We start from the raw sequence: 449,389 nt of genomic DNA, 5'->3' as shown, positions 1-449,389 counted from the left end.
TTGTTAAAGAGCGGTTGGTTAAGATCTTTCGTCTCAACCGAGGCGCGCATTCTACAGCAGCCTCATTTGCTGTCAAGTGATTATTTTCAGAAGTTTTCGAAGATTTCTTCAACAACTTCAACCACTTGCGCTTCCGATCTCTCGTCAGCGGGAGGCGAATTCTACAGCGTTACACGCTGCTGTCAACACCTCTTTTTCACCGCTTTCGACCGAGAAGATCGAACCGTTAAAAGCACCGGACACGCCGGCATTTTCAACGCCTTCCAGGCTTCGATGAACTGAAGCAAGCCACTGTCGAAAACCGTATAACTCATTGAATCTCAAGGAGTTTTCCGTTTCGACTGCGCCGGAAGTGGGGCGAATTATAGACCTCTAGAATTCGCCGTCAACCCCTATCTTCAACTTTATTCAGATTTCAGCGTGATACGTGCAAATGCCTTCTTGCCCGCCTGGCAAACGTGGGTCGCGCCCAGTACGTATATAAAGGAGCGATCAACCACCTCACCGTCAACCCGCACACCACCAGAAGCCAACAGGTCGCGCGCCGCCGCCGAGTTCTTCACCAGACCCGCCTTATTAAGGACAGCAGCAATCGGCATATCTTCAGCAGAAGTCAGTTCGATCTCTGGCAGATCATCCGGTAGCTCGCCATCCTTCATACGGTTGCCCGCTGCACGATGAGCATTGGCTGCCGCCTCCTCACCATGGAAACGCGCAACAATTTCTTCCGCCAACTTGATCTTGATGTCGCGTGGGTTGGCCCCCGCCTCCACATCTGCGCGAAATGCATTGATCTCATCCATCGAACGGAAGCTGAGCAACTCGAAGTAACGCCACATCAACGCATCCGGGATCGAAACCAGCTTGCCGTACATAACACCTGGCGCTTCCTGGATGCCGACGTAGTTGCCCAACGATTTGGACATCTTCTTCACGCCATCCAGACCTTCAAGCAACGGCATGGTCAGAATGCATTGAGCTTCTTGACCATAACCACGCTGCAGTTCACGCCCCATCAGCAGGTTGAACTTCTGATCGGTACCGCCCAGCTCGACATCGGCGCGCAGAGCAACCGAGTCGTAGCCCTGAACCAGCGGGTAGAGGAACTCATGGATAGCGATTGGCTGATTGGTGGTGTAGCGCTTGTCGAAGTCATCGCGCTCCAGCATGCGAGCGACGGTGTATTGCGACGTCAGACGAATGAAGTCCGCCGGCCCCATCTGATCCATCCAGGTGGAGTTGAACGCAACTTCGGTTTTGGCCGGATCAAGAATCTTGAATACCTGAGACTTATAAGTCTCGGCATTCTCCAGTACCTGCTCACGAGTCAACGGAGGGCGAGTGGCGCTTTTGCCGCTCGGGTCACCGATCATCCCGGTGAAGTCGCCAATAAGGAAGATCACCTGATGCCCCAGCTCCTGGAACTGGCGCAGCTTATTAATAAGCACGGTATGACCCAAGTGCAGATCCGGAGCGGTTGGATCGAAACCAGCCTTGATACGCAGCGGCTGGCCGCGCTTGAGCTTCTCGATCAGCTCGGACTCGACCAATAGTTCTTCCGCACCACGTTTAATCAGCGCTAGCTGCTCTTCAACCGACTTCATAACAGACCCGCAAGGCTCAGATTCAAAGGGAACCAACCATACAAGATCGTGCACCAATTACAAGTTTTGCCCGGCGCACGGACACCAATCTACAGACAGGGTGTCTGTAGACTTGCTTCGGGGATGATTTGGTTATATTTTATACAGTTATTTCATCTTCATCATGTCATTCATCTTTTCCAATTCATCTTTTTCAAAGTCAAAACTACTTATGACCACTGAACCGTCTAAAGCGCCACCGCTTTACCCGAAGACCCACCTGCTCGCCGCAAGTGGAATCGCCGCCCTTCTCAGCCTGGCGCTCCTGGTATTCCCTTCCAGTGATGTTGAAGCCAAAAAGACGACCCTGAGCCTTGAACTGGAAAGTCCTGCTGAACAACTGACACAAGATCAAGACGCTGCTGACGCGGCTCAAGCCACAAATGAGCCCGTCGCTTCGCCATTTGCCCAGATCGAAAATACTGAAGAAAACACCCCGCAAACCGCTGTAGCCACACCGGCGCCGTCTCCGGTTGCCGAAAAACCAAAGGCACCCGGCCATCGGGAAGTGATCGTTGCCAAGGGTGACACTCTGTCCACCCTGTTTGAAAAGGTCGGCCTGCCAGCCGCTTCCGTGCATGAGGTATTGGCCAGCGACAAACAAGCCAAACAGTTCAGCCAGCTCAAACACGGCCAGAAACTCGAATTCGAACTGAACCCGGAAGGCCAACTGACCAGCCTGCACAGCAAGGTCAGTGACGTAGAAACCATCACCCTGACCAAGAATGACAAGGGCTATGCGTTCAACCGGGTCACCGCCAAACCTACCGTTCGTACAGCTTACGTCCACGGCGTCATCAATAGCTCGCTGTCACAATCCGCCGCTCGCGCCGGTCTTTCCCATAGCCTGACCATGGATATGGCCAGCGTCTTCGGCTACGACGTCGACTTCGCCCAGGACATCCGCCAGGGTGACGAATTCGACGTAATCTACGAGCAGAAAGTGGTCAACGGCAAGGCCGTCGGTACTGGCCCTATCCTGTCCGCACGCTTCACCAACCGCGGCAAGACCTACACCGCCGTGCGTTACACCAACAAGCAAGGCAACAGCAGCTATTACACCGCCGATGGCAACAGCATGCGCAAGGCGTTCATCCGTACACCGGTGGACTTCGCCCGCATCAGCTCGAAGTTCTCCATGGGACGCAAGCACCCGATCCTCAACAAGATCCGCGCCCACAAAGGCGTCGATTACGCAGCGCCACGCGGTACGCCAATCAAGGCTGCTGGCGACGGTAAAGTACTGCTGGCCGGTCGCCGCGGCGGCTACGGCAACACCGTGATCATCCAGCACGGCAACACCTACCGTACGCTCTACGGGCACATGCAGGGCTTCGCCAAAGGAGTGAAGACCGGCGGCACCGTCAAGCAGGGTCAGGTGATCGGTTATATCGGCACCACTGGCCTATCCACCGGCCCGCACTTGCACTACGAGTTCCAGGTCAACGGCGTTCACGTCGACCCACTGGGTCAGAAGCTGCCGATGGCCGATCCGATCGCCAAGTCCGAGCGTGCGCGCTTCCTTGCGCAGAGCCAGCCGTTGATGGCGCGCATGGACCAAGAGAAAGCCACCATGCTGGCTTCGAGCAAGCGTTAAGCCATGGCCCTCTATATCGGTGTGATGTCCGGAACCAGCCTCGATGGACTGGACATCGCGCTGATCGAACAGACCCAGGCGATCAAGCTGATCGCCACACACTACATCCCCATGCCTGACGCCCTGCGCACTGAGCTCTTGAGCTTGTGCGCCAGCGGCCCTGACGAAATTGCCCGCTCGGCAATCGCCCAGCAGCACTGGGTGCAACTCGCCGCACAGGGGATCCATACCCTGCTCGACCAACAGCAACTCAAGCCTGAAGCCATTCGCGCGATCGGCAGCCATGGGCAAACCATTCGCCATGAACCAGCCCGTGGTTTCACCGTGCAGATCGGCAATCCTGCGCTACTCACAGAGCTGACCGGCATCACTGTTGTCAGTGACTTCCGTAGCCGCGATGTGGCCGCAGGTGGTCAGGGCGCCCCGCTGGTGCCTGCCTTCCACGAGGCTTTGTTTGAAGAGCGTACCGGTAACCGTGCGGTGTTGAATGTCGGTGGTTTCAGCAATCTCAGCCTGATTGAGCCAACCAGGCCTGTAGCCGGTTTCGACTGCGGCCCTGGGAATGTGCTGATGGATGCCTGGATTCACCAGCAACGCGGCGAAAACTACGATCGCAACGGCCAATGGGCAGCCACCGGCAAAGTCGAGCCCGCATTGCTGAAAGCGCTTCTAAGCGACCCGTTCTTCGTGACCAAAGGCCCGAAAAGCACCGGCAGGGAAGTGTTCAACCTGCCTTGGCTGGAACAACACCTGTCCAGACTGCCGACCTTTGCCGCTGAAAACGTCCAGGCTACGCTGCTGGAGCTGACAGCACTGACCATCGTGGAGTCGTTGCAAAGCGCTCAAACCGATACCCGGGAAATGCTGGTCTGCGGCGGTGGCGCGCACAATGCCACACTGATGAAACGCTTGGCGGACCTGCTGCCCAATGCAATCGTTGCCAGCACGGCCAGCCACGGCGTCGATCCAGACTGGGTCGAGGCCATGGCCTTCGCCTGGCTGGCCCATTGCTGCCTCGAAGGCATTGCCGCCAATCGCCCGAGTGTCACTGGCGCCAAAGGCCTGCGCGTACTCGGCGCGATCTACCCCAACTGAGCAAAACTCAGGCAACAAAAAACGCCGCAGGACCGTAAGGCTCTGCGGCGTTTTGTTGTGTGCAGCGCAGTGCGATCAGATCGAGAACGAAGAACCGCAACCACAGGTCGTGGTGGCATTCGGGTTCTTGATCACGAAGCGCGAACCTTCCAGACCTTCCTGGTAGTCGACTTCGGCACCGGCCAGGTACTGGAAGCTCATCGGATCCACCACCAGACTCACGCCTTCGCGCTCGACGATGGTGTCGTCCTCGGCCACATCTTCATCGAAGGTGAAACCGTACTGAAACCCTGAACAACCGCCGCCCGTAACGAATACGCGCAGCTTCAAGCGATCATTCCCCTCTTCATCGACCAGGCTCTTCACCTTGTGCGCAGCACCTTGGGTGAATTGCAAAGCCGTGGGGGTGAAGGATTCGACGCTCATGCTGACTATCTCCCGGCGTTACGCCGCCATAATGCGTGATGACGCGCATTATCCGCTTGTCCTAGAAAATCGGTCAACTATTAGAGGAGCAGCGGCAAGATTCAAGCTGTGAGCTTCAAGCTTGCCGCTTACAACTTGTAGCTGCCCTTATGGCAGCATACCGGCGTGAGACAAGCCGAAGCGCTCGTCCAGCCCGAACAGGATATTCATGTTCTGCACCGCCTGACCCGACGCCCCTTTGACCAGGTTGTCGATCACCGACAGCACCACTACCAGATCGCCATCCTGCGGACGGTGAACCGCGATGCGGCAGACGTTGGCACCGCGCACGCTGCGGGTTTCCGGATGGCTGCCAGCCGGCATCACATCGACGAACGGCTCGTTGGCATAACGCTTTTCGAACAGTGCCTGCAGATCCACTGAACGATCAACCACGGTCGCGTAAAGCGTGGAGTGAATACCACGGATCATCGGCGTCAGGTGCGGAACGAAGGTCAGGCCAACGTCCTTACCGGCGGCGCGACGCAGACCCTGGCGAATTTCCGGCAGGTGACGGTGACCTTTCACCGCGTAAGCCTTCATGCTTTCCGACGTCTCAGAGTACAGCGAGCCTACAGCTGCGCCACGACCGGCGCCGCTGACACCGGATTTACAGTCGGCGATCAGACGCGAAGTATCGGCCAGACCTGCTTCCAGCAGCGGCAGAAAACCCAGTTGTGTCGCGGTCGGATAGCAACCCGGAACGGCAATCAGGCGCGCGTTCTTGATCTGCTCACGATTGACTTCCGGTAGCCCGTAAACCGCTTCGTCCAGCAGCGCCGGCGCCCCGTGCGGCTGGCCGTACCACTTGGCCCACTCTTCAGCGTCTTGCAGACGGAAGTCCGCCGACAGGTCGATGACCTTGGTGCCCGCCGCCAGCAACTCACCCGCCAGAGCATGCGCGACGCCGTGCGGCGTGGCGAAGAACACCACGTCGCAAGCCCCCAGGGTCTTGATGTCCGGCACGCTGAATGCCAGGCCGTCATAGTGGCCGCGCAGGTTCGGGTACATGTCAGCCACAGCCAGACCGGCCTCGGATCGAGAAGTGATCACCACCACTTCTGCCTGCGGATGCTGTGCCAACAGACGCAGCAGTTCGACACCGGTGTAACCCGTGCCGCCGACGATACCGACCTTGACCATAAACCTGCCCTCAACGAACCCACTGGAAAGCCGTCGATAATAGGGGCCGCGCGCGCCTGCGACAACCGTCAAGGTGACGTGCGGATGCACAAGCCTCTACTATCCGGCTTACCGTGAATCAGGGAATAACTAAAAATGCTCTATCTGTGGATCAAAGCGTTTCATATCGTCAGCATCGTGTGCTGGTTTGCCGGACTGTTCTACTTGCCGCGGCTGTTCGTTTATCACGCGCAAAGTGAAGACGCCGTCAGCAAGGAACGCTTCAGCATCATGGAGCGCAAGCTGTATCGCGGCATCATGGGCCCGGCGATGATCGCCACGCTGATCTTCGGCGGCTGGCTGATCTACCTCAATCCAGGCATCTTCAGCATGGGCGGCTGGATTCACGCCAAGCTGACCCTGGTGGTGTTACTGATCGGTTATCACCACATGTGCGGCGCGCAGGTAAAACGTTTCGCCCGTGGCGAGAACACCCGCAGCCATGTCTTTTATCGCTGGTTCAATGAAGTGCCGGTTCTGATATTGCTGGCTATCGTAATTCTGGTCGTGGTCAAGCCGTTCTAACTTCTATAGGCACCACACTTCGGGGGATTTCCAATGTCGCTGCCCGCTCTGCTCGAACAACGTCTGCGCCTGCCTGTCGTGGCGGCGCCGATGTTCCTGATTTCCAACCCGGAGCTGGTGCTCGCCTGCTGCCGCAACGGCGTGGTCGGCAGTTTTCCGGCCCTGAACCAGCGCGAAAGCAGCGGTTTCAAAGCCTGGCTGGAGCAAATCGAAGCAGGACTGGCGACGCTGGACAACCCGGCGCCGTATGCCGTGAACCTGATCGTTCACAACAGCAACCCGCGCCTGCAGGCAGACCTGAACATCTGCGTCGAACACAAAGTGCCGATTGTCATCACCAGCCTCGGCGCGGTGAAGGAACTGGTCGACGCGGTTCACAGCTACGGCGGCCTGGTGTTCCACGATGTGACCACCCGCCGCCATGCCGAGAAAGCGGCCGAGGCCGGGGTCGACGGTTTGATCGCTGTCGCGGCGGGTGCCGGCGGCCATGCCGGGACCTGGAGTCCGTTTGCGCTGATCGCCGAGATCCGTGAGTTTTTCGATAAAACCCTGTTGCTTGCAGGATGCCTTAACCATGGCCATGAGATTCTCGCCGCACAACTGCTCGGCGCGGATCTGGCCTACTTCGGTACGCGATTTATCGGTACCACCGAAAGCCATGCGCCTGACGCCTACAAGCAGATGCTGCTGACTGCCAAAGCGGCAGACATCATTCATACTCCTGCGGTCTCTGGCGTGCCGGCCAGCTTCATGCGCCAAAGCCTGCAAGCGGCAGGTTTCGACATGGCCGCGCTGCAAGGCAAGGGCGAGGTCAATTTCGGTGACAAGCTCAAACCGATCAACGATGAAGCCAAGGCCTGGAAGACTGTGTGGTCCGCCGGCCAGGGCGTAGGGCAAATCGACGACCTGCCGAGTGTGGATCAGTTGATTACCCGGCTCGACGCGGAATATCGTCAGGCGCTGGAACACGCAGCGCAGTTGCCGAAACGCTGGCCTCGCTGAGAAAAACCAGGCCGGTTGCCGACCGACTGGCCTTACAATTCGATCCTCTATTCATTCGCGACAAGGATGCCACGGCCATGAGCGAACCCCGTTACAAGATCGTTTTCGACGGCGCTCTACAGCCCGGAGTCGATCTCACCACCGCCAAGCTTAATCTGGCGGCCCTGTTCAAAAGCGATGTCGCCGGCATTGAGCGCCTGTTCAACGGCAATACCATCGCCCTCAAGCGCGACCTGTCCCACAGTGATGCACAGACCTATCTGCAAGCACTGGGCAAGACCGGGATCGACGCACGGATCGAAAGCGAAACGGCGATCGAGCTGAATCTGGCTGACGTGCACGAACACCCGACTACCGTCGCAGAACCGGACTCCCCCTACGCACCGCCACGCGCCAACGTCGGCGAGAACCTGCCGGCATTCGCTACGCTCAAGCCATTCAGCGTTGAAGGGCGGATCGGTCGCCTGCGCTTCCTCGCCTGGACAATGGTGCTGAGCCTGGTGACCCTGCCGATCATTGGCGTGTTCGCCCTGATCGGTCTCGGCCTGGTCAGCGGCGACTCCACCACCGGCCTGATCATCGGCGGCATTTTTGCGTTCTTCCTGTTTCTCGGTTTCATCATTGTCAGCATCCTGTTCAGCGTGCAGCGTCTGCACGATATCGGCTGGTCCGGCTGGTTATGGTTGCTGAATCTGGTGCCCTTCGTGGGCAGCTTCTTCCCGTTGGTGATCATGGTCGTACCGGGCAACACCGGCGCCAACCGTTACGGCGCGCCGCCGCCACCCAACAGCACCGCGGTCAAGGTGCTGTGCTCGCTGTGGATCGTGTTCGTCGCCCTGATATTTGTCGGCGGCATGCTGGGCGGCATCTCGGCCATTCAGCAGGAATATGAAACCAACCTCGAAAGCAGCTACGAAAGCGGCTCGGTCACCACTGATGAAGTCGAGGTCGAGACCGAACCCGCGGCGAATTCGGAGGAGGATGCAGCCGAAGCCGCTCCGGCCCCTGTAGACTCTGCGAAAGAATGAACAACGCTCCCCGCCGTGACACCTGCGTCGCTGGCGCGGAGCTGTTGCGATGGAGAATTGCATGACCCGTTACGCTCTGATCACTGGCGCCTCCAGCGGCATCGGCCTGGCCATGGCCGAAGCCCTGGCCCGGCGCGGCCGCAGCCTGATTTTGGTGGCCCGACAGCGTGATCAGCTGGAAAGTATCGCAATCGAACTGACCCAGCGGTTTGGCGTGGAGGTATTGTTCCGCGCCTGCGACCTCGGCGAGCCTTTGCGCCTGTCCGGTTTCCTGCTGGAGCTGGAAGAAGGCGACCGACAGATCGATCTGTTGGTCAACTGCGCCGGCATCGGCACCTGCGGCCCGTTTCTGGCACAGGACTGGATGACCGAGCAGGACCTGATCGAAGTGAACATCCTCGCCCTCACTCGCCTGTGCCACGCCATTGGTAACAGCATGGCCCTGCAGGGCGGCGGGCAGATTCTCAACGTGGCCTCGGTGGCGGCGTTCAATCCCGGCCCGTGGATGAGCACTTACTACGCCAGCAAGGCTTACGTCTTGCACTTTTCCGAAGCGCTGCGGGTTGAGCTCAAACAGAGCGCGGTCAAGGTATCGGTGCTCTGCCCCGGCCCGACCCGCACCGCGTTTTTCCGCACTGCACAGCTCAACAGCGACAAACTCAAGGACAGCAAGCTGCTGATGAGTCCCGAGGAAGTCGCGCTTTACACCGTGCGCGCGCTGGAAAAAAACCGCGCAATCATCATTCCGGGACGGCGCAACCGCTGGTTCGCCTTCCTGCCGCGCCTAGGCTCGCGCTGGCTCAACCGCACCATCGTCGGCATGATCAACAAAGCTTACTGCCCGCGTTGAACTGTCCTACGGCAAAACACTGGGCGGAGCCATTTCCCATGAGTACACTCAGGCCAGCCCACACAACGGAGAAAACAGCAGTGGATACTCTGTTCACCAAGATCATCAACCGGGAGATTCCGGCCAAGATCATCTACGAGGACGACCAGGTTCTGGCGTTCCACGACATCGCCCCTCAGGCACCGGTGCATTTTCTGGTGATCCCGAAGAAGCCGGTACGCACCCTCAATGACCTGACCGAAGACGACAAGGCACTGGCCGGGCACATTCTGTTCACTGCCCAGCGTCTGGCGCTGGAGCTGGGCTGCGAAGAAGGCTTCCGGGTGGTGATGAACTGCAATGAACAAGGTGGGCAGACCGTCTATCACATTCATATGCACGTTCTGGGTCAGCGTCAGATGAACTGGCCACCGGGCTAAAACGCAACCAATTCCCTGTGGGAGCGAGCCTGCTCGCGAAGACGCCGGCACGTTCAACATGTCGCCGCCTGATACAACGCCTTCGCGAGCAGGCTCGCTCCCACAAAAAGTTCGACCGCCTGCCAAATGACCCAGCGCAAACCTTCCCCGGCCGATTCGGTTAAACTGGCCATCGAGATTTTTCCCGGAGGTCAGCATGACTACCCAACGTCACTACTCGCCGATTGACCGTCTTCTGCTGCAGGCCGATGCCGCGATGCGCACCCTGCTGCCCTTCAGCGGCCAGGCTTACCGTCCGTCGCCAGCCATTGTGCAGCCTGAAGTGCAGATGAGCGACGAAGACACCCGCCACGTTGCCGGCCTGATGCGCATCAACCATACCGGTGAAGTCTGCGCCCAGGCGCTGTATCAGGGTCAGGCGCTGACCGCCAAGTTGCCGCAGGTGCGTGCAGCCATGGAGCACGCCGCGGAAGAAGAGATCGATCATCTGGTGTGGTGCGAGCAGCGCATCCATCAACTGGGCAGCCACACCAGCGTGCTCAACCCGCTGTTCTACGGGATGTCATTCGGCATTGGCGCCGTGGCCGGCCTGATCAGTGACAAGGTCAGCCTGGGTTTCGTCGCGGCCACCGAGCACCAGGTGTGCAAGCACTTGAACGAGCACCTTGAGCAATTGCCGGCCGAAGACGAGAAGTCCCGGGCGATTCTGGAGCAGATGCGCATTGATGAAGAACATCACGCGGAGAGTGCACTGGATGCCGGCGGTTTCCGCTTTCCGGCGCCGGTGAAGTTCGGGATGAGTCTGTTGGCGAAGGTGATGACCAAGAGCACCTACAGGATCTGACTTTAGCGTTGTCTGGCAGAGCCTCTTCGCGAGCGAGCTCCCACAGGGCTCTGTGTTTCGGCAATAAAAAAGGCGACTACCGCAAAGTAGTCGCCTTTTTTGTGCCCGAAAACTCTTACGCCGGCATGTTGCGCGCGTAGAAGATTTCCAGCATTTCGTGTTTCACACGCTCGGTCACCTGAGCACGCTGCTCGGAGGACAGGTTGCTGGTGGCGTCGCCGAACAGGTAGTTATCCAGTTCGAAGTTCTTCAGCAGCATTTTGGTGTGGAACAGGTTTTCCTGGTACACGTTCACGTCGGTCATCTGGTACGCGTCGCGGGTGTCTTCGGAAAGGTAGTTCTGGATCGAGTTGATCTCGTGATCGATGAAGTGCTTGTTACCCTCAACGTCACGGGTGAAGCCGCGCACACGGTAATCCACAGTCACGATGTCCGAATCGAACTGGTGAATGAGGAAGTTGAGCGCTTTAAGCGGTGAAATGACACCACAGGTCGACACGTCGATGTCCACACGGAACGTCGCAATACCGGCATCCGGATGGATTTCCGGGTAGGTATGCACCGTGATGTGGCTCTTGTCGAGGTGGGCAAGGATGATTTCGGGCAATGGACCCGGGGACTCTTCGATCTGGCTGTCAGTCGGGGTTACCGGCTCTTCCGAGATCAGAATCGTGACGCTGGCACCCTGAGGCTCATAGTTCTGACTGGCAATGTTCAGAATGTTGGCACCAATGATTTCGACAACTTCCGTGAGGATCTGCGTCAGGCGTTCGGCGTTGTACTCTTGATTGATGTACTCGACGTAAGCCTGCTGGTCTTGCGGGGTTTCCGCGTAGCAGATGTCATAGATGTTGAAGCTCAAGGTCTTTGTCAGGTTATTGAACCCGTGGAGCTTGAGTTTGCTTTTCACCGTTAAAAACTCTCTATGTATGCGGCGCAGCCGCGTGATCAAGCATGCCCGTCAAATGCGAACAACGCACCTGCGTAGGACGGTTAACACCTCTTCGCGATGGCGATTTTGGTTATCTGTTCAGGCGAATGACCCGTCGGTTGACCGATCACAGCCCTGAAAAAAGTGGCGCATTATGCAGACGTCAGCGAGGGATCGCCAGAGTCTGCACTGCTTTTATGATAGTTGAATGTCGGTTCAACCGAGTTCGACGATTTCATAATCGTGGGTGATCGCCACGCCGGCCGCGCCGAGCATGATCGAGGCCGAGCAATATTTCTCGGCAGACAGTTCGATGGCGCGTTTGACCTGGGCTTCTTTGAGGCCGCGACCCTTGACCACGAAGTGCATATGGATCTTGGTAAACACCTTCGGATCTTCGGTTGCACGCTCGGCTTCGAGGAACGCTTCGCAGCTTTCAACGGCCTGACGCGACTTCTTCAGGATGCTGACCACATCGAAGTTGCTGCAACCGCCAACGCCCAGCAGGAGCATTTCCATCGGGCGAACACCCAGATTACGACCACCGGCGTCCGGCGGACCGTCCATGACCACGACATGACCGCTACCGGATTCGCCGAGGAACATGGCTTCGCCAGCCCATTGGATGCGTGCCTTCATCGCCAAGACTCCACTGTAGAAAAAAGGGTCGCCAGCTTAGCACAGGCCTTTGCTTTGACAGCGCGCGTCGCTCCTAGGACGGATGCCTTTGCAACGTAGGTAATTTCTCGAATTTGCGACGAAGTGTCTGGTAAGCTGGCGCCAATTCGCTGGCGCCAATTGTCAGCCTGTGTAGCGACCGCCTTCAGCGCCTCATAAAAAAATCAAACATTACCGTGCAGTCTTTTCGGGATACAACCATGGTTGCTATTACCCCCACACCCAAAATCAAGAACCTCGACAAGCTGTTGATGCATTGCCAGCGCCGTCGCCATGCGGCCAAGAGCAACATCATCTGCGCGGGCGATCGTTCGGACACGCTGTACTTCATCATCAAAGGTTCGGTGACCATCCTGATCGAGGATGACGACGGTCGCGAAATGATCATCGCCTACCTCAATGCCGGGGATTTCTTCGGTGAGTTGGGCCTGTTCGAACAGGCGGGCCAGGAACAGGAACGCAGTGCCTGGGTGCGGGCCAAGGTCGAATGCGAAATCGCCGAAATCAGCTACGTGAAGTTCCGCGAATTGTCGCAGCAGGATCCAGACATTCTTTACGTCCTCAGCGGACAAATCGCACAACGCCTGCGCAATACCACGCGCAAGGTCGGCGATCTGGCGTTCTTCGACGTCACCGGTCGTGTGGCCCGTTGCCTGCTGGAGTTGTGCAAGCAGCCCGACGCGATGACCCACCCGGACGGCATGCAGATCAAAGTGACCCGTCAGGAAATCGGGCGGATTGTCGGTTGTTCGCGGGAGATGGTCGGTCGCGTGCTCAAGGATCTTGAAGAGCGCAACCTGGTCGATGTGAAAGGCAAGACCATGGTGGTCTTCGGCACGCGCTAAACGCGCAACCTCAGGCGCTGTAGACCTGCGCCAGCATCAAACGAAACAGCTCATCCAGACGCGCCAATGCATTTGGCGCGGCGAATTTCTCGTGCAGGGCGATGTGGCTTTCAGCCCGCACCCGCTGCTCCAGACCGCAAGCTTCATTGAAGCGATTGACCGCCGCAACCATCGACTCGCGCTCGTTATCCACCAGCATCGCCCCGTGCACCAGGCCCACTGGGCGTTGACCGCCCTGACTCTGGCGCCAGCGCTGGGCCGTGCCGACCATCTTGCGCCCATCGAGATTGACGTTGAAACGTCCGTCGCAGAACGCACCGTCGATTTCACCCAGAGACGACGAGCCACCCAGTTCATCCAGCAATTCGCAGATCGGATCACACAGGCGCCGGTAACCGGTTTCGATGCGATTCAGATCGCCTTCGCTGCGGGGCGGAGCGTAGACCAACGCGATGTTGATGGTTGAAGCCGATTGCGGAACCGGCTCGCCACCGGTTTCACGCAGCAGCACCGGCCAGCCGGCCGCGGCGGAGACTTGGCAGGCCCGTTCGAAACCGGGCAGACGATTGAGGCGGCGCGGCATGACCAGCGCGCGATCGCTGGGCTGCCAGAACAGCAGGCCGAATTCGGCGTCGCCGGCGCAGATGGAAGCGAGCAAATCCTGTTCGGTTTGCAGGCCGGTTTCGATGGTGAGGGAGGCAGGGATCATAAGGTTTCCGTAGGACGTTCAGTCTAAGGTGAATCTTATGTCGTCATCGCGAGCAGGCTCACGCCTACAGGGGGAACGCATTCCAAGTGTAGGCGTGAGGCTGCTCGCGATGGCGTCTACTCGGTCTGACTGAGTCAGTCGAGGGTCGAACCACTCACCGGAACACCGCGCTCCGGGAAGAACAGCCGCTGCAGTTCGGTGCCCGGGCTTTCGGCGCGCATGAACGCCTCGCCCACCAGGAACGCGTAGACGTCGCTGATTTCCATCAGCTCGACATCAGCGCGGTTGAGGATGCCGCTCTCGGTGATCACCAGACGATCGCGGGGAATGCGCGGCAGCAGGTCGAGGGTGGTTTCCAGGCTGACGTCGAAGGTGTGCAGATTACGGTTGTTGACCCCGACCAGTGGCGTGTCGAGGGTTTTCAGTGCGCGCTCCAGCTCATCACCATCGTGCACCTCCACCAGCACATCGAGACCGACGCTTTTGGCGACCGAGGCCAGCTCGGCCATTTTCACGTCGTCCAGTGCGGAGACGATCAACAGCACGCAGTCGGCGCCCAGCGCACGGGCTTCGACGATCTGGTACGGATCGATCATGAAGTCCTTGCGGATCACCGGCAGCTTGCACGCGGCGCGGGCCTGTTGCAGGTAGGCATCGGCACCTTGAAAGTAATCAATGTCGGTCAGCACCGACAGGCAGGTCGCCCCGCCCTTCTCGTAGCTCCTGGCGATATCGGCAGGTACGAAGTGCTCGCGAATCACGCCTTTGCTTGGCGAGGCTTTCTTGATTTCCGCAATGACTGCCGGCTGTTTCGTCTTGGCCTGATCGATCAATGCCTTGGCAAAACCACGGGGTGCATCGGCCGCCTTGGCCAGACTTTCCAGCTCGCTCAGGCTGACGCGAGCGCTACGCTCGGCGACTTCCTGGACTTTGCGCGCCAGAATGTTTTCCAGAACCGTCGGTACACTCATCCCTCATTCTCCACTTTGAATACCGCGGTAAAGGCACCCAACTCCTCGAGTTTTTCCCGAGCGAGGCCGGTGTGCAGAGCGTCGTGCGCAAGCGCCACGCCTTCTTTCAAACTTGTGGCCAGGTCGGCGGCGTACAGCGCTGCACCGGCATTGAGCACAATCATTTCAGCGGCTTTCTGGCCGTTTTCGGTCTTGCGCTTGCCCAGTGCATCACGGATCAGCGCCAGCGACGCTTCCGGCCCTTCGACCGACAGACCGTGCAGGCTCTGGCTCTTCATGCCCAGATCTTCCGGTTCGACCCAATATTCAGTGATTTCGTTGTTCTTCAACTCGGCGACATAGGTCGGCGCAGCCAGACTGAATTCGTCCAGACCGTCCTTCGAATGCACCACCAGCACGTGTTTGCTGCCCAGGCGCTGCAAGACTTCGGCCAATGGCCGGCACAAGGCCTGAGTGAACACGCCCACCACCTGATGTTTCACACCGGCCGGATTCGTAAGCGGGCCGAGCATGTTGAACAGGGTACGCAGGCCGAGATCGCGGCGCGGGCCAGCGGCGTACTTCATGGCTTTGTGATGGGTCTGGGCAAACATGAAACCGATGCCGACGTTGTCGATGCAACGGGCAACCTGTACCGGCGTCAGGTTCAGATAGATGCCGGCGGCTTCCAGCAAGTCGGCGCTGCCGCTCTTGCCCGATACCGCGCGGTTGCCGTGCTTGGCCACGGTGCAACCGGCTGCCGCGACGACAAAGGAAGAAGCCGTCGAGACGTTGAAGATGTTCGCACCGTCACCGCCGGTGCCGACTACATCGACCACACCGTCGAGGGTCTTGAGTTCAACCTGATCGGCCAGCTCGCGCATCACCGACACGGCGCCGACGATCTCGTCGATGCTCTCGCTCTTCATGCGCATGGCCATCATGAACGCGCCGATCTGCGCGTCGGTGCATTGGCCGGTCATGATTTCGCGCATCACGTCGCGCATTTCGTCGGTGCTGAGGTCGAGGTGATCGACGATACGGCTCAGGGCTGTCTTGATATTCATGGGAAGTCCTTAGCGCGTGCCGCCGGTTTGTTTGAGGAAGTTGGCAAACAGTTCATGGCCCTGCTCGGTCAGAATCGACTCGGGGTGGAACTGTACGCCCTCAATGTTCAGGGTCTTGTGCCGCAGGCCCATGATTTCGTCGACGCTGCCGTCGTCGTGCTGGGTCCATGCGGTCAGCTCCAGACAATCAGGCAAAGTATCGTGCTTGACGATCAGCGAGTGGTAACGGGTAACCGTCAGCGGATGATTCAGACCGGCGAAAACACCCTTGTCCTCGTGGAATACCGGGCTAGTCTTACCGTGCATCACCTGACGGGCACGCACCACATCGCCGCCGAAGGCCTGACCGATGGACTGGTGGCCCAGGCATACGCCGAGGATCGGCAGTTTGCCGGCAAAGTGTTTGATGGCTTCGATGGAGATGCCGGCTTCGCTCGGTGTGCACGGGCCTGGGGAGACCACGATGCGCTCCGGGTTGAGCGCTTCGATTTCGGCGATGGTCAGCTCGTCGTTGCGCACCACCTTGACCTCGGCACCCAGCTCGCCGAGGTATTGCACAACGTTGTAAGTAAAGGAGTCGTAGTTGTCGATCATCAGCAACATGGCGTTTCGAACCTCTTGAATTCTGACTTGAAGACAGCCTTCAGATGACTTGCCCGCAGGGCGCTGCACGATGTCGGACGCGCAGGTAGCGTCGGCACAGCGGCATTTCAAACGGGCAAGGAAGGCAAAGCGATACAGATCCGGCCGGGCCGGCAGAAAAGATTCAGGCGCGCCAACGCCAACGGGCGTGTGCCTTGATGACTTGATCCAGAAGTTTGCTGACGATCAACACGGGGAAGGTCTCGTTCATACGTTCCGGCACAGTAACTTAGCTGGGCAGAGCGTGCAATATGGCGGGGCCGGCGGGGGATCAAACTTTTGCAGGGTTCACGACCGATGGCAAAAGGCCGGAAGTTTTTGGTACTGTCGTTTCGTTCACCTACAACAATAAATAAACGGACTTGCTCATGATCAAACAGACGTTGTTTGTACCGCTCGCCGGATGCCTGCTCGCCATGGCATGCGCCCAGGCCTACGCAGCACCCGCTCCCTACTCCAATTTCATCGTTTTCGGCGACAGCCTGAACGATGCCGGGACCTTCAAGGACACCGGCGGTCCGGCCGGCGCCACCCAGCGCTACACCAATCGCACAGGCCCACTCTACAAGGATGGCACCGGCGAAAACCGCAACCTCAACGCCACCCAGATCATCGGCGGCAAACTGGGCTTCAGCCCTGATCAGACCGCCTCCTCGTCCTCGGCTGTACGCGCTGGTGAAGGTTTGGCGGACGGCAACAACTGGGCGGTGGGCGGTTACCGCACCGACCAGATTCTCGACTCGATCACCACGCAGTCCGCCACCGGCGAACGCACCCGCAGTGGCTACCTGCCTTCGAACGGCTTGCGCGCCGATCCGAACGCGCTGTATTACCTGTCCGGAGGCGGTAACGACTTCCTTCAGGGCCGTGTGCTCAGCCTCGACCAGGCCAGCTCGGCAGCCGATCGCCTGGCCGATAGCGTGCGTACACTGCAAGGCGCCGGCGCCAAATACATCATGGTCTGGCTGTTGCCGGACATCGGCCTGACCCCGGCGATCAACGGCTCGCCGCTGCAGAGCTTCACCTCGCAACTCAGCGCCCAGTTCAACACCGAACTGGTCAGCCAGTTGCAGGGCATCAATGCTGAAATCATTCCGCTGAACATTCCGGTGCTGCTCAAAGAAGCCTTCGCCAACCCGGCGCAGTTCGGCCTCGCGACGGATCAGAACCTGACGGCCACCTGCTTCAGCGGCAACAGTTGCACAGAGAACGCCAAGTACGGCATCAACAGCGCTACCCCGGATCCGACCAAGCTGATCTACAACGACTCGGTGCACCCGACCGAAACCGGCCAGCGCCTGATTGCCGATTACGCCTATTCGCTGCTGGCGGCACCGTGGGAGCTGACCTTGCTCCCGGAAATGGCCCAAGGTTCGTTGCGCGCGCATCAGGATGAACTGCGCAACCAATGGCTGGCCGATTGGGAAAACTGGCAGGCCGTGGGCCAATGGCGCGCCATCGTCGCCGGCGGCGGTCAACATCAGGATTTCGACGGCCAGCACAGCGCCGCCAGTGCCGACGGCAACGGCTACAACCTGAACATCGGCGGCAGCTATCGCCTCAACGAAGCCTGGCGTGTGGGTGTGGCCGCCGGTCTCTACCACCAGAAACTCGAAGCCGGCGACGCTGACTCCGAATACAAACTCAATTCCTACATGGGCACCGCGTTTGCCCAGTACCAGCAAAACCGCTGGTGGGGCGATCTGGCGATGACCGCCGGCAAACTCGACTACGACAGCCTCAAGCGTAAATTCCAGCTGGGGGTCAACGAGCGTGGAGAAAAAGGCGATACCGACGGCTACGTACTGGCGATCAGCGGCCGCCTCGGCTACGACATCGCGCAGCAGGCCAGCAGCCCGTGGCACCTGTCGCCGTTCGTCAGCGCCGATTTCGGCAAGACCGAAGTGGATGGTTACTCGGAAAAAGGCGCGGACTCCACGGCGCTGACTTTCGATGACCAGTCGCGCAACTCCCGGCGTCTGGGCGTGGGTATTCAGGGCAAATACCAGATCACCGCGCAGACCGAAGTGTTCGGCGAATTCGCTCACGAGCGTGAGTACAACGATGACCGGCAGGACCTGACCATCAACCTCAACAGCCTGCCGGGCAACCGTTTCACCCTCGAAGGCTACGAGCCGCAGACCAATCTCAATCGCCTGAACCTGGGCGTGAGCCACAAGCTCACTCCGGATCTGGCCCTGCGCGCCAGCTACAACGTGCGCAAGGATGATGACTTTACCCAGCAAGGGGTCAACGTCGGCGTCAGCCTCGATTTCTGAGGCTGAAAAGCAAAAAATCGCAGGCTGCGCCAGCTCCTACAGGGTTAGCGCAAATACAAAAAACGCGGCGTCCTTACGGGCGCCGCGTTTTTCATGGCCTAAACACAAGCTCGCTCCCACAGAGGAGGATTGTGTGGACTCAGCTTTCCGGGGTTTGCTCGGCCAGGGCCACCGCGCGGAACATCGCGCGGCGCTTGTTCAGGGTTTCTTCCCATTCCAGCGCCGGCACCGAGTCGGCCACGATGCCGCCACCGGCCTGTACGTGCAGTTCACCGTTCTTGATCACCGCGGTACGAATTGCAATCGCGGTGTCCATGTTGCCGTTCCAGGCGAAGTAACCGACCGCCCCGCCATACACGCCACGCTTGACCGGCTCCAGTTCGTCGATGATTTCCATCGCGCGAATCTTCGGTGCGCCAGACAAGGTACCCGCCGGCAGAATCGCCCGCAGTGCATCCATTGCCGTCAGCCCGGCCTTCAACTGGCCGGTGACGTTGGAGACGATGTGCATCACGTTGGAATAACGCTCGATGACCATTTTCTCGGTGAGTTTCACCGAGCCGATTTCCGAGACACGACCGGTGTCGTTACGACCCAGATCGATCAGCATCAAGTGCTCGGCGATTTCCTTGTCGTCCGACAGCAGGTCCTCTTCCAGCGCCAGATCGGCTTCTTCGGTGGCGCCACGCGGGCGGGTACCGGCAATCGGGCGCACGGTGATCAGGTTGTCTTCGACCCGCACCAGCACTTCCGGCGAACTGCCAACGACGTGGAAGTCGCCGAAGTTGAAGAAGTACATGTACGGCGTCGGGTTGAAGCAGCGCAGTGCGCGGTACAGATCGATCGGTGCGGCCTTGAAGTCGATCGACATACGCTGCGACGGCACAACCTGCATGCAGTCACCGGCAAGGATGTATTCCTTGATGGTGTCGACGGCTTTTTCGTAGTCGCTCTGAGTGAAACTGGAGCGAAACACCGGATCAGCCGCTTGCTGCTTGCTGAAGTCCAGGCCACGGCGCGGCGTGATCGGCTGGCGCAGCTTTTCCAACAGTTCCTGCAATTGCGCCTGGCCCTGCTCGTAAGCATCGGCTTGCGCCGGGTCGGCCAGGACGATGGCGTGCATCTTGCCGGCGAGGTTGTCGAACACCACCACCGCATCGGAGACCATCAGCAGAATGTCCGGCACGCCCAGCGGATCCGGGTTCGGGCATTTGCCCAGACGCTTTTCCACGTAGCGCACACAGTCATAACCGAAGTAACCGACCAGGCCCCCGTTGAAGCGCGGCAGACCGGCGATGGTCGGCACGTTGTAACGGGCCTTGAAGGTTTCAACGAAGGCCAGCGGGTCTTCGACGTCATGGCTTTCGGTCTCGACGCCATCGACGGTGATGCTCACGTGATGGTCATGAACCCGCAGCACGGTGCGGCACGGCAGGCCGATGATCGAGTAACGGCCCCATTTCTCGCCGCCCTGCACCGATTCGAGCAGGTAGGAGTTGGGCTGGTCGGCCAGTTTCAGGTAGATCGACAGCGGCGTGTCGAAGTCGGCCAGGGTTTCGCAGGCCAACGGAATGCGGTTGTAGCCGTCAGCGGCCAAGCGCAGGAATTCTTCGCGGATCATGAGGTGCCTCGTGGTGTGAGGTGCTAACAGTCAGGTATGCAAACGCGCCGGCGAGCCGGCCAGGAATCAGTCAGGCGCGCCAACGCCAGCGGGCCAGGGCCTTGATGACTTTCATCCAGAGTTTGCGGGTGACCACCACGATGGCGTTTCCAGAATGGGATTGAGAAGCGTCGGCCAACGTTATCTCAGCGGCTGTACCGAGGCAACCGGGAATTAGCTTGCGCAGATCATCGATCACCAGCGCCGGGGATTCCTCGGCAATCGGCCGGCCATGGTTGTAGCCATAGCTCAGCGCCACGCACTTGACCCCTGCCGCTTTCGCCGCCAGCACGTCGCTGCGCGAGTCGCCGACGAACAGCGATTGCGAGGCCGGGATGTTGGCCATTTTCATCACGAAGAACAGCGCAGCCGGGTCGGGCTTCTTCTGCGGCAGGGTGTCGCCGCCGATGATCCACTTGAAGTAGCGGCCGATCTTCATCTGATCCAGCAGCGGCGCGACAAAACGCTCCGGCTTGTTGGTGATCAGCGCCATCGCCACGCCCTGCTTGTGCAGCCATTTGAGGGTGTCGCGCACGCCGGGATAGACCACGGTCAGCTCATGGCTCGCGCCGTAGGCGTCCATGAACACTTCCAGCGCGTGCTCGGCCTCGACGTCATCCACCGCCGAATGATCGATGCCGCCGGCCAGCGCCCGGCGCACCAGCACCGGGGCGCCATTGCCGACCCACTCGCGCACCGACGCGATGCCGGCAGGCTTGCGGCCGAGGGAGAGCAGCATGGTGTCCACCGCCGCCGCCAGGTCGGGAACCGAGTCGATCAGCGTGCCATCCAGATCGAACATCACCAACCGTGGCAGTTGCCCCGGGAACAGCTGCTCAAAACCGCTCATGGGCGCGCCAGCGCCAGTTCGGAACGCATCTTGTCGATGACTTCCTGATAGTTCGGCGCATTGAAGATCGCCGAGCCGGCGACGAAGGTGTCCGCACCGGCCGCGGCGATTTCACGGATGTTGTTGACGTTGACGCCGCCGTCGATTTCCAGACGGATGTCGCGCCCCGAAGCATCGATGATCGCCCGCGCTTCGCGCAATTTGTCGAGGGTGCCGGGGATGAATTTCTGCCCGCCGAAGCCTGGGTTGACGCTCATCAGCAAGACCATGTCGACCTTGTCGATCACGTACTTGAGCACGTCCAGCGGGGTCGCCGGGTTGAACACCAGACCGGATTTGCAGCCGCCCTCACGGATCAGTTGCAGCGAACGATCGACGTGCAGCGTGGCTTCCGGGTGGAAGGTGATGTAGGTGGCGCCGGCCTCGATGAAGTCGCCGACGATGCGATCCACCGGGCTGACCATCAGGTGAGCGTCGATCGGCGCGGTGATGCCGTACTTGCGCAGTGCCGCGCAAACCATCGGACCGATGGTCAGGTTCGGCACGTAGTGGTTGTCCATGACATCGAAGTGAACGAAGTCGGCACCGGCGGCCAGAACGTTGTCCACTTCTTCGCCGAGGCGGGCGAAGTCGGCGGAGAGAATCGACGGAGCAATTACGAAGGGCTGCATGACGCACCTTTTCTGAGCTAAATCACGATGGCGCGCATTGTAGCCTCATGCTTTGACGCGCGCACCGTAACCGCGATGATTGGGTTGTGCCATGAGTGGTGACCGAGCGCGACTCAGTAAGCCGCGCGGTAGATCTTTTCGATGTCCGCAGCGCTGAGCTTGCGCGGGTTGTTGCGCATCAAACGCTCGATCCCCGCGGCCTCCACGGCCATGGCCGGGATCGCCTCTTGCGGCACACCAAAGCTGCGCAGCCCGGCAGGAATCTCCACCGCCGCACACAGTTCAGTCATGGCCTGCACGGCTTTATCCGCTGCCTCCGAGGCACTCAGATGGGCGGCCTTCACCCCCATGGCTTCGGCGATATCCTGCATGCGCTCGACGCAGGCCATCTTGTTCCAGGTCATGACATACGGCAGCAGCAAGGCGTTACTGACGCCGTGGGCGATGTTGAAACGCCCGCCCAGCGGATACGCCAGCGCATGCACCGCGCCGACCCCGGCATTGCCGAACGCCATGCCGGCCATCAGGCTGGCGGTGGCCATGTCTTCGCGGGCCTGCAGATTAGCGCCGTTGGCGTAAGCCTTGGGCAGCGCCCCGGCGATCAGTTTGATCGCGCCAATGGCCAGCGAGTCGGTGATCGGCGAGGCGTTGAGCGACAGATAGGATTCGATGGCATGCACCAGCGCATCGACGCCACTGGCGGCGGTGACGCTGCGCGGGCAGGTCAGGGTCATTTGCGGGCTGACCAGCGCGACGTCCGGTAATAGATAGTCGCTGACGATGCCTTTCTTCAGTTGCGCGACCTTGTCGGAAAGAATCGCCACGTTGGTCACTTCCGAACCGGTGCCGGCAGTGGTCGGGATAGCGATCAACGGCGGGCCTTTGCGCGGCACCTGATCGACGCCGAACAGGTCCTCCAGCGCGCCGTGGTAACCGGCGTACGCCGCCACGCTTTTGGCGATGTCGATGGCACTGCCACCGCCAAGGCCGATCAAGCCGTCATGCCCGCCCTCGCGGTACACGCGCATGCAATCTTCGACGATGGCGATTTCCGGGTCCGGCAGCACACGGTCGAAAATCTCGTAGTCACGACCGCCCAATTGGCACAGCGCCAGCTCCACGGTGCCAGACTTGACCAGCGCGGCGTCGGTGACGATCAGTGGGTTGTCGATATCCAGGCGAGCGAGTTCCGCCGCCAGTTGCTCGATGGCCCCGGCGCCGGTGATCAGTTTGTGAGCGATTTTGAACTGGGACAGACTCATCGTGCGCAGCCTCTTATAGATCTGGGAGCTGAGCACAAGCGTAGCTGAGGGTTTGGGGTTGTCTGGTATTCAGGGCATGAATGACCGCGAGAGTCCTTTAAACAATTACCCCCTGTAGGAGCTGCCGAAGGCTGCGATCTTTTGATTTTGTTTTTAAGATCAAAAGATCGCAGCCTTCGGCAGCTCCTACAGGGGATCAGCGTCAGACCTGAGCGGTACGCAGTTTTTCGCTGCGGCCGCGCAGCCATTCAAGAGTCAGCAGCAGAATTACCGAGAACGCAATCAGCAAGGTTGCCGCAGCGGCAATCGTCGGGCTGAGGTTCTCGCGGATCCCGCTGAACATCTGCCGTGGCAACGTCGCTTGCTCCGGGCCGGCGAGGAACAGCGTCACCACCACCTCGTCGAATGACGTCGCAAAGGCGAACAGCGCCCCGGAAATCACCCCGGGAGCAATCAGCGGCAGGGTCACCCGGCGGAACGTGGTCAGCGGCGAAGCCCCGAGGCTCGCTGCCGCCCGCACCAGGTTGTGGTTGAAACCCTGCAACGTCGCCGACACGGTGATGATCACGAACGGTACACCCAGCACCGCGTGGACCACGATCAGCGAAAAGAAACTGTTGCCCAGCCCCAGCGGCGCGAAGAACAGATAACTGGCGACACCGATGATCACCACCGGCACCACCATCGGCGAAATCACCAGCGCCATCACCAGCGATTTGCCGGGGAAGTCGCCACGGGTCAGGCCGATCGCGGCCAATGTCCCGAAGACCATCGCCAGCACCGTTGCGGCGGGGGCGACGATGATGCTGTTCTTCAGCGAACGCATCCATTCGGCCGAGGCGAAGAAGTCCTGATACCAGTGCAGGGAGAAGCCCTGCAGCGGATACACCAGGAAGCTGCCCGAGTTGAACGACAGCGGCACGATCACCAGCACCGGCAGAATCAGAAACAGCAGGATCAGGCCGCAGAGAATCCGCAAGCTGTAGAACCACACCCGTTCGATGGGCGACATGTAAGGACTCAGCATTTCAAATTCCCCTTAGCTCAGGCGCAGGCGACTGGCGCCCACCAGCCAGCTGTAGATCAGATAAAGCACCACGGTCGCCAGCAGCAGCAAGCCGCCCAACGCGGTGGCCATGCCCCAGTTGATGCTGGTGTTGGTGTAGAACGCGACGAAGTAGCTGACCATTTGATCGTTCGGGCTGCCGAGCAGCGCCGGGGTGATGTAGTAGCCGATGGCGAGGATGAACACCAACAGGCACCCGGCGCCGACACCGGCATAGGTCTGCGGGAAGTACACCCGCCAGAAGCTGGCGAACGGGTGGCAGCCCAGCGAGATGGCGGCGCGCATGTAAGTCGGCGAGATGCCTTTCATCACGCTGTAGATCGGCAGAATCATGAACGGCAGCAGGATGTGCACCATCGAGATGTAGACCCCGGTGCGGTTGAACACCAGCTCCAGCGGTTTATCGATGATGCCCATCGCCATCAGTGCGCTGTTGATCAGCCCGCCCGATTGCAGCAACACGATCCACGCCGCGACCCGCACCAGAATCGAGGTCCAGAACGGCAGCAGCACCAGAATCATCAGCAGGTTGCTCTGGCGTGACGGCAGGTTGGCCAGCAGATAGGCCAGTGGATACGCCAGGAACAGGCAGATCACGGTGATGACCAGGCCCATCCAGAAGGTGCGGGCGAAGATGTCGAGATAGATCGCCTGATCCGGGGTGGCCGGGGCCAGTTCGCCAAGGTCGTCGATACGATGATCGACTGCCGCCAGCAGGTAGTACGGGGTGATGCTGCTGGTGTTGCGCTTGACCGCTTGCCAGTAGGCCGGATCGCCCCAGCGCTCATCGAGGCCTTCGAGTGCTTCTTTATAGGAGGCCGGTTCGCTGGCAAACGGCAGCGCCCGGGCCGTTTTGGTCAGCAGGCTGCGATAGCCGGCCAACTCCATGTTCAAGCGCTTGGACAGATCGCCCAGCGTCTGGTTTTTCCGGGCTTCGGCAAGGTCTTCACCCGCCGCTTTGTACACCGGTTCAGCGGGCAGGCCGCGGCCGTCCCAACTGGCGATGGCCGCCACGGTGCGCGGCATGCCACCGACCACTTCCGGGTTGCCGACGCTTTTGTAGAGCAGCGCCACGATCGGCACCAGGAACACCAACAACAGAAACAGCACCAGCGGCGCAATCAACGCCTGGGCTTTCCAGCGGTTGACCCGCTCGGCGCGCTTGAGCTTCTGCTTCAAGGTGGGGCTGGCGCCCTCGTTCAGGGGAACGGCGATGGCCATGACGTACTCCGCAAATCTTTGATCGTTACAGAGGTGGCGAACCACCTCTGTTGTGTTGAAACACCCTGCCTGAGGATGGCGACTCCCTGTGGCGAGCGAGCTTGCTCGCGCTGGGCTGCGAAGCGGCCCCAAAATTGTGTTGGCACTGCCAATTTTGTGAGTGCTGCGCACTGGTGCGCCAGCCCGGTCAAGCGGGAGCAAGCTCCCTCGCCACAAGAGCCCCCATCCAGGTGGAGCCGGGTTATTTCGCCGCCCAGGAATTGAAGCGCTGTTCCAGTTGCTCGCCGTTGTCAGCCCAGAAGCTGACGTCGATCTGCACCTGGTTGGCGATGTTTTCCGGGGTGGTCGGCATGTCTTTCAGCACGTCCTTGCTCAGCAGCGGAACGGCTTGGGTGTTGGCCGGGCCGTAGGCGATGTTTTCCGAGTAGGTCTTCTGCTGTTGCGGCTGGACCGAGTAGGCGATGAATTTCTTCGCTGCTTCGGCGCGGGTCTTGTCCAGACCTTTCGGGATGGCCCACGCGTCGAAGTCGTAGATACCGCCGTTCCACACCACTTTCAGGTTGGACTCTTTCTGCACCGCAGCGATACGGCCGTTGTAGGCCGAGCTCATGACCACGTCACCGGAAGCGAGGTACTGCGGCGGTTGCGCGCCGGCTTCCCACCACTGGATGCTTGGTTTGAGTTCATCGAGCTTCTTGAACGCACGGTCCTGACCGTCCTTGCCGGCCAGCACTTTGTAGACGTCTTTCGGCGCCACGCCATCGGCCATCAAAGCGAATTCCAGGGTGTACTTGGCGCCTTTGCGCAGGCCACGCTTACCCGGGAATTTCTTGGTGTCCCAGAAATCGGCCCAGCTGGTCGGCGCGGTTTTCAGCTTGTCGGCGTTGTAGGCCAGCACGGTCGACCAAACGAAGAAGCCCACGCCGCAAGGCTGGATCGCGCCCTTGACGTAATCTTCGGACTTGCCGAACAGCGCCGGGTCCAGCGGTTCGAACATGTCTTCATCGCAGCCACGGGCCAATTCCGGCGATTCGACTTCCACCAGGTCCCACGACACGCTCTTGGTGTCGACCATGGCTTTGACCTTGGCCATTTCGCCGTTGTACTCGCCGGCGATGATCTTACCGTTGCCCGCCGCTTCCCACGGTGCATAGAAGGCTTTGACCTGCGCAGCCTTGTTCGCCCCGCCAAACGACACCACAGTCAAATCGGGGCCCGCGGCCATTGCGCTGGCCGCACCCATCAGGCCCAGGGTCAGGGCGGTGAACTTCAGGGATCTCAACATTTATTGTTCTCTCCACGTGCAGGGTTGGTGTTGGTATTGCGGGGGGCGATCAGTTCGCCTCTAACAGCGGATCAAGCGCGCGAACGTGCTCGACCTGCCAGCCAAGCGGTACCACGTCCCCGACCGCGAGCGCTGGATCGAGCTCGGCAATCGGCTGTTTCACGAAGAAGTCGGTCTTGCCGCAGACTTCCAGGCGCACCCGGACGTGGTCGCCCAGATAGATGAATTCCGCCACCCTCCCTGAGAAGCGGTTGACGCATTGGTCGCTCGAGCCATTGAGGCTGACGCGTTCCGGACGGATCGACAGGGTCACCGGTTCGCCGGTCTGGCCGACATTGACCGCCAGCGCCTCGACCTTCTCGCCACGGCCCAGCTCGACCACGCAGCGCTCACCGCTCTGGCTGAGCAGGCGGCCATTGAGGCGGTTGTTCTCGCCGATGAAGTTGGCGACAAAGGTGTTTTTCGGCTCTTCGTAGAGGGTGCGCGGCGGGGCGATCTGCTGAATCTCGCCCTGATGGAACACGGCCACGCGGTCGGACATGGTCAGGGCTTCGCCCTGGTCGTGGGTCACGTAGACCACGGTCACGCCGAGGCGCTGGTGCAGGTGTTTGATCTCCATCTGCATGTGTTCGCGCAGTTGCTTGTCGAGCGCGCCCAGCGGTTCGTCCATCAACACCAGTTGCGGTTCGAACACCAGCGCCCGGGCCAGCGCCACCCGCTGTTGCTGGCCACCGGAGAGTTGCGCCGGATAACGCGAAGCAAAGGCGTCGAGCTGGACCATGCTGAGGACTTTCTTGACCTTGTCGCTGACATCGCTCTTGTTCAGACCGCGTACGGTCAGCGGGAAGGCGAGGTTCTCGGCGACGGTCATGTGCGGGAACAGCGCGTAGTTCTGGAACACCATGCCGATGTCACGCTTGTGCGGCGGCACGTTGTTGATCGCGCGCCAGGCCAGCAGAATCTCGCCGGCGGTCGGCGTTTCGAACCCGGCGAGCATCATCAGGCTGGTGGTCTTGCCGGAACCGGACGGCCCGAGCAGGGTCAGGAACTCGCCTTTGCGAATGTCCAGGTTAAGGTCTTTGACGATCAGGTTCTCGCCGTCGTAGCTCTTCTGCACTCCACGAAAGCTGACCAGCACGTCACTGGCCCCTGCGTTTGAATCGACCTGGCTCATACCCACACCTTTGTTATTGGTAACTGCTGTGGATTAAGCCTAGTGGCTGGCGCCAGCCGCGCAAATCGGGGCGCAGGAGAGAATCACCTCAGCCGGATGGAAGGTTGGGGGTAGGGATTGCCCTACAAGGATGGCGCGTTTTGGCAAACGCAGCGGCAAGCGACAAGCTACGAGCCGCAAGAACAGGCAAAAGCGGTTGTCGCTAACAGATATGCCTCCATTCACGAATTTGAAGGAGGTCCCCTGTAGGAGTGAGCCTGCTCGCGATAGCGGTGGCCCAGTCGCTGTAGTACTGCCTGACAGAAAGCTATCGCGAGCAGGCTCACTCCTACAGTTTTGATTGCGGTGAACGTCAGAGGAGTTTGTGTTCCATCGCGTATTTGACCAGTTCGGCCAGCGAAGTGATGTTGAGCTTCTGCATCAACCGCGCCTTGTGGGTGCTGATGGTCTTGCTGCTCAGGGCCAGTTGCTGGGCGATGTCGTTGACGTTGGCCCCCTGGGCCAGGCGTTCGAACACCGAGAACTCGCGCTCGGACAGCAGCGAATGCAGTGGACGCGTGTCAGTCAGACCGACTTCAAAGACCATTCGGTCGGCCAGCTCCGGGTCGATGTAGCGCCCGCCGGCCGCCACCTTGCGGATGGCCGTCAGCAACAACGCCGGATCACTGTCCTTGGTCGCATACCCCGCCGCGCCCACCTTCAGAGCGCGGGCGGCCATCTGTGCTTCGTCATGCATCGACAGCACCAGAATCGCCGGCGGATTGTTCAGCGCACGGATCCGCGGGATCGCCTCCAACCCGTTGACCCCGGGCATCGAGATGTCCAGCAGCACCACCTCGCACGGCACGCTGCGCAGGGTTTCCAGCAACTGCTCGCCATTGCTCGCCTCCCCCACCACTTGCAGATCCTTGGCCAGGCCGATCAATTGCTTGATCCCTTCACGGACGATGGTGTGGTCTTCGGCTACCAGTACACGGATCACTTGCACTCTCCTCGGTTGTGGTTTTTAACGGCAAAAGATCGCAGCCTGCGGCAGCTCCGACAGGGGAACGCGATCAATGCAGGAGCTGCCGCAGGTTGCGATCTTTCAGCGATCCACCGGCACCCACACATTCAGACTGGTGCCCTCCCCCGGCTCACTCTCAAGCAGCAAGCGCCCGCCCATGATCAGCACCCGCTCGCGCATGCCGACCAAGCCGAAGGACGTCGGCCGATCGGCCGCCGCGACAAAGCCTACGCCATCGTCGCTGACCGTCAGACACAATTCGTCGCCTTCCAGCGCCAGCGTCAATTCCACAGTATGCGCCTGGGCATGCCGCATCACATTGGTCAGCGCTTCCTGCAGAATCCGGAACAGCCCGATCGCCTTGGCATCGCTGAGCGCCGGCAGATTGTCCGGCACCTGCACCAGACACGGAATCTGCGTGCGCGCCTCGAACCGCCGCGCCTGCCATTCAATCGCCGAGGCGATCCCGGCATCGAGGATCGGCGGGCGCAGCGCCGTCGCCACATCGCGCACCAACTGGAACAACTGGGCGATCAGGCGCTTCATGCTGTTGAGCCGCTCGTTCAGCCCCGGGTCGAGTTGCGCATAGGCCAGCTCGCACATCGAGGTTTCCAGTTTCAGCACCGTGAGCATCTGCCCCAGCTCATCGTGTACTTCCCGGGCAATGCGCGCCTTCTCTTCTTCACGCACGCTTTCCAGGTGCGCCGACAATTCGCGCAACTGCTCACGGGACGCGGCCAGTTCCAGTTCGATGCGCTTGCTTTCGCTGATGTCCCAGACGATGCCGTCCCAGACATAGGCGCCGTCCTCCAGTTGCCGGGTGATCGCCTTGATCTCGGCCCAGCGCTGTTCGCCCTGACGGGTGAGGATGCGGCCCTGCCACGACCAGTCACTGTCGGTGTCCAGCGCCTGATCCTGAGTCTGGTGGTAACTGGCCCTGTCGTCGGGATGCACCAGACTGCGCAGGCCCATGTCACGGTGCGCGATGGCGGCAATGCCTTGCAGGCGCGCCTCACTTTCCTGCAAGGCGGCCAGGGCGCGGCGACGCTCGGTGACGTCGGTGAGATAAACCACCAGATACTCGCTGTCGCGAAACCGCAGGAAACTCAGCGAGACGTCCGCCGGCAGGACACTGCCATCGGCACGCACGCAGCTGGTTTCAAAGCTCAGCGGCCCTTCTTCACTGGCCCGCGCGCGTTTCCACAGGTTGAGCCAGCGGTCCATGTGCAGGCCGGGTTCGAAGTCGATCAGCGGCCGCTCGATGAGCGCGCCCTGTGGGTAACCGAGCATGCTTTCCGCCGCACGATTGGCGTAGCGCACATGGCTGTCCCAGTTGACCCAGAGAATGCCAACGGTGCTTTGATCGATGGAAAACTGGGTCAGGCGCAAGGCTTCTTCACTGGCCGCGCGCAGGGCGATGTCTTCTCGCGCCGACCGTAACCGCTGCTCAAGGCTGTGTTGCTGGCGGCGCTGCCACCAGACGATGGCGATGCAACTGAGGAGTAGCACGGCGAACAACAGGCTCAGGTTCTGCCAGAATCCCGGCGACTCCGACAGACGCGGATATTTGGGTTGCAGCCATTGCGTGTGCAGGCGCTCCAGATCCTTGGCCGGGATCGCTCGCAAGGCGCTTTCGACAATCCCGGCCAGCTGCGGCCAGTCGCGTCGCGTGGCGACCCGCAGCAATTGCGGCAGGCCGATATCACCGACCACCACCAACCCGGCGAACTCAGGTTCGGCGGACAAGCGCCCGAGCTGCGCTTCATCCACCACGGCGTAAGACGCCTGCTGACTCAACAACAGTTGCAGCGCCTGTCGCTCCAGCGGCACGCCTTGCAGATTCAGGTGCGGATAATTGCTGCGCAGATAATCGGCGGTGGCGCTGGGCATGCGCACGGCGACGCGGGCCAGGCTGTCGACTTTCTCCAGCTCCACCACGCCGCTGCTCTTCTGATCGCTGACCACCAGTTGCGGCACGCGCATGTACGGATCGGAAAACAGCCACAGACGCAGCGCGCCCGGGGTCTGGGTCAGCCCCGGGGCGATGTCGATTTCGCCTTCGCGGGCAGCGTCTTCCAGTTGCGCCAGATCCTGAAAATTGCGCCAGCTCAACTCGACGTTCAACGTCTTGGCCAGTGACTTCATCAATTCGACGTTGGCCCCGGACAGTCGCTGCAAGCGCCGGTCGTATTGCGCGTACGGCGCCTGCAGGACCAGACCGACGCGCAACTCTCGGTGCTGCGCCAGCCACTGCTGCTCGCTGGCGGTCAATGACACTGCATGCGCCGCAGGCGCAGACGCCGCCCAGCCCATCAAGGGAAAACACAACCAGCCGATAACCCACAGGCAGCAAAAACGCATCATTGAAGTCTCTTACACTGACAAATTCTGACCAACCCATTAGGCTGCCGGGATACTTTTCTGGCCTGGAATAACCGATGCCCTCTGTCTACCGCCTGGCAATGCCAGCATTGTGCCTGTCGCTGATCCTGCCTTGTGCGTTTTCCGTCGAAGCCGCCGATCCGGCGCCCGCCTCCACCGCCGAGCAACCGGCCGCTGAAAAACCAGCCGAACGCCAGCCACTGCTTGAGCGTAGTCAGGAAGAGGCCGCAGCACTCGAACGCAAAGTCCCGGCGCAAGAACAGCAGCAATTGCAGGCCGGCACCGACACCTTCCTCGCCCTGTGGAAACCGGCCAACACCGCCGAGCCCAAGGGCGCGGTGATTATCGTCCCCGGCGCCGGCGAAACCGCTGACTGGCCACAAGTGATCGGCCCGCTGCGACGCAAATTGCCCGACGTCGAGTGGAGCAGCCTGAGTATCACCCTGCCCGACCTGCAAAGCGATGCCATCGCACCGCGGGTGATTGCCGCCCCGGCGGCGCCGAAAGCCCCGGAAAGCGGCAGCAAGGATTCCACCACCGCGCAACCGATCGAGCAGGCGGCCGGCGGTGAAGCGGAAGTCGCGGAGCAGGTGGTTGCTGAAACCAGTGAAGAGCAAGCCAAGGCTGACGCCGAACGCATCTTCACCCGCATCGACGCCGCGATTGCCTACGCCGAACAACAAAGTGCCCGGCACATCGTGGTGCTGGGTCACGGCACGGGGGCTTATTGGGCGGCGCGGTTTCTGAGCGAGCGGCAAACGGCCCAAGTGGAAAAATTCGTCATGGTCGACGCCCAGGCCCCGGCCAAGGCTCAACCGCAACTGGCCGAGCTGACGCCGACATTGAAGCTGCCGACGGCCGACATTTTCTACATGGACAAGGCGCTGGATCGCAACGCAGCCCTGGAACGCATGCAGGCCAGCAAGCGCTTGAAGACTTCAGCGTTCAGCCAGGTCGCGCTCAAGGCATTGCCGGATAAAACGGCTGAGCAGGAGCAACTGTTCCGCCGGGTTCGCGGTTGGTTGAATCCACAGAAGACTGACTGACACAAACAAAATCAAGAGATCGCAGCCTGCGGCAGCTCCTACAGGAAACGCCTTCCAAAATAGGAGCTGCCGCAGGCTGCGATCTTTTGATCTTTTAACCGCTAGCGAAAATCCCGCCGCGCCCGAATCAGCGAAAACGCGTTGTGCAGCTCGCGGGTTTTTTCGGTCGCTTCACGCACCTGCTCCGGCGTCGCACCGCTGCCGGCAATCTTGTCCGGATGATGACGGCTGAGCAGGCGCCGGTAAGCTCGCTTGATCTGCGCCGGTTCGCTGGTCACCGACACGCCGAGCAGACGCATCGCCTCCTGATAACTCACCGCCGCACTGACAATCGGGCGTTTGTGCGGCTCATAATCACTGGCCAGCGCCTGGATCTGGTGCGTTGTCCACCCCAGCCACTTGCCCCACTGCGCCAACAGTTCACGCTCGCTGACGCCGGCGCGACCGTCGGCCCAGACCATCCGCCAGCAGGCGCGCAACACGCCTTCGGCAGCATGGGGCTGGGCACTCAGACGCCGTAGATAGCCGCGCAAATGGTCACCGCCGGACTTGCCGCGATTGAACGCGGCGATCGCCCGACGCCGCGCCGGCTCGCTCATTTCCAGAGCGTTCATTTCATTGCGCGCCTGCTGGATATGACCGTCCGTCACCCGCCCATCACTCTTGGCCAGACGCCCGAGCAACACGAACAGCAGCTCGTCGTTGCGCAACATCGGCCGACCGCCGAGTTTTTCCCGCAGATGCCCCCAGCTCTGCAAATGCAGGCGCCGATCCAGCGCCTGTCCCAACAACGCCCCAAGCATGGCCCCCGGAATGCTGGCGATCGCAAAACCCGCTCCGGCTCCAATCAGAGTCCCTGGCCACAACATATCAACGACTCGCTTTTATCAATGCTTCAGCTTCGGCCAGACGCTCATGCGTACCGACATCGACCCAATGGCCTTTCAGACGCTCGCCCGTGACCTGCCCTTGCGCCATGGCCTTGCGCAGCAGCGGTGCAAGCTTGAACGCGCCGTCCGTGCAGCCATCGAACAACTGCGGATGCAGCACGGCGATGCCGCTGTAGGTCAGGGTTGGCGAATCCGGCTGGCCATCGGTCACCTGACCGTCGGCCAAGGTGAAATCGCCAGTCGGGTGATGGGCCGGGTTGTCAGCCAGCACCAGATGGGCCAGACCATTGATCGGTTGATGCAGCACGCTGAAGTCGTAGTCGGTCCAAATGTCGCCGTTGACCACCAGGAAGGCATCGTCACCGAGCAACGGCAAGGCGCGGAAAATCCCGCCGCCGGTTTCCAGCGGCTCACCTTCCGGCGAATACTGGATGCTCACGCCGTACTGCGAACCGTCGCCCAGGTAATCCTCGATCTGCTGACCGAGCCAGGCATGGTTGATCACGATTTCGCTGAAACCGGCCGCCGCCAGCGCCCGCAGGTGATATTCGATCAATGGCACGCCGCCAGCACGCACCAGCGGTTTTGGGGTGGTCAGGGTCAGCGGGCGCATGCGCTCGCCCTTGCCTGCCGCCAGAATCATCGCCTTCATGCAGTCACTCCGCCACGCAGACTGGCGAGCAACGCCTGCAGCTCCGCCAACTCAGGACGACGCGCAATCACCGCTTCTATATAGGCGAAGAAGCGCGGCACGTCGGCCAGATAGCGCGGTTTGCCATCGCGATGGCAGATGCGGGCAAAAATGCCGATGACTTTCAGGTGGCGCTGCACGCCCATCAGGTCACTGGCACGCAGGAAGTCTTCGAAGTCCGCCTGCACCGGGATGTTCAGCGCCGAGGCTTGCTGCCAGTAATTCTCCAGCCAGCCACGCACCCGCTCTTCAGGCCAACTGAGGAAGGCGTCCTTGAACAGGCAAGTCACGTCGTAGGTGACCGGGCCATACACCGCATCCTGGAAATCCAGCACGCCGGGATTCGGCTCGCTGAGCATCAGGTTGCGCGGCATGTAGTCGCGGTGCACCAGCACTTTCGGCTGGGCCAGGGCGCTGTCGATCAGCAGATCGCTGACGGCTTGCCATTGTTGCAGCTGTGCCGCGTCGAACTCGACACCCAGCTCGCGCTTCACGTACCACTCGGGGAACAGTTCCAGCTCGCGGCGCAACAGCGCCACGTCGTAACTCGGCAGCGGTGCCACCATCGGCAATTGCTGAAAAGCCAACAGCGCCTGCAAGGCATCGCTGAACAGAGCGTCGGCATTTTCGCCGTCGATCACGTCCAGATAGGTCTTGTTGCCCAGGTCATTGAGCAAAAGAAATCCGCGTTCGAGGTCTTCTGCATAAATTTTCGGCACGTTAATTCCGGATTTCGCCAGCAAAAAGGCGATATCCACGAACGGTTTGCAGTTTTCCTGGGGTGGTGGGGCGTCCATCACGACGAAGCTGCGGCCCTCTCCTTCCCAGCGGAAATAACGCCGGAAACTCGCGTCGCTGCTGGCCGCGGTCAACGTGGCCGGGGGCACGGTGCCCCAGCCCTGATCTGCAAACAGGATTGCCAACTGCTCATCGAGCCAAACTTTCAGGTGTTGCAAGCGTACATCTTGGTCAGGCATTGCAAGGGTCTCCGACGGCGCTAGCCGTCAAGCGGGTCATGCTTTATTATCCAGCATCTTTTTCAGACCATCGAGAGGCGTGCGGCCCACACCGCGGGCAGATGGCACGCAGGAAGCCCGGACTAATAAGATGGCATTGAAATCCCCCGCGTTTCGTAAAAAATTTCCGTTGTTGGTAACCGGCAGTCTGCTGGCTATGCAACCTCTGGCCAGTCAATTCGTTGTTGCCGCCGAGCAGTATGACTGCGCCGTCTCGGCAACGGGTGGCTGGGCGTGTGCGCCCAAGACGCCGGCGGCTGCATTGCCGCCGCGTCCGGTGCATGACGGCAGCGCTGTCAGCGCCGCCGGCGAAGCCCCGGCCCAGAACGGTTCGACTTCCGACACCGGCGCCAAGCCTGTGCTGGTCACCGAAGCCAAGGGCCGCGGCCTGAAATCCCGTAGCGAAGACTACAGTCACCTCGACTGGGTTCCGCGCGAGAAGCTCACCGCCGCCCAATTGGCCGAGACCGGTCCTTACTGCTCTGGTTCCTATATCGAACCGATTCGTCCTGGCATGAATGACAAGACGAATAAAAGTGACGCACCGACCTTTATCGGCGCCAAGGCCTCGCGCTACAACACCGAAGATCAGGTGGGTACGCTGGCCGGCGACGTGGTTCTGCGTCAGGGCAGCATGCAGGTCGAGTCCGACGAGGCCAGCCTGTATCAGGCCGAGAGCCGCGCCGAACTCAACGGCGACGTACGCATCCGCGACAACGGCGCGCTGATCGTCGGCGACCACGCCGATGTGCAGCTCGATACCGGTGAAGCCAAGGTCGACAACGCCGAATACGTGATGCACAAATCGCGCATCCGCGGTAACGCGCTGTACGCCAAGCGTGCCGAGAACGCGATCATCCGCTTGAAGGACGGCACGTACACCACGTGCGAACCGAACAGCAACGCGTGGCAGCTCAAGGGCAACAACATCACCCTGAACCCGGCCACCGGCTTCGGTACCGCGACCAACGTGACGCTGCGGGTCAAGGACATTCCGATCCTGTACACGCCGTACATCTACTTCCCGATCGACGACCGTCGCCAATCGGGCTTCCTGCCGCCGACCATCGGCACCGGCAGCGATACCGGCTTCATGCTGGTGACTCCGTACTACTTCAACCTGGCGCCGAACTACGACGCCACGTTGTACCCACGTTACATGAGCAAGCGCGGCATGCTGGTCGAAGGCGAATTCCGCTACCTGACCAAGTCCAGCGAAGGCCAGTTCGGTGCGGCGTATCTGAACGACGAAGATACCGATCGCAGCAAGCAGACCGACTACGAAAAAAATCGCTACATGTACAACTGGCAGCACAAGGGCGGTCTCGACTCCCGTGTGATGACTCAGGTTGATTACACCAAGATCAGCGATCCGTACTACTTCCAGGACCTGACCACCGATCAGATCGGTGTGAAGAGCGCCGACTACGTGAACCAGCAGGGTTCGGTGACCTACCGCGGTGACAGCTACGTCGCACGCCTGAATGCTCAGCAGTACCAACTGGCTACTGTTTCGAACATCACGCCTTACGGTCGTCTGCCGCAGATCACCTTCAATGGTCAGCTGCCGTATCACCCAGAAGGTCTGAACTTCGATTACGAGACCGAGATTGTGCGGTTTGATCGTGATCTGCAAAACGGCAACTTTACCGATGAAGATGGCACCATCTCGCCGCGCCTGGATACAAACGTTCAGGGCCTGGCGCGCGCCAACGGCGACCGTCTGAATCTGAAGCCAGGCGTCAGCCTGCCGATGAACTGGACCTATGGCTTCCTCAAGCCATCGCTCAAGTATCAGTACACCCAGTACCAATTGGATCTGGACGGCACTGGCAAATCGCAGATTGCTGCAATGTCGCCGGAAAACCAGAAGCTCAATGGCAAGTTCGACAGCAACCAGAACCGTGGTGTGCCGATTGCCAGCATCGACAGCGGCCTGTACTTCGACCGCAACACGTCGTACTTCGGCAAGAACTATCGCCAGACCCTGGAACCGCGTCTGTTCTACCTCTATGTACCCAAGGTCGATCAGGAAGACATTCCGGTATTCGATACCAGTGAATACACCTTCAACTACGCGTCGCTGTTCCGCGACAACCGCTTCTCCGGCTCCGACCGTGTCGGCGACGAGAACAAGCTGTCGCTCGGTGTGACCAGCCGCTGGATCGAAGACAGCGGTTTCGAGCGTCAACGTATCAGCGTCGGCCAGGCGTACTACTTCAAGGATCGTGAAGTCCAACTGCCAGGCGTCGCGTTCAAGGATCGTAAAGATGCGCAGTCCGACGTATCGCCCTACGCGCTGGAATACGAATACCGCTGGAACCGCGACTGGCGCACCACGGCCGACTACAACTGGGACCCGGACAGCCGCAGCCCTCGCTCGGGTAGCGCGATGTTCCACTACCAGCCTGAAGACAACCCGAACAAGGTGGTCAACGTCGGTTATCGCTATCGCAACGACCAGGTTCGTTACGACCAGAACACCGGTAAATGGTCGGTGGGTGGCGGCGACTACGGCACACCGGGTCAGCCTGGCTACGTGAAGGACTACTACAAGATCCAGCAGCATGACTTCTCGGTCATCTGGCCGATCGTTCCGCAGTGGAGCGCGATCAGCCGCTGGCAGTACGACTACAACCGCAACCGTACGCTGGAAGCCTTCGGTGGTTTCGAGTACGACAACTGCTGCTGGAAACTGCGCCTGATCAACCGTTACTGGGTTTCCTACGACGAATTCAGTCAGGAAGCTCCGCAAAACGAAAAAGGCGACCACGGCGTCTTCCTCCAAATTGTTCTGAAGGGACTCGGCGGCCTGACTGGCGCCAAGGTAGAGAGCTTCCTCGACAAAGGCATCCAAGGTTATCGTCAACGTGAAGACCAAGCTTTCTGATTGTCTGCGCCCGCTGCTGCTGGGCGCGCTGTTCCTGGGTACTGCGGCCAACGCCGCAGTACAGTCCATCGATAAAGTGGTCGCTATCGTTGATAACGATGTGGTCATGCAGAGCCAACTGGACCAGCGTGTCCACGAAGTTCAGCAGACCATTGCCAAGCGTGGCGGCGGCATGCCGCCTCCGGGCGTGCTGGATCAGCAGGTGCTCGAGCGCCTGATCGTCGAAAACCTGCAACTGCAGATCGGCGAGCGTTCCGGCATCCGCATCACCGATGAAGAACTGAACCAGGCTGTTGGCACTATCGCCCAGCGCAACAACATGACCGTGGATCAATTCCGCGCGGCTCTGGCTCACGACGGTCTGAACTATGACGACGCCCGTGACCAGATCAAGCGCGAGATGATCATCAGCCGTGTGCGTCAGCGCCGCGTGGCAGAACGCATCCAGGTCTCCGAGCAGGAAGTGAAGAACTTCCTCGCCTCCGACCTGGGCAAGATGCAACTGTCCGAAGAGCTGCACCTGGCCAACATCCTGATTCCAACGCCGGAAAGCGCCAACTCTGAAGCGATTCAGAGTGCTTACCGTCAGGCGATGGACGTTTACCAGCAACTCAAGCAAGGCGCTGACTTCGGTCAGATGGCCGTGGCCAAGTCCGGCAGCGACAACGCACTGGAAGGCGGCGACATGGGCTGGCGTAAAGCCGCACAACTGCCACCGCCGTTCGACCGTGAGCTGAGCAGCATGGCCGTTGGCGACATCACTCAACCTGCACGCACCCCGGGTGGTTTCATCATCCTCAAGCTGCTGGCAAAACGCGGTGGCGAAGCACAGATGCGCGATGAGGTGCATGTGCGCCACATCCTGGTCAAGCCAAGCCCGATCCGTGATGAAGCCAAGACCAAAGCTTTGGTGCAATCGCTGTACGACCGCATTCTGGCGGGTGAAGACTTCGCTGAACTGGCGAAGAACTACTCCGAAGACCCGGGCTCGGCACTCAACGGCGGCGACCTGAACTGGATCGACCCGAATGCACTGGTACCGGAATTCCGCGAAGTGATGGCCAAGACCCCGCAAGGTCAGCTGTCCAAGCCGTTCCAGACCCAGTACGGCTGGCACGTGCTGGAAGTCCTTGGCCGCCGCGCCACCGACAGCACCGAGCAGGCCCGCGAGCAACAAGCGATGACTGTTCTGCGTAACAAAAAATACGATGAAGAGCTGCAAAACTGGCTGCGTCAGATTCGTGAAGAAGCCTACGTAGAAATCAAACTCCCTGGTGCAGACCAGGCAGCGCAGTGAAACCCAAGCGTTTCGCGCTGACACCCGGCGAACCAGCCGGCATCGGTCCCGACCTGTGCCTGCTGCTCGCCTCGCAAGCCCAGCCACACCCCCTGATTGCCATCACCAGCCGCGACCTGCTCCTTGAGCGGGCCGCGCAGTTGGGGCTGGCCGTCACTTTGCTGGAGGTGGCACCCGGTCAATGGCCGGACGCGCCGGCGCCGGCAGGCAGCCTGTACGTCTGGGACACCCCGCTCAGCGCCCCCGTGGTTGCCGGGCAACTGAACAAGGCCAACGCCGCGTTCGTCCTCGAAACCCTGACCCGCGCCGGCAACGGCTGCCTGAACGGCGATTTCGCCGGGATGATCACCGCCCCCGTACACAAGGGCGTGATCAATGAGTCCGGCATTGCCTTCTCCGGGCACACGGAGTTTCTCGCCGACCTGACCCATACCGCTCAAGTGGTGATGATGCTCGCCACCCGCGGTTTGCGCGTGGCATTGGTTACCACCCACCTGCCCCTGCGCGAGATTGCCGATGCGATCACACCGGAGCGGCTGGAGCGGGTCACGCGGATTCTGTACGCCGACCTGCAAGACAAATTCGGCATCGCCCGGCCACGCATCCTGGTTTGCGGACTCAACCCGCACGCCGGTGAAGGCGGACACCTGGGCCATGAAGAAATCGACATCATCGAACCTACCTTAGAGCGCCTGCGCGGCGAGGGCATGGACCTTCGTGGCCCGCTGCCTGCCGACACTCTGTTTACCCCCAAATATCTGGAGCACTGCGACGCAGTGCTGGCGATGTACCACGACCAGGGCCTGCCCGTGCTGAAGTACAAAGGCTTCGGCGCTGCGGTCAACGTGACCCTTGGCCTGCCGATCATCCGCACATCGGTTGATCACGGCACCGCCCTGGATCTGGCCGGCAGCGGCAAGATCGACACCGGCAGCCTGCAGGTTGCCCTGGAAACCGCCTACCAGATGGCCGAGACCCGTTTATGACCGAGCAATACCAACACAAGGCGCGCAAACGCTTTGGCCAGAACTTCCTGCACGATGCCGGCGTCATCGACCGCATCCTGCGCTCCATCAGCGCCAAGCCTGACGACCGCATGCTGGAAATCGGCCCGGGCCAGGGCGCACTGACCGCCGGCCTGCTCAGCTCCGGCGCGCAACTGGACGTAGTGGAGCTGGACAAGGACCTGATTCCGATCCTCAACCAGCAGTTCGCCGGCAAGAGCAACTTCAACCTGCATCAGGGCGATGCGTTGAAGTTCGACTTCAATACGCTGAACGCCGCACCGAACAGCCTGCGCGTGGTCGGCAACCTGCCGTACAACATCTCCACACCGCTGATCTTTCACCTGCTGAACAACGCCGGCATCATCCGCGACATGCACTTCATGCTGCAAAAGGAAGTGGTCGAGCGTCTGGCGGCAGGCCCGGGTGGCGGTGACTGGGGTCGCCTGTCGATCATGGTTCAGTACCACTGCCGCGTGGAACACCTGTTCAACGTGGGGCCGGGCGCATTCAACCCGCCGCCGAAAGTCGACTCGGCCATCGTCCGTCTGGTGCCGCACGCGGTGCTGCCGCACCCGGCCAAGGATCATCGCCTACTGGAGCGCGTCGTTCGTGAAGCCTTCAACCAGCGTCGCAAGACCCTGCGCAACACCCTCAAGCAATTGATGACGGCCGCCGAAATCGAAGCCGCCGGCGTCGACGGCAGCCTGCGTCCCGAGCAACTGGACCTCGCCGCGTTCGTGCGTCTGGCCGACAAGCTCAGCGAGCAAGCCCCCGCCCCCATCGCCGACTGACAGGCGATGAACGCTATCGGGCAGGACGCCACTCTGGTTTACTGCCCGATACTTGCCTAGACTGACCCCCATCAGCTACGCCCCGCGTTCCGCTTTGCTTAAGGCCCTTTTGCATGTCCGATCCTCGTTATCAGGTCGACGTCAGTGTCGTTACCCACTACCTGGCAGACCAATCGCAACCCGAGCAAGACCGCTTCGCCTTCGCCTACACCATCACTGTGCAGAACAATGGCGCAATCCCTGCCAAGCTACTTTCGCGGCACTGGGTGATCACCGACGGTGATGGTCATGTAGAGGAAGTGCGCGGCGCTGGCGTGGTCGGCCAACAACCGTTGATCGATGCCGGTAAAAGCCACACCTACAGCAGCGGCACAGTGATGACCACCAAGGTCGGCACCATGCAAGGCACTTACCAAATGGTCGCCGACGACGGTAAACATTTCGACGCCATCATCAAGCCGTTCCGCCTCGCCGTCCCTGGAGCCCTGCACTAATGGCGACGTATGCCATCGGCGACCTGCAAGGTTGCCTCGAACCGCTCAAGTGCCTGCTCAAGCAAGTCGCGTTCGATCCGCAACTCGATCGACTGTGGCTGGTCGGTGACCTGGTCAACCGTGGCCCGCATTCACTGGAAACCCTGCGTTTTCTGTATGGCATGCGTGAATCGCTGATCTGCGTGCTCGGCAACCACGACTTGCACCTGCTTGCTGCCGCCAACAACATCGAGCGCCTGAAAAAATCCGACACCCTGCGCGAGATTCTCGAAGCCCCCGACGCGGCCGACCTGCTCGAATGGCTGCGCCAGCAGAAACTCATGCACTACGACGAACAACGCGACGTCGCCATGGTGCATGCAGGCATCCCTCCGCAGTGGTCCTTGCGCAAGGCCTTGAAGTACGCCGCCGAAGCCGAAGCTGCGCTGCGTGACGACAACCTGTTTCCGCTGTACCTCGATGGCATGTACGGCAACGAGCCGGCGAAATGGGACAGCGATCTCACCGGCGTCACCCGCCTGCGCGTGATCACCAACTATTTCACCCGCATGCGCTTCTGCACCGCCGACGGCAAGCTCGATCTCAAGAGCAAGGAAGGCCTCGACACAGCACCGCCGGGCTACAAGCCGTGGTTCCAGCACAAAGAGCGCAAGACCCGCGGCCTGCGGATCATTTTCGGCCACTGGGCCGCGCTGGAAGGCGATGTCCACGAACCGGGCATCTCGGCGCTCGACACTGGTTGTGTCTGGGGCGGCAGCCTGACCCTGATGAACGTCGACAGTGGCGAGCGCGTGTCGTGCAAATGCGACGAACACGGCGGACTCGCGCCAACTGTCGCCCCACTTATCCCCGAAACGCCGCCAGTCAGCGCCCCGCGTTAGACTGCGCATTCTGCCGAGCTACAGGAAACCGCCATGAGCGAATTCAAACGAATCCCCCCGGAACAGGCCCAGGCCCTGCGCGAGCAAGGTGCCGTAGTGGTCGATGTCCGCGATCCCGCCACCTTCGCTGCCCTGCATATCAGCGGTTCGAAGCATTTGGACAATCACTCCCTGCACGCTTTCATTCAAGGTGCAGATCTCGACGCACCGACTGTTGTCGTCTGCTACCACGGCAATTCCAGTCAGGGCGCAGCTGCCTATCTGGTCAGCCAAGGCTTCTCCGACGTCTACAGCATGGACGGCGGCTTCGAGCTGTGGCGTGCGACTTATCCGTCGGAAACTGCGCAAGGCACCGCCGAATAATTTTTTTTGTCACGCGCAGGCCCCGGCTGCCGTGGGCCTGCGCGCGGCAGACGAACGGTCTGCCACACATAATTACGTATCTCGCCTTTACCTCCCGAATTCCCAACTATCCTTAAGCCCAGGCCATCCAAATCAGGGGAGAGCCGGTACACCGGCGCACGGGTCATCGGGAGTGACTTTCACGATTGTCGATCGTGGAAGTGTTCTGGGGGGTAAACAAACAGCTGCCAAAACGGCTGTTTGCCAGCATCGACTGAGTGATCCGGCGTCGGCTCCACGTATCGAGCGAGGTGACGTCATGAGTATCTTTAGCCACTTCCAACAACGCTTCGAGTCCACACGCCAGGAAGAACTCTCGCTGCAAGAGTACCTGGAGCTGTGCAAGAAAGACCGTAGCGCCTACGTTTCCGCTGCCGAGCGTCTGTTACTGGCCATCGGCGAGCCGGAACTGCTCGACACCTCGACCAACTCGAGGCTGTCACGCATCTTCTCCAACAAGGTGATCCGTCGCTATCCGGCCTTTGAAGACTTCCACGGGATGGAAGAATGCATCGACCAGATCGTCTCGTATTTCCGCCACGCCGCCCAAGGTCTGGAAGAGAAGAAACAGATCCTTTATCTGCTCGGCCCCGTCGGCGGCGGTAAATCATCCCTGGCCGAGAAGCTGAAACAACTGATTGAAAAAGTGCCCTTCTACGCGATCAAGGGCTCGCCGGTATTCGAATCCCCCCTTGGTCTGTTCAACGCCACCGAAGATGGCGCGATCCTCGAGGAAGATTTCGGTATTCCGCGGCGCTACCTGAATACGATCATGTCGCCATGGGCGACCAAACGCCTGGCCGAATTTGGTGGCGACATCAGCCAGTTCCGCGTGGTCAAGCTGTACCCGTCGATCCTCAACCAGATTGCCGTGGCCAAGACCGAACCGGGTGACGAGAACAACCAGGACATCTCGGCACTGGTGGGCAAGGTCGACATCCGCAAACTCGAGGAATACCCACAGAACGACGCCGACGCTTATAGCTACTCCGGTGCGCTGTGCCGGGCCAACCAGGGCCTGATGGAATTCGTCGAAATGTTCAAGGCACCGATCAAGGTGCTGCACCCATTGCTGACCGCCACCCAGGAAGGCAACTACAACAGTACCGAAGGGCTGGGGGCGATTCCGTTCACCGGGATCCTGCTCGCCCACTCCAACGAATCGGAGTGGCACACCTTCCGCAACAACAAGAACAACGAAGCGTTCATCGACCGGATCTACATCGTCAAAGTGCCGTACTGCCTGCGGGTCAGCGACGAGGTGAAGATCTACGACAAGCTGTTGTTCAACAGCTCTCTGGCCAAGGCCCACTGCGCACCGGACACCTTGAAGATGCTGGCGCAGTTCACCGTGCTGTCGCGCCTCAAGGAGCCGGAAAACTCCAACATCTATTCGAAGATGCGCGTCTACGACGGGGAAAACCTCAAGGACACCGATCCAAAAGCCAAGTCGATCCAGGAATACCGCGACTCGGCAGGCGTCGACGAGGGCATGAACGGTCTGTCGACCCGCTTTGCGTTCAAGATCCTGTCCAAGGTGTTCAACTTCGATCCGCATGAAATCGCCGCCAACCCGGTGCACCTGCTCTATGTGCTGGAACAACAGATCGAACAGGAACAGTTCCAGGCCGAGACCCGCGAGCGCTATCTGCGTTACCTGAAAGAATACCTGGCGCCACGTTATATCGAATTCATCGGCAAAGAGATCCAGACCGCTTATCTGGAGTCTTACAGCGAGTACGGCCAGAACATCTTCGACCGCTACGTGCTGTATGCGGACTTCTGGATTCAGGATCAGGAATATCGCGATCCGGAGACCGGCGAGATCCTCAACCGCGTCGCGCTGAACGAAGAACTGGAGAAAATCGAGAAACCGGCCGGCATCAGCAATCCGAAGGATTTCCGCAACGAAATCGTCAACTTCGTATTGCGCGCCCGGGCCAACAACAACGGCAAGAACCCGACCTGGCTCAGCTACGAAAAACTGCGGGTGGTCATCGAGAAGAAAATGTTCTCGAACACCGAAGACCTGCTGCCAGTCATCAGCTTCAATGCCAAGGCCAGCAAAGAGGATCAACAGAAACACAACGACTTCGTTACTCGAATGGTCGAACGCGGCTACACCGACAAACAGGTACGGCTTCTTTCCGAATGGTACCTACGGGTCCGCAAATCGCAATAAAGCAGCTGCAAGCTTCTAGCGACAAGCTGCAAGAGAACAGCAGAGACCGGTTTCGGGAACGGGAGAGCTTTCACTTGCAGCTCGAGGCTTATGACTTGAAGCTCCCCGGAGGGGTCTATGAGCTATGTGATCGACCGACGTCTCAATGGCAAGAACAAGAGCACGGTAAACCGCCAGCGTTTCCTGCGGCGTTACCGTGATCACATCAAGAAGGCTGTCGAAGAGGCGGTCAGCCGGCGTTCCATTACTGACATGGAACATGGCGAGCAGATCAGTATTCCCGGTCGCGACATCGACGAACCGGTGCTTCACCACGGCCGCGGCGGCAAGCAGACCGTGGTTCATCCCGGCAACAAGGAATTCACCGCCGGCGAACACATCGCCAGGCCTCCGGGGGGTGGCGGCGGGCGCGGGCCGGGCAAAGCTGGCAATTCCGGCGAGGGCATGGACGAGTTCGTCTTCCAGATCACCCAGGAAGAATTCCTTGAGTTCATGTTCGAAGACCTCGAACTGCCCAACCTGGTCAAACGCAACCTGAGCGGCACCGACACCTTCAAGACCGTTCGCGCAGGGATCAGCAACGAAGGCAACCCGTCACGGATCAACATCATCCGCACCCTGCGCTCGGCCCACGCGCGACGCATTGCGCTGTCCGGCAGCAGCCGCGCCAAGCTGCGCGAAGCCAAAGAAGAGCTGGCACGCCTCAAACGCGAAGAACCAGACAACTTCGGCGATATTCAAGAACTTGAAGCGGAAATCGAGCGGCTCAGCGCGCGCATCCATCGCGTGCCGTTTCTCGACACCTTCGATTTGAAATACAACCTGCTGGTCAAGCAGCCCAACCCCAGCTCCAAAGCCGTGATGTTCTGTCTGATGGACGTTTCGGGTTCCATGACCCAGGCTACCAAGGATATCGCCAAGCGCTTTTTCATCCTGTTGTACCTGTTCCTCAAGCGTAACTACGACAAGATCGACGTGGTGTTCATTCGCCATCACACCAGCGCCCGGGAAGTGGACGAAGAAGAGTTCTTCTATTCGCGGGAAACCGGCGGCACCATCGTTTCCAGCGCCCTGAAACTGATGCAGGAGATCATGGCCGAGCGCTATCCGAGCAACGAGTGGAACATCTACGCCGCACAAGCCTCCGACGGCGACAACTGGAACGATGACTCGCCGATCTGCCGCGACATCTTGATCAACCAGATCATGCCGTTTGTGCAGTACTACACTTATGTGGAGATCACCCCACGCGAACATCAGGCCCTCTGGTACGAATACGAACGCATCGCCGAAGCCTTTTCCGACACGTTTGCCCAGCAGCAGCTGGTCTCGGCCGGGGATATCTATCCGGTCTTCCGTGAACTCTTCCAGCGCAGGTTAGTGACATGACCGCCAAAGAGCAGAAACGCCAACCCATTTCCACCGGCTCCGAATGGACGTTCGAGCTGATTCAGGCCTACGACCGCGAGATCGCCCGGATTGCGGCCGGCTACGCCCTGGATACCTATCCCAACCAGATCGAAGTGATCACCGCCGAACAGATGATGGATGCCTATGCCTCGGTCGGCATGCCGCTGGGCTATCACCACTGGTCCTATGGCAAACACTTCCTCAGCACCGAGAAATCCTACAGCCGCGGGCAGATGGGGCTGGCCTACGAGATTGTGATCAACTCGGACCCGTGCATCGCCTACCTGATGGAAGAAAACACCATCTGCATGCAGGCACTGGTGGTGGCTCACGCGTGCTACGGCCATAACAGCTTCTTCAAGGGCAACTACCTGTTCCGCACCTGGACCGACGCCAGTTCGATCATCGACTACCTGGTGTTCGCCAAGCAGTACATCATGCAGTGCGAGGAGCGCCACGGTATCGATGCGGTGGAGGACTTGCTCGACTCCTGCCATGCGCTGATGAACTACGGCGTCGATCGCTACAAACGTCCATATCCGATTTCCGCCGAAGAAGAACGCCGGCGGCAAAAGGACCGCGAAGAACACATGCAGAAGCAGATCAACGATCTGTGGCGCACCATCCCCAAAGGCGCAGACAAATACAGCGACAAGGACAACGCCCGCTTCCCGGCCGAGCCGCAGGAAAACATCCTGTACTTCATCGAAAAACACGCCCCGCTGCTGGAGCCGTGGCAGCGGGAAATCGTGCGCATCGTGCGCAAGATCGCCCAGTACTTCTATCCACAACGCCAGACCCAGGTGATGAACGAAGGCTGGGCCACATTCTGGCACTACACGCTGATGAACGACCTGTATGACGAAGGCCTGGTGACCGACGGATTCATGATGGAATTCCTCACCTCGCACACCAGCGTGGTGTTCCAGCCAGGTTTCGACAGCCCTTACTACAGCGGGATCAACCCTTATGCACTGGGTTTCGCGATGTATCGCGACATCCGCCGCATGTGCGAAAACCCTACCGAGGAGGACCGGCGCTGGTTCCCGGACATCGCCGGTTCCGACTGGCTGTCGAGCATCAAGTTCGCCATGAGCAGCTTCAAGGACGAGAGCTTCATCCTGCAGTACCTGTCACCCAAGGTCATCCGCGACCTCAAGCTGTTCAGCATCCTCGATGACGACCAGAAGGACGATCTGCTGGTACCGGCGATCCACGACGAAACCGGTTACCGGATCATTCGTGAAACCCTGGCCGCGCAATACAACCTCGGCAACCGCGAGCCGAACGTGCAGATCTACAGCATCGACCGGCGCGGCGACCGTTCCCTGACCCTGCGTCATCAGCAGCATGACCGCAAACCATTGGGCGATTCCACCGAAGAGGTACTCAAACATCTGCATCGGTTGTGGGGCTTCGACATTCAACTGGAAACCCTGCAGGGCGACCAGATCATGAAAACTCACCACGTACCGCCACGCAACGAACACAGTGAAGGGGATTACGGCAGGCTCGATCTGGCCGTCATTCATCTTTGATCCGGTTTTGACCTCCGAAAGTCCGGCGCAAGGGTTATCCTGTCGGGCCAACGGAGGTTTTTTATGCAGATTTACAAGGTCGGCGGCGCAGTACGTGATCGCCTGCTCGGGCTACCGGTTACCGATGTCGATTGGGTAGTGGTCGGTGCCACGACAGAAGAGATGCTCGCCCAGGGGTATCGCCCGGTCGGCGCGGATTTTCCGGTGTTCCTTCATCCCAAAACCGGCGAGGAATACGCCCTCGCCCGCACTGAGCGTAAAAGCGGCCGTGGGTATGGTGGCTTCACCTTTCACGCCAGCCCCGAAGTCAGCCTTGAAGAAGACCTCATTCGCCGCGATCTGACGATCAACGCAATGGCTGAGGACGGTCAGCAGAATCTGACCGACCCTTATCACGGCCAACGCGACCTCGAAAATCGAATCCTGCGCCACGTTTCCCCGGCGTTTGCCGAAGATCCGCTCCGGGTACTGCGCGTTGCTCGCTTCGCTGCTCGCTATGCCGGACTGGGTTTTACCGTTGCCCCTGAGACCCTTGAGCTGATGCGTCAGCTCAGCGAGTCCGGCGAGCTGCAAGCCCTGACCGCCGAGCGCAGCTGGAAAGAGATCTCCCGGGCACTGATGGAAGATCAGCCACAGGTGTTCATTCAGGTACTGCGCGACTGCGGCGCATTGAAGGTCTTGATGCCGGAAGTGGATGCGCTGTTTGGCGTACCGCAACCGGAGGCTCATCACCCGGAAATCGACAGCGGCATCCACACCCTGAGCGTGCTCGAACAAGCGGCACGGCACAAACAGCCGCTGACCGTGCGCTGGGCCTGCCTGCTGCACGACCTCGGCAAAGGCCTGACACCGGAAGAAGAATGGCCACGGCACATCGCCCACGAGCACAAAGGGCTGAAGCTGATCAAAGCGGTCAACGAACGCTTCAAGGCCCCGAAGGATTGTCAGGAACTCGCGCTGCTGGTCGGCCAGTACCACACCCATGGTCACCGTGCACTGGAACTGAAGGCGTCGACCTTGCTGGAATTACTGCAGAGTTTTGACGTGTATCGCCGCCCGCAGCGTTTTGAGGAATTCATCGTCGCGTGCGAGATGGATGCACGAGGACGCAAAGGGTTGGAGCAGCGCAGTTATCCACAGGCGGATTATCTGCGCGGCGCAGCTACTGTCGCGCGTGGCGTGGCGGTGCAACCGTTGCTGGAGAAGGGATTCAAGGGCCCGGAGTTGGGTGAAGCACTCAAGCGTGAACGACTCAAGGCGTTGAAGGCATACAAGGAAAGCCGCTAAGGCAAGATCAAAAGATTCGGTGGGGTCAGTTGCGCGCCGCGCCATTCAAAAGCCACCGGCGCCAACACCTGATCGATCTGCGCCTCGGCCCACAACGCCGCGAAGCTTTTTCCCACCCCCGGATGCACCCGATCCGGCGCAATCAGCGACAGCGGCCACAGCACAAAGGCGTTTTTCAGGATTTCGGCACGGGGCAGGATCAAACCGTCGAAGTTACCCGTCAGGTCGCCGTACAACAGCACGTCGATATCCAGCGGCAAACCCTTGCGGTCCGGTGCATAGCGACCGTTATCGGCCTCGATGAATTTCAAGCGCCGATCAAGCTCCATCAACGGCAGATCGGTAAACGCCGAGACCACGAAGTTGAAGAACGGTCCGCTCTTGATTCCCACCGGTTGGCTCTCGAACACCGCCGAACAGCGGATATCCACCAAGAATGTCGCCAAAGCATCGAGCCCGGCGCGCAAATGGGTTTCGCGCTCGATATTGCTACCGAGCCCGAGGTACACCTGAGTCAGCGACATCCGCGCTCGATCTCCACGCCCACGCCACCCTTGGCCGCCGGCACAGCGCCAGGCTTGGTCAGTTTCAGGCGAACCCAGGTGATTTTGAACTCGGCCATCAGCACTTCGACCAGACGCTCGGCAAAGGTCTCGACCAGTTGGAACTGCGCCTGCTCGGCAAAGGCCTGGATACGCGTGGAAACACTGGCGTAATCGAGCGCCAGGGTCAGGTCGTCACCGGCCGCTGCCGGGCGATTGTCCCAAGCGAAGCTCAGATCAAGACGCAGACACTGTCGGATGCCGCGCTCCCAGTCGTAGGCACCGATCACGGTGTCGACTTCCAGGCCCTCGATAAACACTCTGTCCAAGCACTTTTCTCCGCTGCACGACAAGGGCGCAATGCGCCGTTAGAATCAGGGCGTCCTCGCCCGGAATAGTTAGCATGTTTTGGTTACTGGCGACTCTCGCCTACCTGCTCGGCTCTCTGTCCTTCGCCATTTTGCTCAGCCGCCTGACCGGAAACCCGGATCCGCGAATGAGTGGCTCGGGTAATGCCGGCGCCACCAACATGCTGCGCCTGGCCGGCCGCAAACTCGCGATCCTGACCCTGCTGGGTGATCTGTGCAAAGGCCTGGTGCCGGTGCTGATCGCAGCGGCCGTGGGCCTTTCGCTACAGGATCAGGCCTGGATCGGCGTCTGCGCCGTGATCGGTCACCTGTTCCCGCTGTACTTCCGCTTTCGCGGCGGCAAAGGCGTCGCCACCGCTGCCGGCATGCTGCTGGGCCTGTATCCGCCCGCCGCACTGTTGGCGGTGTGCGCCTGGCTACTGACGTTCTACCTGACCCGCACCAGCTCGCTGGCGGCGCTGATCGCCACGCCCCTGACCCTGCCATTGCTGGCCTGGCAGGAACCGGAGGCGCTGCTGCCGATGAGCGCGTTGACGCTACTGATCGTCTGGCGCCACCGCGGCAATCTACGCGACCTGTTTGCCGGGCGCGAACGGCATTTTTAAATACCGCTCATCAACGCCACTCATCACAGCGCCGACAACTGCTCCATCGGCCAGCGTGCCTGCACGCTGATCGCCAGACTTTCCTGCTGACCGGCCTGCAAACGCTGGCAACCGGCAAACGCGATCATCGCGCCATTGTCGGTGCAGAACTCGGGACGGGCATAGAACACATCGCCCTTCATGTCACCGAGCATCTTTTCCAGCGAAACGCGCAACGCCTTGTTGGCGCTGACGCCGCCGGCGATCACCAGACGCTTCATCCCGGCCTGTTTCAGGGCACGCTTGCACTTGATGGTCAAAGTCTCCACCACGGCCTGCTGGAACGCCAGCGCAATGTCGCAACGGGCTTGCTCGCTGTCGTCCCCGGCGCTGACGCATTGCTGCCAGGTGTTGAGGGCGAAGGTCTTGAGGCCACTGAAGCTGAAATCCAGCCCCGGGCGATCACACATCGGGCGCGGGAATGTGAAACGCCCTGCAACGCCTTTCTCCGCCAGCTTGGCGATTTCCGGCCCGCCCGGGTAATTGAGCCCCATCATTTTTGCGGTTTTGTCGAACGCTTCACCGGCGGCATCGTCGAGGGTCTCGCCGAGCAGGCTGTATTGGCCGATGCCATCAACCTGAACCAGCTGCGTATGACCACCGGAAACCAACAAAGCGACGAACGGAAACTCCGGCGGTTTTGGCTCCAGCATCGGCGCCAGCAAGTGGCCCTCCATGTGGTGCACACCGAGTGCCGGAATGCCCCAGGCAAACGCCAGCGCCTGAGCGCAGGAAGCACCCACCAGCAGCGCCCCGACCAAGCCGGGGCCTGCGGTATAGGCGATGGCGTCGATCTCTGTCGGCACGCAGTCGGCTTCGGCCAACACCTGACGAATCAAGGGCAGCATGCGTTTGACGTGGTCACGCGAGGCCAGCTCCGGCACCACACCGCCATAGACGCGGTGCAGATCGATCTGACTGAACAGCGCGTCGGCCAGCAGGCCGCGTTCGCTGTCGTATAATGCGACGCCGGTTTCGTCGCAGGAGGTTTCTAATCCCAGTACTAGCATGGGTTTGCGCCTTGTTTAGGCTGAATTCGAAGGCGCGCATAATAGTCGCCACGCGATGCCCCGACTAGCGGTTTTCGATCAGAGGCTTTGCATTCCGAGCGATGAGGGGTTAACATCCGCAACCCTTAAAAACCGACGTCTTCAAGTGCTCTTTTGCCGCGAGGATGTTGACCCCGGTAATGAATGAAGGTAGCTCTGGATGCCAGCCGTCAAAGTTAAAGAGAACGAACCCTTCGACGTAGCTCTGCGTCGTTTCAAGCGCTCCTGCGAAAAAGCCGGTGTACTGGCTGAAGTTCGTAGCCGCGAATTTTACGAGAAGCCAACTTCTGAGCGTAAGCGCAAAGCAGCAGCCGCTGTTAAGCGTCACGCCAAGAAAGTTCAGCGCGAACAGCGCCGCGCCGTTCGTCTGTACTAATACACAGACGTTCGTAGCAAGCTTCTTGCCTAAGCCCGGCCCTCAGCCGGGCTAATGGCATTTGCGTAAAACGCTTGATGCTTCATCGTCGAAGCCGCACATGCGACCGAGACAAATCTGCTTCACACGTCAGACCTGGCTTTTTTGCCAGCGGTGCACGTCTTTTCTGACGAGCCTTTCAAGGCTACTGACGAGCACACCCACTGATTCCTCTCACGACGATCAGCCCAAGGCACCTGCATGCGTGCCCGTTTTATTGAGCTATCCGAGGCCATTTATCGGCCGTCAGCGGATTCAGCGCAACACTTTCAAATAGTCGAAGACTGATAAGAACTAACGTCAGTGGATTTTCGGCAGATACACTTCCCGACAGCGATCACGCAAACGACACCGGTCGAGCCACCCATCACGTGCGCTTCACTCAAGACCTGCGTCCGGCCGCCCTTCGCATCGGACTCATTACTGCACAGACGAGAACGCCATGGCCGGGCTGATTCCCCAGAGCTTTATTGACGACCTCCTGAACCGCACCGACATCGTCGACGTGGTCAGCTCGCGCGTGCAACTGAAAAAGGCCGGCAAGAACTACACCGCCTGCTGCCCGTTCCATAAAGAGAAAACCCCGTCGTTCAGCGTCAGCCCCGACAAGCAGTTCTATTACTGCTTCGGTTGCGGCGCCGGCGGCAACGCCCTGGGCTTTCTCATGGACCACGACAACCTGGATTTCCCCCAGGCCGTCGAAGATCTGGCCAAAGCCGCCGGGATGGAGATCCCCCGCGAAGAAAGCGGCCGCCCGCACAAACCGCGGCAACCGACCGATTCGCCGCTGTACCCGCTACTGACCGCCGCCGCCGACTTTTACCGGCAGGCACTCAAGAGCCATCCCGCGCGTAAAGCCGCCGTGGATTACCTCAAGGGCCGCGGACTGACCGGCGAGATCGCCCGAGACTTCGGCCTCGGCTTCGCGCCGCCGGGCTGGGACAACCTGTTCAAACACTTGAGCAGCGATACCCTGCAGCAGAAGGCCATGATCGACGCCGGACTGCTGATCGAAAACGCCGAAACCGGCAAACGCTATGACCGCTTCCGCGACCGCGTGATGTTCCCGATCCGCGATACTCGCGGCCGGATCATCGCTTTCGGTGGCCGGGTACTGGGCGACGACAAACCGAAATACCTGAACTCGCCGGAAACCCCGGTCTTCCATAAAGGCCAGGAACTCTACGGCCTCTATGAAGCACGCAAGAACAACCGCAACCTCGACGAAATCATCGTCGTCGAGGGTTACATGGACGTCATCGCCCTCGCCCAGCAAGGCTTGCGCAATGCCGTCGCGACCCTGGGCACCGCGACCAGTGAAGAACACCTCAAGCGCCTGTTTCGTGTCGTGCCGAACGTTCTGTTCTGCTTCGACGGCGACCAGGCCGGCCGCAACGCCGCCTGGCGCGCGCTGGAAGCGACACTGCCGTGCCTGCAGGACGGGCGCCGCGCGCGCTTCCTGTTTCTGCCCGAAGGTGAAGACCCGGACACTCTGGTCCGCGCCGAAGGCACCGACGCCTTCAAGGCGCGCATCAATCAGCATGCGCAGCCGCTGGCGGACTATTTCTTCCAGCAACTGACCGAAGAAGCCGATCCGCGCTCGCTCGAGGGCAAGGCCCACATGGCCACCCTTGCTGCACCGTTGATCGACAAAGTGCCCGGGGCCAACCTGCGCATTCTGATGCGGCAGCGCCTGACCGAAATCACCGGCCTGAGCAGTGAAACCGTCAGTCAGCTGGCCCAGAGCGCCCCACAGGAAGCGCCGCCGGCCTACGATCCGGGCATCGATTACGACGCAATGCCGGACTACAGCGACTACCATCAGCCGCAGGCACAGGACATGTATGTGCCGCAGCAGGAGTGGACGCCGAAGAAACCCGGCGCCGGCGGCAAGAAATGGGACAAGAAACCCTGGGACAAGAACGGCAAGCGTGGCGGCGATCGCGATCAGCAACGCCCGCGCACGCCGATTGGCGTCGAATCACCGACCCTGACCGCCCTGCGAACCTTGCTTCACCACCCGCAACTGGCCGAGCGCGTCGAGGACGCCGGGCACATTGCGGACGAAAATCAGACCAACGCCCAGCTGCTTGTGGCGCTGCTCGAAGCCGTACAGAAGAATCCCAAGCTAAACTCATTTCAGTTGATCGCGCGATGGCACGGCACTGAACAGGGTCGCTTGCTCAAGGCGCTGGCGGAAAAGGAGTGGCTGATTGATGGAGAAAACCTTGAACAACAGTTTTTCGACACCATTACTAGCTTGTCAGCCCGTCAACGCGAGCAAAATCTGGAACAGTTGCTCAGAAAAGCGCGTCAAAGCGAACTGAGCGCCGAAGAGAAAAATCAACTGCGCGACCTTTTAAGTCGCAATGTTTCCGCATCAAACCCGACCTCAACTGGCGCGTGAGGTCATAGCTCAGGTATAATCCTCGGCTTGTTTTTTGCCCGCCAAGACCTTCAGTGGATAGGGTGTTATGTCCGGAAAAGCGCAACAGCAGTCTCGTATTATTGAGTTGATCAAACTGGGTCGTGAGCAGAAGTATCTGACTTACGCCGAGGTCAACGACCACCTGCCCGAGGATATTTCAGATCCGGAGCAGGTGGAAGACATCATCCGCATGATTAACGACATGGGGATCCCCGTACACGAGAGTGCTCCGGATGCGGACGCCCTTATGTTGGCCGACGCCGATACCGACGAGGCCGCTGCGGAAGAAGCAGCCGCTGCGTTGGCAGCGGTGGAGACCGATATCGGTCGCACCACTGACCCAGTGCGCATGTACATGCGTGAAATGGGTACGGTCGAGCTTCTGACTCGTGAAGGCGAAATCGAAATCGCCAAGCGTATCGAAGAGGGCATCCGTGAAGTGATGAGCGCTATTGCGCACTTCCCTGGCACGGTTGACCACATTCTCTCCGAGTACACTCGCGTCACCACCGAGGGCGGTCGCCTGTCCGACGTGCTGAGTGGTTATATCGATCCGGACGACGGCATTGCGCCGCCAGCCGCCGAAATACCGCCGCCGATCGATGCGAAAGCCGCCAAGGCTGACGACGACACCGACGACGATGACGCCGAATCTTCGGATGATGAAGAAGAAGCCGAAAGCGGTCCGGATCCGGTCATCGCTGCCCAGCGTTTTGGCGCTGTGTCCGATCAGATGGAAATCACCCGCAAGGCCCTGAAAAAGCACGGTCGCAACAACAAGGCAGCGATTGCCGAGTTGCTGGCACTGGCCGAGCTGTTCATGCCGATCAAACTGGTGCCGAAGCAATTCGAAGCCCTGGTCGAGCGTGTTCGCAGTGCCCTGGATCGTCTGCGTCAGCAAGAGCGCGCGATCATGCAACTGTGCGTACGTGATGCACGTATGCCACGCGCCGATTTCCTGCGTCAGTTCCCGGGCAACGAAGTCGACGAAAGCTGGTCCGACGCCCTGGCCAAAGGCAAGAGCAAATACGCCGAAGCCATTGGTCGTGTGCAGCCGGACATCATCCGTTGCCAGCAGAAGCTGATCGCGCTGGAAACCGAGACCGGCCTGACCATCGCAGAAATCAAGGACATCAACCGTCGCATGTCGATCGGTGAGGCCAAGGCCCGCCGCGCGAAGAAAGAGATGGTTGAAGCCAACTTGCGTCTGGTGATCTCGATCGCCAAGAAGTACACCAACCGCGGCCTGCAATTCCTCGATCTGATCCAGGAAGGCAACATCGGCCTGATGAAAGCGGTGGACAAGTTCGAATACCGTCGTGGTTACAAGTTCTCGACTTATGCCACCTGGTGGATCCGTCAAGCGATCACTCGCTCGATTGCCGACCAGGCCCGCACCATCCGTATTCCGGTGCACATGATCGAGACGATCAACAAGCTCAACCGCATTTCCCGTCAGATGCTGCAGGAAATGGGTCGCGAACCGACCCCGGAAGAGCTGGGCGAACGCATGGAAATGCCTGAGGACAAGATCCGCAAGGTATTGAAGATCGCTAAAGAGCCGATCTCCATGGAAACCCCGATCGGTGATGACGAAGACTCTCATCTGGGTGACTTCATCGAAGACTCGACCATGCAGTCGCCAATCGATGTAGCTACCGTTGAAAGCCTGAAAGAAGCGACCCGCGAAGTGCTGTCCGGCCTCACTGCCCGTGAAGCCAAGGTACTGCGCATGCGTTTCGGTATCGACATGAACACCGACCACACACTCGAAGAAGTGGGCAAACAGTTTGACGTAACGCGTGAGCGGATCCGTCAGATCGAAGCCAAGGCGCTGCGCAAGCTGCGCCACCCGACGCGAAGCGAGCATCTGCGCTCCTTCCTCGACGAGTGATACCAGAACCCCCGGCCCAGGCCGGGGGTTTTGTTTATAGGGCAGATTAAATCCCTCGCACCGCCCCTCCCCTGCATACCCCGTCTACACTCGAAGCAATGAATCCCGTGCCCTAACGAGACGGTTATGCCCAGACTGGCGCCCGTGCTTTTCTTGCTGTCACTGATGATCTGGACCGCAACGGCTAACGCGCTGACTCTGACCGATGAAGAACGTAGCTGGCTCGCGGCTCACCCGGACTTGCGCCTGGGTGTCGATGCCTCGTGGCCGCCGTTCGAGTTCCGCGATGAACAGAACCGCTATCAGGGCCTGGCCGCGGATTACATCGACGTGATCCGCCAGCGTCTGGCGGTCAAACTCACCCCGGTCGAGCCATCGAGCTGGACCGAAGTGCTGGCGCAGGTGAAAACCGGCAAGATCGATCTGCTGCCGGGGATCATGTCCACACCCGAGCGCCAGAACTACCTGGCGTTTACCCGTCCCTACCTCGATTTCCCGATCGTGATCCTCGCCCATATCGGCGGCGCGCAACCGCGCAAAATCGAGGACCTGTACGGTCTGAAGATCGCTGTGGTGGAAAACTATGCCCCCCACGAACTCCTGCGCACCCACCATCCCGACTTGAATCTGGTGGCGATGCCCAATGTCAGCTCGGCATTGCAGGCCCTGGCCACCGATGAGGTGGACGCCGTGGTCGGTGATCTCGCCTCCAGCGTCTGGAGCCTGCGCCAGCTCAAGCTCGACGGCTTATACGTGAGCGGCGAAACCCCGTATCGCTACCAGTTGGCGATGGCCGTGCCCCGTGACAACAAAATGCTGGTGGGCATTCTGGACAAAGTCCTGGCGGACATGAGCCCGGAGGAAATCAGCAGTATTCAGGAACATTGGGTCGGCAATGTCCTGGACCATCGGACATTCTGGTCAGACCTGCTGATTTACGGCCTGCCGGGGCTGGTATTGCTGATGATCATCCTGGCGGTGGTCATTCGCATCAACCGCCGCTTGAGCTCGGAAATCGCCCGGCGCGTTGATCTCGAACAGGAATTGCGCAGCAGCGAATACCATTACCGCGGTCTGGTGGAGAGCCTGTCGGCCATTGCCTGGGAAGCGCGCATGAGTGACTTCACCTACAGCTATGTGTCGCCCCACGCCGAAGACCTGCTCGGTTATCCACAGGCGCATTGGCTGATTCCGGGTTTCTGGCGCAACATCATCCACCCCGCCGACCTGACCCGTGCCCAGACCATTTGTGATGACGCGGTGCGCGAAGGGCGCGATCACACGCTCGACTATCGGGTGATCACCGCTGACGGACGCTGCCTGTGGGTGCGCGACATCGTCAGCCTGATTGAACACGGGCATGAACCGGTGATGCGCGGCCTGATGATCGACATCAGCGAGACCAAGCGCACCGAAGAAGCGCTGCGCCTGTCTGAGCAGAAGTTCGCGTCGGTGTTCCAGCAATGCCCGGACATTCTGGTGATCGCGCGGCTGTCCGACGGCTGCCTGCTGGAGGTCAACGAAGCCTTTGAAGAACAGATTGGCCTCAAGGCCGAGGAAGTCGTCGGCCAGACCGCCACCGAGCTCAACATCTGGGGCATTCCGGGAGTCGGGCCGGGCCTGTTACAGCGCTTGCAGGCCGGCAGTATCCGCAACCTGGAGATGCCCTTTCGCCGCAGCAACGGTCAGGTGTTCACCGGCCTGATCTCCGCCGAGCCGTTCGACCTCGACACCACCCCGGCGCTGGTGGTGGTGGTGCGCGACATCACCCAGCTCAAGGAAACCCAGCAGCAACTGCAAACGTCCGAGGAAAAGTTCGCCAAGGCCTTCCACGCCTCGCCGGACGGCTTGCTGCTGTCACGGCAAAGCGATGGCCTGCTGCTGGAGGTCAACGAGGGATTCAGCCGCATCACCGGTTTCAACAGCGCGATGTCGGTGGATCGTTCGGCGCTGGACCTGGGGATCTGGGTCAACCTCAACGAACGCAAACAGATGCTCGACCTGCTGCACCGCGACGGCTTCGTACGCGACTTCACCTGCCATATCCGCCGCAGCGACGGGCAGATTCGCCTGTGCGAAGTGTCCAGTCGACCGCTACCGATCGGCGAAGAAGACTGCATGCTGACCATCGCCCGGGACATCACCGAGCGCCATCTGATGCAGGAAAAACTGCAGCAAGCGGCCACCGTATTCGAGAGCACCGCCGAGGGCGTGCTGATCACCGACACCCAGCAGCACATCAGCGCGGTCAATCGCGCCTTCACCGAAATCACTGGCTACAGCGAAAGCGAAGCCCTCGGCCACACCCCGCGCCTGCTCGCCTCGGGGCTGCACGACAGCGCGTTTTATGCGGCGATGTGGCACCAGTTGACCGACGAGGGTCACTGGCAGGGCGAGATTTCCAACCGGCGCAAGAACGGCGAGCTGTACCCGAGCTGGCTGACCATCAGCGCCGTGCGCAATCGCGACAAGTTCATCACCCACTTCGTCGCGGTGTTTGCCGATATCTCCAGCCTTAAACACGCGCAAGCCAAGCTCGATTATCAGGCGCACCACGACCCGCTCACCGGCCTGCCGAATCGCACGCTGTTTGAAAGTCGCCTGCTCACCGCACTGAACAGCCAGCAGGAAAACGGCGGTCAGGGCGCCGTGCTGTTCCTCGATCTCGACCGTTTCAAGCACATCAACGACAGCCTCGGGCACCCGGTCGGTGACTTGCTGCTCAAAGGCATTGCCGTTCGCCTGAGGGAACAATTGCGCGACATCGATACCGTCGCGCGCCTGGGCGGCGATGAGTTCATTATCCTGCTGCCCGGCCTGCAACAGGCCAGCGACGCCGATCACATTGCCACCAAACTGCTCAACTGCTTCGGCGCGCCGTTCCAGGCCGGCGAACACGAGTTTTTCATCAGCGCCAGCATCGGCACCAGCCTGTACCCCCGCGACGGCTGCGACGTTGCCACGCTGGTGAAAAACGCTGACGCGGCGATGTACCGCTCCAAGGCCAAGGGCCGCAACCGCGTCGAAAGCTACACCCGCGACCTCACCGCCCAGGCCAGCGAGCGCGTAGCGCTGGAACACGAACTGCGCCGGGCCATCGAACGCGATGAATTGTCCCTCTACTACCAACCCAAGATCAGCCTCGACGACCATCGTCTGGTCGGTGCCGAAGCGCTGATTCGCTGGCGCCACCCGGCCTTTGGCGAGGTGCCGCCGGAGCACTTCATCCCGCTGGCCGAAGAGAACGGCATGATCCTGCAGATCGGCGACTGGGTGCTCGAGACCGCCTGCCGGCAGATGTTCGAATGGAACCAGATCTACGACAGCCTCGGCCCGCTGTCGGTCAACCTCGCCGGCGCACAACTGCGCCAGCCGAATCTGCTCGGGCGCATCGAACAACTGCTCAGGGAAAATCGTCTGCAGCCGGATTTACTGCAACTGGAAATTACCGAAAACTTCATCATGAGCCAGGCCGAAGAAGCACTGGCGGTGCTGCATCAGCTCAAACACCTGGGTGTGCAACTGGCGATCGACGACTTCGGCACCGGCTATTCCTCGCTCAGCTACCTCAAACGCCTGCCGCTGGACATCCTCAAGATCGACCAGTCGTTCGTCCGCGGCCTGCCCGACGACCCCCACGACGCGGCGATTGTACGGGCGATCATCGCCCTCGGCCGGAGTATGCAATTCACCGTGATTGCCGAAGGCGTGGAAACCCAGGCGCAACAACAATTCCTCGCTGCCGAGGGCTGTGAACAGATCCAGGGCTACATCGTCAGCCTGCCGCTGCCCGCGGAAGAATTCGCCGCAACGTTTCTGCGTATTACCGTATCGGATTATTCGGATAGCACAGCCGAGAAACCATCGCTATAATCCGCGACCTACTGAGGGCCTATAGCTCAGTTGGTTAGAGCAGAGGACTCATAATCCTTTGGTCCACGGTTCAAGTCCGTGTGGGCCCACCAATTCGAAAGCCGCGCAATTGCGCGGCTTTTTCGTTTCTGCGTTTAACCCCAACTACGATAAGGGGCTTCCATATCCAGTCGGTTGAGGCTGTAACATGCTCGCCCAAAGACCCGCCCCCCATGGAGCCGCCCCTTGCCAGACATCCGCCCACCCGTGCTTGATGAAATCGACCGCCAGTTGATCGCCGCTCTGCAGATCAACGCCCGCGAGAGCGTGGCCATGCTTGCCCGGCAGTTGGGCATTGCGCGCACCACCGTCACGTCGCGGCTGGCGCGGCTGGAAAAGGCCAAAGTCATCACCGGTTATGGCGTGCGTCTGGGGCAGCGGGTGGTTGATGGCGGGTTGCAGGCGTATGTCGGGATCAAGGTGCAGCCGCGTTCCGGCAAAGAAGTGCTGCGCCGCTTGAGTGCAATGGCGCAGGTGCAGCAGTTGTGTGCGGTGAGTGGCGAATTTGATTATGTGGCGTGGTTGCGCACCGATTCGCCGGAGCAGCTGGACCAGTTGCTGGATCAGATTGGCAGCGTGGACGGGGTGGAGAAGACGACGACGTCGATCATTTTGAGTAGCAAGATTGATCGGGGGCAGCCGGTTTAAAGTTGTGTCCGGTCTTCTTGGGTGGATTACAGGGCCTCTTCGCGAGCAGGCTCGCTCCTACATTTTGGTCGGTGTGTAGTCAACAATCGTCATATTGATCGATTAATTATCAAAACGACGACACTTTGCGTCTTATTAACGTGTTCTACGCTCCCTAGAATGGCTGGCATCTTTTCCTATACTCAGACGCGCATTCGGCGTCGGGTCGCCAGCAAGGTCAGCCATGAACAAGAACAATCGCCATCCTGCAGACGGTAAGAAACCCGTCACCATTTTCGGTCCGGACTTTCCATTCGCTTTCGACGACTGGATCGAACATCCGGCCGGTCTCGGCAGCATTCCTGAGCACCATCACGGCGCTGAAGTGGCGATTGTCGGCGCCGGTATTGCCGGCCTGGTGGCCGCGTACGAACTGATGAAGCTCGGCTTGAAACCGGTGGTTTATGAGGCGTCGAAGCTCGGTGGGCGTCTGCGTTCGCAAACGTTCAATGGCACCGACGGCATCGTCGCGGAACTGGGCGGTATGCGTTTCCCGGTGTCTTCTACCGCGTTCTACCACTACGTCGACAAGCTCGGCCTCGAGACCAAGCCTTTCCCTAACCCGCTGACACCGGCCTCCGGCAGCACGGTGATCGATCTGGAAGGCAAAACCCATTACGCACAGAAACTGGCGGATCTTCCTGCATTGTTCCAGGAAGTGGCTGACGCCTGGGCAGATGCACTGGAGGCCGGTTCGCAGTTTTCCGATATCCAGCAAGCCATTCGCGACCGCGATGTGCCGCGCCTCAAGGAGCTGTGGAACACGCTCGTGCCGCTGTGGGACGACCGTACGTTCTACGATTTCGTTGCCACCTCCAAGGCCTTCGCCAAGTTGTCGTTCCATCACCGCGAAGTGTTCGGTCAGGTCGGTTTCGGCACTGGCGGCTGGGACTCGGACTTCCCCAACTCGATGCTGGAAATCTTCCGCGTGGTGATGACCAACTGCGACGATCACCAGCACCTGGTGGTCGGCGGTGTGGAACAAGTGCCACAAGGCATCTGGCGGCATGTGCCGGAGCGTTGCGTGCACTGGCCTGAAGGCACCAGCCTGAAATCCCTGCACCGTGGTGCGCCGCGTTCCGGCGTGAAGAAAATCGCCCACGCCCCGGATGGCCGTTTCGCCGTCACCGACAACAACGGCGACACCCGCGAATACGCCGCCGTGCTGACCACCTGCCAGAGCTGGCTGCTGACCACCCAGATCGAATGCGACGAAACCCTGTTCTCGCAGAAGATGTGGATGGCGCTGGACCGCACGCGCTACATGCAATCGTCGAAGACCTTCGTGATGGTCGATCGCCCGTTCTGGAAGGACAAGGATCCGGAAACCGGCCGCGACCTGATGAGCATGACCCTCACCGATCGCCTGACCCGTGGCACCTATCTGTTCGACAACGGCGACGACAAGCCCGGCGTGATCTGCCTGTCGTACTCGTGGATGAGCGACGCGCTGAAGATGCTGCCGCACCCGGTGGAAAAACGTGTGGAACTGGCGTTGAACGCGCTGAAGAAGATCTACCCTAAAGTCGACATCGCTGCGCGGATCATCGGCGACCCGATCACCGTGTCGTGGGAAGCCGACCCGTACTTCCTCGGTGCGTTCAAAGGTGCCCTGCCCGGCCACTATCGCTACAACCAGCGCATGTACGCGCATTTCATGCAGGACGACATGCCAGCCGAACAGCGCGGGATTTTCATCGCCGGAGACGACGTATCGTGGACGCCGGCGTGGGTTGAAGGCGCAGTGCAGACTTCGCTCAACGCGGTGTGGGGCATCATGAGGCATTTCGGCGGGTCGACACATAAAGAGAACCCAGGCCCGGGTGATGTGTTCAAAGACATCGGCCCTATCGCCCTGCCCGAGTAAGAGGAATCCGAGATGCGTGTAGCCCTTTACCAATGTCCACCGCTGCCCCTGGACCCCGCCGCCAACCTGCACCGCTTGCACCAAGTGGCGATGGAGGCCAAGGGCGCTGACCTGCTGGTGTTGCCGGAGATGTTTCTGACCGGCTACAACATCGGCGCCGAGGCAGTCAGTACGTTGGCCGAGGTCTACAACGGCGAATGGGCGCAACAGATCGGTCGAATCGCCAAAGCCGCCGGGCTGGCGATTGTGTACGGTTATCCGGAGCGCACCGCCGACGGGCAGATCTACAACGCCGTGCAGTTGATCGATTCGCACGGCGAACGCTTGTGCAATTACCGCAAGACCCACCTGTTCGGTGATCTGGACCGGTCGATGTTCAGCCCCGGTGAGGATGACTTTCCGTTGGTCGAGCTCAATGGCTGGAAGCTCGGTTTCCTGATCTGCTACGACCTGGAGTTTCCGGAAAACGCGCGGCGTCTGGCCTTGGCCGGCGCCGAGCTGATTCTGGTGCCGACGGCGAACATGATTCCGTTCGATTTCGTCGCCGACGTGACCGTGCGTTCCCGCGCCTTCGAAAACCAGTGCTACGTGGCCTACGCCAATTACTGCGGCCAGGAAGGCGAGATTCACTACTGCGGGCAAAGCAGCATCGCCGCACCGGACGGCAGCCGTATCGCCCAGGCCGGCCTGGATGAAGCGCTGATCGTCGGGGAGCTGGATCGACAGTTGATGGTCGATTCACGCGCCGCCAATCGCTACCTCAGTGATCGCCGCCCCGAGCTTTACGACGCACTGAACAAGCGCTGACCCCACGCAATCCGCTAGCATTGGCACTTCACTGTTCTGGAAGTGCCCATGCCTGCGCCGACTCACCCCCGCCCTCACACTGAAACCCTGGCCAACGGCCTGCGCGTGACCCTGCGTCATGTGCCTGGCTTGAAGCGCAGCGCCGCCGCGTTGCGGGTGGCTGCCGGTAGTCATGATGTGCCGCTCGAGTGGCCGGGGCTGGCGCATTTCCTTGAGCATTTGCTGTTTCTCGGCACCAAGCGTTTTCCTGCCGATCAGGCGCTGATGGCCTACGTGCAAGGTCATGGCGGACAGGTGAATGCCAGCACCCGCGAGCGCACCACCGATTTCTTCTTTGAATTACCGACCTCGGCCTTCGGCGCCGGGCTTGAGCGTCTGTCAGACATGCTCGCCCACCCGCGTATGAATCCGGACGATCAGTTGCGGGAACGCGAAGTACTGGACGCGGAATTTGTCGCGTGGTCGCAGGATCCCACGGCGCAGCAGGCACTCTCCTTGTACGAGGGTTTGCCGGCGGCGCATCCGTTGCGCGGATTTCATGCAGGCAATCGCGACAGCCTGAAGGTCGAGCAACCGACGTTTCAACAGGCGTTGAAGGATTTCCATCAGCGTTTTTATCGCAGCGGCCAAATGACTTTGAGCCTGGTCGGGCCGCAAAACCTCGAAGCATTGCGCGCAATGGCGCAGCAGTTCGCCGCAGCGCTGCCGATTGGGAATAACGTTGCGCAGGCAGCAACCCGGCCACTGCAGGTGAAAAGTTATCAACAGGTCGGCGGGCAGCACCGCAATCTGCTGTTTGCGTTCGAAGCGCTGCCCGACGCCTCCATCGAGGCGCTGGCGTTCCTCTGCCACTGGCTGAACAACGCCAAGCCCGGCGGCCTGCTCGCACATCTGCAGCAACAGAACCTCGCGGACAGCCTGAAAGCCACGCCGCTGTACCACTTTGCCGGACAAGCTTTGCTGCATCTGCAATTCACTGCCCCGACGGAATCCATGAACGTCGTTGGCGAACAGGTGCTGGATTGGCTGAGTTTCTTCGCTGCACAGCAGGACTGGGCAGCGTTGCGCGAGGAGTACGCCAAGCTGCTTGAACGTCAGCAGCAGGTCAGCGGCGCACTGCAACTGGCGCGGTTCGACAGTGAACAGCTCGGACACGGCTTGTCGGAAAACGGCGTCGTCGCCCTCAAACAGATCCTGCGCGACATCGGTGTTGTGGATAACTTCAGCGCGCATTGGCACCTGCCTGCCGCCAACCCTTTCCTCGGTTCCAGCGAGCCGCTGGCCAACGCCGGGCTGATTCGCGGTCAAACCAGCGCCCACCGAGGCCTGCGCACGTTCGCTCAGGATCGCTCACGCAGCCGCCGCGAACGCTCGCCGATGCAATTCAGCCAGGCCTTGGCGGACAGCGGTGACGAAGGGGCGATTTACCTGCGCTGGCAGTTGGAAGCAGCGGCAACGGCCGATCTGCACGGGAAGCTGCAACGCAGTCTGCGCGAAACCCGGGAGGACGCACGTCAGGCAGGGGTCGAATTGTCGTTCAGTGCCAGCGGGACTCAATGGCTGCTGAAACTGACCGGCCTGCAGGAGCCGATGCCCAGTGTCCTGGAACATGCGCTGAAATGTCTGACGCAAGTTGACGCCGATTCTGCGAACGCGGAGCCAGAAGCGCCGCTGATCCCGATCCGCCAGTTGCTCAAGGCATTGCCGGAAAGCTGCCTGCCAACGGCGGCAAGTTCGGACGACGCCAAACAGCTGTGGACAACTTCCCGCTGGGACGGACTGGCCCTTGGCCTCAGCGCGCAAACCCAATCCGGCATGGGCCTGGCCCTGAGTCGCATCCCCGGCATCCCGGACAACCTGATCCCCGCACCGTCAGCGAGCAACACTCAAAAGATATGGAGCCACATCGACACGGCCTCCAGCGAACATGCGCTGCTGCTGTTCTGCCCGACCGCGAGCCGCGAGATCGCCGACGAAGCCGCCTGGCGTCTGCTCGCACAGTTGTGCCAGACACCGTTCTATCAGCACCTGCGGGTCGAATTGCAATTGGGTTACGCGGTGTTCAGCGCCTTGCGCCAGATGCACGGCCAGACCGGATTGCTGTTTGGCGTGCAGTCACCCAGCGCTGCTCCAGTGGCGTTGCTCGGGCATATCCAGCAGTTCCTCGCCAGCGTTCCCGGGATTATCGAACGCCTGGATGACCCCAGCTTCAACCAGCAGCGCCAGTCACTCGCGGAGCAATTCGACGAGAGCAATCTGTCCGCCAAGGACGCCGCCGAGTTGCTGTGGCAGGCCAAGCTCGCCGGTCACTCGTCGGATTATCTGACGCAACTGCTCGCGGCCATCGCGCAACTGGAGCGCCCGGCACTGCTGGCGGCAGCTCAACGCTTGATCAGCACCGAGGGCGGCTGGCGCTGTCTGGCCAGCAGCGCGTCACCGGGTGCGCCGTGGCAAGCAGGAAAATGATCATTACTCAGGCTGCAAGGAGCTTTCTCAAAGATTCACGGGCATTCACCTGGAAATTTTGAGTAACATAGCCGCCTAACTATTTGGAACATCCCTGCGCTGCCGTGGACTATAACTATGGACAGCGCTATCCCACCCACCCTGAAGGAGACACCCATGTCCTGGACAAAACCGGCTTACACCGACCTGCGTATCGGCTTTGAAGTCACCATGTACTTCGCCAGCCGCTGAGTTCTGCCTACGCAGACTTGCAGTGCAACGCCTCGGCTCGCCGGGGCGTTTTATTTTCAGCGTTGAAAGATGGGAGCGTTCATGTTCGTCCAGATTCTGGGTTCGGCCGCCGGTGGCGGTTTTCCGCAGTGGAACTGCAACTGCGTCAATTGCGCAGGCTTTCGCGACGGCAGCCTGAATGCCAAGGCCCGCACCCAATCGTCCATCGCAATTTCCGATGACGGCGTGAACTGGGTGCTGTGCAACGCTTCGCCGGACATCCGCGCGCAACTGCAGAGCTTCGCCCCGATGCAACCGGGCCGCGCCCTGCGTGACACCGGCATCAGCGCGATCATCCTGATGGACAGCCAGATCGACCACACCACCGGCCTGCTCAGCCTGCGCGAAGGCTGCCCGCATCAGGTCTGGTGTACGGACATGGTTCACGAAGACCTGAGCACCGGTTTCCCGCTGTTCAAGATGCTCACCCACTGGAACGGCGGCTTGAACTGGAACCGCATCGAACTCGACCAGAGCTTCACCGTGGCAGCCTGCCCGAGCCTGCGTTTCACCCCGCTGCCGTTGCGCAGCGCCGCACCGCCCTACTCGCCGCATCGCTTCGACCCGCACCCGGGCGACAACATCGGCCTGATCGTCGAAGACCTCAACACCGGCGGCAAACTGTTCTACGCCCCGGGCCTGGGCAAGGTCGACGCGCCCCTGCTGGAGATCATGGCCGGCAGCGATTACCTGTTGGTGGACGGCACGCTGTGGGACGACGATGAAATGCAGCGCCGTGGCGTCGGCACCCGCACTGGTCGCGAGATGGGCCACCTGGCGCAGAACGGCCCCGGCGGCATGCTCGAAGTGCTGGAGCAGTTGCCTGAGCAGCGCAAGGTGCTTATCCACATCAACAACACCAACCCGATTCTCGATGAGGATTCGGCTGAGCGTGCGGAGCTGGCGCGGCGCAATGTTGAAGTGGCGTATGACGGCATGAGTATTGTGTTGTAAGCATTTGAGACCGCTGCGCGGTCTATCGCGAGCAGGCTCACTCCTACATTGGAATGCGATCACCTGTAGGAGTGAGCCTGCTCGCGATAAGGCCGGCACAGACACCAGATATTTCTAGGGTTGTTCCCCGGAGAACAGACATGACTGACACGCCAATGTCCCCCACCGAATTCGAAGCGGCTCTGCGCGCCAAGGGCGCCTACTACCACATCTACCACCCGTATCACGTGGCGATGTATGAAGGCCGCGCCACCCGCGAACAGATTCAGGGCTGGGTCGCCAACCGCTTCTATTATCAGGTGAACATCCCCCTGAAAGACGCGGCCATCCTCGCCAATTGCCCGGATCGCGAGATTCGCCGCGAGTGGATTCAACGCCTGCTCGATCACGACGGCGCCCCCGGTGAAGACGGCGGTATCGAAGCCTGGCTGCGCCTCGGTCAAGCGGTCGGCCTCGACCCGGATCAACTGCGCTCTCAGGAACTGGTGCTGCCCGGCGTGCGTTTCGCTGTCGACGCCTACGTCAACTTCGCCCGCCGTGCCAGTTGGCAGGAAGCCGCCAGCAGTTCGCTGACCGAACTGTTCGCGCCGCAGATCCACCAGTCACGCCTCGACAGCTGGCCGCAGCATTACCCGTGGATCGACCCGGCCGGCTACGAATATTTCCGCACCCGCCTCGGCCAGGCGCGGCGGGATGTCGAGCATGGTCTGGCGATCACGCTCGAGCACTACAGGACCCGTGAGGGTCAGGAGCGCATGCTGGAAATTCTCCAGTTCAAACTGGACATTCTTTGGAGCATGCTCGATGCCATGAGCATGGCTTACGAACTGAACCGCCCGCCGTATCACAGCGTCACCGAGCAACGGGTCTGGCACAAAGGAATCACCCTATGAGTTTCGATCGCAGCAAGACCCCGACCTGGCGTCCCGGATACCGTTTCCAGTACGAACCGGCGCAAAAAGGCCACGTGCTGCTCTACCCCGAAGGCATGATCAAACTCAACGACAGCGCCGCGCTGATCGGTGGTTTGATCGACGGTGAACGCGATGTCGCAGCGATCATTGCCAAACTCGATGAGCAGTTCCCCGGCGTGCCTGAACTCGGTGACGACATCGAGCAATTCATGGAGGTTGCCCGTGCGCAGCACTGGATCACCCTTGACTGATCTGCCGCCCAAGCCTGAAGTCGGTCTGCCGCTGTGGCTGCTCGCCGAACTGACCTACCGCTGCCCGCTGCAATGCCCGTACTGCTCCAATCCGCTGGATTTCGCCGAGCAAGGCAAAGAGCTGAGCACCGAGCAGTGGATCAAGGTATTTCGCGAGGCGCGGGAGATGGGCGCCGCGCAACTGGGCTTTTCCGGTGGCGAGCCATTGGTGCGCCAGGACCTTGCCGAACTGATTCGTGAAGCGCGGCAGCTGGGTTTCTACACCAACCTGATCACCTCCGGCATCGGCCTGACCGAGCAGAAGATCAGCGACTTCAAGAAGGCTGGCCTCGATCACATCCAGATCAGTTTCCAGGCCAGCGACGAGCAAGTGAACAACCTGCTCGCCGGCTCGAAAAAGGCCTTCGCGCAGAAGCTGGAAATGGCCCGGGCGGTGAAGGCTCACGGTTATCCGATGGTGCTGAACTTCGTCACCCATCGGCACAACATCGACAAGATCGACCGCATCATCGAGCTGTGCATCGCGCTGGAGGCCGACTTCGTCGAACTTGCCACTTGCCAGTTCTATGGCTGGGCGCAGCTCAACCGCGTCGGCCTGTTGCCGACCAAGGAACAACTGGTGCGCGCCGAGCGCATCACTAACGAATACCGCGCCAAACTGGAGGCCGAAGGGCATCCGTGCAAGCTGATATTCGTGACCCCGGACTACTACGAAGAACGCCCGAAAGCCTGCATGAACGGCTGGGGCAGCCTGTTTCTGACAGTGACGCCGGACGGCACCGCCCTGCCCTGCCATGGTGCCCGACAGCTGCCGGTACAATTTCCCAACGTGCGCGATCACAGCATGCAGCACATCTGGTACGACTCGTTCGGCTTCAACCGTTTTCGCGGTTACGACTGGATGCCCGAGCCGTGCCGCTCCTGCGACGAAAAGGAACAGGATTTCGGCGGCTGCCGCTGTCAGGCGTTCATGCTCACGGGTGACGCAAGCAACGCCGACCCGGTGTGCAGCAAATCCGAACATCACGGCGTGATCCTCAAGGCCCGCGAAGAAGCCGAGCACGCCACCCAGACCATCGAACAACTGGCCTTCCGTAATGAACGAAACTCACGCCTCATCGCCAAGGGCTGAGCCTTTCAGCGCCACCCAGGCCGTCGCCGCCGGTATGGATTTCGCCGAGCTGCAGCTCGGTGCCAACGGTTTGTTCTGGAATGAATATCGCCCGGAAGATGCCGCGTGCCGGATCTGGCAGTGGCGCGACGGCGTGGCGAAATGTCTGACGCCCAATGGCTTCAGTGTCCGCAGTCGGGTGTACGAATATGGCGGTGGTGCGTTTTGTCTGACGCCGGACGGCGTGGTTTTCGTCAATGAGGCAGACCAGCAGCTGTATCGGCAGACGCTGGATGGCGCGCCTGAGGCGCTGACGTCAGGCGAGTGTCGTTATGGCGATCTGCATTTTGCTTTCGGCCAGGTGCTGGCGGTTGAGGAGCAGCAAGATCAACATCGGCTTGTAGCGTTTGATCTGGCTGACAGCACCCGGCATTTGCTGGCTGAAGGTGCGGATTTTTATGCCGCGCCAATCCTCAGCCCGGATGGCCGACGTTTGGCGTGGATCGAGTGGAGCCGGCCGCATCAACCGTGGACCTCAACGCGGTTGATGGTGGCTGAACGCCTGACCGACGGTGCATTCAGCTCCCCGCGATGCGTGGCTGGCGCCGAGTGTGAAGAGTCCATCAAGCAACCGCGATTCAATGCAGAAAATCGCCTGTACTGCCTGACCGATCGCGCTGGGTTCTGGCAGCCTTGGGCTGAAACCTCCGACGGCTTGCGGCCATTGCCAGCGGCCCAGGCAGATCATGCGCCGGCGCCGTGGCAACTGGGCGGCTGCACCTGGTGCCCTGTCGAGGATTGGTTTTTGGCGAGCTGGAGCGAAGGCGGTTTTGGCCGCCTGGCGCTCGGCAACGAAGACTTCACTGGCGACTACAGCCGCTTCCGGCATCTGGCGCTGGATCAGCAATTCATCTACTGCATCGCCGCCTCGCCGATCAGCCCTTCGGCGGTAATCGCCATTGATCGCGCCAGTCATGAAGTCAACGTGCTGGCCGGTGGCGTGGCGCCACTGCCCGCCGAACGCATCAGCCGTCCGCAAACCCTGCGTTATCCGAGCGGCTCGGGTGAAGCCCACGGTTTCTTCTACCCGGCAATGAATGACGAAGCCAGACCACCGCTGGTGGTGTTCATTCATGGTGGCCCGACGTCGGCCTGCTACCCGATGCTCGACCCGCGCATCCAGTACTGGACGCAACGCGGTTTCGCCGTCGCCGATCTCAACTACCGGGGCAGCAGCGGTTATGGCCGCGCGTATCGCCAGGCGTTGCACCTGAGCTGGGGCGAGGTGGATGTCGAGGACGCCTGCGCGGTGGTGGCGTACCTGGCCGACCAAGGCCTGATCGACGGCGAGCGCGCCTTCATCCGCGGCGGCAGCGCCGGGGGTTACACCACGTTATGCGCGTTGGCGTTTCAACAGGTGTTCCGCGCGGGTGCCAGTTTGTACGGCGTCAGCGACCCGGTGGCACTGGCCCGGGCGACGCACAAGTTCGAGGGCGATTACCTCGACTGGCTGATCGGCGATCCCGAGCAGAACGCCGAGCGCTACGCCGCCCGCACGCCCTTGCTGCACGCGAGCAACATTCGTGTGCCGGTAATTTTCTTTCAGGGCGAACTGGACGCCGTCGTCGTGCCGCAACAGACCCGCGACATGGTCACCGCGCTGGAGCGCAAGGGCATAGCGGTCGAGGCGCATTACTACGCTGACGAGCGCCATGGCTTTCGCCGGGCGGTGAATCAGGCGCATGCGCTGGAGCAGGAGTGGACGTTTTATCGGCGGGTAATGGGATTGGCGGACTGAAAAACCGAGTCGCCCCCTTCGCGAGCAAGCTCGCCCCCACAGTTTTTTGTGTTGATAGCACGATCAAATGTGGGCGAGCTTGCTCGCGAAGGCTATCTAGCTGGCGTCGCAGCACTCAGCGCTTGGCGATGATGTACACCGCATGCACGATCCCAGGAATGTAGCCACACAGCGTGAGCAGAATGTTCAGCCAGAACGCCCCGCCAAACCCGACCTGAAGAAACACACCCAGTGGCGGCAACAGAATGGCGATGATGATACGAATGAAATCCATGGATCAGCTCCTGATTGGGGGTTGGCTCACTTGAGCCATACACGCTAATCGACCCGTGCGGTTCGTCAGGGTTCAGTGCCAATCACCAGGTCGGTATCAAATTGATGGCTCAAGCGAGAATTTGCAGCCCGTGTTTCTGCACAATACTCAGCAGTTTCAGCGCCATTCCACTGGGGTGCTTGTTGTCGGCGCTTTCTAAAAGACCACCCGCCCGGCAATACCTCAAGCGCCAAAAGGCACTCGGTAAAACTCGGGCACAAAAAAACGCCTCACGCCAAAAGAATCAGGCGTGAGGCGTGCGTTATACCGCGAGACGGTTCTTGAAATCGGGTAGGAAAGTTCAGCTCAGACGGCAATCCCTTTGCGGCATTGCAGTTGCGCGGTGCGTACCCGCGAGAAGGCTCGGGTCAGGCGCAGGAGCATTTCGTCGATGTTGGCCTTGCTGACAGTGAGTGCCGGGGTGAAACGCAGGCAGCCGGCTTGCGGTGCGTTGAGCAACAAGCCCTCATGCAAGGCGGCATTGACCACGGCATCGGCAGAATCCTCTGACAGCGTCAGCCCCCAGAACAGCCCTTGCCCGCGCAACTCGCCATGACCGTAACGGTGCGCCAGTCTCGCGAGGCCCTCGCGCAGGTACTGGCCGTGGTCGTTGACTTGCTGCAGAAACGCCCGGTCCTGCACGCTGTCGAGCACCACCAGACCGGCCGCGGTCATCAGTGCGTTGCCGTGATGAGTGCCGCCCAGTTCACCCGCATCGAAGCAGCAGGCCTTGCCCCGGGCCAGCAATGCCGCCAGCGGCACGCCGCCACCAAGGCCCTTGCCGAGCACGACGATATCGGCGCGTACGCCGTAGGACTGTTCGGCGAGCAAAGTGCCACAGCGACCGATGCCGGTCTGAACCTCATCGAGGATCAGCAGAATGCCCAGCTCGCGGCACAGCCGCTCGACGCCTTTGAGGTAATGTTCGGTGGCCGGAATCACCCCGGCATCACTCTGGATCGGTTCGAGCATGATCGCCACGGTTTGCGCATCAATAGCCGCATGCAGCGCCGACAAGTCATTGAACGGCACCCGATCGAAACCCGGCAACAACGGTGCGAAACGGTTGTGCAGGTTGCAACTGTCCGACGCCGAAATCGTCGCCAGACTACGGCCGTGGCAGCCGTGTCTGGCAACGATGATCCGCGACGCGCCGCCACGATGCCGCTGGCCCCATTTACGCGCCAGTTTGATCGCCGCTTCACAGGCTTCGCTGCCGCTGTTGAGCAAATAGGCCTGATCGCTTGAGGTGCTGGCACACAGTCGCTCGGCGAGGCTGAGCATGCCGCGATTGTGCAGATTGAAACCGGGATTGATCAGCGCCTGAGCCTGACCGGCAATCGCTTTGACCAGCGCCGAAGGGCTGTGACCGAGGCTGTTGGCGCCGCCGGCCTGGGCGAAGTCGAGATAAGCGCGATCGTTACTGTCCCACAGCCAGGAGCCCTGGCCGCGAACGAACACCTGTTGCGGGCGTTCGACGCTGGGCATCAGCCGCTCGGCATTCAGGCTTGCGCCTGCATCGGCTGGGTTGGCCTCGAACGCGAGGTCATCAAGACTCGGCGCCTGGCGCAGCAAACTGAACAGATTCATTGACAAAAACCTCGTCTGAGGTTTTTTGAACTGCCTATGCAAACACTGTCGAAGCAAACGCTATTCATCGCGCTTTCTGGCCCTGTAAGCCTTGTGATTGCGGTTAGACTAGGCTCACCGAGGACTTCGGGCCATTTCGATTTATCAGCATTTTCGATAAGAATTACTTATGGATTTCAAACAACTGCGTTATTTCGTCGCGGTCTACGAAGAAGGGCATGTCGGCCGGGCTGCCGAGCGCCTGTCGATCTCGCAACCGGCGCTGTCGCAACAGATTCGCCATCTTGAACAGAACCTCGACGTCACCCTGTTCGAACGCAGCAGCAAACGCCTGCTGCCGACCCTCGCCGCTCACACCTTGTACAACCACGCCCTGCCGCTGCTCGATGGTCTGCAACGGGCGCGTGAGGCGCTGGGCAACTTCAAGGGCCAGGCGTTGCGTACCCTGGCGATTGGCGTGCTGCAAACCGTACACACCAGTCTCGTGCCGCAAATGCTGGAGCGGGTGCGCAAGGCACAGCCACACCTGGTGGTGCAGATCTATGAGCTCAGCGGACTGGAGATCGAGCGCCGTCTGCTCAATGGTTCGCTCGACATCGGCATCAGCTACCTGCCACCGCGACAGCCCGGGCTGCATGGCGTGATACTGTACGAAGATGAGTTGACGCTGGTGATCCCGGCGGATCATCCGTTGCGGGAATTCAAGAAGGTCTCCATCAGTCAGGCGGCCGAGCTGCCGATGTTACTGCTGGGCGAAGAATTTCAGATTCGCCAGATCTGGCAGGCTCAGCTGACAAGCCTGGGACGACGCCCGCAAGTGCAGGCCGAACTGAACAATATGCTGGGGATTCTCGACAGCCTGCCGCACACCAAGCTGGCGACGGTGCTGCCCGGGCGATCAAAGAAGGAATACGACGATCAGGATCTGTTGTGGAAACCGCTGAGCGAACCGCGGGTGCCGCTGACAGTCGGCCTGGTGTGCCGCGACGTGCAGCGCCAGCAGGCGTCCTTGGCGTTGCTGCGCACCTTGCTGGAAGAGGTGATGCAGCGTGAGGAACAACCGCTCAAAGGTGCGCCGACGCTGGATCCCTTGAGCTGAAACTTTTCTTCAGGCAAAAGAAAACCCCGCCGAAGCGGGGCTTTGCAGACTGTTTCCCTGACATCCATTTCACTCCGCCACCCTGGCAGAATCCTACGTGTCCGTGTTGTTGCTTTGCGCTTCCTGCGCGACGTCCATGAGTTGTAGATTAGCTGTGGATCCAATCTACGCCTATGGGAGAACAGCAGCACGTCATGTAAGAGAATGCTTACATGACGTTACTTCATCAGAACTGTTCGGCGTTCAGCAGGAACAGCGACTCACTGCCAGCCCTCACCGACGCGCTCAGCGAGTGGATGCGCGGCAACAGACGGGCGAAATAGAAACGCGCGGTGCCCAGCTTGCTGGCGTAGAAATCGTCCTGCGCTTCTTTGCCCAGCGCGGCTTTCGCCATCAATGCCCACATGTAGGCGTAGGCGGTGTAACCAAACGCTTGCAAATACTCGACCGAAGCCGCGCCGATTTCGTTCGGATTGGTTTTCGCCCGATCCAGCAGCCAGGCAGTCAGCTCGTCGAGGGTGCCAACGGCATCGTTCAGTGGCTTGGTGAACTCGCCCAGGTCAGCGCTGGCAGTCGCGGTGAAGTGACGGATCTCGTCAGCGAACAGCTGGTAGAACGCGCCACCGCTGCCAACGATCTTGCGCCCGACCAGGTCCAGTGCCTGAATGCCGTTGGTGCCTTCGTAGATCTGGGTGATGCGCACGTCACGCACCAGTTGCTCCTGGCCCCACTCGCGGATGTAGCCGTGGCCGCCGAAGATCTGCTGGCCGTGGACGGTGGTTTCCAGCCCCAGGTCGGTTAGAAATGCCTTGGCCACTGGCGTCAACAGCGCCACCAGGTCTTCCGCACGCTTGCGGGTGGTGGCGTCTTCGCTGAACTTGGCGGTGTCGAGCTGCATCGCCACGTAGGTGGAGAATGCGCGGCCACCTTCGTTGGAGGCTTTCATGGTCAGCAGCATGCGACGCACGTCCGGGTGGACGATGATCGGGTCTGCGACTTTGTCCTTGTTTTGCGCGCCGGTCGGCGAACGGCTCTGCAGACGATCGCGGGCGTATTCGACAGCGTTCTGGTAGGAACGCTCGCCACTGGCCAGGCCTTGAATGCCGACACCCAGACGCTCGTAGTTCATCATGGTGAACATCGCCGCCAGGCCCTTGTTCGGCTCGCCGACCAGATAACCCACGGCTTCGTCGAAGTTCATCACGCAGGTCGCGGACGCCTGAATGCCCATCTTGTGCTCGATCGAACCGCAGTTCGCCGGGTTGCGCGCGCCCAGGCTGCCATCGGCATTGACCATGAACTTTGGCACCAGGAACAGCGAAATGCCTTTCGGGCCAGCCGGGGCGTCCGGCAGTTTCGCCAGCACCAGGTGAATGATGTTTTCGGTCAGGTCGTGTTCACCGCCGGTGATGAAGATCTTGGTCCCGCTGACCTTGTAGGAGCCGTCGGCCTGAGGCTCGGCCTTGGTACGGATGATGCCCAGGTCGGTGCCGGCGTGCGGCTCGGTCAGGCACATGGAACCGGCCCAGATGCCGGCGTACATGTTCGGCAGGTACGCCGCTTTCAGCTCTTCGCTGGCGTGGGCATTGATCGACAGGCAAGCGCCGGCAGTCAGCATCGGATACAGACCGAACGACAGGCTGGCGGAGTTGACCATCTCTTCGACCTGAGCCGAAACGGCTTTGGGCATGCCCATGCCGCCATAAGCCGGATCGCCACCGACACCGACCCAGCCGCCTTCAGCGTAAGTCTGATAAGCCTGTGGGAAACCGGCCGGCGTGGTGACAGCACCGTCCTTCCAGTGGCAGCCTTCTTCGTCGGCAGCCCGGCTCAGCGGTGCGATGCTTTTGCTGGTGACCTTGCCGGCCTCTTCGAGAATGGCTTCTACGGTTTCGGCGTCGACGGTCTCGGCCAAGGCCGGCAGTTCGGCCCAGAGTTTGGCGACCTCGAATACTTCATTGAGGACGAAGCGCATATCGCGCAGCGGCGCTTTGTAGTCAGCCATGGCAAACCTCGCAAGATCTAAACAGGTAATTCGTGGAAGGATGGTTTTCTTTGAGGCCGAGTGTACCCCAACAACTTTTGCGACACATAGGGTCAGGCAGTGACTGATTTGTTATTTTTAGTCATCAGCATTTTTGAACAAAAAGAAGCCCGCATCAGCGGGCTCTTTATCAAAACGGGCGGGACTCGATTCAGCCGGCGACGCTATCCATGCGCACCGCCCCGCGCCGGCTCTGCCCGAACGCCATGACGCAGTTACGACCCGCCCCTTTGGCGCTGTACAACGCCTGGTCGGCAGACTTCAGGACTTCTTCCGGGGTGCGCTGCTCCACGCGCTCGGCAACGCCGATACTGACCGTGACCGACACACTGGAGGCACCGGAGCCGCCTCGGCGCTGGCGACCTTGCTGGTCGTCCTGCGGACGGTTCTCCTGATTGCGCAACTGGATGTTGTAAGAGGCAATCGACTCACGAATGACTTCCAGGTGCGGCATGCACTCCTCAAGGGTTTTGCCTGCAAACACCAGAGCGAATTCCTCACCACCATAGCGATACGCCCTACCGCCACCGCTGATTTTCGACAGTTTGCTGGCGACCAGTCGCAGCACCTGGTCACCCACGTCGTGACCGTGGGTGTCGTTGAATTTCTTGAAGTGATCGACGTCGCTCATCGCCAGCACATAGTTGCGGCCCAGGCGCTGCATGCGCTCATTGAGCGCGCGACGCCCCGGCAGCCCTGTGAGCTCATCACGGAAGGCCATTTGGTAGGCCTCGTGCGCTACTGCCGCAGCAATCATCAGCATCACTTGGCTGCACATGATGTTCAGGGTGAACGGCAAAATGAAGGTTTTCGGCAGCATCCAGAATAAGCCGAGCAGGCCGACCAGTTGCGCCGCATGCAGCGGTCGCGGGCTGCGCCAGTATTGCCAGGCCAGCAACAGGAAGGCCGAGAGGAACACCGGGTAAGACATCTGGATCAGGCTCATCCAGGCACCGTGCAGCGCTGGCCAGCGGATCTCCGAGAGCCACATCAACAGCGCTTGAGGATAACTTTGCTCAAGACCGAGGGCGACGCTGCCGAAAGCGAGCAGTACGGCGAACCGCGCGACCATGTCCTGAAACAGATGGGTACGCTCCTGCCACGCGGCAAACAAGCCGAACAACAACGGCAGCAGCAGGCAGACCAGATGGAACACCACAGCAGCGTCTTCGCGCACTTTGCCGTTGTCGCGGTAATAGTCGGTCTGGGTGTCGAGCAAAAAGTAGGCGATGTACACCGTGAGCATCAGAAACAGTTCGCGCTGACGTCGGTAAACCGCACAGTAAGCACCGCCCAACAGCAGCACCAGGGTCGGCAACACGTTGAACAGCGAAGTGAAGAACACGTTGAGGTCTTTGACGTACGCAGCCGCCAACCCCGCAAGCAACAACAGCAGTGATGGTAGGAAATGACTGAAACGTACAGCGGAAGAACGCGGCAAGGGTAAAACTCCGACCCGTCATATCAAAGAGATGGCATTGTGCCTGCAATGTGGCCAGTTAAGCACACACAATGTGATCCAGATCACATGCAGTCTCTTTAACGGCAGAAAAGCCGGGTTTCTGAGCGATTCACAAACAAAAAAAACCGCTGCCCCCGAAGGAGCAGCGGTTTCGTCAGACCGCGTTAAGGCTTAGTAACCCAGCGCGAAGTCTTCTTCTTTCATGTCCATCAGGTTGTTGGCGCCCGACAGCATGGTGGCCACGTGGGTACGGGTACGTGGCAGGATGCGCTGGAAGTAGAAGCGCGCGGTTTGCAGCTTGGCGGTGTAGAACGCTGCATCGCCGGTGCCCTCGGCCAGCTTCTCGGCGGCCAGACGTGCCATGTCAGCCCAGAAGTAGGCCAGGCAGGCGTAACCGGAGTACATCAGGTAGTCCACGGAGGCCGCGCCGACTTCTTCGCGATCTTTCATGGCTGCCATACCGACCTTCATGGTCAGCTCGCCCCACTCTTTGTTCAACGCAGCCAGCGGTGCAACGAACTCTTTGACGGCTTCGTTACCTTCGTTGTTCTGGCAGAACTTGTGGACGATTTTGGTGAAGCCTTTCAGAGCCTCGCCTTGAGTCATCAGCACTTTACGGCCCAGCAGGTCAAGAGCCTGGATGCCGGTGGTGCCTTCGTACAGCATCGAAATGCGGCTGTCGCGAACGTTCTGCTCCATGCCCCACTCGGCGATGAAGCCGTGGCCGCCGTAGATCTGCACGCCGTGGTTGGCGGATTCGAAACCGACTTCGGTCATGAACGCTTTGGCGATCGGCGTCATGAACGCCAGCAGTGCATCGGCTTTCTTCTTCTCTTCTTCATCGACGCCGTATTTGACGATGTCGACCTGTTTGGCGGTGAAGTACACCATCGCACGGTTGCCTTCGGCGAATGCCTTCATGGTCAACAGCATGCGGCGTACGTCAGGGTGCACGATGATCGGGTCAGCGGCTTTGTCCGGCGCCTTCGGGCCAGTCAGGGAGCGCATTTGCAGACGGTCGCGAGCGTATTTCAGGCCACCCTGGAAGCCGATTTCGGCGTGCGCCAGACCCTGCAGGGCGGTACCCAGACGTGCGGTGTTCATGAAGGTGAACATGCAGTTCAGGCCTTTGTTCGCCGGGCCGATCAGAAAACCGGTGGCGCCGTCGAAGTTCATCACGCAAGTGGCGTTGCCGTGGATGCCCATCTTGTGTTCCAGCGAACCGCAGCTCACTGCGTTGCGCGCACCGATGGTGCCATCGGCGTTCGGCAGGAACTTTGGAACGATGAACAAGGAAATGCCTTTGGTGCCAGCCGGAGCATCCGGCAGGCGGGCCAGTACGATGTGGACGATGTTGTCGGCCATGTCGTGTTCGCCGGCCGAGATGAAGATCTTGGTGCCAGAAACTTTGTAGGAGCCATCAGCCTGAGGTTCGGCCTTGGTACGCAGCATGCCCAGGTCGGTGCCGCAGTGCGGTTCGGTCAGGCACATGGTGCCGGTCCATTCGCCGGAAACCAGCTTGGTCAGATAGGCTTCTTGCTGCTCAGGGGTGCCGTGCTCGGAGATGGTGTTCATTGCGCCGTGCGACAGGCCTGGGTACATGCCCCACGACCAGTTGGCTTCGCCAACCATTTCGCTGACCGCCAGACCCAGCGACTCCGGCAGGCCTTGACCGCCGTGCTCGACATCGTGCGCCAGGCTTGGCCAGCCGCCTTCGACGAATTGCTTGTACGCCTCTTTGAAGCCAGTCGGGGTTTTCACGCCGGACTCGCTCCAGGTGCAGCCTTCGAGGTCGCCCACGCGGTTCAGCGGTGCCAATACCTGCTCACAAAACTTGGCGCCTTCTTCGAGAATGGCGTCAACCATGTCCGGCGTTGCGTCTGCGCAAGCCGGAAGGCTCTGATAGTGCGCTTCGTAGCCGAGCAGTTCGTCACGAACGAAGCGAATATCACGCAAGGGGGCCTTGTAGTCAGGCATAGCGATAAACCTCTGCTGATGTAACCGGGAATGAACGACCGTGTTGAGTTGTTGTGACGGTCAAACAGTTGTTTGAAACATACGTTTACGCCGAAATCTTGTCAAGCGTCGATCTTTTGCCGTTCGTCATCACAGCTTTCAAACGCCGGACACAGCAAACCGCCATGGTCTGCGAAGCGCCACGGGCCATACAAAAAGATTAGTTGAGGGAGAAGGACTTACAACGAAAAACGCCGCGACAAGGCGCGGCGTTCGGCAGACAGGAGGCGAGAAAAATCAGGCAAACGTATCGATGATCGTACCGAGCATTTCATCGGACGCCTTGGCGACTTTGGTGCCCAGTTCCACCTGGAACTTGCCTTGGGCCATCTCGGCCATGGCGCTGCCCGGATCCATTTGCTGGCTGCGGTCGATACCGCGTAGACGATCGACCTGCGCCTCGGAGGACTGGCTGGTGACCGAACGCTCGATGGTGTTGTTGGCAATCTGGCTGGCCGCCTGATCGACGCGGTTCTGCCCGGTCTGAATGGTGCTCAAACCCGCATAAAAAGCTGTGTTACCGGAGATTTCCATGGGAGTTCTCATCCTTGGGAAGGATCAATGGTTGCCATTGAAGCAGAGGCGCCAGAAAAACACCCGTCAAAAATACTGATGGCACAGTGCCTTGTCATAGGCAAAAGCATCAGTCGAGCAAATCGAGCTGCAAGTGATCAGCCACCGCCTCGGCGCTCAGCGACTTCAATTTCGGCACCCGCCCCAGACACGGCGCCGGAAGCCGTTCGGCCAGCGTCGCCAGATTTTCTTCCAGCCGCGAAGTCTTCGGATCAATGATGTTGGCTACCCAACCGGCCAGTTGCAGACCATCGCGCGCAATCGCCTCGGCCGTCAGCAAGGCGTGACTGATACAGCCCAGCCGTACGCCGACCACCAGAATCACCGGAAGCTTCAATGCCATCGCCAGGTCCGAGAGATTGGCCTGATCCGCCAACGGTACGCGCCAGCCACCTGCACCTTCGATGAGGGTGAAGTCGGCATTCAGCGCCAGAATCTCGCGCATCGGCGCCAGCAACGATTGCACCGTCAGCGCCACGCCGGCCTCGCGCGCCGCCAGATGCGGGGCGATGGCCGGTTCGAACGCCACCGGATTGACCTGTTGATAAGTCAGCGGCACCGAACATTCCGCCAGCAGCGCCAGCGCATCGGCATTGCGCAGCCCCTTGGGCGTCACTTCGCAGCCCGAGGCCACCGGTTTGCCCGCCGCCGTGCTCAGCCCTGCCGACCGCGCTGCATGCAGCAACCCGGCAGCCACGGTGGTCTTGCCGACATCGGTGTCCGTTCCGGTGATGAAATAGGCTGCGCTCATAAGGGCTTCTCCAACACGGCGTAAACCACCTGATAGGTCGCCGGCAATCCCTGTGCCTGACGGTATTGCTCATAAGCCTCGACCAGACCGAGAATCCGCGCCCGCCCGGTCAAGCCACCCGGTCGCCCGGGGTTCAGATTGTGCGCACCCAGCGCCTTGAGCTCATGGGTCAGGCTGCGCACATCCGGGTAATGCAGCACATGCGCCTGATTCTGCAGGCTCAGCGTGCGCAAGCCACTGGCCGTGCACAACTGTTGATAACGGGCGAATTCGCGGAAACGGTTGACGTGCACCAGGCCATCGACCTGACGCCAGCTGTCGCGCAATTCGTACAACGTCCCAACACAGAGACTAGCAAACGCAAAAATCCCGCCGGGTTTCAGCACGCGAAAAGCCTCGCCGAGCACCGACTCGAAGTCCGCGCACCACTGCACCGCAAGGCTGGAGAAAATCAGCTCGCAGGTCGCATCCTGCAGCGGCAGACGTTCAGCATCACCGGCGATGAAATGCTGCGCCCCGCCCAAGGGCCGCGCGTGCTCGAGCATGCCCTCGGCGATGTCCAGCGCCAGCCCATGCCCCTCGGTAAAGCGCTCGGCCAATGCGCGAGTGAAATAACCGGTACCGCAGCCCAGATCGAGCCAACGCGACGGCACGAAACTCGCCGGCAAGCGCTGCAGCAACTGCGTGCCGACGTCGCGCTGCAACTCGGCGACGCTGTCGTAACTGGCCGCTGCACGGGAAAAAGAGGCCGCGACCTGGCGCTTGTCGGGCAAGCCGCCGGGCAGCGCAACAAGAGACAAATCAGTCATCACCGCACTCATGTAGAAAAGACTGGATCGCACCCGCCACGCCATGGGGGTCTTCCAGCAGAAACGCATGACTGGCCTGTTCGATCAGGCCAATCTCGATATCCGGCAACAGCGCGAACAATTCGCCTGCCGCCTCCGCAGGCACCAAACCGTCCTGCCCGGCGAACAGGTGCAACTGCGGGCCGCGAAACGCCTGCAACGCACCCCGCGTGTCCAGTTGCGCGAGCAATTCCAGCCCGGCCATCAATGCCGTTGGCGCCGAGTTCGGCGCACCGCCAAGCATCAGCCGCGACAAACCGCGCGGGTCTTGCGCGCCCTGAGCACACAGCAGCGAGAAACGTTTGAGGGTGGTTTTCGGATCGGCCGTGCAGCCGGCGAGAAACGCATCGAACGTCTCGCCCGGCATCGCACTCGGCCATTGCTCGTGAGCAACGAAGGACGGATTGCTCGCCAGCGTCAGCAAACCGCAGCATCGCTCGCCACGCTGTGCTGCTAATTCAGAGGCAAGCATGCCGCCCAGCGACCAGCCGCCCAGCCATACATCCTGAGGAATGCGTTCATCGAGTTCGTCGAGCCAATCCTGCAGATCGCTGGAGTCCAGCGCAGGCAACGGCTCGATCTCGACAAGCAGATGCTCGTCGAGCCCCTGCAACGCCGCCGCCAAGGGCTCCAGTGGAGAAATACCGAGGCCCCAGCCGGGCAGCAGAATCAGGCGATTACGCATGGCTTGGCTCCGGCGGCAGTTGGGCAAAGCAATCGGCCAGTCCCTCTAACAATAGCTGCACCTGCGCCTCGCTGTGGGCGGCGGTCAGGGTCACGCGAAGACGTGCGCTGCCGGCGGGCACGGTCGGTGGGCGGATCGCGGTGACCATCAGTCCGCGTTCGCGCAACATCTGCGACAGGCGCATGGCGCGACCGGCATCGCCGATCAGGATCGGCTGAATCGGGGTGAAGCTGTCCATCAGTTGCAAACCGATCTGCTCGGCACCGCGGCGGAACTGACGGATCAGCGTTTGCAAATGTTCGCGACGCCAGTGTTCCGTGCGCAGCAACTCCAGACTTTTCAGCGTCGCACAGGCCAGCGCCGGTGGCTGGCTGGTGGTGTAAATGTACGGCCGGGCGAACTGGATCAGGCTTTCGATCAGCTCTTCGCTGCCGGCGACAAATGCGCCTGCGGTGCCGAACGCCTTACCGAGGGTGCCGACCAGCACCGGCACGTCATCCTGGCTCAAACCGAAATGCTCGACGATCCCACCACCATTGGCGCCCAGCGGGCCGAAGCCATGGGCATCGTCGACCATCAGCCATGCACCCTTGGCCTTGGCCTCGCGCGCCAGCGCAGGCAGATCAGCGATGTCGCCGTCCATACTGAATACGCCATCGGTGACCACCAGCGTGTTGCCAGTGGCTTTCTCCAGACGCTTGGCCAGACTGTCGGCGTCGTTGTGCAGGTAACGATTGAAACGTGCACCGGACAGCAAACCCGCATCGAGCAGGGAGGCGTGGTTGAGCCGGTCTTCGAGCACCGTATCACCCTGCCCGACCAACGCCGTGACCGCGCCGAGGTTAGCCATGTAACCGGTGGTAAACAGCAGCGCACGCGGCCGGCCGGTGAGATCGGCCAACGCTTCTTCGAGTGCGTGGTGCGGGCCGCTGTGGCCGATGACCAGATGCGACGCCCCGCCACCAACGCCCCAGCGCGCGGCACCGGCGCGCCAGGCTTCGATCACCTGCGGGTGATTGGCCAGGCCCAGGTAGTCGTTGTTGCAGAACGCCAGCAACGGCTGACCGTCGACCACCACTTCAGGCCCCTGCGGGGATTCGAGCAACGGACGCTGGCGATAGAGATTTTCGGCACGGCGGGCAGCAAGGCGTGCGGCGAGATCGAAAGACATGCAGGCCTCGACAGTCAGAAATAACTTTGTAGGAGCTGTCGCAGGCTGCGATCTTTTGACTTTGACTTTATGAAACAAGATCAAAAGATCGCAGCCTTCGGCAGCTCCCACAGGGGTTTTGCATTTGAATCAGTACGCGCGGTGTTGTGCTCAGACCGCAGCGTTATAGAACTGCTCGCTGCTCTTCTGCTCCACCAGCGCCTGCTCGATCGCGGCCTGATGCACTTCATCGGAATGCTCTTCGCGCGCTTCCGGTTGAATGCCCAGACGGGCGAACAGTTGCATGTCCTTGTCGGCCTGCGGGTTGGCGGTGGTCAGCAGTTTGTCGCCGTAGAAAATCGAGTTGGCACCGGCGAAGAACGCCAGCGCCTGCATCTGTTCGTTCATCGCTTCGCGGCCGGCGGACAGGCGCACGTGGGATTGCGGCATGAGGATGCGCGCCACGGCGAGCATGCGAATGAAGTCGAACGGGTCGACGTCATCAGCGTTTTCCAGCGGCGTACCAGCAACTTTCACCAGCATGTTGATCGGCACCGACTCCGGATGCTCCGGCAGGTTGGCCAACTGGATCAGCAGATTGGCGCGGTCATCCAGCGACTCACCCATGCCGAGAATGCCGCCGGAGCAGATCTTCATCCCCGACTCACGCACGTAGGCCAGGGTCTGCAGGCGCTCGCTGTAGGTGCGGGTGGTGATGATGCTGCCGTAGAACTCCGGCGAGGTGTCGAGGTTGTGGTTGTAGTAATCCAGGCCGGCCTTGGCCAGCGCTGCGGTCTGCTCCTGGTCGAGACGGCCGAGGGTCATGCAGGTTTCCAGGCCCATGGCCTTGACGCCTTCGACCATCTTCAGCACGTACGGCATGTCTTTGGCCGACGGATGTTTCCACGCCGCCCCCATGCAGAAACGCGTGGAGCCGATGGCTTTGGCGCGGGCGGCCTCTTCGAGGACCTTCTGCACTTCCATCAGCTTTTCTTTTTCCAGGCCGGTGTTGTAGTGACCGGACTGCGGACAGTACTTGCAGTCTTCCGGGCAGGCGCCAGTCTTGATCGACAGTAGCGTGGAAACCTGCACCCGGTTGGCGTTGAAATGCGCGCGGTGCACCGTCTGCGCCTGGAACAGCAAGTCGTTGAATGGCTGTACGAAGAGCGCTTTGACTTCGGCTAAAGACCAGTCGTGACGCAGGGTGGCAGAAGTGCTGGCGCTCATGGGCAGTTCCTTGGTTATGCTTGGCTGGCGGCTGCGGGAACGGAATACCCACAGGCGCGACACGGATGTTCGGCATATTTAAGGAAGAGCCATGCGCTGTCAACCACGACACGAACAACAGGTTTACATCTGTTTAAAAAACGTACATACCTGCTTACTGTGCGATGAGCCCGCAGAAGCAGAAATGCCAATCTGCGTGGCCTGCGAAACCGATTTGCCCTGGCTCGGCGACCACTGCCAGACCTGCGCCCTGCCACTGCCCGCTGCCGGCCTGACCTGCAGCGAGTGCCTGTTAGAGCCTCCGGCGTTCGAACAGGTCATCGCGCCGTGGCGTTATGACTTCCCGGTGGACAGCCTGATTACGCGCTTTAAACACAACGCAAAATGGCCGTTTGGCCACCTGCTCGCCGACGTTGCCGGACAATACCTGCAGCATCGCTTCGACGAGGGATTACCGCGCCCCGACATGTTGTTGCCGGTGCCGCTGGCGAACAAACGCCTGCGTCAACGCGGGTTCAATCAAGCCGCCATGCTGGGGCGATGGTTGAGCCACCAGCTTGATCTGCCGTTTGAAGAACATGCTCTACGGCGGATACACGACACCCATGCCCAGCAGGACCTCGACGCCAAGGCGCGCAAGCGCAATTTGCGTAACGCCTTCGCACTGGCGATCGCCGCGGATGTGAAAGGTCGGCATCTCGCGTTGATCGATGACGTGCTGACCACCGGCGCTACGGCCCGGGCATTGGCGCGACTGTTGAGGGATGCTGGGGCAGCAAGGGTCGACGTGTACTGCCTGGCCCGCACACCAAAACCCGGAAGCTGAATCGGCTCACGCCTACAAGGGAACTGTGTCTGGCTTGACGGATGCGCCGCAAGCCGCCAACTTCAGTCCCCACCGCCACCGTGAAAAAGCACCCATTTCATGTCCCTGCCCAGCCTGTTGTCCCAGCACATCGTCCGCCGTCCGCAGCGCATTGCCCTGCTGCAACACATTGCCGAACAGGGCTCGATCACCCGCGCCGCGAAAAGCGCCGGACTGAGTTACAAAGCGGCCTGGGATGCGATCGATGAACTGAACAACCTCGCGCAGAAACCGCTGGTGGAACGTGCCGTCGGTGGCAAGGGTGGCGGTGGCGCCAGGTTATCCAGCGAAGGCGAACGGGTGTTGCGCCTGTATCAAAAGTTGCAGGCCTTGCAGGCGCAAGTGCTCGAAGCCGCCGAAGACGCCAGCGATCTGGACTTGCTCGGTCGGCTGATGCTGCGCACCAGCGCTCGCAACCAGTTGCACGGTAAAGTCGTGGCGATCGACGGCCAGGGCCGCAACGACCTGATCCGCCTCGAACTGGCCGAAGGCCTGTGGATCGATGCACAGATCACCCACGACAGCACCGTGCACCTGGAGCTGCAACCGGGCACCGAAGTGGTGGCACTGATCAAGGCGGGCTGGCTTGAATTGCTGGCGCCGGAGCAGGCCGCAACATCTGGACACAATCTTCTGAGCGGCACCATCGAAGCCATTCTCGATGCCGAGGACGGTCCCAGCGAAGTGCGCATCGCCCTGCCCAACGGCCAGATTCTGTGCGCTCTGGCAGAGCCGCTGCAGCTTCGCACCCACGGGCTGAGTGTCGAGCAACCGGTGCAGGTGCAGTTCTCGCCGTCCAATGTGCTGATCGGCACGCCGCTCTAACAGTCCGCCTGCAACAAAATCTTCATCGCTCCCCATTAAGGTGGCTGCCAAAACCAAGCAGGGAGCCTGATGTGAGCCTATTAGAAGAAAACCAATCCACTGATCTGGAAAAGATGGTCGGTCTCAGCCGTCGCGGTTTCATCAGCGCCGGCGCGCTGTGTGGCGCTGCCATGTTCCTCGGCGGCAACCTGCTCAGCCGCAGCGTACTGGCCTCCAGCGTCAGCGCCAGCAACAGTCGCCTGCTCGGTTTCGAGAGCATCCCCGCCGCGACCACTGACGTCATCAGCCTGCCGAAGGGCTACAAGTCCTCGGTACTGATCAGTTGGGGCCAGCCGCTGCACAAGAACGGCCCGGCCTTCGACCCGAGCGGCAATGGCACCGCCGCCGCACAGGAAGTGCAATTCGGTGACAACAACGACGGCATGAGCCTGTTCGCCTTCCCCGACGACCGAAACCGCGCGTTGATGGCGATCAACAACGAATACACCAACTACCGTTACCTCTACCCGCACGGCGGCATGCCGCAATCGGCCGAAGACGTGCGCAAGGCGCTGGCCTGCGAAGGCGTGTCGGTGATCGAAGTGCAGCGCAAGAACGGTCAATGGCAGTTCGTCCAGGGCTCGCGCTACAACCGCCGGATTCACGGCAACTCGCCGCTGCGCATCAGTGGTCCGGCCGCTGGCCACGACCTGATGAAAACCAGCGCCGACAAACACGGCAAGAAAGTCCTGGGCACGTTCCAGAACTGCGCCAACGGTAAAACCCCTTGGGGCACCTATCTGACCTGCGAAGAGAACTTCACCGACTGCTTCGGCAGCAGCAACGCCCAGCAGCAGTTCGACCCGGCGCAGAAGCGCTACGGTGTGTCGGCGGCCAGTCGCGAGATCAACTGGCACCCGTTCGACCCGCGCTTCGACATGGCCAAGAACCCCAACGAGCTCAACCGTCACGGCTGGGTGGTCGAGATCGATCCGTTCGATCCGCAATCGACCCCGGTCAAACGCACCGCACTGGGCCGTTTCAAACATGAAAACGCCGCTCTGGCCGAGACCGACGACGGTCGCGCCGTGGTGTACATGGGCGACGACGAGCGTGGCGAGTTCATCTACAAGTTCGTCAGCCGCGACCGCATCAACCACCGCAACCCGAAAGCCAACCGCGACATCCTCGACCACGGCACCCTGTACGTGGCGAAGTTCGATGCCGGTGACGGTAACCCGGATCACCCGAAAGGCCAGGGCCAGTGGATCGAACTGACCCACGGCAAGAACGGCATCGACGCCAGCAGTGGTTTCGCCGATCAGGCCGAAGTGCTGATCCACGCCCGCCTCGCCGCCAGTGTGGTCGGTGCGACGCGCATGGACCGCCCGGAGTGGATCGTTGTCAGCCCGAAGGACGGCCAGGTCTATTGCACCCTGACCAACAACGCCAAACGTGGCGAAGACGGGCAACCGGTGGGCGGTCCGAACCCACGTGAGAAGAACGTCTACGGGCAGATCCTGCGCTGGCGCACCGACCGCGACGATCACGCATCGAAGACCTTCGCCTGGGACCTGTTCGTGGTCGCCGGCAACCCGAGCGTGCACGCCGGTACGCCGAAAGGTGGCTCGAAGAACATCACCCCACAGAACATGTTCAACAGCCCCGACGGCCTGGGGTTCGACAAGGCCGGACGCTTGTGGATTCTCACCGACGGCGATTCGAGCAACGCCGGGGACTTTGCCGGGATGGGCAATAACCAGATGCTTTGCGCCGACCCGGCGACCGGCGAGATTCGTCGGTTCATGGTCGGGCCGATTGGTTGTGAAGTGACCGGGATCAGCTTCTCGCCGGATCAGAAAACGTTGTTTGTCGGGATTCAGCATCCGGGCGAGAACGGTGGGTCGACCTTCCCTGAGCATCTGCCGAATGGCAAGCCGCGGTCTTCGGTGATGGCGATTACTCGTGAGGACGGTGGAATAGTCGGCGCCTGACAGGCCCTCATCGCGAGCAGGCTCACTCCTACAAAGGAATGCGTTCCAAAATGTAGGAGTGAGCCTGCTCGCGATGGCGTCAGCACAGACACCAACCAACTCCCCCGCCGCCATCTGCGCTACCATGCTGGGCCGGACGCGGCAGCCTGCCGCGCGCAGGAGTCAGCATGGCCCACCCGTTTGAAACCCTCACACCCGATCTCGTGCTCGATGCCGTCGAAAGCATCGGCTTCCTGAGCGATGCGCGCATTCTGGCGCTCAACAGCTACGAAAACCGCGTCTACCAGGTCGGCATCGAAGACTCCGAACCGCTGATCGCCAAGTTCTACCGCCCGCAGCGCTGGACCAACGAGGCCATCCTCGAAGAACACCAATTCACCTTCGAACTGGCCGACGTCGAGATTCCCGTGGTGGCGCCGCTGATCCACAACGGCCAGACCCTGCACGAACACGCCGGTTTCCGTTTCACCCTGTTTCCCCGTCGCGGCGGCCGTGCCCCGGAGCCGGGCAACCTCGATCAGCTGTATCGCCTCGGCCAGTTGCTCGGGCGCATTCATGCGGTCGGCGCGACCAAGCCGTTCGAGCACCGCGAAGCGCTGGGCGTGAAAAATTTCGGCCATGACTCGCTGACTACGCTGCTCGAAGGCAACTTCATCCCCAAGAGCCTGTTGCCCGCCTACGAGTCCGTGGCCCGCGACCTGCTCAAGCGCGTGGAAGATGTCTACGCCGCCACGCCGCACCAGAACATTCGCATGCACGGCGACTGCCACCCCGGCAACATGATGTGCCGCGACGAGATGTTCCACATCGTCGACCTCGACGACTGCCGCATGGGCCCGGCGGTGCAGGACATCTGGATGATGCTGGCGGGCGATCGTCAGGAATGCCTCGGGCAACTGTCGGAACTGATGGACGGCTACAACGAATTCCACGACTTCGATCCGCGTGAGCTGGCGCTGATCGAACCGCTACGCGCCCTGCGCCTGATGCACTACAGCGCTTGGCTGGCGCGGCGCTGGGACGACCCGGCGTTCCCGCACAGCTTTCCGTGGTTTGGTACGGAGCGTTATTGGGGCGATCAGGTGTTGGCGCTGCGCGAACAGCTTGCGGCGCTCAACGAAGAACCGCTGAAACTCTTCTGACCCACCACCTACCCTGTAGGAGTGAGCCTGCACGCGATAGCGTCTTATCAGTCGACGTAAATGTTGAATGTCAGACCGCTATCGCGAGCAGGCTCACTCCTACAGGGTTTTGTGTTCACACATTTCTGACCAATCAGCTCAGGCATTCGTAGACAAATCTCCTTACAATCCCTGCTTTGTCAGCTGCCTAAGCAAGGATTCTGCATGCAAGCCGCCAACCCGCGTCGCGGGTACATTCTGGGCCTGAGTGCCTACATCATCTGGGGCCTGTTCCCGATCTATTTCAAAGCCATCGCCGAAGTTCCGGCCGTCGAAATCATCATTCACCGCGTGCTGTGGTCAGCGCTGTTCGGCGCCTTGTTGCTGATGGTGTGGAAGCACCCCGGCTGGTTGCGCGAGTTGCTGGACAACCCCAAGCGCCTGGCAATCCTGGCCCTGAGCGGCACCCTGATCGCGGCCAACTGGCTGACCTACGTGTGGTCGGTGAACAATGGGCGCATGCTCGAAGCGAGCCTCGGTTACTACATCAACCCGCTGGTCAACGTGCTGTTGGGGATGTTGATTCTCGGCGAACGTCTGCGGCGCATGCAGTGGATCGCGGTGGGGCTGGCAGCCGTCGGCGTGGCGCAGCAGGTGTGGCAGGTCGGCAGTCTGCCGTGGGTGTCGCTGGTGCTGGCATTGACCTTCGGTTTTTACGGACTGATCCGTAAACAGGCGCCGGTCAAAGCCTTGCCGGGGCTGGTGGTGGAAACCTGGATGCTGGTGCCGATCGCCGTGGCCTGGCTGTTGTTCAACCAGACCGCAACCAGTGCACAACCCGAGTTCTGGACCACCTCGCAAGCCTGGTGGCTGGTGGCGGCGGGTCCGGTGACGCTGGTGCCGCTGGTATGCTTCAACGCTGCCACCCGCCACTTGCCCTACACCACCATCGGCTTCCTGCAATACCTGGCGCCGACCTTGGTGCTGCTGCAGGCGGTGTTGCTGTTCGGCGAGCACTTGTCGTCGAGCACCCTGATCGCGTTCATCTTCATCTGGGCCGGTCTGGCCGTTTATAGCGTCGACGCGGTGATCAGTTTGCGTCGACGCAGCTGATCAAAAAACGCACAAAGCTTCGCAGGCCACGGTTCTCGTGGCCTGCAACGTTCCGCCCCAAGGTTATCCACAGCGTGATCCCCGCCGTTTGTGTGCAAGTCACTGAATGCTGGCGGTTTTTTGATCAATTCGCCGCAAGCCACGACCGGCCTGACGCTGCGCCCGGTCTCTACAGGTTATCCACAGGCAGGTGCACGTTAAAACTGGATAACCCGAGCAACGCTTAAACGTCTGTGCGTAACACCAGTTCGACCATCAGATCATCGGCCAGGGTTTCCAGGCGCGACTGCAGCACATCCAGCGACAAGGTCAACGGCACCGCCAGAATTGCTTCGGCGTGAAACAACGGCTCGCTGCTCATCGGCGCCGGTCGCACTTCCGTCACCAGCCGTTCGAGGTTCACCCCCTGCTCGCTGAGCAAGCGGGTGATGTCGCGCACGATGCCCGGGCGGTCATTGCCCACCAGTTCCATGGCGATCGGTTTCCAGGTGCAGGATTGCTCGATACCGCTTTCGGCAATCAGCACACGAATACCCTGCGCCGACAATGCTTGTAAGGAATCGACTAATTCGTCGTAAGCCTCCGCCGGTACACCCACCCGCAGAATCCCGGCGAACTGCCCGGCCATCCGTGACATGCGGCTTTCCAGCCAGTTGCCGCCGTGCTCGGCGATGCATTGGGCAATGCGCTCGACCTGCCCGGGCTTGTCCGGGGCAAAGACAGTGAGTACGAGATGGTCCATGGCGCAGCCCTCTTGTCATGACTTTTGTTATAGAAAGGCAAGTATAGGCAAGGGACCCAAATCGGCTTGTAGCACCCTGCACTTGTGGCGAGGGGGCTTGCCCCCTCGCCACCAAAGTGTGCACCGCAAGGGACGCCATAGCAGGCGAACAGAATTTATGTGTACAACTTTTTATATTTAGCTGGAACAATCTGATGGTTTTTTGAGAACATCCCGTTCCGCGACGTGACCGCAATGCGTCATGAGGTCGCAGAACGACGTAATTAGTCTGATTTTCACAAGCGCAAATCATCATGTAGTATGCCGCTGCGCGCACTACATAACGCTGGATCAATGTCTGCCCAAGGCATGTTCGCAACCTTGAAAGCCCCGTCAGCAAGGCCCCAAGCCGTTGATTGGTCCCAGCCCAGCCGCCAGCAATGGCATGTACTGGTCGGAAGGTTTGTGGTTTAAATGGCCAGAGGCTTCATTGTTAAATTGAAGAGCTGAAAAGCGAAATAGCTGAGCAGAGTGAGGCAAGCAATGACTGAACACGTTCAAGTCGGTGGCCTGCAGGTCGCCAAAGTCCTGTTCGACTTCGTGAACAACGAAGCCATTCCCGGTACCGGCCTCACCGCCGAAAAATTCTGGGAAGGTGCCGACAAGGTCATTCACGACCTGGCACCGAAGAACAAAGCCCTACTCGCCAAACGCGATGACTTCCAGGCTCGCATTGATGCCTGGCATCAGGAACGTGCCGGCCAGGCGCACGACGCCGTGGCCTACAAAGCCTTCCTGCAAGAAATCGGTTATCTGCTGCCAGAAGCGGCTGATTTCCAGGCAACGACGCAAAACGTCGATGATGAAATCGCCCGTACTGCCGGCCCGCAACTCGTCGTGCCGGTGATGAACGCCCGCTTCGCCCTCAATGCCTCGAACGCCCGCTGGGGTTCGCTGTACGACGCCCTCTACGGCACCGACGCCATCAGCGAAGACGGTGGCGCGGAAAAAGGCAAAGGCTACAACAAGGTGCGTGGCGACAAAGTCATCGCCTTCGCCCGTGCCTTCCTCGATGAAGCGGCACCATTGGCTGCCGGCTCCCACGTTGACTCCACCGGTTACAAGATCGTTGACGGCAAACTGCTGGTCTCCCTCAAGGGCGGCAGCAACACCGGCCTGCGCAACGATGCTCAACTGATCGGTTTTCAGGGCCCGGCAGACGCACCGATCGCGATCCTGCTGAAGAACCACGGTCTGCATTTCGAAATCCAGATCGACGCCAGCACCCCGGTCGGCCAGACCGACGCCGCCGGTGTCAAAGACATCCTGATGGAAGCGGCACTGACCACCATCATGGACTGTGAAGACTCCGTGGCTGCCGTCGATGCCGACGACAAAGTGGTGATCTACCGCAACTGGCTCGGCCTGATGAAGGGCGATCTGTCCGAAGAAGTCGCCAAGGGCGGCCAGACCTTCACCCGCACCATGAACCCGGATCGCACTTACACCAAGGTCGATGGCAGTGAACTGACCCTGCACGGTCGCTCGCTGCTGTTCGTGCGTAACGTCGGTCACCTGATGACCATCGACGCGATCCTCGACAAAGACGGCAACGAAGTGCCGGAAGGCATTCTCGACGGTCTGGTGACTTGTCTGGCGGCGATGCACAACCTCAACGGCAACACCTCGCGCAAGAACACCCGCACCGGTTCGGTCTACATCGTCAAACCGAAGATGCACGGGCCGGAAGAAGCGGCGTTCACCAACGAGCTGTTCGGTCGCATCGAAGACGTGCTGGGCTTGAAGCGCAACACGCTGAAAGTCGGGATCATGGACGAGGAGCGCCGTACCACGGTCAACCTCAAGGCCTGCATCAAGGCGGCCAGCGAGCGCGTGGTGTTCATCAACACCGGGTTCCTCGACCGCACCGGCGACGAAATCCACACCTCCATGGAAGCCGGCCCGATGGTACGCAAGGCCGACATGAAGGCCGAGAAGTGGATCGGCGCCTACGAAAACTGGAACGTCGATATCGGTCTGAGCACCGGCCTGCAAGGTCGTGCACAAATCGGTAAAGGCATGTGGGCGATGCCCGACCTGATGGCGGCGATGCTCGAACAGAAAATCGCTCACCCGCTGGCCGGTGCCAACACCGCCTGGGTGCCATCGCCGACCGCCGCTGCGCTGCACGCGTTGCATTACCACAAGGTCGACGTGTTCGCCCGTCAGGCCGAACTGGCCAAACGTGCTCGCGCTTCGGTGGACGACATCCTGACCATCCCGCTGGCGGTCAACCCAAGCTGGACCCCGGAGCAGATCAAGAACGAACTGGACAACAACGCCCAGGGCATTCTCGGTTACGTGGTGCGCTGGATCGACCAGGGCGTGGGTTGCTCGAAGGTGCCGGACATCAACGACGTCGGCCTGATGGAAGACCGTGCAACGCTGCGTATCTCCAGCCAGCACATCGCCAACTGGCTGCGCCACGGTATTGTCACCGACGCGCAAGTGATGGAAAGCCTCAAGCGCATGGCGCCGGTGGTCGACCGTCAGAACGCCAACGACCCGCTGTACCGTCCGCTGGCACCGAACTTCGACAGCAACATCGCCTTCCAGGCGGCGGTCGAACTGGTGATCGAAGGCACCAAACAGCCTAACGGCTATACCGAGCCGGTGCTGCACCGTCGTCGTCGCGAGTTCAAGAAGGCTAACGGCCTGTAATTTGCGCTGAAGGCCGGACATGAAAAAGCCCAGATCGAAAGATCAGGGCTTTTTTGTGGATGCAGAATCAAAAGATCGCAGCCTTCGGCAGCTCCTACAGGCGAGCTCATGCAGGAGCTGGCGAAGGCTGCGATCGTTTGCTCTTCAAAAAGTCAGGGCTCGATGCCCAATTCGTGTTTGACCAGACCGAGCAACTTGCCCGTATCAATCGGCTTGAGCAGGAAATCCACCACGCTCAGATGCATCGCCGCAATGGCATCCTTCACATCCGCATCGCCCGAAACAATGATGATCGGCAGCGCCGCCCTGACCGATTCGCGCACCTGGCGGACCAGCTCCAGACCATCGATATTGCCCATGCGCAGATCAGTGATCACCAGCCCGATCAAAGGTTTTTCCGCGAGCATTTTCAGTGCGGTTTCGCCGCTGGCCGCGGTCATGCAATGAATGCCATCCAACGCGAGTATCTCCGACAACAGCTCCCGGGCGTCCTTGTCATCATCGACGATCAGTACACGCTGCGGCGGCAAGTCGGGTTCGAGCATTACAGCGCTGAGCGCTTCACGCTCGGCGTCGCTCAAAATATCGTGGTCGGACATGGCATTCTCTACGTTTTCAAATCGATCACCTGGCACAGTCGTCTGACATCGCTAAGCACAGCTTCAATGTGCACTTCGTCGGATTTTTTTCCAATAGGCTGACGGAAGAATTTCCGACTGTTTTTGTAGGGATCTTCCCAAATGTGCCCAACGGCAGCGCCAACCTAGACTTACGTCCAATGGGCACCCTGCGCGCAGGGGCCGACCATGGCTGCAACGAACCGACGAACAACAATTCAAAAAAGACTGCGGTAATGGTTATGAGTAAAGCGGACGCCTTCACCCAGGCAGGGAAAACCGCGGTATTGCAGAACATTCAGGGCACCCTGCAATTTCTCCAGCGCTTCCCGCCCTTCAATCAGATGGAACACGCCCACCTGGCTTATCTGGTGGAGCAATGTCAGCTGCGTTTCTATGCTCAGGGCGAAAGCATCATCAAGCCCGCCGACGGGCCGGTGGAACATTTCTACATCGTCAAACAGGGTCGTGTGATCGGCGAACGTCAGCACATCACCAAACCCGGCACGGAAACCACTTTTGAAATCACTACCGGCGAGTGTTTCCCCCTCGCCGCGCTGATTGGCGAACGGGCAACCCGCACCGAGCATCTGGCGGGCGAAGACACCTTCTGCCTGCAACTGAACAAACCGGCGTTCATCAAACTGTTCGCCTTGTCCAACAGCTTCCGCGACTTCGCTTTGCGCGGGGTCAGCAGCCTGCTCGATCAGGTCAATCAGCAAGTCCAGCAAAAAGCCGTGGAAACCCTCGGCACCCAGTATTCGCTCAACACCCGCCTCGGCGAACTGGCGATGCGTCATCCGGTGACCTGCAGCCCCGACACCCCACTGCGCGAAGCGGTGAAGCTGATGCACGAGCAGCAGGTCGGCAGCATCGTCGCGGTGGATGAACACAAGGCACCGCTGGGGATTTTCACCCTGCGCGACCTGCGTGAAGTGGTCGCCAATGGCAGCGGTGATTTCAGCGAAGCCATCGAACAGCACATGACCCGCGCGCCGTTTTTTCTCTCGCCGGATCACAGCGCCTTCGATGCCGCGATTGCCATGACCGAACGGCACATTGCCCATGTCTGTCTGGTGAAAGAACAGCGCCTGTGCGGCGTGGTCTCCGAGCGTGATCTGTTCTCGCTGCAGCGGGTCGACCTGGTGCACCTGGCCCGGACCATCCGCAGCGCCCAGCGCGTGGAGCAACTGGTGAACCTGCGTGGCGAAATCGGTCAACTGGTCGAACGCATGTTGGCTCACGGTGCATCCTCGACGCAGATCACCCACATCATCACCCTGCTCAACGACCACACGGTGTGCCGGGTGATCGAACTGACCCTCGCCGAAAAAGGCGACCCAGGTGTGCCGTTCAGTTGGCTGTGCTTCGGCAGCGAGGGCCGGCGTGAACAGACCCTGCACACCGATCAGGACAACGGCATCCTGTTCGAAGCGCGGGATGCGGCGCATGCGGCGGAGATTCGCGGCAAGCTGCTGCCGATTGCGCAGCAGATCAACCAAAGCCTGGCGCAGTGCGGTTTCAGCCTGTGCAAGGGCAACATCATGGCCGGCAATCCCGAGCTGTGCCTGTCCCGGGCGGAATGGGCGCGGCGTTTTGCGGCGTTCATCCGCGAGGCAACGCCGGAGAACCTGCTCGGCTCGAGCATCTACTTCGACCTGCGGGTGGTCTGGGGCGACGAGAAAGGTTGCGCGCAGTTGCGCCGGGGAATCCTCGATCAGGTCGGCGACAACCGTTTGTTCCAGCGCATGATGGCCGAGAACGCCCTGCGCAATCGTCCGCCCGTGGGGCGTTTTCGCGATTTTGTGCTGGCGCGCAAGAACGGCGAGAAAGCCACCCTCGATCTCAAGGTCCAGGGCCTGACGCCCTTCGTCGACGGCGCACGCCTGTTGGCTCTGGCGCATGGCATCGAAACCAACAACACCCTGGAGCGCCTGCGTCAGCTGGTCGAAAAAGAAGTCATCGAACGGCTCGACGGCGCGGCGTATGAAGAGGCTTACCACTTCATCCAGCAGACGCGCATGCAGCAACACCAGATCCAGACCCGCGAGAACCTGCCCTGGTCGAACCGGGTCGACCCGGACAGCCTCAATCATCTGGACCGGCGCATCCTGCGTGAATCCCTGCGCCAGGCCCAGCGCCTGCAAAGCAGCCTGGCCTTGCGGTATCAGCTATGAGCCTGTTCTCGTGGTTGCGCCCGGCCAGCCCGTTGCTTTCGGCGGACTTGCAACAACGTCTGGCGAAGCTGCCTGCGATCCGCGAACTGCATGAATGCAGCCTGCGCGAACAGCGCTGGGTGGTGCTGGATCTGGAAACCACCGGGCTGAACCTGAACAAGGATCGCGTACTGTCGATCGGCGCCGTGGTAATCGAAGACGGCGCGATCGATTTCAGTCAGCAGTTCGAACGCACCCTGCAATGTCGAGAGCTGAAGCTCAGCCCGAGTGTGTTGATTCATGGTTTGGGGCCGAATGCGATTGCCGCCGGCAGCGACCCGGCCGAAGCGCTGCTGGAGCTCATGGAGTTTATCGGCGACAGCCCGGTGCTGGCGTTTCATGCGCCCTTCGATCAGCACATGCTCGGACGGGCGCTGAAGGAACACCTGGGCTACAAGCTGCAGAATGTGTTTCTGGATGTCGCGGACATGGCGCCGCTGCTGTGCCCGCAGGCGCATATCCGCGAGGCCGGGCTGGATGAGTGGATCGACTGGTTCAAGCTTGAGGTATTCGAGCGGCATAACGCGAGTGCCGATGCGCTGGCAACGGCGGAGCTGGCGTTGATTCTGTTCAGCCGGGCGCGGCAGCAGCAGATTCACAGTCCGTTGAATCTGCAGCAGCGCTTGAGTCAGTGGAAGCGTCGTCAGCAGGCGCCTTCCTTCTAGATTTCTAGCGCCTGTTCCGGCCCCTTCGCGAGCAAGCTCGCTCACAGTTTTCGTGTCGAACAACATCCCCCAGTAGGAGCTGCCGCAGGCTGCGATCTTTTGATCTTGTTTTTAAAAGCAACATCAAAAGATCGCAGCCTTCGGCAGCTCCTACAGGGCTTACTATTAACTTCACCTGACCAGTGGCCAATTGCTAACCATTCCCACCTCTGCGAGAATCGCGAACAATTCTCGTTGGTTAACATTTCCCAATCGGTGCGTCTGGTGTCGTCAGTCCCAAGCCCTCACAGTGAACTCGTCGGTGCGTTGTATCGCGACCATCGCGGTTGGCTGCTGAGCTGGTTGCGACGCAATGTGGCATGCCCGCAGCGAGCCGAAGACCTGAGCCAGGATACCTTCGTGCGTCTGCTCGGCCGCGATGAACTGCTGACGCCGCGCGAACCCCGGGCATTTCTGGTGGCGATCGCCAAAGGTCTGCTGTTCGACTACTTCCGTCGCGCCGCGCTGGAACAGGCCTACCTCGCCGAATTGATGCTGATCCCCGAAGGCGAACAACCTTCGGTGGAAGAACAGCAACTGATCCTCGAAGACCTCAAGGCCATCGACCGTCTGCTCGGCAAACTGTCGACCAAGGCCCGCGCCGCTTTCCTTTATAACCGCATCGACGGCCTCGGCCATGCCGAAATCGCCGAGAAGCTCGGCGTCTCGGTGCCGCGGGTGCGGCAGTACCTCGCACAGGGGATTCGCCAGTGCTACGTCGCCCTCTACGGTGAGCCGACATGAACCCGGCCAGTTCCAAACCGGTCTCGGCCCAGGTGCTGGACGCGGCGATTGCCTGGCAGTTGTCGCTGGATTCGGGCAGTCCGCTTGAGCGCGAAGAGTTCGCCAAATGGCATGCAGCCCATGAAGAGCACGCCCGGGCCTGGCGCCAGTTGGGCATGCTCGATCAGCGTTTCAGCGTGGCCAACGGTCCGGCCCGCAGCGCCTTGCTGCAATCACGCGAAGGCATTCGTCGCCGGGTGCGCAAGCTGGGCAGTGGTCTGGCAAGCCTTGTCGCGGTGGTCGGTCTGGCGCTGCTGGTCGGTGATCGCTACCTGCCGCTGGATTACTGGCTCGCCGATCAACGCACCGCGACGGGCGAGCAACGCACAGTGCGTCTGGCCGACGGCACCCTGCTCAACCTCAACACCCACAGCGCAGTGGATGTGCGGTTCGACGCCAGGCAACGGCTGATCGTCCTGCAGGAAGGCGAGATTCTGGTAGAGACCGGCCATGGCGATGCACGGCCCTTCATCGTCGAGACCCGCGAAGGCAGCATGCGCGCGCTGGGTACGCGGTTTCTGGTCAAGCGCGAGGAGCAAGGCACACGCCTGAGCGTGTTGCAATCGGCCGTCGCCGCGCATCCGCAAAACCACCCGCAAGAGCAGATCCTGCGCGAAGGCCAGCAAGTGCTGATTCGCAATGACGGCCTCGACAGCGTCGCCACCCTCACGCCCGGCGCCGATGCCTGGACCCGCGGCATGCTGGTGGTGGATAACGCGCGGCTGGAAGACCTGGTGCATGAGCTGGGACGCTACCGCCGCGGGTATCTGGGCGTGGCCCCGGAAGTCGCCGACCTGCGCATCACCGGCAGCTTCCCGCTGCACGACACCGACAAGGCCTTGAGCGCCCTGCTGCCGACCCTGCCAGTGCAGATCGAGCAGCACACGCCGTATTGGGTCACGGTGGCGAAGGCTGATACCAAACCTTAAGAAATTCGTTGTCGGGAATATAGCTATCGCGAGCAGGCTCAGTCCTACAGTTGGAATACGTTCCGCTGTAGGACTGAGCCTGCTCGCGATAGGGCCACCCGCCGCACTCGAAAATCCAGGCGTGCCATCCAAATCGGCCGCCCACTTTCAGTTAATCGAAATTAGTTTCATCCAGCCCTATCACTTTTCAATTCTCGTCCGGCACACAGGCAATTGAGAAATATTTCCATTCAGGAGCCTTCGCATGTCCCGTTCGCTAGACACCTTGTTGCGCCCCAGTCTGTTGGCTGCGGCCATCGCCCTCGGCGCACCGCTGCTCAGCAGCCCGTTGCTCGCTGCTGAACAGGCTTCCAGCGTGCGCGCCTACAACCTGCCGGCTGCTTCGTTGTCGACCACGCTGAACCAGATCGCCAGCCAGGGCGGCCTCGCGTTGTCGCTGAACCCGTCGCTGGCCGCCGGCAAGACCTCGGCGCCGGTCAACGGTCAGTACGACGCCGCTGGCGCTCTGCGCGCGGCGCTGCAAGGCACCGGTCTGCAACTGGAACAAAGCAGCACCGGCACCTACACCCTGGTGGCGGTGCCGGAAGGGACACTGGCGTTGCCGGAAACGGCGGTGATCGGTGTGGAAAATTATGAAACGGCCTGGGGCCCGGTCGAAGGCTACACCGCCACCCGCACCGCCGCCGGCAGCAAGACCGACACCGCGCTGGTCGAAGCCCCGCGCTCGATCTCCGTCGCCACCCGTCAGCAAATGGACGACCGCAGCGTGCACAGCCTTGATGACGCCGTGCGCTACATGCCGGGCATCACCGCCAGCAGCTACGGTAGCGACACCCGCGCCGACTGGCTGCGCGTGCGCGGCTTCGAACCGACCCAGTTCCTCGATGGCCTGCCGCTGCCAAAAGGCGTGTACGCCAACCCGAAACAGGAGACCTGGAACCTCGATCGCCTCGCCCTGCTGCGCGGCCCGGCCTCTTCCGTTTACGGTCAGACCCCGCCGGGCGGCCTGCTGGACATGGTCAGCCGTCGCCCGAGCGCCGACGCCAGCAGCGAAATCCAGCTGCAGTACGGCAGCGACAACCATCGCCAGATCAACTTCGCCAGCACCGGCAAGATCGACGACGCCGGGCAGTTTCTCTACGGCATCAGCGGTGTGGTGCGGGACAGCGACACGCAGATCGATCACATCGAAAACAAGCGCTACAACATCGCGCCGAGCCTGACCTGGAACATCAACGACGACACCAGACTCACCCTGCTGAGCCAGTTCACCCGCGACGATACCGGTGTCACCAGCCAGTTCTACCCGATCCAGGGCACCAAGATCGACATGCCGTTCGGCAAGATTTCCCATCACAAGAATCTGGGCGATCCTGACTACGACTTCTACGACCGCACCTACTACGCGCTCGGCTATGCCTTTGAGCATCGCCTCAACGACGTCTGGCAGTTCAAGCAGAACCTGCGCTACACCAAGTCGGACCTGTCGTTCCAGACCGTGACCGTCAACAGTTACAACCCGTCCTTTGCCGGTTTCACCGTTGACGATCAGGGCAATGTCGGGCGTGGCACCACCAACGTCGATGAAGACATCAGCCAGTTCGCCGTGGACAACAACTTCCAGGCCGACTTCGCCACAGGTGACATTCGCCATACGCTGCTGCTCGGTCTGGATCACCAGCGCAGCAACACTAACTACACGTCGATTTTCGGCACCGCGCCGGACATCAACGTCAACAACCCGATCTACGGCCAGCCGATCACTCGTCCGCCGCGCTCCTCGGCCTTCTACGACTATGACCAGAAGACTTACCAGACCGGCCTGTACGTGCAGGATCAGATGGCCCTCGACCAATGGCGCCTGACCCTGGGCGGTCGTGAAGACTGGGTGCACACCAGTACCCGCTTCATCAACAAGGGCGATGCCACCAACACCCAGCGCGACAAGGCCTTCAGCGGCAATGCAGCGCTCAGCTATGTGTTCGATTCGGGCTTCGTGCCGTACCTGTCGTACGCCGAATCCTTCCAGCCCACCGCCGGCGCCGACGCCACGTCCACCGGTTCGCTCAAGCCGACCGAAGGCAAGCAGTGGGAACTGGGCATCAAGTACCAGCCGCCAGGCAGCAAGACCTTGCTGAGCGCCGCGGTGTATGACCTGACCCAGAAGAACGTCTCGATGAACACCATCGTCAACAACGTGACGATCACCAGTCAGGCCGGTGAAGTGAAGGTCAAAGGCCTGGAGCTGGAAGCGGTCTCGGACGTCACCGATAACCTTAAAGTCATCGCCGCCTACACCCTGGCCAAGTCCGAAGTGCAGAAAGGCGTGGACAAGGGCAACCGCCTGCAACTGATGCCCAACCAGCAAGCGTCGCTGTGGACCGACTACACCTGGCACAGCGGCGTACTCGACGGCTTCGGTGTCGGCGGTGGTGTGCGTTACACCGGCAACACTTACGGCGACAAGGCCAACACCTGGCTGGGCAAAGCGGACGCCTACACCGTGTTCGACGCCTCGGTGCATTACGACCTCGGTCGCCTCGATAACAGCCTCAAAGGGGCATCGGTCGCGGTCAACGCCACCAACCTGTTCGACAAGGACTACATCTCCACCTGCGACGGTTTCTACTGCTACTACGGCGACCAGCGCAGTGTCGTCGCCAGCGCCACTTACAAGTGGTAAGCGCGTGAGCTGAAACAAGTCCTGTCACCAGGCCGTCCCCCGTGGGCGGCTTCGGTGTTTTTGAAGGTCATGAAATGAAAAGTAAAACAATCCGCCGCTGGTCGTTCATCCACACCTGGACCAGCCTGATCTGCACCGTGTTTTTGCTGCTGCTGGCATTGACCGGCCTGCCGCTGATCTTCCATCACGAGATCGAGCATCTGCTCGGTGACGCGCCGCAGCTACGCGAGATGCCGGCTGACACGCCGCACCTGAACCTGGCGCAACTGGTGGAGGCCGCAGAAAACCATCGCCCCGGCGACGTGGTGCAGTACTTCGGTTTCGAGGACGACGAGCCCAACGCCGTGCTGACGATCATGGCGAAAACCGCCGGCACCGAGCCCAACGCCTCGCACACCTTCATGCTCGACGCGCGCACCGGTGAAGCGCTGGAAACCCCGTCGGCCAATGGCGGCCTGATGCTGTTCATTCTGCGCCTGCACGTCGACATGTTTGCCGGACTGCCGGGCAAGTTGCTGCTGGCGTTCATGGGTTTGCTGTTTGTGGTAGCGATCATCTCGGGCACGGTGCTGTACTTGCCGTTCATGCGCCGGTTGCAGTTCGGCACCGTGCGCCAGGACAAGTCCACCCGCCTGCGCTGGCTCGATCTGCACAACCTGATCGGCGTCGTTACGCTGACCTGGGCGCTGGTGGTCGGTGTGACCGGAGTGATCAGCGCCTGCGCCGACCTGATCATCGCCGCGTGGCGCAATGACTCGCTGACCGCGATGGTCGCGCCGTACCGCGATGCACCACCCCTCACCCAACTGGCCCCGGCCACTCACCTGCTGGACATCGCCCGGGACGTCGCGCCGGGGATGAACCCGGACTTCATCGCCTTCCCCGGTACGCGGTTTTCCAGCGAGCATCATTACGCGGTGTTCATGAAGGGCGGCACCCACCTGACCTCGCACCTGCTGACGCCGGTGCTGATCGATGCCAGCACTCTGCAAGTCACCGCTGTGGCCGAGCGCCCGTGGTACATGGACGCCATGGGCCTGTCGCAGCCGCTGCACTTCGGTGACTACGGCGGCATGCCGATGAAAATCCTCTGGGCGACCCTCGACGTGCTGACGATCATCGTGCTTGGCAGTGGCGTGTATCTCTGGGTGGTGCGGCGTAAAGCGGCGAAACCGCTGCCGGTGGAGGCTGCTGCATGAAGCCGCGTCAGACCAATTTCTGGAAGGTCTTCAGTACGCCGCTGGTGATTGCGCTGCTGAGTGCGGCGGGGTTGTTTTCGGCGCTGTTGGGGGATGGGGTGTGGGATGCGTTGAGCTGGGTCGGGCTGGGTGTCCCGGCATTTCTGGCCATAAGAGGTTTGTTGCCGCGAAGCTGAAGATCCCTGTAGGAGCTGCGGAACGCTGCGATCTTTTGACCTTGATGCTTTTTTAAGATCAAGATCAAAAGATCGCAGCGTTCCGCAGCTCCTACGGCTAACCTGCTGTTCTTCGATGACCACCGAGGTTTGACAATGTCCGCCCCCAGCATGACCCTGTTTCACAACACGCTCTCCCCGTTCGTGCGCAAAGTGATGGTGCTGTTGCACGAGACCGGCCAGCAGGATCGCGTCGCCCTGCAAGACTGCGTGCTCTCACCGGTCAGTCCAGATCCAGCGCTCAACGCCGACAACCCACTGGGCAAGATCCCGGCCCTGCGCCTGGCCGACGGCAGCGTCATCCATGACAGCCGCGTGATCCTCGAATACCTCGACCAGCAGCACGTCGGCAACCCGCTGATCCCTCGCGAAGGCTCGGCCCGCTGGCGGCGTCTGACGCTGGCCTCGATGGCCGACGGGATCATGGACGCCTCTGTGATGGTGCGTTACGAACTGGCGCTGCGCGCCCCGGAAAAACACTGGGACGAGTGGCTCGATGCCCAGCGTGACAAGATCCGGCGCGCCCTGGCCTTTCTGGAAAGTGACGCCATCGCCGAGCTGACCAGTCATTTCGACGTGGCGGCAATCAGCGTGGCGTGCGCGCTGGGTTACATCGATCTGCGCCACCCGGATCTGGACTGGCGCACCGCCAATCCGCAACTGGCCAACTGGTATTTCGAAGTGAGCCAGCGACCGTCCATGGTCGCGACCATGCCCAAGCCTTAGTTTTTTATTGCCTGTTCCGGCCTCTTCGCGAGCAAGCTCGCTCCCACATTGGAATGCGTACTCCTGTGGGAGCGAACTTGCTCGCGAATGCACCCGCTCGGTTTCACTGGCAGAAACCCGATAATCTGCGTCACCAACTCATCCTTCCAGCTCTGATCCTCACGCAACCCCAGCAACCCGCTCATTGCATCGCCCCCACATCAAACTCCAGCGGCTTGGCTGATTTCTGCCCGATCCCATACCAGTCGAGTTTGCGCGTCAGCACCATGAACACACCGAGCAAGCCAAACAGCAGCAGCGAACCCATCAGCAGCGCGTAATCCTCAGCGCTCAGCAAGCCATACAGCAGGCCATACAACGCTGCCAATCCCGCAGAAAAACTCAGACCGTGGCGCACGCTGTGCAGCACATGGCACACATAAAACCCGATCAGCAATACACAGCCACTGGCCGACAGCAGATACGCCAGGGCAAAACCGATGTGCTCCGACAGCGACAGCAACAACAAGTAGAAGAACGCCAACGCGACACCGACCAGCGCGTATTGCACCGGGTGCACCGCGAGGCTCTTGAGCACTTCGAACAGGAAGAAACCGGCGAACGTCAGGACGATGAACAGCAGTGCATATTTGATTGCCCGATCACTCTTCAGGTACTGATCCACCGGGTCGATGAAACTCACGCCAAAACTGCGCCCGTTGAACGCCTCGCAGTCATTGCCCATGACGCAACGGTTCATGGCTTCTTGCAAGTTGGTGGAGAAAAACGAGGTCTGCCAATCGGCGCTGAAACCCTGATCACTGATCTCGCGCTTGCCCGGCAGAAAGTTGCCGATGAAGCTTGGGTGCGGCCAGTTGGCGGCGAGGCTGACATGGCTGGTCTTGCCCACCGGCAATACTTGCAACGAACCGGTGCCTTGCAACCGCAGGTCGAAGCCGAAGGCCAGTTCCGTGGCTTTGCGGGTATCCAGCGCCGGCAGCGTGACTCGCACACCTTCGCCGAGCCAGCCCACCTGAGTGCCAGGTACGAAGTCCAGGCGCTGGCCGTCGAGCTCCAGTTTCAGCGCGTTTTCGATGCCGCGAATGTCGCTGATACCCACCGCCAGAAACGGCGCATCAAACTGGTAATCGGCGAAGTCTTCCTTGATGCCCAACTGCGCCGGCAACGAGAAATGCCCAGTGATGCGATTGTCGGCATGGAACAGCCGCGCCTCGTAGATGCCTCGGGCGCGCAGTTCGGTTTGCACTTGCCCGTCGAGCTCAAAGCGCCCCGGCAAAAAATACAGACGACCGCGTTCTTCGCCGAGCTCTTCATAACGCTTATTGGTTTTCTCGTTGGTCTTCCAGGTGCGCACCACCTTGCGATACGGCACCACCATCACCGGCCCGCTCAGTTGCTGGCTGTAGCTGGAACTGCGCGCGATGTCTTCCAGCACGCCGTCGCGCAGTTGCTGGCGCTCGTCGATGATGCCGTCGATCATCAGCAGTGGTATCAGCAACAGCAGGATCAGCAGGGCGATGGCCCCGAGCTTTATGGTCAGATTCTTGTTCATGGGACTCTCCCTGTTTGGATGGGCAGAGTCTGTTTGGGCTGTGTGAGAGGAATATGGGGCGATTGTGGAGTTTGTGTGGAAAGATCAAAAGATCGCAGCCTTCGGCAGCTCCTACATGAGATTGCGTTCCCTTGTAAGAGCTACCGAAGGCTGCGATCTTTTTACGGTATCAAGGCAGGCGCAAAATCACTTCCACGCCGCTCTCGACGTTGCGGATATGCATCGACCCACCATGCAACTTCACCACTTCCTCAACGAAGTTGAGTCCAAGCCCGGTGCTTTTACGCCCACTGTCCGGACGCGGCAGCGAGTAAAACCGCTCACTCAGACGCGGCAAGGCGTACTCGGGAATCGGCGCCGCTTCATTGAACAGGCGGAACTCGACCTGCTCCCCGACACGCTCGGCACTGAAGCGCAGCAGCCCGGCGACCGGGGTGAAATCCAGCGCATTGTCCAGCAGGTTGCCCAGCGCCTGACGCAGCAGAAACGGTTCGCCGATCAGCAACAGATCCGGCGCAATCGTCTGCTCGACCTTGAGCCGTCGGCCTTCGATTCGCGCCGCCTGCGCCCGGAGTAATTCATCGACCAGTACCGCCAGCGGCACCGCCACACGCTCTTCAAGCCCCTGACGCTGCTCCACCTGCGCCAGGTTCAGCAGCCGCTCGATCAACTGCTGCATCCGTGCGCTTTCACTGTCGATGTTGCCGACGAAGCGCAGGCGCTGGATGGGGGGCATGTCACCCTGCAGCAACTCCGCCGCACCGCGAATCGCCGCCAGCGGACTTTTCAATTCATGGGTCAGGGTGTGCACGTAGCGCTCGACGTAGGCCTTGCCCTCCAGTTGGGTGCGCATCTGCTCCACCGCCGTGGCCAGTTGTTCCAGCTCACCGCCACGGTAATGCGGCACTTCGACCCGGCGCCCCTCACTCACGGCCTGGGCGTAGCCGGTCAAACGGTGCAGCGCGCGACTCAGCCACCATGACAACAAGGCGCCGAACAGCAATCCCAGGCCGATCAGTCCGGCGCCGTAAAACAACAAGCGCCGCTCGGTGCGATCGACGTAAGGCTGCAATGAACTGTTGGGCTTGGCCACGGTGACCACGCCGATGATCCGGCCGTTGTCGCGGATCGGTGCACCGACGTGCATCACCGAAGAGTTCGCATCATTCGGATCGCTGCGGCTCGACCGAGCGCCGTACTCACCACGCAGGGTCAGGTAGACATCGTTCCAGCGCGAGTAATCCTGACCGACCGCCACCCCGCTGGAGTCCAGCACCACGATGCCTTTGGCGTCGGTGACGTAGATGCGGTGGTTGACCTGGTTTTTCGGCAATCCCCAGATCGTCGCCTGCGGCTGACGCTCGCCATAGGCACGCAGCAATTCTGGCCAGCGGTTCTCGCTGAGTGTCCCGGCCTTGAAATCATCACGGAGGATTTCCGCCATCAGGTTGGCGGTGTCGACCAGGGTTTCTTCGGTGGACTGGCGCACACCCGGGCGGATTTCTTCCATCACCGTGTTGAGCACGAAGTAGCCGGTCAGGCCGACAAACAGCACATACACCAGAAAGATCCGCAGCCCCAGCGACATCAGCTGTGCCCCGGGCTGTAGCTGTAGCCGAGGCCGCGATGGGTCTGGATCGGCTCGGCGTCGGCACGCACCAGACGCAGTTTGGCGCGCACGCTTTTGATGTGGCTGTCGATGCTGCGCTCGTAACCGGCGTCGACGGCAACGCCCAGTGCGTCGAGCAATTGCTCGCGGCTGAACACACGCTGCGGTTGTTCGAGCAGGCATTGCAGCAGACGGAATTCGTGGCGTGTCAGGCTCAGTGGCTGGCCGCGATAGGTAATCAGCACACGCTCGGGATCGATGCGAAACACGGCCGAAGCGGTTTCCACCGCAGGACGCGGGGCCATGCGCTTGAGAATTGCCCGCACCCGCGCCGCGACTTCCCGCGGGCTGAACGGCTTGACCACGTAGTCGTCAGCACCGATCTCCAGTCCCACCACCCGGTCGATCTCGGCGTCCCGGGCACTGAGGAACAGCACCGGCACTTCACTGAAGCGCCGCAGCTGTTTGCAGGTTTCGAAACCGCTGATGTCCGGCAGGCCGATGTCGAGGATGATCAGATCCGCCGGGGTCTGCCGTTGATGCTCCAGCGCCGCCGCGCCGAGGCTCAGCCACGTGGTGGCGAACCCCTCGCCCTGCAGGGCAAAAATCAGCGTGTCGGCAATCGCCGCTTCGTCTTCGACAATCAGGATATGAGGCATGGCGTCCGAGCCCATGGGTTAAGTGCGCGAACGGTGCCCCAAGCCTGACGTTACGTCAATGAGACCACTAGCAGTCCGGTTTGTCGGCGGTGAAACGCCGCGCCGGGTTTACTGCTGCGCCGAACTCGCGCAAGGCCTTGGCACCGATCAACAGCGGGTAGTTGAAGTTGCTGCGATCGGTCAGGTTGACCTCCACGGTACGCTTGACGTTGCCCAGACACAGCTCCAGATCGACCACTGGACGCTTGGCGACCTCGGTGCTGTCGCTTTCGTCTTCCTCATCCGAACGGCTCTTGATCTTGCTGATCCGCGCGATCTTGTGTTCGTAGACCTTGTTGCTGGCGTCCTTGGTGGCGAGGCGGAAACGCACCCAGTTTTCACCGTCACGGGTGAAGGTTTCGATGTCCTTGGCCGACAGCGAGGCGGTCAGTGCGCCGGTGTCCATTTTGGCCTTGAGCACTTCACCGCCGATTTCCGGCAGCGCAATGTATTCGTAGCGCCCGTACAGGGTCGGCTCGGCGGCCATGACCGGCAGGGCGACGAGGGCAAACAGTGCAAGGAGAGATTTCACGTAAGGGGCTTCCTTGGAAAATGAGGGCTCAACGCCGAATTCTAGACCGCGAAAAAACACGATAGTTGGTTTACCGCCAACCTTTGTGGCGAGGGAGCTTGCTCCCGCTCGACGACGCAGTCGGCGTAAAAACCAGCCTGCATGTTTCGCCTGACACACCGAGGTGAATGGATCTGGGGCCGCTTCGCAGCCCAGCGGGAGCATGCTCCCTCGCGTCAGGGTGGTGCGTAATCATTCAAAGCATACCGGCCCAAAAGTGAAACATTCGTCAGCCCCGATTTGGCCTGTCGTCCGAAGCCACTTATCATGGCGCGCCCATCCGCCTTCATAGAGTTGCTTATGCGCCGCCTGCTCACCGGCTGTTTCGTCACCCTGCTGCTGTTGCTCAACACCCTGATCCTGATCGGGCCGTTGATGGTCTTTGCTCTGCTCAAGCTGATCGCGCCCGGGCGCTGGCGCGATTACGCGTCGTGGGCGGTGATGTGGATCGCCGAGACCTGGGCCGAAATCGACAAGCTGATCTTTCGCCTGTGCATCCCCACCCAATGGGACATTCGCGGCGGCGAAGACCTGCGCGGTGACACCTCGTATCTGGTGGTCAGCAACCACCAGTCGTGGGTCGACATCCCGGCGCTGATCCAGACCCTCAACCGGCGCACGCCGTTCTTCAAGTTCTTCCTCAAGAAAGAGCTGATCTGGGTGCCGTTCCTGGGGCTAGCGTGGTGGGCGCTGGATTACCCGTTCATGAAGCGCTACACCAAGGCGTTCCTGGCCAAGCACCCGGAACTGGCGGGCAAGGATCTGGAAATCACCAGACAGGCCTGCGAGTTGTTCAAGCGTCAGCCAGTGACGGTGGTCAACTATCTGGAAGGTACCCGCTACACTGCGGCGAAAAGCGCGCAGCAGCAGTCACCGTTCAAGCACCTGCTCAAGCCCAAGGCTGGCGGCGTGGCATTTGTTCTGGCGGCGATGGGGGAGCAGTTGGACGCCATCCTCGACGTGACCGTGGTTTATCCACAGCAGACGATTCCGGGGTTCTGGGATCTGATCAGCGGTAGCGTGCCGCGGGTGATCGTCGACATCAAGACCCGCGAACTCGACCCGGCGCTGTCACAGGGTGATTACGAGAACGATCCGGTGTTTCGCGAGCAGGTCCAGAGCTGGGTCAACCAGCTCTGGACCGAGAAGGATCAGCGCATCACCGAACTGCGCGGCGAGCGCGGCTGAATCAGCTACCGGTGCCGGCGCCCCAGATGCTGCCCAGGCTCTGCAGCAGCGGGCCGCCGACGCCTTGATCACCCAGATACTTGAGAAGCACCGGAGCAAACTGACCGACCATGCCACTGTCCATGCCCAACGCACCGAAGGCGTTGTTCAGGTCGCTGGTATTTTTGACGTTGCCCAGTGCATTTTCCAGCCCGGCTGACTTGCCCGACGAGCCCAGCAAACCGCTCAACGCAGCCAGATTGCCACTGCCGCCCGACAGTTTGTCGATACCCGGCACTTCTTTGGCCAACTGCGAATAATCGGTGCTGCTCAATTGGTTCTTGGCCAAGCCAAGCATGGCGCTGGTGCCACCGACGGCTTGCTGAGGCGTAACACCGAGACCGGTCACGGCTTGCAGCAAACCGGCGGTTTCCGAGGTCGGCGCAGCGGCGGCAGCCTTGTCGCCGCCCTGCATGCCCGAAACCGCACCGGCGACATCGTTCAAGCTGAAACCGGCGAACACCGGACCGGCCGCCAGAGTCATCAGTGAAGCCAAGGCAATACCGCGTGAAATCTTCATTCAGACATCCTCTTGCGCTGTGGTAACCGCCCTTCAATAGGCGGCGAAACTGCCGGTTTGACCGGGTATCCGCTGGCATGTTCCTCGCCGGCGCATCCATTTTCAGGAAAGCCACGTCTATAAAACGTGAAACCGCGGATAACCCGAGATGAATGGCACAAGCGCTGCCGCTGAACTAGCCTGAGAACAGCCCGAGCAGCGCCCTCGTCGCCCGTCTATTGTCTGGAGAACCGTCATTTCCACCGCCGACACCGATCAGTTGCGCCAGCTGTTGGCCCAGTGTTCACTGGGCGACCGGCGTGCGTTCGAAACCCTCTATCGCAGCGTCGGCCCGCGCTTGCATGGCGTGGCCCAGCGTTTCATGGGCCGGGCGGATCTGGCCGAGGAAGTGCTGCAGGAAAGCTTCGTGCGCATCTGGAACAACGCCTCGCGCTACGAAGCTCATTTGTCGGCGCCGCTGACCTGGATGATCACCATCACCCGCCATCAGGCCATCGACCAATTGCGCAAGCATCGCGACCGGCCGCTGACGGAGGTCGAACAGGACGCTCTTGCAGACGAAGGCCCTTCGGCGCTTGAGCTGTTGAACAGCAGCCGTGAGGCCAGCGCGCTGCACCGCTGCCTCGACACCCTCGACGGCCAGCAGCGCCAATCGATCACCGTCGCCTATTTTCAGGGGCTATCCTGCGCGGAACTGGCCGACCACCTGGCCGCACCACTGGGCTCGGTAAAATCATGGATTCGCCGCGGCATGGAACGTCTGCGCAGGTGCCTTGAATCATGAACTACCAGACCCCTGCCCTGCGCCGCGCCCTCGCGGCCGATTACGCCATCGGCCTGATGTCCTCGGCGGCGCGTCGGCGTTTTGAACAGTTGCTGCTGGACGATGCCGCACTTCGCGCGGAACTCGCGCACTGGCAGCACAGCCTCGCCAGCCTGACCGATCCGATACCGGAGCAGCCAGTGCCGGAACACGTCTGGCAAGGCATCACCGCGCGGATCGAACCGCAAGTACTGCATGTCCCCGAAAAACGCCCGTTCTGGAACTGGCTGCGAATCACCGCCGCAGTCTGTTCGATCGTGGTGCTGGTGTTCCTCGGTTCGCTGTACAACCGCGACGACGCCCGCTACCACGCCACCCTGCTGACCGCAGACGCGCAACCAGCGCTGAAGGTCGAGGCGCATGCGGATTATCTGCAAGTCGAGCCGCTGACATTGGCGGCCGTTGATGCGGATCGTAGCCTGGAGTTGTGGGCGATTCCGGCGGATGGCAAACCGATCTCGCTGGGGGTGATTCCGGTGGGAGGCAAAGGCAAGGTTGAGTTGAACGAGGCGCAGCAAGCCTTGATCGGTAAACCGATCGCGCTGGCGGTAAGTCTTGAGCCTAAAGGTGGTTCGCCGACCGGGCAGCCGACAGGGCCGGTTCTCTATCAGGGTGCTTTAGCAGCCCTCTAATGCAAAGATCAAAAGATCGCAGCCTTCGGCAGCTCCTACATAAATCCCGTGTAGGAGCTGCCGAAGGCTGCGATCTTTTAGGTTCTTTAGTTGCAAGCCATGCGAACCGATATTTCGAAATGAACTATAAACCTGTCAGATCTGACAGTAGGAAGTTTTTTGTTGTGCTTGAACAATTGGCACTCCAGAAAATGTAACGGAGTACACAACATGTTGAAGAAACTTACCGCTGGCGCTTTGATTGCTTTGGCTCTCTCGACTACTGCCTATGCGAGCACCTGTCCACCTGCCAGTTCTTTCACGAAGAAAAATGATGGCACATTTGAGGTGAGTGGACCGACCAAGAAGCTGACTGTCGACGTTGACCCTGCGAGCACCAGCGAGAGTGCTGCGCAAGCGCTCAAATTTACTGCGGCACGCATCAAGGATAAAGACAGCAATGACGCCAGAGTCGTCTGCCAGTACGAAGACGGCAAAATGAAACCGGATATTGGGGCATCGCTCGTCTGGCCAACGGGAAAACCAACTGCCGGCGACGGTGGCAATTGGCAAGGCGATGATTGCGCCACCAAAGACGGTGACGTTCAAAAGTGCGCGTTCAAATAACGTACGCAAGGTTGAACATCTACAACAAAAAAGGCAGCCCATGGCTGCCTTTCCCAAGCCTGAGATCCGGATGGTTGGACACCACCGCGACGTACATCAACAACTGGTCGGTGCGCGGGCGATAGAGCAGGCCGTTGAGGCAGTGATCGGCCAAGGACACCATGCTCACCACGTTCGCCGGTAGTTCGGCGCGGTCATTTCAAAGTCCATGCCGAGCGCCTGTCCTCACTCGACGAGACCGGGTGCAGAAGGTCGTAGGTGACGGTAAGCCTTGAGCCCAAAACAGGATTGCAGACCGGGCATCCGACTAGGCCGGTTCTCTATCAAAGGGCATTGGCCGCTATCTGATTTTTTTAGGCCTTTGAATTACTCAGTCTAATGTTTAACCAATCTATCAAATGGGAATCACGGGCATGGCAAACAGACAAACCGGTACGGTCAAATGGTTTAACGAAGAAAAAGGCTTTGGTTTCATTACTCCAGCTGGCGGCGGCGATGATCTTTTTGTCCATTTCAAGGCTATTGAGATTGATGGAGACAAAACTCTCGAAGAAGGGCAAACGGTTTCATTCGTAGCCGAGAGGGGACAAAAAGGAATGCAAGCAGCCCAAGTTCGCCCTGAATAATCCCTGGTCATAAAAAACCAAACAGAAACGGCACCTTAGCGGTGCCGTTTTTTCATCTTGGTTAAGCATTACGCCGCACTAAACAACTTATGCGGATCAATCACAAACTTCTTCGGCACACCGGCATCGAACTCGCCGTACCCTTCCGGCGCCTGATCGAGGCTGATCACCTGCACGCCCACCACTTCGGCGATGTTGATGCGGTCCCACATGATGGCCTGCATCAGTTGGCGGTTGTACTTCATCACCGGGGTCTGGCCAGTGTGGAAGCTGTGGGATTTGGCCCAGCCCAGACCGAAGCGGATGCTCAGGCTGCCCATTTTCGCGGCAGCGTCGACAGCGCCCGGGTCTTCGGTCACGTACAGGCCCGGAATACCGATCTTGCCGGCTACGCGCACCACGCCCATCAGCGAGTTGAGCACGGTGGCCGGGGCCTCGGCTTTCACCCCGTCATGGCCGTGACCACGGGCTTCGAAGCCCACGCAGTCCACTGCACAATCGACTTCCGGTTCGCCCAGCAGTGCGGCGATCTGTTCGTGCAGCGGGGTGTCTTGCGACAGGTCGACCACTTCAAAACCCTGGGCCTTGGCGTGAGCCAGGCGGATGGTGTTGACGTCGCCGATGATCACCACCGCCGCGCCCAGCAGACGTGCGGAAGCGGCTGCGGCCAGACCGACCGGGCCGGCGCCCGCGATGTAAACGGTGCTGCCCGGGCCGACGCCTGCAGTGACCGCACCGTGATAGCCGGTCGGCAGAATGTCGGAGAGGCAGGTCAGGTCACGGATTTTCTCCATGGCCTTGTCGCGATCCGGCAGTTTCAGCAGGTTGAAGTCGGCGTACGGCACCAGCACGTACTCGGCCTGGCCGCCGGTCCAGTCGCCCATGTCGACGTAACCGTAGGCACCGCCGGCACGGGCCGGGTTGACGGTCAGGCAGACGCCGGTGTGTTGCTCCTTGCAGGAACGGCAGCGCCCGCAAGCCACGTTGAACGGCACTGAGACCAGGTCGCCGATTTTCAGGTTCTCGACATCGGAACCCTTTTCGATCACTTCGCCGGTGATTTCATGCCCCAGCACCAGACCGGTCTGCGCCGTTGTACGGCCGCGCACCATGTGCTGGTCAGAGCCACAAATGTTGGTGGACACCACACGCAGGATCACACCGTGTTCGATCTTCCTGCCGCGCGGGTCCTGCATTTTCGGATAGTCGATTTTCTGCACTTCGACCTTGCCAGCGCCGAGATACACCACACCACGATTGCCAGACATGCTTTCACCTCGCTGTTGTTTTTATGGAACCGCGTTGCCCAGGCAGGCAGCGCGTTAAGTGCTCGGTAAATCAAAAGATCGCAGCCTTCGGCAGCTCCTGCATAAATCGCATCCCCTGTAGGAGCTGCCGAAGGCTGCGATCTTTTAGCTATCTAAAGAACGACGGTTCTATTGGCGTTCAAAAACACCCTTCTTTCGATGTGATAACCAACGGCCCGGGCCAGCGTCAGGCCCTCGATATCCCGCCCCTTGGCAATCAGATCCTCAGGGTAATGACTGTGATCCACCGCCTCGACGCCCTGGGCGATGATCGGCCCCTCGTCGAGATCGTTGTTGATGTAATGCGCCGTGGCGCCCACCAGTTTCACGCCCTTGTTGTAGGCCTGGTGATACGGCTTGGCGCCCTTGAACCCCGGCAGCAACGAGTGATGGATGTTGATCGCCTTGCCATCGAGTTTGCGGCACAGCTCCGGCGACAGCACCTGCATGTAGCGGGCGAGGATCACCAGTTCGGCGCCGGATTCTTCGATCACCTGCCACACCTGACGCTCCTGCGACGGCTTGTCGTTGGGATCGAGGGGGAAGTGGTAATAAGGGATCTGATGCCAATCAGCCAAGGGCTTGAGATCCGGGTGGTTGGACACCACCGCCGCGACGTCCATCGACAACTGGCCGATGCGCTGGCGGTAGAGCAAGTCGTTGAGGCAGTGATCGGCCTTGGAGACCATGATCACTACTTTCGGCCGGTAGTTCGGCGCCGTCAGTTCGAAGACCATGCCGAACGCCTGCCCACGCTCGGCGAGGCCGGCGCGGAAGGACTGTTCGTCGAAGCCATCGGGCTGACGGAATTCCACACGAATGAAGAAACGGCCCGATAGCCGGTCATCGAACGAGTGGTGCTCGGTGACGTAGCAACCCTGCTCGAACAGAAAACGCGTCACCGCGTCCACGGTGCCGAGCACGCTGGGGCAGTCGGCGGTCAGAATCCATGTGTCTGGGGCGCGGCTCATGGGGCGGTGACTCCTGTTTCAAACGCGGTGTTCACAGAGGGCCCGGTACTGGAGCTGGCCTGTGCTGGAATGCCTTTTTGTGGCGAGGGGGCTTGCCCCGTTCGGCTGCGAAGCAGTCGCAAACCTGCGAATCCGATTTACCTGATGAAACACGTTGGCTGGTTTTGGGGCGGCTTCGCCACCCAACGGGGGCAAGCCCCCTCACTACAAAAAGCAGCCATAACCGTCAATCGTGTCAGGCCTGGACGCTGAGGCCGTATTCGGCCGACGCATCCTGCAACCACAACCACCAGTAATCCGAGAAGCTGCGGCGGATCAGCAGTTCCCAGGTGTCTTCGGCGGTGTGGCGAATCATCAGCTGCGACTTGGCGAACACCGTGCCGACCGCTTTGCCGACCGGAAAGTTGTTCGGGTGCACGTCGTAGCTGGTGGACTTCATCAGCACCTGACGCACGTTCGGCCCGCTGAGTTCGAGCACTTGCTGGCCGCCGCTGACGTTGACGATCGCAATGTGCAGATCGCCCAGCGCTTCGCGCAGTTTCTTCTCGGCGGCGAACTCTTCACCGCTCGGCACGATCAGCAGCCACTCATCCGGGCCCATCCATTGCAGGCTGGTTTCGCCTTTGACGATCACGCTCAGGGCGCCGGGCAATTCGATGCCCAGGGCCTTGTGCACACCGGCGGCGAAGGCTGCATCGTGGCCATCGCCACGAATGGTCAGATGGCCGAGAAGTTTCTTTTCACGCACGATCACGCCGGCGTTCTTGCGGCCCTTGCCGACCAGGCTGGCGAGGTCGGCATGGTGCAGCGACGACTCGGCACGGGCACCGGTGGTTGGGCGTTGTTGGTACACGTTGGCTGTGGTCATAAAGCACCTTCCTGAATTCTGACTTGAACCCTTTGCAAGCAGATCTACCGCTATCGCGAGCAGGCTCACTCCTACAAGGGGTACGCGATCACCTGTAGGAGTGAGCCTGCTCGCGATGAAGTCACCGCGGTGCGACTGCACTCCACAGGAGCCGAACCATCAAATGTTCTGCCGATCACCCTTCGGATCGAAGAACACCGAAGAAACAATCTCCGCCTCGATCACGCTGCCATCGGCCAGCGGTGCAAACACTCGCTCGCCCATGCGTTTGAGACCCCCCTTGACCACACCCATGGCAAACGAATAGCCGAGGGAGTTGTGCGCGTAGCTCGAGGTCACGTGGCCGACCATGGTCATCGGGATCGCCTGCTTGGTGTTGAACACCAACTGAGCGCCTTCCGGCAGCCAGACGTTCGGATCGATCGGCTTCAGGCCCACCAACTGTTTGCGCTGATCACGCACGCAGTCTTCACGGTTCATGCCGCGCTGGCCGATCCACGAAAACGGTTTGGTACGACCCACGCACCAACCCATGTTCAGGTCGTCCGGGGTCATCGAGCCGTCAGTGTCCTGACCAACGATGATGAAACCCTTCTCGGCACGCAGCACGTGCATGGTTTCAGTGCCGTACGGCGTCAGGTTGTACTGCTTGCCGGCCTCAACAATCTTCTCCAGAACCCCCATCGCGTAGTCGGCCTGCACGTTGACTTCGTACGACAGCTCACCGGTAAACGAGATGCGGAACACCCGCGCCGGCACACCGCCGACCAGACCTTCTTTCCAGGTCATGAACGGGAACGCTTCGTTGCTCAGATCGATGTCGGTCACGGCGCTGAGCAGCTTGCGGCTGTTCGGCCCGGACAGGGTCATGGTCGCCCAGTGGTCGGTGACGGACGTGAAGTACACCTTCATCTCCGGCCATTCGGTCTGGTGATACAGCTCCAGCCATTGCAGCACGCGAGCCGCGCCGCCAGTGGTGGTGGTCATGACGAAATGGTTGTCGGCCAAGCAGGCCGTCACGCCGTCGTCGAAGACCATGCCGTCTTCTTTGCACATCAGGCCGTAACGGGCCTTGCCCACGTCGAGCTTGGTCCAGGCGTTGGTGTACACGCGGTTGAGGAACTCGCGGGCATCCGGGCCTTGAATGTCGATCTTGCCCAGGGTCGAGGCGTCGAGCAGGCCGACGCTGTCGCGCACGGCTTTGCATTCGCGCTTCACGGCCGCGTGCAGGTCTTCACCGTTTTTCGGGAAGTACCAAGGACGCTTCCACTGGCCGACGTCTTCAAACTCGGCGCCGTTCTTCACATGCCAGGCATGCAGCGCGGTGTAGCGAACCGGTTCGAAGATGTGCCCACAGTGACGACCCGCTACTGCACCGAAGGTCACCGGCGTGTAGTTCGGGCGGAACATCGTGGTACCCATCTGCGGGATGGTCACGTTCAGCGAACGCGCGGCAATCGCCAGACCGTTGACGTTGCCGAGCTTGCCCTGATCGGTGCCGAAGCCCAGCGCGGTATAGCGTTTGACGTGCTCGACCGACTCGAAACCTTCGCGGGTCGCCAGTTCGATGGCGGCGGCGGTGACGTCGTTTTGCAGGTCGACGAATTGCTTCGGTGCCCGCGAGGTGCCCTTCTCATGCGGCACCTGGAACAGCGCCAGGGTCGCTTCTTCGAGACGGCTCAGGGCTTTGGGCAAGGTGCCTTCGACCACACCGAAACCGGCTTCACTGGCAGCGCGAGCGCCCCCTTCGAAACCATCGGCCAGCGAATCGCCGAGGCCGTAGACGCCGTTGATGCCACCGACGCACACACGTTTCTGCGGCGCTTCGCCCGGTACGAAACCGAGGATGTCTTCACGCCAGGTCGGCTTGCCGCCGAGGTGCGAAGCCAAGTGCACAACCGGGCTGTAACCGCCGGAACTGGCGATCACATCGCAGTCGAGCCATTCACCCGGGCTGGTCACGGTGTGGGCTTTGACATCGATCGCAGCAACGCGGGCAGCGGTCACACGCTTGCTGCCACGTGCCTCGATCACGGCGCTGCCGGTGAGGATGCGGATGCCTTTGGCGCGAGCTTCTTCCACCAGCGCACCACGCGGGTTGCTGCGCGCATCGGCGATGGCTACCACTTGCAGGCTGGCGTCGAGCCAGTCCAGCGCCACGCGGTAGGCATGATCGTTGTTGGTGGTCAGCACCAGCTTCTTGCCCGGTGCCACGCCGTAACGGCGCACATAAGTCGAGACCGCACCGGCGAGCATGTTGCCCGGCACGTCGTTGTTGCCGTAGACCAGCGGACGCTCATGCGCACCCGTCGCCAGCACTACACGCTTGGCGCGAACGCGGTGGATGCGCTGACGCACCTGACCGATTGGCGCACGGTCGCCGAGGTGATCGGTGAGGCGTTCGTGAATGGTCAGGAAGTTGTGATCGTGGTAACCGTTGACCGTGGCGCGCGGCAACAGCAGCACGTCCGGGGTGTTCTTCAGTTCAGCGATGACGCTGGCCACCCACTCCACCGCCGGCTTGCCGTCGAGGCTTTCGCGGGAGTCGAGCAGGCTGCCGCCGAACTCTTCCTGCTCGTCAGCCAGAATCACCCGGGCACCGCTGCGCGCAGCGGCCAGGGCTGCGGCGAGACCGGCAGGGCCCGCGCCGACGATCAGCACGTCGCAGTGCTGGTTCATGTAGTCGTAGGTGTCCGGATCGACTTCGGTCGGCGAACGGCCCAGGCCGGCAGCCTTGCGAATGTACTTCTCGTACGTCATCCAGAACGATTGCGGGTACATGAAGGTTTTGTAGTAGAAACCCGGCGGCATCAGCTTGCCGCCGACCTTGCCGAGAATGCCCATCATGTCGTTGTTGACGCTCGGCCAGCCGTTGGTGCTGGTGGCGACCAGGCCTTGGTACAGCGCCTGTTGCGTGGCGCGCACGTTGGGAATCTGGGTGGCTTCGGTCGCACCGATCTGCAGCACCGCGTTTGGCTCTTCGGCACCGGCGGCGAAGATCCCGCGGGGACGCGAATATTTGAAGCTGCGGCCGATGATGTCGACGCCGTTGGCGATCAGGGCCGAGGCCAGCGAGTCGCCCTCGAAGCCTTTGTAGCTCTGACCGTTGAAGGTGAAGCTCAGCACTTTGTTGCGGTCGATCCGTCCACCGTTGGACAGGCGATTGGTCTGGCTCATACCTTCTCTCCCAGCGCCGTCGTGGCTGTTTTCGCCGTATCAGCCTTGTCGGTGAATTGCGGCTTGGTGCCGATCTTGTAGGTTTCGAGAATCTCGTAGGTCACGGTGTCGCGGGTGACGTTGAAGTACTGGCGGCAACCGGCGACGTGATCCCACAGCTCATGGTGCAGACCGCGCGGGTTGTCGCGGAAGAACATGTAGTCGCCCCACTCTTCATCAGTGCAGGCAGCTGGATCCAGTGGACGCGGAATGTGCGCCTGGCCGGATGCGTGGAATTCCTCTTCGGAGCGCAGTTCGCCGCAGTGAGGACAGAAGATATGCAACATGGGGATTTCTCCTGTTAGTGGGCAACCGCAGCAGCGCCGTGTTCATCGATCAACGCACCGTTGTGGAAACGGTCGATGGAGAAAGGTGCGGCCAACGGGTGCATTTCACCCTTGGCCAGGCTCGCGGCAAACACGTTGCCCGAGCCGGGAGTTGCCTTGAAGCCGCCGGTGCCCCAACCGCAGTTGAAGAACATGTTCGGCACCGGGGTTTTCGAAATGATCGGGCAGGCGTCCGGCGTGGTGTCGACGATGCCGCCCCACTGCCGGTTCATGCGCACCCGCGACAGCACCGGGAACATTTCGACGATGGCCTGGATGGTGTGTTCGATCACCGGGTACGAACCGCGTTGGCCGTAGCCGTTGTAGCCGTCGATACCGGCGCCGATCACCAGGTCGCCCTTGTCGGACTGGCTGATGTAACCGTGCACGGCGTTGGACATGATCACGCTGTCGATAATCGGTTTGATCGGCTCGGACACCAGCGCTTGCAGCGGGTGGGATTCGATCGGCAGACGGAAACCGGCGAGCTTGGCCATGTGCCCGGAATTACCGGCAGTGACCACGCCGACGCGCTTGGCGCCGATGAAGCCCTTGTTGGTTTCAACGCCGATGCACACACCGTTTTCCTTGCGGAAACCGATCACTTCGGTCTGTTGGATCAAGTCCACGCCCAATGCGTCAGCCGCACGGGCGAAGCCCCAGGCCACGGCATCGTGCCGGGCGACGCCGCCGCGACGCTGGACGGTGGCGCCCATCACCGGGTAGCGGGTGTTTTTCGAGCAGTCGAGGTACGGGATCTCGTCCGCGACTTGCTTGGCGTTGAGCAGCTCGCCATCGACGCCGTTAAGGCGGTTGGCGCTGACCCGACGCTCGGAATCACGAATGTCCTGCAGGGTGTGGCACAGGTTGTAGACGCCACGCTGAGAGAACATCACGTTGTAGTTCAGGTCCTGCGACAGGCCTTCCCACAATTTCATCGCGTGTTCGTACAGGTGCGCCGACTCGTCCCACAGGTAGTTGGAGCGCACGATGGTGGTGTTGCGCGCGGTGTTACCGCCGCCCAGCCAGCCTTTCTCGACCACGGCGACGTTGGTAATGCCGTGCTCTTTGGCCAGGTAATAGGCGGTCGCCAGACCGTGCCCACCACCGCCGACGATGACCACGTCGTAGACCTTCTTCGGCGTTGGCGTGCGCCACATGCGCTGCCAGTTTTCGTGGTGGCTGAGGGAGTGTTTGAAGAGGCCGAAGCCCGAATAGCGTTGCATAGTCATTTACTCCAAACCGCTCAGCGATAAACCGGGTAGTCGGCGCACAGTGCCGCGACGTTCTTGGCCACATTCGCTTCAACGTCGGCGTCACCGAGGTTGTCGAGAATGTCGCAGATCCAGCCGGCCAGCACTTCGCACTGAGCGACCTTGAAGCCACGCGTGGTGACGGCCGGGGTGCCGATGCGCAGGCCCGAGGTCACGAACGGCGATTGCGGGTCGTTCGGCACGGCGTTCTTGTTGACGGTGATGTGGGCGCGGCCGAGGGCAGCGTCGGCATCTTTGCCGGTCAGGCCCTGACGGATCAGGCTGACCAGGAACAGGTGGTTATCGGTACCGCCGGACACTACATCGTAGCCACGTTTGATAAACACGCTGGCCATGGCCTTGGCGTTGTCGATCACTTGCTGCTGATAGGCCTTGAAGCCTGGCTCCAGCGCTTCCTTGAAGCACACCGCCTTACCGGCGATGACGTGCATCAGCGGGCCGCCCTGGGCGCCGGGGAATACCGCGGCGTTGAGCTTCTTCTCGATCTCTTCGTTGGACTTGGCCAGGATCAGCCCGCCACGCGGACCGCGCAGGGTTTTGTGGGTGGTGGTGGTGACCACGTCGGCGTACGGTAGCGGGTTCGGGTACAGACCGGCGGCGACCAGACCGGCCACATGGGCCATGTCGACGAACAGCAGCGCACCGACCTTGTCGGCGATCTGCCGGAAGCGCGGGAAGTCCAGGGTCTTCGAGTAAGCGGAGAAACCGGCAACGATCATCTTCGGCTTGCACTCGACGGCCAGACGCTCGACTTCGTCGTAATCGATCAGCCCGGTGTCGGTGTTGATCCCGTACTGCACGGCGTTGTACAGCTTGCCCGAGGACGACACTTTGGCGCCGTGGGTCAGGTGACCGCCGTGGGCCAGGCTCATGCCGAGGATGGTGTCGCCCGGCTGGATCAGCGCCAGGTACACGGCGCTGTTGGCCGACGAACCGGAGTGCGGCTGGACGTTGGCGTAATCGGCGCCGAACAGTTGCTTGGCGCGCTCGATGGCCAGCGCTTCGACTTTATCCACATGTTCGCAGCCACCGTAGTAGCGCTTGCCCGGATAACCTTCGGCATATTTGTTGGTCAGGCCGCTGCCTTGCGCTTGCATCACGCGTTTGCTGGTGTAGTTTTCCGACGCGATCAGCTCGATGTGATCTTCCTGACGTTGCTCCTCGGCATTCATCGCCGCCAGCAGTGCATCGTCGTAACCCTGGATCTGGTCTTGCTTGCTGAACATCGCGTCTCTCCCAGCGGCTTCTGTGCGCCATTTTGTCTTGGTCAGGCACGCCGCTTGCGACAGTGCCCTTTGATGCGATGGTATGACCGGCGCAGACAGCTCAAATGCCTACGGACGCCACGCAAAGGTGCGTTTACGACATGGCGGGAAATGACTCGGAGAATGCATTCCCCCTGTAGGAGCTGCCGAAGGCTGCGATCCTTTGACCTTGACTCTAAAAGATCAAAAGATCGCAGCCTTCGGCAGCTCCTACAGGGGTTATGCGATCAAGTGGCGAATGGCGAGCAACAGGAGGAAATGCGCGGGATAGAGCGCGTACGCCCAGCGGCGCATAGGCAACGGATGGATAGAACCGGAGTGTCGCAACAAGAACATCCCAAGCGATGGCGCCATCAGACACGCCGCGATGCCGAGGACTGCCACGACATTGCCGAACTCTGCCGCCTCATACAGCACCTGCCACTGATTGCCCGCCAGACACACCAGCCCCGGCAGCAGACTGAAATACCAGGGGCGACGGAACACCAGCAGCAGCGCCAGCGGCAACAACACGCCGAATACGCCGAACATCAGCCACGGTGAAAACAGCGCGGCCAGCAACAAGGCTCCGACGCCCAACAGTCGCGACAGCAGCGTGCGATCCTGCCACCCCCGTGCCACCAGCAGCCCCAGCGCCAGGGTCGGCATCACGTTCAAGGTGTCGGGATCAGGAATGTACAAGCGGTAAGGAATTTCACTCACCGCGCTGAACAGCAACAGCCAGCCGAGATAGCGCCATTCGGTCTTCTGCGCACCGGCACGGGAAAGATTCGCCGCCATCGCCAGACAGAACCACGCAAACGCCATGCGCCCCGGAACATACAGCCAATCGGCGCTGATCCCGACATATCGCAGGTGATCGAGCAGCATGCTCAGCAGCGCCAGCCACTTGAGCAAATCCAGCGCGCCGTCGCGTTTAGTCACGTGCATAATCGGGCCACAAACTGGTAATTTTCTGACAGCGACATCCCGTGTGCTCCCCGGAAGATCTTCGGTAAAGTGCGCACCCTCATTGACCACGAGCCTTCACAAGAGTCTCGACCACGGAAGCCGGCCATGACCGACAAGAGCCAACAATTCGCCAGCGACAACTACTCCGGTATCTGCCCCGAAGCCTGGGCTGCCATGGAACAGGCCAACCACGGCCACCAGCGCGCTTATGGCGACGATGAATGGACCGCACGCGCGGCCGACCATTTCCGCAAACTGTTCGAAACCGACTGCGAAGTGTTCTTCGCCTTCAACGGCACCGCCGCCAACTCACTGGCACTGTCGTCGCTGTGCCAGAGTTACCACAGCGTGATCTGCTCGGAAACCGCCCACGTCGAAACCGACGAATGCGGCGCGCCGGAATTCTTCTCCAACGGCTCTAAACTGCTGATCGCCGGCACCGAAAACGGCAAGATCACCCCACAGTCGATCCGTGAAGTTGCGCTCAAGCGCCAGGACATCCACTACCCGAAACCGCGCGTGGTGACCCTGACCCAGGCCACGGAAGTCGGCAGCGTCTACACCCCGGAAGAAGTCCGCGCCATCAGCGCCACCTGCAAGGAACTGGGCCTGCACCTGCACATGGACGGCGCACGTTTTTCCAACGCCTGCGCGTTCCTCGGCTGCACGCCAGCCGACCTGACCTGGAAGGCCGGCGTCGACGTGCTGTGCTTCGGCGGCACCAAGAACGGCATGGCGGTGGGTGAGGCGATCCTGTTCTTCAACCACAAACTGGCCGAAGACTTCGACTACCGCTGCAAACAGGCCGGGCAACTGGCGTCGAAAATGCGCTTCCTGTCGGCGCCGTGGGTCGGCATCCTCGAAAACGACGCCTGGCTCAAATACGCCCGTCACGCCAACCACTGCGCGCAATTGCTGGCTGAGCTGGTCAGCGACATCCCGGGCGTGGAGCTGATGTTCCCGGTACAGGCCAACGGCGTGTTCCTGCAACTCTCGGAACCGGCCATCGCCGCCCTGACCGCGAAGAACTGGCGCTTCTACACCTTCATCGGCAAGGGCGGCGCACGCTTCATGTGTTCGTGGGACACCGAAGAAGAGCGCGTACGCGAACTGGCTCGCGACATCCGCGAAGTCATGTCCGCCTGATTACATGGCAAATGAACTCCTGGATGAGGGGATCTCCTGTAATGAGTTGACCCCCTGTGGCGAGGGAGCTTGCTCCCGCTGGGCTGCGTAGCAGCCCCAAAACCTGAGTGGGCGGCTCGTCAGACAAACCGTATTGCCTGGGTTTACGACTGCTGCGCAGCCGAGCGGGAGCAAGCTCCCTCGCCACAAGTTCACTTCGCCGCCCCTATCGCGACAGCTGCTTGGTCTACATTGTTTGTCGAGCCTCCGCTCACATAACAATAAGCAGGAGCATCGGCATGTCGTTACAAGGCAAAACCCTGTTCATCACCGGCGCCAGCCGTGGCATCGGGCGTGAGATTGCGCTGCGGGCCGCGAAGGACGGGGCCAATATCGTGATTGCGGCCAAGAGCGCCGAAGCCCATCCGAAATTGCCCGGCACCATCCACAGCGTCGCCGCAGAGGTCGAAGCCGCCGGCGGCAATGCGTTAGCCCTGCAAGTGGATGTGCGTGATGACGACGCCGTGCGCCAGGCACTGGCCCAGGCCAACGAGCATTTCGGCGCGATCGATGCACTGGTGAACAACGCCGGGGCGATCAAGCTGACTGGCGTGCAGCACATCGAACTCAAGCGCTTCGACCTGATGCACCAGATCAACACCCGCGCCGTGCTGCTGTGCAGCCAAGCCGCCCTGCCCTATCTGAAAAAGTCCGCCGGGCACATCCTCAACCTGTCGCCGCCGCTGAACCTGGCGAGCAAGTGGTTCGCCCAATTCAGCCCCTACACCGTGACCAAGTACGGCATGAGCATGCTGACGATGGGCATGAGCGAGGAATTCGCCAGTTACGGCATCAGCGTCAATTCGCTGTGGCCGCAGACGATGATTGCCACGGCGGCGATCGAGTTTCAGCTGGGCAGCCGGGAGTCGTTCAAACAGGCGCGGACACCGGCGATCATGGCGGATGCGGCGCATGTGATTTTGAGCAGCCGTGGGCGGCAGATCACTGGGCGGTTGTTGATTGATGAAGAGATTTTGCGTGAGAGCGGCGCGACTGAGTTCGATCATTACCGCTTCGAGCCGGACAGCAGCGCGGCACTGATGCCTGACTTATTTGTGGATTGAAATACTTACCCCTGTAGGAGCTGCCGAAGGCTCGGGCCGCGATCGGACGATCTTTTGATCTTGTTTTTAAGATAAAGATCAAAAGATCGCAGCCTTCGGCAGCTCCTACAGGGGGGCGCGATCAGAATTCGATTCTGACGTCGCCTTTGGGCACACTGCAGCACGACAAGATAAACCCTTCCGCCTCGTCGTCCTCGGTAATCCCGCCGTTGTGCTCCATCTCCACTTCGCCCCCGAGCTTCATCACCTTGCAGGTCCCGCAAATCCCCATGCCGCAGGCTTTCGGGATCATCAGCCCCAGCTTGGCCGCCGCCGCATGGACCGTCTCGCCCGGTGCCACGCGAATGCTCTTACCGGACGCGGTGAATTCCACCTGATGCAGATCCGCCGCATCGATTTCCGGTGCCTCGGCGGCCTGTTCGGCTTGTTCCACTGCATCGGCGCGGGCTTCCGGTGGCGTGGCGCCGAAGGATTCCTCGTGGTAACGCGACATGTCGTAGCCAGCGGCTTCGAGCAGGCGCTTGACCGCAGTCATGTACGGCGTCGGGCCGCAGCAGAACACTTCGCGCTCAAGGAAGTCAGGCACCATCAGTTCCAGCATCTTGTGATTGAGGTAGCCGCGATAGCCGGCCCATGGCTCGCCCAAGCCATGCTTCTCACAAATCAGGTGCAAGCTGAAGTTGTCGATCCGCGACGCCATGTGTTCCAGCTCGCGGTGATAAATGATGTCTTTCGGCGAGCGCGCGCTGTGGATAAAGGTCATGTCGACGTTGGCGTTGGTGTCGTAGAACCAGCGCGCCATCGACATGCACGGGGTGATCCCCACGCCGCCACTGAGATAAAGCACTTTCGGGCTCGGGAAGTCGATGGCGTTGAACAGCCCGACCGGGCCGTGCACCGCCAGCTCCTGCCCTTCATGCAACGTGTCGTGCAGCCAGTTGGAGACCTTGCCGCCCGGCACGCGCTTGATGGTCACCGAAAAGCTGTACGGCACCGACGGTGAGCTGGAAATGGTGTACGAACGCATGATCGGCTGGCCTTCGATTTCCAGCTCCAGGGTCACGAACTGCCCGGGCTTGAAGAAGAACAGGATCGGCTGGTCGGCCATGAAGCAGAAGGTGCGCACGTCCCAGGTTTCCTGGATGACTTTGACGCAACGGACGATGTGGCGGCCATTGGCCCAGGTCTGGGTGGTGACCGGATTCAGGAAGCTGTTGGACATGCTGTTCTCCACGGCCGACTGCCGGCCTTCATGTGGCGATTCTGCGTATAGCGCGAACCGCCCGTTTACCTATCCGCGACATCGGCATACTTATCGCGACCAGCCCCCAACCACCGGGGGTTGCGCGTCGGGAACAGATTGCGCCATGTCGCCCATGGATAAGGTTCCGGGCAGCGCCGGCCCCACACTCGCCTCACACAAGACGAAACCTTTACACCTTGCGTAGCACCCTGATCAGCCACTTTTCATCGGCCACACAGAATGGCCTCGAGGATCACATCGATGGACGTCACCGCAAAAATCAGCCTGGGCGATCCGCTGGAACCCGCACGCAAGGCCACTGCACAAATGCTGCAAGAGCGCGAGCGCACTTTTTCGCTGCCGCAACCGTTCTACAGCGATGAGCGCCTGTTCGATATCGACATGCAGGAGATCTTCCAGAAAGAGTGGTTGATCGCCGGCATGACCTGCGAAATCCCGGCCAAGGGCAACTACTTGACCCTGCAGGTCGGCAAGAACCCGATCATCGTCATCCGTGGCGGCGAGGGTGTGGTGCATGCTTTCCATAACGTCTGCCGCCACCGTGGCTCGCGCCTGTGCACCAGTGAAAAAGGCAAGGTCGCCAAACTGGTCTGCCACTATCACCAGTGGACGTACGAGCTGGATGGTCGCCTGCTGTTCGCCGGCACCGAAATGGGCGCCGACTTCGACATGAAGCAATACGGCCTCAAACCGGTGAACGTTAAGACCGCCGGCGGCTACATCTTCATCAGCCTGGCGGAAAATCCGCCGGCCATCGATGACTTCCTGTCGACACTGAACCACTACATGGAACCGTACGACATGGAGAACACCAAGGTGGCGGTGCAAACCACCTTGATGGAAAAGGCCAACTGGAAACTGGTGCTGGAAAACAACCGCGAGTGCTACCACTGCAACGCCTCGCACCCGGAACTGCTGAAAACCCTGCTGGAATGGGACGACGTTACCGATCCGCGCGCCGATCAGGCGTTCAAGGATCACGTCGCCGCCTCCGCCGCTGCGTGGGAAGCCGAAAAGATCCCTTACGCCCACGCCAGTTTCGGCCTGCGCAACCGTATCGTGCGTATGCCACTGCTCAAGGGCACCGTGTCGATGACCCTGGACGGTAAACAGGGCTGCGCCAAACTGATGGGCCGGATCAAGAATCCGGACCTGGGCTCGATGCGCATCCTGCACCTGCCGCACTCGTGGAACCACTGCATGGGCGACCACATCATCGTCTTCACTGTGTGGCCGATCAGCGCCCAGGAAACCATGGTCACCACCAAATGGATCGTGCACAAGGACGCGGTGGAAGGTGTGGACTACGACATCGAGCGCATGCGCCAGGTGTGGGATGCGACCAACGACCAGGACCGGCGTCTGGCCGAAGAGAACCAGCGCGGGATCAACTCCACCGCCTACCAGCCCGGGCCGTACTCCAAGACCTATGAGTTTGGTGTGGTCAACTTCGTCGACTGGTACAGCGAGCGGATGCTGAGCAACCTTGGCGCAGAGCCAGCGCCGTACCTCAAGGGCGTTCCGGTTCAGGGCTAAACAAGAACGAAAGATCGCAGCCTGCGGCAGCTCCTACCTGAGGAATGCATTTCCCCTGTAGGAGCTGCCGCAGGCTGCGATCTTTTGACGTCTGCGCTCACACACCAGCAGAACTGTATGAAATCCGATCAACCGTGATTCAGACCTTACCTGGCGGGGCCCGCAGGGTTTGGCAAACAAGTTATCCACATAGCCACCCACAGCAAATGGGGACAACTGTGGATGAGATGGAAAAATAGCGGTGAATAAGTAAAGAAAAAACGTGACTTATCCAGAAGAGCGGTTTGAGAAATGGATTGTACGCTTTTTGATCAAATATCTATAAGCCACGTCTTTCATGGCCTGTAGAGGATGGCGAACACGTTATCCACAGAAACGCCAACAGACTTCGGGGGTAACTTTGCAGGTTCTGTGGAAAAGCTTCTGCGACTGTGAAAAACCGGGCTCTACTGAGCGTCTTCGCGGTGAGAATCAGCAACTTGATCATTTTTTAATCAGCCCCATGTAAGCCACGTTTTATATGGTTCTTAGGGGATAGCGAACATCTTATCCACAGAAGCGCCAACAGAGATTGGGGGCAACTTGTGCCGTTAGTCTTTGGAAAAAACCAGAAAAAACCAGAAAAAACCGTAACTTAGGCTGGTTGTTTTTTGATCGGGCGGCTGCAGGGCTTGATTGGCGTGGGGTCTGGGGATGGGCGAACACGTTATCCACAGATCCGCCAACAGGGTTTGTGGGTAAATACCACGATATCGCCGAACGGCACATACCTGTAGGAGCTGCGGCACGCTGCGATCTTTTGATCTTGATTTTAAAGATCAAAAGATCGCAGCCTCGTTTCACTCGACAGCTCCTACATGGGATTTGCGGTGTGTCAGCGGACGACGCCCTCTTCGATCAGGAGTTTGAGGATAGCTTCAGCGCCGGCCTGCGCCGTGACGCCCTTGAGCACCTGCCCACCGCCACCACTGGCCTTGGCCGTGGCAGCTTTCATCCGGTCAGCGCCGCTCTTGGCCTTGATCACTTTCAAGCGTTTCGGCCGTGGTTTGGCCGGTTGCAGCGTGGCGACGGCCAGCAGTTCATCGTCCAGCACCTCCACGTCTTCGGCGTTCAACACACCACGGCGCGCCGGGCCGTAAGCGCTCTGCCGCGGCTTGGGCGCGGCGTTATCCACAGTCGCCAGAAACGGCAGGCGCACCTTCAACCGCCGCCGCTGCCCGCGAGGCAAGGCTTGCAGCACCAGCGCCGAACCGTCGTTGATCGACTCGACCTGCGCCAGCCCCACCACCAGCGGCCAGCCCAGCCCTTCGGCGAGCAGAAACGGCAGCATCCCCGAACCTTCGCCGGTTTCCGCCTGACTGCCGGTCAGCACTACTTGCGCACCGGCGTCGCGCAGGTACGCAGTCAAGGCCGGCAAGGTATCGGCGCCAGCAGGCTGTTCCAGTACATGCATCTGCTCCAGGCCCATGCCCAGATAAGCGCGCAACGCCGGTTCCGCGACATCGCCTGCATGCAGCACTTGCAGGTTATCCCCAGCCAGTTGCAGGCCCAGTTCCACGGCGCGGGCGTCCTGCTCGGCCCGGCGTGGCCGTCCCGAGGTCGGGTGGGCGCCGATGGAAACCAGGCTGATGACATTGGTGTTCATAACTGTGTCCTTCCCTTAAGCCGCATCGCGCTTGGCGTCGTTGCGGTAAGCCGCTACCGCCGCGATCAAGGCTTGAAGAATCTCCGCGCTCTCGCCGATCACCGACAGGTCGGCGCGTTTGATCATGTCGCAACCCGGGTCGAGGTTGATCGCCACCACCTTGTCGCAGGCCCCGATGCCCTGCAGGTGCTGGATCGCCCCGGAGATACCCACAGCCACGTAAACCCGCGCGGTGACCCAGGTGCCGGACGCGCCGACCTGCCGATCACGGGCCATGAAGCCATCGTCCACCGCCACTCGCGAGGCGCCTTCGGTGGCGCCGAGCGCAGCAGCCGTTTCATGAAACAACTGCCAGTCCTTGACCCCGTTACCGCCGGAGAAGATGAATTCGGCTTCAGCCATCGGAATCGCCGCCGGATCCACCGCCACGGCGCCCAGATCTTCGATCCGCGACAGGCTACGCGCCACCGTTGTGGATAACTCCACGGGCAGTGCTTCGTGACGGGTTTCGCTGACCGGCTCCGCACATTCGGCCGAGGCCAGAATCAGGCGGGCGATCGGTCGCGCCAGGTCTTGCAGGCCCGCACCGGCGCGGCCGATGCACGCTTGATCCTTGACCTGCCACACCCGCGTCGCCGGGCGTTCGCCCAGTGCTGCAGCAAAACGTCGGCCGAGTTCGCCGCCACCGCTGCGGCTGTCCGGCAGCAGCCAATGGCGCGGATTGAATTGGTTATCCACAGCCCGCAGGCCTTGTACGCGTTGCTCCGGTGCATAACCACTGAACTCATCGCCCTCCAGCACCAGCAAGCGATCGACGCCTGCCGTGGCGAAGGCGTTTTCCTTGTGTTCGCCGAACACCACCGCCAGCACTGCGCCGTCCTTGCCGGCCAGTTGGTGAGCCAGGCCCAGCAAGTCGCGGTCGTGGCTGCTCAGGCGACCGCCGACCATGTCCGGCACCACGCTGATGTAGAACGCCGGGGCCGGTACCTGATGCAGTGGCAATTGCACTTCAACCGTGGCCGAGCGCTTGACCGCCCCGCCCTGTTGCGCGCCGCTGCGGTCGATACGCTTGATGCCGTTGGGGCCGATAAAACCGATGCCGTGCAGGTTCTTGCGGATGATTCCGTTAGGGCCCATCCAGCTGTGTTGCGCCGGTTGCATCGCCGCGTGCAGCGGGTGCAGACGGTTACGCGCAATCCATTCGGCGCGTGGATCGCGGCGGATAATGTCGCTCATCAGTGGGCCTCCGCAGGTTCACGTTTGGCCGGGGTAGTCGGCTTGCTTGGTGCGGCGTCTTCGAGCAACGCATCGGCCACCAGTTCGGCGATGTCCTTGATCAGCGGACGCGGTTCGACCACGCCTTCGAGCATCGCCGTGCACTGTGGGCAACCTACGGCCACCAGTTCGGCACCGGTCTCGCGAATGTCTTCCATGCGCATGTCGGGAATCCGCTGCTTGCCCGGAATGTCAGTGATCGGCGCGCCGCCACCGCCGCCGCAGCAGCGAGAACGGAAGCCGGAACGTTGCATCTCTTTGACCTCGATACCGAGGGCGCGCAGCACTTCACGCGGCGCCTCGTACTCGCCGTTGTAACGGCCGAGGTAGCACGGGTCGTGATAGGTCACGCTGTTGCCTTTGTGCTGACCGAGGTTCAGCGCGCCGGCCTGAATGATCTCCGCCATGTAGGTGCTGTGGTGCTGCACCAGGTAATCACCGTCGAAGGCGCCGTACTCGTTTTTCAGCACATGGAAGCTGTGCGGATCGCAGGTGACGATGCGGTTGAAGCTGTATTTGGCCAGGGTCTGGATATTGCGTTTGGCAAGTAACTGGAAGGTCGCTTCGTCACCGAGACGACGGGCCACATCGCCACTGTCGCGCTCTTCCAGGCCGAGCACGGCGAAGTCGATTTTCGCGGCTTTCAGCACTTTGACGAAGGCGCGCAAGGTGCGCTGGTTGCGCATGTCGAAGGCGCCGTCGCCGACCCAGAACAGCACGTCGGTGGACTTCTTCTCGCTGAGCAGATTGAGGTTCAGATCCGCCGCCCAGTTCATCCGCCCGCCCGGAGCGAAACCGCCAGGGTTGTCGGTGGCGATCAGGTTTTCGAGGACTTCGGCACCCTTGTTCGGGGTCGCGCCTTTTTCCAGAGTCAGATGGCGGCGCATGTCGACGATAGCGTCGACGTGCTCGATCATCATCGGGCATTCCTCGACGCAGGCGCGGCAGGTGGTGCATGACCAGAGGGTCTCGGCATCGACCAGACCGTTGACGATCGGCTGATGCGGATTACCGCTGTGTTCGCCCACAGGTTTGCCCGGATACGGGCTGCCAGCGAACTTCGCGTCAGTGCCGCCAGCCAGGCCGACGACCATGTCCTGAATCAGTTTCTTCGGGTTCAGCGGCTGGCCGGCAGCGAACGCCGGGCAGGCGGCTTCGCACTTGCCGCACTGCACGCAGGCGTCAAAACCGAGCAACTGGTTCCAGGTGAAATCCTTGGGTTTTTCCACGCCCAATGGCGCGCTCGGATCATTCAGATCCAGCGGTTTCAAACCGGTGGAACGGCCGCCGCCAAAGCGTTCGGCGCGCCGGTGCCACGCCAAATGCAGGGCACCGGCGAAGGCGTGCTTCATCGGCCCGCCCCAGGTCATGCCGAAGAACAATTCCGACACGCCCCACAGCACACCAATACCGAGAATCGCTGCGAGCAACCAGCCGCCGAAGTTCTCCGGGAGAATTCCGGCCACCGGCAGCGTCACCAGAAAGAACGAGGCGGAAAACGCCAGCAGGCTTTTCGGCAGGCGCATCCACGGGCCTTTCGACAGCCGTGCCGGCGGGTTGAGCCGGCGCCGGTAAACGAAGATCGCACCGACGAACATCACTGCCGTCATCAGCAGCAAGGCGTAACCGAGGATGCGGTTATGCAGGCCGAAACCGTGCACCAGAATCGCCAGCACGATCGACGCCACCGCACCGCCCGCCGTGGCGACGTGGGTGTTGGCGATGTATTTGTCCCGCGCCACGACATGGTGCAAATCGACCATATAGCGCTTGGGCATGGCGAACAGGCCGCCGATCAGGTCGACCTTCGAGGCCCGGCCCCGACGCCACATGGCCACCCGTCGCAACGCGCCCAGCACCGCAAGGCTCAGGGCTGCGAACAACAGGATTGGAAGAAGGGTGTTCAACATAGGTGAAGCTCCCACCAGTACAGCCTGGAGAAACACGGTCTAGGTGTAGGAGCTGCCGAAGGCTGCGATCTTTTGATCTTGCTTTGAACAACAAAAGTCAAAAGATCGCAGCCTTCGGCAGCTCCTACAGGGTCATGTGCAAGTCCTTAGAAATCCTTGCAGAGGCGCAGGGCGTCGTAGATGGCCGCGTGGGTATTACGCTGCGCCACGCAGTCGCCGATGCGGAACAGCAAGTAGCCGTCGCCGGTGGTGCTCAGCGAAGGCTGCGGCTTGATCGCGAACAAGGCGTCAATGTCGATCTGGCCCTTGTTACGCGAACCGTCCTTTAGCCCGTAATACAGCTCCTCGTCCGGACGCACGCCGTTTTCCACCACCACCTGATCGACCACCCGCTCCTCTTTCGCGCCGGTGTATTCGTTCTCCAGCACCGCCACCAGCTTGTCGCCTTCGCGGTAGACCTTCTCCAGCATCATGTCGCCGGTCATGATCACTTCTTTCGGGTACATGCTGCGGTAATAGGTCGGGAACGACGTACCGCCGATGGCCACGCCCGGCTTGATGTCGTCGGTGACGATCTCGACCTGGCTGCCCTTGTCGGCGAGGAAGTCGGCGACCGACATCCCGGTGAATTCGCAGATGGTGTCGTAGACCAGCACGTTTTTGCCCGGCGCGACCTTGCCGTCGAGCACGTCCCAGCTGCTGACCACCAGCCCTTCGGCGGCGCCCCAGTGTTCGTTCTGCTCGAGGAACGGATGACCGCCCACCGCCAGCACGACCACATCCGGACGCAGATCGAGGATGGTCGCCGCATCCGCAGCAGTGCCCAGACGCAGGTCGACTTTCAGCCGCGCCAACTCCAGCTGGAACCAGCGGGTGATACCGGCGATCTGGTCACGTTGCGGCGCTTTCGATGCGGTAGTGATCTGCCCGCCGATGAATTCTTTCTTCTCGAACAGGGTCACGTCGTGGCCACGCTCGGCGGCAACGCGTGCGGCTTCCATCCCGGCCGGGCCGGCACCGACTACCACGACTTTGCGTTTCGGCCCGGTGGATTTCTCGATGATGTGCGGCACGCCCATGTATTCACGGGAGGTCGCGGCGTTCTGGATGCACAGCACATCCAGCCCTTGGTACTGACGGTCGATGCAGTAGTTGGCACCGACGCACTGCTTGATCTGGTCGACCTGGCCCATCTTGATCTTGGCGATCAGGTGCGGGTCGGCGATGTGCGCGCGGGTCATGCCGACCATGTCAACGTAACCGCCTTCGAGGATGCGCGTGGCCTGGTTCGGGTCCTTGATGTTCTGCGCGTGCAGCACCGGCGCTTTCACCACTTCCTTGATCCCGGCCGCCAGGTGCAGGAACGGCTCCGGTGGATAACTCATGTTGGGGATAACGTTGGCCAGGGTGTTGTGGGTGTCGCAGCCCGAGCCGACCACGCCGATAAAGTCGATCATGCCGGTGTCATCGTAGTACTTGGCGATCTGCTTCATGTCCTCGTGGGACAAGCCGTCCGGGTGGAATTCATCACCGCACAGACGGATGCCGACGCAGAAATCGTCGCCGACTTCCTTGCGCACAGCCTTGAGTACTTCGAGGCCAAAACGCATGCGGTTTTCGAAGCTGCCGCCCCACTCGTCGGTACGCTTGTTGACGCGCGGGCTCCAGAACTGGTCGATCATGTGCTGGTGCACGGCGGACAGTTCGACACCGTCCAGACCACCGGCCTTGGCCCGTGCAGCGGCGGTGGCATAGTTGCCGATGACGCGCCAGATTTCTTCCGGCTCGATAGTCTTGCAGGTCGCGCGGTGCACCGGTTCACGGATGCCCGACGGCGACAGCAGGGTCGGCCAGTGCTCGCCGTCCCAGCGCGAGCGACGGCCCATGTGGGTAATCTGGATCATGATCTTGGCGCCATGCTTGTGCATGGCGTCGGCCAGATTCTGGAAGTGCGGAATGATCCGGTCATCCGCCAGGTTCACCGATTTCCACCAGCCTTGCGGGCTGTCGATGGCCACACTGGAAGAACCGCCGCAGATCGCCAGGCCGATGCCGCCCTTGGCTTTCTCTTCGTAGTATTTGACGTAACGGTCGGTGGTCATGCCGCCGTCAGTCGCGTAGACCTCGGCGTGCGCGGTGCTGAGCACGCGATTGCGGATGGTCAGTTTGCCGATCTGGATCGGCTGGAACATTGCTTCGAAAGCCATGGCGCGGTCCTCGACTTACAACGGCTTGACGATGAACAGGCCGTCGTCGTGGCCCTCTTCGGAACCACCGTAGACCTGCTCGGCCACGGTGCGGATCTGGCTGCCGCGTGCGGCGAGGATCTGATCCATGGCGCCGGCAAACCAGCCGGTGAACATGTAGTCGACCTTGCGCCCGACCTTGCCGTAGACGTAGACGAACGCCGAGTGTTCGAGCTTGACGCTGGCGGTGCCTTTGTCGAGGTCGATGTCCTGAATCTTGAACAGGCCCCAGCCGCGTTGCGACAGGCGCTTCATGTAATGCTCGAACACTGCAACGCCTTCCAAGCCGTGGCATTCGGCTTCTTTTTCACACCAGTGCCAGGCGGACTTGTAGCCGGCCTTGTAGAGGATTTCGGCGTAGGCGTCGGCGCCCAGCACTTCCTCGATGCCCATGTGGTTGTTGACGAAGAAATGCCGCGGTACGTACAGCATCGGCAGGGCGTCGGAGGTCCAGACACCGGTTTCGCTGTCGACTTCGATTGGCAATTGCGGGGCGATCTTGGCCATGGAAACTTAACTCCAGAAAATTCGGTTTGTTGCCCCCGGCACGGACGGCCGGGGGAAAGGATTCAGAGAAGCGGCTTACTCGCCCCAAACGTCCTTGAGAACGTTCACCCAGTTTTCACCCATGATCTTGCGTACCACGCGCTCGGAGTGGCCGCGCTTGAGCAGGGTTTCGGTCAGGTTCGGGAACTCGCCGACGGTGCGGATGCCCAGCGGGTTGATGATCTTGCCGAAGCTGGTCAGACGACGGGCGTAGCCCTTGTCGTGGGTCAGGTATTCGAAGAAGTCCTGACCGTGACCCTGGGTGAAGTCGGTGCCGATGCCGATGGCGTCTTCGCCGACGATGTTCATGGTGTATTCGATGGCTTCGGCGTAGTCGTCGATGGTCGAATCGATGCCCTTGGCGAGGAACGGCGCGAACATGGTCACGCCGACGAAACCGCCGTGATCGGCAATGAACTTCAGCTCTTCATCGGACTTGTTGCGTGGGTGCTCTTTCAGACCCGACGGCAGGCAGTGGGAATAGCAGACCGGTTTTTTCGATTCGAGGATGACTTCTTCGGAAGTCTTGGAACCGACGTGGGACAGGTCGCACATGACGCCGACGCGGTTCATCTCGGCGACGATTTCGCGACCGAAGCCCGACAGGCCGCCGTCACGCTCGTAGCAACCGGTGCCAACCAGGTTCTGGGTGTTGTAGCACATCTGCACGATGCCGACGCCGAGCTGCTTGAACACCTCGACATAGCCGATCTGGTCTTCGAACGCATGGGCGTTCTGGAAGCCGAAGAGGATGCCGGTCTTGCCCTGCTCCTTGGCGCGACGGATGTCGGCAGTGGTGCGCACCGGCATCACCAGGTCGCTGTTTTCGCGGATCAGCTTCTGGCTGGCGGCAATATTGTTCACGGTCGCCTGAAAACCTTCCCACACCGACACAGTGCAGTTGGCTGCCGTCAGACCGCCCTTGCGCATGTCTTCGAACAGCTCGCGGTTCCATTTGGCAATGATCAGACCGTCGATAACGATGCTGTCGGCGTGTAATTCGGCTGGGCTCATCAGGCGTCCCCTTATTGGCGATTCATGCGCCGAATCGTCTGCCGGCGCTTTGGGGCCAGCATATGCCTCGGTGCCGGGGCGACCGGGTGCAAAAACGACAGGGGAATTGCCGAAAGCGTCAATCCGCGACAAAGGGTCACCAGGCGACCCGACCGGCCACCTGTTCAAGCCCGCAAGCTTGAGCCAGAATCTCCCGCATCTTGGATACACCACTGGATTAGAGCGGCGACAACCATGAAATCGATCTTCCTGGCCCTGGCACTGATTGCGACCGGCGTACACGCCGCCGAAGACACCGACAACAACCCCTGCGACGCGGTGGAAAACGACGTCCAGACCCTGGAATGCTCAACCTACAGCCGCACCACCGCCGAAGACCTGCTCAAGGACAACTACGCCAGCCTCAACGAGCGCATGCAGGCCACCTACGGCAAAAACGCGACGCAACTGGCCGACATCACCGCCAAGCTGAAGACTGCCCAGCAACAATGGCTGAAGACCCGCGACGCCGATTGCGCCGTGGAAGCCTTCCCGGCCACCGAAGGCAGCAAGGCGTTCAAGATTGCGCAGAATGATTGCGTGGCGCGGATGAGTGACGAACGGTCGGAGTTTTTGGAGTCGATTGGGCAGGAGTGATTCTGGAAGTTCGGCAACATGCCGACATCCAAATCATCAACGATGCCGAGGGCAATCCCGCCTTCGTAGTCATTCCCTATGCGCAATACGTCGCACAGAAAATGCAGCCCGATCTGATCCCGCATGAGGTGGTCAGTCGAATGGTCGACGGGGCGACACCGATCCGTGCCTGGCGCGAACACCTGAACCTGACTCAGGAAGAAGTGGCGAAACGTCTGGGAATTTCCCAGCCGGCGTTCGCTCAACAAGAAACGGTAGCGAAGCCACGCAAGGCAACCCGCGAGAAAATTGCAGCAGCATTCGGCATCACGCCCAATCAACTTGAGTTGTAGGCTGCCCTCTTCATTCAAAGGAATTCCCATGAACATCTGCGGCATTGAAATCAAAGGCAGCGAAGCGATCATCGCCGTGGCCTCCCTTGACGGGGCAACGCTGAGCCATGTGGCGCTCAACACCAAGAAAATCGCCCTCGACGATGACGACGAGGCGGCCAACGTCAAACGCTTCGCGGCGCAGGTCGCTTCGTTTGTGCGCGAGCATTCGATTGACCGGATTGCGATCAAGAAGCGCAGCAAGAAGGGTGAGTTTGCCGGTGGGCCGACGACGTTCAAGATCGAGGGCGTGTTCCAGTTGCTGGAGGGCTGTGAGGTGATGCTGTTGTCGCCGCAGACGATCAATGCGCAGGCAAAGAAGCATAATTTCGAGCTGCCGGGGACGCTGAACAAGTATCAGCATGAGGCTTACAAGGCGGCCTGTTCGGCGTTGCTGAAGAAGTAACAGGATCAAACTGTAGGAGTGAGCCTGCTCGCGATGACGGAGTGCCAGTCGACATCATTGCTGTCTGATTGACCGCTATCGCGAGCAGGCTCACTCCTACAGGGGGTTTGTGTGCATTCATTCAGGCTTGCGCAGTACGCCGGTCTTCACGGGGGCAGCGCGCAAAGCGTGCCCGGTAGCTACGGGTGAAATACGAAGGTGATTCAAAGCCGCAGGCAATGCTGACTTCAAGCACGCTCATATCCGTCTGGCGCAATAACTGCCGCGCCTTCTCCAGCCTCAAACGCAGATAGAAATTGCTCGGTGTATCGTTCAGATGCAACCGAAACAAACGCTCCAGCTGCCGCCGTGTCACCTTGATCGATTCCGCCAGTTGCAGCGTGGTCAGCGGTGGCTCGCTGTGTTGTTCCATCTCGCCAATCACCTGGACCAGCTTCTTGTTGCTGATGCCATAGCGCGTGGCGACTTCCATGCGCTGGTGGTCCTTGCGTGGACGGATTCGTCCCAATACAAACTGCTCGCTGACCTGAATCGCCAGTTGCGGGCCGTGGGCCTGGGCGATCAGATCGAGCATCAAATCGATGGACGCGGTGCCGCCCGCCGAGGTGATGCGCCGACGGTCGATCTCGAACAGTTCCTGGGTCACGCTGAGCTGTGGATAAGATTCCTTGAACGCATCGATAGCCTCCCAGTGCAGGGTCAGGCGATGGCCGTCGAGCAGGCCCGCTTCAGCGAGAACGAAGCTGCCGGTGTCGATGGCGCCGAGGGTCACGCCTTCGTTGTCCAGCCGCCGCAGCCAGTGCTCAAGGGTTGGCGTGACGAACTTCAGTGGTTCGAACCCCGCCACCACCAACAAGGTCGCGCCTTTCTTCAACGGCTCCAGCGCCGCGTCGGCGTTGACCGACATGCCATTGCTCGCCAGCACCGCCCCGCCATCGGCGCTGAGCACATGCCAGCGGTACAACTCGCCACGAAAGCGGTTGGCCACACGCAGCGGTTCGATCGCGGAGATGAAACCGATGGCGGAGAACCCCGGCATCAGCAGAAAGTAGAAATCCTGGGACATGGGCGCACTCGATTCGCGGGTAACGAGAGGGAGGGGAGCGTGGATCGTTGATACGCCGATTGTCGTCAGCGTTCAAGCGCACAGGTCGCTACAGTGCAAGAGCCAGTCGCCGCAGTGCGCTTTCACGGGGGCATTGCTGCGTAACTTGGCATCACCGGCGCATCAGACGCCGGGAACCACAATAAACGACCTGCCGAGGAACCCGACATGAAACGACTGATCAGCAGCTGTGTTCTTGCACTCAGCGGTACCGCTTTCTTGAGCGCCAGCGTCATGGCGGCCGAACCCGCCTCGTGCCAGAACGTACGGATGGGCGTAGTGAACTGGACCGACGTGATCGCCACCAGTGCCATGACCCAGGTCCTGCTCGACGGCCTCGGCTACAACACCAAACAAACCAGCGCCTCCCAGCAAATCATCTTCGCCGGGATCCGCGATCAGCGTCTGGACTTGTTCCTCGGCTACTGGAACCCGCTGATGACCCAGACCATCACCCCGTTCGTCGACGCCAATCAGGTCAAGGTTTTGCCGGCGCCAAGTCTGAAAGACGCCCGCGCCACCCTCGCGGTGCCGACCTATCTGGCGGACAAGGGCCTGAAGACCTTCGCCGACATCGCCAAATTCGAGAAGGAACTGGGCGGCAAGATCTACGGCATCGAACCGGGTTCGGGCGCCAATACGCAGATCAAGGCAATGATCGCCAAGAACCAGTTCGGCCTCGGCAAATTCCAGCTGGTCGAATCCAGCGAAGCCGGCATGCTCGCCGCCGTTGATCGGGCCGTGCGCCGCAAGGAAGCCGTGGTGTTCTTCGGCTGGGCGCCGCACCCGATGAACGTCAACGTGCAGATGACGTATCTGACTGGCAGCGACGACGCCCTCGGCCCGAACGAAGGCATGGCCACGGTGTGGACCGTCACCGCGCCGAAATACGCGGAACAATGCCCGAACGTCGGCCGTCTGCTGAGCAACCTGACGTTCACCGCCGAAGACGAGAGCCGGATGATGCAGCCGCTGCTCGATCACAAGGACGCCTTCGAATCGGCCAGACAGTGGCTCAAGGATCACCCAGAAGACAAGCAGCGCTGGCTCGACGGTGTGACCACCTTCGACGGCAAACCGGCCGCTGAAAACCTGCAACTGACCAGTCAATAACTCACCTCGAATCAACCCTTCGCAGCCCGAAAAAGGGCTGCGAACAGACCCATCACGCCTGAAGGAAACCGCACCATGAACCACGACGTCATCATCACCTGCGCACTCACCGGTGCTGGCGACACGACCGCCAAGAGCCCCCACGTGCCGGTCACCCCGAAACAGATCGCCGCTGCCGCCGTAGAAGCTGCCAAGGCCGGCGCCACCGTTGTGCACTGCCATGTGCGCGACCCGCAGACCGGCAAGTTCAGCCGTGACGTGGCGCTGTACCGCGAAGTGATGGAGCGCATCCGCGAGGCCGACGTCGACATCATCGTCAACCTCACCGCCGGCATGGGCGGCGACCTGGAGATCGGCCCGGGCGAGAAGCCGATGGAGTTCGGCCCGAACACCGATCTGGTTGGCCCGCTGACCCGTCTGGCCCACGTCGAAGAACTGCTGCCGGAAATCTGCACCCTCGATTGCGGCACCCTGAACTTCGGCGACGGCGACACCATTTACGTCTCGACGCCTGCGCAACTGCGCGCCGGTGCCAAGCGCATCACCGAACTGGGCGTGAAGGCCGAGCTGGAAATCTTCGACACCGGTCACCTGTGGTTCGCCAAGCAGATGATCAAGGAAGGCCTGCTCGATAACCCGTTGTTCCAGCTGTGTCTGGGTATCCCGTGGGGCGCTCCGGCCGACACCACCACCATGAAGGCCATGGTCGACAACCTGCCCGCCGACGCGGTGTGGGCCGGGTTCGGCATCGGCCGGATGCAAATGCCGATGGCCGCGCAAGCGGTGCTATTGGGCGGCAACGTGCGGGTCGGGCTGGAAGACAACCTGTGGCTGGACAAGGGCGTGCTGGCAACCAACGGCCAACTGGTCGAACGCGCCACCGAGATCCTCAGCCGCCTCGGCGCCCGGGTGCTGACCCCGGCTGAAGGTCGCAAGAAAATGGGCCTGACCCCGCGCGGCTGACCTGTCCCCAACACGGGCCTGACTGTCCCCATCTTCAACCTGTAGGAGCTGCCGAAGGCTGCGATCTTTTGACTTTGATTTTTAGAAGCAAGATCAAAAGATCGCAGCCTTCGGCAACGCCTACAGGGATCACCTTACTCGGGAAAATCCCTATGAGCTTTATCACCGACATCAAAACCTTCGCCGCCCTCGGCAGCGGTGTCATCGGCAGCGGCTGGGTCGCCCGTGCCCTCGCCCATGGCCTCGACGTGGTGGCCTGGGACCCGGCGCCCGGCGCTGAAGCCGCGCTGCGCAAACGCGTGGCCAATGCCTGGGGCGCGCTGGAGAAAAACGGCCTGGCGCCCGGCGCATCGCAGGATCGCCTGCGCTTTGTCGCGACCATCGAGGAATGCGTGCGCGATGCCGACTTCATCCAGGAAAGCGCCCCGGAACGCCTTGAGCTGAAACTGGAGCTGCACAGCAAAATCAGCGCGGCGGCCAAACCCGATGCGCTGATCGGTTCGAGTACTTCGGGCCTGTTGCCGAGCGAGTTCTACGAGAGTTCGACCCACCCTGAGCGCTGCGTGGTCGGGCACCCGTTCAACCCGGTGTATCTGTTGCCGCTGGTGGAAGTGGTCGGTGGCAAGCACACCGCGCCCGAGGCCGTGCAAGCGGCAATGAATGTCTACGAATCCCTCGGCATGCGCCCGCTGCACGTGCGCAAGGAAGTACCCGGTTTTATCGCCGACCGTTTGCTCGAAGCGCTGTGGCGTGAGGCGCTGCACCTGGTCAACGATGGTGTAGCGACCACCGGTGAGATCGACGACGCGATCCGTTTTGGCGCCGGTCTGCGCTGGTCGTTCATGGGCACGTTCCTGACTTACACGTTGGCCGGTGGCGATGCCGGGATGCGTCACTTCATGTCGCAGTTCGGCCCGGCATTGCAGTTGCCATGGACTTATCTGCCAGCGCCGGAACTGACCGACAAGCTGATTGACGATGTGGTCGATGGCACCAGCGACCAGCTCGGTCGTCACAGCATTTCGGCGCTGGAGCGCTATCGTGATGACTGCCTGCTGGCGGTGCTTGAGGCGGTGAAGACCACCAAAGAGAAGCATGGGATGAGTTTCAGCGAGTAAACATCAACATCTGTGGCGAGGGAGCTTGCTCCCGCTGGACTGCGCAGCAGTCCCAAAACCCTCACATGCGGTTCATCAGCCAGAACGCATTCACCGGTTTTACGACCGCTCCGCGGCCGAGCGGGAGCAAGCTCCCTCGCCACACAGTTGCATGTCAGACAATATTTTGGAGTTCCGCCATGCCCACCCTCACCACCTACCAGACCACAATCATCCCCGACTGGGTCGACTACAACGGCCACCTGCGCGACGCCTTCTATCTGCTGATTTTCAGCTACGCCACCGATGCCCTGATGGATCGTCTCGGCATGGACAGCAATAACCGCGAAGCCAGCGGCCACTCGCTGTTCACCCTCGAGCTGCACCTCAACTACCTGCACGAAGTGAAGCTCGACGCCGAGGTCGAAGTGCGCACGCAGATCATCGGTCACGACAGCAAGCGCCTGCACCTTTATCACAGCCTGCACCTGACCGGTGACGACAAGGAACTGGCCGGCAACGAGCAGATGCTGCTGCACGTCGATCTCGCCGGCCCGCGTTCGGCGCCGTTCACTCCGGACACCCTGAGCCGCCTGCAAGCCATCGTCGCCGAGCAAGTCGACCTGCCGGCCCCGGCTTACATCGGTCGGGTCATCGCCCTGCCACCCGCCCGGTAACCCCTCCAACACAAGGAGCCACCATGAACACCGCTGCCGCTGTTGCCGACTTCCGTACTTATCCGTTGATCAGCGCGCTGAGCGGCGTGCAGAGTCTGGCGGATCGCGTTTCGATTGCCTGGGCCGATGGCCGCATCAGTCCGTTTCACCATGTCTGGCTGCGGGACAACTGCCCATGCGAGCAGTGCGTCTACAACGTCACCCGCGAGCAGGTGTTCGAGATCGTCGATGCCGCGCCGGATCTGGCCCTCGCCAGCGCGCAGATCGACAGCGACGGCTGCCTGCGCATCGACTGGCAGGACGGCCACCGCAGCCGCTTCGACCCCGGCTGGTTGCGCGCCCACGCTTATGACGACGCCTCCCGCATCGAACGCCTGGCCGCCAAGCCCAAGGCTTACCTGTGGCGCAGCGATTTGCAGTTGCCGGTGTTCGACTACGCCACGCTGATGAATGACAACGGCGCCCTGCTGCAATGGTTGATCGCGGTGCGTGACATCGGCCTGACTCAGGTGCGCGGTGTGCCCACTGAGCCTGGCTCGCTGAAGCTGATCGCCCAGCGTATTTCGTTCATCCGCGAGAGCAATTTCGGCGTGCTGTTCAACGTGCAATCGAAGGCCGATGCCGACAGCAACGCTTACACCGCTTTCAACCTGCCGCTGCACACGGACTTGCCGACTCGCGAGCTGCAACCGGGGCTGCAATTTCTGCATTGCCTGGTGAACGATGCCGAGGGTGGCGAAAGTATTTTTGTCGATGGTTTTGCGATTGCCGATGCGTTACGGCTGGAAGCGCCGGAGCTGTTTCAGGCGCTGTGCGACATCCCCGTGGAATTCCGCAACAAGGATCGCCACAGCGACTATCGCTGCCTGGCGCCGATCATTGCCCTGGATGCGTTGGGCCGGGTCGCGGAGATTCGCATGGCGAACTTTCTGCGCGGCGCGTTCGATACGTCGGCGGAACAAATGCCGCTGCTGTACCGCGCCTATCGACGCTTGATTGCGATGACCCGCGAGCCACGGTTTCGGCTGATGCAGCGGCTTAATCCGGGGGAACTGTGGTGCTTCGATAACCGCCGCACATTGCATGCGCGCAATGCGTTTGACCCGGCCACCGGGGCGCGGCATTTCCAGGGCTGCTACATCGATCGGGATGAGCTGTTGTCGCGCATTCTGGTGTTGCAGCGCTAGACCGCTAAAAGCAAAAGATCGCAGCCTTCGGACGATCTTTTGACTTTCATAGAATTAAAAAAAGCCCCGATACAAGCCGTGACAGGATCGGGGCAGAGGGTACTGGTGAGGAGCTGCCAGTCGAGGGTGACCAAACCGTCTGTAGCGAGCTTGCGCCAGTGTGCCCACTCCATTTTCCAATGAGTTAGCCGAAAACGACCTGTTCATAGCCGTCGCAGCCACTGCGACAAATCGCCCTTGCCGTCACTCCCCATGCCTACCAGAATCGAGCCACGACCTCCGTTGCCAAAGAAGGATGCGCGTCATGATGTATGCCGATTTGATTGATCAGGAAGATTTGTTGGGCCAGCTCAAGGCGCTGGGTTTTCAAGTGCCGAGCGGCTCGACCGCCGAGCAGGCCTGTGAGTGTGCGGTACGAGGCCTGGATAACGTTCGCGCGTTTGAATTGCGCAAGATGGTCAAGGACATGTACACCAGCGGCGCCAGTATCCAGCCTGCAGTGCGTCAGGCGATCGACAAGCAGTTGTTGCCGGCGTTGGCGGATTACCAGCAAAGCCATAGCGCCTGACAGAAGATCAAAAGATCGCAGCCTGCGGCAGCTCCTACAGTTGAAATGCGTTCCCCTGTAGAGCTGCCGCAGGCTGCGATCTTTTGCTTTACAGCCTTACGCTGGCAAACGTCGACTCATTGCGCGCCTGACTCAACGCCGACATCGGCCCCGACAGCGGCGACATCACGATCGCCTGCGGCAGCGGCATCATCGCCACTTGCTGCGTGGTATTGGAGCCTACGCGCTCGTCACGCGGCGGAATGCCGAAGTACTCGCGGTAGCACTTGGAGAAGTGCGGCGTCGACACGAAACCACACACCGAGGCCACTTCGATGATCGACATCGGCGTCTGCTTGAGCAGTTGCCGCGCGCGGATCAGGCGCAGCTTGAGGTAGTAGCGCGATGGCGAGCAGTGCAGGTATTTCTGGAACAGCCGCTCCAGCTGGCGACGGGACACGGCGACGTACACCGCCAGTTCGTCGAGGTCGATCGGCTCTTCGAGGTTGGCTTCCATCAGCGCGACGATTTCCTGCAGCTTCGGCTGGTTGGTGCCGAGCATGTGCTTGAGCGGCACCCGCTGATGATCCTGCTCGTTGCGGATGCGTTCGTAGACAAACATTTCCGAGATCGCAGCGGACAGTTCACGACCGTGATCACGGCTGATCAGGTGCAGCATCATGTCCAGTGGCGCGGTGCCGCCGGAACTGGTGAAACGGTTGCGGTCGAGGGTGAACAGACGGGTGCTCATCGCTACGCGCGGGAAAGCTTCCTGCATCGCCGCCAGACATTCCCAGTGAACGCTGCAATCGAAACCGTCGAGCAGCCCGGCGCAGGCCAGGGCCCAACTGCCGGTGCACACCGCGCCAAGACGCTTGGACTGACGCGCCTGGCTCTGCAGCCATGACACGTGTTCACGGGTCACGGTGCGTTGAATGCCGATCCCGCCGCAGACGATCACAGTGTCCAGGGGCGGGGCTTTGTGCATGGAGGCATCGGGAGTGATTTGCAGACCGTCACTGGCCCACACCTGGCCGCCATCGACGGTAAGGGTGCTCCAGCGATACAGCTCACGACCAGACAATTGGTTGGCCATGCGCAGGGGTTCGACTGCGGAGGCCAGAGAAATCAGCGTGAAATTGTCCAGCAGCAGAAAGCCGATGGATTGAGGCGCACGGTTCTGGGGTTGGGCCCCGGAGTTGAACGTCGTCATCGCGGTATCTCCTCACACAAAGCGGGTGATGGCCTCAGGCGGAGGCTCTTGTTATTGCCATCGTTCTCGCGTGGGAGACGGGCTTTGTTATGACAGAGCAATTGCCATGCCTAAAATTGAATGGCCGTTCAATAACTCCTGAAAACGACGTCGCGACGTGTCTATTCAAGACGTCCGGCAAAGGCTGATTCGAAGTGCCATCAGCGGCGCTGAAAGCCCTGCCCCGGTGCCTGTGAGCAGATCGGTAGCACTTGTGGGAACGGGCTTGCGCGCGGTTGTTTCGGAGTGTCACCGCAAGCACGGGTGACGGACGGTAGGGGGCGCAAATGACGCACTGCGGGTGGGAAAGACTCTTATCTGATTGCGACGCGCTAAAAGGTGGCGTGATTTGATTAGCGTGTTCACTTGGTGAGCAGTTTTGACTGGTCTGGCGCTATCGCGAGCAGGCTCACTCCTACAGGGGAACGCATTCCAAGTGTAGGAGTGAGCCTGCTCGCGATGCGGCCGACTCGGTCTCAGCACTCGACCGCGCTAACAGCCAGCCCACCGCGCGAAGTCTCTTTATATTTGTCATGCATATCCGCGCCGGTATCGCGCATGGTGCGGATCACTCGGTCCAGCGAAATGAAATGCTGACCATCCCCGCGCAAGGCCATCTGCGCCGCGTTGATCGCCTTCACCGCCGCAATCGCATTGCGCTCGATGCACGGCACCTGCACCAGACCACCGACCGGATCGCAGGTCAGGCCCAGGTTATGCTCCAGACCGATTTCTGCCGCGTTGCACAGTTGCTCAGGCGTCGCACCAAGGATCTCCGCCAGCCCGGCCGCCGCCATCGCGCAGGCCGAACCGACCTCGCCCTGGCAGCCCACTTCAGCACCGGAGATCGAAGCATTCTTCTTGCACAGAATGCCCACCGCCGCTGCACCCAGAAAGTAGTCGACGACGTTGGCGTCGGTGACCGCCTCGCTGAACTTCATAAAGTAGTGCAACACCGCCGGGATGATCCCCGCCGCGCCGTTGGTCGGCGCCGTGACCATGCGCCCGCCCGCCGCGTTCTCTTCATTCACCGCGAGGGCAAACAGGTTGACCCACTCCATGGCACTGAGGGTCGAGCCGATCACGTTGGGCTTGTTCAATTCCTGCAGGCTGCGATGCAACTTCGCTGCACGCCGGCGCACGTTCAGGCCACCGGGCAGGATGCCCTCGTGCTTGAGGCCCTGCTCGACGCAATCCTGCATTGCCCGCCACAGCTTCATCAGCCCGGCACGAATTTCCTCTTCGCTGCGCCAGACCTTTTCGTTGGCCATCATCAATTCGGCGACGCGCAAATTGTTCTGCTTGCACAGCTCCAGCAGCTCCACCGCGCTGGAAAAGTCATAAGGCAATTCGGTGCGATCCAGATCGACCACGCCGCTGGACGCCTGCGCTTGATCCACCACAAAACCGCCACCGACCGAATAGTAGGTATCGCGATGAATCTCCCCGTGATCGCCTTCTACAATCAGGGTCATGGCGTTGGGATGGAACGGCAGGTTCTCGTCGATCAGGCGCATGTCGCGCGCCCAGACAAACGGCACCGACAAGCGACCATCCAATAGCAGGGTGTGGGTTTCACGCAGCGCCTGGATTCGCGGACCGATCTGCGACGGGTCGATTGCATCCGGCCACTCGCCCATCAAACCCATGATCACCGCGTTGTCGCTGCCGTGACCGATGCCTGTCGCCGACAGCGATCCGAACAATTGCACTTCTATACGACGCACCTGTTCGAGCAGGTGCCGGTCGCGCAGCGATTCGACAAACAGGGCGGCGGCGCGCATCGGGCCGACGGTGTGGGAACTGGACGGGCCAATGCCGATTTTGAACAGGTCGAAAACGCTGATAGCCATTGCTGCAGAGCTCCTGAGGATGCCGTTCCCGGGCATTAAGCGCCCGCTGGCGGAGCTGCTACGCTCAAGCTGCGATCCGCCGGAATGCCCGCATCATCGGGCTTTTGTCAGGTCGCCCGGCGTCTGACACCGACGCACTCATGCCCACCAGCGCCGCGCCGTTTTCGTCCCGGTTTTTCGCCGTTTTTATGCAGTTCAGATGGCCGATCGGGGCAGAAAAAAGCTGTAAACGACGTCACTGACACTAGATACGACCATCCCTGTACTGGATACGACGCACCCTGTAGGCGTCAGATTTTCACTGGTACATGATCGTTATGACTCGATTGCAAGGCGCCGTGGTAGAGCTGTCTCCAGAACGCCATCCAACCGCAACCCATAAGTGCGGTGGTCCAGTCGGAACACTGCCAAAAAAAACACCTAGGAGTCCATCCATGAAAGGTTCCCCGTCGTTGTTGTTGGCCGCCATGCTGAGTCTGCCGTTACTGGCTCAAGCTGCAGAACCCGCTCAGTGCAGTACCGTGAACTTCTCCGATGTTGGCTGGACCGACATCACCGCGACCACCGCCACCACCTCGGTGGTACTTAACGCCCTCGGCTACAAGACCAAGACCACCATGATTTCCGTGCCAGTGACCTACAAGTCACTGGCCGACGGCAAGAACATGGACGTGTTCCTCGGAAACTGGATGCCGACCATGGAAAACGACATCAAGGCTTACCGCGATGCCGGCACCGTCGAAGTGGTACGCACCAACCTCAAGGGTGCCAAGTACACCCTCGCCGTACCGCAAGCCCTGTACGACAAGGGTCTGCATGACTTCGCCGACATCGCCAAATTCAAGAAAGAACTCGATGGCAAGATCTACGGCATCGAGCCTGGCAACGACGGCAACCGCCTGATCCAGAGCATGATCGACAAAGATGCGTTCGGCTTGAAAACCGCCGGCTTCAAGGTCGTCGAATCGTCCGAGGCGGGCATGCTTTCGCAGGTCGACCGCGCGCAGAAACGCGACACCGCCGTGGTCTTCCTCGGCTGGGCGCCGCACCCGATGAACAAACGCTTCAAGATTCAATACCTGACCGGCGGCGATGACTTCTTCGGCCCCGATTTCGGTGCTGCGACTGTGGCGACCAACACCCGCAAGGGCTACGTCGCCGAATGCAGCAACGTCGGTCAGTTGCTGAAAAACCTGGAGTTCACCGTCGACATGGAAAGTACCCTGATGGGCAACATCCTCGACGACAAGATGAAGCCTGAAGCGGCCGCCAAGGCCTGGCTGAAGAAGAACCCACAGGTGCTCGATACCTGGCTCGCTGGCGTGACCACCATTGACGGTAAACCTGGCCTGGAGGCCGTGAAAGCCAAGCTCGCACAGTAATTGCCTTACGCCGGGCGAGTTCGCTCGCCCGGGCTGTTTATTCCTTGCATGCGGACGTTCACTACCATGCTGATTGATCAGAAAATCCCTTTAGGCCAGTACATCGCGGGCTTCGTTGAATGGTTGACGCAACACGGCGCCAGCACCTTCGACGCAATCGCCGTGACACTGGAAACGATGATCCACGGCGTGACGTTTGCGCTGACCTGGTTCAACCCGCTGGTGCTGATCGGCCTCATCGCCCTGCTGGCCCACTTCATTCAACGCAAATGGGGGCTGACGGCGTTCGTCATCGCCTCGTTCCTGCTGATCCTCAACCTGGGGTACTGGCAGGAGACCATGGAAACCCTCGCCCAGGTCACGTTCGCGACCCTGGTCTGCGTGGTCATCGGCGTGCCGTTGGGCATCGTCGCCGCGCACAAGCCGATGTTCTACACTGTAATGCGTCCGGTACTCGATCTGATGCAGACCGTACCGACCTTCGTTTACCTCATTCCTACCCTGACCCTCTTCGGGCTGGGTGTGGTGCCAGGCCTGATCTCCACGGTGGTATTCGCCATCGCTGCGCCGATCCGCCTGACTTACCTGGGCATCCGCGATGTCCCACAAGAACTGATGGACGCCGGCAAGGCCTTCGGCTGCTCGCGTCGCCAATTGCTCTCACGGATCGAACTGCCTCACGCCATGCCGAGCATCGCTGCCGGCATCACCCAGTGCATCATGCTGTCGCTGTCGATGGTGGTGATCGCGGCACTGGTGGGCGCCGACGGACTCGGCAAACCGGTGGTCAACGCACTGAACACTGCCGATATCGCCCTGGGCTTCGAAGCGGGCCTGGCGATCGTACTGCTGGCGATCATGCTCGACCGTATCTGCAAACAACCCGACGCCAAAGTAGGGGGTGACGCATGAGCATAATTCGCTTCGAAGACGTCGACGTAATCTTCTCCAAGGATCCACGCGAAGCACTCAAGCTGCTGGATCAGGGCATGACCCGCAACGAGATCCTGAAAAAGACCGGGCAGATCGTCGGCGTGGAAAAGGCCAGCCTGGACATCAACAAGGGCGAGATCTGCGTGCTGATGGGCCTCTCCGGTTCCGGCAAGTCGAGCCTGCTGCGCTGCATCAACGGCCTGAACACCGTGAGTCGCGGCAAGCTGTTCGTCGAACACGAAGGCAAGCAGATCGACATCGCCTCCTGCACGCCTGCCGAACTGAAGATGATGCGCACCAAACGCATCGCCATGGTGTTCCAGAAGTTCGCCCTGATGCCGTGGCTGACGGTGCGCGAGAACATCAGTTTCGGTCTGGAAATGCAGGGTCGTCCGGAGAAGGAACGGCGCAAGCTGGTGGATGACAAGCTCGAACTGGTGGGCCTGACCCAATGGCGCAACAAGAAGCCCGATGAACTCTCCGGCGGCATGCAGCAGCGTGTGGGCCTGGCCCGGGCGCTGGCGATGGACGCCGACATTCTGCTGATGGACGAACCGTTCTCGGCACTCGACCCGCTGATCCGCCAGGGCCTGCAGGATGAACTGCTGGAACTGCAACGCAAGCTGAGCAAGACCATCGTGTTCGTGAGTCACGACCTCGACGAGGCGCTGAAACTCGGTAGCCGCATCGCGATCATGAAGGACGGCCGGATCATCCAGTACAGCGTGCCGGAAGAGATCGTATTGAACCCGGCGGACGACTATGTGCGCACCTTTGTCGCCCACACCAACCCGCTCAACGTGCTCTGCGGCCGCAGCCTGATGCGCACGCTGGACAACTGCAAACGCATCAACGGCTCGGTGTGCCTCGATCCGGGCGGCGACTCGTGGCTGGACCTGGCCGAAGGCAACACCATCAAGGGCGCGCGGCAGAACGGTTCGGTGCTGAACCTGCAGAACTGGGCACCAGGGCAAGCGGTGGAAGGGCTGGAGCGCAAACCGACGCTGGTGGACTCGAACATCGGCATGCGGGACGCGCTGCAGATTCGCTACCAGACCGGCAACAAACTGGTGCTGCACGACAACAACCATGTGGTGGGGATTCTTGGCGACAGTGAGCTGTATCACGCGTTGCTGGGCAAGAACCTGGGGTAATCCCCGCACACACAAAAACGCCGCGAGAGGATCGCGGCGTTTTTGTTAGTGCAGGTATCTAGCTGTAAACAGAGAACCTGTAGCGAGGGGGCTTGCCCCCGTTGGGCTGCGAAGCGGCCCCAAACCCAGACATCGCGGTATTTCAGATAAACCGTGCTGTCAGGGATTACGACGGCTGCGCCGCCGAACGGGGGCAAGCCCCCTCGCCACAATGGTGCGGCGGTGCAGATGACTGCAGCGCCGCACTACGACTTAGCTGTACACCCGGCCAAGGAGCTGCCGATGGCTTTCAAACTGATCGAGCACGTCCCGCGTGATCTGATCCTGCGTGAAGCCCATCAGGTCGTAATCCTGGCTGCCGTTGTGCAGGTACACCTCGGCGCGGTAGTAACGCTGGCGCGCTTCATCGGACTGGGCCGATTCGGTCGGGGTCGCCAGGTAGCCGTCCAGGCTCACTTCGTAAACGAAAGGGTTGCCCTCTTCCATCTCGACGCGCACGCCCATGCAACGCTTGGATTTGCCCAACAGCGTCTGCACTTCCAGACCCTGCGCACGCATCTGCGCTGTCGCATTTTCCAGCGCCGGGCTGACTTGCTTGTCCATGAAACGCTGCACCACCGACTGGCTCGGCTGCAGATCCAGTTGCGTCAGACGCTCGCTGAAACCACGACGACCGCGTTCAGCCAGTTGCGCTTGCTCCTGTTCGATCTGCACGTCCTGACGCATTGCCTTGTGCAGGCCGAACATGAAGAACACCAGCACCACCGAGAACGGCAGACCGGCCAGCACCACCATGGTCTGCATGGCTTCGAAGTTACCGGCGAACAGCAGACCGATGGTCACCAGCGTGATCACCACCGACCAGAAGATCCGCAGCCAGTGCGGTGCGTCTTCGTCGACGTTGCCGCCCTTGCAGGACAGGTTGGCCATCATCACCGCACCGGAGTCGGCTGGGGTCAGGAACAGCACGAAACCGACAAAGATCGACACCCCGATAACGACTTTCGATGCCGGGTAGTGTTCAAGCAACTGATAGATCGCCATCGACGGCTGTTCCAGCGCCGTCTTCCCAAGCTCAACCGCCCCCTGATTCATCACCAGGTCCAGTGCCGAGTTACCGAAGATCGACAGCCAGGCCAGAGTGAAGCCCAGCGGAATCAGCAGCACGCCAGCGACCAGCTCACGCACGGTACGTCCACGGGAAATACGCGCGATGAACATGCCTACGAATGGTGCCCAGGAAATCCACCACGCCCAGTAGAACAGGGTCCACAGGCCCAGCCAGCGATCCGACTTGGCGCTGTCGCCTTCATAGACGTACAGGTCGAAGGTCTTCAGCACCACGCCGTTGAGGTAATCGCCGATGTTCTGCACGAAGCCGTTGAGCAGGTGCAGGGTCGGGCCGAACAGCAGGACGAAAATCAGCAGACCGCTGAACAGCACGATGTTCAGGTTGGACAGACGACGGATGCCGTTCTCCACGCCGGACACGGCAGCGATGGTCGCCACGGTGCTCATCACGATGATCACGATCAGCAGGTTGGTGTTGCTGTGTTCCATGCCGAACAGATTTTCCAGGCCCGAGGACACTTGCAGCGAGCCGATCCCCAGGTTGGTCACCAGACCCAGCAGGGTCACGAACATGCCGAAGCCGTCCACCGCGTGACCGGCCGCGCCTTTGACCCAACGCTCGCCCACCAGCGGATACAGCGCCGAACGCAGGGCCAGCGGCTGGTTATGACGGTAAGCGAAGTACGCCACGGCCAGACCGACCAGTGCGTAGATCGCCCAGCCGTGCAGGCCCCAGTGCAGGAATGTCAGTTGCACCGCCTGACGCGCGGCCAGGTTGGTGGCCGCTGCGCCTTCCGGCGGATTGAAGTAGTGGTCCAGCGGCTCGGAGGCGCCGAAATACAGCAGCGAAATACCGATACCCGACGAGAACAGCATCCCCGCCCAGGCGCCGTAACTGAAATCCGGGGTGTCGTCCTTGCTGCCCAGTTTGAGTTTTCCGTACGAAGAAAACGCCAGGCCCACCACAAACACCAGGTAAGCGGCGATCACCACCATGTAGTACCAGCCGAAGCTGCGGGACAACCAGGCCTGAGCCATACCCAACATTCTGCCGGCCTCTTGCGGGGCGATAATCAGAATGGCGGTCAACAACAGAATCAGCGCGGTAGAGGTGTAGAACACCCAACCGTTGACCGTCACCTTCTCGGGCGGGGTCTTTATAAGCGAGGCAGAACTCATGGCACAAATGCTCCAGGCAGTGCGAGAGAAGAACACAAGGCAACACGGAACCCGACCAATCGGTTAGTTGGCAGCCGACCGGCGGGTGATATAAAGACACCCCGAAAAAGCCCGAACCTGCCGAAATGGCGCCGCGAATCGCTTTCGTGGCCGAGGTCCGGACGTTCATCCGAAACCTGGCCCCGAGCGTCTTGCCCATTCAATACGTCCATCGAACAGCGAACCGCGCCATGCCCCATACAGGTTTCAAGCATTTTCGGATGTCGGTTTATCGCCATTTACACGTAGGAAAAATTTGTAAATCGCGACGATTTGTCGCAGATCTTATTCTTTGTTGATTGAACGTTCAATCAAAACAAAATAGACTGGCCCTCAATCCGGTAGCCGTTTTTCGTCTGCCGGAAGGCCTAAGGAGATGTGCAAGATGCCCAAGGTCGGTATGCAACCCATCCGCCGCCAACAACTGATCGAAGCCACGTTGCAAGCGGTCGATCAGGTCGGGATGGGGGACGCCAGCATTGCGCTGATCGCCCGTTTGGCCGGTGTCTCGAATGGCATCATCAGTCACTATTTTCAGGACAAGAACGGCCTGATTGCCGCCACGATGCGGTATCTGATGAATGTCCTCAGCGAGAACGTCACCGCGCGCCGTCAGGCGCTGGCAGACAGCAGCCCACGGGCGCATCTGCAGGTGATCATCGAAGGCAACTTCGACGCCAGCCAGGTCAATGGCCCGGCAATGAAAACCTGGCTGGCCTTCTGGGCCACCAGCATGCACCAGCCGTCTTTGCACAGGTTGCAGCGGATCAACGATCACCGTCTGTATTCCAACCTGTGCTGCGAGTTCCGCCGTGTGCTGCCGCTCGAAGATGCGCGCAACGCAGCGCGTGGACTGGCAGCGTTGATCGACGGTTTGTGGTTGCGCGGCGCCTTGTCGGGAGATGCTTTCGACACGGTGCAGGCGCAACAGATCGCTTACGAATACATGGATTTCCAATTGGCCAAGCAGGTGAGCTAGAGCACACAGAAAACGCTCGGCCCCTGAACCGCCACCGCAGCAGTACCGCGGTGGTCAACGCCAACCACTCATGCACTTGCGAGGACACTATGGCCCGTTTCGAACTGCAAAAACTCTACATTGATGGCGCGTACTCCGACGCTGGCAGCGATGCCACCTTCGAAGCCATCAACCCGGCGAACGGTGAAGTCCTCGCCAAAGTGCAACGTGCGACCAAGGAAGACGTCGAGCGTGCTGTGGTCAGCGCTGAAAAGGGCCAGAAAATCTGGGCTGCGATGACCGCCATGGAGCGTTCGCGCATCCTGCGTCGCGCCGTGGACATCCTGCGCGAGCGCAACGATGAACTGGCCGCTCTGGAAACCCTGGACACCGGCAAGGCTTACTCCGAAACCAAATACGTCGACATCGTTACCGGCGCCGACGTGCTGGAATACTACGCAGGCCTGGTGCCAGCGATCGAAGGCGAGCAGATCCCGCTGCGTGATACCTCTTTCGTTTACACCCGTCGCGAGCCGCTGGGCGTAGTGGCCGGTATCGGCGCGTGGAACTACCCGATCCAGATCGCGCTGTGGAAATCCGCACCCGCCCTGGCCGCGGGTAACGCGATGATCTTCAAGCCGAGCGAAGTCACCTCGCTGACCACCCTGAAACTGGCCGAGATCTACACCGAAGCCGGCCTGCCAAACGGCGTGTTCAACGTGCTGACCGGCAGCGGCCGTGAAGTCGGCACCTGGCTGACCGAACACCCGCGCATCGAGAAAGTCTCGTTCACTGGCGGCACCGACACCGGCAAGAAGGTGATGGCCAGCGCTTCGGCTTCGTCGCTCAAAGACGTGACCATGGAACTGGGCGGCAAGTCGCCGCTGATCATCTGCGACGACGCCGACCTGGATCGCGCCGCCGACACCGCGATGATGGCCAACTTCTACAGCTCCGGTCAGGTCTGCACCAACGGCACGCGCGTATTCGTACCGAGCCACCTCAAAGCCGCTTTCGAAGCCAAGATCGTCGAGCGCGTAGCGCGCATCCGCATCGGCAACCCGGAAGACGAAAACACCAACTTCGGCCCGCTGGTCAGCTTCGCGCACATGGAGAGCGTGCTGGGCTACATCGCCAAGGGTAAAGAAGAAGGTGCCCGCGTCCTGTGCGGCGGCGAGCGTCTGAACGACGGCGAGTTCGCCAAAGGCGCGTTCGTCGCTCCGACCGTGTTCACCGATTGCACCGACGAGATGACCATCGTCCGTGAAGAAATCTTTGGCCCGGTGATGGCGATCCTCTCCTACGAAACCGAGGAAGAAGTGATCCGCCGCGCCAACGACACCGACTTCGGCCTGGCCGCCGGTATCGTCACCAAAGACCTGAACCGCGCACACCGCGTGATTCATCAACTGGAAGCCGGTATCTGCTGGATCAACGCCTGGGGCGAGTCCGACGCAAAAATGCCGGTGGGCGGTTACAAGCAGTCGGGCGTAGGCCGCGAAAACGGCATCAGCTCGCTGACCAACTACACACGCATCAAATCGGTACAGGTCGAGCTGGGCGATTACGTCTCGGTGTTCTGATTCGCCCCTGTCTGGAGTGAACGCCTTTGTGGCGAGGGGGCTTGCCCCCGTTGGGTCGCGAAGCGGCCCTATCCAGACGAATACAGGCTTTCAGATAGAACGACGTCGCTGAATTCACGACTGCTGCGCAGCCGAACGGGGGCAAGCCCCCTCGCCACAGGTGCGCAGCGCTGCAGCGATCTCGACCTGACCAACTTCAAAGAGGGTGCATTCAATGTCCCAAGAATTCGATTACATCATCATCGGTGCCGGCTCGGCCGGTAACACCCTGGCGACCCGTCTGACTGAAGACGAAGGCGTCACCGTTCTGCTGCTCGAAGCCGGCGGCCCGGACTACCGTTTCGACTTCCGTACGCAAATGCCGGCCGCGCTGGCATTTCCGCTGCAGGGTCGTCGCTACAACTGGGCGTACGAAACCGATCCAGAGCCACACATGGACGGTCGCCGGATGGAATGCGGTCGCGGCAAAGGCCTCGGCGGCTCCTCGCTGATCAACGGCATGTGCTACATCCGTGGCAACGCGATGGACTACGACGGCTGGGCGAAACTGCCAGGTCTGGAAGACTGGTCGTACCTGGACTGCCTGCCGTACTTCCGTAAAGCGGAAACCCGCGATATCGGCCCGAACGACTACCACGGTGGCGACGGCCCGGTCAGCGTGACCACGCCGAAGGCTGGCAACAACCCGCTGTTCCACGCCATGGTTGAAGCCGGCGTGCAGGCCGGTTACCCGCGCACCGAAGACTTGAACGGCTACCAGCAGGAAGGTTTCGGCCCGATGGACCGCACCGTGACGCCAAACGGTCGTCGTGCCTCCACCGCCCGTGGCTACCTCGACGTCGCCAAGAAGCGTTCGACCCTGACCATCGTCACTCACGCCCTGACCGACAAGATCCTGTTCGAAGGCAAGCGTGCGGTCGGCGTGCGTTACCTGGTCGGCTCGGCCGAAGAGCGCGTTGAAGCCAAAGCACGCAAGGAAGTGCTGCTGTGCTCCGGCGCCATCGCTTCGCCGCAGATCCTGCAACGCTCCGGCGTCGGCCCGGCGAAACTGCTGGAAAGCCTCGACATCCCGGTGGTTCACGATCTGCCGGGCGTCGGTGAAAACCTGCAGGACCACCTTGAGCTGTACCTGCAATACGCTTGCACCCAGCCAGTTTCGCTGTACCCGTCGCTGCTCTGGTACAACCAGCCGGCCATCGGTGCCGAGTGGCTGTTCAACGGCACCGGTATCGGCGCCAGCAACCAGTTCGAAGCCGGCGGTTTCATCCGCACGCGCGAAGAGTTCGAATGGCCGAACATCCAGTACCACTTCCTGCCGGTCGCGATTAACTACAACGGTAGCAACGGTGTGAAAGAGCACGGTTTCCAGGCACACATGGGTTCCATGCGTTCGCCGAGCCGTGGTCGCATCCAGGCCAAATCCAAGGATCCGCGTCAGCACCCGAGCATCCTGTTCAACTACATGGCCACCGAGCAGGACTGGCAGGAGTTCCGTGACGGCATCCGCCTGACCCGCGAAATCATGCAACAGCCGGCACTGGACGCCTTCCGTGGCCGCGAAATCAGCCCGGGTATCGAAGTGCAAACCGATGAGCAGCTGGACAAGTTCATCCGTGAGCACGCCGAAACCGCGTTCCACCCGTCGTGCTCGTGCAAGATGGGCACCGACGACATGGCGGTGGTGGATGGCGAAGGTCGCGTGCACGGCATGCAGAGCCTGCGTGTGGTCGATGCCTCGATCATGCCGATCATCACCACCGGCAACCTCAACGCGCCGACGATCATGATCGCCGAGAAAATCGCCGACAAGATCCGTGGCCGCAAGCCACTGCCGCGTAGCAATGCTGCCTACTACGTCGCTGGCGGTGCGCCGGTGAAGGGCAAGCCGATGCGTGATATCACGCCTGTTGCTCAGTAATTCAGCGACACCGCGTCAAGGCTGATCGCGAGCAGGCTCACGCCTACAGTTAATCTCCAAGTTGTGTGTTCACTGGAGATCCTTGTAGGAGTGAGCCTGCTCGCGATGAGGCCCTGCAAATCCCCCCCTCTCCCTGACTCACAGTAAATCCTCCTACACCCCCTCTTCACTTGATCCTACCCCCACGCAGGCCTACTCTAGTCCTCGCGCAATCGTTTCACCCCTCCCCGCCGAATCGCTTTACCCCGCAACTCCATAACAAGGAGGTTCCCGAATGTTCGATTTCCACCCCCAGCTCAAGCAGCGCTTCGCTGCCTTGCGCACGGGCGCTGAGTTCTTTTCCCTGCGGTATGTGCGCGAGTCCGGCCAGTATCTGTCAGTGCGCAAGAACGTCGCCGAACCGCCGAGCCTGAGCCGCGACGAAGGCGCCATGCTCACCGTGCGCGTCAACGGAGTCGAGGCCTACGCCGCCACCAACGACCTGTCGCAGCAAGGCCTGCAAGGCGCCCTCGAACGTGCCGAACAGCAGGCCCGGCGGCTCAAGCCCCACGCCTTGCTCGACCTGCGCGACCAACCGGTGTCGAGCGACCGCGCCGACTACTTTTCGCCCAATATCGAGCAAGCCTTCCCGTCCCTGAGCGAATGCTTCGAGCTGCTCGGCGCGGAATCCGCCTCGGTGCCAAAGGATGAGCGCCTGGTGAATTGGGAAGCGAGCATCGGCATCACCCACGTCGAGCAGATCTACCTGAGCAGCGCCGGTGCCGAATTGCGCCAGGCCCAACGCTTCGTCTACCCGAGCCTCGACGTCACCGCCTACGACGGCAACGACAGCCAGACCCGCAGCCTCGGCCGCGAGAACTTCGGCCAGCAGGGTGGCGCGGACGTGATCAGCCGTTGCGGCCTGGTCGGCGCCGGCCCCAAAGTGGCCGATCAGGCCCTGCAACTGCTGCTCGCACCGAACACCCCGCAAGGCCCACGCGACCTGCTGCTGATGCCTGACCAGATGATGCTGCAGATCCACGAGTCCATCGGTCACCCGCTGGAGCTCGACCGGATCCTCGGTGACGAGCGCAACTACGCCGGCACCAGCTTCGTCAAAACCAGCGACTTCGGCAGCCTGCAATATGGTTCGAAGCTGCTCAACGTGACCTTCGATCCGGACATTCCCGAAGAACTGGCGAGTTACGGCCACGATGACGACGGCTCAAAGGCCAGCAAGCAATTCCTGATTCGCGAAGGCCTGTTGCTGCGGCCATTGGGCGGCGCGCTGTCGCAGTTCCGCGCCGGTCTCGACGGTGTTGCCAACAGCCGCGCCTGCGGCTGGAACCGGCCGCCGATCGACCGCATGGCCAACCTCAACATCGAGCCGGGCGATCAGTCGCTGACGCAACTGATCAGCGGCATCGAGCACGGCATTCTGATGAGCACCAACCGTTCGTGGTCGATTGACGATGCGCGCAACAAGTTCCAGTTCGGTTGCGAGTGGGGTCAGTTGATCGAAAACGGTGAACTCAAGGGTGTGGTGAAAAATCCGAACTACCGAGGCATTTCCGCGCAGTTCTGGAAAAGTCTGCGCGCAGTCGGCGATGCCGGTACCCGCAGAGTGCTGGGCACGCCAAACTGCGGCAAGGGCGAACCGAACCAGGTGATCCGCGTCGGCCACGCTTCACCGGCCTGCGTATTCAGCAACGTTGATGTGTTTGGGGGAGACGCCTGATGAGCATTTCGAAGAGTCAGTCCGACGCCTTCAAGGTCATGGTCAATTGGCTGCGCGACAGCGTGCGCGAGCCGGAACAATTCACCCTCAGTTATGCCGCCGAATCCTCGGCATTCGTGCGGTTCAACCACGCCAAGGTGCGTCAGGCCGGCCAGGTGCAGCAGGTCGATGTCGGGCTGAAGCTGATCAACGACGGCCGCCACGCCGACCTGCACATCACCCTGTCCGGTGATCAGGAAGCCGATCTGCAGCGCCTCGCCGAAGGCCTGCAACAACTGCGCGAAACCCTGCCGCTGCTGCCGCAGGATCCGTACCTGCTGCTCAACCACAACGGCTGGCAGAGCAACAACGTGCAGGACCATCCGCTGCCGGACACGGAGCTGGTGGTCGAGGAGATCTGCGCCGCCGCTGAAGGTCTGGATCTGGTCGGCTTTTATGCCGCAGGTCCGATCAGCCGTGGTTTCGCCAGTTCCTCGGGGGCGTTTGGCTGGCATCAGGCCAACAGCTTCAACTTTGACTTCAGCCTGTTCCACGAGAATGGCGAAGCGGTGAAAGCCAGCTACGCCGGCCACGAATGGAGCAGCGAAGGCTTCGCCCGACGCTTCCAGCAGGCCCGCGAGCAACTGGCGTTTCTCGGTCGACCGTTGCGCACCCTCGCACCGGGGCAATACCGGGCGTATCTGGCGCCAGCCGCACTGGAAGAAATCATGGGCATGCTGAGCTGGGGCGGGTTCTCCGCGCAGTCGATTGCCAGCAAAAGCAGTCCGCTGCAGAAGCTGTATGTCGGCGATCAGGCGTTCAGTCCGCTGGTGTCGCTGGATGAAAAAGTCAGCGACTCATTGAGCCCGGCGTTTTCCGGCGAAGGGTATCCGCGCAGCGATCTGCGGCTGGTCATCGAAGGCAAGGCCGGTGATCAACTGGTCGGTTCGCGCAGTGCCGCCGAATACGGCCTGACCGCCAACGGTGCCAGCGGCGGCGAATCGCCGAGCGCGCTGAACATGGCGGCCGGGGACCTGTCACAGGCCGAGATTCTCAAGCAACTGGGCACCGGCCTGTACATCAGTAACCTGTGGTACCTGAACTTCTCCGATCAGCCGGCCGCGCGCCTGACCGGGATGACCCGGTTTGCCACGTTCTGGGTCGAGAACGGCGAGATTCAGGCACCGGTCAGCACCATGCGTTTTGACGACAGCGCCTACAGCCTGCTGGGTTCGCAGCTGGAAGCGCTGACCGCCGAGCGCGAGTTGCTGCTGTCGGCGAGTACGTATAGCCAGCGCAATACCTCGTCGGTGTTGCTGCCGGGGGCGCTGGTCAGCCGTCTCACGCTAACGCTGTAGATAAACCTGTGGCGAGGGGGCTTGCCCCCGTTCGGCGGCGAAGCCGTCGTAGTCCGACTGAGCGGTATTGCTGTCGAACGCACCGGCCGGTTTTGGGGCTGCTACGCAACCCAACGGGGGCAAGCCCCCTCGCCACACATGATCCTTCGCCCGAATCAGCGCCAAGACAAGAATCCAGATTAACCACCCACCAGAGGTTCCATGCCCAACCGCCCGCCTCTCGACGCCATCACCGCCCGCTGGTTGCCGTGGGTCGTCGCCATCGCGTTCTTCATGCAGTCCCTCGACGGGACCATCCTCAACACCGCCCTGCCGGCCATGGCCCGGGATCTGGCCGAAGACCCGTTGCGCATGCAAGGCGTGGTCATTGCCTACATGCTCACCGTGGCATTGCTGATTCCGGCTTCGGGTTGGATCGCCGACCGCTTCGGCACCAAGAAGATCTTCTTCGGCGCGATCCTGCTGTTCAGTTTCGGCTCGCTGCTCTGCGCGTTGTCCAGCAGCCTGAGCATGCTGGTCGGCGCGCGGGTGATCCAAGGCCTGGGCGGCGCATTGATGCTACCGGTCGGACGCTTGGTAGTGCTGCGTGCCTACCCGCGTTCGGAGCTGGTGCGGATCATGGGTTTCATCACCATTCCCGGCCTGCTCGGTCCGCTGATCGGCCCGACCATGGGCGGCTGGATGGTGCAATACCTGACGTGGCACTGGATCTTCCTGATCAACCTGCCGGTCGGCGTGCTCGGCTGCTACGCGGTATGGAAATTCATCCCCGACCTGCGCGGCACTGAACGCACGCGCTTCGACAGCCTCGGTTTCCTGCTGTTTGGCGCCGCAATGATCCTGATCACCATTGCCATGGAAGGCCTTGGCGAACTGCACCTGCCGCATCTGCGAGTGATGTTGCTGCTGTTCGGCGGTCTGGCCTGTCTGGCGGCGTACTGGTTGCGCGCCGGGCACGTCGAAAATCCGCTGTTCGCCCCTTCACTGTTCAAGACCCGCACCTTTGCCGTCGGCATTCTCGGCAACCTGTTCGCCCGTCTGGGCAGCGGCGCCCTGCCGTTTCTGGTGCCGTTGCTGCTGCAAGTGGCGCTGGGTTATTCGCCGTCACAGGCCGGGATGAGCATGCTGCCGCTGGCCGCCGCGGCCATGTTTGCCAAGTGGATGGCGCGCCCGCTGATCGAACGCCTTGGCTATCGCATCGTGCTCACCGGCAACACCCTCGCACTGGGGATCATGCTGGCGAGCATGGGCCTGGTCAGCGAACAGACGCCTTACTGGCTGCTGCTGTGTCTGCTGGCGATTCTCGGGGCGATCAACTCGCTGCAATTCACCGCAATGAACACCGTGACCCTGATCGACCTCGACGACGCCAGCGCCAGCAGCGGCAACAGCCTGCTGTCGGTGGTGGCGCAATTGTCGTTGAGCCTGGGGGTGGCCTGCGCCGGTGCGCTGCTCGGCGGCTTCACGGCCGAGATCGGCAATGATGGCGTCGAGACCGTGCTGGGCGCGTTCCAACTGACGTTTGTCACGGTCGGGATCATGGCGATGCTCGCCGCGACGATCTTCTCGCAACTGTCGAAAGAGGACGGCCGGCGGGCCAAGCGCCCGGAAGAACACATCGAACACTGATGTGTGATGAAGGGCTTTTGTGGCGAGGGAGTCGCTGTTCGTCCAGAACTTTCGAGGAAAGTGGCACGGGGCTGCTACACTGCGCGACATTTTGTTTTGCAGGCCAGTCCCGTGACCACCATCGCCACCGCTTTTAATACTCTGCCGCTGTCCGCCGCCATGCTGGCTAACCTCGAATCCCTCGGTTATGCCCAGATGACGCCGATCCAGGCGCAGAGCTTGCCGGTGATCCTCAAGGGGATGGACCTGATCGCCCAGGCCAAGACCGGCAGCGGCAAGACCGCCGCGTTCGGCATCGGCCTGCTGAACCCGATCAATCCGCGCTACTTCGGCTGCCAGGCGCTGGTGATCTGCCCGACCCGTGAGCTGGCCGACCAGGTCGCCAAGGAAGTCCGTCGTCTGGCCCGTGCCGAAGACAACATCAAGGTTCTGACCCTGTGCGGCGGCGTGTCGTTCGGCCCGCAGATCGCTTCGCTGGAGCACGGCGCGCACATCATCGTCGGCACCCCGGGGCGTATCCAGCAGCACCTGCGCAAAGGTTCGCTGGTGCTCGACGGCCTGAACACGCTGATCCTCGACGAAGCCGACCGCATGCTCGACATGGGTTTCTACGACGCCATCGAAGACATCATCGAGCAAACCCCGTCGCGCCGTCAGACCCTGCTGTTCTCCGCCACCTACCCGGTGGGCATCAAGCAACTGGCCTCGAAATTCATGCGTGATCCGCAGACGGTGAAAGCCGAAGCGTTCCACGACGACACGCAGATCGAACAGCGTTTCTACGAGATTTCCCCGGAAGAACGCATGAGCGCAGTGACCAAAGTCCTGCACCACTTCCGCCCGGCCTCCTGCGTGGCGTTCTGCTTCACCAAGCAGCAGGTGCAGGAAACCGTCGATCACCTGACCTCCAAAGGCATCTCCGCCGTCGGCCTGCACGGTGATCTGGAACAGCGTGACCGCGATCAGGTGCTGGCGATGTTCGCCAACCGCAGTACGTCGGTACTGGTCGCCACTGACGTGGCCGCCCGTGGCCTGGACATCGATGCGCTGGACATGGTGATCAACGTCGAGCTGGCCCGCGATTCGGAAATCCACATTCACCGCGTTGGCCGTACCGGTCGCGCTGGCGAGAAAGGCATCGCGGTCAGCCTCGTCGCACCGTCCGAAGCCCATCGCGCGCAAGCCATCGAACAGTTGCAGAAAGCCCCGCTGAACTGGGATCAGGTGGACAACCTCAAGTCCCAGGGCGGCGCCCCGTTGCAGCCACCGATGAGCACGCTGTGCATCGCTGGCGGGCGCAAGGACAAAGTGCGTCCGGGCGACATCCTCGGCGCACTGACCGGCGATGCCGGCATCCCGGGCGCCCAGGTCGGCAAGATCGCGATCTTCGACTTCCAGTCGTATGTGGCGGTTGAACGCACCGTGGTCATGCAGGCGCTGCAGCGTTTGAACAATGGCAAGATCAAGGGCCGTTCGCTGCGCGTGCGTGTTTTGTAAGCACAACGCATTTCCCCTGTAGGAGCTGCCGCAGGCTGCGATCTTTTGACTTTGTTTTTAAAGAGCAAGATCAAAAGATCGCAGCCTGCGGCAGCTCCTACAGTTCGTTTTGTGGTGACATTTGTGAGGACACCGTTTTGCGCTCTACCGAAGTCGTGATCATTGGCGCTGGCGCCGCAGGGTTGATGTGTGCACTGACCGCCGCCGGGCGCGGGCGTGAAGTGTTGCTGCTCGATCATGCGAACAAGGCCGGCAAGAAAATCCTGATGTCCGGCGGTGGCCGCTGCAATTTCACCAACATGTACACCGAACCGAGCAATTTCCTCTCGCACAACCCACATTTCTGCAAATCCGCACTGGCGCGTTACACCCAGTGGGATTTCATCGGCATGGTCGGCAAGCACGGCGTGCCGTACCACGAGAAGAAACTCGGCCAGCTGTTCTGCGATAACAAATCCAGCGACATCCTCGGCATGCTCCTCGACGAGTGCGATCAGGTCGGCGTCGAGCTGCACCTGGACACCTCGATCCAGACCATCGAGAAAGTCGAAAACGGCTACCTGCTCGACACCACTCTCGGCCAACTCCAGTGCCAGTCGCTGGTGATCGCCACCGGCGGGCTATCAATCCCGACGCTGGGCGCCACCGGTTTCGGCTATCAGGTGGCCAAACAGTTCGGCCATGAGCTGCTGCCGACCCGCGCCGGCCTGGTGCCGTTCACCATCACCGATCAGCTCAAGGAACTGTGCACCGAGCTGTCCGGCACGTCGGTGGATTGCCTGGTCAGCTGCAACGACCAGAGCTTTCGCGAAAACATCCTGTTCACTCACCGTGGCCTCAGCGGCCCGGCGATTCTGCAGATCTCGTCGTTCTGGGAGCCGGGTGACACCGTGGTGATCAACCTGCTGCCGGACCACGACACCGCCGCATGGCTGCAACAGCAAGTGGCCGAACGCCCGAACAGCGAACTGAAAACCCTGCTCGGCGAGATCTTCACCAAGAAAATGGCCAACCTGTTGGCGGACAACTGGTTCGTCTCCAAACCGATGAAGCAGTACACCCACGCCGAACTGGCGCAGATCGCCGACAAGCTGGGCAGCTGGAAAGTCGTGCCGGCCGGCACCGAAGGCTATCGCACCGCCGAGGTCACGCTGGGTGGCGTCGACACCCGCGAAGTGTCGTCCAAGACCATGGAATCGCTGAAAAGCCCGGGGCTGTACTTTGTCGGCGAAGTGCTCGACGTGACCGGGCATCTGGGCGGCTTCAACTTCCAGTGGGCATGGGCTTCCGGCTACGCGGCCGCGCAGTACGTCTGATCGAAACAACACCCTCCCCTGTAGGAGCTTGCCGAAGGCTCGGGCCGCGATCGGACGATCTTTTGATCTTGTTTTACAGATCAAAGTCAAAAGATCGTCCGATCGCGGCCCGAGCCTTCGGCAGTTCCTACAGTTGTTATGCGTGATGCAGTAAGGAACACTTTTTGCTGTCAGATGTGATCGACGCCATTGCGTCGGCGTCATTACTGGCTCAATTTAGCGGCATCGCCTCGGAAGGCCTTCGCACTTCATGTCCTCGACCTCGTTTCGTCAGTCTTTGCGGCGCCTGTGGGCGCTGGATAAATTCAGCTACAGCGTACGGGTGTTCATCGCCCTGACCGGCAGCATGGCGCTGTGTTGGTATCAGGATGAAATGGGCCTGCTGATCCCGTTGTTCCTGGGGATTATCGCCAGTGCCCTGGCCGAGACCGACGACAGCTGGCAGGGCCGCCTCAACGCGCTGGCGGTAACACTGGTGTGTTTCAGTATCGCCGCGCTGTCGGTGGAACTGCTCTTCCCCTACCCCATCGTGTTTGCCATCGCCCTGGCCTTGGCCAGCTTCGGCCTGACCATGCTCGGCGCACTCGGCGAGCGTTACGGTGCGATTGCTTCGGCGACATTGATTCTGTCCGTGTACACCATGATCGGCGTCGATCAGCGCGGCGGCGCAGTCACCGATTTCTGGCACGAGCCGATGCTGCTGGTGGCCGGTGCCGCGTGGTACGGCCTGCTGTCGGTGCTGTGGCAGGCGCTGTTTTCCAACCAGCCGGTGCAGCAGAGTCTGGCGCGGTTGTTCCGCGAACTGGGTTTCTATTTGAAGCTCAAAGCCTCGCTGTTCGAGCCGATCCGCCAACTGGATGTCGAAGCGCGGCGACTGGAACTGGCGCAGCAGAACGGTCGGGTGGTGGCTGCGCTGAACAGTGCCAAGGAAATCATTCTGCACCGAGTCGGCAACGGTCGCCCGGGGTCGAAAGTCAGCCGTTATCTGAAGCTGTATTTCCTCGCCCAGGACATACACGAACGCGCCAGCTCCTCGCACTATCCGTACAACGCGCTGGCCGATGCGTTCTTCCACAGCGACGTGCTGTTCCGCTGCCAGCGCTTGCTGCGCCAGCAGGGCAAGGCCTGTCGGGCACTGGCCGAATCGATCCAGATGCGCCAGCCGTTCATCTACGACGCCAGTTTTGCCGAAGCGTTGAGCGACCTCGACGCCTCTCTGGAACACCTGCGCATCCAGAGCAACCCGGCGTGGCGCGGCCTGCTGCGCTCGTTGCGCGCACTGGCGGCCAACCTTGGCACCCTCGACCGTTTGCTCAGCGATGCGAGTAACCCCGACGCCTTGGCGGACGCCACCGACAGCAGCCTGCTCGACCGTTCGCCGCGCAACCTCAAAGACGTATGGATTCGCCTGCGCACGCAACTGACGCCGACCTCGTTGCTGTTCCGTCATGCCCTGCGCCTGCCGCTGGCGCTGAGTATCGGCTACGGCATGGTGCATCTGATTCACCCGTCGCAGGGCTACTGGATCATTCTCACCACGCTGTTCGTCTGTCAGCCGAACTACGGCGCGACGCGGCGCAAACTCGGTCAGCGGATTCTCGGCACGGCCATCGGCCTGACCGTGGCGTGGGCGCTGTTCGATCTGTTCCCCAGTCCGTTGGTGCAGTCGTGCTTCGCCATCGCCGCCGGGGTGGTGTTCTTTACCAACCGCACCACGCGCTACACCCTGGCGACGGCGGCCATCACGATCATGGTGCTGTTCTGCTTCAACCAGATCGGCGACGGCTACGGACTGTTCCTGCCGCGCCTGTTCGATACCCTGCTCGGCAGCCTGATCGCCGGCCTGACGGTATTCCTGTTCCTGCCAGACTGGCAGGGCCGGCGCCTGAACAAGGTGCTGGCCAACACCCTGACCTGCAACAGCATCTACCTGCGCCAGATCATGCAGCAATATGCCGCCGGCAAGAGCGACGACCTCGCCTATCGCCTGGCCCGCCGCAACGCGCACAATGCCGACGCGGCGCTGTCGACCACACTGGCGAACATGCTGATGGAACCGGGGCATTTCCGTAAGGAAGCGGATGTCGGTTTCCGTTTCCTGGTGCTGTCGCACACCCTGCTCAGCTACTTGTCCGGGCTGGGTGCGCACCGCGAGACGCAGTTACCGGCGGACGTGCGCGAACACCTGATCGACGGCGCCGGGGTGAAGCTGGCCGCGAGCATCGACGACATCGCCCAGGGGCTTGCGAACAAGCAGCCAGTGGCGATTCAGAGCGACGAAGAAGAAGCGCTGGCCAATGAGCTGGAGCAGATGCCCGACGAGATCGATGAAGGGCAGCGACTGGTGCAGACGCAACTGGCGTTGATCTGTCGGCAGCTGGGGCCGTTGCGTACGTTGGCGGCGCACCTGATCAAGGACACCAGCGAGGCCAGCGGCGGCTGAGAAGACGCCATCGCGAGCAGGCTCACTCCTACAGGGGGAACGCATTTCAAACTGTAGGAGTGAGCCTGCTCGCGATAGGGCCATCAGCCACTCAACAAATTCCGGATCAGACGCTTACATCCCATGCTGGCGCATCAACTTGTCATAACTGCCATCCGCCTTCATCGCCGCGATCGCCTTATCAAACCCCGCCACAATCTGCTCATGCTGCGGATTCTTCAGGCTCACCAGAATATGCAGGCTGTTCTCGCTCAGCGGCTTGGGCAGGAACTCCACGGCATTGCGCACCTTGGGTGATTCGCGCGCCAGGTAATACCGCGCGACGTATTCATCTTCCAGGGTCAGCTTGACCCGATCCGCCGCCAGCATGCGCACCGCCATGGCAAAGTTGTGCACAGGGACTTTCTCCAGCGCGGTATCGGCGTCGAACGCCTGCGAATAGGCATAACCGCGCACCACGGCAATCGGGTACGTGTGCAGTTGCTCCAGATTGTTGTATTCGAGCGGGGTGTCTTTGCGCTTGAGAAAACGAATGCGGTTGAGCAGGTATTCGTCGGAGAACTGACCGAGCCTGGTGCGCTCGTCGTTGTACCAGGCGTTGACCAGCACGTCGTAACGCCCTTCGCCAACCCCGAGCAGCGCCCGCGCCCACGGCACCTGTTCATAGTCGCTGGCGTAACCGGCCCGGGCCAGCGCGGTGCTGACGATGTCCGTGGCCAGGCCACCGTTGACCAGCGTGTCATCGGTAAAGGGCGGCCAGATATCAAACACCAGTCGCAGCTTTTCCGCAGCGGCGGGTGGGGCCAGCAAGAGCAATCCGATCAAAGCAAAGGCTCGATGCAGTCGCGGCATGCTTGAAAATCCTTAGCGGGCGAGCTGCCCAGCGTGTTTTCAGTCAAAACCCCAAGGCCCCTTACCGGCGAAACCCAGGCCCTAACATTAGCTCATTGAAGCCAGTGCACAGCGCTTTCCAGCAGATTACACAAAGCAGCTACCGATGCGAGAAAGGAATGATGGCATTTTGACCTTTATCACAGACTCTTACGCCATACAGACATCCGAAGGCTGTGCGCTTAGTATCGGGCGACAGCGTTCAAGGAGCCGGAAGATGACAATCGAGTGGATCTGCAAACATCACAGCGATCTGGGCAAAGAGCAGTTGTACGCATTGTTGAAGCTGCGCTCGGAGGTGTTCGTGGTCGAACAGAAATGCGCCTACCCGGACCTCGACGGTCAGGATCTGGACGGCGACACCCATCACTTGATGGGTTGGGAAGACGATCAGTTGATGGCCTATCTGCGCCTGCTCGATCCCGAGTCCCAGGGCGGTGACGTGGTGATCGGCCGCGTGATCATCGCACCGCAGGGCCGGGGCAAAGGACTGGGGCACACGATGATGGAACACGCACTGAAACAGGCCGAGAAGCATTGGCCGCAGGTGCCGATCTATCTGTCGGCCCAGGCGCATTTGCAAGGGTATTACGGCCGGTACGGTTTTGTCGTGGCGGGTGAGGAATACCTGGAGGATGACATTCCGCATATCGGGATGCGTCGTTCTTAACGCCCTATCGCGAGCAGGCTCACTCCTGCATTTGATCGCATTCCATCTGAAGGAACCCGATCTACTGTAGGAGTGAGCCTGCTCGCGATGGCGTAATCACCATCACCACAGACTCAGGGATACTCCAACACAGCCTTGATCTGCCGCAAATTGCGCTCGATCCACCCCCGGTCAATCGCCCCCCACTCACGAATCCGATAGCGCCCGGCATGGTTACGCGCGCCCTCTTCCTGCTCGAATTCACAGACGATATCCAGATCCGCCAACGCGGCAATCGTGTCCTGCGCCGTGCGCCGGGGCATGCCGGTGACGTCGGTCAGCGCCGGCACGCTGGCGGCCAGGCCGCTGTCGATCAGGTAGGCCACGTACAGGCGACGGTAGAAACTGCTTTTGGTCTTGCTGACGTCCATCCACCCGCTCCTTGTTGCGGCTATTGCAGATCCCGCCACGTCAGGTACACCCGCAGATCGAACTCGACCTGGTGATACCCCGGCAGCATGTGTTCACACAATTTGTAGAAAGCCTTGTTGTGATCCGACTCTTTGAAGTGCGCCAGCTCATGCACGACGATCATCTTCAGAAACTCGGGCGCCGCCTCCTTGAACAGCGAGGCAATGCGAATCTCTTTCTTGGCCTTGAGCTTGCCGCCCTGCACCCGCGATACCGTGGTGTGCAGGCCCAGCGCGCGGTGAGTCAGGTCGAGGCGGTTGTCGAACAGCACCTTGTCGATGGCCGGCGCGTTGCGCAGGTATTCCTGTTTCAGGTCCAGCGCGTAGCTGTACAGCGCCTTGTCGCTCTGCACATCGTGACGCGCGGGATAGCGTTGGCTCAGGTAGTCACCCAGACGCTGTTCGGCGATCAGTTGGCGCACCTGATCCTGCAATTGCGCGGGATAGGCCTGGAGGTATTTCAACGCAGTCATGGACACGGCAACACGGTTCGAAAAGAGCGCCAGTGTAGCGAATTCAACCGGGCAGCGCGCTCCAGTCAAACGGCTCGGCGAAGCTGGCGGCGTCGTCGGCCATCATCGGCCGCGCCACCAGGAAGCCCTGTACGTATTCGCAACCATGGGCTTGCAGCCATTGGTATTGCTCGATGGTTTCCACCCCCTCGGCAATCACCAGCAACCCGTATTGTTTGCACAGACTGATCACCGTACTGACCAATGAGGCGTCGCGTTTGGAGTCCGGCAATCGAGCAATGAGATGGCGATCCAGCTTTAGGGTATCCAGCTCCAGATCGCGCAGATGCGCCAGCGAACACGGCCCGGAACCGAAGTCGTCCAGCGCCACCCGCACCCCCAGATTGCGTAGCAAGCGTAACTGCTTACGGGTTTCATCGGGGTTGTGCATCAGCGCTTCTTCAGTGATCTCGACTTCCAGCTGCCGTGGCTGCAACGCATGCCGCTCCAGCACCTGACGCAACTCGGTGGCGAGATTGGGCAGGCCGAACTGGGTGTTGCTCAGGCTCACGCCGAGCACCAGGTCTTCGGCAAACAGGGTTTCCCAGGCTTTGCGCTGGCCAGCGCCGCGGTGATAGATCCAGCTGCCGAGACGGCTGATCAGCCGCGCTTCTTCGAGCAATGGCAAAAACAGCCCCGGCGGCACATCACCGACACTCGGATGCTGCCAGCGCAGCAAGGCTTCAAAACCGCGAATCTGGCCAGTGTCGATAGCTACTTGCGGCTGATAGACCAGATTGAAATCGCGGTTCTCGATGGCGGCACGCACGCTCTCTTCGAGCATCAACCGCGAGCGCGCCCGGCCATTCATTTCATGATCGTAGAAACGATATTGCTGACGTCCGGCGCGCTTGGCTTCGTACATGGCGATGTCGGAGGCACGCAGCAATCCGTCAAGGTTAGAACCGCAGTCCGGGTAAGTGGCGATGCCGATGCTGGCGCCGAGAGCGATGTCCAACCCCTCGATCTGCTGACAGATCGACACCCGCTCGATGAGTTTTTCGGCAATCTTCGCCGCTTGCTCAGGAAACTCCAGATCCAGCAGCGCGGTAAACTCATCGCCGCCCATGCGCGCGAGAATGTCGAACGGTCGCAGGCACGCCTTCAATTGCTCGGAGACCCAGCGCAACACCCGATCGCCGGCGTCGTGACCGAGGGAATCGTTGACCCGCTTGAAGCCGTCGAGATCCAGATACAGCAAGACCCAACTGCTGTCGCTGCGCTCGCCACGCAGGAGCAGATTTTCAACGGTCTGGTAAAACCCGCGACGATTGAGCAAACCGGTCAGTGGATCGGTCACCGCTTGAAATTCCAATTGCTGATGCAAGTGACGCACCACCGACATGTCCAGCACGGTCACCACCATTGCGTGTTGCTCGCTGGGCAGCGCGGCGCAGGATAGCGCAACCGGCACTTGCTGGCCGGGCGCGGTGCGCAGCAAGGCGTCGTGCAGTCTCAACGTCTCGCCACGCTTGTAACTGGCATAAAACTCGGAATCGGCCCACAGCGCAATGTGCGGTTTCTGCAGGTAATCGAGAAACTCCTTACCTTCCAGCTCCTTCACCGGCGCATTCAGCAAGCGTGAAATCGCCGGGTTGGCGAAGCGGATCAAACCATCCTCGCCCACCACCAATATCCCCTCGGCAGCGTTATCCAGCACCGAGGCATTGAAAGCGCGCGCCACTTCCAGGTCATGACTCAGGCGCTGCAAGGCGCGGCGATTGCGCTGGTGCTCCAGCAACGCCTGCACCTTGGGCTTGAGGATCTGCGGGTCGAACGGCTTGAACAGGTAATCTACCGCGCCACTGGCATAGCCCTTGATCACCGCATCCTGGGATTGCTCGTTGGCGGTCAGAAAGATAATCGGCGTCAGGCGCGTGCGCTGGCTACCGCGCATCAACCGCGCCACTTCAAAGCCGTCCATGCCCGGCATCTGCACATCCAGCAGCACCAGATCGACGTCGTGGGAAAGCAGAATATTGAGCGCTTCGAAACCGGAAGCCGCAGTGAGGACGTGCCAATCCTGGCGCTGCAGCAACGCGCGCATGCTGATCAGGTTTTCAGGGTAATCATCAACGATCAAAAGGACAGAGCTGCCTTCACCTGGCGGGGGTTGCGCGCATTCCATGCTGCTTCTCTTGTCGGGACTTCAGGGCGATTCCGGTAAAACCGTACACACATCGAGCCTTCACTCTAGTCGTGGATCCGAAAAAGCAGAAGCTGTCATCAGGCCATCATTTAACCAAAGCGTGAGTTTGCCGACTAACGGTCACCGCTGCAGCCCCCGGAAACCGGCAGAGATGGCATTTCGACAGGATGTTGACGTCAATCATCTGCCAAACGGGCATTAACAAAATATCCCTCTACGCTTATAAAGGCCGCCCCAAAAGGCGCGGGCTAGAGCTTCTGGCACCCGCGTTCAGGATGAACTGAGTGGAAGCACCGACATGATCGATCTCGCAACCTGGAACCTCAGCGTTCCCGTTGGCAGTCCGCCATACACCGTCGAAACCGAGAAACTGGTGAACGGCTTCAAAGATCAATACTTCCATTCCGACACCGGCACCCTGTTCTTCTGGTCGCCGGTCACCGGCTCCAAAACCGAAAACGCCATCTACCCGCGCACCGAACTGCGCGAAACCTACAGCAACGGCACCCTGCGCAACTGGTACTACCCGGATGCCGACAACCTGCTGCGCGCCACCCTTGCAGTGAACAAGGTGCCCAGCTCCGGCAAGATCGTCATCGGCCAGATCCACGCCTATGAAAGCCAGCGCCCGATGGTCAAGCTCGAATACCAATACAAGGAAGCAACCCAGACGGGCAACCTGGTAATCAAAGTCCGCATGCACCCCGATGACGCAGAAAGCCGCGTCATCACCCTCGCCACCGGGATCAAACTGAACAACGAATTCAACTACCTCATCCACTTGAGCCCCGGCGGTGCGCTGGGCGTGAGTGCGGCGGGTTATCAGTGGGATTCACAGATCAGCGCGACCTGGCGTGACAAGCCGTTGTACTTCAAGGCTGGGGTTTATGTGCAGGACAATACCGGGTACACCAGTGAGGGGGGGCAGGTGACCTTCTCCAAGCTCGACATCGATCACGACAAATAACCCGCATTCCCCTGTAGGAGCTGCCGAAGGCTCGGGCCGCGATCGGACGATCTTTTGATCTTGTTTTTGATTCTGAAAAGACAAAATCAAAAGATCGCAGCCTTCGGCAGCTCCTACTTTTAAACGGCGTTGTTTAGATCGATCGCCGGTTACTTCCGGATGCCTACAACAGCTTGCGTCGTTGCCTACCACTACGCCAGAATCCGCCGGCTTGTGCGCCTGGCGGGCCCTCGGCAACTTGATTCGCGTCACTGATTTCCAGTGATCGGGTTTAAGCCACCCACAAAAAACCCGCCTCTCGGCGGGTTTCTTGAATCAGCGGTTAACGCTCAGGCTTAGTTAACCTTGGCGTTCAACTCACCCTTCAGATAACGCTGATACATCGCTTCCAACGAGATCGGCTTGATCTTCGAAGCATTACCGGCAGTGCCGAACGCTTCATAACGAGCGATACATACGTCACGCATCGCGGTCACAGTCGCGCCGAAGAATTTACGCGGGTCGAATTCGCTCGGGTTGGTGGCCATCAGGCGACGCATCGCACCGGTGGATGCCAGGCGCAGGTCGGTGTCGATGTTGACCTTGCGCACGCCGTACTTGATGCCTTCGACGATTTCTTCAACCGGTACGCCGTAGGTTTCTTTGATGTCGCCGCCGTACTGGTTGATGATCGCCAGCCACTCTTGTGGCACGGACGAGGAACCGTGCATCACCAAGTGAGTGTTCGGGATGCGCTTGTGGATTTCCTTGATGCGGTCGATCGCCAGCACGTCGCCGGTAGGTGGCTTGGTGAATTTGTAGGCGCCGTGGCTGGTGCCGATGGCGATGGCCAGGGCATCAACTTGCGTCTTCTTGACGAAGTCTGCGGCTTCTTCCGGGTCGGTCAGCATCTGGCTGTGATCCAGAACGCCTTCGGCGCCGATGCCGTCTTCTTCACCGGCCATGCCGGTTTCCAGCGAACCCAGGCAGCCCAGCTCGCCTTCAACCGAAACGCCGCAGGCGTGAGCCATGGCGACGGTCTGCTGAGTCACACGAACGTTGTATTCGTAGTCGGTCGGGGTTTTGCCGTCTTCGCCCAGGGAACCGTCCATCATCACCGAGCTGAAACCCAGTTGGATGGAGCGCTGGCAGACGTCAGGGCTGGTGCCGTGGTCCTGGTGCATGCACACCGGGATGTGCGGGAATTCTTCGATCGCGGCCAGGATCAGGTGACGCAGGAACGGCGCACCAGCGTATTTACGGGCGCCGGCCGAAGCCTGGACGATCACCGGGGAGTCAGTCTTGTCAGCGGCTTCCATGATGGCGCGCATCTGCTCAAGGTTGTTGACGTTGAAGGCTGGAACGCCGTAGCCGAACTCGGCTGCGTGGTCCAACATCTGGCGCATGCTGATAAGTGCCATTGTGTGTGTCTCTCCCGGTTGAGGGTCGTTAATCGTGCCAGCCTGCCGGAGCGGCGGCGGCTATTCAAGTGATTGCAGATCGGGGGTCGAGGCCCGGCCTGGTGATTCGATAAAGCAGATTCTGTTTGTCACTGAAACTCTGTGGCGAGGGGGCTTGCCCCCGTTCGGCTGCGCAGCAGTCGTAAAAAAGCTATGGGAGTGCTTCGCACTCCAACGGGGGCAAGCCCCCTCACCACAAAAACCCCACATCAGAGCTTTGGGTGTGTCAGTTACTGCGCCTTGCAGCCGCGGCCGATCAAATCATTGGTGGCGACCCAGTACACCAGGCCTTCCTCACCCTTGACGTGAAACGCCAGCATGCCGTCGCTGTACAGCACGCCCGAGGCGCCCGGCTCTTCTTTCAGGCGATAGACCTGATCACCGCCGCCGAGTCGAACATCGACTTCCTTCTGGCCGGCATCGGCGTAGCGCCACAGCACTTTGGCCTGGCTGTCGCAGGTCCATGTCGTCCAGTTGTCCGCAGGGGCGGACGACTGAAACAGGTTCATCTGCGCGCAACCGCCCAACAATGCCAATGCCGCAATGGCGATCAAGCCTTTCATCCGTGTTCCTCGACTGACAGCCAACGCCGCCAGCCCTGAGTTAAAGAGTCAGACCGGTCAAGGACAACCATGTTCCTTGGCCGGGGTTTGCGTCTCGTATTTGTCCAGACCGTCCGGCCCCGAGCGCTTGTTCAGCACCGGGTTGGTTTCGGCCTGCCAGTCGGCCTGGTAGCAGCCTTTCTGCGCCGCATCCGGCGCAGGCGTCGCCTCGGCCTTCGGGTTACTCCCGCAGGCCGCCAGCGTACCGGTCAGCAACAACAGCGCTAACGACTTGACCATGTGAACACTCCTTTGCCTGGCCAAACGGGCGGCCTCAGGCCTTGGCCCGGCTTTCCAGGACTTCAACGGCTGGCAGTACCTTGCCTTCGACGAATTCGAGGAACGCGCCACCACCGGTGGAAATGTAGGAGATTTGCTCGGCCACGCCATATTTATCGATGGCCGCCAGGGTGTCGCCACCGCCGGCGATGGAGAACGCGGCGCTGTCAGCGATGGCCTGGGCCAGCACTTTGGTGCCGTTGCCGAACTGGTCGAATTCGAACACGCCGACCGGACCGTTCCACAGAATGGTTTTCGACGATTTCAGCAGTTCGGCGAAGTTGGCAGCGGTTTGTGGGCCGATGTCCAGGATCATGTCGTCAGCCGCGACGTCAGCGATCAGCTTGACGGTCGCTTCGGCGCTTTCTGCGAATTCCTTGGCTACCACGACGTCAACCGGCAGCGGCACGCTGACTTTGGCGGCGATGGCGCGCGCAGTATCCAGCAGGTCTGGCTCGTACAGCGACTTGCCGACCGGGTGACCGGCAGCCGCCAGGAAGGTGTTGGCGATGCCGCCGCCGACGATCAGTTGATCGCAGATCTGGCTCAGGCTGTTGAGTACGTCGAGTTTGGTCGAGACCTTGGAGCCGGCAACGATGGCCGCCATCGGCTTGGCCGGCGCACCCAGCGCCTTGCCCAGTGCGTCCAGTTCAGCGGCCAGCAGCGGGCCTGCAGCGGCGACTTTGGCGAACTTGGCCACGCCGTGGGTCGAACCTTCGGCGCGGTGAGCGGTGCCGAAAGCGTCCATCACGAACACGTCGCACAGGGCAGCGTATTGCTGGGCCAGTTCGTCGGCGTTCTTTTTCTCGCCCTTGTTGAAGCGCACGTTTTCGAACAGCACGATGTCGCCAGCCTTGACGTCAACGCCGCCCAGGTAATCGGCCACCAGCGGCACTTCACGGCCCAGGGCCTTGCTCAGGTAGTCAGCGACCGGCTTGAGGCTGTTCTCGGCGGAGAACTCGCCTTCGGTCGGACGGCCCAGGTGCGAGCAGACCATCACCGCCGCACCTTTTTCCAGGGCCAGCTTGATGGTCGGCAGCGAAGCCAGGATACGCGCATCGCTGGTGACAACACCGTCCTTGACTGGGACGTTGAGGTCTTCGCGGATCAATACGCGCTTACCTTGCAGATCGAGGTCGGACATCTTCAACACGGTCATGGGTCGCACTTCCTGAGTAACTGTTCTTAGAGAGCAGGTTTTTTTGAAATCGCTGTATGCAGATAGTGTTCTGCAACGTCCAGCATTCGGTTGGCAAAACCCCATTCGTTGTCGAACCAGGCCAGGATGTTCACCAGCTTGGGACCGGATACACGGGTCTGACTGGCATCGACGATGGCCGAATGTGGGTCATGGTTGAAATCACAGCTGGCGTGCGGCAACTCGGTGTAAGCCAGCAAGCCTTTGAGCGGGCCATTGGTGGCGGCCTCGCGCAGGATCCGGTTGACCTCGTTGGCGTCGGTCGCCGTGGCGGTCTGCATCGTGATGTCGAGGCAGGACACGTTGACCGTCGGCACGCGTACGGCTTTGGCCTGAATTCGCCCGGCAAGTTCCGGCAGCAGGCGCTCGATGCCTCGCGCCAGACCAGTGGACACCGGGATCACCGACTGGAACGCCGAACGGGTGCGGCGCAGGTCTTCGTGGTGATAGGCGTCGATCACCGGTTGATCGTTCATCGCCGAGTGAATCGTGGTGATCGACACGTAATCCAGGCCGATTGCCTTGTCCAGCAGGCGTAACAGCGGCACGCCGCAGTTGGTGGTGCAGGAGGCGTTGGACACCAGCAGCTCATCGCCGGTCAGGCAATCCTGATTGACGCCGTAGACGATGGTGGCGTCGACATCCGCCTCGCTGGCCATCGGCTGTGAAAACAGCACGCGTGGTGCGCCGGCGTCGAGGAAACGCTGGCCGTCTTCACGGGTGTTATAGGCACCGGAGCATTCGAGCACCAGATCGACGCCCAGCGACGCCCAATCGATGCCTTCGGGGGTGGCACTGCGCAGGACCTTCACGCAGTCGCCATTAATATGCAGACAATCGCCCTCGACCCGCACTTCGCCGGGAAAGCGGCCATGGGTGGAGTCAAAGCGTGTCAGGTATTCGATGCTGGCCATGTCCGCCAGATCGTTGATCGCGACAATTTCAAACCCGGCCTTCTCGCCACGCTCGAACAACGCACGCAAGACGCAACGACCAATCCGGCCGTAGCCGTTGAGTGCAACTTTGTAGGGACGCGGTTGAGGCATGGGGTTCTCGATAGTATTCGCTAACAACACAACCCCATGTAGGAGCGGCCCGAGCCTTCGGCAGCTCCTACAGGGGAACGCGGCAGCCAGGGCCACCGCATTCGTACTGCTTAGTCTTCCAGCAGCTCTTCAGCCTGACCCAGGATGTTTTCCAGGGTGAAGCCAAACTCTTCGAACAGTGCCGAAGCCGGTGCCGATTCGCCGTAGGTGGTCATTCCGATCACGCGACCTTCCAGACCCACGTACTTGAACCAGAAGTCGGCGTGGGCCGCTTCGATCGCGATACGCGCGCTGACCTGCAACGGCAGAACCGATTGCTTGTAGCCAGCGTCCTGGGCATCGAACACGCTGGTGCAAGGCATGGAAACCACGCGCACCTTGCGGCCTTGCTCGGTCAGTTTGTCATAGGCCTGAACGGCCAGACCGACTTCCGAACCGGTCGCGATCAGGATCAGCTCAGGCTCGCCTGCGCAGTCCTTCAACACGTAGCCACCGCGGCTGATATCGGCGATCTGGGCAGCGTCACGCTCTTGGTGCTGCAGGTTCTGACGCGAGAAGATCAGCGCCGACGGGCCGTCTTTACGCTCCAGCGCGTTTTTCCAGGCCACCGCCGATTCAACGGCATCGGCTGGACGCCAGGTGTCGAGGTTCGGCGTGGTACGCAGGCTGGTCAGTTGCTCGATTGGCTGGTGCGTCGGGCCGTCTTCGCCCAGACCGATGGAGTCGTGGGTGTAGACGTGGATCACGCGCTGCTTCATCAGTGCGGACATGCGCACCGCGTTGCGAGCGTATTCCATGAACATCAGGAAGGTCGCGCCGTAAGGCACCAGGCCGCCGTGCAGGGTGACGCCGTTCATGATCGCGGTCATGCCGAATTCGCGCACACCGTAGTACATGTAGTTGCCGCTGGCGTCTTCAGCGTTGACGCCTTTGCAACCTTTCCACAGGGTCAGGTTGGAACCGGCCAGGTCAGCCGAACCGCCGAGCAGTTCCGGCAGCAGCGGGCCGAACGCGTTCAGGGTGTTCTGGCTGGCTTTACGGCTGGCGATGGTTTCGCCCTTGGCCGCCACTTCAGCGATGTAGGCCGAGGCTTTTTCCGCGAAGTCAGCCGGCAGCTCGCCGCTCAGACGACGGATCAGCTCGTTGGCTTCGGTCGGGAACGCGGCGGAGTAGGCAGCGAAACGCTGATCCCACTCGGCTTCGGCAGCGCGACCTTTTTCCTTGGCGTCCCACTCGGCATAAATGTCGGCCGGGATTTCGAACGGACCGTAGTTCCAGTTCAGCGCCTGACGGGTCAGGGCGATTTCCGCGTCACCCAGCGGGGCACCGTGGCAGTCTTCTTTGCCCTGCTTGTTCGGCGAACCGAAACCGATGGTGGTCTTGCAGCAGATCAGGGTCGGCAGCGGGCTCTTGCGCGCGGTTTCGATGGCGGTCTTGATCTCTTCCGGATCATGACCGTCGACGTTGCGAATCACCTGCCAGTTGTAGGCTTCGAAACGCTTCGGCGTGTCGTCGGTGAACCAGCCTTCGACTTCGCCATCGATGGAGATGCCGTTGTCATCGTAGAAGGCGATCAGCTTGCCCAGGCCCAGGGTACCGGCCAGGGAAGCGACTTCGTGGGAAATACCTTCCATCATGCAGCCATCACCCAGGAACACGTAGGTGTGGTGGTCGACGATGTTGTGGCCAGGACGGTTGAACTGCGCGCCCATGACTTTTTCTGCCAGCGCGAAACCCACGGCGTTGGCCAGACCCTGACCCAGTGGGCCGGTGGTGGTCTCGACGCCCGGGGTATAGCCGAATTCCGGGTGACCCGGGGTGCGGCTGTGCAGTTGACGGAACTGCTTGAGGTCTTCGATCGACAGGTCGTAACCGGTCAGGTGCAGCAGCGAATAGATCAACATCGAGCCATGGCCGTTGGACAGCACGAAGCGGTCACGGTCGGCGAACGATGGATTACTCGGGTTGTGCTTGAGGTAGTCGCGCCAAAGCACTTCGGCGATATCTGCCATACCCATAGGGGCACCGGGATGGCCGCTGTTGGCTTTTTGCACGGCATCCATGCTGAGGGCACGAATGGCGTTGGCACGCTCACGACGGCTAGGCATCGCTGATCTCCTGGGTGTGAATAATTGAAACGGAAAAAAGGAGGGCATTTTCCCTCACCGGAGCGCCTCGGGGCAATGACAGATAGTCATACGGAGGCGTTTTTCCCATGGTTAACAGTGGATTCTATTGGTGAAACCTTTCCGCTGTTGGTTTGTAGAGTTAACCAGCCAGTGAGAAGTGCCATCTATCGAGCAATATCAAAACTTTTTGATATTGGCCTTGCAGCGATTTCCTACCGTCACTAGACTGCTGCCCCATGAACTTACGCGTGCCTTCCATTCGCCATGACGACTGCGACGAGCTGGCGGCCCTGTGCAAGGCCGGTGGCGACCCGCTGCGCCTGAATGTATTGCGCGCGCTGGCCAACGATTCGTTCGGTGTACTGGAACTGGCGCAGATTTTCGGCATCGGTCAGTCCGGCATGAGCCACCACCTCAAGGTGCTGGCCCAGGCCGATCTGGTGGCGACTCGGCGCGAAGGCAACGCGATTTTCTATCGCCGCGCCCTGCCCCACACCGAATTGCTGGGTGGCAAGTTACACGCGGCACTGTTAGAAGAAGTCGACAATCTGGCGCTGCCGGACGACGTGCAGACCCGCATCGCCCAGGTACACGGACAACGTGAGGCGGCCAGCCAGGACTTTTTCGCCCGGGTTGCAGAGAAATTTCGCGCCCAGCAAGACTTGATCGCAGGCCTGCCGCAGTACCGTGACAGCGTGCTGGCCCTGCTCGATAAACTGAACTTCAATGGTGCTGCCACGGCCATTGAAGTCGGCCCCGGCGATGGTGCTTTTCTGCCGGAACTGGCCCGCCGCTTCGGCACCGTAACCGCGCTGGACAACAGCCCGGCGATGCTCGAACTGGCGCGGCAGGTATGTGAACGTGAACAGCTGGCTAACGTCAGCCTGCAATTGGCCGATGCATTGAATGGCACCAGCCTTCAGGCCGACTGCGTGGTACTGAACATGGTGTTGCACCATTTCGCCGCACCGGCCGAAGCGCTCAAGCACATGGCCGGCCTGCTGCAACCGGGCGGTAGCCTGCTCGTGACAGAGTTATGTAGCCACAACCAGAGTTGGGCCAGGGAGGCCTGCGGTGATCTGTGGTTGGGGTTTGAACAGGACGATTTGGCCCGTTGGGCCACCGCTGCGGGACTCGTTCCCGGGGACAGCCTCTATGTAGGCTTACGTAATGGTTTCCAGATCCAGGTTCGCCACTTTCAGCGACCGGCTGGCGACACTCACCATCGGTAAATTCAGGAAAACATCGAGATGAGCGAATACTCCCTCTTCACCTCCGAGTCCGTGTCTGAAGGACATCCGGACAAAATCGCCGACCAGATTTCCGATGCGGTGCTGGACGCCATTATTGCTGAAGACAAGTTCGCCCGTGTGGCGTGCGAGACTCTGGTAAAGACCGGCGTTGCAATCATTGCCGGTGAAGTGACCACGTCGGCCTGGGTCGATCTGGAAGAAATCGTGCGTAACGTCATTCTTGACATCGGCTACAACAGCTCCGATGTCGGCTTCGACGGCGCAACTTGCGGTGTGATGAACATCATCGGCAAGCAGTCCCCTGACATCAACCAGGGTGTTGACCGTGCCAAGCCTGAAGATCAGGGCGCCGGCGACCAGGGCCTGATGTTCGGCTACGCCAGCAACGAAACCGACGTTTTGATGCCAGCGCCAATTACCTTCTCGCACCAGCTGGTGCAGCGCCAGGCCGAAGCCCGTAAATCGGGTCTGCTGCCTTGGCTGCGCCCGGATGCCAAGTCGCAAGTGACTTGCCGCTACGAAGGCGGCAAGGTTGTCGGTATCGACGCTGTTGTTCTGTCGACCCAGCACAACCCTGAAGTGTCGTACAAAGACCTGCGCGAAGGCGTGATGGAGCTGATCGTCAAGCACGTACTGCCTGCCGAACTGCTGAGCAAGGACACCCAGTTCCACATCAACCCGACCGGCCAGTTCATCATTGGCGGCCCGGTAGGTGACTGCGGTCTGACCGGTCGCAAGATCATCGTCGACAGCTACGGCGGCATGGCCCGTCACGGCGGCGGCGCGTTCTCCGGCAAAGATCCATCGAAGGTTGACCGTTCGGCTGCCTACGCTGGCCGCTATGTTGCCAAGAACATCGTCGCCGCCGGCCTGGCCGAGCGTTGCGAGATCCAGGTGTCCTACGCGATCGGTGTCGCTCAGCCGACCTCGATCTCGCTGAACACCTTCGGCACTGGCAAGATCAGCGATGACAAGATCATCAAACTGGTGCGTGAAGTGTTCGACCTGCGTCCGTACGCAATCACCACCATGCTGGATCTGCTGCACCCGATGTACCAGGAAACTGCAGCCTACGGCCACTTCGGTCGTGCTCCGCAGACCAAGACTGTTGGCGAAGACACCTTCACCACCTTCACCTGGGAAAAAACCGACCGCGCCGACGCTCTGCGTTCCGCTGCTGGTCTGTAAGACGCCCTGGCGGTACAAAAAAGCCCCGCACGGTTCGCGCCGTGCGGGGCTTTTTCATGTTTGCAAAGATCAAAGGATCGCAGCCTTCGGCAGATCCTGCATGGGAATGCATTCTGTAGGAGCTGCCGAAGGCTGCGATCTTTTGACTTTAACGCTGCGCAACACCCCGCAAAACACCAAGGCTACCTGACCCGCCATCCTCACCTAGCCTTCAAGCATTCCCCCTGAGCAAGGACGCTCATCATGCTTGCCACGCTGCGCCTGTTTTCAGTTGTTCTGCTGAGTTTCATCCACCTGATCGCTTACGCCGCCTGCCCCGACTGGCCTGCCGCCACCGCGCAAAACGAAATCACCGCCCTGCAAAAACAGATCGACCAATGGGACGACGCCTATCACCGCGAAGGCCGCTCGCTGATTGCCGACGACCTCTATGATCAAGCCCGCTTGCGGCTCAACGAGTGGCGACAGTGTTTCCAGCAGCCAGCAGCGCCCCAACCTTTGCGCAGCGCATCGGGCCCCATCGCGCATCCAGTTGCACACACAGGTCTGGATAAACTTCATGAGGCAGCGGCGGTTCAAGCCTGGCTCCAGGACCGCCGGGACGTCTGGGTCCAACCCAAGGTCGATGGCGTGGCGGTGACGCTGATCTACCGTCGTGGCCTGTTGCAGCAAGCGATCAGTCGCGGTGACGGTATCAGCGGCCAGGACTGGACGGCGTCAGCGCAAAAGATCGCCGCCATTCCTCAACAACTGACGCAGCCCCTTGATCTGCTGGTGCAGGGCGAACTCTACTGGCGTCTGACTCAACATGTGCAGGCCCGCGCCGGCAGCGTCAATGCCCGCGCCACGGTTGCCGGACTGATGAGCCGGAAAACCCTGAGCGCCGAGCAGGCGGCCGGGATCGGTCTGTTCGTCTGGGATTGGCCACGGGGGCCGGCGAGTCTGCCCGAAAGAATAGCGACGCTGGCGACATTGGGTTTCGCCACGACAGCACCGTTCAGTCAGGCCATCGCCAACCTTGAGGACGCACAAAAGTGGCGTGAGCACTGGTATCGATCACCGCTGCCATTCGCCAGCGACGGCATTGTCCTGCGCCAAAGCCAGCGCCCACCGGCCGAGCGCTGGCAGGCGAGCGCGCCCTACTGGGCGGTGGCCTGGAAATACCCGTTTGCCCGGGCGCTGGCCGAGGTGCGCAAAGTGAATTTCAAGGTCGGCCGCACCGGCCGCATCACACCGGTGCTGGAGCTGACGCCGGTCATGCTCGATGACCGGGAGATCAAACGGGTCAGCGCCGGTTCGCTCAAGCGCTGGCAGACGCAGGACATCCGTCCCGGTGACCAGGTGGCAATCAGCCTGGCCGGGCTGACGATTCCACGGCTCGACAGCGTAGTACTGCGTACGACCGAGCGGGCCGCCATCGACATCCCCGACGCCAGTGATTTCCACGCCTTGAGTTGCTGGCAACCGACACCCGGCTGCGAAAGCCAGTTTCTCGCGCGCCTGACCTGGCTCAGCGGCAAACAAGGGCTGGCGATGCCCCATGTGGGCAAAGGCACTTGGGAGAAACTTCTGGAAACAGGCCGCCTGAACAACCTGCTGGATTGGTTGACCCTCGATGAGCCAGAGCTTGCTAACATTGCCGGCTTCGGCGAACGCAGCAGTGCGCGCCTGATACACAGTTTTCACAGCGCCCGCCAAAGACCGTTCACGCAGTGGCTCAAAGCGTTGGGCCTGCCGCCGACCGGTGCCGCCCAATTGGCTGATTCATGGCAGTCGCTGGCACAACGAAATACCGAACAATGGCAGGCTGAAGCCGGAATCGGCCCCGGACGCGCGGCGCAATTGAGTGCATTCTTTCGCGATCCGCAGGTGCTGGCCCTCAGCGAACAATTACACGCCGCCGGAATCGACGGTTTCTGAACATGCAATCCCGGTACGCCGGGGAACCCAACGGCCACCGAGGCGCTCCAACTGCGCAGCGCCCGACTGACCCGATTGCCTTTGCACTGGAGCTTTTATGAAACTTCTTTCACCGCTCGCCCTGCTGACACTTTGCGCCGTCATGGCCGCCCCCGTGATGGCCGACGAAGACGCCCCGGGCCTGACCGGTTGCGCCGCCAAGAAGCAGGGCATCATCAACCAGATCGAACAGGCCAGGTCCCGCGGCAACGCCGATCAACAAGCCGGTCTGCAAACGGCACTGGATGAAGTGACGAAAAACTGCACCGACGCCGGCCTGAAGAAAGAACGCGAGAACAAGGTGCTGGATGCCAAGCACGAAGTCAGCAAGCGTCAGGCCGATCTCGACAAGGCGATGAAAAAAGGCGATCCGGAGAAGATCAACAAACGCAAAGACAAACTGGCCGAGTCGCGCAAAGAGTTGCAGGACGCGCTGGACGAAATCGACAAGTAATCAGCAGAACCTTGTGGCGAGGGAGCTTACTCCCGCTCGACGGCGCAGCCGTTGCAACTCCGGCCGGTCGGTTCTTGCAGATACAACTCGGCTGAAGGGTTTCAGGGCTGCTGCGCAACCCAGCGGAAGCAAGCTCCCTCGCCACAGTTGCTCAGTTGCCCGGTAGCCTCAGACAATCAATGATCCCGAAATTCTTTATGGCAAGCGCTGCAGGCATCTTCAACCTTCTGCACCGCCGGCCCCAGGTTACTGGCCTTGTACGGCTGAACCTTGCTGGTGATCACCAGTTCACCGGTGGCCGCCTCAAGGTTGCGGGCCAGTTCCTGAAAGCGCGCCTGGCGCAGCCAGACATCATCTTTGGCACTGGTGTGATCTTCTTCGCGCACCTGCGGAAAATGCTTCCATGGCTCATGGGACAACGCATCGAGCTTCACCGCACCGTCGGCGAATTTCGGCCCGTCGAACGGAATGCGTCCACGCAACATACCGCCCAGGTCTTCGCCGGTCTTGAGCATCTGCTTGAAGATCGCCTTGCGTTGACCCAGCGGGGAATTCGGGTCGACACCGCCACAGGCGGACAAGGTCAGACAGGCCAGCAATACAACAGAAATTCTTTTAAGAGTCATGGTGGCTTCAGGTCACGGAATTCGGCGGCCAGTATCCTCGCGCCACCGACAAACACCAATAGCCCTATTAAAATTACGGGTTGCCGGAGCGCATGGAGCACTCAGGCAACCGGCACAGGAATCACTCCATGAACAGCCGTTTCAAGGCCTGGCGTCACCCACTGATCGCAACTCTGCCACTGCTGGCAATCCTTGCCGGCTGCACCGGCGGCGACACTGCCAAACCGAAAACCCACGCCTTGGCCACGTATTCCAGCGCCAACTGGGAAGCCTTGCCAGCCGTGTCCGACAGCGATCTGGTCGCCGGTTTCGGCTCGTGGCGCAGCGCCTGCACCCGGCTCAAGGCTGACCCGATCTGGGGCGGCACCTGCGCCGCGGCAGCCAACGTGCCGCAGAGCGCCAACGAGATCCGTGCATTCCTCAAGCAGAATCTCGATGTGTTCGGCCTGCGCGCCGAGCACGACAATCCGAACGGTCTGATCACCGGTTACTACGAACCGGTCTATCCCGGCAGCCTGACGCCCACCGACGCGGCCAACGTGCCGGTGTACGGCGTTCCTGAAGACATGATCATCGTGTCGCTGGACAGCATTTACCCGGAGCTCAAGGGCAAGCGCCTGCGTGGCCGCCTCGAAGGTCGGGTGCTCAAGCCTTACGACGACGCGGCGACCATCGAATCCAAAGGCGTAAAAGCGCCTGTGGTGGCGTACCTGACCGATCCGATGAACCTGCAGTTCCTGCAGATCCAGGGCTCCGGGCGGATTCAGACGGCAGACGGCAAACAATTGCGCATCGCCTACGCCGACCAGAACGGCCACCCGTACCGACCGATCGGTCGCTGGCTGGTGGAACAGGGCGAGCTGAAGAAAGAAGACGTGACCATGAGCGCGATCAGCAACTGGGCCAAGGCCAACCCGTCACGCATTCCGGAACTGCTGGGCAGTAACCCGAGCTATGTGTTTTTCACCCGCAATCCCGACAGCAACGAAGGCCCGCGCGGCTCGCTGAACGTACCGCTGACTGCTGGCTATAGCGCGGCGGTGGACCGCAAGGTGATTCCGCTGGGTAGCTTGCTGTGGCTGTCGACCACCCGCCCGGATGGCACGGCGCTGGTACGTCCGGTTGCGGCGCAGGACACCGGTGGTGCGATTGCTGGCGAGGTTCGTGCGGATCTGTTCTGGGGCACTGGCGATGCCGCCGGACAACTGGCCGGGGACATGAAACAGCAGGGGCAGATCTGGATGCTCTGGCCCAAGGGAGCGGCGCTGCCGCAAGTGCCGCAGGTGGCTGACAAACCTTAAAAAGCAAAAAGATCGCAGCCTTCGGCAGCTCCTACAGGGGACATGTATCAACCCTGTAGGAGCTGCCGAAGGCTGCGATCTTTTGATCTTGCTTTATCTATACCGACACAAAGAAGAACGAAGCAATCAACCCCATCCCGACAAACCACACCAGCGACCGCAGAATCGCCCAGTCCGCCAGGTAGCAGATGATGTACAGCAGGCGACTGGTGATAAACAGCACCGCCAGCACATTCACCGTCACCAGCTCTGCCGTGCCCACCAGATGCGCGACGATCACTGCAATGGCGAACGCCGGCACTACTTCGAAACTGTTCAACTGCGCGGCATGCGCGCGGCGGGCCACGCCGTTCAGGCTTTCCAGAAAGTCCCGGGGATCATGGTTGTCGCTCAGTCGGAAACCACCCACTGCCTTGGCCACGACTGTGCAGACATAGGGCAGGAAAATCGCGATCAACACGCACCACAGAGCTACCGTCATAAAGCCGTCCTTCTTCGAGTTATAGGAAATTGCGGGCGGTCAGAACTTCATCACCAGCATGCCGATCAGCACCAACCCACAGGCTAAGAGCCGCGGTCTGCCGAAAGGTTCTTTCAGGTAACGCATGCCGAACAGCACCACCAGGATCACGCTGATCTCGCGCAATGCCGCCGCCTCGGCAATCGATCCCAACTGCATCGCCCACAGCACCAGAGCGTAGCTGAACAACACGCAGAACCCGACCGCCAGCCCCAGCTTCCATTGCTCGCGCCAGAACACCAGGAGCGCCGGGCGTTTGGCCACCCATGCCAGCAACGGAAACGGCCAGGCGCTGAGCAGCGTGACCCAGACCAGGTAATCCAGCGGATGTGACCAGCGCCGCAACGCCTGGCCGTCGATGTAGGTGTAACAACCGATGCACAGCCCGATCAGCGCCACCACCGGCAGCATCGACCACGGCAAATGCTTCCCGCCGCCGCCCTGCCAGAGCAGGCAGGCCATGCCCAGCGGAATCAGCATGATCCCCAAGATCTGCTGCGCAGTGAGCACCTCGCCCGCGAAGATCAGGGTCAGCGCCAGCACCACCAGCGGCGACAAGCCGCGCATCAGCGGATAGACCAGCCCAAGGTCGCCGACCCGATAGGCCTGAATCAGCAGATAGCGATACAGCAGCTCGAATGCCGCCGAAGCGAGAATCCACGGCCAGATGTCCAGCGGCGGCAAGCTGATGAAGGGCGACGCCAGCGCCACGAACAACAGCGCCACCGTGTCCATGCACGCCACCACCAGCAGCCGTTCGGCGCTGAATTTGATCAGGGTATTCCACGCTGCATGCAACAGCGCCGCCACCAACACCAGAACTGTCGCCAGCACGTTCCACTCCTTGGTTTTTATTGTTGACCCTACACCAATGTCTGCGGCCGACCAACCGAGTGGACATCATTGTGTCCCCGCCCCGGATCCGCCCATCCAACCTTTGCGCCGAAGAATCGGGGCGCTGTCTTTCCACCCCCATCCAAAGGAGCCCGGATGCTTGAACTCGTAGCCGCTTTTATCTGCCTCACCACCCTCCTCACCTTCGTCAATTACCGCTTCATCGGCCTGCCGCCGACCATCGGTGTGATGGTCACCGCGCTGATGTTTTCCCTGTTGCTGCAGGGCCTGAGCGTGCTCGGCTACCCCGGCCTTGAAGAACGCGTGCAGCAACTGATCGGCCAGATCGACTTCGGCGATCTGCTGATGAACTGGATGCTGTCGTTCCTGCTGTTCGCCGGCGCTTTGCACGTCAACCTGAACGACCTGCGCAGCTATCGCTGGCCCATCGGCCTGCTGGCGACCTTCGGCGTGCTGATCGCCACCGCCGTGATCGGCAGCCTCGCCTATTACATTTTTGCCCTGTTCGGCTGGCACGTGAGCTTTCTGTACTGCCTGCTGTTCGGCGCGCTGATTTCGCCGACCGACCCGATCGCGGTGCTCGGCGTATTGCGTACGGCCAATGCTTCGAAACCGTTGAAAACCACCATCGTCGGCGAGTCGCTGTTCAACGACGGTACTGCGGTGGTGGTGTTTACCGTGTTGCTGGGCATCGCCCAATTGGGTGAGACGCCGACGATCAGCGCCACGGCCATGCTGTTCGTTCACGAGGCCGTAGGCGGCGTGCTGTTCGGCGGGCTGATCGGTTATCTGGTGTACCGGATGATCAAGAGCGTTCAGCAGCATCAGATCACCGTAATGCTGACCCTGGCGCTGGTAATCGGCGGTTCGGCGATGGCCACCGAGCTGCACGTCTCGGCGCCGATTGCGATGGTGGTGGCCGGTCTGATCATCGGTAACCTGGGGCGCAACCTGGCGATGAACGACATGACCCGCAAGTACCTCGACGGCTTCTGGGAGCTGCTCGATGACATGCTCAACGCCCTGTTGTTCGCGCTGATCGGCTTGGAGCTGTTGCTGCTGCCGTTCAATTGGGCGCACGTAGCGGCGGCCAGCTTGCTGGCGCTGGCGATTCTGCTGTCGCGCCTGCTCACCGTGGCTCCGGCCATCGTCCTGCTGCGCCGCTGGCGCACGGTGCCGCGCGGCACCATCCGCATCCTGACCTGGGGCGGTTTGCGCGGCGGTGTGTCGGTGGCGCTGGCGCTGGCCCTGCCGTTGGGCCCGGAGCGCGATCTGCTGCTGAGCATCACCTACATCGTGGTGCTGTCGTCGATCCTGTTGCAGGGGCTGACCATCGGCAAACTGGTCAAGCACGCCACCCGTGACGAGCCGGCCACAGCTCCAGAGCCTGCGCACCACTGATCATTTCTTGATCTGCTGCGGATCGGGCTTTTCGGCCTGATCCGCAGATCCTTTCGATTTGCCTGACGCCTTTGGAGCGCCTGTTTGTTTCGGCGCACCGCTCTCACTGCGGATCTGCGCATGGCTGATCAGGGCGAAAATGAAACTGCCGCCGATGATGTTCCCCGCCAGCGTGGGCCCGGCAAACACCATCCAGAAATCACTCCACGGCAGCTCGCCGGCAAACACCAGATACGAGACTTCCGCCGAACCGACCACGATGTGGGTGAAGTCACCCAACGCCATCAGGTACGTGATGAGGATGATGATCCACATCTTGGCGCTCTCCATGGACGGAATCATCCAGACCATAGTGGCGATCATCCAGCCGGAGACGATGCCCTTGGCGAACATCTGACTGGCGTGGTTCTCCATGACCTTGCGGCCGATTTCGAGGAAGGCGTGATCGGTCTCGGTGTCGAAAATCGGCAATTCGAGCATCACGTACGCCACCAGAATCGTGCCGCACAAATTGCCGAACAGCACCACGCCCCACAAGCGGATCAGCCGGCCGAAATTCGCCAGAGTCGGTTTGGTCATCACCGGGAGGACGGCGGTCAGGGTGTTTTCCGTGAACAGTTGCTGGCGGGCGAGGATCACCGCGAGAAAACCTGCGCAGTAGCCAAAACTGGCAATCACCTTGAATTCATCGCCCTCGGGCAGGCGCGAATTGAGCAGGCCCATGCCCATCAGCGACAGGCCCATGGTCAGCCCGGCGGCGAGCGCCGACCACCACAATGCGGCGATGCTGCGCTCCAGTTCCTGATCGCCCTGGGTACGGATGATTTCATGCAGAACCGCCGCGCGGGGCGGCTGGCTTTTCTCGACTTCGTGTTGTTCATCGGTCGAGAGGTCGGGGGTCTTGCCGTCTGTTGGCGTGGTCATGGCGTGGGAACCGGTGGGGGCTTTTAGCTACGACCCCCGCCACTTGGCATACGTTCTGTAGGATTCAGAGTGAACCCTGTGGGAGCTAACCTGCTAGCGATGGCCATACCACTGACGTCATTTGGTGACCAGTTCATCCTCCTTGAACTGGTCTTTGACGTACTTGATCTCGGTCCGACCGTGCGGTGCCGGCAGGCCGTCTTCGCCGAGGTTGACGAAGACCATCTTCTCGACGGTCAGGATGCTCTTGCGGGTGATCTTGTTGCGCACTTCGCAGGTCAGGGTGATCGAGGTGCGGCCGAACTCGGTAGCGGTGATACCCAGTTCGATGATGTCGCCCTGGCGCGAGGCGCTGACGAAGTTGATCTCGGAAATGTATTTGGTCACCACGCGCTGATTGCCCAGCTGGACGATGGCGTAAATCGCCGCTTCCTCGTCGATCCAGCGCAGCAGGCTGCCGCCGAACAGGGTGCCGTTGGGGTTCAGGTCTTCGGGTTTTACCCATTTGCGGGTGTGGAAATTCATGGGGGACGGACTCCGGGGTGTTTGGGCATTAGGTTTACTCTCCCAGCTTCAAGTTTCAAGCGACAAGCTGCAAGTTAAAGCCGCTGTGACTTGCCGCTTGTAGCTTGTTACTTGCCACTAGCCGGGCGAAGAAAGCTATAATCGCCACCGATTCAGAACGGCTACTGCCGTTTTCCCGCCACCTGTCCGAGGGGCGCTGCAGCAGGTTCAACCTGTCAGGCTCGGATGGGGCGTTGACTGGCTCACGCCAGACACTAAACGCACAACGGCGCCCATTCGCATACATTACGAATGGAGGCTCTTCATGAGCGCTGTTATCACGCCTGCCGATTTTAACGATTACAAAGTTGCCGACATGTCCCTGGCTGCCTGGGGCCGTCGCGAAACCATCATCGCCGAATCGGAAATGCCTGCCCTGATGGGTCTGCGCCGCAAGTACGCTTCCGAGCAGCCGCTCAAGGGCGCGAAAATCCTCGGCTGCATCCACATGACCATTCAGACTGCCGTGCTGATCGAAACCCTGGTTGCCCTGGGTGCCGAAGTACGCTGGTCGTCCTGCAACATCTTCTCGACTCAGGATCAGGCCGCTGCGTCCATCGCCGCTGCCGGCATCCCGGTGTTCGCCTGGAAAGGCGAGACTGAAGAAGAGTACGAGTGGTGCCTGGAGCAGACCATCCTCAAGGATGGCCAGCCATGGGACGCCAACATGATCCTCGACGACGGCGGCGACCTGACCGAGCTGCTGCACAAGAAATACCCACAAGTGCTGGACCGCGTTCACGGCGTGACCGAAGAAACCACCACCGGCGTACACCGCCTGCTGGACATGCTGGCCAAGGGCGAGCTGAAGATCCCTGCGATCAACGTCAACGACTCGGTGACCAAGTCCAAGAACGACAACAAGTACGGCTGCCGTCACAGCCTGAACGATGCGATCAAGCGCGGTACCGACCACCTGCTGTCCGGCAAGCAAGCGCTGGTCATCGGTTACGGTGACGTGGGCAAGGGCTCGGCTCAGTCCCTGCGTCAGGAAGGCATGATCGTCAAAGTCTCCGAAGTTGACCCGATCTGCGCCATGCAAGCCTGCATGGACGGTTTCGAACTGGTTTCGCCGTTCATCGACGGCATCAACAACGGCACCGAAGCGAGCATCGACAAAGCGCTGCTGGGCAAGATCGACCTGATCGTGACCACCACCGGTAACGTCAACGTTTGCGACGCCAACATGCTCAAAGCGCTGAAGAAGCGTGCTGTTGTCTGCAACATCGGTCACTTCGACAACGAAATCGACACCGCTTTCATGCGCAAGAACTGGGCATGGGAAGAAGTGAAGCCACAGGTACACAAGATCCACCGTACCGGCCCGGGCGCTTTCGATGCACAGAACGACGACTACCTGATCCTGCTGGCCGAAGGCCGTCTGGTGAATCTGGGCAACGCCACCGGTCACCCGAGCCGCATCATGGACGGTTCGTTCGCCAACCAAGTGCTGGCGCAGATCTTCCTGTTCGGCCAGAAGTACGCCGACCTGTCGCCAGCCCAGAAAGCCGAGCGTCTGACCGTTGAAGTACTGCCGAAGAAACTCGACGAAGAAGTGGCCCTGGAAATGGTTCGCGGCTTCGGCGGCGTGGTCACTCAACTGACCAAGCAACAGGCTGACTACATCGGCGTGACCGTCGAAGGCCCGTTCAAGCCGCACGCTTACCGCTACTAAGTAACCGGCTGCTTTATTTGTCGGACTGGCTTGTTGTGGCGAGGGAGCTTGCTCCCGCTGGGCTGCGAAGCGGCCCCAAGATTTTGGGAGCGCTGCGCGCTCCAGCGGGAGCAAGCTCCCTCGCCACATAAGCACGCTCCGACAGATGAAACATACCGTAGGCTTTCGTGTTTCCAAGGGTATGACCATGTCCCAAGACCGTCGCTACAGCTTCGAGTTCTTCCCGACCAAGACCGATGCTGGGCAAGAAAAACTGCTCGCCACTGCCCGTCAGTTGGCCACTTACAACCCCGACTTCTTTTCCTGCACCTATGGCGCTGGTGGTTCGACCCGTGATCGCACCCTCAACACCGTTCTGCAACTGGAAAGCGAAGTCAAAGTACCGGCCGCACCGCACCTGTCGTGCGTCGGCGACAGCAAGGACGACCTGCGCGGCCTGCTGAACGAGTACAAGGCTGCCGGTATCAAGCGCATCGTTGCCCTGCGTGGTGACCTGCCGTCCGGCATGGGCATGACCAGCGGCGAGCTGCGTCACGCCAATGAACTGGTGGAATTCATTCGTGAAGAAACCGGTGATCATTTCCACATCGAAGTCGCCGCTTACCCGGAGATGCATCCGCAAGCGCGCAACTACGAAGACGATCTCGCCAATTTCGTGCGCAAGGCCCGCGCCGGCGCCGACAGCGCGATCACCCAGTACTTCTTCAACGCCGACAGCTACTTCTATTTCGTCGACCGTTTGCAGGCACTGGGCGTGGACATTCCGGTCGTGCCGGGGATCATGCCGATCACCAACTACAGCAAGCTGGCGCGTTTTTCCGATGCCTGCGGTGCGGAAATCCCGCGCTGGATCCGCAAGCAACTGGAAGCCTACGGCGATGACAGCCAAAGCATTCAGCGCTTTGGCGAGCAGGTCGTCAGCGAAATGTGCGAACGCCTGCTGCAGGGTGGCGCACCGGGGCTGCACTTCTATTCCATGAACCAGGCCGAACCGAGTCTGGCGATCTGGAATAATTTGAAGCTGCCGCGTTGAAGCAGCTGCAAGCTTCAAGCTGAAAGCGACAAGCAACATCAAAAGATCGCAGCCTTCGGCAGCTCCTACAGGGGTGTCGCAGCTGCGATTTTTTGCTTTTGAACCCCCGAATTAGAGCTTGTGCCGCCACTTTCTGGCTCTTTCTCGCTTCTCGTCGTAATCTCAAGCCATGCCTTTGATCGCGCAACTATTCACGCTGCTGGTTTTTGCTTGCCTGAGCTTTGCCGCTCGGGGCGAGAAGTTGCGCATTGTCACCGAGCCGTGGGCGCCTTACGTCTACGAAGAGGGCGGCAAGAACCTCGGGCTGGACTACGAAACCACCGCCATCGTGTTCCAGCGCCTGGGCATCGAGGTCGAGTGGCAGTTTCTGCCGTGGAAGCGCTGCCTGTCGATGCTCGAGACCGGTCAGGCTGACGGCGCACTGGACATCTTTCACAGCGACGAACGCGACGCCACCCTGCTCTACCCCAGCGAACCGCTGTCGGAGGTCGAGTTCGTGATGTTCTACGCCAACGACCGTCCCCATCCGTTTCATAAGCTCGAAGACCTCAAAGGCCTGACCATCGGCACCTCGCCGGGGTATATGTACAGCCCAGACTTCAGCGAATCGACGCTGCTCACCCGCGAACCGGCACCGACCCACGAGGCCAACTTCGGCAAACTGCTGCGCGGGCGTATCGACCTGCTGATCACCGATCGCCGCGTAGGTCAGCATTTGCTCGATCAGTTGAATATCCGCGATCAGATCACCGAGAACCCTGCCGTCATTAGTCGTCAGAGCCAATATCTGGCGGTTCGACGCAATGCCGGGATGGATCTGCTGGTGCAGCGTTTCGGCGCCGAACTCAAGCGTTTCAAACGCGAGCCGGCCTATGCCGAGCTCAGCGCACGCTACGGCGCAGCCCCGATCGACGTCGCGCCGCTGGGTAACGTCTCGGCCCGCAGCAAAACCGTTGAGCAGCAGGAAAGCAGCGCGCACTGATTGCTCTGTTATACTCCGGCGTTCCCGCCAGGCTCACGCCCGGACGCCCGGAACCGTAACAGGCCTCTAGACCCGCTACAGCGCAGCTTTTCAGCCCGCGCGAGCGCTCCTGACGTGCCTTCGAGACCGCAGCAGGACCGGACGGGATCGCGTCCTCTTAAACGCGATTCGCGCCAGGCAAGACTCCCATTGGGCCAAGCCCTAACTAAAACAGGATTACTCATGTCCTTTGCTTCCCTCGGTCTCTCCGAGGCTTTAGTCCGCGCCATCGAAGATGCGGGCTATACCGAGCCTACTCCGGTGCAACAGCGGGCCATTCCCGCCGTGTTGCAAGGTCGCGACCTGATGGTTGCGGCACAGACAGGTACCGGTAAAACCGGCGGTTTCGCCCTTCCGATCCTGGAGCGGTTGTTCCCCAACGGTCACCCGGACAAATCCCAGCGTCATGGCCCGCGCCAACCGCGCGTACTGGTCCTGACCCCGACCCGCGAACTCGCGGCCCAGGTTCACGAGAGCTTCAAGATCTACGCCCGTGACCTGAAATTCGTCAGCGCCTGCATCTTCGGCGGCGTCGGCATGAACCCTCAAGTCCAGGCCATGTCCCGTGGTGTTGACGTACTCGTCGCCTGCCCGGGTCGCCTGCTCGACCTCGCCGGCCAGGGCAGCGTCGATCTGTCCCACGTCGAAATCCTCGTGCTCGACGAAGCCGACCGCATGCTCGACATGGGTTTTGTGCACGACGTGAAGAAAGTCCTCGCACGTCTGCCGGCCAAGCGTCAGAACCTGCTGTTCTCGGCGACTTTCTCCAAAGACATCACCGATCTCGCCGGCAAGCTGCTGCACAACCCGGAACGCATCGAAGTCACGCCGCCGAACACCACAGTCGAGCGCATCGAACAACGCGTCTTCCGTCTGCCGGCCAGCCACAAGCGTGCCCTGCTGGCGCACCTGATCACCGCCGGCGCCTGGGAACAGGTGCTGGTGTTCACCCGCACCAAGCACGGCGCCAACCGTCTGGCCGAGTACCTGGACAAACACGGCCTGCCAGCCGTCGCGATCCACGGCAACAAGAGCCAGAACGCCCGCACCAAAGCCCTGGCCGATTTCAAGGCCGGTGAAGTGCGCATCCTGGTGGCCACCGACATCGCCGCTCGCGGCCTGGACATCGACCAGTTGCCACACGTGGTCAACTTCGAACTGCCGAACGTCGATGAAGACTACGTGCACCGTATCGGCCGTACTGGCCGCGCCGGTCGTTCGGGCGAGGCCATCTCGCTGGTGGCTCCGGACGAAGAAAAACTGCTGAAAAGCATCGAACGCATGACCAAGCAGAAAATCGCCGACGGCGATCTGATGGGCTTCGATGCCAGCACCATCGAGGCCGAGAAGCCTGAAGTGCGTGAGCGTCCGGACATGCGCAACCCGCGCAATTCCCGTGGCCCGCGTGGTGATGGTCCGAATGGCGGCGGCGGTGGCGGCGGTCGCAAGGACAAAGGCAAGGACAAGGGCAAGGAAAAACCCGCCGGTGAACGCGGCGAGCGCCCTGCCCGTCAGCAGAAACCACGTGAAGGCACGCCGGCCCGCGAACAGCGTCCGAGCCAGCCGCCACGTGCCGCGGCGGATCGTGCACCGGACGAGTTCCTCGACGACGATATCGATAACTTCGGTAACCGCGTCGACTACGTGCCGAAAGCCGCTCCGGCCGGTGGCCGTGGTCGCCGTCCAGGCGCGCCAGGTCAAGGCGTCGGTTCGGGCGCACCCCGTGGAGGTCAACCGCAGGGTCGCCAGAACGGTCCGCGCAACAGCAACGGTTCGAGCACCGGCACTCCACCGGCCAAGCGCAACGGTCCACGTAATGGTGCCCCGCGTGACGGCCAGGGCCGTCGTGACGAGTCCTCGCGCAACCGCCGCCCGGCTCGCGACGATCAGCAACGCGCCGAACCGGCCGTGCAGAACCCGCGCAGCACCGGGCCGAAGATCATGCACAAGGAGTCCAAGGCCGACCGCTTTCCGACACCTGAGCAGCTCGATCAACTGCCGACCCGTCCGCGCGGCGAAAAACCAGCCTTGCTGACCCGCAATCGCTGAGTTATCGCTGCAATGAAAAATGCCCCGACTCGAAAGAGCCGGGGCATTTTTTATGGAAGCCCCCTGTAGGAGCTGCCGCAGGCTGCGATCTTTTGATCTTGATCTGCAAAAAACAACAGCAAAAGATCGCAGCCTGCGGCAGCTCCTACAGGGGATGTGTGTATAGCAGACAATAAAAAACGCCCCCGGCCTTGCGACCGGGGGCGTTTTGCATGGCGGCGAAAATTATTTCGCTTTCACACCTTCGAACGAGATGTACAGGTCGACGTTGTCGGACTGTGGACCCAGGTCCATCATCTTGCCGAAATCAGAGCGCTTGATGCTGGTGGTGCCTTCGAAGCCGGCACGGTAGCCGCCCCATGGATCCTTGCCTTCACCCAGGAACACAGCCTTGACCACGATCGGCTTGGTTACGCCGTGCAGGGTCAGGTCGCCGGTCACGTCAGCCGTGTCTTTGCCAGCAGCGTTCTTGCCAGTGGATTTGACGCTGGTGGAGACGAACTTGGCGTCAGCGTATTTGCCCACGTCCAGGAAGTCCTTGCTGGAGATGTGCTTGTCGCGCTCGGCGTGGTTGGTGAACACGCTGGCGGTTTTCACGTTGAATTCGATTTTGCTGTCTTCAGGCTTGGCAGCGTCAAAGCTGAACTTGCCGTCGATGTCCTTGAAGGTACCGGTGATGTAGCTGTAGCCCAGGTGGCTGATCTTGAAGTCGACGAAAGCGTGCTGGCCTTCCTTGTCGACGGTGTAATCAGCAGCCATCACGTTCGCGGACAGTACGGCCGAACCGATTGCCAGAGCGGCCAGAGTCTTTTTCAACATGCTTTCTTTTCCTTTGAGTCGAGGTTGAATTTCAGGCTTTGCGACCGAGCATTCGCGTCAGGGTCGCATCACGATCAATAAAGTGGTGCTTCAATGCTGCCAACGCATGGAGACCGGAAAAAATTACCAGCGCCCACGCCAGCCAGAGATGAATCACCCCAGCGGTATCTGCCTGATCCGGTAGCCCGGAGACCAGTGCAGGAACTTCAAACAGGCCAAACACCGGGATCCCGACACCGTCTGCGGTGGAAATCAGGTAACCGGCAATCATCACAGAGAAGAGCCCGAGATACAGAAACCCGTGGCCGAATTTGGCGCCGATGCGGGTCATCCGGCTGTAGCTTTGCAGTGTTGGCGGCGGTGGGCTGATAAAGCGCCAGAGCACCCGCAACACCATCACACCCAACAACACCAGACCGATGCTCTTGTGCAGGTCCGGCGCGTCTTTGCGCCAGCTGCTGTAGTAATCCAGCCCCACCATCCACAGACCCAGCGCGAACAGCCCGAAGACCGCCAGCGCCACGCCCCAGTGCATGAAGATGCTGACCCAACCATAGCGTGAAGAAGAGTTACGTAGCTGCATTGCCCAAATCCTGTGAGAACTGCGAACCAAGACTAGCGAGTTATCTATCGAATTAAAGCGGAAAAATTTGCTTTGAAATATCGAGAAATACGATCAAGAGTTTTGAGCATGGTGGTTAAGGAAAGATTAAAGGGGGAAAGTGCGGGGCAGGATACTGGGTACAGATCCAAAGTTAGTGCTGCCTGAACCGGCCTCTTCGCGAGCAGGCTCGCTCCCACAGGGGATTGCATTCCAGCTGAGGGACCATTGTCGAATAATGTGGGAACGAGCTTGCTCGCGAAGGCGGTTTGGCAGGCAAAAAAAAGCGCGGCCTGCAAGCCGCGCTTTTTCATTCACCGCAAAGCCTTACTGCGCTTTGCTGTCGGTGCTTGCTGCCGGAGCCGGAGCGGCCGCCGGTTTAGCCGCTGGCTTCTTCGCCGGTTCAGCCTTTTTTGCCGCTGGTTTGGCCGCAGGCTTTTTCGTTTCGGCTTTCGCAGCAGGCTTCTTCGCCGCAGGCTTGGCCGCCGCTTTCTTCGCCGGCTCGGCTTTCACCGGAGCGGCTGGCTTCGGCGCTTCCACCGGGGCTGGCGCAGGGGCTGGAGCCGGAGCAGGCGCTGGGGCCGCCGGAGCTGGAGCTGGCTCAGGTGCCTTCACAGGCTCTGGCTTCTTCTCGTCATCCGAGCCGCCGAACAGGTTGGTGAAGAAATTGCCCTTCTTCGCTGCCGCGGCACCCGCCGCGCCTGCCGCTGCTGCGGCCGGAACCACTTTGACCGGTTCAAACGACTTGCCGGCTGCCAGGTCTTCAACCTGACTGGCCGCACGCTGACCGGTGCGCAGCGCGCCTTCCAGAGTGCCCGGGTACAGGGTGTCGGTGTGTTCGCCGGCAAACGTTACGCGTTGCAACGGACGCTCCCACAGGCGCCAGAACTTGCTGATCTGGCCCGGGCCGTAAGCCAGGTAGGCGCCGCCCATCGACGGGTCGGTGCTGTAACGACGGATTTCATAACCGGTGAACGAGCCACGGGCCTGTGGATAAAACGCGTGCAGACGGATCAGCACCTGATCGACCATCTGCTTGTCGCCAAACGCCTGCATCACGCGAGCGTTATCGCCGGACAGGTTGATCACCACGTTGGCGCCGCCCTTCAGTGCCGGTTCGATCCAGAGCATGCCGAGGCCGGCGTTGCTGTAGATCTCGCCGGACATGCGCGCCTTGCTTTCCCACACGGGCGTCTTGAACTTGAGCATGATCTGGTCGCGCCAGCCGTAGTTGGTGCCCTTGATCGCTGCCAGGTGCTGAGCATCCAGTGCCGGGGTCAGGGCAATCTTGTTCAGCGCGCGCAGTGGCACGGCCAGCACCACATAGTCCGCCTGGTAGCCAACACTGCCGACCTTGACGGTCACGCCGTCCTTGTCCTGAATGATCGCGGAAACCGGCGAGTTGGTCTTGATCGTCTTGATCTGCTTGACGAAGGCCTGGGCCAGCACCTGGCTGCCGCCGACCAGACGCGAGGCGCGCAGGTCACGGTCGGAGACGCCGCGATACACGCGGTTCTGCTGGGCGAAATACAGCAGCGACAGACGCGACGGCTCGTCGTAGTGGGTGCGGATGTCCTGGTTGATCAACTGACGCGCCGTGGCGGGCAGGTTCTGCTTGTCGAGCCAGCTCGACACGTTGATCTGATCCAGTGCGTGCAGGGTGCTGGTCGCCGCCGGGTTCTGCGGGTCGTCGATCGAGCGCGCCAGATCGTCGAGGGTTTTCTGGTAGCGCTTCAAGGCCTCGGCGGTGGCTGGCTGCTTGGTCGCCAGATCGGCAGCGGAAAAATACTCGCCGTCGATCAGATAACCCGGTGTACGCACGAATTCAGGGGCTGGCGTGGTGCCCAGCTTGAAGGTCGAAACGTATTTGTTCAGTACTGGCTGAGTCTTGTCGTTGCCGATCCACTCGCTGGTGGCCATGCCGGAGCGTCCGCCCAGGCTCGGTTTGGCTTCCAGCAGGGTGACCTGCCAGCCCTTGTTCTGCAGCTCGTAAGCCGCGGTCAGGCCCGACAGGCCGCCGCCGATCACGATTGCGGTTTTATCCTTGGCCAGCGCCGTAACGCTGAACAGCCCCAACATCACCAGCGCACAGGCGCGCAGCCAACCGACAGACATTCAGCGAACTCCGGAAATACACGTAGGAAAAAGCAGTTTTGCGGGTCAGACGACCCAAAGAACCGCGAAGAATACGTCAGCCATCAAAACGCCGCCAGCGACGTCTATCGGCCGATACAAAGTAGCTCAATCGACACAATGGGTTGTCCCGGCGCGATGCATCTCATAGGCTTGCGCGATTGTTTGCCCGCGCCTGACGCGAGCCGCCTCGAGGAGACTGTAAATGGGCCTGAATAACCAGTGGATGCAACGCGACCTCGCGGTGCTGTGGCATCCCTGCACCCAGATGAAAGACCACGAACAGCTGCCGCTGATCCCGATCAAACGCGGTGAAGGCGTCTGGCTCGAAGACTTCGAAGGCAAGCGCTACCTCGACGCGGTCAGCTCCTGGTGGGTCAACGTGTTCGGCCATGCCAACCCGCGCATCAACCAGCGCATCAAGGATCAGGTCGATCAGCTGGAACACGTGATCCTCGCCGGTTTCAGCCATCAGCCGGTGATCGAGCTGTCCGAGCGTCTGGTGAAGATGACCCCGGAAGGCCTGAACCGGGTGTTCTACGCCGATAACGGTTCGTCCTGCATCGAAGTCGCGCTGAAAATGAGCTTTCACTACTGGCTCAATCGCGGTCAACCGAACAAGAAGCGCTTCGTCACCCTGACCAACAGCTACCACGGCGAAACCATGGCGGCGATGGCGGTCGGCGACGTGCCGCTGTTCACCGAAACCTACAAAGCCCTGCTGATGGACACCATCAAGGTGCCAAGCCCGGATTGCTACTTGCGCCCCGAAGGCATGAGCTGGGAGGAACATTCGCGCAACATGTTCGCGGCCATGGAACAGACCTTGGCCGAGAACCATGACAGCGTCGCGGCAGTGATCGTCGAACCGCTGATTCAGGGCGCTGGCGGCATGCGCATGTATCACCCGGTGTACCTCAAACTGCTGCGCGAGGCCTGCGACCGCTACGGCGTGCACCTGATCCACGACGAAATCGCCGTCGGCTTCGGTCGCACCGGGACCATGTTTGCCTGCGAGCAGGCCGGCATCCGCCCGGACTTCCTCTGCCTGTCCAAGGCCCTGACCGGCGGCTACCTGCCGCTGGCGGCGTGCCTGACCACCGACGAGGTCTACAGCGCGTTCTACGACGACTACCCGACCCTGCGCGCCTTCCTCCATTCGCACAGCTACACCGGCAACCCGCTGGCCTGTGCAGCGGCGCTGGCGACGCTGGATATCTTCGAACAGGACAACGTGATCGAGAACAACAAGGCCCTGGCCCAGCGCATGGCCTCGGCCACCGCGCACCTGGTCGATCACCCGAACGTGTCCGAGGTGCGCCAGACCGGCATGGTGCTGGCAATCGAGATGGTCAAGGATAAAGCCACAAAAGAGGCCTACCCTTGGCAGGAGCGACGCGGCCTGAAGGTGTTCCAGCATGCGCTGGAGCGCGGCGCCTTGCTGCGGCCGCTGGGCAGCGTGGTGTATTTCCTGCCGCCGTACGTGATCACTCCGGAGCAGATCGACTTCCTCGCCGAAGTCGCCAGCGAAGGCATCGACATCGCCACCCGTGACAGCGTCAGCGTGGCGGTGCCGAAGGATTTCCACCCGGGGTTCCGTGATCCGGGCTGACAGGTCACCATAGAACTATTGTGGCGAGGGGCTTGTGTGGCGAGGGGGCTTGCCCCCGTTGGGGCGCGCAGCGGCCCCCAAAAACCCGAATCGAAAAACATCTGTCAAAGCCAGTTCAGCGAATTTGCGACTGCTTCGCAGCCGAACGGGGGCAAGCCCCCTCGCCACAAAAAGCCTAGCCACAGCACTGCATGCACCCATTTTTTAGAGACCCACCATGAGACTGTCCCGCTTCTTTATCGACGCCCCCCTGAGCACCGGCGAACACGAACTGCCGGAAGCCCAGGCGCATTACATCAGCCGCGTGCTGCGCATGGCCGAGGGCGATGCGGTGCAGTTGTTCGACGGCTCCGGCCATGAGTTCCGTGGCTCCCTGGTGGAAGTGGGCAAGAAACGCGTGGTGGTGCAGATCGACGAGCAACTGGCCGGCCAGGTCGAATCGCCGTTGCAGATCCACCTCGGCCAGGGCCTGTCCCGGGGCGAGCGCATGGACTGGGCGATCCAGAAAGCCACCGAGCTGGGCGTGACCGAAATCACCCCGATCTTCAGCGAGCGCTGCGAAGTCCGCCTCAAGGACGAACGCGCCGACAAACGCCTGCTGCACTGGCGTCAGGTGGCGATCAGCGCCTGTGAGCAGTGCGGTCGTTCGCGGGTGCCGGTGATTCATCCGCCGGTGCTGCTGGCTGACTGGCTGAAGCAGACGCAGGCCGAGCTGAAACTGGTGCTGCATCCAGTGGCGGAGCCGCTGGTGAGTCATGCCAAACCGGCGACCCTGGCGTTCCTGATCGGGCCGGAGGGTGGGTTATCGGATGCTGAGGTCGAGCAGGCCAAGGGCAATGGTTTCCACGCGGCTCGGCTTGGGCCGCGGGTGTTGCGTACCGAGACCGCTCCGGTCGTGGCGTTGGCGGTGGCTCAGCAACTTTGGGGCGACTTCTAAGCCCCTATCGCGAGCAGGCTCACTCCTACACATTGGAATGCGTTCCCCTGTAGGAGTGAGCCTGCTCGCGATCGCTTCACCTCGGTGTAACGGTCACTCCACCGGATCACTCACGGGCTTGGCAATAATCGCCTTCAGCTCGCTGGTCATCGGAAACTCCAGGTTCAAGCCCTTCGGCGGGATCGGCTGCTCAAACCAGCGCTTGTAAATCCCATTGATCTCCCCCGAGCGATACAGATCAGCCAACGCCCCGTTGACCAGCGCGAGGAACTGCGGATCGTCCTTGCGCACCATGCAGCTGTAAATCTCCCGCGACTGCTCCTTCCCGACCACCACCCAGTGATGCGGATCGCGCGCCTTGGCCCGTTCGCCGTACAGCAGCGCATCGTCCATGTAGAACGCCGCTGCACGCCCCGACTCCAGCATCTGGAATGCCTCGCCATGATCCTTGGCGCTGATCACGGACATATCGAGCTTGTGATCGTGGTTGTAGCTCTTCAGGTAGCGCTCGTTAGTGGTGCCGGCGGTGGTCACCACGTTTTTCCCGCGCAGGTCTTCGAAGCTGTTGATCCCGCTGTCCTTGGCCGTCAGCAACTGGCCTTTGACGTAGATGAAGCCGTAGGAGAACGCCACCTGCTTCTGCCGTTCGGCGGTGACACCGGTGGAGCCGCACTCCAGGTCCACGGTGCCGTTCTGCACCAACGGAATACGTGTCTGCGAGGTGACGAGGTTGTACTTCACCTTCAGCTCCGGCAGCGCCAGTTGCTGCTTGATCCGCTCGACAATCTTGCCCGCCAGATCTACTGAGTAGCCCATCGGCTGCCCCGTGTGATCGCCCACGTAGGAGAATGGTACCGAGGCATCGCGATAGCCCAGCGTGATGCTGCTGGCGCTGGCGATTTTTCCGAGAGTGCCGGTCAGCGGCGCCTCACTGGCCTGAGCCTGACTGCCGATCAGCAGCCCCAAAGTACAGGCAAGCAACGTGATTTTTTGCATTGTTATTCTCCGTTGTGGGCATTGTTGTTTGAGCGGTGAAGCATCAATCACGCTGCACGGGGGTTGAAGCCGTGCAGGTCGATGGAAGTGCGTTGCTGGCCGATCAGTTCGCTGAGCAACTGCCCGCTGCCACAGGCCAGGGTAAAACCCAGTGCGCCATGGCCGAGGTTGAGCCACAGATTGCGATACGCCGTGGCGCCCAACAGCGGCACGCCGGTGGGCGTCGCCGGGCGCATGCCGGCCCACTCCACGGCGGCGTCATAGTTGCCGGCATCGGGGAAAGTGTCACGGGCCTGACGCTTGATCAACGCCAGCCGCTGGGGATCGACCGCCGGATCGAAACCAACAATGTCGACCATCGCCGCTACCCGCAATTGCTCGCCGATGCGCGCGTAGACGATCTTGCGGTCATAGTCGGTGATGCTCACGTCCGGCGCCCGATGTTCAGCACCGATCGGCACCGTCAGGCTGTAGCCCTTGAGCGGATACAGCGGCAAATGCAGGCCGGGCAACGCCAGCAAAGGGCTGCGATGACCGGCGGCGATCACCAGTTGTTCGACCGGCAGCACGTCGCTGCCCAGTTCGACAGCGCTGACTGCGCCGTTGCTGTGGCGAATCCCGCTCACTGCCTGACCAAGGCGAAACTCGCAGCGCCCGGAGGCGCGCAAACGCGCGGCCAGTTGCTGGCAAAACCCGTGGCAGTCGCCCACTTCTTCGTCCGGCGTGTAGATCGCCCCGACAAACGCGGCGTCGGCCAGTGCGGGTTCCAGCTGCGCGCACTCAGCGGCGGACAAGACCTGCTGTTGCTGCGGGTCGGCCAGACCCTTGCGCGCATGTGCAAAACTGCCGGCGCTGCGGAAGGTCACCAGTTTGCCGTTGCGCCGCCAGTGGAATCCGCTCAGGCCATCGTCCTCGCGCCAGTGCTTCAACGTGCGCTGGCTGAGCAGTGCCAGACGCAACAGATGCGCCGCGTTCTCGCGGTTGACCGAGGTGCGGCAGGCGGCGAGGAACGCGGCCATCCAGCGCCACTGCGCCGGATCCAGACGCGGGCGCAGCTTGAGCGGTGAGTCGCCGCGCAGCATCCAGCCCAGCGCCTGCAACGGCACCCCGGCATCGGCCAGCGGCGCGACATAGCGATAGGACAACTGGCCGCCGTTGGCGAAACTGGTTTCGACGCCGAGCGAATCCCGCGCCTCGATCACCGTCACCTCAAAGCCGTCGCGCACCAGCGCATACGCCGTTGCCAGACCGATCACCCCACCACCGATGATGCATACACGCTGAGCCATGTCTGTCCCTGAAACCGTTGTGAAGACGAGGCCGAGGTTAGGGCCAGGTGACAGGCGCCGAACAATGAATAAAGATGTTCCCCCCATAAACAAAGGTTATGGACTCATCATGCGCTTGCGTCACATCGAGATTTTCCAGGCCATCCGCCAGACCGGTTCGATCAGCGCGGCCGCGCAGTTGCTGCACGTCTCGCAACCGGCGGTGACCAAGGTCTTGCAGCACGCCGAGCAGCAACTGGGCTTTCCGTTGTTTTTACGGGTGCGCGGCAAGTTGCAGGCCACCCCGGAAGCACTGGAGCTGGAGCGCGAAGTCGATAAAGTCACGGAGAGCCTGCAAGGGGTGCGACGTCTGGCCCAGAGCCTGCGCCGCGAGCCGGGGCACAGCCTGCGCATCGGCGCGACCCCGGCGCTGGCCTTGTCGTTGCTGCCGCCGGCGATTCATGAGTGGACCAGGCGCTATCCGGACAGCGCCTGCGAGCTGTCCAGCGCCCACAGCCGCGAGTTGATGCAGAACCTGCTGATGCGCGAAGTGGACGTGGCCCTGACCCTGCAACTGCCGGATCACCCGGGGCTGCAAGCGCAGCCGTTGGCGGCGGGTGTGCTGGTGGCGTTGGCGCCGAAGGATTTCTGGCCGCTGGCAGACGTCGGCAAACCGCTGCCCCTGATGGCGCTTGCGGGTGCGCCGCTGATTGGTTTGTCCAGTGCCGATCCATTGGCGGCAAGGCTGGACAGTTACCTGGAAGCGGTCGAACCGCCACCCCGGGTGCGGATTGCCGTGCAGACCTATTCGCTGGCGCGGGCGATGGTCGAGTCCGGCGCCGGCGTCGCGGTGATCGACCCGTTCACGGCGTTGGGTGCCTCATCGGCCACCACCACGATCCGCCCCCTCGCCCCGCCGCTGCCGATCACGCTTTACGCCGTGACCCGCGCCACTGAGCCACCGCCGCATACCTTGAATGACTTGCTGCAGATCTTCAGCCAGCGCGCTCAGGAACAACTCAATGCCCTCGTCCCTTTGTAGGCCTTCGCCTGCTCGCGATAGCGGTGTAGCTACAGGACATAAAACAGAATCGCCACAAAGTGCAGCAGACTCCCGGCGATCACGAACAAATGCCAGATCCCATGCGCATGCCGCAACCGGTGGTCCAGCGCAAAAAAGATAATCCCCACCGTGTACAACACACCGCCCGAGGCCAGCCAGGCAAACCCGGTCGTGCCCAGTGCCGCAATCAACGGTTTGACCGCCACCAGCACGATCCAGCCCATCACCGCGTAGATCACGATCGACAGAATCCGCGCCTCCGAGCGTGGTTTGATCTCCTGCAAAATGCCGATCAGCGCCAGCCCCCAGGCAATCCCGAACAACGTCCAGCCCCACGGCCCCCGCAGCGTCACCAGGCAAAACGGCGTGTAACTGCCGGCGATCAGCAGGTAGATCGAAAAGTGATCGACCTTCTTCATGATCGCCTTCTTGCGCCCGCGCACGCTGTGGTACACGGTCGAGGCGCTGTAGAGCACCAGCAGGGTAAACGCGTAGATCGCCACGCTGACAATCTTCCACGGACTGCCGTCCATGCTGGCAATCACCAGCATCCACACACCACCGATAAACGCTGCCACTGCCCCGACCAGATGTGTCCAGGCGTTGAGTCTTTCCCCGTGATACATGTGTCGCTCACCTCAAGATTCGTTACTGCAGCGCGCAAGGCTCGGGCCTTGAGCGTAAAAGCGCAATGTTTCCATTCAACACGATCCCTGTAGGAGCTGCCGAAGGCTGCGATCTTTGCTTTTCAAGATCAAAAGATCGCAGCCTTCGGCAGCTCCTACAAAGAGCGGTGCATACCGTGCACAATCGGTCGATACCAAAAAGAGTCCGCGCCATGCTGATCGACGAAGAATTGACCCTGAAAAAACTCGAGGTGTTCCTCGCCTTCATGCGTACCGGCAATCTGGCGCGCGCCGCCGCCGAGCTGCAGACCAGCAATGTCAGCGTGCACCGGGCGATCCATTCGCTGGAAAGCGCCCTGCGCTGCCCGTTGTTCAAGCACGAAGGCCGCAACCTGACGCCGCTGGAAAGCGCCTATGTGCTCGAAGAGCGGGCGCAGAAGCTGATTCAGGACGTGGTCGAAAGCGTACGCCTGACCCGCGAAGCCGCCGGGTTCTCGGCTGAACGCTTCAAGCTCGGCTCGCTGTATTCGCTGACCGTGAAGACCGTGCCGCAGCTGATCATGGGTCTGAAGATTCGTCGCAGCGAGCTCAACATCGACCTGATCCTTGGCTCCAACATCGACCTGCTCTACAAGCTGAAGAACATGGAAGTCGACGCGATCCTGGTGTCGCTGGACGACAGCGTCAGCGACCCGGACTGCGAGCAGATCCCGCTGTTCTCCGACGACATTTTCCTCGCCACGCCAGCGGATTCAAGGTTCGCCCAGCGCCAGGAAGTCGATCTGGCCGAGGTCCGCGATGAAACATTCATCACCCTGACCCAGGGCTTCGCCACCCATCAGGACGGCAACCGGGTGTTCAAGCAGGCAGGATTCGAGCCGAAGGTGGCGATGCAGGTCAACGACATCTTCACCCTGCTGAGCATGGTCAGCTCCGGGGTGGGTTATGCGTTGCTGCCGGGGCGGATTGCGGCGGTGTACGAGAATCGGGTGAAGCTGATTCCGTTGCAGGAGAAGTACCGCTTGCAGCAGCACATTGGCGTGGTGTTCTTGAAGGCCAAGGAGCGCGATCCGAACTTGTTGGCGTTGCTGGCGGAGTGTCGGATGTATGCCAATCGCCAAGCCTGAAACCGTGTGGCGAGGGAGCTTGCTCCCGCTCGGGTGCGCAGCGCCCGCAAATCAGGCCACCGGGTCTATCTGATACACCTCGGTGGTAGAGGTTGGGGCTGCTGCGCAGCCCAGCGGGAGCAAGCTCCCTCGCCACAAAAGCACTCAGCGATCAGCCAACAATCCCGCGAACAATGAAGAACAGCAACGAAGGCCCAAGCAGGCACCCAAGCCCGGTGTGGAACGTCGCCGTCAACGCCCCATAAGGCACCAACCGCCGATCCGTCGCCGCCAGCCCGGCGGTCACCCCACTCACCGTCCCGGCCAGACCACCAAACACCATCGCCGAACGCGGGTTATCCAGGCCCATCCAGCGTGCTGCGACCGGCGTGCCGACCATCACCAGAATCGCCTTGATCAACCCGGTGGCAATCGACAGCGCCATTACATCCGAGGTCGCGCCAATCGCCGCACCGGTCACCGGGCCGACGATGTAAGTCACCGCGCCCGCGCCAATGGTGGTCATGCTCACTGCATCGCGATAGCCGAAGGCCCAGGCCATGCTCGCGCCGACAATGAACGGCAGGATCGTGCCCAGCAGCAGCGCGATTACGCCGATCAAACCGGCCTTCTTCGCTTCGGTCGCCTGCACTTCGAACGCGGTGGCGACGATCGCGAAATCACGCAGCATCGCCCCACCCATCAGGCCGATACCGGAGAACAACGACAGGTCCGCCAGGCCCTTCTGTCCGCCGGTCATGGTACCGCCGACCCAGGCCAGCACCAGGCCGATGACGATGGCAATCGCCGAGCCGTGAATGCGCCCGAACGTCAGGCGTTTGGAGAGAATCACCGAGACCCACATGATCACACCGACGAAAGCGAAGGCCGTGACCAGACCGTTATGTTCCAGACCGTTTTCAATGAGTGCCCACATGTCAGCGACCTCCTACTGGCGTGCCGACCGGAGTGACTTCCACCGGTTCATCGGGTAACGGTTCGCCCTTGTGGGTTCGGCTGATCAAGGCAATCGTGCAGCCACACACCACTACGGAGCCAATTGCCGCCAGTACCGCCACCGGGCCGCCGTGCAGGGCGGTGACGACGTTCTGTTGCGCGGCCATCGCCACCACCACCGGAATGTACATCGCGCCCCAGAAGCCGACGCCCATCTCGCAATCCTTGGTCATGCCACCGCGTTTCTGCATCCACAACCGCGCGCAGATCAACAGGATCATGGCGATGCCGACCCCGCCGACGTTGGATTTGACGCCCAGTAACACACCGAGCATGTCACCCATGATCACCCCTGCCAGCGTACAGATCGCCAACAGCGCCACACCGTAAATAATCATTGTTGTAGTCCTCAAAGTGCATCGTCGAATGTTGTTTTTGTTGTTCGAAGCTTGAGTCGGCGTTTTAGAGTTGGCGGCCACCCTCCTCTCGCAACAGCGCCTGCAGAGTGTCGAGCCGCGCACTGTCGAAGGCAGTGACAGTGCCTGATTCGAACACCCGGCGCGCCAGCCCGGTCAGCACCGCACCGGGCGGCAGTTCGATCTGTAACCGTACGCCGCGCTCATAAGCGCTTTGCACGGTGCCACGCCAGTCCACCACGCGGCACATGTTGAAGGCGAGGTCGTCGCGCAGGGCCTCAGGCTTGATCACCGGACGCGCGCGACTGCCGCTCAGGTAAGCGATTTTCGGGGTCTTCAATTCAACCTTGGCGAAGGCCTCGGCGAGGGTTTGCGCGGGCGCCTCCAGCAGCGGACAGTGCGACGGCACACTCACCGCCAGGCGTTTCGCCAGACCGGCGCCCCGACTGCGCGCCAGTTCGGCCACCGCTTGCATGGCCTTGTCGCTGCCGGCAATCACCACCTGGTTATCGGCGTTGATGTTGGCCAGATAAACCGGCGACTCCGCACTGTGCACCTGCGCCAGCAGCGTTTCGACGGTGGATAATTGCAGACCGATGATTGCGGTCATGCCAAAGCCCTGTGGATAAGCCTGCTGCATCAACTCGCCGCGCAGGCTGACCAGATGCAGCGCATCGCTGAAGTTCAAGGCCCCGGCGACCACCGCGGCCGGGTAGGCACCGATGGACAGGCCGGCGACGTAATCCGCCGTCAGACCGTCCTGCAGCAATTGTCGTGAGGCTGCGACCCCGGCGATCAACAGACACAGCTGAACGGCTCGGGTGGTGCGCAACGCTTCGGACGAATCGAGCAGCGACACATCTTCACCGAGCACATCGCTGGCCTCGATCAACGTTTCCCGTGACAAACGCTGAAGCATGCCCGCTTGCTGCGCGCCCTGGCCGGGGAACACCAACAGGCTGCTCACGCTGCCTGCTCCTGTGGGGTCCACGGATCAGCCACCAGACAGGCCTGATGCTGGTTTTTCAGCAGCACGCGTGCAGACCCGCTGGCCCATTCGCGCAATGCGAGGGCACCGAATGGCGTCTGCAATTGCATGTCGACCCGGCACACGGCCTGATCGAACAGTGCGACCAGTTTGCGTGCCTGATGACGGGTGATCCGTTGCGGTGTACGCAGAATCAGGTCGAGATCGCTGGCCGCGTGCATCGCTTCAAAGCCACTGGCCAATTCAAATCCGACACTGCCGCTGACGCCCCAGACCCAACCGCAATCATCGAGCCCAGGTCGCAGTTGTTTAAGTGCCTGCATCACCGGTAAATCACGCTCGCAATCGACATGACACAGCGCCTCAGGGCTGACCCGACAGGCAATCGAATCGACCGCCATAAACACCGCCAGCCGCTGCTCACGCAACACACCGCGCACGCCCACCGCCACCAAACCTTCAGCGCTCACCGCCCGCCGCATCACCACCGGCTGCCCGGCCGCCAGCGACTCAACCGCCCACTGCGGCGCATCCGCCGGCAGCTGCGCAGGCGTCATGCCCCACAGCAGGTCGTGGGCCAGTGGCATGTTCACCACTGCGCCCTCAGCAGTTCGCGCACGCGGCTGGACGCTTCGCGATTTTTCGCACCGAGGCGATTGCTCAAGTCAGTCGCGGTGATATCGCCGATGGCTTGCTTCAGGCATTCGCTGACCCGCGCCAGATCCTCCGCTGTTGGCTGCTCGATCTGCTGCACCGACAAGGTTTCCCATAGCAGCCCGAGACTCGCATAACTATCGATGTCATAAGCCATCGGCGGCACGCTGGCGGCCAGTGCTTCCAGCTCTTCAACGCTGCGCAAGGTCACCCGCGCCGCCGAAGCCTTACCCATCGCATGCACCATCACGCCGGGGTCGCGCAGAGCGATCAAGCGATTGGCCTGGTAACCGTGAGCGAGAAACGCCCCGGACATCGCCTTACCCACCAGCAGCGCAATCACCGGATGCCCCGCCAGCCGGGCGCGGGCATAGCTGTCCGCCGCACCGGCCAAAGCCTGATGAATGCCGAGGGCTTCTTCGCGGCGGCCATAAGCCTGGCTCGGTACATCGACGATGGCGATGATCGGGCGCTTCTGCGCTTTGTCGCGGTCAGCGCTGATCGCGTCATCCACAGCCTTGGCCAGACCCCAACCTTCGAGCAAGCCAACTTCGCCGCTGCGCGCACGCGGGAAACGATTGTCCGGGTCAGCGACTACGGCGATAAAACGGCCCAGATCACCGTCAGCAACCTTCAACGAGGCCGGCAGCCCTTCAACCGCCATAGCACCCGCGCTCAAGGCGTTGAACCAGTGCAAACCGCGCAGTGAATAACCGCTCATGAGCGCTCTCCTTGATACAGATCGCGAACCACCGAAGGCTCGATTTGCTTGTCAGTGTTCAGGCTCGCCAGACGTTGCAGGAACCATGCGGCACGCTGACTGCGCGGCTGTGCTGGCAAACCCTGTTGCAGCAACTCGCCCACCTGTTGACGAATCTGCGCCACATCATCGGCGACATAACGATCCACCAGACCACTGGCGAAACGTTGCTCGCCACCGGTCAGGCTCCAGATAAAGGGCCGATCTCGCGAGTCGTATTCTTCGATCCCGGCTTCCTGCTCGATCACCTGCGGGCCGTTCAAGCCGAGGCGCGCTTCCTGGGTCACCAGCAAATAGCTGCACAGCGCAGCGGCAATCGACATGCCGCCAAAACAGCCGACGCTGCCCGCCACCACACCGACCACCGGTTGGTACTGCTGCAAATCGACAATCGCTGCATGAATATCGGCAATCGCCGCCAGCCCGAGGTTGGCTTCCTGCAAGCGCACGCCACCGGTTTCCAGCAGCAACACGGCACGGGTCGGGATGCCCTTGCGGTTGTCTTCAGCGGCCAGTTCCAGCGCGCCGGCAATCTTCGCCCCGCCGACTTCGCCGAGGCTGCCGCCCTGAAAGGCGCCTTCAATCGCCGCGATCACCACCGGCACACCGTCGAGGCTGCCCTTGGCGATCACCACGCCGTCATCGGCTTGCGGCACCACACCCTGGCGTTCGAGCCACGGCGACATGACGCGCTGAAACGGGTCGAGCAATTCACGAAAGCTCCCGACATCGAGCAAGGCTTTCGCCCGTTGCCGCGCACCGAGTTCGACGAAGCTGTGTTTGTTGAGCAGCGCTGCGCTGTCAGTCATGGCCGATCTCCTCGAAACCCTGTTCCAGACGTAAACGCACTACCCCCGGCGTCGCGCCGAAATCGTGGATGTCGATCGCCATCGCCGGCGGCGTGGTGCCGTCGAACATCCGCGCAAACAGATGCTGCCAGCGCTGCTGCGCACCGTTGACCGAGGTCTGCACATTGATCGTCAGCTTGCCGGCCAGCCCCGGTTCGATCAGCACTTCCAGATCACCCGAACCGACACAACCGACCAGTGCGCGACCGCGTGGCGGCTGCCCGGCGGGGAATTCAAACGATAGGGTTTCCATCAAAACGCTCCCTGAAGGATGCCATCGCGCTCGATTCGGTCGAGCAGCAGCGTGGCGGCGAGCAAGTCGGCGGCGCCACCGGGCGAGGCATTCAATGCGATGAGTTGTTGATCCAGTTCGTGCAGGCGCCGACGCCCGCCGAGGCTCGCGCTGCCGCCGGCGTCGAGCACGGCTTGCGCGCCGCTTTGCATGGCGTGCAGACCCTGTTCACCGGCGCGGTAAAGCACGCAGGTGTCAGCGAGGTCAGTCATGATCGCCAGCAAGGCGTCGAGCCGGGCGTTCTGTTCGCCGTGGCCATTGGCGCGGCTGCGTTTGAGTTGTGGCAAGCCGCGTTGCAGCACCGAAGGGAAGCCGAGTTGCGCTTGTTCGCGAGCACCGCGTGCGCCGTAACGCAAAGCGACCTGGGCGCCGTGGCTGAGTGGGCGCGGTGCGTAGCGGTCGTCGAGCAATGCCAGACGCGCAGCACGCACGGAGACGGCGCTGGAGCCGCTGGATTGCGGTTCCAGTGCCGCGGCGGTGATCAAAAGCCCCAAGGCCCAGATCGCCCCGCGATGGGTGTTCACGCCGTTGGTGGTCGAGAGCATCGCTTGCTCGCCTTCACGGCCGATGCGGCCAATGGCTTCGCGCAGTGGTAAACCGGCCTCTCCGATTTCAACCGCCGCTTCAGCCATTTCCTTGAACGCCGGCCACAACGACAACGCCGACGCGTGCATCAGGCCCAGGTGCAAATCGGTGTGCGCGCCATTGCCACGCCGGTCGACCAGCGCCGGTTTCGGCGACAGATCGGCTTCGTCGATCAGCGCATCCACCGCCAGATCGGCCAGGCGTTCGCTCAGGCTGAGGGGTTTCGCTTGCAGGTTGAGTGCGTGCATTACCAGCTCCTGAACTTGGCGGGCGGGTTGTACAGGCCGCCGGACCACTCGACCAGATCAGCCACGCTTTTCGCCGCCAGCAGTTCGCGGGTGGCGTCGGTGCGGCGGATGCCGAGGTCTTCGGGCAAGGCGATCAGGCCTTCGCGGCGCATGCGTTCGGTGTCTTTCGGGTTGTGGCGCAGGCCGATGGCGGTGACACCGGCAACAGCGGCGATCATCGCCTGGCGTTCTTCCAGCGAGCGCGCCTTGTACAGGTAGGCGATGCCCTCTTCGGTGAGCAGGTGAGTGACGTCGTCGCCGTAGATCATGATCGGCGCCAGCGGCATGCCGCTTTTCTTCGCCACTTCCACCGCGTCGAGGGTTTCGACGAAGGTCGGTTTGCCGCCCTCCTGGAAGGTCTCGACCATTTGCACCACGAGTTTCTTGCCGCGTTCGAGCATCGGTTGCTGCGAGTCGTCGTGACGCATGTCGAGCCACGCCGGGGTGCCGTGACGCCGGCCACGCGGGTCGTGGCCCATGTTCGGCGCACCGCCGAAACCGGCGAGGCGGCCACGGGTCACGGTGGAGGAATGGCCATCGCCATCGACCTGCAACGTCGCGCCGATAAACAGATCCACCGCGTACTGCCCCGCCAGTTGGCAGAACATCCGGTTGGAACGCAGCGAGCCGTCGCGGCCGGTAAAGAACACGTCCGGCCGCGCGGCGATGTAGTTTTCCATGCCCAGTTCGGTGCCGAAGCAATGCACGCTTTCGACCCAGCCGCTTTCGATCGCCGGGATCAATGTTGGGTGCGGGTTGAGCGTCCAGTTGCGGCAGATCTTGCCCTTGAGGCCGAGGGATTCGCCGTAGGTCGGCAGGATCAGCTCGATGGCGGCGGTGTTGAAACCGATGCCGTGGTTGAGCGACTGCACATTGTGTTTTTCGTAGATGCCACGGATCGCCATCATCGCCATCAGCACGTGCACAGGCTTGATGTGCCGTGGATCACGGGTGAACAGCGGTTCGATGTAGAACGGCTTGTCGGCCACCACCACGAAGTCGACCCACGACGCCGGGATGTCCACGCGAGGCAGCTCGCTGACGTCGTCCACTAACTGGTTGACCTGGACGATGACGATGCCGTCGCTGAACGCCGCCGGTTCGATCAGCGCGGGAGTGTCTTCGGTGCTCGGACCGGTGTAGATGTTGCCGGCGCGGTCAGCCATGAAACCGGCCGAGAGCACGACGTTGGGGATCAGGTCCACCACCAGCCGTGCGTAGAGTTCGATGTAGGTGTGAATCGCGCCGACTTCCAGCAGACCGTCTTCGAGCAACTGGCTGATGCGCAGGCTCTGGGTGCCGGCGAAGGAGAAGTCGAGCTTGCGGGCGATGCCGCGCTCGAACAGGTCCAGATGCTCGGAGCGGCCGACACTGGGCATGATCATGTGCAGGTCGTGGAGCTTGGCCGGGTCAGCCTTGGCCAGCGAACGGGAAAGGAAATCCGCCTGCTTCTGGTTGTTGCCCTCCAGCACCACACGGTCGCCGGGATGGATCAGCGCTTCGAGCGCGGCGACGATCTTGTCGGTGGGCAACACCACACCGTCGGCCAGCCCGCGCACCTTGTCGAGGCGCCGCTGCTTCTCGTCACGCCGCCGCGTCCAGCGCGAGTCGGGGGAAATTGTTGTTGTCATGCTCACTCCACGGGGTTCGCTGTCGTGGAGCCAAGGTAGGCGTGTGGGTGAGGCGCATCAATCAAGCGCGGCGGTGAATCATTACGCTCAGCGTAACGGTTTAGATAGCTATCGCGAGCAGGCTCACTCCTACAAGGGAACGCATTCCAAATGTAGGAGTGAGCCTGCTCGCGATGGCGTCAGAGGCCTCACCGCAATTCTTCAGTCTGTGGGCACCAATTTGTCCAACACCCGATTCACCGCCATCTCCGCCACCATCACCACCTGAGCAATGCCTTGCAGCGTCTTGCGGTGCGTGCCTTGTACCAGCGCCGCATGGTTGTTGAGCATGACCGTGGCCGAGCCGAGTGATTCGCAGGCGTCGGCCAGCAGGGATTCACTGTCGGCGTCGGGGTTGACCATGTAGAGCGTGTTAGGGGTGTAAGGCGCGGCCATGAGGTCGGGTGACGGCGGGCCGAGGTAGTGGTCGAGGGCGCGTTCGGCGGCTTCGTGGAATTTCTTTGAGTCGGGGGCTTCGTAGGGGGATGCCGCATCTGTTGGCGGCGGACTTGGTGTCGGTTTAATCATTTTCAGGTTCCGAAATAAAGCTGGAACCGCTTCTCTGCTAAAAGAAGGGGTGGCAGCTGAACGCAGGTTAGCAGACCGGGGAACCTAAGGAAGCCGGCGCGCCGAAGCGCCCTGCGCACAGCCGCCATCGAATGCAGGCACTGAGCCTGACGATGATGTATGTGCACCCTTAGATTATCCACGAGCTGCTAAACCCGATCACTGGGAATCAGTGACGGGATCAAGTTACGCAGCCTGCCGAGGGCGCACAAGCCGGCGGATTCTGGTGCATGCGTAGGCAGCGGCGCAAGGATTTGTAGGCTGGTGAGCCGTAACACTGAGTGTCTTTAAACGGGTGTACTGGAAGGTGTTTATTGCGCGACGGGAATTGAGGATTTGTCTGTCGGATTCTAGGTGATGCATAGGACGCTATCGCGAGCAGGCTCACTCCTACAGGGGGAACGCATTCCAATTGTAGGAGTGAGCCTGCTCGCGATGAGGCCAGTCAGGCCACTGAAGATTCTGGATCAGTGAATAAGGCCAGCCTCCACCAACAACTGCTCCAACCCCAACAAATCCGGCACCTTCGCCACCTGCTCCCCGACCTGCACCGCCGCCTGCTCCAGCGCACACAACGGCACATCGACATAACTCAACTGACTGTCGAGCTTGTACGAACGCGGAATTCCCTGCACCAGCAGCGCAATGAATTTCAGCTGCGGCAACCCTCCGAGGGCGTTGAGGATGACGATCCGTGCACGCTCGCCGATGACGACTTTCTGCCCGCAGGCCGACTCGAAACTCAGCAACGGAATCTGCCGCTCACGCCAGCTCACCCGCCCCAAATACCACGGCGGTGTGTCGAGGTCGAAGGCGCTGGCCTGGTAGTCGATCAGCTCGGCCACCGCGACGTTGGGCAGGATCAGGTTGCGGTCGGCCAGCGGCAGCAGCAGGCCGGTGAGTTGGCTGGTGCGCGCGTTGTGGCGGCGCTCATGCATGTTTCTTGCTCCAGTGGGCAATGCTTTCGAGCAGCACCGACTCCTGATACGGCTTGCCGAGGTAGTCGTTGACGCCGATGGCCATCGCGCGGTCGCGGTGTTTCTGCCCGGTGCGCGAGGTGATCATGATGATCGGCAGGTGTTGCAGGCGTTCGTCGTGGCGCACCTGGGTGGCGACTTCGAAGCCGTCCATGCGCGGCATTTCGATGTCGAGCAGCATCAGGTCGGGCATGTGTTCTTCGAGCAGCAACATCGCATCGACGCCGTCCTTGGCGGTCAGCACGTTCATGCCGTGGCGTTCGAGCAAACGGCTGGTGACCTTGCGCACGGTGACCGAGTCGTCGACCACCAGCACCAGCAGCGGTTTCTGTGGCTCGCTGTCGATTTCCGCATGGGCCGGACGCTGCGCGACCCGCGCCTGCATCGCGCGGATCGGCGCCAGCAGGTCGAGAATCAGCACCACCCGGCCATCGCCGAGAATCGTCGCCCCGGACACGCCCTGCACCGCCGCGAACTGCGGGCCGAGGCTCTTGACCACGATCTCGCGGGTGCCGGCCATCGCGTCGACCTGCACCGCGATGTGCCGGTCATTGCACTGCACCAGCAGCACTGGCAATGGCAGGCTCTGGCCGAGCAGTTTCGGCCGTGGCGCGGTTTTCAGCAGCTCACCCAGGTAGCACAATTCATAGCGTTGCCCGCCGTAGTGGTAGCTCGGCGGATCGTTGCGAAAGTACCCTTCCAGATCATTCGGCAGGACGCGCACAATGCCTTCGATGGTGTTCAGCGGAATCGCGTATTGATCCTCGCCGCACTGCACCATCAACGCCCGATTGACCGACACGGTGAATGGCAAGCGAATGCGGAAATGCACACCCTGCCCCGGCACCGAGTCGATGCTCATGGTGCCGCCGAGCTGGCGGACTTCTTCGTGGACCACGTCCATGCCGACGCCGCGCCCGGAAATCTGGGTGATTTTTTCAGCGGTGGAAAAGCCCGGCTGCAGGATGAACTGCAGCACATCGCGGTCACTGATCTCGGCGTCCGGCGCCAGCAAACCGCGCTTGATCGCCTTGCGCCGCACCGCATCCAGCGGCACCCCGGCGCCGTCGTCGCGGATATCGAAAACGATGTCGCCCCCCTCTCGCAAGAGGTCCAGGCTGATCGTGCCTTGCGCCGGTTTGCCCGCCGCCAGCCGCACCTCGGCGGACTCCAGGCCATGATCGACGGCGTTGCGCAGCATGTGTTCCAGCGGCGCGGCCATGCGCTCCAGCACGTTGCGATCCATCTCGCCTTCGGCGTTGTCGATGATGAACGCGACGTCCTTGTTCAGCTCTTCGGCGACCTGACGCACGATACGTTTGAGCCGTGGCAGCATGCGATCGAACGGCACCATGCGCGTGCGCATCAGGCCTTCCTGCAACTCGGTGTTGATCCGCCCTTGTTGCTGCAACAGGTTCTCGGCATCGTGGTTGCGGCGGTCGAGGGTTTCCTTGAGGTCGAGCAGGTCCGAGGCGGATTCGAACAGCGCCCGCGACAGTTGCTGCAACTGCGAATGGCGGTCCATTTCCAGCGGGTCGAACTCTTCGTAACCGAGGCGTTCGGCATCGACTTGCTGGCGGCTGAGAATCTGCCCCTGGGTTTCGGTGTCGAGCCGGCGCAATTGATCGCGCATGCGCTCGATGGTGGTTTCCATCTCGTTCAGCGCAACCTGCGCATCGTTGACTTGCTGTTCGATACGGCCACGGAAAATCGAGGTTTCCCCGGCCAGGTTGACCAGTTCATCGAGCAGTTCGGCTGAGACCTTGACCATGTCCGCGCCGGCATCGGCGGCCGGTGCGGCGGGTTCGGTCTTGACCGCCGGCGGCAGCGGCGGCGGTGTGTCGGGGGTCGCCGGGTGGCTGAAATTCTGGATCGCGCTGATCAGCCGATCCGCAGGCGGGCATGGCTGCCCGGCGCGCACGCCGTCGAGCATTTGCGCCAGTCGGTCATGGCCGCGTTGCACCAGCGCAAACAGTTCGGCGGACGGTTGCAGCACGCCGGTGGCGAGGCTTTCGTAAAGGTACTCCAGCTCATGGGCCAGGTCGCCGATCGGGCCGATCTCGACCATCCGCGCGCCGCCCTTGAGGGTGTGCAGGTCGCGCAGCAGGGTTTCCACTTCCTGCCGATTGCCCGGCTCGGCCTGCCAGCGCAGCAACGCCGCGCCGGAGTTTTCGATGATGTCGAAACCTTCTTCGAGGAAGATCTCCAGCAGCTCCGGGTCATGTGCGGCGCTGTCGTGTTCGGCGGTCGGCTGCGCCGTTTCGGCAGTGCCGGAGGCGCCCTGACGGAACTGGCGGATCGCCTCGATCAGATCCAGCGCCGGGGTCAGCGGTTGACGCGCCTGCAACTGCTCCAGCAACAACGCCAAGCGGTCATGGCTCTTGTGCAGTAAATGCCCCAAGGTCTCGCTGTGACTGTAGCGACGGTCCACCAGCCCTTCGTAAAGACCTTCCAGTTCATGCGCCAGATCGCCGATGGCATCGACCTCGGCCATCCGCGCGCCACCCTTGAGCGTGTGCAAGTCGCGCTGCAACGACGACAGTGGCGCAGCGTTGTCCGGGTCGCTCAACCAGCGCTGCAAGGCCTGGCCGGCACTGTCGAGAATGTCCACCGCCTCTTCGAGGAAGATCTCGACGATCTCGTCGTCCGGTGCGGTTGCGCTATTGGCCTGGGCGAGTTCGGCGGTCGCGGCGCCCAGTTCATGGATGCTCAAGGTGCGGCTGCCGTCGCTGCGGATCAGCCCCATGGACGTCGGGTCGAGGCTTTCGTCGAGCAGCTCGTGCAGGGCACGAATACGCTGCGGCTGCGGCGTGACTTCCTGGCCGGCAGCCAGTTCGTCGAGCATGTTGATCAGCGCTTCGTGGGCGTTCTGCGCCTCCTGGAAAAACCGCTCGCTGACCGCCAGGCTGCTTTCTTCCACCGCGCCGTAGAGGTCGAGCAAGGCTTCGCACAACACGTCCACCGGCAGCAGATCGGCCAGATGCGCGCCTTCGCCGAGGGTGGTCAGTTCATCCAGCAGCGCGCTGAGTTCCTGGCGCTCGCCGGGGTGCTGCTGCCAACGCTGCAGCAGGCTTTCGGCGTCGAGCAGGATGTCCATGCCCTGGGCGAGGAAGTTGTTGATCAGTTGCGGATCGCGCTTGACCCGCAGGCCTGTATTCGGCGCATTGAGGATGGCTTCCAGACGTTCGGCAAGCAGCGCACCGGTGCGTTTGATCAGCGACTGCGCACCGACGATCGGCGCCAGCGGATCGTGCTTGAGCTGACGCAGGCCAACCCGGAACAGGCCCTCGGCTTCGAGCAGCAGTTCCACTTCGTCCAGGTCGAGCGGCAACTGATGCGCCTTGAACTCGCGGGCCAGTTGATCCAGCGGCGCCGCCAGTTCGGCAATCGGCAGCACACCGGCCATCGACGCACTGCCCTTGAGGGTGTGCAAGGCGCGCTGCAATTCGTCGCTGGCCTGCAGCGGTACATGCTCGGCGGCCTGATCGAGGAACCGGTTGAGGCTGGCGAGGTGGGTTTCGGCCTCGTTGCGGAAAATCTCCAGCAACAGCGGATCCAGCGCGGCAACGTCGGCGACGTCTTCATCGGCCAATGCCGCGTCACCTTTGGCCAGTGCGTGAGCGCGGGCCGCAAGTTGATCGACGTCACTGCGCTGACGCTGGCGCTGAGTGGCGAATTCGTTGATCAGCTCCGGCAGCAACAGCACGCTGTCCTGGAGCAACTGCTGTACCTGCGGGCCGGGTTCGACGCTGTGTTCCAGCACGCGGTTGAGCAGGTTTTCCACCGCCCACGCCAGCTCACCCAGGATCAAGGCACGAACCATACGCCCGCTGCCCTTCAGGGTGTGAAAGGCGCGACGCAGTTCGGTCAGTGCGGCGCGGTCATGGGTGTCGGCCGTCCAGCGCGGCAGGTATTCGTGCAGAACCTCGAGCACTTCGTCGGTCTCTTCGAGGAACACTTCGCGCAGTTCATCGTCCACCGGTTCTTCATCGGCGGGCGGCGGCATCAGGCTGCCGGGGGTGATCAGGGCCGGCGGGTTGACCGCCGAGACCGGGCTGGCCAGTACATCGGCCAGCGACTGCACGGTCTCGGGATCATCCAGCGCTTGCAGGTCCTGCATCACCCGCGCTTCGCTGGGGCTGAGCACGTCGTCGAGCAGCGGCACGTATGGTTCGTTGGGCTGTTCGTCTGGAAAGAACCCAAGGCTGGCGAGGCTCTTCTGCGCGACGTCCAGCAGTTGCTCATTCGGCGCTTGCGGGTCGTCGCCGAGGCGTTCGAGGTAATACTCAAGGCTGGTGATGACGTCGGCCAGATTATCCAGTTGCTGCCAGCCCGGCTCGTGGGGATCAAGCAGCAAATGCTCGCGGATGAAGCTGTTGCAGGCCTCGACCAGACTGGCCGCCCGGCTCAGCGGAATCATCGCCAGCGCGCCGCGCACCTGGGTCAGCAGCTCCGGCAACGGTTGCAGGTGCTGGCGATCCCAGTCGGCGTCGATGTAGTCGACGATCATGTCCTTGGCCTGTTGCAGGCAGATGCGCGCTTCCTTGATCACGATCTGGTGGATCTGCGTCAGGTCGGTAGTCGGCAAGCGCGAGTCTTCGGGGCTTTCCGGCTCCACCGTGCCGACCATCCCGGCCAGGTTCGCTTCGACGTAGAGCAAGGCGCCGGCGACGTCCATCAGCGTCGCGTCGTTCGGTTCGCGCTGGCCCTGGGCGAGGCTGAGGACCACCGCCAGTTGATCGATGATAACCTTGCGCGGCTGGCCGAAACCGAGCACCGCCAGGGTGTCGGCGATCTGCCGCAGCGGCGCCAGCAGGCTTTCCAGATCGGCGATGTGCTGACGGTCGCTGCGCACGAACAGGTCGAGGCGTTCCTTGACCCGCACCAGTTCTTCGCACAACGCCGCCAGCACCGAGCGCATCGCATCGCGGTCGGGGCCGGCCAGGCGCACGCGTTCTTCGTCGACCATCGCGCTGTCGGGCAACGCGTCGTCCAGGGAGTAGCGATCTTTCATGGTCAGCATCTGCCCGGTGGGATGTTCGGCTTTGGCAATATAGAACAGCAGGCTTTTCAGCAGCTCCGCAGGGGGCGGCTGATTGAGGCCGCGCATGCCCTGTTCGAGCAGGCGCTTGAGTTCCTTGTCGGCGTCCTTGAACAGGCTGCGCAGCGCCGGGCTGTGGGCGATGGCGCCTTCGCGCATGCCTTCGACCAGCGCCGATGCCACTTGCCACAACGGGCTCAACGGCGCGTCGCCGCTGAGCGCTTCGAGGCGAGTGAAGACTTTCGCCAGGTACTCCAGATGCGTCTGGTCATCCTGCTCGCGCAACAGCCCGACCAGCGCCATTTGCAGCATCTGGCGCAACTTGCGCAGCACGTTCGGCAGATCTGGCGGCTCCAGTGTCGCCAGCGCTTCATCGCTGAGCGGCGGCAGCTCGGGCAATTGCGGGCTGAACAAGCTGGTTTCCGAGAGCAGGCTTTCGCCCCGGGCGCTGCGCAGGTCGTTGATCAGCGGCAGCACCACCAGTGGCAGGTCGCGGCGGGCGTTCTGTACGCGGTCGAGGTAGATCGGCAATTGCCCGAGGGCTTGCAGCAGCAGGTGCAGGGCTTCGTCGCGATGGCTGACGCGTTCATGTTGCAAGGCCTCGACCAGATGCTCCATCTCTTCGGCGAGCAACGCTGCGCCGTAGAACTCGACCATCTGCAGACTGCCGTGGACCTGATGGATGTAATCCAGGCACTCGTCCAGCCCGGGAAAGGCCTGCGGATCATCGAGCACGGCTTCAATCGCCTGATGCGCCTGTTTCAGCGTTTCGGCAATTTCGCCCTTGACCCATTCGAGGGCCACGTAGTCGTGCCGGTCACCCATAACCACTCCACTCACGCCTTGTCCGTCGCGGATGCCGACGGCAAGGTGAACCCGGATACCGAACGGCGCAGCTGACTGGCCATCTTCGCCAGGTTGCCGATGCTTTCGGCGGTGGCGGTGGAGCCGGACGAGGTCTGCGTGGTGATCTGCTGGATCACGTTCATCGTCAGGGAAATCTGCCCGGCCGACGAGGTCTGTTGCTGCGCCGCGTTGGAAATGCTCTGGATCAGGGCCGCGAGGGTCTTCGATACGCCTTCGATTTCTTCCAGGGCCACACCGGCATCCTGCGCCAGCCGCGCACCGCGCACCACCTCGGTGGTGGTCTGTTCCATGGAGATCACCGCTTCGTTGGTGTCGGTCTGGATCGCCCGCACCAGGGTTTCGATCTGCCGGGTGGCGGCGGACGAGCGTTCGGCCAGACGCTGCACTTCGTCGGCAACCACCGCGAAACCGCGCCCGGCATCCCCGGCCATCGAGGCCTGAATCGCTGCGTTGAGGGCGAGTATGTTGGTCTGGTCGGCAATGTCGTCGATCAGGCTGACGATGTCGCCAATCTCCTGCGAGGACTCGCCCAGACGCTTGATGCGCTTGGCGGTGTCCTGAATCTGTTCGCGGATGTTGTCCATGCCGTGGATGGTGTTGTGCACCACCTCGTTGCCCTTGTTGGCAATCTCCACCGAACGCTCGGCCACCGCCGAGGATTCAGCGGCGTTGGCCGACACCTGATCGATCGACTGGGCCATGTCGCTGATCGCCGTGGAGGCTTCGGAAATCTGCTGCGCCTGATGCTCCGAGGCCTGGGCCAGGTGCATCGCGGTGGCCTGGGTTTCCTGCACGGCGGCGGCGACCTGGCCGGCGGTGAGGTTGATGGTCGCCACCAGATCGCGCAGTTGGTCGACGGAATAGTTGATTGAGTCGGCGATGGTCCCGGTGAAGTCTTCGGTCACCGAGGCGGTCACGGTGAGGTCGCCATCAGCAAGGTCTTCGATCTCGTCGAGCAGACGCATGATCGCGTTCTGGTTGCGCTCGTTCTTCTCGGCGGTCTCGCGCAACTGGCGATTGGTTTCGCGAACCATGACCATGCCGATCAGGATGATCGAGGCCAGCGCCAGCAACCCGAGCACGTAGCCGCCGATGGTGTCAGTATTGCGCCCGCCGGCGAGGTTTTCGAAACCGGTGGCCAGGTGCGAGGCTTCGTCGAGCAGGGTTTGTGACAGGTTGAAGATGTTGCCGGCCGACTCACGAACCTTGAACAGTTCCGGCGAGGTTTCGAGGATTTCATCCACGGAGCCGGAGACGAACTGGAACAGCTCGGAAATTTCACTCAGGCGCGCACGGGCATCGCGGTCTTCGACCTGGCTGATTTTCAGCGTCGGGTTGCCCTGCAGCATGCCGTTGAGCACCTGGCCAAAACGCGTGGCATCGCGACCGAAGGCATCGGCGGCCTGCTGCGAATTCTCGTCACCGGCCAGCACAGTGTTGACCGCGCCGAGGATACGTTCGGCCAGCAACGATTGACGCTGGGCCATCGCCACTTGCGCCGCCGGTGCGCCACGTTGCAGGAGAATCTCGACGACTTTTTCGTATTCGATCTGCAACTGCGGCACGGTTTCGGCCAGCGTCGCGGCGACCTGATGCAGCGACAGCACGGTCTGCTCGCTGGAGAGAATCGCGTCGGTGTTTTTCAGCAGGCGTTCCCAGTCCAGCTGCACGGCGCGCATTTCCGGGCGCACGGTGGCCGGGGCAGGTGGCAGGCCGGTGGCCGGGTCGCCCTTCTTCAGGTAGCCCCAGCGCTGGGCAAAATCGTTGCGCGCATCGCTCAGCAGCTTGAACGCGGCAGCCTTGCCGGCGGCGGCTTCGGTGGCGTTCTTGGCGATGCGTTGCGACAGCACACGCAGCTCACCGGCGTGGCCGATGTACTGTTTGTCGTAGTTGGCCTGGGTGTTGAGGTACGCGAAGTTGGCGAACAGCAGCATGATGAACACGATCAGTGCGATGAACAGCACGATGATCTGCGAGCGACTGCGCGACCCTTCTGCCGACTTGCCTGTTTTTGCTTTTGTCATCGGTCCTCGCCTGTTTGAAGCTCACCCGTAGAACCTGTAGGAGTGAGCCTGCTCGCGATTGAACGATAACGCGGTGTGTTTGATACACCGCGGTGCCTGAATCGCGAGCAGGCTCACTCCTACAAGGGATCTTTGTTGTTACGGTTATATCGCGACGCTCATGAACACCGGCGATTTGGCCAGTGCAAAAAGGCTGAACACCCGCCAGTTCTGCTCGCGCCGGAAATAGCCTTTGACGAACTCGGCCTTGGAGCCCTGGCGCTTGCTGATCGAGATCGGCTCGAAGCTGTCCTGCTCGAAGTGCTGCAAGCCGAACACCTCATCAACCAGCAGCCCGGCGAACACGTCCTGATGCTCCACCACCAACACCCGCCGGTGTTTGCGCAGCGGCGACAGTTCGTGACCGAAGAATCCGCACAGATCCATGATCGGCAGCAGGCGCCCACGCAGGTTAGCCACCCCTTTGACCCACGGTTTGACCCCGGGCAACTGAGTGAAGCGCGGCTCGTGCAGCACTTCGCTGACTTCGCCCATCGGCGTCACGTACCAGTGCTCGCCAAGGCGAAAACCGATGCCGCTCCAGCGATCCTGGCGACCGGGCTGCGACGGCAGGTCCGCCGCCAGCAGGCGACAGCGCTGGTCGATCTGCCACAGCAGTTCGAACGCGGTCAGCGATTCGCTCATGGCCGCACGATCAACCGGCCAGCACGTTGTTCAGGGTCTTGATCAGCATGTCTTCTTCGACCGGTTTGGTCAGGTAATCCTTCGCGCCCTGACGGGTGCCCCAGACCTTGTCGGTTTCCTGATCCTTGGTGGTGATGATGATCACCGGGATATGGCTGGTCTCGGCATCCTTGGTCAGTTGCCGGGTGGCCTGGAAGCCGTTGAGGCCGGGCATGACGATGTCCATCAGCACGGCGTCGGGTTTTTCCTGACGGGCCAGGGCCACGCCGTCGGCACCGTTTTCGGCCTTGAGCACTTCATGACCGTGCTTTTCCAGCATGCCGGTGAGTTTGTACATTTCAGTCGGCGAATCATCGACGATCAGGATACGTGCCATGGTCTTCCCCATTTTTCTTGTCGACATCCGGCCCGCTGGCCGAGCGTCACTGTACGTGTCTTACTGCGGCAAAACGGCAGCGAAGCCCGGAACGTGGGCCTGAATCGCGTTGAGCAGTTCTTCCTTGCTGAAAGGCTTGGTCAAAAATTGATCAGAACCGACAATCCGTCCCTTGGCCTTGTCGAACAGCCCGTCCCGCGACGACAGCATGATCACCGGCGTGGCCTTGAACGCACTGTTGTTTTTGATTAAAGCGCAGGTCTGATAACCATCCAGACGCGGCATCATGATGTCGACAAAAATGATTCCGGGGTGGTTGTCGGCGATCTTGGCCAGGGCGTCGAAACCGTCGATGGCCGTGATGACCTCGCAGCCCACATTCTTCAACAGCGTTTCGGCGGTGCGACGAATCGTTTTCGAGTCATCGATCACCATGACCTTCAAGGCGCTGGACTGCTGTTCCATAAGGGGCTCTACCGTCGCCTTTGCGAATCAAATTGTCCGTTTTGCGATGAGTAATGGCTGGAAACCCTTGATACTCAAGGGCCAGCACGCTATGCCAGCCTTTTTAGCACAGTCTCCAGATGCAATCTATCGACGGGTTTTTCCTTGACCGAAAACCCGCCCGGCGCCACTCTGGCGGCACTTTTTCAATACCGATCCGGTAGCCAATTTTCGAGGAAAACCCAATGAGCGTTCGCGTCGGGATTGTCATGGACCCTATCGCCAGCATTTCCTATAAAAAGGATAGCTCGCTGGCCATGCTGCTGGCCGCGCAGAAACGTGGCTGGGAACTGTTCTACATGGAACAGCGCGACCTGTATCAGGCCGAAGGTCAGGCCCGGGCGCGCATGAAGCCGCTGAAAGTCTTCGCCAACCCGGAAAAATGGTTCGAACTGGACGCCGAGCAGGACAACCTGCTGAGCGATCTGGACGTGATCCTGATGCGCAAGGATCCGCCGTTCGACATGGAGTTCGTCTACTCCACCTACCTGCTGGAACAGGCCGAAGCCGCTGGCGTGCTGGTGGTCAACAAGCCGCAGAGCCTGCGCGACTGCAACGAAAAGCTGTTCGCCACGCTGTTCCCGCAGTGCACGCCGCCGACCATCGTCAGCCGTCGCCCGGACGTGCTGCGCGAATTCGCCGATCACCACGGTGACGTGATCCTCAAGCCGCTGGACGGCATGGGCGGTTCGTCGATCTTCCGTCACACCGCCGGTCACCCGAACCTGTCGGTGATCCTCGAAACCCTGACGCTGCACGGCAAGCAGCAGATCATGATTCAGGGTTACCTGCCGGCCATCGTCGATGGTGACAAGCGCATCCTGATGATCGACGGCGAACCGGTGGATTACTGCCTGGCGCGGATTCCGGCCCAGGGCGAAACCCGTGGCAACCTCGCCGCCGGTGGTCGTGGTGAAGCGCGTCCGCTGACCGACAAGGATCGCTGGATCGCCGCGCAAGTCGGCCCGACCCTGCGCGAGAAAGGCCTGCTGTTCGTGGGTCTGGACGTGATTGGCGAGCACCTGACCGAAATCAACGTCACCAGCCCGACCTGCATCCGCGAAATCGACAACGCGTTCGGCACCGACATCGGCGGCATGCTGATGGACGCGATCGAAAAGAAGCTGCAAGCTTTAAGCGCCAAGCCGCAAGCTTGAAGCCGGCCCGCGTCAGCTTGAAGCTTGAAGCTTGCGGCTCGTCGCTTGTTTCTATGTAGCTTGCAGCTAAAAACCAACATTGCGTTATCATGCGCAGCCTCTGAAAAACGCGATGTTGGTTTTCTTGTCATGACCCTCCCGTCCGATCTGCCCGTTGAACTCGCCCATCGTGGCGTGCGCCCGGCCGATCGCCTCGGATTTACCCTGTTTCTCGCGGCGCTGATTCATTTGGCGCTGCTGCTGGGCGTCGGCTTCACCATGGTCGAGCCCAAGCAGATCAGCAAAACCCTGGAAATCACCCTCGCCACCTTCAAGAGCGAAACCAAGCCGAAAAAGGCCGATTACCTCGCTCAGGAAAACCAGGAAGGCAGCGGCACCCTGGACAAGAAGGCGATCCCCAAGACCACCGAGGTCGCGCCGTTCCAGGACAATCAGGTCAAGAAAGTCACCCCGCCTCCGGCCGCCAAGCCGGAAGTCCGCGAAGCGGCGCCCAAGGCTGCGGTGACCACGGTGGCGCCGAAACAGCAAAAGGCGCCGACCAAGAAAGAAGAAACCAAAACCGAGACCAAGCCAGCGGTCAACGCACCGACGTTCGACAGCTCGCAGCTGTCCAGCGACATCGCCAGCCTCGAAGCGGAACTGGCCAACGAACAACAGCTGTACGCCAAGCGCCCGCGCATTCACCGCCTGAGCGCCGCCTCGACCATGCGCGACAAGGGCGCCTGGTACAAGGATGAGTGGCGCAAGAAGGTCGAGCGCATCGGCAACCTCAACTACCCGGAAGAAGCCCGACGCAAGCAGATTTACGGCAACCTGCGCCTGATGGTTTCGATCAACCGCGACGGCTCGCTGTATGAAGTGCTGGTGCTCGAATCCTCCGGCCAGCCGCTGCTGGATCAGGCGGCGCAGCGCATCGTCCGGCTGGCGGCGCCATTTGCACCGTTTACCGGTGATCTGTCGGACATTGATCGACTGGAAATCATCCGCACCTGGAAATTCGCCCGGGGCGACAAACTGTCCAGCAATTAAAGGCAAGATCAAAAGATCGCAGCCTTCGGCAGCTCCTACAGGGGAATGCAGGTCAAGTGTAGGAGCTGCCGAAGGCTGCGATCTTTTGGCGGCTTCAGCTTGTCAGTTCGCCCCCTGAACGCCACACTATCGCTCATGAAAAACGTCAGCCCCAGCTACCTCAAGCATCACTTCCTGATCGCCATGCCGCACATGGCCGACCCGAACTTTGCCCACACCTTGACCTACATCGTCGAGCACACGGCCAGTGGCGCCATGGGGCTGGTGGTCAATCGACCGCAAGAGCTGAATCTGGCTGACATTCTCGAACAACTGCGCCCGGACATCGAACCGCCAGCACTGTGCCAGCATGTGCCGATCTTCATTGGCGGTCCGGTGCAGACCGATCGCGGTTTCGTCCTGCACCCGGCGGGCAAGACCTTTCAGGCCACCGTCGAGCTGGATGGTGATCTGGCGCTGTCCACCTCGCAGGACGTGCTGTTCGCCATCGCCGACGGCGTGGGCCCGGCGAAAAGCCTGATCACCCTCGGCTACGCCGGTTGGGAAGCCGGGCAACTGGAGGCTGAACTGGCCGACAACGCCTGGCTGACCTGCCCGTACGACGCCGATATCCTGTTCAACACCAGCAGCGAACTGCGTCTGGAAGCGGCGGCACGGCACCTGGGGATCAACCTCAGCCTGCTGACCAGCCAGGCGGGGCACGCCTGATGGCCCTGCGCCTGATTCTCGGCTTCGACTACGGCACCAAACAGATCGGCGTTGCGGTCGGCCAGGTGATTACCGGCCAGGCCCGCGAGCTGTGCACCCTGAAAGCGCAGAACGGGGTGCCGGACTGGAACCAGGTCGAAGCCCTGTTCAAGGAATGGAAACCCGATGCTGTGGTGGTCGGCCTGCCGCTGAATATGGACGGCACGCCCAGCGAAATGTGCCTGCGCGCCGAGAAATTCGCCCGGCGCCTCAACGGCCGCTTCAATGTGCCCTTCTATACCCACGACGAACGCCTGACCACCTTTGAAGCCAAGGGTGAACGCCTGGTGCGCGGCGGGCAGAAAGGCAGTTACCGCGATAACCCGGTGGACGCCATCGCCGCCGCCCTGCTGCTGCAGGGCTGGCTCGATGAAAACACTGCATTGTTTGAATCCTGACAAGCGCTTCGGCGCTTTTCTTTTGAGCTACGACCCGAGCCGCGTCCAAGGACCCGGCTCGACCCCAAGAAGGAGCAACCATGAGCCTGCCAAATCCCGCCGATCTGATCAGCCAGATGGCAATCCGCCTCAAGGCGCATCTGGCCCAGCGCGGCATCAGCGAACCGCGCTACATCGGCATCCGCACCGGCGGTATCTGGGTGGCGCAGGCCCTGCTCAAGGAGCTGGGCAGCGATGCGCCGCTGGGCACGCTGGATGTTTCTTTCTACCGCGACGACTTCAGCCAGAACGGCCTGCACCCGCAAGTGCGTCCCTCGGCCCTGCCCTTCGAGATCGAAGGCCAGCATCTGGTGCTGATCGACGACGTACTGATGAGCGGTCGCACCATCCGCGCCGCCATGAACGAACTGTTCGACTACGGCCGTCCGGCCAGCGTGACCCTGGTCTGCCTGCTGGACCTGGACGCTGGCGAACTGCCGATCCGCCCGAACGTGGTCGGTGCGACGCTGTCGCTGGCCGCCCACGAGCGGGTCAAGCTGTCCGGCCCTGAGCCGTTGGCGCTCGAACTGCAAGACCTGAACCCTTAATCCGCCCTATTGAGAGTCCCCCTCGCGATGACGCCTCTAGAAACCAAGCGCCCGCTGCAGCTCAATGATCAGGGCCAGCTGCGCCACTTCCTCTCGCTCGACGGCCTGCGCCGCGAGTTGCTGACGGAAATCCTCGACACTGCCGACTCGTTCCTCGAAGTCGGTGCCCGGGCGGTGAAGAAGGTCCCGTTGCTGCGCGGCAAGACCGTGTGCAACGTGTTCTTCGAAAACTCCACGCGCACCCGCACCACCTTCGAACTGGCGGCCCAGCGGCTGTCGGCGGACGTGATCACCCTGAACGTGTCGACCTCCTCGGCCAGCAAAGGTGAAACCCTGCTCGACACCCTGCGCAACCTCGAAGCCATGGCCGCCGACATGTTCGTCGTGCGCCACGGCGATTCCGGTGCCGCGCACTTCATCGCCGAGCATGTCTGCCCGCAAGTGGCGATCATCAACGGCGGCGACGGCCGGCACGCGCACCCGACCCAGGGCATGCTCGACATGCTGACCATCCGTCGGCACAAGGGCGGTTTCGAAAACCTCTCGGTGGCGATCGTCGGCGACATCCTGCACTCGCGGGTGGCGCGCTCGAACATGCTCGCCCTGAAGACCCTCGGCTGCCAGGACATCCGCGTGATCGCGCCGAAGACCCTGCTGCCGATCGGCATCGAGCAGTACGGCGTCAAGGTCTACACCGACATGAACGAAGGCCTGAAAGACGTCGACGTGGTGATCATGCTGCGCCTGCAGCGTGAGCGCATGACCGGCGGTCTGTTGCCCAGCGAAGGCGAGTTCTACCGCTTGTTCGGCCTGACCACCGCGCGTCTGGCCGGCGCCAAACCCGACTGCATCGTCATGCACCCGGGGCCGATCAACCGGGGTGTAGAGATCGAATCGGCAGTGGCCGACGGCCCGCATTCGGTGATCCTCAATCAAGTTACCTACGGCATCGCGATCCGTATGGCCGTGCTGTCGATGGCCATGAGCGGACAAACAGCCCAGCGCCAATTCGAGCAGGAGAACGCCCAGTGAAGCTCAGCATTCTCGGCGCCCGCGTCATCGATCCAAGCAGCGGCCTGGATCAAATCACCGATATCCACGTTGAAGCCTGCAAGATCGTCGCCCTCGGCGCCGCGCCGGCCGGTTTCACTGCCGTTGAAACCATCGACGCCCAAGGCCTGGTCGCTGCGCCAGGGCTGGTCGATCTGAACGTCGCCCTGCGCGAGCCGGGCTACAGCCGCAAAGGCAGCATTGCCAGCGAAACCCGCGCGGCGGCGGCCGGTGGCGTGACCAGCCTGTGCTGCCCGCCGAAGACCAAACCGGTGCTCGACACCTCTGCAGTGGCCGAACTGATCCTCGACCGTGCCCGCGAAGCCGGCAACACCAAGGTGTTCCCGATTGGCGCGCTGAGCAAAGGGCTGGACGGTGAACAGCTTGCAGAGCTCGTTGCTCTGCGTGACGCCGGGTGCGTGGCATTCGGCAATGGTCTGGAGAGTTTCCGCAACACCCGCACCCTGTGCCGGGCGCTGGACTACGCGGCCACCTTCGACCTGACAGTGATTTTCAATTCGCAGGATCACGATCTGGCCGATGGCGGCCTGGCCCACGAAGGCGCGGTCGCCAGCTTCCTCGGTCTGCCGGGCATTCCGGAAACCGCAGAGACCGTGGCCCTGGCCCGCGATCTGCTGCTGGTCGAGCAGACCGGCGTGCGTGCGCACTTCAGTCAACTGACCAGCGCTCGCGGTGTGGCCCTGATCGCCCAGGCCCAGGCCCGTGGCTTGAAGGTCACGGCGGATGTCGCGCTGTACCAGTTGATCCTCACCGATGAAGCGCTGATCGACTTCAGCAGCCTGTATCACGTGCAACCGCCGCTGCGCACCCGCGCCGACCGCGATGGCCTGCGCGAGGCGGTGAAGTCCGGCGTGGTGTCGGCGATCTCCAGCCATCACCAGCCGCACGAACGCGACGCCAAACTGGCGCCATTCGGCGCAACCGAGCCGGGCATCAGCAGTGTTGAACTGCTGCTGCCGCTGGCGATGACGCTGGTCGAGGATGGCCTGCTGGACCTGCCAACCCTGCTCGCGCGCCTGAGCGCCGGCCCTGCGGATGCGCTGCGTCTGCCGGCGGGCAAACTGGCGGTGGGCGGTGCGGCGGATATCGTGCTGTTCGATCCGAAAGCGTCCACCGTGGCCGGTGAAGGCTGGCTGTCGAAGGGCGAGAACTGCCCGTTCCTCGGTCACAGCCTGCCGGGCGTGGTGCGTTACACCCTGGTGGATGGGCGGATCAGCCACCAGGCCTGAAGATCAGAGATAGCAGGCTGTAGTGGCCTGCTATCTCTTGATAGTTTGTTCGATAGCGACAAACATCCTTACTGGGAAATTTCGCTTAAATTCATTGTTCGCAATATCCATCTCCCTCTAGCCACTTCAACCGTTAAATCTACACCAAGCGGCGTAGGAAAGCGGCCGCCTGCCATAAAGAAATATCCGACGCTTTACACGCCCGTAAAAACAGCTTCGACACAATCAGAAATAGCCTACAAAGTTCTCGCAGGCGAAACTTTCGCACAGCCATTAATATAAAACTGCTAGAGGGATAACCATCACCCACAAGGATGAACATATGAAAAATGGACTTACGCTCCCCCCTATTATCACCAGAGGCACAACTGGAAACTCTGGCGGCTTTACAGTCGACTCCGGTTTCAGATGGGGAACCTACGCAACAGCAGATTGGCAGGGCGCAGGAGAGGCCATCGTAACCAATGACGGTCAAACCTATTCACTACCACTGAGCAATGGCCCAGCAATAACCTCAGCAGAAATGGATATGTTTCATGCCTGGCTTGAAATGAAATCCGGAATTAAAGCCTTCACCTATGAACTGCAAATGGCAAACAAAGCAATTAATAACGACGCCCTAGGTGGAATTCGTGACCTCTGGAGAATCACAGAAAGCGACAACTATTTACTAAGCAACTCCGCCACTATCAGCCATGGTTATTTCAAGAACAAAGTCATCAACTTCAGTTTGGCTGATTCATTTGCGGCGCAGCAAAAACTTAGCGCCATAGAAGCATTGATCAAAGTTTCCGCGACTGCTCCGTACAATCTGAATTACGAAACACTCACAACCGAGCTTTCTGGAGGTACTTTCAGCCCGATCAAAGCCTTTGCTCATTACCTCTGGGGAAATGGTGAGAGGATGAGGGTCAACATCAACAATATTGGCCTGAGTGTCAGGGCCAACGAACTGCCCTTACTTGCAAGCTCTATCGCGAGCACTCGAGAAGCCGGCACTTATTACTTATCTGACCCGAAGATCCCTTACGCCACCATTAATGACAGCAATGTCACCGGAGCTTATCTAGGAAGAATAACGTTAAAGATGGACGGAAACTTCACGCGGGACAAAACAGGATCCTGGGTTTTCGATGGCGTTATCAGAGCCTATACTGATACTTACGACTTCGACGCAAGCAACAGATCAACTGCCCTTGAGTTATTAACGACAGCAGGCAGAGTATTTTCCGGAACACATTATGAAATCGACATTTTCGGCGAGCATAAAATAAGGCTAAGCGGAACTGGATTTCACCCTACCCCGTGACCATCAATAACTCTACAGACATCTGCACAACGGAGAGCGAATGAGAAGAACTTACAGACTAATAAGTTATTTGTACCCGATCGTTCTCGCACTTACATCTGGCGCAGGAGTACTCATACTAATAAAAAATCTCAAAGCAGGAACATATGACGTAAGCCAGGATTCAATCGGCCTGCCCATTGGTGTAACGCTGATGGTTTTTCTGATACTGGCACTAACGCACCTACTGCAGATTCTCTTATTACGCTGGGCATGCGCCAACTCGTTTGCGGCTTTATTACTGAAAATATCAGCATACTTGATTGCAACAGTATCGCTACTGATTTTGGTGGACAGGATTGTGTATTGGTCCATACCCAATCACGCCGTCATCGCAATACTTTATGGCGTCACTGCCATTACATTTGTCGTTTTCCAAATGCAAACCATCGCACAATTGAAATAACATAAATGCAAGACAGGATGTCGAGGGGGTTGCCTGCCAGCGCGCGAAGTGCGTCGACGATCTGCCCCCTCGCCATCGCTTACTGAAAGGCGCCGCGCCCTTCGGCGTTACGCACCGAGACCTGATCGTTCAGCGTCCAGAAGTCATACAACACGCCGATAAAGAACAAGCCGCCGGTCAGCAGATACAGCAAACCGCTGATCCACTTGCCCTGGTACATCCGGTGCACACCGAACACCCCCAGAAACGTCAGCAGAATCCACGCCACGTTGTACTCGATCGGGCCTGCGGTAAAACGCAGATCCGCCTCGCGATCCATCGCCGGGATCAGAAACACGTCGATCAGCCAGCCAATGCCCAGCAAACCGAAGGTGAAAAACCAGATCGTCCCGGTCACCGGCTTGCCGTAATAAAAACGGTGAGCGCCGGTAAAGCCGAAAATCCACAGCAGATAACCGATCACTTTGCTGTGCGTATCCTGGGGTTGAGCAACCTGCTGATAGCGGTTCATGAATGGCCTCTTTAGCGTCGATAGATAAATTTTTTCTGCATCTGTGTGACTTTTTTGTGTCGAGCCGACAAGTGGTTCGCGGGCGTTACACCTTGCTCAAAGCCTTGTGGGGCCTGGGTTCTGTCCGACAATTGCACCTGATTGCTGCTTGTTGGGCGAAATTGCCCCCCGGGTTGAATCGACAAACGGCCTCGGAAGGGACAAAAAAGCTGTTATAAAGTTGCGCGCTACCACCTAAGAGCCACGCCTAATGCGACCATTTTTCAAGACATGGCTAACTATTTGCCTATTAATGCCACTGGCCGCCCACGCCACCAATCGTGAGCAACGTCTTCCCAACGTTAACGGTTTTACCCCTAAATCCCATGCTTCGGCTCCTTCGAGCAAGAGCAGCAAACAAACGAAACACACCACGCTCGCCAGCAACAATCACGGCAAGCTGGTTCCGCCGATGGCGAACAAGGAAAGCAGCAACGTCCTGAGCCGTGCGGTGAACGTCCTCGGTACTCCTTATCGTTGGGGCGGCAGCAGCCCAAGTAAAGGCTTCGACTGCAGCGGCCTGGTGAAATATGCGTTCAACGACGCCACCTTCGACCTGCCGCGCACCTCCAACGCCATGGCCAGCGGTCATGGCGAGAAAGTCGAGCGCAAGGATCTGAAGCCGGGCGACCTGATTTTCTTCAACATCAAGAGCCGTCGGGTCAACCACGTTGCCATCTACCTGGGCAACGACCGCTTCATCCATGCACCGCGTCGTGGCAAAGCGGTGAGCATCGATACGCTGAACAAGCCGTATTGGGAGCAGCACTACGTGGTTGCCAAGCGTGTGTTGCCGAAAGAGCCTGGCGGCAAGCAGATGCGCGTGGTTCAACGTTAAGCTTTCGAAGCAAGATCAAAAGATCGCAGCCTTCGGCAGCTCCTACATTGGGATCAGCATTTCCCTGTAGGAGCTGCCGAAGGCTGCGATCTTTTGCTTTTGGCATTTAGAAATTATCCGGTGTACGCGCCTTCTCCCGCGCATGCTCGCGACTGATCAAGCCCTTGGTCACCAGCTCCTTCAGGCACATGTCGAGTGTCTGCATCCCCAACGACCCACCGGTCTGAATCGCCGAATACATCTGCGCCACCTTGTCCTCGCGGATCAGGTTACGGATCGCCGACGTTCCCAGCATGATCTCGTGCGCCGCCACCCGCCCACCGCCGATCTTCTTGATCAGGGTCTGCGAGACCACCGCCAGCAACGATTCCGACAGCATCGAACGCACCATCGACTTCTCGTCCCCCGGGAACACATCCACCACCCGGTCGATGGTTTTCGCCGCCGAGGTGGTGTGCAGGGTGCCGAACACCAGGTGCCCCGTCTCGGCGGCGGTCAGGGCCAGGCGAATGGTTTCCAGGTCGCGCATCTCGCCCACCAGAATCACGTCCGGGTCTTCGCGCAGCGCCGAACGCAACGCAGTGGCGAAGCTGCGGGTGTCGCGGTGCACCTCGCGCTGGTTGATCAGGCATTTGCGCGATTCGTGAACGAACTCGATCGGGTCTTCGATGGTGAGGATATGGTGATGCCGATGGGTGTTGAGGTAATCGATCATCGCCGCCAGCGTGGTCGACTTGCCGGAACCGGTCGGCCCGGTCACCAGCACCAGCCCGCGCGGCGCGTCGGTGATCTTGCGAAAGACATCGCCCATGGCGAGGTCTTCCATGCTCAGCACTTTCGAGGGAATGGTGCGGAACACCGCGCCGGCGCCGCGGTTCTGGTTGAACGCATTGACCCGAAAGCGCGCCACACCGGGGACTTCGAAGGAGAAATCCGTTTCCAGGTGTTTCTCGAAGTCGACCCGCTGGATGTCGTTCATGATGTCGTAGATCAATTCATGCACTTGCTTGTGATCCAGCGCCGGCAGATTGATCCGCCGCACATCACCGTCGACGCGGATCATCGGCGGCAGGCCGGCCGACAGGTGCAGGTCGGAAGCGCCCTGTTTGGCGCTGAACGCCAGCAGTTCAGTGATATCCATTGCGTCCCTCAATTCCAGTAGAATGCCGCGAACCTTCAGACCGCCGGCGCCTCTTGATGTCCACGATAGCAGACAACATCCTTCAGGTTAGTTCGCGTATCCAGGCAGCGGCCAAAGCTGCAAACCGCGATGAACACAGCATCCAGTTGCTGGCCGTCAGCAAGACCAAACCGGCGCAGGCCCTGCGTGAAGCCTACGCCGCCGGCCTGCGTGATTTTGGCGAGAACTATCTGCAGGAAGCCCTGGGCAAACAGCTCGAACTGGCCGACCTGCCCTTGATCTGGCACTTCATCGGCCCCATTCAATCGAACAAGACTCGCGCCATTGCCGAGCATTTCGACTGGGTGCACTCCGTGGATCGCCTGAAAATTGCCCAACGCCTGTCCGAACAGCGCCCGGCCGAGCTGCCGCCGTTGAACATCTGCATTCAGGTCAACGTCAGCGGTGAAGCCAGCAAGTCCGGCTGCACCCCGGCCGACCTGCCGGCGCTGGCCGAGGCCATCAGCGCCCTGCCCCGACTGAAATTGCGCGGGCTGATGGCGATTCCCGAGCCGACCGAAGATCGCGCCGAACAGGACGCCGCTTTCGCTGCCGTGCAACGTTTGCAGACCAGCCTGAATCTGCCGCTCGACACACTTTCCATGGGCATGAGCCACGACCTCGAGTCGGCCATCGCCCAAGGCGCCACCTGGGTGCGGATCGGTACCGCCCTGTTTGGTGCTCGCGACTACGGCCAGCCATGACATGGCTGACATATCTCTGAATAAGGACCTGACATGAGCAACACACGTATTGCCTTTATCGGTGCCGGCAACATGGCCGCCAGCCTGATCGGCGGCCTGCGCGCCAAGGGTCTGCAAGCCAGCCACATCCGCGCCAGCGATCCGGGCGAAGAGACCCGCAAACGCGTCAGCGCCGAACACGGCATCGAAACCTTCGCCGACAATGCTCAGGCCATCGATGGCGTCGACGTGATCGTGCTGGCGGTCAAGCCACAGGCCATGAAAGCCGTGTGCGAAGCCATCCGCCCAAGCCTGAAACCGCATCAGTTGGTGGTCTCGATCGCTGCCGGCATCACCTGCGCGAGCATGACCGCCTGGCTCGGCGAGCAGCCGATCGTGCGCTGCATGCCGAACACCCCGGCGCTGCTGCGTCAGGGCGTCAGTGGCCTGTACGCCACCAGCGAAGTGACCGCCGAGCAGCGTCAGCAGGCCGAAGAGCTGCTGTCCGCCGTGGGCATCGCGCTGTGGCTGAACGAAGAACAGCAACTCGATGCGGTCACCGCCGTCTCCGGTTCCGGCCCGGCGTATTTCTTCCTGCTGATCGAAGCGATGACCGCCGCTGGCGTCAAACTCGGCCTGCCGAAGGAAATCGCTGAGCAACTGACCCTGAAAACGGCTCTGGGCGCCGCACACATGGCGGTCTCCAGCGATGTAGACGCTGCCGAGCTGCGCCGCCGCGTGACTTCGCCAAATGGCACCACAGCGGCCGCAATCAAATCGTTCCAGGCCGGCGGCTTCGAAGCCCTGGTCGAAACAGCACTCGGCGCCGCCGCGCACCGCTCGGCCGAAATGGCCGAACAACTGGGCAAATAAGGAGCCTTACATGATTGGATTGAACACCGCAGCGGTTTACGTGCTGCAAACCCTCGGCAGCCTGTACCTGCTGATCGTGCTGCTGCGCTTCGTCCTGCAACTGGTGCGGGCGAACTTCTACAACCCGCTGTGCCAGTTCGTGGTCAAGGCCACCCAGCCGCTGCTCAAGCCTCTGCGCCGGATCATCCCGAGCCTGTTCGGCCTGGACATGTCGTCGCTGGTCCTGGCGATTCTGGTGCAACTGGCACTGATGGCCCTGACCCTGCTGCTGACCTACGGCACCACCGGCAATCCGCTGCAGCTGTTTATCTGGGCGATCATCGGCGTGACCGCGCTGTTCCTGAAGATCTTCTTCTTCGCCCTGATCATCAGCGTGATCCTGTCGTGGGTCGCCCCGGGCAGCCACAATCCGGGCGCAGAACTGGTGAACCAGATCTGCGAGCCGGCGCTGGCACCGTTCCGCAAGATTCTGCCTAACCTCGGCGGTCTGGACCTGTCGCCGATCTTCGCGTTTCTGGCGCTGAAGCTGATCGACATGCTGGTGATCAATAACCTCGCGGCGATGACGATGATGCCGGAAATCCTGCGCCTGCTGATGTGAGCTGGTTTCGCTGGGACGGGGACGACCTGATCCTCGAATGTCATCTGCAGCCGGCAGCCCGCAGCGATGATTTCGCCGGGCTGCACGGTGATCGCCTGAAGATCCGCCTCACCGCGCCGCCAGTCGAGGGCAAGGCCAATGCTTATCTGATGGGCTTTCTGGCCAAGGCGTTTGGGGTATCCAAGAGCCAGGTCAGTTTGCTCAGCGGCGAGCTGAACCGGCAGAAACGGGTGAAGATTTGTTCGCCGAAGAAGCTGCCGGATTTGCCGGGGCTGGCGCGTCCGGTCTGATCCACCCAGTCGCCCCATTCGCGAGCAAGCTCGCTCCCACAGGGGATCGCATTCCAATGGGGGAGCGAGCTTGCTCGCGAAGGCTTCACCTCGGTCTCGCTGAATGAAATCAGGCCCGATCGTTGCTTGCCGCTAACCCCACCGGTCTTTAGACTTACGCCTCATTTCAACGAGAGCAGGGTCGATGCCAGCTGCCTTTCCCCCCGATTCTGTTGGTCTGGTGACGCCGCAAACGGCGCACTTCAGTGAACCCCTGGCCTTGGCCTGTGGCCGTTCGCTGCCCGCCTACGACCTGATCTACGAAACCTACGGCACGCTGAACGCACAGGCGAGCAACGCCGTGCTGATCTGCCACGCCTTGTCCGGGCATCACCATGCCGCCGGCTATCACAGCCCCGACGACCGCAAGCCCGGTTGGTGGGACAGCTGCATCGGCCCGGGCAAACCGATCGACACCCACAAATTCTTTGTGGTCAGCCTGAACAATCTGGGCGGCTGCAACGGCTCCACCGGCCCGAGCAGCATCAACCCGGACACCGGCAAGCCGTTCGGTGCCGACTTCCCGGTGCTCACCGTGGAAGACTGGGTGCACAGCCAGGCACGTCTGGCTGACCTGCTCGGCATCCGCCAGTTCGCCGCGGTGATCGGCGGCAGCCTCGGTGGCATGCAGGCCCTGCAGTGGACCATCACCTACCCGGATCGCGTGCGGCACTGCCTGGCCATCGCCTCGGCGCCAAAACTGTCGGCGCAGAACATCGCCTTCAACGAGGTGGCGCGCCAGGCCATCCTCACCGACCCGGAATTCCATGGCGGCTCGTTCCAGGAACACGGTGTGATCCCCAAGCGCGGACTGATGCTGGCGCGGATGGTCGGGCACATCACCTACCTGTCCGACGACTCCATGGGCGAGAAATTCGGTCGCGGCCTGAAGAGCGAAAAGCTCAACTACGACTTCCACAGCGTCGAGTTCCAGGTCGAAAGCTACCTGCGTTATCAGGGCGAAGAGTTCTCCGGCCGTTTCGACGCCAACACCTATCTGTTGATGACCAAGGCGCTGGATTACTTCGATCCGGCGGCGAACTTCGACGATAACCTGGCGAAAACCTTCGAGAACGCCACGGCCAGGTTCTGCGTGATGTCGTTCACCACCGACTGGCGCTTCTCCCCGGCCCGCTCGCGGGAGCTGGTGGACGCGTTGATGGCAGCACGCAAAGACGTCAGCTATCTGGAAATCGACGCACCACAGGGCCACGACGCCTTCCTGATTCCGATCCCGCGTTATTTGCAGGCGTTCGGCAATTACATGAACCGAATTACGGTGTGAACAAGCCATGAGAGCTGATCTGGAAATCATCCAGGAATGGATCCCCGCCGGCAGCCGCGTGCTCGACCTCGGTTGCGGCGACGGCGAACTGTTGACCTGGCTGCGCGACCACAAGCAGGTCACCGGTTATGGCCTGGAAAACGACGCGGACAACATCGCCGAGTGCGTGGCCAAAGGCGTCAATGTCATCGAGCAGGACCTGGACAAGGGCCTTGGCAACTTCGCCAGCAACAGCTTCGACATCGTGGTGATGACCCAGGCGCTGCAGGCCGTGCATTACCCGGACAAGATCCTCGACGAAATGCTGCGGGTCGGTCGCCAGTGCATCATCACCTTCCCCAACTTCGGTCACTGGCGCTGCCGCTGGTACCTGGCGAGCAAGGGCCGCATGCCGGTGTCGGAGTTTCTGCCGTACACCTGGTACAACACGCCGAACATCCACTTCTGCACCTTCGAAGACTTTGAAGAACTTTGTCGCGAACGTGATGCGAAGGTCATTGATCGGCTTGCCGTGGATCAACAGCACCGGCACGGGTGGGCCAGTAAGCTATGGCCTAATCTGTTAGGTGAGATTGGTATCTACCGCGTCAGCAGCCCGGTGCTTGCAGATCATCGGGTCGCGGTCTGAACCACGACATTTCGAGGAGAACGATCATGGGTCGCTTGATTACTGTGCTATTGGCCGCCTGCCTGAGTCTGTCGGCGGTGGCCGCCGATGCCATCAAGGGCGAACGCAAGGAAGTGTTCGGTGACGTTACCGTGCACTACAACACCTTCAATTCCACCTTCCTGACGCCCGACATCGCCAAGGCGGCGGAGCTTGTCCGCAGCAAGAACCAGGGCGTGATCAACGTCTCGGTGATCAAGGACGGCAAAACGTTGAGCGCCACCGTTACCGGCACGGTCAAAGACCTGACCAGCCAGAGCGTGCCGCTGAACTTCCGCCAGGTCACCGAACAGGGCGCGATCTACTACATCGCCCAGTACCCGGTGGAGCAGCAGGAAACCCGCACCTTTGAAATCAAGGTGCAGAACGGCGACAAGATCAACACCATCAATTTCAACCAAGAGCTTTTCCCCGGCGAATGATGAACCTCAAGCAACTCGTACTGGCCAGCCATAACGCCGGCAAACTCAAGGAACTCCAGGCCATGCTCGGCGATTCGGTGCAACTGCGCTCGATCGGCGAATGGAGCAAGGTAGAGCCGGAAGAAACCGGTCTGTCGTTCGTCGAGAACGCGATCCTCAAGGCCCGCAATGCCTCGCGCATCTCCGGGTTGCCGGCGCTGGCCGACGATTCCGGTCTGGCGGTGGATTTCCTTGGCGGTGCACCGGGCATCTATTCGGCGCGCTACGCCGACGGCAAGGGCGATGCGGCGAACAACGCCAAACTGCTCGACGCCCTCAAAGACGTGCCGCAAGCCGAGCGCGGCGCGCAGTTTGTCTGCGTGCTGGCACTGGTGCGGCATGCCGACGATCCGCTGCCGATCCTTTGCGAAGGCCTGTGGCACGGGCGCATCCTGACCGCGGCCAGCGGCGAGCACGGTTTCGGCTATGACCCGTTGTTCTGGGTGCCGGAGCGTGAGGTGTCCAGCGCCGAACTAAGCCCGGTCGACAAGAACCAGATCAGCCACCGCGCCCGTGCAATGGATCTGCTGCGCCAGCGTCTGGGCCTGAAATGACCGACAGCCCCTCTGCGTCGTCGCTGATCATCGGCGGCGCCGCCTCTTCGCCTCGGGCGCCGCTGCCAACGTTGCCGCCCCTGGCGCTGTATATCCACATCCCGTGGTGTGTGCGCAAATGCCCGTATTGCGATTTCAACTCGCACACCGCCAGCCCCGTACTGCCGGAACAGGAATACGTCGACGCGTTGCTGGCCGATCTCGATCAGGACCTGCACGCCGTTTACGGCCGTGAAATCAGCTCGATTTTCTTCGGGGGCGGCACGCCGAGCCTGTTCAGTGCCGAGGCGCTTGGGCGCTTGCTCAAAGGCGTCGAGCAACGCATTCCGTTCGCCCACGACATCGAGATCACCCTGGAAGCCAACCCCGGCACCTTCGAACAAGAGAAGTTCGTCGCGTATCGCAAACTGGGGATCAATCGCCTGTCGATCGGCATCCAGAGTTTTCAGCAGCAGAAACTTGAAGCCCTTGGGCGCATTCACAACGGTGACGAAGCCGTGCGCGCGGCCGGCATGGCACGACAGGCCGGGTTCGATAACTTCAACCTCGACTTGATGCATGGCTTGCCCGATCAGTCGCTGGAAGACGCCTTGAGCGACCTGCGCCAGGCCATCGAGCTGAAACCGACGCACATCTCCTGGTATCAGCTGACACTCGAGCCGAACACGGTGTTCTGGAACCAGCCGCCGGTACTGCCGGAGGACGATACGCTGTGGGACATTCAAGAGGCCGGGCAAGCGCTGCTGGCTGAACACGGTTACGCGCAATACGAAGTATCCGCCTACGCCCAGCCCGGACGCCCGGCGCGGCATAACCTCAATTACTGGAGTTTCGGCGACTTCATCGGCATCGGTGCCGGCGCTCACGGCAAGCTCAGCCACCCGGACGGGCGCATTGTGCGCACCTGGAAGACGCGCCTGCCGAAGGACTATCTCAACCCGGCCAAGAGCTTCCAGGCCGGCGAAAAAGCCCTGAACAATGACGAGATGCCGTTCGAGTTCCTGATGAATGCCCTGCGCCTGACCGCCGGGGTGGAATCGCACCTGTATCCGGAGCGCACCGGCCTGCCACTGGAAAGTCTCGCTGAACACCGCCGCGAGGCCGAACAAAGCGGCCTGATGCAGGTCGAACCGTCACGTCTGGCGGCCACCGAGCGCGGACAACTGTTCCTCAACGACTTGCTGCAGAAATTTCTGAGCTGAGCCCACCTCAACGGCTGCCCTAAGGAAAAACGCATGGATTTGATACTCGACCTGCTCGCCACCGTGTCCCGCTGGAGCCGCAGCAACCTCTCGGAAATCGCCCTGGCCCTGGTGGGCTGCCTGCTGGTGCTGTTCGGCGCCGACTTCAAAGGCTGGGTCGAGCAACGCCTGGGCAGCATCGCCGGCGCCCTGCGCGTACCGCTGATGGCGCTGCTGTGCGTGATCGGCAGCGGCGCAGCGCTGATTTACGCCACGCCGTGGGTTATCAAGGGTTTGAGCCAGTTCAACAACTACAGCCTGGCGCCGGTGTTGTTGGTGGTGCTCGTCCTGATCGGCGTCGTAGCCGACCGCCGCTGATCTTTCGGCCTACCCAAAACAACTGTAGGAGCTGCGGCACGCTGCGATCTTTTGATCTTAACAATCAAGATCAAAAGATCGCAGCGTGCCGCAGCTCCTACATTGGAAAGTCCGCGGGACTCAGGACAGTTTTTCGAACTTCAGATCCCACACGCCATGCCCAAGACGTTCGCCGCGGCGTTCGAACTTGGTGATCGGGCGTTCGGCCGGGCGTGGCACGCACTTGCCGTCTTCGGCGAGGTTGCGGTAGCCCGGGGCGACGTTCATCACTTCCAGCATGTATTCGGCGTACGGTTCCCAGTCGGTGGCCATGTGCAGGATGCCGCCAACCTTCAGTTTGCTGCGCACCAGCTCGGCAAAGGACGCCTGAACGATACGCCGCTTGTGGTGACGACTCTTGTGCCACGGGTCCGGGAAGAACAACATCAGGCGATCGAGGCTGTTGTCGGCGATGCAACGGTTGAGCACTTCGATCGCGTCGCAATCATAGACCCGCAGGTTGGTCAGGCCCTGGGTCAGCACGCCATTGAGCAGCGCGCCGACACCCGGACGGTGAACCTCAACGCCGATGAAGTCCTGATCCGGTGCCGCCGCGGCCATTTCCAGCAGCGAGTGGCCCATGCCGAAACCGATCTCCAGCGAGCGCGGCGCCGAGCGGCCGAACACCTGGTCGTAATCCACCGGCGCATCGGCCAGCGGCAGCACGTACAGCGGCGCGCCCTGGTCCAGACCGCGCTGCTGGCCTTCGGTCATGCGCCCGGCGCGCATCACGAAACTCTTGATGCGGCGGTGTTGGCGCTCGTCGCCTTCTTCCGTCTGGATAGGCGTGTCGTTCGATTCAGTCATCAATGGCTCTTACTTGATCAGACCATCCAGCGGCGAAGAGGCGCTGGCATAGAGTTTTTTCGGCATGCGCCCGGCGAGGTAGGCCAGACGGCCCGCGACGATCGCGTGTTGCATGGCTTGGGCCATCATCACCGGCTGCTGAGCGTGGGCGATGGCCGAGTTCATCAGCACCGCATCACAGCCCAGTTCCATGGCGATGGTGGCGTCGGAAGCCGTCCCGACACCGGCATCCACCAGCACCGGGATCTTGGCTTCTTCAAGGATGATCTGCAGGTTGTACGGGTTGCAGATCCCCAGGCCGGAACCGATCAGACCGGCCAGCGGCATGACCGCGATGCAGCCGATTTCCGCCAGTTGACGGGCAATGATCGGGTCATCGCTGGTGTAAACCATCACGTCGAAGCCTTCCTTGACCAGCGTTTCTGCGGCCTTGAGGGTTTCGATCACGTTGGGGAACAGGGTTTTCTGATCGGCCAGCACTTCCAGCTTCACCAGGTTGTGGCCATCGAGCAGCTCACGGGCCAGGCGGCAGGTGCGCACGGCTTCGATGGCGTCGTAGCATCCAGCGGTGTTCGGCAGGAAGGTGTAGCGCTCCGGCGACAGTACTTCGAGCAGGTTCGGCTCGCCTTCGATCTGGCCCAGGTTGGTGCGGCGCACGGCAAAGGTGACGATCTCGGCACCCGAGGCTTCGATGGCCTGGCGGGTTTCTTCCATGTCACGGTACTTGCCGGTACCCACCAGCAAACGCGACTGGTAAGTACGACCGGCCAGGACGAAAGGCTTGTCGCTACGAACGATGCTCATGGGGAATCCTCTTTAGGGGTGAGGGTCTTGCAGAATTCTGTGCCCTTGCGAGCCGGGCGGCTAACCGCCGCCGATGGCGTGTACCACTTCAATGTTGTCGCCGTCGTTGAGAACGGTATCGGCATGCTGGCTGCGCGGGACGATATCCAGATTGAGTTCGACTGCCACCCGGCGTCCGGTCAGTTCCAGACGGGTCAACAGGGCCGCAACGGTCTCGCCGTCGGGCAGTTCAAGGGATTCGCCGTTCAACTGAATGCGCATGCGCTAGGCCGCCATCATTTTTAGGGGGTGGCATTCTAGCCCGATCAGTCAGGCTGACCCAAGCCATTCGTCTTGAAACCGGTCCCCGTAGGAGCTGCCGAAGGCTGCGATCTTTTGATCTTGAAAGACAACGGCAAAAGATCGCAGCCTGCGGCAGCTCCTACAAGTTGGCGCCAGGCTCAGGTCAGGCGCCAGGCGGCCAGCCCCAGGCACAGCCAACCGATCAAGAACGCCAGACCGCCGAACGGCGTGATGATACCGAGCTTGCTGATACCGGTCATGGTCAGCACGTACAGGCTGCCGGAGAACAGCAGAATGCCCACTGCGAAGGAAAAGCCGGCCCACGCGACCAGTCGCCCCTGAATCTGCGTGGCCAGCAGCGCCACACCGAACAAGGCCAGGGTGTGCACCAGTTGATAGGTCACGCCGGTGTGGAAGATCGCCAGGTACTCGGGGGTCAGGCGGTTTTTCAGGCCGTGGGCGGCGAATGCGCCAAGCGCAACACCGGTAAAACCAAAGAAAGCGGCCAGCATCAGAAAGCCACGCAGCATGTGGAACTCCAGTCAGACTCGTTCGGCAGGGTCTGTATAATGGCCCGCTCTATCGGTTCGGCCAAGCCATCTCTATGCTGCGTTCACTTTTGCGTCGTCTCACGAAGGCCCTGCTCTGGTTCGCGGGCGGCAGCGTATTGCTGGTCTTGCTGTTTCGTTTTGTGCCGCCACCGGGGACGGCGCTGATGGTCGAGCGCAAGATCGAGTCCTGGGTCGACGGCGAGCCGATCGACCTGCAGCGCACCTGGAAACCGTGGGACGAGATTTCCGACGACCTCAAGGTCGCGGTCATGGCCGGTGAAGACCAGAAGTTCCCCGAACACTGGGGGTTTGACTTCGGTGCGATCCAGGCTGCGCTGGCTCACAACGAACTCGGCGGCTCGATTCGCGGCGCCAGCACTTTGAGTCAGCAAGTGTCGAAAAACCTGTTCCTGTGGTCGGGCCGCAGCTATCTGCGCAAAGGCCTGGAAGCCTGGTTTACCGCACTGATCGAGGTGCTCTGGCCCAAGCAGCGGATTCTTGAGGTGTACCTGAACAGCGTCGAGTGGGACGACGGTGTGTTTGGCGCCGAAGCGGCCGCGCGCCATCACTTCGGCGTGAGCGCCAAATCGCTGTCGCGTCAGCAGGCGAGTTATCTGGCGGCAGTCTTGCCTAATCCTCGGGTATGGAGCGCCAGCCATCCGACGGCGTATGTGTCGCGTCGGGCCGGGTGGATTCGGCAGCAGATGAGCCAGCTGGGTGGGACCAGTTATTTGCTGGGGCTGGATGATTCGCGTCGGGCGCCTTGGGCGCAGTGATTAAAAGCAAAAGATCGCAGCCTTCGGCAGCTCCTACAGGTGAAATGCAATCCCATGTAGGAGCTGCCGAAGGCTGCGATCTTTTGATCTTCTAAATGAAAACGCCCCGATCATCGCTGATCGGGGCGTTTTTTGTTGCCTGAGCGCCGGTTATGCGGCGATCGACAACTTGAGCTTGTTCATCGCGCTCTTCTCGAGCTGACGGATCCGCTCGGCCGACACGTTGTACTTCTGCGCCAGGTCGTGCAGCGTGGCTTTCTCTTCTGCCAGCCAGCGCTGGTAGAGGATGTCGCGACTACGTTCGTCCAGCACTTCCAGCGCTTCGTGCAGGTTGTGGTTGGAGTTGTCGCTCCAGTCGGCATCTTCCAGTTGACGCGCCGGGTCGTACCGGTGGTCTTCCAGGTAATTGGCCGGCGACTGGAAAGCACTGTCGTCGTCCGCTTCCGCGGCCGGGTCGAAGGCCATGTCATGGCCGGTCAGGCGACTTTCCATCTCGCGCACTTCCCGCGGCTCGACGCCGAGGCTTTCCGCCACACGGTGGACTTCCTCGTTGTTCAACCATGCCAGACGTTTTTTCTGGCTGCGCAGGTTGAAGAACAGCTTGCGCTGGGCCTTGGTGGTCGCGACTTTCACAATGCGCCAGTTGCGCAGGATGAACTCGTGGATTTCCGCCTTGATCCAGTGCACAGCGAACGACACCAGACGCACACCCATTTCCGGGTTGAAGCGCTTCACGGCCTTCATCAGGCCGACGTTACCTTCCTGGATCAGGTCAGCCTGAGCCAGGCCGTAGCCGGAATAGCTACGGGCAATGTGAACAACAAATCGCAGGTGGGCGAGCACCATCTGCCGAGCCGCCCCCAAATCCTGCTCATAGTAGAGACTCTCGGCCAGTTCACGCTCCTGCTCCGGCGTCAGCAATGGAATGCTGTTGACGGTGTGCACATAGGCTTCCAGGTTCGCACCCGGAACCAACGCGTACGCAGGTTGCAAAGAATTGGTCATGCGAAAAAACCTCCCACTTACATACTCGTGCCTCTCGGCACTGCGAAAAATTGACCGGGAATTCAAGTACAAGTTCCCAAAAAAACCGCAAGGTCAATCACGCGCAAAAAAGATTCTACTTCGGCGCCAGCTCCCTGAGATGACGTGCGACTGCAATCCATGCACCGATATAACCCAACAGCACCGCGCCAAGCAAGAGCGACAGACCGTCGGCAACTGGCACTCCGGCCAGCGCGAAATCACTGCCGTACAAGCCGGCCAGTCCAACCACCGCATCGTTCAGCCAGTTCAGGCCGAACGCCAGCACACCCCAGGACAGAACCCCCGCACCGAAACCATACAACGCGCCCATATAAAGGAAGGGACGACGCACATAACTGTCGGTGCCGCCGACGAGTTTAATCACTTCTATCTCTGTGCGGCGGTTTTCAATATGAAGACGAATGGTATTGCCTATCACCAAAAGTAATGCAGAAACCAAAAGCACCGTCAGACCGAAGACAAACCGGTCACCGAGCTTGAGGATGGCAGCCAGACGCTCGACCCAGACTAGATCAAGTTGCGCCTGTTGTACCTTGGGCAGCTCGGAAAGTTTTTGTCTTAATGCTTCCAGGGTCGGCTTGTCGACTTCGTTAGGAGTCACCAGCACCACACCCGGCAGCGGGTTCTCCGGCAGTTCGCGCAGGGCTTCGCCCAAACCGGACTGCTGCTGAAACTCTTCCAACGCCTGATCACGACCGACATATTCAGCCTCAGCCACGCCGGGCATGCCTTTGATCTGCTCGCGCAACGACTCGCCCTGCTCCGGCGTGGCGTCCAGTTGCAGATACAGCGAAATCTGCGCCGCACGCTGCCACGAACCGCCGAGACGCTCGACGTTGTTGATCAGCAGCGACAGCCCCATTGGCAGGCTCAACGCCACGGCCATCACCATGCAGGTGAAGAAGCTGCCGATCGGCTGCTTGCCGAGGCGACGCAGGCTGTCGAGCAAGCTGGCGCGGTGACTTTCGATCCACGAATGCAACAGCGTGGAAAAGTCCGGGCCGTCGTCATCGTCGTGTTTTTTCTTCTTCGGCGGTTGCGGGTCGGCGGCCTTCGGGGCCACGCGCTCGGAAACCTTCGGACTGCGTGTCGCACTCATACGCCGGCCTCCCCGTCGCCGATCAAGCGGCCGCGTTGCAGGGTCAGCATGCGGTGACGCATGCGCGCAATCAGGGCCAGGTCGTGACTGGCGATCAGCACGCTGGTGCCCAGCCGGTTGATATCTTCGAACACGCCCATGATCTCGGCCGCCAGACGCGGGTCGAGGTTACCGGTCGGTTCGTCCGCCAGCAGCAGGGCCGGACGGTGAACGATGGCGCGGGCAATGCCGACGCGCTGTTGCTGACCCGTGGACAGGTCGCCCGGGTACAAATCGGTTTTATCCGACAGCGCCACGCGCTCCAGTGCCGAATCGACGCGCTTGGCGATCTCGGCCTTGGACAGCCCGAGAATCTGCAGCGGCAGCGCGACGTTGTTGAACACCGTGCGGTCGAACAGCAACTGATGGTTTTGGAACACCACGCCGATCTGCCGGCGCAGGAACGGGATCTGGGCGTTGCTGATGGTGCTCAGATCCTGTCCGGCCAGCAGCAATTTGCCGCTGGTCGGACGCTCCATCGCCAGCAACAGGCGCAATAGCGTGGATTTACCGGCACCGGAGTGACCGGTGACAAACAGAAACTCGCCACGACGGACTCGAAAGCTCAGCTCATGCAAGCCGACGTGACCGTTCGGGTAGCGTTTACCGACCTGTTCGAAACGAATCATGAACGCTCCCGCTCGGCAAACAGTGCCTGGACAAAGGGTTCGGCTTCAAAGGTACGCAGATCGTCGATGCCCTCACCGACGCCGATGTAGCGGATCGGCAGGCCAAACTGCTTGGCCAGGGCGAAAATCACCCCGCCCTTGGCGGTGCCGTCGAGCTTGGTCAGCGCCAGGCCGGTCAGTTCGACGGTCTGGTTGAATTGCTTGGCCTGGTTGATGGCGTTCTGACCGGTGCCAGCGTCGAGCACCAGCAGCACTTCGTGCGGCGCGTCGGCGTCGAGCTTGCCGATTACCCGGCGAACCTTCTTCAGTTCTTCCATCAGGTTGTCTTTGGTGTGCAGACGACCGGCGGTGTCGGCGATCAGCACGTCGATGCCACGGGCCTTGGCGGCCTGCACGGCGTCGAAGATCACCGAAGCGGAGTCGGCACCGGTGTGCTGGGCTATCACCGGGATCTTGTTGCGCTCGCCCCAGACCTGCAGCTGCTCGACGGCAGCGGCGCGGAAGGTGTCACCGGCAGCCAGCATGACTTTCTTGCCTTCCAGTTGCAGCTTCTTCGCGAGTTTGCCGATGGTGGTGGTCTTGCCAGCGCCGTTGACGCCCACCACCAGAATCACGAACGGCTTGTTCTGCGAGGCGATTTTCAGCGGCTGTTCGACCGGTTTGAGCATCGCGGCCAGCTCGGCCTGCAACGATTTGTACAGCGCGTCAGAGTCCGCCAGCTCCTTGCGCGCAACCTTCTGGGTCAGGCGCTGGATGATTTGCGTGGTGGCTTCGACGCCAACGTCAGCGGTCAGCAGACGAGTTTCCAGATCATCGAGCAGCTCGTCATCGATGGCTTTCTTGCCGAGGAACAGGCTGGCCATGCCCTCGCCAATGCTGGCGCTGGTTTTCGACAAGCCTTGCTTGAGGCGGGCAAAGAAGCCGGCCTTGGTTTCTTCGGTGCGCGGGGCTTCGACCGGGGTTTCAGCGACCACGGCAACCGGCGCGACTGGAGCAGCGACAACCGGTGCAGGGGCAGGCTGCGGAGCAACCGGAGCAACGAATACTGGCGCAGCGGGTTCAGGGATAACCGGCGCTGGCTCGACAACCGGTTCCACCAACGGCGCCGGAGCGACTTCAGGGACGAACGCAGCAGGCGCTGGAATCGGTGGCGTCACGTGCGGCGCGGCCTCTTCGACCAATGCCACCGGCTCTTCCGCCACTGGCAAAGTCAGCCACGGCTGGGCAGCCGGGGTCAGTGGCAACTCGGCAGCCACCGGGATATCAGGTTCAGGCTCGACCGCCGGTTGCAGCACGGGCTCGGCGATCGGCAGAACGATCGGCGCCGGCTCTTCTTCCATGACTGGCGCCGGCGCAGGGGCTGGCTCAGGCATCGCGGGCGGCTGTTCGACGACGGGTTCCTGCGGTTTCTTACGCAGCCATCCGAACAGGCTTTTCTTCTCGCCAGCCGCAGCTGGGGTCTTCTTGTCGTCGTTGGAACCAAACATGGAGGACGGCTATCTCACGGTAGCGAAGCGCCATAAGGGCGCCCCGGCAAATAAATATTCGATGCAGAACAGACTGTGTTTCATCCAGCTTGTTCACGCGCAACATTTTGTCGAGGCGCCAGCGGCACCTCAAAGATTCGTATTAACGAAGGACTAAACCGGAAAAATCGGCGAAAAAGCGAAGTCTAGTCGATAAACCGCAGCTTTCTGCCGCCAACCTATACAGCCGCATCGGGCCTGAAAACCTGATAGGCGTGGTCGCCGGTAAAACGGATCAGTATCCTAGCACCTCCTCGCCCGCCTAGGCTAAGACCAAGCGGGCAGCCCAACAGGTTAAAAAACGAATGAATGCTCTAGCCCGCCGCGCTGCAGGCCTGCTGCTCAGCACAGTCTGCCTGCCCCTTTCGGCCCTGGCGGCCGACCCGCAACCGACCCACGAATTCACCCTCGACAACGGCCTCAAGGTCGTCGTGCGCGAAGATCATCGCGCGCCAGTGGTGGTGTCGCAGGTCTGGTACAAGGTCGGTTCCAGTTACGAAACCCCGGGCCAGACCGGTCTGTCCCACGCGCTTGAGCACATGATGTTCAAGGGCAGCGAGAAAGTCGGCCCCGGCGAAGCCTCGTTGATCCTGCGTGACCTGGGCGCCGAAGAGAACGCTTTCACCAGCGACGATTACACCGCCTATTATCAGGTGCTGGCCCGCGATCGTCTGGGCGTAGCGTTTGAACTGGAAGCCAACCGCATGGCCAATCTGCGCCTGCCGGCCGACGAGTTCGCCAAGGAAATCGAAGTCATCAAGGAAGAGCGCCGCCTGCGCACCGACGACAAGCCGATGTCCAAGGCCTACGAGCGCTATAAGGCAATGGCTTACCCGGCCAGCGGCTACCACACGCCGACCATCGGCTGGATGGCGGACCTGGACCGGATGAAGGTCGAGGAGCTGCGGCATTGGTATCAGTCCTGGTATGTGCCGAACAATGCCACATTGGTGGTGGTCGGCGACGTCACCCCGGACGAAGTGAAGGCCCTCGCCCAGCGCTATTTCGGGCCGATTGCCAAACGCGACGTACCTGCGGCGAAGAAACCACTGGAACTGGCCGAACCCGGCGAACGCCAGATCACTCTGCATGTGCAGACCCAACTGCCCAGCTTGATGCTCGGTTTCAACGTGCCAAGCATCGCCACCGCTGAAGACAAGCGCTCGGTCAACGCCCTGCGCCTGATCTCGGCGTTGCTCGACGGCGGCTACAGCGGGCGCATTCCGACGCAACTGGAGCGCGGCGAAGAGCTGGTGTCCGGCGGCTCGTCGAGCTACGACGCCTACACCCGTGGCGACAGCCTGTTCACCCTGTCGGCGACGCCGAATACCCAGAAGAAAAAGACCATGGCGCAAGCTGAAGCCGGTCTGTGGAAACTGCTGGAACAGCTGAAAACCACCGCACCGTCCGCCGAAGAGCTGGAGCGCGTGCGGGCACAGGTCATCGCCGGCCTGGTGTTCGAGCGTGACTCGATCACCAGCCAGGCCACCGCCATCGGCCAGCTGGAGACCGTCGGTCTGTCGTGGAAATTGATGGACACCGAACTGGCCGATCTGGAAAGCGTGACCCCGCAAGACATCCAGAACGCCGCCAAGCTGTATTTCACCCGCGAACGTCTCAGCGTCGCCCACGTCCTGCCACTGGAGACGACTCATGAGTGAGCGCAAATCCCCACGCCTGCTGCTCGGCCTGATCGCCGTGGCGGTGATCGGCTCCGCCGCGTTTTATCTGATGCCCGGCGCCAAAACCGGCGCCAGCGAAGCGCTGGATAACGCCAAGACCACCCAAAAGCTGCAATCGCTGGCCGAACTCGACGGCAAGGCCCCGGCCAGCCGCAAGCTCGACGTGCAGACCTGGAACACCGCCGAAGGCGCCAAGGTGCTGTTCGTCGAAGCCCATGAGCTGCCGATGTTCGACATGCGCCTGATCTTCGCCGCCGGCAGCAGCCAGGACGGTAATGCCCCGGGCCTGGCGATCCTGACCAATGCCATGCTCAACGAAGGCGTGGCCGGCAAGGACGTCGGCGCCATCGCCCAAGGCTTCGAAAGCCTCGGTGCGGACTTCGGCAACGGCGCCTACAAGGACATGGCGCTGGCTTCGCTGCGCAGCCTGAGTGCCGCCGAGCAACGTGAGCCGGCGCTCAAGCTGTTCTGCGAAGTGGTGGGCAAACCGACGTTCCCGGCCGATTCCTTTGCGCGCATCAAAAACCAGATACTCGCCGGTTTCGAATACCAGAAACAGAACCCCGGCAAACTCGCCAGCCTCGAGCTGATGAAGCGTTTGTACGGCGACCACCCGTATGCGCACTCCAGCGACGGCAATGCGCAAAGCGTGCCGAAGATCACCCTGGCGCAACTGCGTGAGTTCCACACCAAGGCTTATGCAGCCGGCAACGTGGTGATCGCGCTGGTCGGCGACCTGTCTCGCGCCGAGGCCGAGGCGATTGCCAATCAGGTCTCCGGCGCCCTGCCCAAAGGCCCCGCGCTGGCGAAGATCGCCCAGCCGCAGGAACCCAAGGCGAGCATCGGCCACATCGAGTTCCCGTCCAAGCAGACCAACCTGTTGCTCGCGCAATTGGGTATCGACCGGGACGACCCCGATTACGCAGCGCTGTCGATGGGTAACCAGATCCTCGGTGGCGGCGGCTTCGGCACCCGTCTGATGAGCGAAGTGCGCGAGAAGCGCGGCCTGACCTATGGCGTGTACTCCGGGTTCAGCCCGATGCAGGCCCGTGGCCCGTTCATGATCAACCTGCAGACCCGCGCAGAAATGAGCGAAGGCACCCTGAAACTGGTGCAGGACGTGCTCGCCGACTACCTCAAGACCGGCCCGACCCAGAAAGAACTCGACGACGCCAAACGCGAACTGGCCGGCAGCTTCCCGCTGTCCACCGCGAGTAACGCCGATATCGTCGGCCAACTGGGCGCCATGGGCTTCTATAATCTGCCGCTGAGCTATCTGGATGACTTCATGCGTCAGTCCCAGAGCCTGACCGTCGAGCAGGTCAAGGACGCGATGAACAAACACTTGAGCACGGACAAACTGGTCATCGTCAGCGCTGGCCCGACCGTGCCGCAAAAGCCGTTACCGGCCCCATCTGATAAACCTGCCGAGCAACCGCTCGGGGTACCGGAGCATTAATGGCTACTCGTCCTAAAAAACCCGCGCAGAACGTCCACAACGGTGTGAACCAGCTGCGCATCATCGGCGGCGAATGGCGCAGCCGTAAACTGAGCTTCCCCGATGCGCCGGGCCTGCGCCCGACGCCGGACCGCGTGCGTGAAACCCTGTTCAACTGGCTCGCACCCTATGTGGCCGGTGCCAAGGTACTCGACCCGTTCGCCGGCAGCGGCGCGCTGTTTCTGGAGGCATTGTCCCGTGGCGCGGCCATGGGTCAGGCGCTGGATGCCAGCCACGTCGCCGTGTCGAGCCTGAAGGAACACCTCGGCACCCTGCGCTGCACCAACGGTCAGGTGCAAACCGCTGACGCGCTGCGTTATCTGGAAACCCAGGTCGCCACGCCGTTCGACCTGGTGTTTCTCGATCCACCGTTCAACCAGAACCTGCTGCCGGCCGTCTGCACCTTGCTGGAAGAACGCCAATGGCTCGCGCCCGATTCGTGGATCTACACTGAAAGCGAGACCGCGCCTTCGACGCTGGGCTTGCCGGGCAACTGGCGCCTGCACCGTGAGCAGAAATCCGGGCGGGTGTACTACGCGCTATGGCAACGTATGGCAGAGATCGCCGGTTAACTGAAAGTTTGCGCTAAATCTGTGGCGAGGGAGCTTGCTCCCGCTGGGTCGCGAAGCGGCCCCTTTTGCAGAAGCGAGGCCTGCTGCGCAGTCCAGCGGGAGCAAGCTCCCTCGCCACAAAAGCGTGCGTACTCTGCCCCCAAAGCTGCATCGAGAACCATCGTGCCCGCTTCTTCAGAACGCTTCACCCCCGCCTTCGGCCTGGGCAATCCGCACCTGCAAACCTTGTGGGGGCCGCTGTGGCGCAAAACCGTACACCTTGATCGCCAACGCGAGCGCCTGTGGCTGGACGACGGTGATTTCCTCGATCTCGACTGGCATGGCCCGCACAGCGCCGAGGCACCTTTGGTGCTGGTGCTGCATGGGCTGACCGGTTCATCCAATTCGCCCTACGTCGCCGGGATCCAGGCCGCGCTCGCCGCACAGGGCTGGGCCAGTGTCGCGCTGAACTGGCGCGGCTGCTCCGGTGAACCGAATCTGCTGCCGCGCAGTTACCACTCCGGTGCCAGCGAAGACCTCGCCGAAGCCATCAGACACCTGCGCGCCAAGCGACCACTGGCGCCGCTGTATGCGGTCGGTTATTCCCTCGGTGGCAACGTGTTGCTCAAGCATCTGGGGGAAACCGGCAGCGACAGCGGCGTGCTCGGCGCGGTGGCGGTCTCGGTGCCGTTTCGCCTTGATCAATGCGCCGACCGGATCGGCCAGGGGTTCTCCAAGGTCTATCAGGCGCACTTCATGCGCGAGATGGTCGCCTACATCAAGAACAAGCAACGTCAGTTCCAGCATGACGGGCGCGAAGATGGCCTGGCGGCACTGGCAGCGCTCGGTTCGCTGGAGAACATGCGCACCTTCTGGGACTTCGATGGCCGGATCACCGCGCCGTTGCATGGTTTCACCGATGCCGAGGATTACTATCGGCGGGCGTCGAGTCGCTATTTTCTCGGCGAAATCCGTACGCCGACCCTGATCATTCAAGCCGCTGACGATCCGTTCGTATTCCCCCACAGTCTGCCGACGGCCGAAGAACTGTCCGCTACCACACAGTTCGAGCTGCAGGCCAAGGGTGGGCATGTCGGTTTTGTCGATGGCACGTTTCACCAGCCCGGTTATTACCTGGAACGACGTATCCCGCACTGGCTGGCCGGCGTGAAGTCATGAGTGATCAGGGCGAGTCGATCCGCTTCTGGCAAACAGCGCCACTGGCCGGGATCGAGTTGCTGTCGGCGCGCTACATCGACCATTGCTTCGCCCCGCATGTCCACGACGGGTATGTGATCGGCATGATCATGGCCGGCGCCCAGCGTTACCGTTATCGCGGCGTCGAACACCTGGCGGGCAGCGGCACCCTGGTGCTGATCAACCCGGACGAATTGCACAACGGCCACAAAGGCACTGAGGACGGCTGGCGGTACCGGGCGTTTTACCCCGATACCGCGCAAATCGTTTCGCTGCTGGATGAACTGGAACTGTCCACCACGAACCTGCCGGCGTTCGGCGCCACGCTGTATCGCGATGCGGATCTGGTCAACGGGTTTTCCCAGTTGCACCGTTTGCTCGAAAGCCCGGCTACCGCGCTGCAACAGCAGACGGTGTGGCGCGAGATGATGTTGCGGCTGTTGCAGCGCCACGCGGCAGTGCCGGTGCCCGGACGAGCCGGCAAGGAACACCGCGCGGTGCTGTTGGGCAAAGAACTGTTGCACGCACAACTGGCAGCGCCACCGTCACTGGAAGAACTGGCGGCGGCGGTCAATCTGTCGCCGTTCCATTTCGCCCGGGTGTTCCGCCGCGCCACTGGTATGCCGCCGCACACCTGGCTGATGCAACAGCGCATTGCCCAGGCTCGCGCACTCCTGCAGCACGGCTGCTTGCCGGTGGAAGTCGCCACGCAACTGGGGTTCGCCGATCAGAGCCATTTGAGCCGGCAGTTCAAGCAGGCTTATGGTGTCGGGCCCGCCGCCTACCGTAGCGCCCGGATGGAAAGCTAAAAGATCGCAGCCTTCGGCAGCTCCTACAGGGAAATGCATTCCAATGCAGGAGCTGCCGAAGGCTGCGATCTTTTGATCTTATTCGCCGGTGGCGATACCGCGCGAAGGCTCGTTGATCCACTCACTCCACGACCCGGCATACAGCGACCCCAGCGGATACCCCGCCAGACACAGCGCAAACAGGTTGTGACACGCCGTCACCCCGGAACCGCAATACGCAACCAGGTCCGCCGGTGAGCGATCACCGAGTTTCGCGGCAAAACGCTGCTTGAGCTGATCGGCCGGCAGGAAGCGTCCGTCGCTGCCGAGGTTCTCGGTAAACGCCGCGCATTGCGCGCCGGGAATGTGCCCGGCAATCGGGTCGATCGGCTCCACCTCCCCCTTGAAGCGCGGCAAGGCCCGGGCGTCGAGCAACGTCAGCGATGGCTGAGCGAGGCGTTTCTGCAATTGTTCGGCGCTCAGCAGCAGTTTCATGTCCGGTTGCCCGCTGAAGTTGCCCCGGCTGACCGATGGCGCATCCAGGCTCAGCGGGAGGCCGGCCGCGTGCCAGGCCTTGAGCCCGCCGTCGAGAATGAACACACCGTCGCGCTTGCCCAGCCACGCCAGCAGCCACCAGGCGCGGGCCGCATAGGCACCGGGGCCATCGTCGTAGAGAACCACATCGCTGTCGGCATTGATGCCCCACGCTTGCAGGCGTTCGATCAACGCCGCCGGCTCCGGCAGCGGATGACGCCCGGTCACGCCTTTGATCACCTTGCCACTGAGGTCACGCTCAAGGTCGGCGAAACGGGCACCGGCAATGTGCCCTTCGGCGTAGCTGCGCTGCCCGTAGTCCGGGTCTTCGAGGGCAAAACGACAATCGAGAATCACCAGCCCCGGTTGCTCCTTGCGGGCATCCAGTGCGTTCGGGCTGATCAGTTGCGCAATCGGCATAACGGACTCCTGTGAGCGACTTCGAAAATGATTAATGCCCTTCCTCCAGGGCCTGGGCCAGCGGCACGTAGAATTCGTCGAACAAGGCATTCACCTCTTCGCGGGCCTGATCGGTGACGAACCCGGCTTCCAGCACCAGCACCTGATACACCCCACGCTTGATGGCCTGCTCGCTGAGGTGGTTGGAGTTTTCCCGGGTGGTGCACAGAAAGCGCACCCAGGAAGTGAGGATGATCCAGGCATTGATCGTCAGGGATTCGATTTGCACCCGATCCATCTTGAGAATGCCGGCCGCGACGAACCCCTCGTAGATCGCCATGCCCTGGATCACGCAGCGCTGGGAGAAACGCCGGTAGCGCGCGGCGAGATCCGGGTCGCTGTCGAGCAGATGTTCCAGATCGCGATGCAAAAAGCGGTAGCCCCACATCGCCGACAGCAGTTCCTTGAGGTAATAGCGCTTGTCTTCAACCGTGGCGGCACGACCCTGCGGCGGGCGCAGAAAGCTGTCCACAAGGCTTTCGTACTCACTGAACAGCACGGCGATGATCGCCTGCTTGTTGGGGAAGTGGTAGTACAGGTTGCCCGGAGAAATCTCCATGTGCGCGGCAATGTGGTTGGTGCTGATGCTGCGCTCGCCCTGCTGATTGAACAGTTCGAGGCTGTTCTGCACGATGCGCTCGCTGGTTTTTATTCGTGGGGCCATGGCTTGAGCTTTAATTCAGAGTGCGGTGAGGGGCATCTTACGACCTAACCGGAAATGGATAAAACAAAGCTGTGTCGGGAAGTCATTTGACTTTCTAGAGCATAGACTCTAAAAAGTCCTCACTATAATAAATCCGGAGCAGACGATGACTGCCGACATTGCTTACCTGCAAACGCTGCAACAGCCACTGGATGAGCTTGATCGGTTGTTCGCGGCACAGCGCGCCGCCTATGCCGCCAACCCGATGCCACCGGCGGCGCAGCGTCAGCAATGGCTCAAGGCGTTGCGCGACTTGCTCAGCAATGAGCGTCAGGCCTTGATCGACGCTATCAGTGCGGATTTCAGTCATCGCAGCGCCGATGAAACCCTGCTCGCCGAACTGATGCCCAGCCTGCACGGCATTCATTACGCCAGCCGGCATCTCAAGGGCTGGATGAAGTCCTCGCGGCGCAAAGTCGGCATGGCCTTTCAGCCGGCGTCGGCGAAAGTGGTGTATCAGCCGCTCGGCGTGGTCGGCATCATCGTCCCGTGGAACTACCCGTTGTATCTGGCCATCGGCCCGCTGGTCGGCGCACTGGCGGCAGGCAACCGGGTAATGCTCAAGCTCAGTGAATCGACCCCCGCCACCGGGCTGCTGCTCAAAGCCTTGCTGGCGCGAATTTTCCCCGAAGACCTGGTGTGCGTAGTGCTCGGCGAGTCGGACGTCGGCGTGGCGTTTTCCCGTCTGCGCTTTGATCACCTACTGTTCACCGGCGCCACCAGCATCGGCAAACATGTGATGCGCGCCGCCGCGGAAAACCTGACCCCGGTGACCCTCGAACTGGGCGGCAAATCCCCGGCCATCGTCTCCCGCGACGTGCCGCTCAAGGACGCCGCCGAGCGTATCGCTTTCGGTAAAACCCTGAATGCCGGGCAGACCTGCGTCGCACCCGACTATGTGCTGGTGCCGCAAGACCGCGTCGGCGCGTTCGTCGAAGCCTATCGTCAGGTGGTCAACAGTTTCTATCCGACCCTCGCCGACAACCCGGACTACACCGCGATCATCAACGAGCGCCAACTGGCCCGGCTCAACAGTTATGTCAGCGACGCCACCAGCAAGGGCGCGCTGCTGATCCCGCTGTTCGAACAGGGTCAGGGCCGGCGCATGCCACACAGCCTGCTACTGAACGTCAGTGACGAGATGATCGTGATGCAGGACGAAATCTTCGGCCCGCTGCTGCCGATCGTGCCGTATCAGGACCTCGATCAGGCGTTTGCCTACATCAATCAGCGGCCTCGTCCTCTGGCCCTTTACTACTTCGGCTACGACAAGCGCGAACAGAACCGCGTGCTGCACGAAACCCACTCCGGCGGTGTGTGCCTGAACGACACCCTGCTGCATGTGGCGCAGGACGACATGCCGTTCGGCGGCATCGGCCCGTCGGGCATGGGCCACTATCACGGCCACGAAGGCTTCCTGACCTTCAGCAAGGCCAAAGGCGTGCTGATCAAGCAACGCTTCAACGCGGCGAAGCTGATCTACCCGCCGTACGGCAAATCGATTCAGAAACTGATCCAGAAGCTGTTCATCCGCTAATCGTTGTCACCGCCGGGTAATAACAACAATGCACCCAAGCCTGACCGAAACACCTGCCCTGTCGCGCCGTGGCCTGCTGAAATTCAGCCTCGGCGCCACCGCGTTCCTCGCCACTGCCGGCCTTGGCGCCAGCCTCAGTGGCTGTTCATCGAGTGTCGCGGCCAACGGCTTCGTCACCTTGCGCGACGGCGACCTGTTATTCCTGCGCGCGTTGATTCCGATCATGCTCGACGGCGCCGTGGCAGCTGAAAAAATGCCTGGTGCCGTCGATGGCACGCTCAAGTCGCTGGACTACAGCCTCGATCACTTGTCGCCGGAGATGCTCAAACTCACCCGGCAACTGTTCGACGTGCTCGGCATGGCCGTCACGCGCGGGCCGCTCACCGGCATCTGGGGCAGTTGGGAAAACGCCAGTCCCGAGGCCATGCGCCACTTCCTCGAACGCTGGCAGAACAGCTCATTGAGCCTGTTGCGCATGGGCCACAGCTCCCTGCAGCAAATGGTGATGATGGCCTGGTACACCCGGGCCGAGTCCTGGGCGCACTGCGGCTACCCCGGCCCGCCTACCGTTTGAAACCGAGGCTCGCTCCCACAAGGGAATGCATTTCAATGTGGGAGCGAGCTTGCTCGCGAAGGCGCCATCCGCCTCACCACCACACCCAGAATAATAAAGAGAACCTGATCGATGCCCGTACCCGACCCGTTCCGCGAAGGCCTCGCCCGTGGCTGGAAAACCTATAACGGCGCACAACTGACCGACGACCTGACGCTGCAAGCCGACGTCGCCATCATCGGCAGCGGCGCCGGTGGCGGCACCACGGCGGAAATCCTCAGCGCCGCCGGCTACAAAGTGCTGCTGATCGAAGAAGGCCCGCTCAAGACCAGTTCCGATTTCAAGATGCTCGAAGACCAGGCCTACAGCAGCCTCTATCAGGAAGGCATCGGCCGCATGAGCAAGGACGGCGCGATCACCATCCTGCAGGGCCGTGCAGTGGGCGGCACCACCCTGATCAACTGGACATCGAGCTTCCGCACCCCGGAGCCGACCCTTGAACACTGGGCCAAAGAACACAACGTCAAAGGTCACAGCCCGGCCGAGATGGCGCCATGGTTCGAGAAAATGGAGCAGCGCCTGGGCGTCGCGCCATGGATGGTCCCGCCCAATGCCAACAATGACGTAATCCGCAAGGGCTGCGAGCGGCTCGGCTACAGCTGGCACGTGATCCCGCGCAACGTGCGCGGCTGCTGGAACCTCGGTTACTGCGGCATGGGCTGCCCGACCAACGCCAAACAGTCGATGATGGTCACCACCATCCCGGCGACCCTGGAAAAGGGCGGCGAACTGCTCTATCTGGCCCGCGCGGAAAAACTGCTGATCAACGGCGACAAGATCTCCGGCCTGCAGTGCGTGGCGATGGATGAGCGCTGCGTCGCACCGACCGGGCGCACGATTACGGTCAAGGCGCGGCATTACGTGCTGGCCGGCGGCGGCATCAACAGCCCGGCCCTGCTCTTGCGGTCGGACGCGCCAGACCCGCATCAGCGTCTTGGCAAACGTACGTTCCTGCACCTGGTGAACATGTCCGCCGGGCGCTTCGACGAAGTGATCAACCCGTTCTACGGCGCACCACAGTCGATCTACTCGGATTATTTCCAGTGGAAGGCCGGCACCAGCGGGCCGATGGGCTACAAACTCGAAGTGCCACCGCTGCACCCGGCGCTGGCGGCAACGCTGCTGGGTGGCTTCGGCACACAGAACGCCGAACATATGGCTGATCTGCCGCACACCCACGCGATGCTGGCGCTGCTGCGCGACGGTTTCCACCCGGACAGCCCCGGCGGCAGTGTCGAGTTGCGCGGCGATGGCTCGCCGGTGCTCGACTACCAGGTCTCGCCTTACGCCTGGGAAGGCTTGCGCCGAGCCTTTCACAGCATGGCCGAGATCCAGTTTGCCGGCGGCGCGAAATCGGTGATGCCGATGCACGCCGATGCGCGTTACGTGAAAACCCTGACCGAAGCCCGCACGCTGATCGACGGTCTGAGCCTTGAGCTGTATCGCACGCGCCTGGGCAGTGCCCACGTGATGGGCGGTTGTGCGATGGGCGAAGACCCGAAAAACGCGGTCACCGACAGCCTCGGCCGGCACCATCAACTGAGCAATCTGTCGATTCACGACGGCTCGCTGTTCCCCACCAGCATCGGCGCCAACCCGCAATTGTCGGTGTACGGGCTGACCGCACAGTTGGCGACTGCCCTCGCCGATCGGCTGAGAAATCCGTGAAAAAACCGATTAATCGCGTCGTCTATAGTGCTTTCTTACCCAACAGGCGACTTGGCCGACCGGGACGGCTGCGATACCATCCGACTCCCCAACGGACTCCCGCCAGGACGACGCGATGAACCGAGTGTTGTACCCAGGTACCTTCGACCCTATTACCAAGGGCCATGGCGATCTGGTCGAACGCGCCTCGCGCCTGTTCGATCACGTGATCATTGCGGTCGCCGCCAGCCCGAAGAAAAACCCGCTGTTCCCGCTGGAACAACGGGTCGAACTGGCTCGCGAGGTCACCAAACACCTGCCGAACGTGGAAGTGGTCGGCTTCTCGACGCTGCTGGCGCATTTCGCCAAAGAGCAGAACGCCAATGTGTTCCTGCGTGGTCTGCGCGCGGTGTCGGACTTCGAATACGAATTCCAGCTGGCCAACATGAACCGCCAGTTGGCCCCGGACGTAGAGAGCCTGTTTCTCACCCCGTCCGAGCGTTATTCGTTCATTTCCTCGACCCTGGTGCGGGAAATCGCGGCACTGGGCGGCGATATCAGCAAGTTCGTGCACCCAGCCGTGGCCGATGCCCTGACCCTGCGCTTCAAAAAGTAGGAGCTGCCGCAGGCTGCGATCTTTTGCTTTTAAAGATTGCAGTCTCGTGCCCTTGATCGCAGCCGCGTGCACTGCGCTCGCCAATGCGGCACAATTGCGCGCATTGATTTATTGCGCCCGGGCCTGCCGCCCCGGCTGGAGTTAGCATGTCCCTGATCATCACCGACGATTGCATCAACTGCGACGTCTGCGAACCCGAGTGCCCGAACGCCGCGATTTCCCAAGGCGAAGAGATCTACGTGATCGACCCGAACCTGTGCACCCAGTGCGTCGGCCACTACGACGAGCCGCAGTGTCAGCAGGTCTGCCCGGTGGATTGCATTCCACTGGACGAAGCCCATCCGGAGACTGAAGAACAGTTGATGGAGAAATACCGCAAGATTACCGGCAAGGCCTGACTCGCTAAAAAAGATCGCAGCCTTCGGCAGCTCTACATGGATCGCATTCCTCTGTAGGAGCTGCCGAAGGCTGCGATCTTTTGATCTTGCCCTTCACTCGCGCTGCTCAAACCCTTCCCCCGTACACCCCAGACAGCGCACGAACGCCGCTTTCGCCGGGTCGACCACCAACGCCTGCCCCGCATCGCCCACCCCGCCACCCAGCGCGGTAAACGGCAACGACACCACAAACACCCCGGCACCCAACACCGTCGCCACCACCAGCAACGGGCGGGCGATCAGCAAGTCACCGATCATGGCGTAGGCGGGTGGATTCTGGATGGTGTAGCGCGGATCGCCGCTGCCGCTTTCCGTGGCCTGAACCGCCAGACTGGAACACAGCAACAGCGCGAAAACGAGGACTTGCAGGGATTTCATGGCACGATCCTTCGGGCTGAACAGTGAGACAACTCACTATAGACCGTAGGACTTTTTCAGCCGTTTGCTTCAGGTCTGGCAGCGCGGGCAGAACACACTGGCCCGCTGACCGAGCTTCACTTCGCGCAGACCGGTGCCGCAGACCTTGCAGTGTTCACCGCCACGGCCATAGACAAACAGTTCCTGCTGGAAATACCCCGGCTGCCCGTCACCGCCGATGAAGTCGCGCAATGTGGTGCCGCCACGCTCGATGGCCGCGGCGAGGATGCGTTTGATCTCGATCGCCAGCTTCAGATAACGCGCCCGGGAGATGCTCTTGGCCTCGCGGCGCGGATCGATCCCGGCGGCGAACAGCGCTTCGGTCGCATAAATGTTACCGACGCCGACCACCACCGCGTTGTCCATGATGAACGGCTTGACCGCCATCGAGCGCCCGCGCGACAGCTGAAACAGGCGCTCGCCGTCGAACAGATCGGTCAACGGTTCCGGCCCGAGACGAATCAACAGTTCGTGATTGAGCGGATCAGTGCTCCACAACATCGCGCCAAAGCGGCGCGGATCGGTGTAGCGCAGGGCCAGCCCGGATTCCAACTCGATATCGACGTGCTCGTGCTTCAACGCCGGCAGCCCGACCTCCACCAGACGCAGGTTGCCCGACATCCCCAGGTGACTGATCAGCGTGCCGACCTCGGCGTTGATCAACAGGTACTTGGCCCGCCGTTCGACCAGCACGATGCGCTGCCCGGACAGACGCACATCAAGGTCTTCGGGGATCGGCCAGCGCAGCCGGCGATCACGCACGATTACCCGGCTGACGCGCTGGCCTTCCAGGTGTGGGGCAATGCCCCGGCGGGTGGTTTCGACTTCCGGCAGTTCAGGCATGGCGTCCTCGAATCAATGCGCGCCGAGGTCGCGGATCGTTTGTTTGAGGGTTTCGAAATCGTAGTCCGACAGGCCCACGTAATCGAGAATCAGCGCCCCGATGCTGTTCCACTCATGGTCTTCGGTCTGATTGCCCAAGACCCGATAAGACGCACAGATGTGTTCGGACATCTTGAGAATCGCCAGCAGATTCTTCATCTGGCTGTTACGCGAGGACTCGTCGCTGAAAATCGCCAGCGCGTTGTGGTGATTGGCGATGGCCGCGCTGACGTGTTCCGGCAGGCGCCACGACTTGGCGGTGTAATAACCGACCACCGAGTGGTTGGTGTTGAACTCGGCGTTTTCGGTGTCCACCACCCGGCACTCGGCGCTGGCATTGGCGTAAGCCGTTTCCAGCACCGACATGTAGTTGGGGAACCGTTGCAGCATCAACGGCACGCCACAATCGTGGAACAGGCCCAGTGCATAAGCCTCGTCGCCAGCCTGGGTGCCGATGCGCTTGGCCAGGGTCAGACAGGTCATCGCCACGTCCTGGGCGGTGTCCCAGAAACGGTTGAGGGTGACGATGGTGTCGTCGTTCATCTCGCCCTTGATCGACTGCGCGTTGATCAGGTTGATGATCGAACGACTGCCCAGCAAGTTTACGGCGCGCTGGATCGAGGTGATCTTGTTGCTCAGGCCGTAATAAGGCGAATTGACGATTTTCAGCAGAGAACCGGACAGACCGGGATCTTGGGCGATCAGCTTGGCGATCACCTCCAGGTCCGGGTCGGGCATGTACTGCTCCATTTGCAGATCCACCATGATCTGCGGCTGCGCGGGCACGCTGATGCCCTGCAGGGATTGTTGAATCTGTTCGGTGGTCAGCTCTTGGGACATAAGTACACACTCTGGGACAGGCGGCGATTCTAACCTCTAAAAACCGCACGACGACACACCAGTGGGCAATTGTCAGGAACTTTCATTCACGCCCTGGCTTCGGATTTTGTAATGCCGATCGGACAATCGAGCACCGGCTCGGCGGCAAATTCCCACAGACTCAGGAGCTTATCGATGGCCACTCCCCTCAACGGCAAACGCGTCGCCATTTTGGTAACAGACGGTTTCGAACAGGTCGAATTGACCGGTCCCAAGCAAGCACTGGAGCAGGCCGGCGCCCAGGTCGACATTCTTTCCGCCGAGGCCGGTAAGGTCAAAGGCTGGAACCACGACAAACCGGCGGACGACTTCAAGGTCGACCAGACCTTTCAAGGCGCCAGCAGCGAGCAGTACGACGCGATCGTCCTGCCGGGCGGCGTGCAGAACTCCGACACCATCCGCATCGACCAGGACGCCCAGCACCTGGTCAAGACCGGCGCCTCTGCCGGCAAACCGATTGCGGTGATCTGCCACGGCGGCTGGTTGCTGATTTCCGCCGGGCTGGTCAACGGCAAGACCATCACCAGTTACAAGACGCTCAAGGATGACCTGGTGAATGCCGGGGCCAACTGGGTCGATAAAGAAGTGGTCAAGGACGGTATCCTGATCAGCAGCCGTCAGCCGGATGATATTCCGGCATTCAACAAGGAGTTGATCGACGCGCTGTCTGCGTAGTTCTCAGGACTGCCTTCGCGAGCAAGCTCGCACACTGGTCTGTGCCGGTCACAAATCCCCTGTGGGAGCGAGCTTGCACGCGAAGAGGCCATCTGCGTTTCATCGCACTCCAATCCCGGCACCAGCCCCAACACGGTATACTCCCGCTCTTTTTTCCGGAGCGACGTCATGTCCCTGCCTAGCCTGCGCCTCAAAGCCAATGCCGACCGTCGCCTGCGCAACGGCCACTTGTGGGTCTACAGCAACGAAATCGATGTGGCCGCCACGCCACTGCACGGCTTCAAGGCCGGCGATCAGGCGATCCTCGAAGCTGCTGGCGGCAAGCCGCTGGGCATCGTCGCCATGAGCCCGAACAACCTGATCTGCGCTCGCCTGCTGTCACGCGACATCAAACTGCCGCTGGACAAATCGCTGCTGGTGCATCGCCTGAACGTCGCCCTGTCGCTGCGCGAACGCCTGTTCGACAAGCCGTTCTACCGCCTGGTCTACGGCGACTCCGACCTGCTGCCGGGTCTGGTGGTCGACCGTTTCGGCGACATCCTCGTGGTCCAGATCGCCTCGGCGACCATGGAAGCGCATAAAGATGACGTGATCGCCGCACTGACCCAAGTGCTCAAGCCAAGCGGCATTCTGTTCAAGAACGATTCCGCTGCCCGTGATGCCGAAGGCCTCAACCGTTACGTCGAAACCGTGTTCGGCCTGGTGCCGGAGTGGGTCGCCCTGGAAGAAAACGGCGTGAAGTTCGAAGCGCCAGTGATCGAAGGCCAGAAAACCGGCTGGTTCTATGACCACCGCATGAACCGCGCCCGCCTGGCTCCGTACGCCAAAGGCAAACGCGTCCTTGACCTCTATAGCTACATCGGTGGCTGGGGCGTGCAGGCGGCGGCGTTCGGCGCCAGTGAAGTGTTCTGCGTCGACGCGTCGGGCTTCGCCCTCGACGGCGTTGAGCGCAACGCTGCGCTGAACGGCTTCGCCGACAAGATGACCTGCATCGAAGGCGACGTGTTCGAAGCCCTGAAAGAGCTCAAGGCCAGTGAAGAACGTTTCGACGTGATCGTTGCCGACCCACCGGCGTTCATCAAGCGCAAGAAAGACATGAAAAACGGTGAAGGCGCCTACCGTCGTCTGAACGAGCAAGCCATGCGCCTGCTCACCAAGGACGGCATCCTGGTCAGTGCTTCGTGCTCGATGCACCTGCCGGAAGACGATCTGCAGAACATCCTGCTGACCAGCGCCCGTCACCTGGACCGCAACATCCAGATGCTCGAGCGCGGCGGTCAAGGCCCGGACCACCCGGTCCACCCGGCCATCGCCGAAACCCGCTACATCAAGAGCATCACCTGCCGCCTGCTGCCTAACAGCTGATTGGCAAACAAAACGGGGAGCCCAAGGGCTCCCCGCTTGCTGTCTGGCGATGCAACGTCGCCGAATATCTGCTTTCTCTATGCCGTCCTACCTATAACTTCCCAAACAAGTGAAGGAAATTTCCCTGCGCACTTGATTTACCACCCTATAACTTACAAATATTCTTTAGTCGTGCGACCACTCCGACAAAATTACTGGAATTTTCCTACTTAATAATCACTTGCCAATAACTCATTACAAACTATGATTAAGTTGTCACCACGAGGTGGCACTCACTATCACTGAACATGGAGTTCACACTATGAAAGCAATTACTCTGGAAGCTAACAAAATCGCAAACCTGGCTTTTCTGGTTGCCCCTAAAACCCGCTAAGTAAGGTGGACGCTGGGGAGTGCCGGCACCCCAGCGTCCTTTCGACTTTGTCCAGAGCGAAGAGCCAACATGCACATCAATCCTTATTTATTCATACTGCCGCGCACGCCCGGACTTATTGTCTGGAACTACAAAGAACACACTCAATATGAGCTCGATATCGACTACTCATCGAGACTCGCCAAACTTATTCACGACCCGAACCAGTTTGACAGCCGTAACACCATAGACATACAACTATTAAACACCAACATACTAACCATTACTAAAATAGACAGTCCCGAATGGGGCTGGGATGAACTATCGAAGATTTATCATATCGGCACACAGAACATTCCCTGTGAACAAGTGCCGCAGAATATCCATGAGTGGTCCCGACAATACCTGGATCACTGCAACGAAGTACTGGCCGCAGAAGCGCCTGACACGGAGCGCCCGGCTCAGAGCGTCGAACGGCGCATCATGCTGCCTGCCCCCATCACATTGACCGAAAGCAGCCTGGGCAATGCACTGCTGCAGCGAAAGACCTGCCGCTCCTTTACCGGTGAAGCCATCACCCTCGAAACCGTTGCCACGTTGCTGTACCTCTCGCTCGGTTATCTCGACGAACGGGAAAATGATCGCGACGCGAGCATCGTCCCAGGCCTCGGCGCCCGGCGTAGCAGCCCCTCGGGTGGCGGGTTGAACGCCTGCGAAGGTTTTGTTCTGGCGCAGAACGTCAGCGGCCTGGAACCCGGCATTTACGCCTATCACCCGGCCGAGCATGCCTTGACGCCGGTCGGCCCTCTGCCCGAGCCGGCGCTGGGTCATCTGCTGGCCGGGCAACACTTCATCAACAACTTGCCGTTGGGGCTGTTCATCACAGCGCGCTTCGACAAGCTCTGGTGGAAGTACCAACACTCGCGGGCCTACCGCATGGCCTTCGTCGAAGCCGGCCACCTTTCACAGTCATTCCAGCTGGTGGCCACGACCTTGGGCCTCAACACCTGGCTGACAGGGGCATTCGGTGATCATCAGGTCGAAACCCTGCTGGGTATCGAAGGCAGCGCCGAACAACCGCTGTTCTTTGTCGGCTGTGGCGCGAGCGAAGGCCAGGCGATGTGTCAGGAAATGCAGGATCTGCTCCGGGAGACGCAAGCATGACGGCACCACTGGCAGATCCATCTCCGGCACCCGTTTCCTGGGCGCACCGATTTACCCTCGGCGACTGGAACAGCCACGCCTCGGTACGCGCCAGCCACCACGACTACCTGTTGCCACCCGACGTGCAGCAACAGCTGCAAACCCGTTTCTGGTTCCCGCCGGCCTTTCTGCCGTACTTGGCGCACCCTGCCATCCAGGCCGCAGGTGCAACTGTCATGCACCGCCTGACCGCTAATCATCTGGTGCATTTTCTCGACTACACCACCCTGCTCGAACACCGCATCGTCAACCGGGCGGTGGAAACCATCGTCCACGGCGAATTGCCTGTCTACGTCCCGCCACGGATGAAAACTGCAGCGCTGCAGCTCTATACGGATGAGGGCTACCACGCACTGTTTTCTGATCGACTCGCCAGCCAGATCGCTGACTTGCACGGTTTCAGCGCACGTCCGGTGATGCCTTTGCGAATCACCCGAATGAACGCCCTGATTGCCCGCACTGCCGAAAACAACCGCCCGCTGGCATGGTTTCTGCTCGGCTTCGTCTCGGAAACCATCATCGCCCGGGAGCTGCTGGAGGTCTGCCGCGAAACGCTGGTCACCAGCGTGAACGACATGCTGCGCGATCACCTGAGTGATGAGGCCCGCCACAGTCGCTACTTTTGCGAGGTGTTCCATTATCTGTGGCTGACCCTGAACAGCCGCCAGCGCACCTTCACCGCCCGAACCCTGGTGGATGTCATCGGGATTTTCTTCGAAGTCGATGAACGCTGGCTGCGGCAGAGCCTGCGGGACGCCGGCATTGCCGACGTCGACGTGGCGCAGATCGTCGGCGGTCTGGCGACCGCGCAGGCCAACCGGCAACGAGCACGATCAGGTGCCGGCGCCACGCTGCAGGCACTGGAGAAGGCAGGTTTCTTTGCGCTGCCACATAACCGCAAACTTTTTGCCAAGGCAGGACTGATCGATGAATAACCGAGTGCACACAGGCAATGCCCGACAACGCCGCGGCGCCGTCAGTCTGCTGCTGGCCATGGTCCTGCTTGGGGTGTTCCCGCTGGACGTGCTGCTGCCCTCGTTCCCTGCATTGGCCGAACACTTTCGCAGCACCCCGTCGGACATTGCGCTGTCGATCAGCCTGTTCGCCGTGGGGATTGCGTTTGCACAGCTGTTGATCGGGCCACTCTCCGATGTGATCGGGCGCAAAGGCCTGCTGCTCGCAGGCATGGGGGTGTCGATGCTGGGAGCACTCGGCTGCACCATGACCCGCGACTACACCCTGTTCCTGGCCTTCAGGTTGTTGCAGGCACTGGGTTGCGGCTGCTTCGTGCTGTCTCAGGCGCTGGTCCAGGACCTGTTCGACGGCGAGGAGCGCGATCGCTTGCGCATCCTGATGGTGACCGCGACGGGGATCTTCATTTCAGTGTCGCCGCTGGCCGGCACCTTTCTGCAGGCCACTCTCGGCTGGCGTGGCAGTTTCTGGGTGTTCACCGCACTGGCAGCGGCGGTGCTGATCAAGGCCTGGTTTTTTCTGGATGACAGTCATCGCGTCGTCCGCAACACGCCCCTGAACTTCCTCAATGCGTATCGCCGGGTGCTGGGCGATTTCGAGTTCGTCGGTTACTGGCTCATTTCCGCGTTTGCGTTTGCCTGCCACTTCTCCTTCATCGTCATCTCACCGCTGATTTTCATGGATCAACTGCAGCTGTCGGCCTATGAGTTCTCGCTGATTCTGCTGGTCTATGGTGCGGCCTATATCGTTGGCGGTATTGCCGCTGCGCTGTTGAGCCGACGTATCAGCTCCGTGCAACAGATCGTCGCGGGGTTGAGCCTGATCCTGCTGGCGGGGCTGGTGATGCTGTTCATGACACAGCACTTCGCGCTCTCGCCAGCCACGGTGCTGATTCCGATGCTGATCTGTACCGCCGGCACCACTATTGCGCGGCCGGCCGCCACCTCTCGAGCCATGGGCCTGTTCCCGGAAAACGCCGGTACTTGCGCCTCGGCCGGCAGCACGATCATTTTCATCTGCGGCGGATTGATCAGCGCGCTGATCAGCCTGAGCCCGAGCAACCTGCAAGCGACCCTCGGGTACTGCTTTGTCCTGCTCAGTTGCATCGCACTGGCCTTGAACAAGCGAATCAGCCAGCGCGCCAGAGTCCTCGAAAGCAGCGCCAACGCCACCACGACCGGCGATTGAGCCTGCCGGTCGTCATGCCACACGCACCGTCGGCACTGGAACAATGCTTTGCGCCATTCCCTCCAGACGCCAGCGGTGTAGAATCGGCTGATTCATCGCCATTCATCCCCCGGCGGGTTTATGAGCTCAGGCTGAGGCAAGCGGCGATCCCGCAAAGTCATCGGCCACTTCCGGACACACGGCCATTTCTGAGTGTTCCAGACGTCAATAGAAGCTCACTTCCCTTTTGATACCTGATTAGCCGCCCGGAGTGCTCCATGCCAGATTACCGTTCGAAAACATCCACCCACGGCCGCAACATGGCCGGCGCCCGCGCACTGTGGCGCGCCACCGGGATGAAAGATGACGACTTCAAGAAGCCGATCATCGCCATTGCCAACTCCTTCACCCAGTTCGTTCCGGGCCACGTGCACCTCAAAGACCTCGGTCAACTGGTTGCCCGTGAAATCGAACGCGCCGGTGGCGTCGCGAAAGAATTCAACACCATTGCCGTGGACGACGGCATCGCCATGGGCCACGACGGCATGCTCTATTCGCTGCCGAGCCGCGAGATCATCGCCGACTCCGTCGAGTACATGGTCAACGCCCACTGCGCCGACGCCATCGTCTGCATTTCCAACTGCGACAAGATCACCCCGGGCATGCTGATGGCGGCTCTGCGCCTGAATATTCCGGTGATCTTCGTGTCCGGCGGTCCGATGGAAGCCGGCAAGACCAAACTCGCTTCCCACGGCCTCGACCTCGTCGACGCCATGGTGATCGCCGCCGACTCCAGCGCTTCTGACGAGAAAGTCGCCGAGTACGAGCGCAGCGCCTGCCCGACCTGCGGTTCGTGCTCCGGCATGTTCACCGCCAACTCGATGAACTGCCTGACCGAAGCCCTGGGCCTCGCCCTGCCAGGCAACGGTTCGACCCTGGCCACCCACAGCGACCGCGAACAGCTGTTCCTGCAGGCCGGCCGCACCATCGTCGAGCTGTGCAAGCGTTACTACGGCGAGAACGACGAATCGGTGCTGCCACGCAACATCGCCAACTTCAAGGCGTTCGAAAACGCAATGATGCTCGACATCGCCATGGGCGGTTCGACCAACACCATCCTGCACTTGCTGGCTGCCGCCCAGGAAGCCGAAATCGATTTCGACCTGCGCGACATCGACCGTCTTTCGCGCAGCGTGCCGCAACTGTGCAAGGTCGCGCCGAACATCCAGAAGTACCACATGGAAGACGTGCACCGCGCCGGCGGCATTTTCAGCATTCTCGGTTCGCTGGCCCGTGGCGGCCTGCTGCACACCGACCTGCCGACCGTGCACAGCCGCAGCATGGAAGAAGCCATCGCCAAGTGGGACATCACCCAGACTACCGATGAAGCGGTGCACCACTTCTTCAAGGCAGGCCCTGCCGGCATCCCGACCCAGACGGCGTTCAGCCAGTCGACCCGTTGGGAAACCCTGGACGATGACCGTGAAAACGGCTGCATCCGCAGCTTCGAACACGCTTACTCGAAAGAAGGTGGCCTGGCCGTGCTGTACGGCAACATCGCCCTCGACGGCTGCGTGGTGAAAACCGCCGGCGTCGACGAGTCGATCCACGTCTTCGAAGGCAACGCGAAGATCTTCGAAAGCCAGGACAGCGCCGTGCGCGGCATCCTCGCCGACGAAGTGAAGGAAGGCGACATCGTCATCATTCGCTACGAGGGTCCGAAAGGCGGCCCGGGCATGCAGGAAATGCTCTACCCGACGTCGTACCTGAAATCCAAAGGTCTGGGCAAAGCTTGCGCACTGCTCACCGACGGTCGTTTCTCCGGCGGTACTTCGGGCCTGTCCATCGGTCACGCTTCGCCAGAGGCTGCGGCCGGCGGCGCAATCGGTCTGGTGCAGGACGGCGACAAAGTGCTGATCGACATTCCGAACCGCTCGATCAACCTGTTGGTCAGCGATGAAGAACTGGCTGCACGCCGGGTCGAGCAGGACAAGAAAGGCTGGAAACCGGTCGAGCAGCGTCCACGCAAAGTGACCACCGCCCTCAAGGCCTACGCCCTGCTGGCGACCAGCGCCGACAAGGGTGCCGTGCGTAACAAGGCGATGCTCGACGGGCTGTAAGCCTTAAGCGTCGAACACAAAAATGCCCCGCCAACGTGCGGGGCATTTTTTTGCCTGATGATTGAAACTCAATCCCCTGTAGGAGCTGCCGAAGGCTGCGATCTTTTGATCTTGATCTGTAAAGGCAAAAGATCGCAGCCTTCGGCATTTCCTACAGGGATTGGGGTATTACTGAATCTCTTCAGGCTTGACGATCACCCAGTTCTTGTCCGCCGTCACCGGCAAACCTTCCTTGGCCTGCGCCGCCGCGTGCTTGGCCATCATGCCGTTGAGCTGAGTCATGTATTTGTCCTTGCGGTTGACCCACAAGTGAATACCGCCCTTGGCCACATCCACATCGTGGAACAGCATGTAACCGTCGCTGCTCGGGGTATCGCCGCCCACCAGTACCGGTTTTTTCCACTCGTCGATGTAGGTCAGGATCGCCGCGTGCTTGCCAGCCATCCAGGTCGCCGGGGTCCACAGGTACGGGGTCAGTTCGAGGCCGAGGTTGGCCTTCTCGTCATACTTGCCCGCCGTGATCTGCTTGCGCGCAGTGGTCAGCTCGCCGGTTTCGCGGTTCTTCAGCAACGTGGTCACGCCGATCACGTTTTGCGGTTTGACGTTGTAGCCGTACTTCGGATCAGCCGCGACCATGCGCACCAGCTCTTCGGAGGCGGCGGTCATCACGTAGACCTCGATGCCGTTCTCCATCAGCTTGTTGTACAGCTCGGCCTGGCCGGTGAAGACTTTCGGCGGCTGCACGTCGAGATTCTTCACCACATCGCCATCGTAATAAGTCGCCGGCACCGGTTTACCCGACGCCATCAACTCATCGACGTAGCCTTTGAGTTCCTTGAGGGTGAAGCCGGAGAACACCTGCGCCACCCACGGGTAGCAGACCATGTCGTCGACTTCACACAGGCGATAGTAGTAGCTGAACAGGCTTTCCTTGTGGTCGGCGGTGTCCTTGAACGGCATCAGTTTCAGGGAGGGATCGAGCTTGTCGCGGGTGATCAGACCCTTGTTTTCCATGAACGGCAGCAACGACTCTTCGAGGTCGTAGCGGTAACTGGTGTTGTCCATGTCGAACACCGCGTAGTTACCCTTGTTGGCGTTGGCCGCGATCATCGCGTCCAGTGCCTTGGCCTGATCCGCCGGCCAGTGTTTCAGGTCGGTGGCGAACGCCTGACCCGCCAGACCCAACCCTAACGTCAGTGCGACAGCGAGAAACTTCGGTGCAAACTTCATTGGCGCTTTCTCCCCTGATGTAAAGACATCGACGCTAACAAATAAGTGTGAAAGTCCTCGTCTGTCAGCGACCGCTCGCGTCCCTATCGCGCCATTTGCATTCCTGAGAACGACTCGCGCTTATTCCAAAAGCGACTATCACCATGCGTTTTCGGTATTAATTCATTGGAAATCAAGCTGTTAGGCTTGCCGGTTCGCAGTTGCCCCAGAAGGCGACTGGCACAAGTCTTATCGGAGTGTTCATGAATCTGCCGCTGATCCTCAATCTGCTGGTGTTCCTTGCCCTGCTCTTCGGTCTGGCGCAAACCCGCCACACCACCTGGAGCCTGGCGAAAAAAGTCCTGCTCGCGCTGGGTCTGGGCGTGGCGTTCGGTGTGGCCCTGCACAGCATCTATGGTGCCGGCAATCCGGTACTGAAAGCCTCGATCGGCTGGTTCGATCTGGTCGGCAACGGCTACGTGCAATTACTGCAAATGATCGTCATCCCGCTGGTGTTCGCCTCGATCCTCAGCGCGGTCGCGCGCCTGCACAATGCCTCGTCGCTGGGCAAGATCAGCTTCCTGACCATCGGCACCCTGCTGTTCACCACTGCGATTGCGGCGCTGATCGGCATCGGCCTGACCAACCTGTTCGGCCTCACCGCCGAAGGCCTGGTCGCCGGCACTCAGGAAATGGCCCGTCTGCAAACCATTCAGACCGACTACGCCGGCAAGGTCGCCGACCTGAATGTGCCGCAGCTGCTGCTGTCGTTCATCCCGCAGAACCCGTTTGCTGACCTGGCCCGGGCCAAACCGACCTCGATCATCAGCGTGGTGATTTTCGCCGCGTTCCTGGGGGTTGCTGCGCTGCAGCTGCTCAAGGATGACGTCGAAAAAGGTCAGAAAGTGATCAACGCCATCGACACCCTGCAAGCCTGGGTGATGCGTCTGGTGCGTCTGGTGATGAAGCTGACCCCGTACGGCGTGCTGGCACTGATGACCAAAGTGGTCGCCGGTTCCAACCTGCAGGACATCATCAAGCTTGGCAGTTTCGTCGTGGTCTCGTACCTCGGCCTGGGCCTGATGTTCGTCGTGCATGGCCTGCTGGTGTCGGTGGCCGGGATCAACCCGCTGCGTTTCTTCCGCAAGATCTGGCCGGTGCTGACCTTCGCGTTCACCAGCCGCTCCAGCGCGGCGAGCATTCCGCTTAGCATCGAAGCGCAGACCCGTCGGCTGGGGATTCCGCAGTCGGTGGCGAGTTTCGCCGCTTCGTTCGGCGCGACTATCGGACAAAACGGCTGCGCCGGCCTGTACCCGGCGATGTTGGCGGTGATGGTTGCGCCAACGGTGGGCATCAACCCGCTGGATCCGCTGTGGATCGCGACGCTGGTGGCGATTGTGACCTTGAGTTCGGCCGGTGTGGCCGGTGTCGGTGGCGGCGCGACGTTTGCCGCACTGATCGTACTGCCGGCGATGGGTTTGCCGGTGTCACTGGTGGCGTTGCTGATTTCGGTGGAGCCGCTGATCGACATGGGTCGTACGGCGTTGAACGTGAGTGGTTCGATCACGGCGGGCGCGATTACCAGTCAAGTGATGCAGCAGACTGATAAAGAACTGCTGGATGCGGATGAGCATGCGGAGCTTGCTCAGGCTTGATGTAAAGCAAGATCAAAAGATCGCAGGCTTCGCCAGCTCCTACAGGGGAAATGCGTAAACCTTGTAGGAGCTGCCGCAGGCTGCGATCTTTTAAGCTTTTTCCCAGACTTCGAAGTTGTACGCAGGCTTGTCGCCCTCAGCCGGATTCGGCACGTTCGACACCAGTTTCCACTGGTTCAGATCAAACTCCGGAAACCACGCATCGCCCTCCGGGCTCAGCGCCACACGAGTCAGGTACAGACGATCGGCCTGCGCCAGCCCTTGCGCATACAACTGCGCGCCACCAATCAACATCAGCTCATCGACACCCTGCGCTTTCGCCCATTCCTCGGCGCGAATCACGGCGGCTTCCAGTGACGGATACACCTCCGCCCCTTCCAGCACCAAATCTGGCTGACGGCTGACCACGATGTTCAAACGGCCCGGCAACGGACGACCGAGGGAATCCCAGGTCTTGCGGCCCATGATGATCGGTTTGCCGAGGGTCGTGGCCTTGAAGTATTTGAAGTCCCCCGGCAGGTGCCAGGGCATGCTGTTGTCGACGCCGATCACCCGGTTTTCACCGAGGGCTGCGATCAGGCTGAGGGGGAGTGATTTAGTCATGCCGGCGAGGATACCAGAGCCTCGCTTGACCCGATAAGCGCCACAGCGGTTATGCTCACGGCTCAATTGAGCAACGGAATAGCGCGTGACTGAACTGACTCCACTGCAAAACCTCTGGCTGACCGAAACCATTCGCCTGCGCGAAGAACACGCCGGGCCGCTGGAGGACCTGGAAGCCAATCGTCTGGCCCGCGCGGCCGGCGGCGATCTGCCGAGCCGCATTCAACGCCGGGCGACATGGCTGGCCGAGCGCGACGGACTGAGCGCTGCGCTGACTCACTGGCTCCAAGGCGCACGTCTGGCGCTGGTGCTGCTGATGGCCTTCGCGGTACTGAGCGGCGCCGGACTGGCCTTCGCCGCACTGAGTCAGACACCGGTCAATGTGTTCTGGGCCTTGGGCAGCCTGCTCGGGCTGAATCTGATTCTGCTGCTGAGCTGGGCGCTGGGACTGATCTTCGCCGGCGAACACGGCGCCACTCTTGGCCGCTTGTGGCTGTGGCTCAGCGAAAAATTCGCCCGTGACACCAAAGCCGCACAACTGGCACCGACCCTGCTGTTGATGCTGCAACGCAAAAAACTCAACCGCTGGGCGCTCGGCACACTGGTCAACGGTTTGTGGCTGCTGGCGATGCTCAGCGCGCTGGTGTTGCTGCTGACGCTGATGGCGACCCGGCGCTACGGCTTCGTCTGGGAAACCACCATTCTCAGCGCCGACACCTTCATCAACATGACCCAGGCCCTCGGCACGTTGCCGACGCTGCTCGGGTTCAACGTGCCGACTGTGGAGATGATCCGCGCCAGTGGCGACGCCGCGCTGGGCATCGAAAGTGCGCGTCAGGCCTGGGCGACCTGGCTGGTCGGCGTGCTGGTGGTCTACGGCGTATTGCCGCGCCTGCTGCTGGCCGTGTTGTGTTTCTGGCGCTGGCGTCGCGGCAAAGCCGCGCTGAGCCTGGACCTGAACCTGCCCGGCTACGCCCAGTTGCGCGAACGACTGATGCCGACCAGCGAACGCCTCGGCATCAACGACGCGGCGCCGGAACAGTTGCATCGAGTCGAAAGCCACGTCAGCGAACATGCGAGCGACGGCGCCCTGCTGGTGGCCATCGAACTCGACGACCAGCGCCCATGGCCACCGGCCCTGCCGAAAACCGTGAGCAACGCCGGGATTCTCGACAGCCGCGAATCGCGCAACAAACTGCTCGAACAACTCAGCCGCTTCCCTGCGGCGCGCCTGTTGATCGCCTGCGATCCTCGGCGCTCGCCGGATCGCGGCAGCCTCGCGCTGATCGCCGAACTGGCGCGCAACGCCAGCGCCACCCGTGTCTGGCTGCTGCAAGCGCCGCCCGGTGAAGCGCTGGACAGCGCCCGCCTCGGCGACTGGCATGTGGCGCTGCAACAGCTTGAGCTGGAGTTTGCCGATTGCGCGCCGTTGAACTGGCTGGAGAGCGGTCATGACTGATGCCCGTAAAGCGCCGCTGAAACTTGCGGTGGTCGGCCACACCAACGTCGGCAAGACCTCGCTGCTGCGCACCCTGACCCGCGATGTCGGTTTCGGCGAAGTCTCGCATCGCCCGAGCACCACCCGGCATGTCGAGGGTGCGCGATTGTCGGTGGACGGCGAGCCGTTGCTCGATCTCTACGACACGCCCGGGCTGGAAGACGCCATCGCTCTGCTGGATTTCCTGGAGCGTCTGGAGCGCCCCGGCGAACGCCTCGACGGCCCGGCGCGACTGGCACGGTTTCTCGACGGCAGCGAGGCGCGCCAGCGTTTCGAACAGGAAGCGAAAGTGCTGCGGCAACTGCTCGCCTCTGACGCCGGACTCTATGTGATCGACGCCCGCGAACCGGTGCTGGCCAAGTACCGCGACGAACTCGAAGTGCTCGCCAGTTGCGGTAAACCACTGCTGCCGGTGCTCAATTTTGTCAGCAGCGCCAGCCATCGCGAACCGGATTGGCGCGAAGCGTTGGCGCGGCTCGGCCTGCATGCGCTGGTGCGCTTCGACAGCGTTGCACCGCCGGAGGACGGCGAGCGGCGCCTGTACGAAAGCCTCGCGTTGCTGCTGGAAAACGCCCGGCCGCAACTGGAGCGGCTGATCGCCGATCAACAGGCCCAGCGCCTGGCGCGCCAGCAAAGTGCGGCACGCTTGATCGCCGAACTGCTGATCGATTGCGCCGCGTGCCGGCGCAGTGTGGTCAGCGACGCCGAACAGGAACAGCAAGCAATCAGCGAACTGCGCAAAGCCGTGCGTCAACGTGAACAGAAATGCGTCGAGGCATTGCTCAAGCTCTATGCGTTTCGCCCGCAAGATGCGGCAGCCAGTGATCTGCCGTTGCTCGACGGGCGTTGGGGCGATGATTTGTTCAACCCGGAGACCTTGAAGCAGTTGGGAGTGCGCGTCGGCGGCGGGATTGCGGCAGGCGCCGCTGCCGGGGCTGGTGTGGATTTGCTGGTGGGCGGCATTACCCTCGGCGCTGCGGCTTTGGCCGGTGCAATCGCTGGCGGCGCGCTGCAGACCGCGCGCAGTTATGGCAGTCGTTTGCTGGGCAAGATCAAGGGCCAGCGGGAGTTGACCGTAGATGACGGCGTGTTGCGGTTGTTGGCATTGCGTCAGCGGCAGCTGTTACTGGCGCTCGATCAGCGCGGGCATGCGGCGATGGACGCGGTTCAGGTGGCAACACCGCAGGACAAGACCTGGCGCGAGGGCAAGTTGCCGGATGCGCTGAGCAAGGCGCGAGCGCATCCGCAGTGGTCTTCGCTCAATCCGCATGCGAAGTTGAATCAGGCGGAGCGGCAGGAGCAGATTGATTTGCTGGCAGCAGATTTGTAGCGTCTGATCTGGCGCCATCGCGAGCAGGCTCACTCCTACAATGGATCGCGTTCACCTTGTAGGAGTGAGCCTGCTCGCGATAGCCGTAACTCGGTCCAGAGACTCAAACTACCAGCAGCCGCGCCGCTTTCTCCTTCAATACCCCAAGATCCATCACCGGCACCCCCATCTCCTTGGCCAACTCATCCCACTGCCGCATACGCAAACTCACGGCACAAAGCGGATCACGCTCAAACGCATCCGCCTCGGCCTCAGTCATCACCCCGCCCTGATACTCCAGCGTGCGACGACTGGCTTCACTCAACCGCTCAAAGTACCCAGGCTCGCGCAAGGTCAGATAGCGCTTGGCCTGCACGTGATATTCCACCAGCCGCGCCAGGCGCTCGCTGAAACCCGCCTCACGCAAATAATCCGCCCCCAGCCGCTCATGGCTGACCACGCCATAACCGCCCATGTTCTGCGCGCCCTCGGCACACAAATGGCCGATGTCATGGAAGAACGCCGCCAGTACCACTTCGTCGTCGAAGCCTTCGGCGATCGCCAGTTCGGCGGCCTGGGACATGTGTTCGATCTGCGACACCGGTTCGCCGATGTAATCGCGGGTGCCGAAGCGCTCATACAACCCGAATACCCGGGCGACGACTTGTTGGTGATCTGCCATCAGATTTCCTCCAGCAGCTGCGCGATGTTGCGCTCGGCCAGCGCCGGGCCGACGCTCATGCCGACGCCGGTGTGCATCAACGCCACACTCAGCCCCGGCGCCGGGCGCAGGAACGAAAACGGCCCCGGCCCCCGTGCACCATAGACGCCCTGCCAGCGCTCGAGCACTTGCACCTTGCAGCCCAATGTCTGCTCGGCCAGTTCCAGCATCCAGTTGTCGACCTGCTCTGCATTGAACGGTGACGGATCGCTGCCGTAATGGTGCGAGTCGCCGATGATCAGTTCGCCATAAGGCGTCGGGCTGATCAGCAGGTGAATGCCGTTGTCATGCAGGTGCGGTTGCTCGCGCAGGATCTGCGCCTGCACCGCCGCCGCTTCCGGTAAATCGGCAAAGGCGCCGTAGTGCACGCAGCTCAAACCGGTGAGCAAGGCGTGTTCCAGATTCAGCGCGACTTGCGGTTTGGCGCGGAGCATTTGCAGGCGGCAGATCTGCGGGTCGAGCGCGGCAATCGGCTCGGCCAGCAGGGTCTGATAATCGTGGCCCGAGCAGACGATGATCTGCTTCGCCGTGAAGCTGCCGGCGGTACTGTGCAGACGCCCCGGTTCAACGTCGCGCACCAGCGTCGAGAAGTGAAATTCGACGCCGAGGTCGCGGCGCAGATAGTCGATCAGCGCCGGGATGGCTTCGCGCGAGTACAGCTGTTGATCGTCCATACCGTGCAACGCAGCGCGGTGGTGGCCGAACTGGCCGTGGTACAGATCGCGCAGGGCAGCGCCGCGCAGCAGCTGGATGTTGTAACCGTGTTCCACGGCGCGACCATTGCAGAAGGCTTCCAGCAGATGTTCTTCAGCTTCCGTGCGGGCGAACAGGTAGGAACCGTTGCGCTTGATCTGCAAACCGGCGAGTTGCGCCCAGTCGCCCCAGATGTCGCGGCTGTCCTTCGCCAGTTCGAGCATCGGGCCGGGTGGCTGACCGGTGACCAGCGCCTGACCGAAGTTACGCACCGAGGCGCCGAGGGGCGTGGCGGTGCGTTCGAATACGCTGACCGTGAGGCCGCGCCTGGCGGCGGCGTAAGCGTGGGACAGGCCGAGGATGCCGGCGCCGACGATGAGCAGGTCTTTGTGTTGGGTCATCTGGATTTTTCCTGAATTCAGAACCGCCATCGCGAGCAGGCTCACTCCTACAGGGGAACGCATTCCAATTGTAGGAGTGAGCCTGCTCGCGATGAGGCCCTGTCAGTCGATAGAGATCTTACTTGGCGGCGACCTTCTCGGACTTGCCGTCATAACGCTTGCGCCACTCGGTCAGGATCTCGTCGCGGTTCTTCGAGGCCCAGGCAAAGTCGTTCTTGATCAGGCGCTGCTCGTAGTCGGCCGGCAGTTCAGTCTGCGGCTTGGCGATGCCCGGCTGGGCGAGGACGGCGAAGTTTTCCTTGTACAGGTCCATCGCCTCGGCGCTGGCAGAGAAGTCCGCGAGTTTCTTCGCCGCTTCTTCATGCGGCGTGCCTTTGATCACGGCAGTGGCTTCGATCTCCCAGCCCAGGCCTTCCTTCGGCAGGATGATGTCCAGCGGCGCGCCCTGACGTTTGAGCTGTACAGCCGGGTATTCGAAGGAAATACCGATCGGGAACTCGCCCGCAGCGGCCAGTTTGCAAGGCTTGGAACCGGAGTGAACGTACTGGCCGATGTTCTGGTGCAAGCCATCCATGTAGGCCCAGCCCTGCTTCTCGCCAAAGGTTTGCAGCCAGGCGCTGACGTCGAGGAAACCGGTGCCGGACGACGCCGGGTTGGGCATGACGATCTTGCCTTTGTACTCAGGCTTGGTCAGGTCCTGCCAGCTCACGGGTTTGCTCAGGCCCTGCTTCTCGGCCTCGACGGTGTTGAAGCAAATGGTCGCGGCCCACACGTCCATGCCGACCCAGGCTGGCGGGTTGGCGGCGTCGCGGTAGTTCGCGCCGATCTTGCCCAGATCCTTCGGCGCGTAGCTTTGCAGCATGCCCTGCTGATCGAGAATCGCCAGGCTCGATGCGGCCAGGCCCCACACCGCGTCAGCCTGCGGACGCGCCTTCTCGGCCAGCAGTTTGGCGGTGATGATCCCGGTGGAATCGCGCACCCACTTGATCTCGACATCCGGGTTGGCCTTCTCGAAAGCGGCCTTGTAAGCGGTCAGTTGCTCGGCTTCGAGGGCGGTGTACACCGTCAACTCGGTTTTTGCCGCAAAGGCATTCAGGCTGAAAGTAGCGAGCACAGCAGCGGCCAGGGCCATAGGCTTGAACATGATCGTTTTCCTGTAGGTGAGTTGAGGCTGTGGGGATAAGTCGTCAATCAGTGACCGGGCGCGGTTTGCCGCCAGGCCTGGGAACGGCGCAGCAAGCCGCGCGAAGCCCACGCCAGCAGCAAGGACACGCCTGCCGAGGTGAACAGAATCAGGGTCGACATCGCTGCCGCGCCGCCGACGTTGCCGGCGTCATCCATGTTCAGCACCGCCACCGCCGCGAGGATGGTGTCGGGGCTGTAGAGGAAAATCGCCGCCGACACCGTGGTCATCGCCGAGACGAACAGGTAGCGCACGATGTCCAGCAGCGCCGGCAGGCAGATCGGCACGGTGACGCGCAGGTAGTGCCGGTACAGCGGCGCCTTGAGCGACAGCGCGGCGGCTTCGAACTCGGCGTCGAGCTGGCGCAGCGCGGTGGTCGCGGTCATTTGCGCGGTGGTCAGGTAGTGCGCAATGGTGCAGACAATCAGCAGGGTCATCGTGCCGTAGAGCACGTGCAGCGGGTTGCCGGTGAGGTTGAAGAAGAAGACGTAACCCAAGCCGAGCACCAGCCCCGGCACCGCCATCGGGATGAAACTGAGCATGCGCAATGTCAGGTTGAGGCCGCGTTGCATGCGGGTCTTTTCCATCAGATACGCGCCAGTGAAGATCAGCACACTGCCGATCAGCGCCGTGCCCAGCGCCATCTTCAAGCTGTTGCCGTAGGCCAGCCAGCCGCCGCCGGCGGTTTCGTTGAACTGGTAATGGTTGAGCGACAGCGCCAGGTTGTACGGCCAGAACTTCACCAGCGAGGAGAACACCGCCATGCCGAACACCAGAATCAACGCGGCGCTGATCAGCAGGACAATTGCCAGATAGCAGGCATCACGCCGCTTCGACGGCGTCGGTTTGAACACCTGGGCGCGACCACTCATGGAGTCGCCGTGACGCCGACGCAACCAGGCATCGACACCGAAGCTGAACAGCGCCGGCAGCAACAGCACCATGCCGATCAGCGCCCCACGACCGAATTGCTGCTGGCCGACCACGGCTTTGTAGGCTTCCAGCGCCAGCACCTGATAGTCGCCACCGACCACCACCGGCACGCCGAAATCGGTGATGGTCAGGGTGAACACCAGACAGAATGCGGCAAACACCGCCTGCCGGGTCGCCGGCCAGGTGATGCTGCGAAAGGCTTTCGCCGGACTCGCGCCCATGCTCGACGCGGCATCAAACAGGCGCGCATCCGCCAGCGACAGCGCCGACAGCAGAATCATTAACGCGTGCGGAAAGGTGTAGATCACCTCACCGAGCACAATCCCCCAAAACCCGTAGATGTTGTCCGACAGCAGCCCACGCAACATGCCCTGGTTGCCGAACAGATAGACCAGCGCAATCCCCGGCAGCATCGATGGCGCCATCAATGGCAGCAGGGAAATCCCGCGCCAGATGCCCTTGGCCGGGATCAGTGTGCGTTGCAGGGCGTAGGCAAACAGGTAGGCCAGCGGTACGACGATGGCCGCGACGCTGAGGGAAACTTTCAGGCTGTTGCCGAGCAGCCAGTGGAAATTGTCACTGGTCACCAGCTCTTTCGCCGCTAGCCAGCCACCGCCCTGCCCGGCCTCGCTGCTGAAGCCGCGCCAGAAGATCGCCAGCAAGGGCAGCAGCACCGCGACACCGAGCAGCAACAGCAGCAGGAGTTTGCCGCCGAGGACGAAGATCCGGTCACCGACCTCGGCACCGGACACCTGCCGCGCCTGCTTGTGCGGTAGCGGCAGTGCGATGTTCGCGCTCATCAGGCGAACACCTGCAGGCTGCGCGGTGGCAAGGCGACCATGATCTGCTGGACGCCAAGGCGCGGCATGGCTTCCGGCGCCAGTTCGGCGAGCAGTGCGTGGCCCGGCAGTTGATCGAGTTCGAAGCTCATGCGGCAGCGGTTGCCGAGGAAGGTGATCTCGCGAACCTTGGCCGGGAACAGGTTCTCTTCGTGCACCAGCGGGTTGACGTTGATCGCTTCCGGGCGGCAGAACAAACGGCCCGAGGCGCTGTGTACGCTGCCATCGGCCAGGCGCAGGTTCATCCCGCCGACCTGTGCATGGCTGGCGCTGCTGCGCTGGAACGGCAGCCAGTTGCCCTGACCGACGAACTCGGCCACGAACGGCGTGGCCGGGCGGTTGTAGATTTCCTGCGGGGTGGCGTACTGCTCGACCCGGCCGTTGTTCATCACGGCGATGCGGTCGGCCATCAGCATGGCTTCGTCCTGATTGTGGGTGACCATCAGGGTGGTGATGCCGAGGTTGCGCTGCAGTTGGCGCAGCTCGGTGCACAGATGCTCGCGCACCCGGGCATCGAGGGCCGACATCGGCTCATCGAGCAACAACAGCGACGGCGCCGGGGCCAGGGCGCGAGCCAGTGCGACTCGCTGCTGCTGGCCGCCGGACAACTGGCCCGGGTACTTTTTCTCACTGCCGGTGAGGCCGACCAACTCCAGCATCTGACCGACACGACGGCGCACTTCGTCGCGACCACTGCCGGCGAGTCCGTAGGCGATGTTCGCCTCGACCGTCAGATTGGGGAACAGCGCGTAGGACTGAAACAGAATGCCGTAGTCCCGGGCCTGCGGCGCCAGGTGCGAAACGTCGCGATCACCGAGGTACAACTCGCCACTGTCCTGCTTCTCCAGCCCGGCGATGCAACGCAGCAGCGTGGTCTTGCCACAGCCCGACGGGCCGAGCAGGCACACCAGTTCCCCGGCCGCGACATCGAGGGAGACGTTATCCAGCGCGGTGAACGCGCCGAAGCGCTTCTGCACGCCGCGCACTTTCATCGGCGCACCGGGGTTGGTCAGGGCAGTTGCGATGGCAGGATTCATGGACAGACCTCATCAAGCAGATGGGGCCAATCCTAGAGTTGTAATGCGTCCGTCATGTGGCAGTGAGGCAAAAACGGCCGATAGTGGTATTCGGGGATTTTGGTTGGAGATCAAAAGATCGCAGCCTTCGGCAGCTCCTACATTGGAATGCGTCCCCCTGTAGGAGCTGCCGAAGGCTGCGATCTTTTGGTCTTCAAGCCGGGGACATTTCCTGGGCCAACCCCAGAAACGCCGCCGGCAACCGCGCGCCCTTGCGCTCCTTGAGGCAATACAGATACTCGGGAATCTGCGGCGCGTTCTCGATGGTCAGCACCCGCAATTGCGGATCGTGCGGCACTTCCTGACGGGCAATGATGCTGATGCCGATGTTGCGCAGCACTGCCTCACGGATCGACTCGCGGCTGCCGATCTCCAGCAATGGGCCGAAACTGACCCCGGCGCTGGCCAGCAACTCCTCGGTCAGACGCCGGGTGGTCGAGCCGGTTTCACGCATCAGCAAGGTATGCCCGGCCAATGCGCTCAACGCCACATGCTCCTGGGCCGCCAGCGGGTGGTTGCGATGCACCGCCAGCACCAGCGGGTCCGTGCCCAGCACCCGGCGAATCAGCCGCGCATCCTCAAGCAACTGCGACGACGCCGCAACGTCCACCCGGTAATCTTCCAGCGCTTCGAGTACCTGTTGCGAGTTGCCGATTTCCACCGACACTTCCACCTGGGGCAGGCGCTCGCGGAAGGTCTTCACCAGATCGAGAATGTAATACGGCGCAGTGGCGGCGATGCGCAACGTGCCCTGCACCTGCCCGCTGTTGCGCAGGAAGAACTCGATGTCCGCCTCCTGCTGCAACAGCGCCTTGACCATCGGCAGCAACCGCGCGCCTTCGTCGCTGACACTCAGACGCCGACCGCCACGGTAGAACAGTTCCACCGAATACTGGCTTTCCAGGTTGCGGATCTGCGTGGTCACGGTCGGTTGGCTGAGGCCGAGCTTTTTCGCCGCCAGCGTAATGCTGCCCAGACGGGCGACCATATAAAACGCTTTCAGCTCGGCACTCAGCACAACCACCCCTCATCGTTTACTTGCGCAACAGGCGCAAGCCGTTGAACACCACCAACAGGCTCACGCCCATGTCGGCGAACACCGCCATCCACATGGTGGCGAGCCCGGCGAAGGTTACCCCAAGAAAGATAGCCTTGATCACCAGGGCCAACGCGATGTTCTGTTTCAGGATGCTGGCGGTGTTGCGCGACAGGCTGATGAACGCAGGAATCTTGCGCAGATCGTCGTCCATCAGGGCGACATCGGCGGTTTCAATCGCGGTGTCGGTGCCGGCCGCCGCCATGGCGAAACCGATCTCGGCGCGGGCCAGTGCCGGGGCGTCATTGATGCCGTCGCCGACCATGCCCACGCGATGCCCCTGTGCATAAAGTTCTTCGATGGCTTGCAGTTTGTCGGTAGGGAGCAAGTCGCCCTTGGCCTGGTCGATACCGACCTGCGCGGCAATCGCCTGCGCGGTGTGTACGTTGTCGCCGGTGAGCATCAGGGTTTTCACGCCCAAGGCATGCAACTGGCGGATCGCTTCGCGGCTGGTTTCCTTGACCGTGTCGGCCACAGCAAACAGCGCCAACGGGCCAGAGCTGTCGAGCAGCAGCACCACGGACTTGCCCTGCTTCTCCAGGGCGAACAGTTTTTCTTCCAGTTGCGCCGAGCACAGACCCAGCTCTTCAACCAGACGGTGATTACCCAAGTGATAGGTCTGGCCGTTGACTTGCCCCTTCACGCCACGCCCGGCCAGTGCTTCGAAGTTATCCACACTCAGCACGGCGAGGTTTTTATCCACAGCCGCATTGGCGATCGCCAGCGACACCGGGTGATCGGAACGCCCGGCCAGCGCGGCGGCGATTGCCGGAGCGGTGGCGTCGGCGGTCGGGTCCAGCGACAGGTAATCGGTCTGCACCGGTTTGCCGTGGGTGATGGTCCCGGTCTTGTCCAGCGCCAGATAGTCGAGCTTGAAACCGCCCTCCAGGTACACGCCGCCCTTGACCAGAATGCCTTTGCGCGCCGCTGCCGCGAGGCCGCTGACGATGGTCACCGGGGTGGAAATCACCAGTGCACACGGGCACGCGACCACCAGCAGCACCAGCGCACGGTAGATCCAGTCGAACCACACCGCGCCCATGAACAGCGGCGGGATGATCGCCACGGCCAGCGCCAGGACAAACACCACCGGGGTGTAGATTTTCGAGAACTGATCGACGAAGCGTTGGGTCGGAGCGCGCGCGCCTTGAGCCTGCTCGACGGCGTGGATAATCCGCGCCAGGGTCGAGTTGTTCGCTGCGGCAGTCACGGTGTATTCCAGCGAACCTGCCTGGTTGATAGTGCCGGCGAAGACTTTGTCACCGACGGTCTTCTCCACCGGTAGACTTTCGCCAGTGATCGGTGCCTGGTCGATGGTCGAACTGCCGCTGACCACTTCGCCGTCCAGCGCGATACGCTCGCCGGGTTTTACCCGCACGCGGGCGCCGAGTTCAACGCTTTTAACCTCTTGTTCGATCCAGTTGCCGTCGGCTTGCTGCACGGTGGCCTGTTCCGGGGTCATCTGCATCAGACCGCTGATGGCATTGCGGGCGCGATCCAGCGAGCGCGCTTCGATCAGCTCGGCCACGGTGAACAGGAACATCACCATCGCCGCTTCCGGCCACTGCCCGATCAACACCGCACCGGTTACAGCGATGCTCATCAGCGCGTTGATGTTGAGGTTGCGGTTCTTCAGGGCGATCCAGCCCTTTTTATAGGTGGTCAGGCCACCGCTGAGGATCGAGATCAGCGCAATGATCGCCACCACCCAGGTTGGCGCGGCGTTAGTGAAGTGGATCACTTCGGCGGCGAGCGCACCGACGCCGGACAGCGCCAACGGCCACCAGTGTTTTTTCACCGGCACAGGGGCCGGCGCTTCGACGCCCGCCTCCAGCGGTTCGGCGTGCATGCCCAGGGACGTGATCGCTTCGGTGATCGGCGCGGTGTCCGGCAGGTTGTGGGTGACGCCGAGCACGCGGTTGATCAGGTTGAATTCCAGTTGCTGCACGCCGGCCAGTTTGCCGAGCTTGTTCTGGATCAGCGTCTGCTCGGTCGGGCAGTCCATCGCTTCGATGCGGAAGCTGCTCAACCGGGCGTCAGCGCTGGTCTTTTCGCTCAGTTGCACCAACGCAGGCGCAGCGGCTTTAGACGAGCAGCAGGAGTCGCCGCCATGTGAATGCTTATGCACAGGCTGCAATTTGTGGCTGTGATCGTGCCCGTCGCCCGGCTTGTGGGAGTGGGGGTGGTTGTGCTGGGAATCGCTCATTGGTCGCGTCCATGAAGGTGCCTGTTGCCAAGTAAAGACCCTGTAGCCACTATAGGGTCAAGCACCCTTTTGGAGATTGCCGTCATGAAGATCGGAGAACTGGCCAAGCTGACCGATTGCGCCGTGGAAACCATCCGCTACTACGAGCGCGAGAACCTGCTGCCGGAACCGGCGCGCAGCGACGGCAACTACCGCGTCTACACCCAGGCCCACGCCGAACGCCTGACCTTTATCCGCAACTGCCGCACCCTCGACATGACCCTCGAAGAGATCCGCAGCCTGCTGACCTTGCGCGACAGCCCGCAGGATCAATGCGAAAGCGTCAATGCGCTGATCGACGAACACATCCAGCATGTGAAGGCGCGAATCGACGGGTTACTGGCCTTGCAGACACAACTGCTCGACCTGCGCCAACGTTGTAGCGAAGGGCCGGGGGCGGATCAGTGCGGGATCTTGCAGCGGCTGGAGGTGAGTGGCGGGGTTGTGGCGACGGAGGTGGAACATTCACATGTGGGCCGTAGCCACGGCCATTGAGAACACCCCAAACCTAATGTAGGAGCTGCCGAAGGCTGCGATCTTTTGATCTTGCTGTTTATAAGATCAAAAGATCGCAGCCTTCGGCAGCTCCTACATAGGGGTACTGCGTATTGCTTGTCAGACCGCCATAGGCGCGGTCATTGGCGCATGGTGCTCGTAACCTTCCAGCGAGAAATCGCTTGGCTCCACCAGCTCCAGCCATTCCGGCTGATACACACCCGTCTTGGCAAACTCCGGCACGCGGTCGGAGATTTTCAGCTTCGGCATGGCGAACGGCTCGCGCTTGAGCTGTTCGTTGAGCATGTCCAGGTGGTTCTCGTAGACGTGCGCATCACCGATGAAATAGGTGAACCAGCGCGGCGTGTAGCCGGTCAGGCGACCGATCAGGCTCAGCAGCGCAGCGCCTTCGGTGAGGTTGAACGGCGTACCCAGACCCAGATCGTTGGAACGGATGTAGAGGGTCAGGGAGATCTCTTTGGTCTCGACATTCGGGTGGAACTGGTACAGCAGGTGGCACGGCGGCAACGCCATTTCATCGAGCTGGGCGACGTTCCAGCCGTGGAACAGAATACGGCGGCTGCCCGGGTCCTTGATGATCGTGTCGACGCACTGGCGCACCTGATCGATGGCTTTGTACAGCACCACGTAGGCCTGGCCATCTTCTTCGCCCTGGGCGATCTGCTTGTAGCCATTGCTCAAGGTTTGTTCGATGGCGGCAGTGTTGCTCAGCGGGATCTGCTTGTACGCCGGCCACTTGCGCCATTGCACGCCGTAGATTTCGCCGAGGTCGTCCTCGCCCTGACGGAACGGGTTGGCCAGCCACTGCGCGTTTTCGTTGGCGTTCTGGTCCCAGACCTTGCAGCCCAGCGCACGGAATTCAGCGGCGTTGTTCACGCCCCGCAGAAACCCGCACATTTCGCCGATGGCCGATTTGAAGGCCATTTTGCGGGTGGTGATCGCCGGGAAACCTTCCTGCAGATCGAAACGCAGCATCGCCCCCGGGAAACTGATGGTGTTGATGCCGGTACGGTTGGCCTGTTTGGTGCCGTTCTGGATGACGTGCGAGACCAGTTCGAGATATTGCTTCATGAGTTACCTGTGTCCTTTGAGCCCCGGCGTCGCGCGCCGGGGTTCGTAGTTTAAGCGGTCGGCGCAACCGGCGCTGCCGGCGCACGACGATAGGCCAGCCAGATCAGGAACAGTCCGCCGACGATCATCGGCACGCACAGCACTTGCCCCATGGTCAGCCAGTTCCAGGCCAGATAGCCCAGTTGCGCGTCCGGTACACGGACGAACTCGACGATGAAACGGAAGATGCCGTAGAACAGCGCGAACATGCCCGATACCGCCATGGTCGGACGCGGCTTGCGCGAGAACAACCACAGGATCAGGAACAGCGCGACGCCTTCGAGCGCGAACTGATACAGCTGTGAGGGGTGACGCGGCAGCTGCGCCGGATCGCTGAACGGCGGGAAGACCATGGCCCACGGCACGTCGGTGGCTTTACCCCACAACTCGGCGTTGATGAAGTTACCGATGCGCCCGGCGCCCAGGCCAATCGGCACCATCGGCGCAACGAAGTCCATCAGTTGGAAGAACGACTTGCCGTTACGCTTGCCGAACCACAACGCGGCCAGCATCACGCCGATGAATCCGCCGTGGAACGACATGCCGCCCTTCCACACCTCGAAAATCAGCGTCGGGTTGGCAATGTAGGCGCTCAGGTCATAGAACAGCACGTAACCCAGACGTCCACCGACAATCACCCCCATCGACAGCCAGAACACCAGGTCGGAGAGCTTCTCCCTGGTCCAGGTCGGGTCGAAACGGTTGAGCCGGCTCGACGCCAGCAGCCATGCGCCGCCGATGCCGACGAGGTACATCAGGCCGTACCAGTGGATTTTCAGCGGACCGATGGCCAGGGCCACCGGGTCGATCTGCGGGTAAGGCAGCATTGCGACTCCTCGTTAGAGTTGAAACCAAAATTCCCGGGCGACGCTGCCACCTCAGGATTAAGCCAGGATTGCGGCCCGTTCCGACCCAGAAAATCAGAGCAGGAAATTCAGGCCCACGCAGAACAGCAAAGCGGCGAACAGCCGTTTCAGCAAGCGCGGTGACAACTTGTGCGCCAGACGCGCGCCGAGGCGGGCGAAGACCATACTGGTCAGAGCGATGCCCAGCAGCGCCGGTAAATAGACAAAACCGAGACTATGCGGTGGCAACAACGGATCATGCCAGCCCAGAATCATGAAACTTGATGCACTGGCCACGGCGATCGGCAAGCCGCAGGCCGACGAGGTCGCCACTGCTTGCTGCATCGGCACGCTGCGCCAGGTCAGGAACGGCACGGTCAGCGAACCGCCGCCAATCCCGAAAATCGCCGAGGCCCAGCCAATCACACTGCCGGCCACGGTCAGACCGAGTTTACCCGGCACCGTTCGACTGGCCTTGGGTTTGACCTCCAGCGCCAGCTGCACGGCGATCACCAGGGCGAACACACCGATGATCTTCTGCAGGTGGGGCCCGGAGATCGCCTCAGCCGTCAGCGCACCGAAACCGGCGCCGAGCAGAATGCCCACGGTCATCCACATGAAAATCGGCCAGCGCACCGCACCGCGTCGATGGTGCTCGCGCACGGCATTGACCGAAGTGAAGATGATGGTGGCCAGCGACGTCCCTACCGCCAGGTGCGTGAGGATCGACTGATCGAATCCCTGCAAGGTAAAACTGAACACCAGCACCGGGACAATGATGATCCCGCCGCCAACCCCGAACAGCCCGGCCAGCACGCCCGCACAGGCGCCCAACGCCAGATAGAGCAGAAATTCCATGACCGTCTCCCAGACGCATCCCCAAAACCGGAGCGGCATGGTAACGGATGCATGCCCTCCGGCGGAACTGGCGATGGATGCACGGGCGACGACTGCGTAGAGTGAGCAGAAAACACACAAGGACCACCTTATGTGCCTGATTGTTTTTGCCTGGCGCCCGGGCCATGCCCAGCCGCTGATCGTCGCGGCCAACCGTGACGAGTTCTATGCCCGGCCCAGCCTGCCGCTGGCGCAATGGCCGCAAGCGCCGCACGTGCACGCCGGTCGCGATCTGGAAGCGGGCGGCACGTGGCTGGGGATCGGCGCCAACGGGCGTTTTGCCGCGCTGACCAATATCCGCGATCCGCACCAGCCGCCGGCGCGCAAGTCGCGGGGAGAACTGGTGGCGCGGTTTCTCGCGGGCAATGCGTCACTGGATGATTATTTGCGCGATGTGGTCGATCGATCACCGGAGTACGCCGGGTTCAACCTGCTGCTGGGCAATGCCCACGAGCTGTGGCACTTCAATGCGCGCACGTCCGAGCCGGTAATGCTGGCGTCCGGGGTCTACGGGCTATCGAATGCCGGGCTGGACACACCGTGGCCGAAACTGCTCAAGGCGAAGGCGGCGCTGAGCGCGGTGCTGGATGATCCGCAGCCGGCGCGACTGCTGGAGTTACTGGGCGATACGCAGACCGCGCCGTTTGCCGAGCTGCCGGACACCGGGGTCGGGCTGGCGACTGAATCACTGTTGTCGAGTGTGTTTATTGCCAGCCAGAGTTACGGGACGCGGGCGAGTACGGCGTTGATCGTACAGGCGGACGGGACGCGGCGGATGGTTGAGCGCAGCTTTGGGCCGTATGGCGGGCATTTGGGGGAAGTTGAGATCAATACCTGAAGCGACAACCCATGTGGCGAGGGAGCTTGCTCCCGCTCGGGTGCGAAGCAGCCGCATCCAGCCAATGCGATTTCTCTGAAGAACCTCATTGACCGAATTGGGAGCGCTCCGCGCTCCAGCGGGAGCAAGCTCCCTCGCCACAGGGCCAGCAGCTTTTTAGAGAGCCTTGTTGACCGCTGGCGGATTCATCTTCGTCAACCCGAGATTCTTCAGCGCCAGTTGCAGCGAGCTGTGGATAACTTGCGGGTTATCGATGGTCATCAGTTCCGCCAGCAGATCCTTGGCCTTGCTCAGATTGATCTGACGCAGCATCCACTTGACCTTCGGCAAGTTGGTGGCGTTCATCGACAGGCTGTCGAAGCCCATTGCCATCAACAGCACCGCCGCCGCAGGATCACCGGCCATTTCACCGCAGATGCTCACCGGTTTGCCTTCGGCATGCGCATCGCGCACCACGGTTTGCAGGGCTTGCAGCACCGCCGGGTGCAAGTAGTCGTAGAGATCGGCTACCCGCGGGTTGTTGCGGTCTACCGCCAGCAGGTACTGGGTCAGGTCGTTGGAGCCGACCGACAGGAAGTCCACCTGCCGCGCCAGTTCCTTGGTCTGGTACACCGCTGCCGGAATCTCGATCATCACGCCGATGGGCGGCATCGGAACGTCGGTGCCCTCGTCGCGCACTTCGCCCCAGGCCCGGTGGATCAGGTGCAGGGCTTCTTCGAGTTCGTGGGTGCCGGAGATCATCGGCAGCAGGATCCGCAGGTTGTTCAAGCCTTCACTGGCCTTGAGCATGGCGCGGGTCTGCACCAGGAAGATTTCCGGGTGGTCGAGGGTCACGCGAATCCCGCGCCAGCCGAGGAACGGGTTGTCTTCCTTGATCGGGAAGTACGACAGCGACTTGTCACCGCCGATGTCCAGGCTGCGCATGGTTACCGGTTGCGGGTGGAACGCGGCGAGCTGCTCGCGGTAGATCGCCAGTTGTTCCTTTTCGCTCGGGAAGCGCTGGTTGATCATGAACGGCACTTCGGTGCGGTACAGGCCGACACCTTCGGCGCCGCGCTTCTGTGCGCGCGCCACATCGGCCAGCAGGCCGGTGTTGACCCACAGCGGCATGCGGTGACCGTCGAGGGTCACGCACGGCAGATCGCGCAGGGAGTCGAGGCCCAGCGCCAGTTGTTTCTCTTCTTCCACCACCTCGGCGAACTGCTTGCGCAGCACGTCGCTGGGGTTGGTGTAGACCTCGCCGCGATGCCCGTCGACGATCATCTCGATGCCGTCGACCTTGGCGTACGGCAGGTCGACCAGGCCCATCACCGTCGGGATGCCCATGGCCCGGGCCAGGATCGCGACGTGGGAGTTACCCGAACCGAGTACCGAAACCAGACCGACCAGCGTGCCTTCCGGCACCTCGCCGAGCATCGCCGGCGTCAGCTCTTCGCTGACCAGAATGGTTTTTTCCGGGTAGACCAGGTTCTGCTGCCGCTCTTCCTGCAGGTACGCCAAGAGGCGACGGCCGAGGTCTTTGACGTCTGACGCACGTTCGCGCAGGTAGGCGTCGTCCATCAGTTCGAAACGATTGACGTGATCGGTAACCACTTGGCGCAGCGCGCCCTGGGCCCATTGGCCGGTCTTGATCACGGTGGTGACTTCGCTGCCCAGCGAGGCATCGTCGAGCATCATCAGGTAGACGTCGAACAGCGCGCGCTCTTCCGGGCGCAGCTGGGTCGCCAGTTTGGCCGACAACGCGCGCATATCGGCACGCACGCCTTCGATGGCAGTCTTGAACAGCGCCAGTTCGGCGTCGATGTCGGTGATGTGCTTGTCCGGGACGACGTCCAGGTCCGCCGGCGGCAACATCACCACCGCCGTACCGACCGCAGCCCCGGGCGAACCCGGCACGCCGACGAACTTGGCCTCCTGAATGCCCTTGCCCTGACGGCCCAGGCCACGGATCGAACCGGTGGCCTCGGCATGGGCGATAACCCCGGCAAGCTGCGCACTCATGGTCACGAGGAAGGCTTCTTCACCTTCATCGAACTGGCGGCGTTCTTTCTGCTGGATGACCAACACGCCGACGACGCGGCGGTGGTGAATGATCGGCGCCCCGAGGAAGGAGGCGTAGCGCTCCTCACCGGTCTCGGCGAAGTAGCGGTAGCGCGGGTGATCCGCGGCGTTTTCGAGGTTCAGGGGTTCTTCACGCGTGCCGACCAGACCCACCAGACCTTCGTTGGGTGCCATGCTGACCTTGCCGATCGAGCGCTTGTTCAAGCCCTCGGTGGCCATCAGGACGAAGCGGTTGGTCTCGGGATCAAGCAGGTAGACCGAGCAGACCTGGCTGCCCATGGCCTCTTTGACGCGCAACACAATAATCCCCAACGCCGCCTTGAGATCCTTGGCGGAGTTAACTTCCTGGACGATCTTGCGCAGCGTATTGAGCATGGCTCGGGGTCGAACTCCGTCGTCAGTCGCGCGCTAAAAGGCGCGGGGCAAGCTCTTTGAGGGCGCGTCGATACACCTCGCGCTTGAATGTCACCACCTGGCCCAACGGATACCAATAACTGACCCAGCGCCAGCCATCGAACTCCGGTTTACCGGTCAAATCCATCCGCACCCGCTGCTCGTTGGAGATCAGGCGCAGGAGAAACCATTTCTGCTTCTGGCCGATGCACAGCGGTTGGCTGTGAGTACGCACCAGACGTTGCGGCAAACGATAGCGCAACCAGCCCCGGGTACAGGCCAGTATTTCAACATCTTCACGTTCCAGGCCAACTTCTTCGTTCAGCTCGCGGTACAAGGCGTCTTCCGGCGTCTCCTCGGGATTGATTCCCCCCTGCGGAAACTGCCAGGCATCTTGATTGATACGGCGAGCCCATAGCACCTGGCCGGCGTCATTCGTCAGAATGATCCCGACATTGGGGCGGAAACCATCGGGGTCGATCACGGCAACAACCTCGCAAACGCATGTCGCCGCATTGTTCCACAAAGGTTGATAAGGCGGCAACGAAGGTTCCTACCTTATGTGCACTCTTGTGAAAAGACCGTATTCTTGTCGCCTTTTTACTGACTTTTCAGCGGGTAACTGCAATGCGCCTGGCTCTATTCGATTTGGACAACACCCTTTTGGGCGGCGACAGTGATCACGCCTGGGGCGATTATCTGTGCGAACGCGGCTTCCTCGATCCGGTGGCGTACAAGGCGCGCAACGACGAGTTCTACCAGGATTACCTGGCCGGCAAGCTGGATAACGCCGCGTACCTGAACTTCTGCCTGGAAATCCTCGGCCGTACCGAAATGGCCGTGCTCGATCAGTGGCACAACGATTACATGCGCGACTGCATCGAGCCGATCGTGCTGCCCAAGGCCCTGGACCTGCTGGAACAGCACCGTGAGGCCGGCGACAAACTGGTGATCATCACCGCCACCAACCGCTTCGTGACGGGACCGATTGCCATGCGTCTGGGCGTCGAAACCCTGATCGCCACCGAATGCGAAATGATCGACGGCCGCTACAGTGGGCGCAGCACCGACATTCCGTGCTTCCGCGAAGGCAAGGTGACACGCCTCAATCGCTGGCTGGATGAGACCGGGCATTCGCTGGATGACAGCTATTTCTACAGCGATTCGATGAATGACCTGCCGCTGCTGGAGCAGGTGGCGAACCCGGTCGCTGTCGATCCGGACCCGAATCTGCGCGCTGAAGCCGAGAAGCGTGGCTGGCCGGTTATCTCGCTGCGGAGCTGATATCGCTATCGCGAGCAGGCTCACTCCGACAATTGACCGAGTTCCAACTCTGGAATGCGGTCACTGCAGGAGTGAGCCTGCTCGCGAATGGGGTCAACGCGGTCTCCAGCCTTAAACAGGCTTGGCCCCCATCAACCCGGCAATGGCGATAAAGCAGACAAAACTGAACAACGCCAAGGCAAAGCTGAACCGCCCCACCCCACCCGGCGCCTTGCGCAGGCGATTCAAACGCACCAGCAGCCAGAACCACGCCAGCGCCGCCACGGTGTACAGCAAGCTGGAGGCCAGCAGCCAGGTCTGCCCCAGCGGCCAGCCCACCAGATGCACCATCCCCCAGCCGGTGAACGGCATGCTCAACAGCGCCAGCCCCATCAACAGCCAGATGAACACCCGGGGCCGTTGCAAGGTACGGCTTCCCGCTGTTGCATCACCTTTGCGCTTCGCCAGAAAAACCCAGATCCCCAGACCCAGTGCACTGGCCAGCAACACCACCGTCGCCACCATGTGCGCCACTTTCAGGGCGGTTAACGTTTCCATTGTTCGATTTCCTTATGGCCTGCCCATCAGCGTAGCCGCTCAGCCAAGAAACAGCTGATAGGCCGGGTTCTCGCTTTCATCCCAATACGGGTAGCCGATTTCTTCAAGCGCCGCCGGTACCAGATGACGCTCGTCGTGCGGTACTTGCAGACCGGCAACCACCCGGCCATCCGCCGCGCCGTGGTTGCGGTAATGGAACATCGAAATGTTCCAGCGCCCGCCGAGTTTGTTGAGGAAGTTGAACAGCGCACCCGGGCGCTCCGGGAACTCGAAACGGAACACCACTTCATCGATGACATGCGCCGCATGCCCGCCGACCATGTGCCGAATGTGCAATTTGGCCAACTCGTTGTCGGTCAGATCGAGCACCGGGAAACCTTGCTCGGTCAGGCTTGCCAGCAACGCGCTGCGCGGGTCGTTTTCCGGGTGAGTCTGCACGCCGACGAAGATGTGCGCTTCGCTGCCGGTGTTGTAGCGGTAGTTGAATTCGGTGATCTGGCGTTTGCCAATGGCTTCGCAGAACGCCTTGAAGCTGCCGGCCTGCTCAGGAATGGTCACAGCGATGATCGCTTCGCGGCCCTCGCCCAGCTCGGCGCGTTCGGCGACGTGGCGCAAACGGTCAAAATTGACGTTGGCCCCGGAGTCGATGGCCACGAAAGTCTGGCCGCTGACACCGCGCAACTCGACGTACTTCTTGATCCCGGCTACGCCCAAGGCGCCGGCAGGTTCGGTGATCGAGCGGGTATCGTCGTAGATATCCTTGATTGCCGCGCAGATCTCGTCAGTGCTGACGGTGATCACTTCGTCGACGTAGTCCTTACAGATGTCGAAGGTGTGCTGGCCGATCTGCGCCACTGCCACGCCGTCGGCAAAGATGCCCACGGTTGGCAGCACCACGCGCTCACCGGCAGCCATGGCCGCTTGCAGGCAGTTGGAGTCGTCCGGCTCGACGCCGATGACCTTGATGTCCGGGCGCAGGTATTTCACATACGCCGCGATACCGGCAATCAGACCGCCGCCACCGACCGGCACGAAGATCGCGTCCAGCGGTTGCGGGTGCTGACGCAGAATTTCCATCGCCACGGTGCCCTGCCCGGCAATGGTGTGCGGATCATCGTACGGGTGGATGTAGACGTAGCCCTTTTCATCGACCAGTTTCAGCGAGTAGGCCAGCGCTTCCGGGAACGAATCGCCGTGCAGTACCACTTTGCCGCCGCGCGAACGCACGCCCTCGACCTTGATCTCCGGGGTGGTCTTGGGCATCACGATGGTCGCTTTCACGCCCAGCACTTTCGCCGCCAGCGCCAGCCCCTGCGCATGGTTGCCCGCCGACGCGGTGACCACGCCACGGGCGCGCTCTTCGTCGGTCAGTTGGGTCAACTTGTTGTAGGCGCCACGAATCTTGAACGAGAACACCGGCTGCAAGTCTTCACGCTTGAGCCAGATGTCATTGCCCAGCCGCTCGGAGAGCTGGCGAGCGTTCTGCAGCGGGGTTTCTACGGCAACGTCATAAACGCGCGAGGTGAGGATCTTTTTGACGTACTGTTCGAGCATCGGAAAGCATCACTGAGCGGTTGGGCAGGGCCAAGGAGTCTAACCCGGCTTTCAGCCGGACGACCACACTAAACAGGTGGTTTTAGCCCGTGGAACGCCATTGTGGCGAGGGAGCTTGCTCCCGCTCGGCTGCGCAGCAGTCGTAAAACCTGAGTACGCGATCTGTCAGAACGAATGCTGGGGACCGCTTCGCGCTCCAGCGGGAGCAAGCTCCCTCGCCACAAAAGCAGGCCGGCGCCGATGTTTCTGCTGTCTGCCAATCGGGCAATGACCTGCCTCGCCCCTCGGGCCTATAATGCCGGCCTTTCCGTTCTTCCCTTGCCCGCTTCCGGAGCCCGCATGACCCAGGATCAACTCAAACAGGCAGTGGCTCAGGCCGCCGTCGACTTCATCCTTCCGAAACTCGACGACAAGAGCATCGTCGGGGTCGGCACCGGCTCCACCGCCAACTGCTTCATCGATGCACTGGCCCAGCACAAGGGCGCGTTCGATGGCGCGGTCGCCAGCTCCGAAGCCACCGCTGCGCGCCTCAAGGGCCACGGCATTCCGGTGTATGAACTGAACACCGTCAGCGACCTGGAGTTCTACGTCGACGGCGCCGATGAAAGCGATGAGCACCTGAACCTGATCAAGGGCGGCGGCGCGGCCCTGACCCGCGAGAAGATCGTCGCGGCGGTGGCCAAGACCTTCATCTGCATCGCCGACGCCAGCAAACTGGTACCGGTGTTGGGCGAATTCCCGCTGCCGGTCGAAGTGATCCCGATGGCCCGCAGCCACGTGGCCCGTCAGCTGGTGAAACTGGGCGGCGACCCGGTGTACCGCGAAGGCGTGCTGACCGACAACGGCAACATCATCCTCGACGTGCACAACCTGCAGATCACCAACCCGGTGGAACTGGAAGCGCAGATCAACGCGATCGTCGGCGTCGTCACCAACGGCCTGTTCGCCGCGCGTCCGGCGGATCTGCTGTTGCTGGGCACCAGCGAAGGCGTGAAAACCCTTAAGGCTGAGTAAGCCAAGACTGCCCCCACCTCATGGGCAGATGAAATCCCCCCTGTAGGCGTGAGCCTGCTCGCGATAGCGGTCTGTCAGTTGATATTGATGTCGACTGACACACCGCTATCGCGAGCAGGCACACGCCTACATTGGTTTTTGGGTGCTGGTTAGTTTTGCGCAGGCTTCTTGAAGACGTAAAACAGGTTCGGCTCACTCACCAGATACAGCGTCCCGTCATCATCCATTGCAATGCCCTCAGCCTGCGGCACGCGTTTCTGCAAGCCCTGCCGACCCTTGTTCAGGGACAAGGTACTCAGCGGGCGCCCGTCCACGTCCAGTTCCAGAATCAGCCCCGACTCGTCAGACAGCGCCAGCAAATGACCGCTGCGCTCGTCGTATTGCAGGCTCGACAGATCGCGCACGAACATCCCGGCATCGCGCTTGGGGTTGTTGATCACGTGTACCGCGTAGGACTTTTCCGGATTGAAGTGCGGGAAACCGTGCACTTCATAAATCAGCATCGGGTCACGCTCCTTGGCCACGAACAGACGCTTGCCCACCGAATCATACGCCAGGCCTTCGAAGCCCTTGTTGCCGCTCATGTGCACGCCGAGGGTCATTTGCTCAGCGTCCGCCGCATCGAGGAAAGCGGTGTCCTGTTCCAGATGGACCTTGATCAGACGTTGCTGGCGCTCGTCGGTGATCACGTAAGTGTCGGCGCTGATGAATTCCACCGCTTCCGGATCGCCGAAACCGATCAGCGCGATGCGCCGCAGGATCTTGCCTTCGAGCGACAGTTCGACCAGTTCGGCATTCTTGTTGGTCACGGTGAACAAGCTGTGGCGCACCGGGTCGTAGGTCAGCGCCGAGACATCGTCGTTCAGACCATCGATGACCCTGGCTTCGACCTCAACCCGGTACTGATCCAGGCCGATGGCCTGGCTGCTCAACGGCTGCCACAGGGTGTGCAAATTGAACCAGGCGCGCTCGAACAGGCGCAGGTATTGGCCGATCGCGATCAACGCGATCAGGGCCATCACTGACAGGATGACAAACAGGGGCTTGGGACGGGCAAGTCGACGCATTCGGGCAGGCTCGGGATCAAAACAGGCGGATGAAATATCACGCCTGTCTGAACTGAAGCTTAATGGCCACTTGCCCTTGGCCACAACAGAACCTTGTAGGAGCTGCCGAAGGCTGCGATCTTTTGACGTTGATTCTAAAAACAAAATCAAAAGATCGCAGCCTGCGGCAGCTCCTACATGAGGACCGGTGAAAGGCTTTTATTTCTGTTTTTCAAAGCGATAGAACAGGTTCGGCTCGCTGACCATGTACAGCGTACCTGCGTCGTCCATGGTCACGCCTTCGGCGCGGGGAATGGTGCTCTTCAAACCGTTGAAGCCGCCGAGCAGGGTCATGAAGCTGACCTGATCGCCCTTCTCGTCCAGCTCCAGCAGCAGGTGCGAGTCGGCGGACAGCACCAGGGTGTGGCCCGTACGCGGGTCGATTGCCAGCGCCGAGAGGTTGCGGATATCCAGTTCATCGCTGGCCAGCTTCTGCTTGTCGCCCTTGAGCGTCTGGCTGCCGTCGCTTTTCCAGGTGAACAGCGCCGGTGGTCGCTCTTCGCCCAGCAGCAACTGCTGGTTGCGCGGATCCCAAGTGATCGCTTCGAACGCCTTGTTCTGGTTCTTCGACGGGCCGAGGTCGTATTTGGGGAAGTCGGCGATATTCAGTTCACGGGTGTTGGCATCGACCTTGACGATGGTCAGCAGGTGTTCGCGCTCATCGACGATCGCCAGCAGGCCATTTTCCATCACGGTCACGCCTTCCGGGTTGGTCCAGCCCACCAGCGGCATCTTGCGCAGCACATCACCCTGGAGGGTCAGCTCGACCAGGAACGGATTCTTGCCCATCACTGAAAACAGGGTTTTGGTCTGCGGGTTGTAGGACAGGTCCGAAGCCTCGTCCTTTTCCATGCCCGGCAGCAATTTGCCGTCGATGACCGCCCGATAATCCGGCAACCAGATGCTCGCCTTCTGCTCGGTCTGGCTCTCGAAACGCTCACGCACCCAGAGCAGGCCACGGTCATCCCAATGCATGGCGAACGCCAGGCCATAAGCGGCGGCGAGCACCAGCAACAGCCAGACATACCAGCGCAGGGCAAAACGTGAGCGACGAGGAGGATTGAGCTGGGTTTGAGCTGACATCAGGGACGCGTTCCGAAAATTCAGGCTATGGGTAATAGCACAAAGAGGCCGGCTCAGACGCCAGAATGAGAGGAATTATCCGGACAGGATGTGAAAAAAACGGCAAATGGCGGGATTGTCGTGCGGCTTTGCGAGCCGCGACACAGAACAACTGTAGGAGTGAGCCTGCTCGCGATGGCGTCGGGTCAGTCGACATTTTCGTTGACTGACAGACCGCTATCGCGAGCAGGCTCACTCCTACAGGGGTATTACGTGAATCAGCGTACGCTGCTGGTGAAGCTGCTCGCGCCAACCAGTTCGAGGACGATGTCATCGCCCACGTTCAGCGGCCCGACGCCCACCGGCGTACCGGTGAGGATCACGTCGCCGGCCTGCAGCGAGAAGCAGCCGGCCATGTGCTGAATCATCGGCACGATCGGGTTGAGCATCGCGCTGCTGTTGCCGTCCTGGCGCACTTCACCGTTGATGGTCAGGCGGATACCAATGTCGGTCAGGTCGGCGAAGGTGCTGCCGACCACGAACGGTGCAATCACCGCCGCGCCGTCGAACGATTTGGCGATTTCCCACGGCAGGCCCTTGGACTTGAGCTCGGCCTGTTTGTCGCGCAGGGTCAGGTCCAGCGCCGGGGCAAAACCGGAGATCGCGTCCAGCACTTCTTCGCGGCTCGGCTTGGTCGACAGTGGCTTGCCGATCAATACGGCGATTTCCGCCTCGTAATGCACCGAACCGCGCGCGGTCGGAATGCTGAAACCACCTTCCAGCGGCACCACACAACTGCCCGGTTTGATGAACAGCAACGGCTCGGTAGGCACCGGATTGTCCAGTTCCTTGGCGTGTTCGGCGTAATTACGGCCAATGCACACCACTTTCCCGATCGGGAAGTGAATGCGCGTGCCGTCGACATACTGGTGCTGATAGCTCATTTACCGACTCCTGCCTTCATTGATTCAAGTGATTGCCAATCAAACCGCGAAAATCTTGCCCGGGTTCATGATGCCGTTCGGGTCGAACACCGCTTTGACGGCTTTCATGTATTCGATCTCGACCGGCGAGCGGCTGTAGGTCAAGTAATCGCGCTTGGTCATGCCCACGCCATGCTCGGCGGAGATCGAACCGTTGTACTTCTCGACGGTTTCGAACACCCACTTGTTGACGGTCGCGCACTTGGCGAAGAACTCGTCCTTGCTCAGGTTATCCGGCTTGAGGATGTTCAAGTGCAGGTTGCCGTCGCCAATGTGGCCGAACCAGACAATTTCGAAGTCTGGATAGTATTCGCCGACGATCGCGTCGATTTCCTCCAGGAATGCTGGCACTTTCGACACGGTGACCGAGATGTCGTTCTTGTACGGTGTCCAGTGCGAGATGGTTTCGGAGATGTACTCGCGCAACTTCCACAGGTTCTGCAGCTGGGTTTCGCTCTGGCTCATCACACCGTCCAGCACCCAGCCCTGCTCGACGCAGTGCTCGAAGGTTTCCAAGGCGCTGTTGGCCACTTCTTCGGTGGTCGCTTCGAACTCCAGCAGCGCGTAGAACGGGCAGTCGGTTTCGAACGGCGCCGGCACATCGCCACGGCCCAGCACTTTGGCCAGGGCCTTGTCGGAGAAGAATTCGAACGCGGTCAGGTCGAGCTTGCCCTGGAACGCATGCAGCACCGGCATGATCGAGTCGAAATCGGCGGTGCCGAGGACCATCGCAGTGAGGTTTTTCGGTGCGCGATCAAGACGCATGGTCGCTTCAACCACGAAACCGAGGGTGCCTTCGGCGCCGATGAACAACTGGCGCAAGTCGTAACCGGTGGCGTTCTTGATCAGGTCTTTGTTCAGTTCCAGCACGTCGCCCTTGCCGGTGACCACTTTCATGCCGGCGACCCAGTTACGGGTCATGCCGTAGCGAATCACCTTGATTCCGCCGGCATTGGTGCCGATATTGCCGCCAATCTGGCTGGAACCGGCCGAAGCGAAATCCACCGGGTAGTACAGGCCGTTTTCCTCGGCGACGTTCTGCAAGTGCTCGGTGACCACACCCGGCTGACAAACGGCGGTGCGGTCGGTGAGGTTAACGTCGAGAATCTGGTTCATGTAGTCGAACGACACCACCACTTCGCCATTGGCGGCCACGGCGGCGGCAGAAAGCCCGGTTCGCCCGCCGGATGGCACCAGCGCTACCTTATGGGTGTTGGCCCAACGGACAATGGCCTGCACCTGTTCGATGGTCTTGGGAAACACGATGGCGCTCGGCGCGGGGGCGAAGTGCTTGGTCCAATCCTTGCCGTACGCATTCAGAGAGTCGGCGTCGGTCAGGACCTTGCCAGGCTCGACCAGGGTCTTCAGTTCATCAATCAGGACAGGATTGGTCATCGACAGAACTCTCGAACTATTCATGGTCATCCTGAAGACGCTTCACGTCGCAGGAATGAGTGTTTCGCGGGGTGGCTATGCTAGCATACCGACCCCGCAGGCCAGTGCCCAAGGCCAGTTCTGCGGTGACGACATTCTTGTCGTCCGGGTCAGCTCCAGGCTGCTCCCCTCCCTGCCATTTTTCTCCGGGATACAGGTTTACGCAGATGAGCAAGACTTCTCTCGATAAGAGCAAGATCAAGTTCCTTCTTCTCGAAGGCGTCCACCAATCGGCTGTCGACGTCCTCAAGGCGGCGGGCTACACCAGCATCGAATACCTGACAGGCTCCCTGCCGGAAGCCCAGCTCAAGGAAAAGATCGCTGACGCTCACTTCATCGGCATTCGATCGCGCACCCAACTGACCGAAGAGATCTTCGATCACGCGAAGAAGCTGGTAGCGGTCGGTTGTTTCTGCATCGGCACCAACCAGGTTGACCTGAGTGCTGCCCGCGAGCGCGGTATCGCCGTGTTCAACGCGCCGTACTCCAACACCCGTTCCGTAGCGGAACTGGTGCTGGCCGAAGCCATCCTGCTGCTGCGCGGCATCCCTGAGAAAAACGCTTCCTGCCACCGTGGCGGCTGGATCAAGTCCGCAGCCAACTCCTTCGAGATCCGTGGCAAGAAACTGGGCATCGTCGGCTACGGCTCGATCGGTACGCAGCTGTCGGTTCTGGCTGAAGGCCTGGGCATGCAGGTGTTCTTCTATGACACCGTGACCAAGCTGCCGCTGGGCAACGCCACTCAGGTCGGCAACCTGCACGAGCTGCTGGCCATGTCCGACATCGTTACCCTGCACGTTCCGGAAACCGCTGCCACTCAGTGGATGATCGGCGAGAAGGAAATCCGCGCCATCAAGAAGGGCGGCATCCTGATCAACGCCGCGCGCGGTACCGTGGTCGAGCTGGACGCCCTGGCGGACGCGATCAAGGACAAGCACCTGATCGGCGCGGCTATCGACGTGTTCCCGGTGGAGCCACGCTCCAACGACGAAGAGTTCGAAAGCCCGCTGCGTGGCCTGGACAACGTGATCCTGACCCCGCACATCGGTGGCTCGACCGCCGAAGCGCAGGCCAACATTGGTCTGGAAGTGGCGGAAAAACTGGTCAAGTACAGCGACAACGGTACCTCCGTTTCGTCGGTGAACTTCCCGGAAGTGGCCCTGCCGGCTCACCCTGGCAAGCACCGCCTGCTGCACATCCACGAGAACATCCCGGGTGTGATGAGCGAGATCAACAAGGTCTTCGCCGAAAACGGCATCAACATCTCCGGTCAGTTCCTGCAGACCAACGAGAAAGTCGGTTACGTGGTGATCGACGTCGACGCCGAGTACTCGGAGCTGGCGCAAGAGAAGCTGCAACACGTCAACGGTACTATCCGTAGCCGTGTACTCTTCTAAGAGCAGCTACAAGCCTCAAGTTACAAGCGGCAAGTGATGTTCGCTTTTGCTTTAACTTGAGGCTGGCAGCTTGAAGCTTGCAGCGATAAAAAAGGGAGCCCCGAAGGGCTCCCTTTTTTATTCGACGTTGACGGTGACTTTCTTCGAGACGATTGGCGGATCGAACGGCATGTGACCACTGTCGCCCAGCTCCAGCTGCAGGGTGTGCTTGCCCGGTGCCAGTTTGATCGTGGCCTCGGTCTGCGCCTTGCCGAAGTGCATGTGGTTCGCGTCATTCGGGATCGGCGCACCCGCCGCCGGCAGCTTGTCGACGTCGATCAGCAAGTGGTGGTGGCCGGTGTTTTTGGTGACATCACCGGCCGGTGCCAGCGCGATGTCCTTGACACCGAACTTGACCTTGAACTCCTGAGACACCGTGGCCCCATCCTCGGGAGAAACGATGAACACTTCGGCGCCTTTCGGGGCCGGTGTGGCGGCACTGGCCAACACCGAAACACCCATCAGCACACCCGCCAACGCTGCACGTGACATAAAGCTTTTCATTTTCTTCTCCAGTTTTTCCGTAAAATCCGCGTGGTCATGACAACTTCATGACCATTCGTTGTCGAAGGCCCTCGTCAACCATAGCAAAGCGCGCCAGAAAAACCGGCCGCCATAATGATTTCAAAGGAGTGACCATGCGTTTTCTGCCTGGCCTGATCTGCCTGCTACCCCTTTTGAGCCCTTTGGCTCACGCCGAACTGATTGATGACGTCAACGACCGTGGCGAGTTGCGCATTGCCCTTGAGGCTAATACACCGCCCTTCAATTTCAAGGACGGCGACACACTCACGGGGTTCGAGGTCGAGCTGGGGCAACAACTGGCCAACGAGCTGGATGTGCGTGCCGACTTCATCGTCACTGACGAAGCAGACTTGCTCCAGGGCGTTGAAAGCGGCAAGTACGACGTTGCGCTCAATCACATAGCACTGACACCTGAACTCAAGGATCGTTTCGATTTCAGCGAGGCCTACGGCAAGGTCGACTCGCAGCTGCTGGCGAAAAAGGACGAGCAGCCACGACCTATGGTGCTGGTGCAGGCGTTGACGCAAGAGAAGCCGAAAGAGAGTACGCCAGTGGAGTTGGCGATTCCGTTTCAGAAAGGTAATCCGGCGTTTCAGGCGAGCCTTGCAGGGGCGTTGCAGCGGATCAAGGCCGACGGACGCCTGGCGGCGTTGTCGGAGAAGTGGCTCACCAAACCCGAGTGAACTCAACACCTGTAGGAGTGAGCCTGCTCGCGATGGCGTCAGGTCAGTCGACATAATCGTTAACTGACACACCGCTATCGCGAGCAGGCTCACTCCTACATGAGATTTGCGGTGGGCGTTTAGTCGAGTTGCGTCAGGGCCCGTGCGGCTTGCAGTAACTCCAGTTCGCTGAAGACTTGCACCCCATGGCGTTTGAGCAGCGCCGCCGTCACGCCCTCACCGGAGACCTTCACCCCACTGAACGTCCCGTCATAGGTCAACAAATTCCCGCAAGAGGGACTGTTGGCCTTGAGCACCGCAACCCGAATGCCGTGCTTCTGCACCAACGCCAGCGCCTGCCGCGCGCCATCGAGAAACTGTGCGCTGACGTCCTCACCCTCGGTGGTGATCACCGCTGCCTTGCCATCAAGCACTTCAGCGCCCTGCCCGCCCGGGATTTCCGCCGCTGCACGTGGGGTTGGCAGACCACCGGCGACTTCCGGGCACAGCGGCACCACGCGCCCTTCGCCGATCCACTGTTCGAGCAGATCGAACGGCCCGCTGGCCCCGCCGTCATAACGCACGCGGTGGCCCAGCAGGCAGCGGCTGACCAGAATCTTCTGCATCTCAGAACGGCTCGTTGCCACGGCGACGGAACCAGCCGGTCAGCGACAGGCGTTCGCGGTTCGCCGGCAGCACTTCATGCGGCACTTCGCCAGAGAGGAACACCACCAGACAGCCGCCAGTGGGTTGCACGTCATGGACCCGGTCTTCGCCCAGATACATGCGCAACTGGCCACCGTCTTCCGGCAGCCAGCCGTCATTGAGGTAGATCACCGCCGAGACCATGCGCCGATCGTCGTCGCGGAAGCGGTCGACGTGTTTGCGGTAAAACGCGCCCGGCGGATAGAGGGCGAAATGGCACTCGAAATCCTCAAGCCCCAGAAACAACCCGCGATTGAGCGCCTCGCGCAGGCTGTCCATGAGGTTCAGATAACGGTCGCTGGCTTCGGCCTGCCCCGGGTCGATCCACTGGATGTGGTCGCCACGAATCCCCTCGCGAATCTCCGAAAACGGCTCACGGCCCACCGCCGCCGGTGCCAGTTCACCCTCGGCCTCACGTTTGCGGCACTCGGCCGCCAGCTCACGGGTCAAACCCGCGGGCAGGAAAATGTTCTGCTGCGACCAGCCATGTTCGGCCAGGTCGTCGACGATGCGTAACAGCAGCGGGTGTTCAGAGGATATTTGCATGGCGCGCATAGTATGCCCGCGGCAAGAAATCCGACAGAGCCACGCAGCGGCTTGCTACGAATTCTCGACAAGTACCGGCACCGCACGGAGAATAGTCCGCTGCTGACAGGAGTCCCTATGCGCCGTTTGCTTTTTTCACTGTTGATGTTCTGCGTTTTGCCCGCCTGGGCGGACGGCCACGATCAGCTGTACAAGATCGCCGGCTGGCCAGATCAACGTGCGCATTTCAATGATGCCCTGAGCGCCGCGCAACAGCGCTACCAGAACAACCTGCCGCCTGCGGTGTTTCAAGCCCTGGTCAACAACAGCAACCAGCGCTTCGCCCCCCAGGCCATGGATCAGCGTGCCGAAGCGCAGCTGCGCCAGCACCTTGCCGATCCACAACCGGCGCTGACCTTCTTCCAGTCACCGCTGGGCCGCAAGATCGTCGCTGCCGAGCTGCTGGCGACCCGTCGCGATCAGTTGGCGAAGAACGCCAAAGGCCTGCCGAAGATGCAGGCCAGCGACAGCCGCCTGCTGATCATCGGCCATCTGGCGCAAGCGCTGCCGGCGCGCGAGGCCGGCGCCGAAGTCAGCCTGGCGATTGCCGGCGTGGCGGCGGACAGTTTGAGTTCGATGATTCCCGGCCTGCTCGGCGGTGGTCAGGCGCAAGGCATGCTGAACGGTCAGCGTCAGCGCCTGATGGATCAGATCGGCGCCGACATGAACAACACATTGCTCTACGTTTATCGTGATCTGTCGGATGACGAACTGGAGCAGTTCGCGACATTTGCCGAGTCCACCGAGGGCAAGGCTTATTATCAGGCGGCGCTGGCGGCGATTCGGGCGGGACTGGCGGTGGGGCAAAGCTCTTCGAGCTTGGGTCAGTGATCTTTATCGCCTGACAGGGCCCTATCGCGAGCAGGCTCACTCCTACATTTGATCGCGGTCTCCTGTGGGCGCGAGCTTGCTCGCGAAGAGGCCCTCGGAATCACTGAAGATTCCGCCCTCTGATCCGCTTGTTCAGAAACTCGAAATACTCTTCACGCATCTCCAGCGTCTCGTTCGCCAGATGATGTCGCGCCTGCGGCAGCAACAGAATCTGTGGCCGGTCGAACTTCCATTTCATCACCTGCAAATTGTGCTGCCAGTCCACGGTCATGTCCGCCTGCCCCTGAATGATCAGTGGCCGTCGCGGACTTTTTTTCGCGTGTTCCACACGGATGATCCACCGCGACAGTGCGCCGACCCACGCCGTCGGCAAGCGTTTGGGCTGCAACGGATCGGCCTGCAGGAACGGCAGGAAGGCCGGGTCGTTGGAGTTTTCGCTGAAGCGCCGGGTGACGCCCCGCACGAAAGGTCTCAGCAGGTAATAACTGAGCTGCGACCAACCCCACGCACGCGGACGCACCAGCGGCGCCAACAGAATCAAATGACCTTGCGCCGGACTGTGCTCGCCATGGTTGAGCACATGGTCGACAACGATCGCACCACCGGTGCTTTGCCCGCACAGGTGCCAGGGTTGCGGCAGGGCAATCGAGTTGGCCTCGGCGAACAACGCCTGCAGCGCGTCCTGATATTCGGAGAAATCGCGAATGCTCGCCCGCGCTCCGCTCGACAGGCCATGCCCCGGCAAATCGCAGGCGATCACGGCAAAATCCTGATCCAGCGCCCACTCGATCACATGCCGATAGAGCCCGGTATGGTCGTAAAAACCGTGCAGCAGAAACAGTGTGCCCTTGACCTTTTCCGGCCACCAGCAATGGCTGACCAGTTCATAACCGTCCACCTCGAAACGGCCCATGCCGCGCCAGACATCACGCTCGGGGAAGTCGGTCTGGTAGAACCGCTGATACGCCTTCGCCTCGTCCGACAACGGCTGCCACTGGGCCAAAGGCTTGAGGCTGGCGCGTAAATGATCGGCATCGAAAGTGTCAGGCATGCGGGTATTCCAGAGCGGTAAACAGACTTTATCGGTCTGCGATATTCATCTGTTGCGGCAAGCATGGCAAGCTAGCCCACCTCTTCGGGATCGAAAACCATGCGCTCGCCCTACCGCACCGCACTGTTTGCCAGCCTGCTCGCGCTTGTGTGTGCCGGGGTGCTGTGGGCGGCGTACGACTGGTTTCAAGGGCGTTATCTGCGCGCGTTCAGTCAGCACACGGCGGTGTTTTCCGGTGATCCGTTGCGCCTGCCCGATGAACTGGCCGGCCCTGGCAAAATCCGTCTCGTGCACTTCTGGGACCCGGCCTGCCCGTGCAACGTCGGCAATCAACAGCACCTGACGGAAATGGTCGAGCAGTTCGGCCCGCGCGGCGTGGAATTCTTCGCGGTGCAAAGGGCTGGCAGCCACGGCCAGTTGCCCGCCCCCCTGAGCAACCTGAAAACCATCGCCGTGCTGCCTGGCGCCGAGCAAGTGCCGGCGAGCCCCGCCGTGGCGATCTGGGACCGCAGCGGCAAACTGGCGTACTTCGGCCCCTACAGCGAAGGCCTGACCTGTAACTCCAGCAACAGTTTTATCGAACCGATCCTCAACGCGCTGATGGATGATCGCCCGGTCAACGCCACGCACACCCTGGCGGTCGGTTGCTATTGTCCGTGGCCGGTGGTGGTGCAGTAAGGCATTCCAGACTTTTCAAGGACAGCGATGCACGGCACGCAAAGTCTGTGCTAATTGTTTGCAGCCCGACGGGCGGCAATCCCGCATGCACAAGGAGTCACCATGAAACGCGTCTTCACCGTTCTTGCCTTGCTCATCGTTGTCCTGCTCGCTGGCGTCGGCTGGTACGTCTACAGCAAACAGCCAACGCGTCAGGGCCAGGTGGAGCTGCGCAACCTGCAAGGTTCGGTGACCGTGCGTTACGACGAGCGTGGCGTACCGCACATTCGCGCCGAAAACGAAACCGACCTCTATCGCGCCCTGGGCTACGTGCATGCCCAGGACCGCCTGTTCCAGATGGAAGCCATGCGCCGTCTCGCGCGCGGCGAACTGGCCGAAGTGCTCGGGCCGAAGCTGCTCGACACCGACAAACTGTTCCGCAGCCTGCGCATCCGCGAACGCGCCGTCAGTTATGTCGCCAGTCTCGATAAGCAGTCACCGGCGTGGAAGGCCCTGCAAGCCTATCTGGACGGCATCAACCAATATCAGGACAGCCACGCTGCACCGGTCGAGTTCGACGTGCTGGGCATCCCCAAGCGGCCGTTCACGGCTGAGGACAGCATCAGCGTCGCCGGTTACATGGCCTACAGCTTTGCCGCCGCGTTTCGCACCGAACCGCTGCTGACCTACGTGCGTGATCAACTCGGTGCCGATTACCTCAACGTCTTCGACCTCGACTGGCAGCCCAAGGGCGTGCTCGCCAAAGGTCGCGCCAACCCGACACCAGCCCTCGCCGCCGGCGACTGGAAAGACCTCAACGCCCTCGCCCGCCTCAGCGAGCAGGCGCTGATCGAAAACGGCCTGCCGCAATTCGAAGGCAGCAACGCCTGGGTGATCGCCGGCAGCCGCAGCCAGAGCGGCAAACCGTTGCTGGCCGGCGACCCGCACATTCGCTTCTCGGTGCCTTCGGTGTGGTACGAGGCGCAACTGTCGGCGCCGGGCTTTGAACTGTACGGCCACCATCAGGCGCTGGTGCCATTCGCATTTCTCGGGCACAACCTGGATTTCGGCTGGAGCCTGACCATGTTCCAGAACGACGATCTGGATCTGATCGCCGAGAAGGTCAACCCGGACAACCCCAATCAGGTCTGGTACCACGGCCAGTGGACCGATCTGGTCAGCACCGAGCAGCAGATCGCGGTGAAGGGCCAGGCACCGGTGACACTCACCCTGCGCCAGTCGCCCCACGGCCCGATCGTCAACGACGCGCTGGGCACCGCTGCCGGCAAAACACCGATCGCGATGTGGTGGGCGTTCCTCGAAACGCCGAACCCGATCCTCGAAGGTTTCTATCAGCTCAACCGCGCCGACACGCTGGCCAAGGCCCGCGCGGCAGCGGCCAAGGTGCAGGCACCGGGGCTGAACATCGTCTACGCCAATGCCAAGGGCGACATCGCCTGGTGGGCCTCGGCGTTGCTGCCCAAACGCCCTGCCGGGGTGAAGCCGGCCTTCATTCTCGACGGCAGCAGCAATCAGGCGGACAAGGACGGCTACTACCCGTTCAGCGCCAACCCGCAGGAAGAAAACCCGGCGCGCGGCTACATCGTCTCAGCCAACTTCCAGCCGCTGTCGCCGACCGGGATGGAGATTCCCGGTTACTACAACCTGGCCGATCGCGGTCAGCAGCTCAACCGCCAGCTCAGCGACAAGAATGTGAAGTGGAGCAACGAGGCCAACCAGAAGCTGCAACTGGGCACCACCACCGCTTACGGCCCGCGCACGCTGGCGCCGTTGCTGCCGGTGCTACGGGAAGTGGTGAGCGATCCGGCACAACTGAAACTGGTCGAGCAACTGGCACAGTGGCAAGGCGACTATCCGCTGGATTCGGTCAGCGCCACAGTGTTCAACCAGTTCCTCTACGACCTCGCCGATGCGGCCATGCGCGATGAGCTGGGCAACGACTTCTTCGAAACGCTACTGCCGACCCGGGTGATCGATGCCGCCCTGCCGCGCCTGGCAGCGAACGCCGATTCGCCGTGGTGGGACAACCGCGACACACCGAACAAGGAGACCCGTGCCGACATCGTCAAAGCGGCGTGGCAGGCAAGCATGACGCACCTGAAACAGACCCTCGGTGACACCCCGTCCGCCTGGCAATGGGGCACGGCGCACACCCTGACCCACGGTCATCCACTGGGGCAACAGAAGCCACTGGACCGCATCGTCAACGTCGGGCCATTCGCCGCGCCAGGCAGCCATGAAGTACCGAACAACCTCTCGGCCAAGCTCGGCCCGGCGCCATGGCCGGTGACTTACGGACCTTCGACGCGGCGCCTGGTGGACTTCGCCGACCCGGCGCACAGCCTGACCATCAACCCGGTCGGCCAGAGCGGCGTGCCGTTCGACAGCCACTATGACGATCAGGCCGAGGCGTACGTCGAGGGGATGTATGTGCAGGCGCACTTCAGCGAGGAAGAAGTGACGGCCAACACCCGCAGTACCTTGAAGCTGTTGCCGGCAAGGGCTGCCCAGTAGTTTTGTGCTGGCCGGTCTGGCCCTATCGCGAGCAGGCTCGCTCCTACAGTTGATCGCATTTTTTCAGAGGGAACGCGGTTAATTGTAGGAGTGAGCCTGCTCGCGATGAGGCCCTTCAACCCAATACATCTCTCAGAGCACCAGCGCAAAATTCAGCCGAAACTGCTGCGGTGTCACGCCCAGCCGGCGGTTGAACACACTGCGCATGTGCTGCGCATCACGAAACCCGCACTGATACGCCACGGTCTTCAACGGCGCCGTGGTGCTTTCAAGCATCACCCGCGCCGCATCCACCCGCGCCTGTTCGACGAACTCCGCCGGAGTGACCCGGGCTTCGCGGGCAAACACCCGGGAGAAGTTACGCGCGCTCATGTTCGCCGCATTCGCCAGATCGGCAATCGCCAGATCGCCGGTGAGATTGGCCAACACGTACAACTGCACCATCGCCACCGCCGACGTCGGCTCCGCATGCGGCGTGAGGAACGGGCTGAACTGCGACTGCCCGCCCGAGCGCTGAGTGAACACCACCAGGCGCCTGGCCACGCTCAGCGCCACCTCGGCGCCGTGATCACAGGCCAGCAGGTACAGCGACAGATCGATCCCCGCCGTGACCCCGGCCGAGGTGTAGAGCGCGCCGTCCTCGACATACAAGCGATCGACCTCGACCCGGGTTGATGGACACAACTGCGCCAAGGCTTCGGCATCATTCCAGTGGGTGGTGACGGTGCGCCCTTCCAGCAGCCCCGCCCGCGCCAGCATGAACGCACCGTTGCAGATCGAACCGAAACGCCGCGCACGGGCGCTGGCTTCGCGCAGCCAGGCATCGAACACGCGGCCAAAATCCATGAACGGCAACTGCGACCCACCGGCCACCAACAGCAAGTCCCAGGCGTCGAGCGCCTCGCTGAAATGCCGATGGGCACTGAGGTTCAAACCGTTGGAACAGGCCATCGGGCCCTGCTCGACACCAATCACCTCCAGCCGATAGTGATCCTCGGGCGGCAGAAACCGATTGGCCTCGGCGAACACATCCATCGGCCCACTGACATCCAGCGCCTGCACGCCGGGGAACACCACGATGGCGACGGTTTTGTTCATGACTGTGGATTCCCTTTCAAGAGCAAAAGATCGCAGCCTGCGGCTCCTACAGGGGAATGTGGACAACTGTAGGAGCTGTCGAAGGCTGCGATCTTTTTAGCTTGGCACGATTTGCAGGTCGATTGGCAAGGATCGCAGCCATGCGTTGATTGTCCGCTTACGGCCTCGGGGAACAGACTTTGTCCATCGGCGCCACAACGGCGTTTTCGACGAGGACTCTCAGATGAGCACGACCATTGCCGGCATCAAAATTCCTGACAGCGCGTTGGCCCGGGCTACCACCGAGTACATTCGCGACATCGAATCCGACCTGCTCTACCACCACTCGCGCCGGGTGTTTCTGTTCGGTGCGTTGAGCGGCGAGCGCCAGCAACTGGCCTACAACCCGGAGTTGCTGTACGTCGGCGCGATGTTCCACGACCTCGGGCTGGTCGAAGGCTATCGCAGCGCTGACGAGCGTTTTGAAGTGGATGGCGCCAATGCGGCAGCGGCGTTCCTCAAGCCGTACGGTTTGAGCGATGACGATATCGAACAGGTCTGGCTGTCGATTGCCCTGCACACTACGCCGGGGGTGCCCAAGCATCTGCGGCCGACCGTAGCGCTGGTGACTGCCGGGGTCGAGATGGACGTGCTGGGCATGGACTACGCGGCGTTCAGCAGCACCCAGCGCGAGGCGGTGGTGCATGCACATCCACGCGGGGAAGGTTTCAAGGAATGCATCATCTGCGCGTTTGCCGACGGCTTGCGCCATCGCCCGCACACGACGTTCGGCAATGTGAAGGCCGATGTGCTGGTGGATCAGGAGCCGGGGTTCAAGCCGATGAACTTCGTTGAGGTCATCCGTAAATCTCCGTGGATTTCCTGAGCCCAAAAGCAAAAGATCGCAGCCTGCGGCAGCTCCTACATTGGAATGCAATCCCTGTAGGAGCTGCCGCAGGCTGCGATCTTTTTGCCTGTTAAGCCGCTTCCGGCGCAGGCGCGCGGCGCACGTCCGGTTGCTTCCACGAATCGGCAGCGCCTTCTTCGATGGCTTGCTGGATGGCTTTCTTGCGCGCTTCTTCGGCACGGCGGCTGAAGAACCACACCAGGAACGTCACCAGCGATACCGCCAGCAAAATCAGACTGGCCACGGCGTTGATCTCCGGCTTCACGCCCAGACGCACCGCCGAGAACACCTCCATCGGCAGGGTGGTAGAACCCGGGCCGGAGACGAAGCTCGCCAGCACCAGGTCGTCCAGCGACAGGGCGAACGACATCATGCCGCCCGCTGCCAGCGATGGCGCGATCATCGGGATGGTGATCAGGAAGAACACCTTCCACGGCCGTGCACCGAGGTCCATGGCTGCCTCTTCGATCGACAGGTCCAGCTCACGCAGACGCGCCGACACCACCACGGCCACATACGCGGCACAGAACGTCGTGTGGGCGATCCAGATGGTGACGATGCCACGTTCCTGCGGCCAGCCGATCATCTGCGCCATCGCCACGAACAGCAGCAACAGCGACAGACCGGTGATCACCTCAGGCATGACCAGCGGCGCGGTGACCAGACCACCGAATAGCGTGCGGCCCTTGAAGTGGGTGATGCGGGTCAGCACGAAGGCTGCCAGCGTACCCAGCGCCACCGCCGCGACAGCGGTGTAGCAGGCGATTTCCAGCGAGCGCAGCACCGAGCCCATCAGTTGCGTGTTGTCGAGCAGGCCGACGTACCACTTGATCGACCAGCCGCCCCACACCGTCACCAGTTTCGAGGCGTTGAACGAGTAGATCACCAGGATCAGCATCGGCGCGTAGATGAACAACAGACCCAGTACCAGCATCAGGCTGGAGAAACGGAAGTTCTTCATTCTTTGCCCTCCATTTCCTTGGCCTGACTGCGGTTGAACAGAATGATCGGCACAATCAGGATCGCCAGCATCACCACCGCCAGGGCGGACGCTACCGGCCAGTCGCGGTTGTTGAAGAACTCTTGCCAGAGCACTTTACCGATCATCAGGGTTTCCGGACCGCCGAGCAGTTCCGGGATCACGAACTCGCCCACCACCGGGATGAACACCAGCATGCAGCCGGCAATGATCCCGTTCTTGGACAGCGGAATGGTGATTTTCCAGAAGCTGTTGAAGGTGCTCGACCCGAGGTCGGAAGCGGCTTCCAGCAGGCTGTGGTCGTGCTTCACCAGGTTGGCGTACAACGGCAGGATCATGAACGGCAGGTACGAATAGACCACGCCGATATAGACCGCCAGGTTGGTGTTGAGGATCTGCAGCGGCTCATCGATAAAGCCCATGCTCATCAGGAAACCATTGAGCAGGCCGTTGTTGCTGAGGATGCCCATCCACGCATACACGCGGATCAGGATTGCAGTCCAGGTCGGCATCATGATCAGCAGCACCAGCACCGTCTGCAGCTCTTTGCGGGCGCTGGCGATGGCGTAGGCCATCGGGTAGCCGATCAGCAGGCACAACAGCGTGCTGAAAAAGGCCATCTTCAGCGAGCCGAGGTACGCGGCGATGTACAACTCGTCGTCGCCCAGCATCGCGTAGTTGCCGAGGTTCAGCAGCAGTTGCAGCTTCTGCTCGGCAAAGGTGTAGATCTCGGTGTACGGCGGGATGGCCACGTCGGCTTCGGCAAAGCTGATCTTCAGGACGATGAAGAACGGCAGCATGAAGAACAGGAACAGCCAGATGAAGGGAACACCGATGACCATCTGGCGGCCACCGGGAATTATTCGATTGAGGCGGCGTTTGAATTTGCGCATGTTCATGAGCGAAGTACCACGCCGCTGTCGTCTTCCCACCACACGTAAACCTGGTCGCCCCAGGTCGGACGCTGGCCGCGACGCTCGGCGTTGGCGACGAACGACTGCACCAGCTTGCCGCTCGGCAGTTCAACGTAGAACACCGAGTGACCGCCGAGGTAGGCGATGTCATGCACCTTGCCGCTCGACCAGTTGTACTCGCAGGTCGGCATTTCGGCGGTGACCAACAGCTTCTCCGGGCGAATCGCGTAGGTGACCGACTTGTCCTGCACCGAGGTGCTGATGCCGTGGCCGACGTAGATCTGCCGGTCGAGGTCTTTGCAGGTGATGGTCGCGTGACCTTCGGCATCGTCGATCACTTCGCCTTCGAAGATGTTCACGTTACCGATGAATTCGCAGACCAGACGACTGGTCGGGGTTTCGTAGATGTCGATCGGGCTGCCGATCTGGGCGATCCAGCCCAGGTGCATGATCGCGATGCGCTCGGCCATGGTCATGGCCTCTTCCTGGTCGTGGGTCACCATCACGCAGGTCACGCCGACGCGCTCGATGATCTCTACCAGCTCAAGTTGCATCTGCGAACGCAGTTTCTTGTCCAGTGCGCCCATCGGTTCGTCGAGCAGCAGCAGTTTCGGCCGCTTGGCCAGCGAACGCGCCAGTGCCACACGCTGACGCTGACCGCCCGACAGTTGATGCGGCTTGCGCTTGGCGTACTGGCTCATCTGTACCAGTTTGAGCATCTCGGCCACGCGGGCGTCGATCTCGGCGTTGGGGATCTTGTCCTGTTTGAGGCCGAAGGCGATGTTCTGCGCCACGGTCATGTGCGGGAACAAGGCGTACGACTGGAACATCATGTTGATCGGTCGCTCGTACGGCGGCATGTCGGTGATGTCGACGCCGTCGAGGAAAATGCGCCCCTCCGTGGGCCGTTCGAACCCTGCCAGCATCCGCAGCAGCGTGGATTTGCCCGATCCCGAACCGCCGAGCAGGGCGAAGATCTCGCCTTTCTTGATTTCCAGGGACACATCGTCCACGGCAATCGTCTCGTCGAACTTCTTCGTGACCCGGTCGATTTTGACCAACACCTGTTTAGGTGTCTGGTCGCCCTCGAGGGCTTTCTTATAGGCGCCGGAGGCAACTGCCATTTACGAAACTCCCAGAAAAAAAGAGTGCAGTTCGCCCAACGCGGACGAACCCAGGATAGTTTGTGCCTTACTTGCCCGACTTGACCTTGGTCCAGCTACGGGTCATCAAACGCTGAATATTGGCTGGCAACTCGACCGACACGTATGTCTTGTCGAGGACTGCCTGCGGCGGATAAACCGCTTCATCGGTGCGGATGGACTGTTCCATCAGCTTGTCCGAACCCGGGTTGGGGTTGGCGTAACCGACGTAATCACTGACCTGGGCGATCACCTCAGGTTTCAGCAAATAGTTGATAAAGGCGTGGGCTTCCTTGACGTTGGACGAGTCTTTCGGAATCGCCAGCATGTCGAACCACAGCGCGCCGCCCTCTTTCGGAATCGAGTAGGCGATGTTCACGCCTTTCTTGGCTTCTTCGGCACGGTGCTTGGCCTGGAAGATGTCACCGGAGAAACCGATGGCCACGCAGATGTCGCCGTTGGCCAGATCGCCGATGTATTTCGAGGAGTGGAAGTAGGTCACGTAAGGGCGCACGGCAAGCAGTTTGTCGGTGGCCTTGGCGTAGTCCTTGGGATTGGTGCTGTTGGCGTTCAGGCCCATGTAGTTGAGCACGGTCGGCATCATTTCATCCGCCGAGTCGAGGAACGCTACGCCGCAGCTGTGCAGCTTCTTGATGTTTTCAGGCTCGAACAACACGCTCCAGGAATCGATCTTGTCGATACCGAGCACGGCTTTGACCTTGTCGACGTTGTAGCCGATGCCGTTGGTGCCCCACAGGTACGGCACGGCGTAGAGGTTGCCCGGGTCGTTCTGCTCCAGGCGCTTGAGCAGCACCGGATCGAGATTCGAATAGTTCGGCAACTGCGCCTTGTCGAGCTTCTGGAACGCGCCCGCCTTGATCTGCTTGCCGAGGAAGTGGTTCGACGGCACGACCACGTCGTAACCGGTACGCCCGGCCAGCAGCTTGCCTTCCAGGGTTTCGTTGGAATCGAACACGTCGTAAACCGGTTTGATCCCGGTTTCTTTCTGGAAGTCGGCCAGGGTGGTCTCGCCGATGTAATCCGACCAGTTATAAATATGCACCGTACCGGCGGCCTGGGCTCCGACAGCGATCGTCAGGCCGGCAGTGGCCAGCAGGGCTTTGCGCAAAGAAGAAAAAATAGGCAAGTGGAGGTCCTCTAAATTAGTTGGGCCCAAGTTGCCCCGCGTTACATGACAGCCATGGCTGCCCGGCAACAAAACCGGCGCGCAACTTACCCTCGAAAAACCGTTCCTGCAAAACTTCCTGACATTTAATTGATCCGCTGGCCGCCTTCGCGGGGACGACGGCCAGCGGTTGCTGCTTCAAACCGGCTTATTTACCGGATTTGATCTTGGTCCAGCTGCGGGTCATTTCACGCTGGGTAGCCGCTGGCAGATCGGCGATGGCATACAGCTTGGCCTGCACGTCGGCTGGCGGGTAGATGCCTGGATCGCTGGTGATGTCTTTCTCTACCAGAGGTGTTGCAGCGGCGTTACCGTTCGGGAAGCGTACGGCGTTGGTGATGCCGGCCATGACTTCAGGCTTCTGCAGGAAGGTCATGAACTTGTAGGCGCCTTCAACGTTTTCGGCATCTTTAGGGATGGCGACCATGTCGAAGAAGCTGCCAGCGCCTTCTTTCGGAATGGCGTAGCTGACTTTGACCTTGTCACCAGCCTCGGCGGCACGGGACTTGGCCTGCTGCACGTCACCCGAGTAGCCGACCGCTACGCAGATGTTGCCGTTGGCCAGGTCCGAGATGTACTTGGAGGAGTGGAAGTAGGTGATCGAAGGACGAATCTTGAGGAACAGCTCCTCGGCTTTCTTGATGTCTTCTTTCTTCTGGCTGTCGGTAGGCAGGCCCAGGTAATGCAGCGCGACCGGGAGCATTTCGGTCGGCGAATCGAGGAAGCTCACGCCGCAGCCCTTGAGCTTGGCGATGTTTTCCGGCTTGAGCAGCACGTCCCACGAGTCGATGGTGTCGACGCCCAGCGCAGCCTTGACCTTCTCCGGGTTGTAACCGATGCCGATCGAGCCCCACATGTACGGGAAGGCGTGCTTGTTGCCCGGGTCGCTGACCGACACGGCCTTGAGCAGGTCCTGGTTCAGGTTCTTCCAGTTAGGCAGCTTGGACTGGTCCAGCTCCTGGTAAACGCCAGCCTTGATCTGCTTGGCCAGGAAGTTGTTCGACGGCACAACGACGTCGTAACCGGACTTGCCCGCCAGCAGTTTGGCTTCCAGGGTTTCGTTGCTGTCGAATACGTCGTAGACGACTTTGATCCCGGACTCTTTCTCGAAGTTGGCGATGGTGTCCGGCGCGATGTAGTCGGACCAGTTGTAAACGTGCAGCACTTTGTCATCCGCGTGAACCGCACCCGCCATCATGCCCGCTACGGACAGCGCGAGAAGAGTCTTGCCAGCAAGCTTTTTACCTAATGCCTTCATGCGTCATGCTCCAAATTTTTCTTTTTTGAACCACTTTGTTCAGCGGCCGAACCCCGACAACTGGAACCGCGGCTAGTCTGGCAAGATCGGAGGCGGTCTTTCAAGAAAAGGCCCACCTTTCTGACACCTTCGAGCGAGAGCGCCGCAGCTTCCCCGCTCGAAGCCTAGCACTTAGGCCTGCAACGCACTGAGAGTCAGATCCAGACACTTGCGTGCCTTTGTAACCAGCTCATCAATCTCCGCCTTGCTGATCACCAGCGGCGGCGCAATGATCATGGTGTCGCCCACGGCGCGCATGATCAGGCCGTTATCGAAGCAGAACTGCCGGCAGATCATGCCCACACCCCGGCCTTCGTAACGCTTGCGAGTGGCCTTGTCCTGCACCAGCTCGATCGCCCCCAGCAGACCGACTCCGCGTACTTCACCCACCAACGGGTGATCGTTGAGTTCGCGCAGACGTTTCTGCAAATACGGTGCCGTTTCGTTGCGTACGTTCTCGATAATTTTCTCGTCGCGCAGAATCCGGATGTTTTCCAGACCCACCGCCGCCGCCACCGGGTGCCCCGAGTAGGTGAAGCCGTGGTTGAAGTCGCCGCCTTCATTGAGCACTTTCACCACTTCGTCGCGCACGATCAGGCCACCCATCGGGATGTAGCCGGACGTCAGGCCTTTGGCGATGGTCATCATGTCTGGCTTCAGATCGTAGAAATCCGAACCGAACCATTGACCGGTACGGCCGAAACCACAGATCACTTCGTCCGCCACGAACAGGATGTCGTACTTGGCGAGGATTTCCTTGATGCGCGGCCAGTAGGTGTCTGGCGGAATGATCACGCCGCCGGCGCCCTGGATCGGCTCGGCAATGAAGGCGCCGACGTTATCCACGCCGACTTCGAGAATCTTCTCTTCCAGCTGATTGGCCGCCCAGATGCCGAACTCTTCCGGCGACATGTCGCCGCCCTCGGCGAACCAGTACGGCTGCGCGATGTGAACGATGCCCGGAATCGGCAAATCGCCCTGTTCGTGCATATAAGTCATGCCGCCCAGGCTCGCGCCGGCCACGGTGGAACCGTGATAACCGTTCTTGCGGCTGATGATGACTTTCTTGTTCGGCTGGCCCTTGATCGCCCAGTAGTGACGAACCATGCGCAGCATGGTGTCGTTGCCTTCGGAGCCGGAGCCGGTGAAGAACACGTGGTTCATGCCTTGCGGCGCTACGTCGGCGATGGCCTTGGCCAGTTCCAGTGCCGGCGGGTGCGCGGTCTGGAAGAACAGGTTGTAGTAAGGCAGTTCGCGCATTTGCTTCGCGGCTGCGTCAGCCAGTTCATCGCGGCCATAACCGATCGCCACGCACCACAGACCCGCCATGCCATCGAGGATCTTGTTGCCTTCGCTGTCCCACAGGTACACGCCCTTGGCGTTGGTGATGATCCGTGGGCCCTTCTCTTTCAGCTGCTTGAAGTCGCTGAACGGGGCCAGGTGGTGATCGCTGCTCAGGGCTTGCCACTCACGGGTTTGCGGGTTGTTGCTGGTCATGCCAATTCTCCTTGTTATCGGTGAAGGCACGGCTGCTGCCAGCCGCGCCCGGCGTATCAGACGGCGAAGAGCAGGTACTCACGCTCCCAGGAACTGATCACGCGCTTGAAGTTTTCATGCTCGGCCCGTTTTACCGCGACGTAGCCGGTGATGAAGGTCTTGCCCAGGTATTTCTCGATGGTCGCGCTGTTTTCCATGCGCTCCAGTGCGTCCTCGATGGTCAGCGGCAGGCGCAGATTGCGACGTTCATAGCCACGGCCAACGACCGGCGCGCTCGGGTTGAGGCCCTCGACCATGCCGATGTAGCCGCAGAGCAGGCTCGCGGCAATCGCCAGGTACGGGTTGGCGTCGGCGCCCGGCAGGCGGTTTTCCACGCGACGGTTCTGCGGGCCGGCATCCGGTACACGCAGGCCCACGGTGCGGTTCTCTTCGCCCCACTCCACGTTCACCGGCGCCGAGGTGTCCGGCAGGAAGCGGCGGAACGAGTTGACGTTCGGCGCGAACAGCGGCAGCAGTTCGGGGATCAGTTTCTGCAGGCCACCAATGTGGTGCAGGAACAGCTGGCTCATGGTCCCGTCTTCATTGGAGAACACGTTCTTGCCGGTCTCGATGTCGATGATGCTCTGGTGCAGGTGCATGGCGCTGCCCGGCTCACCGGTCATCGGCTTGGCCATGAAAGTCGCAGCCACGTCGTGCTTGAGCGCCGCCTCACGCATGGTGCGCTTGAACACCAGGATCTGGTCGGCCAGCGACAGTGCGTCGCCGTGACGGAAGTTGATCTCCATCTGCGCCGTGCCGTCTTCGTGGATCAGCGTGTCGAGGTCCAGTTCCTGCAGTTCGCACCAGTCGTAGACGTCTTCGAACAACGGGTCGAATTCGTTCGCCGCTTCGATGGAGAACGACTGACGACCGATTTCCGGACGGCCCGAGCGACCAATCGGCGGCTGCAACGGATAGTCAGGGTCGTCACTGCGCTTGGTCAGGTAGAACTCCATTTCCGGCGCCACGATCGGCTGCCAGCCCTTGTCGGCATAGAGTTTCAGGACTTTCTTGAGCACGTTGCGTGGCGACAGCTCGATCGGGTTGCCTTGCTTGTCGTAGGTGTCGTGAATCACCTGGGCGGTCGGCTCGATGGCCCACGGCACCAGATACACGGCGTTCTGGTCGGGGCGGCAGATCATGTCGATGTCGGCCGGGTCGAGCAGTTCGTAATAGATGTCGTCTTCGACGTAATCGCCAGTCACGGTCTGCAGCAGCACACTCTCTGGCAGGCGCATGCCCTTTTCGGCGATGAACTTGTTGGTCGGCGAGATCTTGCCCCGGGTGATACCGGTCAAGTCGCCGATCATGCATTCGACTTCTGTGATCTTGTGGTCTTTCAACCAATCGGTGAGCTGGTCGAGGTTGTTACTCATAAATGCCTCTGGGCTGAGTCTCCTGACATCGTGTCAGGCAAAGTTTGACGCCGTGGCGTCGCGTTAAAGGGGGCTTGCTTGCGCGCAGTGCCGGCTTACGCCCGGCACCGCGCATCGACAATGAAAGAGGAGCTTACCTGCCCTTTACGCTGGCGTTGCATTTCCTGTGCACATTCAAGGCGTGCAGAATCATGAGCACGGCTTGGGAAGCGGCACAGGCTTTGAGACTCAAAGAGATCTATATTGGAAGGAGACGCCATAAACAGGATGCTTGGCCGTACGTCCAGAATAACGGACGCTGCCGTTCTGGCTGCTGCCGACGAGAACCTTGTCGACAGACCGCGAGCCTTGTTGGCTGCGCTACGGACGGATTTGTCGCCACTGATGTGTTGAGCATGCAGACCGGACTGTTGCGAGCAGTCGGTGATGCCGATTAACGGCAGGCGAGACATGAAGCACCCCGGTATTATTGCTGTTATGGGTTTGATCCGAGCTTAGCCTTGTTCATTTTTTTACACAACACCCCCGTAAAAAATACAACACGGCCTGCTCAAGCCCGCGGGTGCCAAGCGTCCCAAGGACAAAAAATCGCCCCAAAGTGCCCCATAAATGCCCTCGTAGCGCTTTTTTAGGGCAAAAAAGGCCTCGCTTGACTTCGGCATGCCGTTCGGGTTGACTGAAACCAGAAAAGATCAATGATTGATATTTTTAACAACAAAGGTGTTGCATCATGTCGGTACCCCCGCGTGCCGTTCAGCTTAACGAAGCGAACGCGTTCCTTAAGGAACATCCTGAGGTTCTGTACGTTGACCTTCTGATTGCGGATATGAATGGTGTGGTGCGCGGCAAGCGCATCGAACGCACCAGCCTCCACAAGGTTTACGAGAAAGGCATCAACCTGCCGGCCTCTCTATTTGCTCTGGATATCAATGGCTCTACGGTGGAAAGCACCGGCCTGGGTCTGGACATCGGCGACGCCGACCGGATCTGCTATCCAATCCCCGATACCCTGTGCAACGAGCCATGGCAGAAGCGCCCGACCGCGCAACTGTTGATGACCATGCACGAACTCGAAGGTGACCCGTTTTTCGCCGATCCACGCGAAGTGCTCCGTCAAGTTGTTGCAAAGTTTGACGAGCTGGGCTTGACCATCTGCGCAGCCTTCGAGCTGGAGTTCTACCTGATCGACCAGGAGAACGTGAACGGCCGTCCACAGCCGCCACGCTCGCCGATCTCCGGCAAACGCCCGCACTCGACTCAGGTCTACCTGATCGACGACCTCGACGAATACGTCGACTGCCTCCAGGACATTCTGGAAGGCGCCAAAGAGCAAGGCATCCCGGCCGACGCCATCGTCAAGGAAAGTGCCCCGGCGCAGTTCGAAGTGAACCTGCACCACGTCGCCGACCCGATCAAGGCGTGCGACTACGCGGTCCTGCTCAAGCGTCTGATCAAGAACATCGCCTACGACCATGAAATGGACACCACCTTCATGGCCAAGCCTTATCCAGGCCAGGCAGGCAACGGTTTGCACGTACACATTTCGATCCTGGACAAGGCCGGCAAGAATATCTTTGCCAGCGAGGATCCCGAGCAGAACGCCGCATTGCGTCACGCGATCGGCGGTGTGCTCGAGACCCTGCCCGCCCAAATGGCGTTCCTGTGCCCTAACGTCAACTCGTACCGTCGTTTCGGCGCACAGTTCTACGTGCCGAACTCGCCATGCTGGGGCCTGGACAACCGCACCGTGGCGATCCGCGTACCGACCGGCTCTGCCGATGCCGTGCGTATCGAACACCGCGTGGCCGGCGCCGACGCCAACCCGTACCTGCTGATGGCTTCGGTTCTGGCGGGCGTGCATCACGGCCTGACCAACAAGATCGAGCCGGGCGCTCCGGTCGAAGGCAACAGCTACGAGCAGAACGAACAAAGCCTGCCGAACAACTTGCGCGATGCCCTGCGCGAGCTGGACGACAGCGAGGTGATGGCCAAGTACATCGATCCGAAATACATCGATATCTTCGTCGCCTGTAAAGAGAGCGAGCTGGAGGAGTTCGAACACTCCATCTCCGACCTCGAGTACAACTGGTACCTGCATACCGTTTAAGCGGTTGCAGCGCCAAAAGGAACGCCGTTGGCTCTCGCAGCCAGCGGCGTTTTTTTATGGCCGAACATAATCCCCTTGTGGCGAGGGAGCTTGCTCCCGCTGGGTTGCGCAGCAGCCCCAAGCCCCTGCGACTCGGTATGTCAGGAAAAACAGGTCGTCTGGTTTTACGACTGCTGCGCAGCCGAGCGGGAGCAAGCTCCCTCGCCACAAGGACTGTGTTGCACTCGGGGCAGGCGCTCCGCGTACAATGCCCGCTGCCCCGCAGGAGACTTCCATGACGCGTCCCGCCCCCGTCCGCAAACCCCGTGCCCGCAGCCAGGCGCGAATCGATTCGATACTCGATGCCGCACGCACGCTGCTGGCCGCCGAGGGTGTGGCCAGCCTGTCGATTTACAGTGTGGCCGAACGCGCGCAGATTCCGCCCTCCTCCGTGTACCACTTCTTCGCCAGCGTGCCGGCGCTGCTCGAAGCGCTGACCGCCGATGTGCACGCGGCCTTTCGCGCCTGCCTGCAAGCACCGATCGACCACGATGCCCTGCGCGACTGGCGCGACCTGTCACGACTGGTCGAGGAGCGGATGCTGGAGATCTACGACGAAGACGCCGCCGCCCGCCAGTTGATTCTCGCTCAGCACGGCCTGACCGAAGTGACCCAGGCCGACCGTCAGCACGACATCGAACTGGGCGACCTGATGCACAAGCTGTTCGACCACCACTTCGAATTGCCGCGACTGCCGAGCGATGTCGACGTGTTTGCCCTGGCGATGGAACTGGGCGACCGCGTGTATGCGCGCTCGGTGCAGCAGCATGGGCAGATTACGCCGCGCATGGCCGAGGAAGGAATGCGGGTGTTTGATGCCTATATCGGCCTGTATCTGCCGCCTTATCTGCCTAAACGCTAAAAGATCGCAGCCTCCGGCAGCTCCTACAGGAGCACGCACTCCCTTGTAGGAGCTACACCGAAGGCTGCGATCTTTTGATCTTCAAAAAGAAAAACCCCGAAGGGCTCACGCCTTTCGGGGTTGTTTTTTACTCACTGACTTACAACTTGGCGATCGACACCTCGGTGGATTTCACGAAGGCGATCACCTCGCTGCCCACCGCCAGTTCCAGCTCCTTGACCGAACGGGTGGTGATCACTGAAGTGACAATGCCGGAGGCGGTCTGCACGTCGATTTCCGACAGCACGTCGCCGAGAACGATCTCCTTGATCGAGCCTTTGAACTGGTTGCGCACGTTGATGGCTTTGATAGTCATGATATTTCTCCTGGGGTCGAAATAAGCTGCAAGTTGCGAGTTTCAAGCGGCAAGCAAAAGCACAGCGCTTTTACTTGAGGCTTGTAGCTTGCCGCTTGAAGCTGCTTCATTGCGCCCAACGCAATTGCGTAGGCAGGGGTGAAACGGGTTCCGGCTCCGGCGGTTCGCCGGGCAGGGAGAGAACACGGTTGAGCACTTCGGTTTCCAGCGTCGCCAGTCGATGCGAACCACGCACCCGAGGTCGCGGCAACTCCACTTGCAGATCGAGACCGACTTCGCCGTCCTCGATCAGAATCACTCGGTCGGCAATCGCTACCGCCTCGCTGACGTCGTGGGTCACCAGCAGCACCGTGAAGCCGTGCTGCTGCCACAGGCGTTCGATCAGTTGCTGCATCTCGATCCGGGTCAGGGCGTCCAGCGCACCGAGCGGCTCGTCGAGCAGCAGCAGGCGCGGTTGGTGGATCAGCGCCCGGGCCAGAGCTACACGCTGCTTCTGGCCGCCGGACAAGGCGGCCGGCCACTCGTTGGCGCGATCGGCCAGACCGACCGCTTCCAGCGCTGCCAGTGCCTGTGGGCGCCAGTTGCCCTTGAGGCCAAGACCGACGTTGTCGATGATCTTTTTCCACGGCAGCAGCCGTGCTTCCTGAAACATCAGCCGGGTGTCTTCGCGCGCATCGCTCAGCGGTGCGGCGCCGGCCAGCAGCTCGCCGCCAGTCGGTTGATCGAGGCCGGCGAGCAAGCGCAGCAAGGTGCTCTTGCCGCAACCGCTGCGCCCGACCACGGCGACGAATTGCCCCGCCGGAATGTGCAGGTCGATGTCGCGCAGCACCTGCCGCGCACCGAAGGTTTTCTGCAGGTTGCGCACCACCAGCGGAATCCCGCGCAGCAGGCGTGGAGGCTGTTGAGCGGTCATGCCGCACCTCCCTTGGCAACCTGATAGGCCGGATGCCAGCGCAGCCACACGCGCTCAAGTCCACGGGCAGCGAGGTCGGCCAGTTTGCCGAGCACCGCGTAAAGCAGGATCGCCAGCACCACCACGTCGGTCTGCAAAAACTCGCGGGCATTCATCGCCAGATAGCCGATGCCGGAGCTGGCGGAAATGGTTTCCGCCACGATCAGCGTCAGCCACATGAAGCCCAGCGCGAAGCGCACACCGACCAGAATCGACGGCAGCGCCCCCGGCAGAATTACCTGCCAGAACAGGCTGAAACCGCTCAAACCATAACTGCGCGCCATCTCCACCAGCGCCGGATCGACGTTGCGGATGCCGTGGTAGGTGTTGAGGTAAATCGGGAACAACGTGCCCAACGCCACCAGGAAAATCTTCGCCGACTCGTCGATGCCGAACCACAGGATCACCAGCGGAATCAGCGCCAGGTGCGGCACGTTGCGGATCATCTGTACCGAACTATCGAGCAGGCGTTCGCCCCACTGCGACAGGCCGGTGATAAAGCCCAGTACCAGACCGATGCTGCCGCCGATGGTGAAGCCCAGCGCCGCACGCCAGCCGCTGATTGCCAGGTGGGTCCAGATCTCGCCGCTGCGTACCAGACTGACGCCGGCCTCGATCACCGCCACCGGCGCCGGCAGGATCCGCGTCGACAACCAACCGGCCGACACCGACAACTGCCACACCGCCAGCAAGAGCACCGGCAACGCCCAGGGTGCGAGGCTGTGGATGAGTTTCTTCATGGCGCGCCTCAGCTCTGCGACGCGGCTTTGGGAAGAATGTCGTTGGCGACCATCTCGCCAAACGGGCTGACGTACCCGGCGCTTTTCGGCAGTTCCGGGCGCTCGACGTCGAGGTGCGGGAACAGCAGTTCGGCGACACGGTACGACTCTTCGAGATGTGGATAACCAGAGAAGATAAAGGTGTCGATACCCAGATCCGCGTACTCCTTCACCCGCGCCGCCACGGTCGGGCCGTCGCCGACCAGCGCAGTACCGGCCCCACCGCGCACCAGTCCGACGCCGGCCCACAGATTCGGGCTGACTTCGAGGTTGTCGCGACTGCCACCGTGCAGCGCGGCCATGCGTTGCTGACCAACCGAATCGAAACGCGCCAGCGAGGCCTGCGCACGTTTGATGGTGTCGTCGTCCAGATGGGAGATCAGGCGGTCTGCCGCTTGCCAGGCTTCAGCGTTGGTTTCCCGCACGATCACATGCAGACGAATGCCGAAGCGCACGGTGCGTCCGAGCTTGGCGGCTTTGGCGCGCACTTGTTCGATCTTCTCGGCCACCGCTGCTGGTGGCTCGCCCCAGGTCAGGACCATCTCGACCTGTTCGGCGGCCAGGTCCTGCGCCGCTTCCGACGAACCACCAAAGTACAGCGGCGGGCGCGGTTGCTGGATCGGCGGATAGAGCAATTTCGCGCCTTTCACGCTGATGTGTTCGCCGTCGTAATCGACGGTTTCACCTTCCAGCACCCGACGCCAGATGCGGGTGAACTCCACCGAGGCCTGATAGCGCGCCTCGTGATCGAGGAACAGCCCGTCGCCGGCCAACTCTTCCGGGTCACCACCGGTCACCAGGTTGAACAGCGCACGACCGCCAGACAAGCGATCCAGCGTGGCTGCCTGCCGCGCCGCGACCGTCGGGGAAATGATCCCGGGGCGCAGGGCGACCAGGAACTTCAGGCGCTGAGTCACCGGGATCAGCGACGCGGCCACCAGCCACGAGTCTTCGCAGGAGCGGCCGGTGGGAATCAGCACGCCGCCAAAACCCAGGCGATCCGCCGCTTGCGCAACCTGTTGCAAATAACCGTGATCAACGGCGCGGGCGCCTTCGGCGGTGCCAAGGTAATGGCCGTCGCCGTGAGTAGGCAGGAACCAGAAGATGTTGAGGCTCATGGAGTGGTCTCCTTGGGGATTCGAATTACCGGGCTTGGGAGCTTTGGGCCACAGCGGCCGGTGGTGTCCAGATCACATTCTGGATGCTCAACGGCTTGGGAATCAGCTTGAGCTGGTAGAAGGTGTCGGCGATTTTCTGCTGCGCGGCGACCACTTCCGGGGTCAGGAACAGCGCACCGTAGCCCTGGCGTTTCACCGAGGTCAGGGTGATGTCCGCCGGCAGACCGAGCAGCGGCGCGACTTGTTGAGTCACGTCTTCAGGGTTGGCTTTGGACCACTCGCCGACAGCGCGCACTTCTTCAACGAGGGTCTTGATCACCTCGGGATTTTTCTGGGCGTAAGGCTTGGTCGCGAGATAGAACTGGTGGTTGTCGACAATGCCTTTGCCGTCACGCAGGGTGTGCGCTTGCAACTGCTTCTCGGCAGCGGCCTGGTACGGATCCCAGATGACCCAGGCGTCGACGCTGCCACGTTCGAACGCAGCGCGGGCATCGGCCGGCGGCAGAAATACGGTCTGAATGTCGGAGTATCTGAGGCCGGCGTCTTCCAGCGCGCGCACCAACAGGTAGTGCACGTTGGAACCTTTGTTCAGCACGACTTTCTTGCCCTTGAGATCGGCCACCGATTTGATCGGCGAGTCCTTCGGCACGAGGATCGCTTCGCTGTTCGGCGCCGGTGGCTCGTAGGCCACGTAGAGCAAATCAGCACCAGCCGCCTGGGCGAACACCGGTGGGGTTTCGCCGGTCACGCCGAAGTCGATCGAGCCGACGTTCAGGCCTTCGAGCAGTTGCGGGCCACCGGGGAACTCAGTCCATTGCACGTCCACGCCTTGAGCGGCCAGACGCTTTTCCAGCGTGCCTTTGGCTTTGAGCAGCACCAGCGTGCCGTACTTCTGATAACCGATCCGAAGCACGCCTTCATGGGTAGAAAGCGCCTGAGCTTGAGTGATAGCGCCGAAGGACACAGCCGCAGCAAACAGAGCGACCAGACCACGACGCAAAAATACAGTGCGCATCGCGCTCTCCTTTTTGCTGTTGGGTGTTGGCTGCACCTGCTTGGCCGTTGACGGCTGAGTAAGGTGAGTACTTCAAATTCCGATGTGCCTGGAGCGCAGGCTTAAATGCTCCAGCGAGCACTCAACAAACGTTCATTCAACAAGCCTGGCTCCAGCGGTTTCGGCCGGCGGGCCATGGCACTGACAAACTGATCCAGCGCTTCATGCAGACGCTGCTCCAGCGCCGGCGCCAGTTGCGCCTGGGCACTGCCTTCGCCGTAAGCGATCTGGCTGTCCTCGGCGAAAATCCCTTGCAGCATTTCCTGGGCCTTCAACGCCGACAGCACTGGCTTGAGTGCGTAATCGACCACCAGCATGTGGGCGATGCTGCCGCCGGTGGCCATCGGCAGAACAATCTTGTGATTCAGGGCGCGCTCCGGCAGCAGATCCAGCACGGTCTTCAGGGCGCCGGAAAACGACGCTTTGTAGACCGGCGTGGCGATGAGCAGGCCGTCGGCGTTTTCAATCTGCGCCAGCAGGTCGAGCACCTTCGGGCTGTCGAAGCGGGCGTGGAGCAGGTCTTCGGCCGGGAAGTCCCGCACCTGATAACTCACCACTTCCACCCCTTGCTCCTGCAACCAGCGTTGCGAGCGCTCCAGCAACACCCCGGAGCGGGAGCGTTGGCTGGGACTGCCACCGAGTGAGACGACCAGCATTCAGACGATTCCTTGCGCGTTACAGGCGATTCGCGGGTTGCGATCTCGCGTCGATGGAGTGACCTTACCAGCTGATTTATATATCCATAAATCATATTTATTCATTTGGTTATGCGTTTAAGAGATATACGTTTCGGCGAACTGCGGACGAAAAAAAGGCCGTCGAAACGGCCTGAAATCCCCTGCTTTGTGGTTCCATGGTGACTGGACTAACGCCATCGCGAGCAGGCTCACTCCTACAGGGGGAATGCATTCCAAATGTAGGAGTGAGCCTGCTCGCGATGGCGGTGGCGGCCACACCGCAAATCTCACTGACTCACTTGTTCGGCTGCGGCGTCAGGCGCAGGTACGGCTTCACCGCGCGATAGCCTTTCGGGAAGCGCCGCTTGATCTCGTCTTCATCCTTGAGCGACGGCACGATCACCACATCTTCACCGTCCTGCCAGTTGGCCGGGGTGGCCACCTTGTAGTTATCGGTGAGTTGCAGCGAATCGATCACCCGCAGGATCTCGTGGAAGTTGCGCCCGGTGCTCGCCGGGTAGGTGATGGTCAGACGAATCTTTTTGTTCGGATCGATCACGAACAGCGAACGCACGGTCAGCGTGTCGCTGGCGTTCGGGTGGATCAGATCATAGAGATCGGAGACCTTGCGATCGGCATCGGCCAGGATCGGGAGATTGACGATCGTGTTCTGGGTTTCGTTGATGTCTTCGATCCACTTGTGGTGCGAGTCCACCGGGTCGACCGACAGCGCGATGGCTTTGACACCGCGCTTGCTGAACTCATCCTTGAGCTTGGCGGTGAAGCCCAGCTCGGTGGTGCACACCGGGGTGAAGTCGGCCGGGTGGGAGAACAGCACGCCCCAGCTATCGCCCAGCCACTCGTGAAAACGAATCTTGCCGGCGCTGGAGTCCTGTTCGAAATCGGGGGCGATGTCGCCGAGTCTGAGGCTCATGGTGCTGCTCCTGATGAGTTGTTCGAGACCTCAACTGTAGCTCGGGATTCGCAATCATGAAAAAGAATAAATAACTAGATATCTAGAATCTAAAGGAATATTAAACATCGTTCACTGGACGCTCGCCGACAACGCGACGAACATCGCCCTCAAGGTTCGAGAAGGCCTTGAGTAGCTGCAAAAGAGGGGAATTTCGGGAAGGGCTTACGGGGGTGAGTCTGACTCGAAATGCAAAAGCCCCGTCCGGCACGGTGCCGGACGGGGCTTTTTTTACATCAGCCGCTTGAGCGCGCTATTACAGCAGCGGGATCGAGTAGCTGACGATCAGGCGGTTTTCGTCCTGGGAACGGGTGTTCGCCAGGTCGGTACGCCACATCGCGTTTTTCCAGGCAACGCCGAGGTTTTTCAGCGGGCCTTCCGGAATCACATAACCGATGGTCAGGTCACGTTCCCACTCGGTTTTTTCGCCCAGTGGAGTGTCGATGTTGTTACCACGCAGGTAGATCAGGTTGGCGGTCAGGCCAGGAACGCCGATCTTGGCGAAATCGTAGCCGTAGCGAGCCTGCCAGGTACGCTCGCCAGCACGGGCGAACTTCTGGATCTGCATGTCGGTGATGGTGCTGTTGGACGAGCCGTCACCCTGGTTCAGCCAAGGGAAGTCGCTGTCGCCTTTGGTGTACTGGTAGCCGGCACCGAAGGTGTGACCTTCAACCGAGTACAGCGCCAGGTAGCTGTACAGATCGTTGTCGACCTTGCCCTTGACGGTTTTGCCACCGTAGTAACCGCTGGTGTAGTAGGCAGCGGTATCGCCGTTGGCACCGTTGTCACGGCTGCGGTAGTAACGCAGGTCGCTTTTCAGTACGCCCGGGCCGATGCCCCAGTTGTGTACCAGACCCAGGAAGTTCTGCGAGTAGAAGTCTTTCAGCTCGCCGTAGTAGTACGAAGCGGTCAGGTCTTTAGTGACCTTGTAGTCTGCACCACCGTAGTAGAACTTGTTGCTGAACACGCCCTTGTCGTAGTTCGAACCGGCGTTCGCACCGGCAATCGACATGTTCTCGTTGTTGCTGGAGTTACGACCCTTGACGGCCTCAACCTGACCGGCAGTCAGCGTCAGATCCTTGAACTCGTTCGAGGTGATCGCTTCGCCCTGGAAGGTTTGTGGCAGCAGGCGACCGTCGTTGTACTTGATGACCGGGTTGTTCGGCATCAGGGTACCGACCTTCAGTTCGGTCTGGGAGATCTTGACCTTGCCGGTCACGCCCAGGCTGGCGAAGTCATGCACGGCACGGTTGCCATCGCTTGGGAACACGGTGCCGCCGGAAGCGGTACCGGAGGAGTTGCCGCTGGTGGCCGGGCTGGAGTCCAGACGCACGCCGTACAGGCCGATCGCGTCAACACCGAACTGCACGGTGCCTTGGGTGTAGCCGGAGATGAAACGCAGATCGAAGCCTTGGCCCCACTCTTCGTTCTTGTTCGCGCCAGCGCCATCACGGTTGTCGGTGTTGATGTAGAAGTTGCGCAGACCCAGAGTGGCCTTGCTGTCTTCGATGAAACCGGCGGCGCCTGCCTGCTGCGCCAAAACCCCTACGGCCACAGCCAGGGCCAAGGTGGACTTGTTCATGTAAAGCTCCTCTCGTTTCTAATTCTTGTGTTCCTGGTCCTGGTCGAATGCCCGGATCCGTAGGTTCGCGATTAGCGCCAGAGCGTGACTGACAAGTCAATCGTAACCTTGTGTGTCTACGACCAAGGTCTAATCGCAGTATTTGGGTCCCTGCACAGTACTGACTTTCCTGATAACCCCAAAAAGAATTATTTCATTCTTTTTTATACCATTCAGGCATATGGCTAATTAATGGCCACCTGCAGCGCAACACAGGGTATCGGCTACTAAGCTAATTACTAAATGGTATTTGTTTGCCTTTTTTTAGATCGATTAGCGTTGACGCATCTAAAACACGTCAAACCCTATCCAAAAGGCGACGCCATCATGGTCAAACGTGCACTATCTAGTCAAATTGTTACAGTTTGTGTGTCAGCAATAATTTCTTTCTCCGCCCACGCCGCCAACCTCACCATCGGCTACCAAACCGGTATCGACCCGAGCAAAGTCCCCCAGGCCGATGGCACCTACGAGAGCACCATCGGCCAGCCCATCGACTGGCGCCGCTTCAACAGTGGTCCGGAAGTTGTGACAGCCATCGCATCAGGCGATGTGCAGATCGGCAACCTTGGCTCCAGCCCTTTGGCAGCAGCCGCCTCGCGCAATCTGCCGATCGTCGCATTCATCGTTTCAGCGCAGATCAATGCCGCCGAGGCGCTGGTCGTGCGCAACGGTAGCGGGATCAACACTCCGCAGGACCTGGTCGGCAAGACCATCGCCACGCCCTTCGTTTCCACCTCCCACTACAGCCTGCTCGGCGCACTCAAGCACTGGGGCCTGGACACCAGCAAAGTCAAAGTGGTGAACCTGCAGCCAGCGGAAATCGCTGCCGCGTGGAAGCGCGGAGACATCGACGGTGCGTTTGTCTGGTCGCCGGCGCTGGGAGAAATCCGCAAGACCGGCAAAACCCTGACCGATGCCGCACAAGTCGGCCAATGGGGCGCGCCGACCTTCGAAGTCTGGGTCGCCCGCAAGGACTACGCCGAGAAGCACCCTGAAGTGGTGGCCAAGTTTGCCAAGGTCACTCTAGACGCGTTTGCCGATTACGCCAGCCATAAAGACAGCTGGACGGCCGACTCGGTGCCGGTACAGAAAATCGCCAAATTGACCGGTGCCAATGCGGCCGACGTTCCGGAGCTGCTCGCAGGTTCAGCCTTCCCGGATGCCAAGGCACAGCAAACCACCGCGCTGCTGGACGGCGGCACGGCCAAGGCGATTGGTGAGACGGCGAAGTTTTTGAAGGAACAGGGCAAGGTTGAAACGGTGCTGCCGGACTATTCGCCTTACGTCAGCGCGAAGTACATCACTGAGTAATCACAAAACCCTGTAAGAGCTGCCGCGGGCTGCGATCTTTTGATTCACTGAAAACAAGATCAAAGGATCGCAGCCTGCGGCAGCTCCTACAGGGAGCTCATGCAGCCCCAGAGTTACAGGGTTTTTTCGAAGATCTTCGAGTTGCGCTGATAGTTGTACAGCGACGCCCGTGCCGCCGGCAGGCGCTCGACGCTGCTGGGCTCGAAACCGCGTTCGCGGAACCAGTGCGCGGTACGGGTGGTGAGGACGAACAGGGTTTTCAGGCCTTGTTCCCGGGCGCGGGTCTCGATGCGCTCCAGCAGCTCATCACCGCGACCGCCGTGACGGTACTCGGGGTTCACCGCCAGGCACGCCAGCTCACCAGCATCCGAATCGGCGATCTGATACAGCGCCGCGCAGGCGATGATCATGCCTTCACGCTCGACCACGCTGAACTGTTCGATCTCGCGCTCCAGCACTTCACGCGAGCGACGCACCAGAATCCCCTGCTCTTCCAGCGGACTGATCAGGTCGAGCAAACCGCCGACGTCTTCAATCGCCGCCTCGCGCACCAGTTCGAATTGCTCCTGGGCCACCAGCGTACCGCCACCGTCACGGGTGAACAGCTCGGTCAGCAGCGCGCCGTCTTCGGCGTAACTGACGATATGACTGCGCGCGACACCGCCACGGCAGGCTTCGGCAGCGGCATCCAGCAGTTCGGCCTGATAGTTGTTGCCCAGACGCGCCAGATGCGCCGGCACCTGCTGCGGACGCAGTTCGCGCACCAGTTTGCCGCTTTCGTCGATCAGACCCAGGTCAGCGCCGAACAGCAGCAGTTTGTCTGCGCCCAGGTCGATGGCGGCGCGAGTGGCGACGTCTTCGCAAGCCAGGTTGAAGATTTCACCGGTCGGCGAGTAGCCCAGCGGCGACAGCAGCACGATGGAGCGCTCGTCGAGCAGACGATTGATGCCCTTGCGGTCGACCCGGCGCACTTCACCAGTGTGGTGATAATCAACGCCTTCGAGCACGCCGATCGGCCGCGCGGTAACAAGGTTGCCGCTGGCCACCCGCAGACGCGAGCCCTGCATCGGCGACGAAGCCATGTCCATCGACAGCCGCGCTTCGATGGCGATGCGTAACTGACCGACCGCGTCGATCACGCACTCCAGCGTTGCCGCATCGGTGATGCGCATGCCGTGGTGGTAGTGCGGGGTCAGGCCGCGGGCGGCGAGACGGGTTTCAATTTGCGGGCGCGAACCGTGGACCAGCACCAGACGTACGCCGAGGCTGTGCAGCAGCACGAGGTCGTGAACGATGTTGCCGAAGTTCGGATGCTCCACGCCGTCGCCGGGCAGCATGACGACGAAGGTGCAATCGCGGTGGGCATTGATGTAAGGGGACGCGTGGCGAAGCCAATTGACGTATTCGGGCATGAACCTGGGCCTGTAATAAATAGCAGCCAGAAAAAAGGGCGAAACGAAAAACGCACAGCGGGCTGATGGTTATCGTCGGAACAGGCTTGGCGACACGCGCGCTCTCCTCATGAATACGGGGTGGATTACCACTAATTTAACGGCTCACCCCTGTAGGAGCTGCCGCAGGCTGCGATCTTTTGATCTTCAAAACAAAATCAAAAGATCGTCCGATCGCGGCCCGAGCCTTCGGCAGCTCCTACAAGGGATGCGTTCAACTCTTCAGGCAGTAATGTTCAATCAACTGCCGTAATAGATGCACGGTAGGCTGCAAACGTGACATTTCAAGGTACTCGCCGGGCTGGTGCGCACAGGCGATGTCGCCGGGGCCGAGCACGATGGTTTCGCAGCCAAGGCGCTGAAGATAAGGCGCTTCGGTGCCGAACGCTACTGCTTCGGCACTGTGACCGGTGAGCTTCTCGGCGATGCGCACCAGTTCGGCGTCTTCGGCCTGCTCGAACGGCGGCACTTCCGGGAACAGCGGCTTGTAGTCGATCTTAACCTGATGCCGCTCGGCCACCGGATTGAGCTTGCGCAGAATCTCCGCACGCAGGACTTTCGGGTCCATGCCCGGCAGCGGGCGCAGGTCGAACTCCAGCGAACACTGGCCGCAAATGCGGTTGGGGTTGTCACCACCATGGATGCAGCCGAAGTTCATGGTCGGTTGCGGCACGCTGAACTGCGGGTTACTGAATTCGCGCTGCCACAACAGGCGCAAGCCGCGTAGCTCGCCGATGGCGTCGTGCATCGCTTCGAGGGCGCTGTGGCCCAGACGCGGATCCGACGAGTGGCCGCTCTGCCCGAGGATGTCGATGCGCTCCATCATGATGCCTTTGTGCATGCGGATCGGTTTGAGCCCGGTCGGCTCGCCGATCACCGCCGCGCGCCCGATGGGACGCCCGGCCTCGGCCAGCGCCCGGGCGCCGGACATCGAGCTTTCTTCATCGCAGGTGGCGAGAATCAGCAGCGGTTGCTTGAACGGTTGATCGAGCAGCGGTTGCACGGCTTCGATGATCAGGGCGAAAAAGCCCTTCATGTCACAGCTGCCAAGCCCGACCCAGCGGCCGTCGACTTCGGTGAGTTTCAGCGGATCGGTCTGCCATAACGCCTCGTCGTAAGGCACCGTGTCGCTGTGCCCGGCCAGGACCAGGCCACCGGGGCCGCTGCCGAAACTGGCGAGCAGGTTGAATTTACCGGGGCTGACCTGTTGGATATCGCAACTGAAGCCCAGATCACCCAGCCATCCGGCGAGCAAATCGATCACCGCCCGGTTGGACTGATCCAGGCTCGGTTGGGTGCAACTGACCGATGGTGCGGCGATCAGTGCAGCGAACTGGTCTTGCATGGACGGCAAAGGCATCGCTGACTCCAACTCCCGGTTTGAAGTCCATCATAGAGCCATCCGGCGCCAGGAATAAACCGCCGCAGGGCGTAGGACGTATCAGTCCTGTACACTGCACGGCCTTGGCAGCCACACATTCCCCCGGCTGCGCTCCCGATCCTGGATTTTCCGGCCATGCAGAAAGAAACCGAAATCAAACTCCGCGTCAGCCGCGAAACCCTCGCCGCCCTGCGCGAGCACCCGCTACTGAAAAAACGCAACAAAAATGGCTGGGAACGCCGTGAGTTGATGAACCAGTACTTCGACACCCCCGAGCGCGATCTGGCCCAGGCCAAAGTTGCCCTGCGCCTGCGCAAGGACGGTGACGAAGTGATTCAGACCCTCAAGACCCGCGGCCAGAGCGTTGCCGGTCTGTCCGAGCGTAACGAGTACGACTGGAAGTTGCCCAAAGCCAAGCTCGACGTGAAGAAACTCGACGGCGAATGCTGGCCCGAGTCGCTGGCCGAGCTGGACAAGAAAACCCTGAAGCCGATCTTCACCACCGATTTCGTCCGCGAGCGCGCAGAAATCGCCTGGGGCCGCGGCAAGGCCAAAGTGGTCATCGAAGCCGCACTGGACCTCGGTCACGTGGTGGTCGGCAAGCAGAAAGAAGAGATCTGCGAGCTGGAACTGGAACTGCGCGAAGGCGAGCCGGCCGCGCTGCTGGAACTGGCTGCCGAACTGGCCGAGACCCTGGCCCTGATGCCGTGCGACATCAGCAAGGCTGAACGCGGCTACCGTCTGTACGACGCCAACAGCTACTCGCTGAGCCTGCCGGCGCCACAACTGACCCCGGAAACTCAACTGGACGATGCTTTCGCCGCCCTTGGCTGGCACTTGCTCGGCAGCAGTCAGCGTCTGGCTGAACAGTACCGTTTCAACGGTCACTGGCGCCTGCTGCAGGACTGGGTCGAAAACCTCGCGGAAATGCGCGCCCTGCTCAGCAGCCTCGGCCAGGCCGCACCGCGTCCGGCGACTCACGACTTGCGCGTGGCACTCGATGCATTGCTCGAAGACTGGCGCCCGCTGGTTCAGGTCGGCATCGAGGACGAAGACGTGCGCAAAGCTGCGCCGGAGCAATTCCTCGAAGAGCTGGAAGATCCACGCTGGGGCCTGTTCTCGCTGACCGCGTCGCGCTGGCTGCTGGCCCGCACCTGGACCGCCGAGCGCAACACCCGCGGCAATCGCCAGGGCGCCGCGCAGCTGCACAGCTGGTTGCCGCGGCTGTTGGGCGAAGAAGCCACGTCCCTGCAATTGCAGCGCTATCAGCAGCAACCGGAAGATCTGGCCGAGCAACTGCCACGCATCGAACGCATCCAGGTCTGGCTGCACCACGCGCGCAACGTGCTGGAGATCCCGGAAATGGACCGCCTGTACGGCGAGCTGAACAAACTGGCGCAACTGGCCAACGAACCGACGATCACTGACGAACTGCTCGATGCACGCAAGCAGCAGGCGATTGCGGTTTACCAGAACCGTGCCTGGAAAATGCTCCTGCGTATGTAATACCGCTAAAAGATCGCAGCCTTCGGCAGCTCCTGCAGGGTGTACGCCTGTCTCATGTAGGCGCTGCCGAAGGCTGCGATCTTTTGCTTTAGCGCATGACCGGCAAACTGGTCGTGGATTTGATCTCCGACAACGCCACAATCGAGTTCACTTCCTGAATCCCCGGCACCAGCGACAGCTTCTCGAAGAAGAATCGCTCATACGCCTCGATGTCCGCCGCGACAATGCGCAACAGAAAGTCCACCGCGCCCATCAGCACATAACACTCCAGCACCTCCGGAAAGCCGCGAATCGCCTCGGTGAATTCGGTGAAATTCGAACGCCCGTGGGCGTTGAGTTTGATTTCGGCGAAGATCTGCGTGTTCAGGCCGATCTTCTTGCGATCGAGCAAGGTCACCTGACCACGAATGATCCCCTCCTCCTTCATCCGCTGAATTCGCCGCCAGCACGGCGATTGCGACAAACCCACCTGCTCGGCGATCTGTGCGCTGGACAGCGATGCGTCCTCTTGCAGCAGGGCGAGTATCCTGCGGTCGTAGGCGTCCAGTTCGCTATGCATAGAAAAACCTCAAATATAAGATCCTGCGAATTGATCCAGTCGATCAACCGCCAATAACACCGATCTTAGCCAAGAAATGCCCGACACCGAATGTAAAAATTTCTCCAGTGATTTTGGAGACTTGCCATGCCGCACCTTGAAGCCGTGAACAGCGCCCCGACCCGCGCCGATGTCTGGAACGTCAGCAACGCCCATTGCCTGGCGCAGTATCAGATTCTTGCCGAAGCTGAACCGGATCTGTTGGTGCGGGTGTTGAACCTGTTCGCCTTGCAGTTCCTCACACCGGAGCAGGTCAATGCGCAACGGCTCGACGATCTGCTGTCGATCGACATTGTCATGGGTGGCCTGAGCTGGCATCGCGCCCAGGTGATCGCGGAAAAACTTCGTAACCTGATCAGCGTCTGCTCGGTAACTCTGCAAAACGCCGACGCGGCGTGGGATGCGCCCGCGCAAGCGGCTGGCTGACAAATCCGGCAACGGCTTCGTCGGGTAGTGGCCCAACGGTCTGCGGGGCCACGACTATCCTTTGCGAACTGTCGTTCAAAAGGAGCCCGCATGTCCGTTCAACTCGCCACTCAGGACCGCTGGCTGGATCTCAACGATGTGTTGCGTGAACTGGTCGCCCAGGGCTTCATCAGCCAGGACTCGGCGGAGCAGGCGCTCAACGCCCGCCGCCGCCACGCGACCCACGGCCAGCAGCATCCGCTGGAGTTCATCGCCAGCCAGCAACTGGACGACCTCAGCCGTCCGGGCAAACACCTGGACCTGGAAAGCCTGACCCTGTGGCTGGCCCAGCAGGCCGGCCAGCCGTACCTGCGCATCGACCCGTTGAAGATCAACGTCGCCGCGATCACTCCGCTGATGTCTTACGCCTTTGCCCAGCGACACAAGATTCTCGCAGTGGCGGTCGACCGCGACGCCGTGGTCGTGGCCAGCGCCCAGCCCTACGTCACCGGTTGGGAGGCTGACCTGACCCATGTGCTCAAGCTGCCGATCAAACGAGTCGTCGCCAACCCGGTGGACATCCAGCGTTTCAGCGTCGAATTCTTCCGTCTCGCCAAATCGGTCAGCGGTGCCAACAATGCCGATCAGCAAAGCGGCAACCTCGGTAACTTCGAACAACTGCTCAACCTCGGCGCCAGCGATCAGGAGCCGGATGCCAACGATGCGCACATCGTCAACATCGTCGATTGGCTGTTCCAGTACGCCTTCCAGCAGCGCGCCAGCGATATCCACATCGAACCGCGCCGCGAACAGGGCACGGTGCGCTTTCGCATCGACGGCGTGCTGCACAACGTCTATCAATTTCCGCCGCAGGTGACCATGGCGATCGTCAGCCGCCTGAAAAGCCTCGGCCGGATGAATGTCGCCGAAAAGCGCAAACCTCAGGACGGCCGGGTCAAGACCAAGACCCCCGACGGCGGCGAGGTGGAGCTGCGGCTATCTACGCTGCCCACCGCGTTTGGCGAAAAAATGGTCATGCGTATTTTTGACCCGGAAGTGCTGCTCAAGGACTTCGATCAGTTAGGCTTCTCCGCCGACGACCTGCGCCGCTGGCAGGACATGACCCGCCAGCCCAACGGCATCATTCTGGTCACCGGACCGACCGGTTCGGGCAAGACCACCACGCTCTACACCACCCTGAAGAAGCTGGCGACGCCGGAGATCAACCTCTGCACCATCGAAGACCCGATCGAAATGGTCGAGCCGGCGTTCAACCAGATGCAGGTCCAGCACAACATCGACCTGAGCTTCGCCGCCGGGGTGCGCGCGCTGATGCGACAGGACCCTGACATCATCATGATCGGCGAGATCCGCGATCTGGAGACCGCCGAAATGGCGATTCAGGCCGCACTCACCGGCCACCTGGTGCTGTCGACCCTGCACACCAACGATGCGCCCAGCGCCATCAGCCGTCTGCTGGAACTCGGCGTGCCGCACTATCTGATCAAGGCCACGGTGCTCGGGGTCATGGCCCAGCGTCTGGTGCGCACGCTGTGCCCGCACTGCAAGGCCCCGCTGACGCTGGAAGAGGAAGACTGGCAAACCCTGACACGCCCGTGGCAAGCGCCACTGCCGGGCAACGCGCAACGGGCGATTGGTTGCCTGGAGTGCCGCGACACCGGTTATCACGGGCGCGCCGGGGTCTACGAAATCATGCAGTTGAGCGACAACCTCAAAGCGCTCATCTCCCCGGACACCGACCTCACCGCCATCCGCCGGCAAGCCTTCAAGGAAGGCATGCGCAGCCTGCGCCTGTCGGGTGCGCAGAAGGTCGCGGCGGGGCTGACAACCCTTGAAGAAGTGCTGCGGGTAACACCGCAAAGCGAGCAGAAATAGGCCACTACGGAACCGGATCGGGGAAATCGCAATCCAAGGCCGTAGTTAACCCCCAGGAGTCATTCAATCATGCGTCTCAAACTTGCTGTCGCCACCCTTGCCTTGCTGTCCCTTCCCGTTGGTTCAGCGATGGCCGACAGCTTTTGGCGTAACGTCATTTCGTCCGGCGCCACCACCGGTTCGACCTACCTGACCTTCAAGGATCACAAGCTGATCGTTGCCGCACAGGACGATGCCGGCAGCTTCGTCGCCAGCGATGGCGGCATCCGTGGGCCGTACCTGGAAGCAGCGATGCAGAAAGTCCGCGCCGACAACCCGGGCCTGCAGGCCACGGACATGGAACTGGCGAATGCGATTCTGGCGAAGAACGCGGTAGCGTCCGAGTAAGCCTTCTGTACACAAAAATGCCGCTCAGATGAGCGGCATTTTTTTACCCGTGATTCCTGACTCACTAAGGCCCCTCTGTAGGAGTGAGCCTGCTCGCGATAGCCGTACTCCAGACAACGGATTCGGTGACTGATGCACCGCTATCGCGAGCAGGCTCACTCCTACAATGAATCGGGTGTACAGGGAGATCAGCGGTAATCATCCACCGGCACACACGCGCAAAACAGATTGCGATCCCCATAGACGTTATCCACCCGGTTCACTGCCGGCCAGTATTTATGCGCCTTGGTGTGCGCATCCGGGGTGACGCCCTGTTCAATGCTGTACGGCCGCTCCCAGACCCCGGTGACATCCGCCAAGGTATGCGGCGCACGCTTGAGCGGGTTGTCTTCCGCCGGCCAGTTGCCGTTCTGCACTTCGGTGATCTCTGCGCGGATGCTCAGCATGGCGCCAATAAAGCGGTCCAGTTCAGCCTTGGACTCGCTTTCGGTCGGCTCGACCATCAATGTCCCCGGCACCGGGAATGACATGGTCGGCGCGTGAAAGCCGTAGTCCATCAGACGCTTGGCGACGTCCTCTTCGCTGATCCCGGTCTGCGCCTTCAACGGCCGCAGGTCGAGAATGCATTCATGGGCCACCCGCCCGTTGCGCCCGGTGTACAGCACCGGGAATGCACCGGATAAATGCTGGGCCAGATAGTTGGCCGCAAGGATTGCCACCTCGCTGGCATCCGCCAACTGCGGCCCCATCATCGCGATGTACATCCAGCTGATCGGCAAGATGCTCGCGCTGCCCCACGGCGCCGCACTGACCGCGCCGTTCTGCGGTAGCGGGCCGTCGATCGGCACCACCGGGTGATTGGCAACGAACGGCGCCAGGTGCGCGCGAATGCCGATCGGCCCCATGCCCGGTCCGCCGCCACCATGGGGAATGCAAAAGGTCTTGTGCAGGTTCATGTGCGACACGTCGGCGCCGATGTCCGCCGGCCGCGCCAGCCCGACTTGCGCATTGAGGTTGGCACCGTCCATGTACACCTGCCCGCCGTGCTTGTGGATAACTTCGCAGATGTCGCTGATACCCTCCTCGTATACACCGTGAGTCGATGGATAGGTCGCCATCAGGCACGACAACTTGTCCCCCGCCTCGGCGGCCTTGGTTTTCAGGTCATCCAGATCGACGTTGCCGGCTTCGTCGCATTCGACGATCACCACGCGCATCCCGGCCATCTGCGCCGAGGCCGGGTTGGTGCCGTGAGCCGAGGACGGAATCAGGCAAATGTCCCGCGCGCCCTGATGCCGGCTCTCGTGATATTTGCGAATCGCCAGCAGCCCGGCGTACTCGCCCTGGGCTCCGGAGTTGGGCTGCATGCAGATCGCATCGAACCCGGTGATCGCGCACAACCAGCGCTCCAGCTCTTCGATCATCAAGGTGTAACCGAGCGCCTGCTCCCGCGGCGCGAACGGGTGCAGATTGGCGAACTGCGGCCAGGTGATCGGAATCATTTCGCTGGTGGCGTTGAGTTTCATGGTGCAGGAGCCCAGCGGGATCATCGACTGGTTGAGCGCCAGATCCTTGTTCTCCAGCTGCTTGAGGTAGCGCAGCATCTCGGTTTCGCTGTGATGGGCATTGAATACCGGATGGCGCAGGTAAGGCGTCTTGCGCTGGAGGTTATCGGGGATGCCTGACACCAGTGCTTCCGCATCGAGTTGCTCAACGCTCAAGCCATGATCGGCACCCAGCAACACGTCAAACAACCTGGCCACTGTGCTTTCATCGCTGGTTTCATCGAGGCTAAGCCCCGCTCGACCGCGCCCGAGAATACGCAGGTTGATCTGCGCGGCCTTGGCGCTGTCGATGATCGCGCTCTGCGCGCCACCGACGTCGAGGGTCAGGGTGTCGAAAAACTGTTCGTTGACCCGCTGGATACCATGGCGCTCAAGGCCCGTCGCCAGAATGCAGGTCAACCGGTGCACCCGCTGCGCTATCCGTTTCAAGCCTTCCGGCCCGTGGTACACCGCGTAGAAACTGGCGATATTCGCCAACAGCACCTGCGCGGTGCAGATGTTCGAGTTGGCCTTCTCCCGACGAATGTGTTGCTCGCGGGTTTGCAGGGCCATGCGCAACGCGACGTTGCCGCGGGCATCTTTCGACACGCCGATGATCCGCCCGGGAATCGCCCGTTTGTATTCGTCACGGCTGGCAAAGAACGCTGCGTGCGGGCCGCCGTATCCCATGGGCACGCCGAAGCGCTGCGACGAACCAAACACCACATCCGCGCCCAGTTCACCCGGCGGCGTCAGCAACAACAGGCTCAACAGATCCGTCGCCACACAGGCCAGCGCCTGCTGCGCGTGCAGTTGATCAATGACCGGTCGCAGATCACGGATCTCGCCGTGGGTGTCGGGATACTGCAGCAGTGCGCCGAACACCTGATGCTGCTTGAGGTTATCCACAGCGTCGATGATCAGCTCAAAACCGAAACCTTCGGCGCGGGTCTGCACCACCGAAATGGTTTGCGGATGGCAGTTTTCGTCGACGAAAAACAGATTGCTCTTCGACTTTGCCACGCGTTTGGCCAGCGCCATGGCTTCAGCAGCGGCGGTGGCTTCGTCGAGCAACGAGGCGTTGGCCAGCTCAAGCCCGGTGAGGTCGATGGTCAATTGCTGGAAGTTGAGCAGCGCTTCGAGACGGCCTTGGGCGATTTCCGGTTGATACGGGGTGTAAGCGGTGTACCAGCCAGGATTTTCCAGCACGTTGCGCAGGATGACGGTCGGCGTCAGCGTTCCGTGGTAGCCCATGCCGATCAGGCTGGTCCACAGCTGATTCTGCTCGGCATAACCGCGCAGCTTGGCCAGCGCCGCCTGTTCATCAAGGGCTGACGGCAAATCCAGCGCCCGGTTCAGGCGAATGCCCGGAGGCACCGTCTGCTCGATCAGTTCGACCCGGCTGCCGAGACCGAGGCTGTCGAGCATCGCCTGCTGTTCGGCGGCGTCGGGGCCCAAATGGCGGCGCAGGAAGGCTTCGGGGTCGCGTAACTGGCTCAAGGATGGCAACTGGGACATGACGGGCTCTCTTTTGACTGGCGCTCGGCGTCAATGCAACACGGTCAAACCAGCATAGCAGCCGATACCGACGCGCACGGCTTGGCGGCACAGGACGTTCCGGGGCATGCTGTAGCGCCTGCATCAGGCGCCCAACTTTCGGATGATCGAATCCTCATGAGCCAACTGCCGTTCCTGCCGTTTTCCAAACCTGTCATCGATGAAGCCACGATTGCCGCCGTCGGCGATGTGCTGCGCTCCGGCTGGATCACCAGCGGGCCGAAGGTCCAGGCCTTTGAAGCACAGCTGTCGGAATACTTTGGCGGGCGCCCGGTGCGCACGTTCAACTCCGGCACCTGCACCATGGAAATCGCCTTGCGCATCGCCGGCATCGGGCCGGGTGACGAAGTGATCACCACGCCAATCTCCTGGGTCGCCACCGCCAACGTGATTCTCGAAGTCGGCGCCACCCCGGTGTTCGCCGACATCGACCCGGTGACCCGCAACATCGACCTGGACCAACTGGAAGCGGCGATCACCCCGCGCACCAAAGCGGTGATTCCGGTGTACCTCGCCGGCCTGCCGGTGGACATGGATCGGCTGTACGCCATCGCGCGCAAACACAATCTGCGCATTGTCGAAGACGCCGCCCAGGCCCTGGGTTCGAGCTGGAACGGCCAGCGCATCGGCGCCACCGGTGATTTCGTGTCGTTCAGCTTCCAGGCCAACAAGAACGTGACCTGCTCCGAGGGCGGTTGCCTGGTGCTGAACACCCCGGAAGAAGCACGGCTGGCGGAGAAGTACCGTCTGCAAGGCGTGACCCGCAACGGCTTCGACGGGCTGGACGTTGATGTGCTCGGCGGCAAGTTCAACATGACCGACGTCGCCGCGACCATCGGCTTGGGGCAATTTGCCCACATCGAAGCGCTGACTGCCCATCGCCAGGAACTGGCCCGTCACTACTTCAAATGTTTTGGCGATGACTTTGAAGCGACCTATGGTGCCCAGCTGCCGCCAGCGGACTTCACCAACAGCAACTGGCACCTGTTCCAGCTGGTGCTGCCGGAGCGCAAGGACGGTTTGCCGGCGCGGGCCACGTTCATGGAGCAGATGCAGGCCAAAGGCATCGGCATCGGCTATCACTACCCGCCGATCCATTTACTCAGCCTGTACCGCGAGCGCGGTTTCAAGGAAGGCATGCTGCCGGTGGCTGAGCGCGTTGGACGCTTGATCGTGTCGCTGCCGATGTTCACCACCATGACCAAGGACGACGTTGAGCGTTCGGTGGCGGCAGTCAAAGCCGTATTGAAGCCCTGATCAATGCAGGAGCTGCCACAGGCTGCGATCTTTTGACTTTGCCCTTAAAGACAAGAGCAAAAGATCGCAGCCTGCGGCAGCTCCTACAGAGAGCGAGGATTACTCGCCGATGCTTTTCTGGTAGGCGGCAGCGTCGAGCAGCGTGTCCAGATCAGCAGCGTTGGCTGGTTTGAGCTTGAAGATCCACGCACCGTACGGGTCGGAGTTCAGCAGTTCCGGCGAACCGCTCAGCTCTTCGTTGACGGCGATCACTTCACCGGCAATCGGGGAGTAGATATCGGACGCCGCTTTCACCGACTCGACCACACCAGCCGCCTCATTGGCCGCAAACACCTTGCCCACTTCAGTCAACTCGACGAACACCACATCGCCCAGCGCTTCCTGCGCGTGATCACTGATGCCCACGGTAACGGTGCCGTCGGCTTCCAGACGCGCCCACTCATGACTTTCGGCAAAACGCAGTTCAGCGGGGATATTGCTCATGCTCGGTGTCCTCAAGAAATTGTCAGCGGTCACGCCCGCCGGAAAAGGTTAGATCAAGGTTTTGCCATGGCGCACGAAGGTCGGTTTGACCACTCGTACCGGATACCACTTGCCTCGGATTTCCACTTCGGCGCGGTCGGCTGTGGCCATCGGTACACGCGCCAGGGCAATCGATTTGCTTAGCGTAGGAGAGAAACTACCACTGGTGATCTCTCCTTCGCCAACATCGGCGATACGAACCACCTGATGGGCACGTAAAACACCCCGTTCCTCAAGCACCAGGCCCACCAGTTTGTGCGCAACGCCGGCGGCTTTTTCCGCTTCCAGCGCTGCACGACCGATGAACTGGCGCGAAGCCGGCTCCCAGGCAATGCTCCAGGCCATATTGGACGCCAGCGGCGAGACATCTTGATGAATGTCCTGGCCGTAGAGGTTCATCCCGGCTTCAACCCGCAGCGTGTCGCGGGCGCCGAGGCCGATCGGCGAAATGCCGGCGCCCACCAGATCGTTGAAGAAACCCGGAGCCTGATCGGCCGGCAGGGCGATTTCCAGACCGTCCTCGCCGGTGTAACCGGTGCGGGCGATGAACCAGTCGCCATCGACTTCGGCTTCGAACGGTTTGAGGTGCTGGATCAGCGTGGCGCGGGACTGGGTCACCAGCTCGGCGATCTTGTGCCGGGCCTGCGGGCCTTGAATGGCGAGCATCGCCAGATCCTGACGCTCGTGCAGTTGCACGTCGTAACCGGCGACATGCGCCTGCATCCACGCCAGATCCTGATCACGGGTGGAGGCGTTGAACACCAGCCGATAACGGTCTTCGAGGCGATAGACGATCATGTCGTCGACGATGCCGCCGCGCTCGTTGAGCATCGTGCTGTAGAGCGCGCGGCCAGGGCGGTGCAGACGCTCGACGTCATTGGCCAGCAAATGCTGAAGCCAGGCCTTGGCCTGGGCACCGGTGACATCGATCACGGTCATGTGGGAAACATCGAAGATCCCGCAATCGCGACGCACCTCGTGGTGTTCCTCGACCTGCGAACCGTAATGCAGTGGCATGTCCCAACCGCCAAAATCGACCATCTTCGCGCCGAGGGCGAGATGCAGGTCATACAGAGGCGTACGCTGTCCCATGGGTTTCTCCTTCCGGGCGTGGCGAAGGTGCGGACAGCCGCTGTACGGGGTGAAAGCCGCGAAATAGAAGGCTTTCAGCCGATTTCAGCGAACGGGTCTGTCAGACGAACCGCACCGAATGCCGCGCATTGTAGCCGCATGATTCAGGACTCACTACTAAGTGTTTCGATGCGCCGAGCGGCGGATCAGGCCGATGACCGGCAATAAACCGACCAACACCAGGGTCAGCGCCGGTAGCGACGCCCGCGCCCACTCGCCCTCGCTGGTCATTTCAAAGATCCGCACCGCCAGCGTGTCCCAGCCAAACGGGCGCATCAGCAGGGTCGCGGGCATTTCCTTGAGCACATCGACGAACACCAGCAACGCCGCGCTCAGCGTGCCGGGCAGCAACAGCGGCAGATACACTTTGAAAAACAGTCGCGGCCCACTGACACCCAGGCTACGTGCCGCTTCAGGCAAAGACGGCCGTATACGCGCCAGACTGTTTTCCAGCGGCCCGTAGGCCACGGCAATGAAGCGCACCAGATAGGCCATCAGCAACGCCGCCAGACTGCCCAGCAGCAGCGGCTTGCCGGCCCCCCCGAGCCAGCCCGACAGTGGGATCACCAGTTCGCGGTCGAGATAGCTGAAGGCAAGCATGATCGACACCGCCAGCACCGAGCCCGGCAACGCGTAACCGAGATTGGCCAGGCTGACGCCGGAACTGATCGCCCGGGTCGGCGCCAGGCGTCGGGCGAAGGCCAGCAGCAACGCGACGCTGACGGTGATCAACGCCGCCATGCCCCCCAGGTACAGGGTGTGCAGGATCAACCCGGCGTAACGCTCATCGAGATCGAAGCGCCCGCGCTGCCAGAACCATACGATCAACTGCAGCAGCGGAATCACGAACGCACAGGCGAACACCAATGCGCACCAGCCAGTCGCCGCGAACGCCTTGAACCCGCGCAGGTGATACAACGCCTTGACCCGTGGTCGCTCGTTGCTCGCCCGGTTGGCACCGCGCGCGCGCCGTTCGCCATAGAGCACCAGCATCACCACCAGCAGCAACAGACTCGCCAGTTGCGCGGCGCTGGGCAAACTGAAGAAGCCGTACCAGGTCTTGTAGATCGCGGTGGTGAAGGTGTCGAAATTGAACACCGACACCGCGCCGAAATCCGCCAGGGTCTCCATCAGCGCCAGCGCCACACCGGCGCCAATCGCCGGACGCGCCATTGGCAACGCCACCCGCCAGAACGCTTGCCATGGCGATTGCCCGAGCACCCGCGCCGCTTCCATCAGGCCTTTGCCCTGCGCGAGAAACGCGGTGCGTGCCAGCAGGTAGACGTAGGGATAAAACACCAGCACCAGCACCACAATCACCCCGCCGGTGGAGCGCACTCGCGGCAGACGCAGGCCGCTGCCGAACCACTCACGCAACAGGGTTTGCACGGGGCCGGCAAAGTCGAGCAGACCGACGAAGACGAACGCCAGCACATAGGCCGGAATCGCAAAGGGCAACATCAGCGCCCAGTCGAGCCAGCGCCGCCCGGGGAACTCGCAGAGACTGGTGAGCCACGCCAGACTGACGCCGAGCAGCGTCACGCCAACGCCCACACCCAGCACCAGCGTGAGTGTGTTGCCCAGCAGACGCGGCATCTGGGTTTCCCACAGGTGCGACCAGATCTGCTGATCGATGGTTTGCCATGAGAGCAGCAGCACGCTCAGGGGCAACAGCACCAACGCGGCAATGGCGAAGACGATGGGGTACCAGCGGCGTTGGGCGGGGTGGGCCACTTCGAAGGTCTCGCGGGAAAATCGTGGAGTTTAGGAAAAAAGCAAAAAAGATCGCAGCCTTCGGCAGCTCCTACAAGTGATCTCATGCAGGAGCTGCCGAAGGCTGCGATCTTTTGCTCTCTACAGCAGCAGCCTCAGTTCCAGCCCACCCGATCCATCATCCGAATGGCTTCGGCCTGACGCTTGCCCGCCACTTCCACCGGCAAGGTGTCGGCCACGAACGTGCCCCACGCAGCCACTTCCTCGGAAGGTTTCACCGCCGGGTTGGCCGGGAATTCCTGGTTCACGTCGGCGAAGATCTTCTGCGCCTCAGGCGTGGTCATCCACTCGACCAGTGCCTTGGCGGCTTGCGGGTGAGGGGCGTGTTTGGTCAGGCCGATGCCCGACAGGTTCACGTGTACGCCGCGATCGGCCTGATTCGGCCAGAACAATTTCACCGGCAGGTCCGGCTTCTGCTTGTGCAGGCGACCGTAGTAGTAGGTGTTGACGATGCCGACATCGCACTGGCCGGCATTGATCGCCTCCAGCACTGCAACGTCGTCGGAGAACACGTCGGTGGACAGGTTGTTGACCCAGCCCTTGAGGATTTTCTCGGTCGTCTCGGCGCCATGCACTTCGATCATGGTCGCGGTCAGCGACTGGTTGTAGACCTTCTTCGCCGTGCGCAGGCACAGGCGCCCTTCCCAATTCTTGTCGGCCAGCGCCTCGTAGGTGGTCAACTCGCCCGGTTTCACCCGTTCGGTGGAATAGGCGATGGTCCGCGCACGCAGGCTCAGGCCGGTCCAGGCGTGGGTCGAGGAGCGGTATTGCGCGGGAATGTTGCTGTCGATGGTCTTCGAGGTGAACGGCTGCAGGATGCCCATCTGCTCGGCCTGCCAGAGGTTGCCGGCATCGACGGTGAGCAGCAGGTCGGCAGTCGCGTTTTCGCCCTCGGCCTTGATGCGCTGCATCAGCGGCGCTTCCTTGTCGGTGATGAACTTGATCTTCACCCCGGTTTTTGCGGTGTAGGCGTCGAACACCGGTTTGATCAGTTCATCGATACGCGAGGAGTAGACCACCACCTCGTCGGCGGCCTGGGCGGTGGTGCTGCCGATCAGGGTCAGGGCCAGTGCGGTCAGGAGACGCTTGGGTGCCAACATGGAGTGATCTCTCGGTCGGAAAATGTGGGCCAAATGATAAGGACTCACATTTAGGTTCTCAATCGATCACTTTTCCAAGGAGTTACCAGATGTTGCATGGTGCGCCACACACCCTGTAGGAGCTGCCGAAGGCTGCGATCTTTTGATCTTGCTTCCGATTACAAAAAATCAAGAGATCGCAGCCTTCGGCAGCTCCTACAGGGAAACGCATTCCAATGTGGGAGCGGGCTTGCTCGCGAAGGGGCCATCAGCCTCAATGAAGATCTCAGGGCTTGGCGAGCGCCGGCAGATCCCCGGTCAACCCCAGCGCCTCACGCACAAACAGCGCCTTGGCCTCCGGCATCTGCTCCACCAGCTTCAACCCGGCATTGCGCAACCAGCGCACCGGCAGCGGGTCGGCCTGGAACAGCCGCTCGAAGCCCTCCATCGCCGCCATCAGCGCCAGGTTGTGCGGCATGCGCCGACGCTCATAGCGGCTCAGCACCTTCACGTCCGCCAGCCGTTCGCCGCGTTCTGCCGCCTGCAGCAGCACTTCAGCCAGCACCGCCGCATCGAGGAAGCCGAGGTTCACGCCCTGTCCGGCCAACGGGTGAATGGTGTGTGCCGCATCGCCGATCAATGCCAGCCCTTCGGCCACGTAGCGCTTGGCATGCCGTTGACGCAGCGGCACGCACAGCCGTGGATCGGCACTGATGACGTCGCCCAGACAGCCTTCGAACGCACGCTCCAGCTCACGGCAGAACGTCGCTTCATCCAGCGCCATCAGGCGTTCGGCTTCACTCGGGGTGGTCGACCAGACGATCGAGCACCAGTCCTGCTGCTCGTCACGTTCCAGTGGCAGGAACGCCAACGGTCCGTGATCGGTGAAGCGTTGCCACGCCGTCATCCGATGCGGCTTGCTGCTGCGCACACTGGTGACGATGGCGTGGTGCAGGTAATCCCACTCGCGGGTCGCGACACCGGTCAGGCGGCGCACCGCCGAGTTGGCGCCGTCCGCGGCAATCACCAGTGGCGCACGCAACTGACGACCATCGGCCAGCGTCAGCAGCCAGTCATCGCCGGAGCGGCGCATTTGCTCCAGTCGCGCATTGGCCAGCATGCCCAGATCGCAGTCGTGCAAACGATCGAGCAAGGCATCCTGAACCACGCGGTTTTCGACGATATGCCCCAGCACATCGGCGTGCACACTGCTCGCCGAGAAATGGATCTGACCGGTGCCGCTGCCATCCCACACATGCATGTCGGTGTAGGGACTGCTGCGGCGTCTGGCGATGCCGTCCCACACGCCGAGGCGTTCGAGAATCCGCTGGCTGGCCGCCGACAAGGCGCTGACTCGCGGCTCGAACGGCGCGTCGACATCGAACGGTTTGACACTCAGCGGGCTGCCATCGAGCAGCAGCACTTCCAGGCCGCTGTCCTGCAACGCCAGCGCCAGGGCGCTGCCGACCATTCCGGCTCCGACAATCAGCAGATCTGCGCGCATTTCCATGCTTTAAGCCTGTCTCGCTGGCGGCGTGCGCCGCCCGTAAAGGGTTTTACCGAGCGCACCAGTTTGCGGTGCGCTCCTGAAAGTGAAAGTGCCGGCCCGCCGCTCAAGCATCCGGCCGCGTCCCCAGCCCCATGGCCTGACGGGCGAACCAGCGTTTAGCCGGCGGCAACAGATCAAGGCCGAGCAAGCCGATGTTGCGGCCCAGCGAGACCAGCGGCTGGGTGCTGCCGAACAGCCGCGTGACCTGATCGGAGAAGCCCACGGTGAGATCCTGGTCCAGACGCTGACGCTCGCGATAGGCCTGCAACGTGGCGAAGTCGCCCAGTGGCTTGTCACTGGCGAGCAACGCAGCGGCCAGGGCATCGGCGTCGCGCAGGGACAGGTTGAAACCCTGCCCGGCAATCGGGTGCAGGCTGTGTGCGGCGTTGCCGAGCACGGCCAGATGCGAGCGCACTTGCTCCTCGGCCTCGACCAGCGACAGCGGGTACAGATGCCGCGCACCGACCTGTTTCAAAGTGCCCAGACGGTAGCCGAACACGCCCTGCAACTCGCTGAGGAAATCGCGTTCGCTCAAGTCTGCCAAACGCTGTGCGTCCATGCCCAGGCGGGTCCAGACCAGCGCGCAGCGATTCTCCGGCAATGGCAGCAGCGCCATCGGCCCTTCGTCGGTGAAGCGCTCGAAGGCCATGCCGTTATGCGCTTCGCTCGGGGTGATGTTGGCGATCAGCGCGCTCTGGTTGTACGGACGCTTGCGCACGTTGATGCCCAGTTGCTCGCGCAGACCGGAACGGCCGCCATCGGCGAGCACCGCCAGATCACACTCAACGGTGGTTTCATCGTTGAGGGTCAGGCGATAACCGTCGGATAGCGGCTCCATGCGCGTGACTTCCGCCGGGCAACGCCAGCTGATCACGTCTTTATCCAGGTGCTGCCACAGGCACTGGCCGAGCCAGGCGTTTTCCACCACGTAGCCGAGCGCCGGCACGCCCTCTTCCATCGCCGACAGACGGGCGGTGGAGAAGCGGCCACGGTCGGACACGTGGATCTGTTTGATCGGCTCGGCGCGACGGGAAATTTCCTGCCACACGCCCAACCGCTGATAGATCTGCCGCGAACCGAAGGACAGCGCCGACGAACGGGCGTCGTAGCTCGGCTGCCAGCTATCACCGGGAGCGAACGGTTCGATCAGGATGATTTTCCAGCCGCGGGCCTTGGCCCCGGCCTGCAGGGCCAACGCCAGACTGGCGCCGACCAGGCCGCCACCGATGATTGCCAGATTGACTCGACTCATGCCGCGTGTGTCCGTGCTTGCGCCATCAACGCTTCGATCTCGGCGACGGTTTTCGGTACCCCGCGGGTCAGGATTTCACAACCGGTCTTGGTCACTACCACGTCATCCTCGATGCGCACGCCAATGCCGCGCCATTTCTTCGCTACGTTCTGGTTGTCCGGGGCAATGTAGATGCCCGGCTCCACGGTCAGCGCCATGCCGACCTCCAGCACGCGCCATTCGCCGCCGACCTTGTATTCGCCGACGTCGTGTACATCCATGCCCAGCCAGTGGCCGGCACGGTGCATGTAAAACGCTTTATAGGCTTCAGACGCGATCAGCTCGTCAACCTCGCCTTGCAGTATTCCGAGCTTGACCAGGCCGGTGGTAATGACCCTGACCGTGGCTTCGTGCGCCTGATTCCAGTTTTTGTTCGGGGCGATTTCGGCAAACGCGGCTTCCTGCGAGGCCAGCACTAACTCGTAAATCGCTTTCTGCTCGGCGGAAAACTTGCCGTTGACCGGCCAGGTGCGGGTGATATCGCTGGCGTAGCAGTCGATTTCGCAACCGGCGTCGATCAACACCAGATCGCCATCCTTGAGCAGCGCGTCATTCTGCTGGTAATGCAGGATGCAGCTGTTGCGCCCGGCAGCGACGATCGATCCGTAGGCCGGCATCTTCGCCCCGCCCTTGCGGAATTCGTAATCGAGCTCGGCTTCGAGACTGTATTCGTACAGTCCCGGCCGACTGGCCTGCATCGCCCGGATATGCGCCTGAGCGGATATCCGCGCGGCTTCGCGCATCACCTTCACTTCTGCCGCCGATTTATACAGGCGCATGTCGTGCAGCAGGTGATCCAGGGCAACGAATTCGTTCGGTGGCTGGGCGCCGAGGTGCGCCTTGGAGCGGATCACGTTGATCCAGTCCATCAGGTGGCGATCGAATTCAGGGTTGCTGCCCATCGCCGAATACACCCGGTCGCGGCCTTCGATCAGGCCCGGCAGAATGTCGTCGATGTCGGTAATCGGGAATGCGTCGTCAGCGCCGTAGTCACGGATCGCACCTTCCTGCCCTGCGCGCAGGCCGTCCCACAACTCGCGTTCGGCGTTACGCTCACGGCAGAACAACACGTACTCGCCGTGCTCGCGACCCGGCATCAAGACAATGACGGCTTGCGGCTCGGGGAATCCGCTGAGGTACTGGAAGTCGCTGTCCTGACGGTAGACGTGCTCGACGTCGCGGTTGCGGATCGCTACCGCGGCGGCGGGCAGGATCGCGATGCTGTTGGGTTCCATCTGCGCCATCAGGGCCTTGCGGCGACGGCTGTATTCCGCTTTGGGGATATGGGTCATGGGCAGATGGCTTTCCCTGGCACGCGATTAATGCAGCGACGGCTTGGCGGCTGGCGGCACGTCGGCTTTTCTGGTTTCCGAGAACAGCAGCAGCGGCGCAACGCGCAGGTACTCCATGACTTCCATGTAGTCGGATTCGCCGTCATCGGATTCTTCCAGAGCATCTTGCACCTGGGAGATCGCTGCGAGATCCTGCAGCACTTCGGTGGCTTCAGTGCTGAGCATGCTGCTGTCACGGCAGTTCAGGCCGAAACCGCTGAGGAAGCCCTGGCACCATTGGCCCAGTGCAGCGGCGCGGTCAGCCAGTGGTGCATCATCGGTCGGCAGCAGCAGAACGACGGTGACGTCGTCGCCGGTCAGCTCGCCTTTGACCATCTCTTGCAGACCGATCAGGGCGTTGCGGACGTTGTCCTGGATGTCGCCTTCGAGCAGTTCGGCGGCGTCGATCAGCCAGCCTTCGTTATCGAAGCCGGCGCCGGCGCAGCTGCGGCCGAGCAGGACGCCATGCAGTTCGGCAGGCGAGACGTTGTGGCCGCTGGCAGTCAGCAGGGTGGCAAAGGCTTGGTACGGGGAATTCGCAATGGTCATGGGCAGCTAGGCGCCAGACGGCGCTATGTCTAGAATGAAGGCCTTGTATCCTACATCGACAGACTCGCCAAGACTATTAAAGGCTGTCCGCCAGCTACCACCCATCAGACGAACACGTGGACACAATGGAAGACACCGACCTGCAAGCGCTGATGGCCAGACTCGAACTGCTGATTAGTCGAGTGGAGCAACTTAAGAGTCAAAACGCACTCTTACTAGCTCAGGAAAAGACCTGGCGCGAGGAACGCGCTCACCTCATTGAAAAAAACGAAATCGCCCGGCGTAAGGTCGAATCGATGATTTCGCGCCTCAAGGCCCTGGAGCAAGACTCATGAGTTCAAGCAATAGCGTTACCGTGCAGATCCTCGACAAAGAATATTCGATCATCTGCCCGCAGGAAGAACGCAGCAATCTGGTCAGTGCCGCACGCTACCTGGACGGCAAGATGCGCGAGATCCGCAGCAGCGGCAAAGTCATCGGTGCCGACCGTATCGCCGTGATGGCCGCGCTGAACATCACCCACGACCTCTTGCACAAAGAAGAGCGCCCGGATATCCAGGCCAGCGGCTCGACCCGTGAACAGGTGCGCGACTTGCTCGATCGTGTCGATCTGGTGCTGGCCACCGATCCGGACGTCACCAAGGGCTGATTCGCCAGGCCGCTTGAGGTATACTCGCGGCACTCCCTGGGGTGCTTGCCAGTTGACGATGTCCCTGAGCCGATTTGCACTACCCTGGAGGTTGCACGTTGGGCTGGTGTGCATGTCCGCCAGACGGAAAGCCTTAAAGTCTACTGCATCCTCCACCTTGAACTTTCGGGTTCAAGGGCTAAGTTGACAGCGGTTCATCCGGGGAGCCTGATTCGAATCCGATACCGGTTTTTTGCCGGCATCGGATTTTTTATGCGTGCGTTTTCGCCCTCAACTGCCGAAGCCGAACCATGACCGAACCTGCGCTGCTGCCCCGCCCGCAACTCCGCCGCCTGCTGCGCAAGGCGCGCCGTGCGCTGACGCCGAGTGAGCAACGCCAGGCCGCCAAAGGCCTGTTCCGCCAACTGGCGCAAGACCCGCACTTCCGCCGGGCTCGACACATCTCTCTGTATCTACCCACCGACGGTGAAATCGATCCGCGCCTGCTGCTGCGCGAAGCCCAGCGGCGCGGCAAGGCCACCTACCTGCCGGTGCTCAGTGCCTGGCCGCGAACCAAAATGGTGTTCCAGCGCATTCGCCCCGGCGACAAGCTCAAGCCCAATCGCTTCCGCATTCTCGAACCACGCGCCAACCTGGCCCATCAACGCAGGATCTGGACGCTGGATCTGGTGTTGTTGCCATTGGTGGGGTTTGACGACGTCGGCGGACGCCTGGGGATGGGTGGCGGTTTCTACGACCGCAGCCTGGCGTACCTGGCCCGGCGCAAAAACTGGCGCAAGCCGACGCTGCTGGGGCTGGCCCATGAATGTCAGAAGGTCGAACGCCTGGCGCAGGCAAGCTGGGATGTACCGTTGCAGGGCACGGTGACAGACAAGGCGTGGTATTTCGCAGACTAGACGCCGCGCAGATCAGCGGCGTCGGGGAGGCAGTTTCAGCGTTTGAAGGCTGTCGACTGTTGGACCTGTTGCGCGACTTCAACCGGAGCATCGGTTTTGCTTGTCCACAGACTTTGCGCATAACCGGTGGTCACGACGCCCAGGCCGAACAAAATAACCAAAGTCCATAGCAAATCCGGTTTGCGTTTCATCGATTGCCCCCCTCAAGGCACATCATCACGATGACAGCAGCGGTTTCCGTTCGTAGGCCGTGCAGCAGCGTCAAGCTTTAAAGGCCGGCATTTTGCGACAACGTGAACCCGGGCGCAAATGCTGACGTCAACCGACCGTCGGTTTGTCATAAAATTGCCCGACAACCTGCCCAATGACCGCTTGAGGAGCAAACGACATGGCCTATTGGCTGATGAAATCCGAGCCCGACGAACTCTCGATCAAAGGTCTGGAGAAGCTCGGCTCAGCGCGCTGGGACGGGGTTCGCAACTATCAGGCACGCAACTTCCTGCGCGCGATGGCGGTGGGGGATGAGTTCTTTTTCTACCATTCCAGCTGCCCGGAGCCGGGGATTGCCGGAATCGGCAGAATTAGCCAGGCGGCGTACCCGGATCCCACCGCACTCGAGCCGCAGAGCCATTATTTCGACCCCAAGGCCACACCAGAGAAAAACCCCTGGAGCGCGATCGATGTTGCGCACATCGAGACATTTGCCCGGGTCCTGAAGCTCGATTACCTGAAACAGCAGACCGCGCTGGCCGAAATGCCGCTGGTGCAAAAAGGCAGTCGCCTGTCGGTGATGCCCGTGACGGCCGAACAGTGGGCCGCCGTGCTCGGCTTGCGCTGAGAACTCCCCGGTCACGGTTTTTTACCCGAAAAAGGGGCTAGGCTTGGCGCTCATTTGATTGACATCAAGCGACTCGAACGCTTGAACCGTCAGACTGGACGCCACAGCCGCAGGATGCCCCCATGTCGACGCACAGCCGCTCTTCACTTTTATATGCCGGTTCGCTTTTGGTGTTACTCGCCGCCGCCGGCGGATTCGGTTACTGGCTGTCGATCAGCAGCCGTCTGGTCGAAGGACTGTCGATGGGCAACGGGCGGCTGGAAGCCACCGAAGTACAGATCGCCAGCAAGACACCCGGACGTCTGGCCGAGGTACGGGTGGATGAAGGCGACAAGGTCAACAAGGGCCAACTGCTCGCCCGCATGGACACCCGCACGCTCGAAGCCCAGCGCACTCAGGCCGAAGCCGAAGTCTTGCGCGCCCGGGAAAACCTCAATGCTGCCCAGGCCAATGTGCAATTGCGCCAGAGTGAACTGCTGCTGGCCCAGCAAGAGCTCGGGCGTTCGCAATCGCTGTTCAAGCACGGTTACGTCAGCGCCCAGACCATCGATCAGTTGCAGTCGCGCATTGGCACCGGCAACGCTGCCGTAACGGCGGCCCGCGCCCAGGTATCTGCCGTCAGTGCGGCGATTGGTGCGGCACAGGCCCAGGTCGCGCAACTGACCAGTGAGATCGACGACAGCCAGTTGCGCGCACCGATTGACGGGGTGATCCAGTTGCGCATGGCCGAACCCGGCGAAGTGCTGGGGGCCGGCGGACGGGTGTTACTGCTGATCGATCCCAACGATCAGTACATGAACCTCTACCTTTCCGCCTCCGTGGCCGGACGCCTGGCGGTGGGCGATGAAGCCCGGGTGCTGCTCGATGCCCTGCCCGACAAGCCCTTGCCGGCGAAGATCAGTTTCGTCGCCGGCAAATCGCAGTTCACCCCCAAAGAAGTCGAGACCCGCGACGAGCGGCAAAAGCTGGTGTTCCGCGTCAAGTTACGCCTGACCCAACCCAGCGCCGTCCCGCAGGCCAAACCCGGCATGCCCGGCGCCGGTTATGTGCGCACCGCGCCGATTGTCTGGCCGGCCAACTTGCAATGAACAGCCTCGCGGTTCAGGCGAACGCTATCGCGCACCGCTACGGCAAACAGCCAGCGCTGAGCGATATCACCTTCAGCCTGCCCGCCGGTACCCGTTGCGGGCTGATCGGCCCCGATGGCGCGGGCAAGTCCAGCCTGCTGGGGCTGATCGCCGGGGTTAAGGCCTTGCAGCAGGGGCAACTGGACGTCCTCGGCGGGCCGATCCAGCAGCGCCGTCACCGCGACACGCTGTATGCGCGCATCGCCTTCATGCCCCAGGGATTGGGCGGCAACCTGTATCCCGAGCTGTCGATCCGCGAAAACATTCAGTTCTTCGCCACGCTGTTCGGCCTGTCGAAGGCCGACAGCGAACAACGCATGCACAATCTGCTGCTCGCCACCGATCTGCTGAAGTTCGCCGAGCGCCCCGCCGGCAAGTTGTCCGGCGGCATGAAACAGAAACTCGGGCTGTGCTGCGCGCTGATCCATGAGCCGGATCTGTTGATCCTCGATGAGCCAACCACCGGCGTCGACCCGCTCTCACGCCGGCGTTTCTGGGAGCTGGTCGACGACGTGCGGCGCCAGCGCCCGCAACTGACCCTGCTGGTCGCCACCGCTTATATGGAGGAAGCCGAACAGTTCGAGCATTGCCTGATGCTCGACAACGGCAAATTGATTGCCACCGGCCTGAGCCGTGAACTGGCAACCGTCACCCCGAGTGGCAAACTCGACGAGGCCTTTACCCATTTCCAGGGTGACCACCAGCATGACGCCCAGCCGCTGGTGATTCCGCCACGTAGCGGCGGCACCACTGACATCGCCATCGAGGCCCACGACCTGACGCTGCGTTTCGGCGACTTCACTGCGGTGGATCACGTCAGCTTCGCCATCGGACGCGGCGAAATTTTCGGTTTTCTCGGCTCCAACGGCTGCGGCAAGACCACCACCATGAAAGTCCTGACCGGGCTGATGCCGGCCAGCGAGGGCAGCGCGACGCTGCTCGGCAACCCGGTAGACGCCAAGGATCTGGCCACGCGCAAGCGGGTCGGCTTCATGTCCCAGAGTTTTTCGCTGTATGGCGAGCTCAGCGTGCGGCAGAACCTTGAGCTGCACGCCCGGCTGTTCGACTTGCCCAAAGCCGAGAGCGCGCAACGCATCGATGCATTGATTCAACGCTTCAACCTGCTCAGCGTCGCTGATCAGCCGTCCGGTGCCCTGCCTCTCGGGCTGCGTCAACGCCTGTCGCTGGCGGTGGCGGTGTTGCACCGCCCGGAAGTGCTGATCCTCGACGAGCCGACGTCCGGCGTCGACCCGGCAGCCCGCGATGATTTCTGGCGGCTGTTGATCGAACTGTCCCGCGAGCAAGGCGTGACGATTTTTCTCTCCACCCACTTCATGAACGAAGCCCAGCGCTGCGACCGCATCTCGCTGATGCACGCCGGCAAAGTCCTGGCGTGCGACACCCCGGCAGCGCTGCAACGTCAGTTCGCTGGAGCAACGCTGGAAGCCGCTTTCGTGACGTGCCTGGAACAGGCTCAGGGCACTGCGCAATCGCCGCCTGCCAGTGAATCGCCGACCGCGCCAACGACCGCCACGCCGCCGCTCCAGCAGCGCGGTTTCAGCTTCGGTCGCCTGCTGGCGGTGGCCAGTCGCGAAGGCAAGGAGCTGCTGCGTGACAAGGTGCGCATGGCGTTCGCGCTGGCGGGGGCGATTTTCATGATGGTGATTTTCGGCTACGGGATTTCCCTGGACGTGGAGAACCTCGCGTTCGCCGTGTACGACCAGGACCAGACACCGCAGAGCCGAACCTATCTGGAAGCCTTTCGCGGCTCGCGCTACTTCGATGAACGGCCGGCCATCCACGACGCTCAAGAGCTGCACCGCCGCCTGCAACGCTCGGAAATCAAACTCGCGCTGGAAATCCCGCCCGGATTCGGCCGCGACCTGTACGCCGGGCGTCAGCCTGCGGTGGCGGCATGGCTGGATGGCGGCATGCCGTTTCGCGCCGAAACCAGCCGCAATTATGTCGAAGCCGTGCACTTGGCCAACCTGCAACAGTTGGTTGAGCAGAGCAGCCCCGCCGTGAACCATCAGGCGAGCGCCAGCCTGGAAACCCGCTTTCGCTACAACCAGGATGTGGTCAGCGTCAACGCCATCGGCCCCGGGGTCATGGCGCTGATTCTGGCGTTCATTCCGGCGATGCTGACCGCACTCGGCATCGTGCGCGAAAAGGAGCTGGGGTCGATCACCAACTTCTACGCCACGCCCCTGACCCGCCTGGAGTTTCTGCTGGGCAAGCAGGCGCCGTACCTGCTGGTCAGCCTGGTCAATCTCGCAGTGCTGGTGGCGATGAACCGCTGGCTGTTCGGTGTGCCGTTCAAGGGCAGCCTGCTGACGCTGGCATTCGGCGGCCTGCTGTACGTGCTGGCGACCACCAGCATGGGTCTGCTGATCTCGGCGTTCACCCGCACGCAAATTGCCGCGATCCTCGGCACGATGATCATCACCAGCCTGCCGACCATCCAGTTCTCCGGGCTGATCGTGCCGCGCTCTTCGCTGGAAGGTGCCGCTGCGGTGATGGGCATGCTGTTTCCGGCGGGGCACTTCCTCGACATTGCGGTGGGTACGTTCACCAAAGCGCTGGACTTGCGGCAACTGTGGCCGCAGTGCCTGGCGCTGTTCGGGTTCTTTGTCGGGTTCACCGGGCTGAGCCTGGTCATGCTGAAAAAGCAGGAGGCCTGATGCACAAGTTCGCGCACATCCTGCGCCTGGGACTCAAGGAACTGACCAGCCTGCGCCACGACAGCGTGTTGCTGCTGTTTCTGTTCTACGCCTTCACCGTGGCGATCTACATGCCTGCCGCCGGCTCGGTGATCGGCGTGCACAACGCCAGCGTGGCGATCGTCGACGAAGACCACAGCGCCCTCTCGCGCCAGTTGGCCCAGGCCCTGCAACCGCCGGAGTTCCAGACACCGGTGCTGCTGCCCTACCCGCAACTGGATCAGGTGATGGACAGCGGCCAATACACCTTCGTGATCAACATTCCGGCAGGCTTTCAAACCGATCTGCTGGCGGCACGGCAACCGGCCATTCAGGTCAACGTCGACGCCACCGCCATGAGCCAGGCGTTCATGGGCGCCGGCTACATCGGCCGGATCTTCCAGCGCGAATTGCAGGCCTATGGCGGCCAAAGCGATGCCGCGACCCAGGCACCGATTCAACTGACCACCCGCGCGCTGTTCAACACTAATCTGGAAGGTGGCTGGTTTCTGGCGGTGATTCAGATCGTCAACAACATCACCATTCTGGCGATCATCCTCACGGGCACGGCGTTGCTGCGCGAACGCGAACACGGCACGCTCGACCATTTACTGGTGCTGCCGCTGACGGCGCTGGAAATCATGCTGGCAAAAATCTGGAGCAACCTGCTGGTGGTGGTGCTGTGCACCTGGCTGTCGCTGGAGGTGGTGGTCAAAGGCCTGCTGGGGGTGCCGCTGGCCGGCTCGATGAGCCTGTTTTTGCTGGTGACTGCGGTTTATCTGTTTGCCAGTACCGCGCTGGGGATTTTTCTGGCGACACTGGCGCGCTCGACGCCACAGTTCGGCCTGCTGGCGATTCCAGTGATCATCCCGATGTTGCTGCTGTCTGGCGGCAGCACACCGTTGGACAGCATGCCGCAATGGCTGCAGTGGGTCATGCAGGGCTCGCCATCCACGCACTTTGTCAGCCTCAGCGCCGCGATTCTGTTCCGCGACGCCGGGCTGAGCGTGGTCTGGCCGGACTTGCTGGCGCTGACGGCCATCGGCCTGCTGTTCTTCCTCATCGCCCTGGCGCGCTTTCGCAAAAGCCTGGCGTCCTGAACAGCGGCCAGCGTGCTTACTGAATGATCAGGTTGTTGAACAGCAAGTCTTCAACCACCGGCTTGCCGGTTTCGTCATTCATTACTTGCTGGGTCTGCTTCAGGGCTTCCTGACGCAGCTTTTCCTTGCCTTCGATGCTGCTCATCGCCTCGGCGGTCTGCTGGGTGAACAGCGCCACCAGTTGGTTGCGGATCAGCGGCTCGTTGGCCTTGACCAGTTTGGTCGCCTCGTCCCCGGTCACGCGCAGCGCCACATCGGCCTTGTAGACCTTCAGCTTTGGCGTGCCGTCCAGCCCGTAGTTGCCCACGAACGGCGGGCTCAGGGTGATGTAGTTGACCTTCGGCGCCTCGCCTTCTTTGGCTTCTTCGGCCAGCGCTGCCACAGGCAGAGACAGGGCCAGCAACAACATGATCCACGCTTTCACAATTCGCTCCTTATCCGGTTTGCGGCCTAGCATAACGACCCGCCGCGCAAGCACAAGCTTATGGCTGACTATCAGGGCCGGGCATGCTCGTTGACCCGTTGACTGACACACCTACACTTATCGGCCATCACTCCCAAAGGAATAGCCCTGATGAAAGCCGTGCTGTGCAAAGCCTTCGGCCCCGCCGAATCGCTGGTGCTGGAAGACGTCGCCAGTCCTGCCCTGAAGAAGAACGAAATCCTGCTGGAGGTGCACGCCGCCGGGGTCAACTTCCCGGACACGCTGATCATCGAGGGCAAATACCAGTTCAAGCCGCCCTTCCCGTTTTCCCCGGGGGGCGAAGCGGCCGGCGTGGTTAGCGCCGTGGGCGAAAAGGTCAGCCACCTGAAGGTCGGCGACCGGGTCATGGCCCTGACCGGTTGGGGCAGCTTTGCCGAGCAGGTCGCGGTGCCGGGCTACAACGTCCTGCCGATCCCGCCATCGATGGATTTCAACACCGCCGCCGCGTTCAGCATGACCTACGGCACCTCAATGCACGCCCTTAAACAGCGGGCCAACCTGCAACCGGGCGAAACCTTGCTGGTGCTCGGCGCTTCCGGTGGCGTCGGCCTGGCGGCGGTGGAAATCGGCAAGGCCATGGGCGCCCGGGTCATCGCCGCCGCCAGCAGCGCGGAGAAACTCGCCGTGGCCAAGGCTGCCGGCGCCGACGAACTGATCAACTACAGCGAAACCAGCCTCAAGGACGAAATCAAACGCCTCACCGACGGCCAGGGCGCCGACGTGATCTACGACCCGGTGGGTGGCGATCTGTTTGACCAGGCCATCCGCGCCATCGCCTGGAACGGCCGCTTGCTGGTGGTCGGTTTCGCCAGCGGGCGCATCCCCGAACTGCCGGTCAACCTCGCCCTGCTCAAAGGCGCAGCGGTACTCGGCGTGTTCTGGGGCTCCTTCGCCCAGCGCCAGCCGCAGGACAACGCAGCGAACTTCCAGCAACTGTTCGGCTGGTTTGCCGAAGGCAAACTGAAGCCACTGGTGTCACAGGTGTATCCGCTGAGCCATGCGGCGCAGGCGATCAATGATCTGGGGCAGCGCAAGGCAGTGGGCAAGGTGGTGGTGCAGGTGCGCTGAAGTCGCGACTTGCCTCAGCCGCCGGGCGATGGCGCCGCGTCGCCCGGCAACAGATGTTCCTGCACTTTCAGGCTGCGAGACGGAATCAGCCGACCCTTGTCATCGAAGCGCAAGACAATCAGCCAGTCGAAGACGTCATCCGGCCACTTTTCCTGCCCCATCAGGGCTGTGGCGTCGCCGCCAAAGGCTTTGATCAGTTTGTTGATGTGCCCGTGGTGCCAGGCGATCAGCACCGTTTGCGCCTGATTGCTCTTGCGCAACAGTTTGACCAGTTGATGAAGATCGCCATTGACGTAAGGCTGCTCAATCGCAAGGTCCAGACGCTGGGCCAGCGGGGTCAGGGTCAGGCGCGAGCGCGAACTCTCCGGGGTGTCGCCGGCAGCGATCAAGCGCTGGGGGGTAAGGGTCTGGCCGTCGAGTTTCAGCGGGTTGAAATAGTCGACGTAGGCCGCCGCTCGCTGTTCGCCTCGGGCATTGAGCACCGATCCCTCAGTCGGTTTTTCCGCGTGCCGAATGATCAGCACGGTCGTGTTGCGCAGCCCGGAATGGCCGGGATGGTCGACGACAATCAAGCCCAGCATGACCACGGCGAGCCCCGCCGCCACCAAAAACCTCGGCAACAATCTGCGAACCTTCAGTGGCATTTCCTATCTCTGCTGATCAATCGGCTGAACGGGCCGCGAGTCTAAGCCACCCCATGTTCAAAAGTGGTGAAAACGCCCTGTTCTTACAGCTGAGCGACAGGTTCGTAAAGGAACATGCGACTTCCAACATTTTCCGCTGTTTTGCCGATGCGAACCGGTGCTATTTTCGGTAACGAAACTGTAACATTCGCATCCGCAGTCAAAACAAGAAATCTGGAGCTCTTGAATGTTTGCTTTCTTTCGACCTGCCGCACATCAGGCTCCATTGCCTGAAGAAAAAATAGACAGCACTTACCGACGTCTGCGCTGGCAGATCTTCGCCGGTATCTTCTTTGGTTATGCGGGTTACTACCTGCTGCGCAAAAACTTCTCCCTGGCCATGCCGTACCTGATCGACGAAGGCTACAGCCGTGGCGATCTGGGCCTGGCGATGTCGGCCATCGCGATTGCCTACGGTCTTTCCAAGTTCCTCATGGGCCTGGTGTCCGACCGTTCCAACCCGCGCTACTTCCTGCCGTTCGGCCTGCTGGTCTCGGCCGGAGTGATGTTCATTTTCGGTTTCGCGCCCTGGGCGACATCCAGCGTGACCATGATGTTCATCCTGCTGTTCATCAACGGCTGGGCTCAGGGCATGGGCTGGCCACCAAGCGGACGCACCATGGTGCACTGGTGGTCGCAGAAGGAACGTGGCGGCGTGGTGTCGGTGTGGAACGTGGCGCATAACGTCGGCGGCGGTCTGATCGGTCCGCTGTTCCTGATCGGCATGGGCCTGTTCAACGACTGGCACGCGGCGTTCTACGTGCCGGCAGCGGTGGCGCTGGGCGTGGCGGTGTTTGCCTTCATCACCATGCGCGACACCCCGCAATCGGTCGGCCTGCCGCCGATCGAGAAGTACAAGAACGATTACCCGGAAGGCTACGACGCCAGCCACGAAGACGAATTCAGCGCCAAGGAAATCTTCGTCAAATACGTGCTGCGTAACAAAATGCTCTGGTACATCGCCATGGCCAACGTCTTCGTCTACCTGCTGCGCTACGGCGTACTGGACTGGGCGCCGACCTATCTCAAGGAAGCCAAGGGCTTCACCGTGGATAAAACCTCGTGGGCCTATTTCTTCTACGAGTGGGCGGGTATTCCGGGCACGCTGCTATGCGGCTGGATGTCGGACAAGATCTTCCGTGGCAACCGTGGCCTGACCGGCATGGTGTTCATGGCGCTGGTGACCGTCGCGACACTGGTGTACTGGCTGAACCCGGCCGGCAACCCGACCGTGGACATGATCGCGCTGTTCTCGATCGGCTTCCTGATCTACGGCCCGGTGATGCTGATCGGTCTGCAGGCGCTGGAGCTGGCACCGAAGAAAGCCGCCGGTACGGCAGCAGGCTTCACCGGTCTGTTCGGTTACTTGGGTGGTTCGGTCGCGGCGAGTGCGGCGATGGGCTACACCGTTGACCACTTTGGCTGGGACAGTGGTTTTGTGCTGCTGGTGGGCGCTTGCCTGCTGTCGATGGCCTTCCTGGCCCCGACGCTATGGCACAAGCAAGTCGCCAGTCAGAGCCGCGAAGCCGTCGCCTGATCGGCCTTTGCCTGACAGCGCTTGAGCCGCGCCTCCAGATTCCGGTCTGGCATGGCGTGGCTGCGCAGGGCGTGGGCGGTCTGCTCGACATAATCGCGAGTCGTACCGTAGCGCCCGCAAGCGCTTTCGAACACCTGTCTCAGCACATGATCCGGCAAGTTGCCGGCATAGCTGGGCAGGTGTCGCTCCAAAACAAACCCTAACGCCTGAACCTGACTGCCATCTTCGAGCCGGCAGTTGAGCCAGTGTGGGCGATAGGACGGGAACGGCATTTCGCGTTTCCACAGCGCGTACAGCGCACTGTCGAGATTCTCTTCCGGCAGCCGATAGGCGAAGCCGCTGCACGAACCGCCACGATCCAGACCAAACACCAGCCCGGGCATTTCCGGCGTCCCGCGATGCTCGTGCGACCACAAATACAGGCCGCGATGGTAGCCGTGGACTCGCCCGCGCACCCGCTCCACCGCCGAACACTCCGGACGCCAGATCAGCGAACCGTAGGCGAACAGCCACACCGGCCCGCCCTTGTGGCGCGCCATGGTCGATTGCATGGAAGCGAGAAGTTGTTCGTGCGTCAGCTGCGGCCCAAGATCGAGCCGCGGAGGGTAAGCCAGGTTCAGAAAAGCGTTTTCAATGGCGCTCATGGCGAATAGCGTTCAGCTCCCCGCGGGTGAAGAATTACTTTATAGAACGCACCGCTGTAACAATAAGGCACATATGTTTTAAGGCAATTTGAGTGCCATGGCACAGTTGTCAATTAATTGCCTGATGCATATATAACCTACCGATATTTATGCAATTACATAAATACCGATCGGCTATATGGAGAGTTATAAAGAATTACGACCGCGGCGCGTAAGCGAACACATCTGCGCGCATTTGATGAGCATCCATTCCCGCCTCGACCAGCGCGTCCAGCGTGCCGTAGACCATGGCCGGCGAGCCGCTGGCATAGACGTGCAGCGGTTTCAGATCGGGGAAATCCTCACACACCGCTTCGTGCAGCATGCCGCAGCGCCCTTCCCAACCGCACTGGTCGCTGACCACTTTGTGCAGGAACAGATTGGGCAGCTTCAGCCACTCATCCCAATGCTCGATTTCGTAGAAGTCTTCCGGACGACGCACGCCCCAGTACAGATGCACCGGATGCTTGAAGCCGGTGGCGCGGCAGTGCTCGATCAGGCTGTGTATCTGACCCATGCCGGTACCGGCGGCAATCAGTACCAGCGGTCCGTCAGGCAGTTCGGCCAGATGCGTATCGCCAAATGGCAGCTCAACACGCACCATTGCGTTGCGTTGCAGCTGTTCGATCAGGCTCAGCGCACTGGCTTCGCGCGCCAGTACGTGGATTTCCAGATCACGCCCGCCGTGCGGCGCCGAGGCCATGGAGAACGCCGACTTCTCGCCGTTCTCACGCTCGATCATCAGATACTGCCCGGCGTGATAGCGCGGCGGCTTGCCGGCCGGCGCCCGCAGGCGCACGCGCCAGGTGTCGCCGCCGACATCCCGGCATTCGATGACCTGACACGACAGGCTGCGCACCGGCAGTTCTCCCAGCGCGAGCACGCCATCCCACAGCAGGATGCAGTCTTCCAGCGGCTCGGCTATGCAAGTGTAGAACTCGCCGTGGTCATGCACCTTGCCGGCCTGCTCGACCCGGCCTTCCACCAGCAGCGCCGCACACACATGGCAATTGCCGTTGCGACAGCTTTGCGGGCAGTCGTAGCCCAGGCGCCGCGCGCCATCGAGAATCCGCTCGCCGGGCCGTATCTCAAGCACCGCTCCGGAGGGCTGCAGGGTTACACGCATCAATCTATTCCTAACTGATTCCAGATGGCATCGATCCGCTGGGTGACGGCGTCGTCCTTGACGATTACGCGGCCCCACTCGCGAGTGGTTTCGCCCGGCCACTTGTGGGTGGCATCCAGGCCCATTTTCGACCCCAGGCCGGAGACCGGCGAGGCAAAGTCGAGGTAGTCGATCGGCGTGTTGTCGATCATCACCGTGTCGCGCTTGGGGTCCATGCGCGTGGTGATGGCCCAGATCACGTCGTTCCAGTCCCGGGCGTTGATATCGTCGTCAGTGACGATAACGAACTTGGTGTACATGAACTGTCGCAAAAACGACCAGACGCCGAGCATCACGCGCTTGGCGTGCCCCGGATACGACTTCTTCATCGTCACCACGGCCATGCGGTACGAGCAGCCTTCCGGTGGCAGGTAGAAGTCGGTGATCTCCGGGAACTGCTTCTGCAGGATCGGCACGAACACTTCGTTCAGTGCCACGCCAAGGATCGCCGGCTCATCCGGCGGCCGGCCGGTGTAGGTGCTGTGGTAGATCGGTTTGATCCGGTGGGTGATGCGCTCGACGGTAAACACCGGGAAGCTGTCGACTTCGTTGTAGTAGCCGGTGTGGTCGCCGTACGGGCCTTCGTCGGCCATCTCGCCCGGGTGGATCACGCCTTCGAGAATGATCTCGGCGGTGGCTGGCACTTGCAGGTCGTTGCCGCGGCACTTGACCAGTTCGGTGCGGTTACCGCGCAGCAGACCGGCGAAAGCGTATTCGGAAAGGCTGTCCGGCACTGGGGTCACGGCACCGAGGATGGTCGCCGGGTCCGCGCCCAATGCTACAGACACCGGGAACGGCTGGCCCGGGTGCTTCTCGCACCATTCGCGGAAATCGAGAGCGCCGCCACGGTGGCTGAGCCAGCGCATGATCACCTTGTTGCGGCCGATCACTTGCTGACGGTAGATGCCGAGGTTCTGGCGATCCTTGTTCGGGCCTTTGGTGACGGTCAGGCCCCAGGTGATCAGCGGGCCGACGTCGCCGGGCCAGCAGGTCTGCACCGGCAGCATCGCCAGGTCGACATCGTCGCCTTCGATGACCACTTCCTGGCACACCGCGTCTTTGACGACTTTCGGCGCCATCGAGATGATCTTGCGGAAGATCGGCAGTTTCGACCACGCGTCCTTCAAGCCCTTCGGCGGCTCCGGCTCCTTGAGGAAGGCCAGCAGCTTGCCGATCTCGCGCAGTTCACTGACCGACTCGGCGCCCATGCCCATGGCGACCCGCTCGGGGGTGCCGAACAGGTTGCCGAGCACCGGAATATCGTAGCCGGTCGGTTTTTCGAACAGCAGCGCCGGGCCCTTGGCCCGCAGTGTGCGATCGCACACCTCGGTCATCTCCAGCACCGGCGAGACGGGAATCTGGATGCGTTTCAACTCTCCGCGCTGCTCAAGCTGCTGCACGAAATCCCGAAGATCCTTGAATTTCATTGACGATGGCACCCTCAAAATAGGCGTACATCCTACCTGCTATGCTGGCCTGTGGCAGCCTGTCGCTGCTTACTTGGCTGCATTCGTCTGCGCTTTTCCAAGGTTTTCCCGGGCTTGCAGGCCGATAAACAGCGGCTCGAGGATCGGCGCGACAAAGCGCGCACCGACTTCGGACAAGTGATTGTCATCGGTGTATAGCGAATAACCGCCGAGTTCAGCGTGACACAGGCCCTTGTCATCACACAGCCGCGGCGCCGGATCGACCACCCGCACCGCCGGATCATCCTGTGCCAGCTGCGCGAACAACTGACTGATGAACACCTGACGCTTGTGGTGCGCCTCGACGTCCAGCCCGACGTCATCCACCGGGCGATCGAGCATCGCCAGACGCGTCAGCCGATACGGCGGACTGAAGGCTTGCAACGGCGCCTCTTTGACCAACCACACGCGATGGCCGCCGGCACGCAATTGCACCACCCGGGCATGCAGGCCTTCAGCCAGACGTCGTTCGGCGTCGGCGCGGTCGTAACGGCCATCAGGTGTTCTCAAGACGTGACCCAGATCGCCTTTGGCGTCGCCGTACAGGTACAGGCTCCAACGCGCGACCAGCACCACATCGCTGACGGATTGCGCCTTCAACCCCTGCTCGACCCGCTTGTTGAAGCGCGCACAAACACCGTCATGCTCCAGTCCATCGACCGGAATACAGCCGGGAGAGCTGGCCAGGATCACACTGACGCCATGGGCTCTGGCACCGTCATCGAACACCGGGATCAGCGCGGTGGCGTGACTGTCACCCCAGACCATCGCCCGGGTCGGCAGATCCGTCACGCCGTAATGGCAGAACAGCTTGTCGTCCGGGGTCTTGTCGTCCGCCAGACACGCCATCAGCTCCGGCCGCCACTCGCGGCCCTTGGCGTATTGCAGTGCCTGCTCGGACAGGCGCCATGGCAGGCCATCGGTCCAGCGCAGGGATTGCCCGGCCAGACCGAGCACCAGAATGCCGCAAAAACCTGCCAGCAATACCTGACGACGCCCGGCCAGCAAACGCCGCTCACGGAACGGGGTTTCGATGAATTTCCACGACAGATAACCGAGCACCAGCGTCAGCAGGATCAAGCCAGCCGTGTCGAGCGCGCCCGGCTCATCGACACTGGCGTAGCTGGAAAACACGAACACCGGCCAGTGCCATAGGTACCAGGAATAGGAAATCAGACCGAGGCCGACCATCACCCGGCTGCTCAACAATTGACCAATCACGGTTTCACGATGACCGTTGGCCAGAATCAACAGCACCACGCCCAGCACCGGCAACAACGCGGTGGCCCCCGGGAACGGCGTCGACTTGTCGTAGACGAATACCGCCAGCAGAATCAGCCCCATGCCCAGCAGGCTCAAGGCCTGGGCGGCCAGCGGTTTCAAGCGCCAGGCGTGTTTCGGCGCAATCGCCAGCATGGCGCCGGCCAGCAACTCCCAGGCGCGCATTGGCAGCAGGAAGAAGGCTTTTTCCGGGTGATGATTGATCGCCCACACACTCAGCCCGAACGACACCAGCAGCACGCCGAACAGCGTCAGCCGCCAGTGTTTCAACCGGCTCGAGAGCAACGTCAGCAGCAGCGGGAAAACGATGTAGAACTGTTCCTCCACTGCCAGCGACCAGGTGTGCAGCAGCGGTTTGAGGTCCGAGGCGACGTCGAAGTAGCCGTCCTGGCGCATGAACAGGATGTTCGAGACGAACGTCACCTGATAGCGCACCGAGCGCCCCAGCTCTTCATAATCCTTGGGTGCCAGCAGGAACCAGCCCACCGCCAGTACCGCGATGATCATCGCAAACAGTGCCGGCAGAATCCGCCGCGCACGCCGCGCCCAGAACTCGACGAAACTGAAACGCCCCGCCTGACGCTGGTTCCAGATGATCGAGGTGATGAGGTAGCCGGAGATCACGAAGAACACGTCCACGCCGACAAAACCGCCGGTAAACCCCGGAACGCCAAAGTGGAACAGCACCACGGCGATCACTGCGACTGCGCGCAGGCCGTCGATATCCCTTCGATAAGCGAGTGTGCTCATAAAATCTTTAATGCCAATCAGGTGGTTGTTTTTATACAGGCCGAGCCTCTGACGCAGAGACGCTCACCCATGTTGCTTGTTGTTTTGCCCAGGCACAGACCTTACCAGATCACGAACCTCCCATAATCCGGACAAAATTCAGACAAAAAAATGGCGCCCCGCGAGGGACGCCATTTTTGTCGGTTCAACCGGCGATGTTACTTGCGCTTCATCGACAGGAAGAACTCGTCGTTGGTCTTGGTCGTTTTCAGCTTGTCGACCAGGAACTCGATGGCCGCCACTTCGTCCATCGGGTGCAGCAGCTTGCGCAGAATCCACATGCGCTGCAGTTCGTCGTCGGCGGTCAGCAACTCTTCGCGGCGGGTGCCGGAACGGTTGATGTTGATGGCCGGGAACACGCGCTTCTCGGCGATCTTGCGATCCAGAGGCAGTTCCATGTTGCCGGTACCCTTGAACTCTTCGTAGATCACTTCGTCCATCTTCGAGCCGGTTTCAACCAGCGCGGTGGCGATAATGGTCAGCGAGCCGCCTTCTTCGATGTTGCGCGCGGCGCCGAAGAAACGCTTCGGCTTCTCCAGGGCGTGAGCATCGACACCACCGGTCAGCACCTTGCCGGAGCTCGGGATCACAGTGTTGTAGGCACGGGCCAGACGGGTGATGGAGTCGAGCAGGATCACCACGTCCTTCTTGTGTTCGACCAGGCGCTTGGCCTTCTCGATCACCATTTCGGCAACCTGCACGTGGCGGGTCGGCGGCTCGTCGAAAGTCGAGGCAACCACTTCGCCGCGCACGGTGCGCTGCATTTCGGTCACTTCTTCCGGACGTTCGTCGATCAACAGCACGATCAGGTGAACTTCAGGGTTGTTACGGGCGATGTTCGCGGCGATGTTCTGCAGCATGATCGTTTTACCGGCTTTCGGCGGTGCAACGATCAGACCACGCTGGCCTTTGCCGATCGGTGCGCACAGGTCGATCACACGACCGGTCAAGTCTTCGGTGGAACCGTTACCGGCTTCCATCTTCATGCGCACGGTTGGGAACAGCGGTGTCAGGTTCTCGAAGAGAATCTTGTTCTTCGCGTTCTCCGGACGATCGAAGTTGATCGTGTCGACCTTGAGCAGGGCGAAGTAACGCTCGCCTTCCTTCGGCGGTCGGATCTTGCCAACGATGGTGTCACCGGTGCGCAAGTTGAAACGGCGGATCTGGCTCGGCGAGACGTAGATATCGTCCGGGCCGGCGAGGTAGGAAGCGTCAGCGGAGCGCAGGAAGCCGAAGCCGTCCTGGAGAATCTCCAGCACGCCATCACCGGAGATTTCCTCGCCGCTTTTCGCGTGCTTTTTCAGCAGGGAGAAAATCACGTCCTGCTTGCGCGAACGGGCCATATTTTCTATGCCCATCTGTTCGGCCAATTCGAGCAGTTCGGTAATCGGCTTTTGCTTGAGTTCAGTCAGATTCATATAGGAATGACGTAATCATTTATGGAGGGGGGAAATTAAGCTTTTGGCTTAATGAGGCCGCGCCGCGGAGAAGGCGACAGGATCGCGAACTTGTTCGAAAAGGAGTGCGTCGGCGACGGCTAGCAGGGGGCAGTGGAGAAACCAGTGCGGGGCCGAATGTACCACCTGAGTTTCGGAGCGTCTAGCCCTGAATACGCAAAAAGCCCCGCAATTTGCGAGGCTTTTTTTCGGCGTTTTACAGCGACGCTTAGATGTTGGCGTCGAGGAAAGCCGCCAGTTGCGACTTCGACAGGGCGCCGACTTTGGTCGCTTCAACGTTGCCGTTCTTGAACAGCATCAGCGTCGGGATACCACGCACGCCGTGCTTGGCCGGAGTTTCCTGGTTCTCGTCGATGTTCAGTTTGGCAATGGTCAGCTTGCCTTTGTAGGTCTCGGCAATCTCGTCCAGAACCGGAGCGATCATTTTGCAAGGGCCGCACCATTCAGCCCAGTAGTCGACCAGTACAGCGCCTTCGGCCTTGAGTACGTCGGCTTCGAAGCTGGCGTCGCTAACGTGTTTGATCAGATCGCTGCTCATGGAATTCTCCAGGTTGTAAGCAAAAAAACGTGGCCCATCATATCCGCCCTTCCCTTGTTCAGGAAGCCGCAGTTGATTGAGTCTTGCTATGGCGGCCCATGAGTCTGGGTATAGCTCAAGTCACGCCGTGGCGGGGGCGATGAAGGCGATCCCGGTACGCAGTGCCGCGTTGCGCACGTGCTCCTGCATGGCTTTCTGGGCGGCGGCGGACGCCCGGCGGGCCAGGGCACGGAGGATCTTGCGGTGTTCCTGCCAGGTTTCCATCGCCCGTTCGGCGCGGATGAACGGTAGCTTCTGGCTTTCCAGAAAGATCTCGGCGCTGGCGGTGAGGATGCTGAGCATCGCCTGATTGCCGCTGGCCAGCAGAATGCGCCGGTGGAATTCGAAGTCGAGTTTCGCCGCCGCCTCGAAATCGCCGGCCTTCAACTGCTCGCGCATCGCCGCGACGTTGTCCTCCAGCGCATCCAGATCGAACGTGCTCAAGGTGACTGCCGCCAAACCGGCCGCAAACCCTTCCAGGGCATAGCGCAGCTGAAAGATGTCCAGCGGCGAGGCCTGCGCCGCAAACGGCCAGCCCGGCGCATTTTCACCGTGCGCAATCTCCACAGGAGCCTGCACGAACACCCCTTTGCCCGGCTGGATGCTGACCACGCCCAGCGCACTGAGCGACGACAGCGCCTCACGCAACGACGCCCGACTGACCCCCAACTGCACGGCCAGATCCCGTTGCGAGGGCAACGCATCGCCCGCACCGAAACCCTGCTCGGTGATCAGTTTGCGAATCGCTTGCAGCGCCACTTCAGGTACGGCGCGAGAGATCGAGTTCATGGTTTTTCAGACGAGCCAGGCCAAGGTGCGGCTAGTTGTAAAGCTATTCGCCGGATCCGGCAAGTCGTGCCCCAGCGGGGTTCGGCGTCCTGCCGCAATGCGCTATCGGGGTGCGAAAAACAACCTGACTGTTCAGACCAGTAAGACCGAACGAACACGCAGAATCCGCGGCTTGCGGGGCATTTGGCGCGATGTTGGCATGGCCCGTGCTCTGTCCGCTTGCAGAAATCACTTCCCGCCGATCCGGAGATTTGCCATGACCCTGCGTTACCGAGCCCTCCTCGCCGCTCTGTTTTCCAGCCTGTTGCTCAGCCAGATCCCGGCTCACGCCGACGGTCTGGACGACGTGGTCAAACGCGGCACGCTGAAAGTCGCCGTGCCCCAGGACTTCCCGCCGTTCGGCTCGGTCGGCCCGGACATGAAACCCCGTGGGCTGGACATTGACACGGCGAAACTGCTGGCCGAACAGCTCAAGGTCAAACTCGAACTGACCCCGGTCAACAGCACCAACCGCATCCCGTTTCTCACCACCGGCAAGGTCGATCTGGTGATCTCCAGCCTCGGCAAGAACCCGGAGCGCGAGAAAGTCATCGACTTTTCCCACGCCTACGCGCCGTTCTACCTCGCCGTGTTCGGCCCGCCGGATGCGGCGATCGCCACGCTCGACGACCTCAAGGGCAAAACCATCAGCGTCACCCGTGGCGCCATCGAAGACATTGAGCTGACCAAGGTCGCCCCCGAAGGCGTGACCATCAAGCGCTTCGAAGACAACAACTCGACCATCGCGGCCTACCTCGCAGGCCAGGTCGACCTCATCGCCAGCGGCAACGTGGTAATGGTCGCAATCAGCGAGAAGAACCCGAAACGCGTGCCGGCGCTGAAAGTGAAGCTCAAGGATTCACCAGTCTATGTCGGCGTGAACAAGAACGAGCCGGCGCTGCTGGGTAAGGTCAACGAGATCCTCGCCACCGCCAAGGCTGACGGCGCGCTGGAGAAAAACTCGCAGACCTGGCTTAAAGAGCCGCTGCCGGCCGATCTCTGATCGGTCGCGCGGGAGACAATCGATGGCTTATCAGTTCGATTTCATGCCGGTGGTGCAAAACACCGACCTGTTGCTGCGCGGCGCCTTGTTCACCCTGGAACTGACGGCCATTGGCGCATTGTTCGGGGTCGGCGTAGGCATCGTCGGCGCGCTGGTACGGGCGTGGAACATCCGCCCGTTCTCGGCAATCTTCGGCGTCTACGTCGAGTTGATCCGCAACACGCCGTTTCTGGTGCAACTGTTCTTCATCTTCTTCGGCCTGCCCTCGCTCGGAGTGCAGATTTCCGAATGGCAGGCGGCGGTGCTGGCGATGGTGATCAACCTGGGGGCGTATTCGACCGAGATCATCCGCGCCGGCATCCAGGCGATCCCGCGCGGACAACTGGAAGCGGCGGCCGCGCTGGCGATGAGCCGGTTCGAAGCGTTCCGCCATGTGGTGCTGCTGCCGGCGCTGGGCAAGGTCTGGCCGGCCCTGAGCAGCCAGATCATCATCGTCATGCTCGGGTCGGCGGTGTGTTCGCAGATCGCCACCGAGGAGCTGAGCTTCGCCGCCAACTTCATTCAGTCGCGCAACTTCCGTGCCTTTGAAACCTATGCGCTGACCACGCTGATCTACCTGTGCATGGCGCTGCTGATCCGGCAATTGCTGAACTGGGTCGGTCGCCGCTATATCGCGAGGAACAGCCGATGAGCGACTTCACCTTCTGGGACATCCTGCGCAACCTGCTCACCGGCCTGCAATGGACGCTGGCGCTGTCGCTGGTGGCCTTCATTGGTGGCGGGATCGTCGGGCTGCTGATTCTGGTCATGCGCATCTCGAAAAACCCCTTGCCGAGCAACATCGCCCGCACCTGGATCGAGCTGTTCCAGGGCACACCGCTGCTGATGCAGCTGTTTCTGGTGTTCTTCGGTGTGGCGCTGGCCGGGATCGAAATCTCGCCGTGGATGGCGGCGGCGATTGCCCTGACGCTGTTTACCAGCGCTTATCTGGCGGAGATCTGGCGCGGTTGCGTCGAAGCGATTCCTCACGGTCAGTGGGAAGCCTCTTCAAGCCTGGCGCTGAATCCGCTGGAGCAACTGCGCTACGTGATCCTGCCACAAGCGCTGCGGATTGCCGTGGCGCCGACCGTGGGCTTCTCGGTGCAAGTGGTCAAAGGCACCGCCGTGACGTCGATCATCGGCTTCACCGAGCTGACCAAGACCGGCGGCATGCTCGCCAACGCCACCTTCGAACCGTTCATGGTCTACGGCCTCGTCGCCCTCGGCTACTTCCTGCTTTGCTACCCCTTGTCGCTCAGTGCGCACTACCTGGAAAGGAGACTGCATGCCTCTGCTTAGAATTTCCGCCCTGCATAAATACTACGGCGATCACCACGTGCTCAAAGGCATCGACCTGAGCGTCGAAGAAGGCCAGGTGGTGGCGATCATCGGCCGCAGCGGCTCGGGCAAATCGACCCTGCTGCGCACCCTCAACGGCCTGGAGTCGATCAACGACGGGGTGATCGAAGTCGACGGCGAATACCTCGACGCTGCCCGCGCCGACCTGCGCAGTCTGCGGCAGAAAGTCGGCATGGTGTTCCAGCAGTTCAACCTGTTCCCGCACCTGACGGTGGGCGAAAACGTGATGCTCGCCCCGCAAGTGGTGCAGAAGGTGCCGAAGGCCAAGGCTGCCGAACTGGCGCGCAAGATGCTCGAACGCGTGGGCCTGGGGGAGAAATTCGATGCGTTCCCGGATCGCCTCTCCGGCGGCCAGCAGCAACGCGTGGCGATTGCCCGGGCGTTGGCGATGTCGCCGAAAGTGTTGCTGTGCGACGAGATCACCTCGGCGCTGGACCCGGAACTGGTCAACGAAGTGCTGGCCGTGGTGCGCCAATTGGCCAAGGAAGGCATGACGCTGATCATGGTCACCCATGAGATGCGCTTCGCCCGGGAGGTCGGCGACAAACTGGTGTTCATGCACCACGGCAAGGTGCATGAGGTGGGCGATCCGAAGGTGCTGTTTGCCAATCCGCAGACGGCGGAATTGGCGAACTTCATTGGTACGGTTGAAGCGACAGCCTGAAAAATCTCTGGGCCAGTGGTGACCTCTTCGCGAGCAAGCTCGCTCCCACATTGGAATGCGTTCACCTGTGGGAGCGAGCTTGCTCGCGAATGGTCGCGCCGCAGTCCCAAGACTTTATGCACAGGATCAAGGGTTTGAGTTGTGCGCGTTGGCGTCAGCGTTTGATCGTGGCACGATGTCGGGGTTATCGACCGAGACCCCCTGACCATGCCGCAATCCAAAGCCAAGAATCTGTCCCTGATCGCCGCAATCGACCTGGGCTCCAACAGCTTCCACATGGTCGTGGCCAAGGCCCAGAACGGTGAAATCCGTATTCTGGAACGCCTCGGAGAGAAGGTTCAGCTCGCCGCCGGCATCGATGATGAGCGCCATCTCAACGAAGAATCCATGCAGCGCGGGCTTGATTGCCTCAAGCGCTTCGCCCAACTGATCAACGGCATGCCATTGGGCGCCGTGCGGATCGTCGGCACCAACGCCCTGCGCGAAGCGCGCAATCGTCTGGAATTCATCCACCGCGCCGAAGAAATCCTCGGCCACCCGGTGGAAGTCATCTCCGGCCGTGAAGAGGCGCGCCTGATCTACCTGGGCGTCTCGCACACCCTCGCCGACACCCCGGGCAAGCGTCTGGTGGCCGACATCGGCGGCGGCAGTACCGAATTCATCATCGGCCAGCGCTTCGAGCCGCTGTTGCGCGAAAGCCTGCAAATGGGCTGCGTCAGCTTCACCCAGCGCTATTTCAAGGACGGCAAGATCACCCCGGCCCGCTACGCCCAGGCCTACACGGCGGCGCGGCTGGAGATCATGAGCATCGAGCACGCCCTGCACCGCCTGACCTGGGATGAAGCCATCGGCTCCTCGGGCACCATCCGTGCCATCGGCCTGGCGCTGAAGGCCGGCGGGCATGGCACCGGCGAAGTCAACGCCGAAGGCCTGGCGTGGCTCAAGCGTCGCCTGTTCAAGCTCGGTGACGTCGACAAGATCGACTTCGAAGGCATCAAGCCTGACCGTCGAGCGATTTTCCCGGCGGGCCTGGCGATTCTCGAAGCAATCTTCGACGCCCTCGAACTGCAACGCATGGATCACTGCGAAGGCGCGCTGCGTGAAGGCGTGCTTTATGATCTGCTCGGCCGTCATCATCACGAAGACGTACGCGAACGCACCCTGACCTCGCTGATGGAGCGTTATCACGTCGACCTGGAACAAGCGGCGCGGGTCGAGCGCAAGGCGCTGCACGCCTTCGATCAGGTCGCGGCCGACTGGGAACTGGATGACGGTATCTGGCGCGAACTGCTGGGCTGGGCGGCGAAAGTGCACGAAGTCGGGCTCGACATCGCGCACTACCACTACCACAAGCATGGCGCTTACCTGATCGAACACTCGGACCTCGCCGGGTTCTCCCGCGAAGACCAGCAGATGCTCGCCCTGCTGGTGCGCGGCCACCGCCGCAACATCCCCAAGGACAAGTTCGCCGAGTTCGGTGACGACGGCGACAAACTGATCCGCCTGTGCGTGCTGCTGCGCTTCGCGATCCTGTTCCACCACATCCGTGGCACCCAGGCGATGCCGCAAGTGGTGCTGCACGCCAAGGGCAACAACCTCGACGTGGAATTCCCGGAGCACTGGCTGGATGAAAACCAGCTGACTCAGGCGGATTTCGGTCTTGAGGCCGAGTGGCTGACGCGGGTTGGTATCGTCCTCACCGTGCACTGACAGTCCCCTGTAGGAGCTGCCGCAGGCTGCGATCTTTTAAAGATCAAAAGATCGCAGCCTTCGGCAGCTCCTACAGGTTGGTAAATGACAGATACAAAAAGGCGATCCCGAGGGATCGCCTTTTTTATTGCGCTTGAGGCTTAGCTGCTCACCGGCAGAATCGGGCTGCCCAGACGTTCCAGCAACGTCGCCTGCGCGCTGCGCGGGTTCTGGTTGCCGGTTGGTGTGTTGCGGATGTAACGGCCATCCGACTGCAGGCTCCAGCTGTGGGTGTTGTCGGTCAGGTACAGCTCCAGCTCTTTCTTGACGCGGGTCAGCAGCTTCTTGCCCTCCACCGGGAAGCAAGTCTCGACGCGCTTGTCGAGGTTGCGCTCCATCCAGTCGGCGCTGGAAAGGAACATCTGCTCCTCGCCGCCGTTGAGGAAGTAGAACACCCGGGTGTGCTCCAGGAAGCGGCCGATGATCGAGCGCACGTGGATGTTGTGCGAAACCCCGGCAATCCCCGGACGCAGGCAGCACATGCCACGCACCACCAGATCGATGCGCACGCCAGACTGGCTGGCCTTGTACAGCGCGCGGATGATCTTCGGATCGGTCAGCGAGTTGAACTTGGCGATGATGTGCGCCGGTTTGCCGTCGAGGGCGAACTGGGTTTCCCGGGCAATCATGTCGAGCATGCCCTTCTTCAGGGTGAATGGCGCATGCAGCAGCTTCTTCATGCGCAGGGTTTTACCCATGCCGATCAACTGGCTGAACAGTTTGCCGACGTCTTCGCACAAGGCGTCGTCGGAGGTCAGCAGGCTGTAGTCGGTGTACAGACGAGCATTGGCGGCGTGGTAGTTACCGGTGCCGAGGTGTGCGTAACGCACAATCTCGCCGGCCTCGCGACGCAGGATCAACATCATCTTGGCGTGAGTCTTGAAGCCGACCACGCCGTAAATCACCACCGCACCGGCCGCTTGCAGGCGGCTGGCCAGTTGCAGGTTGGACTCTTCGTCGAAGCGTGCACGCAGCTCGATGACCGCGGTCACTTCCTTGCCGTTACGTGCGGCGTCCACCAGCGCATCGACGATCTCGGAGTTGGCGCCGGAGCGGTACAGGGTCTGGCGCACCGCCAGAACATGCGGGTCTTTCGCCGCCTGACGCAACAGGTCGACCACCGGGGTGAACGACTCGAACGGGTGCAGCAACAGGATGTCCTGCTTGCTGACGACGCTGAAAATGTTCTCGCTGTTCTGCAGCAGTTTCGGGATCTGCGGGGTGAACGGCGTGTATTGCAGCTCCGGATGGCTGTCCAGACCGGTGATGCTGAACAGACGGGTCAGGTTGACCGGGCCGTTGACCTGATACAGCTCGCTCTCGCTCAGGTTGAACTGCTTGAGCAGGTAGTCCGACAGGTGTTTCGGGCAGGTGTCGGCGACTTCCAGACGCACCGCATCACCATAGCGACGCGAGAACAGCTCGCCACGCAGGGCGCGCGCAAGGTCTTCGACGTCTTCGGAATCGAGCGACAGGTCGGCGTTTCGGGTCAGGCGGAACTGGTAGCAGCCCTTGACCTTCATGCCCTGGAACAGGTCGTCGGCGTGGGCGTGGATCATCGACGACAGGAACACATAGTTGTCGCCCGGGCCGCCGACTTCTTCCGGGACCTTGATGATCCGTGGCAGCAGACGCGGTGCGGGGATGATCGCCAGACCGGAGTCGCGACCGAAGGCGTCGATGCCTTCGAGTTCGACGATGAAGTTCAGGCTCTTGTTCACCAGCAACGGGAACGGGTGCGTTGGGTCGAGGCCGATCGGGGTGATGATCGGTGCGATTTCGTCGCGGAAATAGCGGCGCACCCAGGTCTTGAGTTTGGTCGTCCAGTAACGGCGACGGATGAAGCGCACCTGATGCTTTTCCAGCTCCGGCAACAGGATGTCGTTGAGGATCGCGTACTGGCGGTCAACGTGACCGTGCACCAGTTCGCTGATCCGCGCCAGCGCCTGATGCGGCTGCAGCCCGTCGGCACCGGCCTGTTCCCGGGCGAAGGTGATCTGTTTCTTCAGGCCGGCGACGCGGATTTCGAAGAATTCGTCGAGGTTGCTGGAGAAGATCAGCAAGAACTTCAGCCTTTCCAGCAACGGATAGGACTCGTCCAGCGCCTGTTCCAGCACGCGGATGTTGAATTGCAGTTGCGAGAGCTCGCGGTGGATGTACAGACTGCTGTCATCCAGGCCGGGAATCGCGATCACCGGTGCCGCCGCGGCGGCTTCGACAACCGGCGCGGGTGGCGCAGGCTCCAGTTCCGGCGGGGTTTCGGTGATTTGTTCCACCACCGGCTGAGCTTCTTTTACTGCAACTTCTGTGAGTCCTTCGGTATTCATCGAATGTTCCTGGGAGGGCTATTTCTGCTCTCGTAACAATTGAGCGGCACGGACAGCAAAGTAAGTCAGGATGCCATCAGCGCCGGCACGTTTAAAGGCGGTCAGTGATTCGAGAATCACCGCCTCGCTCAACCAGCCATTCTGGATCGCCGCCATGTGCATGGCGTATTCGCCGCTAACCTGATAGACGAAGGTCGGCACTTTGAAGGCATCTTTTACCCGCAAAAGAATGTCCAGGTACGGCATGCCGGGTTTGACCATGACCATGTCCGCGCCTTCAGACAAGTCCGCACCGACTTCGTGCAGCGCTTCGTCGCTGTTGGCCGGGTCCATCTGATAGGAGGCCTTGTTGGCCTTGCCCAGATTCGCCGCCGACCCCACCGCATCGCGGAACGGCCCGTAATAGGCGCTGGCGTACTTGGCCGAGTAGGCCATGATCCGCACATTGACGTGACCAGCAATCTCCAGCGCTTCACGGATCGCCTGAATGCGACCGTCCATCATGTCCGACGGTGCCACGACCTGAGCGCCGGCTTCGGCATGGGACAGCGCCTGTTTGACCAGTGCGTCGACGGTGATGTCGTTCTGCACGTAGCCTTCTTCGTCGAGAATGCCGTCCTGCCCGTGGGTGGTGAACGGATCAAGCGCGACATCGGTGATCACGCCAAGCTCCGGAAAACGCTCGCGCAGCGCACGGGTGGCGCGCTGGGCAATGCCTTCAGGATTCCACGCTTCGGCGGCATCGAGGGATTTGAGTTCTAACGGAGTCACCGGGAACAGGGCCAGCGCCGGGATGCCCAGATCGACCCATTTCGCCGCTTCTTCGAGTAGCAGATCGATGGTCAGACGCTCGACACCGGGCATCGAGGCCACGGCTTCGCGACGGTTTTCACCGTCGAGCACGAACACCGGCAGGATCAGGTCATCGACCGTCAGCACATTTTCCCGTACCAGCCGACGCGAAAAATCATCGCGGCGATTGCGGCGCAAACGGGTGGCGGGGAACAAACGGTTGGCAGGGGTAAAGCTCACGGCAGACTCCTGAGCCCGCGCAAACGGGCGAGCGTGACAGTTATAAGCGGCCATTATGACGGTCGTATTACAGTTATGTGCACCCCTGTGACAGGTCGTCGCAATCCATTGTCCTTGTAGGAAATGTTCACGTCGAGACACATTTGGACACTTTCCTGAATGTGTCCGAAGGGTTAGGCTGCGCGTTCATTTCGCCAGCACCCAGACAATGCTCCAACAATTTCTGCATGACTTCGGCTACTTTGCCTTGTTTCTCGGCACGTTCTTCGAAGGCGAAACCATCCTGGTGCTCGCGGGCTTCCTCGCGTTCCGTGGATACATGGATATCAACCTGGTGGTGGTCGTGGCGTTCTTCGGCAGTTATGCCGGCGATCAGCTGTGGTACTTCCTGGGGCGCAAGCACGGGCGCAAATTGCTGGCGCGCAAACCGCGCTGGCAGATGATGGGCGACCGCGCGCTGGAACACATCCGCAAGCATCCGGATATCTGGGTCCTGAGCTTCCGCTTCGTTTATGGCCTGCGCACGGTGATGCCGGTGGCGATCGGCCTGTCGGGCTACCCGCCGGGGCGTTATCTGCTGCTGAACGGCATCGGTGCGGCGATCTGGGCCACGGCCCTGGCAGCCGCCGCCTACCATTTCGGTGCGGTGCTCGAAGGCATGCTCGGCAGCATCAAGAAGTACGAACTGTGGGTGCTCGGCGCGCTGCTGGTGCTGGGTGTCGGCCTGTGGATGCGTCGCCGGTTCAAGAATGCGCGACTGGCCAGGCAGGTGTATGCCGACGAGCAAGCCGCAAAAGCCGCCCATCTGCTTCAAGCAGAACAAGCCAGCCTCGCCGAACCTAAGAAGCCAGCCGAGTAACCCGCTGGCGACAGCCATACAGCCCGATGCCACTGAGCAGGCTGTAACCGAGCAGGCCAGCCCAGGCCAACGGGCTGGCCGGCCATAGCCCGAGCGGTGGCGCCAACCACACCAGCGGCAGATTCGACGCCAGCCGCAGCAGCTCCACCCTCATCGCCCACGGGCGATTCTCCAGGGCCACGCCCAACACAAACAATCCCCACGCCACGGCGCCCCAGCCCAGCAGCAGCGCGGTGATCGGCAGATGCTGCGCCTCGCCCATCAGGTAACTGCCCAGCGCGATATAGACGCAGAACTGCAGCGCCACGTACCCCTGTCGACGGCTGTCGAGCGGCACCTCGAACTTGCGAAAGCGGCTCAGATCCGGCTTGTTCAGCGGGTACTTCGCCGCCACGTCTACCGGTCGCCAACCCGTGCGCATGAACCAGATCCGCAACTTGTCCCACGGGCTTTCGGCGCGGCGCGCGTCATTCCACAACTGCGCATAGAACTGCACATTGGCCCACAGCGGATTCCAGCTCGCCAGCGGCGTGGTCACGCCGAAAATCACCGGTTCGTTGTCGTCCTCTTCCTGGAATGTACCGAACAGCCGATCCCAAAGAATGAACACCCCGCCGTAGTTGCGATCCATGTAGAGAGCGTTCTGTGCATGGTGGGCCCGATGATTGGATGGCGTGACAAAGAACCACTCGAACCAGCCAAGCCTGGGAATGTGCCGGGTGTGGACCCAGAACTGATACAGCAGATTCATCGCCGCGACGCTGACGAACACTGGCAGCGGCACCCCGAGCACCGCCATCGGCAGGTAGAAGATCCAGCCCAGCAGAAACCCGGTACTGGTCTGGCGCAACGCGGTGGAGAGGTTGTATTCCTCGCTCTGGTGATGCACCGAATGCGCGGCCCAGAGGATGTTGCGCTCGTGGCCCATACGGTGCAGCCAGTAATAGCAGAAGTCATAGAACACAAAGGCCAACACCCAGACCCAAATACTGTCCGCCGGCAGCCTGAGCAGCGCCAGGTGCTCCAGGGCAAACGCATAGGTCAGCAGCCCCACACCCTTAGTCAGCAGCCCGGTGGTGGTCGACAACACCCCGGCGCTGAGGCTGTTCACCGAGTCGGCGAGGCGATAGTGGCTGACCCCGCGCCAGCGGTCGGCGAGCAGTTCGGCGGCGATCAGCACGAAGAAAAACGGCACTGCATACAGAATGAAGTCCATGGCGCGCCCCGGTCGGATTCTATGGACAGATCCTAGGTGTAGACGCCCAATCCCCCTATGGCAACGCACGACAAATTAGTGGACATTTAGCGCCATGAATCTGGAGAGAAAACCATGAGCAAAAAAGTTGCAGTGATCCTGTCCGGCAGCGGCGTGTACGACGGCGCCGAGATCCACGAGAGCGTCATCACCCTGCTGCGCCTGGATCAACGCGGCGCGCAGGTGCAGTGCTTCGCCCCGAACATCGCGCAATTGCATGTGATCAATCACCTGACCGGCGAAGAAATGCCCGAAACGCGCAATGTCCTGGTGGAGTCGGCGCGCATTGCCCGCGGCAACATCAAGGATCTCCGCGAAGCCGACGTCGAAGACTTCGACGCACTGATCGTGCCCGGCGGCTTTGGCGCGGCGAAAAACCTCTCGAACTTTGCCGTCGAAGGCGCCGGCTGCACGGTGCAGCCTGAAGTGCTGGCCTTGGCGGAAGCGTTTGCCGAAGCGGGCAAACCGGTGGGCCTGATGTGCATCTCGCCGGCGCTGGCGGCGAAGATCTACGGCCCGGGCGTGACCTGCACCATCGGCAACGACACCGACACCGCGACCGCCATGAACAAGATGGGCGCCACCCACGAAGACTGCGCGGTGAGCGACATCATCGAAGACAAGGCACGCAAACTGGTGACCACCCCGGCTTACATGCTGGCGCAGAACATCAGTGAGGCGGCTTCCGGGATCAACAAGCTGGTCGACCGCGTTCTGGAATTGACCCACGAGAACGATGCCTGACGCGTTCTAATGTAGGAGTGAGCCTGCTCGCGATGGCGGCGGTACAGGCAACAGTTTTGTTGAATGTTCTATCGCTATCGCGAGCAGGCTCACTCCTACAAGGGATCTTTGTTTGTCTCAGGGTTTGCGGGTCAACCGGGTGAGAATGCGGTCCAGCGCATTGGCAAACGCCTGTTTCTCGCGCTCGCCGAACGGCGCCGGGCCGCCGCTGATCTGGCCCTGCTCGCGCAGGTCGGTGAACAGATTGCGCACCGCCAGCCGTTCGCCCATGTTCTGCGCGTCGAACTCCTTGCCTCGCGGGTCCAGCGCCGCCACGCCCTTCTTCACCAGACGATCGGCCAGCGGGATGTCGCTGCAGATCACCAGTTCCCCCGGCACCGCGTGCTCAACCAGATAATCGTCCGCCGCATCCGGGCCGCTGGGCACCACGATCAGTTTAACGATCGCCAGCCCCGGCTTGATCTGCGGCTGCCCCGCCACCAGCACCACCTCGAACCTGCGCTTGAGGGCGAACTTCACCACCAGATCCTTGGCGGCCCGGGGGCAGGCGTCGGCATCGATCCATACACGCATCTTGATAACCTCTTAAAAGCAAAAGATCGCAGCCTTCGGCAGCTCCTACAGGTTTATAACGACCCCCTGTAGGAGCTGCCGAAGGCTGCGATCTTTTAACGATAACCCGATCAGGCAGCCGTCACCCGCTTTCTCTCGGCCATCCGGCTGCGCCCGTACAACACGACAATCGCCAGAATCGCCACCGCCTGCGCCGTCAGCGAATAGGCGTCGGCATGGATGCCCAGCCAGTCGAAGTCGAAGAACGCCACCGGCCGCGTGCCGAAGATCCCGGCTTCCTGCAACGCCTTCACGCCATGCCCGGCAAACACCACCGACAACGCACACAGCAGACCGGCGTTGATGCTGAAGAACAGCGCCAGCGGCAGTTTCGCCGAGCCGCGCAGGATCACCCAGGCCAGACCGACCAGCAGCACCAGCGCCGTGGCGCCACCGGCCAGCACCGCGTCATGCCCGGCCGGGCCTGCCTGCAGCCACAGGGTTTCGTAGAACAGGATCACTTCGAACAGCTCGCGATACACCGAGAAGAACGCCAGGATCGCGAAGCCGAAACGCCCGCCGCCGCCCACCAGACTCTGCTTGATGTAATCCTGCCAGGCCGCCGCGTGGCGTCGGTCGTGCATCCACACGCCGAGCCACAGCACCATGACACTGGCAAACAGCGCCGTCGCGCCTTCAAGCAGTTCACGCTGCGAGCCACTGACGTCGATCACATACGCCGCCAGCGCCCAGGTACCGAGACCGGCCACCAGCGCCAGGCCCCAACCGATGTTGACGCTGCGCACCGCAGACTGCTGGCCAGTGTTACGCAGGAACGCGAGAATCGCCGCCAGCACCAGAATCGCTTCCAGGCCTTCGCGCAGCAGAATCAGCAGGCCGGAAATGAAACTCAGCGACCAGCTCAGGCCATCGCTGCCGAGCAGTTCGGCGGAGGCTTTCAATTTGCCCTTGGCCGCGTCCAGACGCTGCTCGGCCTGCGCCACCGGCAGACCGTCCTGCAACGACTGACGGTAGGCCATCAGCGATTTTTCGGTGTCCTTGCGCACGCTGGCATCGACGTTATCCAGCGAGCTCTCGACCAGCTCGAAGCCTTCCAGATACGCCGCCACCGACAGGTCATAGGCCTGATCGCGATCACCGTCGCGATACGCAGCCAGGCTCTTGTCCAGCGTGGCGGCGGTGTAATCGAGCAACTGCGCCGGGCCACGTTTGACCTGCGGCGGCTGCGCGCGCTGGGCACGGAAGGTTGCGGCGACTTGCGCGCCTTCGGCAACCTGCACTTCGGCCGGGGTCTGGCGGGCCAGATCGGCGATGTTGTAGGTCTTGTCGGACTTGGCCGCTGCCGGGTCGGCACTGAAACCGGCGATGTAGGTCGCCAGGTCCCAGCGCTGACGGTCGTCCAGTTGATCAGCGAAGGCCGGCATGTCGGTGCCTTCGACGCCCTGACCGAGAGTGCTGTAGATCGCGTACAGACTCAGGTGGTCCATCCGTGCGGCATCACGCAGATTGGCCGGGGCCGGCGCCATGCCGAGCCCCGCCGGACCGTCACCGGCCCCCGCTTCACCGTGGCATACCGAGCAGTTCTGCGCATACAGCGGCGCACCCCGGGTCGGATCCGGCGTAATGATCGGTGCCTGGCTGACTTCATACGCCACCGCCAGTTTCGCCCCCAGTTGCCGGGCCTGACGGGCGACTTCGGCGCCGTCCTGTTTCGCGCTGATGGCGGCGTGCAGAGCCACGACGCCCTGCTCCAGCGCCGCCTTCTCCGGCTTGGCCGGCATACCAGCGATCAGGCCTTGCAGCACCTGGGTGAATTCCAGTTGCTCGCGGTATTCGCCGTCGTCGACGACCTTGCCCGCCGCGACCGTCGGCGGGTAGTCGGCGCTGATGTAATCGAGCAGGTGCAGCGCCTGCGGGGCGCCTTCCACGGTGTCGGCCAGCAGGTTGAAACTGCTCAGGGCAAACAACGGGAACACCAGCCAGGCCAGGAATCGGGACGAGGCAGTCATGAATGAGTCTCAAATGGAAATGCGAAGTTACATATTGTTCACTTCCAACGCCTTTCGCTCAAGCTTTGTCGACGTACAACCGCTTTAGCGCAATGGCAGCGGCACCTTGCGGGAGTGCTCAGCCATGAAGTCGACAAATACCCGTACCTTCAGCGCGAATGGCCCGCTGATGCGCAGCACACCACCGGGCTTTCGTGGGCCCGTCCCACTGCCAGCGCGGGGCAATCCTTGCCCACCCGGCAGCAGCAAAGCGCCCTTATAATGCGTCACCTCCGTGCTTTTGCCGTTCAAGGAAGAACCCGTCTCCATGCGCCATTGTCTGCCGTTCTGCCTGCTGCTCAGCGTCATCGTGCAACTGAGCGGGTGCGCCGCCTACCGCAATTACGATCAGGAAATGCAGCAGACCATCGATCAGATGGCGCAGGGCAATCTCAACGAAGCGCTCTATCTGATGGAGCTGCACAATCCCTGGGAAGACAAGGATCTGCTGTATTACCTGGAGCGCGGCGCGATTCTCAGCGCCGGCACCAACCTGCCAAAAAGCCAGGAAGCCTGGCGCAGTGCTGACCGGATGATTTTTCAGCGCGAAGAAGCCGTGCCCTCCGCAGGCATGAAGTTGCTGACCCGTTTCGGCAATGAAATGGGCACCATGCTGGTCAACGACAAGCTGCAGCGTTACGAAGGCTACGACCACGAAAAAGTCATGCTGACCACCGAGATGGCCCTCAACCAACTGGCAGAAAGCGATTTCGACGGGGCCCGCGCCGACATCAAGAAAACCCACGAGCGCGAAACCCTGATCGCCCGCCAGCGCGAAAGGCAATACGAAGAAGCTGAAGAGCAAGCCAAAAGCCAAGGGATCACGCTGCATTACAAAGATTTGCAGGGCTATCCGGTGACCATCCTCGACGCTCCGCAAGTCATCGCACTGAAGAATGGCTACCAGAGTGCGTTCAGTCATTATCTGGCTGGCTTCACCTACGAAGCCTTGGGCGAGCGTACGCTCGCGGCACCCGGCTATCGACAGGCGATCGAGTTGCGCCCGGGCCTGCGGTTTCTCGAAAACGCTCTTCGCAATCTGGACAAACCCGGGCCGGCAGGCGATGAAAGCGAGATTCTGATCGTGGTCCAGGTCGGCTTCGCACCGGCACGCAGTTCGGTGCAAGTGCCGATCCCGGTGCGGCTGAACGAAAACCTGACGATTATCGCCCCGATTTCGTTCCCGGTGATGGTGCCCGACACTCTCACACCTCCGGTTCCGAGTGTGCTCGTCGATGGTAAACAATACCCGCTGACGATGATCAACAGCGTCACGGACATGGCCATGCGCACCCTGCGCGATGACATGCCGGCGATCATCTCCCGTGCCATGTTCCGCGCCAACATGGCCGCCATCAGCCAGGCGCAAAAGAACGAACGCGATCCGTCCAAGGCGTCGCTGGTGGTGACCGATCACGATCCTTTCGAAGAGGCTGACACACGAACCTGGCGCACACTGCCGGATAAAACCCTGGTCGCCCGTCTGCGCCTGAAAAAAGGCCTGCACCGCGTGCGCTTTCCGTATTTTCGTGCAGAAGACGGGTTCACGGTACGCGTCGATCAGAATCACCAAGTGTTCAACCTGCGGGTGTTCATGGGCAAAAACTATTTCGTGGGTTCCGCACTGGTCCTGCCTGAAACGCCATGAACGCAGGACGATTGATATGCTTAGAATGGTGGCACCAAACTAACAAGTGCGATTAAAAAGCTATTACATGGCCAGCATCGCCCGCTTATAATGCCGCGCCCGCGCTATCGCGATGCGGCATAAAAGCTCCTCTGGTTATGAGGAATTGGCAGGAGGCCAGCGCCACTGCCGATGGGTCATATCAGCCCGACCGGCACAGGTGGCTGCTGCTGTTTCAAGCTCAGGGAAGAAGTACCCCCATGGCATTCCGCGCCCCCACCTTGATCGCGCTCAGCGCCGTCACTCTGCTGTCCGGTTGTTCAGCGTTTCGCAACTACGATTCGGAACTGGCCCAGACCAATCAGCAACTGGCTACCGGCAACGTCGACGCCGCACTGACCCTGCTGGAAAAGAACAACACCGGCCCGGACAAAGACCTGCTCTATTACTTCGAGAAAGGTGAGTTGCTGCGCGCCAAGGGCGACCTGTCCGGTAGCCAGAACGCCTGGACCAGCGCCGATCAGGTAGTCGGTCAGTGGGAAGACGCGGTCAAGCTCGACTCCGGCAAATACCTGGCCCAGTTCGGCAGCTTCATCGTCAACGACAAGGTCCGTCGCTACGAAGGCTACGACTATGAAAAAGTCATGCTGACCACGCAGATGGCCCTCAACCTGCTGGCAGTCAATGACTTCGACGGCGCCCGCACCGCGATCAAGAGGACGCATGAACGTGAAGCGGTGATCGCCGACCTGCGCGACAAGGAATACCTCAAGAGCGAGGAAGAGGCCGAGAAAGAAGGGATCAAGACCCAGTACAAGGATCTGCAGGGTTATCCGGTCGCCAGCCTTGATGCGCCGGAAGTGGTCAGCCTGAAAAACAGCTACCAGAGTGCGTTCAGCCACTACCTGGCCGGCTTCGTCTACGAAGCCCTGGGGGAGAAGGATCTGGCTGCACCAGGTTACCGCAAGGCCGCCGAACTGCGGCCGAACACCCCGCTGCTGGAACAGGCGCTGGTCAATCTCGACAAGCCGAGCAAGTCCGACGACAGCGATATCCTGATCGTGGTGCAAAGCGGTCTGGCGCCATCGCGTGACTCGATCCGCGTACCGCTGCCCTTGCCGATTTCCAACAACGTGGTGATCACCCCGCTGTCGTTCCCGATCATCAAGCCTGACACCTCCACCGCGCCGTTCGCGCAGATTGGTGTCGATGGCCAGCAAGTCAACCTGACTGCTCTCAACAGCACCACCGCCATGTCGCGCCGCGCCCTGCGCGATGACATGCCGGGGATCATCGTGCGCACCACCGTGCGCGCAATCACCAAAGGCGTGGCGCAGAAAAAGATCAACGAAACCAATCCGCTGGCCGGTCTGGCCGTGGGTATCTCTTCAGCTGTGCTGGAAGGTGCCGATACCCGTACGTGGCGTACCCTGCCGGACAACACCCAAGTGGTGCGTCTGCGCTTGAAGAAAGGCGAGCACCAAGTCAGTCTGCCGAGCGCCGTCGGCGGTTCGGTGGTCAAGGTCACCGTCGATCAGCGTTACCAGGTGATCAGCCTGCGCGCCGTGGGCAACCAGGTGTTCGCTGCGGGCGTCGCCGCCCACGTCATCCCGAGCGCCGGCGCGACTAACGTCGCCAGCCTCAAACAACCTTAAGAACGGAGTCTTTGCATGCGCTTCAAACTCATCGCCGTTGCCGCCCTCGCCGTCCTGGCCAGCGGCTGCGCCACCCCGCCACCGCCGGAGCCGGGCAGCGCCGCGAGCAAGGTCGTGGCCATGGGCCCGCAGAAACACATCGCGGTCGGCGCCATGCGCGTGGCCCGCGAGAACGGCTTCATGACCGTCAATGTGCAGTTGACCAACACCCTCAACAGCAACAAGACGTTCTACTACCGCTTCGCCTGGCTCGGTCCGGAAGGTTTCCCGATCGCCGAGGAGGAAGTCTGGAAAAGCCAGATGATGTACGGCGCCCAGACCAGCTTCATCCAGGGCATCGCCCCGACCCCGAAAGCCGTGGACTTCCGTCTCGAACTCAAGACGCCTTAAGCCCGCCACCCTATTCCTGTTTTAGAGAGCATTCCCATGTTTGCACGCTTTTCCTTGATCGCTGTCCTCGCCCTGCTGGCTGCCGGTTGCGCCAACACTTCACCGACCCTGGGCAGCAAGAACATCAGCTACGGCGACACCAAAGCAGTTGAAACCGTGACCAACGAATTCGGTTCGACCGACCTGCAAATGATCGCCGAGTCGATGACCCGCTCCCTGGCCCAGTCCGGCATCCTGCAGGGCCGCCCGGTGGTGCAGGTCTACGACGTGAAGAACAAGACCAGCGAGTACATCGACACTCGTGAGATCACCACCAGCATCAAGACCCAGCTGATGAAGTCCGGCACCGCCCGCTTCGCCAGCGACAACACCGCGATGCAGAGCCAGGTTGATCAGCTCAAGCTGCAAAACCAGAGCGGCCTGTACAAGAAGAGCACCGTGGCCAAGACCGGCAACATGATCGCCGCCAAATACCGTCTGGAAGGCTCGATCAGCTCGATCGTCAAGCGCAGCAGCGACTACAAGGACGTCTTCTACAAATTCAGCCTGCAACTGATCGACGTCGAAAGCGGTCTGGCCGAGTGGATGGACGAAAAAGAGATCCGCAAAACCACGGAGCGTTAATCAATGCGCGCATGGATTGGCATGATGGCCCTGGCTTGCGTGTTCAGCGTGCAAGCGGCCCCGAAAGTCGCGGTGACGGATCTGGCGTATCAGGAACGTGTGGAGCAATACATCCACATCGTTTCGGCGCAGAACAATTACCGCGAGGGTTACTACAGCTCCAGCGGCTCTTCGAGCTATAACGAGCTGGAAGCGACCACCAGCTACATCGAACAGGGTGAGCTGCGTAAATTCACTGGCGACATCAAGGGTGAAATCCTGCGTACCGGCATGTTCCAGCTGGTGCAGGGCACGCCGTACACCGCGTCGTCCAAAGGTGACGTCTATGACGTGATCAAACGCATCAAGGCCGGCAACTTCAAGGGCGCCGACTATGTGCTGTTCGGCACCGTGTCGGACATCGACTTCACCCAGGACATGAACGAGCTGGCGCACACCGACAGCTATTCGGCAGTGCTGGGCCTGACGCTGGTGGCGGATTTCAGCCTGATCAACACCAAGACCTACGAGATCACCTCGGCCTTCACGGCGATGGGTGAGGCGCAGGACACCAAACTGGTGAACGGCCGCGACATCAAGATCTCGCTGAACCGCCCTCGGGTGGTGCGTGAGGTGTCCAAGGCTCTGGGCGAGGACGTCGCCGGGCAACTGAGCCAACAGCTCGGTGGTGGCGGTTACGAGCAGCCGCGTGAGCCGCAGCAGCGCAACAACCTGCCGCGTGATACTGCGCCGGTGATTTTGCACTGATTTGCGGATGCGTTACCTGTGGCGAGGGAGCTTGCTCCCGCTTGAGTGCGCAGCGCTCACAAGCTTTTTGGGGCCGCTTCGCAGCCCAGCGGGAGCAAGCTCCCTCGCCACAGTTGGATGTATCCCATATGTATCGTCAGAAACGAAAAAGGCGACCTCATCAGGTCGCCTTTTTTGCGCCCGCAGGCGTTACACCACCGCTTTACGCAACGTCGCCATGAACGCCGCCGCACCGATGAACAGCCCGGCAAACGTACGGTTCATGCGCTTCTGCTGCTTCGGCGTGCGCAACAGGCGCAGCACCTTCGATGCCAGGCCGGTGTAGCCAGCCATGACGATCAGATCAACGCAGATCATGGTCACGCCGATCACCAGGTACTGCATCAGCAGCGGTGCATGCGGATTGATGAACTGCGGCAGCACCGCCAGCATGAACACCAGGGCCTTGGGGTTGCTGATGTTCACCAGAAAGCCACGGAACACCAGTGCCAGCGGCCTGCCGATCGGCCGTACCGCGGCGTCATCGCTCATGTCCATGGGCAGCGCACGCCATTGCTTGACCGCCAGATAGACTAGGTAGGCCACACCAAACCACTTGATCGCATAGAACGCGGTGGCCGACGCCGTGAGAATCGCGCCAACACCGGCGCCGACAATCGCAATCTGTACCGCCAGGCCGACTTGCAGGCCCAGCGCGTTCCAGTAGCCGCGCCAGAAACCGTATTGCAAACCGCTGGACATCGACGCAATGGCGCCGGCGCCCGGGGACAGACTGATCACCCAGCAGGCGGCGAAAAACGCCAGCCATGTTTGTAGCTCCATCGCACACCTCGACTCGGACTGGTACCAAACATCCAAATTAATGTGCTTTCAGGCGGATGACTATTGTTTTTTTGTAGGACGTTGCGGACGCAACCCCGTATTTGCGGGCCAACGCCCCCTTCGCGAGCAGGCTCGCACACAGTTGATCCTCTGTGGACACAAAATTTGCGAGCACTGAAGATCCATTGTGGGAGCGAGCCTGCTCGCGAAGGCGTCAGATCAGACGCCCGGGAAATCTACTTTTCGAAACCGCTGGAAGGAAACACATCGTTGCCGCGCCAGCGCCGCACCGAGCGCTGGAAGAACAGGCTGTTCGGCACTTGCACCATGGCGCTGCCGGTACCCAGTTCCTCAGCCTCGATCAACGTGGTGTAGAGCAGATTGATCGCCACCACCCGGCCTTTGACGCCAGGTTTGTCGGTAGTGTCCACCAGCTCGACCACATCCCCCAGACGGAACGGGCCGACGGTGAAGATCAGAATCGCGCAGAGCAGGTTCGACAGCACACTCCACATCGCGAAGAACGCCACCGCCGCCACCGCGACGAAACCCGACAGCGCGGTCCACAACACCGTGGCCGAGACCCCGAGGCGCTCCAGCACAAAGATCAGTGCACTGCCCATGATCAGCCAGCGCAGACCGCCACGCAGCGGCATCAGCAACTGCGGCGGGAACGGGTAGCGATCACCCAGACGGGTCAGGCCTTTGGCGACAAAACGCTGGGTGAGATAACCGGCCAGCAGGATCAGCAGAATCTGTACGCCGAGCCAGATCGGCTCGACCCACACCGCCGGCAATGGCAGCTTGAACGCGTCCATCAGGACAGTGCCTCCAGCTCCGCCTGCATGCTTTCCAGGGTTTCCAGCGCTTCCATCCAGGCCTCTTCCAGCTCGGCTTCGCGCACCTTCAGTTTGGCCTGTTCGGCCAGCAGATCACGCAGCTCATTCTTGCGCGCCGGCTCGTAGATGTCGCTGTCACCGAGGCTGGCATCAACCTTGGCCAGTTTCTCGTGGAGCTTGCCCAGCTCGGCTTCGAGCTTGTCGGCTTCACGCTTGTGCGGTGCCAGTTGCTGACGCAACGCAGCGGCGGCCTGACGCTGGGCCTTCTTGTCGGTCTTGTCCGGGTTGACCGGGGTGTTGCTGACCGGGGCGTTGCGCTGACGGTATTCCACCAGCCAGCGGGCGTAGTCTTCGAGGTCGCCATCGAACTCTTCGACCTTGCCGTCAGCGACCAGATAGAAGTTGTCGGTGGTGCTCTTGAGCAAATGCCGATCGTGAGACACCACCAGGACCGCGCCGCTGAATTCCTGCAGAGCCATGGTCAACGCCAGGCGCATTTCCAGGTCGAGGTGGTTGGTCGGTTCGTCGAGCAGCAACAGGTTCGGCCGCTCCCAGGCGATCAACGCCAGGGCCAGACGTGCCTTCTCGCCACCGGAGAAATTCAGCACCGGTTCATCGATACGTGCACCACGGAAGTCGAAACCGCCGAGGAAGTCGCGCAGTGTCTGCTCGCGCTCGGTCGGCGCCAGACGCTGCAGGTGCAGCAGCGGGCTGGCCTTGGCGTCGAGCGAATCGAGCTGATGCTGGGCGAAGTAGCCGACTACGGTGTTTTCGCCACGGGTCAGGCGCCCGGCCAGCGGCTCAAGCTCACCGGCGAGGTTCTTGATCAGGGTCGACTTACCGGCGCCGTTCGGCCCGAGCAGGCCGATCCGCGCACCCGGGGTCAGCTGCAGCTTGACCTTCTCCAGGATGGTTTTATCGCCATAACCCAGACGCGCATCGGACAGATCGATCAGCGGGCTGGAGATCTTGGTCGATTCGCGGAACACGAAATCGAACGGCGAATCGACGTGGGCCGCCGACAGCTCTTCCATACGCTCCAGCGCCTTGATCCGGCTCTGCGCCTGACGGGCCTTGGTGGCCTGAGCCTTGAAGCGAGCGATGTAGCTTTCCATGTGCGCCCGTTGCGCCTGCTGCTTCTCGTAAGCCTGTTGCTGCTGGGCCAGACGTTCGGCACGCGCGCGTTCGAACGCGGTGTAGCCGCCCCGGTACAGGGTCAGTTTGCGCTGATCGACGTGGGCCACGTGATCGACCACTTCATCGAGGAAGTCGCGGTCGTGGGAAATCAGCAGCAAGGTGCCCGGGTAGCTTTTCAGCCACTCTTCGAGCCAGATGATCGCGTCGAGGTCCAGGTGGTTGGTCGGTTCGTCGAGCAACAACAGGTCCGACGGACACATCAAGGCCTGCGCCAGGTTCAGACGCATCCGCCAGCCACCGGAGAAATCTCCTACCTGACGATCCATCTGCTCATTAGTGAAACCGAGACCGGCCAGCAACTTGCGCGCACGTGCATCGGCGGTATAGCCGTCGGCGCTGTCGAGTTCGGCGTGCAGACGCGCCAGAGCCGTGCCATCGTGGGCCGCTTCGGCGGCGGCGAGGTCACGTTGCACTTCGCGTAGACGCAGGTCGCCATCGAGCACATAGTCGACCGCCAGGCGTTCGAGCGTGTCGACCTCCTGGCGCATGTGCGCGATCCGCCAGTCGGCCGGCAGCAGGCAATCGCCCGAGTCCGGGTGCAACTCGCCGCGCAACAAGGCGAACAGGCTGGATTTGCCGGCGCCGTTGGCACCGATGAGGCCGGCTTTGTGGCCGGCGTGCAGGGTCAGCTCGGCGTCTTCTAGCAGACGTTGCGGGCCACGCTGTAAAGTCAGGTTCTGAAGTCGGATCATAATGGCGGCGGAGTCTACCAGCTTCGCTCACAACTGGCGCGAGTAGCACGATGTCCTCTGACCTGTGGAGCTTTTCCCTTGCCACCTACGCCCGACCGGGTGTGGAACATGCCTGCCTGCAACTGCAAACGGCAGGGGCCAATGTGTGCCTGTTGCTCTGCGGTCTGTGGCTGGAACAACGCGAGGTGGCCTGCGACGAACAGCGCGTAGAGCAGCTGAAAACGCTGGTGCGGCCTTGGGACAGTGAGGTGGTGCAGCCACTGCGTGCGTTGCGAACTCAATGGAAAACCCTGGCCGAGGAAGATCCGGTGCTCAAGGGCCTGCGTGAACAGATGAAAGCACTGGAGCTGGAAGCCGAACGGCATCTGCTGTGGCAACTGGAACAAGTCGCTCAGGACTGGCCGTTGCAGGATGCATCAGCCTCGAAAGAATGGCTTGAGTGTCTGGCGGGAACGGCCGCCAGCCCGAACCGCGACGCGCTGCAAGTGCTGCGCGTCGCGGCAACCGGCACTTAGGAAGCGCTGGTCGGGTTGCTGGTGACGCTCGACGCAGCGGCTGGCGTTGGCGCAGTCGTGGTGGTCGAGGTAGATGCCGGTGCAGCGGCCGGCGCTGGAGCGGCTGGCTTGGCGACAGGCGCGGTCGCCGGTTTGGCGGCAGCTGGTTTGGCAGCGACCGGTTTTTTCGCGGCAGGTTTGGCAGCCGGTTTCACGGCAGGCTTGGCGGCTGGCTTGGCGGCTACTGGTTTGGCAGCAGGCTTGGCGGCAGCGGTTGTCGGTTTGGCCGCAGCAGGTTTGGCAGCGACTTTAGCAGCAGGCTTCGCCGCTGGTTTGGCAGCCGGTTTTGCCGCAACCGGTTTGGCCGCAGGCTTGGCTGGTTTTGCCGCAGCGGTCTTGGCCGCAGGTTTGGCAGCCGGTTTTACCGCCACTTTCGCAGCAGGTTTAGCCGCGGCGGTTTTTGCCGGAGCAGCCTTGCGCGCAGCAGGTTTTGCGGCGGGCTTGGCGGCCGGTTTTGCAGCAGCCGGTTTAGCGGCGGCAGTACGCGCGGCAGGTTTTGCAGTGCTCGCCGCAGCAGGTTTTTTCACCGCGGTTTTTGCAGCAGGTTTGGCCGCGGCTTTAGCCGGAGCCTTGGCTGCTGGCCTGGCCGCTGGTTTGGCAGCGGCGGTCTTCGCCGGGGCTTTCGTCGCAGCCGGTTTGGCTGCCGCTTTCTTCGCAGGCGCTGCTGCAGGTTTGGCTGCGCGGGAGGTCAGCGCCTTGCCGGCGGCCTCTTGCACGCGACCGACACCCTGGGCCAGTTTCAGGCTTTCCTGAGCATCGCGCTTGAGTTGCAGAATGTAGCTGCGGGTGTCGGACTGACGGTCCTTCAGCGCATCGAGCAGGTCTTCAAGTTCTTTGACGGCAGCCTTGGCCTTGTTCTGTGCCTTGGCTTTACCGGCAGTGGCTGCGTCCTGCAATTTGGTGCGGGACTTGTGCAGTTTTTCTTGTGCCTTGCCGCGTTGCTTTTCCAGTTTGGCGAGCAGTTTTTCAGCATCAGCCAAGGCTTGGGAGCAAGCGTTTTCCAAATGCTCGAGCAAGCTGCCCGAGAGTTGTTGGAGTAAGTGCAACGGAGTGTTTACAGGCTTCTTGGTGGCCGACATGGTTTACCTCCTGGCTGACGTGAGTGCGGCTCATACTAGACCTCTGCTGCTACCGCCGCTAGGTCATCTTGACAGTAACGAAACCGTTGCGTTGCAACGAAGTGAAAATGTTCTGCACGAAGACAAAAGCAGTTCACCGTTGCAGACGTTCGCGCTGGCATAATCGCCCGCATCTCAGGACGGAGAGTGCCCATGTCGCGCTACCTTTTTTTATCCCTCTGCATGATTTTTTCCGCCGCCCACGCCGACGAAAAAACCACCGCGAACGACGCTCATGATCTGGCCTACAGCCTGGGTGCCAGCCTCGGTGAACGGCTGCGCCAGGAGGTGCCGCAATTACAGATCCAGGCACTGGTCGAAGGTTTGCAGCAGGCCTACCAAGGCAAGCCACTGGCACTGAGCGAAGCGCGGATCGAGCAGATCCTGGCCGATCATGAATCGCAAAACGCCGAACATTCAACCCTGCCTTCGAGCGACGCGGCGATGGAAAACGAGCAGCGTTTTCTTACCACCGAAAAAGCCAGGCCGGGCGTGAAGGAACTGGCCGACGGCATCCTGCTGACCGAGCTGACACCGGGCAACGGTGCCAAGGCCGGCCCGGATGGAAAAGTCCAGGTGCTGTATGTCGGTCGTTTGCCGGATGGCACGGTGTTCGATCAGAACACTCAGCCGCAATGGTTCAGCCTCGACAGCGTGATTGCCGGCTGGCGTACCGCGTTGCAGAACATGCCGGTGGGTGCCAAGTGGCGACTGGTGATTCCATCGGATCAGGCTTACGGCGCCGACGGTGCGGGCGACCTGATTGCGCCGTTTACGCCGCTGGTGTTTGAAGTCGAGTTGCGCGGCGCAACGAGCTGATCGGTCCCGATTCGCGGGCATAAAAAAACGCGGTGCGCTTCCGGCGCATCGCGTTTTTTGTGCCTGCGAAAAACCAATCAGGCTTGAGCGGTATCTTCTTCCTTGTGTGCCGTGTGCAGCACTTCAATCAGGCAGTCTTCCAGTTCGAAGCGCTCGTGCAGCAGGCCGCCCAGTTCCTTGAACTTCTCGACGACGCATTTGCCCTCGTCGCACAGATCGTTGAACGCCAGCAGTTTCTCGGTGATGACGTCGATGCGCGGGTAAATGGTCTCGGCGAGTTCCAGGCCACGCTTGTCGTTGAACGCCTTGGCTTCGCCCGTCAGCTGTTCGTAGATTTCGAAGTGCCCGGCGGAGACGTAATCGACCAGCACACCGCAGAATTCCTGCAAGGGCTTGCGGCTCTCGGACAGCGCCTCAGGTTGCGCACCGAGCTTGTCGTAGGCGCCGATCAGTTCTTCACGCTCTTGCAACCAGCGGTCGATCAGCAGATGAACTCCACCCCAGCGTTCCTGAGCATTCTGACAACTTTCGAGCATGGCGATCTCTCTTCCCTTGTGGGTCATGCTGCTCTACACCCGCGCCCCTCTTTTGGCTTTTATGCTTGGAGGCCGACCGGGCAGAGCGTCATCGAGCAACATAAATCCAATGACACGTGCGGGCCAGATTATGCCCGCACGCCTATGGCTTCAAGGTACGCAGGAGATAAAGTTCATACAAGTGTTTAATCCCTGACCAGCGTGCGGTGCGACGCTTCGCCGCTGAGCGGTCGCTGCAGAGCGCTCCAGACCAGCCGCAGCAATTGGTACACCGCAAGGATCGACATCGCGACAAAGAACAGCAGACTCCACTCCGGGATACTCAGATCGAACAGCGTCCAGGAGATTTCCGCGCAATCGGCGCTGCCTTTAAACATGCGCACCGTCGCACACAGCCACGGCAGATTGCTGAACAGCGCTTCGGAATCGGGGGCACAGTTAGCCATTTGCAACAGCGGATCGCTCTGCAACAACACCTGCCGCCAGGCTGCGGTGGTCCCGCCCAGGCTGACGCAAAGCGCGATCATCCAGTAGAGCGACAGACCGACACGCCGCGGGCCATGGATCGCCGCCAACCCGCAACAGACCGTCAGCAACGCCATGAAGAACCGTTGCGCCAGGCACAGGCTGCAGGGCGTCAGCCCGACCGCGTATTCGAGGTAATAGGAAGCTCCCAGGGCCAGGGCCCCTGCAGTGAAAGCCGTGAAAAACAAGGAGCGTGAACAGGCCAACGACATGGCTTTTCCGTAACAGTAGAGACAGGCAGTTACGGTAGAGGAAAGCTTGTCAGCCTTTCAAGGCAGGTCCCTGCCGACAGTTCAACAGGAGTGTAGGGAAAACCCGACAGATGCGAGAGGAATAGGTGTAGTCCGTTGTAGGACTTCGCCCAGGACGCCAAGTAAAGGTAATTATTCGCTCGCTGGGGGTTAACGAGGGAGCGTCCTCCCTCGTGATTTCAAGCGTGAACCGGCACCGGCAATGGCGCGGCCAGAAGGCGCTCATCCAGCAGTCCAAGACCTTCCTGGAACAACTGATTGCTGCGCTCGGTGTCGCCCAGTTGCGCAAGCAGACGTGCCAGCTCTGCGCAGGCTTCCGGATTGCGCTGCACCCGCAGACTGCTCTCCAGATAATCCCGCGCCTTGCCCCACAGGCTGGCTTGCAGGCATAGACGACCCAAAGTCAGCAACAGGCTCGGGTCACCCGGATGCTCCTTGAGCCAGCCTTCGGCGGCCTGCAACTGACGCGCCGGATCGCTGCCGCGCACCAGACCATACAGGCGTGCCAAGTGGCTGTCGTACTTGCGCTTGAGGGCGCTGCGCAGCACTTCCTCGGCTTCGACCTGAGCGCCCAGCTGACGCAGTTGCTCGGCATACGCCAGCACCAGCGCCGGCTCCTGGCGTTGCGCGGCGCTCAACTGCTCCCAGGCACGACTGAGCGATTGCAAACCGACTTTGCCGTCCTCGTCGCGGTGTGCCGCCAGCGACAGGTTGTTGCCCCAGGCACGACGCTCGAGTTCAGCCAGCTCAGCGGCTGGCAGAGCCTTGTCCTTGCGCAGCTCCGGCAACAGGCGGATGACCGCCGACCAGTCACCGCGCTGCTGATGCAAACGCTGCAACTGACGCAAGGTCTGCACGTTGTGCGGGTGCCGTTCGTGCATCGCCTGCAGCGTCACCAGTGCGCCATCGGTGTCACCGCGATCGGTCTGCAGTTGCGCGTGACTCAAGGCAATCGCCAGTTCGGCCTGCGGCTGGCGCTCCAGCGCACGTTCGAGCAAGTGATCGCACTCCTCGTACTTGCCCTGTTCGTTAGCCGCGCGTGCAGCCCCGAGGTAATACAGCAGCGGCTGGCGCTCGGCTTCGGCGGCGCGATACAGATGCCGTTGCGCGCTGGCCCAGCGACCTTCAGCCAGATCCAGCTGACCGTGTTCGATCGCCACCTGCACCCGACGGCTGCGGTTACGTCGCGACCAGGGATTGACCACGCCACTGGAGGTCATGACCAGTTCGACCAGCGCCTTGACGCCCCAGATCAGCAGCCACAACACCGCAACCAGCGCCAGCGTGGCCCACAGGCTCGACTCGTAGCGGAAGCTCTTGTAGGCAATCAACACGTACCCGGAATGCTCGGCTATCGCCAGGCCCAATGCCGCCGTCGCGGCAATCACCAGAAACACGATCACATACAGGCGTTTCATGGCTTGGTCTCCTGCGCGGTGTTGGCGGCAGGTTTGGCGAACGGTTTGACCGACTCTTCAGCGTTGACGTTACGTCGCTCCAGATACGCCTGCACCGCACTCAGCGTGCCGGTCAGATCCGGCGTCTTGACGGTGACCGGTTGCTGGCTCAACTCGGCGACCTGCTCGAGCATGATTCTGCTCTGCGGATTGTCCGGGTTGAAATTGCCCTTGAGCACGTCCCGCGCTTCGGTCAGTGCCTGGGTGTAGACCGGCGCCTGACCATTGAGCGCAGCCCACTGGGCCTGCTCCAGCGCCAGGCTCAGGGCCAGACGCACCTGGCTCAGACTTTGCCCGGCCAGCAGCGGCTTCACATGCTTGTCGGCGTTGAAATCGATACGGATGTAGCGCGACACCTGATCCCACCACTGCGCCCAGCGGCTGGCGCCATCGCCGTCAGCGGTCAGACCCAGCAGCGATTCGCCGCGATCCTTGTACTCCGGCGCCAGTTCGGTGAGTTCGATGACCTGATCGCGCAGCGCGCCAATGCGCAGGAACAGCCCGGTGCGATCCGGCTGCTCAGTGCTGCGCAGGGCGACCAGGGTTTTCGCCACTTGCTCGCGGGCGGCGAACGATCCCGGGTCATTCTGTTCACGGAGGATTTCGTCAGCCCCCTGTACCAGCGCCTGGGCGCTGCTGATGTCTTGCAAGGCCGACAGACGCAGGCTGGCCAGACGCAGCAGATGTTCGGCCTCGGCCAGGCGCCAGTCCTTGCGGCTGGCGCCGAGGACGGTTTCCAGGCGTTGGTTGAGGCGCTGCTGATCACCCTGCAGTTGCGTCACCAGACGCTGGCGATCGGCAAGCTCGTCGGCACCCGGCAACTGCGCGAGGCGCTCGGTCAGGCGCTGTTCGTTGAGTTTGAGACTCTGCGCCTGATCATTCAACGCCTGCACCTGGCCCGACTGTTGTGCGGTGTTGGTCTGCAGGTGACGTACCTGCCAGACACCCCAGCCACCAATCGCCACGCCGGCAGCGCCGAGCAACAGGGCGATAATGGCCAGTCCGTTGCCTCGGCGCGGCTCTTTGGCCGGCGGTGGAGTTTCAACCTGGGCATCAATCACAGGTTGGACGTCATCTTTAGGCAAGGCTGTTTCGCTCACGTATCCATCCTTTGCATTAGAGAACGGGCACGGGATGCTCCCGTAACGCCGTCAGCAAAGCCGCGGCACTCGCGCCGCGGCAATCCACAACTGTTTTGGCCCCGGCGGCACGTGCCAGCTCGGCGACCCTTGGGCTTGGAACAAACAACGGCAACTGCGCAATTGCAGGCCAGGCATCGCCGGCCATTTGGCGCAGGTGCTCGAAACCCTGTCCACTGCTGACCACCAGCCCGTTCAAGCGTTCCGCTGCAATCCGCTGCGCCAGCTCGTGCGGCGGGTAGGCCGGCAGGTCACGCCGATACAACTCCAGATACTCGACACTAGCACCAAGCTCGCGCAGACGCTCGGCGAGCAGCTCGCGGCCACCCTCCCCGCGCAGGATCCAGACCTGTGCGCCGGGTCGGGCGACGGCTTCGCGCAAACGCGGCAATTGCAGCAAGGCTTCACTGTCATCGCCGGTGGCCGGGAAGTGCACGTCCAGCCCGTGATCGCGAAGAATCTGCGCAGTCGCCGCGCCGACGCTGAACCACGGCATCGACAACGATTGCAGGCCAAAGGCAGCGAGCAGGTCGACAGCAATTCGCGCCGCCGGTTTGCTGACCACGATCACGGCGCTGCAGTGCGACAGCTGCCTCATCGCCTGACGTATTTTGTCAGAGACCGGCAGCGGTGCGATGTCCAGAAGCGGCAGGCAACTGCTGAAAAAACCTTCTCCAGCCAACACCTCGGCCAGCGCCGCACAGTCGTCCGCAGGGCGCGTCAGCAGCAGGCGCCAACCGGTCACTCGTGACCTGCCTCGCCATAGACCGCTTTGAGAATGTCATCGGCACCCTGGCTGAGCAGGTCTTCAGCGACCTTCACACCCAGCGCTTCGGCCTCGGCGCGTGGTGCGCGAGCTTCGGCGCTGAGCAGCTTGCCACCGCTCGGCTCGCCGACCAGGCCACGCAGCCACAACTGCTCGCCTTCGAGCACGGCGTAGCAGGCGATCGGCACCTGGCAGCCGCCATTCAGATGTTTATTGAGGGCACGTTCGGCACTGACCCGCGCCGCGGTATCGGCGTGATGCAGCGGTGCGAGCAAGGCATGGATTGGCGTGTCGGCGCTGCGGCATTCGATGCCGACGGCGCCCTGGCCACCGGCCGGCAGGCTGTCGTCGACGCTGATGGCGGAGGTGATGCGGTCTTCGAAACCGAGACGGATCAGACCGGCCGCCGCAAGAATGATCGCGTCGTACTCGCCGGCATCGAGTTTGGCCAGACGGGTATTGACGTTGCCGCGCAGGAAACGGATTTCCAGATCCGGGCGACGAGTCAGCAGCTGCGCCTGACGACGCAGGCTGGAGGTGCCGACGATGGCACCGGCGGGCAACGCATCCAGGCTGGCGTAGGTGTTGGAAACGAAAGCATCGCGCGGGTCTTCACGCTCGCAAATGCAGAACAGGCCCAGACCTTCGGGGAAGTCCATCGGCACGTCTTTCATCGAGTGCACGGCGATGTCGGCTTCGTTTTCCAGCAGCGCGGTTTCCAGCTCCTTGACGAACAGACCCTTGCCGCCGATTTTCGACAGCGGCGAGTCGAGCAGTTTGTCGCCGCGACTGACCATGGGCACCAGCGTCACCAGCAGCCCGGGGTGGGCCGCTTCCAGACGGGCTTTGACGTATTCGGCCTGCCAGAGGGCCAGCGCACTTTTACGGGTGGCGATGCGGATTTCGCGAGAGGACATGGATCAATCCGTACTGAATAGATACGGCGGATAATAACAGCTCAGCCAAATCCACTTTGACTTGAATCAGAAACGGCGTGGCCTCCCTGGCCGGCAATGCCTGGTAAAAAGACGCCAGAACCGCCCGGAATGACCGGGTTACAGGCCCTGCATCATTTTGCGCACACCCGCCACATGCCGGCGGCTGACGATCAAGGCATCGCCGTTCAGGCCTTTGAGGAACAGCTGGAAGTGACCCAGTGGTGTGCGCTGCAGACGCTCGATGCGGTCACGGGCGACCAGCGCGTTGCGGTGGATGCGCACGAAGCGCTCGCCGAATTCGTCTTCAAGAGCCTTGAGCGGCTCGTCCAGCAGCACTTCGCCGTTCTCATGGCGCAAGGTCACGTACTTGTGATCGGCAATGAAGTAGACCACCTGATCCAGCGGGATCAGCTCGATGCCTTTGCGGGTACGGGCGCTGATATGACTGCGCGGGCCGTTGCCGCTTTCGGCAGCAGGACGGGTCAGGGCCGAGAGTTGGGCCCGGTTGGGACGTTCAGCCCGTTTCAGGGCGTCATGCAGATGTTCGGTTCGCACGGGTTTCACCACATAGCCCACGGCGCTGGCCTGCAGGGCTTCCACGGCAAATTCATCGGGGCCGGTGCAAAACACCACGGCCGGTGGCGTTTCGCGTTCGCACAGACGGGCAGCCACCTGCAGGCCATCGAGGCCTGGCATGCGGACATCGAGCAGCACGATATCCGGCTTGTGGCTGTCGATCAGCGCCAACGCCTCTTCGCCATTCGTGGCGCTGGGCTCCAGGACTGTGTAACCCTCGAGCTCGCTTACCATTCGGCTTAGGCGCTCGCGAGCCAGTGGTTCGTCATCAACGATCAGGACATTCATATTGCGCTGGATTCCTGCGTGAGTCTCGCACAAGGATAGCGTAGACAGGTGAAGTGACGTCCGTCACCGCGATCCACGCTAAGACTAGCCCGAGCGCCAAAAAGTGCCGTACGTCGGCCAGCAATATTTGCCAGTGTCCGGGTCGTACTGCTCAAAGCCCGCTGTTTCCTGCGTTTTTCACGGGGTTTGCCAAAGGACAAATCCACCCACCCCCTCTTCTTATAGTCAGCGTCCGGACCTTTGTGCGATCCGCAGTCGCGCCGACCCTTATGTCCAACTGTAGACGCTTGCCGGGCCGATATTGCTCAATCGAAAAATATCCTTGCGCAAATCCCCCGCAGACAGCGCCGACTATGAACGAGCAGATGAGAAAAAAACGTATCGACCGGTGTCAGCGACAGGATTGGCAACCCTGTTATTATCCGCTCCAGCGTTTCACGCCTTCTTTCTCCAAGCCGATACGAGCGAATTCATGAGCACTGACAAGACCAATCAGTCCTGGGGCGGCCGCTTCAGTGAACCCGTCGACGCCTTCGTCGCCCGCTTCACCGCCTCCGTCACTTTCGACCAGCGCCTGTATCGCCACGACATCATGGGCTCGATCGCCCACGCCACCATGCTGGCCAAGGTCGGCGTGCTGACGGATGCCGAGCGCGACAGCATCACCGATGGCCTGAAGACCATCCAGAGCGAAATCGAGGCCGGCCAGTTCGACTGGCGCGTCGACCTCGAAGACGTGCACATGAACATCGAAGCGCGCCTGACCGACCGCATTGGCATTACCGGCAAGAAACTGCACACCGGGCGCAGCCGCAACGACCAGGTTGCCACCGACATCCGCCTGTGGCTGCGTGACGAGATCGACCTGATCCTGGCCGAGATCACCCGCCTGCAAAAAGGCTTGCTGGAGCAGGCCGAGCGCGAAGCCGCGAGCATCATGCCGGGCTTCACGCACTTGCAGACTGCGCAGCCAGTGACCTTCGGGCATCACATGCTGGCCTGGTTCGAAATGCTCAGCCGCGACTACGAGCGCCTGGTCGACTGCCGCAAGCGCACCAACCGCATGCCATTGGGCAGCGCCGCGCTGGCCGGCACCACCTACCCGATCGATCGCGAATACACCGCGCAACTGCTGGGCTTCGACGCCGTGGGTGGTAACTCGCTGGACAACGTTTCCGATCGCGACTTCGCCATCGAGTTCTGCTCCGCCGCGAGCATCGCGATGATGCACCTGTCGCGCTTCTCCGAAGAGCTGGTGTTGTGGACCAGCGCGCAGTTCCAGTTCATCGATCTGCCGGACCGCTTCTGCACCGGCAGCTCGATCATGCCGCAAAAGAAAAACCCCGACGTGCCAGAGCTGGTGCGCGGCAAGACCGGCCGTGTATTCGGTGCATTGATGGGCCTGCTGACCCTGATGAAGGGCCAGCCGTTGGCCTACAACAAGGACAACCAGGAAGACAAGGAACCGCTGTTCGACGCCGCCGACACCCTGCGCGATTCGCTGCGCGCCTTTGCTGACATGATCCCGGCGATCAAGCCGAAGCACGCGATCATGCGTGAAGCGGCACTGCGTGGTTTCTCCACTGCCACTGACCTGGCGGACTACCTGGTACGCCGTGGCCTGCCGTTCCGTGACTGCCACGAAATCGTTGGCCATGCGGTGAAGTACGGCGTCGACACTGGCAAGGATCTGGCCGAGATGAGCCTGGAAGAACTGCGCAAGTTCAGCGATCAGATCGAGCAGGACGTGTTCGCCGTGCTGACCCTGGAAGGTTCGGTGAACGCACGTGACCACATCGGCGGGACTGCGCCAGCGCAGGTCAAGGCTGCCGTGGTACGCGGTCAGGCGCTGCTGGCCAGCCGCTAAAAGCTAAAAGCTTCGCGAGCAAGCTCACTCCCACATTGGAATGCATACCTCTGCAGGAGTGAGCCTGCTCGCGATGGCCGCTTTTAACCTGCTCAAAAACTCACTTCTTGGCCGCGATCATCGCCAAAAACGCCGGCATTGCCGCTTCTTTGTCTGCCGCAATCTTCTGCACATGTGGATTCTGTTCAAGCCGTTCCAGCAGCGCCTTGGCCTTTGGCATTTCAGCCAGCAGATCCAGATCGAACAGCTTCTTGCCGACCGCACACGCCAGCGGCACGCTGTAAAGGAAGTACAGATCCGCGATACTCAAGCTGTCGCCCGCCACGTACGGGGCGAACTTGCCGTGCCGGCCCAGCGCCGCGAAACCCAGCAGCAGCTCGGCTTTGGTTTTCTCCTTGATCGCCTCCGGCACCGGCAAGCCAAAGAACGCCTCGCCATAACAGGCACGGCCCGGCAACTCGATATAGAGCTCGATTTCCTTGGCAATCGCCAGCACCTGCGCCCGCGCAAACGGATCGCCGGGCAACAGCGGTGTGCCTTTCTGGGTCTGCTCGAGGTATTCGAGAATGATCGCGGTTTCATTGACGAACCCGGCCTCGACACCCAGCACCGGTACTTTGCCACGCGGGCTGATGGCCAATGACTCCGGGGTCTGCGTCGGGTAGAACGTGACCTCTTCGAACGCCAGGCCTTTTTCCAGCAACGCCAGTTTGACCATGTTGTAGTAGTTGCTGACAGCGAATCCATAAAGCTTGAACATCACATAGCCTCCAGGCCGTGCGGGGTGGGCAGGCACTGTTTATAGATCGCCGGACTCGATCCTGCCAGCAGCATCACGCCGCTGAATGCGGGTAAACTGGCGCCTTTCCTTGAGGAGCCTGCCATGAGCGAGCCGACAGACATCGACAACGACGAAGAAGAGTTCACCGAGGCTACGCTGATCGAAGCCATCGAGAACCAGATCGAAAGCGACAACCCGCCAGCGGCCAAGGCGACCTTCAACAAGCTGACCCTGGTGGGCGTCGAGCGCGAAGAGATCCTCAATCTGATGGCGCACGTGCTGGCCTACGAGATTGACGCCATGCTCGATGAAGACCGCGCCTTCGATACCGAATGGTATGAAACCGCGTTGCGTAAGCTGCCTGAGTTGCCACCCGAAAAACAGTAAACCCCGATCCTGTAGGAGTGAGCCTGCTCGCGATTGCGTTCTTTCAGCAAAAAATTAGCTGACTGACACGGCGCAATCGCGAGCAGGCTCACTCCTACAATGTTTGTTACGTATCCGCCGCACCATCTCCCGGCCCCTGACTACACTGGAATCCGCCTCAAGACAAAATCCCTGATCTGAGCACTGGACACGCCGCAAAAGCGGGTTCACCTTAGGGGCGCTGTCGTCCAATTCCTAGAAAGTCTGGAGTCCTTATGTCGCTTACCCCTGAGCTGGTTGCCGAACTGGAAGTCCTCGCACTCTTCAACCTGGACAGTTCCCAGGAAGGTTTGAAAATTCATCAGACCGCTGCCCCGAAGCACATCGCCGCTGCCCAACGTCTCTTTGAAAAAGAACTCACCGACCAGCCCGATGGCGGGTATCTGACCAGCCTGGGTCGCGATGCCGCGCAAAATGTGCAAACCGTGCTGACCATTCTGAGAGAGCAGCAAACCGCCTGATTCCCCCCGCTTTTGCCCACGGGAACTCCTGCCACGGGATTTCCGCGGGCCTGCCTCGACCATCGCGATAGAAATCTGACGTCAAAAAACAAATTCAGCTTAAAAGTCCCGCTGCGCAAAGGCTAAACTGCCTCCCATTCCGAGACCCTCTTCGTCCGAGCCTGCGAGCCGGTTTGAGCTGAAATGACGCGCACCCATGAAATCCGCCCCGACCTGGACGAAGGCATAGACCGCAAGGTACTCAGCCAACTGCGTGCGCGTTTTCTCAAACTCAATGAAGGCCGTCTCGGCCGGGCCCTCGAAGGTCTGTCGACGCGCCAGCAAGGCGTATTGACCCTGCTGCCGCTGTTCTTCCACGTCAATCATCCGCTGCTGCCAGGTTATGTCTCGAGCAGCACACCGGCCGGCCTGTCCAGCTACGAGCCGGACGCCAACGCGCTCGCCGAAGCCCAGCGCCTGACCCGATCGTTCTCCTACAAGCCACGCCACGGCAGCAACCCGCCACGGCCGATTCACGGGCTGTTTCTGATGGGCAGCCTCGGCACGCTGGCCCAGGCCGATCAGAGCGACATGGACGTGTGGGTCTGCCACGCGCCGGACCTCAGTGAAAACGAGCTAACCGAACTGCGCAAAAAATGTCAGCTGCTTGAAGCCTGGGCCGCGACTCAGGGCGCCGAGGCGCATTTCTTCCTGATCGATCCGGTGCGTTTCGTCAAAGGCGAACGCGACACCCAGCTGAGTTCCGAGAACTGCGGTACCACCCAGCATTACCTGTTGCTCGACGAGTTCTACCGCACCGCGATCTGGCTGGCCGGGCGCACGCCGATCTGGTGGCTGGTGCCGGTCTACGAGGAAAGTGCCTACGACGTTTACACCGACACGTTGTTGTCCAAGCGTTTCATCCGCGCCGATGAAACCCTCGACCTCGGGCATCTGGCAACGATTCCGCCAGGCGAGTTCATCGGAGCCGGATTGTGGCAACTGTTCAAAGGCATCGAATCACCGTACAAATCGGTGCTCAAACTGCTGTTGACCGAGGTCTATGCCAGCGAACACCCGCAGGTGCAGTGCCTGAGCCTGCGCTACAAAAAAGCCGTGTTCGCCAATCAACTGGATCTGGATGAGCTGGATCCGTACATGGTCGTGTACCGGCGCATCGAGGAATACCTCACCGCCCGCAACGAACCGGAGCGCCTGGAGCTGGTGCGTCGTGCGCTGTACCTCAAGGTCAACCGCAAGCTCACCGGCAGCAGCCGCAGCCAGGGCTGGCAGCGTTCGCTGCTGGAGCGGCTGGCCAATGAGTGGCATTGGGATCAGCGCCAACTGGCGCTGCTTGACAGTCGCAGTCAGTGGAAAGTCCGTCAGGTCAGTGCCGAACGCCGCGCGCTGGTCAACGAGCTCAATTACAGCTATCGCTTCCTGACCCAGTTCGCCCGCACCGAACAGACCGTCAGCCTGATCAACAAACGCGATCTCAACGTGCTCGGACGACGGTTGTACGCCGCGTTCGAGCGCAAGGCCGACAAGGTCGAGTTCATCAACCCCGGGATCGCCCCGGACCTGGCCGAAGACACCCTGACCCTGGTGCAGTCGCCGAACAAAAAAGAGCCCGGGCAGACCCACTGGGGCCTGTACAACGGCAGCCTGACCGCGCTGGAATGGGAACACTTCGCACCGATCAAGCGCAGCCGCGAACTGCTCGAACTGCTGACCTGGTGCCATCGCAACGGCGTGATCGACAGCAGCACCCGTCTGGCCCTGCATCCGGGCAGCAGCGACCTGAGCGAGTTCGAGCTGTTCAACCTGCTCGGCAGCCTGCAACAGTGCATCGCCCTGCCTTTGCCCAGCGTCGCCGAGGAGCCGTTACTGCGCGCGGCCGTGCCGAGCGAAGTGCTGATGCTGATCAACGTCGGCGTCGATCCGCTCAAACATCACCGCGACCTGAACATTCTGATGACCACCGAGCGCACCGACTCGCTGAGTTACGCCGGGGTACGCGAAAACCTCGTGCTGACCCTGGATCAGGTCACGCTCAACAGCTGGAACGAAGTGCTGGTCAATCGTTTCGACGGCCCCCACGCACTGCTCGACTGCCTGCGCGACTACCTCAACAATCTGCCGCGTGGCCTGCAGCAACCGTCCTTGAAGGTGCGCTGCTTCTGCCACAACCGCGCGCAGTTCATTGCCCGTCGCGTCGAAGAAATCGTCGAGACCGCGCAAAATCTGCTGCTCAGCGAGTTGAACCATCGCTACCTGATTCAGGTGCAACAGCACTATCACGTGCTGGAGCTGGTGCCGGGTCAGGTCAACCACGTCGCCCTCGCGACATTGCCGGCACTGCTGGAATATCTCGGCGAAGAGCAGGCACGTTACAGCCCGCTGCACCTCGATCCGATGGCGCTGGAAGAGCACGATCTGGCATTGATCCTGCCGATGGGCCAGCCGGAATCGATCCAGGTGTTCTACCGGATCACCGAACAACAGGCCGAACTGTACGTGCTGGATGAGTTCAATGCGCTGTGGCAGCAGCGCTTGCCCTATCACGACGAGCAAAGCCTTTTAGTCCCGCTGCAACGTTTCCTGCAATCGATCCTGTACCGACGTGAAGCACTGCTACCGATGGACGGCAGTCCGGCGATCAGCCTCGAGACATTGTATTACCAGTTGTTGCCTTCGGGCCCGGGGCGCGCGCGACGGGTCGAAGCACGGCCCGCGCCGCAAACTCCGGTCAACAAACCGTTCTACGACGTGCAGGCGATCATCGGCAAAGCTGCGCCCGGCGAGGTGCAGGTCACCCTGTATTGCAATCAACGGGAATTCAGCGAGCTGGAACATGGCGACCAGCTGTTTCGCGTGGTCGCTCGGGAAATCATCGAGCAACGCCGCGAAACCGAGCGCTATCGCTGCTACATCACCGATCTGGATCTGTCGGGCCTGCTCGGTGATGGTCAGAGTTCAAGCAATCTGTATCTGCGCTACAAGGCTGACCTGGAGCGCGCCCTGAACGAGGCGCTCGAACAGGTCTGAGAGGGGGTTACTCGCGGAAATCACCGCCGTTGGCCGGCTGCGATTCGACTTCCAGCAACGTCAGCTTCAGAGTCTTGCCACCCGGAGCCGGCCAGTCGATGTGCTGACCGACCTTCAGGCCCAGCAACGCGCTGCCGACCGGTGCCAGGATCGAGATCTTGCCTTCGTCGGCGTTGGCATCCTTGGGATAGACCAGCGTCAGGTGATAGTCCTTGCCACTGCCTTCTTCGCGGCAATGCACGCGGGAATTCATCGTCACGACATCGGCGGGCACTTCCTCGTGTCCGACCACGGTGTCAGCGCGATCCAGTTCGGTTTGCAGCGCGATCACGCCCGGCAGCGTGTCATCCAGGCTGTCGATCAGGCGCTCCAGACGTTGCACGTCCAGACGGGTAAGGGTGATGGAAGGTGCGGTCATGATCCGGGCAGACTCCTTTCTTCTGCACACAAAAAAAGCAAAACCCCGCCAAAAAAGGCGGGGTTTTCACCAAGCCTCGATGGGTTGAGGCGTGTTCGGACACTATCACAGCTCAAAAAATATACAAGCCACCGCCGGACGACGCGCGATCCCTGTAAGAGCTGCCGCAGGCTGCGATCTTTGCTTTTAAAGGATCAAGATCAAAAGATCGCAGCCTGCGGCAGCGCCTACAGGGAGGTCGCTCTGCGATTGGCAGCCTGGGCAACAATCACCCGCCGCCGCTCATCATCCGCCGAGCGCCACTCGCGAATGTCTTCGACATGCCGCGCGCAGCCGAGGCAGACCTTCTGTTCGTCCAGCCGGCACACACCCGTGCACGGCGACGGCACCGCCGGGCTGACGTTGCTGTAGAGCGGTTTGGGAGGACGAACAGGAGCGGTGTCATTCACGGAATCACAAACCTTCGAAATCGAATTCGACGCCGGCCTGCTGCTTGACGATGCGCTCGAGCATTTCGCCCAGTTGCTCTTCGCTCTTGTCGCACATCCAGCGCTCACTTTCTTCGTCGTAGTCGAAGTGGAAACCACCGGACACCGCCGCCAGCCACAGCTGACGAAGCGGCTCCTGGCGGCTGAAGATCAGTTGCGAGCCATTTTCGAACTTGACGGTCAAGACACCTGCCGAGCTCTCCAGGTCAATATCCAGGTCGCTGTCATCAAAGATATCTTCCAGCGTCTGCTGGGTAGCATCGACCAGATCGTGGAAACGGGCTTCGGACAAACTCATTGCGGCAACCTCAAAAAATGTCTGATCAGGCTCAAGCGCCGAAAGATACGGACGCTTCCGGCCGATTGCAAAGATTAACGACCAAGCACCGTTTCCCATCCAGCACTGGCCCCTGTGGGAGCGAGCTTGCTCGCGAAAGCGGTGTGTCGGCCAGCAAACATATCGAATGTACCGGCCTCTTCGCGAGCAAGCTCGCTCCCAAGGAATTACCTGTATCCAACCGGTATCCAGAGAGCCCCGCCGGACGGGAGCCCCCTCGCATAGGCAAGCTGCCGGGTGGCCGGTATACTCCGGCGCAATTAACGCATTTTCAAGGATTTCGCCATGAAGCGCCTGATCTCTTCCCTTGCTGCGCTCGTCGCGGTTGCCTGCCTCGTTTCGGCCTGTGGTCAAAAAGGCCCGCTGTACCTGCCGGATGACGATCAGGACCCGGCCGAACAAGCCCAGTCTTCGCAAAAGCAGCCGTCCAAAGCACACAAGCACGACGTTTACCAATAAGGGATCGCCATGGACGCTTTTAACTACCGTGGCGGGGAGCTGTTCGCGGAAGGTGTGGCGCTGTCCGCCATCGCCGACCGCTTCGGCACGCCCACCTACGTTTACTCGCGCGCACACATCGAAGCCCAGTATCTGGCCTACGCCGACGCATTGGCCGGCATGCCGCACCTGGTCTGCTACGCGGTAAAGGCCAACTCCAACCTCGGCGTGCTGAATGTCCTGGCCCGTCTCGGTGCCGGTTTCGACATCGTTTCCCGTGGTGAGCTGGAGCGTGTGCTGGCCGCTGGCGGCAGCCCCGACAAGATCGTGTTCTCCGGCGTCGGCAAGACCCGTGACGACATGCGTCGCGCCCTGGAAGTCGGCGTGCACTGCTTCAACGTCGAATCCACCGACGAGCTTGAGCGCCTGCAAGTGGTCGCCGCCGAGCTGGGCGTTCGCGCCCCGATCTCGCTGCGCGTGAACCCGGATGTCGATGCCGGCACCCACCCGTACATTTCCACCGGTCTCAAAGAGAACAAGTTCGGTATCGCCATTGCCGACGCCGAAGACGTGTACGTGCGTGCCGCGCATCTGCCGAACCTGGAAGTGGTCGGCGTCGATTGCCACATCGGTTCGCAACTGACCACCCTGCCACCGTTCCTCGATGCCCTCGACCGCCTGCTGGATCTGGTCGACCGCCTCGGCGATTGCGGCATTCACCTGCGCCACATCGATCTCGGTGGTGGCCTGGGCGTGCGTTATCGCGATGAAGAGCCGCCACTGGCCGGCGATTACATCAAGGCTGTGCGCGAACGCCTGAACGGTCGTGATCTGGCGCTGGTGTTCGAACCGGGCCGCTTCATTGTCGCCAACGCCGGCGTACTGCTGACCCAGGTTGAGTACCTCAAGCACACTGAACACAAGGATTTCGCCATCGTCGATGCGGCGATGAACGATTTGATCCGCCCGGCCTTGTATCAGGCCTGGATGGACGTCACCGCAGTCAAACCGCGTGACACCGCCGCGCGTCAATACGACGTGGTCGGCCCGATCTGCGAAACCGGTGACTTCCTTGCCAAGGACCGTGAACTGGCGCTGGAAGAAGGCGACCTGCTGGCCGTGCATTCGGCGGGTGCCTACGGCTTCGTCATGAGTTCCAACTACAACACCCGTGGCCGTGCCGCTGAAGTGTTGGTAGACGGTGATCAGGTTTTTGAAGTGCGTCGCCGCGAAACCGTGGCCGAGCTGTTTGCCGGCGAAAGCCTGCTGCCGGAGTAACCCATGCTGCTGCGTTTTACCAAAATGCACGGCCTGGGCAATGACTTCATGGTTCTCGACCTGGTCAGCCAGCACGCGCATATTCAGCCCAAGCACGCCAAGCAATGGGGCGACCGGCACACCGGTATCGGTTTCGACCAGTTGCTGATCGTCGAAGCGCCGAGCAACCCGGACGTGGATTTCCGTTACCGGATCTTCAACTCCGATGGCTCGGAAGTGGAACAGTGCGGCAACGGTGCGCGCTGCTTCGCCCGCTTCGTGCTCGACAAGCGCCTGACCGCCAAGCGCAAGATTCGCGTCGAGACCAAGGGCGGCATCATCGAGCTGGACGTGCGTAACGACGGCCAGATCGGCGTCAACATGGGCGCGCCGCGCCTGGTGCCGGCGGACATTCCGTTCGAAGCGCCAGCGCAAGCCTCCAGCTATCAGCTGGAAGTCGACGGCACGACGGTCGAACTGGCCGCCGTGTCGATGGGCAACCCCCATGCGGTGCTGCGCGTGCAGGACATCAACAACGCACCGGTGCATGAACTGGGGCCGAAAATCGAACACCATCCGCGCTTCCCGGCGCGGGTCAATGTCGGTTTCATCCAGGTCATCGACCGCAACCGCGCGCAATTGCGCGTCTGGGAACGCGGAGCCGGGGAAACCCAGGCCTGCGGCACCGGCGCCTGCGCTGCGGCTGTCGCGGCAATCAGTCAGGGGTGGATGGATTCGCCGCTGTTGATCGACCTGCCCGGCGGGCGTCTGTCCATTGAATGGGCAGGCCCTGGCCAACCGGTGCTGATGACCGGTCCGGCAGTGCGTGTATACGAAGGACAAGTGCGTCTTTGAGTGAGCAGAAGCCATGACCGATAAGCCTCAGGTACCCGCCCGACAGTCCGACGAATCAGCGTCCGAGAGCCTGGAGGCGGCAGCGGTTGCCGCGTACCTGGAGGCTCATCCGGACTTTTTCGTCGAGCACGAAGAACTGCTGCCCGCCATGCGCATTCCCCACCGACGCGGTGACACCGTGTCGCTGGTCGAACGGCAGATGACCATCCTGCGCGACCGTAACATCGAGATGCGCCACCGCCTCTCGCAGTTGATGGACGTGGCCCGCGACAACGATCGCCTGTTCGACAAGACCCGCCGCCTGATCCTGTCCCTGATGGACGCTGCCAGCCTCGAAGACGTGGTGATCAGCGTCGAAGACAGCCTGCGCCAGGACTTCCAGGTGCCTTTTGTCAGCCTGATCCTGCTCGGCGACAACCCGGCCCCGGTCGGCCGCTGGGTGACTCACGCCGATGCACAAACCGCGATCGGCGGCCTGCTCACCGAAGGCAAAAGCGTCAGCGGCACCCTGCGTGAACATGAGCTGGACTTCCTGTTCGGCGAAGAGCAGCGCAAGCAGATCGGCTCCACCGCCGTGGTCGCCGTCAGCCATCAAGGCATCCACGGCATTCTGGCGATCGCCAGCCGCGATCCGCAGCACTACAAGAGCTCGGTCGGCACGCTGTTCCTGAGCTACATCGCCGAAGTCATGGGCCGCGTGCTGCCACGGGTCAACAGCTCCCTGCGCTCGGTACGCTGAGCATGGAACGGCAACTGGACGCTTACTGCGAACACCTGCGCAGTGAGCGACAGGTGTCGCCGCACACCCTGTCGGCCTACCGCCGCGACCTCGATAAAGTCCTCGGCTGGTGCGTCAAACAGAACATCGGCAGTTGGGCCGCGCTGGACATCCAGCGCCTGCGCAGCCTGATCGCCCGCCTGCATGCACAGGGCCAGTCTTCGCGCAGCCTCGCCCGATTGCTCTCGGCGGTGCGCGGACTCTATCACTACCTCAATCGCGAAGGCCTGTGCGACCACGATCCGGCCACCGGGCTGGCCCCGCCGAAGGGCGAACGTCGCCTGCCGAAAACCCTCGACACCGACCGCGCACTGCAACTGCTTGAAGGTGCGGTCGAGGACGACTTTCTGGCACGGCGTGATCAGGCGATTCTTGAGCTGTTCTATTCCTCCGGCCTGCGCCTGTCCGAACTGACCGGGCTCAACCTCGATCAACTCGATCTGGCCGACGGCATGGTCCAGGTGCTCGGCAAGGGCAGCAAGACCCGCCTGCTGCCAGTCGGCAAAAAAGCCCGTGAAGCACTGGAACAGTGGCTGCCATTGCGGGCCATGACCAACCCGGCGGACGACGCCGTGTTTGTCAGCCAGCAAGGTCGACGCCTCGGCCCACGGGCGATTCAGGTCCGGGTCAAACTGGCCGGCGAGCGCGAGCTGGGGCAGAACCTGCACCCACACATGCTGCGGCACTCCTTCGCCAGCCACTTGCTGGAATCCTCGCAGGACCTGCGCGCGGTGCAGGAACTGCTCGGCCACTCGGACATCAAGACCACGCAGATCTACACCCACCTGGACTTCCAGCACCTGGCGGCGGTCTACGACAGCGCCCATCCACGGGCCAAACGCAGCAAAGGCGATGATTCATGAACATCCAGTTGATCACCTTCGACCTCGACGACACCCTGTGGGACACCGCCCCGGTGATCGTCGGTGCCGAAGCGGTATTGCGCGAATGGCTGAGCGAACACGCACCGAACCTGGGCGCGGTGCCGGTGGAGCATCTGTGGGCGATTCGCGAGCGCGTACTGGCCAGCGAGCCGGGGCTCAAGCACCGCATCAGCGCGTTGCGCCGGCGCGTACTGTTCCATGCGCTGGAAGAAGCCGGGTACGCCCACGGCGAAGCCTCGGATATGGCCGACAAGAGCTTTGAAGTATTCCTGCATGCACGGCATCAGATCACGGTATTTCCCGAGGTCGAACCGACCCTGGAAATCCTCGCCAACCACTACGCCCTCGGCGTGGTCACCAATGGCAACGCCGACGTGCGCCGGCTGGGGCTGGCGGATTATTTCAAGTTTGCGTTATGCGCCGAGGATATCGGCATCGCCAAACCGGATGCGCGGCTGTTCCACGAGGCCCTGCAGCGCGGTGGCGTGAGCGCTGACGTGGCAGTGCACATTGGTGATCATCCGGGCGATGACATCGCCGGGGCACAGCAGGCGGGCATGCGCGCGATCTGGTTCAACCCGGCGGGCAAGGCCTGGGAAGCCGAGCGTCAGCCGGATGCCGAGATCCGCAGCCTGACCGATCTGCCGGCGGTACTGGCGCGCTGGAATGCCACCTCCAACTAACACCGTTCCCTTGTAGGCCTTCGCCTGCTCGCGATAGCGGTGTATCAGTCAACATAGATGTATCTGACACTCCGCTATCGCGAGCAGGCGAAGGCCTACAGGGGATCGCGTGCACCCGAATGTTTATTCCATGCATGAAAAAGCCCGCAGCGACGGCGGGCTTTTTCAGCAAGCAAGTGGCACGCCTCAGATAGGGCGGCTGCCGTACTTGTTGTCCGGCTTCTTGGGCGGATCGGCGACCACGTTGGCCTCCACTTCCTGCACCTTGCCGCCGCGCGCAAGGAACTCTTCCATGGCCTTGGCCAGGGCGTCGCGCTCCTTGTTCTTGGCTTCGATGCTCGGCAATTCGTCTACCGACACCGCAGCCTTGGCTTTGCCTTTGGCAGCCGGGGCCGGCGTATCGTCACCGCCATCGTCGTCAGCAACGTCTTCCGCTGCTGCTTCCAGGCCTTCCTCGGCCTCGTCTTCGTCGCCTACTTCGAGGTCGTCGTTTTCCAGATCATCGTCGCTCATGTTCTACCTCATGACTTGCGAAAAGCAGATTAGTTATAGACCAGCTTTGGCGACTGTCGAAAGTCGCCGGAAAAAATCGGTAACCGCTGGTGACCAACGGTTTACGCCCCTTCACCGTGCAAGGTGGCGAGGACTTTACGGGCACCGCCATGATCACGGTGCTCGCCCAGATAAACACCTTGCCAGGTTCCCAGTGCCAGGCGACCTGCCGAAACCGGCAGACTGATCTGGCAGCCAAGCACGCTGGCCTTGAAGTGCGCCGGGAGGTCGTCCAGGCCTTCGTCGTTATGCTCATAGCCGTCTGTTCCTTGTGGGATCAGACGATTGAAAAATCGTTCGAAGTCGCGACGGACCGCCGGATCGGCGTTCTCGTTGATGGTCAACGACGCCGAGGTATGCTGCAGCCACAAATGCAACAGACCGACCCGGCACGCCTTGAGTTCAGGCAGGCCGGCGAGTAACTCGTCCGTTACCAGATGAAAGCCCCGGGGCCGTGCCCGCAGGGTTATCAGAGTCTGTTGCCACATACAGTTCTCCGCACGTTCGGGGCGCATTCTAGCGCGCTCTGGGAAAAAACAAAGGCCCTAATATTCCTGCAATGATGTAAGCCATTGGCCGCAGAAAAACGCCCGTCGCAAACACGACCATAGCCGTACGAAAAATCCTTTCAGCCTTCCCTTCAATGACAAATTCCAGACAAAAAAATGCCCGGCAAGCCGGGCAAGTTTTTTGCTGCGCGTACTTACAGGTTGTAGCCGCGTTCGTTGTGTTGTGCCAGATCCAGGCCAACCGATTCTTCTTCCTCGGTCACACGCAGACCCATCACGGCATCCAGGACCTTGAGGATGATGAAGGTGACGATCGCGGTGTAGATCACCGTGAAGCCGACGCCTTTGCACTGAATCCATACTTGCGCGGCAATGTCGGTCACGGTGCCGAAACCACCCAGCGACGGTGCAGCGAAAACACCGGTGAGAATCGCGCCGAGGATACCGCCGATACCGTGCACGCCGAACGCGTCCAGGGAGTCGTCATAACCGAGTTTGCGTTTCAGGGTGGTGGCGCAGAAGAAGCACACCACGCCCGCCGCCAGACCGATCACCAGCGCGCCCATCGGGCCTACGGTGCCAGCAGCCGGAGTGATCGCCACCAGACCGGCAACCACGCCCGAGGCAATGCCCAGCGCGCTTGGCTTGCCGTGAGTGATCCACTCGGCAAACATCCAGCCCAGGGCTGCCGCAGCGGTCGCGATCTGGGTGACCAGCATCGCCATGCCGGCAGTGCCGTTGGCGGCTGCGGCGGAACCGGCGTTGAAGCCGAACCAGCCAACCCACAGCATCGCTGCGCCCATCAGGGTGTAGCCGAGGTTGTGCGGAGCCATTGGGGTGGTCGGGAAGCCTTTGCGCTTGCCCAGCACCAGGCACGCTACCAGACCGGCGATACCGGCGTTGATGTGCACCACGGTGCCGCCGGCGAAGTCGAGTACGCCCCAGTCCCACAGCAGACCGCCGTTACCGGACCAGACCATGTGCGCGATCGGTGCATAGACGAGGGTGAACCACACGCCCATGAAGACCAGCATCGCGGAGAACTTCATCCGCTCAGCGAACGCACCGACGATCAGCGCCGGGGTGATGATCGCGAAGGTCATCTGGAAGGTGACGAACACCGCCTCAGGGAACAACGCCGCCGGACCGGTCAGGCTTGCCGGAGTGACACCGGCCAGAAATGCCTTGCCCATGCCGCCGAAGAACGAGTTGAAATTGACGACGCCCTGCTCCATGCCGGTAGTGTCGAACGCAATGCTGTAGCCATAAATGACCCACAGGATGCTGATCAGACCGGTAATGGCGAAGCACTGCATCATCACGGAAAGAATGTTTTTCGAGCGAACCATGCCGCCGTAGAACAGCGCCAGACCCGGGATGGTCATGAACAGCACGAGGGCTGTCGAGGTGAGCATCCAGGCAGTGTCGCCGGAATTGAGGACTGGGGCCGCCACTTCGTCTGCCGCCATGGCAAGGCTGGGCATTACGATGGACAACAGGGCTCCTAGCCCTGCGAATTTACGCAGAGTCATATTGTTTTCTCCTGGGGCGTTGGGTTTGTGGCGGCGCTTAGATCGCGTCGGTATCGGTTTCGCCGGTACGGATGCGAATCGCCTGTTCCAGATTGACCACGAAGATCTTGCCGTCACCGATCTTGCCGGTGTTGGCAGCCTTGGTTATCGCCTCGATAACCCGATCCAGATCCTTGTCGTCGATGGCCACGTCGATTTTCACCTTGGGCAGAAAATCGACCACATATTCCGCGCCGCGATACAGCTCGGTGTGACCCTTCTGCCGGCCGAAGCCTTTGACTTCAGTAACGGTAATGCCCTGCACGCCGATTTCGGACAGCGACTCGCGCACGTCGTCCAACTTGAACGGCTTGATGATGGCAGTGACTAGCTTCATGAAACTCTCTCCCGAATTGGTGGACTTGCCCCAGGAAAACAAACCCGACTCAAGTCTAAGCGCAGTGCCTGGCTTTGTAACGCATCGTCGGCCTTACCTGCCCGACTGACGCCAGCTAACCGCTGCTGACGAAACTCCCCGCTCCGCCTGCCGCACTGCATTCGTCACAGCGACTGCATCAGTGCATGGGTCACTACCGACTAAGCAGAAAGCTTGCCATCTCGCCAAATTCCTCTGATTTCAATCTCTTGGCCGCTGTTTCAGGCGCTTGCGCGAAAAAGGTCCGACGGTTACGCACAACAACGGTGCGCTGCCGTCCGTCCGCCTGCGCGAAAAGCGTGCATCCGTGCCTGCGTCAATGACTATAGACACTGCGTGATACACTGCCCGCCACTGTTTACAGGACACATTCCATGCTCGCCCCCAAAGACTTCCTCGACGCCCTGAGCGGCACCGCTTCCCGCCTGTTCAGCGGCGACACCCCGCTGCCGAAAGCCGAAATCGAAAGCCAGTTCAAGATGCTGCTGCAGAGTGCCTTCAGCAAACTCGATCTGGTGAGCCGTGAAGAGTTTGATAGTCAGATGGTCGTCCTGGCCCGCACCCGCGCCCGCCTCGAGAGCCTCGAAGCCAAAGTCGCCGAAATGGAAGCCAAGCTGACACCGCCCGCTGAATAACCCCGCAACTCCCTGTAGGAGCTGCCGAAGGCTGCGATCTTTTGATATCCAGCCCCTCAATCCTCTCGGCAACGTCCTACAACTTGCAGCACCACCGTCCAATTACGTCGAAAAGCCCCGGCTCCCAAGCTCACCCGATGCTGAATGTTCAGCACCGGGTTTGGCGACCTGGACAGCTTAAGGCGCACGACATTGTGGTGACTGGGTACCCGCAAAAAACGCGCACATGGCACATTGGTGGGGCAGATACCACGAGCACCCTCCAATCAGAAATAAAAAAGGCGTCCGATGGACGCCTTTTAAGTATTTTTTGAGGAGTAGTCGCAGCGATTCTTTAGCTCCCGGCTTTACGGCCTTGGGTTCAGAATCCGACAGGCTAGCCCGTCGTCACTACTTCAGAGAAAACAGCTTTCTCTGCTGCCAAAAATGCGGGGGAGCTTCTGCTGGTGCCCAGTCCCGACGAATGCGCAGTTGCAGTCCTCGAACGCGAGGATCCGTCAAGAGTCAACGCTCCAACTCAGGTACGCAGTGACACCCCAGCGGGTCTTGATATGTCTTGTAAACCTCTATTCCAGCAATGAAACCCGGCTCAACTACCCTTCAAAAACCCGCAGGAAGCGGCCCCCGATTCAGCTCAAGGAACGACCATGTCCCTCTCCATCGTCCACAGCCGCGCCCAAATCGGCGTAGAGGCTCCCGCTGTCACCGTAGAAGTCCATCTGGCCAACGGTCTGCCGTCGCTGACCATGGTCGGCCTGCCCGAAGCGGCGGTGAAAGAAAGCAAGGACCGGGTGCGCAGCGCGATCATCAATTCCGGGCTGCAGTTTCCGGCGCGGCGGATTACCTTGAATCTGGCGCCGGCGGACTTGCCCAAGGATGGCGGGCGGTTTGATCTGGCGATCGCCTTGGGAATTCTGTCGGCGAGTGTGCAGGTGCCGTGTCTGACGCTGGACGATGTGGAATGCCTCGGTGAGCTGGCGTTGTCCGGCGCGGTGCGACCGGTGCGTGGCGTGTTGCCGGCGGCACTGGCGGCGCGCAAGGCCGGACGGGCACTGGTGGTGCCGCGGGCGAATGCCGAAGAGGCGTGTCTGGCCTCGGGTTTGAAGGTGTTTGCGGTGGATCATCTGCTGGAAGCGGTGGCGCACTTCAACGGGCATACGCCGGTCGAGCCTTATGTGTCGGACGGGCTGATCCACGCCACTAAACCATATCCCGACCTCAATGAAGTGCAGGGGCAGATGGCTGCGAAACGGGCGCTGTTGATTGCGGCGGCGGGCGCGCACAACCTGTTGTTCAGTGGGCCACCGGGAACCGGCAAGACCTTGTTGGCGAGTCGTTTGCCGGGGCTGCTGCCGCCGCTGTCCGAATGCGAAGCGCTGGAAGTGGCGGCGATTCAATCGGTCGCCAGTGGCGTGCCGCTGACCCATTGGCCGCAACGTCCGTTTCGCCAGCCGCATCACTCGGCATCGGGGCCGGCGCTGGTCGGTGGCAGCTCGAAACCGCAACCCGGCGAGATCACCCTGGCCCACCATGGCGTGCTGTTTCTCGATGAGCTGCCGGAGTTCGATCGCAAGGTGCTTGAGGTTCTGCGCGAGCCTCTGGAGTCCGGACATATCGTGATCGCCCGGGCCAAGGATCGGGTGCGATTTCCAGCACGGTTTCAGTTGGTGGCGGCAATGAATCCGTGCCCCTGTGGATATCTCGGCGAACCGAGTGGCAAGTGTTCGTGTACGCCGGACATGGTGCAGCGTTATCGCAACAAGTTGTCGGGGCCCCTATTGGACCGGATCGACTTACACCTGACGGTAGCGCGGGAGGCAACAGCGCTGAACCCTGCGGTAAAGCCAGGAGAAGACAGCGCCAGTGCGGCCGCGTTGGTAGCCGAGACCCGGGAGCGCCAGCAAAAACGTCAGGGTTGTGCCAATGCGTTTCTCGATCTGCCGGGGCTGAAACGGCACTGCAGGTTATCCACAGTCGATGAGAAATGGCTGGAGTCAGCCTGTGAACGACTGACCTTGTCGCTACGCTCGGCGCATCGACTTCTAAAGGTCGCCCGGACGTTGGCCGATCTGGGACAGGAAAAAGAGATCAGGCGCGAGCATCTGGCAGAGGCGTTGCAATATCGGCCGGCAACACAATGAAAATGACAGCGCAACTCGCAAACGGACTGCCCCGAAAAATAAACATCCAAGCACTGATGGCCATTGGCCGAGATGTGATATAACGGCGACGCTCTTTTTTACTCGTTATCCGTCTATCGTCAAGACATAGAGCATTTTTCAACGCGGAAATGGAGGCGGGACATCATGGACAAGATTTCTATTGCTCACCGGGCAAAGTCGTTCAATCAACCCGTGCCATCATGATTCAAGCCAAACCTGGCTTGTGTGCGTGTGTCTGGTTGTTAATTTAAATCCAGACAACTACAAAAGCCCTTGTCAGCGTTATTACGTTGTTTGACATCGGCCTTATTCAACAAACTTTAAAAGCACAACTTCATCATGAAAAATGTTTACTTGCTCAGCAACGTGGCGGATGGTGGCAAAACATATCTCGAGTATCTGATTCCAGCGCTCAACTCGCTTCGACAAAAGTATAATTGTGTCGTACTTAATACTGATCGTACCGGCTTAAGCAGAGAGGAAGTCGAAGCCGTCCTCGATTTCCCGGTAAAGCAGATTGGCAATGACTTCATTGCAAGCCTGAAATCGCAGGTTGTCATTTCAAATGACGCCTATGCCGGACGTCTGCTGGACCATTCAAATTTTGGCATCTTCATCAGTCACGGCAATGTCGGGATGCCGGCCAAAGACAAGTATTACTACGCTGAGCTGACCTCTTACTGGGATGCAATCATCTCTTCATCCAGGTCGGGCTTTGATTTGATTACCGCCGGACTGCAGGCATACCGTCGCGACAGAAAGGCCCTGAAAACAATGTTGATCGATGGACTGGCCTTGCGTTCGGACATGCGCAACACCAGTCCCGTGGCTACGCTGCCCGTCAAGATTCCCGGTATCTTCGAATCATCACCGCCATCGAAAAAAACTTCGGACGACTATGTCGTAGGGCTTCTGCCGACCCAACTGGGTATCTGCCCGAACGGGGCAACACTGTATGAAAACCTGCAGACCGTCATCAATGCAGTCAAATCGCAAATTCCCCACGCAACCTTCATCTTGCGTCCGTACATGGCCGAACTTTCCCATCCGACCGTGAAAGCGTTGTGCGAAGAACTGTCTGCCTATGACTGGATAACCATCGACAAGGCAGGAACCAGCAGCACGGTTTTCTACACACAATGCGACACGGTCATCACCGACGCATCCACCGGTGGTGTGTCGTTCATGCTCAACACCTGCAAGCTGCCGATTTATTACGTGCCCTTTACCGAAGAGAGCAATCTCACGGTCGACGCCTGGCTAAAGCAAATGGACACCCTGTTGCCAATTGCCAGAAGCAGCAATGAACTCAAAGACATGGCATCCGGGTTCAGCCTGCTGGCACGAGAAGACAGTTACTACATATACAACAAGTTCTACCAGGCACAATACAGCGACTTGCCCCTGCCTCAGGAAGTGTTCCACGACTTGATTGAATATCGGCACGAGTCGAAGTACTGCCCGCTGTCGATTGACTCTTTCGGGGACATTAACGAACGGGACAAACATTAAAATAAAGCACGCCTGACCTCATGCGAGAAAACAGCCTGCCGATACACTCGATTCGAACACAAGTCAGAACGCTATGAAATGTGAAGCTGGTGGACAGGTAATCTGGATTACGGGCCTTTCAGGAGCGGGCAAGTCAACGCTGGCCCGTGAATTCGTCACCCGACTCCGCACTGCAGGACAATCGGTGGTCATGCTCGATGGTGATGAGTTGCGCGAGGTATTCGGCGCAGCCGCCGCCAACTCACAAAACCATGGCCGTGAAGGACGACTGGCGCTGGCGCTGCAATATGCCCACTTGTGCCGAATGATCGCCGCGCAAGGCCAGACCGTGGTGATCGCAACGATATCGCTGTTTCACGAAGTCCATGCCTGGAACCGCGCCCACCTGCCCGGCTATTTCGAAGTTTATTTGAAGGTCCCGGTCGAGGAGTTGCGTCGCCGAGACCCGAAGGGAATCTACCGACGATTCGATGCCGGGGAACTGCACAACGTTGCCGGGCTTGATCTGACCGTTGATGAACCGCAAGCGGCAGACTGGCTTGTAGAGTTCGACCCTCAGCGCTCCAGGCAAAGTCTGGCAGAAGATTTGATCAATAAAATTTATAGAAGGAACTGAGTATGAAAACCGAATGGGACTACACCACCCTGGCCGATGCCTATTTGAAGCGCCCTGACTACGCCGATGCCGCCATTGACGCCATGCTCTCGATCGCTGGCGCCGAGCAAGGCGACAAGTTCTGCGACGTCGGCGCGGGTGTTGCACACTTGACGCTGATGCTGGCCGCCCGTGGCCTGGATGTCACTGCGGTAGAACCCAACGATGCGATGCGCGCCAACGGCATCAAACGCACCGCCGAGCTGGCCAATGTCAAATGGCACGAAGGCACCGGCGAAGTGACCGGGCAGGCCGCGCAGACATTCGACATGGTCACGTTCGGCAGCTCCTTCAATGTCTGCGACCGTCAGCAGGCGCTCAAGGAAACCGCGCGCATTCTCAAGCCCCGTGGCTGGTTTGCCTGCATGTGGAACCACCGCAATCTGGAAGATCCGATTCAGGCGCGCATCGAAACCATCATAAAAGAGCGCGTCGCCGGCTATGGCTACGGCACCCGTCGTGAAGATCAGACGGCCGTGATCGATGCCAGTCAGCTGTTCGGCCCGGTCGTACACCTGGATGCGCGGGTCATCCACGAGCAATCCATCGCAGAGTGCCTGGAAGCCTGGCGCTCCCACGCCACGCTGGAGCGCCAGGCGGGCGCGAAATTTCACGAAGTCATCAGCGCCATCGATGATTACCTGCAAAGCCTGCAGACGCCGTCGATCCAGATCCCGTACTCGACGAATATCTGGGTCGCTCAGCTGAGATAACGCCTGATGGCCCTGCATTTCTCTACCAAGGCCGGCACCTTGTCGCGCCTGCAAGGGCGGCTCGTGTCTGCGCGCATTGCGCCGCTGCTCGCGTTCACCGTGGAGCAGTGGCACGCGGATCGGCGCGCCTGCATTCAGGATATCCGGGGCCGGCTGCCTGCCCCCTCCTGGATCGTGCGCTCCAGCTGTGGCCGCGAAGACAGCGCCCAGGCTTCCTTCGCCGGCGCCTTTCTCTCGGTGCCGAATATCGAGGAAGCAGGGCTAGAGTCGGCGGTTGAACAGGTCATCGCCAGTTATGGCGAGGCGCACCTGAGCGATGAGGTGCTGATTCAGCCCATGCTCGGCAACGTGATTCGTTCCGGCGTGGCGTTTTCCCACGACCCGAATACCTGCGCGCCGTACCGTGTGGTGAACTGGTCGGAAGGTGACGACACCGCATCGGTCACCGGCGGCATGGGTGGACGGCTCTGGCAGCAGGCGGCGCACAGCCCCGCTTCACCGCCTGCTGTCCTCTCACCGATCATTGCTTTGCTCGAGGATCTGCTGGAACTGTTCGGCGGTAACCCCGTCGACTGCGAGTTCGCGGTGACGCGCGAAGCCGAAGGAGAGACCTTGTGGCTGTTGCAGGCTCGACCGTTGATTCTGCCTGCACCGGCAGAGTCCGAAGCCGCGCAGGCTGCCCGCCTGCAAAGTATCGAGCGCAAAGTCGCGCGCGGCATGCGCCCGCATCCTTTCCTGATCGGCCAGCGCACAGTCTACGGCGTGATGCCCGACTGGAACCCGGCAGAGATCATCGGTATTCGCCCCAAACCACTGGCGCTGTCGCTGTATCGCGATCTGGTGACCGACTCCATCTGGGCTTACCAACGCCACAACTATGGCTACCGCAACTTGCGCAGCTTCCCGCTGATGCCGCATTTTTTCGGTTTGCCGTATATCGATGTGCGCCTGTCGTTCAACTCCTTCATTCCGGCTGACCTTGATGAGGGACTGGCCGGACGGCTGGTCGACTACTACATCGATCGCTTGCTGGCGGAGCCGACCCTGCATGACAAGGTGGAGTTCGAGATCGTTTTCTCTTGCTACACCCTGGACCTTTCGCAACAACTGGAGCGTCTGGCCAGTGCTGGCTTCTCCGGACACGAACTGGAGGCCATCAGCTCCAGCTTGCGCAAACTGACCAACCGCATCGTGCATCCCAAAGATGGTTTGTGGCGCAGCGACGCCAACAAACTCGACGTGCTCAATGCCCGCCGCGAAGAGCTGCTGACATCCAACGCCGATCCGCTGGAACGCATCTACTGGCTGCTGGAAGATGCAAAACGCTACGGCACCCTACCCTTCGCCGGCCTGGCCCGGGCGGGTTTCGTTGCGGTGCAGATGCTCAGGTCACTGGTCAGCGTGGGTGTGTTCTCGCAGGCCGACTACGATGCGTTCATGGCCGGTGTCTCAACCGTAAGCGGTCAGTTGGCCCGTGATCGCGCGACGCTCGACAAGACAACCTTCCTGGCACGCTACGGGCACCTGCGTCCGGGCACCTACGACATTCTGTCGCCACGCTATGACGAAGCACCGGAACTCTATTTCGACTGGGACCAGCGGCCAGCGGCCCCCGAGCCACTGCAACCGTTTTCGCTGACGCTGCCGCAGATGCGCGAGATCGTGAAACTGCTCGAAGCCCATGGCCTGCAACCGGATCCGGTGGGGCTGCTGGACTTTCTGCAAAACGGTATCGAGTTGCGCGAGCTGGCCAAGTTTCATTTCACTCGCAACCTCTCGGATGCCCTGGCGCTGATCGCGCAAGTCGGCGCCGAGTACGGCATCGACCGCGAAGAGCTGGCCTATTGTGATATCAGCGCCTTCCAGGAATTGCACGTTGCCGCCGCCGATCCAAAAGACGTGCTGCTGCGCAGTATCGAACAAGGCAAGGCGCGCTACGCTGAAACGCTGAAGGTTTCCCTGCCGCCCGTGATCACCTGCCCGGAAGACGTCTGGAGCTTCGAGTGGCCGGAAACGGCGCCCAACTTCATCACGCAAAAACGTGTGACGGCACCCGTGGTGCAATGCGATGACCGGGAAAAACTGGCCGGGGCGATTGTCTGCATACCCAACGCGGATCCAGGCTTCGACTGGTTGTTTGCTTACCCGATTGCCGGGCTGATTACCGCATGGGGCGGAGCCAATTCGCACATGGCGATTCGGGCCGGTGAACTCGGCCTGCCGGCCGTCATTGGCGCTGGAGAAGTGCTTTACCGGCGCTGGTCGACGGCGGATATCCTGCATCTGGATTGCCCGGGCCGCAGGGTGGAGATGATGACATGAGGCGAGTCGCTGTCAGCCAGCGAGTGGACCTGCATCCGGAGCGCGGCGAAAGCCGCGACGCCCTGGATCAGCGCCTGATCGGCTTTCTGCTGGCGGCGGGGTTCATCCCCTTGCCGGTGCCCAACGGATTGGTCGATGCCAGCCTCGATCGCTGGCTGGCCGCAATATCGCCTCAGGCATTGCTGTTGTCCGGTGGCAACGACATCGGCCAGTGCCTGGCCCGCGATCACACGGAGACGCGCCTGCTCGATCACGCACGCTCCCGCAATCTGCCAGTACTGGGCATCTGCCGCGGCATGCAGATGCTGGGGCATTGGGCAGGTAGCGAACTGAAAGCGGTCAGCGGGCACGTGCGCACCCGGCATCGCTTGTCCGGCCAGATCGTCGCCGAGGTGAACAGCTACCACCACCAGTCTCTCGCCAGTTGCCCGCAGGACTTTGAAGTCCTGGCGCGCAGCGAAGACGGCGAAATCGAAGCGATCCGGCATCGGTCTATGCCTTGGGAAGGCTGGATGTGGCACCCGGAACGCGAGACGAATTTCGCGGCCCATGATGTTCAGCGTATACGCCAGTTGTTCGGCGAAACCGATTCCACTCAAACAACTCAAGGGACAGACGTTTCGTGAAAGCCATTATTCTGGCTGCCGGACGTGGCAGCCGCATGAAAAGCCTCACCGATGAACGCCCAAAGTGCCTGGTCGAATTGCGCGGCAAACCCTTGCTCGAATGGCAACTGCAATCGCTGCGTGCAGCAGGCATCAGTGAAATTGCGGTGGTAACCGGCTACAAACGCGAATTGTTGGCCGACCGGGGCCTGACCGAATTTCATAACCCTCGTTGGGCAGACACCAACATGGTGTCGTCACTGGCCTGCGCCGAAGTCTGGCTTGAGGGCCAGCCGTGCATCGTCAGTTATTCGGATATTTTTTACAGCCCGGACGCCGTCAGGTCGTTGATGACCAGCCAAGCGTCGTTGGCCGTCACCTACGACCCCAACTGGCTGGAGTTGTGGACCCAACGTTTTGGCGACCCACTGCTGGATGCTGAAACGTTCCGGCTCAATAGCGACGACACGCTGGCCGAAATCGGCAACAAACCGCAATCGGTGGAGGAAGTCGAGGGCCAGTACATGGGGTTGCTGCGCTTCACGCCCGCAGGTTGGGCAGAAGTCGTGCGGCTACGCGGCGAATTAACCTCAAGCCAGTGCGACAAGATGCACATGACCAATACCCTGCAGCGTGTCATCGACGCCGACCGGGTAGCGATCGAGGCCGTTGCCTATTCAGGAGAATGGGGAGAGGTCGACTCCAGCGAAGACCTCTCCGCGTACCAGTAACCGGCACGCCGCATCAGCGAAACCGATCAACCTCGGAGCGCAGATCGGCCGCCAGCTTCTCCAGTTCCTTGGCGGTGACCGCCAGGTTGGAAACCACTTCGCGCTGCTCACTGTTGGCCAGCGCAATGCTCTGCAGATTGCTGCTGAGCAACGTCGCGGTGCTGCTCTGCTCCTGCGTCGCCGTGGTAATCGCCGCAAACTGCTGCCCTGCCGAACGGCTCTGTTCGTCGATCCGTGCCAGCGCCGAAGCAACGTTGGCGTTGCGCGACAGGCCTTCCTGCATCAGCACATTGCCCTGCTCCATGGTACTGATGGCATTGCCGGTTTCCTGCTGGATGCTGTGGATCATCCCGGAGATTTCGTCAGTCGCCTGACGGGTGCGCGAAGCGAGGTTGCGCACTTCGTCAGCCACCACCGCAAAGCCACGACCCTGCTCACCGGCCCGCGCCGCTTCGATGGCTGCGTTGAGTGCCAGCAGGTTGGTCTGCTCGGCAATCGAAGTGATCACGCTGACGATGCCGCCGATTTCCTGCGAGCGCTGACCGAGGGTGTTGATCACGGTAGCCGTGGTGTTCAGTGCGCCAGCGATTTGCTCCAGCGAGGAAGAAGCCTCTTCCATCGAGGTGCGGCCAATCTGGGTCTGCTGGGCATTTTCCTGGGCCAGACGCTGGGTGTTGCCCATGTTATCGGCGATATTCAGCGAGGTGGCGCTGAACTCTTCCACTGCGCCGGCCATGCTGGTGATTTCCCCGGACTGCTGCTCCATGCCTTCGTACGCGCCACCGGACAAACCGGACAGCGCCTGCGCCCGGCGGTTGACCTCTTCGGAGGCGCGGCGGATGTGCTCGACCATGGTCGACAGCGCTTGGCTCATCTGGTTGAACGCGCGGGACAGCTGACCGATTTCGTCGTTGCTCGACACGTTCAGACGCACGCTCAGATCACCGGCGCCCAGGGCTTCGGCCTGTCGCACCAGATCACTCAGGGGCGCCAGTTTGCTGCGCAGCAACCACACCACCGAACCCACGGCCAGCAGCATCGCCAGCAGACTGCCGATCGCCAGTTGCGTGCCAACGCTCCAGGTCACCGCGCGAATCTCGGCTTTAGGCATGCTTGCCACTACCGCCCAAGGGCCACCGTCGAATGGCACCGAAACGCTGTAGAAATCTTCGTTCTTGTCGCTCCAGAACTGGCCTTTGCCTGGGGTTTTGGCCAGGCCGCCGATCACCGTAACCGCTTGATCCAACGCCTGCACACCCGCTGGTGCCACCAGCCATTTGTTCTGCTCATCGAGCAGCGCCAGAGAACCGGTCTGACCGATGCGGAAGCGCTTGAGGTTGTCGAACTGGGCGTTCTGCGCGTCGGTGTAGTCGAAACCGACGAACAACACCGCAATCACCTTGCCGCTGCTGTCGCGCACCGGGGTGTATTGGGTCATGTAGGAACGATCGAACAGCAAGGCGCGACCGACATAGCTCTGTCCCGCCATCAACTTCGCATAGGCCGGGTGCGCATGATCGAGCAAGGTGCCGATGGCACGCGTACCGTCCTGTTTGGTCAGCGAGGTGCTGACCCGCACGAAATCTTCGCCGCTGCGTACGAACAGCGTGGCGACGCCGGCCGTCATCTGCTTGAACTCGTCGACTTCCTTGAAGTTGTTGTTCAGGACTTCGCTGCCCAGGTGCAGGCCCGGGGTCTGGGTACCTGCCACGGACACCGGCTGATCCGGATGAATGCTCAGGCCCGCGCTGAAGCGCTTCTCGAACAACCCGCTCAGACGCTGGGTGCTCTCGCGCAGCGTGCCGTGGAAGGTGCTCAACTGGTCGGCCAGCAGCCGCGCTTCACTGGCGAGGTGCTCTTCACGGGTGGCGAGATTGGCGGTATCCAGCGAACGCAGGGCGAACACCGTACTGCCACTGATGACAATCGCCAGTATCACAGCAAGGGCAAAGCCCAGCTGCGAGGCGATCCGGGCACGAGGTTGAGACATGGACAGCTCCTGGCCGAGCCACTGGATCCTCCTTGATCGCAGCGCCTGCTCGGAAAATTCTAATAATGGGGGGGTGAAATCGTGGAGACCGGCACGACGGTCCCACATGCTCATTTTCGGCGGTAAAACCGAATACTTGAGTAATTGACGGGGTTATGGCTCAAGGCCATCATTGTGGCGGCTCGAACGTTTCAGCTCAAGCGCTTGACCACCGGCAGCGTCATCGCGCGCACTTCGCCTTGCAGGAAGTCGCTGAGGCGGCGCAAACGTTCACCTCCCGGACGGGTTTTCGGCCACACCAGGTAGTAATTCAGTCCGCTGGCGACGGCAGTCGGCCATGGCAGACTCAAGCGCCCTTGCGCCACATCCTCGGCCACCATCAGCAGATCGCCCATCGACACACCGTAACCCCGCGCCGCCGCGATCATCCCCAGTTCCAGGGTATCGAACACCTGCCCGCCCTTGAGCGAGACCTGATCGGACAGCCCCATGTGTTCCAGCCAACTGCGCCAGTCACGCCGGTCCGGGGTCGGGTGCAGCAACTCGGTGGAGGCCAGCCGGGCGACATCCCAGGGTTGATCGTTCAGCAGGTTCGGCGCACCGACGGGAATCAGCTCTTCGGGAAACAGCAGGCTGGCTTCCCAGTCCGGCGGGAAGTGCCCATCACTGAGCAGAACCGCGCAATCGAAGGGCTCGTTGTTGAAGTCCACAGAGTCCACGTCCATCCACGCGCTGGTCAGTTGCACTTCGTTACCCGGTTGCAGATGACGAAAGCGACTGAGCCGCGCCAGCAACCAGCGCATGGTCAGGGTCGACGGCGCTTTCATGCGCAGGATGTCATCCTCGGCGCGCAAGGTGTTGCAGGCGCGTTCAAGGGCAGCAAAGCCGTCGCGAATCCCCGGCAACAGCATCCGCGCCGACTCGGTGAGCTGCAGGTTGCGGCCGCTGCGGTGGAACAGCTTGCAGGCGAAATGCTCTTCAAGCGTACGAATGTGCCGACTCACCGCACTCTGGGTGATCGACAACTCCTCGGCAGCGCGGGTGAACGAGCTGTGCCGCGCCGCCGCTTCGAATGCGCGCAGGGCATACAAGGGAGGAAGACGACGAGACATTCGCAAAGCTCCTATAGCGGGTTGCGGACAACTTAGCAGAATCTGTTCTGGATGAGTTTTAATCATGCCACCCATCCTTTTTATCCCTTTGTGCGAAAGCGTTTAAGCGCCGAGAATCGACGGTTCCTTGCTCCCTCTTTCAATGAGTGGTGATGTCCATGCAGCATCCTGTGCGTACCGAACTCTGGGCCATCCTGCGGCTGGCGGGGCCGTTGATTGCTTCACAGTTGGCGCACATGTTGATGGTGCTGACCGACACCCTGATGATGGCGCGCCTGAGTCCCGAAGCCCTGGCCGGCGGCGGGCTGGGGGCGGCGAGTTATTCGTTTGTGTCGATCTTCTGCATCGGCGTGATCGCGGCAGTCGGCACTCTGGTGGCGATCCGTCAGGGCGCTGGCGACATCATCGGCGCGGCGCGCCTGACTCAGGCCGGTTTGTGGCTGGCGTGGCTGATGGCGCTGGGCGCCGGGCTGCTGTTGTGGAATCTGAAACCGGTGTTGCTGCTGTTCGGCCAGACCGAAACCAACGTCAACGCCGCCGGGCAATTCCTGATTGCCCTGCCCTTCGCCCTGCCTGGCTACCTGAGCTTCATGGCCCTGCGCGGCTTTACCAGTGCGATTGGCCGGGCGACCCCGGTGATGGTGATCAGCCTCGGCGGCACCGTGGCCAACTTCCTGCTCAATTACGCGCTGATCACCGGCATGTTCGGCCTGCCGAAACTGGGGCTGACGGGCATTGGGCTGGTCACGGCGATTGTCGCCAACTGCATGGCGCTGGCCCTCGCGTGGCACATCCGCCGGCACCCGGCCTACGACGCTTACCCGTTGCGCGCCGGCCTGTCGCGGCCGAACCGCCAATACCTCAAAGAACTGTGGCGCCTCGGTCTGCCGATTGGCGGCACCTACGCAGTAGAAGTCGGTTTGTTCGCCTTCGCCGCGCTGTGCATGGGCACCATGGGCAGCACACAGCTGGGCGCACACCAGATTGCCCTACAGATCGTTTCGGTGGCGTTCATGGTGCCCGCCGGTATGTCGTATGCAATCACCATGCGCATCGGCCAGCACTATGGGGCCGGGCAACTGCTCGATGCGCGGATGTCCGGGCGGGTCGGGATCGTGTTCGGCGCGGTGGTCATGCTGGGATTCGCCATGGTGTTCTGGCTGTTGCCGAATCAGTTGGTCGGCTTGTTCCTCGATCACAACGATCCGGCGTTTGCCGAAGTGATTCGTCTGGCTGTGAGCCTGCTGGCGGTGGCGGCATGGTTCGAGCTGTTCGACGGCACACAGACGATCGCCATGGGCTGCATTCGCGGGCTCAAGGATGCAAAAACCACATTCCTGGTCGGCCTCGGTTGCTACTGGCTGATCGGCGCGCCGGCGGCGTGGTGGATGGCGTTCCACCTCAATTGGGGGCCGACCGGCGTCTGGTGGGGTCTGGCGCTGGGGCTGGCGTGTGCGGCAGTGAGTCTGACGCTGGCGTTTGAGTGGAAGATGAAGCGGATGATTCGGCTGGAGCCGGTTCCACAGAGGTTCGAAGCCGTTCGCGCGGATTAAGATCAAAAGATCGCAGCCTTCGGCAGCTCCTACAGGGGAACGCATTCCAATAGTGTAGGAGCTGCCGAAGGCTGCGATCTTTTAAATAGCCTCAACCAGGTTTTGCTGGCTGGCGCCGAAGGTCAGGTACTCCACCAGTTCCGCCAACGGCAACGGCCGGCTGATCAGATAACCCTGCACCTGATCGCAGCCAAAGCCGCGCAGCAAATCCAGCTGCTCGGGGGTTTCCACCCCTTCGGCCACCACTTCCAGATGCAGGTTGTGCGCGAGATTGATCATCGCGTGCACCAGTTTGCGGTTCTCTTCGCGCTGTTCCATGCCACCGACGAAGCTCTTGTCGATCTTCAGCAAGGTGATCGGCAGGCTGTTGAGGTGCACGAACGACGAGAACCCGGTGCCGAAATCATCCAGCGAGAAACGCACGCCGAGGCGGCCGAGAGCGTCCATGGTCTGTTTGACCAGATCGCTGCGACGCATCACGGCGGTCTCGGTCAGCTCGAATTCCAGCCACTGCGCTTCAACACCACGCTCGGCGATCAAACGGCTGAGCGTCGGTAGCAACTGGCTGTCCTGAAACTGGCGGAACGACAGGTTGATCGCCATGTGCAGCGCCGGCAGCCCGCGCTCGCGTAGCGCCTGCATGTCGCGCAGGGCCCGGGATATCACCCAGTATCCCAGCGGCACGATCAAACCGCTCTGCTCGGCCAGCGGCACGAACTCGCTCGGCGGCAGCAGACCGCGCTCGCCATGGCGCCAGCGCACCAGGGCTTCGAGACCGACGATCTGGCCGTCCGCCAGATTCAGGCGTGGCTGGTAGTGCAGCTCCAGTTCATCGCGACGCAAGGCGCGACGTAGCTCGCTTTCGAGGTCGGCCATGCTCCGTGCATTGCGGTTGATGCGTTCGTTGAAGATATGGAAAGTGCAGCCCTGGGTGCTTTTGGCTTGCTGCATGGCGATGTGCGCGTGCCACATCAGCGGGTCGGCGCCCCCTTGTGCACGGGCATGGGCGATGCCGAGGCTGGAGCCGATCAACAGGCTTTCGCCATCGACCCAATACGGTTCGGACAAGGCTTCGGTGATGCGTTCGGCCATCCATTCAGCGCGTTGCGGCGCACGACGGGTGTCGATCAGCAAGGCGAACTCGTCGCTGCCCAGCCGCGCCAGTTGATCACCCGCCTCCAGCTGGCTTTTCAGCCGCGCGACGACCTGCAGAATCAGACGGTCACCGGCCTGATGGCCGAGGGCGTCGTTGGCGTGACGGAAGTTGTCGAGATCGAGATGCCCGAGGGCCAGGCCACGCCCGTCGTTTTCTGCCAGGCGCGCCGCGAGCAAGGTCTGGAACCCCTGACGATTGGCGATGCCGGTCAACGGATCCTGTTCGGCGAGGCGTTGCAGGGTGTTTTCCAGCACGCCGCGCTCACGCACATGGCGCAGGCAACGGCGCAGCATGCCGGCGTCGACGGCGTCGAACACCAGCCAGTCGCTGACGCCAACGGGCGCGGTGGCCGGTTCGTGTTCCAGCAGCAACACCGTCGGCAGGCTGCAACGGCCCGGGGCCGGCTGCAACGCGGGGACGGTCAACAACACCGCATGGCGGTTGTCGTCGAACAAACTGCTGACCGACTCCCAGCTCGGCGCGCTGATCAGCACCGCCGCGCTCCCCATCGGAGCCAGACACTCGCGCAATAACGCTGTCCACGCTGGCGCTTCGGCCAGTAGCAGCAAACGCAAGGGTTCGACAGGCGTAGACAAGCTAGCTCCCTAGACTCTGCAATGATGTGGGCGGGGCATTATGCCGTTGCGATGTTCAATGACAACGATTATCAGAACGTTATTTTGTGTCATGAATGAGAACATTAGCCGCAAAATCACCGCGCATCCTCCGCGAAAGTAACAAAACCGGCAAATTTGAATCGCGTGGTGCGTCACAAGTCGGAGAGAGCAGCACAAATCGCTGAGCCTGTTAAAATGCCGGCCCATTTCGTCAACGACTCCCGAATTTTCGTATGTCCCGACTCAATCCCCGGCAGCAAGAAGCCGTGAACTACGTCGGCGGCCCTCTATTGGTGCTCGCCGGCGCTGGCTCCGGCAAGACCAGTGTGATCACCCGCAAGATCGCGCACCTGATCCAGAACTGCGGCATCCGCGCCCAGTACATCGTCGCCATGACCTTTACCAACAAGGCCGCGCGCGAGATGAAGGAGCGGGTCGGCACCCTGCTGCGCGCCGGCGAAGGTCGCGGCCTGACGGTCTGCACGTTCCACAACCTGGGCCTGAACATCATCCGCAAGGAACACGTGCGGCTGGGCTACAAACCCGGTTTCTCGATCTTCGACGAGACCGACGTCAAAGCCCTGATGACCGACATCATGCAGAAGGAATATGCGGGCGACGACGGCGTCGACGAGATCAAGAACATGATCGGCGCCTGGAAAAACGACCTGATCCTGCCGCCGCAGGCGCTGGAGAACGCGCGCAATCCGAAAGAACAGACCGCCGCCATCGTCTACACCCACTATCAGCGCACGCTCAAGGCGTTCAACGCGGTGGACTTCGACGACCTGATCCTGCTGCCGGTAAAGCTCTTCGAAGAACACGCCGACATCCTCGAAAAGTGGCAGAACAAGGTGCGTTACCTGCTGGTGGACGAATACCAGGACACCAACGCCAGCCAATACCTGCTGGTGAAAATGCTGATCGGCAAGCGCAACCAGTTCACCGTGGTAGGCGACGACGACCAGTCGATCTACGCCTGGCGCGGTGCGCGGCCGGAAAACCTGATGTTGCTCAAGGACGACTACCCGTCTCTGAAAGTAGTGATGCTGGAGCAGAACTACCGCTCCACCAGCCGCATTCTGCGCTGCGCCAACGTGCTGATCTCGAACAACCCGCACGAATTCGAAAAGCAGCTGTGGAGTGAAATGGGCCACGGTGACGAGATCCGCGTGATCCGCTGCCGCAACGAGGACGCCGAAGCCGAGCGCGTGGCCATGGAAATCCTCAGCCTGCACTTGCGCACCGACCGCCCGTACAGCGATTTCGCCATCCTTTATCGCGGTAACTATCAGGCCAAGCTGATCGAGCTGAAACTGCAGCACCATCAGGTGCCATACCGCCTGAGCGGCGGCAACAGCTTCTTCGGCCGTCAGGAAGTGAAGGACCTGATGGCCTACTTCCGCCTGATCGTGAACCCGGATGACGACAACGCCTTCCTGCGGGTGATCAACGTGCCGCGCCGGGAAATCGGCTCCACGACCCTGGAAAAACTCGGTAACTACGCCACCGAACGCAAGATCTCGATGTACGCCGCCACCGACGAAATCGGCCTGGGCGAACATCTGGACAGCCGCTTCACCGATCGCCTGTCGCGCTTCAAGCGCTTCATGGACAAGGTCCGTGAACAGTGCGCCGGCGAAGACCCGATCTCGGCGCTGCGCAGCATGGTCATGGACATCGACTACGAGAACTGGCTGCGCACCAACAGTTCCAGCGACAAGGCCGCGGACTACCGGATGAGCAACGTCTGGTTCCTCATCGAAGCGTTGAAGAACACCCTGGAAAAAGACGAAGACGGCGAGATGACCGTCGAGGACGCCATCGGCAAACTGGTCCTGCGCGACATGCTCGAGCGTCAGCAGGAAGAAGAGGACGGCGCCGAAGGCGTGCAGATGATGACCCTGCATGCGTCCAAGGGCCTGGAATTCCCTTACGTGTTCATCATGGGCATGGAAGAGGAAATCCTCCCGCACCGTTCCAGCATCGAAGCCGACACCATCGAAGAAGAACGCCGCCTGGCCTACGTGGGCATCACCCGCGCACGACAGACCCTGGCCTTCACCTTCGCCGCCAAACGCAAACAGTACGGCGAGATCATCGATTGCGCGCCAAGCCGCTTCCTCGATGAGCTGCCGCCGGACGATCTGGCGTGGGAAGGCAACGACGACACACCGACCGAAGTCAAAGCCGTACGCGGCAATAGCGCACTGGCTGATATACGCGCGATGTTAAAGCGCTAGAATTGACCACTTTTTACTAGACCTTCGGCGCACAAAGCGCCAAATGAGGACAGCTTCATGGAAGCATTGCACCAGAAAATCCGCGAACAAGGCATTGTGCTTTCCGACCAGGTCCTGAAGGTCGACGCCTTCCTGAACCACCAGATCGACCCGGCCCTGATGAAGCTGATCGGCGACGAATTCGCCACGCTGTTCAAGGATTCGGGAATCACCAAGATCGTCACCATCGAAGCCTCGGGCATCGCCCCGGCGATCATGACCGGTCTGAACCTCGGCGTGCCGGTGATCTTCGCCCGCAAGCACCAGTCCCTGACCCTGACTGAAAACCTGCTGTCGGCAACCGTTTACTCGTTCACCAAGCAGACCGAAAGCACTGTGGCCATCTCTCCACGTCACCTGACCAGCAGCGACCGCGTGCTGATCATCGACGACTTCCTGGCCAACGGCAAAGCGTCCCAGGCGCTGATTTCGATCATCAAGCAGGCCGGCGCCACCGTCGCCGGCCTGGGCATCGTGATCGAGAAGTCGTTCCAGGGCGGCCGTGCCGAGCTGGATGCGCAGGGCTACCGCGTTGAATCGCTGGCTCGCGTCAAATCGCTGAAAGATGGCGTTGTCACCTTCATCGAGTGACCCGCCACACCGCATTACCCTTGTAGGAGCTGTCGAGTGAAACGAGGCTGCGATCTTTTGATCTGATTTTTGAAATCAACATCAAAAGATCGCAGCGTGCCGCAGCTCCTACAGGTTTTGCGGTGGGCGGTTAGTGCGCGGTGGCCTTCAGGCCAGTGAGCAACAAACGCTGAAACAGGTCTTCCTTCAGGCCTTCCGGGCTGCTGAGCTGCATCCGCTCCAGATGCTCGGGATACAACGAAGCCTCCGGCGCATCCAGCGCAGCCTTGCCCAGTTCCAGAATCTCGGTCAGCTTGAACTTGCTCTTCAGCCAGTTCAGCGCCCGCAACAGATCCCGCTCGATCGCCGTGAAATCACAGCCCAACGGATACTCCGGAAACAGATTCGGATGCCTGGCGGCAATTGCCTGCAAGCGTTGCGGTGTGTTCTCGGCAAAACGTGGGTCAAGGCGGAAATCCTTCGGCAGCTTGCCGACCTTCTGCGCCTGTTCGATCAGCCCCGGCTGGAAGCGTGAGTCGCTGATATTGAGCAGTGCTTCGATCACCACCGCATCGGACTTGCCGCGCAAATCGGCGATGCCGTACTCGGTGACCACGATGTCACGCAGGTGCCGTGGAATCGTGCAGTGGCCGTACTCCCAGACAATGTTCGAGCTGACCTCGCCGCCGGACTCGCGCCAGCTGCGCAGGATCAGAATCGAGCGCGCATCGTGCAGCGCATGGCCCTGGGCAACGAAGTTGTACTGCCCGCCAACGCCGCTGAGTACCCGCCCGTCTTCCAGTTGATCGGCCACGCCTGCGCCCATCAGCGTCATGGTGAACACGGTGTTGATGAACCGTGCATCGAGGCGCTGCAAACGCTTCAACTCTTCCTGCCCGTACAGCTCGTTGATGTAGCTGATGCGGGTCATGTTGAATTCGAGGCGTTTGCTCTGCGGTAACTCACGCAGGCGCTCGTAGAAACTGCGCGGGCCGAGGAAGAAACCGCCGTGCACCGAGATGCCATCGGTTTGCGCCGCTTCATCGAGGGTGCCGGCGTTGGCCTGTTCCTGAGTCTGAACGTCGGGGTAGACCTTGCGCCGGATGATCCCGGCGTCCGCCAGCACCAGCAGGCCGTTGACGAACATTTCGCTGCAGCCATACAAGCCTTTGGCGAACGGTGCGGTCCCGCCCTCGCGCTCAATCAACTGCGCCCACTGGCTGAGGTTTATGTCATTGAGCAAAGCCTGATAACCGGCGTTGTCCGCCTGTCGCGCCAGCAATGCGGCGGTCAGCGCATCGCCCATCGAGCCGATGCCGATCTGCAACGTGCCGCCGTCGCGCACCAACGTGCTGGCGTGCAGGCCGATGAAGTGATCCTGAAAACCCACCGGCATGTTCGGCGTGGAAAACAGCGTGCTGCTGTCCTTCGCGTCGATCAGCAAGTCGAAGGTGTCGATATCGACCTCTGCATCGCCGGGCATATACGGCAGATCGGTGTGCACCTGGCCGACCAGCAGAATGGTCTCCCCTGCTTCGCGGCGCCTGGCAATCATCGGCAACAGGTCGAGGGTGATGTCCGGGTTGCAGCTCAGGCTCAGGCGGTCGGGGTGTTCGCTGCTGCTGGCCAGCAACTGCGCCACCAGGTTGAGGCCGGCGGCGTTGATGTCACGGGCGGCGTGGCTGTAGTTGCTGCTGACGTAATCCTGCTGCGCCGGCGCGCTGTTGAGCAGGCTGCCGGGCTGCATGAAGAACTGTTCGATACGGATGTTGGCGGGCAGGCTGTCACGCTGCAGGTCGGCGAGGAAATCGAATTCGGGGTAGTCACCGAATACGCGCTCGACGAAGGGTTCGATAAAGCGCTTCTGCAAACCATCCCCCAGCGTCGGACGGCCAAGGCACAGCGCGGTATACATCGTCAGTTGCCGCTCGGGCAGGCCCTTGATGCGCCGGTACAGCGCATTGACGAAGTGATTGGGCTTGCCCAGGCCCAGCGGCATGCCCATGTGGATATGCGCCGGCAAACGCGCCAGCACCTCGTCCACTGCCTGTTCGATCGAACACAACTGCACCATCTGAAGCCTCCTGCCCGTTCCGTGAATAGAGGTAGACCGAGCTTGCCTCGACTTTGCTGCAAAGGACAGCCCAAGCCGCGAGTCACGGGCACAAAAAAACCGTCCGAAGACGGTTTTTTTCATCAGAAGCGCGCCTTATTTCAGGCCGGACATCTTCTGGATCGCACCTTTCAACTCGTCATCCGAGCAATCGGCGCAGGTGCCTTTCGGTGGCATCGAGTTAATGCCGGTGATGGCTTTGGCCAGAATGCCGTCGAGGCCGCCCTGGTGATCGGCGCGGTCTTTCCACGCGGCGGTGTCACCGATTTTCGGTGCGCCCAACAGACCCGTGCCGTGGCAAGCGTTGCAATGTTTTGCAATCACTTCATCAGGCGTTTTCGCACCACCGCCGCCGCCAGCGGAGGCAGCCACTTCCATCCCTTTGCATTCCTGCCCCTGAACGCACACCTGGCCGACCGGCTCGAGGCGCTTGGCAATGTCGTCATTCGTCGCAGCTTGAGCGCTGACAGCCCAGAGGGCCAGTACGGTTGCTGGTGCGGCCAGCATTTTCATAATTAGGTTCACGCGTTCACCCTCAATGGTGGCTATTCACGCCTGCGGCCACGGTTCGCAGGCGGGCGCAAGTATAGCGGGTAGCCCGCCACACTGAAACAACCCCATAGTCGAAGGGGTTATACCGCGCAGTGGAAAACTCTTCGAACGCCTTCACCGTCATGGCCTGGCGCCTCTCTGTTCAAAAATTCGCCGGCGTGGCTGCGCTGATTAGTCGCGCAGGCGCGTCGAACGGATTACGGAAACGATGCGGCTTGGTACTTTCAAAGTAGTAGCTGTCGCCGGCTTCGAGAATAAAAGTTTCCAGACCCACCACCAGCTCCAGACGACCTTCCACCAGAATCCCGGTTTCCTCGCCTTCATGGGTGAGCATTTCTTCGCCGGTATCAGCACCCGGCGGGTAGATTTCGTTGAGGAACGCGATAGCCCGGCTCGGGTGTGCGCGGCCGACCAGTTTCATGGTCACGGCGCCGTCGGAGATGTCGATCAGCTCGTTGGCCTTGTAGACGATCTGGGTCGGGACGTCCTGCAGGATCTCTTCGGAAAAGAACTCGACCATGGACATGGGAATCCCGCCCAGAACCTTCCTCAGCGAACTGATCGAAGGGCTGACGCTGTTCTTTTCGATCATCGAAATGGTGCTGTTGGTGACGCCCGCGCGTTTGGCGAGTTCACGCTGGGAAAGCCCTTTGAGCTTGCGGATCGATTGCAGTCGTTCACCGACGTCCAAGGCGGGAGCCTCCTGATGTTGTAAGAATATTGAGCGTTATCATGGCGACAGCGTTCAGTATTTACAACACTTGGCCCCCGCAGCGGCGTCAACCCTCGGAATAGAGCCTTGGCACTCGACGCAGATTGCAGAAGATCTGATACGGAATGGTGTCCGCCCACTTCGCCACTTCGCTGGCGAGGATGTTTTTGCCCCACAGCTCAACGGTCGATCCGAGGTCCGCTTCCGGCACGTCGGTGAGGTCGATACAGAGCATGTCCATCGACACGCGGCCAAGAATCCGGCTGCGTTTACCGGCCACCAACACTGGTGTGCCGGTCGGTGCCTGACGCGGGTAGCCATCGGCATACCCCATGGCGACCACGCCGATACGCATCGGCTTGTCGGTGATGAACTTGGCACCATAGCCGATCGGCTCACCGGCGGGCAGCTCGCGCACGCAGATGACTTTCGATTCGAGAGTCATTACCGGTTGCAGGCGCTCGGCCACGGCGTTGGCTTCCTCGAACGGCGTCGCGCCGTAGAGCATGATGCCCGGGCGCACCCAGTCGCTGTGAATCTGCGGCCAACCGAGCACGGCCGGCGAGTTGCGCAAACTGACTTCGGCGGCGAGGCCCTGACGCGCGGCCTCGAATACCGCCACCTGATCGGCGCTGCTCTGCTCGTGCAGCTCGTCGGCGCGGGCGAAGTGGCTCATCAGCACGATCTTCGCCACTTTGCCGCTGGCCAGCAGGCGTTGATAGGCTGCCGGGTAATCCTTCGGATGCAGACCCACGCGGTGCATGCCCGAATCGAGCTTGAGCCACACGGTGATCGGTTTGCTCAATGCCGCCTGCTCGATCGCTTCGAGCTGCCACAGCGAATGGACCACGGTCCAGAAATCATGCTCGACGATCAGCGCCAGTTCATCGGCTTCGAAGATCCCTTCGAGCAACAGCACCGGGGCCTTGATGCCGGCCGCACGCAGCTCCAGCGCTTCTTCGATGCAGGCGACGGCAAACCCGTCGGCCTCGGCTTCCAGCGCCTGGGCGCAACGCACCGCGCCGTGACCGTAGGCATCAGCCTTGATCACCGCCAGCGCCTTGGCGCCGGTGACTTCGCGGGCAATTCGATAGTTGTGGCGCAAGGCTTGAAGATCGATCAGGGCACGGGCAGGACGCATGGCGGCAGACTTCTAGGCGGTCATGGGAAGAAAAACCGGCGCTGGCTGACGACGTGAACCGCCAACAGCACCGGGAGAGGGATCTTTGAAACGGTTACGGCAACGCGGCGACGATGGAGATCTCGACCAGGATGCTCGGCTTGGCCATCTTCGCTTCGACGGTAGCGCGGGCCGGTGCGGCGCCTTTGGGCAGCCACTGGTCCCACACCGAGTTCATCCCGGCAAAGTGCGCCTCGATGTCGTTCAGGTAGATCGTCGCCGACAGCAGATGCTGTTTGTCAGTCCCGGCCAGATCCAGCAAACGCTCGATATTGGCGAGCACGTCGCGGGTCTGCTGTTCGACCCCGGCGTTGAAGTCGTCGCCGACCTGTCCGGCCAGATACACAGTGCCGTTGTGGGTGACGATCTGACTCATGCGCTCATTGGTGAGCTGGCGCTGGATTGCCATGTTTTGCGGACTCCTGAGGCTTGTTGCCATAACGGGAAATATCGAGGCCTTCGGCGCTGATCTGCGGTTTTTTCTTCGCCATCAGATCGGCCAGCAAACGACCGGAACCGCACGCCATGGTCCAACCCAGGGTGCCGTGACCGGTATTGAGGAACAGGTTCTTGAACGGCGTGGCGCCAACGATCGGCGTGCCGTCCGGCGTGGTCGGACGCAGGCCGGTCCAGAAACTCGCCTCGGCCAGATTGCCGCCCTGAGGATAAAGGTCGTTGACGATCATCTCCAGGGTTTCGCGCCGACGCGGGTTCAGCGACAGGTCAAAACCGGCGATCTCCGCCATGCCACCGACGCGGATACGGTTGTCGAAACGGGTGATCGCGACCTTGTAGGTCTCGTCGAGAATGGTCGAAGTCGGGGCCATGTCCGGGTTGGTGATCGGCACGGTCAACGAGTAACCCTTGAGCGGATACACCGGGGCCTTGATGCCCAGCGGCTTGAGCAGTTGTGGCGAGTAGCTGCCGAGGGCCAGCACGTAGCGGTCGGCGGTTTCCAGCTTGCCGTCGATCCATACGCCGTTGATGCGGTCACCGGCGTAGTCGAGGCGCTGGATGTCCTGGCCGAAGCGGAATTCCACACCGAGTTTCACAGCCATTTCGGCCAGGCGCGTGGTGAACATCTGGCAGTCGCCAGTCTGGTCGTTCGGCAGACGCAGGGCGCCGGCGAGGATGTCGGTGACATTGGCCAGGGCCGGCTCGACGCGGGCGATGCCGGCGCGGTCGAGGACTTCAAACGGTACGCCGGATTCTTTCAGCACGGCGATGTCTTTGGCGGCGCCATCGAGCTGCGCCTGAGTGCGGAACAGTTGCGTGGTGCCGAGGCTGCGGCCTTCGTAGGCGATGCCGGTTTCCGCACGCAGTTCGTCGAGGCAGTCGCGGCTGTATTCGGACAGACGCACCATGCGCTCCTT

409 protein-coding genes, 1 tRNA gene, 1 other RNA gene, 3 pseudogenes and 1 riboswitch (1 of these 415 cut by a window edge) are annotated in these 449,389 nt (G+C 61.1%); of the genes and pseudogenes, 202 read left to right on the top strand and 212 right to left on the bottom strand.

The features are described 5' to 3' along the window. Positions 1-282, top strand: a 282-nt coding sequence (locus KKQ10_RS08255) for a hypothetical protein (RefSeq protein WP_215500758.1), incomplete at its 5' end; no start/stop codon positions are given. Between the two features lie 122 nt (positions 283-404). Here KKQ10_RS08255 and tyrS read toward each other — a convergent pair. Continuing rightward, the gene (tyrS, locus tag KKQ10_RS08250; RefSeq protein WP_215500757.1) at positions 405-1,604 is read right to left on the bottom strand and encodes a tyrosine--tRNA ligase; all 1,200 of its coding nucleotides are present in this window, start codon (positions 1,602-1,604) and stop codon (positions 405-407) included. Positions 1,605-1,815: 211 nt separating this feature from the next. Between tyrS and KKQ10_RS08245 the strand changes: the two genes are divergently transcribed. Then, positions 1,816-3,240 carry a peptidoglycan DD-metalloendopeptidase family protein gene (locus KKQ10_RS08245; RefSeq protein ID WP_127647759.1) on the top strand — a complete coding sequence of 475 codons (1,425 nt, stop codon included), beginning with the start codon at positions 1,816-1,818 and terminating at the stop codon, positions 3,238-3,240. Between the two features lie 3 nt (positions 3,241-3,243). Further along, positions 3,244-4,335: an anhydro-N-acetylmuramic acid kinase gene (locus KKQ10_RS08240; protein WP_215500756.1), complete on the top strand. Its 1,092-nt coding sequence runs from the start codon at positions 3,244-3,246 to the stop codon at positions 4,333-4,335. A 75-nt stretch (positions 4,336-4,410) separates the two neighbouring features. Here the strand turns inward: KKQ10_RS08240 and erpA are convergent, their stop codons facing one another. Next, positions 4,411-4,761, bottom strand: a complete 351-nt coding sequence (erpA, locus tag KKQ10_RS08235; protein WP_003228776.1) for an iron-sulfur cluster insertion protein ErpA — start codon at positions 4,759-4,761, stop codon at positions 4,411-4,413. A gap of 147 nt (positions 4,762-4,908) precedes the next feature. Further along, positions 4,909-5,943, bottom strand: a complete 1,035-nt coding sequence (gene argC / locus KKQ10_RS08230) for an N-acetyl-gamma-glutamyl-phosphate reductase (protein ID WP_215500755.1) — start codon at positions 5,941-5,943, stop codon at positions 4,909-4,911. A 135-nt stretch (positions 5,944-6,078) separates the two neighbouring features. Between argC and hemJ the strand changes: the two genes are divergently transcribed. The 6 genes from hemJ to coq7 all read left to right on the top strand — a co-directional run bounded on the left by hemJ (position 6,079) and on the right by coq7 (position 10,650). Beyond that, entirely contained in the window at positions 6,079-6,507 is a 429-nt protein-coding gene (gene hemJ / locus KKQ10_RS08225) for a protoporphyrinogen oxidase HemJ (protein ID WP_127647761.1), read from the top strand. A gap of 33 nt (positions 6,508-6,540) precedes the next feature. Further along, positions 6,541-7,509: an NAD(P)H-dependent flavin oxidoreductase gene (locus tag KKQ10_RS08220; RefSeq protein WP_127647762.1), complete on the top strand. Its 969-nt coding sequence runs from the start codon at positions 6,541-6,543 to the stop codon at positions 7,507-7,509. Positions 7,510-7,586: 77 nt separating this feature from the next. Beyond that, a complete protein-coding gene (locus tag KKQ10_RS08215; RefSeq protein WP_215500754.1) occupies positions 7,587-8,537 on the top strand; it encodes a DUF805 domain-containing protein in 951 nt (316 codons plus the stop codon). A 61-nt stretch (positions 8,538-8,598) separates the two neighbouring features. After that, positions 8,599-9,387 carry an SDR family NAD(P)-dependent oxidoreductase gene (locus tag KKQ10_RS08210; protein WP_127647764.1) on the top strand — a complete coding sequence of 263 codons (789 nt, stop codon included), beginning with the start codon at positions 8,599-8,601 and terminating at the stop codon, positions 9,385-9,387. Between the two features lie 80 nt (positions 9,388-9,467). Next, the gene (locus KKQ10_RS08205; protein ID WP_127647765.1) at positions 9,468-9,806 is read left to right on the top strand and encodes a histidine triad nucleotide-binding protein; all 339 of its coding nucleotides are present in this window, start codon (positions 9,468-9,470) and stop codon (positions 9,804-9,806) included. Positions 9,807-10,002: 196 nt separating this feature from the next. Further along, the gene (coq7, locus tag KKQ10_RS08200; protein ID WP_127647766.1) at positions 10,003-10,650 is read left to right on the top strand and encodes a 2-polyprenyl-3-methyl-6-methoxy-1,4-benzoquinone monooxygenase; all 648 of its coding nucleotides are present in this window, start codon (positions 10,003-10,005) and stop codon (positions 10,648-10,650) included. 115 nt (positions 10,651-10,765) lie between these two features. On the opposite strand, the gene speD is transcribed toward coq7, so the two are convergent. Continuing rightward, positions 10,766-11,560, bottom strand: coding sequence for an adenosylmethionine decarboxylase (speD, locus tag KKQ10_RS08195; protein ID WP_027610737.1), 795 nt, complete (start codon positions 11,558-11,560; stop codon positions 10,766-10,768). Between the two features lie 237 nt (positions 11,561-11,797). After that, the gene (locus KKQ10_RS08190; protein WP_003228794.1) at positions 11,798-12,220 is read right to left on the bottom strand and encodes an OsmC family protein; all 423 of its coding nucleotides are present in this window, start codon (positions 12,218-12,220) and stop codon (positions 11,798-11,800) included. Between the two features lie 239 nt (positions 12,221-12,459). Between KKQ10_RS08190 and crp the strand changes: the two genes are divergently transcribed. After that, positions 12,460-13,104: a cAMP-activated global transcriptional regulator CRP gene (gene crp / locus KKQ10_RS08185; RefSeq protein ID WP_003228797.1), complete on the top strand. Its 645-nt coding sequence runs from the start codon at positions 12,460-12,462 to the stop codon at positions 13,102-13,104. 10 nt (positions 13,105-13,114) lie between these two features. Here crp and KKQ10_RS08180 read toward each other — a convergent pair whose 3' ends face one another. The 4 genes from KKQ10_RS08180 to KKQ10_RS08165 all read right to left on the bottom strand — a co-directional run bounded on the left by KKQ10_RS08180 (position 13,115) and on the right by KKQ10_RS08165 (position 16,433). After that, positions 13,115-13,813, bottom strand: a complete 699-nt coding sequence (locus tag KKQ10_RS08180; RefSeq protein ID WP_215500753.1) for a lipoate--protein ligase family protein — start codon at positions 13,811-13,813, stop codon at positions 13,115-13,117. Positions 13,814-13,947: 134 nt separating this feature from the next. Next, positions 13,948-14,784 (bottom strand): indole-3-glycerol phosphate synthase TrpC, encoded by an 837-nt coding sequence (gene trpC, locus KKQ10_RS08175; protein WP_127647768.1) that lies wholly within the window; start codon positions 14,782-14,784, stop codon positions 13,948-13,950. Next, on the bottom strand, positions 14,781-15,830 hold the full coding sequence (trpD, locus tag KKQ10_RS08170; protein ID WP_127647769.1) for an anthranilate phosphoribosyltransferase: 1,050 nt from the start codon (positions 15,828-15,830) through the stop codon (positions 14,781-14,783). Before trpD ends, trpC begins: the two co-directional genes overlap by 4 nt. A gap of 9 nt (positions 15,831-15,839) precedes the next feature. Then, positions 15,840-16,433 carry an aminodeoxychorismate/anthranilate synthase component II gene (locus tag KKQ10_RS08165; protein WP_127647770.1) on the bottom strand — a complete coding sequence of 198 codons (594 nt, stop codon included), beginning with the start codon at positions 16,431-16,433 and terminating at the stop codon, positions 15,840-15,842. A 407-nt stretch (positions 16,434-16,840) separates the two neighbouring features. On the opposite strand from KKQ10_RS08165, the gene estP reads away from it, so the two are divergent. After that, positions 16,841-18,751: an esterase EstP gene (estP, locus tag KKQ10_RS08160; RefSeq protein WP_127647771.1), complete on the top strand. Its 1,911-nt coding sequence runs from the start codon at positions 16,841-16,843 to the stop codon at positions 18,749-18,751. A gap of 139 nt (positions 18,752-18,890) precedes the next feature. Here the strand turns inward: estP and trpE are convergent, their stop codons facing one another. From trpE to KKQ10_RS08110, 10 genes are all read right to left on the bottom strand, one after another. Further along, positions 18,891-20,372, bottom strand: a complete 1,482-nt coding sequence (trpE, locus tag KKQ10_RS08155) for an anthranilate synthase component I (RefSeq protein ID WP_003228804.1) — start codon at positions 20,370-20,372, stop codon at positions 18,891-18,893. A gap of 70 nt (positions 20,373-20,442) precedes the next feature. Then, positions 20,443-21,261: a phosphoglycolate phosphatase gene (locus tag KKQ10_RS08150; RefSeq protein ID WP_215500752.1), complete on the bottom strand. Its 819-nt coding sequence runs from the start codon at positions 21,259-21,261 to the stop codon at positions 20,443-20,445. Next, on the bottom strand, positions 21,258-21,932 hold the full coding sequence (gene rpe, locus KKQ10_RS08145) for a ribulose-phosphate 3-epimerase (RefSeq protein ID WP_003228808.1): 675 nt from the start codon (positions 21,930-21,932) through the stop codon (positions 21,258-21,260). Before rpe ends, KKQ10_RS08150 begins: the two co-directional genes overlap by 4 nt. Before the next feature lie 113 nt (positions 21,933-22,045). Beyond that, a complete protein-coding gene (locus KKQ10_RS08140; protein WP_215500751.1) occupies positions 22,046-23,194 on the bottom strand; it encodes an iron-containing alcohol dehydrogenase in 1,149 nt (382 codons plus the stop codon). Between the two features lie 202 nt (positions 23,195-23,396). Further along, positions 23,397-24,221, bottom strand: a complete 825-nt coding sequence (locus KKQ10_RS08135; RefSeq protein ID WP_007966446.1) for an ABC transporter permease — start codon at positions 24,219-24,221, stop codon at positions 23,397-23,399. Positions 24,222-24,233: 12 nt separating this feature from the next. Beyond that, on the bottom strand, positions 24,234-25,481 hold the full coding sequence (locus tag KKQ10_RS08130; RefSeq protein ID WP_127647774.1) for an ABC transporter permease: 1,248 nt from the start codon (positions 25,479-25,481) through the stop codon (positions 24,234-24,236). Positions 25,482-25,722: 241 nt separating this feature from the next. Next, a complete protein-coding gene (locus KKQ10_RS08125; RefSeq protein WP_215500750.1) occupies positions 25,723-26,766 on the bottom strand; it encodes an ABC transporter substrate-binding protein in 1,044 nt (347 codons plus the stop codon). A 49-nt stretch (positions 26,767-26,815) separates the two neighbouring features. After that, the gene (locus KKQ10_RS08120; RefSeq protein ID WP_215500749.1) at positions 26,816-27,940 is read right to left on the bottom strand and encodes an ABC transporter ATP-binding protein; all 1,125 of its coding nucleotides are present in this window, start codon (positions 27,938-27,940) and stop codon (positions 26,816-26,818) included. Between the two features lie 352 nt (positions 27,941-28,292). Next, positions 28,293-28,922: a response regulator gene (locus KKQ10_RS08115; RefSeq protein ID WP_003228820.1), complete on the bottom strand. Its 630-nt coding sequence runs from the start codon at positions 28,920-28,922 to the stop codon at positions 28,293-28,295. 105 nt (positions 28,923-29,027) lie between these two features. Then, entirely contained in the window at positions 29,028-31,310 is a 2,283-nt protein-coding gene (locus KKQ10_RS08110; protein WP_215500748.1) for a PAS domain-containing sensor histidine kinase, read from the bottom strand. Positions 31,311-31,384: 74 nt separating this feature from the next. On the opposite strand from KKQ10_RS08110, the gene KKQ10_RS08105 reads away from it, so the two are divergent. Then, a complete protein-coding gene (locus KKQ10_RS08105) occupies positions 31,385-32,374 on the top strand; it encodes an alpha/beta hydrolase family protein (RefSeq protein WP_215500747.1) in 990 nt (329 codons plus the stop codon). 101 nt (positions 32,375-32,475) lie between these two features. Here KKQ10_RS08105 and KKQ10_RS08100 read toward each other — a convergent pair whose 3' ends face one another. The 3 genes from KKQ10_RS08100 to KKQ10_RS08090 are packed head-to-tail and all read right to left on the bottom strand — an operon-like array spanning position 32,476 to position 34,932. After that, positions 32,476-33,243, bottom strand: coding sequence for a TerB family tellurite resistance protein (locus KKQ10_RS08100; protein ID WP_215500746.1), 768 nt, complete (start codon positions 33,241-33,243; stop codon positions 32,476-32,478). Between the two features lies 1 nt (position 33,244). Then, positions 33,245-33,916, bottom strand: coding sequence for an N-acetylmuramate alpha-1-phosphate uridylyltransferase MurU (murU, locus tag KKQ10_RS08095; RefSeq protein WP_215500745.1), 672 nt, complete (start codon positions 33,914-33,916; stop codon positions 33,245-33,247). Further along, on the bottom strand, positions 33,913-34,932 hold the full coding sequence (locus tag KKQ10_RS08090; protein WP_215500744.1) for an aminoglycoside phosphotransferase family protein: 1,020 nt from the start codon (positions 34,930-34,932) through the stop codon (positions 33,913-33,915). The genes murU and KKQ10_RS08090 overlap by 4 nt, the downstream gene beginning before the upstream one ends. 130 nt (positions 34,933-35,062) lie before the next feature. Between KKQ10_RS08090 and KKQ10_RS08085 the strand changes: the two genes are divergently transcribed. The 11 genes from KKQ10_RS08085 (at position 35,063) to KKQ10_RS08035 (ending at position 49,150) form a co-directional block, all read left to right on the top strand. Beyond that, entirely contained in the window at positions 35,063-37,861 is a 2,799-nt protein-coding gene (locus KKQ10_RS08085; protein WP_215500743.1) for an LPS-assembly protein LptD, read from the top strand. Beyond that, entirely contained in the window at positions 37,842-39,158 is a 1,317-nt protein-coding gene (gene surA, locus KKQ10_RS08080; protein WP_127647782.1) for a peptidylprolyl isomerase SurA, read from the top strand. The genes KKQ10_RS08085 and surA overlap by 20 nt, the downstream gene beginning before the upstream one ends. Next, positions 39,155-40,144 carry a 4-hydroxythreonine-4-phosphate dehydrogenase PdxA gene (pdxA, locus tag KKQ10_RS08075; RefSeq protein ID WP_215500742.1) on the top strand — a complete coding sequence of 330 codons (990 nt, stop codon included), beginning with the start codon at positions 39,155-39,157 and terminating at the stop codon, positions 40,142-40,144. The genes surA and pdxA overlap by 4 nt, the downstream gene beginning before the upstream one ends. After that, positions 40,141-40,956 carry a 16S rRNA (adenine(1518)-N(6)/adenine(1519)-N(6))-dimethyltransferase RsmA gene (gene rsmA / locus KKQ10_RS08070; protein WP_215500741.1) on the top strand — a complete coding sequence of 272 codons (816 nt, stop codon included), beginning with the start codon at positions 40,141-40,143 and terminating at the stop codon, positions 40,954-40,956. The genes pdxA and rsmA overlap by 4 nt, the downstream gene beginning before the upstream one ends. Positions 40,957-41,069: 113 nt before the next feature. Beyond that, positions 41,070-41,450: a Co2+/Mg2+ efflux facilitator ApaG/CorD gene (gene apaG / locus KKQ10_RS08065; RefSeq protein ID WP_215500740.1), complete on the top strand. Its 381-nt coding sequence runs from the start codon at positions 41,070-41,072 to the stop codon at positions 41,448-41,450. After that, on the top strand, positions 41,450-42,331 hold the full coding sequence (locus KKQ10_RS08060; protein WP_215500739.1) for a symmetrical bis(5'-nucleosyl)-tetraphosphatase: 882 nt from the start codon (positions 41,450-41,452) through the stop codon (positions 42,329-42,331). The genes apaG and KKQ10_RS08060 overlap by 1 nt, the downstream gene beginning before the upstream one ends. Positions 42,332-42,364: 33 nt before the next feature. Further along, the gene (gene glpE / locus KKQ10_RS08055; RefSeq protein WP_095137419.1) at positions 42,365-42,694 is read left to right on the top strand and encodes a thiosulfate sulfurtransferase GlpE; all 330 of its coding nucleotides are present in this window, start codon (positions 42,365-42,367) and stop codon (positions 42,692-42,694) included. Positions 42,695-42,992: 298 nt separating this feature from the next. Then, the gene (locus tag KKQ10_RS08050; RefSeq protein ID WP_007910115.1) at positions 42,993-44,915 is read left to right on the top strand and encodes a PrkA family serine protein kinase; all 1,923 of its coding nucleotides are present in this window, start codon (positions 42,993-42,995) and stop codon (positions 44,913-44,915) included. Between the two features lie 117 nt (positions 44,916-45,032). Then, entirely contained in the window at positions 45,033-46,304 is a 1,272-nt protein-coding gene (locus tag KKQ10_RS08045; RefSeq protein ID WP_215500738.1) for a YeaH/YhbH family protein, read from the top strand. Then, a complete protein-coding gene (locus KKQ10_RS08040) occupies positions 46,301-47,863 on the top strand; it encodes a SpoVR family protein (RefSeq protein ID WP_215500737.1) in 1,563 nt (520 codons plus the stop codon). Before KKQ10_RS08045 ends, KKQ10_RS08040 begins: the two co-directional genes overlap by 4 nt. Before the next feature lie 63 nt (positions 47,864-47,926). Next, the gene (locus KKQ10_RS08035) at positions 47,927-49,150 is read left to right on the top strand and encodes a multifunctional CCA addition/repair protein (protein WP_215500736.1); all 1,224 of its coding nucleotides are present in this window, start codon (positions 47,927-47,929) and stop codon (positions 49,148-49,150) included. On the opposite strand, the gene folK is transcribed toward KKQ10_RS08035, so the two are convergent. Together folK and folB are read right to left on the bottom strand one after the other, a co-directional pair. Further along, on the bottom strand, positions 49,147-49,674 hold the full coding sequence (folK, locus tag KKQ10_RS08030; protein ID WP_215500735.1) for a 2-amino-4-hydroxy-6-hydroxymethyldihydropteridine diphosphokinase: 528 nt from the start codon (positions 49,672-49,674) through the stop codon (positions 49,147-49,149). The genes KKQ10_RS08035 and folK overlap by 4 nt on opposite strands. After that, a complete protein-coding gene (folB, locus tag KKQ10_RS08025) occupies positions 49,665-50,021 on the bottom strand; it encodes a dihydroneopterin aldolase (RefSeq protein WP_016772885.1) in 357 nt (118 codons plus the stop codon). Before folB ends, folK begins: the two co-directional genes overlap by 10 nt. 74 nt (positions 50,022-50,095) lie before the next feature. On the opposite strand from folB, the gene plsY reads away from it, so the two are divergent. Further along, on the top strand, positions 50,096-50,665 hold the full coding sequence (gene plsY, locus KKQ10_RS08020; RefSeq protein ID WP_123454039.1) for a glycerol-3-phosphate 1-O-acyltransferase PlsY: 570 nt from the start codon (positions 50,096-50,098) through the stop codon (positions 50,663-50,665). A gap of 23 nt (positions 50,666-50,688) precedes the next feature. On the opposite strand, the gene tsaD is transcribed toward plsY, so the two are convergent. Further along, positions 50,689-51,714: a tRNA (adenosine(37)-N6)-threonylcarbamoyltransferase complex transferase subunit TsaD gene (gene tsaD, locus KKQ10_RS08015; RefSeq protein ID WP_039768071.1), complete on the bottom strand. Its 1,026-nt coding sequence runs from the start codon at positions 51,712-51,714 to the stop codon at positions 50,689-50,691. A gap of 199 nt (positions 51,715-51,913) precedes the next feature. On the opposite strand from tsaD, the gene rpsU reads away from it, so the two are divergent. The 15 genes from rpsU (at position 51,914) to KKQ10_RS07940 (ending at position 71,527) form a co-directional block, all read left to right on the top strand. After that, positions 51,914-52,129 carry a 30S ribosomal protein S21 gene (rpsU, locus tag KKQ10_RS08010; RefSeq protein WP_002551877.1) on the top strand — a complete coding sequence of 72 codons (216 nt, stop codon included), beginning with the start codon at positions 51,914-51,916 and terminating at the stop codon, positions 52,127-52,129. 481 nt (positions 52,130-52,610) lie between these two features. Continuing rightward, entirely contained in the window at positions 52,611-54,575 is a 1,965-nt protein-coding gene (gene dnaG / locus KKQ10_RS08005; protein WP_215500734.1) for a DNA primase, read from the top strand. A 67-nt stretch (positions 54,576-54,642) separates the two neighbouring features. Continuing rightward, entirely contained in the window at positions 54,643-56,490 is a 1,848-nt protein-coding gene (gene rpoD / locus KKQ10_RS08000) for an RNA polymerase sigma factor RpoD (RefSeq protein ID WP_127647792.1), read from the top strand. 126 nt (positions 56,491-56,616) lie between these two features. After that, entirely contained in the window at positions 56,617-60,363 is a 3,747-nt protein-coding gene (locus KKQ10_RS07995; RefSeq protein ID WP_215500733.1) for a bifunctional diguanylate cyclase/phosphodiesterase, read from the top strand. 15 nt (positions 60,364-60,378) lie between these two features. Continuing rightward, positions 60,379-60,455: transfer RNA gene (locus tag KKQ10_RS07990), tRNA-Ile, on the top strand. 133 nt (positions 60,456-60,588) lie between these two features. Next, positions 60,589-61,050 carry an Lrp/AsnC family transcriptional regulator gene (locus tag KKQ10_RS07985; protein ID WP_007910086.1) on the top strand — a complete coding sequence of 154 codons (462 nt, stop codon included), beginning with the start codon at positions 60,589-60,591 and terminating at the stop codon, positions 61,048-61,050. 223 nt (positions 61,051-61,273) lie between these two features. Continuing rightward, on the top strand, positions 61,274-62,956 hold the full coding sequence (locus KKQ10_RS07980) for a flavin monoamine oxidase family protein (protein WP_215500732.1): 1,683 nt from the start codon (positions 61,274-61,276) through the stop codon (positions 62,954-62,956). A gap of 12 nt (positions 62,957-62,968) precedes the next feature. Beyond that, a complete protein-coding gene (locus tag KKQ10_RS07975) occupies positions 62,969-63,763 on the top strand; it encodes a carbon-nitrogen hydrolase family protein (RefSeq protein ID WP_215500731.1) in 795 nt (264 codons plus the stop codon). 48 nt (positions 63,764-63,811) lie between these two features. Next, entirely contained in the window at positions 63,812-66,229 is a 2,418-nt protein-coding gene (gene pqqF / locus KKQ10_RS07970) for a pyrroloquinoline quinone biosynthesis protein PqqF (protein ID WP_215500730.1), read from the top strand. A gap of 156 nt (positions 66,230-66,385) precedes the next feature. Next, the gene (pqqA, locus tag KKQ10_RS07965; protein ID WP_003422658.1) at positions 66,386-66,460 is read left to right on the top strand and encodes a pyrroloquinoline quinone precursor peptide PqqA; all 75 of its coding nucleotides are present in this window, start codon (positions 66,386-66,388) and stop codon (positions 66,458-66,460) included. 81 nt (positions 66,461-66,541) lie between these two features. Continuing rightward, a complete protein-coding gene (gene pqqB, locus KKQ10_RS07960; protein ID WP_215500729.1) occupies positions 66,542-67,453 on the top strand; it encodes a pyrroloquinoline quinone biosynthesis protein PqqB in 912 nt (303 codons plus the stop codon). 140 nt (positions 67,454-67,593) lie between these two features. After that, on the top strand, positions 67,594-68,346 hold the full coding sequence (gene pqqC / locus KKQ10_RS07955) for a pyrroloquinoline-quinone synthase PqqC (RefSeq protein ID WP_215500728.1): 753 nt from the start codon (positions 67,594-67,596) through the stop codon (positions 68,344-68,346). After that, positions 68,343-68,618, top strand: coding sequence for a pyrroloquinoline quinone biosynthesis peptide chaperone PqqD (pqqD, locus tag KKQ10_RS07950; protein WP_025108597.1), 276 nt, complete (start codon positions 68,343-68,345; stop codon positions 68,616-68,618). The genes pqqC and pqqD overlap by 4 nt, the downstream gene beginning before the upstream one ends. After that, positions 68,611-69,750, top strand: coding sequence for a pyrroloquinoline quinone biosynthesis protein PqqE (pqqE, locus tag KKQ10_RS07945; protein WP_169844049.1), 1,140 nt, complete (start codon positions 68,611-68,613; stop codon positions 69,748-69,750). The genes pqqD and pqqE overlap by 8 nt, the downstream gene beginning before the upstream one ends. Next, positions 69,716-71,527 (top strand): alpha/beta hydrolase family protein, encoded by a 1,812-nt coding sequence (locus tag KKQ10_RS07940; protein ID WP_215500727.1) that lies wholly within the window; start codon positions 69,716-69,718, stop codon positions 71,525-71,527. The genes pqqE and KKQ10_RS07940 overlap by 35 nt, the downstream gene beginning before the upstream one ends. A 115-nt stretch (positions 71,528-71,642) precedes the next feature. Here KKQ10_RS07940 and KKQ10_RS07935 read toward each other — a convergent pair whose 3' ends face one another. The 3 genes and pseudogenes from KKQ10_RS07935 to KKQ10_RS07930 form a co-directional block, all read right to left on the bottom strand. Beyond that, on the bottom strand, positions 71,643-71,801 hold the full coding sequence (locus KKQ10_RS07935) for a YqaE/Pmp3 family membrane protein (protein WP_003228885.1): 159 nt from the start codon (positions 71,799-71,801) through the stop codon (positions 71,643-71,645). 109 nt (positions 71,802-71,910) lie between these two features. Continuing rightward, positions 71,911-71,991 (bottom strand): annotated as a pseudogene (locus tag KKQ10_RS28370) (helix-turn-helix domain-containing protein); the annotation flags it as partial. 155 nt (positions 71,992-72,146) lie between these two features. Continuing rightward, the gene (locus KKQ10_RS07930) at positions 72,147-73,430 is read right to left on the bottom strand and encodes an aspartate aminotransferase family protein (RefSeq protein ID WP_215500726.1); all 1,284 of its coding nucleotides are present in this window, start codon (positions 73,428-73,430) and stop codon (positions 72,147-72,149) included. A 169-nt stretch (positions 73,431-73,599) separates the two neighbouring features. Here KKQ10_RS07930 and KKQ10_RS07925 point away from each other — a divergent pair, with 169 nt between their 5' ends. Next, positions 73,600-74,529 carry a LysR family transcriptional regulator gene (locus KKQ10_RS07925; RefSeq protein ID WP_215500725.1) on the top strand — a complete coding sequence of 310 codons (930 nt, stop codon included), beginning with the start codon at positions 73,600-73,602 and terminating at the stop codon, positions 74,527-74,529. Between the two features lie 226 nt (positions 74,530-74,755). On the opposite strand, the gene KKQ10_RS07920 is transcribed toward KKQ10_RS07925, so the two are convergent. The 9 genes from KKQ10_RS07920 to bioB form a co-directional block, all read right to left on the bottom strand. Further along, entirely contained in the window at positions 74,756-76,534 is a 1,779-nt protein-coding gene (locus tag KKQ10_RS07920) for an acyl-CoA dehydrogenase C-terminal domain-containing protein (RefSeq protein WP_127647801.1), read from the bottom strand. Between the two features lie 190 nt (positions 76,535-76,724). After that, positions 76,725-78,014, bottom strand: coding sequence for a GGDEF domain-containing protein (locus KKQ10_RS07915; RefSeq protein WP_215500724.1), 1,290 nt, complete (start codon positions 78,012-78,014; stop codon positions 76,725-76,727). Positions 78,015-78,206: 192 nt separating this feature from the next. After that, positions 78,207-80,012: a phenylacyl-CoA dehydrogenase gene (locus KKQ10_RS07910; protein ID WP_127647803.1), complete on the bottom strand. Its 1,806-nt coding sequence runs from the start codon at positions 80,010-80,012 to the stop codon at positions 78,207-78,209. 276 nt (positions 80,013-80,288) lie between these two features. After that, complete coding sequence (locus KKQ10_RS07905; protein ID WP_003228898.1) at positions 80,289-80,585, bottom strand: hypothetical protein; 297 nt, start codon at positions 80,583-80,585, stop codon at positions 80,289-80,291. A gap of 109 nt (positions 80,586-80,694) precedes the next feature. After that, the gene (bioD, locus tag KKQ10_RS07900) at positions 80,695-81,375 is read right to left on the bottom strand and encodes a dethiobiotin synthase (protein ID WP_127647804.1); all 681 of its coding nucleotides are present in this window, start codon (positions 81,373-81,375) and stop codon (positions 80,695-80,697) included. Further along, entirely contained in the window at positions 81,372-82,184 is an 813-nt protein-coding gene (gene bioC, locus KKQ10_RS07895; protein ID WP_215500723.1) for a malonyl-ACP O-methyltransferase BioC, read from the bottom strand. Before bioC ends, bioD begins: the two co-directional genes overlap by 4 nt. Beyond that, a complete protein-coding gene (locus KKQ10_RS07890; RefSeq protein ID WP_215500722.1) occupies positions 82,177-82,908 on the bottom strand; it encodes an alpha/beta fold hydrolase in 732 nt (243 codons plus the stop codon). The genes bioC and KKQ10_RS07890 overlap by 8 nt, the downstream gene beginning before the upstream one ends. After that, positions 82,901-84,079: an 8-amino-7-oxononanoate synthase gene (bioF, locus tag KKQ10_RS07885; RefSeq protein WP_215500721.1), complete on the bottom strand. Its 1,179-nt coding sequence runs from the start codon at positions 84,077-84,079 to the stop codon at positions 82,901-82,903. Before bioF ends, KKQ10_RS07890 begins: the two co-directional genes overlap by 8 nt. A 150-nt stretch (positions 84,080-84,229) precedes the next feature. Next, complete coding sequence (gene bioB / locus KKQ10_RS07880; protein WP_064589529.1) at positions 84,230-85,285, bottom strand: biotin synthase BioB; 1,056 nt, start codon at positions 85,283-85,285, stop codon at positions 84,230-84,232. Between the two features lie 91 nt (positions 85,286-85,376). On the opposite strand from bioB, the gene KKQ10_RS07875 reads away from it, so the two are divergent. The 5 genes from KKQ10_RS07875 to rarD all read left to right on the top strand — a co-directional run bounded on the left by KKQ10_RS07875 (position 85,377) and on the right by rarD (position 91,182). Further along, positions 85,377-86,111, top strand: a complete 735-nt coding sequence (locus tag KKQ10_RS07875; RefSeq protein ID WP_215500720.1) for a ComFC family protein — start codon at positions 85,377-85,379, stop codon at positions 86,109-86,111. A 99-nt stretch (positions 86,112-86,210) separates the two neighbouring features. Continuing rightward, positions 86,211-86,975, top strand: a complete 765-nt coding sequence (locus KKQ10_RS07870; RefSeq protein ID WP_215500719.1) for a TOBE domain-containing protein — start codon at positions 86,211-86,213, stop codon at positions 86,973-86,975. 71 nt (positions 86,976-87,046) lie between these two features. Beyond that, positions 87,047-88,948 (top strand): PhoX family protein, encoded by a 1,902-nt coding sequence (locus KKQ10_RS07865; RefSeq protein WP_215500718.1) that lies wholly within the window; start codon positions 87,047-87,049, stop codon positions 88,946-88,948. Between the two features lie 167 nt (positions 88,949-89,115). Next, complete coding sequence (locus tag KKQ10_RS07860; RefSeq protein WP_127647811.1) at positions 89,116-90,090, top strand: serine/threonine protein kinase; 975 nt, start codon at positions 89,116-89,118, stop codon at positions 90,088-90,090. A 204-nt stretch (positions 90,091-90,294) separates the two neighbouring features. Then, on the top strand, positions 90,295-91,182 hold the full coding sequence (gene rarD / locus KKQ10_RS07855) for an EamA family transporter RarD (RefSeq protein WP_215500717.1): 888 nt from the start codon (positions 90,295-90,297) through the stop codon (positions 91,180-91,182). 223 nt (positions 91,183-91,405) lie between these two features. Here the strand turns inward: rarD and KKQ10_RS07850 are convergent, their stop codons facing one another. After that, positions 91,406-91,924, bottom strand: coding sequence for a glycine cleavage system transcriptional repressor (locus tag KKQ10_RS07850; protein WP_007966538.1), 519 nt, complete (start codon positions 91,922-91,924; stop codon positions 91,406-91,408). 522 nt (positions 91,925-92,446) lie between these two features. Here KKQ10_RS07850 and KKQ10_RS07845 point away from each other — a divergent pair. Beyond that, positions 92,447-94,624, top strand: coding sequence for a malate synthase G (locus KKQ10_RS07845; protein ID WP_215500716.1), 2,178 nt, complete (start codon positions 92,447-92,449; stop codon positions 94,622-94,624). A gap of 152 nt (positions 94,625-94,776) precedes the next feature. Here the strand turns inward: KKQ10_RS07845 and KKQ10_RS07840 are convergent, their stop codons facing one another. Beyond that, positions 94,777-95,223: a response regulator gene (locus KKQ10_RS07840; RefSeq protein ID WP_127647814.1), complete on the bottom strand. Its 447-nt coding sequence runs from the start codon at positions 95,221-95,223 to the stop codon at positions 94,777-94,779. A gap of 260 nt (positions 95,224-95,483) precedes the next feature. Between KKQ10_RS07840 and KKQ10_RS07835 the strand changes: the two genes are divergently transcribed. From KKQ10_RS07835 to KKQ10_RS07800, 8 genes are all read left to right on the top strand, one after another. Then, positions 95,484-97,418 carry a putative nucleotidyltransferase substrate binding domain-containing protein gene (locus KKQ10_RS07835; protein ID WP_343228794.1) on the top strand — a complete coding sequence of 645 codons (1,935 nt, stop codon included), beginning with the start codon at positions 95,484-95,486 and terminating at the stop codon, positions 97,416-97,418. Next, positions 97,415-98,122, top strand: a complete 708-nt coding sequence (locus KKQ10_RS07830) for a 3'-5' exonuclease (protein ID WP_215500714.1) — start codon at positions 97,415-97,417, stop codon at positions 98,120-98,122. Before KKQ10_RS07835 ends, KKQ10_RS07830 begins: the two co-directional genes overlap by 4 nt. 264 nt (positions 98,123-98,386) lie before the next feature. After that, on the top strand, positions 98,387-98,905 hold the full coding sequence (locus KKQ10_RS07825; RefSeq protein WP_215500777.1) for an RNA polymerase sigma factor: 519 nt from the start codon (positions 98,387-98,389) through the stop codon (positions 98,903-98,905). Next, the gene (locus tag KKQ10_RS07820) at positions 98,902-99,873 is read left to right on the top strand and encodes a FecR domain-containing protein (protein ID WP_215500713.1); all 972 of its coding nucleotides are present in this window, start codon (positions 98,902-98,904) and stop codon (positions 99,871-99,873) included. Before KKQ10_RS07825 ends, KKQ10_RS07820 begins: the two co-directional genes overlap by 4 nt. A 244-nt stretch (positions 99,874-100,117) precedes the next feature. Further along, positions 100,118-102,556, top strand: a complete 2,439-nt coding sequence (locus KKQ10_RS07815; protein WP_215500712.1) for a TonB-dependent siderophore receptor — start codon at positions 100,118-100,120, stop codon at positions 102,554-102,556. A gap of 74 nt (positions 102,557-102,630) precedes the next feature. After that, positions 102,631-103,755, top strand: coding sequence for a PepSY-associated TM helix domain-containing protein (locus tag KKQ10_RS07810; protein ID WP_215500711.1), 1,125 nt, complete (start codon positions 102,631-102,633; stop codon positions 103,753-103,755). Beyond that, positions 103,752-103,931 carry a hypothetical protein gene (locus tag KKQ10_RS07805; RefSeq protein WP_127647820.1) on the top strand — a complete coding sequence of 60 codons (180 nt, stop codon included), beginning with the start codon at positions 103,752-103,754 and terminating at the stop codon, positions 103,929-103,931. Before KKQ10_RS07810 ends, KKQ10_RS07805 begins: the two co-directional genes overlap by 4 nt. A 135-nt stretch (positions 103,932-104,066) precedes the next feature. Beyond that, positions 104,067-104,696 carry a glutathione S-transferase gene (locus KKQ10_RS07800; RefSeq protein WP_215500710.1) on the top strand — a complete coding sequence of 210 codons (630 nt, stop codon included), beginning with the start codon at positions 104,067-104,069 and terminating at the stop codon, positions 104,694-104,696. Between the two features lie 181 nt (positions 104,697-104,877). On the opposite strand, the gene creD is transcribed toward KKQ10_RS07800, so the two are convergent. From creD to rloA2, 4 genes are all read right to left on the bottom strand, one after another. Further along, complete coding sequence (creD, locus tag KKQ10_RS07795) at positions 104,878-106,248, bottom strand: cell envelope integrity protein CreD (protein ID WP_215500709.1); 1,371 nt, start codon at positions 106,246-106,248, stop codon at positions 104,878-104,880. 169 nt (positions 106,249-106,417) lie between these two features. Then, positions 106,418-107,836 carry a two-component system sensor histidine kinase CreC gene (gene creC, locus KKQ10_RS07790; protein WP_215500708.1) on the bottom strand — a complete coding sequence of 473 codons (1,419 nt, stop codon included), beginning with the start codon at positions 107,834-107,836 and terminating at the stop codon, positions 106,418-106,420. Next, complete coding sequence (gene creB, locus KKQ10_RS07785; protein WP_215500707.1) at positions 107,836-108,516, bottom strand: two-component system response regulator CreB; 681 nt, start codon at positions 108,514-108,516, stop codon at positions 107,836-107,838. Before creB ends, creC begins: the two co-directional genes overlap by 1 nt. Before the next feature lie 67 nt (positions 108,517-108,583). Next, complete coding sequence (gene rloA2, locus KKQ10_RS07780; protein WP_215500706.1) at positions 108,584-109,087, bottom strand: retropepsin-like aspartic peptidase RloA2; 504 nt, start codon at positions 109,085-109,087, stop codon at positions 108,584-108,586. 339 nt (positions 109,088-109,426) lie between these two features. Between rloA2 and yihG the strand changes: the two genes are divergently transcribed. Further along, the gene (yihG, locus tag KKQ10_RS07775) at positions 109,427-110,314 is read left to right on the top strand and encodes a 1-acylglycerol-3-phosphate O-acyltransferase, YihG family (protein ID WP_215500705.1); all 888 of its coding nucleotides are present in this window, start codon (positions 109,427-109,429) and stop codon (positions 110,312-110,314) included. Position 110,315: 1 nt separating this feature from the next. On the opposite strand, the gene KKQ10_RS07770 is transcribed toward yihG, so the two are convergent. Beyond that, the gene (locus KKQ10_RS07770) at positions 110,316-110,873 is read right to left on the bottom strand and encodes a DUF2780 domain-containing protein (RefSeq protein ID WP_127647828.1); all 558 of its coding nucleotides are present in this window, start codon (positions 110,871-110,873) and stop codon (positions 110,316-110,318) included. A 217-nt stretch (positions 110,874-111,090) separates the two neighbouring features. Between KKQ10_RS07770 and KKQ10_RS07765 the strand changes: the two genes are divergently transcribed. The 3 genes from KKQ10_RS07765 (at position 111,091) to KKQ10_RS07755 (ending at position 112,934) form a co-directional block, all read left to right on the top strand. Then, entirely contained in the window at positions 111,091-111,657 is a 567-nt protein-coding gene (locus KKQ10_RS07765; RefSeq protein ID WP_127647829.1) for an RNA polymerase sigma factor, read from the top strand. Then, positions 111,654-112,328: an anti-sigma factor gene (locus KKQ10_RS07760; protein WP_215500704.1), complete on the top strand. Its 675-nt coding sequence runs from the start codon at positions 111,654-111,656 to the stop codon at positions 112,326-112,328. The genes KKQ10_RS07765 and KKQ10_RS07760 overlap by 4 nt, the downstream gene beginning before the upstream one ends. Positions 112,329-112,538: 210 nt before the next feature. After that, positions 112,539-112,934: a hypothetical protein gene (locus KKQ10_RS07755; protein WP_127647831.1), complete on the top strand. Its 396-nt coding sequence runs from the start codon at positions 112,539-112,541 to the stop codon at positions 112,932-112,934. Positions 112,935-112,962: 28 nt separating this feature from the next. Here KKQ10_RS07755 and KKQ10_RS07750 read toward each other — a convergent pair. After that, positions 112,963-113,159, bottom strand: a pseudogene (locus KKQ10_RS07750) (formyltetrahydrofolate deformylase); the annotation flags it as partial. Positions 113,160-113,347: 188 nt separating this feature from the next. Here KKQ10_RS07750 and KKQ10_RS07745 point away from each other — a divergent pair. Continuing rightward, positions 113,348-113,560, top strand: a complete 213-nt coding sequence (locus KKQ10_RS07745) for a cold-shock protein (protein ID WP_215500702.1) — start codon at positions 113,348-113,350, stop codon at positions 113,558-113,560. Positions 113,561-113,628: 68 nt separating this feature from the next. Here the strand turns inward: KKQ10_RS07745 and fdhA are convergent, their stop codons facing one another. From fdhA to KKQ10_RS07705, 8 genes are all read right to left on the bottom strand, one after another. Next, positions 113,629-114,828: a formaldehyde dehydrogenase, glutathione-independent gene (gene fdhA, locus KKQ10_RS07740; RefSeq protein ID WP_215500701.1), complete on the bottom strand. Its 1,200-nt coding sequence runs from the start codon at positions 114,826-114,828 to the stop codon at positions 113,629-113,631. A 152-nt stretch (positions 114,829-114,980) separates the two neighbouring features. Further along, positions 114,981-115,838 carry a formyltetrahydrofolate deformylase gene (gene purU / locus KKQ10_RS07735; protein ID WP_064589552.1) on the bottom strand — a complete coding sequence of 286 codons (858 nt, stop codon included), beginning with the start codon at positions 115,836-115,838 and terminating at the stop codon, positions 114,981-114,983. Positions 115,839-116,073: 235 nt separating this feature from the next. Continuing rightward, entirely contained in the window at positions 116,074-116,706 is a 633-nt protein-coding gene (locus KKQ10_RS07730; protein WP_215500700.1) for a sarcosine oxidase subunit gamma, read from the bottom strand. 159 nt (positions 116,707-116,865) lie between these two features. After that, on the bottom strand, positions 116,866-119,883 hold the full coding sequence (locus tag KKQ10_RS07725; protein WP_215500699.1) for a sarcosine oxidase subunit alpha: 3,018 nt from the start codon (positions 119,881-119,883) through the stop codon (positions 116,866-116,868). Continuing rightward, on the bottom strand, positions 119,880-120,209 hold the full coding sequence (locus KKQ10_RS07720; RefSeq protein WP_007962600.1) for a sarcosine oxidase subunit delta: 330 nt from the start codon (positions 120,207-120,209) through the stop codon (positions 119,880-119,882). The genes KKQ10_RS07725 and KKQ10_RS07720 overlap by 4 nt, the downstream gene beginning before the upstream one ends. Positions 120,210-120,223: 14 nt before the next feature. Continuing rightward, on the bottom strand, positions 120,224-121,474 hold the full coding sequence (locus KKQ10_RS07715; protein ID WP_003206307.1) for a sarcosine oxidase subunit beta: 1,251 nt from the start codon (positions 121,472-121,474) through the stop codon (positions 120,224-120,226). 20 nt (positions 121,475-121,494) lie between these two features. Further along, positions 121,495-122,748, bottom strand: coding sequence for a serine hydroxymethyltransferase (glyA, locus tag KKQ10_RS07710; RefSeq protein WP_027610662.1), 1,254 nt, complete (start codon positions 122,746-122,748; stop codon positions 121,495-121,497). 258 nt (positions 122,749-123,006) lie between these two features. Next, the gene (locus tag KKQ10_RS07705; protein WP_127647835.1) at positions 123,007-123,717 is read right to left on the bottom strand and encodes a TraX family protein; all 711 of its coding nucleotides are present in this window, start codon (positions 123,715-123,717) and stop codon (positions 123,007-123,009) included. A gap of 126 nt (positions 123,718-123,843) precedes the next feature. Here KKQ10_RS07705 and KKQ10_RS07700 point away from each other — a divergent pair, with 126 nt between their 5' ends. Further along, the gene (locus tag KKQ10_RS07700) at positions 123,844-124,884 is read left to right on the top strand and encodes a threonine aldolase family protein (protein WP_127647836.1); all 1,041 of its coding nucleotides are present in this window, start codon (positions 123,844-123,846) and stop codon (positions 124,882-124,884) included. Between the two features lie 278 nt (positions 124,885-125,162). After that, positions 125,163-125,987 carry an SDR family oxidoreductase gene (locus KKQ10_RS07695; protein WP_215500698.1) on the top strand — a complete coding sequence of 275 codons (825 nt, stop codon included), beginning with the start codon at positions 125,163-125,165 and terminating at the stop codon, positions 125,985-125,987. A 121-nt stretch (positions 125,988-126,108) separates the two neighbouring features. On the opposite strand, the gene gbcB is transcribed toward KKQ10_RS07695, so the two are convergent. After that, entirely contained in the window at positions 126,109-127,209 is a 1,101-nt protein-coding gene (gene gbcB, locus KKQ10_RS07690; RefSeq protein ID WP_127647838.1) for a glycine betaine monooxygenase reductase subunit, read from the bottom strand. A gap of 282 nt (positions 127,210-127,491) precedes the next feature. Here gbcB and gbca point away from each other — a divergent pair, with 282 nt between their 5' ends. Beyond that, a complete protein-coding gene (gene gbca / locus KKQ10_RS07685; RefSeq protein ID WP_215500697.1) occupies positions 127,492-128,787 on the top strand; it encodes a glycine betaine monooxygenase oxygenase subunit in 1,296 nt (431 codons plus the stop codon). A gap of 874 nt (positions 128,788-129,661) precedes the next feature. Here gbca and etfB read toward each other — a convergent pair. The 6 genes from etfB to KKQ10_RS07655 form a co-directional block, all read right to left on the bottom strand. Further along, entirely contained in the window at positions 129,662-130,432 is a 771-nt protein-coding gene (etfB, locus tag KKQ10_RS07680) for an electron transfer flavoprotein subunit beta (RefSeq protein ID WP_215500696.1), read from the bottom strand. A 15-nt stretch (positions 130,433-130,447) separates the two neighbouring features. Next, complete coding sequence (gene etfA / locus KKQ10_RS07675) at positions 130,448-131,668, bottom strand: electron transfer flavoprotein subunit alpha (protein ID WP_215500695.1); 1,221 nt, start codon at positions 131,666-131,668, stop codon at positions 130,448-130,450. Then, a complete protein-coding gene (gene dgcB / locus KKQ10_RS07670) occupies positions 131,668-133,617 on the bottom strand; it encodes a dimethylglycine demethylation protein DgcB (protein WP_215500694.1) in 1,950 nt (649 codons plus the stop codon). The genes etfA and dgcB overlap by 1 nt, the downstream gene beginning before the upstream one ends. A gap of 146 nt (positions 133,618-133,763) precedes the next feature. Continuing rightward, the gene (gene dgcA / locus KKQ10_RS07665) at positions 133,764-135,824 is read right to left on the bottom strand and encodes a dimethylglycine demethylation protein DgcA (protein WP_064589569.1); all 2,061 of its coding nucleotides are present in this window, start codon (positions 135,822-135,824) and stop codon (positions 133,764-133,766) included. A 15-nt stretch (positions 135,825-135,839) separates the two neighbouring features. Continuing rightward, positions 135,840-136,370: a DUF5943 domain-containing protein gene (locus tag KKQ10_RS07660; RefSeq protein ID WP_018612374.1), complete on the bottom strand. Its 531-nt coding sequence runs from the start codon at positions 136,368-136,370 to the stop codon at positions 135,840-135,842. Positions 136,371-136,445: 75 nt separating this feature from the next. Continuing rightward, positions 136,446-137,423, bottom strand: coding sequence for a dipeptidase (locus KKQ10_RS07655; protein ID WP_027610650.1), 978 nt, complete (start codon positions 137,421-137,423; stop codon positions 136,446-136,448). Positions 137,424-137,657: 234 nt separating this feature from the next. Here KKQ10_RS07655 and KKQ10_RS07650 point away from each other — a divergent pair, with 234 nt between their 5' ends. Genes KKQ10_RS07650 through KKQ10_RS07640 form a run of 3 tightly spaced genes read left to right on the top strand, consistent with a single transcriptional unit; the run spans position 137,658 to position 138,836 of the window. Next, a complete protein-coding gene (locus KKQ10_RS07650; RefSeq protein WP_127648133.1) occupies positions 137,658-138,059 on the top strand; it encodes a lysozyme inhibitor LprI family protein in 402 nt (133 codons plus the stop codon). A gap of 2 nt (positions 138,060-138,061) precedes the next feature. Next, positions 138,062-138,391 carry a helix-turn-helix domain-containing protein gene (locus tag KKQ10_RS07645; RefSeq protein ID WP_127648134.1) on the top strand — a complete coding sequence of 110 codons (330 nt, stop codon included), beginning with the start codon at positions 138,062-138,064 and terminating at the stop codon, positions 138,389-138,391. A gap of 28 nt (positions 138,392-138,419) precedes the next feature. After that, a complete protein-coding gene (locus KKQ10_RS07640; protein ID WP_215500693.1) occupies positions 138,420-138,836 on the top strand; it encodes a DUF3010 family protein in 417 nt (138 codons plus the stop codon). 121 nt (positions 138,837-138,957) lie between these two features. Here KKQ10_RS07640 and KKQ10_RS07635 read toward each other — a convergent pair whose 3' ends face one another. Continuing rightward, positions 138,958-139,902, bottom strand: coding sequence for a GlxA family transcriptional regulator (locus KKQ10_RS07635; protein WP_215500692.1), 945 nt, complete (start codon positions 139,900-139,902; stop codon positions 138,958-138,960). A gap of 207 nt (positions 139,903-140,109) precedes the next feature. Between KKQ10_RS07635 and KKQ10_RS07630 the strand changes: the two genes are divergently transcribed. The 6 genes from KKQ10_RS07630 to KKQ10_RS07605 all read left to right on the top strand — a co-directional run bounded on the left by KKQ10_RS07630 (position 140,110) and on the right by KKQ10_RS07605 (position 145,546). Further along, complete coding sequence (locus KKQ10_RS07630; RefSeq protein ID WP_215500691.1) at positions 140,110-141,054, top strand: choline ABC transporter substrate-binding protein; 945 nt, start codon at positions 140,110-140,112, stop codon at positions 141,052-141,054. Between the two features lie 75 nt (positions 141,055-141,129). Next, the gene (cdhC, locus tag KKQ10_RS07625; protein WP_127647847.1) at positions 141,130-142,017 is read left to right on the top strand and encodes a 3-dehydrocarnitine:acetyl-CoA trimethylamine transferase CdhC; all 888 of its coding nucleotides are present in this window, start codon (positions 141,130-141,132) and stop codon (positions 142,015-142,017) included. A gap of 152 nt (positions 142,018-142,169) precedes the next feature. Further along, a complete protein-coding gene (locus KKQ10_RS07620) occupies positions 142,170-143,135 on the top strand; it encodes an L-carnitine dehydrogenase (protein WP_215500690.1) in 966 nt (321 codons plus the stop codon). Positions 143,136-143,314: 179 nt separating this feature from the next. Continuing rightward, the gene (locus KKQ10_RS07615) at positions 143,315-143,791 is read left to right on the top strand and encodes a thioesterase family protein (RefSeq protein WP_215500689.1); all 477 of its coding nucleotides are present in this window, start codon (positions 143,315-143,317) and stop codon (positions 143,789-143,791) included. Positions 143,792-143,814: 23 nt separating this feature from the next. After that, entirely contained in the window at positions 143,815-144,978 is a 1,164-nt protein-coding gene (locus KKQ10_RS07610) for a gamma-butyrobetaine dioxygenase (protein WP_215500688.1), read from the top strand. Between the two features lie 304 nt (positions 144,979-145,282). Further along, positions 145,283-145,546, top strand: coding sequence for a hypothetical protein (locus KKQ10_RS07605; protein ID WP_007962640.1), 264 nt, complete (start codon positions 145,283-145,285; stop codon positions 145,544-145,546). 88 nt (positions 145,547-145,634) lie between these two features. Here the strand turns inward: KKQ10_RS07605 and gbdR are convergent, their stop codons facing one another. Together gbdR and KKQ10_RS07595 are read right to left on the bottom strand one after the other, a co-directional pair. Next, positions 145,635-146,738: a choline metabolism transcriptional regulator GbdR gene (gbdR, locus tag KKQ10_RS07600; RefSeq protein ID WP_127647851.1), complete on the bottom strand. Its 1,104-nt coding sequence runs from the start codon at positions 146,736-146,738 to the stop codon at positions 145,635-145,637. Between the two features lie 515 nt (positions 146,739-147,253). Beyond that, the gene (locus tag KKQ10_RS07595; protein ID WP_127647852.1) at positions 147,254-148,630 is read right to left on the bottom strand and encodes an L-serine ammonia-lyase; all 1,377 of its coding nucleotides are present in this window, start codon (positions 148,628-148,630) and stop codon (positions 147,254-147,256) included. 434 nt (positions 148,631-149,064) lie between these two features. On the opposite strand from KKQ10_RS07595, the gene KKQ10_RS07590 reads away from it, so the two are divergent. From KKQ10_RS07590 to choV, 3 genes are all read left to right on the top strand, one after another. Beyond that, positions 149,065-150,012 (top strand): choline ABC transporter substrate-binding protein, encoded by a 948-nt coding sequence (locus tag KKQ10_RS07590; protein ID WP_127647853.1) that lies wholly within the window; start codon positions 149,065-149,067, stop codon positions 150,010-150,012. Positions 150,013-150,078: 66 nt separating this feature from the next. After that, positions 150,079-150,924 (top strand): choline ABC transporter permease subunit, encoded by an 846-nt coding sequence (gene choW, locus KKQ10_RS07585; RefSeq protein ID WP_215500687.1) that lies wholly within the window; start codon positions 150,079-150,081, stop codon positions 150,922-150,924. Continuing rightward, positions 150,921-152,099, top strand: a complete 1,179-nt coding sequence (choV, locus tag KKQ10_RS07580; protein ID WP_025108532.1) for a choline ABC transporter ATP-binding protein — start codon at positions 150,921-150,923, stop codon at positions 152,097-152,099. The genes choW and choV overlap by 4 nt, the downstream gene beginning before the upstream one ends. 252 nt (positions 152,100-152,351) lie before the next feature. Here the strand turns inward: choV and betT are convergent, their stop codons facing one another. Further along, on the bottom strand, positions 152,352-154,349 hold the full coding sequence (gene betT / locus KKQ10_RS07575; RefSeq protein ID WP_127647855.1) for a choline BCCT transporter BetT: 1,998 nt from the start codon (positions 154,347-154,349) through the stop codon (positions 152,352-152,354). A 424-nt stretch (positions 154,350-154,773) separates the two neighbouring features. On the opposite strand from betT, the gene betI reads away from it, so the two are divergent. The 9 genes from betI (at position 154,774) to yccS (ending at position 168,786) form a co-directional block, all read left to right on the top strand. After that, positions 154,774-155,367, top strand: coding sequence for a transcriptional regulator BetI (gene betI / locus KKQ10_RS07570; RefSeq protein WP_127647856.1), 594 nt, complete (start codon positions 154,774-154,776; stop codon positions 155,365-155,367). 89 nt (positions 155,368-155,456) lie between these two features. After that, a complete protein-coding gene (gene betB / locus KKQ10_RS07565) occupies positions 155,457-156,929 on the top strand; it encodes a betaine-aldehyde dehydrogenase (RefSeq protein ID WP_127647857.1) in 1,473 nt (490 codons plus the stop codon). Positions 156,930-157,143: 214 nt separating this feature from the next. Then, complete coding sequence (gene betA / locus KKQ10_RS07560; RefSeq protein ID WP_127647858.1) at positions 157,144-158,847, top strand: choline dehydrogenase; 1,704 nt, start codon at positions 157,144-157,146, stop codon at positions 158,845-158,847. A gap of 274 nt (positions 158,848-159,121) precedes the next feature. Beyond that, entirely contained in the window at positions 159,122-160,564 is a 1,443-nt protein-coding gene (locus KKQ10_RS07555) for a TldD/PmbA family protein (protein WP_215500686.1), read from the top strand. Next, complete coding sequence (locus tag KKQ10_RS07550) at positions 160,564-161,901, top strand: TldD/PmbA family protein (protein WP_127647860.1); 1,338 nt, start codon at positions 160,564-160,566, stop codon at positions 161,899-161,901. Before KKQ10_RS07555 ends, KKQ10_RS07550 begins: the two co-directional genes overlap by 1 nt. A gap of 201 nt (positions 161,902-162,102) precedes the next feature. Further along, the gene (gene mdtD / locus KKQ10_RS07545; protein WP_127647861.1) at positions 162,103-163,530 is read left to right on the top strand and encodes a multidrug transporter subunit MdtD; all 1,428 of its coding nucleotides are present in this window, start codon (positions 162,103-162,105) and stop codon (positions 163,528-163,530) included. Positions 163,531-163,689: 159 nt separating this feature from the next. Continuing rightward, positions 163,690-165,027, top strand: coding sequence for an ATP-dependent RNA helicase DbpA (dbpA, locus tag KKQ10_RS07540; RefSeq protein ID WP_252191540.1), 1,338 nt, complete (start codon positions 163,690-163,692; stop codon positions 165,025-165,027). Between the two features lie 137 nt (positions 165,028-165,164). After that, a complete protein-coding gene (locus KKQ10_RS07535) occupies positions 165,165-166,343 on the top strand; it encodes a BaiN/RdsA family NAD(P)/FAD-dependent oxidoreductase (RefSeq protein ID WP_215500685.1) in 1,179 nt (392 codons plus the stop codon). 250 nt (positions 166,344-166,593) lie between these two features. Next, entirely contained in the window at positions 166,594-168,786 is a 2,193-nt protein-coding gene (gene yccS / locus KKQ10_RS07530) for a YccS family putative transporter (protein WP_127647864.1), read from the top strand. 114 nt (positions 168,787-168,900) lie between these two features. Here yccS and KKQ10_RS07525 read toward each other — a convergent pair whose 3' ends face one another. Continuing rightward, complete coding sequence (locus KKQ10_RS07525) at positions 168,901-169,638, bottom strand: substrate-binding periplasmic protein (protein ID WP_127647865.1); 738 nt, start codon at positions 169,636-169,638, stop codon at positions 168,901-168,903. A gap of 256 nt (positions 169,639-169,894) precedes the next feature. Between KKQ10_RS07525 and KKQ10_RS07520 the strand changes: the two genes are divergently transcribed. Continuing rightward, positions 169,895-170,347 carry a GNAT family N-acetyltransferase gene (locus KKQ10_RS07520; protein ID WP_215500684.1) on the top strand — a complete coding sequence of 151 codons (453 nt, stop codon included), beginning with the start codon at positions 169,895-169,897 and terminating at the stop codon, positions 170,345-170,347. A 113-nt stretch (positions 170,348-170,460) separates the two neighbouring features. On the opposite strand, the gene KKQ10_RS07515 is transcribed toward KKQ10_RS07520, so the two are convergent. From KKQ10_RS07515 to KKQ10_RS07505, 3 genes are read right to left on the bottom strand one after another with little or no spacing between them, the layout of a single operon-like run. Next, complete coding sequence (locus KKQ10_RS07515) at positions 170,461-170,757, bottom strand: winged helix-turn-helix domain-containing protein (RefSeq protein WP_127647867.1); 297 nt, start codon at positions 170,755-170,757, stop codon at positions 170,461-170,463. Positions 170,758-170,777: 20 nt separating this feature from the next. Next, positions 170,778-171,269: a M48 metallopeptidase family protein gene (locus KKQ10_RS07510; protein ID WP_127647868.1), complete on the bottom strand. Its 492-nt coding sequence runs from the start codon at positions 171,267-171,269 to the stop codon at positions 170,778-170,780. Positions 171,270-171,312: 43 nt separating this feature from the next. Beyond that, positions 171,313-173,436 (bottom strand): putative bifunctional diguanylate cyclase/phosphodiesterase, encoded by a 2,124-nt coding sequence (locus tag KKQ10_RS07505; protein ID WP_215500683.1) that lies wholly within the window; start codon positions 173,434-173,436, stop codon positions 171,313-171,315. Positions 173,437-173,755: 319 nt separating this feature from the next. Between KKQ10_RS07505 and KKQ10_RS07500 the strand changes: the two genes are divergently transcribed. Next, positions 173,756-174,424, top strand: a complete 669-nt coding sequence (locus KKQ10_RS07500) for a polysaccharide lyase family 7 protein (protein WP_127647870.1) — start codon at positions 173,756-173,758, stop codon at positions 174,422-174,424. 335 nt (positions 174,425-174,759) lie between these two features. On the opposite strand, the gene fba is transcribed toward KKQ10_RS07500, so the two are convergent. The 6 genes from fba to tkt all read right to left on the bottom strand — a co-directional run bounded on the left by fba (position 174,760) and on the right by tkt (position 181,096). Beyond that, a complete protein-coding gene (fba, locus tag KKQ10_RS07495; RefSeq protein WP_003177554.1) occupies positions 174,760-175,824 on the bottom strand; it encodes a class II fructose-bisphosphate aldolase in 1,065 nt (354 codons plus the stop codon). A 269-nt stretch (positions 175,825-176,093) separates the two neighbouring features. Continuing rightward, complete coding sequence (locus KKQ10_RS07490; protein ID WP_215500682.1) at positions 176,094-176,426, bottom strand: MliC family protein; 333 nt, start codon at positions 176,424-176,426, stop codon at positions 176,094-176,096. Positions 176,427-176,483: 57 nt separating this feature from the next. Then, positions 176,484-176,705, bottom strand: a complete 222-nt coding sequence (locus KKQ10_RS07485) for a hypothetical protein (protein ID WP_007961876.1) — start codon at positions 176,703-176,705, stop codon at positions 176,484-176,486. Between the two features lie 34 nt (positions 176,706-176,739). Then, positions 176,740-177,903 carry a phosphoglycerate kinase gene (locus tag KKQ10_RS07480; RefSeq protein ID WP_007961877.1) on the bottom strand — a complete coding sequence of 388 codons (1,164 nt, stop codon included), beginning with the start codon at positions 177,901-177,903 and terminating at the stop codon, positions 176,740-176,742. A gap of 26 nt (positions 177,904-177,929) precedes the next feature. Continuing rightward, positions 177,930-178,988 carry an erythrose-4-phosphate dehydrogenase gene (epd, locus tag KKQ10_RS07475; protein ID WP_127647877.1) on the bottom strand — a complete coding sequence of 353 codons (1,059 nt, stop codon included), beginning with the start codon at positions 178,986-178,988 and terminating at the stop codon, positions 177,930-177,932. Between the two features lie 110 nt (positions 178,989-179,098). Continuing rightward, a complete protein-coding gene (gene tkt, locus KKQ10_RS07470) occupies positions 179,099-181,096 on the bottom strand; it encodes a transketolase (protein WP_127647878.1) in 1,998 nt (665 codons plus the stop codon). A 257-nt stretch (positions 181,097-181,353) separates the two neighbouring features. Here tkt and KKQ10_RS07465 point away from each other — a divergent pair, with 257 nt between their 5' ends. The 4 genes from KKQ10_RS07465 to KKQ10_RS07450 all read left to right on the top strand — a co-directional run bounded on the left by KKQ10_RS07465 (position 181,354) and on the right by KKQ10_RS07450 (position 185,971). Next, the gene (locus KKQ10_RS07465; protein WP_215500681.1) at positions 181,354-182,349 is read left to right on the top strand and encodes an ArsR/SmtB family transcription factor; all 996 of its coding nucleotides are present in this window, start codon (positions 181,354-181,356) and stop codon (positions 182,347-182,349) included. Between the two features lie 18 nt (positions 182,350-182,367). Then, a complete protein-coding gene (gene metK / locus KKQ10_RS07460; RefSeq protein ID WP_095187071.1) occupies positions 182,368-183,558 on the top strand; it encodes a methionine adenosyltransferase in 1,191 nt (396 codons plus the stop codon). Between the two features lie 243 nt (positions 183,559-183,801). Then, the gene (gene ligB / locus KKQ10_RS07455; RefSeq protein WP_215500680.1) at positions 183,802-185,478 is read left to right on the top strand and encodes an NAD-dependent DNA ligase LigB; all 1,677 of its coding nucleotides are present in this window, start codon (positions 183,802-183,804) and stop codon (positions 185,476-185,478) included. Positions 185,479-185,575: 97 nt separating this feature from the next. Continuing rightward, positions 185,576-185,971: a DUF1090 domain-containing protein gene (locus tag KKQ10_RS07450; RefSeq protein WP_215500679.1), complete on the top strand. Its 396-nt coding sequence runs from the start codon at positions 185,576-185,578 to the stop codon at positions 185,969-185,971. A 176-nt stretch (positions 185,972-186,147) separates the two neighbouring features. Here the strand turns inward: KKQ10_RS07450 and KKQ10_RS07445 are convergent, their stop codons facing one another. Continuing rightward, positions 186,148-186,597: a c-type cytochrome gene (locus tag KKQ10_RS07445; RefSeq protein WP_215500678.1), complete on the bottom strand. Its 450-nt coding sequence runs from the start codon at positions 186,595-186,597 to the stop codon at positions 186,148-186,150. Positions 186,598-186,725: 128 nt separating this feature from the next. Here KKQ10_RS07445 and mltA point away from each other — a divergent pair, with 128 nt between their 5' ends. Then, complete coding sequence (gene mltA, locus KKQ10_RS07440) at positions 186,726-187,898, top strand: murein transglycosylase A (RefSeq protein WP_215500677.1); 1,173 nt, start codon at positions 186,726-186,728, stop codon at positions 187,896-187,898. A gap of 97 nt (positions 187,899-187,995) precedes the next feature. Here mltA and KKQ10_RS07435 read toward each other — a convergent pair whose 3' ends face one another. Both KKQ10_RS07435 and KKQ10_RS07430 read right to left on the bottom strand, forming a co-directional pair. Further along, complete coding sequence (locus KKQ10_RS07435; RefSeq protein WP_215500676.1) at positions 187,996-188,379, bottom strand: MAPEG family protein; 384 nt, start codon at positions 188,377-188,379, stop codon at positions 187,996-187,998. A gap of 39 nt (positions 188,380-188,418) precedes the next feature. Further along, positions 188,419-189,252: an EamA family transporter gene (locus tag KKQ10_RS07430; RefSeq protein ID WP_215500675.1), complete on the bottom strand. Its 834-nt coding sequence runs from the start codon at positions 189,250-189,252 to the stop codon at positions 188,419-188,421. Positions 189,253-189,408: 156 nt separating this feature from the next. On the opposite strand from KKQ10_RS07430, the gene KKQ10_RS07425 reads away from it, so the two are divergent. Further along, the gene (locus KKQ10_RS07425) at positions 189,409-190,674 is read left to right on the top strand and encodes a cation:proton antiporter (RefSeq protein WP_127647886.1); all 1,266 of its coding nucleotides are present in this window, start codon (positions 189,409-189,411) and stop codon (positions 190,672-190,674) included. Here the strand turns inward: KKQ10_RS07425 and KKQ10_RS07420 are convergent, their stop codons facing one another. Next, positions 190,675-191,598 carry a formate/nitrite transporter family protein gene (locus KKQ10_RS07420; protein WP_215500674.1) on the bottom strand — a complete coding sequence of 308 codons (924 nt, stop codon included), beginning with the start codon at positions 191,596-191,598 and terminating at the stop codon, positions 190,675-190,677. 117 nt (positions 191,599-191,715) lie between these two features. Next, positions 191,716-192,123, bottom strand: coding sequence for an acyl-CoA thioesterase (locus tag KKQ10_RS07415; RefSeq protein WP_003229043.1), 408 nt, complete (start codon positions 192,121-192,123; stop codon positions 191,716-191,718). Positions 192,124-192,305: 182 nt separating this feature from the next. Then, positions 192,306-192,404, top strand: a riboswitch (S-adenosyl-L-homocysteine riboswitch). A gap of 23 nt (positions 192,405-192,427) precedes the next feature. Between KKQ10_RS07415 and ahcY the strand changes: the two genes are divergently transcribed. From ahcY to rhlE2, 4 genes are all read left to right on the top strand, one after another. After that, positions 192,428-193,837 (top strand): adenosylhomocysteinase, encoded by a 1,410-nt coding sequence (gene ahcY, locus KKQ10_RS07410; protein ID WP_047297109.1) that lies wholly within the window; start codon positions 192,428-192,430, stop codon positions 193,835-193,837. A 187-nt stretch (positions 193,838-194,024) separates the two neighbouring features. Further along, on the top strand, positions 194,025-194,870 hold the full coding sequence (metF, locus tag KKQ10_RS07405; RefSeq protein WP_127648135.1) for a methylenetetrahydrofolate reductase [NAD(P)H]: 846 nt from the start codon (positions 194,025-194,027) through the stop codon (positions 194,868-194,870). 169 nt (positions 194,871-195,039) lie between these two features. Beyond that, positions 195,040-195,852 carry a substrate-binding periplasmic protein gene (locus KKQ10_RS07400; protein WP_215500673.1) on the top strand — a complete coding sequence of 271 codons (813 nt, stop codon included), beginning with the start codon at positions 195,040-195,042 and terminating at the stop codon, positions 195,850-195,852. 222 nt (positions 195,853-196,074) lie between these two features. Beyond that, positions 196,075-197,940: an RNA helicase RhlE2 gene (rhlE2, locus tag KKQ10_RS07395; protein WP_215500672.1), complete on the top strand. Its 1,866-nt coding sequence runs from the start codon at positions 196,075-196,077 to the stop codon at positions 197,938-197,940. 225 nt (positions 197,941-198,165) lie between these two features. Here the strand turns inward: rhlE2 and KKQ10_RS07390 are convergent, their stop codons facing one another. The 3 genes from KKQ10_RS07390 to KKQ10_RS07380 all read right to left on the bottom strand — a co-directional run bounded on the left by KKQ10_RS07390 (position 198,166) and on the right by KKQ10_RS07380 (position 201,475). After that, a complete protein-coding gene (locus KKQ10_RS07390; RefSeq protein WP_047596554.1) occupies positions 198,166-198,759 on the bottom strand; it encodes a YceI family protein in 594 nt (197 codons plus the stop codon). A gap of 31 nt (positions 198,760-198,790) precedes the next feature. Beyond that, positions 198,791-199,342: a cytochrome b gene (locus tag KKQ10_RS07385; RefSeq protein ID WP_215500671.1), complete on the bottom strand. Its 552-nt coding sequence runs from the start codon at positions 199,340-199,342 to the stop codon at positions 198,791-198,793. 345 nt (positions 199,343-199,687) lie between these two features. Next, a complete protein-coding gene (locus tag KKQ10_RS07380) occupies positions 199,688-201,475 on the bottom strand; it encodes a flavin monoamine oxidase family protein (protein ID WP_215500670.1) in 1,788 nt (595 codons plus the stop codon). Between the two features lie 223 nt (positions 201,476-201,698). Between KKQ10_RS07380 and KKQ10_RS07375 the strand changes: the two genes are divergently transcribed. After that, positions 201,699-203,105 carry an adenosylmethionine--8-amino-7-oxononanoate transaminase gene (locus KKQ10_RS07375; RefSeq protein WP_215500669.1) on the top strand — a complete coding sequence of 469 codons (1,407 nt, stop codon included), beginning with the start codon at positions 201,699-201,701 and terminating at the stop codon, positions 203,103-203,105. A 217-nt stretch (positions 203,106-203,322) separates the two neighbouring features. Beyond that, positions 203,323-204,042: a 16S rRNA (uracil(1498)-N(3))-methyltransferase gene (locus KKQ10_RS07370; protein WP_127647893.1), complete on the top strand. Its 720-nt coding sequence runs from the start codon at positions 203,323-203,325 to the stop codon at positions 204,040-204,042. A gap of 93 nt (positions 204,043-204,135) precedes the next feature. On the opposite strand, the gene KKQ10_RS07365 is transcribed toward KKQ10_RS07370, so the two are convergent. Both KKQ10_RS07365 and KKQ10_RS07360 read right to left on the bottom strand, forming a co-directional pair. Next, positions 204,136-205,038: a transporter substrate-binding domain-containing protein gene (locus KKQ10_RS07365; RefSeq protein WP_215500668.1), complete on the bottom strand. Its 903-nt coding sequence runs from the start codon at positions 205,036-205,038 to the stop codon at positions 204,136-204,138. Between the two features lie 47 nt (positions 205,039-205,085). Further along, positions 205,086-206,327 (bottom strand): D-amino acid dehydrogenase, encoded by a 1,242-nt coding sequence (locus KKQ10_RS07360; protein WP_215500667.1) that lies wholly within the window; start codon positions 206,325-206,327, stop codon positions 205,086-205,088. A gap of 109 nt (positions 206,328-206,436) precedes the next feature. Between KKQ10_RS07360 and KKQ10_RS07355 the strand changes: the two genes are divergently transcribed. After that, positions 206,437-207,348 carry a LysR family transcriptional regulator gene (locus KKQ10_RS07355; RefSeq protein ID WP_215500666.1) on the top strand — a complete coding sequence of 304 codons (912 nt, stop codon included), beginning with the start codon at positions 206,437-206,439 and terminating at the stop codon, positions 207,346-207,348. A 29-nt stretch (positions 207,349-207,377) separates the two neighbouring features. Here KKQ10_RS07355 and trhA read toward each other — a convergent pair whose 3' ends face one another. Then, positions 207,378-207,995 carry a PAQR family membrane homeostasis protein TrhA gene (trhA, locus tag KKQ10_RS07350; RefSeq protein ID WP_215500665.1) on the bottom strand — a complete coding sequence of 206 codons (618 nt, stop codon included), beginning with the start codon at positions 207,993-207,995 and terminating at the stop codon, positions 207,378-207,380. A gap of 212 nt (positions 207,996-208,207) precedes the next feature. Here trhA and KKQ10_RS07345 point away from each other — a divergent pair, with 212 nt between their 5' ends. Further along, entirely contained in the window at positions 208,208-209,122 is a 915-nt protein-coding gene (locus KKQ10_RS07345) for a LysR family transcriptional regulator (protein WP_127647898.1), read from the top strand. Positions 209,123-209,273: 151 nt separating this feature from the next. On the opposite strand, the gene madM is transcribed toward KKQ10_RS07345, so the two are convergent. The 16 genes from madM to pilG form a co-directional block, all read right to left on the bottom strand. Further along, positions 209,274-210,038 carry a malonate transporter subunit MadM gene (gene madM / locus KKQ10_RS07340; RefSeq protein WP_127647899.1) on the bottom strand — a complete coding sequence of 255 codons (765 nt, stop codon included), beginning with the start codon at positions 210,036-210,038 and terminating at the stop codon, positions 209,274-209,276. A 1-nt stretch (position 210,039) separates the two neighbouring features. Then, positions 210,040-210,456, bottom strand: coding sequence for a malonate transporter subunit MadL (madL, locus tag KKQ10_RS07335; RefSeq protein WP_003229065.1), 417 nt, complete (start codon positions 210,454-210,456; stop codon positions 210,040-210,042). 64 nt (positions 210,457-210,520) lie between these two features. Next, positions 210,521-211,441 (bottom strand): malonate decarboxylase subunit epsilon, encoded by a 921-nt coding sequence (gene mdcH, locus KKQ10_RS07330; RefSeq protein WP_215500664.1) that lies wholly within the window; start codon positions 211,439-211,441, stop codon positions 210,521-210,523. After that, positions 211,438-212,058 (bottom strand): malonate decarboxylase holo-ACP synthase, encoded by a 621-nt coding sequence (locus KKQ10_RS07325; protein ID WP_215500663.1) that lies wholly within the window; start codon positions 212,056-212,058, stop codon positions 211,438-211,440. Before KKQ10_RS07325 ends, mdcH begins: the two co-directional genes overlap by 4 nt. After that, positions 212,052-212,837 carry a biotin-independent malonate decarboxylase subunit gamma gene (mdcE, locus tag KKQ10_RS07320; protein ID WP_215500662.1) on the bottom strand — a complete coding sequence of 262 codons (786 nt, stop codon included), beginning with the start codon at positions 212,835-212,837 and terminating at the stop codon, positions 212,052-212,054. Before mdcE ends, KKQ10_RS07325 begins: the two co-directional genes overlap by 7 nt. Then, complete coding sequence (locus tag KKQ10_RS07315) at positions 212,834-213,685, bottom strand: biotin-independent malonate decarboxylase subunit beta (protein ID WP_215500661.1); 852 nt, start codon at positions 213,683-213,685, stop codon at positions 212,834-212,836. The genes mdcE and KKQ10_RS07315 overlap by 4 nt, the downstream gene beginning before the upstream one ends. Beyond that, positions 213,678-213,977 (bottom strand): malonate decarboxylase subunit delta, encoded by a 300-nt coding sequence (locus KKQ10_RS07310; RefSeq protein WP_003229075.1) that lies wholly within the window; start codon positions 213,975-213,977, stop codon positions 213,678-213,680. The genes KKQ10_RS07315 and KKQ10_RS07310 overlap by 8 nt, the downstream gene beginning before the upstream one ends. Further along, positions 213,977-214,849 (bottom strand): triphosphoribosyl-dephospho-CoA synthase, encoded by an 873-nt coding sequence (locus KKQ10_RS07305; RefSeq protein ID WP_215500660.1) that lies wholly within the window; start codon positions 214,847-214,849, stop codon positions 213,977-213,979. The genes KKQ10_RS07310 and KKQ10_RS07305 overlap by 1 nt, the downstream gene beginning before the upstream one ends. Further along, positions 214,849-216,519 (bottom strand): malonate decarboxylase subunit alpha, encoded by a 1,671-nt coding sequence (gene mdcA, locus KKQ10_RS07300; RefSeq protein WP_127647905.1) that lies wholly within the window; start codon positions 216,517-216,519, stop codon positions 214,849-214,851. Before mdcA ends, KKQ10_RS07305 begins: the two co-directional genes overlap by 1 nt. A gap of 201 nt (positions 216,520-216,720) precedes the next feature. Next, entirely contained in the window at positions 216,721-217,086 is a 366-nt protein-coding gene (locus tag KKQ10_RS07295; RefSeq protein WP_215500659.1) for a DUF6124 family protein, read from the bottom strand. Between the two features lie 506 nt (positions 217,087-217,592). Continuing rightward, positions 217,593-218,063, bottom strand: a complete 471-nt coding sequence (locus tag KKQ10_RS07290; protein ID WP_127647908.1) for a chemotaxis protein CheW — start codon at positions 218,061-218,063, stop codon at positions 217,593-217,595. Then, positions 218,056-223,968 carry a hybrid sensor histidine kinase/response regulator gene (locus KKQ10_RS07285; protein WP_215500776.1) on the bottom strand — a complete coding sequence of 1,971 codons (5,913 nt, stop codon included), beginning with the start codon at positions 223,966-223,968 and terminating at the stop codon, positions 218,056-218,058. Before KKQ10_RS07285 ends, KKQ10_RS07290 begins: the two co-directional genes overlap by 8 nt. A gap of 11 nt (positions 223,969-223,979) precedes the next feature. Then, the gene (locus KKQ10_RS07280) at positions 223,980-226,034 is read right to left on the bottom strand and encodes a methyl-accepting chemotaxis protein (protein ID WP_127647909.1); all 2,055 of its coding nucleotides are present in this window, start codon (positions 226,032-226,034) and stop codon (positions 223,980-223,982) included. Between the two features lie 144 nt (positions 226,035-226,178). Further along, the gene (locus tag KKQ10_RS07275; RefSeq protein ID WP_127647910.1) at positions 226,179-226,718 is read right to left on the bottom strand and encodes a chemotaxis protein CheW; all 540 of its coding nucleotides are present in this window, start codon (positions 226,716-226,718) and stop codon (positions 226,179-226,181) included. A gap of 10 nt (positions 226,719-226,728) precedes the next feature. Further along, positions 226,729-227,094, bottom strand: coding sequence for a twitching motility response regulator PilH (gene pilH, locus KKQ10_RS07270; protein ID WP_025109154.1), 366 nt, complete (start codon positions 227,092-227,094; stop codon positions 226,729-226,731). A 60-nt stretch (positions 227,095-227,154) separates the two neighbouring features. Continuing rightward, positions 227,155-227,559 (bottom strand): twitching motility response regulator PilG, encoded by a 405-nt coding sequence (pilG, locus tag KKQ10_RS07265; protein ID WP_007913673.1) that lies wholly within the window; start codon positions 227,557-227,559, stop codon positions 227,155-227,157. Between the two features lie 224 nt (positions 227,560-227,783). Between pilG and gshB the strand changes: the two genes are divergently transcribed. The 9 genes from gshB (at position 227,784) to KKQ10_RS07220 (ending at position 235,570) form a co-directional block, all read left to right on the top strand. Next, the gene (gene gshB, locus KKQ10_RS07260) at positions 227,784-228,755 is read left to right on the top strand and encodes a glutathione synthase (RefSeq protein ID WP_215500658.1); all 972 of its coding nucleotides are present in this window, start codon (positions 227,784-227,786) and stop codon (positions 228,753-228,755) included. A 129-nt stretch (positions 228,756-228,884) separates the two neighbouring features. Beyond that, complete coding sequence (locus KKQ10_RS07255; RefSeq protein ID WP_215500657.1) at positions 228,885-229,784, top strand: energy transducer TonB; 900 nt, start codon at positions 228,885-228,887, stop codon at positions 229,782-229,784. 135 nt (positions 229,785-229,919) lie between these two features. Then, positions 229,920-230,492, top strand: a complete 573-nt coding sequence (locus tag KKQ10_RS07250; RefSeq protein WP_215500775.1) for a YqgE/AlgH family protein — start codon at positions 229,920-229,922, stop codon at positions 230,490-230,492. Beyond that, the gene (gene ruvX / locus KKQ10_RS07245) at positions 230,492-230,929 is read left to right on the top strand and encodes a Holliday junction resolvase RuvX (RefSeq protein ID WP_003229101.1); all 438 of its coding nucleotides are present in this window, start codon (positions 230,492-230,494) and stop codon (positions 230,927-230,929) included. The genes KKQ10_RS07250 and ruvX overlap by 1 nt, the downstream gene beginning before the upstream one ends. 80 nt (positions 230,930-231,009) lie before the next feature. Next, entirely contained in the window at positions 231,010-231,516 is a 507-nt protein-coding gene (gene pyrR, locus KKQ10_RS07240; protein WP_127647914.1) for a bifunctional pyr operon transcriptional regulator/uracil phosphoribosyltransferase PyrR, read from the top strand. Positions 231,517-231,543: 27 nt separating this feature from the next. Further along, a complete protein-coding gene (locus KKQ10_RS07235; protein ID WP_215500656.1) occupies positions 231,544-232,548 on the top strand; it encodes an aspartate carbamoyltransferase catalytic subunit in 1,005 nt (334 codons plus the stop codon). Next, positions 232,545-233,816: a dihydroorotase gene (locus KKQ10_RS07230; protein WP_215500655.1), complete on the top strand. Its 1,272-nt coding sequence runs from the start codon at positions 232,545-232,547 to the stop codon at positions 233,814-233,816. Before KKQ10_RS07235 ends, KKQ10_RS07230 begins: the two co-directional genes overlap by 4 nt. A gap of 322 nt (positions 233,817-234,138) precedes the next feature. Then, positions 234,139-235,125 carry a lipid II-degrading bacteriocin gene (locus tag KKQ10_RS07225; RefSeq protein WP_215500654.1) on the top strand — a complete coding sequence of 329 codons (987 nt, stop codon included), beginning with the start codon at positions 234,139-234,141 and terminating at the stop codon, positions 235,123-235,125. A 40-nt stretch (positions 235,126-235,165) separates the two neighbouring features. Next, positions 235,166-235,570 (top strand): hypothetical protein, encoded by a 405-nt coding sequence (locus tag KKQ10_RS07220; RefSeq protein ID WP_215500653.1) that lies wholly within the window; start codon positions 235,166-235,168, stop codon positions 235,568-235,570. Positions 235,571-235,649: 79 nt separating this feature from the next. Here the strand turns inward: KKQ10_RS07220 and KKQ10_RS07215 are convergent, their stop codons facing one another. Further along, positions 235,650-236,081: an NINE protein gene (locus KKQ10_RS07215; protein WP_127647919.1), complete on the bottom strand. Its 432-nt coding sequence runs from the start codon at positions 236,079-236,081 to the stop codon at positions 235,650-235,652. Positions 236,082-236,331: 250 nt separating this feature from the next. Between KKQ10_RS07215 and KKQ10_RS07210 the strand changes: the two genes are divergently transcribed. Further along, positions 236,332-236,958, top strand: a complete 627-nt coding sequence (locus KKQ10_RS07210) for a C40 family peptidase (protein WP_127647920.1) — start codon at positions 236,332-236,334, stop codon at positions 236,956-236,958. 106 nt (positions 236,959-237,064) lie between these two features. On the opposite strand, the gene KKQ10_RS07205 is transcribed toward KKQ10_RS07210, so the two are convergent. Beyond that, entirely contained in the window at positions 237,065-238,099 is a 1,035-nt protein-coding gene (locus KKQ10_RS07205) for a type IV pilus twitching motility protein PilT (RefSeq protein ID WP_215500652.1), read from the bottom strand. Positions 238,100-238,155: 56 nt separating this feature from the next. On the opposite strand from KKQ10_RS07205, the gene KKQ10_RS07200 reads away from it, so the two are divergent. The 10 genes from KKQ10_RS07200 to KKQ10_RS07155 all read left to right on the top strand — a co-directional run bounded on the left by KKQ10_RS07200 (position 238,156) and on the right by KKQ10_RS07155 (position 245,150). Then, positions 238,156-238,842: a YggS family pyridoxal phosphate-dependent enzyme gene (locus tag KKQ10_RS07200; RefSeq protein ID WP_215500651.1), complete on the top strand. Its 687-nt coding sequence runs from the start codon at positions 238,156-238,158 to the stop codon at positions 238,840-238,842. A gap of 33 nt (positions 238,843-238,875) precedes the next feature. Beyond that, positions 238,876-239,694, top strand: a complete 819-nt coding sequence (gene proC / locus KKQ10_RS07195) for a pyrroline-5-carboxylate reductase (RefSeq protein ID WP_215500650.1) — start codon at positions 238,876-238,878, stop codon at positions 239,692-239,694. A 10-nt stretch (positions 239,695-239,704) separates the two neighbouring features. Continuing rightward, on the top strand, positions 239,705-240,295 hold the full coding sequence (locus KKQ10_RS07190) for a YggT family protein (protein WP_064589644.1): 591 nt from the start codon (positions 239,705-239,707) through the stop codon (positions 240,293-240,295). Continuing rightward, the gene (locus KKQ10_RS07185; protein ID WP_127647924.1) at positions 240,292-240,585 is read left to right on the top strand and encodes a DUF167 domain-containing protein; all 294 of its coding nucleotides are present in this window, start codon (positions 240,292-240,294) and stop codon (positions 240,583-240,585) included. Before KKQ10_RS07190 ends, KKQ10_RS07185 begins: the two co-directional genes overlap by 4 nt. 184 nt (positions 240,586-240,769) lie before the next feature. After that, the gene (gene metX / locus KKQ10_RS07180) at positions 240,770-241,909 is read left to right on the top strand and encodes a homoserine O-succinyltransferase MetX (protein ID WP_127647925.1); all 1,140 of its coding nucleotides are present in this window, start codon (positions 240,770-240,772) and stop codon (positions 241,907-241,909) included. A 7-nt stretch (positions 241,910-241,916) separates the two neighbouring features. Beyond that, positions 241,917-242,537, top strand: a complete 621-nt coding sequence (gene metW, locus KKQ10_RS07175; RefSeq protein WP_127647926.1) for a methionine biosynthesis protein MetW — start codon at positions 241,917-241,919, stop codon at positions 242,535-242,537. A 26-nt stretch (positions 242,538-242,563) separates the two neighbouring features. Further along, positions 242,564-242,998, top strand: a complete 435-nt coding sequence (locus tag KKQ10_RS07170; RefSeq protein ID WP_215500649.1) for a DUF4426 domain-containing protein — start codon at positions 242,564-242,566, stop codon at positions 242,996-242,998. Beyond that, positions 242,995-243,591 carry an RdgB/HAM1 family non-canonical purine NTP pyrophosphatase gene (rdgB, locus tag KKQ10_RS07165; RefSeq protein WP_215500648.1) on the top strand — a complete coding sequence of 199 codons (597 nt, stop codon included), beginning with the start codon at positions 242,995-242,997 and terminating at the stop codon, positions 243,589-243,591. Before KKQ10_RS07170 ends, rdgB begins: the two co-directional genes overlap by 4 nt. Then, positions 243,588-244,793 carry a radical SAM family heme chaperone HemW gene (gene hemW / locus KKQ10_RS07160; protein WP_252191509.1) on the top strand — a complete coding sequence of 402 codons (1,206 nt, stop codon included), beginning with the start codon at positions 243,588-243,590 and terminating at the stop codon, positions 244,791-244,793. The genes rdgB and hemW overlap by 4 nt, the downstream gene beginning before the upstream one ends. A 33-nt stretch (positions 244,794-244,826) precedes the next feature. Continuing rightward, positions 244,827-245,150 (top strand): DUF3392 domain-containing protein, encoded by a 324-nt coding sequence (locus tag KKQ10_RS07155; RefSeq protein ID WP_007913629.1) that lies wholly within the window; start codon positions 244,827-244,829, stop codon positions 245,148-245,150. 120 nt (positions 245,151-245,270) lie between these two features. Here the strand turns inward: KKQ10_RS07155 and trmB are convergent, their stop codons facing one another. From trmB to KKQ10_RS07135, 4 genes are all read right to left on the bottom strand, one after another. Continuing rightward, on the bottom strand, positions 245,271-245,996 hold the full coding sequence (trmB, locus tag KKQ10_RS07150) for a tRNA (guanosine(46)-N7)-methyltransferase TrmB (protein ID WP_064589653.1): 726 nt from the start codon (positions 245,994-245,996) through the stop codon (positions 245,271-245,273). 9 nt (positions 245,997-246,005) lie between these two features. Continuing rightward, positions 246,006-246,800, bottom strand: a complete 795-nt coding sequence (locus KKQ10_RS07145) for a thiazole synthase (RefSeq protein ID WP_110644432.1) — start codon at positions 246,798-246,800, stop codon at positions 246,006-246,008. 60 nt (positions 246,801-246,860) lie between these two features. Then, entirely contained in the window at positions 246,861-247,061 is a 201-nt protein-coding gene (gene thiS, locus KKQ10_RS07140) for a sulfur carrier protein ThiS (RefSeq protein WP_215500647.1), read from the bottom strand. Positions 247,062-247,240: 179 nt separating this feature from the next. Beyond that, a complete protein-coding gene (locus KKQ10_RS07135) occupies positions 247,241-247,612 on the bottom strand; it encodes a DUF423 domain-containing protein (protein WP_127647931.1) in 372 nt (123 codons plus the stop codon). Between the two features lie 74 nt (positions 247,613-247,686). Between KKQ10_RS07135 and mtgA the strand changes: the two genes are divergently transcribed. Then, entirely contained in the window at positions 247,687-248,409 is a 723-nt protein-coding gene (gene mtgA / locus KKQ10_RS07130) for a monofunctional biosynthetic peptidoglycan transglycosylase (RefSeq protein WP_115985943.1), read from the top strand. Between the two features lie 150 nt (positions 248,410-248,559). Here the strand turns inward: mtgA and rpoH are convergent, their stop codons facing one another. The 4 genes from rpoH to ftsY form a co-directional block, all read right to left on the bottom strand. After that, complete coding sequence (rpoH, locus tag KKQ10_RS07125; RefSeq protein ID WP_003229146.1) at positions 248,560-249,414, bottom strand: RNA polymerase sigma factor RpoH; 855 nt, start codon at positions 249,412-249,414, stop codon at positions 248,560-248,562. A 115-nt stretch (positions 249,415-249,529) separates the two neighbouring features. Next, on the bottom strand, positions 249,530-250,555 hold the full coding sequence (gene ftsX, locus KKQ10_RS07120; protein ID WP_127647932.1) for a permease-like cell division protein FtsX: 1,026 nt from the start codon (positions 250,553-250,555) through the stop codon (positions 249,530-249,532). Then, a complete protein-coding gene (gene ftsE / locus KKQ10_RS07115) occupies positions 250,552-251,223 on the bottom strand; it encodes a cell division ATP-binding protein FtsE (RefSeq protein WP_003229148.1) in 672 nt (223 codons plus the stop codon). Before ftsE ends, ftsX begins: the two co-directional genes overlap by 4 nt. Further along, entirely contained in the window at positions 251,220-252,710 is a 1,491-nt protein-coding gene (gene ftsY, locus KKQ10_RS07110; RefSeq protein ID WP_215500646.1) for a signal recognition particle-docking protein FtsY, read from the bottom strand. Before ftsY ends, ftsE begins: the two co-directional genes overlap by 4 nt. Positions 252,711-253,054: 344 nt before the next feature. Here ftsY and KKQ10_RS07105 point away from each other — a divergent pair, with 344 nt between their 5' ends. The 5 genes from KKQ10_RS07105 to KKQ10_RS07085 all read left to right on the top strand — a co-directional run bounded on the left by KKQ10_RS07105 (position 253,055) and on the right by KKQ10_RS07085 (position 258,486). Further along, entirely contained in the window at positions 253,055-254,410 is a 1,356-nt protein-coding gene (locus KKQ10_RS07105) for a M16 family metallopeptidase (protein ID WP_215500645.1), read from the top strand. Further along, positions 254,403-255,890 (top strand): M16 family metallopeptidase, encoded by a 1,488-nt coding sequence (locus tag KKQ10_RS07100; protein ID WP_215500644.1) that lies wholly within the window; start codon positions 254,403-254,405, stop codon positions 255,888-255,890. Before KKQ10_RS07105 ends, KKQ10_RS07100 begins: the two co-directional genes overlap by 8 nt. Further along, the gene (gene rsmD, locus KKQ10_RS07095) at positions 255,890-256,501 is read left to right on the top strand and encodes a 16S rRNA (guanine(966)-N(2))-methyltransferase RsmD (protein WP_027610566.1); all 612 of its coding nucleotides are present in this window, start codon (positions 255,890-255,892) and stop codon (positions 256,499-256,501) included. The genes KKQ10_RS07100 and rsmD overlap by 1 nt, the downstream gene beginning before the upstream one ends. Before the next feature lie 162 nt (positions 256,502-256,663). Further along, a complete protein-coding gene (locus tag KKQ10_RS07090; protein ID WP_215500643.1) occupies positions 256,664-257,659 on the top strand; it encodes a hydrolase in 996 nt (331 codons plus the stop codon). Continuing rightward, positions 257,656-258,486 carry an AraC family transcriptional regulator gene (locus KKQ10_RS07085; protein ID WP_215500642.1) on the top strand — a complete coding sequence of 277 codons (831 nt, stop codon included), beginning with the start codon at positions 257,656-257,658 and terminating at the stop codon, positions 258,484-258,486. Before KKQ10_RS07090 ends, KKQ10_RS07085 begins: the two co-directional genes overlap by 4 nt. 78 nt (positions 258,487-258,564) lie before the next feature. Here KKQ10_RS07085 and KKQ10_RS07080 read toward each other — a convergent pair whose 3' ends face one another. Continuing rightward, positions 258,565-259,419, bottom strand: coding sequence for a sulfurtransferase (locus KKQ10_RS07080; RefSeq protein WP_215500641.1), 855 nt, complete (start codon positions 259,417-259,419; stop codon positions 258,565-258,567). 31 nt (positions 259,420-259,450) lie between these two features. Continuing rightward, positions 259,451-260,122 (bottom strand): TetR/AcrR family transcriptional regulator, encoded by a 672-nt coding sequence (locus KKQ10_RS07075; RefSeq protein WP_127647939.1) that lies wholly within the window; start codon positions 260,120-260,122, stop codon positions 259,451-259,453. A gap of 145 nt (positions 260,123-260,267) precedes the next feature. Here KKQ10_RS07075 and KKQ10_RS07070 point away from each other — a divergent pair, with 145 nt between their 5' ends. The 5 genes from KKQ10_RS07070 to KKQ10_RS07050 all read left to right on the top strand — a co-directional run bounded on the left by KKQ10_RS07070 (position 260,268) and on the right by KKQ10_RS07050 (position 264,972). Continuing rightward, positions 260,268-261,698: a coniferyl aldehyde dehydrogenase gene (locus KKQ10_RS07070; protein ID WP_215500640.1), complete on the top strand. Its 1,431-nt coding sequence runs from the start codon at positions 260,268-260,270 to the stop codon at positions 261,696-261,698. Positions 261,699-261,726: 28 nt separating this feature from the next. Next, positions 261,727-262,272, top strand: a complete 546-nt coding sequence (locus tag KKQ10_RS07065; RefSeq protein ID WP_215500639.1) for a twin-arginine translocation pathway signal protein — start codon at positions 261,727-261,729, stop codon at positions 262,270-262,272. A 111-nt stretch (positions 262,273-262,383) separates the two neighbouring features. Beyond that, complete coding sequence (locus KKQ10_RS07060) at positions 262,384-263,979, top strand: GMC family oxidoreductase (protein ID WP_215500638.1); 1,596 nt, start codon at positions 262,384-262,386, stop codon at positions 263,977-263,979. 115 nt (positions 263,980-264,094) lie between these two features. Then, positions 264,095-264,574, top strand: coding sequence for a pantetheine-phosphate adenylyltransferase (coaD, locus tag KKQ10_RS07055; protein ID WP_003229157.1), 480 nt, complete (start codon positions 264,095-264,097; stop codon positions 264,572-264,574). Positions 264,575-264,720: 146 nt separating this feature from the next. Beyond that, positions 264,721-264,972 carry a YfhL family 4Fe-4S dicluster ferredoxin gene (locus KKQ10_RS07050; protein ID WP_003195146.1) on the top strand — a complete coding sequence of 84 codons (252 nt, stop codon included), beginning with the start codon at positions 264,721-264,723 and terminating at the stop codon, positions 264,970-264,972. A 93-nt stretch (positions 264,973-265,065) separates the two neighbouring features. Here the strand turns inward: KKQ10_RS07050 and KKQ10_RS07045 are convergent, their stop codons facing one another. From KKQ10_RS07045 to KKQ10_RS07035, 3 genes are all read right to left on the bottom strand, one after another. Continuing rightward, positions 265,066-265,389 carry a multidrug transporter gene (locus KKQ10_RS07045; RefSeq protein WP_127647943.1) on the bottom strand — a complete coding sequence of 108 codons (324 nt, stop codon included), beginning with the start codon at positions 265,387-265,389 and terminating at the stop codon, positions 265,066-265,068. Between the two features lie 69 nt (positions 265,390-265,458). Further along, on the bottom strand, positions 265,459-266,271 hold the full coding sequence (mutM, locus tag KKQ10_RS07040; RefSeq protein WP_003229159.1) for a bifunctional DNA-formamidopyrimidine glycosylase/DNA-(apurinic or apyrimidinic site) lyase: 813 nt from the start codon (positions 266,269-266,271) through the stop codon (positions 265,459-265,461). Positions 266,272-266,283: 12 nt separating this feature from the next. Next, positions 266,284-267,096 (bottom strand): HDOD domain-containing protein, encoded by an 813-nt coding sequence (locus tag KKQ10_RS07035; protein ID WP_215500773.1) that lies wholly within the window; start codon positions 267,094-267,096, stop codon positions 266,284-266,286. A 228-nt stretch (positions 267,097-267,324) separates the two neighbouring features. On the opposite strand from KKQ10_RS07035, the gene KKQ10_RS07030 reads away from it, so the two are divergent. From KKQ10_RS07030 to ilvD, 6 genes are all read left to right on the top strand, one after another. Then, on the top strand, positions 267,325-267,864 hold the full coding sequence (locus KKQ10_RS07030; RefSeq protein WP_127647945.1) for a type 1 glutamine amidotransferase domain-containing protein: 540 nt from the start codon (positions 267,325-267,327) through the stop codon (positions 267,862-267,864). Positions 267,865-268,032: 168 nt separating this feature from the next. After that, positions 268,033-269,229 (top strand): class I SAM-dependent rRNA methyltransferase, encoded by a 1,197-nt coding sequence (locus tag KKQ10_RS07025; RefSeq protein WP_102358738.1) that lies wholly within the window; start codon positions 268,033-268,035, stop codon positions 269,227-269,229. 442 nt (positions 269,230-269,671) lie between these two features. Next, positions 269,672-270,745, top strand: coding sequence for a SagB family peptide dehydrogenase (locus KKQ10_RS07020; protein WP_127647947.1), 1,074 nt, complete (start codon positions 269,672-269,674; stop codon positions 270,743-270,745). Beyond that, on the top strand, positions 270,742-271,719 hold the full coding sequence (locus tag KKQ10_RS07015; protein ID WP_215500637.1) for a diiron oxygenase: 978 nt from the start codon (positions 270,742-270,744) through the stop codon (positions 271,717-271,719). The genes KKQ10_RS07020 and KKQ10_RS07015 overlap by 4 nt, the downstream gene beginning before the upstream one ends. Beyond that, positions 271,712-272,944 (top strand): multidrug effflux MFS transporter, encoded by a 1,233-nt coding sequence (locus KKQ10_RS07010; RefSeq protein WP_215500636.1) that lies wholly within the window; start codon positions 271,712-271,714, stop codon positions 272,942-272,944. The genes KKQ10_RS07015 and KKQ10_RS07010 overlap by 8 nt, the downstream gene beginning before the upstream one ends. A 257-nt stretch (positions 272,945-273,201) precedes the next feature. Then, a complete protein-coding gene (gene ilvD / locus KKQ10_RS07005) occupies positions 273,202-275,043 on the top strand; it encodes a dihydroxy-acid dehydratase (RefSeq protein ID WP_007964170.1) in 1,842 nt (613 codons plus the stop codon). 168 nt (positions 275,044-275,211) lie between these two features. Here the strand turns inward: ilvD and KKQ10_RS07000 are convergent, their stop codons facing one another. Then, positions 275,212-276,273: an HAD family hydrolase gene (locus tag KKQ10_RS07000; protein ID WP_127647950.1), complete on the bottom strand. Its 1,062-nt coding sequence runs from the start codon at positions 276,271-276,273 to the stop codon at positions 275,212-275,214. Between the two features lie 242 nt (positions 276,274-276,515). Here KKQ10_RS07000 and KKQ10_RS06995 point away from each other — a divergent pair, with 242 nt between their 5' ends. Then, positions 276,516-277,907, top strand: a complete 1,392-nt coding sequence (locus tag KKQ10_RS06995) for an L-cystine transporter (protein ID WP_127647951.1) — start codon at positions 276,516-276,518, stop codon at positions 277,905-277,907. Between the two features lie 90 nt (positions 277,908-277,997). On the opposite strand, the gene KKQ10_RS06990 is transcribed toward KKQ10_RS06995, so the two are convergent. Further along, entirely contained in the window at positions 277,998-278,510 is a 513-nt protein-coding gene (locus tag KKQ10_RS06990; RefSeq protein ID WP_215500635.1) for a dihydrofolate reductase, read from the bottom strand. An 85-nt stretch (positions 278,511-278,595) separates the two neighbouring features. On the opposite strand from KKQ10_RS06990, the gene KKQ10_RS06985 reads away from it, so the two are divergent. Both KKQ10_RS06985 and KKQ10_RS06980 read left to right on the top strand, forming a co-directional pair. Next, positions 278,596-279,969: a DUF2868 domain-containing protein gene (locus KKQ10_RS06985; protein ID WP_215500634.1), complete on the top strand. Its 1,374-nt coding sequence runs from the start codon at positions 278,596-278,598 to the stop codon at positions 279,967-279,969. Further along, positions 279,962-281,338, top strand: a complete 1,377-nt coding sequence (locus tag KKQ10_RS06980; protein ID WP_215500633.1) for a GTPase/DUF3482 domain-containing protein — start codon at positions 279,962-279,964, stop codon at positions 281,336-281,338. The genes KKQ10_RS06985 and KKQ10_RS06980 overlap by 8 nt, the downstream gene beginning before the upstream one ends. Before the next feature lie 103 nt (positions 281,339-281,441). Here KKQ10_RS06980 and KKQ10_RS06975 read toward each other — a convergent pair whose 3' ends face one another. The 7 genes from KKQ10_RS06975 to KKQ10_RS06945 form a co-directional block, all read right to left on the bottom strand. Continuing rightward, positions 281,442-281,999, bottom strand: a complete 558-nt coding sequence (locus KKQ10_RS06975; protein WP_215500632.1) for a phosphonate degradation HD-domain oxygenase — start codon at positions 281,997-281,999, stop codon at positions 281,442-281,444. Next, a complete protein-coding gene (locus KKQ10_RS06970; protein WP_215500631.1) occupies positions 281,999-283,132 on the bottom strand; it encodes a TIGR03364 family FAD-dependent oxidoreductase in 1,134 nt (377 codons plus the stop codon). Before KKQ10_RS06970 ends, KKQ10_RS06975 begins: the two co-directional genes overlap by 1 nt. A gap of 118 nt (positions 283,133-283,250) precedes the next feature. Then, on the bottom strand, positions 283,251-284,276 hold the full coding sequence (locus KKQ10_RS06965; RefSeq protein ID WP_127647957.1) for a putative 2-aminoethylphosphonate ABC transporter substrate-binding protein: 1,026 nt from the start codon (positions 284,274-284,276) through the stop codon (positions 283,251-283,253). A gap of 47 nt (positions 284,277-284,323) precedes the next feature. After that, positions 284,324-286,048 (bottom strand): putative 2-aminoethylphosphonate ABC transporter permease subunit, encoded by a 1,725-nt coding sequence (locus tag KKQ10_RS06960; protein WP_215500630.1) that lies wholly within the window; start codon positions 286,046-286,048, stop codon positions 284,324-284,326. Beyond that, complete coding sequence (locus tag KKQ10_RS06955; RefSeq protein ID WP_215500629.1) at positions 286,048-287,124, bottom strand: putative 2-aminoethylphosphonate ABC transporter ATP-binding protein; 1,077 nt, start codon at positions 287,122-287,124, stop codon at positions 286,048-286,050. The genes KKQ10_RS06960 and KKQ10_RS06955 overlap by 1 nt, the downstream gene beginning before the upstream one ends. A 193-nt stretch (positions 287,125-287,317) precedes the next feature. Next, positions 287,318-288,181: a LysR family transcriptional regulator gene (locus KKQ10_RS06950; RefSeq protein ID WP_215500772.1), complete on the bottom strand. Its 864-nt coding sequence runs from the start codon at positions 288,179-288,181 to the stop codon at positions 287,318-287,320. Positions 288,182-288,197: 16 nt separating this feature from the next. Continuing rightward, entirely contained in the window at positions 288,198-290,465 is a 2,268-nt protein-coding gene (locus KKQ10_RS06945) for a heavy metal translocating P-type ATPase (protein WP_215500628.1), read from the bottom strand. A gap of 84 nt (positions 290,466-290,549) precedes the next feature. Between KKQ10_RS06945 and cadR the strand changes: the two genes are divergently transcribed. Then, positions 290,550-290,999, top strand: coding sequence for a Cd(II)/Pb(II)-responsive transcriptional regulator (gene cadR, locus KKQ10_RS06940; RefSeq protein WP_127647961.1), 450 nt, complete (start codon positions 290,550-290,552; stop codon positions 290,997-290,999). Between the two features lie 120 nt (positions 291,000-291,119). Here cadR and KKQ10_RS06935 read toward each other — a convergent pair whose 3' ends face one another. The 3 genes from KKQ10_RS06935 to KKQ10_RS06925 form a co-directional block, all read right to left on the bottom strand. After that, positions 291,120-292,091, bottom strand: coding sequence for a thymidylate synthase (locus tag KKQ10_RS06935; protein ID WP_047596629.1), 972 nt, complete (start codon positions 292,089-292,091; stop codon positions 291,120-291,122). Between the two features lie 50 nt (positions 292,092-292,141). After that, positions 292,142-292,957 (bottom strand): prolipoprotein diacylglyceryl transferase, encoded by an 816-nt coding sequence (gene lgt / locus KKQ10_RS06930; protein WP_127647963.1) that lies wholly within the window; start codon positions 292,955-292,957, stop codon positions 292,142-292,144. Positions 292,958-293,050: 93 nt separating this feature from the next. Continuing rightward, complete coding sequence (locus KKQ10_RS06925; RefSeq protein WP_127647964.1) at positions 293,051-293,833, bottom strand: sulfite exporter TauE/SafE family protein; 783 nt, start codon at positions 293,831-293,833, stop codon at positions 293,051-293,053. A gap of 130 nt (positions 293,834-293,963) precedes the next feature. Between KKQ10_RS06925 and KKQ10_RS06920 the strand changes: the two genes are divergently transcribed. Then, positions 293,964-294,710: an NRDE family protein gene (locus tag KKQ10_RS06920; RefSeq protein WP_215500627.1), complete on the top strand. Its 747-nt coding sequence runs from the start codon at positions 293,964-293,966 to the stop codon at positions 294,708-294,710. 156 nt (positions 294,711-294,866) lie between these two features. Here KKQ10_RS06920 and ptsP read toward each other — a convergent pair whose 3' ends face one another. Together ptsP and KKQ10_RS06910 are read right to left on the bottom strand one after the other, a co-directional pair. Then, entirely contained in the window at positions 294,867-297,146 is a 2,280-nt protein-coding gene (gene ptsP / locus KKQ10_RS06915; RefSeq protein ID WP_127647966.1) for a phosphoenolpyruvate--protein phosphotransferase, read from the bottom strand. A gap of 22 nt (positions 297,147-297,168) precedes the next feature. Beyond that, on the bottom strand, positions 297,169-297,648 hold the full coding sequence (locus KKQ10_RS06910) for an RNA pyrophosphohydrolase (RefSeq protein WP_003229203.1): 480 nt from the start codon (positions 297,646-297,648) through the stop codon (positions 297,169-297,171). Between the two features lie 143 nt (positions 297,649-297,791). Here KKQ10_RS06910 and KKQ10_RS06905 point away from each other — a divergent pair, with 143 nt between their 5' ends. After that, complete coding sequence (locus KKQ10_RS06905; protein WP_215500626.1) at positions 297,792-298,448, top strand: histidinol-phosphatase; 657 nt, start codon at positions 297,792-297,794, stop codon at positions 298,446-298,448. A gap of 111 nt (positions 298,449-298,559) precedes the next feature. Here the strand turns inward: KKQ10_RS06905 and KKQ10_RS06900 are convergent, their stop codons facing one another. Together KKQ10_RS06900 and ilvA are read right to left on the bottom strand one after the other, a co-directional pair. Continuing rightward, complete coding sequence (locus KKQ10_RS06900) at positions 298,560-298,985, bottom strand: DUF2269 domain-containing protein (protein WP_215500625.1); 426 nt, start codon at positions 298,983-298,985, stop codon at positions 298,560-298,562. 39 nt (positions 298,986-299,024) lie between these two features. Then, complete coding sequence (gene ilvA, locus KKQ10_RS06895; RefSeq protein WP_027610533.1) at positions 299,025-300,539, bottom strand: threonine ammonia-lyase, biosynthetic; 1,515 nt, start codon at positions 300,537-300,539, stop codon at positions 299,025-299,027. Between the two features lie 339 nt (positions 300,540-300,878). Here ilvA and rpiA point away from each other — a divergent pair, with 339 nt between their 5' ends. Continuing rightward, entirely contained in the window at positions 300,879-301,553 is a 675-nt protein-coding gene (gene rpiA / locus KKQ10_RS06890) for a ribose-5-phosphate isomerase RpiA (RefSeq protein ID WP_007965573.1), read from the top strand. A 149-nt stretch (positions 301,554-301,702) separates the two neighbouring features. Here the strand turns inward: rpiA and KKQ10_RS06885 are convergent, their stop codons facing one another. The 4 genes from KKQ10_RS06885 to KKQ10_RS06870 all read right to left on the bottom strand — a co-directional run bounded on the left by KKQ10_RS06885 (position 301,703) and on the right by KKQ10_RS06870 (position 306,099). Continuing rightward, on the bottom strand, positions 301,703-302,620 hold the full coding sequence (locus KKQ10_RS06885; protein ID WP_127647969.1) for an SdiA-regulated domain-containing protein: 918 nt from the start codon (positions 302,618-302,620) through the stop codon (positions 301,703-301,705). A gap of 198 nt (positions 302,621-302,818) precedes the next feature. Next, positions 302,819-303,742, bottom strand: coding sequence for an SdiA-regulated domain-containing protein (locus KKQ10_RS06880; RefSeq protein ID WP_215500624.1), 924 nt, complete (start codon positions 303,740-303,742; stop codon positions 302,819-302,821). A 257-nt stretch (positions 303,743-303,999) separates the two neighbouring features. Then, positions 304,000-304,665 carry a fumarylacetoacetate hydrolase family protein gene (locus KKQ10_RS06875; protein ID WP_215500623.1) on the bottom strand — a complete coding sequence of 222 codons (666 nt, stop codon included), beginning with the start codon at positions 304,663-304,665 and terminating at the stop codon, positions 304,000-304,002. A 39-nt stretch (positions 304,666-304,704) separates the two neighbouring features. Continuing rightward, complete coding sequence (locus KKQ10_RS06870; RefSeq protein WP_215500622.1) at positions 304,705-306,099, bottom strand: D-2-hydroxyglutarate dehydrogenase; 1,395 nt, start codon at positions 306,097-306,099, stop codon at positions 304,705-304,707. Between the two features lie 206 nt (positions 306,100-306,305). On the opposite strand from KKQ10_RS06870, the gene serA reads away from it, so the two are divergent. Continuing rightward, entirely contained in the window at positions 306,306-307,535 is a 1,230-nt protein-coding gene (serA, locus tag KKQ10_RS06865; RefSeq protein ID WP_127647972.1) for a phosphoglycerate dehydrogenase, read from the top strand. 117 nt (positions 307,536-307,652) lie between these two features. Here serA and KKQ10_RS06860 read toward each other — a convergent pair whose 3' ends face one another. After that, on the bottom strand, positions 307,653-308,078 hold the full coding sequence (locus KKQ10_RS06860) for a DUF4399 domain-containing protein (protein WP_215500621.1): 426 nt from the start codon (positions 308,076-308,078) through the stop codon (positions 307,653-307,655). Positions 308,079-308,212: 134 nt separating this feature from the next. Between KKQ10_RS06860 and KKQ10_RS06855 the strand changes: the two genes are divergently transcribed. Beyond that, complete coding sequence (locus KKQ10_RS06855) at positions 308,213-308,782, top strand: transporter substrate-binding domain-containing protein (RefSeq protein WP_215500620.1); 570 nt, start codon at positions 308,213-308,215, stop codon at positions 308,780-308,782. Between the two features lie 119 nt (positions 308,783-308,901). On the opposite strand, the gene KKQ10_RS06850 is transcribed toward KKQ10_RS06855, so the two are convergent. Further along, on the bottom strand, positions 308,902-309,387 hold the full coding sequence (locus KKQ10_RS06850) for a 2-thiouracil desulfurase family protein (RefSeq protein WP_127647975.1): 486 nt from the start codon (positions 309,385-309,387) through the stop codon (positions 308,902-308,904). A gap of 1 nt (position 309,388) precedes the next feature. After that, positions 309,389-310,021, bottom strand: coding sequence for a 2OG-Fe(II) oxygenase (locus KKQ10_RS06845; protein WP_215500619.1), 633 nt, complete (start codon positions 310,019-310,021; stop codon positions 309,389-309,391). 108 nt (positions 310,022-310,129) lie between these two features. Here KKQ10_RS06845 and KKQ10_RS06840 point away from each other — a divergent pair, with 108 nt between their 5' ends. Then, positions 310,130-310,882 (top strand): DUF2059 domain-containing protein, encoded by a 753-nt coding sequence (locus KKQ10_RS06840; protein WP_215500618.1) that lies wholly within the window; start codon positions 310,130-310,132, stop codon positions 310,880-310,882. Positions 310,883-310,982: 100 nt separating this feature from the next. Here the strand turns inward: KKQ10_RS06840 and bipL are convergent, their stop codons facing one another. Further along, complete coding sequence (bipL, locus tag KKQ10_RS06835; protein ID WP_215500617.1) at positions 310,983-311,933, bottom strand: phospholipase BipL; 951 nt, start codon at positions 311,931-311,933, stop codon at positions 310,983-310,985. A gap of 99 nt (positions 311,934-312,032) precedes the next feature. Between bipL and KKQ10_RS06830 the strand changes: the two genes are divergently transcribed. Next, positions 312,033-312,611 carry a DUF6436 domain-containing protein gene (locus KKQ10_RS06830; RefSeq protein ID WP_127647979.1) on the top strand — a complete coding sequence of 193 codons (579 nt, stop codon included), beginning with the start codon at positions 312,033-312,035 and terminating at the stop codon, positions 312,609-312,611. A gap of 102 nt (positions 312,612-312,713) precedes the next feature. Further along, a complete protein-coding gene (locus KKQ10_RS06825; RefSeq protein ID WP_215500616.1) occupies positions 312,714-315,125 on the top strand; it encodes a penicillin acylase family protein in 2,412 nt (803 codons plus the stop codon). A gap of 132 nt (positions 315,126-315,257) precedes the next feature. Here the strand turns inward: KKQ10_RS06825 and KKQ10_RS06820 are convergent, their stop codons facing one another. Continuing rightward, positions 315,258-316,223 carry a GlxA family transcriptional regulator gene (locus KKQ10_RS06820; RefSeq protein WP_215500615.1) on the bottom strand — a complete coding sequence of 322 codons (966 nt, stop codon included), beginning with the start codon at positions 316,221-316,223 and terminating at the stop codon, positions 315,258-315,260. A 223-nt stretch (positions 316,224-316,446) separates the two neighbouring features. On the opposite strand from KKQ10_RS06820, the gene KKQ10_RS06815 reads away from it, so the two are divergent. Further along, positions 316,447-317,088, top strand: coding sequence for an HD domain-containing protein (locus KKQ10_RS06815; RefSeq protein ID WP_215500614.1), 642 nt, complete (start codon positions 316,447-316,449; stop codon positions 317,086-317,088). Positions 317,089-317,179: 91 nt separating this feature from the next. On the opposite strand, the gene KKQ10_RS06810 is transcribed toward KKQ10_RS06815, so the two are convergent. The 7 genes from KKQ10_RS06810 to KKQ10_RS06780 all read right to left on the bottom strand — a co-directional run bounded on the left by KKQ10_RS06810 (position 317,180) and on the right by KKQ10_RS06780 (position 325,539). Continuing rightward, complete coding sequence (locus KKQ10_RS06810; RefSeq protein WP_095137596.1) at positions 317,180-318,070, bottom strand: ABC transporter permease subunit; 891 nt, start codon at positions 318,068-318,070, stop codon at positions 317,180-317,182. Then, positions 318,067-318,948 (bottom strand): ABC transporter permease subunit, encoded by an 882-nt coding sequence (locus KKQ10_RS06805; RefSeq protein WP_215500771.1) that lies wholly within the window; start codon positions 318,946-318,948, stop codon positions 318,067-318,069. The genes KKQ10_RS06810 and KKQ10_RS06805 overlap by 4 nt, the downstream gene beginning before the upstream one ends. Before the next feature lie 35 nt (positions 318,949-318,983). Further along, entirely contained in the window at positions 318,984-320,126 is a 1,143-nt protein-coding gene (locus tag KKQ10_RS06800) for an ABC transporter ATP-binding protein (protein WP_003229245.1), read from the bottom strand. Positions 320,127-320,193: 67 nt separating this feature from the next. Continuing rightward, on the bottom strand, positions 320,194-321,291 hold the full coding sequence (locus KKQ10_RS06795; RefSeq protein WP_127647983.1) for a polyamine ABC transporter substrate-binding protein: 1,098 nt from the start codon (positions 321,289-321,291) through the stop codon (positions 320,194-320,196). A gap of 187 nt (positions 321,292-321,478) precedes the next feature. Then, positions 321,479-322,588: a polyamine ABC transporter substrate-binding protein gene (locus tag KKQ10_RS06790; RefSeq protein WP_166221641.1), complete on the bottom strand. Its 1,110-nt coding sequence runs from the start codon at positions 322,586-322,588 to the stop codon at positions 321,479-321,481. A gap of 171 nt (positions 322,589-322,759) precedes the next feature. Further along, on the bottom strand, positions 322,760-324,124 hold the full coding sequence (locus KKQ10_RS06785) for an aspartate aminotransferase family protein (RefSeq protein WP_127647985.1): 1,365 nt from the start codon (positions 324,122-324,124) through the stop codon (positions 322,760-322,762). A gap of 56 nt (positions 324,125-324,180) precedes the next feature. Then, the gene (locus tag KKQ10_RS06780) at positions 324,181-325,539 is read right to left on the bottom strand and encodes a glutamine synthetase family protein (protein WP_007967993.1); all 1,359 of its coding nucleotides are present in this window, start codon (positions 325,537-325,539) and stop codon (positions 324,181-324,183) included. Between the two features lie 730 nt (positions 325,540-326,269). Here KKQ10_RS06780 and KKQ10_RS06775 point away from each other — a divergent pair. Continuing rightward, a complete protein-coding gene (locus KKQ10_RS06775) occupies positions 326,270-327,646 on the top strand; it encodes a glutamine synthetase family protein (RefSeq protein ID WP_123454445.1) in 1,377 nt (458 codons plus the stop codon). Positions 327,647-327,920: 274 nt separating this feature from the next. Then, positions 327,921-328,547: a TetR/AcrR family transcriptional regulator gene (locus KKQ10_RS06770; RefSeq protein ID WP_102354876.1), complete on the top strand. Its 627-nt coding sequence runs from the start codon at positions 327,921-327,923 to the stop codon at positions 328,545-328,547. A gap of 139 nt (positions 328,548-328,686) precedes the next feature. Here the strand turns inward: KKQ10_RS06770 and KKQ10_RS06765 are convergent, their stop codons facing one another. The 8 genes from KKQ10_RS06765 to KKQ10_RS06730 all read right to left on the bottom strand — a co-directional run bounded on the left by KKQ10_RS06765 (position 328,687) and on the right by KKQ10_RS06730 (position 336,037). Next, positions 328,687-328,902, bottom strand: a complete 216-nt coding sequence (locus KKQ10_RS06765) for a TOBE domain-containing protein (RefSeq protein ID WP_007967989.1) — start codon at positions 328,900-328,902, stop codon at positions 328,687-328,689. A gap of 106 nt (positions 328,903-329,008) precedes the next feature. After that, entirely contained in the window at positions 329,009-329,815 is an 807-nt protein-coding gene (gene ssuB, locus KKQ10_RS06760; protein WP_215500613.1) for an aliphatic sulfonates ABC transporter ATP-binding protein, read from the bottom strand. Next, positions 329,812-330,594: an aliphatic sulfonate ABC transporter permease SsuC gene (gene ssuC, locus KKQ10_RS06755; protein ID WP_215500612.1), complete on the bottom strand. Its 783-nt coding sequence runs from the start codon at positions 330,592-330,594 to the stop codon at positions 329,812-329,814. Before ssuC ends, ssuB begins: the two co-directional genes overlap by 4 nt. Positions 330,595-330,602: 8 nt before the next feature. Beyond that, entirely contained in the window at positions 330,603-331,751 is a 1,149-nt protein-coding gene (ssuD, locus tag KKQ10_RS06750; RefSeq protein WP_011336452.1) for an FMNH2-dependent alkanesulfonate monooxygenase, read from the bottom strand. Positions 331,752-331,776: 25 nt separating this feature from the next. Further along, the gene (locus tag KKQ10_RS06745) at positions 331,777-332,766 is read right to left on the bottom strand and encodes a sulfonate ABC transporter substrate-binding protein (protein ID WP_215500611.1); all 990 of its coding nucleotides are present in this window, start codon (positions 332,764-332,766) and stop codon (positions 331,777-331,779) included. A gap of 101 nt (positions 332,767-332,867) precedes the next feature. Beyond that, positions 332,868-333,461: an NADPH-dependent FMN reductase gene (ssuE, locus tag KKQ10_RS06740; protein ID WP_027610508.1), complete on the bottom strand. Its 594-nt coding sequence runs from the start codon at positions 333,459-333,461 to the stop codon at positions 332,868-332,870. 316 nt (positions 333,462-333,777) lie between these two features. Then, positions 333,778-334,416, bottom strand: a complete 639-nt coding sequence (locus tag KKQ10_RS06735; RefSeq protein WP_215500610.1) for a peroxiredoxin — start codon at positions 334,414-334,416, stop codon at positions 333,778-333,780. Between the two features lie 295 nt (positions 334,417-334,711). After that, entirely contained in the window at positions 334,712-336,037 is a 1,326-nt protein-coding gene (locus tag KKQ10_RS06730; protein WP_215500609.1) for an OprD family porin, read from the bottom strand. 363 nt (positions 336,038-336,400) lie between these two features. Here KKQ10_RS06730 and tauA point away from each other — a divergent pair, with 363 nt between their 5' ends. Next, entirely contained in the window at positions 336,401-337,390 is a 990-nt protein-coding gene (gene tauA, locus KKQ10_RS06725; protein WP_215500770.1) for a taurine ABC transporter substrate-binding protein, read from the top strand. A gap of 113 nt (positions 337,391-337,503) precedes the next feature. On the opposite strand, the gene argA is transcribed toward tauA, so the two are convergent. Both argA and argE read right to left on the bottom strand, forming a co-directional pair. After that, positions 337,504-338,802 carry an amino-acid N-acetyltransferase gene (gene argA, locus KKQ10_RS06720; RefSeq protein ID WP_215500608.1) on the bottom strand — a complete coding sequence of 433 codons (1,299 nt, stop codon included), beginning with the start codon at positions 338,800-338,802 and terminating at the stop codon, positions 337,504-337,506. Positions 338,803-339,055: 253 nt separating this feature from the next. Next, on the bottom strand, positions 339,056-340,201 hold the full coding sequence (gene argE, locus KKQ10_RS06715; RefSeq protein WP_215500607.1) for an acetylornithine deacetylase: 1,146 nt from the start codon (positions 340,199-340,201) through the stop codon (positions 339,056-339,058). A gap of 156 nt (positions 340,202-340,357) precedes the next feature. Here argE and KKQ10_RS06710 point away from each other — a divergent pair, with 156 nt between their 5' ends. After that, positions 340,358-341,728, top strand: coding sequence for a CYTH domain-containing protein (locus tag KKQ10_RS06710; RefSeq protein WP_127647998.1), 1,371 nt, complete (start codon positions 340,358-340,360; stop codon positions 341,726-341,728). 88 nt (positions 341,729-341,816) lie between these two features. Here the strand turns inward: KKQ10_RS06710 and KKQ10_RS06705 are convergent, their stop codons facing one another. Beyond that, positions 341,817-342,287: an Lrp/AsnC family transcriptional regulator gene (locus tag KKQ10_RS06705; RefSeq protein WP_127647999.1), complete on the bottom strand. Its 471-nt coding sequence runs from the start codon at positions 342,285-342,287 to the stop codon at positions 341,817-341,819. A 126-nt stretch (positions 342,288-342,413) separates the two neighbouring features. Here KKQ10_RS06705 and KKQ10_RS06700 point away from each other — a divergent pair, with 126 nt between their 5' ends. The 3 genes from KKQ10_RS06700 (at position 342,414) to KKQ10_RS06690 (ending at position 345,014) form a co-directional block, all read left to right on the top strand. Next, positions 342,414-342,752 carry an ACT-like domain-containing protein gene (locus KKQ10_RS06700; protein ID WP_215500606.1) on the top strand — a complete coding sequence of 113 codons (339 nt, stop codon included), beginning with the start codon at positions 342,414-342,416 and terminating at the stop codon, positions 342,750-342,752. 90 nt (positions 342,753-342,842) lie between these two features. Further along, on the top strand, positions 342,843-344,627 hold the full coding sequence (gene tfpB, locus KKQ10_RS06695; RefSeq protein WP_215500605.1) for a type IV pilus assembly ATPase TfpB: 1,785 nt from the start codon (positions 342,843-342,845) through the stop codon (positions 344,625-344,627). A 66-nt stretch (positions 344,628-344,693) separates the two neighbouring features. Continuing rightward, positions 344,694-345,014: a DUF2388 domain-containing protein gene (locus KKQ10_RS06690; protein WP_169843014.1), complete on the top strand. Its 321-nt coding sequence runs from the start codon at positions 344,694-344,696 to the stop codon at positions 345,012-345,014. 188 nt (positions 345,015-345,202) lie between these two features. Here the strand turns inward: KKQ10_RS06690 and gcvP are convergent, their stop codons facing one another. Beyond that, positions 345,203-348,076, bottom strand: a complete 2,874-nt coding sequence (gcvP, locus tag KKQ10_RS06685; protein WP_215500604.1) for an aminomethyl-transferring glycine dehydrogenase — start codon at positions 348,074-348,076, stop codon at positions 345,203-345,205. 156 nt (positions 348,077-348,232) lie between these two features. Between gcvP and KKQ10_RS06680 the strand changes: the two genes are divergently transcribed. Further along, positions 348,233-349,372, top strand: a complete 1,140-nt coding sequence (locus KKQ10_RS06680; protein ID WP_127648003.1) for a DegT/DnrJ/EryC1/StrS family aminotransferase — start codon at positions 348,233-348,235, stop codon at positions 349,370-349,372. 99 nt (positions 349,373-349,471) lie between these two features. On the opposite strand, the gene gcvH is transcribed toward KKQ10_RS06680, so the two are convergent. The 8 genes from gcvH to KKQ10_RS06640 all read right to left on the bottom strand — a co-directional run bounded on the left by gcvH (position 349,472) and on the right by KKQ10_RS06640 (position 358,597). Continuing rightward, positions 349,472-349,855 (bottom strand): glycine cleavage system protein GcvH, encoded by a 384-nt coding sequence (gene gcvH, locus KKQ10_RS06675; RefSeq protein ID WP_215500603.1) that lies wholly within the window; start codon positions 349,853-349,855, stop codon positions 349,472-349,474. Between the two features lie 48 nt (positions 349,856-349,903). Beyond that, positions 349,904-350,986, bottom strand: a complete 1,083-nt coding sequence (gcvT, locus tag KKQ10_RS06670; protein WP_215500602.1) for a glycine cleavage system aminomethyltransferase GcvT — start codon at positions 350,984-350,986, stop codon at positions 349,904-349,906. A gap of 156 nt (positions 350,987-351,142) precedes the next feature. Beyond that, positions 351,143-352,759: an ABC transporter permease gene (locus KKQ10_RS06665; RefSeq protein WP_215500601.1), complete on the bottom strand. Its 1,617-nt coding sequence runs from the start codon at positions 352,757-352,759 to the stop codon at positions 351,143-351,145. Positions 352,760-352,893: 134 nt separating this feature from the next. Next, positions 352,894-353,898: an extracellular solute-binding protein gene (locus KKQ10_RS06660; RefSeq protein WP_215500600.1), complete on the bottom strand. Its 1,005-nt coding sequence runs from the start codon at positions 353,896-353,898 to the stop codon at positions 352,894-352,896. A 265-nt stretch (positions 353,899-354,163) separates the two neighbouring features. Then, positions 354,164-355,381, bottom strand: a complete 1,218-nt coding sequence (locus tag KKQ10_RS06655) for a 2-octaprenyl-3-methyl-6-methoxy-1,4-benzoquinol hydroxylase (protein WP_215500769.1) — start codon at positions 355,379-355,381, stop codon at positions 354,164-354,166. A 109-nt stretch (positions 355,382-355,490) separates the two neighbouring features. Beyond that, positions 355,491-356,678 carry a 2-octaprenyl-6-methoxyphenyl hydroxylase gene (gene ubiH, locus KKQ10_RS06650; RefSeq protein WP_127648009.1) on the bottom strand — a complete coding sequence of 396 codons (1,188 nt, stop codon included), beginning with the start codon at positions 356,676-356,678 and terminating at the stop codon, positions 355,491-355,493. Continuing rightward, positions 356,675-358,009 (bottom strand): Xaa-Pro aminopeptidase, encoded by a 1,335-nt coding sequence (gene pepP / locus KKQ10_RS06645; protein ID WP_127648010.1) that lies wholly within the window; start codon positions 358,007-358,009, stop codon positions 356,675-356,677. Before pepP ends, ubiH begins: the two co-directional genes overlap by 4 nt. Before the next feature lie 27 nt (positions 358,010-358,036). After that, positions 358,037-358,597, bottom strand: coding sequence for a YecA/YgfB family protein (locus KKQ10_RS06640; RefSeq protein ID WP_127648011.1), 561 nt, complete (start codon positions 358,595-358,597; stop codon positions 358,037-358,039). 125 nt (positions 358,598-358,722) lie between these two features. Between KKQ10_RS06640 and KKQ10_RS06635 the strand changes: the two genes are divergently transcribed. The 4 genes from KKQ10_RS06635 (at position 358,723) to KKQ10_RS06620 (ending at position 360,142) form a co-directional block, all read left to right on the top strand. Next, positions 358,723-358,932 carry a TIGR02449 family protein gene (locus KKQ10_RS06635; RefSeq protein ID WP_025112001.1) on the top strand — a complete coding sequence of 70 codons (210 nt, stop codon included), beginning with the start codon at positions 358,723-358,725 and terminating at the stop codon, positions 358,930-358,932. Further along, entirely contained in the window at positions 358,929-359,246 is a 318-nt protein-coding gene (locus KKQ10_RS06630; protein ID WP_008055229.1) for a cell division protein ZapA, read from the top strand. Before KKQ10_RS06635 ends, KKQ10_RS06630 begins: the two co-directional genes overlap by 4 nt. A 30-nt stretch (positions 359,247-359,276) precedes the next feature. Then, positions 359,277-359,455: non-coding RNA, 6S RNA (ssrS, locus tag KKQ10_RS06625), on the top strand. 81 nt (positions 359,456-359,536) lie between these two features. Continuing rightward, entirely contained in the window at positions 359,537-360,142 is a 606-nt protein-coding gene (locus KKQ10_RS06620) for a 5-formyltetrahydrofolate cyclo-ligase (RefSeq protein WP_127648012.1), read from the top strand. 35 nt (positions 360,143-360,177) lie between these two features. Here the strand turns inward: KKQ10_RS06620 and KKQ10_RS06615 are convergent, their stop codons facing one another. Continuing rightward, positions 360,178-360,333, bottom strand: a complete 156-nt coding sequence (locus KKQ10_RS06615) for a hypothetical protein (RefSeq protein WP_003229308.1) — start codon at positions 360,331-360,333, stop codon at positions 360,178-360,180. A 197-nt stretch (positions 360,334-360,530) separates the two neighbouring features. On the opposite strand from KKQ10_RS06615, the gene KKQ10_RS06610 reads away from it, so the two are divergent. From KKQ10_RS06610 to KKQ10_RS06595, 4 genes are all read left to right on the top strand, one after another. Beyond that, positions 360,531-360,980, top strand: coding sequence for an EVE domain-containing protein (locus KKQ10_RS06610; protein WP_215500599.1), 450 nt, complete (start codon positions 360,531-360,533; stop codon positions 360,978-360,980). A gap of 122 nt (positions 360,981-361,102) precedes the next feature. Continuing rightward, positions 361,103-362,068, top strand: a complete 966-nt coding sequence (locus KKQ10_RS06605; protein WP_127648014.1) for an HlyD family secretion protein — start codon at positions 361,103-361,105, stop codon at positions 362,066-362,068. Then, complete coding sequence (gene rbbA / locus KKQ10_RS06600) at positions 362,065-364,788, top strand: ribosome-associated ATPase/putative transporter RbbA (RefSeq protein WP_215500598.1); 2,724 nt, start codon at positions 362,065-362,067, stop codon at positions 364,786-364,788. Before KKQ10_RS06605 ends, rbbA begins: the two co-directional genes overlap by 4 nt. Next, on the top strand, positions 364,788-365,906 hold the full coding sequence (locus tag KKQ10_RS06595) for an ABC transporter permease (protein ID WP_215500597.1): 1,119 nt from the start codon (positions 364,788-364,790) through the stop codon (positions 365,904-365,906). The genes rbbA and KKQ10_RS06595 overlap by 1 nt, the downstream gene beginning before the upstream one ends. Positions 365,907-365,922: 16 nt before the next feature. Here the strand turns inward: KKQ10_RS06595 and KKQ10_RS06590 are convergent, their stop codons facing one another. Then, positions 365,923-366,330 carry a flagellar basal body-associated protein FliL gene (locus tag KKQ10_RS06590; protein WP_025113295.1) on the bottom strand — a complete coding sequence of 136 codons (408 nt, stop codon included), beginning with the start codon at positions 366,328-366,330 and terminating at the stop codon, positions 365,923-365,925. A gap of 150 nt (positions 366,331-366,480) precedes the next feature. Here KKQ10_RS06590 and KKQ10_RS06585 point away from each other — a divergent pair, with 150 nt between their 5' ends. Further along, positions 366,481-367,458 carry an NADPH:quinone oxidoreductase family protein gene (locus KKQ10_RS06585; protein ID WP_215500596.1) on the top strand — a complete coding sequence of 326 codons (978 nt, stop codon included), beginning with the start codon at positions 366,481-366,483 and terminating at the stop codon, positions 367,456-367,458. 14 nt (positions 367,459-367,472) lie between these two features. Here the strand turns inward: KKQ10_RS06585 and KKQ10_RS06580 are convergent, their stop codons facing one another. Next, positions 367,473-368,102 carry a flagellar basal body-associated protein FliL gene (locus tag KKQ10_RS06580; RefSeq protein ID WP_215500595.1) on the bottom strand — a complete coding sequence of 210 codons (630 nt, stop codon included), beginning with the start codon at positions 368,100-368,102 and terminating at the stop codon, positions 367,473-367,475. 226 nt (positions 368,103-368,328) lie between these two features. Between KKQ10_RS06580 and glpT the strand changes: the two genes are divergently transcribed. Then, positions 368,329-369,678 (top strand): glycerol-3-phosphate transporter, encoded by a 1,350-nt coding sequence (gene glpT / locus KKQ10_RS06575; RefSeq protein WP_215500594.1) that lies wholly within the window; start codon positions 368,329-368,331, stop codon positions 369,676-369,678. Here glpT and KKQ10_RS06570 read toward each other — a convergent pair. The 7 genes from KKQ10_RS06570 to KKQ10_RS06540 form a co-directional block, all read right to left on the bottom strand. Next, positions 369,654-370,322 (bottom strand): gamma-glutamylcyclotransferase, encoded by a 669-nt coding sequence (locus KKQ10_RS06570; RefSeq protein WP_215500593.1) that lies wholly within the window; start codon positions 370,320-370,322, stop codon positions 369,654-369,656. The genes glpT and KKQ10_RS06570 overlap by 25 nt on opposite strands. 196 nt (positions 370,323-370,518) lie before the next feature. Then, positions 370,519-371,487, bottom strand: coding sequence for a CDP-6-deoxy-delta-3,4-glucoseen reductase (locus KKQ10_RS06565; RefSeq protein WP_127648020.1), 969 nt, complete (start codon positions 371,485-371,487; stop codon positions 370,519-370,521). After that, positions 371,487-372,953: a 4-hydroxy-3-polyprenylbenzoate decarboxylase gene (gene ubiD, locus KKQ10_RS06560; protein ID WP_003229330.1), complete on the bottom strand. Its 1,467-nt coding sequence runs from the start codon at positions 372,951-372,953 to the stop codon at positions 371,487-371,489. The genes KKQ10_RS06565 and ubiD overlap by 1 nt, the downstream gene beginning before the upstream one ends. A gap of 69 nt (positions 372,954-373,022) precedes the next feature. Continuing rightward, positions 373,023-375,023, bottom strand: a complete 2,001-nt coding sequence (locus tag KKQ10_RS06555; protein WP_215500592.1) for an acyltransferase family protein — start codon at positions 375,021-375,023, stop codon at positions 373,023-373,025. 197 nt (positions 375,024-375,220) lie between these two features. Next, positions 375,221-376,480 (bottom strand): transcription termination factor Rho, encoded by a 1,260-nt coding sequence (gene rho, locus KKQ10_RS06550; protein ID WP_003229334.1) that lies wholly within the window; start codon positions 376,478-376,480, stop codon positions 375,221-375,223. A 247-nt stretch (positions 376,481-376,727) separates the two neighbouring features. Continuing rightward, positions 376,728-377,057: a thioredoxin TrxA gene (trxA, locus tag KKQ10_RS06545; RefSeq protein ID WP_003177349.1), complete on the bottom strand. Its 330-nt coding sequence runs from the start codon at positions 377,055-377,057 to the stop codon at positions 376,728-376,730. Between the two features lie 120 nt (positions 377,058-377,177). After that, a complete protein-coding gene (locus tag KKQ10_RS06540; protein ID WP_215500591.1) occupies positions 377,178-377,885 on the bottom strand; it encodes a FadR/GntR family transcriptional regulator in 708 nt (235 codons plus the stop codon). A gap of 256 nt (positions 377,886-378,141) precedes the next feature. Between KKQ10_RS06540 and KKQ10_RS06535 the strand changes: the two genes are divergently transcribed. The 5 genes from KKQ10_RS06535 to ppx all read left to right on the top strand — a co-directional run bounded on the left by KKQ10_RS06535 (position 378,142) and on the right by ppx (position 382,699). Beyond that, a complete protein-coding gene (locus KKQ10_RS06535; RefSeq protein WP_064589752.1) occupies positions 378,142-378,927 on the top strand; it encodes a transporter substrate-binding domain-containing protein in 786 nt (261 codons plus the stop codon). Positions 378,928-378,949: 22 nt separating this feature from the next. Next, the gene (locus tag KKQ10_RS06530) at positions 378,950-379,618 is read left to right on the top strand and encodes an amino acid ABC transporter permease (RefSeq protein ID WP_127648025.1); all 669 of its coding nucleotides are present in this window, start codon (positions 378,950-378,952) and stop codon (positions 379,616-379,618) included. Then, positions 379,615-380,265 carry an amino acid ABC transporter permease gene (locus KKQ10_RS06525; protein WP_215500590.1) on the top strand — a complete coding sequence of 217 codons (651 nt, stop codon included), beginning with the start codon at positions 379,615-379,617 and terminating at the stop codon, positions 380,263-380,265. The genes KKQ10_RS06530 and KKQ10_RS06525 overlap by 4 nt, the downstream gene beginning before the upstream one ends. Then, complete coding sequence (locus KKQ10_RS06520) at positions 380,252-380,989, top strand: amino acid ABC transporter ATP-binding protein (RefSeq protein ID WP_095137640.1); 738 nt, start codon at positions 380,252-380,254, stop codon at positions 380,987-380,989. Before KKQ10_RS06525 ends, KKQ10_RS06520 begins: the two co-directional genes overlap by 14 nt. 207 nt (positions 380,990-381,196) lie before the next feature. After that, on the top strand, positions 381,197-382,699 hold the full coding sequence (gene ppx, locus KKQ10_RS06515) for an exopolyphosphatase (RefSeq protein WP_127648026.1): 1,503 nt from the start codon (positions 381,197-381,199) through the stop codon (positions 382,697-382,699). A 140-nt stretch (positions 382,700-382,839) separates the two neighbouring features. Here ppx and ppk1 read toward each other — a convergent pair whose 3' ends face one another. Together ppk1 and hemB are read right to left on the bottom strand one after the other, a co-directional pair. Further along, positions 382,840-385,065 (bottom strand): polyphosphate kinase 1, encoded by a 2,226-nt coding sequence (gene ppk1, locus KKQ10_RS06510; protein WP_127648027.1) that lies wholly within the window; start codon positions 385,063-385,065, stop codon positions 382,840-382,842. A gap of 18 nt (positions 385,066-385,083) precedes the next feature. Next, positions 385,084-386,097 (bottom strand): porphobilinogen synthase, encoded by a 1,014-nt coding sequence (hemB, locus tag KKQ10_RS06505; RefSeq protein WP_215500589.1) that lies wholly within the window; start codon positions 386,095-386,097, stop codon positions 385,084-385,086. A gap of 208 nt (positions 386,098-386,305) precedes the next feature. Between hemB and KKQ10_RS06500 the strand changes: the two genes are divergently transcribed. Further along, on the top strand, positions 386,306-386,956 hold the full coding sequence (locus tag KKQ10_RS06500) for a DedA family protein (RefSeq protein WP_215500588.1): 651 nt from the start codon (positions 386,306-386,308) through the stop codon (positions 386,954-386,956). Here the strand turns inward: KKQ10_RS06500 and KKQ10_RS06495 are convergent. Further along, entirely contained in the window at positions 386,937-388,172 is a 1,236-nt protein-coding gene (locus tag KKQ10_RS06495; protein ID WP_215500587.1) for a sterol desaturase family protein, read from the bottom strand. The two genes, KKQ10_RS06500 and KKQ10_RS06495, sit on opposite strands and share 20 nt — an antisense overlap. A 114-nt stretch (positions 388,173-388,286) precedes the next feature. Here KKQ10_RS06495 and elbB point away from each other — a divergent pair, with 114 nt between their 5' ends. Then, a complete protein-coding gene (gene elbB / locus KKQ10_RS06490) occupies positions 388,287-388,955 on the top strand; it encodes an isoprenoid biosynthesis glyoxalase ElbB (RefSeq protein WP_127648031.1) in 669 nt (222 codons plus the stop codon). Between the two features lie 117 nt (positions 388,956-389,072). Here the strand turns inward: elbB and KKQ10_RS06485 are convergent, their stop codons facing one another. Both KKQ10_RS06485 and KKQ10_RS06480 read right to left on the bottom strand, forming a co-directional pair. Further along, positions 389,073-389,528, bottom strand: coding sequence for a YaiI/YqxD family protein (locus tag KKQ10_RS06485; RefSeq protein WP_127648032.1), 456 nt, complete (start codon positions 389,526-389,528; stop codon positions 389,073-389,075). Between the two features lie 110 nt (positions 389,529-389,638). Continuing rightward, positions 389,639-391,537 (bottom strand): FTR1 family protein, encoded by a 1,899-nt coding sequence (locus KKQ10_RS06480; RefSeq protein WP_215500586.1) that lies wholly within the window; start codon positions 391,535-391,537, stop codon positions 389,639-389,641. Positions 391,538-391,844: 307 nt separating this feature from the next. On the opposite strand from KKQ10_RS06480, the gene KKQ10_RS06475 reads away from it, so the two are divergent. The 5 genes from KKQ10_RS06475 to KKQ10_RS06455 all read left to right on the top strand — a co-directional run bounded on the left by KKQ10_RS06475 (position 391,845) and on the right by KKQ10_RS06455 (position 396,619). Next, on the top strand, positions 391,845-393,224 hold the full coding sequence (locus tag KKQ10_RS06475) for a COG3014 family protein (protein ID WP_215500585.1): 1,380 nt from the start codon (positions 391,845-391,847) through the stop codon (positions 393,222-393,224). 239 nt (positions 393,225-393,463) lie between these two features. Continuing rightward, complete coding sequence (locus tag KKQ10_RS06470; RefSeq protein WP_215500584.1) at positions 393,464-394,858, top strand: COG3014 family protein; 1,395 nt, start codon at positions 393,464-393,466, stop codon at positions 394,856-394,858. Between the two features lie 15 nt (positions 394,859-394,873). Further along, positions 394,874-395,248: a YcfL family putative periplasmic lipoprotein gene (locus KKQ10_RS06465; protein WP_025113270.1), complete on the top strand. Its 375-nt coding sequence runs from the start codon at positions 394,874-394,876 to the stop codon at positions 395,246-395,248. Positions 395,249-395,284: 36 nt separating this feature from the next. After that, positions 395,285-395,872: a penicillin-binding protein activator LpoB gene (lpoB, locus tag KKQ10_RS06460; RefSeq protein ID WP_127648035.1), complete on the top strand. Its 588-nt coding sequence runs from the start codon at positions 395,285-395,287 to the stop codon at positions 395,870-395,872. A gap of 3 nt (positions 395,873-395,875) precedes the next feature. Next, positions 395,876-396,619 carry a penicillin-binding protein activator LpoB gene (locus tag KKQ10_RS06455; protein WP_215500583.1) on the top strand — a complete coding sequence of 248 codons (744 nt, stop codon included), beginning with the start codon at positions 395,876-395,878 and terminating at the stop codon, positions 396,617-396,619. A 189-nt stretch (positions 396,620-396,808) separates the two neighbouring features. Here KKQ10_RS06455 and rhtB read toward each other — a convergent pair whose 3' ends face one another. From rhtB to KKQ10_RS06440, 3 genes are all read right to left on the bottom strand, one after another. Further along, positions 396,809-397,441: a homoserine/homoserine lactone efflux protein gene (gene rhtB / locus KKQ10_RS06450; protein ID WP_215500582.1), complete on the bottom strand. Its 633-nt coding sequence runs from the start codon at positions 397,439-397,441 to the stop codon at positions 396,809-396,811. 236 nt (positions 397,442-397,677) lie between these two features. After that, positions 397,678-398,259 carry a mechanosensitive ion channel family protein gene (locus KKQ10_RS06445; RefSeq protein ID WP_215500581.1) on the bottom strand — a complete coding sequence of 194 codons (582 nt, stop codon included), beginning with the start codon at positions 398,257-398,259 and terminating at the stop codon, positions 397,678-397,680. Then, positions 398,259-400,169 (bottom strand): ATP-binding cassette domain-containing protein, encoded by a 1,911-nt coding sequence (locus KKQ10_RS06440; RefSeq protein ID WP_003229372.1) that lies wholly within the window; start codon positions 400,167-400,169, stop codon positions 398,259-398,261. Before KKQ10_RS06440 ends, KKQ10_RS06445 begins: the two co-directional genes overlap by 1 nt. A gap of 50 nt (positions 400,170-400,219) precedes the next feature. Here KKQ10_RS06440 and KKQ10_RS06435 point away from each other — a divergent pair, with 50 nt between their 5' ends. Next, positions 400,220-400,684 (top strand): TIGR02444 family protein, encoded by a 465-nt coding sequence (locus KKQ10_RS06435; protein WP_215500580.1) that lies wholly within the window; start codon positions 400,220-400,222, stop codon positions 400,682-400,684. Here the strand turns inward: KKQ10_RS06435 and KKQ10_RS06430 are convergent. Next, positions 400,681-401,802 (bottom strand): AlgP family protein, encoded by a 1,122-nt coding sequence (locus KKQ10_RS06430; RefSeq protein ID WP_215500579.1) that lies wholly within the window; start codon positions 401,800-401,802, stop codon positions 400,681-400,683. The genes KKQ10_RS06435 and KKQ10_RS06430 overlap by 4 nt on opposite strands. A gap of 192 nt (positions 401,803-401,994) precedes the next feature. On the opposite strand from KKQ10_RS06430, the gene KKQ10_RS06425 reads away from it, so the two are divergent. Beyond that, positions 401,995-402,660 carry an FKBP-type peptidyl-prolyl cis-trans isomerase gene (locus KKQ10_RS06425; protein ID WP_215500578.1) on the top strand — a complete coding sequence of 222 codons (666 nt, stop codon included), beginning with the start codon at positions 401,995-401,997 and terminating at the stop codon, positions 402,658-402,660. A gap of 77 nt (positions 402,661-402,737) precedes the next feature. Here the strand turns inward: KKQ10_RS06425 and rsd are convergent, their stop codons facing one another. The 8 genes and pseudogenes from rsd to KKQ10_RS28700 all read right to left on the bottom strand — a co-directional run. Next, positions 402,738-403,196 (bottom strand): sigma D regulator, encoded by a 459-nt coding sequence (gene rsd / locus KKQ10_RS06420; protein ID WP_127648042.1) that lies wholly within the window; start codon positions 403,194-403,196, stop codon positions 402,738-402,740. Between the two features lie 185 nt (positions 403,197-403,381). Next, positions 403,382-403,933: a disulfide bond formation protein B gene (locus tag KKQ10_RS06415; protein ID WP_127648043.1), complete on the bottom strand. Its 552-nt coding sequence runs from the start codon at positions 403,931-403,933 to the stop codon at positions 403,382-403,384. A 218-nt stretch (positions 403,934-404,151) separates the two neighbouring features. Further along, positions 404,152-405,390: a heme biosynthesis protein HemY gene (locus tag KKQ10_RS06410; RefSeq protein WP_215500577.1), complete on the bottom strand. Its 1,239-nt coding sequence runs from the start codon at positions 405,388-405,390 to the stop codon at positions 404,152-404,154. Beyond that, positions 405,387-406,529 carry a uroporphyrinogen-III C-methyltransferase gene (locus tag KKQ10_RS06405; RefSeq protein WP_215500576.1) on the bottom strand — a complete coding sequence of 381 codons (1,143 nt, stop codon included), beginning with the start codon at positions 406,527-406,529 and terminating at the stop codon, positions 405,387-405,389. Before KKQ10_RS06405 ends, KKQ10_RS06410 begins: the two co-directional genes overlap by 4 nt. A 16-nt stretch (positions 406,530-406,545) precedes the next feature. Then, positions 406,546-407,313 carry a uroporphyrinogen-III synthase gene (locus KKQ10_RS06400; protein ID WP_215500575.1) on the bottom strand — a complete coding sequence of 256 codons (768 nt, stop codon included), beginning with the start codon at positions 407,311-407,313 and terminating at the stop codon, positions 406,546-406,548. Beyond that, on the bottom strand, positions 407,310-408,251 hold the full coding sequence (gene hemC / locus KKQ10_RS06395; protein WP_215500574.1) for a hydroxymethylbilane synthase: 942 nt from the start codon (positions 408,249-408,251) through the stop codon (positions 407,310-407,312). The genes KKQ10_RS06400 and hemC overlap by 4 nt, the downstream gene beginning before the upstream one ends. A 138-nt stretch (positions 408,252-408,389) precedes the next feature. Continuing rightward, positions 408,390-409,136 (bottom strand): LytR/AlgR family response regulator transcription factor, encoded by a 747-nt coding sequence (locus KKQ10_RS06390; RefSeq protein ID WP_215500573.1) that lies wholly within the window; start codon positions 409,134-409,136, stop codon positions 408,390-408,392. Further along, positions 409,133-409,273: pseudogene (locus tag KKQ10_RS28700) on the bottom strand (sensor histidine kinase); the annotation flags it as partial. The gene KKQ10_RS06390 and the pseudogene KKQ10_RS28700, both read right to left, overlap by 4 nt. A gap of 335 nt (positions 409,274-409,608) precedes the next feature. On the opposite strand from KKQ10_RS28700, the gene argH reads away from it, so the two are divergent. After that, positions 409,609-411,003 carry an argininosuccinate lyase gene (gene argH, locus KKQ10_RS06385; protein ID WP_215500572.1) on the top strand — a complete coding sequence of 465 codons (1,395 nt, stop codon included), beginning with the start codon at positions 409,609-409,611 and terminating at the stop codon, positions 411,001-411,003. Between the two features lie 100 nt (positions 411,004-411,103). Here the strand turns inward: argH and KKQ10_RS06380 are convergent, their stop codons facing one another. Further along, on the bottom strand, positions 411,104-411,763 hold the full coding sequence (locus tag KKQ10_RS06380) for a glutathione S-transferase family protein (RefSeq protein ID WP_215500571.1): 660 nt from the start codon (positions 411,761-411,763) through the stop codon (positions 411,104-411,106). A gap of 123 nt (positions 411,764-411,886) precedes the next feature. Here KKQ10_RS06380 and KKQ10_RS06375 point away from each other — a divergent pair, with 123 nt between their 5' ends. From KKQ10_RS06375 to KKQ10_RS06365, 3 genes are all read left to right on the top strand, one after another. Then, positions 411,887-412,171, top strand: a complete 285-nt coding sequence (locus tag KKQ10_RS06375; protein WP_215500570.1) for a hypothetical protein — start codon at positions 411,887-411,889, stop codon at positions 412,169-412,171. A 254-nt stretch (positions 412,172-412,425) separates the two neighbouring features. Further along, positions 412,426-412,671: a TIGR02647 family protein gene (locus tag KKQ10_RS06370; protein WP_127648051.1), complete on the top strand. Its 246-nt coding sequence runs from the start codon at positions 412,426-412,428 to the stop codon at positions 412,669-412,671. Positions 412,672-412,854: 183 nt separating this feature from the next. After that, positions 412,855-415,698: a class I adenylate cyclase gene (locus KKQ10_RS06365; protein WP_215500569.1), complete on the top strand. Its 2,844-nt coding sequence runs from the start codon at positions 412,855-412,857 to the stop codon at positions 415,696-415,698. 7 nt (positions 415,699-415,705) lie between these two features. On the opposite strand, the gene rnk is transcribed toward KKQ10_RS06365, so the two are convergent. The 3 genes from rnk to cyaY all read right to left on the bottom strand — a co-directional run bounded on the left by rnk (position 415,706) and on the right by cyaY (position 416,902). Further along, the gene (gene rnk / locus KKQ10_RS06360; protein ID WP_123469788.1) at positions 415,706-416,116 is read right to left on the bottom strand and encodes a nucleoside diphosphate kinase regulator; all 411 of its coding nucleotides are present in this window, start codon (positions 416,114-416,116) and stop codon (positions 415,706-415,708) included. Positions 416,117-416,343: 227 nt separating this feature from the next. Next, positions 416,344-416,565, bottom strand: a complete 222-nt coding sequence (locus KKQ10_RS06355; protein WP_215500568.1) for a DUF1289 domain-containing protein — start codon at positions 416,563-416,565, stop codon at positions 416,344-416,346. Between the two features lie 4 nt (positions 416,566-416,569). Then, on the bottom strand, positions 416,570-416,902 hold the full coding sequence (gene cyaY, locus KKQ10_RS06350; protein WP_083367569.1) for an iron donor protein CyaY: 333 nt from the start codon (positions 416,900-416,902) through the stop codon (positions 416,570-416,572). 324 nt (positions 416,903-417,226) lie between these two features. Here cyaY and lptM point away from each other — a divergent pair, with 324 nt between their 5' ends. The 6 genes from lptM to KKQ10_RS06320 are packed head-to-tail and all read left to right on the top strand — an operon-like array spanning position 417,227 to position 421,836. Beyond that, a complete protein-coding gene (gene lptM / locus KKQ10_RS06345) occupies positions 417,227-417,400 on the top strand; it encodes an LPS translocon maturation chaperone LptM (protein WP_007911098.1) in 174 nt (57 codons plus the stop codon). Between the two features lie 9 nt (positions 417,401-417,409). Continuing rightward, on the top strand, positions 417,410-418,657 hold the full coding sequence (lysA, locus tag KKQ10_RS06340; RefSeq protein WP_215500567.1) for a diaminopimelate decarboxylase: 1,248 nt from the start codon (positions 417,410-417,412) through the stop codon (positions 418,655-418,657). 3 nt (positions 418,658-418,660) lie between these two features. Next, on the top strand, positions 418,661-419,491 hold the full coding sequence (dapF, locus tag KKQ10_RS06335; RefSeq protein ID WP_127648057.1) for a diaminopimelate epimerase: 831 nt from the start codon (positions 418,661-418,663) through the stop codon (positions 419,489-419,491). A 13-nt stretch (positions 419,492-419,504) separates the two neighbouring features. Beyond that, on the top strand, positions 419,505-420,230 hold the full coding sequence (locus tag KKQ10_RS06330) for a DUF484 family protein (RefSeq protein ID WP_215500566.1): 726 nt from the start codon (positions 419,505-419,507) through the stop codon (positions 420,228-420,230). 2 nt (positions 420,231-420,232) lie between these two features. After that, entirely contained in the window at positions 420,233-421,132 is a 900-nt protein-coding gene (gene xerC / locus KKQ10_RS06325; RefSeq protein ID WP_127648059.1) for a tyrosine recombinase XerC, read from the top strand. Then, the gene (locus KKQ10_RS06320; protein ID WP_215500565.1) at positions 421,129-421,836 is read left to right on the top strand and encodes an HAD family hydrolase; all 708 of its coding nucleotides are present in this window, start codon (positions 421,129-421,131) and stop codon (positions 421,834-421,836) included. The genes xerC and KKQ10_RS06320 overlap by 4 nt, the downstream gene beginning before the upstream one ends. Before the next feature lie 186 nt (positions 421,837-422,022). On the opposite strand, the gene sutA is transcribed toward KKQ10_RS06320, so the two are convergent. The 4 genes from sutA to glnK form a co-directional block, all read right to left on the bottom strand. Beyond that, complete coding sequence (gene sutA, locus KKQ10_RS06315; RefSeq protein ID WP_007964546.1) at positions 422,023-422,349, bottom strand: dormancy-specific transcriptional regulator SutA; 327 nt, start codon at positions 422,347-422,349, stop codon at positions 422,023-422,025. Between the two features lie 101 nt (positions 422,350-422,450). Continuing rightward, entirely contained in the window at positions 422,451-422,876 is a 426-nt protein-coding gene (locus KKQ10_RS06310) for a secondary thiamine-phosphate synthase enzyme YjbQ (RefSeq protein WP_003229414.1), read from the bottom strand. 215 nt (positions 422,877-423,091) lie between these two features. Continuing rightward, positions 423,092-424,429, bottom strand: a complete 1,338-nt coding sequence (locus tag KKQ10_RS06305; protein WP_215500564.1) for an ammonium transporter — start codon at positions 424,427-424,429, stop codon at positions 423,092-423,094. A 37-nt stretch (positions 424,430-424,466) separates the two neighbouring features. Continuing rightward, complete coding sequence (gene glnK / locus KKQ10_RS06300; protein ID WP_002555808.1) at positions 424,467-424,805, bottom strand: P-II family nitrogen regulator; 339 nt, start codon at positions 424,803-424,805, stop codon at positions 424,467-424,469. A gap of 413 nt (positions 424,806-425,218) precedes the next feature. Between glnK and KKQ10_RS06295 the strand changes: the two genes are divergently transcribed. The 8 genes from KKQ10_RS06295 (at position 425,219) to KKQ10_RS06260 (ending at position 434,179) form a co-directional block, all read left to right on the top strand. Beyond that, entirely contained in the window at positions 425,219-425,479 is a 261-nt protein-coding gene (locus tag KKQ10_RS06295) for an accessory factor UbiK family protein (RefSeq protein WP_007920416.1), read from the top strand. A gap of 647 nt (positions 425,480-426,126) precedes the next feature. Then, entirely contained in the window at positions 426,127-427,620 is a 1,494-nt protein-coding gene (locus tag KKQ10_RS06290) for a YifB family Mg chelatase-like AAA ATPase (protein ID WP_215500563.1), read from the top strand. Between the two features lie 360 nt (positions 427,621-427,980). Beyond that, positions 427,981-429,153 carry a hypothetical protein gene (locus KKQ10_RS06285; RefSeq protein ID WP_215500562.1) on the top strand — a complete coding sequence of 391 codons (1,173 nt, stop codon included), beginning with the start codon at positions 427,981-427,983 and terminating at the stop codon, positions 429,151-429,153. Positions 429,154-429,226: 73 nt separating this feature from the next. Then, positions 429,227-429,769, top strand: coding sequence for an adenylyl-sulfate kinase (locus KKQ10_RS06280; RefSeq protein WP_215500561.1), 543 nt, complete (start codon positions 429,227-429,229; stop codon positions 429,767-429,769). 2 nt (positions 429,770-429,771) lie between these two features. After that, on the top strand, positions 429,772-430,521 hold the full coding sequence (locus KKQ10_RS06275) for a class I SAM-dependent methyltransferase (protein ID WP_215500560.1): 750 nt from the start codon (positions 429,772-429,774) through the stop codon (positions 430,519-430,521). A gap of 6 nt (positions 430,522-430,527) precedes the next feature. After that, positions 430,528-432,843, top strand: a complete 2,316-nt coding sequence (locus tag KKQ10_RS06270) for a PEP-utilizing enzyme (protein ID WP_215500559.1) — start codon at positions 430,528-430,530, stop codon at positions 432,841-432,843. Continuing rightward, complete coding sequence (locus tag KKQ10_RS06265) at positions 432,840-433,469, top strand: gamma-glutamyl-gamma-aminobutyrate hydrolase family protein (RefSeq protein WP_215500558.1); 630 nt, start codon at positions 432,840-432,842, stop codon at positions 433,467-433,469. Before KKQ10_RS06270 ends, KKQ10_RS06265 begins: the two co-directional genes overlap by 4 nt. Next, positions 433,466-434,179 (top strand): phosphocholine cytidylyltransferase family protein, encoded by a 714-nt coding sequence (locus tag KKQ10_RS06260; protein ID WP_215500557.1) that lies wholly within the window; start codon positions 433,466-433,468, stop codon positions 434,177-434,179. The genes KKQ10_RS06265 and KKQ10_RS06260 overlap by 4 nt, the downstream gene beginning before the upstream one ends. 13 nt (positions 434,180-434,192) lie before the next feature. On the opposite strand, the gene KKQ10_RS06255 is transcribed toward KKQ10_RS06260, so the two are convergent. Further along, positions 434,193-436,169 (bottom strand): methyl-accepting chemotaxis protein, encoded by a 1,977-nt coding sequence (locus tag KKQ10_RS06255; RefSeq protein ID WP_127648065.1) that lies wholly within the window; start codon positions 436,167-436,169, stop codon positions 434,193-434,195. Positions 436,170-436,360: 191 nt separating this feature from the next. Then, the gene (locus tag KKQ10_RS06250; RefSeq protein WP_215500556.1) at positions 436,361-437,281 is read right to left on the bottom strand and encodes a LysR substrate-binding domain-containing protein; all 921 of its coding nucleotides are present in this window, start codon (positions 437,279-437,281) and stop codon (positions 436,361-436,363) included. Between the two features lie 158 nt (positions 437,282-437,439). On the opposite strand from KKQ10_RS06250, the gene KKQ10_RS06245 reads away from it, so the two are divergent. After that, a complete protein-coding gene (locus tag KKQ10_RS06245) occupies positions 437,440-438,834 on the top strand; it encodes a NorM family multidrug efflux MATE transporter (protein ID WP_127648139.1) in 1,395 nt (464 codons plus the stop codon). Positions 438,835-438,915: 81 nt separating this feature from the next. Here the strand turns inward: KKQ10_RS06245 and KKQ10_RS06240 are convergent, their stop codons facing one another. Next, positions 438,916-440,586 carry a putative bifunctional diguanylate cyclase/phosphodiesterase gene (locus tag KKQ10_RS06240; RefSeq protein ID WP_127648067.1) on the bottom strand — a complete coding sequence of 557 codons (1,671 nt, stop codon included), beginning with the start codon at positions 440,584-440,586 and terminating at the stop codon, positions 438,916-438,918. A 254-nt stretch (positions 440,587-440,840) separates the two neighbouring features. Between KKQ10_RS06240 and rep the strand changes: the two genes are divergently transcribed. Together rep and KKQ10_RS06230 are read left to right on the top strand one after the other, a co-directional pair. Next, positions 440,841-442,850 carry a DNA helicase Rep gene (rep, locus tag KKQ10_RS06235; protein WP_025113231.1) on the top strand — a complete coding sequence of 670 codons (2,010 nt, stop codon included), beginning with the start codon at positions 440,841-440,843 and terminating at the stop codon, positions 442,848-442,850. 57 nt (positions 442,851-442,907) lie between these two features. Next, a complete protein-coding gene (locus tag KKQ10_RS06230) occupies positions 442,908-443,480 on the top strand; it encodes a xanthine phosphoribosyltransferase (protein ID WP_077044775.1) in 573 nt (190 codons plus the stop codon). Positions 443,481-443,610: 130 nt separating this feature from the next. On the opposite strand, the gene KKQ10_RS06225 is transcribed toward KKQ10_RS06230, so the two are convergent. From KKQ10_RS06225 to dadA, 6 genes are all read right to left on the bottom strand, one after another. Then, positions 443,611-445,533, bottom strand: coding sequence for an acetyl-CoA hydrolase/transferase C-terminal domain-containing protein (locus KKQ10_RS06225; protein WP_215500555.1), 1,923 nt, complete (start codon positions 445,531-445,533; stop codon positions 443,611-443,613). Positions 445,534-445,668: 135 nt separating this feature from the next. Continuing rightward, positions 445,669-446,085 carry a c-type cytochrome gene (locus tag KKQ10_RS06220; protein ID WP_041071964.1) on the bottom strand — a complete coding sequence of 139 codons (417 nt, stop codon included), beginning with the start codon at positions 446,083-446,085 and terminating at the stop codon, positions 445,669-445,671. Between the two features lie 181 nt (positions 446,086-446,266). Further along, positions 446,267-446,815, bottom strand: a complete 549-nt coding sequence (locus KKQ10_RS06215; RefSeq protein WP_127648069.1) for a cupin domain-containing protein — start codon at positions 446,813-446,815, stop codon at positions 446,267-446,269. An 88-nt stretch (positions 446,816-446,903) separates the two neighbouring features. Next, positions 446,904-447,977 carry an alanine racemase gene (gene alr, locus KKQ10_RS06210; RefSeq protein ID WP_215500554.1) on the bottom strand — a complete coding sequence of 358 codons (1,074 nt, stop codon included), beginning with the start codon at positions 447,975-447,977 and terminating at the stop codon, positions 446,904-446,906. 94 nt (positions 447,978-448,071) lie between these two features. Beyond that, on the bottom strand, positions 448,072-448,425 hold the full coding sequence (locus tag KKQ10_RS06205; RefSeq protein WP_041071962.1) for a RidA family protein: 354 nt from the start codon (positions 448,423-448,425) through the stop codon (positions 448,072-448,074). After that, positions 448,397-449,389 carry the 3' portion of a D-amino acid dehydrogenase gene (dadA, locus tag KKQ10_RS06200; protein WP_025112723.1) on the bottom strand. Its footprint extends 312 nt past the window's final position, so only the last 993 of its 1,305 coding nucleotides appear in the window; the start codon falls outside the window, past its right edge; the stop codon is at positions 448,397-448,399. Before dadA ends, KKQ10_RS06205 begins: the two co-directional genes overlap by 29 nt.

It is taken from the genome of Pseudomonas sp. MG-9 (genome assembly GCF_018729515.1).
GTDB lineage: Bacteria > Pseudomonadota > Gammaproteobacteria > Pseudomonadales > Pseudomonadaceae > Aquipseudomonas > Aquipseudomonas serboccidentalis.
This window is presented reverse-complemented; position numbering and strand designations above follow the sequence as displayed.

Excerpts from the sequence above, each read along its gene's own strand:
- KKQ10_RS07875 (WP_215500720.1), top strand. The coding sequence starts at position 85,377 with ATGCGCTGTCAACCACGACACGAACAACAGGTTTACATCTGTTTAAAA.
- KKQ10_RS07725 (WP_215500699.1), bottom strand. The coding sequence starts at position 119,883 with ATGAGCCAGACCAATCGCCTGTCCAACGGTGGACGGATCGACCGCAAC.
- KKQ10_RS07810 (WP_215500711.1), top strand. The coding sequence starts at position 102,631 with ATGAAAAGTAAAACAATCCGCCGCTGGTCGTTCATCCACACCTGGACC.
- KKQ10_RS06255 (WP_127648065.1), bottom strand. The coding sequence starts at position 436,169 with ATGTCTCAACCTCGTGCCCGGATCGCCTCGCAGCTGGGCTTTGCCCTT.
- KKQ10_RS06610 (WP_215500599.1), top strand. The coding sequence starts at position 360,531 with ATGGCCTATTGGCTGATGAAATCCGAGCCCGACGAACTCTCGATCAAA.
- KKQ10_RS08125 (WP_215500750.1), bottom strand. The coding sequence starts at position 26,766 with ATGTTGAGATCCCTGAAGTTCACCGCCCTGACCCTGGGCCTGATGGGT.
- KKQ10_RS08045 (WP_215500738.1), top strand. The coding sequence starts at position 45,033 with ATGAGCTATGTGATCGACCGACGTCTCAATGGCAAGAACAAGAGCACG.
- KKQ10_RS06655 (WP_215500769.1), bottom strand. The coding sequence starts at position 355,381 with ATGCGCGCAGATCTGCTGATTGTCGGAGCCGGAATGGTCGGCAGCGCC.
- trmB (WP_064589653.1), bottom strand. The coding sequence starts at position 245,996 with ATGACTGAATCGAACGACACGCCTATCCAGACGGAAGAAGGCGACGAG.
- KKQ10_RS06870 (WP_215500622.1), bottom strand. The coding sequence starts at position 306,099 with ATGACCAATCCTGTCCTGATTGATGAACTGAAGACCCTGGTCGAGCCT.
- KKQ10_RS08040 (WP_215500737.1), top strand. The coding sequence starts at position 46,301 with ATGACCGCCAAAGAGCAGAAACGCCAACCCATTTCCACCGGCTCCGAA.
- KKQ10_RS08245 (WP_127647759.1), top strand. The coding sequence starts at position 1,816 with ATGACCACTGAACCGTCTAAAGCGCCACCGCTTTACCCGAAGACCCAC.
- serA (WP_127647972.1), top strand. The coding sequence starts at position 306,306 with ATGAGCAAGACTTCTCTCGATAAGAGCAAGATCAAGTTCCTTCTTCTC.
- KKQ10_RS06815 (WP_215500614.1), top strand. The coding sequence starts at position 316,447 with ATGAGCACGACCATTGCCGGCATCAAAATTCCTGACAGCGCGTTGGCC.
- KKQ10_RS06855 (WP_215500620.1), top strand. The coding sequence starts at position 308,213 with ATGCGTTTTCTGCCTGGCCTGATCTGCCTGCTACCCCTTTTGAGCCCT.
- KKQ10_RS06965 (WP_127647957.1), bottom strand. The coding sequence starts at position 284,276 with ATGTTCAAGCCTATGGCCCTGGCCGCTGCTGTGCTCGCTACTTTCAGC.
- dapF (WP_127648057.1), top strand. The coding sequence starts at position 418,661 with ATGCTGCTGCGTTTTACCAAAATGCACGGCCTGGGCAATGACTTCATG.
- KKQ10_RS07870 (WP_215500719.1), top strand. The coding sequence starts at position 86,211 with ATGTCCCTGCCCAGCCTGTTGTCCCAGCACATCGTCCGCCGTCCGCAG.
- dgcB (WP_215500694.1), bottom strand. The coding sequence starts at position 133,617 with ATGTTGAACACCCTTCTTCCAATCCTGTTGTTCGCAGCCCTGAGCCTT.
- bioB (WP_064589529.1), bottom strand. The coding sequence starts at position 85,285 with ATGAGCGCCAGCACTTCTGCCACCCTGCGTCACGACTGGTCTTTAGCC.
- KKQ10_RS07805 (WP_127647820.1), top strand. The coding sequence starts at position 103,752 with ATGAAGCCGCGTCAGACCAATTTCTGGAAGGTCTTCAGTACGCCGCTG.
- KKQ10_RS07100 (WP_215500644.1), top strand. The coding sequence starts at position 254,403 with ATGAGTGAGCGCAAATCCCCACGCCTGCTGCTCGGCCTGATCGCCGTG.
- erpA (WP_003228776.1), bottom strand. The coding sequence starts at position 4,761 with ATGAGCGTCGAATCCTTCACCCCCACGGCTTTGCAATTCACCCAAGGT.
- KKQ10_RS06440 (WP_003229372.1), bottom strand. The coding sequence starts at position 400,169 with ATGATCCGACTTCAGAACCTGACTTTACAGCGTGGCCCGCAACGTCTG.
- KKQ10_RS06370 (WP_127648051.1), top strand. The coding sequence starts at position 412,426 with ATGTCGCTTACCCCTGAGCTGGTTGCCGAACTGGAAGTCCTCGCACTC.
- madM (WP_127647899.1), bottom strand. The coding sequence starts at position 210,038 with ATGTGGGCACTCATTGAAAACGGTCTGGAACATAACGGTCTGGTCACG.
- KKQ10_RS07745 (WP_215500702.1), top strand. The coding sequence starts at position 113,348 with ATGGCAAACAGACAAACCGGTACGGTCAAATGGTTTAACGAAGAAAAA.
- glyA (WP_027610662.1), bottom strand. The coding sequence starts at position 122,748 with ATGTTCAGCAAGCAAGACCAGATCCAGGGTTACGACGATGCACTGCTG.
- rep (WP_025113231.1), top strand. The coding sequence starts at position 440,841 with ATGTCCCGACTCAATCCCCGGCAGCAAGAAGCCGTGAACTACGTCGGC.
- thiS (WP_215500647.1), bottom strand. The coding sequence starts at position 247,061 with ATGCGCATTCAGTTGAACGGCGAATCCCTTGAACTGCCCGACGGCGAG.
- KKQ10_RS06730 (WP_215500609.1), bottom strand. The coding sequence starts at position 336,037 with ATGAACAAGTCCACCTTGGCCCTGGCTGTGGCCGTAGGGGTTTTGGCG.
- ligB (WP_215500680.1), top strand. The coding sequence starts at position 183,802 with ATGCTTGCCACGCTGCGCCTGTTTTCAGTTGTTCTGCTGAGTTTCATC.
- KKQ10_RS08150 (WP_215500752.1), bottom strand. The coding sequence starts at position 21,261 with ATGAGCGGTTTTGAGCAGCTGTTCCCGGGGCAACTGCCACGGTTGGTG.
- KKQ10_RS07010 (WP_215500636.1), top strand. The coding sequence starts at position 271,712 with ATGAATAACCGAGTGCACACAGGCAATGCCCGACAACGCCGCGGCGCC.
- KKQ10_RS06820 (WP_215500615.1), bottom strand. The coding sequence starts at position 316,223 with ATGAACAAAACCGTCGCCATCGTGGTGTTCCCCGGCGTGCAGGCGCTG.
- ilvD (WP_007964170.1), top strand. The coding sequence starts at position 273,202 with ATGCCAGATTACCGTTCGAAAACATCCACCCACGGCCGCAACATGGCC.
- metF (WP_127648135.1), top strand. The coding sequence starts at position 194,025 with ATGTCCCAAGACCGTCGCTACAGCTTCGAGTTCTTCCCGACCAAGACC.
- trhA (WP_215500665.1), bottom strand. The coding sequence starts at position 207,995 with ATGTATCACGGGGAAAGACTCAACGCCTGGACACATCTGGTCGGGGCA.
- KKQ10_RS07060 (WP_215500638.1), top strand. The coding sequence starts at position 262,384 with ATGCCCGTACCCGACCCGTTCCGCGAAGGCCTCGCCCGTGGCTGGAAA.
- KKQ10_RS06745 (WP_215500611.1), bottom strand. The coding sequence starts at position 332,766 with ATGCGCACTGTATTTTTGCGTCGTGGTCTGGTCGCTCTGTTTGCTGCG.
- KKQ10_RS06295 (WP_007920416.1), top strand. The coding sequence starts at position 425,219 with ATGCTCGCCCCCAAAGACTTCCTCGACGCCCTGAGCGGCACCGCTTCC.
- ilvA (WP_027610533.1), bottom strand. The coding sequence starts at position 300,539 with ATGCTCGAACAGTACGTCAAAAAGATCCTCACCTCGCGCGTTTATGAC.
- ssuC (WP_215500612.1), bottom strand. The coding sequence starts at position 330,594 with ATGAAGAAACTCATCCACAGCCTCGCACCCTGGGCGTTGCCGGTGCTC.
- KKQ10_RS07205 (WP_215500652.1), bottom strand. The coding sequence starts at position 238,099 with ATGGATATCACTGAACTGCTGGCGTTCAGCGCCAAACAGGGCGCTTCC.
- KKQ10_RS07425 (WP_127647886.1), top strand. The coding sequence starts at position 189,409 with ATGCTTGAACTCGTAGCCGCTTTTATCTGCCTCACCACCCTCCTCACC.
- KKQ10_RS06630 (WP_008055229.1), top strand. The coding sequence starts at position 358,929 with ATGAGTTCAAGCAATAGCGTTACCGTGCAGATCCTCGACAAAGAATAT.
- KKQ10_RS08110 (WP_215500748.1), bottom strand. The coding sequence starts at position 31,310 with ATGATGCGTTTTTGCTGCCTGTGGGTTATCGGCTGGTTGTGTTTTCCC.
- KKQ10_RS07555 (WP_215500686.1), top strand. The coding sequence starts at position 159,122 with ATGTTCGATTTCCACCCCCAGCTCAAGCAGCGCTTCGCTGCCTTGCGC.
- madL (WP_003229065.1), bottom strand. The coding sequence starts at position 210,456 with ATGATTATTTACGGTGTGGCGCTGTTGGCGATCTGTACGCTGGCAGGG.
- KKQ10_RS06245 (WP_127648139.1), top strand. The coding sequence starts at position 437,440 with ATGCAGCATCCTGTGCGTACCGAACTCTGGGCCATCCTGCGGCTGGCG.
- ubiD (WP_003229330.1), bottom strand. The coding sequence starts at position 372,953 with ATGAAATTCAAGGATCTTCGGGATTTCGTGCAGCAGCTTGAGCAGCGC.
- betA (WP_127647858.1), top strand. The coding sequence starts at position 157,144 with ATGTCCCAAGAATTCGATTACATCATCATCGGTGCCGGCTCGGCCGGT.
- KKQ10_RS07800 (WP_215500710.1), top strand. The coding sequence starts at position 104,067 with ATGTCCGCCCCCAGCATGACCCTGTTTCACAACACGCTCTCCCCGTTC.
- rbbA (WP_215500598.1), top strand. The coding sequence starts at position 362,065 with ATGAACAGCCTCGCGGTTCAGGCGAACGCTATCGCGCACCGCTACGGC.
- KKQ10_RS07200 (WP_215500651.1), top strand. The coding sequence starts at position 238,156 with ATGTCCACGATAGCAGACAACATCCTTCAGGTTAGTTCGCGTATCCAG.
- rsmA (WP_215500741.1), top strand. The coding sequence starts at position 40,141 with ATGACCGAGCAATACCAACACAAGGCGCGCAAACGCTTTGGCCAGAAC.
- KKQ10_RS07845 (WP_215500716.1), top strand. The coding sequence starts at position 92,447 with ATGACTGAACACGTTCAAGTCGGTGGCCTGCAGGTCGCCAAAGTCCTG.
- KKQ10_RS06580 (WP_215500595.1), bottom strand. The coding sequence starts at position 368,102 with ATGCCACTGAAGGTTCGCAGATTGTTGCCGAGGTTTTTGGTGGCGGCG.
- KKQ10_RS07235 (WP_215500656.1), top strand. The coding sequence starts at position 231,544 with ATGACGCCTCTAGAAACCAAGCGCCCGCTGCAGCTCAATGATCAGGGC.
- KKQ10_RS07170 (WP_215500649.1), top strand. The coding sequence starts at position 242,564 with ATGGGTCGCTTGATTACTGTGCTATTGGCCGCCTGCCTGAGTCTGTCG.
- rdgB (WP_215500648.1), top strand. The coding sequence starts at position 242,995 with ATGATGAACCTCAAGCAACTCGTACTGGCCAGCCATAACGCCGGCAAA.
- KKQ10_RS07105 (WP_215500645.1), top strand. The coding sequence starts at position 253,055 with ATGAATGCTCTAGCCCGCCGCGCTGCAGGCCTGCTGCTCAGCACAGTC.
- gcvP (WP_215500604.1), bottom strand. The coding sequence starts at position 348,076 with ATGTCCCAGTTGCCATCCTTGAGCCAGTTACGCGACCCCGAAGCCTTC.
- ftsX (WP_127647932.1), bottom strand. The coding sequence starts at position 250,555 with ATGAGTGCGACACGCAGTCCGAAGGTTTCCGAGCGCGTGGCCCCGAAG.
- KKQ10_RS06955 (WP_215500629.1), bottom strand. The coding sequence starts at position 287,124 with ATGAATCCTGCCATCGCAACTGCCCTGACCAACCCCGGTGCGCCGATG.
- KKQ10_RS07975 (WP_215500731.1), top strand. The coding sequence starts at position 62,969 with ATGCGTGTAGCCCTTTACCAATGTCCACCGCTGCCCCTGGACCCCGCC.
- KKQ10_RS08120 (WP_215500749.1), bottom strand. The coding sequence starts at position 27,940 with ATGAGCCAGGTCGATTCAAACGCAGGGGCCAGTGACGTGCTGGTCAGC.
- KKQ10_RS06635 (WP_025112001.1), top strand. The coding sequence starts at position 358,723 with ATGGAAGACACCGACCTGCAAGCGCTGATGGCCAGACTCGAACTGCTG.
- KKQ10_RS07920 (WP_127647801.1), bottom strand. The coding sequence starts at position 76,534 with ATGGCTGACTACAAAGCGCCGCTGCGCGATATGCGCTTCGTCCTCAAT.
- bioD (WP_127647804.1), bottom strand. The coding sequence starts at position 81,375 with ATGAGCGCAGCCTATTTCATCACCGGAACGGACACCGATGTCGGCAAG.
- KKQ10_RS06375 (WP_215500570.1), top strand. The coding sequence starts at position 411,887 with ATGAGCGAGCCGACAGACATCGACAACGACGAAGAAGAGTTCACCGAG.
- KKQ10_RS07020 (WP_127647947.1), top strand. The coding sequence starts at position 269,672 with ATGCACATCAATCCTTATTTATTCATACTGCCGCGCACGCCCGGACTT.
- KKQ10_RS07435 (WP_215500676.1), bottom strand. The coding sequence starts at position 188,379 with ATGACGGTAGCTCTGTGGTGCGTGTTGATCGCGATTTTCCTGCCCTAT.
- KKQ10_RS07705 (WP_127647835.1), bottom strand. The coding sequence starts at position 123,717 with ATGCACGTGACTAAACGCGACGGCGCGCTGGATTTGCTCAAGTGGCTG.
- pqqB (WP_215500729.1), top strand. The coding sequence starts at position 66,542 with ATGTTCGTCCAGATTCTGGGTTCGGCCGCCGGTGGCGGTTTTCCGCAG.
- KKQ10_RS07295 (WP_215500659.1), bottom strand. The coding sequence starts at position 217,086 with ATGATTAAACCGACACCAAGTCCGCCGCCAACAGATGCGGCATCCCCC.
- KKQ10_RS07500 (WP_127647870.1), top strand. The coding sequence starts at position 173,756 with ATGATCGATCTCGCAACCTGGAACCTCAGCGTTCCCGTTGGCAGTCCG.
- metK (WP_095187071.1), top strand. The coding sequence starts at position 182,368 with ATGAGCGAATACTCCCTCTTCACCTCCGAGTCCGTGTCTGAAGGACAT.
- KKQ10_RS06305 (WP_215500564.1), bottom strand. The coding sequence starts at position 424,429 with ATGACTCTGCGTAAATTCGCAGGGCTAGGAGCCCTGTTGTCCATCGTA.
- KKQ10_RS07640 (WP_215500693.1), top strand. The coding sequence starts at position 138,420 with ATGAACATCTGCGGCATTGAAATCAAAGGCAGCGAAGCGATCATCGCC.
- KKQ10_RS08240 (WP_215500756.1), top strand. The coding sequence starts at position 3,244 with ATGGCCCTCTATATCGGTGTGATGTCCGGAACCAGCCTCGATGGACTG.
- KKQ10_RS06225 (WP_215500555.1), bottom strand. The coding sequence starts at position 445,533 with ATGGTGCAGTTGTGTTCGATCGAACAGGCAGTGGACGAGGTGCTGGCG.
- KKQ10_RS06290 (WP_215500563.1), top strand. The coding sequence starts at position 426,127 with ATGTCCCTCTCCATCGTCCACAGCCGCGCCCAAATCGGCGTAGAGGCT.
- KKQ10_RS07210 (WP_127647920.1), top strand. The coding sequence starts at position 236,332 with ATGCGACCATTTTTCAAGACATGGCTAACTATTTGCCTATTAATGCCA.
- apaG (WP_215500740.1), top strand. The coding sequence starts at position 41,070 with ATGTCCGATCCTCGTTATCAGGTCGACGTCAGTGTCGTTACCCACTAC.
- KKQ10_RS06935 (WP_047596629.1), bottom strand. The coding sequence starts at position 292,091 with ATGAAGCAATATCTCGAACTGGTCTCGCACGTCATCCAGAACGGCACC.
- KKQ10_RS07255 (WP_215500657.1), top strand. The coding sequence starts at position 228,885 with ATGACCCTCCCGTCCGATCTGCCCGTTGAACTCGCCCATCGTGGCGTG.
- KKQ10_RS08100 (WP_215500746.1), bottom strand. The coding sequence starts at position 33,243 with ATGTTGTGGCCAGGGACTCTGATTGGAGCCGGAGCGGGTTTTGCGATC.
- plsY (WP_123454039.1), top strand. The coding sequence starts at position 50,096 with ATGTTTTGGTTACTGGCGACTCTCGCCTACCTGCTCGGCTCTCTGTCC.
- argH (WP_215500572.1), top strand. The coding sequence starts at position 409,609 with ATGAGCACTGACAAGACCAATCAGTCCTGGGGCGGCCGCTTCAGTGAA.
- KKQ10_RS07415 (WP_003229043.1), bottom strand. The coding sequence starts at position 192,123 with ATGAATTTCCACACCCGCAAATGGGTAAAACCCGAAGACCTGAACCCC.
- rpe (WP_003228808.1), bottom strand. The coding sequence starts at position 21,932 with ATGCAGCCCTTCGTAATTGCTCCGTCGATTCTCTCCGCCGACTTCGCC.
- cyaY (WP_083367569.1), bottom strand. The coding sequence starts at position 416,902 with ATGAGTTTGTCCGAAGCCCGTTTCCACGATCTGGTCGATGCTACCCAG.
- KKQ10_RS06280 (WP_215500561.1), top strand. The coding sequence starts at position 429,227 with ATGAAATGTGAAGCTGGTGGACAGGTAATCTGGATTACGGGCCTTTCA.
- creC (WP_215500708.1), bottom strand. The coding sequence starts at position 107,836 with ATGTCGCTGGGGCTGCGGATCTTTCTGGTGTATGTGCTGTTTGTCGGC.
- KKQ10_RS06585 (WP_215500596.1), top strand. The coding sequence starts at position 366,481 with ATGAAAGCCGTGCTGTGCAAAGCCTTCGGCCCCGCCGAATCGCTGGTG.
- KKQ10_RS07000 (WP_127647950.1), bottom strand. The coding sequence starts at position 276,273 with ATGAAGTTTGCACCGAAGTTTCTCGCTGTCGCACTGACGTTAGGGTTG.
- mtgA (WP_115985943.1), top strand. The coding sequence starts at position 247,687 with ATGCTGCGTTCACTTTTGCGTCGTCTCACGAAGGCCCTGCTCTGGTTC.
- betI (WP_127647856.1), top strand. The coding sequence starts at position 154,774 with ATGCCCAAGGTCGGTATGCAACCCATCCGCCGCCAACAACTGATCGAA.
- lpoB (WP_127648035.1), top strand. The coding sequence starts at position 395,285 with ATGTTTGCACGCTTTTCCTTGATCGCTGTCCTCGCCCTGCTGGCTGCC.
- ssuD (WP_011336452.1), bottom strand. The coding sequence starts at position 331,751 with ATGAGCCTCAACATCTTCTGGTTCCTGCCTACTCACGGCGACGGCCAT.
- KKQ10_RS07820 (WP_215500713.1), top strand. The coding sequence starts at position 98,902 with ATGAACCCGGCCAGTTCCAAACCGGTCTCGGCCCAGGTGCTGGACGCG.
- KKQ10_RS07755 (WP_127647831.1), top strand. The coding sequence starts at position 112,539 with ATGTTGAAGAAACTTACCGCTGGCGCTTTGATTGCTTTGGCTCTCTCG.
- KKQ10_RS06885 (WP_127647969.1), bottom strand. The coding sequence starts at position 302,620 with ATGCGTCGACTTGCCCGTCCCAAGCCCCTGTTTGTCATCCTGTCAGTG.
- metW (WP_127647926.1), top strand. The coding sequence starts at position 241,917 with ATGAGAGCTGATCTGGAAATCATCCAGGAATGGATCCCCGCCGGCAGC.
- purU (WP_064589552.1), bottom strand. The coding sequence starts at position 115,838 with ATGAGCCGCGCCCCAGACACATGGATTCTGACCGCCGACTGCCCCAGC.
- hemC (WP_215500574.1), bottom strand. The coding sequence starts at position 408,251 with ATGTCCTCTCGCGAAATCCGCATCGCCACCCGTAAAAGTGCGCTGGCC.
- KKQ10_RS07065 (WP_215500639.1), top strand. The coding sequence starts at position 261,727 with ATGCACCCAAGCCTGACCGAAACACCTGCCCTGTCGCGCCGTGGCCTG.
- KKQ10_RS06530 (WP_127648025.1), top strand. The coding sequence starts at position 378,950 with ATGGCTTATCAGTTCGATTTCATGCCGGTGGTGCAAAACACCGACCTG.
- KKQ10_RS07015 (WP_215500637.1), top strand. The coding sequence starts at position 270,742 with ATGACGGCACCACTGGCAGATCCATCTCCGGCACCCGTTTCCTGGGCG.
- rhlE2 (WP_215500672.1), top strand. The coding sequence starts at position 196,075 with ATGTCCTTTGCTTCCCTCGGTCTCTCCGAGGCTTTAGTCCGCGCCATC.
- trpE (WP_003228804.1), bottom strand. The coding sequence starts at position 20,372 with ATGATCCGCGAAGAATTCCTGCGCTTGGCCGCTGACGGCTACAACCGC.
- yccS (WP_127647864.1), top strand. The coding sequence starts at position 166,594 with ATGTCCTCGACCTCGTTTCGTCAGTCTTTGCGGCGCCTGTGGGCGCTG.
- KKQ10_RS07850 (WP_007966538.1), bottom strand. The coding sequence starts at position 91,924 with ATGGACCATCTCGTACTCACTGTCTTTGCCCCGGACAAGCCCGGGCAG.
- crp (WP_003228797.1), top strand. The coding sequence starts at position 12,460 with ATGGTTGCTATTACCCCCACACCCAAAATCAAGAACCTCGACAAGCTG.
- KKQ10_RS06960 (WP_215500630.1), bottom strand. The coding sequence starts at position 286,048 with ATGAGCGCGAACATCGCACTGCCGCTACCGCACAAGCAGGCGCGGCAG.
- argE (WP_215500607.1), bottom strand. The coding sequence starts at position 340,201 with ATGCCTTTGCCGTCCATGCAAGACCAGTTCGCTGCACTGATCGCCGCA.
- KKQ10_RS07485 (WP_007961876.1), bottom strand. The coding sequence starts at position 176,705 with ATGGTCAAGTCGTTAGCGCTGTTGTTGCTGACCGGTACGCTGGCGGCC.
- KKQ10_RS06365 (WP_215500569.1), top strand. The coding sequence starts at position 412,855 with ATGACGCGCACCCATGAAATCCGCCCCGACCTGGACGAAGGCATAGAC.
- KKQ10_RS06265 (WP_215500558.1), top strand. The coding sequence starts at position 432,840 with ATGAGGCGAGTCGCTGTCAGCCAGCGAGTGGACCTGCATCCGGAGCGC.
- KKQ10_RS08210 (WP_127647764.1), top strand. The coding sequence starts at position 8,599 with ATGACCCGTTACGCTCTGATCACTGGCGCCTCCAGCGGCATCGGCCTG.
- KKQ10_RS07285 (WP_215500776.1), bottom strand. The coding sequence starts at position 223,968 with ATGGGTGACCGGCACGACTACGTGGCCCTCGAATGGGTCAAGGGCGAA.
- KKQ10_RS07720 (WP_007962600.1), bottom strand. The coding sequence starts at position 120,209 with ATGTTGCATATCTTCTGTCCTCACTGCGGCGAACTGCGCTCCGAAGAG.
- KKQ10_RS06430 (WP_215500579.1), bottom strand. The coding sequence starts at position 401,802 with ATGTCGGCCACCAAGAAGCCTGTAAACACTCCGTTGCACTTACTCCAA.
- murU (WP_215500745.1), bottom strand. The coding sequence starts at position 33,916 with ATGAAGGCGATGATTCTGGCGGCAGGCAAGGGCGAGCGCATGCGCCCG.
- KKQ10_RS07480 (WP_007961877.1), bottom strand. The coding sequence starts at position 177,903 with ATGACCGTGTTGAAGATGTCCGACCTCGATCTGCAAGGTAAGCGCGTA.
- KKQ10_RS06500 (WP_215500588.1), top strand. The coding sequence starts at position 386,306 with ATGCTCCAACAATTTCTGCATGACTTCGGCTACTTTGCCTTGTTTCTC.
- pqqD (WP_025108597.1), top strand. The coding sequence starts at position 68,343 with ATGAGTTTCGATCGCAGCAAGACCCCGACCTGGCGTCCCGGATACCGT.
- KKQ10_RS06425 (WP_215500578.1), top strand. The coding sequence starts at position 401,995 with ATGTCGCGCTACCTTTTTTTATCCCTCTGCATGATTTTTTCCGCCGCC.
- rsd (WP_127648042.1), bottom strand. The coding sequence starts at position 403,196 with ATGCTCGAAAGTTGTCAGAATGCTCAGGAACGCTGGGGTGGAGTTCAT.
- hemJ (WP_127647761.1), top strand. The coding sequence starts at position 6,079 with ATGCTCTATCTGTGGATCAAAGCGTTTCATATCGTCAGCATCGTGTGC.
- KKQ10_RS07835 (WP_343228794.1), top strand. The coding sequence starts at position 95,484 with ATGAGTAAAGCGGACGCCTTCACCCAGGCAGGGAAAACCGCGGTATTG.
- pqqC (WP_215500728.1), top strand. The coding sequence starts at position 67,594 with ATGACTGACACGCCAATGTCCCCCACCGAATTCGAAGCGGCTCTGCGC.
- mdtD (WP_127647861.1), top strand. The coding sequence starts at position 162,103 with ATGCCCAACCGCCCGCCTCTCGACGCCATCACCGCCCGCTGGTTGCCG.
- KKQ10_RS06850 (WP_127647975.1), bottom strand. The coding sequence starts at position 309,387 with ATGCAGAAGATTCTGGTCAGCCGCTGCCTGCTGGGCCACCGCGTGCGT.
- KKQ10_RS07155 (WP_007913629.1), top strand. The coding sequence starts at position 244,827 with ATGGATTTGATACTCGACCTGCTCGCCACCGTGTCCCGCTGGAGCCGC.
- rpsU (WP_002551877.1), top strand. The coding sequence starts at position 51,914 with ATGCCAGCCGTCAAAGTTAAAGAGAACGAACCCTTCGACGTAGCTCTG.
- KKQ10_RS07760 (WP_215500704.1), top strand. The coding sequence starts at position 111,654 with ATGAACTACCAGACCCCTGCCCTGCGCCGCGCCCTCGCGGCCGATTAC.
- KKQ10_RS06705 (WP_127647999.1), bottom strand. The coding sequence starts at position 342,287 with ATGCATAGCGAACTGGACGCCTACGACCGCAGGATACTCGCCCTGCTG.
- cdhC (WP_127647847.1), top strand. The coding sequence starts at position 141,130 with ATGAACCACGACGTCATCATCACCTGCGCACTCACCGGTGCTGGCGAC.
- gcvH (WP_215500603.1), bottom strand. The coding sequence starts at position 349,855 with ATGAGCAATATCCCCGCTGAACTGCGTTTTGCCGAAAGTCATGAGTGG.
- KKQ10_RS07445 (WP_215500678.1), bottom strand. The coding sequence starts at position 186,597 with ATGACTCTTAAAAGAATTTCTGTTGTATTGCTGGCCTGTCTGACCTTG.
- coq7 (WP_127647766.1), top strand. The coding sequence starts at position 10,003 with ATGACTACCCAACGTCACTACTCGCCGATTGACCGTCTTCTGCTGCAG.
- KKQ10_RS06975 (WP_215500632.1), bottom strand. The coding sequence starts at position 281,999 with ATGGCAGATCACCAACAAGTCGTCGCCCGGGTATTCGGGTTGTATGAG.
- argC (WP_215500755.1), bottom strand. The coding sequence starts at position 5,943 with ATGGTCAAGGTCGGTATCGTCGGCGGCACGGGTTACACCGGTGTCGAA.
- epd (WP_127647877.1), bottom strand. The coding sequence starts at position 178,988 with ATGCCTCAACCGCGTCCCTACAAAGTTGCACTCAACGGCTACGGCCGG.
- coaD (WP_003229157.1), top strand. The coding sequence starts at position 264,095 with ATGAACCGAGTGTTGTACCCAGGTACCTTCGACCCTATTACCAAGGGC.
- fdhA (WP_215500701.1), bottom strand. The coding sequence starts at position 114,828 with ATGTCTGGCAATCGTGGTGTGGTGTATCTCGGCGCTGGCAAGGTCGAA.
- KKQ10_RS08135 (WP_007966446.1), bottom strand. The coding sequence starts at position 24,221 with ATGCTGAGTCCTTACATGTCGCCCATCGAACGGGTGTGGTTCTACAGC.
- KKQ10_RS06250 (WP_215500556.1), bottom strand. The coding sequence starts at position 437,281 with ATGTCTCGTCGTCTTCCTCCCTTGTATGCCCTGCGCGCATTCGAAGCG.
- KKQ10_RS06830 (WP_127647979.1), top strand. The coding sequence starts at position 312,033 with ATGCGCTCGCCCTACCGCACCGCACTGTTTGCCAGCCTGCTCGCGCTT.
- tsaD (WP_039768071.1), bottom strand. The coding sequence starts at position 51,714 with ATGCTAGTACTGGGATTAGAAACCTCCTGCGACGAAACCGGCGTCGCA.
- KKQ10_RS06790 (WP_166221641.1), bottom strand. The coding sequence starts at position 322,588 with ATGAAGGCATTAGGTAAAAAGCTTGCTGGCAAGACTCTTCTCGCGCTG.
- KKQ10_RS07650 (WP_127648133.1), top strand. The coding sequence starts at position 137,658 with ATGAAATCGATCTTCCTGGCCCTGGCACTGATTGCGACCGGCGTACAC.
- KKQ10_RS07380 (WP_215500670.1), bottom strand. The coding sequence starts at position 201,475 with ATGTCTGTCGGTTGGCTGCGCGCCTGTGCGCTGGTGATGTTGGGGCTG.
- rhtB (WP_215500582.1), bottom strand. The coding sequence starts at position 397,441 with ATGGAGCTACAAACATGGCTGGCGTTTTTCGCCGCCTGCTGGGTGATC.
- KKQ10_RS08130 (WP_127647774.1), bottom strand. The coding sequence starts at position 25,481 with ATGGCCATCGCCGTTCCCCTGAACGAGGGCGCCAGCCCCACCTTGAAG.
- gbdR (WP_127647851.1), bottom strand. The coding sequence starts at position 146,738 with ATGACGACGTTCAACTCCGGGGCCCAACCCCAGAACCGTGCGCCTCAA.
- KKQ10_RS07465 (WP_215500681.1), top strand. The coding sequence starts at position 181,354 with ATGAACTTACGCGTGCCTTCCATTCGCCATGACGACTGCGACGAGCTG.
- bipL (WP_215500617.1), bottom strand. The coding sequence starts at position 311,933 with ATGCCTGACACTTTCGATGCCGATCATTTACGCGCCAGCCTCAAGCCT.
- KKQ10_RS07025 (WP_102358738.1), top strand. The coding sequence starts at position 268,033 with ATGTCCCTGCCTAGCCTGCGCCTCAAAGCCAATGCCGACCGTCGCCTG.
- KKQ10_RS08060 (WP_215500739.1), top strand. The coding sequence starts at position 41,450 with ATGGCGACGTATGCCATCGGCGACCTGCAAGGTTGCCTCGAACCGCTC.
- trpC (WP_127647768.1), bottom strand. The coding sequence starts at position 14,784 with ATGAGTGTACCGACGGTTCTGGAAAACATTCTGGCGCGCAAAGTCCAG.
- KKQ10_RS07620 (WP_215500690.1), top strand. The coding sequence starts at position 142,170 with ATGAGCTTTATCACCGACATCAAAACCTTCGCCGCCCTCGGCAGCGGT.
- KKQ10_RS06540 (WP_215500591.1), bottom strand. The coding sequence starts at position 377,885 with ATGAACTCGATCTCTCGCGCCGTACCTGAAGTGGCGCTGCAAGCGATT.
- KKQ10_RS08090 (WP_215500744.1), bottom strand. The coding sequence starts at position 34,932 with ATGCCTGACCAAGATGTACGCTTGCAACACCTGAAAGTTTGGCTCGAT.
- KKQ10_RS07630 (WP_215500691.1), top strand. The coding sequence starts at position 140,110 with ATGAAACGACTGATCAGCAGCTGTGTTCTTGCACTCAGCGGTACCGCT.
- KKQ10_RS07770 (WP_127647828.1), bottom strand. The coding sequence starts at position 110,873 with ATGAAGATTTCACGCGGTATTGCCTTGGCTTCACTGATGACTCTGGCG.
- KKQ10_RS06840 (WP_215500618.1), top strand. The coding sequence starts at position 310,130 with ATGCGCCGTTTGCTTTTTTCACTGTTGATGTTCTGCGTTTTGCCCGCC.
- betB (WP_127647857.1), top strand. The coding sequence starts at position 155,457 with ATGGCCCGTTTCGAACTGCAAAAACTCTACATTGATGGCGCGTACTCC.
- KKQ10_RS07860 (WP_127647811.1), top strand. The coding sequence starts at position 89,116 with ATGGCCCACCCGTTTGAAACCCTCACACCCGATCTCGTGCTCGATGCC.
- ppk1 (WP_127648027.1), bottom strand. The coding sequence starts at position 385,065 with ATGAATACCGAAGGACTCACAGAAGTTGCAGTAAAAGAAGCTCAGCCG.
- KKQ10_RS06990 (WP_215500635.1), bottom strand. The coding sequence starts at position 278,510 with ATGACTAAATCACTCCCCCTCAGCCTGATCGCAGCCCTCGGTGAAAAC.
- KKQ10_RS06880 (WP_215500624.1), bottom strand. The coding sequence starts at position 303,742 with ATGTCAGCTCAAACCCAGCTCAATCCTCCTCGTCGCTCACGTTTTGCC.
- ppx (WP_127648026.1), top strand. The coding sequence starts at position 381,197 with ATGCCGCAATCCAAAGCCAAGAATCTGTCCCTGATCGCCGCAATCGAC.
- ssuE (WP_027610508.1), bottom strand. The coding sequence starts at position 333,461 with ATGCTGGTCGTCTCACTCGGTGGCAGTCCCAGCCAACGCTCCCGCTCC.
- KKQ10_RS06570 (WP_215500593.1), bottom strand. The coding sequence starts at position 370,322 with ATGAGCGCCATTGAAAACGCTTTTCTGAACCTGGCTTACCCTCCGCGG.
- lysA (WP_215500567.1), top strand. The coding sequence starts at position 417,410 with ATGGACGCTTTTAACTACCGTGGCGGGGAGCTGTTCGCGGAAGGTGTG.
- mdcA (WP_127647905.1), bottom strand. The coding sequence starts at position 216,519 with ATGACAACAACAATTTCCCCCGACTCGCGCTGGACGCGGCGGCGTGAC.
- KKQ10_RS07450 (WP_215500679.1), top strand. The coding sequence starts at position 185,576 with ATGAAACTTCTTTCACCGCTCGCCCTGCTGACACTTTGCGCCGTCATG.
- KKQ10_RS06415 (WP_127648043.1), bottom strand. The coding sequence starts at position 403,933 with ATGTCGTTGGCCTGTTCACGCTCCTTGTTTTTCACGGCTTTCACTGCA.
- tkt (WP_127647878.1), bottom strand. The coding sequence starts at position 181,096 with ATGCCTAGCCGTCGTGAGCGTGCCAACGCCATTCGTGCCCTCAGCATG.
- KKQ10_RS07275 (WP_127647910.1), bottom strand. The coding sequence starts at position 226,718 with ATGAGCGAATCGCTGACCGCGTTCGAACTGCTGTGGCAGATCGACCAG.
- fba (WP_003177554.1), bottom strand. The coding sequence starts at position 175,824 with ATGGCACTTATCAGCATGCGCCAGATGTTGGACCACGCAGCCGAGTTC.
- KKQ10_RS06275 (WP_215500560.1), top strand. The coding sequence starts at position 429,772 with ATGAAAACCGAATGGGACTACACCACCCTGGCCGATGCCTATTTGAAG.
- yihG (WP_215500705.1), top strand. The coding sequence starts at position 109,427 with ATGCGCCGCCTGCTCACCGGCTGTTTCGTCACCCTGCTGCTGTTGCTC.
- argA (WP_215500608.1), bottom strand. The coding sequence starts at position 338,802 with ATGCCCGAATACGTCAATTGGCTTCGCCACGCGTCCCCTTACATCAAT.
- KKQ10_RS06995 (WP_127647951.1), top strand. The coding sequence starts at position 276,516 with ATGAATCTGCCGCTGATCCTCAATCTGCTGGTGTTCCTTGCCCTGCTC.
- KKQ10_RS08180 (WP_215500753.1), bottom strand. The coding sequence starts at position 13,813 with ATGATCCCTGCCTCCCTCACCATCGAAACCGGCCTGCAAACCGAACAG.
- KKQ10_RS08035 (WP_215500736.1), top strand. The coding sequence starts at position 47,927 with ATGCAGATTTACAAGGTCGGCGGCGCAGTACGTGATCGCCTGCTCGGG.
- KKQ10_RS06270 (WP_215500559.1), top strand. The coding sequence starts at position 430,528 with ATGGCCCTGCATTTCTCTACCAAGGCCGGCACCTTGTCGCGCCTGCAA.
- KKQ10_RS07190 (WP_064589644.1), top strand. The coding sequence starts at position 239,705 with ATGATTGGATTGAACACCGCAGCGGTTTACGTGCTGCAAACCCTCGGC.
- KKQ10_RS07510 (WP_127647868.1), bottom strand. The coding sequence starts at position 171,269 with ATGACTGCGTTGAAATACCTCCAGGCCTATCCCGCGCAATTGCAGGAT.
- betT (WP_127647855.1), bottom strand. The coding sequence starts at position 154,349 with ATGAGTTCTGCCTCGCTTATAAAGACCCCGCCCGAGAAGGTGACGGTC.
- KKQ10_RS07135 (WP_127647931.1), bottom strand. The coding sequence starts at position 247,612 with ATGCTGCGTGGCTTTCTGATGCTGGCCGCTTTCTTTGGTTTTACCGGT.
- etfB (WP_215500696.1), bottom strand. The coding sequence starts at position 130,432 with ATGAACACCAATGTCATCAGCCTGGTTTCCATCGGCGCCCACCCGACC.
- KKQ10_RS07930 (WP_215500726.1), bottom strand. The coding sequence starts at position 73,430 with ATGAATCTGTTCAGTTTGCTGCGCCAGGCGCCGAGTCTTGATGACCTC.
- KKQ10_RS06480 (WP_215500586.1), bottom strand. The coding sequence starts at position 391,537 with ATGACTGCCTCGTCCCGATTCCTGGCCTGGCTGGTGTTCCCGTTGTTT.
- KKQ10_RS06535 (WP_064589752.1), top strand. The coding sequence starts at position 378,142 with ATGACCCTGCGTTACCGAGCCCTCCTCGCCGCTCTGTTTTCCAGCCTG.
- KKQ10_RS07215 (WP_127647919.1), bottom strand. The coding sequence starts at position 236,081 with ATGAACCGCTATCAGCAGGTTGCTCAACCCCAGGATACGCACAGCAAA.
- creD (WP_215500709.1), bottom strand. The coding sequence starts at position 106,248 with ATGAACAAGAATCTGACCATAAAGCTCGGGGCCATCGCCCTGCTGATC.
- KKQ10_RS06800 (WP_003229245.1), bottom strand. The coding sequence starts at position 320,126 with ATGGCAGTTGCCTCCGGCGCCTATAAGAAAGCCCTCGAGGGCGACCAG.
- KKQ10_RS07910 (WP_127647803.1), bottom strand. The coding sequence starts at position 80,012 with ATGCCTGACTACAAGGCCCCCTTGCGTGATATTCGCTTCGTTCGTGAC.
- ruvX (WP_003229101.1), top strand. The coding sequence starts at position 230,492 with ATGGCCCTGCGCCTGATTCTCGGCTTCGACTACGGCACCAAACAGATC.
- KKQ10_RS07840 (WP_127647814.1), bottom strand. The coding sequence starts at position 95,223 with ATGTCCGACCACGATATTTTGAGCGACGCCGAGCGTGAAGCGCTCAGC.
- etfA (WP_215500695.1), bottom strand. The coding sequence starts at position 131,668 with ATGAGCGACATTATCCGCCGCGATCCACGCGCCGAATGGATTGCGCGT.
- gshB (WP_215500658.1), top strand. The coding sequence starts at position 227,784 with ATGAGCGTTCGCGTCGGGATTGTCATGGACCCTATCGCCAGCATTTCC.
- KKQ10_RS06905 (WP_215500626.1), top strand. The coding sequence starts at position 297,792 with ATGCGCCTGGCTCTATTCGATTTGGACAACACCCTTTTGGGCGGCGAC.
- metX (WP_127647925.1), top strand. The coding sequence starts at position 240,770 with ATGCCAGCTGCCTTTCCCCCCGATTCTGTTGGTCTGGTGACGCCGCAA.
- sutA (WP_007964546.1), bottom strand. The coding sequence starts at position 422,349 with ATGAGCGACGATGATCTGGAAAACGACGACCTCGAAGTAGGCGACGAA.
- KKQ10_RS07905 (WP_003228898.1), bottom strand. The coding sequence starts at position 80,585 with ATGGAAATCTCCGGTAACACAGCTTTTTATGCGGGTTTGAGCACCATT.
- mdcE (WP_215500662.1), bottom strand. The coding sequence starts at position 212,837 with ATGAGCGGTTATTCACTGCGCGGTTTGCACTGGTTCAACGCCTTGAGC.
- KKQ10_RS06920 (WP_215500627.1), top strand. The coding sequence starts at position 293,964 with ATGTGCCTGATTGTTTTTGCCTGGCGCCCGGGCCATGCCCAGCCGCTG.
- KKQ10_RS07085 (WP_215500642.1), top strand. The coding sequence starts at position 257,656 with ATGAGTGATCAGGGCGAGTCGATCCGCTTCTGGCAAACAGCGCCACTG.
- ubiH (WP_127648009.1), bottom strand. The coding sequence starts at position 356,678 with ATGAGTCGAGTCAATCTGGCAATCATCGGTGGCGGCCTGGTCGGCGCC.
- KKQ10_RS07370 (WP_127647893.1), top strand. The coding sequence starts at position 203,323 with ATGAGACTGTCCCGCTTCTTTATCGACGCCCCCCTGAGCACCGGCGAA.
- KKQ10_RS07660 (WP_018612374.1), bottom strand. The coding sequence starts at position 136,370 with ATGGCCAAGATCGCCCCGCAATTGCCAATCGAAGTCGACAGCGAAACC.
- KKQ10_RS07145 (WP_110644432.1), bottom strand. The coding sequence starts at position 246,800 with ATGAGCATCGTTCGTAGCGACAAGCCTTTCGTCCTGGCCGGTCGTACT.
- KKQ10_RS06660 (WP_215500600.1), bottom strand. The coding sequence starts at position 353,898 with ATGTTGGCACCCAAGCGTCTCCTGACCGCACTGGCCCTGACCCTGATC.
- KKQ10_RS06945 (WP_215500628.1), bottom strand. The coding sequence starts at position 290,465 with ATGAGCGATTCCCAGCACAACCACCCCCACTCCCACAAGCCGGGCGAC.
- KKQ10_RS06770 (WP_102354876.1), top strand. The coding sequence starts at position 327,921 with ATGACGCGTCCCGCCCCCGTCCGCAAACCCCGTGCCCGCAGCCAGGCG.
- dbpA (WP_252191540.1), top strand. The coding sequence starts at position 163,690 with ATGCTGGCTAACCTCGAATCCCTCGGTTATGCCCAGATGACGCCGATC.
- KKQ10_RS07290 (WP_127647908.1), bottom strand. The coding sequence starts at position 218,063 with ATGCATGAGCGCCGCCACAACGCGCGCACCAGCCAACTCACCGGCCTG.
- KKQ10_RS08085 (WP_215500743.1), top strand. The coding sequence starts at position 35,063 with ATGGCATTGAAATCCCCCGCGTTTCGTAAAAAATTTCCGTTGTTGGTA.
- KKQ10_RS07730 (WP_215500700.1), bottom strand. The coding sequence starts at position 116,706 with ATGACCACAGCCAACGTGTACCAACAACGCCCAACCACCGGTGCCCGT.
- gbca (WP_215500697.1), top strand. The coding sequence starts at position 127,492 with ATGGACGTCACCGCAAAAATCAGCCTGGGCGATCCGCTGGAACCCGCA.
- choV (WP_025108532.1), top strand. The coding sequence starts at position 150,921 with ATGAGCATAATTCGCTTCGAAGACGTCGACGTAATCTTCTCCAAGGAT.
- KKQ10_RS06845 (WP_215500619.1), bottom strand. The coding sequence starts at position 310,021 with ATGCGCGCCATGCAAATATCCTCTGAACACCCGCTGCTGTTACGCATC.
- pyrR (WP_127647914.1), top strand. The coding sequence starts at position 231,010 with ATGAGCCTGCCAAATCCCGCCGATCTGATCAGCCAGATGGCAATCCGC.
- creB (WP_215500707.1), bottom strand. The coding sequence starts at position 108,516 with ATGCCTCATATCCTGATTGTCGAAGACGAAGCGGCGATTGCCGACACG.
- proC (WP_215500650.1), top strand. The coding sequence starts at position 238,876 with ATGAGCAACACACGTATTGCCTTTATCGGTGCCGGCAACATGGCCGCC.
- KKQ10_RS06980 (WP_215500633.1), top strand. The coding sequence starts at position 279,962 with ATGACTGATGCCCGTAAAGCGCCGCTGAAACTTGCGGTGGTCGGCCAC.
- KKQ10_RS07490 (WP_215500682.1), bottom strand. The coding sequence starts at position 176,426 with ATGAAAGGCTTGATCGCCATTGCGGCATTGGCATTGTTGGGCGGTTGC.
- KKQ10_RS07070 (WP_215500640.1), top strand. The coding sequence starts at position 260,268 with ATGACTGCCGACATTGCTTACCTGCAAACGCTGCAACAGCCACTGGAT.
- rarD (WP_215500717.1), top strand. The coding sequence starts at position 90,295 with ATGCAAGCCGCCAACCCGCGTCGCGGGTACATTCTGGGCCTGAGTGCC.
- KKQ10_RS06810 (WP_095137596.1), bottom strand. The coding sequence starts at position 318,070 with ATGAAGAACTTCCGTTTCTCCAGCCTGATGCTGGTACTGGGTCTGTTG.
- lptM (WP_007911098.1), top strand. The coding sequence starts at position 417,227 with ATGAAGCGCCTGATCTCTTCCCTTGCTGCGCTCGTCGCGGTTGCCTGC.
- KKQ10_RS06595 (WP_215500597.1), top strand. The coding sequence starts at position 364,788 with ATGCACAAGTTCGCGCACATCCTGCGCCTGGGACTCAAGGAACTGACC.
- KKQ10_RS08220 (WP_127647762.1), top strand. The coding sequence starts at position 6,541 with ATGTCGCTGCCCGCTCTGCTCGAACAACGTCTGCGCCTGCCTGTCGTG.
- KKQ10_RS06615 (WP_003229308.1), bottom strand. The coding sequence starts at position 360,333 with ATGAAACGCAAACCGGATTTGCTATGGACTTTGGTTATTTTGTTCGGC.
- KKQ10_RS06390 (WP_215500573.1), bottom strand. The coding sequence starts at position 409,136 with ATGAATGTCCTGATCGTTGATGACGAACCACTGGCTCGCGAGCGCCTA.
- hemW (WP_252191509.1), top strand. The coding sequence starts at position 243,588 with ATGACCGACAGCCCCTCTGCGTCGTCGCTGATCATCGGCGGCGCCGCC.
- KKQ10_RS06970 (WP_215500631.1), bottom strand. The coding sequence starts at position 283,132 with ATGACCCAACACAAAGACCTGCTCATCGTCGGCGCCGGCATCCTCGGC.
- pepP (WP_127648010.1), bottom strand. The coding sequence starts at position 358,009 with ATGACCCATATCCCCAAAGCGGAATACAGCCGTCGCCGCAAGGCCCTG.
- rpoD (WP_127647792.1), top strand. The coding sequence starts at position 54,643 with ATGTCCGGAAAAGCGCAACAGCAGTCTCGTATTATTGAGTTGATCAAA.
- lgt (WP_127647963.1), bottom strand. The coding sequence starts at position 292,957 with ATGCTGCCTTACCCGCAGATCGACCCGGTGGCCCTGGCCATCGGTCCG.
- KKQ10_RS07220 (WP_215500653.1), top strand. The coding sequence starts at position 235,166 with ATGAGAAGAACTTACAGACTAATAAGTTATTTGTACCCGATCGTTCTC.
- KKQ10_RS06925 (WP_127647964.1), bottom strand. The coding sequence starts at position 293,833 with ATGGAATTTCTGCTCTATCTGGCGTTGGGCGCCTGTGCGGGCGTGCTG.
- KKQ10_RS07635 (WP_215500692.1), bottom strand. The coding sequence starts at position 139,902 with ATGTCCCAGGATTTCTACTTTCTGCTGATGCCGGGGTTCTCCGCCATC.
- KKQ10_RS07890 (WP_215500722.1), bottom strand. The coding sequence starts at position 82,908 with ATGCGTAATCGCCTGATTCTGCTGCCCGGCTGGGGCCTCGGTATTTCT.
- gcvT (WP_215500602.1), bottom strand. The coding sequence starts at position 350,986 with ATGGGACAGCGTACGCCTCTGTATGACCTGCATCTCGCCCTCGGCGCG.
- KKQ10_RS06410 (WP_215500577.1), bottom strand. The coding sequence starts at position 405,390 with ATGAAACGCCTGTATGTGATCGTGTTTCTGGTGATTGCCGCGACGGCG.
- KKQ10_RS06485 (WP_127648032.1), bottom strand. The coding sequence starts at position 389,528 with ATGCGTGTATGGATCGATGCCGACGCCTGCCCCCGGGCCGCCAAGGAT.
- KKQ10_RS06620 (WP_127648012.1), top strand. The coding sequence starts at position 359,537 with ATGACCGAACCTGCGCTGCTGCCCCGCCCGCAACTCCGCCGCCTGCTG.
- cadR (WP_127647961.1), top strand. The coding sequence starts at position 290,550 with ATGAAGATCGGAGAACTGGCCAAGCTGACCGATTGCGCCGTGGAAACC.
- pqqF (WP_215500730.1), top strand. The coding sequence starts at position 63,812 with ATGCCTGCGCCGACTCACCCCCGCCCTCACACTGAAACCCTGGCCAAC.
- KKQ10_RS06875 (WP_215500623.1), bottom strand. The coding sequence starts at position 304,665 with ATGAGCTATCAGCACCAGTATGTCGACGGCACGCGCATTCACTTCCCG.
- KKQ10_RS08140 (WP_215500751.1), bottom strand. The coding sequence starts at position 23,194 with ATGAGTCTGTCCCAGTTCAAAATCGCTCACAAACTGATCACCGGCGCC.
- KKQ10_RS07030 (WP_127647945.1), top strand. The coding sequence starts at position 267,325 with ATGGCCACTCCCCTCAACGGCAAACGCGTCGCCATTTTGGTAACAGAC.
- KKQ10_RS07815 (WP_215500712.1), top strand. The coding sequence starts at position 100,118 with ATGTCCCGTTCGCTAGACACCTTGTTGCGCCCCAGTCTGTTGGCTGCG.
- KKQ10_RS07080 (WP_215500641.1), bottom strand. The coding sequence starts at position 259,419 with ATGCCGATTGCGCAACTGATCAGCCCGAACGCACTGGATGCCCGCAAG.
- KKQ10_RS06605 (WP_127648014.1), top strand. The coding sequence starts at position 361,103 with ATGTCGACGCACAGCCGCTCTTCACTTTTATATGCCGGTTCGCTTTTG.
- KKQ10_RS07390 (WP_047596554.1), bottom strand. The coding sequence starts at position 198,759 with ATGTTGAAAAAGACTCTGGCCGCTCTGGCAATCGGTTCGGCCGTACTG.
- KKQ10_RS06775 (WP_123454445.1), top strand. The coding sequence starts at position 326,270 with ATGTCGGTACCCCCGCGTGCCGTTCAGCTTAACGAAGCGAACGCGTTC.
- KKQ10_RS08105 (WP_215500747.1), top strand. The coding sequence starts at position 31,385 with ATGCCCTCTGTCTACCGCCTGGCAATGCCAGCATTGTGCCTGTCGCTG.
- ftsE (WP_003229148.1), bottom strand. The coding sequence starts at position 251,223 with ATGATTCGTTTCGAACAGGTCGGTAAACGCTACCCGAACGGTCACGTC.
- KKQ10_RS06520 (WP_095137640.1), top strand. The coding sequence starts at position 380,252 with ATGCCTCTGCTTAGAATTTCCGCCCTGCATAAATACTACGGCGATCAC.
- KKQ10_RS07305 (WP_215500660.1), bottom strand. The coding sequence starts at position 214,849 with ATGCACGCACTCAACCTGCAAGCGAAACCCCTCAGCCTGAGCGAACGC.
- rnk (WP_123469788.1), bottom strand. The coding sequence starts at position 416,116 with ATGACCGCACCTTCCATCACCCTTACCCGTCTGGACGTGCAACGTCTG.
- KKQ10_RS07700 (WP_127647836.1), top strand. The coding sequence starts at position 123,844 with ATGACCGACAAGAGCCAACAATTCGCCAGCGACAACTACTCCGGTATC.
- bioF (WP_215500721.1), bottom strand. The coding sequence starts at position 84,079 with ATGTCTTTCGATCTCGCCGCACGCCTTGCTGCCCGCCGTGCCGAAAAT.
- KKQ10_RS07980 (WP_215500732.1), top strand. The coding sequence starts at position 61,274 with ATGAACAAGAACAATCGCCATCCTGCAGACGGTAAGAAACCCGTCACC.
- trxA (WP_003177349.1), bottom strand. The coding sequence starts at position 377,057 with ATGAGCAGCGATCTGATCAAACACGTTAGCGACGCCAGCTTCGAAGCC.
- KKQ10_RS06330 (WP_215500566.1), top strand. The coding sequence starts at position 419,505 with ATGACCGATAAGCCTCAGGTACCCGCCCGACAGTCCGACGAATCAGCG.
- KKQ10_RS06380 (WP_215500571.1), bottom strand. The coding sequence starts at position 411,763 with ATGTTCAAGCTTTATGGATTCGCTGTCAGCAACTACTACAACATGGTC.
- KKQ10_RS07615 (WP_215500689.1), top strand. The coding sequence starts at position 143,315 with ATGCCCACCCTCACCACCTACCAGACCACAATCATCCCCGACTGGGTC.
- KKQ10_RS07935 (WP_003228885.1), bottom strand. The coding sequence starts at position 71,801 with ATGGATTTCATTCGTATCATCATCGCCATTCTGTTGCCGCCACTGGGT.
- KKQ10_RS08050 (WP_007910115.1), top strand. The coding sequence starts at position 42,993 with ATGAGTATCTTTAGCCACTTCCAACAACGCTTCGAGTCCACACGCCAG.
- KKQ10_RS07420 (WP_215500674.1), bottom strand. The coding sequence starts at position 191,598 with ATGACCACGCCAACAGACGGCAAGACCCCCGACCTCTCGACCGATGAA.
- KKQ10_RS06470 (WP_215500584.1), top strand. The coding sequence starts at position 393,464 with ATGGCATTCCGCGCCCCCACCTTGATCGCGCTCAGCGCCGTCACTCTG.
- KKQ10_RS07385 (WP_215500671.1), bottom strand. The coding sequence starts at position 199,342 with ATGCAGCTACGTAACTCTTCTTCACGCTATGGTTGGGTCAGCATCTTC.
- KKQ10_RS06495 (WP_215500587.1), bottom strand. The coding sequence starts at position 388,172 with ATGGACTTCATTCTGTATGCAGTGCCGTTTTTCTTCGTGCTGATCGCC.
- KKQ10_RS06825 (WP_215500616.1), top strand. The coding sequence starts at position 312,714 with ATGAAACGCGTCTTCACCGTTCTTGCCTTGCTCATCGTTGTCCTGCTC.
- ftsY (WP_215500646.1), bottom strand. The coding sequence starts at position 252,710 with ATGTTTGGTTCCAACGACGACAAGAAGACCCCAGCTGCGGCTGGCGAG.
- KKQ10_RS06435 (WP_215500580.1), top strand. The coding sequence starts at position 400,220 with ATGTCCTCTGACCTGTGGAGCTTTTCCCTTGCCACCTACGCCCGACCG.
- gbcB (WP_127647838.1), bottom strand. The coding sequence starts at position 127,209 with ATGTCCAACAGCTTCCTGAATCCGGTCACCACCCAGACCTGGGCCAAT.
- rpoH (WP_003229146.1), bottom strand. The coding sequence starts at position 249,414 with ATGACCAATTCTTTGCAACCTGCGTACGCGTTGGTTCCGGGTGCGAAC.
- KKQ10_RS07605 (WP_007962640.1), top strand. The coding sequence starts at position 145,283 with ATGATGTATGCCGATTTGATTGATCAGGAAGATTTGTTGGGCCAGCTC.
- KKQ10_RS07590 (WP_127647853.1), top strand. The coding sequence starts at position 149,065 with ATGAAAGGTTCCCCGTCGTTGTTGTTGGCCGCCATGCTGAGTCTGCCG.
- KKQ10_RS06205 (WP_041071962.1), bottom strand. The coding sequence starts at position 448,425 with ATGGCAATCCAGCGCCAGCTCACCAATGAGCGCATGAGTCAGATCGTC.
- estP (WP_127647771.1), top strand. The coding sequence starts at position 16,841 with ATGATCAAACAGACGTTGTTTGTACCGCTCGCCGGATGCCTGCTCGCC.
- dgcA (WP_064589569.1), bottom strand. The coding sequence starts at position 135,824 with ATGGCTTTCGAAGCAATGTTCCAGCCGATCCAGATCGGCAAACTGACC.
- KKQ10_RS08190 (WP_003228794.1), bottom strand. The coding sequence starts at position 12,220 with ATGAAGGCACGCATCCAATGGGCTGGCGAAGCCATGTTCCTCGGCGAA.
- KKQ10_RS06465 (WP_025113270.1), top strand. The coding sequence starts at position 394,874 with ATGCGCTTCAAACTCATCGCCGTTGCCGCCCTCGCCGTCCTGGCCAGC.
- KKQ10_RS07050 (WP_003195146.1), top strand. The coding sequence starts at position 264,721 with ATGTCCCTGATCATCACCGACGATTGCATCAACTGCGACGTCTGCGAA.
- dnaG (WP_215500734.1), top strand. The coding sequence starts at position 52,611 with ATGGCCGGGCTGATTCCCCAGAGCTTTATTGACGACCTCCTGAACCGC.
- KKQ10_RS07250 (WP_215500775.1), top strand. The coding sequence starts at position 229,920 with ATGAAAAACGTCAGCCCCAGCTACCTCAAGCATCACTTCCTGATCGCC.
- KKQ10_RS07315 (WP_215500661.1), bottom strand. The coding sequence starts at position 213,685 with ATGACTGACAGCGCAGCGCTGCTCAACAAACACAGCTTCGTCGAACTC.
- KKQ10_RS07830 (WP_215500714.1), top strand. The coding sequence starts at position 97,415 with ATGAGCCTGTTCTCGTGGTTGCGCCCGGCCAGCCCGTTGCTTTCGGCG.
- rpiA (WP_007965573.1), top strand. The coding sequence starts at position 300,879 with ATGACCCAGGATCAACTCAAACAGGCAGTGGCTCAGGCCGCCGTCGAC.
- KKQ10_RS06640 (WP_127648011.1), bottom strand. The coding sequence starts at position 358,597 with ATGACCATTGCGAATTCCCCGTACCAAGCCTTTGCCACCCTGCTGACT.
- pilH (WP_025109154.1), bottom strand. The coding sequence starts at position 227,094 with ATGGCACGTATCCTGATCGTCGATGATTCGCCGACTGAAATGTACAAA.
- KKQ10_RS06320 (WP_215500565.1), top strand. The coding sequence starts at position 421,129 with ATGAACATCCAGTTGATCACCTTCGACCTCGACGACACCCTGTGGGAC.
- bioC (WP_215500723.1), bottom strand. The coding sequence starts at position 82,184 with ATGACTGATTTGTCTCTTGTTGCGCTGCCCGGCGGCTTGCCCGACAAG.
- elbB (WP_127648031.1), top strand. The coding sequence starts at position 388,287 with ATGAGCAAAAAAGTTGCAGTGATCCTGTCCGGCAGCGGCGTGTACGAC.
- KKQ10_RS06700 (WP_215500606.1), top strand. The coding sequence starts at position 342,414 with ATGCCGCACCTTGAAGCCGTGAACAGCGCCCCGACCCGCGCCGATGTC.
- tyrS (WP_215500757.1), bottom strand. The coding sequence starts at position 1,604 with ATGAAGTCGGTTGAAGAGCAGCTAGCGCTGATTAAACGTGGTGCGGAA.
- KKQ10_RS06900 (WP_215500625.1), bottom strand. The coding sequence starts at position 298,985 with ATGGAAACGTTAACCGCCCTGAAAGTGGCGCACATGGTGGCGACGGTG.
- folK (WP_215500735.1), bottom strand. The coding sequence starts at position 49,674 with ATGTCGCTGACTCAGGTGTACCTCGGGCTCGGTAGCAATATCGAGCGC.
- KKQ10_RS07280 (WP_127647909.1), bottom strand. The coding sequence starts at position 226,034 with ATGACAAAAGCAAAAACAGGCAAGTCGGCAGAAGGGTCGCGCAGTCGC.
- glpT (WP_215500594.1), top strand. The coding sequence starts at position 368,329 with ATGTTTGCTTTCTTTCGACCTGCCGCACATCAGGCTCCATTGCCTGAA.
- KKQ10_RS07400 (WP_215500673.1), top strand. The coding sequence starts at position 195,040 with ATGCCTTTGATCGCGCAACTATTCACGCTGCTGGTTTTTGCTTGCCTG.
- alr (WP_215500554.1), bottom strand. The coding sequence starts at position 447,977 with ATGCGTCCTGCCCGTGCCCTGATCGATCTTCAAGCCTTGCGCCACAAC.
- KKQ10_RS06230 (WP_077044775.1), top strand. The coding sequence starts at position 442,908 with ATGGAAGCATTGCACCAGAAAATCCGCGAACAAGGCATTGTGCTTTCC.
- KKQ10_RS06310 (WP_003229414.1), bottom strand. The coding sequence starts at position 422,876 with ATGTGGCAACAGACTCTGATAACCCTGCGGGCACGGCCCCGGGGCTTT.
- KKQ10_RS06785 (WP_127647985.1), bottom strand. The coding sequence starts at position 324,124 with ATGACCAGCAACAACCCGCAAACCCGTGAGTGGCAAGCCCTGAGCAGC.
- KKQ10_RS07715 (WP_003206307.1), bottom strand. The coding sequence starts at position 121,474 with ATGCAACGCTATTCGGGCTTCGGCCTCTTCAAACACTCCCTCAGCCAC.
- KKQ10_RS06780 (WP_007967993.1), bottom strand. The coding sequence starts at position 325,539 with ATGAGTAACAACCTCGACCAGCTCACCGATTGGTTGAAAGACCACAAG.
- KKQ10_RS08215 (WP_215500754.1), top strand. The coding sequence starts at position 7,587 with ATGAGCGAACCCCGTTACAAGATCGTTTTCGACGGCGCTCTACAGCCC.
- mltA (WP_215500677.1), top strand. The coding sequence starts at position 186,726 with ATGAACAGCCGTTTCAAGGCCTGGCGTCACCCACTGATCGCAACTCTG.
- KKQ10_RS07345 (WP_127647898.1), top strand. The coding sequence starts at position 208,208 with ATGCTGATCGACGAAGAATTGACCCTGAAAAAACTCGAGGTGTTCCTC.
- KKQ10_RS07695 (WP_215500698.1), top strand. The coding sequence starts at position 125,163 with ATGTCGTTACAAGGCAAAACCCTGTTCATCACCGGCGCCAGCCGTGGC.
- mutM (WP_003229159.1), bottom strand. The coding sequence starts at position 266,271 with ATGCCTGAACTGCCGGAAGTCGAAACCACCCGCCGGGGCATTGCCCCA.
- rsmD (WP_027610566.1), top strand. The coding sequence starts at position 255,890 with ATGGCTACTCGTCCTAAAAAACCCGCGCAGAACGTCCACAACGGTGTG.
- KKQ10_RS07595 (WP_127647852.1), bottom strand. The coding sequence starts at position 148,630 with ATGGCTATCAGCGTTTTCGACCTGTTCAAAATCGGCATTGGCCCGTCC.
- KKQ10_RS07940 (WP_215500727.1), top strand. The coding sequence starts at position 69,716 with ATGAACGAAACTCACGCCTCATCGCCAAGGGCTGAGCCTTTCAGCGCC.
- KKQ10_RS07610 (WP_215500688.1), top strand. The coding sequence starts at position 143,815 with ATGAACACCGCTGCCGCTGTTGCCGACTTCCGTACTTATCCGTTGATC.
- KKQ10_RS06765 (WP_007967989.1), bottom strand. The coding sequence starts at position 328,902 with ATGACTATCAAAGCCATCAACGTGCGCAACCAGTTCAAAGGCTCGATC.
- ptsP (WP_127647966.1), bottom strand. The coding sequence starts at position 297,146 with ATGCTCAATACGCTGCGCAAGATCGTCCAGGAAGTTAACTCCGCCAAG.
- KKQ10_RS06565 (WP_127648020.1), bottom strand. The coding sequence starts at position 371,487 with ATGCGTGTAACCCTGCAGCCCTCCGGAGCGGTGCTTGAGATACGGCCC.
- KKQ10_RS08165 (WP_127647770.1), bottom strand. The coding sequence starts at position 16,433 with ATGTTGCTGATGATCGACAACTACGACTCCTTTACTTACAACGTTGTG.
- KKQ10_RS07655 (WP_027610650.1), bottom strand. The coding sequence starts at position 137,423 with ATGAGCCCAGCCGAATTACACGCCGACAGCATCGTTATCGACGGTCTG.
- xerC (WP_127648059.1), top strand. The coding sequence starts at position 420,233 with ATGGAACGGCAACTGGACGCTTACTGCGAACACCTGCGCAGTGAGCGA.
- choW (WP_215500687.1), top strand. The coding sequence starts at position 150,079 with ATGCTGATTGATCAGAAAATCCCTTTAGGCCAGTACATCGCGGGCTTC.
- KKQ10_RS06735 (WP_215500610.1), bottom strand. The coding sequence starts at position 334,416 with ATGAGCCTCAGACTCGGCGACATCGCCCCCGATTTCGAACAGGACTCC.
- KKQ10_RS07360 (WP_215500667.1), bottom strand. The coding sequence starts at position 206,327 with ATGGCTCAGCGTGTATGCATCATCGGTGGTGGGGTGATCGGTCTGGCA.
- KKQ10_RS06555 (WP_215500592.1), bottom strand. The coding sequence starts at position 375,023 with ATGAGCACACTCGCTTATCGAAGGGATATCGACGGCCTGCGCGCAGTC.
- glpE (WP_095137419.1), top strand. The coding sequence starts at position 42,365 with ATGAGCGAATTCAAACGAATCCCCCCGGAACAGGCCCAGGCCCTGCGC.
- KKQ10_RS06525 (WP_215500590.1), top strand. The coding sequence starts at position 379,615 with ATGAGCGACTTCACCTTCTGGGACATCCTGCGCAACCTGCTCACCGGC.
- KKQ10_RS06445 (WP_215500581.1), bottom strand. The coding sequence starts at position 398,259 with ATGGACGCGTTCAAGCTGCCATTGCCGGCGGTGTGGGTCGAGCCGATC.
- KKQ10_RS07925 (WP_215500725.1), top strand. The coding sequence starts at position 73,600 with ATGGATTTCAAACAACTGCGTTATTTCGTCGCGGTCTACGAAGAAGGG.
- KKQ10_RS07310 (WP_003229075.1), bottom strand. The coding sequence starts at position 213,977 with ATGGAAACCCTATCGTTTGAATTCCCCGCCGGGCAGCCGCCACGCGGT.
- KKQ10_RS06475 (WP_215500585.1), top strand. The coding sequence starts at position 391,845 with ATGCGCCATTGTCTGCCGTTCTGCCTGCTGCTCAGCGTCATCGTGCAA.
- KKQ10_RS07075 (WP_127647939.1), bottom strand. The coding sequence starts at position 260,122 with ATGGCCCCACGAATAAAAACCAGCGAGCGCATCGTGCAGAACAGCCTC.
- KKQ10_RS07045 (WP_127647943.1), bottom strand. The coding sequence starts at position 265,389 with ATGAAATCCCTGCAAGTCCTCGTTTTCGCGCTGTTGCTGTGTTCCAGT.
- KKQ10_RS07995 (WP_215500733.1), top strand. The coding sequence starts at position 56,617 with ATGCCCAGACTGGCGCCCGTGCTTTTCTTGCTGTCACTGATGATCTGG.
- ahcY (WP_047297109.1), top strand. The coding sequence starts at position 192,428 with ATGAGCGCTGTTATCACGCCTGCCGATTTTAACGATTACAAAGTTGCC.
- trpD (WP_127647769.1), bottom strand. The coding sequence starts at position 15,830 with ATGAATATCAAGACAGCCCTGAGCCGTATCGTCGATCACCTCGACCTC.
- KKQ10_RS07505 (WP_215500683.1), bottom strand. The coding sequence starts at position 173,436 with ATGGAATGCGCGCAACCCCCGCCAGGTGAAGGCAGCTCTGTCCTTTTG.
- glnK (WP_002555808.1), bottom strand. The coding sequence starts at position 424,805 with ATGAAGCTAGTCACTGCCATCATCAAGCCGTTCAAGTTGGACGACGTG.
- KKQ10_RS07525 (WP_127647865.1), bottom strand. The coding sequence starts at position 169,638 with ATGCCGCGACTGCATCGAGCCTTTGCTTTGATCGGATTGCTCTTGCTG.
- KKQ10_RS07365 (WP_215500668.1), bottom strand. The coding sequence starts at position 205,038 with ATGCAAAAAATCACGTTGCTTGCCTGTACTTTGGGGCTGCTGATCGGC.
- pilG (WP_007913673.1), bottom strand. The coding sequence starts at position 227,559 with ATGGAACAGCAGTCCAGCGCCTTGAAGGTCATGGTGATCGATGACTCG.
- KKQ10_RS06680 (WP_127648003.1), top strand. The coding sequence starts at position 348,233 with ATGAGCCAACTGCCGTTCCTGCCGTTTTCCAAACCTGTCATCGATGAA.
- ssuB (WP_215500613.1), bottom strand. The coding sequence starts at position 329,815 with ATGACCGCTCAACAGCCTCCACGCCTGCTGCGCGGGATTCCGCTGGTG.
- rho (WP_003229334.1), bottom strand. The coding sequence starts at position 376,480 with ATGAATCTGACTGAACTCAAGCAAAAGCCGATTACCGAACTGCTCGAA.
- KKQ10_RS07520 (WP_215500684.1), top strand. The coding sequence starts at position 169,895 with ATGACAATCGAGTGGATCTGCAAACATCACAGCGATCTGGGCAAAGAG.
- KKQ10_RS06860 (WP_215500621.1), bottom strand. The coding sequence starts at position 308,078 with ATGAAAAGCTTTATGTCACGTGCAGCGTTGGCGGGTGTGCTGATGGGT.
- KKQ10_RS06220 (WP_041071964.1), bottom strand. The coding sequence starts at position 446,085 with ATGAAAATGCTGGCCGCACCAGCAACCGTACTGGCCCTCTGGGCTGTC.
- tfpB (WP_215500605.1), top strand. The coding sequence starts at position 342,843 with ATGTCCGTTCAACTCGCCACTCAGGACCGCTGGCTGGATCTCAACGAT.
- KKQ10_RS07355 (WP_215500666.1), top strand. The coding sequence starts at position 206,437 with ATGCGCTTGCGTCACATCGAGATTTTCCAGGCCATCCGCCAGACCGGT.
- KKQ10_RS06455 (WP_215500583.1), top strand. The coding sequence starts at position 395,876 with ATGCGCGCATGGATTGGCATGATGGCCCTGGCTTGCGTGTTCAGCGTG.
- KKQ10_RS06710 (WP_127647998.1), top strand. The coding sequence starts at position 340,358 with ATGCAGAAAGAAACCGAAATCAAACTCCGCGTCAGCCGCGAAACCCTC.
- KKQ10_RS07225 (WP_215500654.1), top strand. The coding sequence starts at position 234,139 with ATGAAAAATGGACTTACGCTCCCCCCTATTATCACCAGAGGCACAACT.
- KKQ10_RS07550 (WP_127647860.1), top strand. The coding sequence starts at position 160,564 with ATGAGCATTTCGAAGAGTCAGTCCGACGCCTTCAAGGTCATGGTCAAT.
- KKQ10_RS07375 (WP_215500669.1), top strand. The coding sequence starts at position 201,699 with ATGGGCCTGAATAACCAGTGGATGCAACGCGACCTCGCGGTGCTGTGG.
- KKQ10_RS07515 (WP_127647867.1), bottom strand. The coding sequence starts at position 170,757 with ATGGACGTCAGCAAGACCAAAAGCAGTTTCTACCGTCGCCTGTACGTG.
- KKQ10_RS06285 (WP_215500562.1), top strand. The coding sequence starts at position 427,981 with ATGAAAAATGTTTACTTGCTCAGCAACGTGGCGGATGGTGGCAAAACA.